Here is a 461,373-nt window from a genome sequence, read left to right as displayed (position 1 = left end):
TATATACATAAGAGTCACGCGGAATGCTCAATAGTTTTACTGATTTATCTTTGTTATTTAAAGTGGCAAGCATTAACGCATCTGAGCGGGAATGATCAGTGCCTTGTTCTCGTTTTTCGCTGTCGTCAATCCCAACAAATAGGATTGAGATATTGTCTTTCAACGGTTCTACTTTTTCAGTACGCAAATCAGATTTTTCACGTTCGTTTTCATTGTCATATGCTTTGTTAGCAGCTTTTTCGCCTTGTTTATATAAATAGTATGCATAGGCACCGCCAGAAACGAGCATTAATGCAATGACAATTAAAAAGACTTTTAAAGCGAGACGCGACTTTTTCTTCTTAGGCGTCTTTTTCACTCTTTTCTCTTTTTTTGCCTGTATTCTAGAATTTGTCATATATAATCTCCTCTAAATTTAGGAATACTAAGTGTAGATAATTATTTGACGCTATTCAAAAGAAAGAAGTTTCTTTTAGCACATATAGCGAACTTCATTATACTATGTGAAAATGTAAAGGTAAAATTAAAATTTCATTATATTTTGTCGAATTCACGAAATACTTTGTCAACACATGTAATCATTACTTGCCCATTAGTCATGTTTGTCAACCATTCGCTAAACTCTGCTTCTTGTTCTTCAGGAACATATACGTAAAATTCTACATTATCTGCGTAAGCAATCTCTTTAATTAAATAAGAAGAATTTCGAATTTCATTTTCTAGTTTTCCGAGCCAGGTATAGTCAATTGCTGCTTTCATAACATTATGTAACTTGCGTTCTACGACTCCGCTAGCCTCAATACCAGCAGACGCTGCTTTACCATATGCTCGTACTAAACCGCCTGCACCTAATTTTATGCCACCGAAGTAGCGGGTGATGACAATGACTGTATCTTGCAAGTTTTGTTTTTTGATAACTTCTAATATAGGTACACCGGCAGTTCCACTAGGTTCCCCATCATCATTTGCTTTTTGGTATTGGTTATTCTCACCGATTATATATGCAGAGCAGTTGTGATTTGCAGAATGATGTTCTTTTTTAATTGATTGAATAAAGTCTAATGCTTCTTCCTCATTTTCCACTCGTTTACAATTAGCGATAAATCTTGATTTTGATATTACAATTTCATTGGAACCAGCGCTTTTTATTGTTAAATAATTTTTTCTCATGTTACACTCCTCTTTATATAGGTCCTATTTCGTGAAGCCTTAGACATCTGTTTGTCATCATAATTTAATAGTCTTAAGTCTGACACGTGATATAATAATGATGTGAATACAGTAGGAAAGATATATAAGCCAGCAAACAGGCGAAGTATTGATTTAAATGTAGCACAAAAAATAAGGGTGATGTGAATGTTAAACGATAAATTCGACTTAGAATCGTTGGATTTAATCTTCAACCGAATGATTAAAACCATCGACGAATCAAAGAATGACATCTTCACTATCAGTGAACAGAGTCGCAAAACATTTGATGAAATGAAACTCGAGCTGGAACAAGTTCGTTCTAAAATAAAGGAAGTAATTCTGGAAAATGATGTGCTAGAGAAAAAGTCACGATTGTCGAGAGTTCGTTTAGCGGAAGTTTCTAAGAATTTCAACATTTATAGTGAAGCAGAGATTCAAAAAGCCTATGACCAAGCAAATAAGATTCAAATTCGTTACTCGATTCTTCAAGCAGAAGAAAGGTTATTACGTGATAAGAGGGATGACTTAGAAAGAAGAATGCGCTCCCTACTCGATACAATTGAACGGGCGGATCATTTGGTTAGCCAAGTTAACGTGGTGCTGAATTATTTGACCGTTGATTTGAAGAGCATTCGTCCGGCATTAGAAAATGCAAAGATGCGTGAAGATTACACCATGAAAATTATTGAAGCCACTGAAGAAGAAAGAAAACGGATTTCAAGAGAAATTCATGATGGTCCCGCACAAATGCTTGCTAATGTATTGCTACGCACTGATATAATTAATCGTACATATCAAGAACGAGGTATTGAAAAAGCTTTGCTGGAAATAGTAGAACTAAAGGGTTTGGTGCGGGATGCCTTGCATGAGGTAAGACGTATTATTTATGATTTACGGCCTATGGCTCTAGATGACTTAGGAATCGTGCCGACCTTGAAAAAATACCTAAGTTCTGTAGAAGAGTATCATCAAGGAACGAAGGTTTATTTCCAAAGCATTGGAGAACAGACCCGGCTTGATTCAAAATACGAAGTGGCCATTTTCCGTTTGGTGCAAGAGTGTGTAAATAATGCAATCCAACATGGAAAATCACATCAGGTGTGGGTTAAACTAGAGAGTTGTAAAGACTTTATCAACATCTCCATTAAAGATGATGGCATTGGGTTTAATCCACAAACTACAAAACAGAATTCTTTTGGCTTGATTGGAATGAAGGAACGTGTCGATTTGCTAGGTGGCGAAATGAATTTAAATTCTGTAGAAAAACAAGGAACGCACATCATGTTTAAAATACCAATTAAAACAAAATAGAGAATTTAGGTGCAATTTAGGAGGAAGTTTTCATGACAAAAATTATTATTATTGATGATCATCAATTATTCCGCGAAGGGGTTAAACGTATATTGGACTTTGAAGATTCATTTGAAGTCGTTGCAGAAGGCGATGATGGTACGGATCTTATCCAACTATATGAAGAGTATCAACCAGATGTTGTCCTGATGGATATTAATATGCCACAAAAAAATGGCGTCGAAGCAACAGCTGAGCTTATTGAAGGACACCCTAATGCTAAAGTGATGATTTTGTCCATCCATGATGACGAGTCATATGTATCGCATGCATTAAAATCAGGTGCATTAGGTTATATGCTTAAAGAAATGGATGCGGATGAAATTGTTGATGCGATTAAAATCGTAGCTGCTGGCGGCTCCTACTTGCATCCAAAAGTAACAAGAAACTTAGTAGCGGAATACCGTCGTTTAAGCGAACGCGAAAACAAAGGTTCATTCCATCAAACAGAAATTCGCCGTCCATTCCACTTGCTTACAAAGCGTGAATGTGAAGTGCTACAACTTTTAACAGACGGTCAAAGCAATAGAGCAATTGGTGAAACATTATTCATCTCAGAGAAAACAGTTAAAAACCATGTATCAAGCATTCTTCAAAAAATGAATGTAAACGACCGTACGCAAGCAGTTGTTACAGCAATTAAAAACGGCTGGGTCGAAGTAAGATAAGAAAATTAAAAAGCTAGAGTATAGCGGAGTTCGAGCCGCTACTCTAGCTTTTTACTATTTATATCGTGTTAAGGTGAATGCCGAGGAAGTTAAAAGAAGATGACACGCTATCTTAACTGGATTATACTGATATTGTTTGAAATGAAACATATTAATTAGTTTGACGTCAATATGTTTGCTGAATACAAAGTAGGAGGGCCTCATCCATGTTTTTACGAAAGATAGCGCTAATCGGTGTATGTGCGTTGATGCTAGCTGCATGTGGCAACAACGATGAAAAAGCGAGTAGCAATACAGGGTCGACCAAAGATAGTGATTATACATCTCAAAATAACGCGATTAATCACGGTATTTCCGATACGAAACAAAATACAGAAACGAATGAACAGGCCGCGAAACCATCTGTCTCTTCAGATGATGAAGGTGTAGGTTTTGAGCTAAATTCAGACGGTAAAGTTGATGAAGATCAAACAGCGCCAGCTGAAGAGAAAAAAGCTATATTAGCCGTCTTCGATGAATATATTGCTGCTTTTAATGATAAAGATATTGATCGATATGCCAAAACCATTGCTGATAAACCACAAGGCTTCGATTATAAAGAAGAAATTGACTACACTAAACAAGCGTTTAAAGACTATGATGTAAAGCGTACCGCTAAAAATATTACCTTGAAGAAATACAAGGACAATTACGCAGAAATTTTTGCGAATATCAAAACAGTTGTGAAACAAGATAGCAACTCCTTCACACAACCACTCAACCAAGTGACAGTGATGACGAAGGAGAACGGCAAATGGGGCGTTTCTGCTGTCTATGTCATGGGAACAAAAAAATAGAAGTACTGCTAATGGACGCGGAGAAATCTTTGCGTTCATTTTTGTTTTGCCGGGTTTAGCTATTTCCCATTGAACATAACAAGTGATCTATTATAGAATTGTATTTATGTAGGTAGGGGAGTGAACAATTAATGACAACCGCCATCGTTACAGATAGCACAGCCTATCTGTCAGAGGATGAAATAAAAGATTTAAATATACATGTAGTCCCACTAAGCGTTATTTTTGAGGGAGAGTCTTATGAGGAAGGTGTCGATCTAGACGTAGGGACGTTCTATAAAAAAGTTCGGGAAGAAAAAGAGCTTCCTAAAACATCGCAGCCGCCAATCGGCAAATTTGTCTCCTTGTTTGAAAAACTAGCGAAAGACTATGATGAAGTCGTAACTATCCATTTATCAAGTGGTATTAGTGGAACATATCAAGGCGCTGTACAAGCTGGTGAGATGGTCAAAAATTTAGATGTACATGGTTTTGATAGTGAAATTGCCTGTTACGTCCAAGGCTTCTATGTCATTGAGGCAGGTAAAATGGCCAAACAAGGTGCTTCTGCAAAAGAAATCATAGCGAAACTTGAAGAAATGAAAAAAACAGTTCGTGCTTACTTTATGGTGGACGATTTGGCGCACCTGCAACGTGGTGGCCGCCTGTCAGCAGCATCAGCTTTAATCGGTGGGTTGCTGCAAGTAAAACCTATCTTGCATTTCCAAGATAAAGTGATTGTCCCATTTGAAAAAATCCGTACACGTAAAAAAGCGCTTAAGCGTATAGAAGATTTACTAGGAGAAGATGTAGCAGTCCATTCAAATATTAAAGCTTCCGTCATCCATGGTAACTGTGAAGAGGAAGGGAAAGAATGGATGCATGTCCTTCAAGAAAAATATCCATCCGTTGAATTTACATTAAGCTATTTCGGTCCTGTCATTGGTACGCATCTTGGCGAAGGTTCACTTGGGCTTGGATGGTATCGAAAATAATTGTTAAAATCCCGTTGATGCAAGTTTGTCTATCGGGATTTTTTCTTTTATGAAATATCCCTTGTTATGACTCTTGAATATCGCTAAACTTAATTCAATCCAACCCCAGAATTGGAGGGAATCATTGCGATTTCAGTTAAACAAATCACAGCTTATTCTTACCCAATCTTCCCCTTTACACCTTTTGCATCATCAGTTTCAAGACTTTTTAACTGGCAGGCTATGGCTACGCAATCAATCATTTTTAAGAAATGAAACAATCGATCAGCAAATTGAGCTTGGCTATGTAGAAGTCATCTCTGGCGTTCAATTAATCTCTACAACTAATCATTTATTTTCCAAAGAAAAATGGCAATGTAATCGTTGTCGCAATATAAACCAACACTTTTTCGCATGTTTTCATTGTGCAAAGTGTGAACAAACATGTGTGTATTGCAGGCATTGCATTAACATGGGCAGAGTCAGTTCCTGTACACAATTAATAAAATGGATTGGTCCTCGAAAGAAAATAGTGACAAAAGGAAATACGTTTATATGGGAAGGTACCTTTACACCTCAGCAAGAAAAAGCTTCTGTCGAGCTGATAGAAAGTGTACGCCTAAGTAGAGATCATCTTACGCATGCAGTATGTGGCGCGGGGAAAACTGAGATTTTATTCCCGGTCATTGCTGAATGCTTAAAGAGCCATAAACGAGTATGTGTGGCGACGCCTCGAACAGATGTAGTGCTCGAGCTTGCTCCGCGGATTCAAAAAGTGTTTCCACAAACATTTGTACAAGCACTTTATGGGGGAGCGGAGGTAGATAAACGCTATTCCCAACTCATCATTGCAACGACACATCAGCTTTACCGTTTTGAAGAGGCATTTGATGTAGTCATAGTTGATGAAGCGGATGCCTTTCCATATACATTTGATCAAACATTACAAGAAGCTGTGCAGAAAGCAAAGAAACTGGAAGCACCCATTCTTTATGTCACCGCAACACCATCTGATGAATTGAAAAATAGGATTAAAAAAAGCAATGGTGGATATTCTTTTATTGCTAGAAGATATCATACACACCCTTTACCTGTGCCGCGTTTTGATTCATTGTTCAGTTATCAAAAGAAACTTACACAAGGCAAAATACCTCAAAAGCTAAAGCAATGGGTCTGTGATCGGCTGGAGAATGAAGAACCTTTTTTAGTCTTTTTTCCTACAATTGAGCTAATGGAAAAGTCGGTTGGTTTATTTCAGCAATTGCATCCAGCTATACAAGCTGTTCACGCAGAGGACTCAGTCCGAAAAGAAAAGGTGCTATTGTTAAGGCAGAGTAAAATACCAGGGCTTTTGACTACAACTATTTTAGAACGTGGCATCACCATTCCACGAGTGCAAGTAGCGGTGGTTGGTTCGGAAAGTGCCATTTTCAACAAAAGTGCACTCATACAAATTGGTGGACGTGTCGGCCGCTCAGCGGACCATCCTTCAGGAGATTTAGTATTCTTCCATCATGGCATTACGTTGGAAATGGATGAGGCACGAAGGGAAATCGTAAAGCTGAACGAAATGGAAGTGATTCAATGATGCACTGCTATTTATGCTCAGCACCATTGCGTCAACAACTTACTTGGAAGCTGCTGTTTACTTCAATGCCCGAGCCTGTTGTCTGTGAGAAGTGCTTGAGGAAATTTGAGCGGGTACAAGACAGCGAGCAAAAATATGAAGATGTCTTTGCGCTATATCACTATAATGAAGCGATGCATGATTATCTTCACCAATTCAAATTTGGGCAGGATGTTGTTTTGGCAGAAGTTTTTCGGTCAGACATTGCTACTTATTTGAAAAATAGTTCTACCTCCATTGTTCCAATTCCTATGCATCCTTTAAAGAAAAAAGAACGGACATTTGCTCAGGTGGACGAACTATTGAGGGCTGCCAGCATCCCTTACACACATTGCCTAGAGAAAAAGACTACGCAAAACCAGGCGACTAAATCAAAAATGGAGAGGGAGCAATCAGAGCAATTTTTCAGTTTAACGGAAGATTGTCAAATAGAACATATCGATTATTTGTTGGTCGATGATATTGTGACAACAGGAACAACCCTGAAACATGCTGTTGCGTTACTAAGGGAAGCAGGGGCGAGGACAGTAACGTCATTTGCACTGATTCAAGGATAATTTTACTTGTAGTAATATAAACTCTTATTGACTTTTCACTTAATTTTCTATAGGCATATGCTTTTTGTTTTGCTATGATGTCCATAGAATGCCAAAAGTCTTAGTGGCTATAAGTTGGAGGAATGACAATGGGAGAATTGCGAAATTGTCCGAAGTGCGGCGGCTTCTTTAACTATACCGGTGTAAGGGAAGTTTGCCCGAAGTGCACTCAGGATGAAGAAAATATGTATGAAGTTGTCTACCGTTTTTTGCGTAAACGAGAAAACCGCGCGGCGACAGTTGAACGGATTGTTGAAGTCACAGGCGTGGAAGAAGAGCTTTTATATAAATGGGTTAGAAAAAATAGGCTTCAACCGGCCTTATTCCCAAATTTAGGATACCCGTGCGATCAATGCGGGCGCATAACAACTTCAGGAAAGCTTTGTAACGAATGTGCAGATGGTTTGAAAAAAGACCTAAATAAATTTAATGCGGCACGTGAATTCAGGCAAGCAAGAGAGAATCAAGATAAGGCAACTTATTTATCTGACAGAAATAATAAATAAAGCATAAACCTTCATTCCTTTTGGCGAATGAAGGTTTTTAATTAGAAAAAAGTACTATACTAAATAACAAACAATAGGAACTCTTTCGTTTTATCGCGTATTGGCTTAACATTCACCAAATTGTACCGAAATAAAAAGTATACGATTATAAAAAAGAGGAGGTCATTACGTTGAAAATTCAAAATTATGGTGTGAACAAAGTAAATCCATATCAAAACCAATCATTAAAAACAGAGAAACTAAAGAAGAGTACGGTCAATATGACGGACCAAATTGAAATCTCATCTGCAGCGAAAGACCTTCAAGGAATCAAAAGCTACAGCACCGACCGTGCAGAACGTATTGATCAAATTAAAGAACAAGTGGAATCAGGCAATTACAAAGTCGACGCAAATAAATTAGCATCAGACTTATTGCGTTATTACCGCAAATAAAGGAGAGAGAACATGTCCATAGAGCCGCTGTTAACCAGCATGGATAAACTTGAAAAAATGCATAAAAGCCTGCTCAAACTAGCTTATCGCAAAACAGATCTAATCAAAGTCGGCGATATGGAAGCTCTCGACCAAATTTTGAAAGACGAGCAAGCACATGTACTAGCCATATCGCAGCTTGAACAACAGCGCCAGAAGGCAGTAACGGATTACTTCAAAGCAAAGGGATTTGCTTCCTCTGGCAGTAATACTGTTGTACAAGTTATGGAAGCAGCTAGCAGACAAGATGAAAAAGATGCATTGAAAGAGGCTAGCGATCGCTTAGTTAGTCTCATAGATTCACTGAAGCAGCAAAATGATTTAAATCAAAAAATGATTTACCAATCATTACAATATGTCAATATGACGCTCGACTTGATGCGCCCAGGGCAAAATCAAGTGAATTATTCGAAAAACGAAGCCAGAGGCAGCCATTTGCCGAAAACTAATTTTGATTCGCAAGCATAAATGCACGAATTGCTATAGGAGGAAAAAGAATGGGCTCCACTTTTATGGGTTTAGAAACAAGCAGACGCGGCCTTACAACCCAACAACAAGCACTTTACACAGTTGGCCATAATATCTCTAATGCCAATACGATCGGCTATTCACGTCAACGCGTCAACATGCAGCCGACACAAGGGTTCCCAGGTACAGGAACGAATTCGCCACAAATGCCTGGGTTTTTAGGTACGGGCGTTGAAGCAGGCTCAATAGAAAGAATCCGCGATAAATTTGTCGATAACCAATATAGACAAGAGACTAATAAACTTGGTTATTGGCAATCCACATCGCAAGTCATTACACAAATGGAAGATATCTTAAACGAACCATCCAATTATGGACTTGCCCAAACAATGAATGAATTATGGAATTCATTGCAGGACTTAAGCGTACATCCGGAAGACGGTGGAGCACGTGCCGTTGTTGTTCAACGTGGCGTGGCGGTAGCAGATTCATTTAACTATATGGCAACATCGCTTAAACAAGTGCAAGATAACACGGGAAAAGAAATTGGTATCTCATTAAAGGATATTAATTCACTTGCCGAACAAATTGCCAATATCAATAGACAAATCAAAGATGTGGAACCAAACGGTTACTTACCAAATGATTTGTATGATGCGAGAGATAATCTTGTTGATGAGCTATCCAGCTATTTTCCGATTGATTTGGAATATCAAAAATCAGGCGGCAACGCATTAGCTATTTCGGAAGGTTCTCTTACTGTTTCTATTAAACTTGCTGATGGTACGAAGTTGAAATTGGTAGATGGGGCAGATCATGCTGAATTGCGTACAAAAGGTTCAACAGACGGCGTAACACCGACAGAACCTGTTACAGGCTTTTACCTTGTGAAAAAAGAACTGGATGCCGATAAAAAGGCAATTGATAAACCAGTTAACAACGATTGGTCAGCAGAAGGGGAAGAGGTTCATTTAGCAAACAAGTTTACGGAAACAGGCAAGTTAAAATCATTAGTTAATTCCTACGGCTATCGTGTAGACGGTACATCAACTGGAACCGTTACGGGAAAATTGCCAGAAATGCTAGCTAACTTAGATAAAATGGCTAAGGCTTTTGCAGAAGAGTTTAATAAGATTCACAAAACTGGTACAGATTTGAATGGTGTTCAAGGACAGGATTTCTTTGTAGTAAAAGACGCATCAAGTGGCATGTCTGCTAGTAATATTGTCGTGAATGAGACGATTGTTAAAGATCCAAAGCTAATTGCTGCATCTGATTCTACAGATGCGGAACCTGGTAATGGAAAACTTGCTCAAAAACTAGCAAATATGAAATTTTCAGCACTGACAGATTTAGGTGGCGTTAGCACGCAATCCTACTTTGAGGGACTAATAGGTCAGCTAGGAGTCGACGGCCAACAAGCAAACCGCTTGCAATATAATTCAGAAACATTGCTGCAATCTGTCACAGAACGCAGAGCATCCGTAAGTTCTGTATCCTTGGATGAAGAAATGACAAATATGATTACATTCCAAAAAGCATACAGCGCATCAGCTCGTATGATTACGGCAATCGATGAAATATTAGATAAGATCATTAACGGTATGGGCCGAGTTGGTCTGTAAGTAGGAGGTAAAGTGAGATGCGTGTAACACAATCGATGCTCTCAAACAATATGCTACGCAATCTATCAAGTAGCTACGGCAAAATGGGGGATCTACAACGCCAAGTGGAAACAGGGAAAAAAGTAAACCGCCCTTCAGATGATCCTGTTGTTGTTATGAAAGGGATTAACTACCGTACAGCACTTGGCAAAATAGAGCAGTATGAGCGTAATATTGGTGAAGTCAATAATTGGCTGGATACATCTGATAATACATTGGATAAAGTAAATGCTGCATTGCAGCGCACGAATGATTTACTAGTTCAAGCGGCAAATGGAACTACCACAGAAGAGGACCGTGATAAAATAAAGGCCGAACTAAAACAATTACGACAACATGTGCAAGATATGTCCAATACAAAAATCGGAGAGAAATATATTTTTAGTGGTACTAAAACAAATGTACCTCCTTTTGATAAAACTACAGGGACTTATTCAACCGATCCTGCTTTTGAAAAGACAATAAATATAGAGATTTTTGACGGAATTTCTTTGCAATCAAATATTACACCACTCAACACATTCCAAAGTATTGATGATATGTTTGCAAGGTTAGATAGTGCTACAACAACTGAGGATTTTAGTAACTCCTTAACCGAGCTTAATAAAAATAGTAATGAATTATTGACGATTCGGTCAGATATTGGGGCTCGTCAAAATCGTGTAGAATTGATGGAAGATCGCCTGGCATCACAAGAAATCTCTGCAACTAAGCAAATGTCAGATAATGAAGATGTAGATTACGAAAAGGCGATTACTAATATGATCACACAAGAATCTATCCACCGAGCTGCATTATCAGTAGGAGCTCGTATTATTCAACCGTCATTGACAGATTTTTTACGATAAGATGAAGAAGCGTTTGGAATTTTTCCAAACGCTTCTTTTGAGAGGTGATATTTTATGGACATGCCAAAATTGCACCTTGAATCAACGCAAGGCAAACTTGGTTTAAACATTCAGCAGCCAATTCAAGAAATTCAACAGCCTCAGGCTGAGCTGGAGTTAGAGCAACCAGCCGCGATCCTTGAAATTAGTACGATAAAGCCGGAGCTTTCCATCGATACAATAGAAGCACGTGCAGATTTAGATTTGATGAGTAGCATACGGCGTACGGCCGAAGTTGCTAGTTATAGCAGAGGGCAGCTCTTAGAGGGGATTTCAAGAAGGGCGGGTGAAGGTGACGACTTGATGCATATTGAGAATGGGGGTAATCCAATTGTTATGCATGCCAAACAGTCTGGCAGACAGCCTTATTCTAGCTTAGGTATTAAGTTTATCCCTTCACCAGGCAGCGTTAAAATTTCATTCCAACCGGGAAAGGTAAATATAGAAGCCCAACCGCAAAAAGTAATTAACAACACGAAAATCAATAAGCCAATCCATGAATACACACCGGGTAAAGTGACAACAGAAATGCTTCAATACCCTTCATTAAAAATAGATTGGCAAGTGTAAGGGGAGATTAAACATGAATATTTTAACAGCCTATTTAGGGGAAGTAGAGATTGAATCATCTCAAATTCTTCATTTCGAACATGGCATACCAGGTTTTGAGGATGAAAAAGGGTTTGTGCTACTCCCGATTGAAGATAATACGGCATTCCATGTCCTGCAATCGATTAAAACAGCAGAACTTGCCTTTATTGTGACTAATCCATTTGACATTACAACTAACTACAGCTTTGAAATCGACGAAATCATCACGCACTCCCTGCAAATAAATGATCCTAGGGAAGTTGCAGTGCTATCAATTGTTTCATTAAAAGAATCAATTGAGCAATCTACGATTAATTTAAAAGCCCCAATTGTTTGGAATACAACGAATAACAAGGCAAAACAAGTTATATTAAATAACGAAGATTATGCAATACGACACCTTATCTCAACAGAAAGCGTAGAGGGGTGAAGAGATGCTAGTACTATCACGTAAAGTCGGCGAAACTATTTGGGTAGGGGACGACGTGGAAATTGTCATCACTGAAATTAAAGGGGACCAAATTAAACTTGGTATCAAAGCTCCTAAAAACATTGGAATAGTACGGGGAGAACTCCGAACAGAAGTGTCACAATCTAATACGGAAGCGGTGCTCCAAAATTTAGACATATTTAAAAAGAAAAAGTAAAAAATTTAACTAAAACTATTAAACAATTACGTAATGCTCCGATAGTAAGTATGTAACAGGGAAAAGAGACCGGCCGGCTTAATTCCCTGTCAAAACACTGAGATCCACAAGGATGTGGATTGTATATTCCAAGGAGGAAATTATAATGATTATCAATCACAATATTGCAGCTCTTAACACACACCGCCAATTGAATAGTGCAACAAACGCACAATCAAAATCAATGGAAAAATTGTCTTCTGGCCTTCGTATTAACCGTGCAGGCGATGATGCTGCTGGTCTATCAATTTCAGAAAAAATGCGTGGACAAATTCGTGGATTAGATCAAGCATCTCGTAACTCTCAAGACGCTATTTCTTTAATCCAAACTGCTGAAGGTGCTTTGGGTGAAACTCATTCTATCTTACAACGTCAACGTGAACTAATCGTTCAAGCTGGTAATGGTGGAACATTAGCTGACGAAGACCTTACAGCAATCAAGGATGAAATTGGAGAATTAAATAAAGAGTTAACAGGTATCTCTACTCGTACAGAATTTAATGGTAAAAAATTATTAGATGGTACCTTTGAAGAGGATTTCCAAATTGGTGCTAATGCAACGCAAACACTTCAATTAACTATTGATGCTGGAACAGGTAAAGGATTCAGTGCAGCTGATTTAGGAGTAAGTGCTTTAGCTCCTGATGGAACAACTGGTCAATTTGATACTGATATTGCGTTAGTTGATACTGCAATTAAAACAGTTTCTGCTGCTCGTTCTAAACTTGGTGCAAACCAAAACCGTTTAGAGCACACTATCAATAACTTGAACAATGCTTCTGAAAACCTAACTGCTGCAGAATCACGTGTTCGTGATGTGGATATGGCGAAAGAAATGATGGAGCAAACTAAAAACTCTATTCTTTCTCAAGCAGCTCAAGCTATGTTGGCACAAGCTAACCAACAGCCACAAGGTGTACTTCAATTACTTCGTTAATCTTAGCATAGTCGCTTAGATTAATTTAAAAGGACTCTAGGGATTATCCTAGGGTCTTTATTTATTTACTTTTGAATTTTTAAAAGGTGCTAAAATCTTATTGTTTAAATGTTTAATACATAAAAAGGTAATTTTACCTACATTATATTGTACTTATTATAAAATATTAATTACTTTTTTGAGTAAGTCTAATTATGATTAATTAAGAATTTAAATATATACCAAAATACTTATCAACTGATTGTAAAATAGATATCTTTGCATACATAACATTAAATCATCTATCTATTTCCTGCATATTTAACAACTTAATATGATTGATTTTAGAATATTATGCTTTGCTGGTATAACTGCTAAACTATAATACTCATTGACGGCTATATTTCTCTTTTTTAAAATGGAATTATAAATTTTTTACAATTGGGGAAATGTAATGATTGCTTCCCAATTGTTTTAAGAGGTGTTGCAGTAGGTGAAGATTCTCTATGAAGAGGCGAAGTGGAAGAGCATAGCTTCGGCACTGGAAAAAGTGAATGAAGCACACGAATATGACAATAAGTATGAGTATGCAGATGACCTTTTTAAGGACTCGAAGAGCGAAATAGCAGACAAAGATATTGATAGAGCCATTTCTTTTAGCCCCCAGACATACCAACCAGAAGCAAAACCCATACGCGAGAAGTACAAAAAATTATATGATTATGCCAAGGAAATTGGTAAAATTATAGATAAAAAAGTAGACGAACCGTTCTATAAAAGCATCGATGAATATATGCAAAAGATGGCTGATATGAATGTTTCTGCGTACACAACAGCGAATACGATTAATGTTCAAACAGGACCCTTTTTTTATAGACATGATAAAAAGGAAATCAAGCTAACGGATTTATATGAAGCCGACACGGAGTATTCTGATAATCTGAAAGCTGAATATGAGGCATGGAAGCTGCAAAATCCAGAGGTGAAAGTTTCTCAAGAGGATTACGAAACAGCCGCTTTAAATAGCGGGGCCTTTGAATATGAAGGAATCCGTGCGGGTCAAGAGAAAAAGGAATTTTGGTTTAATTTAATTGCGACAGGAGTAGTGGTGGGCTTAACGATTGTCTGCCCACCAGCTGGGCTCGTGGCAGGCGCTGCCTACACGGCCATTGATGTCGGTGGTGCCATCACGGGGGAAGACCTCATATCCGGCAGAAAACTCTCTGATAACGAACGACTAGTAAGAGGGGCATTTGCGATTGTGCCGGGTGCCGGCGCAGCTGCGGGAAAAGCCTTATTAAAAAATATGCCAGCTCTTGCGAATGTAATGAAATCAGCCTATAAAACTGTTGAGCATGCAGGGGGATCTGCCTTAAAGTCGACACTGGAACATGCGAGGAATCTAGGAAAAGCCCATGGCGATCAGCTGAAATTTACCCTGAAGCATCCCGTTCTCGCTGCAGTCACATCAAAGACAGGTCAACAAACAGTCCGTGAATCCGCCAAATTTATTGACAATGCCCTCCGTCCAATCGAAGTCCGTGCGGTTCAAACAAACGCTGGAAATCTGGTCACTGGTATAGAGCGAGGACTTCCATCAGGTAAACTCCCTGCGAAGGCGGATGAGTATCTAGCTATCAAACAGGCGGAGAAGGATGGGGTTTTGGCTGGTAAGGGTACAGGTAAAGAGTATAAAAACTATAAAGCTGTGGAATATACTGGGACAACAAAGGTTAATGGAGAAGAAAGAGATATTAGCAGACGGGTTTTTCAAAGGATTGATATCGATTATAAGAGAATCGATCCTGATTCTGGCATGACAAATTTTCAATTAATGAAAAAAGGAAGAGCACCGATTTGGAAAGATGGAACGGTTATAGAACTTCATCATTTAATCCAAAGAGAGCCAGGATCAATGGTAGAAATTCCTGCAAGTATGCATGATGAATATAATAAAATTTTGCATGGGTTGGTGGAGAATGGTGGGAGCTTTAGAAATGTCCCTGTATTAAAAAAGCAATATGACAACTTTAGAAGTAAATATTGGAGATGGAGAGCTAAACAAATAGATAAAAGTGAATTGTAAAAGGAGGAATCTTGATTGGATAAAGAGGAATTAATACACTTTATTAATGAACATAAGGAATCAGATGACTTTACAGGTGGAGTAGATGAAAGTCAAATTAATTCTATCCAAAATGAGCTAGGGGTGGAATTACCAGAAAGTTATAAGTGGTTTTTAACTACCTATGGTTCTGGTGGGTTATATGGAGTTAATATTTTAGGAGTGGCTAAGTTAAATAGAGCTACTGTTGTTGTTAATACAAAGAGATATAGAGATTTAGGAATGGACAAGGATTTAGTAGTTATTGAAGATGCTGGAGAATATGCTTATTGTCTATATATCAGTGAAATGGAGAATAAAGAGTGCCCGGTAATAGCGTGGAATAGACCAGGGGGGCTTGATGATTACAATACAGCAAAGGATTTTTATGAGTTTTTATCACAAAGGTTGTTGGATGCAAAAGAAGCATGGGAAGAAGATTTTTAAGATAGATAAATAAAAAGAAATTATAAATTAGATGGCTGAAAATCAAAAACTCTTGATGGTTGTACCATCAAGAGTTTGTATAATGATATCTTGTTTATAAAAAATTTCCATATAATTATGCGAGATGCCGTTTTAATCTAATGGAGTATTTTATATAGCTAACTATAAAGCACTTGATTGTCTATTAGGTAACAGGTGTTTTTCGTTTTTTAATGAGACATTCATGCTTTAGATAACATGAATGTTGCTTAACTGAAATTCATACCTCATGAAAGTAGTACATCATGGAGTTTATTTTATATTTGGATTTTGTGAGAAGAACGATAAATAGACGAGATGACATTTTATATGACGGGGATTTACTAGAGACGGTCGTATAATACTCGCTATTCGTTAAAAAGCGTTACACAAATTAAAATTTATGTAACGGGAGGGTGAGAAATCGAACGTTGTAGGATATATACGGGTTTCGACTCAAGGGCAAGCTAAAAATGGATACAGTTTGAAATATCAAGAAGATGAAATTAAAGCATATTGAGAAGAACAAGGCTGGAACTTGATACAAATTTTTAGAGATGAAGGAATTAGTGGCGCAAAACTAAATGAAGAAGCATTAGAAATAGACAGGGTGGGCCTATAGGCAGGCGCTGCCTATACAGCCATTGATGTCGGAGGAGCCATCACGGGAGAAGACCTCATATCCGGCAGAAAACTCTCTGATAACGAACGACTAGTAAGAGGGGCATTTGCGATTGTGCCGGGTGCCGGCGCAGCTGCGGGAAAAGCCTTATTAAAAAATATGCCAGCTCTTGCGAATGTAATGAAATCAGCCTATAAAACTGTTGAGCATGCAGGGGGATCTGCCTTAAAATCAACATTAGAAAATGTGAGGAATCTAGGGGAAGCCCATGGCGATCAACTGAAATTTACCCTGAAACATCCCGTTCTCGCTGTAGTCACATCAAAGACAGGCCAACAAACACTTCGTGAATCCGCCAAATTTGTTGACAATGCTCTCCGTCCAATCGAAGTCCGTGCGGTTCAAACAAACGCTGGGAATCTAGTCACTGGTGTAGAGCGAGGACTTCCATCAGGCCGAAGGCGGATGAGTATTTAGCGATCAAACAGGCGGAGAAGGATGGGGTATTGGCTGGTAAGGGTACGGGTGAACTTAATAAGGATTTAGCAAAAGCTTATCTGAGGGATATAGAGGCTAAAACTGGACGAAAGGTTAATAAAGAGCAGATTCATCTTATAAAAGAAGCCTTGAGATCCAAAAACTATGAAAAATTGACACCAAAAGAGACAGCTAAGCATAGAAGCAAATTTACTTCGAGCTTGAAAGATAAATTGATTGCAGAATGGGAAGAAAAAACCAAACAAAAATGGCCAAGATATACAGAAGAAGTGCTTGATAAGAATGGAGAGGTTGCTCGGAGTATCGGTCAACCGTATGATGCCCATCATATCATAGAGAACAACTTTGGTGGCCCTCATGAGTGGTGGAATATTCATCCAGCAAAATATCCTAACGAACACCAAGCTGGGATACATGGAAAGGGAGCTCCATCAGGTAAACTATTTCCAAGGAGGTAAAATAGCATATGGCTGATTTTGAATTTATTAATGAGCTAGAAAATAAAACTTATAAGGTACCTGAAGATGATATTTTAAAAGCTGAACAAAGAATGGATATCAGTTTTCCAAATGATTTAAAACAGTTATATTTAGAAGTTGGTTATGGTTTTATTAAAGGTCAAAGTGCTAATGCAATAAATAGAATATTAGGACCAGGGGCTGTAGCAGATATTAGATTAAGAGAAGGTATTTTTGAATTTGACCCAGATTTAGATGAACTTTTTGATGATGAAGATAAACTTATTTTCTTTGAAGTAAACGAGGGTGTTTATATTTCAATAGATTTACAATTAGTTAATAATCCAATATATTATTTTGATATTCAAATAGCTGAATCGTTAGAGGATTTTTTTAAAAAGTTTCTCAATAATAATGAATATTATATAGATTTAATTGAGGATTAGGCTTAATTGGAAGAAGAAGTAAAAAATAATTGACCTTGATTGGCTATGAACTGTCTTTCAAGGTTTTTTACTTTATTTGAATCAACTACTTGTACCTTCAAGGAGTATCTGGGATTAATAATAAAAAATATCAGTATAGGCTTTTTGAGAAAGCACCTGATTGCCTTTTGAGCAACAGGTGTTCTACTTATGTGTATTCTCTTGTGAAATAAAACCTCGAGCACTTTCATGGTCCACATATATGATTAGTCACAAAAAAGCTGCAGAATAAAATTTCGCAGCTTTTTAGTATTCCTTATTGTCTCAGAGCAGAGCGCAAATCTTCCACAAGGTCTTCGGCATCTTCCAGTCCAACCGAAATCCGTACAAGTCCATCCTCAATGCCCAGTTCTAATCTCCGTTCTCGTGGAATTGAAGCATGAGTCATGAGAGGGGGAACAGAGATCAAGCTTTCGACAGCACCAAGGCTTTCTGCCAATGTGAAGTAGCGAACATTTTTCACAACTTCTCGCGCTTTTTCTTCGTTTTCCACGGTAAAGGAGACCATGCCTCCAAATCCGCCAGCTTGGGATTGGTGGACTTCATGTCCCGGATGATCTGCAAGACCCGGATAGAAGATTTTGCTGACCGCTTCCTCTTCTTGAAGCATCTCTATAATCGCTTTTGTGTTCGATTCGATTTCTTCCATGCGGATACCGAGCGTTTTGATGCCTCTCATTAAAATCCAACTGTCTTGTGGTCCTAGTATCCCGCCGGTAGAGTTTTGGATAAAATGGAGGTCTTCTCCAAGCTCTTCTGTTGCCGTTACGGCGAGACCAGCTACGACATCACTATGACCACCAAGATACTTCGTCGCACTGTGCAGGACAATATCCGCGCCTAGTGCAATCGGGTTCTGCCAGTAAGGCGTGCTAAATGTGTTGTCAACGATGAACAGTAAATGATGCTCTTTCGCAATTGCGCTGACCGCCTTAATATCCGTCACTTTCAATAGAGGATTCGTAGGCGTCTCTACAAAGATGGCCTTTGTCTCAGGACGAATCTCCGACTTAACTGCATCTAGATCTGTTGTATCTACAAACGAAACCTCAATGCCAAAACGGTTGAATACCTTTGTCATGACACGGAAGGAACCACCGTACACGTCATCGGTTAAGATCAGATGGTCGCCAGATGAGAACAAATGGACTACTGCTGTAATGGCAGCCATACCAGATCCGAATGCAAATCCCCGAGCACCGCCTTCAATATCAGCAATCAGCTTTTCCAACGCTTCTCTCGTCGGGTTGCCTGTTCTTGCGTATTCGTATGTGAAATTGCCGACGCCGTCCTGCTTGAATGTACTCGACTGGTAGATCGGTATTGAAACTGCACCAGTATATGGGTCACTGCTGATTCCACCATGTATTAATTGTGTTTTCTTTTTCATCTTTATTTCACCTCGTCATATATTCTGTTACTTATATATCGTTCGCTGCTATCAGGAAAAATGGTGACAATATGGCTTCCTGGAGCCGCTTGTTCCGCTTCCTTCAACGCTGCAGCCAGGGCAGCACCGGAAGAGCTCCCGACCAATAGGCCTTCTAATCTTGCCGCTTCCCTCAGATAATGGAATGCATCCTTATCAGAAATCGTATGAATTCCATCAAATAATGCAGTATCAATAAATGGGGGAAGGAATTCCATGCCAATTCCTTCTGTCTCATGGCTTCCTGGCTTTCCGCCGTTCAATATGGATCCTTCAGGTTCTACCACGACACAGCGGACTCCGGGAACGTGATCCTTCAAATAGCGGGCAGTTCCGGTAAATGTCCCGCCTGATCCAGCTCCCGCTACAAATATATCAATCTGTCCTTCCATTGCTTCCACAAGTTCAGGACCGAGTGTTTCATAATAAGTGGCAGGGTTCCATTCATTCCGAAATTGTCCTGGATAATAGGAATTAGGAATTGTTTGAAGAAGCTCTTCTGCTATCTTTATGGCGCCTTCAATCCCGAGCTCTGTCGGCGTATTCACCACTTTTGCTCCAAGCGCCTTCATTAAAATTTGCTTTTCTTGGCTAAATTTCTCTGGGGTGACGAACACAGCTTTCACCCCGTAATGGATGGCTGCAAGCGCCAAGCCGATGCCAGTATTACCAGCAGTTGGTTCAATCACCGTGCCGCCTTTCTGCAGTTCTCCTGAACGAAAAGCCTGCTCAAGCAAATATTGACCCAGCCGGTCTTTTACACTGCCACCAGGATTGAAAAATTCCAATTTGGCAAACAGTCTGACTCCTTCAGGCAAAGGAAAGGCAGTCAATTCAAGCAAAGGAGTATGGCCAATCAATTGTTGAATATTTTTTGCGTACTTCATGCTGCTCCCTCATTTTTAGGCAAATACTTCTGTCCATTCGTCTCTTTTTGCCAGCATTTTTCTTGCTGCTTCTTTTGCACCTTCCAAGCTGTGGCTCGCTGCCCAGCCGCATTGTACCTCGTTGCAGGCTGGTACTTCGGTCGCTACCAGAACATCATTCAGTGTTTTTTCAAGAATTTCGAGTACTTCGTTGTAATCATCATGGTTGATTAACGCCATGTAATAGCCTGTTTGGCATCCCATTGGTCCAATGTCGACAATTTTATCGGAATGGTTGCGGCTGAATTCTGCCATCATATGCTCAAGCGAGTGCAAAGCGGGCATTTCTAAATGCTCCTTGTTCGGCTGGCAAAAGCGAATATCATATTTGCGGATGACATCTCCGTTGATCCCTTCTTTGACACCTGCAAGTCGGACATAGGGTGCTGCTACTTTTGTATGGTCGAGATTAAAACTTTCTACATTCATCTTTTGTTGTGCTGCCATAGTTATCTCTCCTTTTTTATTGAATCTATGAGCCAGACAAACTCATTTTGCTGTTCAAATTTTACTAAAAAACCATTCTTCTCAAATAATTTGGTCAGAACCGGAATGGTCGTGTAGTACTCACTCTTTAAATCTTCGGCAAGCCGGAAGAAACCCTTTTCCTCGGACTCTTTGATTTTTGCTTTATAGGCATTATCGTCCAAGAAAACAGTGTCAGCAAAAACAATTCTCCCATTCTCATTGAGCACTTCATGAAAACGGCCAATCGCTCTATCTTTCTCTTCATCTGTCAAATGATGAAATGCATAGGTGCTGACAATTGCATCGGCTTTTACGAGAGGATTGGGAAACTGAAGAAAATCACCGTCAATCAGCGTGAGATCAGGGAGCTTCTCCTTTGCTTTTTCTCTCATCCCTTGGGATGGTTCAACAGCATAGACCTCACTTCCTTTGCTGACAAGCTTGCTCGTCAGGTTGCCGGTTCCTACACCAAATTCAATAACAAAACCGGATGCTCGGTCTGCCACTTCCTCTAAAATCTCATCATACCTTGTAAACACTTCTGTATATTCAAGATCATGGCCCGAAATCGTTCCATCATATGTCTGGGCCCATTGATCAAACAAGTCGTTGAATTCTCTTCCCATACTCATCCCCTCTTTTCAGATTAATTTACTAGGAATTAAAATTAGACTACCAGATGTTTTCAGAAAAATCAAGAATGTCAAAAACCTGATTTTTCATGCCATCAAAAATAGTGAGATATCATTACAACAAAAGTGATTATCTCTGATCAATCATTTTGTAAACCAGGTAGCTTTATAATGACTATACCGATTGATTTAATATATGTTGAGATCAAGGATTTTGACTGTTCTTTTTAAATCCCTAAAGTCATTGAGTGATTGAATAATATAAGTTTTCTCATACTTAGAGAGACACACAGTATTAGCCCAATTAAACCTTGTATATACACAGCTCTGTTTCAGCTAGAATTCTTCTCCGATACTGAAGAGTCCCTTTTTCTATAAACAGGCATTATTGAATTAGGCTATAAGAAGAGTGCACAGGGTATTTAAGTATAGATGAATAGGAATATGTATATCTATTAATGATAGGTAATTTTGCACGGAAAAATCTAACTAATCTATTATTTTCTTCGTTTTCAATAATTTAATGAGATTCTTTTAATAAATAAAATCCTTTAGAAAAATTTCTTCTGACCTAGAATGCTCATTGACGCCAATACTATCCTTTTTTAAAATGAAATTATAAATTTTTTACAATTGAGGAATTAATCTTAATTTGTTTTATAAGGTGGTGTAGCATGAAGATTCTCTATGAAGAGGCAAAGTGGAAGAGTATAGCTTCTGCACTGGAAAAAGTGAATGAAGCGTACAAGTATGACAATAAGTATGAGCATGCAGATGACCTATTTAAGGACTCGAAGAGAGAAATAGCAGACAAAGATATCGATAGAGCCATTTCTTTTAGCCCCCAGACATACCAATCAGAAGCGAAATCCATACGCGAGAAGTACAAAAAATTATATAATTATGCCAAGGGAATTGGTAAAATTATAGATGAAAAAGTAGATGAACCTTTCTATAAAAGCATCGATGAATATATGCAAATGATGGCGGATATGAATGTTTCTGCGTACACAACAGCGAATACGATTAATGTTCAAACAGGGCCCTTTTTTAATAGACACGATAAAAAGGAAATCAAGTTAACGGATTTATATGAAGCGGACACGGAGTATTCTGAAAACCTAAAAGCTGAATATGAGGCGTGGAAGCTCCAAAATCCAGATGTCAAAGCGTCTCAAGAGGATTACGAAACAGCCGCTTTAAATAGTGGTGCCTTTGAATATGAAGGGATTCGTGCGGGACAGGAGAAGAAGGAATTTTGGTTTAATTTAATTGCGACAGGAGTTGTGGTGGGCTTAACGATTGTCTGTCCACCCGCTGGGCTCGTGGCAGGTGCTGCCTATACAGCCATTGATGTCGGAGGAGCCATCACAGGAGAAGATCTCATTTCCGGCAGAAAACTATCGGATAACGAACGCCTAGTAAGAGGCGCATTTGCGATTGTACCTGGTGCCGGCGCAGCTGCGGGAAAAGCCTTATTAAAAAATATGCCAGCTCTTGCGAATGTAATGAAATCAGCCTATAAAACTGTTGAGAATGCAGGGGGATCTGCCTTAAAGTCGACACTGGAACATGCGAGGAATCTAGGAAAAGCCCATGGCGATCAGCTGAAATTCACCCTAAAGCATCCCGTTCTCGCTGCAGTCACATCAAAGACAGGTCAACAAACAGTCCGCCAATCCGCCAAATTTATCGACAATGCCCTCCGTCCAATCGAAGTCCGTGCGGTTCAAACAAACGCTGGAAATCTAGTCACTGGTGTAGAACGAGGACTTCCATCAGGCAAACTCCCTGCGAAAGCGGATGAGTATCTAGCTATCAAACAGGCCGAGAAGGATGGGGTAATGGCTGGTAAGGGTACAAGTAAATCATATGGTAATTACTCAACGGCTATTGATGATAAAGTAGAAGTAATTGAAAAGGTAGATTTGGCAGAATGGATAAGTGAGTCATTTACTGATTGTAATTATAGGACAGTAATCACGAAAGAAAAAATCATCTTTTATAGAACATATGGAGGTGGGGCAAGAGCAACAGGTTCATTTGTGACTACTAGCCCTGCTGGAAATAGAATAAATGCAAAAACAAGTACAGCATTAGTTCCTGATTGGAAAAACACCCGAGAATTTGAAGCAGTAATAGAAGTACCGAAAGGACAAGTTTTGAATATAGGTAAAGTTGAGAAGCAATATACAAAAAGTGGTGCATTATTAGAAGGAAATGGAGACCAAATATTGTTACCGCAAGATTGGCCATCTGAATGGATAAAAGAAACTAGAAAAGTACCAAGCAGATAGGGGAAGATATAATGTACAAGAAAAAGCAGATAATTGATCAGATAAAAGTAGTAATAAATAATTTCGAGGAAGGTTATGCAGATGAAATCAAAAGTGGTGGTATATTACAACTAATATATACAAGATATATAAAAGCACTAGCCATATTAGAAAATCACCAGGATATTAAGGAGATTAACATATTGGGCGGTGTACGTGCTTATATGGATAGTTACAATGACTATCAAAATCAGTTATTAGCAGAAATGCATAAAGCTGAAAAAATGATAAAGGAATTATTTATGGAATAATTCTTTTTGAAAAGTGTATGCATATAAAGGTACTTGTACACACTAGCATTTTTTAAGGTATTTAGAGTTATCAAAACTTCTAACAACAATATTTCTCAGACAATTAAAGTTATCGTAAAGTTCCCATAATAGACATATAACGAGCACTTGAATATCAATTAAATATATTTAGTGCTTAATGAAATTAAGAATTTAAGATAAAATTAGATCATATTGAAGCATACTCTCACAGAATTCAACCTAGAAAAATAAAAAAATGACCGAACAAAGTGAAGTTAACTTTCACCTTCGTTCGGTTTTTTTCTAAAACATTTCAATCCCATTCACAGAAGGATCACAATCCCCACAACTAGGCTTAATTTTCCCTAGCTTGAAGTGAACTTTCAATAATAGAATCAAGCAATTGAGAGTAAGGTATACCTGCTGCTTCTGCACTTTTGGGCATTAGACTATTTTTTGTTAATCCTGGCAGCGTATTAACTTCTAACACATAGGGAACACCGTTGTAAATCATCATGTCTACTCGGGCATAAACGCTACATTTCAATGCCTTATAGCAAGAGATGGCTGCATCAGCAACACGATTATGTGTTTCAATAGGGAGCTGAACCACTTCTTCAATGGTAGCTGCATCATCATATTTCGAGGTGTAATCAAAGAATTCACCCTGATGCCGGATTGAAATCGTCGGTAAAAGCTTTCCATTCAATATAGGACAAGTGATTTCCTCACCAGAAATAACCTTTTCAATAATCACTTCTGTATCCCATTTGAATACGTCTGCTATCGCTGATTTAACTGATTCCTTGTCATACACAATTTTTACACCTACACTCGAACCGCCTGAATTAGGTTTCACCACTACAGGGAATCCCAATTGATCTAATTCGTCCAGATTAAGTTCATCATTATTTGAAAGGTGAATCCAATCAGGTGTTTGTACGCCTTCATATCTGATGACCTTTTTCGATATATTCTTATCCATACATAAACTGCTGGACAAGACATTGCTTCCTGTATAGGGAACGCCTAAAGTATCTAGAGTACCTTGAATAGTCCCATCCTCACCATATTTACCATGTAGCGCCAATAATGCAACGTCAAGATTCCGTGCTTTTTCTATTAGGTCTTCTTTTTTCTCAATCCGAATCGTTACGACCTCATATTTATCTTTATCTAAATGTACCATCATTTCTTCACCTGTCATGATTGAAACTTGCTTCTCGGAGGAAATCCCTCCCATAATGACGCCAACTCTCATTTGTTTAACCTCCAAAATTAGTTTTTAAGGTGTTTCCTATAATTTTAATTCCTTCAACAATCTCGTTTTCTTGTAGCCTAGAAAAGCCTAAACGCAGCGTATGTTTTCCATTATTGTCCGTATAAAATACATGGCCTATCGAAAAAACAACGCCTTTTGGGTAACATGCTTCCAGGAGCTTTTGTGTATCTATATTGTTATTTAGTTCTATAAAAAGGTGTAGTCCGCCGTCACCAGTTATCCGTTTACAGGGGATATATTGCTTACAATAATGGACAGCAAGCTCATATTTTTTCTTATAGACTGCTTTTGCTTTTTTTATATATTTTTCAAAATAGCCATCATTTAAATATTGATATAACACTGCTTGATCTAATGTTGATGTATGAATGGTACGAGCTCTTTTCATACTTTCCAAGTAATAAATCAACTCTTTGTCTGCTAAAATCCACCCCACCCGTAAGCCAGGAAAAAGAATCTTAGAGAAGCTACTAATATATATGACGTTATTGCCAAGTCCACCAAAGGCAGCTAACGGTGCTAGATGTGATCCTGAGTAACGTAATTCTTCATTAAATCCATCTTCAATAATTGGCAGTTGATAGGATGAAAACAGATCCATCATTTTCTTCCTTTTTTCTGAGGATGTTACGATACCCGTTGGATTATGGTAAGACGGAATCAAGTAAGCAAAATCATATTCCTTTTCGGATAGGGATTTTTCTAACTTCTTCACATTAACACCATCGTTTTCCATTTCAATTCCATCGATTTCAAAGCCGTGTAATTGAAAAAGCTTAAGGGCAGAATGATGGGTTGGATTTTCGCAAATAAGACGGCCATTCTTTTTATTTAAAGAGGATAAAAGTAAATCAAGGCCTTCTGTAAATCCATTTGTAATTAAAATATCTTTGTTACTAGTATCGATTCCTTTAATCTCCATGTAATGAAGCAGATATTCGATAAGTGGTTTATAGCCCTTTGCATAGCCGTAGTTGAGAACAATATCTCCCTCTAGGGACATCCGATTTAAAAAAGCTCTTTTGAAATTCTCTACATCAAAAAGCTTTTCATCGGGGGCGATGCTAGTAAATGAGATCATTCCTTTTTTCCAGCCCACTCCATGCTTCATGAGGTCCATCTTTTCTGCTAGAAAGGTTTGCCCATTGATCTTTTCCGTCCAATTCAAATGGATGGATTGGGATTTGAATGTTTCAACATGGCTTACAAAGTGTCCTTTTCCTTTCACTGCATAGATAAGCCCTTCTTGCTCCAAATCTGTATAAGCCGTTAGAACGGTATTTCGACTGATGGATAATAATGAGCTGAATTCTCGGGTAGATGGAAGCTTTTGGTGTTCAAGTAAATGTCCGTTGGTAATCATCCTTTTAAGATAATCCTTCAGTTGAATATATATAGGACGGTCTTCCGTTAGCTTAAAATCGTTAAACAATGAATTCATCCCCTTAATAACATTTTTACATTTCTGAATTGATTTCGAAAGGTCCACGTATTATGTATTTTTCCAATCCTGTGGTTGGCCACTAAGTTATTAGAGGCAGTGATAGAGAAGTTTATTATTGATGTTTTATTGAATCCAACACAATGAGTTGTACTCTGGCATTAATTTCTGTGGTACCTTTTTTACAAAGTAGGGAAGCAGGAGTGGGAAAAGAGAAGATCGACGAAAGTTAAGTGATTTAAATGAGAAGTTAAATAACCAGTGTATTCTTTATTATAAATTATACAAAACTATAGGAAACTAAAAAACTGCTTCCAACGAATTAACGGTGGAAGCAGTTTTTTAAAGTTATTTTTCGATATCTACAGCTTTAAGGTCAATTTCACCTAGCTTGTTTGGTGCCATGTTTTTCACATAATCTTTTTCTACATAGTTGTTTACATAGAAGTAGATTGGTGCGATTGGCATTTGTTCAGCTAGCACTGTGTTAGCTTCTTTTAATAAATCAAGACGTTTGTTTTCGTCCGTTTCTTTTGTTGCAGAAACTAGTAAAGATTTGTACTTTGGATCTTCCCAAGCAGTATCATTGTTACCATTTTTAGCAGTATCATAACGTTCTAGGAATGTGTAAGCATCGTTAAAGTCAGCGATCCAGCCCATACGCGCTACATCATAATCTAGGGCAGTTACTTTATCAAGGAATACTTGCCATTCTGAGTTATCCATTTTCACTTCGATACCTAGGTTTTTGTGCCAGCCTTCTTGAATATATTGTGCGATAGCAGCGTGTGCTTCACTTGTGTTGATAGAAATGCCGATTTTGATATCGCTAGCTTTTTTGATACCTAATTCTTTCATACCTTCTTCAAGTGCTTTTTTCGCTGCTTCGATATCGTTGTCTTTGAATTTGTTGTTTTCATCTTCAAATCCTTCGATTGCAACTGGTACATTGCTCAATGCTGGTTTTTGTCCGCCTTTTAATACATTATCAGCTAAGCCTTGACGGTCGATTGCGTAAGATAATGCTTTACGGATGTTTGCATTTTTAGTGAATTTACCTTTTGTATTGAATTTGTACTCATAGATAGCAGCATATGGCATAGATTTTAAAGTTTTGTCTTTTTTATAACCATCCATTGCATCAAGTGGAACAGTTTGGTATGGAGAGCCTAAGTAATCTAGATCTCCGCTTTTGAACATACGGTTAGCAGTTGTTTCAGATTCAACCATTTTAACGTTAACAGTAGATAAAGCTACGTTGTCTTTATCCCAGTAATCAGCATACTTTTTAAGAGTGATTGAGTCATTGTGTTTCCAGTCGCTCAACGTGAAAGGACCGTTTGTTACATAAGTATCGCCAGCTTCAGCGAACCATTTTTTATTGTCTTTAACTACTTTTTCGTTAACAGGCATATAAGTATAGAATGCTGTTAATTCTAAGAAGTAAGGAGTTGGGTTTTCAAGTGTTACTTCTAATGTTTTCTCATCAACTACTTTGATGCCTAAATCATCAGCAGAACCTTTCCCACCGTTAAATGCTTCTGCGCCTTTAATAGGGTAAAGGATTGAAGCATATTCAGAAGCGTTCTTTGGATCTAAAGCCCATTTCCAAGCATAAGCGAAGTCGCCAGCTACAACTGGATCGCCATTTGACCATTTTGCTTCACGCAACTTGAATGTGTACGTTAATTTATCATCGCTTACTTTTACATCCTCCGCCATTGCGTTTTGAACATTACCGTCTTTATCTACACGAGTAAGACCCTCAAACGCTGCACGAATGATAGCACCAGAAGTACTGTCCGTTGCCAACTGTGGATTCAAGCTTGGTGGTTCAGAAGTAATTGAAAGATTTAACGTTTTATCTTCGTTTTTGGTAGTGCCAGAAGATGATTGCCCGCCGGAAGAGGTATCTTTTTCTTTCGTTCCGCCGAAGTTACATGCAGCAAGTACTAGCATTAAAGCTGATAATAGCACAAGCGATAAAAACCTTTTCTTCATAAAAATCCCCCTTATCTAATGAAAAATTTAGCTACTTGAGAAGAGTAACTATTAATACTATATCAAAGGATAAAGTAGAATAAAACAGAATTATTAAATTTATTAAAATTTAATGAATATTCAGCACTATTATTTCGCATATCGAAATATATCGTTCTATGGAATATGAAATATATTTAAGAGGAGAGAACTAGATAATAAAAAAGAGAAGTGGCTTCTCACTTCTCTTTTTCATCTTATGCAATTAGCGAACTACATATCATCTAACCAAAGAATAAATCTAAGATATTAGAGGAAGCAGATGACTTTTTGTTATAAAATTCTGCATACCCACAGTTTTTGCAATACACCACAATAAATTGATTGTGCTGAATATCAAACATCTTGGACAAACCTGTGCCCGTCATAGCAACTTCTTTTGTAACAGCATCCGTACAACCACACTTAATACAACCTTTACCTTCCAATTCAATTCCTCCTTTTCATTTTGTCTATGATTCATCTACGAATAATTGAACCAAAAGATTCATTACGATTTTTATATTATTAGAATACGTTAGATCTTCCTCTGATTTAGTTCCCGAGCAAATTTTTCTTCAATCTCTTTTTTATTTCCATAGAGAAGTACTTGGTCACCTTGATTTAAGGTACAGGAGAATAAATCCTTTCTTATCCAAACTTCTCCTCTTTTAATGAATAATATACGTATGTCTTCTTCCTCATCTAATATGTCAGAAATCCTTTTGCCCACTAGTTTAGAGTGTTCAGTAATATCCATTTCCGTTACAAAATCCTCACTGTCTAGATATAAAACATCTTTTAGAGGGCGCTCATATATTTGAAATTCATTCTCTAACTCTCGTTTAAAAGATCGTGTTAATTTTTTTCGAGTTAAAGGTAATTTTAAAATCGCCAGAATTACAAAGAGTACACCGCAAATGATGGATAGCTCCTTAAGTCTTAAATCGTCCGACAGAATATTGCTGATGGAGGAAATAATGACCGCAAGTGAAAAGGCACCGAATAATATAAGAAATGATGCAATTTTTCTTCGTATCGGATGATCAATGATAATCTTGGATTCATCTGTCGTGAAGCCAGTGGCTGTTAGCATTGAGATGACCTGAAACCTCGATATTTTTGTTTTGAGGCCGGTAAAGTGAAATAACATGACAGAAATCTCAATAACGAATCCAATAATCACAAAATATAACATAATAAATACGTAGCCCATCTTAGCTCACGCTCCTTATCCCTCCTTTAATTACCCGATTCTTGCTCCTTGAGAAACATGCTACTTTTGTTATCTAAATCTCAAATGCTTTTAAGATATAGAAGGTAACCCTCAAATATAAAAGAATTTTCAGAATTTACTGTTGACAACTGGTAAAACGAAAATTAGAATTTAATTGTATTACAACTAAATAATTAATCGTTTAAAAAGTGTTATATAGTTTCAGATTTTAATGTTCCATATTCTACAATTAGGGGGTTACACCACATGTACAATCCGCACATTGAAACAATGGCGCGTTCTGAAATGGAGAGCTTACAGGTTGAGCGCCTTCAAAACACAGTAAGGTTAGTCTATGAAAATGTAGAATTCTATAAAAATAAATTTAGTGAAATAGGGATTACACCAGAGGACATTAAATGCTTGGATGACATACTAAGGCTCCCATTTACAAAAAAACAAGATTTGCGGGATCATTATCCATATGGTTTATTTGCTGTTCCACAAGAGAGGCTTGTGAGAATCCATGCTTCATCAGGAACAAGTGGGAAGCCGACTGTTGTTGGTTATACAGAGAATGATTTAAAAGTTTGGAGCGAAATTGTCGCCCGGTCCATAGTGGCTGCGGGAGGGAAGAAAACAGATATTTTCCACAATGCATATGGCTATGGATTGTTTACAGGTGGGCTTGGCTTACACTACGGTGCTGAAATGTTTGGAGCGGCAGTCATTCCCATATCAGGAGGTAATACAGAACGGCAAATCACGGTTATTGAAGATTTCAAACCGCGTGGAATTTGTGGAACCCCATCTTACATTTTAAACATAGGTGAGAAGATGCTGGAGATGGGTAAAGATCCGAGAGAAACATCAGTCGAATATGGCATTTTTGGTGCTGAGCCCTGGTCTGAAGAGATGCGGACTAAGCTTGAAGAGATGTTTAATTTGAAAGCAATCGATATTTATGGATTGAGCGAAATTATGGGGCCGGGTGTTTCAATTGAGTGTGCAGAAGCGCAAGATGGCCTGCATGTACAGGAAGATCATTTCTTTGTAGAGGTAATTGATCCGATGACATTGGAACCAGTCTCAGATGGAGAAATTGGCGAGCTTGTTTTTACAAGCTTAACAAAGGAAGCGTTTCCAGTTTTGCGTTATCGTACAGGTGACCTTGCCTCTTTATCAAGAGAAAAATGTAGCTGTGGACGGACAACAGTCAGAATGTCTAGAGTAAAGGGACGTACGGATGACATGATTATTATCCGCGGTGTAAATGTCTTTCCATCTGAAATAGAGCGGGTGTTACTTCAAATCGATGGACTTGTGCCGCATTTCCAAATCCATCTTATCCGCAATGGAGCAATGGACGAAGCAGTGTTACATGTCGAGATAGAAAGCAAGCTATATGAGGAAATAGGCCAAGACTTGTCAAATGAACGTGTTTCGAAAATAAAGAAAGAAATCCAGCGAGTGATGAAATCTACATGCTTAGTGACCATAAACACTGTCTTTAATATTCCTAAAACAATCCCAAGGTCAGAAGGGAAAGCTGCCCGAATTGTAGATTTAAGAAATTCTAAGGCGGTAGTAGTGTAATAGAAACATGGAAGGACGGAATTGCATGAATGAAAATCAGAATATTTTTGATATTACGATAATTGGCGGAGGACCAATCGGCATGTTTACTGCTTTTTATGCAGGTATGCGGAAAATGTCCTGCAAAGTGATTGAAAGCCTGCCGCAGCTTGGCGGTCAGCTATCGGCACTTTACCCAGAAAAATATATCTATGATGTGGCGGGTTTCCCGAAAATCAAGGCGCAGGAGCTGGTTGATAATCTGAAAGAACAGATGGAACAATTTCAACCGACTATTTGCTTAGGGGAATCAGTTGAAATTCTTGAAAAACGAGAAGATGGCATTTTTGAGTTAACAACAAATAATGGCATTCATTATACCAAGGCCATTGTTATTACAGCAGGAAATGGGGCTTTTCAGCCTCGGAAGCTGGAGTTGAAAGAAGCAGAGAAATATGAAGGTCAAAACCTCCATTATTTCATCCAAGACCTCAACAAATTTGCCGGTAAAAAAGTGCAAGTGTTTGGAGGAGGAGATTCAGCGGTAGATTGGGCGTTGATGCTTGAACCAATAGCTGAACAGGTTACCATTGCCCACCGACGAGATAAGTTCCGAGCCCATGAGCATAGCGTGGAAAATATGAAGAATTCTTCAGTTACCATCATGACGCCGTTTGTTCCAACAGAATTAATCGGTAAAGATCGGATTGAAAAGGTTGTGCTGGAGCAGGTAAAAGGCGACCGAAAAGAGACGATTGAGGTGGATGATGTTGTCGTCACATACGGCTTTGTTTCATCGCTTGGACCTATGAAGAATTGGGGTCTCGAGATTGAGAAGAATAGTATTGTTGTTAACTCAAGGATGGAAACGAATATTGAAGGGATTTACGCTGCCGGAGATATTTGCACATACGAAGGAAAGGTAAAGCTTATTGCCAGTGGTTTCGGCGAAGCGCCAACTGCAGTTAGCAATGCCAAAGTCTATATTGACCCAAAAGCAAAAGTGCAACCGTTGCACAGCACGTCGGTGATGGGAGAAAGCGAAAAAACCTAGCAAAATCTGTGTAAACTAGCCCTTACAAAGATCAAAGGAGGAACTTTTATCATGCCGAAGTACACCATGGTGGACAAAGAAACTTGTATTGCATGCGGTGCTTGCGAAGCCAGTGCACCAGATATTTTCGATTATGACGAAGAAGGCATCTCTCATGTCATTTTAGATGATAACAAAGGACGCGTTGAAGTTCCTGAATATCTCCTTGAAGACTTAGAGGATGCGGTAGAAGGTTGTCCGACAGATTCAATAAAAGTGGAAAGTGAGCCATTTTTCGCTGTGAAATCCTAAATAGTGCTTTTATTAAAAGTGGGGAAGCGCAACAAAACCTGATAATGGTGGAAATATTTCTTTGACACATAACATATAATCGTAACGGCGTGTAAATCTGTTATAGAAACTACAAATAAATTAATTTTTAAGGAGGAGAGCAAGTGTCTAATCTGGCAATGAAAAGCGAAGAAGAAAAGCTTGAACAATTTACCGAGCGGATTGAAGCGGGAGATAAAATTGAGGCTGATGACTGGATGCCTGAGGAATATCGTATCGCGCTCATTAAGTTAATTTCCATGCATGGTATCAGCGAAATTATGGGAGCGCTTCCGGAAAAAGAGTGGGTACCAAAAGCCCCGACGCTTCATAGAAAGCTTGCCATCATGGCGAAAGTGCAAGATGAAATGGGGCATGGGCAATTACTGCTTCGCGTAGCAGAAGATTTATTGAAGCCATATGGTAAAACCCGCAGCGACATCATGCAGGATTTATTTAATGGGGATTTAAAATTCCATAACGTCTTCCATATGGATACAAAATCCTGGGGAGATGCAGGGCTGATTGGCTGGCTCGTCGATGGCGCGGCCATTATTACTCAAACAAACATGCTTGGCTCCTCTTATGGCCCGTATGCAAGAGCACTTCAGCGCATCTGTGCAGAAGAAGTCTTCCATGCACAGCACGGGGAAGCCATCATTATGGCGCTGGCAGAAGGAACAGAAGAACAGAGAACGATGGTACAAAATGCAATAAATCATTGGTGGGAATCTTTGTTGATGTTCTTTGGCCCAGCAAGCAAGGAAACAACTGGTTCCTCTAAACAGGACATTACGATTAAATATAAAATCCGTACAAAAACAAATGAACAACTAAGGCAAGACTTCTTTACAAAATATATTCCACGGATCCTTTCGCTCGGGCTTAAACTGCCGGATCCAACCATGCATTACGATGAAGAAAAACAAATGTGGATCTACCAGCAGCCGGATTGGTCTGAGTTTAAAAAAATTATTAAAAACCAAGGACCACGTTCACAAGCTCGCCTCAATCTTCGTAGAACCTCATATGAAAATAACGCATGGGTTCGTGATGCATTAGCAGCTACAACCAATTAATTGTACCGATGGGAGGTCATATAAATGGCAGAAAAAACATTTTACCGAGAATTTGAAGTGTTTAGCAAACGAACGCCGAGTTCTGCTTTTCAACACCAATTTAGCCTGCTTGCGCCAAACAAAGATATGGCGTTTATCATGGCACAAGAAAACTTTATGCGCCGTGAGCCTGTTGCAGATATCTGGATTGTAGATAGAGAACATATCCGTTCTATGAATGCTGATGAGAAACTGACGCTCGGCCGATTGGATAATAAGCAATATCGTACAACTAAAGGCTATGGCTATCTGAAAAAGAAGTGGCGCCATTACGAGCAGCAAATGCTGGATGAAAAAGAGATTCTATCTTGGGGAGGGAACAGCAAATGAGCAGCGGAGAAAACGTTTTAAGCCCTGAATACAAAAAATCATTAGAAAATCTATTGTTTCAATTAGCGGACGATGATTTTCTCATCTCTTTCCGCGGCTCTGAATGGCTCGGCCTTGCCCCACATATAGAAGAGGATGTGGCGTCTTCCTCCATCAGTCAAGATACAATGGGGCATGCGGCTATGTTCTATACACTGCTTGAGGATCTTGGTGCTGGAAAAGCAGATGACCTTGCACACCTGCGAGAAGCTCAGGATAGAAGAAATAGTGTGCTCGCTGAACGAGTGAACGGTGAAGGCTATTACATGGAAACCCCGAAATATGACTGGGCTTACGCCGTTGTTAGGAATTTCTTCTACACCCAAGCGAAAAAAGTCAAGATGGATTCATTACGGCAAAGCAACTATAAGCCGCTTGCTGAAACGGCTGTAAAAGTAAACATGGAGCTGTACTATCATCTTCTGCACTGGAAAACATGGTTTATTCAGCTTCTCAATTCAACAGAAGAAGCAAAACGCCGAATGAACGAAGCAATAGAGCTTGTGATGAAGGACTTTGGCGATGTTTTCTCGTACGGAGATGAAAAAACAGCGATTGATCAGAGCGGTCTAATTGCCAGCGAAGATCAATTAAAAGAGGAATGGAAATCGAACATGGCGTTACCTTTTGAATGTGTTGCGATGAAAGTGCCAGACCTTCCAGAAGCTTCGGCAAAGAATGGCCGCAATGGCGATCATACGGAAGAATTGGCATCTGCATTAAAGACTCTGTCAGAAGTGTACAGATTAGATCCTGCAGCAGCTTGGTAAATGAACATCAAAAGAGGTGATCTCAGGTGGTATCACTTGAAGAAGAAATTCGACAAGAAGTATTAAATGCGTTAATGGGCGTGAAAGATCCAGAAATCGATACAGTCAGCATCATTGATTTAGGCATGGTAGAGAAAGTGAATGTGGAAGGGAACAACGTGAATGTAGTGCTCCTTCCCACTTTTCTGGGATGTCCTGCATTAGAAATTATTAAGAAAAATACAGTGAATGCAGTGAAAAGACTGCCATCGGTGGGTGAGGTAGAAGTCGAATTTGTATTCCATCCACCTTGGACATCTGAACGTATTACTGAAGAAGGGCACAAAGGGCTGCGCGCATTTGGTATTGCTCCGCCGCCGCAGCACTTTGAAGAAGATGGTTCATGGCATGTGGATTGCCCTTACTGCGATTCTACTTATGTAACCATGGAAAATATCTTCGGGCCTACTGCCTGCAGAAGCATTTTGTACTGCAAAAGTTGTAAGAACCCGTTTGAAGCAATGAAACCAGTATCAACAATCATGTAAAAAGTGGAGGGATTTAGAATGGCAAAAGTAGTGGCATTATACAAACAACCGAAAGACAAAGAGAAATTTGATGAGCATTATTTTAATGTTCACGGTCCTGTTACAGCAAAAATTCCAGGTCTTCGTGAAATGAAAGTAACGAGATTTACTAAAAATGTGATGGCAGGCGGTGAACCAGATCTTTATCTCATGTGCGAAATGATTTATGACAGCATGGAAGATTTGAAAAGTGGCATGAAATCGGATGAAGGGAAAGCCTCCGGAAAAGATTTAATGGGTTTTGCAGGTGATCTTGTAACATTGATGATCGGCGAGGAAGTAGAATGAGTGCTTTTGACTGTATCGACACATTTATAACAGGCGGAACGGCGGTCATAGAGTTAAACCGCCCCCGCCAGTTAAATGCTCTTAATCGAAAAATGGTCAGTGAAGTCGTGGAAGCAATGGAGTCATTTGACCGAGATGAAGAGGTGCAGGTGATTGTCTTAACCGGAAAGGGTCACTCTTTCTCAGCTGGCGCTGATATAGATGAAATGGCGGAGGATGATCCGATTCGGCTGGAATTGTTAAACCAGTTTGCCGATTGGGACCGCCTCTCACTCATAAAAAAGCCTATCATCGGAGCGGTGAAAGGGTTTGTATTTGGCGGCGGATTCGAGCTTGCGTTATGCTGTGATCTTTTAATCGCAGATTCTGGCACCGAATTTAGTTTCCCAGAAGTATCACTCGGAGTTATGCCTGGGGCAGGTGGGACTCAAAGGCTGACAAAGCTGGCAGGACGTACAAAAGCGCTTCAGTGGCTTTGGACAGGAGAGAGGATTCCAGCAGAAGATGCTTTAACACATGGTTTGATTAATCAAATTGTTTCCCCGGAATTATTAATGGAAGAAACATTAAAATTTGCGGCCAAGATTGCAAAACAACCACCACTTTCTTTACGTCTAATCAAGGATTCAGTTAATAAGGCTGTCGATTATCCACTATACGAGGGCATGCAGTATGAACGGAAAAATTTTTATCTTCTTTTTGCTTCACAGGATCAAAAAGAAGGCATGAATGCTTTTGTAGAAAAAAGAAAACCAGAATATAAAGGTAGATAAGGAGCTGCATCTATGTTTGAAACCATTCATTATGACGTAAGAGATGGAGTTGCCTGGCTCACGTTGAACAGACCCGACAAACTTAACGCGTTTACAGCAAGGATGAATAGTGAAATCAAAGATGCCGTTAAGACAGCTTCACGAGATGAAAAAGTCCGAACAATAGTGATCACAGGAGCAGGGCGAGCGTTTTGTTCCGGCCAAGATTTGTCTGAAGTAGATGAAACGATGGATCACGGAGATATTTTAAGATCGCATTATGGACCAATGGTAAAAGAGATGAGGCGATGCGAAAAGCCCATCGTAGCAGCCGTGAACGGAGTTGCCGCTGGTGCTGGATTTTCTCTAGCGCTTGCTTGTGATTTTCGCTTAGTTTCTGAGAATGCTAGTTTCATTAATGCTTTTATACATGTTGGGCTCATACCGGATTCAGGCAATCTTTATTTCCTAACGAAGCTTGTAGGTGAAGGAAAAGCAGCTGAGTTAGCAATGCTGGGTGAGAAAATACCAGCAGAGAGAGCTGTTGAACTTGGCCTCGCTAATAGAGTTTATACAGCAGAAACATTTACTGATGAAGTACACACATTTGCAGCCCGTCTCGCAACTATGCCGACAAAGGCAATGGGCTTAATCAAACGGTCACTGAAAGAGGCAAGCACACTTTCATTTGACGAATATCTTGAACGTGAAGCCCAAGGACAACGGATCGCTGGTTTGACAGCTGATCATCGTGAGGGCGTTGATGCGTTTATGCAAAAGAGAAAACCAGTTTTCCTAGGAAAATAAAAGGAGTGGAATAGATGTCAACAACTCAAGAAATCAAGGTAGAACAAGCAGCAATGAAACGAGATTTTTACCATTTAATCATTAACGGAGAGAAGGTAAAAAGCAGCAGTGATGAAACGATAAAAGTATACAATCCTGCAACCGGCAAATTGGTAGCTGAAGTAGCAAAAGCTTCAAAAGAGGATGCAGATCGAGCGGTATCTGCTGCACGTGAAGCATTTGATAACGGTAAATGGAAGAAGTACCCTGTTGGCCGCCGTGCACAAGTATTGAATAAGGTTGCTTCTATTATGCGTGCCCGTTTCAACGAACTAGTAGAACTAGAAATTCTTGATACAGGTAAGTCTATCCATGCTGCACAGGGACAGGTTATGCAAGCCATTGAAGATTTTGAATTCTACGCAGGCGCGATTGTCGGCCACCGCGGGACGGTTAATAATGTGCCTGGGCAATTCCATAACTATACAGAAAAAGAACCTGTCGGTGTTTGTGCCCAAATCACGCCATGGAATTACCCAATGATGATGGCTGCATGGAAAGTGGCACCGGCGATTGCTGTTGGCTGTTCCGTTATTGTTAAACCTGCTTCTCTTACGCCGCTTACAACGATTATCCTTGGCGAAATTTGCCTAGAAGCAGGTGTCCCTGCAGGCGTTGTGAATATTATTCCTGGTTCAGGTGCAGAAGTGGGCGATTATCTAGTGGGCCATCCACAAGTGGATAAAGTTGCATTCACAGGTTCTACGCCAATCGGTAAAGACATTATGGCCAAAGCATCGCAATCATTAAAGCGCGTGACACTTGAGCTTGGAGGCAAATCGCCTAATCTGGTCTTTAATGATGCAGACATTGATGCGGCAGTTGATGGATCATTGTTTGGTATTTTCTATAATAGCGGACAATCTTGCGAAGCGCGTTCACGCTTGTATGTGCAAGAAGATATATATGAGGAATTCATGAGCAAGTTCGTCCAAAAGGCAAAAGTTATTAAACTGGGTGATCCATTTGATAAAGGTACACATATGGGGGCAATCATCGACCAACGTCAACTTGACACAATTGACAGCTATGTAAAATCTGCGGTAGAAGATGGCGCAGAAATTCTTGCTGGTGGGAAAGTGGCGAAACCTGAAGGCTTTGAAAATGGCTTCTGGTATGAACCAACTGTAATTGTTAATGTGAACCATGATATGAAAGCAGTAAAAGAAGAAATCTTTGGACCTGTAGTTGTTGTCATGAAGTTTAAAGATGAAAAAGAAGCGATTAAGCTGGCAAATGATACCGAATATGGTCTAGGTTCTGCGATTTGGACAAAAGATGGAGCCAAAGCAACACGTGTAGCCAACGGAATTCAAGCAGGTATTGTCATGGTCAACTGTCCATTTTCTGCATTCCCGGGCACGCCTTTTGGCGGATACAAACAGTCAGGCTTTGGCCGCGAGTTAAGTATTGAGTCACTGGATCTCTATACAGAAACAAAGAGTATCCTATCTTACTATGGCAGCCGTCCCCTTAATCCATTAGGCGTTTAAACTATTTATTGAAGACGGACAGGTGATCACGATCTCTTGTCCGTTTTCCTGCATAAAGGAGGAGAAAAATATGATTAACCGCATTGGCGTCATTGGTTCAGGTGTCATGGGCAGAGGAATTGCCTATGTTGGAGCACTTGGCGGATACTCTGTCACAGTTGCAGATGTAAGCGAAGAGGCATTGCAGAATGCCAAAAAAGAGATTGAGATTATTTTTGAAAAAAACATCTCCCGCGGACACATCACTGTAGAGGTAGCAGAACAGGCTCGTGAAAATTTACGGTTTGAAACAGACTTAGCATTCGTCGCGGCAGGGGCTGATTTACTGATCGAAGCTGTACCAGAAGTAGCTGCTATTAAGAAACAAGTATTTGAAATGATGGAGGAGCATGCCCAAGAGCATTGCTACTTCGCAACAAATACATCTACTATGAGCCCGACAGAAATTGCTTCTTACGCGAAACGTCCGGATAAAACGATTGCGATGCATTTTTTTAATCCTGTACATAAAATGCCTCTCGTTGAAATTATCCGCGGACTCGAAACAAGCGATGAAACAGCAGCTGTAATTAGAGAAGTCGCTGAAAGAATGGGGAAGGAGACAGTGGTCATTAATGAATTCCCTGGATTTGTGACAAGTCGGATCAGTGCATTGGTCGGTAATGAGGCCTTCTATATGCTACAAGAAGGGCTCGGCACACCTGAAGAGATTGATAAAGCGATTAAACTTGGACTGAATTATCCAATGGGTCCCTTTGAATTAGTTGATCTTGTGGGTCTTGATGTCCGTTTGAACAACTTAAAGTATTTGCATGAAAAGCTAGGTGAAAAATATCGGCCTGCACCACTTCTTGAACAGTATGTGAAAGCGGGCAGACTTGGCCGCAAAAGCGGTAGAGGCGTGTATGACTATACTGATCAAAAAGAGCTGATAAAAAAATGAGAGAAGTCGTTATTGTAGATGCAGTCCGTACGCCGATTGGCAGATATAAAGGTTCATTAAAGGATGTCAGGCCGGATGATCTTGGAGCAGTTGTCATTAAAGCATTGCTTGAGCGAAACCCGACAATTCCTCCTGAACAGATTGAAGAAGTTGTATTAGGCAACGCGAACCAAGCTGGAGAAGACAACCGTAATGTAGCCAGAATGGCAGCCCTACTTGCAGGCCTTCCAGTAGAGGTCGGCGGCACCACGGTTAATCGCCTGTGCGGCTCAGGACTGGATGCTGTGATGTATGCTGCGCGAGCGATCGCAGTAGGTGAAGGAGATATCTTTATTGCAGGCGGAACAGAAAGCATGACACGAGCGCCGTTAGTCATGGCAAAGCCAAATCAAGAGTTCCCACGAGGAAATATGGAACTGCAAGATACAACAATCGGCTGGCGTTTTACAAATCCTGTTCTTCATGAAATGTATGGAACAGACTCGATGCCGCAAACGGCAGAAAATGTTGCGCAGCGCTACACCATTTCTCGTGAGGATCAAGATGTATTTGCCCATGAAAGTCAGCAACGGGCCAAAAAAGCATTGGAAGAAAATCGTTTTGCGGAAGAGATTGTTCCGGTTGTATATAAGGACCGCAAAGGAAGTGAAATGGTTGTTGACCGTGATGAACATCCGCGGCCAGAGACAACACTTGAAAAGCTTGGAAACCTAAAGCCCCTTTTTGAAGGTGGTACTGTGACAGCGGGAAATGCATCTGGAGTAAATGATGGGGCATCGGCATTGCTTCTTATGAGCGTGGAAAAAGCGAAAGAGCTGAATGTAAAGCCGCTAGCCAAATATATAACAGGAGCTACAGCAGGATTGGAACCGGCCGTTATGGGACTTGGTCCGATTTACGCAACTCGTAAAGCGCTTAAACGAGCAGACCTGACTGTAAATGATATCGGGCTTATCGAGTTGAACGAAGCTTTTGCTTCCCAGTCAATTGAATGCATTCGCCAGCTAGAATTAGATTCGAATAAAGTGAATGTCAACGGAGGAGCCATCGCTTTTGGCCATCCATTAGGTGCTAGTGGGGCGCGTATTTTGACAACACTTCTTTATGAGATGAAAAGGAGAAACGAAAAATTCGGATTGGCCACAATGTGTATTGGTGTGGGTCAAGGCATTGCCGCTATTGTAGAAAATTACAATGAATAAAGGTTGTAAATAGGCTGTCCCTTCAAGCACCCATGCTCTTTTATGTAAGAGCGTGGGCAAAAGACGGACAGTCTTTTTAATAGAAAGGAATGGTAGGATGTCGACAGTATTATATACGAAGAAAAATAATATTGCTTATGTAACTATTAATCGGGAAGAATCTCTTAATTGTTTTAACTATGAAACTCTTAAATGCTTGCAAGCAGTCACAGATGAAATTTCGATTGACCCAGAGGTTAAAGTAGCCATATTTACTGGTGCCGGCAATAAAGCATTTAGCGCAGGCGCTGATTTAAAAGAGCGCAAACATTTAACCGAAACAGAAGTCCGACGAAATGTAAAAGCGATTCGCGATGTATTCAACGGCATTGCGAGCCTCCCACAGCCAACCATTGCAGCAGTCAATGGCTACGCACTGGGCGGTGGGTTTGAATTGATGATTGCCTGTGACTTTCCTATTGCAGCAGAAGATGTACAAATGGGCTTAACAGAAACAAGCTGGGCCATCATCCCAGGAGCCGGTGGAACACAACGCCTGCCTAGATTAGTAGGAGAAATGAAAGCGAAGGAACTCATTTTTACTGCCAAAAAATTTTCAGCACAAGAAGGATTGTCGATGGGGGTTGTATTGCAAGTAGTGAAGAAAGAGGAATTAATGAGTACCTGTGAACAATTGGCGGTAGATATGATGAAAAATGGTCCTGTTGCTTTAAAACAAGCCAAATATGCTATCACACAAGGAATGAACACAGACTTACAAACAGGTCTGGCTATTGAAGCTAAAGCTTATGAACTAACGATACCAACAACAGATCGCTTAGAAGCACTACAGGCTTTTAGTGAAAAAAGGGAACCAGAGTATATCGGCAAGTAGGCATTCTATCAAATTAACGTTATAATGAGAAAATAAAGAAATGTCGAAAGAAGAAGAAAGAGAGGAATGAAATGGCGAATACACAATCAATGATTTTCACCATCTATGGCGACTATATTCGTCATTACGGAAATAAAATATGGATCGGCAGTTTAATTCGTGTATTGAAAGAGTTTGGACATAATGAGCAATCCGTTCGAGTTGCTGTCTCTCGAATGGTGAAGCAGGGCTGGATTGTATCCGAAAAAAAGGGGAACAAAAGCTATTATTACCTTACTCCACGGGGAGAAGCCCGTATGGAAGAAGCAGCTCACCGGATTTTCAAACTAAAGGCACATTCATGGGATGGCAAATGGCGCATGCTGATGTATACCATTCCAGAAGAAAAAAGGTTAATACGTGATGAATTACGCAAAGAGCTACTATGGAGTGGTTTCGGGAGCTTTTCAAGTGGCTGCTGGATTTCGCCAAACGATCTTGAAAAAGAAGTGAAGGCGCTAGTTGAAAAATATGAGATAAGCGAGTATGTTGATTTCTTTGTTTCAGCTTACAAGGGGCCAAATGAAGACCGTGCACTTGTCGAAAAAAGTTGGCCGCTACAAGAGATTGAAGGAAAGTATGAAGAGTTTATTGCAACATATAGCAAAAGATATATTATCCACCAAAGTGCTATGGCAACTGGGCAAATGAGAGATGCGGAATGTTTTGTGGCTCGGGCGAACCTAGTGCATGAATACCGTAAATTTCTATTTACTGACCCGGGATTGCCAAAAGAGTTGTTGCCTCCTCTGTGGAATGGTGACCATGCCTCACTTCTATTTAGCCAGTACTATAAATTACTGGCAGAGCCAGCCAGCCGATTTTTTGAAGAAGTATTCAGTGAGGATAATGATATGCGCCGTAAAGACAAATCGTATAATGCAGCGCATCATCCATATCTAGTCAATGAGAATCCAAAGTAAAACCCAGAAAACGATAAGCTTTCTGGGTTTTTAATCTACTAGTATATAAAATATATCCAAGGCATCTTTTAACACATTTGTTCATACTATTTACTACTAGCTGATAGTTAGACGTCTTTTTTCTTTATAGGGTGCTAACGTTGTTTAATCTTGCTCTAAAGCTTTTCTAAAGTCATATCCTTTTTGCACATACGTATCAATAGACAACTGGATGAGTTCAAGGTCTTTGTCATTTAGTTCGCGGACCACTTTACCAGGTGAGCCAATCACAAGAGAGCGAGGAGGAATTTTCTTGCCGCTTGGAATTAAAGTATTGGCACCAATGATGCACTCTTCGCCGATTTCTGTATTGTCTAGTATGGTGGATCCCATGCCAATGATGGAGCGTTTTCCCACCTTGCAGCCATGCAAAATAACATTATGGCCAACCGTTACTTCATCTTCCACGACAACCGGAGAACCTTCATACAAATGAATGGTTGAGTTATCTTGAATGCTGCATCGTTTACCTATTGTAATAGAGCCTTCGTCGCCGCGAAGCACAGCATTAAACCAAATGGTCGATTCTGAGCCGACATGGACATCTCCGATCAGTTGAGAGCCAGGCGCAATAAATACATTTTCTTCGAGCTGCGGATTTTTCCCGTTAAAAGCAATAATCATAGCATACCCTCCGTCAGTAATTTTCTAAATTGTTTTTCTATTCTATTTATTATAACATAATTTCAAAGGGAGGAGAAAAAATGATAGATGTTTGTGAATTGCTTCAAATAAACTATCCTATTATCCAAGGGGGGATGGGCAATATTAGCAATGCCCAATTAACCGCTGCCGTTTCTGAAGCGGGAGGGCTTGGCACGATTGGGTGCGGTACTATGAATCCTGGTGAGGTAGAAAAGATTATTCTAGAAACTAAACAGCTTACAGCTAAAAGCTTTGCGGTAAATATAGCCATAAGCGTATCACCTCATACAAAAGATCTTATTGATTTGGTTATCAAGCATAAAATTCCGTTTGTTTCACTATCAGCAGGTAATCCAGCACCACTCATTCCACTACTCCATGAACATGGAATCAAGGTAATTGTACTTGTAGCATCTGTTAAACATGCACAAAAAGCAGAGGCAGCTGGCGCGGATATCCTTGTAGCGGAAGGATTCGAAGCAGCAGGGATTAACTCTTCTCTTGAATTAACTACATTTACACTCGTCCCACAGATTGTGGAGCATGTAAATGTACCGGTACTAGCTGCTGGTGGGATTGGGGATGGCAGAGGTCTGGCAGCAGCTCTTATGCTTGGCGCAAGTGGCGTACAAATAGGGACAAGGCTGATTGCAACAAAAGAGGCGCCATTCCATGAAGCGTACAAGAATCATCTTGTCCAAGCAGAGGATACAGAAACGATGATTTTGGGTCGCAGTGTTGGTCGGGTCAGAAGGATTTTAAAAAATCCTTATGCAAAGCGCTTACACGAGCAGGAACAAGAGGGAATGACGTTAGACCAGTATACAGAATGGACTTCTGAAGATAAGCATATACAAGGTGCATTAAAAGGCGATATGGAAAATGGCTTTATTAATAGCGGCCAAATTGCAGGACTAATAGATGATGTACCGACTGTGAAGGAATTGTTCGAAAGAATAATGGAATCAGCAGATGAGCAGCTTAATTTTGCAGCACAAGAAGTGAAAGAAATCCGATTTCGTGCGGCGAAACAAGGAGCAACTGTTATCCTTGGAGAAAAGGATATATAGTAATAACGAATCCTTACAAGGGGCTTTGTGCAATGCAAATATTCCTTGTAAGGAACGAATTTTGGTGTATATAGGTGATAGAATTTTCAGAAAATAATATTGATTTTCATATAACGGGTTGATAAAATGAAGTTGGAAAAACGTTATACCAATTGAGGGGATTAAAAGAGATAAGTGTAAGCGTTTTCCTGTCTAATAAAAATGAAGGGGTGGAGTATTGGAACAGAAAGAACAATGGTCATCGAAGCTGGGGTTCATTCTCGCAGCTGCTGGTTCTGCAATTGGGCTCGGCGCCATCTGGAAGTTTCCTTATGTAGCGGGTACAAGCGGGGGAGGAATTTTTCTACTCATTTTTATTCTTTTTACACTGCTTGTAGGTTTGCCGCTTTTAATTGGAGAGTTCATTATCGGAAGAAGTACGCAAAAAGATGCAATAGAATCATATAAGGAACTAGCGCCAAACTCTTCATGGCATTTTATTGGAAGGCTTGGCATTTTTACATGCTTTATCTTGCTATCATTTTATAGCGTAGTAGGCGGATGGATCTTAATTTATATTTATAAAGGTTTTACGGGGGCCTTAAATGGTCTGACAGAAGTCCAATATGGGACTTTATTTGGCGAAACGATATCCAGTCCATTCCTATCTATTTTCGGTCAATTTTTGTTTATGGCCATCACGATTTATGTGGTTTCACGGGGGGTAACAGCTGGTATTGAAAAGGCAAGCCAATTTATGATGCCGGCATTGTTTATTTTATTCCTGCTTATTATTATTCGTTCTTTAACACTAGAAGGATCAATGAAAGGACTTGAATTCTTTCTTAATCCTGATTTATCAAAGATTACTTCGGATACAATCTTATTTGCCATGGGGCAGTCATTCTTTACCTTGAGTGTTGGGGTATCCGTCATGGTCACATACAGCTCTTATTTATCTAAGAAGGAAAGTATCCCACAATCCGCTATTTCCATCGTTGTCATGAACATTCTTGTGGCAGTGTTAGCTGGATTGGCTATTTTCCCTGCTGTTTTCTCGTTTGGTCTGAAACCAGATGCAGGGCCAGTATTGCTATTTAATGTGCTGCCAACAGTCTTTAACCAAATCCCATTTGGCATCGTCTTTTTACTTGCCTTTTTAATTCTATTTTTATTTGCCGCATTAACTTCTGCTTTTTCTATGCTAGAGATTATTGTGGCCGTACTAGCAAAGGGCGATGACAGCAAACGGATGAAATATTCATGGATCATCGGTCTTCTTATTTTTGTTGTAGGCGTACCTTCTGCGCTGTCATACGGTGTGTGGAGCGACGTATTGATTTTCAAAAAGTCTATTTTTGACGCGGCTGATTATCTTGTAAGTAATTTGCTTCTGCCGCTTGGGGCTTTGTTGATCGCCATTTTCGTTCCGATGAAAATTTCAAAAGAAAGATTAGTAGAAGAGATTTCTTCTGGCTCATCTGTTGGAAAGAAAATTTTTGCTACATGGTTCCTATTGATTAAATACCTTGTGCCTGTTGTGATTGTGATTGTTTACTTGGATGTTCTTGGCGTCTTCGACTATTTTTTTTAATAGAATAGAAGAAAGCTATGCGTAAAATAAAACGTTTGAGGGTGATAACATGGACGTGACAGATATTCAACTTTTGAAAATTCTTCAGGAAGATGGACGAATTACACTAAGCGATTTATCAAAAAAACTCTCCCTCAGCAGGCCAAGTGTAGCTGAACGTTTTACAAGGTTAACTGAAAAAGGAACGATCGACAAAATTGGAGCAAGAGTATTGCCTAATGCAGTAGGTCGAAACCTACTTTTATTCATTCAGGTGAGTGAAGTAAAGGTTCTTTATGATGATTTTGAAGAAATGACTCGAAACCATCCCGATATCATTGAATGTCACCGTTTAACTGGCACTGTGAACTATTTATTGAAGGCAGCAGTCAATGATGTGGATCATTTAAATAAGCTTATTGATTATCTAATTCACTACGGTATTATTCATACATCGATCGTGCTAAAATCACCTGTTTCGGAAAAAATAGTTTTGCCATCAGCTAGTGAGCAAGAATGGCCGTGAGCCTTTAAAATAAAAGAATAATAGACTTTCATTCGCGACCTCTTTCACTTTGGAAAGGGGTTTTTTACTGCAGTAAAAGGAATTTACAAATCGGAGTAATTGATTAATAAATATATTCATAATGTTAAATAATTTCAGAAAATTAGATCAGTTTGATATATATTTGTACACTCTAACCTTTTATAATTAAAGTTACATTTATTTATCTTCATTAGCACTATTTTGAAAGGGCTTACAGTGGAGAAGAGACGTCAACCATTCAATGAAAGCGGGGATAAAAATGAATCTGGTAGAAAAGAAATCAATAACAGAAGAATTTACGCTTTTTGAAAAAATGTCTAAACATGAACAAGTGGTCTTTTGCAACGATCCGGCATCGGGCTTGAAGGCAATTATTGCAATTCATAATACAACGCTTGGACCTGCGCTTGGCGGGTGCCGTATGCAGCCATATAACAGTGTGGAAGAAGCACTTGAAGATGCCCTGCGCCTCTCGAAAGGCATGAGTTATAAATGTGCTGCCTCAGACGTTGATTTTGGTGGAGGAAAAGCTGTTATCATCGGGGATCCGTTAAAAGATAAATCACCTGAATTGTTCAGAGCTTTTGGCCAGTTTGTTGAATCGCTGGGTGGCCGTTTTTATACGGGGACAGATATGGGCACAAATATGGAAGATTTCATTCATGCCATGAAAGAGACCAATTGTATCGTTGGTGTACCGGAAGCCTATGGAGGCGGAGGAGATTCTTCTATTCCGACTGCTATGGGTGTTCTTTATGGCATCAAAGCAACAAATAGAACGCTCTTTGGTAGAGACAGTCTTGGCGGCCATACATATGCCGTTCAAGGCCTAGGAAAAGTTGGCTTTAAAGTAGCAGAAGGTTTATTGGAAGAAGGCGCTCATTTGATTGTGACAGATATTAACGAACAAAGCTTACAGGCGATACAAGAAAAAGCAGAAGCTACGCTAGGTTCAGTTTCTATTGTGGCTAGCCATGAAATATATACACAAGAAGCAGATGTTTTTGTTCCTTGTGCCTTTGGGGGAGTTATTAACGATGAAACCATCGCACAGTTGAAAGTAAAAGCAATCGCTGGTTCAGCCAATAATCAACTTCTTACTGAAGAACATGGAAGACAGCTTACTGAAAAGGGCATTCTATATGCACCGGATTACATTATCAACTCGGGTGGTCTCATTCAAGTAGCGGATGAATTATACGGTGTGAATAAAGAACGTGTACTTGCAAAAACAAAACATATTTATGATGCCATTCTTGAAGTATACCAGCAAGCAAGACTGGACAGCATCACTACCATGGAAGCAGCAAACCGAATGTGTGAGCAACGCATGGCATCCAGAGGAAAGCGAAACAGCTTCTTCACTTCTTCTATCAAGCCAAAATGGGCGATTCGTAAATAATTGTGTGTGAGGAGGGTACTATGGAGACTCAATTTCCGATCAAAAGAATCATAGATGATGAAGGAAACGTAGTGGACGCTTCCTATCGTGAACAATTGCATGAAGAGCTAGCAAAAGAGTTGTATTACCATATGAAGCGGGTTCGGGCCTTTGATAGAAAAGCGATCAGCTTGCAGCGGCAAGGACGCCTGGGCACATATGCACCAATGGAGGGGCAGGAAGCTTCACAGGTGGGCAGTGCACTAGCGCTGGGGCAGGATGATTGGATGTTTCCAACATACCGCGACCACGGTGCAAAGCTTACATTTGGCTCCCCTATGGTTGAGACCTATCTTTACTGGAATGGAAGAGCAGAGGGATGTATTCCGCCTGTAGGTAAAAATATTTTTCCGCCTGCTGTGCCGATTGCTACACAATTGCCGCATGCAGCAGGAGCAGCTTGGGCGGAAATGCGTAAAGGGACGCGGAATGCAGCCATTGCCTACTTTGGAGATGGAGCAACATCTGAAGGAGATTTCCATGAAGGATTAAATTTCGCCAGTGTATTAAAAGCACCTGTCTTATTTTTTAATCAGAATAACCGATATGCCATATCAGTTCCGATTGAAAAGCAAATGAATTCCGAAACGATAGCTCAAAAGTCTGTCGCATATGGCATGCCAGGAGTACGCATTGACGGAAACGACTGTTTCTCTGTTTACTTTGAGGCTAAAAAGGCCTTAGAAGATGCTAGAAATGGCAAAGGACCGACGCTTATTGAAGCGGTGACTTGGCGTACTGGTGCCCATACAACTGCAGATGATCCGTCAAAATATCGTCCGGAAGACCAAGGGAAAGAGATAGTAGATCCATTAGTGCGACTTGAGCGTTTTATGAAGAAAAACAGCTGCTGGGATGAGGCTTGGATTGTTGAGATAGAAGCATTAATCAAAGCAGAAGTAGAGACAGCTGTTGAAGAGATGGAAAGCTATCCAAAAGCAAACGTGGAAGATTTGTTCGACCATGTTTTCGCTGAAATGCCGACACAACTGGCTGAGCAAAAAGAATCCTATCTTGCACATTTGAAGAGGGGGTAATGGGCTTTGGAAATGAAAGTTAAGGATATACAACGAGAAAATACGACTACACAGCTTTTGACGATAGTAGGAGCTGTCAATGATGCGATGAAAACGCTGCTTGAAAGCGATGAAAGTGTCATGATTCTTGGTGAGGATATTGGAAAGAATGGCGGAGTTTTTCGTGCGACGGAAGGGCTTCAAGAGAAATTTGGTACTGATCGTGTTGTTGATACACCCCTCTCAGAAGCTGGAATTATAGGTACATCCATCGGCCTTGCAGTCAATGGATTTAAACCTATTGCGGAAATTCAATTTTTAGGCTTCATTTATCCAGCTTACGAACAAATTATGACACACGTCTCACGGCTTCGGATGAGAACCATGGGGCATTATACTGTGCCGATGGTTATCCGAGCCCCATACGGCGCAGGAATCCGTTCACCTGAAATTCATTCTGATAGCACAGAATCCCTGTTCACACATATGCCAGGAATAAAGGTTGTTTGCCCATCTACTCCCTATGATGCAAAAGGGCTGCTGATCGCGGCAATGGAAGACCCAGACCCGGTATTAATGCTTGAGCCAATGAAGAGCTATCGTGCGAAAAGAGAAGAAGTGCCGGTTGGAAAATATACAGTTGAGATTGGCAAAGGGAAAAGGGTGAAAGAAGGTACAGATGTCACTCTGATTGCCTGGGGAGCTATGATGACCATTGTAGAAAAGGCGGCGCAGCAAGCCGAGAAAAAAGGAATCAGCTGTGACATTATTGATTTGAGAACACTCTATCCAATCGATCGAGAAATCATTGCGGAATCTGTACAAAAAACAGGGAGAGCTGTTATTGTTCATGAAGCGCATTTAACTGGCGGTCTTGGCAATGACATTATCTCTATTATTAACGATACATCTTTCTTATATTTGCGGGCGCCTATTGAGCGTGTTACAGGCTTTGATGTGCCAGTGCCTTTCTTTGCATTAGAGGAAGACTTTCTTCCAACGCCAGCACGTGTATTAGAAAGTATTGAAAAGGCTGTTCATTTCTAATCGTGTGGCTGAAGGCGCCAATTCCTGGCGTCTTCTATTTTTCTATAAAGAGAATAAATGCATTCTGATTTTTGAAATGGGGGAACGTCTATGCTAGAGGTAAAACTTCATGATATCGGAGAAGGAATGACAGAAGGTGAAATTATTCATTACCTTGTTAAACCAGGAGATCGGGTGATAGCTGACCAGCCGCTTGTAGAAGTGCAGACGGATAAGATGGTGGCAGAATTGCCCTCACCTGGAGCCGGTACAATAAAAGAAATTATTATTAATGCAGGAACAACCGTAGCTGTAGGTACGACGCTGCTTTACATTGAAGGAGAAGGAAGCATAGAACCTGTTAGTGAAGGAAAGGCATCTGAAACTCCTAAAGAAGAAGTTCCGGTCCTATTAAAGGAGAAAAATGAGTTTGTTTCTTCGTTTAATCGCGTATTAGCTACTCCCTATACACGCAAAATTGCACGCGATCACCATATCAATATTGAAGATGTTACACCATCGGATCCCTCTGGAAGGGTAACAGAAGAAGACGTATACCGGTTTATGAAGGGAGAACAGTTAGCAGAGAATGAAGCTGTATCGACTATTGTAGAGCCAGAAATCCTGGCAAAGCCAATATCGCCTGATGAAATTCCGTTCCGGGGTATACGCAAACAAATCGCGAAGAAAATGACAAAATCCCTCTTTACGATTCCACATGTGACCCATTTTGACGAAGTCAATATGACAAGTCTTCTGAAGTTGCGGGAGGAATTAAAGAAGGAAGGCGTTCATGTATCGGTGCCTGCTTTCTTCATGAAAGCCCTGGTATTTGCTTTGAAAGATTTCCCTGTATTTAATGCAGAACTCGATGAAGAAAACGATAGAATACTGCTGAAAAAAGAGTACCATCTCGGCATGGCGGTAGATACAAAAGAAGGCTTAATTGTGCCAGTTATTCACCATGCTGATAAGAAATCAATACAACAGATTCATGATGAGATGAAATGCTTTAATGAAAAGGCGAGAGACGGTAAGCTAGCGGCTGCTGATATTCAAAACAGCACATTTACTGTCAGCAATGTGGGGCCGCTTGGAAGTACAGGAGCAACACCAATTATCAACTATCCGGAAACAGCACTGATCGCTTTCCATAAAACAAAAAAAGTGCCAATCGTGACGGAGAATGACGAGATTGTTATTGGCCATATGATGACATTGTCCATGTCTTTCGATCACCGTGTTGCAGATGGTGCTACTGCGGTTGCATTTACAAATCGTTTTGCTAGTTTAATTGAGCAGCCAAACAAATTGATGCTGGAGATGATATAGATGGTCGTTGGAGATATCAGTCAAGAAAGAGATTTGGTCATTCTCGGTGGCGGCCCCGGCGGATATAGTGCAGCCATTCGTGCTGCGCAGCTTGGTTTATCCGTAACGTTGATAGAGCAAGAAAAACTTGGCGGCGTTTGTTTGAATAGAGGCTGCATTCCGTCTAAAGTGTTTACATATGCTGCGAAAAAACAGTCAGAAACTGGGCATATGAAAGAGCTAGGTCTTTTCGTTGGTGAAGCATCATTTAACCTAAACAAGCTGCTTTCTTATAAATCGAAAGTAACTGAACAACTCAGAAGTGGTGTAGAAACACTTTGCAAAGCCAATAAAGTAGAGATAATTAAAGGGAAGGCAGGACTGATTGGAGAAGATCGGATTGGTGTTGAAAATGGCCACCAATTTGATATTTATACGTTCAAGCAAGCAATTATCGCTACAGGTAGTAGCCCTGTGTTGCCAGAGGGATGTCCAAAAAACAATAAGCGCATGCTACTTTCTCATGAAATATTTGATTTGCAGGAGTTGCCCGAGCATTTAATCGTTTATAGCCATGATTATATATCGCTAGAAGTGGCTTCAAGCTTTCATGCATTAGGGGCTCAAGTGACAATTCTATTGGAAGACACAGATGATTTTTTATTTGATAGTTCTATCACTAAGGAATTGAACCGGTTACTTAAGAAAAAGAAGATAAAGATCTACAAAGAAGCCAAGATTTTGTCAGTCGAGGAAACAGAAGCAGGTATCGATGTAAGGTTTAGAACGCAAGGAAAAGAAGAGGATGTTTCAGGTACACATTTGTTCGCAGCAGGGAACAGGAAGCCGAATGTAGAGGATCTAGGGCTACAACGATTTGGTATCGAGCAGAATGAAGATGGGTTTATAAAGATTGATCGAAATATGAGGACAACAGTTCCCTCTATTTACGCGATCGGGGATGTGACGGAAGGTCCGCTTCTCGCAGTAAAGGCAATTAAGCAAGGCAAAGCCGCAGTAGAATCGATTGCTGGTGGCAATCCGGAGGTAGATTTAGGATTCCTACCAACCATTGTTCATTCCATTCCGCCAATTGCTTCAGTTGGTTTGACTGAACAGCAAGCCCAAAATCTCGGAATCGATCTTCGTGTAAACCAATTTGCATTGGGGAGTAATGGCTATGCTATGATTACTGGCAATAAAGATGGCTTTATTAAAGTAGTGACAGATGCTTCAAATGACTTTATTTTAGGCATTCATATGATAGGAGAAGGAGCGGTTGAGCTATCAAGCACATTTGTTCAACTATTGGAAATGGCAGCGAAAGAAGAGGATGCAAAATTTCCGGCCTTTGCCCACCCTAGTATGAATGAAGCCCTGTTAGAAAGTGTGGAAGGGCTTATTGGCCAGGCAATCCATACTGTACCAAAGGGAAAAAGGCAAAAGGAAAGTTCCTTGAGCTTTATTAGGTAAAAGATTTTCCACAGAGGGCAAATTTCATTTGACAGAATTTTGCTCTTTGGTTTAAGATAATTGTAATTCAAACGGACGAGAGGGTGACCCAACTAAATGATTTACTAATCCTATGATTGAAAACACACAAATGAAGGTTTTAAGTAGGCGGACACCGCTTCTTTTTGATGCCTTCAATTGTCATTTTCAGAATAGGATTGTATTTCTATAGTTGGATTGAATGGTCTTTTTATAGGCTTATTTAATGATCCTCTATTTATGAATGCCTCCTATTCTGCATAAAATAGGAGGCATTTTCTGTCTCCAAAAGGAGATGAATTTATGCAGGTATTAAAAGCGGGACAAATAAAACATTATGTAAAAGATCGTTTGTTGTTGGATATTACAGAACTCGAGGTGCAACAGCATGAACGGATTGGGCTGGTTGGACCGAATGGAAGCGGAAAGACGACACTATTACAGATTTTGGCTCAGAAAATAACGCCTGATAATGGGTTTGTGCATCAATATGTAGAGTGTGAATATATTCCGCAATTAAAGGTTGATATCACAACCAAAAGCGGTGGAGAAGTCACACAAGAATATATTCAAAAAAGCCTCAATCAAAATTCAGGATTACTGCTATTAGATGAACCGACTACTCATTTAGACCTTTCTCATATCAACTGGTTGGAAAAAAGTGTGAAAAGCTGGCAAGGAGCATTTATTTTAGTATCACATGACCGGACATTTTTGGATGCTCTCTGCACGAGTATATGGGAAATAAGAGATGGCCATCTGACAAAATATAAAGGCAATTATAGTGAATATGTAAAACAAAAAGAAGTGGAAAAGAATCAAGAGCAAGCGGCATATGAAAAGTATGTGAAAGAAAAGAAACAGCTTGAAGAAGCTTTAATATTAAAAGAGGAAAAAGCAAAAAGAGCCACAAAAAAACCGAAAAAGCTGAGCTCCTCAGAAGCTAGAATTACTGGAACAAAACCATACTTTGCAAAAAAACAAAAAAAGTTATATCAATCTGCTAAAGCCATTGAAACGAGAATAGAAAATCTTGAAAAAGTGGAAAAGAGCAAAGAGCGTGCCCCTATAAAAATGGATTTACCTCATGCAGATTTGGTAAATGGACGTATTGTCTTTCGATTTGAAAATGTGGAAGGGTCTTTCGGGGAAAGAAAGCTATGGAAAAAAGCAAGCTTCTTCATACGAGGCGGCGATAAATTAGCAATAATCGGAGCAAATGGAACAGGGAAAACAACGCTCCTTAAAAAAATAATGGCAAGAGATGCAGGCATTTCGATTTCTCCCTCTATTCAAATGGGCTATTTCAGTCAGAAACTCGATATATTAGACACTGAAAAAACAATCTTAGAAAACGTGCAATCTACCTCAAAAAGAGGGGAAGACTTAATCCGTACAGTTCTTGCTCGCTTGCATTTCTATGATGATGATGTGTATAAACCTGTTGGTGTATTAAGCGGGGGTGAACGAGTAAAAGTAGCGTTCGCCAAATTATTTGTCAGTGACCTAAATACATTAGTGCTAGATGAGCCGACCAATTTCTTAGATACCGAAGCAGTAGAAGCTTTAGAATCACTCCTGCAAGATTATGAAGGCACAATTATTTTTGTATCACATGACCGTCAATTTATTGAAAAGATTGCTACTCGAATACTGGAGATTAAGAAGCAGAAGATCCATATTTTCGAAGGTAGTTATACGCAATATGTACAGCAACAAAAGCCTAAAAAAGATAATTCTAAGTCTGACCAGCTTCTCTTATTAGAGACAAAAATAACAGAAGTGCTCAGCCGCCTAAGTATTGAACCGTCTAGTGAATTAGAGTTGGAATTTCAAAGGCTCCTGAAAGAAAAAAGGGAATTAAAATAGCTCCGTAACTGGTAGTCAGAAGAAAAAGTTACTATCAATCCTAACAAATTTTATAAAATATGTTTTAAGCCTGCGACAGCGGGTATATATAGAATACAAGGGAAAAACAATACTACAACGAAAGGGACTGATAGACATGAAGTGTTTAACAGCGACTGCAGAAGATGTATTGGAAAACACCTTGTACGGGGAATTTAGTTTCCGGGCGAAAGGAACACTCGTCCTGAACCGTTATATTTAGCGCTAGAATTTTTTTCTAGTAATTTCCCTTGAATCCCGCAACTAGTGGGATGAAAAAGGCGCTACTCAATCGAGTAGCGTCTTTTTCGTGTGTGTTGATATTTAAAAGTTATAAATCAATGATAAATTAGATTTTGAACTGGTTCACATGTTCTTGCAACTCTTCCGCCATCTTAGATAGCGCCAAAGCAGAAGAAGAAATTTCCTCCATTGATGCCAGTTGCTCTTCAGAAGCAGCAGCCACGTGTTGAGTATTTGTCGCGGAAGTTTGTGCTATTTGAGCAATATCTTCCATAGTGGCGTTGATCTGTTCAGCGCCTGCTGACATTTCTTCAGAGATAGCTGTAGACTCTTCTATTTTGGAAGAAACTTGTTCTATTAATTTCACAATCTCTTTAAAGCCAGTTTCAGCTTCATGTACGACAGTCATGCCGACTTGCACTTCATGTGTTCCTTGTGTCATAACATCTACTGCACGTGCCGTATCATTTTGAATTTTGCTGATCAATTGAGCGATTTGGTCAGCAGATTGCTTGGATTGTTCAGCTAATTTGCGTACTTCGGCAGCAACTACTGCGAAGCCTTTACCATGTTCGCCAGCTCGAGCTGATTCAATCGCAGCGTTTAGTGCTAACAAATTTGTTTGATCGGCGATTGAAGTTATCACCTCAATAATATGGCCGATTTCTTCAGAATGGCTGCCCAAGTTTTTGACGACTCTAGCTGAATCATCTACTACATCTGTAATGGTGTTCATTTGGGAAATCACTTTTTTCAACGAGTCATGGCCATTATTAGCTTCTTTTAATGTATCGCTTGATAGTTCAGAAACTTGTGCTGAAGATTCGGCTACTTGTTGAATACCTACTGTCATTTCATTCATTGCACTAGAGCTTTCCATTGCACCTTGGCCTTGCAATTCTGCACCGCTAGAAATTTCATGGATGCTCGTTGCAATTTGGTTTGTCGCCAGTGAAGTTTGTTCAGCGCTAGCAGTTAATTCTTCTGCTGAAGAAGCAACTTGGACTGCATTATTGTTTACTTTATGAATTAAACTACGAAGGTTATCAGTCATCAAATTGAATGATTGAGCTAAATCGCCAATTTCATCTTTATTTTTTACTTGAATAGGCTCAACAGTTAAATCACCGTCTGAAACGCGCGAGGTTGATTGTGCAATGGCGATGAGCGGCTTAGATATAAGACGGCCGATGAACCATGCAATGGTAATGGAGATTATAACCGCAATGATGCCGATGATAATTAACACGTTCATTGTATGTTTTACTGTGTCTGATGTTTCTTTGTTACCTTTGTCCAAAATATCATTTTGATAATCAGACAGTTTTTTTGATTGCTCATTAATACGGGTTACAATATCTTTTCCTTTTGAAGTCATCAAAAGATTTGCTTCTTCTGTTTTCTTTTGTTTTTGAAGTGCAATGACTTGCTCAGAGAGTTGATTATATTCATCTTCAATACTATTTAAATCACTTAACATTTTCTTTGCTTCAGCGATCTTAAACCTACTTTGTAGATTATTGTACTTATTTTTAAAATCCTCTCGTGATTGTGTATATTCTTGTAAAGCCTGATCAGTTCCTAAAAGTAAGTAGCCTCTTAAACTAGACATTTCTTGCTTCACGGCAACCTGTAAATCCTTAATATCTACCGCTTTTTGTGCTTTGTCTTGCAAGAGGAAGCTATAACTATCGTTCACTGAACGAAGTTGGGAAAAGCTTATTGCAACCATAGCAATTAAGATCGCAATTACTACTCCGAAACCACCGAGAAGTTTTCGGTTAATGGTCCATTTCATTTTCATCATCCTTTTCTACTATGCTTTATAGCATATAATTTTAATTCTATTGGGAATTTGTTGTTTCTTTAAAACATCAAATCTTTTGACCTATATTATGCTTTATTTTGCTATGTACAAAGGTATTTATGTTTTGTAAATACTCTTTTTTCAATGAGAAAAGCATTTTTATATAGTTATTAAGTCAAATTGCCCAGCAACTTTTCTATTATAATAACATGTTATTAAATTTACAATATTTTTAAATTGAAACCTAAAATTTTTATTCTTTGGAATGTTTATGGAAAAATACTTATTACTTTTTACTATTGAATGAACATGGTAGAATAGTTTAACGTACCGATCGCCTTTTGGGTATATTGGTTCAAATTGCTATTAATTGCAGACAACTAGGGGAGAAAAATCACATGAAGAAGACCAAAAGTATAGGTTGGAGATTGTCAGGGGTAATTATAGGGCTGTTTCTAATATTATTCCTGATATATTCTGTATTAGTAAGTATCAATTTATATCAAAAAAGTATCCAAGACTCAGAAAAATATGCAAAAGAGCATTCGAAACTATATGCCGCTGAAGTTTCTGAACGATTTGAAGCCACAGAAGAAACAATAAAGGCGACAAAACATGCATTAGAAGCACTGGCAAACGATCATAAACTGACAGCACAATCAGTTTTAAGTATTATGAAGCAAAACTTAGATAATACTTCGCAGCTTACCGGGATATCTATAATTTTAGAAAAAAATATCGCGCCTAAAAAGAATTTAGTAGACCCAAAATTATTAGATGAACATGGGCGATATATCCCGTATATGTTAAAAAATAACGATCAAGTTAATGTAGTGCCAGCAGTCGGATATGATAATGAAGAGATAAGTAAATGGTATGCTATTCCCAAAAATGAAGATCGTACTGTATTAACGGAACCACAGGAGTTTAAAGTAGGAAATGAATCTATTTATGTGGCTTCTATAGCTACGCCTATTTATACAGAAGATCATCAATTTGCAGGTGTTATAACAGCTGGAATTTCAATGGATTTCTTAAATGAATTCGTTAAGGACATGAAGCCTGATGGAGGTTATGCGAGCATTATCACAGACAATGGGACTGTGGTAGCGAATAGTATAAACCCCAAAATCACTGGAACCAATATGGCGAATGCGATTAATTGGAAACCGGTAAAAAGCCAATTGGCAAAAGGTGATATACCAAGTCTGTATGTAGATTCGAAGCAATTAAAAGAACAAGCGTTTAACGCATTTGCACCCATAAAAGTCGAGGGAGCAGATGAGGTATGGAGCGTGCAGTCGGTAGTTCCTAAATCAAGTATTCTGGCAACATTTAAGTCTATATTAACTTTAACAATTATTGCAGGTATCATCATCATCATTTTGATGGCAGCTGTGTCGCTTTGGTTCATTCATAAGCAATTGAAACCTCTTGCCAGCTTAAGAAAATCTATTGAAAAAGCAGCTTCAGGTGATCTAACTGAGAAAATAGATGAATCGCAAATACGCCCAGATGAAATTGGGCTTGTAGCTATAGCATTCAATGATATGTTAGACCAGACAAATGAAGTCATTGGCACGGTCAAAGAATCTACTTCGCGCTTGAATCAAACATCTACGAACGTGCATCGTGCATTTGAAGAGGTTTCAGCAGCGAGCGAAGAAGTGGCAGCAGCAGTAGAACAAATTGCGCAAGGTGCACAACAACAATCAATTGATGCAGAAAATACAAATCAGCAAATGGTGGATCTTTCTTCACAGATTGATGCATTAGCAGCACTTTCAGCAAATATGGATCAGTTGTCACTGAAATCAGCTCATTCTACTAAACAAGGAATTAAGCAAGTAGAATTGCTTCGTAATCATCATGAAACCACTAATGATATGAACAGTAAAGTGGAAGCTCAAATTTCAGTTCTATCCCATAAGATGACAGAAATTAATGCGGTCATTGAATCGATCCAGGGCATTACAGCACAAACTAATTTATTGGCATTGAATGCGAGTATCGAAGCTGCAAGAGCAGGGGAGCATGGCAAAGGATTCGCGGTTGTGGCCGAAGAAGTAAGAAAGTTGGCTGAGCAATCACGTTCAGAAACAGAAAGTATCCAGCATACAGTGAAAGAAATTTTGAATGAAACAGCTCAAACAGTTTCGCTCATTCAACATAATATAGAATTGATGGAAACCACCAATCAATCTGTCTCTGATACCGAGACAACATTTATGGAAAACGCGTCAGTAGCAAAAGAAATGGGCGGCACCATTGAGCAATTGTCCCATAAGCTAGAAGAAATGCTGACATATAAAGAAAGAGCGATGGAAGCAATCCGCAATGTAGCAGCAATTTCAGATGAAACGGCCGCATCAGCGGAAGAAGTGAGTGCATCTGCTGTCCAACAACAACAAGAAATGGAGCATGTGTCTACTTCTACTGAGCATATGAAACAAATTGCCGGTGAATTAGAAGATGTTATTGAACGTTTTAAATAATTGAACAGACAAACCGCCTATTCCTATTTGGAGGGGCGGTTTTTTGATTTCTTTCTAATGAACTATTGAAAAGCAAAAGACTTATCCGATATTAAAGGTAACTAATTATGCATGCTAATTGTAGGGAGGAATCTGTCTATGCGAATTGCTTCACAGATGCCGCCGGTCGATCCGGCTATAGCAAATACACCTTTAACAAAAAATGCGAATGAATCAACGGAAGAAAGTTTAAATCAAAACAAAGAAAATGACATACCAAAAGCCACTTTCCAGAAGGCAATAGACAAGTTGAATGAGTTCATGGAGGTACATAATAATAACTTGAAGTTTGTCTATCATGATGGATTGAAAGAGTATTATGTCAAAGTAGTCGACTCGAAAACAGATGAAGTGATTCGTGAAATCCCATCTAAACAAGTATTAGATGCTTACTATGAAATGCAAAAGATTATCGGAAATATAGTAGACGAAAAGATTTAAGGAGTGAATGAAATGGCGAACAATATATCGAGTTATTCATATTTACAAACAAGCGGTAGCCGTATTACAGGATTAGCATCTGGAATTGATACGGAATCTATGGTAGAAAAACTAATGCAAGCGCAAAGCATGCAAATGGAAAAACTTGTACAACAAAAGCAAAAATATGAATGGCAACGAGATGCTTATCGGGAAGTGAATACAAAGCTATCCACGTTTGAAAAAACATTTTTTGATGAATTTGGTTTGCAAAGTAAATTCCCGACAAAGACAGTTAATGTATCCGATAGCTCTAAAATCTCTGCTACTGCATCTTCAACAGCTAGCGGATCGCTTTCTATAGAGAGTATCACAAGCCTTGCAACTTCTGGTAGGTTAGTGTCAGGAAAAATTACAACAAATTCAGGGATAGCTGATGAAAATACATTATTATCTCAAATTCCTGGATTTTCATCAGAAGAAGGGACCCTAACTCTAAATGTTTTACAAAAAGATGGGTCAATGAAAAAAGAAAGCATTGCATATAAAGGCACAGACACATTATCTAGTTTTACAAGTAAACTGAATAAAGTTGGTATAACAGCAATTTTCGCAGACGGAAAAATGTCACTTACCGCAAATGCAACAGGATTACCTAAGGATGGTGGGGCATCTATCCAAGCGGATAGTGCTAATGATAAATCTCTTATGGAAGGCCTTGGTTTCGAGGCAGCTGATGCACAGATAATTGAGGGTACAAATGCTGAGTATACTATAAACGGAATTACGATGAATAGCACGTCAAACCAACTCTCTATTTCAGGATATACTATTACTCTAAAAGAAAAATTTGCTAAAGATTCTATCAGTCCAATATCGGTTACATCCACAACTGATACAGATGGAATGGTAAACAAGATGAAAGACTTCGTCAACATGTACAATAATCTCATCACCTCATTGAATGATAAGATTGGTGAAGCCAAATACAAGGATTATCAGCCACTTACCGATGCACAGCGCTCTCAAATGACTGAAGATCAAATTAAAAAATGGGAAGAAAAGGCGAAATCCGGATCAATACGTAGCGATTCTATTGTGCGTAATGCGCTTTCCAGTCTGCGCAGCACTCTTTATAAATCAGTAGAATTTGGAGATGGAAATAAGAAAGCTCTATTTGAAATCGGCATTACTACAACCAAAACCTACAACGATGGCGGGAAGTTAGAGATTGATGAAAACAAGCTTCGAGAAGCCCTGACGAAAGATCCAGAAAGTGTAATGAAAATCTTTACTCAGCCTAACACAGGGATAGTTGCGCAAATGCGTAAAATTTCTCAAGATACCGTAAAAACAATTGAAGAACGTGCAGGCAAAGCTTCTTCTGTGGATAACACATATACTCTTGGAAAACAACTTGAAGGTCTAACAGACAAAATTGCTGATTGGAAAGACCGCTTAAAAATGATTGAAGACCGTTATTGGAAGCAATTTTCTGCCATGGAGGATGCAATTGCACGTGCGAATAGCCAAGCCTCTTACTTCGCCCAATAGATAATTTAAGAACTTTGTAAAATATAAAGGAGTTGTCCAACTTGCAAGCACAAAATGCTTATAATGCATACAAACAAAATAGTGTCACAACCGCCTCTCCTGGTGAGCTAACACTTATGCTATATAATGGCTGTCTTAAATTTATGCATCAAGCCAAAAAAGGAATTCTTGAAAAAAATATTGAAATGAAAAATACAAATCTTATTAAAGCCCAAAATATTATCACAGAATTAATGTCCACATTAAATATGGATCTAGCTGTTTCTAATGAAATGATGCCGCTTTACGACTATATGAATCGTCGTTTAATGGAGGCGAATATAAAAAGTGACCCTTCCATTATTGATGAAGTGGAGGGCTTAGTGGTAGAGTTCCGTGATACATGGAAAGAAGTCATTAAGTTTAACAGACAAAAACAGTTTGTTGGGAATCAATTATAATGGATTTGCTTCAACAACTATTGCAAGTATCCGCGCAACTTTTTAAACATTTGTCCGAGCTGCCGCCGGATAAAGAGCGGGATGATTATTTACAAATCACAGAACGTTTACTAGATGAACGGGGATCTATTATTGAGGAACTACAGCAGTTGGAAGTAAATCCACTGCCGGGTCATCCGTTTGAAAAACAGTTGCGGGAACTGGATGAAAGAATCCGAAAACGTTTGAAAGCCCAAAAAGATGAACTCTCAACAGATATAAAGAATCTCCATTTATCTAAGAAATCTGAACGAAGTTATGTTGATCCTTATGCGAGTGTCCGTGTGATGGATGGTAGCTACTTTGATGGTAAGAAGTAAAAGTAATTACTCTAGCGAAGGCTGCTGTTTTTGCTAGAGTCTTTTTTTTGTTATATTCTTCATATTGTCACTCTCGTTATAATAGAAACAATTTAGTAGTAAAGGTGTTGGAAAGCGTTATGAAGTTTAAACGTACCGAGTCATTTCGGCATATATTTGAGAACAGGATAACTTCAAAGTATAAAGTAATAATGGACGGAATTGTACAGGATTTTTCTTCAACCTCAGAATTTTGCCAGTTAGTCGATTTAAGCCCCAGCGGTGCGAGGATTGCTTTAAACGATAATTTACCAATTGAAGGCAAAGTTTGCGTTATTGAGCTTCTCTTTGTCTTACATACCAAACCTATTGCTGTACATGGTGAAGTGAAATGGAAGCGTCCTGCTTTTGGCCATTATTATTATGGTATTGATTTAGAAACCGATGAGCTGATTGAAACGCTGATAATTTCAGAATTGAAATTACGTCGTAAACAAGAAATTATTGATAAAAAACAACAAGTATAAATGTAGACTATTCCCGTAGAGAAACAAATCTTTACGGGGTTTTTTCATTTCTTAATAAACCAGTTATTCTAACATTACCAATTTTTCTTCCGATATAATAGAAGAGAGACTATATAAATAACATTACATAAAGGGGGATTCATATGCGTAAATCATTTGTCGCTATGGGACTTGCAGCTGTATTAATGGCGCCAGCGTTTTTGTCTGCTGCTAGCAAGGAAAGTACAGAAGCACAAGCTGGTCCTGATATATCAACCCATGCTGATATTACGATGGTATCCAAAAAAACAAGTAAAAAAGCTAAAGCAGTTATTAATAAGATTAAAGCGATTAAATCTCAAAAAGTTGACTACATCCAAAAAACAAAAACTGCCAAAAGCGCATACGATAAACTATCGAAAAAAGACAAAAAGTTAGTTGCGAATTATCCAACTTTAAAAAAACATTGGGCAAAAATACAGCCAGCTCTTAAGAAAGTAAAAAAGCTCCAAGCTGATGTCACTAAATTAACTGATAAAAACTACAGAACAAAAGCTGCTCCGCTGAAAAAGACCTATGATAGCATGAATGCAATATCCAAAGCGGCTGTTCCTGCTTCTACAGTAAAAAAATTAAATCATTATAGCAATGTCACAGGTTCATATCGTTTAATGACGCTAGCTGTAGGAAATGCAAATAGCGGAACACAAGAAAAAAATGGCCCCAAAATATATAACTTTTTAACCTCTTATAATAAGCTTTCGGGCGCTCAAAAAAATCTGTTAGACCATTTAATGAGTTCAGACGAGAAAAGTAAATTAAATGGTTATCTAACTCAAGCTGACACAATTAAAACAGCTGCCACATTGGAGAAAAAATACGCAAGTTTAAAGACATCCAGCAATACGTATGGTAAAGATGCTGTTGCTTTGTACTGGGAATACACAAATGCAACCGTAGCAGATAGCGAAGTTGCAGGGTTTATGCCGAACAGCTCTAAAATTGTGGAACTACAAAAAATCTACGAAAAGCAAATAGTAGCTGCAGCGACTTTTGCGAACCTTGTGGATTCCATTGATGAAGGTAGTGCATCAAAAGAAGAGTTACTAAAAAAAATACAGGATGCGGTAACTTCTTATAAAAATATAAGCAAACCGACAGCGAGCTCTACTCCGAACGTTTATCCTAAACTGGCGCCAATTGATGTTGTGGATAAAAAGATAATAGCTACATATAAAAAGTACGAAACCATACCAAGTATTGTTGAAGGAATATTAAATTTACCTGATTTTATTAAAGTTGTGCCAGGCTCATTAACTTCAGCCCAAATTGATAATTTAATCGACCAGCTTGCAAAATATAAAAAGCTTGGAGCAGATCAGAAAGAGATAGTTCAAGCAAACGCACAGGAAAAAAAGCCATATCTTTTAGAAGAAAAAAATGTGGCTAGTGCACAGACTATAGATAAAAGTTATGATTCAGTGCAAAAGAAAAAAACGAGTCCAACTTACTTAGCAGACCTGCAAAAGGTTTTTGATGCATATGATAATGCCATCATTGATGTTAGACGATTTATAAAGAATGCGCTTACCATTGCCGCAATTCCTACGTCTCCAGTTTACAAAGAAGCAAAGATAGCAGCTGATGACTTTGCTATAGACGTTAATAAATTATCGGCAAATAGCACTCTACAAGATGTAAAATCAGTTGTTGCAAAATATAATACTATGTCTAATGCAAAACCAAACCAAACAGCATTAGTAGATAAAATAGTTCTTAAGACATACAACCAATACGCAGGCATTCCACAAGTGGTAACAGCGTTTAATAAAATTCCAGATAAAACATTAAGTAATGGTTATTATGGCTATTCTACAAAGAATATTACTGACCTTTTATCCAATATTAAAACGTATAAAAAGCTAGGTACTCCTCAAAAAGCAATTGTAGACAATTCGACAACAACACACAAACCGACAATTGAGATGCTGGCAGGTGAAGAAGCCAATATTAAAGAGGCGCAAGGACTCGATAAAGCTTATGCTAAACTGAAAAAATCGAGCAAAAACTATCCGAAAGAAGCGAAAAAAGTTCACATCGATTATCTAGATGCATCACCTGATACGCTTAAATATTTGGTAAATGGCCTAAAAATGGAAGGATTAGATCAAGCCTATAAAAGCCAACAACAGCTTGCCTCAACCTTTGAAGAAATGGTTAACCAATTGAATCGTAAAAGTAATGCAACGCAAGATGTACTGCCAGTTGTCCGTTACTATTTAGCAAAGGTAGAACCTTATTCAAAAATAAGCAATCTTGTTGATAGCAAAATCTTAAAAAAATATAAGCAATATGAGCCAATTGCGGATATCATGCAAATGTTTGATTTGATAAAAATTACGAATGAAAACGATATTTCACCAACTAATATTGAATATATTCAACAAGCCATCAAAACGTATAAAAAGCTGGCAGCTGATCCGAAAAAAGTAATAGATGATGCAGATCGCTCTAAATATAAATTTTTGCAAGATGGAGATGAGATAGCTCAAGCTTCAACTATTGATAAAGCATTCGAAAAAATTAAACCTACTGACAGCAAGTATGAAGTAGACGTTTTGAAAGTCTATTACACTCTTTATGACCGTGCACCGTCACAGGTGAAAAAATATGTAGCAAACAAGAAGGCCTTGGAAGAAGTAGCAACGCGATATATTCCACAACTTGCGACAGCTAGGGAATTCGAACAAATGGTGAAAGACCTGTCGGAAGTTAGTAATAAAGGCTATACACCAGGCGTGCAAGATGTAAAAAAAGTCAAAGATTACTATGTGAATAACGTAAAATACAACAAGATTAATGCGCAGTATAATGTTCCTTTAGAAACGATTATAGATCCAACAATTATGGAACAATATCATAAATTCGAAGATATCCTGACAATTCAGGACATCGCCAAAAGCATGTATGTGCAATATGGACGGTTTGTCGAAGGAAAAGGATATGCTTCTGGTGATAAACTAAAAAATAAAAATGACGTAAATAGTATTGTAAAGGTTATTACTCTTTATAATCAATTAGATTCACCGCAAAGAGCTATTGTCAGCAAGGCGCCAAGGTATGCAAACGACCACTCGTATGAAGAATCACACAACATTCCGTATGATCCAAATCGAGTTTTTGAAGAAAATGAAATTATTCGTCCGTCTATCCCGTTGAATGATGTGGCGATTCAGAATTTCCTAGAAGCACAAAAAATCAATGCAGCGTATGAAGCGTTAAAGCCAACTAGCTCTAGCTATAGAGATGGTGCAATTGCTCTGTATTATAGATACATGAATGCGGGTCCAAACGTTCAGGCTTATGTAATCTACTCGAAAGAGATTGAGGATTTTGCTAATCGTTTTAATGCAGCAACTATTAAAGCCGAAATTGATACATTTATTCAAGCTTTGAACAAGTTGTCTAAGAACAGTTTGTACGAGGATGTCAATTCTGTTGTGAAACAATACAATGCACTAAATGAAGTACAGCTTTCGCTTCTAGATAAGCCAACGCTAGCAAAATATAATAGCTATGCTCCTTTAGTAGATATGTATATAAATATTGATAAGATAAATAAAAATGGAAAGTACAGCAATAACGATATTCAATTAATGCTTTCCACAATTGCCATTTATAAAAAATTATCGTTAGATCCAAAAGCTATTGTTACAAAAACAACAAGCTTGAATAAGGAATTTTTAACCGAAGAAACAGCTATCAAACAAGCGCAAAAACTCGATAAGAGCTATCAATCACTTGATCCAAACAGTAAAAAGTACGGTACTGATTTGAAAAAACTTATCCAAGATTATGGCAAATTGTCGACTACGGCTAAAAAATATGTTGTAACGGATTTTGATAGTATACAATCTGGGACAGAATACAAAACGCCAAAAGAAAAGGCAGATGCTTTTGAGAAGGCTGTCAATCGCTTGAATCCCAAAAGTCCATATGCTGATATATTAGAAGCAGTGAAATTGTATAATGGACTTGACAAAAAAGCATTAACTTATGTAGATAGCAAAGTACTGGCTATTTACAATAAATATGCTCCCATCGTTTCAATTGTGACAATACTAACAGATCCTGGCACTCCGTATGATAATCAGTATATTGATAATATTGCACAGGCCATAACACTATACAATAAGTTGGGGAAGGACCAAAAGGCAATAGCAGAAGAAGCGTTAACTGTACCTCAAAAGGCCTTGCTAAATGAAGGTGACAATATTAAAGCCGCTCAAGAGCTAGATAAAAAGATTGTGGCTATTACACCTGGAAAATCTGGTTACACAAAAGCAGTCATTGAAGCAGGCAAAACTTATGACGCTATGTCGGTCAATGCCCAAAATTATGTGAAGAATAAAAGCAAATTAAGAGAATATAGGACAGATAAAAATATCGAACCTTCTATTAAAAAGCTTGCAGACTTTGAAAAAGGCGTAGCCGAGGTAGAGGAACTTGCTGCTGATGAAACAAATAATAATTGTGGAACTGGGACATGTAGTAAAGACATTGTCGACAAAATGGTTATTCTTGAACGGCTTTACCAAGATCTAAATATACCAAAGCTAATCAAGGGTGAAGAAATCAAATTAAGCACGCTTATTGATCGCAAAGTACTTCAACGCTATCAATATTTCTATGCGGTTTATGATATTAAAAACCAATTGGATAATCTTTAATATAATGAAGGCCCGAGCCGTTATGGCGTTCGGGTCTTTTTTTGAAATCCAAAATATCAAAAATATATTATTTTGTTCTATATCTAAGTCCCAAGCAATATACTTTAGTGGAAATAAGACAAAATAGTGGCAGAACACAATAACAACATCAAAAAAAATTAATTAATTATGTGTTTTAAGAAGGGTTTTAACGGGCATTGTAGAATAATATTAGTATGGTTGATTAAAGGAGGAGTTTACATGCTAACATTTAACATTCGTGGTGAAAACATTGAGGTAACTCCAGCAATTCGAGAGTACGTTGAAACAAAGCTTCAAAAATTAGAACGCTATTTCAATGAAGATCTTAATGCGATTGCTCATGTAAATTTAAAGGTTTACAATGACAAGAGTACGAAAGTAGAAGTAACAATTCCTATGAAAAGTTTAACTTTACGTGCAGAAGAGGCTAATGATGATATGTATGCTGCAGTTGACTTGATTATTGGCAAGTTGGAACGTCAAATTCGCAAGCATAAAACAAAAGTCAATCGCAAATTCCGCGATCGTGAAGGAGTAGGCATTTACTTTGCAAATGTTCAGACTGAAAATTCCCCTGGAGCAGTAGCTGATCCGAATGATTCAGAGGAAGAACTATCAGTTGTCCGTACAAAACAACTTTCCTTGAAACCAATGGACGAAGAGGAAGCCATTCTACAAATGAACTTACTTGGCCATGATTTCTTTATTTACACAGATGCAGAGTCAGACGGAACAAATATCGTATACAAACGCAGAGATGGTAAATACGGACTGATTGAAACTAGTTAAGATAATAAATTCATAGTATTTGCGTTTTAGATAAGCCCAGCAGGAGCAACCTAATGTTTGCTCAGCTGGGCTTTTATGTGATATTCTTCCTTATCAATTTTCGAAATCCAACCTTTCCTTCTATGTATTTCTTTTAAAAGAAATTAAAGATTGATTTTTCAATTTATTTACTTTACTGTTAAGTTATCATTACTGTTATATGTTAAGTGAACGGCCACAGTAGATGATTTAATTCATCACACTGAATAGATTTGTAAATTTCAATTCTGTATATCTTTTTTCCTTGTATTATTTGTTTAGGAATAATAGATTTTTACTAATTGTTCATTTGCTTTAAACGTTCAGACAGTGTTAAAATGAAGGTTGAGACTATATAGGATGTGAAAATCAATGCCTAGCATATTAAATAAAATTTTTGATCCAAATAAAAAAGAATTAAAACACTTAGAAAAAGTTGCAAGTGCAGTCGATGCATTTGCTGAAGATATGGCTAAATTAACAGATGAAGAATTAAAAGCAAAAACGAATGAATTCTACGAACGTTTTTCTAACGGCGAAGATTTAGATAAAATTCGCCCTGAAGCTTTTGCAGTTGTTCGTGAGGCATCTAAACGCGTTTTAGGCATGTACCCTTACCCAGTTCAATTAATGGGGGGCGCAACGCTTCATGAAGGGAATATTGCTGAGATGAAGACAGGGGAAGGTAAAACGTTGACTTCCACTTTACCTGTTTACTTAAATGCCCTTACTCATAAAGGCGTGCATGTTGTTACAGTCAACGAGTACTTAGCAAGCCGTGATGCTGAAACGATGCGTCCATTATATGAATTTTTAGGTTTAACAGTTGGCTTGAACTTGAATAACATGTCAAAAGATGAAAAACGTGAAGCTTATGCATGTGATATCACGTATAGCACAAACAACGAGCTTGGCTTCGACTACTTGCGCGACAATATGGTTCTTTATAAAGAAGAACGTGTTCAACGTCCGTTGCATTATGCAGTAATCGATGAAGTGGACTCCATCTTAGTCGATGAAGCCCGCACACCTTTAATCATTTCTGGTCAAGCGAATAAATCAGCTGCCTTATACAAACAATCAAACGCGTTTGTACGCACATTGAAACAAGATGAAGACTACAATTATGATGTAGAAACTAAAGGCGTTACAATGACAGAACAAGGGATTGAAAAAGCAGAGAGAGCTTTCAATATTGATAACTTGTTTGATTTAACGCATGTTGGTCTAAACCATGCCATCAACCAATCGTTAAAAGCGCATGTTAGTATGCACTTGGATGTTGATTATGTGGTACAAGACGGTGAAATATTAATCGTTGACTCATTTACAGGACGTATTATGCAAGGCCGCCGTTATTCAGAAGGATTACACCAAGCCATTGAAGCAAAAGAAGGCGTAGAAATTCAAAACGAGTCTATGACCATGGCGACAATTACGTTCCAAAACTATTTCCGTATGTATGAAAAGTTATCTGGTATGACAGGTACAGCTAAAACGGAAGAAGAGGAATTCCGCAATATTTATAATATGAATGTTGTTGTGATTCCGACTAACAAACCAATTGCACGTGATGACCGTCCGGATTTAATCTATGCATCTATGCAAGGTAAATTTGAAGCGGTGGCAAATGAAATTGCAGACCGTCATCAAAAAGGGCAGCCAGTACTTGTTGGTACAGTTGCTATCGAAACATCAGAATTAATTTCGCATTTATTAGCAAAACGCAGCATTCCGCACAATGTCTTGAATGCGAAAAACCATGAGCGCGAAGCAGAGATTGTTGCAGAAGCAGGTCAAAAAGGCGCTGTAACCATTGCAACAAACATGGCTGGTCGTGGTACAGATATTAAACTTGGCGAAGGCGTACTAGATTTAGGCGGATTAGCCGTTATTGGTACAGAACGTCATGAATCACGCCGTATCGATAATCAGTTGCGAGGCCGTGCTGGACGTCAAGGTGACCCTGGTATCACACAATTCTATCTTTCTTTGGAAGATGAATTGATGAAACGTTTCGGCTCAGAAAGCATGAAAAACATGATGACAAGATTAGGGATGGACGATACACAGCCAATCCAATCGAAAATGGTATCCAAAGCCGTTGAATCTGCTCAGAAACGTGTAGAAGGTAATAACTTCGATGCGCGTAAACGCTTATTGCAATATGATGATGTCTTGCGTCAACAACGTGAAATCATTTATAAAGAGCGTTATGAGGTATTGGAAACAGAGAATATGCGTGGCTTAGTCGAATCAATGGTAGACGAAGTACTAGTTAGCGCAGTTCATTCATATACAACTGAAGAAAATCCAACTGAATGGAATCTAACAGGACTAGCAAGTTTTGTAGGTGCTAATTTGTTACCAGAAGGCATTGCCACTGTCGATTCATTCAAAGGGAAAACACAAGAAGAAATCATTGAATTCCTTCGCACTGAAGTGAAAAAAGAATATGACCGAAAAGAAGAAGAACTTACGCCAGACCGCATGCGCGAGTTTGAGAAAGTTATCTTGCTTCGTGCAATTGACTCTAAATGGATTGATCACATCGATGCAATGGACCAATTGCGCCAAGGTATTCATCTACGTGCTTACGCTCAAACAGATCCGCTTCGTGAATATCAATCAGAAGGCTTTGCGATGTTCGAAGCTATGGTAGAAGCTATCCGTTCTGACGTTGCTCAATATGCAATGAAAGCAGAAATCCGCAGTAATCTTGAACGTGAAGAAGTAGCGAAGGGTGAAGCGGTAAATCCGAAAACCGATGAAAAGACTTCTAAACGCAAGCCAGTCCGTAAACAGCAAGAAGTAGGTCGTAATGATTTATGCCCTTGTGGTAGCGGTAAGAAATATAAAAACTGCCACGGCGCTGTCTAAAGAGTAAAAATAGTGGGATCCTTTATCTCCCACTGATGAGCTCTTACTGCCCGTAATGTAGGATAAAGTGAATGATGTAATTGGCAAAAGGAGCTGTTCAAACTTTGAACAACTCCTTTATGTCTTTTCATAGCTATAGTTATAGAATCTTATCCCTTCTATAACTATACTTACAGTGAATAACATTCAGCCTTAGTTGTTGAAAAGTGACTAAGATGCGTGATAAGTTATTGAATATTTAATGTAATTGGAGGAACAAATTATGATGGAATTATCTGATGTTCGGAACGACCTTGATGGGACGTCCACAAAATTAGAAGACTTTAGGGGGTCTCTTTGACTTAGAAAACAAAGAGGCGCGGATTCAAGAATTGGATGAAATGATGCTTGAGCCATCTTTCTGGGATGATCAAAACAATGCGCAAAAAATTATCAGTGAATCCAGAGGGTTAAAAGAAATCGTCAACGAATTTCACGAATTAGTTGAAACGCAGGAAAACCTTGAAATGACACTGGATTTATTGAAAGAGGAACCAGATGAAGAATTGCAGCAAGAACTTTTTAAAGAGATGGATGAGTTTAAAAAACGCACCGAGGATTTCGAACTGCAATTGCTTTTAAGCGATCCTTACGATCAAAACAATGCCATTGTGGAACTTCACCCAGGCGCAGGCGGTACCGAATCCCAAGACTGGGGATCTATGCTTTTGCGTATGTATACGCGCTGGGCAGAAAAACATGATTTCAAAGTAGAAACATTAGACTACTTGCCAGGCGATGAAGCAGGGTTGAAATCTGTTACACTTGCGATTCGCGGACATAATGCATACGGTTACCTGAAAGCCGAAAAAGGCGTTCATCGCCTTGTACGTATTTCACCATTCGATTCCGCTGGACGCCGACATACTTCCTTTGTATCTGCAGATGTCATGCCGGAGTTTACCGATGAGATTGCTGTTGAAATCCGTACAGAAGATTTAAAAGTAGATACCTATCGTGCATCAGGCGCAGGTGGTCAGCATATCAATAAAACAGAATCCGCTGTCCGCATTACTCACTTGCCAACAGGTGTTGTGGTGGCATGCCAGGCTGAACGCTCACAAATTAAAAACCGTGAGAAAGCGATGAATATGCTGCAGGCGAAATTGTATCAGCTAAAAGTAGAAGAGCAGCAAGCTCAGCTAGATGATATCCGCGGTGAACAGAAGGAAATCGGCTGGAGTAGCCAAATCCGTTCATATGTATTCCATCCGTATTCAATGGTGAAAGACCATCGCACCAACACAGAAACCGGTAATGTCCAAGCGGTGATGGATGGCGATATTGACCAGTTTATTAATGCATATTTGCGCTCACAATTATAAAAACTGTAAGTTATGAATAAATAATACGCCCGAGTGGATAGACTTTTGCAAGGTCTCATCTGAACGGGCGTATTTTTTGCTAGTAGCGGTCTTGTCTCTTTCTATTTTGGGTATTGAGCCAAATCATACCAAACGTTTGTTCTTAATTTTACTTGCTAAATGAGTAACTCGAATATAAAATAAAATAAGAACGTTTGTTTTCTATGGAGGTTGTTGGCGATGTTGAATTTATCGAATGAAGCAATTCATAGGTTAGAGCAGGCCATTTACTTGCCAATGGTGCTGCAAATTCTAAAGCGTGATAGCAAAGAATTTGAGCAAGGGCATTTTAAATTAAAACAACCATATATAAGGCTACTTGAACAGACAACCAAGCGAGTCCACAAAGAACTGGCTGAGACGAAACGTTATTTGGCTATGCATCAGCTGCAAGTATTCCGCGGGGAGCGAGATGATCTATTCTCCGAATACATTTTTATCAATAAAAGAGCCCAAGATTGCCGCCGATACTCGAATATTCGGCTGCGCAATCATGTGGAAGAACTGTTAACTCACTATTTATCTAAGTCATAAGAAACAAGCCGCGCTCTATAATTGAACGATTGTCTATTTTTTGATGCCTATTGATCACCTCGTCCATATGACGGAAATAAAGGATGGATGCATAATATTGCTGCCTTGAAAGTGTTGTAAAACTTAATTGTTCCTCTATATAAACTCCTTTTTTGAAATATAAGCCCATTTCTTGTTTATTCATCATAGTATGTCCTCTAAAATTTTGCCACAAAATCCATGCGTTATGCTTTTTCTTAGGTGATGCAGTCGGAAAGAAAATATATGGCTGTAAAAGAGCCGTTAAGATGATAGGTAGTTTAATAATCGTGTCTGATTTAGCATGTTCGTTTACTTTGCTAAATACGTAATTTGAATATTCCAGTGATACGTCCAATGAAGTGCCGAGTGAAGTGCAAATATAATTAATCAATCGGGTCACGGTACACGAGACGATGTATTGACGATTGAGCTCAATAACAAGTGAATAATTTCGTTTGTCTAGCAAAATAGGTTTAAGCATGCAAATATCCGGTGTTAGATAAAATTCATGAATTTTTATAATTTCCATTTTTATTCCTCCTAGTATGTTGGTGGATTCAAAGACTAAATTTACGGGTATATAATGATCTCAACTACTCTATTTCTATAGATAGATGAGAAAGTAAAAAAGATTGCATATTCATGTTGTTTTTCCTATACTAACAAAAAGCATTTCAGGAAATAAAACAGAGAAAAATGACATATCATTGGTCGTTCTTCTCTTTTTGTTGGCAGAATGAATACTTTGCTTGGGCCATATGAGGGTAAAATTAAACTATTTTTGTTTTACTTTCTCAGTAAAAGCCCCCAAAGTCGAAAACTGTGACTGTTATCATTCAATTTAAAAATTAAAAACCGTTCAGATGGGGCGGTTTTTTTATTTAAACAATAAAACGTACGTTCGCTTATTTCTGGATACTTGTGCGTAGCTATGTTAAAATATGTCTATGAGTTTTAAGGAACGGGGAGGAACCAAATGAGTAAAGATTTCGAATTACATTCCGCATATCAACCGAGTGGCGACCAGCCTGCAGCGATTAAAGAACTGGTTGAAGGCGTTAGACAAAATAAACAGCATCAAACACTTCTTGGTGCAACAGGAACGGGGAAAACTTTTACGATTTCAAACGTTATCAAAGAAGTGAAAAAGCCGACGTTGATCATTGCGCATAATAAAACGCTCGCAGGTCAACTTTACAGCGAGTTTAAGGAGTTTTTTCCAAATAATGCTGTCGAGTATTTCGTCAGCTATTATGATTATTACCAACCGGAAGCGTATGTACCACAAACCGATACCTACATTGAAAAGGACGCCAGCATCAATGATGAAATCGATAAACTGAGGCACTCTGCCACCTCCTCTTTGTTTGAACGAGATGATGTAATTATTATTGCATCCGTTTCTTGTATCTATGGCTTGGGGAATCCGGAAGAATACCGTGAAATGGTTGTGTCCATTCGTACAGGGATGGAAATTGAACGCAACCAGCTGCTCCGCAAACTAGTAGATATCCAGTATGAACGAAATGATATAAATTTCACGCGTGGTACCTTTAGAGTGCGAGGAGATGTAGTCGAAATTTTCCCTGCATCTCGGGATGAACACTGTATCCGTATTGAATTTTTCGGGGATGAAGTTGACCGCATTAGAGAAGTAGATGCATTGACAGGCGAAGTGCTTGGAGATAGAGAACATATTGCTATTTTCCCAGCATCTCACTTCGTTACGCGTGAGGAGAAATTATTAAAAGCAATAGATAATATTGAAGTAGAACTGAAAGATCAATTAAAACATATGCGAGAAGAAGACAAGCTGCTGGAAGCACAGCGCTTAGAGCAACGAACGAATTACGACTTGGAAATGATGCGCGAAATGGGCTTCTGCTCTGGCATAGAAAACTATTCAAGGCATCTTACATTGCGCCCTGCTGGTGTTACACCTTACACATTGCTTGATTACTTCCCGGAAGACTTTCTACTTGTCATTGATGAAAGCCATGTTACATTGCCGCAAATCCGTGGTATGTATAATGGAGACCAAGCACGCAAAAACGTACTAGTAGAACACGGATTCCGCCTGCCGTCCGCGCTTGATAACAGGCCGCTGAAATTTGAGGAATTTGAGAAACATATTCATAACGCAATTTATGTTTCGGCAACGCCTGGTCCCTATGAATTGGAACATACACCTGAAATGGCTCAGCAAATTATTCGCCCGACTGGCTTGCTTGATCCAGAAATCGATGTACGCCCAATTGAAGGCCAAATCGATGACCTAATGGATGAAATTCAAAATAGAATTCAACGGAATGAACGTGTTCTGATTACGACGCTTACGAAAAAAATGTCGGAGGATTTAACCGATTATTTAAAAGAGATGGGCATCAAGGTACAGTATTTGCATTCGGAAATAAAAACGTTAGAGCGTATTGAGATTATTCGAGAGCTGCGTGTAGGAACATATGATGTACTAGTTGGTATTAACTTGCTTCGTGAAGGACTAGACATTCCGGAAGTTTCCCTTGTCGCTATTTTAGATGCAGATAAAGAAGGTTTCCTTCGTTCAGAACGTTCTTTAATCCAAACAATCGGTCGTGCTGCTCGAAACTCCAATGGGCATGTCATTATGTATGCTGATCGCATTACAGATTCAATGGCAAAAGCACTCGAGGAAACGGAACGTCGTCGTACAATTCAAATGGAATATAATGAAAAACATAATATTACACCTAAAACTATACAAAAAGAAATTCGTGATGTGATTCGCGCAACACAAGCTGCTGAGGAGCCGGAATCATATCTGACAAAGGCAACCAAAGGCAAAAAGCTTACAAAGGCGGAAAAAATCACATTGCTTGAATCTTTAGAGACAGAAATGAAGGATGCTGCAAAGGCGCTTGATTTTGAGCGGGCAGCAGAATTAAGAGACACTATTTTGGAATTGAAGTCGGAAGGATGACCAATTTGAAAAATCAAGAGATTGTAGTACAAGGCGCCAGAGCAAATAATTTAAAAGATATAGATGTGACCATTCCAAGAGACCAATTAGTCGTGATTACTGGTTTGTCGGGTTCAGGGAAATCCTCTCTCGCTTTTGACACGATTTATGCTGAAGGTCAAAGGCGTTATGTTGAGTCGCTGTCATCTTATGCACGGCAATTTTTAGGTCAGATGGACAAGCCGGATGTAGATGCGATAGAAGGCTTATCTCCTGCCATATCAATCGATCAAAAAACAACAAGCCGAAACCCGCGCTCAACAGTCGGAACGGTAACGGAGATTTATGATTACCTGCGATTGCTTTTTGCTCGTGTCGGAAAACCAATCTGTCCAAAGCATGGTATTGAAATTACTTCTCAAACCATTGAACAAATGGTGGATCGCATTAAGCAGTATCCTGAGCGTACCAAACTTCAACTACTTGCACCCATGGTCCAAGGGAGAAAGGGCACACATGTAAAACTTTTAGAGGATCTAAAAAAACAGGGGTTTGTCCGTGCACGAATAGATGGAGAATTGCGTGATTTAGACGATAATATTGAATTAGACAAGAATAAAAAACATACGATTGAAGTGGTCATAGACCGTATCGTTTTAAAAGAAGGCGTCGAGGCACGTATAAGCGATTCATTAGAAACAGCGTTAAGGCTTGCAGAAGGCCGTGTAGTAGTCGATGTGATGGAACATGAAGAACTGTTATTCAGCGAACATCACGCTTGTCCTATTTGTGGCTTTTCAATCGGCGAATTAGAACCGAAAATGTTCTCCTTCAACAGCCCGTTTGGTGCATGTGCAAGATGTGACGGTCTTGGCTCTAAACTAGTAGTAGATAAAGAATTAGTCATACCAGACTGGGATTTGACATTGGATGAAGGAGCCATTGCTCCATGGATTCCAACAAGCTCACAATTCTATCCTCAATTATTGAAAGCTGTTTGCTACCATTACGGCATCCCAATGGATGTGCCGGTAAAAGAGCTATCAAGTGAACAAATGGATAAGATATTGAATGGATCGGGAAATGATAGCATTCACTTCCACTATGAAAATGAATTCGGAAGCGTACGAGACCAAAATATTTTCTTTGAAGGTGTGTTAAGAAATGTAGAACGACGCTACAAAGAAACTAGCTCGGATTATGTACGTGAGCAAATGGAAAAATACATGGTACAGCAACCATGCCCATCATGTCACGGTCATCGTTTAAAACCTGAATCATTAGCTGTAAAGATCAATGGTATGCATATTGGTGAAGTAACAGAGCTTTCTGTAAAAGAGGCATTCCAACTATTTAAAGAACTAGAGCTATCGGAAAAAGATATGCAGATTGCCCGGTTGATTTTAAGAGAAATCCAAGAGCGATTGAGCTTTTTAATCAATGTTGGCTTGGATTATCTAACGTTAAACCGTGCAGCAGGCACATTATCGGGCGGCGAGGCACAGCGAATTCGTCTCGCTACTCAAATTGGCTCTCGGTTAACTGGTGTGTTATATATTCTAGATGAGCCGTCAATCGGCCTACATCAGCGCGATAATGACCGTCTGATCGCTACATTGCAAAGCATGAGAGATCTGGGCAACACATTGATTGTTGTTGAGCATGATGAGGATACAATGATGGCCGCTGACTATTTAATCGATGTAGGGCCTGGCGCAGGAGCACATGGCGGTGAAATTGTTGCTGCCGGTACACCGCAGGAGGTTATGCATAATCCGCATTCATTGACAGGGAAATATTTAAGCGGCGAGAAATTTATCCCATTGCCAATTGAACGGAGAACCCCTGATGGCCGCTATATCAAGATTAAAGGGGCAAGAGAAAACAATTTAAAAAATGTAAAAGTAGATATTCCATTAGGCGTATTTGTTGCGGTAACTGGTGTTTCTGGATCTGGGAAGAGTACGTTAGTCAATGAAATTCTATACAAAACGCTCGCCCATAAATTGAACCGCGCCAAGATTAAGCCAGGCGACGTGAAAGAAATAGAAGGAATCGAGCAGTTAGAAAAAGTGATTGATATTGACCAGTCACCGATCGGCAGAACGCCACGTTCTAACCCAGCAACATATACAGGAGTATTTGATGATATTCGAGATGTGTTCGCTTCTACAAATGAAGCGAAAGTACGTGGTTATAAAAAAGGACGCTTTAGCTTTAATGTCAAAGGCGGACGCTGTGAAGCGTGTCGTGGAGATGGGATCATCAAAATTGAGATGCATTTCTTGCCTGATGTTTACGTACCATGTGAAGTATGTCATGGCAAACGCTATAACCGGGAAACACTTGAGGTAAAATATAAAGACCAAAATATTTCTGATGTGCTCGAAATGACAGTTGAAAATGGCTTGGAATTCTTCAAAAACATTCCGCGTATTGCTAGAAAGCTGCAAACGTTAGTTGATGTGGGATTAGGTTATATCAAACTTGGCCAACCAGCGACTACATTATCCGGTGGGGAAGCGCAACGCGTTAAGCTGGCGTCTGAATTGCATAAACGGTCAAATGGAAAATCCATATATATATTGGATGAACCGACAACAGGACTCCATGCAGATGATATTTCGCGTCTATTGAAAGTGTTACATCGACTTGTAGAGAATGGCGACACTGTGCTTGTTATCGAACATAATCTTGATGTAATAAAAACAGTTGACTACATTATAGATATGGGACCAGAAGGCGGAGATAAAGGTGGTACTGTGGTTGCTAAGGGAACGCCTGAGCAAGTAGCTGACACAGAAGGTTCATATACTGGATTTTATTTGAATCGTGTATTAGAGCGTGATCGCGCCCGTATGGAAGCATCGCTCGAAAAAGCGCAGAAATAATATTAGTAAAATGATTAAGATAGCATGACTGGAAATGGAGATTTATCTGCCCTAGTGAGCTAAGTAAGCTTTGGCAGGTATATCTCCTTCCGTTATTATGAAACTTTTTGCCAGTGAATTCGTACATGTAGTAAGACGAATAATGGAGGGTGTTATTATGCAAGATGAACGTAAACGAATTTTGGATTTAGTCGAAAAAGGCACAATCACCGCCCAAGAAGCAATCGTACTATTTGAAAAACTTGAGCAGCCAATAAACATTAACCAACAGCCAAACGAAAATAAAGCAACAACTGATAGCAGCAAGACTGCTCCACAGAAAGAATATTTCGAAAATGAGTCGGAAAAAGAGAAGATGGCAAGTGACCAGTATGGGGAGCAGACAACTGAACAACGCCAATCGGGCAATGAAGATGAATTCTTTGAAGAAATACGAAAAGACTTCACACAATTTGGAACGAAATTGGTGAATTTAATGAACACAACTTTCTCGAAAGTGAAAGAATTCGATTTTGACAAAGGGTTTATGAGTTCTTCAGCCTCAGAAGAAAAAATAGAAGAGTTACAAAACGCTACGTTTTCTAATATTAGCATTGATATTCCCAATGGTAATATCGAGTTGATTCCAACGAATGAAGAGAGCGCGAAAATTGTATATCGTATTCGACCAACCATTGGAAAAATGTCAGATGACATATTAAAAGAATTCAATCAAGGTGTAATCAGCAAGGCAGATGATGATACATTACGAATTGTCTCTGCAACTAAAAAACTGCGCCTAGATGCTACTATTTACATTCCGGCAAAAAAATATGATTTCGTTACAATCCGCCAATTCAATGGGGGATTTAAAACAGCTGACATTGATATCGAGCAAATAAAAGTTAAAACAATGAATGGCGGTATTGATTTCAAAAATGTAGGTTTTTACCAATTGGAAGCAGAAACTGCCAATGGCGCAATTGACCTACGTGATGTGAAAGGGAAAAAAGCAGAAGTAGAAACAGTCAATGGCCGCATTTATGTCGATGGGAAAATAGAAGAATTAGATGCGAAATCAGCTAATGGCCATGTCGTAGTGACGACTCGTACTGAAAAAGCAAAGAATATCCGTGCACAAACAATTGCTGGTGCAGTGGAAATTTATATACCGAATAATACCTCCCTACAGGGTGAAGTCACTTCAAACTTAGGAAAAGTAGATGTGCGTCTACCGGATATCCAACGACAAAATGAACAAAATCAGTTCTTGCAAAAGAGTGTACAATTCTCAAAAGTAATTGAAGATACACAAACTCTGCTAGTTGAAGGGGAAACAAAAACTGGATCTGTTATAGTTCGATATAACCTTTAAAAGTTATGGTAAGAAGACTGCTTTAAAAGAAAGCTTTAACGCTTTCTTTTGATGCAGTCTTTTTTTTGGTAGATTAAATAACAAGTAAATAAAAAGAAACACCCAAGTAATAATTCACCTATTTGAAATACACTTGTAATGGTAGACAAATAGTGCCGTGATATAATAGAGTGGAAAATAGTCAAGTTTTACTAAAACATAGGTGGTCTAAATATGATAGAAATGAAGAATGTCTATAAAAAGTACCCCAATGGTATTGTAGCGCTGAATGGGCTCAATATAAGAATTAACCAAGGGGAGTTTGTTTATATTGTCGGTCCGAGCGGTGCTGGGAAATCGACTTTTATTAAGATGATGTATCGGGAAGAAAAAGCATCATCAGGTGAAATTGTTGTGAATGGCATGAACCTGTCTAATTTAAAGAATAAAGAAGTTCCTTACTTAAGAAGGCAAATCGGCGTAGTCTTTCAAGACTTTAAGCTGCTGCCAAAGCTTACTGTCTTCGAGAACGTCGCATTTGCTCTTGAGGTAATAGAAGAACATCCGGAAAAAATACGAAAACGTGTGATGGATGTATTGGATTTAGTGGGCTTAAAAAAGAAAGCGAGAATGTTTCCGGATGAACTATCGGGCGGAGAGCAACAACGCGTGTCGATTGCGAGATCCATTGTCAATTTACCAAAAGTAGTAATTGCCGATGAACCAACCGGAAACCTGGACCCTGATACATCTTGGGAGATTATGAGTTTATTTGAAGAGATTAATGCAAGAGGGACAACCATTATTATGGCGACGCACAATCGAGAAATCGTTAATAATATGAGGCGTCGTGTTGTTGCCATTGAAGGCGGACTAATTGTTCGTGATGAACGAGGAGGTGATTACGGCTATGAAATTTAACACCTTGTCGCGTCATTTACGAGAAAGCTTTAAATCAATTGCCAGAAATGGATGGATGACATTTGCTTCTGTCAGTGCCGTCACTGTAACCCTATTGCTTGTGGGCGTATTTATGGTGATTATGATGAACTTAAACAAAGTTGCCGATGATCTGGAAAACGATGTGGAGATCAAAGTACTCATCGATTTACAAGCAAATGAAAAAGATGAGAGCAATCTGCAAGATCAAATTAAGAACTTGCCAGGGGTAGAATCAATACGCTATTCATCAAAAGAGAGTGAATTAAGCGGTTTAGTGAAAGACTTTGGTAACGATTTAAGTTTATTTAAACAAAGCAATCCATTGCGAAATGTTCTCTATGTCAAAGCATCCAACCCTCAACAGACAGCGAAAATCGCTAAACAAATTGATAAGATGGATGGTACATATGAAGCGTTATACGGGAAAGGGAAAATCGAGAAGCTCTTCAATGTGTTAAACACAGGTAGAAATGTGGGGATTGTACTCATCGTTGCCTTATTGCTGACTGCAATGTTCTTAATCTCGAATACTATCAAAATTACTATTTTTGCTCGAAGTAAAGAGATTGAAATCATGAAACTTGTAGGTGCTACAAACTGGTTTGTACGCATTCCTTTCTTACTTGAAGGGATTTGGCTAGGTATTTTAGGATCGATTATTCCGATTGTAGTTGTAACGCTTGCGTATGCAAATATTCACAGTGCGCTAGCGCCAAGATTAAAGGGAGAAGTGTTCGAATTGCTAAGCGTTTCTCCATTTATCATTGAAATAGATGCATTGATATTAGTAATGGGCGTAATCATCGGTATGTGGGGAAGTTTTATGTCTGTACGTAAATTCTTAAAAGTGTAAGTTAAGCCATAAATATGCAATGTTGAGAAAGAATATCAGGGGGATTCGTGGTTGAACATGAAATCAAGGGCCTTAAAAGCTTTACTATGTACCACAATCGCATTTGATCTAGTATGGCCAACGATAAAGGTGCATGCAACATCTATCAAGGACTTAAATAGTAAACAGCAAAGAATGGATAAAGAAAAAAGTGAACTCCATTCAAAACTAGATGCAAAAACTTCTGAGATTAATCAACATAAAGCAACAATTGAGAATTATATGGACCAAATCGCTAGCCTTGATCGTAAACTTACTAGAACTGATTTGAAAATTGGTTCCGTGCTTGCGAAAGAACACAAGATGTCTAAAGCAATCAACCAATTAAGTGTTTCGGTTGAAAGCATGCAGCAAACAATCAATCAACGTACTGAATTGCTTGATAATCGTGCAAGGGCTCTTCAAGAAAACAATGGGAGTTTAAGCTATGTGACCCTTGTCTTACAATCACAAAGTTTAGGTGATTTTATTGACCGTGTGGGTGCTGTGAATACATTATTACAAGCAGATCGCGAAATTTTACGAGAACAACGCGACAAAAAGGAGCGTTTGGAAGAGAAACAGGCAGAGCTTGATGGGAAAGTAGAGAAGAAAAAAATCTACCGTGAACAATTAGAATTGCTTCGTAAATCGTATGATGAACAAATAATAGATAAAAATCGTGTAATCGACAAACTGGAAGCAGAACAAAAAAAGCTGCAAACAGGGAAGAGACTCCTTGAAAAGGAATACTCAGAAGCTGTCACGATGAGTGAAAATGTGAAAAGAGAGATTGAAGAAGAACAGCAAAGACTAGCAAACCTAGCAGCACAAATGTCCTCTACGTCAAATGCAGCTACTTCGGCTGCTTCTCAAATGGAGACGGGCGAACTGCCCGAGGTCACGTTTGGAACATGGACAAAGCCGGCTGTAGGGCGGCTGACATCCAATCACGGGTGGCGGGATTTAGGTGAAGGCGCAGAATTTCACTATGGTATTGATCTTGCGAATAAAGAGGGCACTCCGGTAGTAGCAGCCTCCGATGGAGTAGTGTTTCGTGCTAGTCCCTTGTCTACCTATGGAAATGTGGTCATGATGACACATTCCATTGAAGGACATATCTTTACGACAGTTTATGCACATTTAAGCCAATATAAGGTATCTGTTGGCGAAAGAGTTCATAAAGGCCAGGTGATTGGCTATATGGGGCAGACAGGCCGCGCATACGGCACCCATCTCCATTTTGAAATCCATACAACGCCATGGGAAGGGCAAAAAGTAGGAGCGGTCAATCCTTTGCGGTATATCTCATTTTAGACATAATGAATTTGTTGCTGGCTAATTAGCCGGCAACTTTTTTTTATTTCCAACGTATCTATTCACATAGCATTCATGGCTTTTCAAATTAGATTGTGATAGCATTTTTAGTATGGAAACAAGCATAAATTCTTATAGATATGCAAAGCTGGAGGCGAAAAAGTGAAAAAGAAAGTTTTCGGTTTGCTGCTAGTGGCAGCATTAATTGTTTTTGCACTCACGAACTTTTTAAAGTCGAAAATAACTGAAGCAGAAAAAGTCGACACCTCATACACAAAAGTAGAAACAAAAGAGACAGAAAAGAATGGATTGGAAATCGGACAATATGCTCCTGATTTTACACTTAAGACTCTCGAAGGGAAAAAAGTGAAGCTATCGGATTATCGCGGCAAAAAAGTAATACTAAACTTCTGGGCAACATGGTGTCCACCATGTAAAGAAGAGATCCCTCATATGGAGAAATATTATAAAAGCTTGAATAAAAAAGATAATGTGGAAATTTTAGCAGTTAATTTGACTAGCTCTGACAAAAGTAAAGAGTATATTAAAGAGTTTGCCGAATCCTACGATATCACGTACCCCATCTTATTGGATAAGGAAGGCGAACAGCAAAAGCAGTACGAAATTGTTACAATTCCAACTACCTTTTTCATTAATGAAGCAGGGCAGATTAAGCAGAAAGCTGTGGGTCCAATGGATAAGGGTATGATGGAAAATACAATGAAGATTTTAAAATAATTTAAAAACATGTCCACCATTTTAGTTTTATTTCAGGACTTTCTCTCATATAGTGCAAAGATATGGGAGGGACTGAGATTAATGCGAAAATGGTGGCTTTATTTATTTATTAGTGTATTGGTATGCGGAGGGATTTTCTATTTCATGAAGTCCCAAAAAACAAAAGAAGCAGTGAAGGCTGAATCAACAACTTTAGAACCTGTTGGAGAAGCATATCAATTAATTCGCCAAGAGTCGGTTCATAGTACAACGGAAAAACAATTGGTTGAAGGTGCGATTACAGGTATGGCGGGCGCTTTGAAGGATCCCTACAGCACCTACTATACAAAAGAAGAAGCAAAAATGCATAAGGAGCAATTATCTGATGAACGTGTAGGGATAGGAGCAGAGATCACCCAAAGCCAAGGCCGGTTTATTGTCGTGTCGCCAATGAAAGGGTCGCCAGCTGAGAAAGCGGGACTTAAACCTTATGACGAAATCGTCCAAATAGATAAGCAAAGGGCAGAAGGCAAGTCATTAACTCAATTGCTTGCACTTATAAGGGGCGATGAGGGTACAACCCTTACCATGACAGTATTTAGACCTTCAGAAAACCGACATGTAGATATCAAAATTACAAGAGGAGCAATTGCGCAAACATCTGTCAAAAGCAAGCTCATTGGAGTAAAAGACAAAAATATTGGTTATATCGCTATTTCTGTTTTTGGTGAAAAGACGGCAGAAGAATGGTACCAGCAAACAAGCGAACTGATGAAAAATAATATTCAAGCTTTAATCATTGATGTAAGAAGCAACCCCGGCGGATATCTCAAAAGTGTCGCACAAGTTATTGGAAGTGTCGTTAAACCGGATTCTACTTTCGCCTACATGGAAGATGCGATGGGCAATCAAGAGCCCTTAAAAGTCGCAAAAGATGATCTCGCGTTTGATTATGATGAAAAGTTAAAACAGCTGCCGATGGTCCTGCTGCAAGATGAGGGAAGTGCATCTGCGAGTGAAGTGCTAAGTGGAGCGTTAAAAGAGTTAGATCGAGCAATGATTATTGGTGTTAAAAGTTTTGGAAAAGGTACTGTACAAGAAACTTGGCCATTATCTAATGGGGGCGAATTGAAGCTTTCCACGAATAAATGGCTGACACCAAAAAGGGAATGGATTCATGGCAAGGGTATTCAAGCTGGAGTTGAAGTGGAACAAAATCCCCTATTTCATATGAAATTGCCACCAATCGCAGGGAAATTTAAAGAAGGAGATTTTGCAGATGATATTCAATCAATCCAAGAAGTATTAAAAACACAGGGCTACCAAATTAGCCGATTGGATGGGTATTATGATAAATCCACAGCAAAAGCTGTCCAACAGTATAGTGATAAACACAATCTGTCCGGCAAAAGTGAAATGAATGAGGAATTCTTAACAACCCTGCGTGAAGAGATGGTTCAATATAGAGAGAAAGAAGAAAATGATACGCAGCTCCAAATGGCGATTAGCTATATTAATCAAAAGTTGAAATAGATGAAAAATCCCTGTAGGTGAGCAGTCATCCTCGACCGCTTCCTACAGGGCTAATCTTGCAATTCATGAGCCAGAAAGTGAAGAAGAGAAAACTATTGCTTTTCACCGCTTTTACATTCCCTAATATAAGATAAATGGTACATAATCATTAAAACACTTCGTTTTCAATCGGCTGTTTGATACAATGAAAGCACCATTATATTAACTGCCGGAGAATGAAAGGTGATGCAAAACGTATGTACATAGATGTAATCATGGAAATTATCAAAGGCATCGGCCGTTTCTTTTTAAATCCTTTATTATATATAGGAATCTTATTCGCTATTTTAATTGGCTATCAGCGTGTAAAATCAGAACGGAAATCCTTTAAGACACGAATTTTTTGGGGATGGTCTGAGACAATCCTTATGGTGAAAGAAGGCTGGTTGCCTGGGGTTATCATCTCAGCCATAAGCTTAATCGTAGGATTAACAGTTCCCATTCAATTTATTGTGATCAGTGCAGTCGTCGGCGTTATTTTAATCGCTGTTTTTTATTATCATGCAGCATCTGCTGTTTATCCACTTGGCATAGCATTTGTTATCTTATGGTATACATATATTGCAGATGGCTCTTGGCATTTCTTGAAGTGGGATGTGACAAGTCATTCTATGCATGTCGGGATGTTAAGTACAATTCCTATATTAATTGGGCTTGTGCTGGTTGCGGAAGGTGCTCTTGTCGTAAAGAATGCTGCAAAACTTGCTTCACCTAAAATATTAAAGTCTGAACGAGGTTTACCATCCGCTATCTACCTTGCAAAACGGTTGTGGATGCTGCCTATTTTCTTCGTAATTCCGAGTGGAGCGATTCACGAATATGTTCCATATTGGCCGCAGTTTACGCTAGGAAGCAATACATTCTCACTAATTCTTGTACCGTTTGTCATTGGGTTTCAACAGAGATCAAGAAAGTTGTTGCCGGTACACTTTTACCCACAAGTAGGAAAAACAATCGAGATTCTGGGCCTGCTTGTCTTAATTGAAGGAATTATTGCTTACTTCTTTCCAATCATGGGAGTCGCAGCAGTATTTGTCGGTATAATTGGACGTATTTTCATTTCAATCCTATATTCATTAAGTGAACGCCATGGTACATATGCCGTAACGCCAAAAGATAATGGTGTGATGGTTGCGGGTGTTTTGCCGGATTCCCCAGCTGCAGCTATGGGCATTCAAGTGGGTGAATGCATTCGTAAAGTCAATGGCATTCCGGTCTCAAATGAAGAAGAATTATATGAAGCGCTCCAAATAAATGCAGCACATTGTCGACTAGAAGTGGTTGACCAGGACGGAGAAGTTCGGTTAAGGCAGCATGTCATTTATCGTCATGACCACTATCGAATTGGCTTGCTAGTAGTTCGCTAGAAGACACGTTGCTAGCTGAAGATAGAGCTAGAGATAAATCCTTAAAACTGAGTATGTATAAATAGAAACATATCTATTATGACGGTAGCTGTCTGAAAGGACAGGCCGTCTTTTTGTATTTTGGAGAACAACATTTTGTCGAAATAAAGGCAATCCTTTTGTCGCTCACCTCTACACAAAGTGTTGTATAATAATTGGACTACCCCCTATTAGATTTTATGGGTAATTGTATGTCGAAAATAGCAAAAAAGTTTTAACTGAATCGTAACGCAACTTATAAATGGCTATATTAGTCTTAACTATAAAAGTAAGATTTGTCGAAAGGGGCAATGATCGTGCCTGAATGGTTATCCATTGAGAAATTTCAGTTGCTTGCACAACATTATCGTTTAATTGGGACTCTACTAGCTATAGCCTTGCCATTCTTAGAGGCTTTTTTGCCGTTTTTGCCATTAGCTGCATTCGTGGTGGCGAATGCTAGCGCCTATGGATTATGGTGGGGATTTTTGTTTTCGTGGGTAGGCGCAGTGTTAGGAGCTTATTCTGTATTTATTATTATCAGAAAGTTTGGCAGAAGCAAAATTCTGCGCTTTATTTCAAATCGTACAGCTGTTCAAAAGCTTATACATTGGGTTGAATACCAAGGCTTCACCCCATTATTAATATTGCTTTGTTTTCCTTTCACGCCATCGGCTATTGTCAATGTGGTGGCTGGACTATCAAATCTTAAAAAGAAGAATTATTTAATCACTGTGATGCTGGCAAAACTGGTGATGATTTTCATTATTAGTTGGATCGGATCAGATTTGCGTGCACTCATTACGAATCCTGTTAGGACAGGCTTGATTGTTGTTGTTCTGGTTCTCTTATGGTGGGGAGGAAAGCATGTCGAAGCGCGAATGAACAACAAAATGAAAGAAGAAATGCGAAATTCATCTAAATATGAACAAAAATAGAACGCTCGTTCGTGTTGTGCTATAATTAAGGAAAAGAAAGCGGGAGTTATGTATGTCACTGCGATTCATAACAGGCAGATCTGGATCGGGCAAAACAGCCCTGATTCAACAAGAAATTGTGGCGAAAGTGGAAGAGCAGCCAATTGGTTCGCCGATTTTCTTAATTGTGCCTGATCAGATGTCATTTTCAGCCGAGAGAGATATGACACACGAATATAGTATTAAAGGGCTTATTCGTGCACAAGTCACAACCTTTAAACGACTGGCATGGCGTGTTCTACAAGAAACAGGTGGGATTAGCCGCAAAGAAGTCAATGGTTTTGGCTATCGAATGCTGATCCGAAAATTGTTGGACCAACACAAAGAAGAATTTGCTCTGTTTAAGAAAGCTGCTGATAAACGGGGATTTACAGCTGAAATGGAGTCATTGCTAAAGGAATTTAGCAGATATAGTTTGGATAGTACAGCGCTGACAAATCTAATGACTAGTTTTGCAGATGTAGATGCGCCTAAAACGCTACAGGATAAAATGCATGACTTACATTTGCTCGTAGGGGCGATTGAAGAATCATTGGGCACGACGTATGTTGATAGTGAAGGCTACTATCCATTATTAGCGTCACAACTGGGAAAATCACTTGCTATCCAACAGGCAGATATTTATATAGATGGCTTTACGGCATTTACTACACGAGAGTTAGAAGTCGTAGAGGAACTGCTTAAAACAGCGCGCCGCGTAACGATTGTATTACCGATGGAGTCAGTTGCAGATGCAGAAGATGAGCATGCATTGTTCTACCAATCTTCGAGAACGTGCGCTAAATTAATGGAAATAGCGCAGGGAAATGGCGTTGAATTAGAACCGACTATCCATCAAAGGGAGCAACACAGATTTCAGACGGCTGATTTACGACATTTAGAAAGTCAGTTTGATATATTTCCAGCACTTCAACAAGAGAGCGATGGCAGTGCGGAGATCATTGAAGCATCTAATCGTCGGGCAGAAGTTCATGCTATTGCTCGAAAAATTCATGGGCTTGTCCATGAGGATGGTATGCGCTATCGAGATATGGCCATTCTTTATCGTCAACAGGATGTCTATGATCCACTCATTCACACCATCTTTCCTCAATATGATCTGCCATACTTTGTCAGCCAAAAGAAGCCGATGCTTCATCATCCGTTGATTGAATTAAGTCGATCAACTTTGGAAGCTATCCAATCCGGCTGGCAGTATGAGCCTATTTTCCGTGCCGTCAAAACCGATTTATTTTTCCCGATGAATGCAGAAAAGCAAATATGGAGAGAAAGAGCAGACTTACTTGAAAATTTTGTTTTGGCGAAGGGGATATACGGCAATCGCTGGTTTGAAGATGAGCGCTGGCTCTACAAAAAATATCGCGGACTAGAATTATATACAGCCAATCAAACAGACGAAGAACGGGCCTATCAACAAGAGATAGAATTGGTGCGCGAAAAAATTCGTGTGCCATTGAAAGCATTAGAAACAGAATTGCAAGAAGCCACTACAGGTAGAGATATTGCCACATCCATTTATCGTTTCATGGAGACGCTAGAAGTATTTGATAAGCTGCAAACGTTAAAGGACTATGAAATTGAAAAAGGACGTTTACTGGAAGCAAGTGAGCATGAACAAGCATGGAAAAATTGGGTGGATATCCTAGACCAGTTTGTTCTTCTTTTTGGCGATCAGCCTATGAATTTAGAAGAAGCCTTTGAGATTTTAGATGAAGGCTTTGATACATTGGAGTTCTCAAGAATTCCTCCTTCTTTAGATCAAATAACAATAGCATCAGCTGATATAGCTCGTTTAACACATGTTAAGGCAGTTTTTGTAATTGGCGTAAATGATGGTGTATATCCAAAACGGCTCGATTATGAAGGGATATTAGCTGACAGCGAGCGTGAGTGGTTTTCAAGACTTGGGCATGAAATCGCACCAACCTCTAAAACTCGCTTATTAGAAGAAGAATTTATCACCTACCATGCATTTACTATGCAATCCCATCGTTTGTTTGTTTCTTATGCGATGGCTGATGAAGAAAACAAGGCACTGCTACCGTCTCTGTATATCAAACGCTTGGAAGATCAACTGAAAAACATACGTAAAACAATGGCGCTTGTTGATCCGACGGAATCGACTGAGGCTTTTGATATTATGTCATATATTGTGCATCCGCGTACGTCGCTTGCGTATTTAATGAAAGGACTACGGATGCAACAGGAACGTGGAGAGTTAAGTCCTGAATGGTTAGCGCTTCAACAATATTATGAGAAGGATCCTTATTGGCGAACCATTTTAGAGCGCTTAATGCGTCCATTAAAAACACATGGTCAGGCTGAACCTTTAACACCTGAAATGACGGAGGCCCTTTATGGATCTACATTGACTTCAAGTGTATCGCGAATAGAGAAGTTTTATCGCTGTCCATTCTCCCATTTTTCAATGTATGGATTAAATCTGGAGGAAAGAGCAGAGTATCGCTTAGAAACACCTACAATCGGCGATCTTTTTCATGCTGCTTTGAAATGGATTAGTGAAGAAACGGATCGTCTACACCTCTCATGGAGCCAATTAACGAATGAGCAATGTGCGCATTTAGCAAAAAAAGCTGTTGAAGAAATATCGCCACTTTTATATCACCAAATTTTATTAAGCAATGCACGCTACCGTTATATTGCTCGAAAGTTGACCTATATCGTACAACGTACACTACAGTCGCTTAGCCAGCATGCAAGAGTGTCGGGCTTTAAACCCATTGCGATTGAAGCAGCTTTTGGGCCGAATGAGCCTTTGCCACCACTTATTATTCAGTTGGACAACGATAAAAAAATGCAAATGCGCGGCCGAATTGACCGTGTGGATGCAACAACCATTGATGGTAAACCGTATATACGCGTTGTCGATTATAAATCATCTGCCCGCAAGCTGGATTTAAATGAAGTTTACTATGGACTATCTTTACAGATGCTGACATACCTAGATGTGGCCATTACGAATTCAGAGGAATGGCTTCCGGTCCATGCCGAAGCTGGCGGCGTTCTTTATATTCATGTTCACAACCCAATGCTAAGCGCATCTAATAGCTTATCAATAGAAGAAGCCGAAACTGAGCGTTTAAAGGAATTTAAAATGCGTGGCCTATTATTAAATGATTCTCAATCAATCCTTGCGATGGACGAAAATCTTGCTGAGAGTGGAGGATATTCCAAAGTCGTGCCTGTTTATGTCAAAAAAGACGGCAGTGCATCTCCCGGTATGTCATCCATCATAGCGCCAGATGATATGAGTTCACTTACACACTTTATTCGGAGTAAGCATAAAAAGGCAGGCCAAGAAATCCTGGAAGGCAAAACGGACATAAGCCCATTCAAGATGAATCAGCGTACCGCATGCGAGTTCTGTTCATTTAAAAGTGTATGTCAATTTGATACAACAGATCCAGCGCAGCATTATCGCCAATTATCGCTGGAGAAGCCAGAACAAGTAATTGAAAAGATACGGAAGGAGAGTGGTCACGATGACCTCAGCCATACCTAAAAAGCCAGACGATGCGACATGGACGGACGAACAATGGAAGGCCATATGGGCAACAGGACAAGATATCCTAGTCTCTGCAGCAGCAGGGTCAGGAAAAACGGCAGTATTGATTAATCGGATGATTGAGAAAGTCATTTCATCTGACCATCCCATTGACGTTGATCAGCTGCTTGTCGTTACATTTACTAATGCATCTGCGGCAGAAATGAGACATCGTATGGCCGATGCGCTTGAAAAGGAAATCAAGAAAGACCCTACTTCTAAGCATTTGCGCAGACAATTAAGTCTGATTAATAAAGCGCAGATTTCTACACTGCATTCGTTTTGCTTAAATATCGTGCGGCAATATGCATATTTACTGAACATCGATCCAGGTTTTCGCATTGCAGATGAAACAGAAGCGGCATTGCTAAAGGATGATATTCTCGCGCAAGTGCTAGAAGCGGCCTATGACGGTGAATATGCAGATCGTGTCTACCGGTTAGTGGATAGTTTTACATCCGATCGAGATGACCAGGCGATTGAAGTGCTCATTTCTAAGCTATATGAAATGTCACGCGTCAATCCAGAGCCGTCTAAATGGCTTTTGGCCTTGCCAGAGCAATATGCCATTGCAGATGATGCTGTTGTAGATGATTTGCCTTTCATTCCATATGTGAAAAAGGCCATTTTACATGATATTGATGGGGCCATCCACATTGCCCAAGAAATCCGTCAGCTGGCACTGTTGCCAGATGGTCCTTATGCATACGGGGAAACAGCAGAAAAGGATTTAGTGCTACTTCAAGAGGCAAGAGCTCTTGTTAGTGAGAGAAGCTGGCAGGAGGCTCATTCATTCTTCCAAAAGGCTAAACTAGACAGAGCGAAAGCCCAAAAGAAGGGTAGCTGTGATGAAGAACTGCTAGAAATGGCAAAAGCGAAACGTAAGCAAGTGAAAGAAATGTTTGAAAAGCCAGTTGAAAAGTATTTTCAGCGTTCTCCAGAAAGGCTGCTTGATGAAATACGCTTTATGAAGCCGATGATTGCAACGTTGGTAGAGCTGGCTTTACAATTTAGCGAAATGTATGGAGCAGCTAAAAGCTTAAAGGGATTAGTAGACTTTTCAGATTTAGAGCACTACGCATTAGCTATTTTAACGGAAGACGTGGATGGCGAAATGGTGCCTTCATCGGTTGCACTTGATTATCGGGCCCATTTTAAAGAAGTGTTAATTGATGAATACCAAGATGTCAATTTTCTTCAAGAGACCATCCTACAGCTCATCAAAACAGGTGAAGCATCAAACGGTAACATGTTTATGGTCGGTGATGTGAAGCAGGCCATCTATCGATTCCGCTTAGCAGAACCAACGTTATTTCTTCATAAGTATCTAGCTTACAATGAGGGGGAGAATTCAGGCCTCCGTATAGACTTGAACGCGAACTTCCGTAGTCGTCCACAGGTGTTACAAGGAACGAACTATGTTTTTAAACAAATCATGGGCGAGGAAGTAGGAGAAGTGGTTTATGATGAAGCTGCCGCTTTAAAACCACAAGCACCTTATGACGAAAAAGAAATGCCAATTGAATTGGCTATTTTATATACCGAAGAGAATGAGGATGAAAGCGGTTCGCAAGCATCCGAGGAAGAAGAGTTAAAGAAATCCCAGCAAGAAGCTAGATTTATGATTAAAGAAATTAGACGCATGATGGATTCAGGTATGACAGTAATGGATCCATGGACCAAAAAAGAAAGACCCATCGAGTATAGGGATTTTGTCATTCTAATGCGTTCAATGACTTGGTCTGCAGATTTGGTGGATGAGTTTAAGGCAGCGGAGATCCCATTGTATGCGGAGATTTCAAAAGGTTATTTTGAAGCACTTGAAGTCATGATTATGTTAAACACCTTAAAAACAATCGATAATCCTTATCAAGATATTCCGTTTGTATCGGTTTTAAGAGCACCTTTTGTGGGTCTTACTGAAAATGAATTGGCCAAAATTCGCCTTGCACAACCGAAGGCATCATTCTACGAAGCGCTTAAACAATTCGTGCGTAGTGAAGGAGCCGGGTTAAACGCCACTACTGCTTCGAAGTTACAGCGTTTCTTATTGCAACTGGAGGATTGGCGTGATTTGGCGAGACGCGGATCTCTGGCTGATTTGATATGGCGCGTTTATATGGATACAAATTATTATGAGATGGTCGGAGCTATGTCAAATGGCAAGCAAAGGCAGGCGAATCTCCGTGCGTTACATGATCGGGCTATCGCTTATGAAAAAACGTCTTTCCGAGGTCTTTTCCGTTTCTTACGTTTTGTAGAGCGCATGCGGTTGCGGGGAAATGACTTAGGAACTGCTAAAGCCATCAGTGAGAAGGAAAATGTGGTTCGTCTCATGACCATCCATTCATCTAAAGGCCTGGAGTTTCCTTTTGTTTTTGTAGCAGGGCTTGGACGTGAATTTAATAAAATGGATTTCCATTTGCCTTACTTATTTGACCAAGAATTTGGCTTAGCTGTGAAGATGATTGATCCAGAAAAGAGAATCCAGTACACCTCTCTGCCTTTCCTTGCTATGGTAGAAAAGAAAACGCTAGAAATGAAATCAGAAGAGATGCGTATTCTGTATGTAGCCATGACAAGGGCGAAGGAGAAGCTTTTCTTACTTGGAACGATTAAAGATTGGGAGAAAGCGAAGAAACAGTGGACGGATTCTGCACAGCTCCCAGATGGAGAAATGCTTCCAGACTACCTTCGCGCAAAAGCAAAAAGTTATTTAGATTGGATCGGACCGGCATTTGCAAGACATCCTCATTTCAATGGAAAAGAGGCAGGGGCAGAACAATCTCAATGGAAATTGAATGTTTTGCATGTGAATGATTTGTATGAAACTGAGGTAGAGAAAGTAGAAGAGGATAAAGAATCTTTACCAGAAGCGAAAGTAAATCCGGCAATGGTGGCAGAGATCGAAAGACGCTTTGACGAACCTTACGCATATGAACGAGCGATTGCTAAACGTTCCAAAACATCTGTCAGTGAATTAAAGAGACTGCAGCAGCTACAATCGCAAGAAGAGCCAGAGCTATTTACGAGCAGCACGCCAAATCAGCAAAGAGTAGCACAAAGGCCTGCATTTTTACAGCAGCAATCTCTGACAGCAGCAGAAACGGGGACAGCTATCCATACAGTGATGCAGCATATCCCAAAAGAAGGTCTTCATAGCGAAGAAACGGTACGCAGGTTTGTGGATTCATTAGTGGAGCGTCAACTGTTAACAGAAGAAGAAGCGAAAGCTGTGAAACCGAATAAGATTATCGACTTCTTTAAAAGTGAAACAGGCATCCGCTTTATGAATGCGCAAGAGCTTCACCGAGAAATGCCTTTTACGCTAAGTCTTGCAGACAATGAGGGAGATACGCAGGTTGTGCAGGGGGTAATCGACTGCCTGTTAAAGGATGCAACCGGGAAGTGGATTTTGCTCGATTATAAAACGGATCGGCTTTTGCCCCATATGCAAACAATAGAGGGCTTGCGTACTGAAATGGTTAAGCGATATGAAGTGCAGCTTTCACTCTATAAAAAAGCAATAGAAGAGATATTGAAGATTGAAATAGCGGAGAAAGTGATTTACGCATTTAATGCTAATCACTCTATACAATTATAGGAGGAATAGACGTGCAGAGTACCCCAACGGCGACCAAAGAGAGAGTCGCTACCATAGATATTCTGCGAGGGGTCAGTTTACTTGGCATTCTTCTCGTAAATATGTTTGCATTCAGTACGCCAGTACCATATGTAGATTTAAAGACGTATTTTTCAACGCCGCTTGATATTTCATATCATAAATGGTTGGATGTTCTCGTGCAGGGCAGTTTTTATCCGCTTTTTGCCATATTGTTCGGCTATGGTCTTGCGATGCAACAGGAAAAGGCGGAAACACTAGGAAACAGTTTTTATAAATTGAGCGTAAAACGTTTGGTGGTGCTATTCATCATCGGTTTGCTTCATGTACTGTTTCTTTGGTGGGGAGATATTTTAATGATGTATGCTTTCTGCGGACTTATTGCCATTAGCTTGATTCGTATGAAGCCCCAGTTTTTATTAGCGATTGGTTTGCTATTTTACGGAGCAATAAATGGTTTGGTAGCTTTATTGGCATATATTGCCTCATTAGTTAAAGCTTCATCTGATACATTTGAATACGCGGATATACAAGCTGTTCAAAGTGCAATTAAAGCTTATGGGGGCGGTTCTTGGATGGATGCGTTCCAGCAGCGTTTAACAGATGCGAGCGTACAATTCTCTCCTTCTATGTGGATTATGGCCTTGTTCACCATACTACCTTTCATGTTAATTGGAGCCGCGGCAGCTAAATGGAAGTTAATAGAAAGTGCTAAGAATCATCTATCTAAGTGGATTGTGACTGCGGTCGTGCTCATTGTACTTGGAATTATTTTAAAAATGTTGCCTTATACAATGGATCGCACTTATTTTCTAGATAGCATTCAAATGCAATTCGGTGGACCGCTTTTAGCTGTTGGATATGCTAGTGCTATCATTCTTATTTGTTGCATTCCTTATGCAACGAAGATTTTATTGCCTTTTGCGATGGCAGGGAGAATGTCATTAACTGTTTACTTATTAGAATCCCTTGTTTGTACAATTATTTTTTATCATTTTGGATTAGGGCTTTATGGAAAATTAGGTCTTGATACAATCACCTGGTTAGTGCTTGGAATATACGCGATTTTAGCAGTTTTTTCTATTTTTTGGTTATTGATTTTTCGCCAAGGACCACTAGAAAGCCTATGGAAACGTATTACGTATGGAAAGTTTAGCGAAAAAAGAGGAAATATTTAAGTAAATGTTGTATGATGGGTAAAAAAAGGAGTGCTACATTTATGAAAATTCTTTCTTTTCGTTATAATGATCAATTGAGCTTTGGTCCAAAGGTGAAAAAAGAAGAAGCAGTTTGGGATGTACTTGCTATTCAAGAAGAGCTACAAGTTCTGCCATCTTATGCTAAGACAATAGTGGAAGGCATGACGAATGGCTTTGAATTTGTGGAGCAAACACGCAAACTAGTAAGAGCTGCTGAAGAATCAGAGAACCCAGCTCACTTTAAATATAGCTTTAATGATATTGAGTGGTTGGCGCCTATACCGCGTACTACTAAAAATATTATTTGCGTTGGCAAAAATTATAATGAGCATGCAAAAGAAATGGGTGCAGTAGAAGCTCCTGAGGATATTGTTGTATTTACAAAAGCACCGACAGCTATTGCTGCTGACGAACAAACTTTGCCTATACATGCAAATGTAACATCTCAATTGGATTATGAAGGTGAACTAGCTGTTGTGATTGGCAAAAAGGGGAAAGACATACCGAAAAACCTAGCCTTTGATTATGTGTTTGGCTATACGATTGCCAATGACATTACCGCTCGAGATTTACAGGGTAAACATAAGCAATTTTTCTTAGGCAAAAGTTTAGATGGCTCTTGCCCAATGGGACCTTATTTGGTGACAAAAGATGAATTACCTAATCCGCAGAATTTAACTGTTGTGACAAAGGTAAATGACGAAGTACGTCAAAATGGTACAACCCTAGATATGGTGCACACTGTTGAAGATTTAATAGTAGAGATTTCTAGATTAGTAACGTTAGAACCTGGAGATGTTATTTTGACGGGCACTCCTGCAGGTGTCGGGAAGGGCATGAATCCACCGCAATACCTGAAAGCAGGAGATGTGGTGAAAGTATCAATCGAAGGAATCGGAACTTTGGTAAACAGTTTTGAATAACGAAGCTGACATGTGTATCTCTTTTAATCTACATTTATTGAAATAATTATGACAGAATTAAGAATTAGACCGATGGAATCTATTATCCATCGGTCTAAAATTTGTATAGTACATAACAAATTTGGTAGGATAAATAAGACAATAACTATTTGGGGGAAAATACGAAATGATACACTTACATTTTACATCGGTTATTATAGCAGTCATTTTATTCTTCGTAGCTGTTATGATGCAAAACGGCTCTAAGGGCCAAAAAATCACACATATGATTTTACGTGTATTCTACATTTTAATCATTATTTCAGGCGGCGTTGTATTTAGTTCTGCAATGGCAGGCTCTATGGCAATGGAATACGGATTAAAACTATTGGGCGGATTACTTGTAATCGGCATGATGGAAATGGTCCTAGTTCGCAAACAAAAATCAAAATCTACTGGCGTACTTTGGGCGCTCTTTATTATCTTCCTTGTATTCACTGTATATATGGGAGCACATTTGCCATTAGGTTTCCTTCATATCTAAAATGCAGTATATTAAAGCACACATTCGGTAAGAATGTGTGTTTTTTTCTGTCAAAGGACATTCACAACTTTGTTGAAATTACAGAAGGATTACATTTTTTTTGCAAGTACGTATGGAGAGATTGTTATTCGTTTGTTAAAATTATGTTGGACAGTTCTATAGAGGAGGACTTCGAGTTGAATGTAAAATGGATTAGTACTGCAGTTGCATCCATATTGCTGGCCACGGCAATTGGCGCAGCCCCGGCAGTATCTGCGAAAGAAGAGACACCCGAAATTCAAAATGAAAGTATTTATGATGTATTAATAGACCGATTTTTCGATAAAAATGTAGAGAATGATTATAATATTAATGCAAAAGATCCAAAAGCTTTTCATGGTGGAGACTTTGATGGAATCGCTACAAAGCTTTCGTATTTTCAAGACTTAGGTTTTACCATGCTTTCATTAGGTTCTGTTTTTTCATCCGAAACATATGATGGACAAGCCGTTGTAGATTACAACAAAATTGAGCGCCATTTCGGTACAGGCAAAGAATTCTCATCATTAATTGGAACATTGCATAAAAACCATATTAAAACGATGGCAGATTTTCCGATTAATAATGTAAGTAAAAATCATGCATGGGTATTAGAAAAAGGCCATCAAGACTGGTACGAGCTAGCAAATTCTGACCGCATTAACTGGAATACATCCAATACTGCTGTACAGGATGCATTAGTACAAGCAGCGGTAGATTTTGTAGGTAAGTATAAAGTGGATGGTATCCGATTAACGGAGCTTGGCAAAGCAGACACTGCATTTCTCAATAAAATGATTACAGCACTTAAACAAAAAAATAAAAATTTGTATGTGATTACAAATGAGCCGAGCGATGCTGATTTTGATTTGAAAGTAAATAAAGATACGATTGATACATACCAATCTATCTTTAAAAATGTGGATCAAGACTCTTCACAGCTAGAGAAGCCATTAGGTAATAGTATTAACGATACCTCGCAAAAGCCTGTTGCCCTAATGCTTGATGATTTATATAGTGCTCGCTTTACACATGCATCTGCTGAAGAAAACATGTTCCCGCCTACACGTATTAAAGTTGCGCTGGGGGCAATCATGACATTGCCTGGTGTGCCGATTGTTTCATATGGTACTGAAATAGCGCAAAATGGCGTGACTACAGATGAATCGCATGCACCAATGGATTTCCGTACAAAAGATGATATTATTTCATATATTGAAGATCTTCAATCAGTCAGAAACAAATCTAAGGCATTGCGTACAGGGAAATTTAAGCTGTTAGAAAATAAAGATGGTTTAATGGTATATGAACGTTACGCAGGAAAAGAAAAATGGATTATAGTTGTCAATAATACTGATAAAACAAAAAGATATGTTTTGGATCCTTCTGTGATTGGTAATAATAAGGAACTGCACGGCATCTTTGAAAAAGATATTGTGCGACAACAAAAAGAAGATGAAAAATATAACATCGTTTTAGATCGCGAACTTGTTGAGTTTTACCAAGTTACTGACCATAAGGGAATTAATATTCCGTATATGATTGCGCTAGGACTTGTGTATGTCATCTTTATTACCTTCATTGTTTTGTTGCTTCGTAGAGGGCGTAGAGGGAAAAAAGCATAAAATAAAAGCTCTTCTTATCGAAAAGATAAGAAAGAGCTTTTTTTGTATTCTTTTATTTTTCGGGCAGCTGATTTAAGAAGAAGACGGAAATAGTACCTGTCCCTGTATGTGCTGCAATGACGGATCCGATTAAATGAATTTCTACTGCTTTAGGATGGAAATTCTCCTCAATCAATGCTTTCATATCTTCTGCTGCAGCGAGGTCATCGCTGTGGCTAATGGCAATCACTTGTTCAGAAAGTGAGTCGCCTCGTTCCTTCATTAACTCTATTAGGCGTTTAAATACTTTTTTGCGCCCTCTATATTTTTCGATAGGTACCAATTTTCCATCTTCTACATCTAAAACGGGTTTAATGCTCAATAGGCCACCGATAAAAGCACTAGCTTTGGAGAGTCGGCCACCCTTTGCAAGATAATCTAAATCATCTACTGTAAATAAATGTTCCATATGGAGTGCGTTAAATCGCGCTCTTTCCGTCACTTCATCGTAAGATTTGCCTTCATTCTTCATGCGGGCAGCTTCTTTAACGATTAGTCCATAACCAAGAGAGGCACATTTTGTATCAATAATAGTTAGCTTTAAATCTGGATAATTTTCTTTTGCCTGCTGAGCCATCATGACGGCAGTATTGTAGGTGCCAGAAAGTTCAGATGAGAAAGCAATGTAGATTCCTTCTTCGCCGGATTGACCTAAAGCGTTAAATTCCTTCAAAAAACGTTCGGGTGAAGCTTGCGAGGTTTTTAATGATTCTCCATCTCGGATGGCTTGATAAACCTCATCCATGTCGACGCCAATGATGTCATCATATTCTTTTCCTTTTAGATGAACGCGAAGCGGGATAAGTGTAACATCCTCTTGTTCATAAAAAGACTTTGGCAAATCAGATGCGCTATCTGCGTAAATTCTCATTTTAAAACCCCCTGTATTCTATTCTCTATATATGAAGACGATCGATAAGGAATTCAGCAATTCCGTCTTCGTTGTTGGTTGTTGTTACTTCATTCGCAATATTTTTAAGTTGGCTAATGCCATTGCCCATTGCTACGCCTACACCTGCATATTCAATCATCTCAAGGTCATTGTCCTCATCGCCAAAAGCAATAATGCGGTCGCGAGGAATGCCTAGGTCTTTGGCAACATGAGAGAGGCCGACAGCTTTATTCAAGCCATGACGTACGATTTCTATGACTGGGAAAGGATCTCCCCAACGCCTATGATCAATCAATTCGGCTTTCGTGTCTGCCAAGTATTGACGAATGCCCGGCACGCTGCTTTCTTTCGCTTGAATTAACAAACTTGTTGGATTGTCTTTTAGATATTGATGTAAGTCTCCCGTCGTTACTTTCGGGTCACCCATACTAAAAATATTTAATAGCTTCTCATCATGGTATTGTACATATACGTCATCCATGACTTCAGCAATTAAATTTTCAAACTGTTCTCTGTTTAAGGACTCTACGACTTCTTGTACAACTTTTAAGTCAATCGGCTTATGTACTGTCTTCCAGTTTTGGTCTAGAGGATGATGTACAAATGCGCCATTGAAATTGACGATGGGTGTGTGCAAACCTAGTTCATGATAGAACAATTTACTTGCACGATAGGGCCTTCCTGTTGCAATCATGACTTCATGTCCGGCCTCTCTAGCTTTTTGCAATGTGGCCTTTGTTTTATCAGAAATCACTTTTTCATCAGTTAATAGGGTTCCATCTAAATCTAAAACAATTAAATGTTGTTGTGCCATGCTGATAACTCCTTTTCTTATTTGTTTTGTTGATGTGTAGTCCAAATTTAGCTAGTCCTGTGATTTAAGTAAAATTTTCATCATAGGAATACATATGTTTAAATATTTAAATGTTTAAATGTCAATAGCTGAATCATTTTCACCATATAGTTGAAATGACCGAACGTTCTTTATTTTATAGTGTAAGTCTGTGAAAAACGCAGTCTGAAACGAAGCGTTAATTGGCAGAAATTCTGAATGATTAAAATCAAAACGTTCGTTTATACACTATTTATGAAGTTGATTCAGTTGGTAAGATATATTAAAGTTTATCCTTTCAATAAGGCTTTAGTCAAAGTTTATTCACAATAAAGGGTTTAATGTATTTCTAAAGGTTATATATATTTTAGAATAACTAACAAAGGGGAGTGGTTCAGATGTACAAATCGATTATTTTTGATATTGATGGTACTTTATTGGATACAGAAAAAGCCATTTTATTATCTCTACAGCAGGTATTGAAGGAAGAAGGATTATGTTATGAATTGGATGATCTAAAGTTTTCTTTAGGAATTCCGGGGAAAGAGGCACTCAAGCAACTCCCTATAACGAATGTAGATAAAATGGATAAAAAATGGTCGCAAGCGGTATTAGCATATGCTGATGAAGTTGGATTGTTTAGCGGTATAGAAGAAATCATAGAATTATTGGCTGAAAAGCAGATCCAAATGGGGATTGTTACCTCTAAAACAAGAGACGAATTGAAAAGAGAGTTTCAACCATTTGGATTGAATACCTATTTTCAGTATATAGTTTGCGCTGACGATACAGTCAAACACAAACCAGAGCCAGAACCACTATTGGCTTGCCTAGAAGGATTAGGTGTACCAAGTAGCAGCGCGCTGTACATTGGCGATTCTATCTATGATATGCATTGCGCCTATAAAGCTGGAGTACATTTTGCCCTGGCATTGTGGGGAGCGAAAACAACAGAGGGCTATGACTTAGCGGAATACGTATTAAAAAAACCACAGGATATAGCAGTATTAGCAGGCTTGAAACCATAAGTATATGACATCAGATTGGCTTCACTTTCTTTTTTTTGATAACATTGACATAACGAAATGAGGGAGTGAATGAAATGAAAGTGGACCATGAAATTTGGGGCAATATCCCTTTACTTCATATATACAATGAACAGTCGGCGACAAAAGAAGCGCCCACTGTCATTTTTTTGCACGGATTTACAAGCGCAAAAGAACATAATCTACATTATGCTTACCAGTTAGTAAATAAGGGGCTACGTGTATTATTGCCTGATGCGCTATTGCATGGGGAACGTGAAGAAGAACTGGATGAAGTTCAGTTGAGTCTGCGTTTTTGGGAAATTGTTTTAACTTCTATCGAAGAAGTACAATTTTTACGCAACCAGTTGCTAGAAAAAGGGTTGGCAAAAGAAGGTGAAATTGGCCTTTCTGGAACCTCAATGGGTGGCATTGTGACGCTTGGCGCATTGAAAGTATATCCGTGGATCAAAACGGCGGCTGTTATGATGGGCTCTCCAGCTTATGTAGAGTTAGCGAAGGAACAAATTGCAGGCATTGAAGAAAAAGGGTTTAAAATTCCGTTGAATGACGAAGAATTAGAGGGAATGTATAAAACGCTTAGTCGTTTTGACTTAAGTAAAGAACCAGAAGGTCTGTTAGGTCGTCCTGTATTCTTTTGGCATGGCAAAAAGGACCAAATGGTACCATTTAAGCCTACGCATGAATTTTATAAACTACTTCAAAAAGATTATTATCAGAATCATCCAGAAGATTTGGCGTTTATGGTTGATTCGTCTTCTGGCCACAAAGTTTCTCGTGCAGGGATGCTCGCAGGGACTGCTTTCCTTGCTGACCATTTGGCATAGTGATTTAGGGATGATATGATTAGGGAACAATATGAAGAAAGGGGATAAAACCATGGATGCAGATTTAAAAGAAAATATTCTAGGTGCACTTGAAAATGTTATTGACCCAGAACTGGGTATAGATATCGTCAATTTAGGTTTAGTCTATGACGTGGATATGTCTGAAGAAGGCCTATGCGTCATCACAATGACACTTACTTCTATGGGGTGCCCACTAGGACCAGTGATTGTGGATCAAATCCGTACAGCTTTATTTGAAATTCCAGAAGTAAAAGATGTAGATGTCAATGTTGTCTGGAATCCGCCTTGGTCTAAAGATAAGATGTCACGTTACGCAAAAATGGCATTAGGTATTCGATAAAAATTAAAAATCAGTGGAGAACTAGTTCTTCACTGATTTTTTTATATAAGCATTCCGAATATATTCATGACAGTAGGGTATACATAGAAGATGAAGCATTAGTCAATACGACAGACGCTAATAGGGCAGTTATCGCATTCACATTGATCTTTTAAATAGTTTAATTGATGAACGGTAATCAATCCTTTATCAAAAGAAATGACGTCTAAATTCTTTAATTCATGCAGCGTACGATTGATTACTTCACGGCTTGTTGCACACAAATTTGCTAGCGTAGTGTTTGTTAATGGATAGTTAATCAGGATGTCACCATTTTCTAGTTTTTCACCGTACGTATTGGATAAACGAATGATAGTGGAATATAGCGCACCTTTCTTGCCAAATAGCAGTAAATCGCGCAGCTTCGTTTGAGTTTTTAAATTTTGAAGCTGTAGCCATTTAATGTACACAATTAACAAATCAGGTTCTTGAGCTAATAGTATTTCGAAAAGGCCTGCATCTAATGTAAGAATTTGAGAGGCTTCTAATGTTTTGGCACTCAGCGGATAAAATCCAGATGTACTAAAAACAATTCCTTCACCAATACAATCATCACTGCCACAAATTCGGAGTGACAATTCTTTGCCTCCTGCAGTTTCTTTCGATACAACCACTTTTCCAGCTACGATAAAGAAAAGATCTTTAACTGGCTCTCCCTCGGTGCAAATATGGCTACTCTTAGGAAATTTAATCAATGAACCATGTTCTTCAAAGATTTTTCGTATCTTTTGCGGAAGCGGTTCAAAATGATCCAAATCTGCCAATACCTATCCCATCCTTCACGTAATCTATTTTTCTTATTATAACACAGCGTAGTTAGAATGATAGTCATGTGAATACAGCAAATAATGGTAATTATTATATAGTCAAATAAGGTCAAACATATTACTTTACATTAAAGATAGAGAAGAATATAATAAAATTAACATAAGGTCAGTAATGGTCAAAGGGAGCTGATTTGAATGCAAATGAATAACGAAGAGCAAAAAAGCCCATTAGAACAATTTGGACGGAATTTAGTAGAAGAAGTGAAAAAAGGAAAGATGGATCCTGTCATTGGTCGAGACCAAGAAATTCGGAATGTTATTAGAATATTGTCCCGTAAAACAAAAAATAACCCGGTATTAATTGGTGAACCTGGGGTAGGGAAAACAGCTATTGTTGAGGGCCTTGCACAGCGTATTGTAAAAAAAGATGTACCTGAAGGATTAAAGGATCATCTCATATATGAGCTTGATATGAGTGCATTAGTGGCTGGTGCTAGTTACCGTGGCCAATTCGAAGAACGGTTAAAGGGTGTCTTGAAAGAAGTCAAAGAAAGTGAAGGACGTATCATTTTATTCATTGATGAAATTCATACCATTGTTGGCGCGGGAAAAACAGACGGAGCAATGGATGCAGGCAATATGCTTAAACCAATGCTTGCACGCGGTGAATTACATTGTATCGGCGCGACAACACTTGATGAATATCGCATGTATATTGAAAAAGACCCGGCACTTGAACGTCGCTTCCAACAAGTACTCGTGCGTGAACCATCTGTAGAAGATACGATTTCCATTTTACGTGGTCTAAAGGAAAGCTTTGAATTGCATCATGCCGTAAAAATTCATGATAGAGCAATTGTGGCAGCAGCAGAATTGTCTAATCGTTATTTAACAGAGCGCTTCTTACCAGATAAAGCGATTGATTTAGTCGATGAAGCTTGTGCGATGATTCGTACTGAAATCGATTCAATGCCACAAGAGCTAGATGAAGTAACACGTCGCCAAATGCAGCTAGAGATTGAAGAACAAGCGTTACAAAAAGAAAAAGACGAAGCAAGCAAAAAAAGGCTAGTAGCTATACGCGAAGAGTTAGAACAATTAAAAGCATCATCTAAAAATATGAAAGAGCAGTGGGAGTCAGAAAAAAATGCACTGCAAGCTATCCAAGAAAAACGGGAAACATTAAACCGCTATCGTAGAGAATTAGAAGATGCAGAGAATCAATATGATCTTAACAAAGCTGCTGTTTTGCGCCATGGCAAAATTCCAGAATTAGAAAAAGAACTGCAATCGCTTGAAAAATCTTTGCAAACTGATGATGAGAGCCGTTTGTTACGGGAAGATGTAACAGCGGAAGAGATTGCATCAATCGTTTCAAGATGGACGGGTATTCCTGTGACTAAATTAGTAGAAGGTGAACGCGAAAAGCTATTGCACCTGAAAGACACATTGCATGAACGTGTAGTAGGGCAAGACGATGCAGTTCGATTGGTGACGGAAGCTGTATGGCGTGCAAGAGCGGGCATTCAAGATCCGAACAAGCCTATTGGTTCATTCCTATTTTTAGGTCCAACAGGTGTCGGTAAAACAGAATTAGCTAAAGCATTGGCTGCTCAGCTATTTGATTCAGAAGATCATTTCATTCGTATAGATATGTCCGAATACATGGAAAAACACAGTGTTTCAAGATTAGTGGGGGCACCTCCAGGATATATTGGATACGAAGAAGGCGGTCAATTGACAGAAGCCGTTCGCAGAAATCCTTATTCTGTTGTGTTGCTCGATGAAATTGAAAAAGCTCATCCTGATGTAGCGAATATCTTGTTGCAAATATTGGATGATGGTCGAATAACCGACAGTCAAGGGCGAACAGTTAACTTTACCAATACAGTTATCATCTTAACTTCCAATATTGGCTCACACTATTTGTTGGAGTTAAAAGGGCAAGATAGCGATCATGCAATCGAAGATCTAGTAATGGCAGAATTGAAACAACATTTTAAACCAGAATTGCTTAACCGACTTGATGATATCGTGATGTTCCATTCCTTATCAGAAAAACAATATCACGAAATTGCTAAAAAATATGTAGCACTTCTTCAAAAACGGGTGGCAGAACAAGATATTGAGCTAACCGTAAATGAAGATGTACTAGAATGGGTAGTCAAAGAAGGCATTGACCCTGCATTTGGCGCACGTCCACTACGCCGCTTTGTTCAACGTTATATTGAAACATTGGTAGCGCAAGAATTATTAAAAGGCGAAGCAAGCGCCGGAGACCGATTAGTAGTAGCTTTGGAGGATGGTAAAGTAACGATTCATAAAGAAAGTAAATAATCATTCTTCAAAATAAAAAACCTGTCCATTATTTAGGACAGGTTTTTTAGTCATTATTCGTGTTGACCGATTTCTTTTGGTGAATCTTTTGGAATCACTGCATCCATTATTAAGATTAATACTGAAATGATAAGTGATATCCATAATCCTTTTGTGAATGCTGGTCCATCTAATGGCACATTATTGATTGAGCTCACAACATAGTTTAAAGTGGAAACCAATAATGCTGACCAAATCACTAACATAATGTATTTCATATAATCACCTCTAGCTCACTTTTATCCGCATTATGGGGCAGCAAGACCTCAACTCAACACTTGATTGATAACGAATGGTTAGAAGAGTTACTGACCATAAATGCCCGATTGGTTCAACGCGCACTAATTGAGGATTAAACCTCATGAAATCTGAGTGTTCGTTTCACTTTATATCAACTCTATCATACCATAACATTTTATTTTTTTGGAAGAAACTTTTACAATCTGATATGAACAAAATTGATTCATATTGATAAAAAGAGAATTATTCGCTATAATTAAGACCAGATACTAATAATTGATAATAAGAAAAGAGGCGCTACCTCATGAATGCTGGGATTGTTGGAGTAGGAAGATGTGTTCCAGAGAAGGTATTAACAAATTTTGATTTAGAAAAAATGATGGATACGTCAGATGAATGGATTCGCACACGTACTGGCATACAAGAACGTCATATCGCTGCAGATGACCAAGATACATCCCATATGGCATTTGAAGCAGCAGATAAAGCGATCAAAGACGCTGGCATAAAACCAGACCAAATTGGATTAATTCTAGTAGCTACTGTTACGCCGGATCAGCCATTTCCGAGTGTAGCCTGCATGATACAAGACCAGCTTGGAGCAGTGAATGCAGCAGCGATGGATCTTTCTGCAGCATGTGCTGGCTATATTTATGGTTTAGTCACAGCTAAGCAGTTTATTGAATCAGGTGTTTACGATTATGTTTTGGTTGTTGGAGTTGAAAAACTAACAAAAATTGTTGACTGGTCTGATCGTAATACAGCCGTTCTTTTTGGAGACGGTGCAGCTGCAGCAGTGGTAGGTAAAGTTTCTGAAGGAAGAGGCATACTTTCATTTGAATTGGGTTCAGACGGTTCAGGTGGAAATCATCTATATCAAACGAAAGAAAACTATCTTTCAATGAATGGCCGCGAAGTATTTAAATTTGCAGTTCGTCAAATGGGGCAATCTGCACTAAATGTAATTGATAAAGCAGGCTTAACAAAAAATGATGTAGACTTTTTGATTCCACATCAGGCTAATATCCGTATCATGGAAGCTTCTAGACAACGGTTGGAATTACCGCCTGAAAAAATGTCGTCAGTTATCCACAAATACGGTAACACTTCAGCTGCTTCAATTGGTAATGCGTTAGTAGAAGAGTTGGAGAACGGCCGCATTAAAGATGATGATCTACTTGTTTTAGTAGGTTTCGGAGCTGGATTAACTTGGGGCGCTGTTGCAATGAGATGGGGAAAATAACACAAAGGAAAAGTGAGGAATTATAACCATGGCAAAACGTCGAGTAGTAGTGACTGGTATTGGAGCAGTAACACCGCTAGGAAACGATATTTCAACAACTTGGGAAAATATTAAAGCAGGCCATGTTGGAATTGGACCATTAACAAGATTGGATCCAGAAAAATTTCCGGCTAAAATTGCTGCTGAAGTAAAAGACTTTGATATTGAAAAATATATTTCTAAAAAAGATGCAAGAAAAATGGACCGTTTTACTCAATATGCATTAGCCGCATCTATTATGGCTGTTGAAGATTCAAACCTAGAAATTACGCCTGAGGTCGGATTGCGTACGGGTGTATGGATTGGTTCAGGAATTGGTGGAATGGAGACATTTGAACAGCAATATAATAATTTCCTTGAAAAAGGGCAACGTCGTGTGAGTCCATTTTTCGTACCAATGATGATTCCCGATATGGCAGCGGGTCAAGTATCCATCCATTTCGGAGCAAAAGCGATTAATTCATGTTCAGTAACAGCTTGTGCATCAGGTACAAACTCAATCGGTGACGCCTTCAAGGTAATTGAACGTGGTGATGCTGATGTCATGATTTCAGGTGGAGCAGAAGCACCGATTACTAACATGGCAGTAGCTGGTTTCTGTTCAAATACTGCACTAACATTAAATCCAGATCCAAAAACAGCTTCACGTCCGTTCGATAAAAATCGTGATGGCTTCGTTATTGGCGAAGGTGCTGGTATTGTGATCCTGGAAGAATATGAGCATGCGGTTAACCGTGGTGCAAAAATTTACGCAGAAGTTATTGGCTACGGCTCAACAGGTGATGCACACCATATCACAGCTCCTGCTCCAGAAGGTGAAGGAGCAGCACGTGCTATGCAACAAGCACTTAATGATGCAGATGTATCTCCTGAGCAAGTGGATTACATTAATGCTCACGGAACAAGTACGGTCTATAATGATTTATTCGAAACGAAAGCGGTCAAAACAGTTTTCGGAGAGCATGCTTATAAATTAGCAATCAGTTCAACTAAATCAATGACTGGCCATTTACTTGGTGCAGCAGGTGGTATTGAGGCAATCTTCTCTGTATTGGCGTTGCAAGAAAATATTTTGCCACCGACAATGAATCTTGAAACTCCAGATGAAGAATGTGATTTGGATTATGTGCCAAATAAAGCAAGAGAGCAAGAAATCTCTTACGTGATGAGCAATTCACTTGGTTTTGGTGGACATAATGCTTCACTACTGTTTAAAAAGATGTAATATAAAAAGTTAAAACTAGTAGAAAAGCCTTTCTCATGAATAGAGAAAGGCTTTTTTTCATAGCTTATAATAGATTCTTTTAACGACAATACGAAGATTCACACAACAAATCTCTTTCAATCACTGAAATAAAAAAACAAGAAAAGGATAATGATATGCGATTCTTATTTTTTTTAATTTGTTATGGACTAGTTGTATTGACCGCCACTCATATGATTTTGTATTTAAACTATCATGCTCTCGGTTATCCATGGTCTGATGTATTTATTTTCATCTTGAAGACAGTGGACTTTAAAATCTTTTTAGGAGCATGTCTTGGACTGATTACCGTCTTTTTCTTCCCAAGCCCATCGCGGACTCCATTTTCGTAACAGTTTCACTTGCAATCTTGTTGGCTTTCTCAGCACCAACATTCAGAATTTCATCCAATTCAGGTGAATCAATTAATTCATTGTATCTTTCTTGAATTGGTGTTAGGTGATGAATAACACTTTCCGCTACGCCCGCTTTAAAAGCACCATAGCCAAGTCCATCATATTTTGAGACCAAATCGTCTATCGACATATTGCTCAACGCTGCTTCAATAGTTAAAAGATTAGAAACACCTGGCTTACTTTCCATATCGAATTTCACGATACCTTCCGAATCAGTAACGGCTGATTTGATCTTTTTCTCGATTTCTTTCGGCGTATCCAGCAAACGGATTGTTGCTTTTTTGTTCTCATCTGATTTGCTCATTTTCTTCAATGGATCTTGAAGTGATTTGATGCGAGCACCGTTCTTAGGGAGTTGGATTTCTGGAATAGTAAATACTTCGCCATAGCGTTTGTTGAATCGCTCTGCTAGATCACGTGTAATTTCTAGATGTTGTTTTTGATCCTCTCCAACAGGAACGATGTCTGTATTATAAAGCAAGATATCTGCTGCCATTAATGGAGGGTAAGTTAAAAGGCCGGCTGATACAGCATCTTTTCCTTTCGACTTATCTTTAAATTGAGTCATGCGTTCCAATTCTCCGATATAAGCTGTACAAGTTAACATCCAGCCTGCTTGTGCATGTGCAGGAACTTCGGATTGAATGAATAATGTTGATTTATGTGGGTCAATGCCTGCTGCAATATAAGTAGCGGCAAGAGCTCGTATGCTGTTTCTTAGTGAATCGCTATCTTGCGGTACAGTAATTGCATGTTCATCAGCGATACAAAAGATGCAATCATAATCCTCCTGCATAGCCACAAATTGACGAAAGGCCCCAATATAGTTTCCTAATGTAATGACACCTGTTGGTTGTACACCTGAAAAAATTCTTTTCATTTCTTTTTCCTCCTAAAATTTCTTATAAAAACAAAAAAACATTATTCATCCCTCTGAAAAGGGACGAATAATGTTATGTATCCGCGGTACCACCCAAGTTTGCCGAAATCCGGCCACTCTAATCCTGTAACGTAGGACAAACCCGAGCCTTACTACTATGTTTTCATAAAGCTACTCAGAAGCCCATTCCCTATAGCGTAGGATCTGTTTCCACCAGCCACAGACTCTCTTTACATACGAACTATAAGTACTCTTCTTCTTCAACGTTTTATCAATATGGTGAAAATTATAATATAGCGTTTTTGAAAAAGCAACTGTTGCATAATTTCCAATTATAGAGAAAGTTTTTATTTGTCTACTGTTAGGACAGTTAGAGAATGTCTAAGAAATATCTTCATTATTTTTCATCTTTTCAAAAAGTTTTGGAACCTTTTTGGCAATTAAACGTAAATAATAGTATAGCAACTCATTTTCAGTGTAAAGGTATTAATTGAGAAAATTATTCTGGATTTTTATGTTTAGTTGTTCCTGAAAATGGGGATAATACAGATATAACTGAGAATTGCTCTATGACGAATAATAGTGAAACTGAACATAATAGAATAATTCGTCATATTTAGTCGTCAATCAATTGATGTAATTTCTATTTTGTGTATATTCAAATGAGAATTTATGGTGTATAATGATGTTAGACTTCTTTATTAGAGTAATTCTAATTTAACAATACAGCAATTCCTATATACATTAACTCACATTTTCGAAAGGATGTGTTTTTGAGATGATGGTCACTCTTTTTACATCACCGAGTTGTACTTCATGTAGAAAAGCAAAAGCATGGTTAGAAGAACATGAGATTTCATATAAAGAAAGAAATATCTTCGCGGAGCCGTTAAGCATAAGCGAAATTAAAGAAATACTACGAATGACGGAAGATGGCACAGATGAGATTATCTCTACACGCTCAAAGATTTTCCAAAAATTAAAAGTGGACGTTGAATCATTACCTTTACAACGATTATATGAGTTAATCCAAGAAAATCCTGGCTTATTAAGACGTCCAATCATTTTGGACGAAAAGCGTCTGCAAGTGGGGTACAACGAAGATGAAATTCGTCGTTTCCTACCACGAAAAGTTCGTGCTTACCAATTGCAAGAAGCGCAAAAAATGGTGAACTAACTCTGTATAGATCAAGTACAGGTGTACAAGCTAAGCTAGAATCCATCGTCTGGTGGGTTTTAGCTTTTTTCGTTTTTTAAAAGCCATTTGTGGGTAAAGAAGAAGGTAAAGACATGAGGATATTAAAGAACAGCGATGTGTCAACAATGGCAAGGCATCAGAATATAATGTTAAAACAATTGCGGTGAATACATTCTATTCACATTGCCATAATCTATTGCTTCTTATTGGCAAATGGAACTTAAAACTATTATAATTCATATACTATTGATATTTCCTAAGATTTATCCTTTTCATTTTTCACCATCTCGTCATACAATAGTAATAGACGCTGTTAAAGTAATACACCTTGAAAATCTGGCTACATGATCGTTGAAGAATATTATAATTATGGACCGAAGGGGGTTGTGTAAAATGGATATGGAACGCATTAATGAGAATACACTAAAACTCTTCATTTCTTACGTTGATATTGAAGAACGAGGATTCACCAAAGATGAAATTTGGTATGACCGTGATAAAGGCGAAGAACTCTTCTGGGTTATGATGGAAGAGATTAATGATGATATAGATTTTGAAATGGATGGCCCGTTATGGATCCAAGTTGTGGCAACTGACAAAGGTCTCGAATTGACGGTAACATCTACAAAGTTATCTCCTGATGGTTTGATGGATCTCCCTTCAAGTATTGAAGAAAAAAGAAAGTTTTTTGAAAATGCATTTAGTGGGCTTGATGCGAAGGCGGGTTCCTCTAACTTTGATACAATTTTCGGCGAAGTTGAGGATGATATAGATGGATATACGTTTATCCTAAAAGACTTTGACGACATAATTGATATAGCAGAAAGAATGCCACAAAGTGCAAACTTTGAAACATCACTTTTCGAGATGAAAGGCAAGTATTTCTTGCATGCTGACTTTGACGAGGAAATGACGATGGATGATTTAGAAGACTATCTAAGCGTTATCTCCGAATGTGCAGAAGAAGCAGATACGACCATTCACCTTTTAGAAGAATACGGAAAATTAATTATGGATAAAAACTGCTTAGAAACAGTGCGAAAATACTTCTAACAGTTTCTTTGAAACCTTCTCTATTTCCAAGTTGAGAAGGTTTTTTGTTTGCATTCAGAGTCGAATATTCTTACAATTTGGTTTGTGGAGGTGATTGAATGTTGACGGCACTTGATTCCTCGAACAAGCTCATTTTGTTGACTGGAAATGAAGATAAAAATGGGTTAAGTCGTTTGAGAGAAAAAGAACAATTTTATTGTCCGCAATGTCAAAAAGCCGTGCATTTAAAAATTGGACAAGTGATGATTCCGCATTTTGCACACAGAAAGAAAGGGTCTTGCCAGTATTTTTCAGAAGGCGAGACAGCTACACACTTGCTTGGAAAACGGCATTTATATGAAATGTTTCAAAGACTGCAGATAGAGGCAAAGCTAGAGCCTTATCTAAAAAGTTTAATGCAACGTCCCGATCTTCTTATCAAAGTAGAAGAACAGCAATATGCTATTGAATTTCAATACAGTACGATTTCCAAACCCCAAATGGTAAAACGTACAACTGGCTATCACAAGGAAAAAATGATTCCACTGTGGATTTTACATACCCCCACGACCAAAAATCCTCATAAAGATGGAATTCAACAAATACGTTTATCCCCATTTAAACAGCAGTTCATCACATATAGTAATCAACACGCCCATCTCATCACCTACAACCCCACTTTAAAACTATTCGTGTACTATAATTATCTGCTCCCTATTGGCGGATATCGCTTCATTGCAAAGGTACAAACACTTGCCATTGACCAACAACACTTTCCTTTTTTGCGTGCAAGTGCACTCACAAAGAATGAATACTTGAAATATTGGCAGCTTTGCAAAAGGGAACGAGAACGAGTTCTTAGAGGAAGACTACATATAAGCAAGAGAGGAGTAAAAGATCCCTTTTTACGTGCTTGCTATTATTTACGAGTCATCCCTGAGAAGCTGCCATTATTTGTTGGCATTCCAATAAATAAAAAGCCGCATTCGATAGAAGCAGTTGAATGGCAGCTGTTATGGCTATATTTTTTATATACACAGCATCAAAATTGTATGGCTTATAGTCCAAAATTAGCAAAGGATTTCACTGACTCACATGGCATATGTGTAGATACAGAATCAATTCGTTTTTATAGCGAAATATTAAATTATTTAGATATTGAAGATATATTTAGCCATTATGAGGAAGAAAAGATATTCCACTATATTTATAATCAATTTCTTGCAAAAACTTAAGAAAATTGAGAAAATAATAGAGCAGTCCATTTTTGGAGTTGAAAGTAGGAGGTTTAAGTAATGACAGAAAAAACGAAAGTACTTACAAGAGAAGAAGTACCAGAGGAATTAACATGGAAATTGGAAGATATTTTTCAGTCAAATGCTGATTGGGAAAATTCTTATCAAGAATTAACAGAATTGGCGAAACAGGCTTCGCAATATCAAGGTACTATTGCTGAAGGATCGGATGCATTGCTTAAAGTCCTTCGTTTCCGCGATGAAGTCTATACTAAGCTTGGGAAGCTTTATGTATATTCACATATGCGCAATGACCAAGATACAACAAATTCCACATACCAAGCTATGGACAGTCGAGCTAAAACATTATATGCAAAGGTTTCTACAAGCCTGTCTTTCTTGACGCCGGAAATTTTAGCGTTGGATGAAGCGGTAATTAAAGAATATTTGAAAGAAAATAAGGGTCTCCAATTATATACACATGAATTAGAAGAAATTAATAATGAACGCCCTCATATTTTGCCTGCAGAACAAGAGGCATTGCTTTCGCAAATGTCTGAGGTAACGGGCGCTTCTTCTAATACCTTTAGTATGCTGAACAATGCAGACCTGGAATTTCCAACTGTACGTGATGAAGAAGGCAATGAAGTTCAATTAACTCATGGCAACTATGTTCATTTCTTGGAAAGCAAAGATCGCTCAGTCCGTGAAGCTGCATTCCGTGCAATGTACAAAACGTATGGAGATTTTAAAAATACGTTTGCTACAACGTTATCAGGCAATGTGAAAGCTCATAATGTGAATGCTGAAATTCGCCATTATGATTCTGCCCGCCAAGCTGCTATGAGCGCAAATCATATTCCAGAAAAAGTATACGATCAATTGCTTGAAACTATCCACAAGTATTTACCATTAATGCATCGCTACATTGCATTGCGCAAAAAAATGCTTCAGGTAGATGAATTGCATATGTGGGATGTTTATACACCACTTGTCGCTGAATCAAAAATTGATATGACATATGACGAAGCCAAGGAACATATGCTCAAATCCTTAAGTGTGATGGGGGATGAGTATGTAGGTATCGTTGAGCAAGCTTTAAAAGATCGCTGGGTGGATGTTTTAGAAAGCAAAGGCAAACGCAGCGGGGCTTATTCATCAGGTTCTTACGGAACAAATCCATATATTCTGATGAACTGGCAAAACAATCTGGATAACTTGTTCACACTTGTGCATGAATTTGGACATAGTATCCACAGTTATTTCACACGCAACAATCAACCGTTTGTGTACGGCGATTATTCAATTTTTGTGGCAGAGGTAGCATCTACATGTAATGAAGAATTGTTAAATGACTACTTGCTGAAAACAATTGATGATCCAAAAACAAGAATTTATATCTTGAATCATTGGCTTGAAGGCTTCCGTGGTACCATTATTCGTCAAACAATGTTTGCAGAATTTGAGCATATTATTCATCAAATGGACCAAAAAGGTGAAGCTCTAACTGCTGATCGTATGACTGAAGTATACTATGAGTTAAATAAGAAATATTTTGGTGATGACATGGTCGTAGATGAAGAGATCGGGTTGGAATGGGCTCGCATTCCACACTTCTACTACAACTATTATGTGTATCAATATGCAACAGGTAAAAGTGCTGCAATTGCATTAAGTTCTCAAATTTTATCAGAGGGCAAACCAGCTGTAGAGCGCTATATCAATAAGTTCCTAAAAGCAGGCTGCTCAGATTATCCTATCAATGTGTTAAAAGCTGCTGGCGTTGATATGGAATCTGCATCCCCAATTGAAGAAGCATGTAAAGTGTTCGAGCGAAACTTAGAAGAATTAGAAAAGCTATTGTCAGAACAATAATCGAATGAAAAAGATTGAACTCTCTAATTGAAGAGTTCAATCTTTTTTGCTTTGGGTTCAGACGGGGATATTGCTAATAGAAAGTTTGAAAACAATGTATTCGTAATTATTTGATGTGGAATCCTACATTGAGCGTTGCAGGTGCATATCTTTGTATTAAAAGAAGGCTTACCCTAGGAAAGCGTAGATATCTCCACTTCATCCACATATCAAATTAGTTCACATATATAAGAAAAACCTGAGAATAAATGGATAATATTCAATGATAACGCTTTCTATTTGACAACTTTGTGAAAAGATGTTCAAAGCGTTGATATATGCGATTTTCCGTGCTAAAGTAATAGATGTGAAATAAATCACAAACAAACATACACCCCTTTGTTTGAACGTGAACATTTCTCCCATCCCCTTTGTGAAAAGAAGCATCTCCCGTAGAGATGCTTCTTTATTTTTTGCCCTTTTTAGAATGTTATATCCCAACACAGAAAGCCCTAACTGTTATCAACAGTTAGGGCTTTTTTGATTTATTTATTTTAAACGCCAGAGCGATAAGTTTTCATAAGTCACTCGGTCTACTTTTTGTTGCAACATTTTTTTCTTTAGCTCACGTTCACAAGTAGAAGGGGAAATTTGATAAATTGCTGCTAATTCTTTTGTTGTAAATGTATGAAAGCGATGGAATAAATCTTCTACTGATGGCGGTTGCTGGCAAACTAGCTTCTCACCGAGTAATTCTTCTAATATTTTTTCATAGACTTCATAGGAGTAGCTGCCTGAAACTTTTAATCCCTCATCCTCAATATTTTCATTGAAGAATACAAAGCTTGGCACTTCATCTACTTCCATTTCTCGTGCGATGCATAAATCGTTCTGGAAAGAGCGGGAAGCTTCCACGGATAAAAAGTCTGTTTGGAATTCTTCTACATCTAGATTTGTTTCATAAGCGATCTCTTGTAATGTACTGCATTGGCATACATTTTTGGTATTTAAATAGGTGTATTCCTGGAGCTTGGTTAAATAGCGATAACCTGCTTTTTTTCCTTGCAGTTCCGCAGCCTTTACGGCGATGGAAGGCAGGACAGGATGTGATAGGTCCACTAGTTCTTCTTGTGTTTGGCAACTATTAATACGCTGACATGCACTGTTTAAAGAATTTAATTCTGTGCTCAGGACAAAGCGCATTGAAAAATAATGGCCATAGTTTATTTGTAATTGTCGGATTAGCGCTTGAAGTTCAAAGCTCCCCTGAGAAAGCAAATCGATGAACACATAAAGTTCAATCGGTTTGCTTAGAGATGGGGAGACAGCAGGTTTTTCGCTTAAATACTGAATATTGTTCACTCTAAAACCTCCTCGTCTTCGTCCGGTGCGTTGATCATGTGATGTGCAGTTTGGACAAGACGTTGATAGTACACGTGTCTGAATTTGCCGTCTAAGCCGACTTCATCCATAGCTTCGGACATGCACTCCAACCAAGCTTGAGCTCTTTCAGGAGTAATCTTAAATGGCATATGCCTAGCTTTCATCATGGGATGGCCGTGCTCTTGTGTATAAATGTTGGGACCGCCTAAATATTGTGTTTGAAATTGCTTTTGTTTGCGTGCGGTCTCAGTTAAATCATCAGGGAATATAGGCTTTAGCTTCGGATTGTTGGCAACTTTTGAATAGAAAATATCAATCAATTTATAGAGTCTTTCCTCACCAATTTCCTCAAATGGGATAATAGGTTTTTGCATCATAGATGTATCTCCTTTGCTTTAGCTGTAATCCTATTTTATCAACCTCTTTCTATTTTCTCAAACAAATGATACGTTATCTATTTCAAATTTCATAGAGTACAAAATAAAAGGCCAATCTACGTGCTAAAATCATACATAATTAAACGTAAATAGATGACAGTTAGCTAAGATTGGCCAGTAATATAAGAGGCTTAAGCATTAAATGTATTCATAATAGATTGCACATAGTTCATGGTTTCTTTATAAGGAGGAACGCCGCCATATTTAGCAACTGCTCCAGGCCCTGCATTGTATCCAGCGAGCATTAAATCATAATTGCCCCCAAATTTATCAAATAATTGTTTTAAATATTTAGTGCCGCCCATGATATTTTGTTCGGCATCATACACATTGGAAACACCCAAGAATTTAGCAGTACTCGGCATTAATTGCATTAAACCTCCTGCTCCAGCTGAGCTAGTGGCACTTGGATTGAAGCCAGATTCTTGTTTAATTACCGATTTTATCATTTTTTCTGGAATACCATACATATTGGAAGCCTTCGTGATTAATCCATCAAAACTCGTTTGTGGCCCAGACCCTGCCGCGGCACTCACGGGTTGCTGTGTTGCATTTAACGCAGACGAGGCACCATTTGTATAATTCATCGTAGCTGGAGTGTAAACGGGAGATGTCCCGTTGTAATAAAGCGAGTTGGCACTGTTGGATAAGGAGCCTAAGCTGCCCAACAGTTGGGTTGGATTGAAGGCACTAGCTAAATTACTATTCTGCATACCGCTAGAAGATAATAATTGCAATAATTGTGTTCCTGTATTCGACAAAGCATTAGACATACCAAGCATTTGCGAAGTATCGGATGATTCTGTTGATAAGCCAGTATATTGCCCCATCATGTTAGCAAAAGAATTTGTTGTGTTATTTCCATTTATATCTGCTGTATTCGTATTAAGTGATTGTATATATGGAAGAATAGATTGAATGTTCATGGATAGACCTCACTTTTTATCAAACAGAGATTGTAAAAATACCCGTTACACACGATGTAAGAAAAGAAAGATCTTACTGTTTCGCATTCATCAAGCGGGCAATTTTTTTCTCTGCAGGACGGATGGGAATCGAATGGCTAGCAAGAAATTCAAGGAATGTTGCTTTTCCTTTTTCCTCATTTGATACTTCATATTCTAGTTCATAGTCTTCCGTACGTCCATAATTTGAATGGTCCAAAACTAGAAGACCACCCTCGTACTTTATTTCGGCACGTTTGGTGATAAGTGTACCTATATTATTTAAGTCTTTTATATTAATTTTTAATGCTTCAAGCCGTTGGTTTACTTCTGGGGCAGCAAGTGGGCCTTCTCCTTTTAGAAAAGAGTCTGCTTTACCTGCAGTTAGCCTGTCCGTTGTTTCCATGAGCCCTATACCGGTGAACGGTTCTTTTAATGTACATTCAAAGGAAGAGCCTTTTTTTCGTATACGGAGACCTGCACGCAGTTGTTTCAATAAGAAGTCCTCTGTATCAAAGTAATAATTGGTTTGTTCACGAAAGTCGTCTTGTTTTAGATTGAAATAGTCGGCGAGTTTGATAAACTCATCTTTTGTCAGCATATTTTTGAATTCAATTTCTAATTCTTGGGGCATTCTTTTCACCCTTTCTTATCCTGAATTATAGCGGAATTTAGGCTAAAATGACAACAAAGGTGTACAGACGTAAAAATGAAGAATATGGTCAGAAAAGAACGTCTTTATGATAAAATAATATGGAGTTCTACAACTAAGTAAAGAGCGAACAATTTAATCGTGAAATCCATAATACAAAACGAGAGAAACACTTCACAAAAGGGGAGAAGAATAGTGAGAAAAACATATACGATTAGCAGTAGTACTTTAGAAAACACACATATTAATTTTCTACTTGAAAACCAAGAGGAGAATATAATGGGAACGCCGTCAGGCAAGCTTATTACAGACTCGGATGCCATGACGTTTGTATATATGATGGATGAGGAAGAGGGATATAGCTATGTGGAATTCCCGCAAGCTATTTGGCCTGATTTAGCTGCTGCTATGCAGGTAAATGCAGTACCTGTGTTAAAATGGGATGCGGGTAAAGTGGAATTAGTTCATCTATGGGATGAATTAAGATCGCTAATATATAATATTGAAGGCAACTCTAATTACGGCGAAGCTTTTACAACAGCGGTTGAGGAAGTGTTTGCACAACTTTTGAGTGAAGCCTAAATGTGTTAGGGGGACTTATCATGGGACAATGGGATCGCTTTTTGCAGCCATATAAGCAAGCCGTTGATGAATTGAAAATAAAATTAAAAGGAATACGTGCTCAATTTGAGAAATCAAATAGGACATCGCCGATTGAATTTGTCACAGGCAGAGTAAAACCGCTTGCAAGTATATATGATAAGACATTGGAAAAAGGTTTGGTCTTTGAACCTTCCGATACACTTGCACATGAGCTGCAGGATATCGCAGGCGTGCGAATTATGTGCCAATTTGTCGATGATATACCAGTTGTAATTGACCTTTTGCGGCAAAGAAATGATTTACATATCATAGAAGAGAAAGATTATATTACGAATGTGAAAAAGAGCGGATATCGTTCTTATCATATGATAATCGAATATCCTGTCGGAACCATTCAGGGCGAAAAAAAGATATTGGCAGAAATCCAAATACGAACGCTCGCTATGAATTTCTGGGCTTCAATTGAACATTCGTTAAACTATAAATATAAGGGATTATTTCCTGACGAGATAAAAAAACGCCTTCAAAGCGCAGCCGAAGCAGCATTCATGCTTGATGAGGAGATGTCTGAGATTCGCGAGGAAATTCGAGAAGCCCAGGCATATTTCACAGAATATAAAGAAGCAAACAATCCAGAAGTGCGCCAAAGTCAAGGGAAAGGAGATGAAGGAAAACGATGAGATTCGCAGTGCAGTCACGGAATGATCCACAGTCTAATGAACTGATGGAACGAGCTATCAACTATTTAACACATTTTGGGTTGGAATTAGACGAAGAAAAACCGGAAATAGTCTTATCTATCGGCGGTGATGGTACACTATTACAGGCCTTCCATAGATATACACATATGTTGTCAGAAGTGGCTTTTGTAGGAATCCATACAGGTCATCTCGGTTTCTATGCAGATTGGAAGCCAGCTGAAATTGAAAAATTGGTCATTTCAATTGCTAAAAATGAGTTTGATGTAATTGAGTACCCATTATTAGAAATGACGATTAATTATCAAGACAATACGGATTGTTTTACCTATTTAGCGCTAAACGAATCTACTGTGAAGTCGCCAGAGGTCACACTAGTAATGGATATAGAGTTAAACGGTAAGCTATTTGAACGTTTCCGCGGCGACGGTCTATGTGTCTCTACTCCTTCCGGCAGCACAGCTTATAACAAGGCACTGGGAGGAGCCATTATTCACCCATCATTAGAGACAATTCAGCTAACGGAAATGGCTTCTATCAATAATCGCGTATTCCGTACAGTTGGCTCTTCGCTCGTGTTACCTGCACATCACAACTGTGTATTAAAGCCAGTAAAGGTGGATGATTTTATGGTAACGATTGATCATATTCAGCTGTTGCATAAAAACGTGAAAACCATTCAATATCGTGTGGCAAAAGATAAAGTGAGATTTGCGCGTTTTAGAGCATTTCCTTTCTGGCAACGTGTACATGATTCCTTTATTGATAGCGATTTGAGGGACTAATGAAAGATTTACGATACCATTTAACGTTTCATGCATCTCTAGATGGACAATTACTTAGAGATGCACTAGCTCATTTTGGCATTTCGAAGAGAACATTAACAGCGATCAAATTTCGCGGTGGCGCTCTGTTGGTCAATGGAGAAGAACAGAATGTGCGACATCCCTTAACAGAAGGCGATGAAATTAAGGTTATTTTTCCTAAAGAAGAGATGAGTGTTGGCTTAATACCTGAAAAAGGACGTTTAACTATCTGTTATGAAGATCAAGCATTATTGATTGTCGAAAAGCCGGATGGTCAAAGTTCTATACCCTCACATGACCATCCAACAGGCAGTATGGCGAATAAGATTGCGGGGCATTTGCAAGAGCAGGATGTGGCATCCACTGTTCATATCGTCACACGATTAGACCGCGATACATCAGGGTTGATGTGTATAGCAAAGCACCGCCATATACATCATTTGCTTAGCGAAGCACAAAAATCGCATACCATTCACCGAACATATGAAGCGCTTGTACATGGCCACGTGAAAGAAGACTTTCAGCAAATCATCGCACCGATTGGCAGAAAAGCAGGAAGCATTATTGAACGTGAAGTAACAGAGGATGGACAATACGCCCATACAGATGTCACTGTTTTAAACCGTTTTAATGTAAATGGAGAAGAAGTAAGTCATGTTCGTTTGACTTTGCATACAGGCAGAACACATCAAATTCGTGTACACCTATCTTCGATTGGACATCCATTGCTGGGTGATGACTTATATGGAGGAAAATGCACATTGATTAGAAGGCAGGCGCTGCACTGTGTTTCGCTAAAGCTTCAACATCCTCTCTCCCAAGAGGAAATGATATGGCATAGCAATCTTCCGGAAGATATGGAGCATATTTTGCTCAGCCATTCAAATAGCGGTGTAAATTAACAAGAGGCTGGGACAAATAAAAATGCATGAAGGACAATACGCCTTCATGCATTTTTTCTATATGACTGCCTTTAAATATCCCAAACCCCTATTCAGTTTTGGGAGCACAGGGGAATGGACTACTTTAGTTATGTCCCAGGCTCTTTTTATATGATATTTTTGGGGTATAGTGCAGTAGATATAGTGATCACTGCAGGTAGAGCTTGAGCTGAATACTTGCAAGAATGAATTGATGAATTGATTAAGTCTTCCACTGCAAAGCGTATCTAGCCAGAACTATTATGAATAAATAAAAGGTTAAACCGTACTTTTATAAAAACGGATTTATGAAATTGATTCAATAGAAACACTAAAAAAGAATTGACCCTTGTCGAAACTTCGCACTATTATAGTAAGGTATTAAAAAAGATCCAAATCGAGAGGAGGGGACATGCATGATGGATAACACAACAGAAAATGATGAAGTACAATTTGATGAAGAGCATTTATGCTCGTTAATTCACCAAGGCGATACACTTGCATTTAGAGAAGAGTATTTATCGCTTCATCCATATGATCAGGCACAGTTTTATGAGAAGGTGGAACCAGATATACGACAGGTAATCTATCAATACTTGTCCCCGAAAGAGTTGGCGGAAATCTTCGAAGCTCTAGAACTTGACGATAATGGATATACTCGGTTTCTTGAGGAAATGACGCCTATTTATGCGGCGCAAATGATTTCAGAAATGTACACGGATGATGCGGTCGATGTATTAAATGAATTAGACAAAGACCAAATTAGCCATTTTTTAAAATTAATGAGCAATGAAGATGCCCAGGAAATTCGGGAGCTTCTTCATTACGAGGAATATACTGCGGGTTCTATTATGACCACGGAATATGTGGCAATCCCCGAAAACTCCACTGTAAGGTCTGCTATGACGATACTGCGGAATGAAGCGCCGAATGCCGAAACCATCTATTATATCTTTGTGGTGGATGATGCTGAGCATTTGGCAGGTGTCATTTCATTGCGTGATTTAATTATCGCGGATGAAGATACGCTAATCCATGATATTATGAATGATCGTGTCGTAAGCGTGAAGGTAGCGGATGACCAGGAAGATGTAGCTCAGATTATGAAGGACTATAACTTCCTAGCGGTGCCCGTTATTAATTCAAAAAATGAAATGCTCGGTATTATCACAGTCGATGATATTATTGATGTTATTGATGAAGAAGCATCTGAGGACTATTCCAAGCTAGCAGGTGTTTCAGATATGGACACTTTTGATAAGAATCCTTTTTTGGCTGCCAAAAAAAGATTACCTTGGCTTGTTATACTGTTGTTCCTTGGTATGATTACGGCTAATTTAGTTGATCTATTTACTGATACGCTTGAAAAAGTAGCGTTATTGGCAGCGTTTATTCCGTTAATTGGCGGGACTTCAGGGAATAGTGGTACACAGGCGCTTGCGGTTGCGGTCCGAGGGATTGCGACAGGGAATTCAGAAGAAGATAACAAATGGGCACTGATGCTTAGAGAGATGGTCACCGGCATCATCATGGGAGTTGTTTGTGGTATCATCGCGCTCGGCATTGTATACTTCTGGCAACATACATTCCTTCTAGGATTGTTGGTAGGTGTGGCCATCTGTTGTTCAATCGTCGTGGCAACTTTGGCTGGTGCAGTGATACCGTTAGTGATGCACCGCATGAATATTGACCCTGCAGTCGCTTCAGGTCCTTTTATCACAACATTAAATGACATTACCAGTATTCTGATTTACTTAGGAATTGCTACAGCTTTCATTAATCATCTCATGTGAACCCATATGGCATATTAGGCATATGATAAAAATAAAAAGGATGTGTGATTGTGGGAAAAGACCCACTCCTTTTTATCAAAACGCCCCCTGCTTTTTTTAGGGAAACGGTGGTCCCTGTCGAAACTGGCGAGGTGCTAATCGAAAGTATAGTTATCGAAGACCAAACAGAGCACCTAGATTACTTAGAGAATGAACAAAAACCAAGCAAGCATAATCTTCAAGCTGATGAATTAGTAAAAAGAAAAGAGAGGCTTCATTTCCTGTCAAAGCCATTCCAGCAAAGGGCATATCAGCCACTTGTATTTGTATTGATTGATGGTCAGGAGATTACTGGAGTAGTAAAGAAATTTGATAGTGAGACAGAAGACGTCTTTATTCAAACCTCGGAAAAATTGTTAACATATAAGGTTTGGGAAATCTCTGATTTGGTGTGGAGAGGAAGTTCTTTTTTTAAAACACAAGCACAGCATGTTGAAAAAAACATAATCGATGTTGAGTAATAGAATATTTTTTTAAAATTTGCCTAGATATTTTTCTAGGCTTTTTTAATGCTGGAAAATAATTTACACCACGAGTTAATTTTCGGTATGAAAAAAGCGAGATTCACCATAGTAAAGGAGAATCCCGCTTTTTCGCGTCTATTCGATATTTAGTTTAGGTATTTTGTTAATCAGGACAAACATTTAAGAAGACGTCCTGGATGCATTGTACGCCACAGAAGCAATTTAAATCCACAGTAATACAGCTATCTGTAAGGGCAAAATCCGTTACATCGCAAAGTGCATTTAAATCGATCGAGCCGCAATCGCAATCTTTATGAATGTTTTTGTTTGGTTTTAATACACGCAATGTTGCACAACAGCCATCAAATACATCTTCTACACGGAAAAATACAGAAAAACATCCGTGATGATGAGGTGAACCGTCATTTTGTGAAGCGTGGTGACGCGATTTGAAAAATGCTTTAAATGGTGTGCCATCTTTTGTTAATAACATAAATACACGTGTGTCCGCATTGGATCTAGCCGGACTTACCAAGCCACCGAGAGGTTCTAGGAAACAGTTGGAAGGGCATTGGCAATCATTCGTGATGTCCTGTGTTTGAATGTCTAAAATTGCTTGCACTACATCACACACACAATTAGCTGAAGTGATTGGCTTAACGCTTGAACTCGAACTTGAACTTGAACTGCTTGAACTTTCTCTTCCACAACCCATTATTATCACATCCTTATTCAGATTCTCTATAACATATGCCCTTTTAAAAAAAGAGACTGGGCTAAAACAAACAAAGGGCTCTGACCATAGAGATCAGGGCCCTTCGCAATATTCCGACGCTGTTTCACCTTGAGCGAGCTTTTTATTGGCAGACGTCTAGGAAGACATCTTGCACGCATTGTACGCCGCAGAAGCAATCTAGATCTACGGTAATGCAACTATCTGTAAGGGCAAAGTCAGTTACTTCACAAATTTTGTTGAAGTCAATAGAGCCACATTCTTTAAGGATGTTACGGTTTGGTTTTAATACACGTAATGTTGCACAGCAGTCATCAAAAATATCTTCTACACGGAAGAAAACAGAGAAGCAAGACTGATGATGATGAGGATTATTATTCATACCGCCTTGCACTCCATTTCCTGGAGAATTCCGATGGTGACGAGAGTTTTTAAAGAATGCTTTAAATGGCGTGCCATCTTTTGTTAGTAACATAAATACACGAGTATCAGCATTTGATCTTGATGGACTTACTAAACCGCCTAGAGGTTCTAGGAAACAGCTAGAAGGACAAGGACCGCACTCGTTATTTTCTCGTTGAACTTGGAGGTCCAAAATTGTTTGTAATACGTCACACACGCAACTTCCTGACATAATTGGGCTCACACTTGTACTTTCTCTTCCACAACCCATTCAAATTTCACCTCCTTATTTCCAATTCTTTATACTATATGGCTAATCAACGAGATGGCACAGGCTATTATCATTATTGCATTTGAATAAATTGAATCTAAAATTCGCATACTATCAGTAAAAAGGATGGGGAAGATATGAAAAAAAGCCTGTTGATATTTATCACTCTTTTAACTTTGCTTGCTGGATGCGGAAAATCTAACAGTACAGCTATCTCAGTCAATGATGACCACAAATATCAGGAAGAACGGCAATCGGTAGAAAAAGTTTTAGGTCATGACAAACATGTCCAGAAGGTATCTGTCTTATTTACAAAAAAAGAGGCAATTGTGGGTGTTGAGGTAAAGCCATTTTCAAAATGGAATAAAAAGAAATATGAAAAGAAGTGGAAAAAAGAAATTAAGCGTGCGCTTCCTGATCGCGATGTGCTAGTTAGTACAGATCAGAAAATAATAATGGAAACAGATCGATTAAATGAGAAGAAAATGAGTGAGAAGAAGGTAAAAGAAAAAATTAAAAATCTAAAAGAATTAGCGGAGGAACAAACTTAATGGATGCAAAACAATATGATACTCTACAACAATCCCTGTCGCCCAAACCTTCCATTATAAAAAACTGTTTAAAGGCTTTTCTCGTAGGCGGCATCATTTGCACAATTGGCCAGCTGATCACGTTTTTTTATATGACTTATTTTAACTTTACAGAAAGAACAGCAGGAAACCCTACAGTCGCAACCATAATTTTCTTATCAATGCTACTTACTGGATTCGGGCTTTATAAGAAGCTTGCACAATTTGCAGGAGCAGGTAGCGCTGTACCGGTTACAGGGTTCGGTAATGCTGTTATCTCATCAGCCATTGAACATAAATCTGAAGGATATGTACTCGGTGTCGGTGGCAATATTTTTAAATTAGCAGGTTCTGTTATTGTATTCGGCGTTGTATCAGCCTTCGTTGTAGCACTAGTAAAACTTATATTAGTAACGGTGGGGGTGACGAATTGGTAATGGATCAAGGAGTAATTTATTTCCCATCAAAGCCTTCCATTATTGCTTCTGGAGTAGTAGGTGGACCTCTAGAGAAAAAAAGTGTATTCGCTGCAGATTTTGATCTTCTTTTAGATGATGAAAGAGCAGAAGAAAAATCCAATGAAAAAGGTCATAAGCAGATGGCTCTTCAAGCATGCCAAATTGCGTTAGAAAAAGCGAATATTAAAGAACGTGACGTTGACTTCCTTATGAGTGGTGATTTAGTTAATCAAATGACCCCCTCCAACTTTCTGGCGTCTACGTTAGGTATTCCGTATTTTGGTCTTTATTCTGCCTGTGCTACTTCCATATCAGGAGCAATTGTAGCAGCATTACTTACAGAATTAGGAGCAAGCAAATATGCATTGGCTGGTGCTGCAAGCCAGCATAACTCCATCGAAAGACAATTTAGATATCCAGTGGAATATGGCGGTCAAAAACCTGGTACAGCGCAATGGACCGTAACAGCAGCAGGCTATGCATTAATTGCAAAAGGGCAGATGAATAGTCCTGTTATAGAGGCTGCAACTGTCGGGAAGTCCATCGACTTGCAGCAAACTGATCCTTTCCATATGGGGGCGGCTATGGCGCCTGCAGCTTGCGACACAATTACAAGGCATTTAAAAGGAAGAGGACAATCATTAAGTGACTACGATTTAATCATTACGGGGGATTTAGCGAAGGTTGGTCTTCCTATATTACAGGAATGTTTAATTAGCGAAGGGATGGCTCAGCAGGATGTCATGAAAATCCGTGATGCTGGGGCAGAATTCTATGGAGATGATCAAACATTTCTCGCCGGAGCTAGCGGCGCAGGATGCTCTGCATCTGTCTTTTTCAGCACTATTTTAAAGGGATTGAATGAGAAGAAGTATGAAAGGGTCTTAGCAGTCGCAACAGGTGCCTTGCTCTCTCCGCTCACTGTTCAGCAAAATGAGTCCATCCCATGTACAGCACACGCCATCGAAATTTCAATGAAATGAGGAAATAAATATGTTTGCAACATTGTTGATTGCTTTTATTGTAGGAGGCCTTATTTGCGTTGTAGGGCAACTGATTATGGATTTAGGAAAACTGACTCCAGCACATACTTTAAGTATTCTGGTTGTTCTTGGTTCAGTTTTAGACGGCTTTAATTTGTATGAACCTTTAATTGACTTTGCTGGAGCTGGTGCAACTATTCCGATTACATCCTTTGGTAACTCCCTGACACACGGTGCTCTAGCGGAAGCAGAAAAGCACGGATGGATTGGCGTTCTGACAGGAATGTTCGAAGTGACAAGTTCAGGTATCAGTGCGGCAATTGTTTTTGGTATGATTGGTGCGCTTATTTTCCACTCAAAAGGTCAGCATCCATAGACATACGCCCGGTCTCTCTTTTCCGAAAGGCATAGGATATAGAGAAAAGAGAGGAGGGGATGTTATATGTCATGGGGATACGGATACGGAGGCGGTTACGGTGGTGGCTTCGGCGGAGGCTGCTATGGTGGCGGTGAAGTTGGACCTTCTTACGGTGGTTCTACTTTCATTTTGATCGTTGTTTTATTCATCTTGTTGATTATCGTTGGCGCAAGTTTCATTTGCTAGAGGAGGATAATGAATGAATTCACCTTTCTTTCGTAAGATTGAACAAAAGACTGGGGTTCCAATGGAAGAAGTCTTCGCACTAGCAAATGCCATTCAAAGCGCCGATTTTCAAGATGAACGTCAAGTACGTAAAATCGTAAAAAAGGTAGCGAAACTTGCAAATAAGCCTGTATCAAAAGATCTGGAAGAGCAAATTGTCAATTCTATTATGAAAAATGGCAAGAATTTGGACATAAGTAAAATCCAAGATATGCTTTAATATAAGTTTCCCTCGGCATGATGTTTATCTTTTGAACATATAGGGTATAAAGGATAAAAACTGTCGGGGGTGCTTATAATGAGTTATATTTTACCAATCAATGACTATCAAGCTGCTCAATATATCAATCGCTCTGCACAAACTAGAGAATCTTATTCATACGTGGAACGTGTTGAGAAAGTGAAAAATTCATCAAAGTTTCAGCAGGAGTTAGAGCAAAAAAGACAAACGATGAAGCAATCTTTCTATGTAGAGAAAAAAAGGTCTACACCTGTATACCAACCAATTATACACAGACCTAAACGCCATACTGCTGATACTTATGATCACGAAATTGTAAATAAAACGGATAAGGGATTGATTTGCAACTTATATGTCTAATATGCTCATTTCATCAATTGATCAACCTAAACCCTTTCATACTTCTTCCAAATAAAAAGCTACGATGTACTTGAGATTCAAAGACATCGTAGCTTTTTTGCTGTTATATTATTTTTTCCATAGCGCGGTAAGGTATCCCGGCATCAAGAAATTCTGGAGAAGTGATGATATAATTCTGTTTCTCGTAAAAAGGAATGGCATGCGTTTGGGCATTCAACTTTACTTTTCGAATCTCTGAGCCATGAATAAAATCTTCTAAGCAATTCATCATGAGAATACCAATCTGCTTTCGTCGGAAATCTGGTAAAACGCATACGCGTTCTACAACAGCTACTAGTTCATCTGTAAATCTAACCCGCCCAGCGGCAATCGGTCGATTATCAAAGTATGCGACAAAGTGTGTAGCACTCTCATCATATTCATCTATCTCTAAAGGTTGAGGAATTCCTTGTTCTTTCACAAACACTTCTCTTCGAACAAAAAAAGCATCCTGTAATTCTTTTTCTGTTTCAACAATCTTAGCGAAAACCAATAATTACTCTTCTCCTCTAAGTCGGTAAGTTTCAAACACTGTCCAAGAACCATCCTCTAACTGATAAAGCAAATGAATACGATTAATTGTTTCGTTGAAATCAACCTTTGTCATGCGCAATTGGCCAAAGACATCATCATGTTCCCCAGCGCTCATATCTTGGGCAATCGTAATATGAGGTACAAATTTATATTTTGCTTCGCCGCCTGCAACATCATTTTCTAATGCCTCGTGTAAGTGCATAAGTTGTTCTGTCGGCTCCACTTTTAAATAAATGGCATTATTAACAGGTGCAAAAGAGCTAATCTTTGAAATAGAAATAGTCAGCGGATTAAAATGTTCGCACACTTTCTTAATGGATGCTGAGATTTCCTCAATTTCTGAAGATTGGATTTCTGTTTCTCCTTTTAATGTAATATGCGGAGTAATTTTTGCGTAATGGGTATCATATCTTTTACGATAAGAGTTAGCAAAATCTTGGATTTCTTTTGATGGGAATGCAACAATTCCATATTTCATACTATGAAAACCTCCTTAAAAGAAAAATAGTTAACTTAATTTTCAGTATAGCAGAAATTCCTGTAAAGGATATTACCTAACTATTTATTTTTGACCGAAATTTTGTCGGATAGCTCTTTTTAAGTCAGCTTGCCAATATTTCCACGTATGTTTGCCCTCAAATTCATCGTAAAATGTATCAACACCTAGTTCCTTAAGCAGTTGGTGAAGTTTTCGGTTTGGTGTCAAAAAGTCTTTTACTTTTTTATCCATCGTCACGACTTCCGTTTCTAAAGAGCCGATAACATGATATACCGAAAAAGCATGAGGGTCTTTCATTTCTTGGACTTTCTGAAGCACCTCTTCATTTACTTGTGGTGATTGAAGCAATACCTTCCCAAAAGTATTAGGATAGGCAACAGCGGCAAGCAATGACACTGTGGCTGCTTGAGAATCACCAATGAGTGCTCGGGCCATGCCCATATGATAAGTGGAATAATTTTTGTCTAAATAAGGCACAAGCTCATGTGCTAAGAAACGCAAATAAGCGGTATGTAAGTCGCCATTCGGCAAGTACTTGCGTCTACGATCTTCCACATTTTTATATGGAACGCCCACAATAATTAAATTTTCAATCTCTTCATTTGCCAAATATTCATCGGCAATTCTAGAAATGCGTCCTAACTGAAAATAGTCGCGCCCGTCGGAAGCGATTAAAATAGTATATTTGTAAAGCGGTGAATAATTTTCTGGTAGATAAATCAACAAATGTAATTCTTCTTGTAGTGCTTCGCTATAAAAAGCAATATCGTTAATAGTTCCTTGTCCCATACCAAACACACCCTTCAACATTCTGTAGGGAAATTGTAACATATGAATTTGCAAAGGTATAATAAGAAATATAGGGAGAAATGAGGTCATTATTATGTATAATGAAAAAGTAAATATATCCTCTGAAAGCGTCCGAAATGCAGCGAAAGAAGCAATTGCGCGACGTGGCGTATTGATTAGCGATATCGCCGAAATTGTATTTGAAATGCAATATCCCTATAGTAACGGCTTGAAACTGGCACATTGCATTCAATCAGTCGAACGGGTTCTCAATAAGAGAGAGGTACAGCATGCTATTCTCGTCGGAGTTGAATTAGATGAACTAGCAGAAAAGGGAATGTTATCCCAGCCGTTGCAGCAATTAATCGAGTCAGATGAAAGCCTTTTTGGCATTGATGAAACACTTGCGATAGGTTCTGTCCTCACATATGGAAGTATAGCAATGACAACGTATGGACATTTGGATAAGCAAAAAATCGGCATCATCAAGAAATTGGATACTAGAGACGGAACAGGCGTCCACACATTTTTAGATGATTTGATTGCAAGCATTGCAGCATCTGCTTCTTCTCGACTAGCACATCGTATTCGCGACGTCGAAGAAACAGGTGAATCGATTGCAGGGAGAGATAAAGTATAGCGTCTTTGCGCAGCGTCATACTTGGCGCTGTTTCGTCGCGTTATACAATTTATAAAGAAAATATGGTGATAGTATGAAATGGTGGATCATCCTACTATGCAGCATGGTGCTTGTAGTACTTGCAGGCTGTACATTGGACAATTCTTCTAGTAATGAACAAGAAACTGAAACATCAGAAAAAGTACCTGTAAAGGTAATAAGCGTGATGGATGGCGATACAATTAAGGTGAAATATAATGGTGAACTAAAAAAAGTTCGCTACTTATTGATTGATACACCCGAGATGTATCATAAACAACTTGGCGAGCAGCCATATGGGCGCGAAGCACAGACTAAAAATAGAGAGATATTGAATCATGCTAAGAATGTTTCCTTAGAGTTTGATGTTGGCGATAAGGAGGACAAGTATGGCCGCCTACTAGCTTATGTCTACGCGGACGGAAAAAGTGTGCAAGAACAATTAGTGGCAGAGGGACTAGCACGTGTTGGCTATATCTATCAGCCGAATACAAAGTATGTAAATGAATTTAAAGATATTCAAGAACAAGCTAAGAAAAAGAAGATTGGGATATGGAGATATGACGGATATGTGACCGATCGAGGATTTGTCAAATCTGTCGTTGAAAAGCAACAACATACGAAAAATTCGAACGGGACTTTCCGACAAAAAGATAACGGAAAAAGCGCTTGTACGATTAAAGGCAATATTAACAGCAAAGGAAATAAACTATACCACATACCAGGAATGGCTCAGTACAATAATGTAAAACCGGAAAAAACATTTTGTACAGAAGAGGAAGCCAAAAAGGCAGGTTTTACAAAAGCGGCAAGGTAGGTGTATCAATGACAAAAATCTATATGCTTCGCCATGGAGAAACAGATTGGAATTTAGCGGGGAAAATTCAAGGTGGGACAGATACTGTACTGAATGAAAATGGGAAGCGGCAGGCGATTGCTTGTAGGAGTTACTTTCAAGATAAAAATTGCCAAGTAATTTTTAGTAGCACGCTTCAAAGAGCGCGGCAAACTGCTACTATAATGAATGAAACGTTGGACCTGCCATTAATTTTGATAGACGAGTTTAAAGAACGAAACTTCGGCAAGGCAGAAGGACTAACACTAGAAGAACGTTTGAAATTATATCCAAGCAAGCAGTATCCGAACCAAGAATCTATGGAAAGTCTCTGCCAAAGGTTAGCAAAGGGTTTGCATAAGATTCAGCAAAGCTATCCCCACGATGAGGTTATCTTAGTCACACATGGTGCAGTCATCCATACAATCTTTGATATGGTTGAAAAGATGGCAGTTTTTCAAGAAGTCCCTCGCTTATCAAATGGTGGAATTAGCACACTATCATATGAAAAAGAGAAATGGGTATTAGAAACATACAATGATACAAGCTATATGACGGATTTAAAATAAGAGGGCAAGTAGAAATAGTACGTTGTCATTAATAACTTTAAATGAATAAAAGGATAGATAGAGACGATTGAAACAGCTCTATCTATCCTTTTTATGTGATTCTATTAGAAGAATGAAAAATAGACGATTTAAACTATGGTTTAATCCTCATCATAATAACTACTATTATTCCTGCTACTCCTATAATAGCTAGTAAACAATAGACTAGTGTGTTTCCAAACCAGTATAGAAAATATGGTAAAACTATCAAAATTATACCTAATAAGATAAGAACGATGCCCGTACCCTTTGCTAACTTTTCTTTATCCCCTTCAAAAGTTGCTTCATTATAACCCGCAATTAGAAAAAGCATCTTTTTATACCAAATTAAATAGCCTAATAAGATTAAAATAAATCCAACAATTGAAGTTAATATAAACCCGTTAAAATCCATATCCATTCTTCCGTCCTTTACAATTTAATAAACTGTATAATGAAAACAACAAGATATATAATTCATCGTTTTGGTTTCAATATATTTTTATAGTGTTAAGTCTAAAAGTGAATAATTTATTTTTAAATATGTATTTGAATACGTAAAAAACCTAAAAGTGTAAAATGCTGATTTCATCATAATATGCAACAAAAAGCTTGAACAATCTTTATCTTATAGCGTAGCGGAAGACGGCGTCTCCTGCGGGAAAAGCTTGAGCTGAAAGCCCCGCAAGAGCGAAGTGATGAGGAGATTGAAGCCAAGCCCGCGGAAAGCGTCGTCTGGAACGAAGCGATATAAGCAGACATTATAAGCAAAAATTAAACCTCTTTTTTACATTAGGCTAGCTATAGATAGCATCTTCTGCTTGAAAAGCTTGAGCTGAAAGCCCCGCAAGAACGAAGTGATGAGGAGATTGAAGCCAAGCCCGCGGAAAGCGCCGTCTGGAGAGAAGCAGTTTATAATTAGCTATTTAAAAAGCGAACATTATATAAATAAAATTATATAATGTTCGATTATTGGTTTGACAGCTGGATAATCCTGTAGTATTATCAGGGTGTAATAAGCAATTCTCTCATATATCCCCGGGAATATGGCCCGAAAGTTTCTACCCAATAACCGTAAATTATTGGACTATGAGAGAAAGTAGAACCGTTTGCTGGATATTATGGGATCAGTGTACCCATTTTCACTTTCCGGACAGACTACTTTCTCTTTGAAAGTAATCTGTCCGGTTTTTTTATTTCAAAAGAATGCACAGTAGAGTGATGTCTTACTTATCTTTATGTTAGATGGAGGGAAAGAGATGCCACAAGTTGGGGTAATCATGGGAAGCACATCTGATTGGGAAACAATGAAGCATACATGTGCCATTTTAGAGGAACTGGAAATCGACTTTGAAAAACGAGTAGTATCAGCACACCGAACGCCAGAATTATTATTTCACTATGCTGAAGGGGCAAAGGAACGCGGCATAAAAGTAATAATTGCTGGGGCAGGAGGAGCTGCCCACTTGCCAGGTATGACAGCTGCTAAGACAACGCTTCCTGTTATTGGCGTGCCAGTTCAAACGAAGGCACTCAATGGGCTAGATTCTCTTTTATCGATTGTGCAAATGCCTGGCGGTGTGCCAGTCGCAACAGTAGCAATCGGGAAAGCAGGTGCAACAAACGCTGGCCTGCTGGCTGCTCAAATTTTGGCAACATCATATGAAATGTTAGCGGAAAAGTTAGAAATGATGCGCAATGAAACAAGGGAGAAGGTGCTAAACAGTAGTGAACAACTTACATAGCCCTGTGATTGTACCGGGGCAAACGATTGGCATTATCGGCGGAGGACAGCTTGGCAGAATGATGGCCATTGCTGCGAAAGCGATGGGATTTCGTGTTGCGGTATTAGATCCAACTCCAAATGGGCCATGTGCACAAGTAGCAGATATTGAAATTATTGGCGCTTATGATGATACAGAAAAATTACAAGAACTTGCAGATGTAAGTGATGTCATTACATTTGAATTCGAAAATATTAGCTCTCCAGCATTGAATTGGCTTAGTGATTATGCGTATTTACCTCAAGGCTCTGCATTATTAAGAATCAGTCAAAACCGTATAGCTGAAAAAACGGCTCTAAAGTCCAGCGGTGTTGAGGTCGCTCCATATTGTGTCATTCAAACTTTGGAGGAACTTGCAATCGGGGTAGAAAAAATAGGATTTCCGTGCGTGTTAAAAACAGCTCGCGGCGGTTATGACGGTAAAGGGCAGCTTGTAATAAAGAACCGTATAGATTTATCTCGCGCAAGCGATCTTATACAAAGCAGTGTGTGTGTATTAGAAGCTTGGGTGCCCTACGTGAAAGAGATATCTGTCATTTTGACTAGAAAAGCAGACGGTGAATGTACGTGCTTCCCAATTGCTGAAAATATTCATCAAGACAATATTTTAGCGCAGACCATTGTGCCTGCCCGCATCAGTGAAAAAGCAGCCGAAGAGGCTACCAAGCAGGCGATGATGCTCGCAGAAAAGCTAGAAGTTGTTGGCACGCTTGCGGCCGAGATGTTTTTGACAGAAGAAGATAAAGTGATTATGAATGAACTAGCACCACGACCGCACAATTCAGGACACTTCACACTGGATGCCTGCGAAACCTCACAATTTGAACAACATATTCGAGCAATCTGTAATTGGCCACTAGGAAGTACCGAATTGCTAAAACCCGTTGTCATGATGAATTTGCTGGGACAGCATATGGAGAACGCGATTACGACCATACCACATAGTCTTGGGTGGAAGTATCACATTTATGGAAAAAAAGAAGCAGCGTTTAACCGGAAAATGGGCCATATTAATATTCTTCACCGGAATACAGAAGAAGCTCTTATGCAAATTGAAAAAAGCAGATTATGGAAAACACCCTTAAACACATAAATCATGCACATATATTGAAATGGGTGTTTGACCATCTTTATGGCTCATTTTATCAATTGTTTAGTCATACTATTCGGAAAAATGGAGGGGCAGGAATGGAAAAGAGAGAGATGTTATATGAAGGGAAAGCAAAAAAGATTTATGCAACAGATCAGGAAGATGTAGTCCTAATACAATATAAGGATGAAGCCACTGCTTTTAATGGGGAGAAAAAAGCACAGATTGCGGGCAAAGGGGTTTTAAATAATTCGATTACAAGTTTGCTGTTTTCAAAGCTTCATAGCGAAAACATTCAATCTCATTTCATCCAGAAAATTTCCGAACGAGAGCACCTTGCAAAGAAAGTATCCATTATTCCATTGGAAGTGGTAGTGCGAAACAAGGCTGCCGGTAGCCTGTCCAAAAGGCTCGGTATAGCAGAGGGCGTGCCATTCTCTAAACCGCTTGTTGAATTTTACTATAAAGATGATGCATTGGGCGATCCACTGCTCAATGAAGATCATATTGAAGAACTGGCGATTGCTGCCCCAGCTGATGTAATTTTGCTAAAACAGTATGCACAGCAGGTAAATGCAGTGTTGAGTGCTTTCTTTCAAGAACTTGGTATTACGCTTATAGATTTTAAATTAGAGTTCGGCAAAACAGCAGACGGTAAAATTTTGCTTGCAGATGAAATATCGCCGGATACTTGTCGACTATGGGAAACAGCTACAAATAAAAAGCTAGATAAAGATGTCTTTCGCCGAGACTTAGGCAGTTTAACAGAAGCTTATCAAACGATTCTCATGAAATTGGAGGAAGAAATCCATGTATAAGGTACAAGTATATATTACATTACGTGAAAGTGTATTAGATCCTCAAGGTTCAGCTGTAAAACAATCCTTGCATAGCCTGGGCTATAAAGGAATTGAAGAGTTACGAATTGGTAAATACCTAGAACTTACCATTGATCAAAAAGAACAAGATATAGATGGTTTGGTCAATGAAGTGTGCCAGAAGCTACTGGCAAATACGGTGATTGAAGACTATCGCTACGATATTAAGGAGGTTGCCGCGCTATGAAGTTTGCTGTCATTGTATTTCCTGGTTCGAACTGTGATGCTGATATGTACCATGCTATCAAGGATGAGCTTGGTGAAGAGGTGGATTATGTTTGGCATACTGAAGACAATCTAGATCGCTATGATGGCATTTTGCTTCCTGGAGGATTTTCTTATGGAGACTACCTTCGAAGTGGGGCGCTTGCGCGTTTTTCAACTATCATGGAGCAGGTAGTTAAGGCAGCTGAGGAAGGGAAGCCTGTACTTGGCATTTGCAATGGATTTCAAATTTTATTGGAAGCAGGCCTTTTGCCTGGCGCGATGAGAAGAAATGAACAGCTTTCATTTATTTGCCGAAATGTGAAATTAAAAGTAGAAAACAGCCAGACTCCTTTCACCAATCTATATACAACTGGTGAAGTGCTTTCCATTCCGATTGCACATGGTGAAGGAAATTACTTTTGCAATGATCAAACACTAGCAGAATTAAAAAAAGAAAATAGAATCCTGTTTACCTATCATGAAGAAAACCCGAATGGAAGCCTCGAGAATATTGCCGGCATTATGAATGCGAGAGGCAATGTGTTTGGTATGATGCCACATCCTGAACGAGCTGTAGATGCGCTCCTAGGATCAGAGGACGGGCTGAAGCTGTTCCAATCAATCGTTAAGAGCTGGAGGGAATCACATGTCGTTACTGCTTGAACCTACTGTTGAATCCATTAAAGAAAATCGTTTGTATGCTGAAATGGGATTATCGGATGAAGAATTTGCATTGGTTGAAAAAATTCTGGGACGCACGCCTAACTACACGGAAACAGGTCTTTTTTCTGTCATGTGGTCAGAACATTGCTCCTATAAAAATTCAAAGCCCATTTTAAAGAAGTTCCCTGTAACAGGCGAAAAAGTATTACAGGGGCCAGGTGAAGGCGCAGGGATTGTCGATATCGGTGACGATTTAGCCGTTGTATTTAAAATCGAAAGCCACAATCATCCATCGGCTATCGAACCCTATCAAGGAGCTGCCACAGGTGTAGGGGGTATTATCCGTGATGTCTTTTCGATGGGAGCACGCCCTATTGCCTTATTAAATTCGCTTCGTTTTGGAGAACTGCAAAATCCTCGTGTGAAATACCTATTCAAAGAAGTAGTTGCAGGTATTGCAGGATATGGAAATTGTATTGGCATTCCAACAGTAGGAGGAGAAATCCAGTTTGATTCTTCCTATGAAGGCAATCCTCTTGTCAATGCGATGTGCGTCGGTTTAATTGCACATAAGGATATCAAAAAGGGCCAAGCGCATGGTGTAGGGAATACTGTCATGTATGTAGGTGCAAAAACAGGACGCGATGGAATTCATGGAGCTACATTTGCTTCAGAGGAACTTTCCCAAGCATCCGAAGAAAAACGCCCTGCCGTTCAAGTCGGTGATCCGTTTATGGAAAAACTATTGCTTGAGGCATGTCTTGAGCTTGTTCAATCAGATGCGCTTGTTGGCATACAAGATATGGGTGCAGCAGGTTTAACCAGTTCTTCTGCTGAAATGGCAAGCAAAGCTGGTTCTGGCATTGAAATGAATCTCGATCATGTTCCACAACGTGAAACGAATATGACCGCCTATGAAATGATGCTTTCCGAGTCACAGGAGCGCATGCTGCTTGTTGTTAAGAAGGGTCGTGAAAACGAAATCGTCGAATTGTTTTCGAAATATGGCCTTGAAGCCGTATCGATTGGAAGAGTAACGGATGATCACCAGTTGACACTATTCCATCAGGGCGAAAAAGTAGCACAGGTGCCGGTGGATGCACTTGCCGAGGATGCACCAGTCTATCATAAACCATCAAATGAGCCGCAGTTTTTCCGCGATTTCCAAGCAATGAACGTAAAAGCTCCTGTGGTTACAGATTATAAAGAGACTCTTTTGAATCTATTGGCACAGCCTACTATTGCCAGCAAAGAGTGGGTGTACAACCAATATGATTATATGGTGAGAACAAATACAGTCGTAGCGCCGGGCTCTGATGCCGCAGTTGTCCGCATTCGAGGAACGAAAAAGGCGCTTGCAATGACAACAGACTGCAATTCGCGTTACTTATACTTAGACCCTGAAAACGGAGGGAAAATCGCTGTAGCCGAGGCAGCTAGAAATATTGTATGTTCCGGCGGAGAACCCCTTGCTATTACAGATTGCTTGAATTTCGGCAACCCGGAAAAGCCAGAGATTTTCTGGCAGCTTGAGCAAGCGGCAGACGGAATGAGCGAAGCTTGCAGAACGCTGAAAACGCCGGTAATTGGCGGTAATGTTTCGCTCTACAATGAAACAAATGGTGAAGCAGTATACCCAACCCCTGTAGTAGGCATGGTAGGGCTTATTGAAGATACAGCACATATCACGACACAAACGTTTAAAGATGCGGGTGATTTGATTTATATCATCGGCGAGGCAAAGGAAGAGTTTGGTGGAAGTGAACTCCAAAAGATGGTAGAAGGAAAGATCTTTGGGAGTGCCCCAGCCATTGATTTAGAAATCGAACAAAAGCGCCAATCCCAATTGCTTCAAGCGATTCGATCAGGACTTGTTAAATCCGCTCATGACATATCTGAAGGTGGACTATCTATCGCACTAGCTGAATCATTATTTGGCCAAAATCAACTGGGAGCAAAAGTATCTATAAAAGGTACTGAATCAGCAGCGCTCTTTGGTGAAACACAATCTCGTTTCCTTCTATCGATTAAGGAGGCAAATCAAGCTGCATTTGAAGCAGTGATGGATGATGCAGTATGTCTCGGGAAAGTGACGTCCACTCCAAAGCTTATCGTTCATAACGAAAAAGGAGAGCTACTAATAGATGCGGCTGTCCAAGAATTGCAGGATGTGTGGAAAGGAGCAATCCCATGCTTGCTGAATTAAAGGGTTTAAATGAAGAATGCGGCGTATTTGGGATATGGGGCCATCAGGATGCAGCAAATATTACATATTACGGACTCCATAGCCTTCAACACAGAGGGCAAGAAGGCTGCGGAATGGTTTTAACAGATGGAAAAAATCTAACTGGTGTAAAAGGCGAAGGGCTTGTCACAGAAATATTCACATCAGAAAAAATGCAAGGACTTTCTGGGCATGCGGCGATTGGACATGTACGTTATGCAACAGCAGGAGGTGGCGGATATGAAAATGTCCAGCCATTCCTCTTTAACTCACAAAGCGGTGGGCTTGCACTGGCGCACAATGGAAATCTAGTGAATGCGGCACAGTTAAAAGATCAGCTAGAAGCACAGGGAAGCATTTTTCAGACCACTTCAGACACGGAAGTTCTTGCTCATTTAATTAAACGCGGTGGTTTCGCAGATTTGAAGACGCGTGTTAAAAATGCACTTGGGATGTTAAAGGGAGCTTATGCTTTTTTAATCATGACCGAGACGGAAATGATGGTAGCTCTTGATCCACATGGTCTTAGGCCATTGTCTTTAGGAAAGATTGGCGATGGGGTTGTAGTAGCTTCTGAAACATGCGCCTTAGACATCGTCGGTGCACAATTTATACGGGATATTGAACCGGGTGAGCTTGTGATTATTAATGAGGAAGGCATTCACTCAGAGAGATTCGCACATGCGACACAGCGCTCGATGTGTTCAATGGAATATGTTTATTTCTCTCGTCCTGACAGCAATGTAGATGGAATTAATGTTCATACAGCGCGTAAAAATTTGGGAAAACAGCTGGCACTAGAATCAGTGATCCATGCAGATGTCGTGACAGGGGTGCCCGATTCTGGCGTTTCAGTAGCGATTGGCTATGCGGAAGCATCTGGTATTCCATACGAGATGGGCCTCATTAAAAACCGTTATGTCGGGCGGACATTTATCCAGCCATCACAGTCTCTCCGGGAGCAAGGTGTGAAAATGAAGCTGTCACCTGTGAGAGGCGTTGTAGAAGGTAAACGTGTAGTCATGGTCGATGATTCGATCGTACGGGGAACAACAAGCAAACGAATTGTAGCGATGCTGAAAGAAGCGGGAGCGAAAGAAGTGCATGTTTGTATCAGTTCACCACCTATTAAAAATCCTTGCTTTTATGGTATCGATACATCAACGCAAGATGAACTGATCGCATCGAAACTGTCAGTCGAGGAGCTGCGTGAATTGATTGGAGCAGACTCGCTTACTTTCTTAAGTGTAGAGGGCATGGTCAAGGGAATTGGTAGGCCTTATGCAGATGGAGGGCAATGCTTAGCATGTTTTACAGGCCAATACCCAACGGAAATTTATCCGGCAACAGAACCTGTATCAGAAAATCTAACAGTAGAAGAAGTAAAATTGGGAGCTAACTGACGCTCCAACAATTAATCTTGGCAAAAAATAGAAATCCTAAAAAGGAGTCATTCCATGGCAAATGCATACAAACAAGCTGGTGTAGATATTGAAGCCGGCTATGAATCCGTAGAACGCATGAAAAAACATGTGGCAAGAACGATGAGGCCAGAAGTGATGAGTGGACTTGGCGGCTTCGGCGGACTATTTGACCTTTCCACACTAGGTTTAAAGGAACCTGTCTTAGTATCAGGAACAGATGGTGTAGGGACAAAGCTTCTTCTAGCGATGAAGATGGGACGCCATGACACAATCGGCATTGACTGTGTCGCAATGTGTGTAAACGATATTGCCGTACAGGGTGCACAGCCGCTTTATTTTCTTGATTATATCGCGCTGGGTAAAGCAGTGCCGGAACGTATTGAAGATATCGTGAAAGGAATTGCTGTAGGCTGTGAGCAAGCAGGCTGTGCATTGATTGGCGGCGAAACAGCTGAAATGCCTGGCATGTATGATGCAGATGAATATGATGTGGCTGGTTTCGCTGTAGGGGCATGCGAGAAATCTCAATTAATCACAGGTGAATCTATCCAGCCTGGCGATGCGATTATTGGCCTTGCTTCAAGTGGTATTCATAGCAATGGTTTTTCATTAGTACGAAAAGTTATTGAAGATATGCCTTTGGATCAGTATGTTGAGGAGATTGATGGGGTACTTGGTGAAGTACTGCTTACACCGACGAGAATTTACGTACGAGCTATTCAGGCTACGGTGCAAGAAATTGATATCAAAGGGATGGCCCATATTACAGGTGGAGGTTTTGTAGAAAATCTACCTCGCATGCTGCCTGCCGGAGTAGGAGCAGCTGTGAAACTCGACACCTGGAAGGTTCACCCAATATTTTCTTTATTGCAGAAGAAAGGGCAAATCTCAACACATGAAATGTATCAAATCTTTAATATGGGCATTGGTATGGCTGTGATCGTGAAGGGTGAAGACGCCGAACGTGCTGTAGCTCATTTTAAAAAATCAGGTGAAGAAGCATATATTATTGGCGAAACAGTTGCAGGGGAAGGAGTCTCGTTTGCCTAATGAAAAAAATTGCTATTTTTGCATCAGGTAACGGCTCAAACTTTCAATCCATCATGGAAGCTGAAGCAAAGAAAGAACTAAAAATAAAAACGTCCCTTCTTGTCTGTGATTATCACGAGGCTTATGTTCTACAACGTGCCCAAGGATTGGGGATTCCTATTTTTTGTTTTAATCCAAAGGAATACGAAGATAAAAAAGCATATGAAGAAGTAATCCTACAGCATTTACTTGCAGAAGGAGTGGAATATCTCATTTTAGCAGGCTATATGCGCCTTATTGGGCCGACCATTCTACGGGAATACGAAGGACGAATCATTAATATCCATCCTTCACTACTTCCAGCTTTTCCTGGTAAAGATGCAATTGGGCAGGCACTGGATGCAAAGGCAAAGGAGACAGGCGTCACCGTCCATTATGTGGACGAAGGCATGGATACAGGACCTGTCATTGCACAGGAGTTCGTCCGAATTTATGAGAATGACACGGAAGAGTCGTTGAAGAAACGTATTCAAATAGTAGAACACCGTCTTTACCCATCTGTATTAAAAGAACTATTTCAACAAGAGCATGTAAACATAGGTTGAGGAGGAATCATCATGTCTAAACGAGCATTGCTGAGTGTATCAGATAAAAAAGGGATCATTGAATTTGCGAAGGGTTTAAAGAATGCTGGCTTTGAAATTATTTCTACAGGCGGTACAAAAAAGGCACTACTGGATGAAGGTATTGAAGTGACAGGCATCAGTGAAGTGACCGGTTTTCCTGAAATTTTGGAAGGACGAGTTAAGACACTACATCCAATGGTTCATGGAGCACTGTTAGCAAAGCATGGTGAAGAAAGCCATCTTCGTCAAATAGAAGAGCATGGCATCGTACCCATTCAGCTTGTTTGCGTCAATTTATATCCATTCCAACAAACCATTGAAAAAACAGATGTAACCTGGGAAGAAGCAATCGAGAATATTGATATCGGAGGACCATCGATGCTTCGATCAAGTGCTAAAAACCTTCAATATGTCACAGCGGTTGTTGATCCAGCAGATTATGAAGGCATCCTTTTAGAATTAGCCCATACAGGAAGTGTTTCATTTGAAACAAATCGGAAGCTAGCTGCGAAGGTTTTTCGCCATACAGCAGCCTATGACACGATGATTGCCCAATATATGACAGAGCTATCAGGGGAAGAAAATCCGGAAAGCCTAACAGTGACTTATCGATTAAAACAATCGTTGCGTTACGGAGAGAATCCACATCAGAAAGCTGCATTCTATGAAAAGCCACTAGGCTCTCTTTTCTCAATCGCTAAAGCAAAACAGCTTCATGGAAAAGCACTTTCCTACAACAATATTAATGATGCAGACGCAGCTATTCAAATTGCCAAGGAATTTGCAGAACCCACGGCGGTTGCTGTGAAGCATAGTAATCCTTGTGGTGTAGGAACAGGCGACACAATAGCCGAAGCTTTTGCTAAAGCATTTGAAGCAGATGAAACTTCTATTTTCGGAGGAATAGTGGCTTTAAATCGAACTGTTGATGTGAAAACAGCTGAAAAACTCAGCGGCATTTTCTTGGAAATTATTATCGCTCCTTCATTTACACCAGAAGCGCTCAATCTCTTAAAAGCGAAGAAAAATATTCGTCTGTTAACCATCCCATTTGAGGCTGGTTCAAATGTAGAAAGAAGAATCTCTTCTATTGAAGGCGGGCTGTTGGTACAAGATAGTGATAATGCCAAGCTAGATGAAACGACAACTACAGTGCCTACAAAACGGAAGCCGACTGAAACAGAGTGGCAAGCGTTGAAATTTGGCTGGAAGGTTGTGAAACATGTTAAATCCAATGCAATCGTTGTCTCCAACGATCAAATGACACTTGGTGTGGGAGCAGGCCAAATGAACCGAATAGGCGCAGCTAGCATCGCCTTAGAACAGGCAGGAGAAAAAGCAGCAGGCAGTATTATGGCTTCAGATGCCTTTTTCCCAATGGAGGACACAGTAGAAGCTGCTGCTAAAGCGGGCATTACGGCCATTATTCAGCCTGGAGGTTCTATTAGAGATATGGATTCTATACAAAAAGCGGATGAATATGGAATTGCCATGGTATTCACAGGAGTTCGACATTTTAAACATTAACAATGAGGTGATTGGATGAAGGTACTTGTAGTAGGACGTGGTGGCAGAGAACACGCTATTGCGAGAAAACTTGCAGAGAGCGAGCTTGTTGATAGAGTTTTTGTAGCACCTGGAAACCCAGGAATGGCCGATGTTGCTGAACTATGCAACATCCATGAAAATGACCATATCGGACTCATCGCATTTGCAAAAGAAAATCAAATTACATTCACTATTGTAGGTCCTGAAATACCTTTGATGGATGGCCTAGTAGACGATTTTGAGGCGGCTGGACTGCGTGCGTTTGGACCTTCAAAGCTAGCGGCAGAGATTGAAGGAAGCAAATCATATGCAAAGGATCTAATGAAAAAATACAGCATCCCAACAGCACATTATAAAACATTTACTGACTTCGCTCTTGCTAAATCTTACATTATGGAAAAAGGGGCACCAATTGTATTGAAAGCAGATGGCCTAGCTGCTGGTAAAGGTGTAGTAGTGGCTATGACAGAAGAAGAGGCGCTGCAGGCATTGTCAGAATTAACATGCGAAAAATTGGTGATCGAAGAATTTTTAGAAGGAGAGGAGTTTTCCTTCATGGCATTTGTAAATGGAGAAAAAGTGTATCCTTTGGCTATTGCACAGGACCACAAACGAGCTTTTGATGGAGATGAGGGCCCGAATACAGGAGGAATGGGGGCATACTCGCCTGTTCCACAAATTTCAAAAGAGATCGTGCAGGAAGCGCTTGATCATATTTTGATGCCGACCGCAAAAGCGATGGCTACAGAAGGACGCCCATTTACTGGTGTACTGTATGCCGGGCTTATTTTAACCGATGCTGGTCCGAAAGTGATTGAATTTAACGCTCGGTTTGGTGATCCGGAAACACAAGTTGTCTTGCCACGCCTTGGTTCTGATTTAGCAGAGGCTATCGAAGCTGTTTTGGATGGACGAGACATGAAACTTGAATGGAAAGAAGAGGCTGTGTTAGGCGTAGTTGTTGCAGCTGAAGGCTATCCAAGGGATTATACAAAAGGAATTTCACTTGATGGAATGGAAACAATATCTTCTGATGTACATATCTATCATGCTGGAACAGCTCAATCTAAAGACGGTAAATGGATTTCAGATGGCGGAAGAATTCTAGTTGTCGCAGCTGAAGGAACTGATTTGGAAGATGCACATAAAACAGTGTATGAAGAAATCAAAAAAATAAAGAACGATGGCTTGCATTGGCGAAATGATATCGGCAACCGAGCATTGAAACTGAACCAGCCCGCACTCTAAGCGGCTGGTTTTTTTGTTGTTGAAGCTTAAATGCAGGTTTATAAGAGAATAAAATCGAAATTATTGAAAAAGTTAGTAAGTAATGTTACAGGATTGTAAATGTTCTATTAAGTAGTGTAAATTTACAAGCAATTTATTTTAATTACTGATATGCTATTTTTGCAAACAGCACATATTATATACTAACTTTTTCAGGGGGATTTTATGTTTAGTCGAAAGAAAGTAGATCCATTTTTTGATGCCTTAGTTAAAATATCAGTGAATGTACAAGAAGCCTTGCATTTTGCCAATGATTTTCGAATTAAAAATTTTGAGGATCTACAGGAAATTAGCACAAAAATGAAAAAGTATGAAACTGACGGTGACACGTTGATTCATGAGTTAATTGTGATGTTGAATAAATCGTTTATGACTCCAATTGAACGTGAAGATATTTTGGCACTAGCCAACAGCATGGATGATGTACTGGACGGCATGGAAGAATGTATTGCACATTTTGATATGTTTGCGTTAACAGATATTGATGAATCTATGAATACATTTATCGAATATATTGTGAAGAGTACAGATGAAATTGTGAAAGCAATGGAGAAATTGCAAAATAAAAATTTAACAAGCATGCGTGAAAATGCAATTTTAATAAAAGATTACGAAAGTAAATGTGATGAAGTACTGCGTGTATCCATTAAACAGTTATTCTTACATGAAAAAGACCCAATCCGTATTATTCAATTTAAAGATATTTACGAGCAACTAGAAGATATTGCGGATGAATGTCAAAAAGTAGCAAATACAATGGAAACCATCATTATGCGTAATGCATAGAAAGTGAGTGCAGCATGGATTCAATCATACTATTAACAGTTCTCGTTGTTATTTTCGCTTTAGCATTTGATTTTATCAATGGGTTCCACGATACAGCTAATGCGATTGCCACTTCAGTATCCACAAGAGCATTATCGCCAAAAGTAGCTGTTATGATGGCTGCTGTAATGAACTTTATCGGAGCTATCACTTTTACAGGAGTTGCGAAAGCCATTACTAAGGATATTGTCGATCCTTTCGCCTTAGAGAATGGGTCAGTTGTAATTCTCGCAGCATTAATAGCAGCGATTATATGGAATTTAGTGACATGGTATTTCGGTATTCCATCTAGTTCCTCGCATGCCATCATTGGATCGATTGCAGGCGCAGCAATTGCAGCTGCAGGCTTTAGCATCTTGAATTACGGTGGTTTCCTTAAAATTTTGGAAGCATTGCTTCTTTCGCCGTTCATTGCGATTGCAATGGGGTTCATTGTGATGTCTCTTTTCAAAGTCATCTTTAAAAAGGCCCATCTTTATAAGACCAATAAAGGGATCCGCTACTTGCAAATTTGTACAGCAGCTATTCAATCATTTACACACGGCACCAATGATGCCCAAAAAGCTATGGGTATTATGACAATGGCTTTAATTGCTGCCGGCTGGCAAACAGGCGATGACATTCAAACATGGGTGCGGATTGCAGCAGCTACAGCAATGGGGTTAGGTACGTCTATCGGAGGCTATAAAATTATCAAAACTGTAGGCGGCAAAATTATGAAGCTTCGCCCAATTAATGGTGCTGCTGCAGACTTAGCCTCTGCGTCCATTATCTTCGGTGCGACGCTGATCCATTTGCCTGTAAGTACAACTCATGTTATTTCTTCATCTATTATGGGTGTAGGCGCGGCACAACGAGTAAAAGCCGTTAAATGGGGAGTAGCCCGCAAAATTGTTATGACATGGATTATTACGATGCCAACGTCGGCTGCCTTAGCTGCCATTTGTTATTTTATACTGAACTTAATATTTTAATAGAATGAGGCTGTCAATCTCTTTTGGGGTTGGCAGTTTTTATTATGTATGGATTGTTTGTATGTTGAATAACTTTGGAGGTTTTCAAATCAAAATAAAAAAGCAGGCGCTCATCTGCCTGCTAATAGAAAAGAACTCCCAGCAATCCGTGCTGTTATGGAGTTCCTTTTTGTGATGATTTACGAATAAATCTCACGTAGGTTTGGCACCTAATTGTATATTATAGTCCGGTTTTTAAAAAAGACAAGCTATTTTTACTGAAATGAATCATTTGTAGGATAAAATGCAAACAAAAGCCTTGCACAGGAATTGTGCAAGGCTCTTATTTGAGATTATTGAGTCTTACTTGTGTAAGAATCTCCATCTATCATAATTTTCAAAACAACAAATGTCAATACGTTGTATCGTTTTGATGTGAAATACGTAGAATTAGTGGAATAAACCAGATTTTCTGGATTTCTCGGTCATTTTTAAAGTCATGGTTTGCATTTGCTTTTTAAAAATACTTCCAAATAACAGGATAAATAGCAAGACGCCACCTAGGAAGGTTAAGTCTAAAATGACCTTCTGCCAAATGATTCCGCCAATAGATTCTCTAGCCAAGGAAATCGCATAGGTAAAGGGAAGGTAAGGATTAATTATCTGGAAAAATTTAGGTAGTAAAACAACAGGATATGTCCCGCCTGAACCTGCCAACTGCAATACAAGCAGGACAATGGATAAGGCTTTTCCGATATTTCCGAAGACTGAAACGAGCGTGTAAACAATGGTCATGAATACAATGCTGATAAATAAGCTAAAGAGTAAAAAAGGAAACGGTGCTTGTACGGAGACTTTTAAGAGGAAAAGGTCGCCTAATACAATAATTAGCGCTTGCAAAAGGCCAATCGTCCAAAATGTCAGCAACTTACCAAAGTATACTTCTCGAACAGTATATTGCTTATCCTCTACGTCTGTCGCCAATAATGAAACAAGCAATAGTCCGCCGACCCAAATGGCCAGAACAGAATAAAACGGAGCCATGCCAGTACCATAATTAGGGATAGGGAATACGCGATGTTCTTTCATCTTAATAGGTTCTTCAAAAAAGGTTTTTTCAGCGGTCGGATTATTGATGAGCAATTGGATGACACTGTTAAGATTTGTTTCTTTCTCGAAACTGCGTATTTGATTGGCGAGCTTTTGTACACGGCTATGAATAAGCGGATAATCAGCAATTGCTTTTTGTAATCCTTGATTGGCGCTAGCTAATGCACTATCAGATACATTTAATAAGCGTGTTATTTCAGGGAAAGTGGACTGGATATCTGTCAATATACCCTTCGTTCCTGTTAGCATCTCTTTTATATGGTTGATATGTGAATCGATTGTAGGTTGAATAACATTGTCGAATTCATTCGTAAAATTCGTTAGGCCAGTGAGGGCAGTATCTGAAAACTCCCGTAGCTTTCCAACCCTTTCAGAAAGCCCTTGTACTTGGTCTGTGTTTGATTGTATATTTTGCTGCAGGGTTTCCATGGCTTGTTGAGCATTGGCTGTTTGCTGTAGAGCCTTGTCTAACGCTTGACGGTCCTCCGTTGTTTGTTGATCATTGCTGTTTTGTTGCAGTGTTGTCAGGGCAGTGTGAATAGCGGTCAATTTTTCAATTGCAGTACTCGCTTGCTGGTTCAGTTTATTATGCATATCAGTCAAAGTGGCAGGCGTGAAGTTATCGTTGTTTAAGGCTGTAATGAGATCTTGGGCAGATGTAGCAATATGCTGGATTTTTTCAACATCATTTCTTACTTGGGGTTTGAGCGAATTTATTTTCGTTTCTGCATTATTGATGAAAGTTAATGTCTGATTGATCGTGGAAAGACCATCTTGTGTTAAAGCCTTTGCTTCTGGCAAATCCTTTTTGGCTTTTTGAAGAATTTGACCAGCGCTATTGAGGTCCTTTTGCGCTCGTTGAAGCTTGTTGAAAATAGACGGTAAATCTCTTTCTAGAGTGAAAACCAAACTTTTAAAGTTTTCGATATCAGGTAATTCTTCCTGCATCGTTACGCCAAGCCTGTTCATAATATCAAAGATAATACCATTCACTGTTCCGATAAATTTGCTGCTCATTGATTCGACTAAAACACTAGCACCTTTACTCGTGATTTTCGGAGCAATAGAATTAATCTTTTCGTTTACAAAGTAATCCATCTTGGCGCGTTGGGGCTGCCCGCTTGTGACAGTCGCTAGTTCCTTAGAAAACCCTTTAGGGATGATGATGACAGAGAAATAGTCTCCATTATTCAAACGATCCAACGCCTTAGCCCTTGTTGTAAACTTCCAATCCATATCATGGTTGTCTTTTAGTTGCTCTACTAATTCCTTCCCTGCATTAAACGAGCGGTTCCCAGCTGTTGCTCCCTGATCTTCATTAACGATGGCAACGGGGATCTGATTGGTTTTTCCGTAAGGATCCCAAGAAGCAGCGATGTTAAGCCAAGCATAAAGAGAGGGTAGAATAATTAGTCCCAATATGATAATGGCTGAACTACCGTTTATGACAATATTTTTTATATCTCTTTTATAAATTTGGATGCTTTTGTTCATTCCTGTCTCCACCTTTTTTTGAAAGTGAAAAAAGCATGTATACGGATAGTTGCGTATACATGCTTGAAGTAAGATGAAGGTAGATGTTAGATCGTTAACTCATCTTGTCGTTCAAAACGTTCTGTATTTTGCAAATACAAAAATCCTTCATCTTCTAGCTCCTGTTGACGTTCCAGTGATAGTCCAATTGATAAATCCCCTGAAAATAAAGATTCCCACCAAGTGTCTGTTTTTATCATATTAATGACTCCCTTCGCGACTAGTATTCATTTTTCACAAATGGTACAATTTGAAAAAAGACAGTGCGTACTGGCAAAATCAACATTCTATTTAGCTGAAATTAGTATGGATAAGTTGGTTTTTTTTATACTTTGTAGGAGGGATTTTATGGCGAATTTTACTGTACAAGATATTGAAAACATGATCGCGTTGCAACGAAAATATTATATGTCGGGTTCAACAAAAACACTGGAATTCCGTAGAGAACAGTTAAAGAAATTAAAGGGATCCATTCAACGAAATGAAAAAGAAATAATGAACGCATTAAATCAAGATTTACATAAGAGTGAGTTTGAGGCTTACTCGACAGAAGTCGGTATTGTATTAGAAAGCATCGGTTTTATGCTGAAGTATTTAGAAGAATGGATGCATCCTATAGCTGTTCCTACTCCGATCTATTTCCAACCTGCCAAAAGCATGGTGGTTCGAGAGCCATATGGTGTTTCATTAATCATTGGCCCATTTAATTATCCATTCCAGCTTGTCATGGAGCCGTTGATTGGCGCCATTATTGGTGGAAATACAGCAATTGTGAAGCCATCAGAGTCTGCTCCACACACAGCAGCTGTCATACAAAAAATAGTTGAAGAAACATTTGAAGAACGTTATGTACGTATGGTAGAGGGAGAAGTGGAGGAAACATCCATTCTTATCCATGCACCTTTTGATTTTGTGTTTTTTACAGGAAGTGTAGGAGTAGGGAAAATCGTAGCCAAAGCATGTGCCGAACGATTAACACCACATGTGCTTGAGCTAGGTGGTAAAAGCCCGGCCATTGTAGATCATACAGCTAATATTGAAGTAGCAGTAAAACGTATTGTGTGGGGGAAATTTTTAAATGCAGGTCAAACATGTGTGGCACCGGATTATGTGCTTGTCCACGAATCAGTGAAAGTAACATTCATCCGCCATTTGAAAAAAACGTTGCAAAAGTTTTATGGGTCCAATCCACAAGAGAGTCCGGACTTTGGACGTATTATCAATACCAAACAGTTCGATCGGCTGAATCAACTGCTCACAAAGGAAAAGGAACATCTCTTGTTTGGCGGGAATGTAGACAGAGAAGATTTGTATATTGAACCTACTGTTTTACAAGATATCAGGTGGGATAATCCTGTGATGGAGGATGAGATTTTTGGTCCGATCCTTCCTTTATTAGTGTATGATGATTTGCCTGAGGCTATATATCGGATTAAGCAGAAGCCAAAACCGCTTGCGGCTTATTTCTTTTCAGAGACCGAAAAAGCCATTCAATACTTTTTAGATGAATTGCCGTTTGGCGGAGGGTGCATTAATGATACGATGGCACATGTCGGGAATACCCACCTGCCATTTGGGGGAGTTGGTCCGTCAGGTATCGGCAATTATCATGGTAAGGCTAGTTTTGAATGCTTTACACATCCCAAATCTATTCTTAAACGATCTAGTAAACTAGCGAATAATTTATTGTATCCACCTTATAAGCAAAAGGCAAAGTTGATTCGCACTGTTTTGCGATAAAGGAAAAATGAGAAATCTCTATGCTTAAGGGGGAGAAGAATAAATATGAGAAAAATTGTTTATGGCTTCCTAATTGTCTGTGCACTGAGTGGTTGTTCCCAGAAAGAATATATCGATGATGCGGAAGACGATGCACCACTTATAGCAGATGTGAAAATTCCGCGTACTGTTTTCAATTCAACCAAAAAAAATCAGACTCTTAACAAAGAGGAAATGAAACGTAGCATACAAACCTACCTAAATAGTGATGAAAAATTAGAACGTGCTAGTGAACCATTTGAGGACAATATTTATGATGGTGAGAAATTAACTAAAAGTGAATCAAAAAAGCTGAACAGGATTAACAAGCTTATAAAAGAAAATGATGAATCCTTCTCACAATATATCTCGAATAATACCTTACCGGAAGGGTATCAAGAAGAATCTGAAAGAATCAGCCGTTATATAACGGCCTCAAATGAATATATTTATGAATTAAACAAAATGATTGATAAGGTTAGTGATGGGGATTTTTCTAAATTAAACATTGGTTCACTCATTGAGAAAAATGGGGTAGTCAATGGCAAAGAACAGAAAAAAATAGAAGCATTCCTTGATAAGGAAAATATTCAAACAATAGCATTTGGACGTGAAGGTACTAAATAGAGAGATTAGTTTTTAGACTTTCGGAGGTTGGTATGGGATATATTAAGGAATTAAGAAATATGGTGGGCAGTCGACCTTTAATCATGGTAGGTGCATGTGTAATTCTTATTAATAACAAAAATGAGCTATTGTTGCAACTTCGCAAGGATAATCGGTGTTGGGGGTTATCGGGAGGCTCTATGGAGATTGGAGAAACATTAGAGCAAGTAGCCAAAAGAGAGTTATTTGAAGAAACAGGTTTAACTGCAAATAGTTTAACTCTATTAGAGGTTTTTTCTGGCCAAGATTTTTACTATCAATATCCTCATGGTGATGAGGTATATAATGTAGTAGCAGCTTATATATGTAAAGATTATAAAGGAATCATAAAGGCAGAAGAAATCGAGGTTGTGGACTTAAAATTCTTTCATATAAATAGTATCCCTTCTAACATAAGCCCACCGGATTTGCCGATAATCCGTGAATATATTCGGAGCCAAATGCATGAATAGGCTCAACCCTTTTAGATCAAGTAATTATTATAAAAAGAGGCAATAGCTATTCTGTTTTTGGATAGAAATTGCCTCTTTTCATATGTTTAAATTAGCTATGTTGTTAAGCGGAAAAAGAAGAGAAAAAAGAAACTAGAGGGGATGAGGCTGTGCTCTCTGGTACAGTCTGTCTTGAATAGTGGCTACGCCTTCTCTAAAAAAAGCGAGTATGAGAACGATTTCACATTCCATACTCGCAGTTGCCTAAAAGGAAGACTTTTCACTCCTCGTATCAAAATTTTAACAAATACAAAATAGCTTTATTGTAACTCCTTACGATTCAGATAGCATTTCTAGGAAAATGGATATTTCAGTTCCTTCACCAACGCTGCTATTGATTTCTATCCAACCTTTATGCTCTTGTATAATTTTTTCAGAGATCATCATACCAAGCCCTGTCCCTGCATCTTTTGTTGTATAAAATGGCTCGAAAATATGTTGAATGACTTCCTCAGACATTCCTTGCCCGTTATCTGCGACTCGGATCGCACAATAACCTTCTTCTGCTTCTTTAATCGAAATCCTAATGGTGCCATCTGTTTCAATCGCTTCGATTGCGTTTTTTATCAAATTTATTAAGACCTGTTTGATTTGATTAGAGTCACCTCTTAATACGATATTGTTAGCCGGAATATCCTCTAGTAGACAAATATTTTTCATTTGTAACTCTGGTTTGAACAATAATAAGATATCAGATACCACATGTTTAACATCAAAATCTCTCACTTGTTTTGAATGAGGTTTCGACAGAACTAAGAACTCGCTAATGATTAAATTTATACGGTCAATCTCTGCGTTAATTAGATTAGTATAGTAGGTATAAGGCGAATTTTGCTCATTATTCATCATTTGAACAAAACCAGAAATCACCGTTAAAGGATTACGAATTTCATGAGCCACTCCAGCAGCAATTTCACCTGCAACTTTTAACTTTTCTGACTGGATTCGCATTTGTTCGGCTTCTTTTTTATAGGATATATCTCTAGTAATGACAGATGTGGCAATCACCTTGCCTTCATCGTCAAGTATCGGTGAAAGTGTTACTTGTGCATCAAAGTAAGTACCGTCTTTTTTCATATCCTTTGTCTCAAATAGGTGGAAGCTTTCTCCATTTAACAAATGGCGTAAACGCTCATTTGCATACGCTAAATTTTCTGGTGGAACAAGCGGAATAGCATTTCCAATACACTCTTCTTTACGCCATCCGTACAATTTTTCAAATGCAGGGTTTACTGCCACTACACGTCCTTCCAAATCAAAAACGGCGATACTATCTTTTGCATTTTCAAAGAATAGGTGCAGGTAGCCTTCTTTTGACAATAATTCTTGCTGTTTCTCCTCAGCTACTTGTTCAACCTTTTTCCATCTATAATTCAAATAGTTGCTTTGAATAATTCCAATTACCGCTAAGAATATAAAAATTAAAAAGAATATCGTCATATCTGTTGAATTATAGAATTTAGAAAAGGGCTCATAATGAAATTTTAATAGAAAATAAAATTCAATCAATGAGATAGACATCATAGCAAAATTCAGCCAAAAAGAATGATAGATAGCTAAGATAAAAAGTAATAATATAAAGAGGACCAAATGATGTGTATAATTAAAGTATAGATTAATCAGTACAACAAATGAATTGAGTCCTATTGCCAACAGAATACAAATCAATCGTTCATCAATCTTAAAATAGGTTAATATACCAATACAGATACAAAATAGAATAGACGAAAGCGTTAAGAGTTGGCCATCATCTATTAATCCAAGTAAATTAATCAATGTATGAAAAATGGTCGCCGCTACTAAAATTAACAGTACGAAGCGATTCTTTTTTCTTAATATGGTAGAGTGCTTCATTAAGACACCTCGGAAGTACTAAATATTTTCATACTTCCATCATACATGATTTTACGTTGTCGTAAAATGTCCTATTTTGATATGATGAGAGAACAAGTAGGGGGAATTGCATTGAAAAATAGATTTAACGAAGAAGAAACAGTTGAATTGCTAGAAAAATTAGTGAATATTGCAAGTCCATCAGGCTATACAACAAAAATTATGAATTTTATCAGTGAATATTTGGAAGATAATAATGTTCCATTCATCAAAACAAATAAGGGCGCTGTCATTGCTACACTTGAAGGCAAGAATACGCAACGCCATCGCTTGCTGACAGCTCATGTTGATACATTGGGCGCGATGGTAAAAGAAATCAAATCAAACGGTCGCCTGGCGCTGACGATGGTGGGCGGTTTCAGATGGAATGCTGTAGAGGGTGAGTCCTGTACCATCCATACAGCTTCCGGCAAAAAAATCCGAGGTACCATTCTCATGCACGAAACATCTGTTCACGTATACAAGAAAGCAGGCGACCTGCCCCGCAATGAGGAACACATCGAAGTACGAGTTGATGAAAAGGTGTTTAATGAAAAGGACAGCCGATCAATCGGTATAGAAGTAGGCGACTTTATTTCTTTTGATGCCCGTTATGAAGCAACTGAAACAGGTTTCATTAAATCTAGACATCTGGATGATAAAGCAAGCGCAGCTATACTGCTTCAATTCGTGAAAACAATCGTGGCTGAAAAGATCGAATTGCCGTATACAACGCATTTTTATATTTCAAACAACGAGGAAATTGGCTATGGAGGCAATGCAAGCATACCTTCTGAGGTTGTCGAATATATAGCTGTAGATATGGGAGCGATTGGTGACGGCCAATCATCTGATGAATATACTGTTTCCATTTGTGCGAAGGATTCAAGCGGTCCTTATCACTATGAGCTGACACAGCATTTAGTCAAGCTCGCAAAAGAAAGCAACATAGATTATAAATTAGATATTTATCCTTACTATGGTTCAGATGCTTCTGCCGCCATTCGCGCTGGTTTTGATATACGGCATGCATTATTTGGTGCAGGGATTGAGTCATCTCACGCGTATGAACGGACACATATTGATTCAATTAAGAATACAGCTCAACTTGTATCTGCGTATGTGGCGTCAACCATGTGTGACGAGTAATAGGAGGAAATAAAGAATGCAAGCAACACAGTTATTACAATGTTTACCGAGTAAAAAAATCATTGGGACATTGCCAGATCAAATAAAAAACATTGCGATTGATTCTCGTGGTGTAGAACCCAAAAGTATATTTATATGCATTAAAGGCTATACAGTCGATGGACATGACTTTGCCCAAAATGCGGTTGACCAAGGCGCTACTATTATCGTTACTGAAAAGCAACTTGATTTGTCAGGAGATGTAACGCAAGTCATCGTTAGCGATACAAATCGTGCGCTTGGCCTATTGTCGGCACGATTTTTTGACTATCCATCAACAGACTTGATAATGTTCGGCGTGACGGGAACAAACGGCAAAACAAGTGTCGCTACAATGATCGAAAATATTTTATTGGGGCTTGGCGTTCGTTCTGCTTTAAAGGGAACTATTGGCTTTAATTTGAACGGAATTTTATACGAATCGGGCAACACAACAAGTGATGCATTATCTACACAACAAATGATATTCCGCGCCAAAGCGGAGAGCTGCGAAACAATGGTAATGGAAGTTTCCTCTCACGGTCTTGTTTTAGGCCGTGTTGCGGGCGTGGATTTTGATGTTGCTATTTTTACGAACTTAACACATGACCATCTTGACTTCCATGGATCGATGGAGGAATACGGAAATGCAAAAGGTTTGTTATTCTCTCAGCTTGGCCAAGATCTTGAGAAAGATAAACATGCTGTATTAAATGCAGATGATAAGTGGTCTGGAAAATATGCGGGTCTTACCCCATATCCAATATGGACTTATGGTCTGCACAATGAAGACGCATTGTTTAGAGCCATTAACTGTGAGTATCATGACCATCACACCTATTTTGACATGGTAACGCCAGAAGGAACATTTAGCGTTGAATTGCAATTGCTTGGCGAATTTAATATTTATAATGCTTTAGCTGCTACAGCCGCATTATATTGCAAAGGATATAAGGTACAAGAAATTATTGAACAGCTAGAACAATTAAAACCTGTAAAAGGCCGTATGGAACAAGTATCACCAAAGAATTTCCCTATACAAATCTTCGTTGATTATGCCCATACACCTGATGCAATTGAAAAAGCTATTACAGCTGCAATGCCATATAAGAAAAATAAGCTTATTTTTCTAATAGGCACAGGCGGCAACCGTGACCAATTAAAACGTCCGGATATGGCTAAAAAAGCCTCTGCAGCTGATTATGTTATATTAACGACAGATGATCCGCGCTATGAAGAATATGGCAGCATTCTAAGTGGTTTAGAAAAAGGGATGCAGCATGATCAATATCGTTGCATCGGTGATCGTGCAGAAGCTGTACGCCATGCAATCGAAGTGGCTGAACCCGGCGATGTTATTTTGTTTGCAGGGAAAGGTCATGAGGACTACCAAATCATTGGCAATGAAAAATACCCGCACAGCGATGCAGAGATTGCACTAGCAGCTGCAAGGGAAAAATTCAACTTACCTAATCGATAATTAAAATTACATCATTTAAGAAAAGTGAGGGTATGAATACCCTCACTTTTTTTGATATAATTGCAAGGTTAAGTTTTAATTAAACGGCGAAGTTATAATTCTACAAGAAAATGGAATAACTGATTGTGAAGGTATTCCAAGTCTTCCATTAAAATTAAAATATAAAAATTCACTTGAGTGAAAAATATTAAAGGATGAATCCGATGTAGACTAACTATAGATCCCAGATAAAAATCACTATTTAAAGAAATAAAGGAGATTACAATATGAGTGCTAAGCTTGAACAAGATATATTAGCCCGTCGTACGTTCGCCATTATCTCTCACCCGGATGCTGGTAAAACAACGATGACCGAAAAATTATTATACTTTGGTGGTGCTATTCGTGATGCGGGTACTGTCAAAGCGAAGAAATCTGGCAAATTTGCGACATCTGACTGGATGGAGATTGAAAAACAACGGGGGATTTCTGTTACTTCCTCTGTTATGCAATTTGACTATAATGATTGCCGTGTTAACATTTTGGATACACCTGGACACCAAGACTTCTCAGAAGATACGTACCGTACATTAATGGCTGTTGACAGTGCTGTGATGATTATTGATGCAGCGAAAGGGATTGAAGCCCAAACGCTGAAGTTATTTAAGGTTTGCCGTATGCGAGGTATTCCGATCTTTACATTCATCAATAAATTAGACCGTCAAGGTAAAGAGCCTTTAGAATTAATGGAAGAACTAGAAGAAGTATTGGGCATTGAATCGTATGCGATGAACTGGCCAATCGGTATGGGAAAAGAATTCCTCGGCATTTATGACCGTTACAATAGCCGAATTGAACAATTCCGTACAGAAGAAGATGAACGCTTTTTACCGTTAGATGAAAACGGCGAGCTTGCTGTTGACCATGAGATGAAAAAAACATCCTACTATACGCAAGCAATGGATGATATTATGTTGTTGAATGAAGCGGGAAATAGCTTCTCAAAAGAGCGTATCAAAAGAGGGGAATTAACACCTGTATTCTTTGGTTCTGCCTTAACAAATTTTGGTGTTCAAACATTTTTAGAAACATATTTAGAATTTGCACCAACGCCTCAGCCTCGTTTGACAGAAGAGGAAACAATTGTAGAGCCGTTGGATCAAGAATTCTCAGGCTTTATCTTTAAAATTCAAGCAAACATGAACCCAGCGCATAGAGACCGTATTGCGTTTGTACGAATTGTATCAGGTATGTTTGAACGCGGCATGAACATCACTTTATCTCGTACCAAAAAATCCTTTAAAGTAACACAGTCTACTCAATTTTTGGCTGATGACCGCGAGACTGTTGATGTAGCGGTAGCAGGCGATATTATTGGTCTGTATGATACCGGAACATATCAAATCGGTGATACGATTGTCGGCGGCAAGAAAACATTCCAATTCGAAAAGCTTCCACAGTTTACACCTGAACTGTTTGTTCGTGTAACAGCTAAAAACGTTATGAAGTCTAAGCACTTCCATAAAGGGATTGAGCAGTTGGTGCAAGAAGGGGCCATCCAATACTATAAAACCCTACACACAGAAGATGTGATCTTGGGTGCTGTTGGGCAGCTTCAATTTGAAGTTTTCGAAAATCGTATGAAAAATGAATACAATGTAGATGTTCATATGGAGCCAATTGGCAGTAAAATTGCCCGTTGGATTGAAAACGAAGAAGATGTCAAAGAATCCATGTCCGGCCCCCGCAGCATGCTAGTGCATGACCGTTTTAACAACTACGTATTCTTATTCGAAAATGAATTTGCTATGCGTTGGTTTAACGATAAAAATCCGGATATTCGCTTATATAGCTTATTGTAATTCAAATGTTTTCATCTACAAAAATGCATTTACATTTTGAGTACTTTTTGCTATACTGAGTTGACAAACTGTATAACTTCTTTTGACACATGTCAAAGGGGAGTAGCTATAGGGAAACCTACCTCATAATCGTCATTACATGGCAGCAACGCCATCGGTTATGAGAAGCATCCAAAAATGACGAATGCTAAGCGAGACCTTTGCCTTTTATAGGCAGAGGTCTTTTTATTTTCAAATTTAAGGGAGGAAATAACTTTTATGGAAACAATTTTACTAGAGTACGGATGGGTACTATTAATATTAATAGTATTAGAAGGTCTGCTTGCGGCAGATAATGCGGTGGTCATGGCTGTAATGGTGAAACATCTACCGCCACTTCAGCAAAAAAAGGCGCTCTTTTATGGTTTGATTGGTGCGTTTGTATTGCGCTTTGCAGCACTTTTTTTAATCACTTTTTTAGTAAAGTGGTGGTGGATACAAGCAATAGGTGCAATCTATCTTCTATTTGTTTCAGGAAAGCATCTGTATGATATGAAAAAGCATCAAACAGGTTCTTCAGATTCTGTTAAACAAAAGAAAGCTTCAGGATTTTGGGCAACAGTAGTGAAAGTAGAAATGGCAGATTTAGCGTTTGCGATAGATTCAATGTTGGCAGCTGTTGCACTTGCTGTTACCTTGCCTCACATGGGGGATTTTTCTATCGGAGGCATTAATGCAGGACAATTTGCGGTCATGTTCTTAGGCGGGATTATCGGTTTGATTATTATGAGATTCGCTGCACAATGGTTTGTTTCGTTATTGCAGAAATATCCTTCATTTGAAACAGCAGCATTTATGATTGTAGGCTGGGTTGGTGTAAAACTAGGCGTGATGACTCTTGCACATCCACAGGTTGGCTTTTTAGACGAGGATTTCCCACATTCAATTGCTTGGAAAGTGATATTTTGGGTTGTTCTTCTTCTTATCCTTGCGGGTGGTTATATTTTGAGTGTAAGCCATAAAACAAAATCCTTAAATGAACCAGAAAAATAAAGATAGGAAATCCTATTCCCTGTAGTAGGGAATGGGATTTTTTTTGCTTAAAAAGGGAAAGATAGCAAAGGGTAAATCTTTTCCCTAATACCCTTCCTTTTTCGCTCATTATTCAATACAATAGTGTGTATGTATCTTGGTTAACAATGAAAGGACCGAAATAATGGCTTCAGCAAAAGGTTTTAAAAAGCGGTTAACGCCGTTCCAAGCAATCGTGACTTACTATTTTATAGCGATCGCTATTTCATTCATCTTATTAATTTTACCTGGTGTGCATAAGGAAAATGTCCATGTATCTTTGCTAGACAGTTTATTTACTGCTGTGAGTGCTGTTAGCGTTACTGGGCTGACTGTAAATAATATTTCTGAAACATACTCTGTTTTTGGGGTTATTATGTTGTCGGTTATTATGCAGCTCGGCGCAATTGGTATTATGTCATTAGGTACCTTTACTTGGCTTATTTTTGGAAAGAAGATTGGGCTGCGTGAAAGGCAATTAATCATGGTGGATCATAATCAATATAATCTATCAGGTGTTGTCCATTTGATTAAAGAAATTATCAAGCTTCTTCTAATGATTGAATTAATAGGCACTGCCATTTTAACACTATATTTCACGCAGTATTTTGATACATTTTTAGAAGCGCTCTATAATGGTTTCTTTGCAGCGATATCAGCCACTACCAATGGAGGATTTGATATTACAGGCAATTCTATGTATCTGTTCCGACATGATTATTTTGTTCAAGTTATCAATATGATTATGATTGCGCTTGGTGCTATTGGTTTTCCTGTATTAATTGAAGTGAAGGCCTTTTTGTCAAATAAGACGCCAAACTTTAAATTTTCACTTTTTACAAAAATCACCACGTCTACCTATGCTATTTTATTCATAGTGGGGACAGCAGTTATCCTGTTACTTGAAGCATTTAATGCATTTAAGGGGATGAGCTGGCATCAAGCATTCTTTACAGCTATGTTCCATTCAGTCTCTGCACGTTCGGCAGGATTAACGACTATTGATGTAACGCAGTTCCATCAAGCGACAGATATCTTTTTAAGCCTATTAATGTTTATTGGTGCGTCTCCAAGTTCTGTTGGGGGAGGTATTCGTACAACCACTTTAGCGATTGCTATTTTATTTTTAATAAACTTTGCTAGAAATAAGCAGGATATTCAAATTTTCCATCGTGAAATCCATGTCCTGGATGTGTTTCGATCCTATGTAGTGATTATTTTGTCTACATGCCTAGTAGTATTAGCAACAATGATCTTATCATTAACAGAATCGCATGCATCGTTGATTGAAATTCTCTTTGAAATCACATCAGCGTTCGGTACATGTGGTATGTCATTAGGGTTAACAGAGCACCTTTCTAGCATTGGTAAAGTTGTTATGATTTTTTTAATGTTTATAGGCAGGGTAGGAATGATTTCATTCCTTTACTCTCTTGGCGGAAAAGCGAAACAGACGAAATATCATTATCCGAAAGAAAGAGTTATTATTGGATAGCTTGTAAAAGGATAAATTAAGCTTGAGTATAAAAAGGGCTCCTTAGAGGAGCCCTTTTTTGCATATTTGATTAACTGTAAGCCATTTGTTCTTCGCGGATAAAAGCAAAGTACGGAGCTCCATCTTTGCGGAAATAGGTCATTAGATAACCATTGCACTCTTGGACCTCATTATTATTTTTCAGTAAATCTAAATCGATATAGAAAGGAAGAAGCAGTGTATGCTTATACAATTCTTTTTCTCCTACATTGAATTGAGCAAATGCACTGCCGGCCATTTCAGGGTGTAAGCGTAGCTCTTTCAGTATATCTTTTGATTTAATTTCAGGTAGTTGGTTTTTCCACCAAGGTTTACGAGGCTGGAAACGCTGTGCTTTTAAATAGTCTAGCTGCAGCAAACTTACAATGATATTCATGTTTACGTTTCCGCGCTGTTCTAGAAATGCTATCAAGCGTAAGAATAAATCTTCAAGCTGGTGGCCTATACGTGACCAGCCTTGATTGTCCCAATAGGTTCCGAATTCTTGGAAGAAATCAAATGGTGTTTCAAAGACGCTACTGACCAAATAATCTATCGTATAATCAATTCGGTGATCATTCCAATACTTCTCTAATATATCCTCAGTTTGTTTAATCCGAAGCATATCATCAAAGCTTAGCACATTATTTGCGACAATTTCATATGGAGCTACATCCACATAATCGTAGCCGTATTGTTTCGCTTGCAGGCGCAGTCCTGTGCCACGCAATAACTTTAAGAAACCTAGCTGTAATTCCTCTGGGCGTAGAGCAAATACGTCATTAAATGTTTGGCGGAAACTGTGATAATCTTCTTCTGGAAGTCCTGCTATTAAATCTAAATGTTGATCAATTTTGCCTCCTTCTTTTACCATTGTCACTGTACGAGTTAATTTGGAGAAGTTTTGTCTTCGCTTCACTAGGTCATTGGTTAAGTCATTTGTCGATTGTACGCCAATTTCAAAGCGGAACAAACCCTTGGGTGCATTGTCATTCAAAAATTGAATAACTTCTGGACGCATGATATCTGCTGTAATTTCAAATTGGAATACGACACCTTCTTGATGTTCATCTATTAAAAACTGGAACATTTCCATTGCATAGCTTCTGCTAATGTTGAAAGTACGATCGACAAACTTTATCGTCCGGACGCCGTTATTCATCAAATATCGTATATCTTCTTTTATTTTTTCGCGGTTAAAGTAGCGAACACCAACTTCTATAGAAGAAAGGCAAAATTGGCAGTTAAAAGGACAGCCACGACTAGTCTCAATATAGGCAATACGCTTTGATAGATGGGGAAGATCTTCTTCAAAACGATAAGGGCTAGGCATTTCACGCAAATCAACTTTTTGTGCCGCTTGATGTATTTCAACCTTTTCCTCTTTTAAATAAGCGATTCCTGGCACTTCAGAAAGAGGGATGTTTCCATGGTAATAATGAAGTAGTTGTTTAAAAGAATGCTCACCTTCACCCATAATAATGCAGTCTACATCTTCTTTTAAACGCTTGAGCCAAACATGGACATCATAACTTACTTCTGGGCCTCCTAGGACGATTTTCGTATGAGGGCTGACTTTCTTCACCATTTGTATTACTTTGATTGTTTCTTCAATATTCCAGATATAACAACTGAATCCGATGATATCTGGAGATTTTCGATAGAGATCAGATACGATATTAAAAGTAGGATCTTTAATCGTATACTCTGCAAGAACTGGGTTGAAGTCAGGCTGGGCATAAGCTTTTAAATATCTGATAGCGAGATTAGTGTGGATATATTTGGCATTTAATGTTGCAAGAACAATATTCATAGGGAATCTCCTTTTAGCTAATTTGTCGAGTGGAAATATCTTGTATATTTAACAGAGTTGTTTTAAGATAAAGATACTAGCGTAATTATACAAAAAAATTTAAAGTAAAAAGTCCTATTTATAGAATTTGATTTATATGAAATAATCTGAATATTAATAATTTAATTCCGGACGGAGGTAATTTAGGACATTAAAACTCCTATTTAGCAGAGTTTCAACTTATTTAGTGCTAATTTGCTGTCATTATTTATTGGCGAAATTCATAGAATGATAAAAAGAAGGGATTGGTGATTAGTTAATGCCGCAACGATTTTTCAGTAATTTTGATTTTACATTTCAAGAATGTGAAGAACCAATTATAATTGTTGACCACAGATTCCATATTTTATTTGCTAATGAATTGGCCAAAGAACACTTACAAGTAGAAGAAGATATTGATATAAAAAATTGGCTAAGCGAAGATTCCTATGATGTATGGAAGCAGATTGTTGAAAATACTAAAACTCGTTCGTATACAACTGAGAAGATGTCTATTAACACCTTAAACTCTAAAATAGAGGATATGAAAGTAACGAGCTGCTATTCAGATGTATACGATTGGATTTTACTATGCTTCCATTACTCGGAGGTTACTAGTAAAGTTGATAAGCATCTCGCTATTGAGAAAAAGTTCCGACGTGTTTTTGACCAATCTGAGAGTGGTCTTCTCTTAACTGATGCTGATAAGCGAATTGTTGAGATGAATGAAATGGCTGCCAAATTATTAAATGTTTCCCTGCATAGTATCATTGGACAAGACATCTCCATTTTATGGAAGTTATTCCCTAATGAAGGATATAATATCCATAAATTCTTCTGTTCTTTAAAAGAAACGGGCAAAGGAGAATTAACCGTTCAAGTGCCAATGAAAGAGGGCACGCGCTATATACAGCTCACGAGCAATTACGACTGTAAGGAAGATATTCAATTAACAATTATTCGTGATGAGACAGAAAGAATTATGATGATGAAGCGGCTAGAACACCAGCAAACACTTCAAATGGTCGGTGAGATGGCAGCAAGCATCGCACACGAAATTAAAAACCCTATGACAACATTAAAGGGCTTTACAGATTTAATGAAAATGACAGCCACAGGTGAAAATAAGCGTTATTTATCTGTTTTGGACAGAGAAATCGAGCGTATCGAAAATATTGTAAATGAATTCTTAGATTTATCCAAGCCAGGTTGCTATGAGATGAATATTTTCTCATTTAGCGAGTTAATGGAAGAGACGATTGAGCTAATGCAGCCTCAATCAATCATGCAACATGTAGAGATAGAATATGAGAAAAACCTTTATCAAGAAGATTTAATTTTAGGGAATAGCCACAAACTGAAGCAGGTGCTAATCAATTTATTAAAGAATGCTTTTGAGGTTATGCCTTCAGGAGGCAAGATTGTCATTCGACAACAAATTAAATACTATGATAAAGTGACCATCTCAATTGAAGATAGCGGTTCAGGTATGACTGATAAGGAATTGGAAAATATCTTCACTCCATTCTATACAACTAAATCAGAAGGTACAGGATTAGGTCTCGCTTTTGTGGCGAAAACTGTTGAAGAGCATAATGGTAAAATTACAGCCACAAGCAAAGTAGGAGAGGGCACGATATTCAGTATTGATTTTCCTCTTGTAATTCAAAAACAAAGAGAGATGGTGGCAGAAAAAAGCTTGGAAATAGACTTCGCTGATCTTACAGAACAGAGCGATTGCTTTTATTCTGTATAACATCACCCTTTTGACAAAGTATTAACCACAGCGGTATAATATCTTAAAATCAAGATTTATTATAAGGGATGAACAAGAATGGCAACACAAGATGAAATAAAGCAGTCATTGAAGCTCTTTATTGTACTTTCGAGGGCAACAAAAGCTATCAATGAATGCACAAACCAATTCTTCCAGGAGAATGGATTAAATCCTACAGAATTCGCTGTGTTGGAATTACTTTACCATAAAGGAAGACAGCCCCTCCAAAAAATAGGAAATAAGATTTTACTGGCTAGCGGGTCAATCACTTATGTTGTCGATAAATTAGAAAAAAGAGGGTATTTAACGCGCGTATCATGTCCTTCTGATCGGCGTATAACATATGCTGAAATAACACCCCTAGGTACTGAGTTTATGGACGAGCTGTTTCCTAAGCATGAACAACAATTGCATGAAATTACAAGTGTATTGACTGGGGAAGAAAAAGACCTAGCGATTGATTTATTAAAAAAACTAGGGCTCTCAATTAAAGATTTGTCTTATTAAGATCAAAAGAGTGGTGTGATGTAAGACACATACATCGCTCTTTTTGTCATCATAATAGAGGGCATTACAGTATAAGTAGGATCTAGGGAAAATGCTAAACTTAATTAGACAAACAGCCCATAGAAGTATTTATAGGTTGTTTAATAAAAAATGCCGCTCTTATAGAGCAGCACAAAATGTTTGGTATTCGTAGAGACAGCATGGTTGAAGAATATGTAATGCGTTATATTAATTGTTATTAGCAGCTGCTAATATTTTATAGCGTTTATGGTTAACAACAGTTTTTTCTTCTATCTCAAGTGAATTGAAATTCTCCATATAGGTTAGATTAACGATCACAGAATTCTCATTCACTTTCTCGACAATTCCCTGTAGTCCATTTCCGAATTCAATGATATTCCCAATTTCAGCTATTTTCATAAGTACCAGCCCCTTTAACTTTAGTTACTTTACAGTTTGCCTTAAAATAGTTATTTCGTAAAGTGAAAACCATTTTATGTAGATTTTTGATATTATACGTAAAGGGAGTTGCGAATATGAACGATTACATACAAAAGTTAGACGATTTAAAAAATGGAAACATTCAAGAGTTAAAAGTAGATAAACATGAATTTTATCAACTGAGAGAAGAATTAATTAAAAGAGAAGACTTCAAGCATTTTCAAGGGATCGCCAAACAAGGTGGAGATATAATCTATGTTTACTTGAAAGAACCGCGAAGTTAAAATAGAATTTCATAAGACAAGCTACATCTGCAATAGGATAAGAAAAACAATACTTTACTGAGAGGAGGATGGTGGATGTCTGAGTCCATTTTAAAAAAATTAGAAAATACACGTGAAAAAATGATTCAATCAGGTATCGAGAAGGGATTTTCTAATATTGAAACCATCCGCTTAAGTAAAAAGTTAGATCATTTACTAAACACTTATCAGCAAGAACAAGAGCATGAACAAGATTATCCTAAAGGCGAAGACTTAGTGAAATTTTAAAGGATAACTCCTATTAGGGGTTTTCTTTTTTTTTTTTTTCGTAGATTTATTTACTTCCAGCAGATGAATGCCACAATAGGCCTTGGTAATACTTTTGGCTTTCCACTTACACTATATAAAAAAATTTGCACAAGGTGGTTTAGAATTTGTTGTAGCGTGGAATAATAATAAAGAACACAGCAACAATCTCATTTCCCCCTTTCTTTAGCAGGTACTTTACGTATCTGCTCTTTTTTTTGCGCTAGGAAAGTTCTTGTATAATAAAGGGGAATGAAAATTCTGATATAATGAATACAACAATAAAAAGGGGGAGTCATATATGAAAAAATGGACCATTGGCTTTATTGGGACTGGTGTAATGGGATCAAGTATCGCTATGCATTTATTAAAAGCAGGACATACAGTACATATTTATACGCGGACAAAAGCAAAAGCGGAAGCTTTAATCGAACTAGGGGCAAGCTGGTTTGAGAGTCCAGGCGAAGCAGCGGAAAATACCGAAATTGTTTTTACGATGGTAGGCTATCCGCATGATGTGGAAGAAGTTTATTTTGGAGAAAACGGTATTTTTAAAATGAGCAAGGCGGGAACAAGATTAGTTGATATGACTACATCTCAGCCAACCCTAGCTAAAAAAATTGCTAAACATGCTGAGACTATGGGGATGGAAGCATTGGATGCTCCTGTTTCAGGTGGAGACATTGGCGCGAAAAATGGGACACTTTCCATCATGGTAGGCGGCAAAAAAGATGTTTTTGAAGAGGTACAACCTGTATTTGAATTATTTGGTGAACATATTATTTATCAAGGAGAGGCTGGAGCAGGACAGCATACAAAAATGTGCAACCAGATTGCCATTGCGAGCAATATGATTGGTGTATGTGAAGCAATCGTTTATGGCAAGAAAGCAGGACTCGACATTAATACAGTCCTTCAATCCATATCCACAGGTGCAGCTGGATCATGGTCTTTAAGCAATTTAGCTCCACGTATTGTAAAAGGAGACCTAGAACCAGGATTTTATATTAAACACTTCATCAAGGATATGGGCATTGCCTTAAAAGAAGCAGAAATGATGGAGCTCCAATTGCCCGGGCTATCTCTTGCAAAAGGAATGTACGAAGAGTTATCGCAAAAGGGATATGATGATTTAGGTACTCAAGCATTAGTTGATTATTATAAAATCTAGTTACTTTTGAGCTACGCGTTTTGATGTTAATACAAAAAATGACTACTTATTGTCAATAATTCTTCTATATGCAAATGATGTAATATGATACAATTGGGGTAATTATGGGAGAATTGTAGGAGGTATTAGCTCAGATGAATGAAAATAAAGGTATTTTGCTTGAGAGCGGTACAAATGAGCTTGAAATAGTTGAATTCCAAATGGGGACAAACAAATTCGGTATTAATGTTATTAAAGTAAAAGAGATAATTCAACCTATACCTGTTACTTTTATTCCGCATGCACACCCACATGTAGAAGGCATTATCCAATTGCGCGGTGAGGTTTTGCCGGTTGTTGATATGAAAAAGGTTTTGGGATTGTCCAATACGCCTTATAGCGAACAGCATAAATATATTGTAGCTGAGTTTAATAGACAACGAGTTGTCTTTCATGTAGATAATGTAACGCAAATCCACCGTATCTCATGGGATCTTATAGAAAAGCCGTCAGATATGTATCAAGGGGGAAATTCACAAGTCATCGGTGTCATCAAGCAAAATGACGTAATGCTATTATTGCTTGATTTTGAAAAGATTATGGTAGATATCAATCCTGACTCCGGTATTAATGTGTCTTCCATTAAAAAGTTAGGGCAACGAAGCCGCTCTGAAAAGAAAATCGTTATTGCAGAAGATTCACCACTTTTACGTAAACTCCTGCATGATACGATGGAAGAGGCTGGCTATGCGAATGTCGAATTTTTTGAGAATGGAAAAGATGCATTAGAATATTTGTTAAGCATTGCGGAAAAAACAGATGATATTAGCGAATATGTCCAATTGATGGTAACAGATATTGAAATGCCGCAAATGGATGGGCATCATTTAACAAAACAGGTGAAATCTCATCCTGTATTAAGCAAATTGCCTGTCATCATTTTTTCAAGCCTTATAACAGATGATTTGAGACATAAAGGAGAAAAAGTGGGAGCTGAAGACCAAATCAGCAAGCCAGAAATAGCTGATTTAATTTTAAAAATCGATCAATATGTATTATAAAAACCGGAGAGAATTCTCCGGTTTTTTTAATGACCATAAAAATAGCTGTTCATTTGGTAAAGTCCTTTTTTTCTGTTCTCCTCGTAAATGCTTCGAGGCGTTCTTTTTTTTCGTTTAGGCATAGAAGATGAAGAAGTTTCCGGCTCAAGGAAGTTAGTCAATATTTGCTTTGCCTTGCTTAGACTCATACTACGTCTCGGGTTTCGATAATTCTCATCTAAGTGACCTAAATGAGGCAATTCCTTGAAGTCTTCTTTCTTAGGCAATGAGTGGAAATAGTAATCAGAACATTGAATGACCACAGCGGACTGCTGTTGGCTAAACCGTGGCCTTTTGACGAATTGAAGTCCTATTTTTTTTGCGCATCCCATCTTAATCATCTTATCGAGGGCTAATCGCTTTAATGTATAAAGAGTTTTATTATCAGGGGCAGTTTTTGCATGTTTATTAACTATATAAATCGCTGTAGCTATATCTCCATTGTGGGGGCGATTGCTCATCGTATTCCTACCTTTCTGCTAAAAAAATAATTTCAATATAAAGGAATAGTATGGAAACAAAAGAAAAACACTTCTCATACAAGATAATAGAATGATTTGGCGCATATTACACGGGTGCAAGATAGGCCCGAGCGGAAATATAACTGCCTCCAAAATCTTAAAACAACATGCAGGATTGAACTAACGATCCTTATGAGGTCTAACTTTTTCTATTATAATACCAATCAATTATATCTGTATATACAGAAGAATATACTTTCTAATTATCTCTTTTAACCCAAATAAGCATGCTATAAACCTCTTAACAAAAAACAGAATGAAAATATTAAATGAAGGAAGCGGAATGGGACTAAACACTCAGTAGGGATTATTAATTATTTTTTGAATGCGACTTTTTGTGGAAAATAGGTAAAAAGGGTTCATTAAATTCAAAAAATTTTTGTTTTTAATCTATATAATTCTTTTGAAATCTATTATGATAGTCTAAAGTACACCTTTTTGTGGAGGCGCTAAATGAAAAAAACAACTTTAGACCAAAAGTCTTTGCAATATATAGTAAATCAATATAGCAGTATAGAACAGAGTGGTCTTTCTGTCCTTATTCGTAAATCTAACGAACAGTACTCTATAATGTATGCTAATGACATGGCACAAAATGAATTTGGAGTGCTCCACTTTCCAAAAACAGAGTTGGCTCACCGTTATTTGCCAAGCGTAATTTGGCAACATTTGAAAACAATGATTCTAACAGTGTGCGCTAATGAAACGGCAGCTTTTGAGAATCTAGAACACCTATTAACTGTTACGGAAGAGACTGTTTTCGAAGATCAATTCTATTACTGTACAATACATAAGCATCCACAAGATCCAGCGTTTCTTGAATTACTTGAACAAAATTTCGACCCTATTTTAGTAGTGGATAAAGAAGGCAATATTCTTCACAGCAATGCTGCGGCAAATGGCAAATTTGGATTTGTTGGGGCAAACCTGCAAATAGACAAATATGTGAGTCTATTTGCAAGGGAAGAGATACAAAAGCTTATAGATGAAACAATCTCCTCTCAAAAAAGTATTGAGTTAGCGGATATAGGACTTAAAACAATAGAAGGAAAATCTGTTATTGTATTTATAAAAAGTATTCCAATGCTAACAGAGCAAAAAATCTCTAAAATCCTTCTAATATTGCGTGATATAACGCCTTCTCCTGAATGTGAGAGCGACACGAGTTATTTTACCTATCATGACCAACTGACAGGTTCATGGAATCGTAAGGCGCTAAGCGTACATTTTAAGGAAATTATAAAAGACTCGATGAGAACGAATCAAAAATCAGCGATATTATCCATTGATCTCGACCGCTTTAAAAGGGTCAATAAAACGTATGGGACTGCTGCAGGCGATATGATAATCAACGCAGCTATCGAACGTGTTTCTCAAATAACCAAGAGTATAGGATCAATCTATCGGTTGAATGGCGATAATTTTGTTGCTGTCCTGCAAAATGTGCAAAAAGAGCAAGTACAGCAAGTGGCTGCGGATATCATCTACAGTATGAAAAAACCGTTTCTAATCGAGGATTCTGAATTAGCTACAACAGCTTCTATTGGTATAACCTATTTTCCTGATGATGGTGCTTCTATTGACGAGCTCTTGCAAAAAGCAAATCAAGCGTTATTATATGCTAAAGAAAAAGGACGATCTTCATATCGTTTTTACCAAAGCAAAATGAAAAATCAACTCGAAAACACAGCTCTCATGGAGGCTCATCTGCGCAGAGCCATTGAAAAAAATGAATTAATGGTGTATTACCAACCGCAAATAGATTTAGAAACAGAGACTATTACAAGCTTCGAGGCATTGTTGCGCTGGCAAAATCCGAAATTTGGTTTTGTTTCACCTGGTGTTTTTATACCACTTGCAGAAGAGTCAGAGCTTATCATAGATATAGGTAATTGGGTACTGGAGGAAGCATGTAAGCAATTATATGAATGGAAAGTACAAGGTATCTCTAATATCCGAATTGCCGTTAACATTTCGCCAAAACAATTTCGCGAAGATCAGTTAGCATCCAAGATTCTTTATTTTTTGGAAAAGTATGAAATTGAACCATCTCTGTTAGAACTCGAAATCACAGAAAGTTCTATGACGGATGCAGAAGATACGATGAAGATTCTAAAACAACTAAAGAGTATGGGGCTGATTATTTCAGTTGACGATTTTGGAACGGGCTATTCCTCGTTAAGTTATATTAAAAGGTACCCAATCGATATTATAAAAATTGATCAATCTTTTATCCGTGATATGGACACAGATGAAAAAGACAAGGCTATTGCTCAAACCATTATCCATCTCGCTCATAATCTGGGCTTAGATGTCATAGCAGAAGGTGTAGAAAAAGAAGAACACGTTGGTTTCTTAAAAAAGCAGCAATGTAAAAAGGCTCAAGGATTTCTTTTCAGTAAACCTTTGCCGATTTATGAGCTAATGAAGGAAATTCCTTTAAAAAAGTGATACGAAATTTTAGTCATATTCCATGCATTAATTAATCGGAGATGTTTCATACTACATGAAAAAGAAAGAAGGTTTTTTCTTGAATTTCACGGGTGAATTGACATGGCCATTAATTATTGTTTGCGTTCTTATTGCTGGTATAGCATTATTTTGGACTATGGGCATTGCAAAAAAACAAGCAGCTCAATCAACTGTAGAGGATCAAAATTATTCTGAGACGGTGGAAAATCACCCAACAATGTTGAATCCAATTATTTGGTGCTATTTGATAGCGGGGATATTTATTACCTTTGTTGTCTTTTATAATATCTTGGCATATCGTTAAATTAGGGGCAGGGTAACTTTTGAAAAATGTATGCGCTTTTTCGGTCATTAATGGAAATCTTTGAATAATATATGGTAAGATGAAATTGTAGTTTTAATTGTTCACTTTATGAACAAGTAAGGAGTAGAATACTATGATTTCGACAAGTAGCAGAGAATTCCTTGAAGCGCCGATTGCAGATTTAATTATACCTTCTGATAAAGTTGCCCATGTCCAATTAGGCAATAGCGCAGAGCATGCTTTACTCGTGTTGACAAAGACAGGATATTCTTCTATCCCAGTACTGGATATGGATTATCGTTTACAGGGGTTGCTTAGTATGCGCATGATTACTGAATCTATTTTAGGTCTCGATCACATTGAATTTGAAAAATTAGATACAATAAAAGTAAATGACATCATGGATGCTGATGTTGCCATGTTAAATATTAATGATAAATTTCAAAAAGCATTAGATTTAGTCATTAACCATGCTTTTTTATGTGTTGTAGATGATGACTCAACATTTGTTGGTATTATGACAAGACGTGTTATTTTAAAACAATTAAAAAAACATATCTATCAACCGAATAGCTAGAGTAATAGAAAGGCTCATTTCATGGGCCTTTTTTTTATCCACAACTATTAAGACGAATTTTAAAAGGAGTAGTGGTATTGACTATGACCAATGATGCCCAAATTATTAAGGTGTTAGCAGAGGAGCGCAATATGCGCAAAGCCGCAGAGCGATTATTCTTATCACAGCCAGCCCTTTCACAACGGCTGCAATCGATTGAGAAAGATTGGGGTACCCAGCTTTTTATTCGGTCACAAAAAGGACTGACAGCCACTGCATCAGGCGAGCTAGTTATTCAATATGCGGAAGAGATGATTACAAAGAGAGAAGAAATTTTTGAATCTATTCAAGCCTTAAATTCTAAAGTCCATGGCACATTAAAAATTGCTTGTGCCTCCATCGTTGGGCATACCTGGCTCCCAAAAGTATTAAAGGATTTTGTGACAGAATATCCTGACGCCAAGATTTCCTTAATGACTGGCTGGAGCTCGGAGATTGTTAAAGCACTGTATGATGGAGAGGCACATGTCGGCATTGTCAGAGGCCAAACAGACTGGAAAGGAGAAAAGCAGCATCTATTTCGAGACACTCTTTATTTAGTCGATACAGAAATCAAAACGCTTGATGATGTATTTAAAACCACTCGGCCATTCATACAATTTAAAAGTGACTCAAATTATTATCAAGAAATACAGCAATGGTGGCAGCGGCATTTTTCATCTAATCCAAAGCATGAGATTATTGTCGACCAAATCGAAACATGCAAGCAAATGGCGTTGAACGGTATTGGATATGCCATACTTCCATCCATTACACTCACGGGACAAGAGGATGTTAACAGGATTCCTCTCACAAATCAGGAAGAAGCATTCAATATTACAAGAGATACCTGGCTGATCGGATATGATTCTGCTTTCGAATTGCGCCAAGTTGCCGCTTTTGTGGAGGTAGCGAAGAAACAAGCGGAATGTTTGTATGATTATTCAAAAAATAAATGAAATTATCCTATTTATCATGTACAATAGTAGAAATTGATAGGGGGGTTTCTAATGGAAAAGTTGAATGCAGAACAAATTATCTCTTATTTAGCCAATGCCAAAAAAGCTACACCTGTAAAAGTATATGTGAAGGGTAAAGATATCTCTTCCATTCCTTTCGGAGAAAACAGCAAAGTCTTTGGTGAAAAAGATGCTGCGGTTGTTTTCGGTGAATGGCAAGATATCAAAAAAGCCTTAGAAGAAAATAAAGAGACGATTGAAGATTATGTGGTAGAGCATGACCGAAGAAATTCAGCTGTACCAACACTAGAGTTGTTAGATATCCATGCACGAATCGAACCAGGAGCAATCATCAGAGATCAAGTGACAATTGGCCAAAATGTCGTTATTATGATGGGCAGTGTCATTAATATTGGTGCTGAAATCGGCGACCGTACGATGATTGATATGAATGCCGTATTAGGTGGTCGTGCGACTGTTGGAAAGGACTGCCACATAGGAGCTGGAGCGGTGCTTGCAGGGGTTATTGAACCGCCTAGCGCAGATCCGGTAGTTGTCGAAGACAATGTATTAATAGGTGCGAACGCTGTTGTTTTAGAGGGATGCCGAATCGGCGAAGGCGCTGTAGTAGCAGCAGGTGCTATCGTGACAAAAGACGTGCCGCCGTATACAGTAGTGGTTGGTGCACCGGCTCGCGTCATCAAAGAAATCGATGAAAAAACGAAATCAAAATCTGAAATCATGCAGGATCTTCGACAAATATAAGAGGTGCCATTTCGATGAAGTCTTTAGTGGAGATAAGAAGGGATTTACATAGAATTCCTGAAATTGGATTTCAAGAAGACAAAACGCAAAAATACTTATTAGCTATTATAGAAGAGTTAAAAAAGGATTATTTTCAAGTAGACCTATGGAAGACAGGTATTATTCTCACAATCCAGGGTACGAGGCCTTCATTCAAAATAGGTTGGCGAGCAGATATAGATGGTTTGCCAATCGAAGAGAATACGGGCTTACCATATGAATCAACACACCAGGGTTTTATGCATGCATGCGGTCATGATTTTCATATGGCCATTGCTATAGGGCTTATAAAAGCTTTTTCAGAGCAACAGCCTATAAATACGACCATTATCTATTTCCAGCCTGCAGAGGAAGGACCGGGTGGCGCTAAACCGATGCTTGAATGGATGCAAAGGGAGCGTAAGGATTTATTACCTGACTATCTATTTGCGCTTCATATCGCACCTGAATATCCTGTAGGGACAATTGCGACAAGATCAGGCTTGTTATTTGCTAATACATCAGAACTATTTATTGATTTGCATGGTGTAGGAGGGCATGCAGCTTTTCCACAGCATACAAAGGATATGACTGTAGCAGCAGCTAATTTAATCATGCAGCTACAAACCATCGTAAGTCGAAATTTAAATCCATTAGATAGCGGTGTTATTACCATAGGTAAAATGGTTTCAGGATATGTCCAAAATAGTATTGCAGAAGATGCACGATTAGAAGGAACAATTCGTACCATGTCTGCCGAATCGATGCTTTTGATGAAAGAGCGTATTGAAGCACTCTGTAAATCAATTGAAATAGCGTATGATTGCGAAGTAAGTATAGATTATGGGTCGTCATACTATCAAGTATACAATGAGGACTATTGTGCAAAGCAGTTGCTAGAGACAGCAGAAAAGGTTGCCGGCACCACACCGTATGAATGTCCGCCTGCCATGACTGGAGAGGATTTCGGCTTCTTTTTAAAAGAGATTCCTGGTGCGATGTTTTGGACTGGCGCAAATTCACCATATGGTCTGCATCATGCATCATTGCAGCCGGATGAAATGTTATTGGACATCAATGTACGTTTTGCAGAACAATTTTTAAGAGATTTTAAAAAGAGATAGATATTTTATAGGATGTAAACGAAATACATGGAATAGATTCACAGCCTTTAAATTAGAAAACGGCACGCAGTGAGTGAACTGCGTGCCGTTTTTTACATCATTGTGGAGAACTTTTTACGGTTCCATGTGAAGGTAATGATATAACAAATACTTAGAATAATTGCGCCTAAAATAAATGGCGTATTCAAATGGATGTCCAATAAAGTACCAGCGAGGGCTGGACCAATCATGTTTCCAAGACTCATATACGCATTGTTCATGCCTGCCGCATAGCCTTGTTCATTACCCGCTACCTTCGAAATCATTGTATTAACAGAAGGTCTGATTAAGGTTGTTGCGGTTTGGAAAAGTGTCGCTACGAGCAAGATAGAGAAATAGAAACTCACAAAGACCATTCCGAGCATAGCAAGAGCAGCTACAATTAAGCTCACTAATATGATCTTCATTTCGCCGAAGCGTTTAAATAGTTTGTTAATCAGAACGCCTTGAACAATTACTCCTACAAAACCACCGACAGTCATAATGATGGCGATATCATTAGGAGTGAAAGAAAATTTATATGTCAAAAACATCGATAATGTAGCTTGGAAATTAGCAATACCAAATGAGAAGACAAATACAACAAGCAATAATATGAAGTATGGCTTTTTAAAGGAATTTGCCATCTCTTTTAAAATATTATTTCCGCTTCGTTGTGTCTCAACAGCAGGTGTCGTTTTAGGTAATAAAATGATAGAAAGTATTCCTGCGATAAGAGCTGCGATACCAGCTATAAAGAATGGGAAGTGTAAGCTTACATTTGAAAGAGCGCCGCCAATCCCTGGTCCGACCATAAAGCCGAAAGATATAGCAGCTCCGATAAGACCCATTGCCTTTCCGCGTTCTTCCAGTGTAGTAATATCCGCAGCATAAGCCATGATAGGCGGTGTGATAAAGGCGGATCCAAAACCGATTAGAAAACGCAAAACAAATAGTTCCCATAAGTGATTAGAAAGGCCAAATAAGATCTGGCATGTCCCATTTAATAATAGGCCGAAGATGATTAGCTTCTTCCTGCCAAGCCTGTCTGATAAACTGCCGGCAATAGGAGAGAAGATAAATTGTGCAAAAGCTATAGTAGAAATCAAAAAGCCGAGTACTGCTCCCTTTGCGCCGAACTCCTTCAAGTAGTTGGGCATTATAGGTATAATTAAACCAATTGCACTCATAGTGACAAACATATTAACCATTAAAAGAATTAAAGCTATTCTATTTTTTTTATTCATCTAGTTTCTCCTTAATTATTTCGTGATGCTAAATATAAAACAATACTAATCAAAATTATACCTTTTGTCTATAGGGTGTTCAAGAAAGCTGTTTTATAACAGAATAATCTGTAGAAAAAGTAGAGGGATGAAAAATTTTAGGAAGACTACTTTTTATCTGACTTAACCAATGTCATCTAAGAAACAAGAAGGGGAATAATTAATAACTCCTTATAAAGCCAATCTATTTCAGGGATATAAATTTAGAGCAGTAGTGAGTTGGATGGCGACTCCTGTGAATCTTAGAAGGAACGTAGTGATGGGGAAATTAAAGCTAAGTCTTCAGCAAGGAACACATTACGAAATTTCACAAAAGAAGAACCGAACACACGTGAAATTAAATTTCACAGGTGTTCGGTCTTTTCATTAGCTAATACTTTTTTGATTCAGCTTCTTTCTTCAATACATTAACGTATAGACATTTTGAAGCGTAGGAAAAGTTCATTATATTCGCCGATCTTTTCTTTTCCTAGGTTTTTATAAACTTCTAATTTTTCACGAACGTCTTTTGACACGTAATAGCGTGTATCATTGACGATTTCAGGATCCATCAATTTTAATGCGGCTTTATTAGGAGTTGTATAGCCTACATACTCAGAGTTTTGAGCAGCTACTTTTGGATCTAGCATAAAGTTGATGAATTTATGGGCACCCTCTATATTTTTCGATGTTTTAGGAATGACCATATTATCAAACCATAGATTGGAGCCTTCTTTTGGCACGCTGTATGTCAAATCATCATTTTCAGACATCATATCAGCCGCTTGACCAGACCAAGTGAGGGCTACTTCCGCGTCCCCATTGATCATTAATTGAGTTACCTCATCACCGATGACCGCTTTCACGTTTGGCGCCATGCGAATTAGTTTATTAGTGGCTTTCTGCAAAACAGTAGAGTCTGTTGTATTCAGTGATTGACCGATACTATTTAGACCAACACCAATTACTTCTCTGGCGCTATCTACTAAAATAACCTTGCCTTTTAGTGATGGATCCCAAAGGTCATCCCAGCTATCAAATTTCTTGTCTTTTAAAAGTTTCTTATTATAAACAACCCCTACAGTACCCCAAAAATAGGGAATCGAATATTGATTCTTTTTATCAAAAGCCAGATGTAGAAAATCTGGTTCAATATATTTTAAATTAGGGATTTGCTTGTGATCAATTTTTTTAAGCAAGTGGCGTTCTCTCATTTGTTCAACCGTATATTCAGAAGGAACTGCTATATCATAATTAGTTCCGCCTTGTTCAATTTTCGTCATCATGGCTTCATTTGAATCAAACGTTTCATAAATAACATTGATGCCTGTTTGCTTTTCAAATTTTTTAATTAAAGCAGGGTCAATATATTCTCCCCAGTTGTAGATAGTTAAAATATCTTTCCCGGATTTTCCGGAAGTAGCATCCATTGCATGTGAAGTATACATTAATATTCCGCATACAAGTAAAATGCCAATCGATGCTCGTATCAAAGATTTCATTTATGAGCCCCCGATCTTGTTTGGCGTTTTGTAATAAAGTAATAACCTAATACAAGGAGCAATGTGACAAAGAATACTAAACCTGAGAGTGCGTTGACAGTTAACGAGACGCCTGCACGAGCCATTGAATAAATCTCAACAGAGAGTGTGCTGAAGCCATTTCCTGTAACAAAGAATGTGACAGCAAAATCATCTAAGGAATAGGTTAAAGCCATAAAGAATCCAGCAAAGATACCTGGCTTAACATAAGGCAATATAACACGGGTTAAAATATCACGACGGCTTGCACCTAAATCAAGCGCTGCATCAATTAAAGACGAACTCATTTCATGCAATTTTGGTAATACCATTAGCACAACAATCGGGATACTAAATGCTGCATGAGATAATAAAACGGACATAAAGCCAAGTTTAATCCCAGCCATTGTAAAGAGGATCAAGAATGAAGCACCAATAATAACATCAGGGCTCACGATCAGGATATTATTCAATGAAAGAACAGTATTGCGCATTTTTCTATTTTTAATAGAAACAATGCCAATAGAGCCGAGCGTTCCAATGATCGTAGCAATTAATGCAGATAACAAAGCAATAACTACTGTATTGATTAAAATAACGATTAACCTAGAATCTTGGAAAACTTCTTTGTAATGGGCAAAGGTGAATGATTTAAAGTTGGTCATTGAATCGCCGCTATTGAACGAATAGAAGACAAGAAAAAGGATAGGCGCATATAGAATGACAAAGACAAGCGCCAAATACAATTTTGATCGTTTATTTAGCTTTTCCATTGCGCGCCACTCCTTTCTTCCTTTCGCCTGTCAGCAACATAATAATAAACATAAAGAGTATCAAGAATACAGAGATGGTTGAACCCATACCCCAGTTTTGTGTTGTTAAGAATTGCTCTTCGATTGCTGTACCAAGCGTAATCACACGGTTACCAGCAATCAGTCTTGTAATCATGAACAATGAAAGTGCCGGTATAAAGACAGCCTGTACACCTGCTTTAACGCCGTTCATAGTCAACGGAATGATGACTCTTCTGAAAGTAGTGATTTTCGAAGCGCCTAAATCTCGTGATGCGTCAATTAATGCAGGATTTAACTTATCTAATGCATTAAAGATTGGCAGAATCATAAAAGGTATAAAAATATACACAGATACAAAAACAAAGGCAAAATCAGTAAAAAGAATTTGCTGATTTGGAAGTCCGATTGCTTTAGCAAAAGCATTGATTGGACCTTTGTTGCCAAAGATGCCAATAAAGGCATAGGTTTTTAAAAGAAGATTAATCCAAGAAGGAATAATAATCAGGATAAGCCATAACTGCTTATATTTTAATTTTGTAATTAAATAAGCAGCTGGATAAGAAATAATTAAGGAGAAAAGCGTAATGAGAAACGCATACCAGAACGAACTCAAGGTCATTTTCAAATAAACGCTAGTTAAGAAATTTCGATAGTTATTAATGGTGAAATGTCCATGTAAATCAAGAAGCGAATAATAAACAATTAAAAGGATCGGTGCAATAACGAAAAATAGAATCCAAATATAGTAGGGGATTAGTGATAATAAATTCCCTTTTCTACGCATTATTTTCTTCTCCGTAAGATTCAAGTCTTTTATCGAAGTCTTCTTCTGATTCATTTAAACGCATAACGTGAATAGCTTCTGGGTCGAAATCTAAGCCGATTTTTGCACCAACATCAGCTTTTTTCAATGAATGTACAAGCCACTCATTCCCATCTTGGTCATAGGTAGAGAGCTCATAATGAACACCACGGAATAATTGGGTATCAACTGTTACAACAAGCTTTCCGCGCTCTACATCTGTGATCTCTAAATCTTCAGGACGAATGACAATATCTACATTTTCGTTGGCGTTCAAGCCTTGGTCTACACATTCAAAAGTCTTACCTGCAAACGTAACCTCAAAATCTCGAATCATAGTACCTGGCACAATGTTTGATTCGCCGACGAAATCAGCGACAAAACGATTGATTGGTTCATCGTAGATATCCACAGGTGATCCACTTTGCTCGATTTGGCCTTCATGTAAGACAAAGATTTCGTCTGACATGGCTAGTGCTTCTTCTTGGTCATGAGTGACAAATACAAAGGTCTTGCCTAAACGCTGCTGTAATTCGCGCAATTCATATTGCATTTCTGTGCGCAGTTTTAAGTCAAGCGCAGATAAAGGCTCATCTAATAAAATGATTTCGGGATCATTGACAATGGCGCGTGCTATGGCAACACGTTGTCTTTGTCCGCCAGACATTTCGTAGATCTCACGCTGGCTATAGCCCGCTAAATTGACAAACCTTAGTGCTTCTTCTACTCTTCTAGTGATTTCTTCATTTTTTACTTTCTTAATACGCAAACCAAAAGCCACATTTTCAAACACATTGAGGTGAGGGAATAGTGCGTAGTCTTGGAAAACGGTATTGACTTGGCGTTCATTGGCTGGCACATTATTAATCGTTTTGCCATTGAAATAGATCGAACCATTGGTAGGTTCCATAAAACCTGCGATAAGACGGAGAATTGTTGTTTTCCCACAGCCAGACGGCCCTAAGAGTGTATAGAACTTGCCTCGTTCCATTTCAAAGCTTATATCTTTTAGCACTACAGTGCCATCACTGAATGATTTTGAAACATTTTCAAAGCGGATAATTGCATTTTCCGACATCTGGGGTCCCCCTAAGCTATAAATAAGATTCTGTTGCAACGAGTAAAATTTCCGTTTTACCTGCAAAGTCGTTGAACAACTGATGATGGTTAGAAGCATCAAAGTAAATAGAGCTGCCTTGTGAAGCAACGAATTCTTGTTTGCCTAAAACCAGTTTTACCCGACCAGATAGTACATAGATAAATGTTTCAGACAAGGAAGGCTCAAACTTTTTGAATTCGCCATTCTCTTCAAAAACAATCATCACTGGCTCGATTTCTTTTTCATTTGAAGTGGGGATTAACCATTTTAAACAATACCCCTTCTTGTCATCTGTAAAAGTCGTATGCTCTTCGTCTGTATAGACAACATTTTGGTCTTCAATTTCATCATCAAAAAATTCTTTTGGGGTAGAACCCAATACTTCTAGTAAGTCAAATAGTGTTTCAATAGAGGGGGAGTTTAAATCCCTTTCTACCTGGGATATATAGCCCTTGCTCAAATCGGTTCTTTCGCCTAGTTCTTCTTGCGTCAAACCTTTTTTCAATCGCAGGCGTTTGATTTTTTTACCTATCTGCATCAAATGCATTCCTCCTCTATTTTTAGTGTTTTCTTTAGTAAGAGTTATATTTTCATTTATTGGAAGTTTACTTATGGTGAACTTTAAGTAACACAAGTTTACTAAGACAAAACTTTTAGTTTAGTGAAACGTATTCTATTATACAAAATAGGACATATTTTTCAACCTTTTTTTCTAAAATAATATTCTTTATCAATTAATTTAATTCAATGACACTATTCCTTTACCCTCAAGCATTTAACACTAACATTTTTTTACTGTATCAAATTTTGCATTTACATAAGAAATAAAAGGAAAGAATAAAAGTTTTTGATAAAAAAAGTAATTGCTATTTGTTGAAAGTTATCATTTAATAATTTTTGTGAAAAAAATTGATTTCGCTAGAATAGCAAAAGTGTGATTGAATTTTCTCGCAATTAGGGAATAAAGATTCCTAGTAACAAAGTAATTTTAGTGGAAAGGAATGTGGTTGATGAAAAGATTTTTAGGTGGTGCATTGGCGATTTCGCTGATCGCAACTACATTGGTGGCATGTACGCCGGAGAAAAATAGTACAGAGGAAAAACAAAAGAAAGCAGTGGAAACAACAGATTCGAAGAGCTATCTAAAGCTAGCAGATGCAAATTATTCTTATGAGTTTGCGAAAAGTTTAGAGCAATTTAAAACAAATGAGAAGCTAGGCTATCGAACAGCTGGATCAACTGCTGAATTGCAAACAGGTAAGAAAATAGCAAATGAAATGAAAAAAATCGGGCTTACGGATGTTTCGAAAGATGAGATTACAGTCGATAGCTGGACCTTTAAAAAAGCAGATCTGAAGTTTACAGATGCCAAAGGAAAAACACATTTGGCTGTTCTTGGCGGATATCAAACGAACTTTGATACGAAAGGACCTAAAACTTTTGATGTTGTATATGCCAACAGAGGGACAGCGGCTGATTTAGAGAATCTTGATGTTAAAGGTAAGCTAGTTCTTATAGATATTAATCAGCGTGAGGATTGGTGGATTAATTATCCAACATATCAAGCACACTTAAAAGGAGCTGCTGCTGTCATTGCAGTACAGAGCAAGGGATATGCAGAAGTAGATGGAAATGCCTTAAATGCACAGGATATTTGTGGGCCTGATGATGCTCCTGCATTTTCTATGTCGCAAAATGACGCTGAATTATTAAAAGCAGCATTAAAAAAACAACATAATAAATTACAGGTTGATTTTGATGCCAAATCCACAGTGAAAAAAGATCAGAAAACATATAATTACTACGGGAAAATTGAAGGGAAAGACCCGGATTCATATGTAATTTTATCAGGACACTATGATTCCTATTTTGATGGATTCCAAGATGATAATGCGTCCATAGGATTATTGATGGGAATTGCAAAAGGATTAGTAGATAGTGGCTATAAACCCCAAAAAACTATCATTTTTAATGCATTAGCAGCGGAAGAATGGGGAGTAAGCAATACAAGATACGACTGGTCTACAGGTGCCTACAATCAAATCTTCCGTGTTCATCCTGAATGGGTAGGCAAGGCAATTGCCAATTTGAATTTTGAGTTACCTGCATATGAACATACGAAGACAAATGAAATCCGAGCAGTATATGAATACAAAGACTTCCTTACGAAATTTGCCAAAACTGTACCGACAGTCAAAGGTGTATATAAAAAAGGGATTTCTGTAGTAGCGCCACTCCGTACGTGGTCTGATGATTTTTCATTCTCGTTAGCTGGTGTTCCAGCATTGCGTAATGATTTTCAGGATAGTGAATTTATGCATACACATTACCACTCACAATTCGATAATGAAAAAACAAATAATATTAAAGCACTGCAATTTAATATGAATTTATATGGATTATTGGCTATGCAATATGATCAAACAGCAGTATCGCCGCTAAACTTCACAACACGTTTAGAAGAAATGAAGAAGACATTGAAGCAGGATGTATTAAAAGACTCGAATGTTTCAAGCGACACACTCATTAGTACGATTGATGAAGCTATTAGCACTGCAAAACAGGCAAATAAAAAGGTAAATGATATCAATAGTGCGTATGCAAAAGCACTACAAGCAGGCGAAGATAAAAAAGCTGCGAAATTATATAAAGAAAGCCGTGATGTAAACAGTAAGTTACTTCACACATTTAAATTGGCGCAAGATCAATTTGTTCGTCTAACATGGGAGGATGAACCTATTTTCCCTCACGAACATGCGCAAAATAATATTGAAAACTTATCCGCTGCTATTAAAGCACTAGAGAAGGGGAAAGCTCAAAAAGCCCTTGATGACTACTTGTTTGCCGTTGATAATAACTGGTATGCCTATGACTTTGATAAAGAAACATATCAGTACTTTACTGATTATGTAATGAACCAGCCTGCAGACCGTTTAATGTGGGGAGCAGGCAGAGTGATGGGTCATGAAGACTTATATGATGTCATTTCAGCACTTCAAGAAAAAAGCAAGAAGCCAAAAGCTAATTTAGATGCAGAAACAATAGAATTAGAAAAAGCATTAGAAAATGAAGTTTCATTGCTGAAAAAGACAGTAAAAGAAGAAAATAATGATGTACAGCAATTGAATGCTGAGTTGGAAAAAATCAAATAATGAACACAAGACCCCGCAAAAGCAGAAACTACTTTTGCGGGGTTTTTATGAGTTATATATCCAGTAAGCGTTTTACTTCATTTAAGTAGGTTTGGCTAACTGGAAGTCCAGTTCCATCTTCCATATGGATCATTAAATTGGAGGAAAAATCTCGGGTGATACGATCGATAGCGTGGATATTGATTATATAAGATCTGTGGATTCTAAGAAAATCTTTCGGCAGCTTTTTCTGAAGGTTCTTCAATGTTGTGTTTACTGTATACTGCTTATCATCTGTGTAACACCAATTCTTTTTATTTAAGCTTTCAAAATACGTAATTTTTTCAAGTGGAACTAATACCCATTCATCTTGTTGTTTGCCTGTTACAAAACGGATTGGATCATTTTTTATTTCTTGATAAAGGGGAGATAAAATTACCAATAACACAGCAGCTTCACCCATCAAAGTAATTGGGTAACCAATCCCATAAAAAGGTTTTTCTAAAAAAGCTTCGTTCATTAACTCCTCGATTTTTCTTCCTTCTTTAATGACGCGTTCTACTATACTTCCAGCCTCTACTTTTTTGCCATTAAATAATTGAAGTTTTTGGCAGCCATTAAAATAAACGTACGTATCGCCTACTGCTATTGCTACTGAAGATTCCTCAGGCAACCAATCACTCATCAGATTATAATACTGTTCCGCTAAATTCTTTGTCAAAAACATGATGTCATTATCTCTCACATTCAAAGCCCCCTTGTTTGTCATGCAAAAACAATGTTTCATCGATAAATAGTTGTATTTTATCCAAAAAATAATACAAAAAAGCATTACTGTTATATATTACATTATAACAACTTAATCTGTTGTGCAACAGTAGAATAATAAAAAGTCGGAAGGTGTGATTCAAATGACGACAAGGCTAAAACAAATTGAGGAACTTGAAAAGAGCTGGGCAAACGATGAAAGATGGGAAGGCATTAAACGTCCGTATAGTGCAGAAGAGGTAATTAAGCTTCGGGGTTCAGTAGACATTCAGCATACGTTAGCTGAAAAAGGCGCAAAACGTTTATGGGACACACTGCAGCATGAAGACTATATTAATGCGCTAGGAGCTCTGACCGGCAATCAAGCAGTACAACAAGTAAAAGCTGGTTTACAAGCTATCTATCTTAGTGGATGGCAAGTAGCAGCAGATGCCAATTTATCTGGGCAAATGTATCCTGATCAATCCTTGTATCCCGCCAATTCAGTGCCACAAGTGGTCAAACGTATCAATCAAGCATTGCAAAGAGCGGACCAAATTGATGTTGTTGAAGGACGAGAAGACAGCTTTGATTGGTTTGCTCCGATTATTGCCGACGCAGAAGCAGGATTTGGAGGGCCACTAAATGTTTTTGAGTTAATAAAAGGGATGATTGAAGCAGGGGCAGCAGGTGTGCATTTGGAGGACCAATTAGCATCAGAAAAGAAATGTGGCCATTTAGGCGGTAAAGTGTTGCTTCCAACACAAAATGCTATTCGTAATTTAGTCGCTGCACGATTAGCTGCGGATGTATGCGGAGTACCAACTATCCTGATTGCCCGGACAGATGCAGATGCTGCGGATATGGTCACGAGTGATATTGATCCGCGCGATGCGAAATTTTTAACAGGCGAGCGAACACCAGAGGGATTTTTCCGCACATACGCTGGACTCGATCAGGCGATTGAGCGAGGCCTAGCTTATGCTCCTTATGCCGATTTAATATGGTGTGAAACATCTAAGCCGGATTTAGAAGAAGCAAGACAATTTGCAGAGGCCGTCCATGCACAATATCCAGGCAAAATGCTTGCATACAATTGTTCACCTTCCTTTAATTGGAGAGCAAATTTAGATGAGGAGACGATTGCGAAGTATCAAAAAGAGTTGGCGAAAATGGGATATAAATTCCAATTTGTTACATTAGCAGGGTTCCATTCGTTGAATCACAGCATGTTTAAACTAGCGGTTGATTATAAAAACAACGGAATGGCTGCCTATTCAAAACTTCAACAAGAAGAATTTTCAAGCGAACGTGATGGATATACAGCAACTAAACATCAACGTGAAGTGGGTACGGGCTACTTTGATGAAGTATCTCAGGTCATTTCTGGAGGGACATCATCTACAACAGCAATGGAGGGTTCTACTGAAACAGCTCAATTTATCCCGCATTAACAGGCAGTAAGACCCCCACTTCAAAACGTAAGTATGTAACGGAGAAGTTTAAGTGGGGGTTAACTGCCCGTAAAAGCCCGATTGGTTCAACTAACACTCAGTAGGGGATAAAAACCCCCACTGAATGAAGTTTCACTTTATCGCGCATTGATGGCAAGCATTTAAATGAAAATAAGAAGGGATTGTTGCCAATGAGTACCCCACAAACAGTCACGGGATCCATCAAGATTAAAGGAATAGAAAACGAATCAACAAAACAAATTCTATCAGCAGAAGCACTTCGGTTTGTTTCGTCTTTGCGTCGTCAGTTCAATCAACGCCGCTTAGAATTATTGCATTTTCGGCAAGAGCGGCAATGTCAATTAGATGCTGGAGGCACACTAGATTTTTTAGAGGAAACTAAATCAATTCGTGAAAGCACATGGGAAATCGCACCATTACCTGAGGATTTACAGGATCGCCGTGTGGAAATTACAGGCCCAGTATCACGGAAAATGGTCATTAATGCGCTAAATTCAGGAGCCAAATTATTTATGGCATGCTTTGAAGATGCTACTTCACCCACATGGGAAAATATGATTGACGGCCAAGTGAATCTGTTTGATGCCATACGAAAAACTATTTCTTATTCACAACCTTCAAACGGGAAAGTCTATCGATTAAATGACAAGGTGGCTACATTAATCGTAAGACCAAGAGGATTGCATATGGAAGAAAGGCATATAGAGATCGATGGTGAGCCTGTAGCAGGGAGCTTCTTTGATTTCGGATTATACTTCTTCCATAATGCAAAAGAGTTAATTGCTCAAGGCACAGGCCCATATTTCTATTTGCCAAAACTTGAAAGCCATTTGGAAGCAAGGTTATGGAATGATATCTTTACTTACTCAGAGGAGTACATGGGGCTAGCAAAAGGGACAATAAAAGCAACAGTCCTGATTGAAACCATTACAGCAGCCTTTGAAATGGATGAGATATTATATGAATTAAAAGAGCATTCTGCCGGCTTAAATTGCGGCAGATGGGATTATATTTTTAGTTATATTAAGCGATTACGTAACCATAATGAAGTCATTTTGCCAGATAGAAGCCAAGTAACCATGAATTCGCCATTTATGAGAGCTTATACGCAATTATGTATCCAGACATGTCATAAGCGCAATGCGCCTGCCATGGGCGGTATGGCTGCCCAAATCCCTATTAAAGACAATCCACAAGCGAATGAATTAGCGTTCGAAAAAGTACGAGAGGATAAGATGAGGGAAGCAAAGGATGGTCATGATGGAACATGGGTAGCGCATCCAGGCTTAGTGCAAGTTGCAATGGAGCAATTTGATTACTATATGAAGACACCTAATCAAATTCATCGTAAACGAAATGATGTGCATATAACAGCAGCGGACTTATTAGAAGTGCCAACTGGTTCCATTACAGAAGAAGGAGTACGGCTCAACTGTAGTGTTGGCGTTCAGTATATTGCATCTTGGCTTAGAGGGAATGGAGTTGTGCCGATTTATAATATGATGGAAGATGCGGCGACTGCGGAAATTTCGCGTACACAAATTTGGCAATGGATACGACATAAAAAAGGAAATACAATCGATGGACAAAAAATAGACGCACGTTATGTACAAAAAATTTTAGAAGAAGAAGTTTCGATTTTAAAAAATCAACTCGGTGAAGAGAATTATATGCAAAGCCGATTAGACAAGGCTACAGACATTTTCAAGAGTTTAATTCTCCAAGATACATTTGAAGAATTTCTAACCATTCCAAGCTATCAGTCTATTTGATAAAGGGAGAAAAACATTTTAAGGAGGAGATCTAATGAAAAACGAAAACACTCAAAAGTATCCGAAGCTTTGCTTAGAATGTGGTTGTGAAATAGTGGAACAAGTAGAATCCACATTATATGAGTGTGAACGGTGTTTAGGAGCGAAAGAGGAATAAAAATAGAGAAATGCTTGAGACACAGGAAGGATTATAAATTTTGGAATTCAATCGAATAACAATATTTCCGTGTCCTCATATAATGATGGGGACATTTTTTATGTCTCGCATAGGAGTGGCAGAGAAGCACTACAACTTATAAGAAGGGAATAGAAAAGATTGGTATATCCAGATGACTTTATGAAAACTTGTTTCAACTCGTAATATTAGAAAAGGAATAATCAAATATTCAAAATATACCATGAAACCTTTGCGTTTAATAGTATTATTTGCTATTGTAGAATGTGGATCGTAGCAATAAGCTACTTACATTTATATTAACTTTTGGAGGGATTTATCATGGCAGAACGTATGGTAGCAAAACAAGCACCAGTATTCGAAATGCAAGCAGTAATGCCTAATAAAGAATTTGGCACAGTAAGCTTAGAAGAAAACATGAAAAATGACAAATGGACAGTTCTTTTCTTCTATCCAATGGACTTTACATTCGTATGTCCTACTGAAATCACTTCAATGTCAGACCGTTACGATGAATTTGAAGATTTAGATGCTGAAGTAATCGGCGTTTCAACTGATACAGTTCATACACACTTAGCATGGATCAACACTGACCGTAGCCAAAACGGCATTGGCGAGTTGAAATTCCCATTAGCTGCAGACCACAACCAACGTGTATCACGTGACTATGGCGTGCTTATTGAAGATGAAGGCGTTGCATTGCGCGGCTTATACATTATTAACCCAGAAGGCGAACTACAATACCAAGTTGTAAACCACAACAACATTGGTCGTGATGTAGACGAAACATTACGCGTGCTTCAAGCATTGCAAACTGGCGGTCTTTGCCCAGCAAACTGGCGTCCTGGCGATGCTACGTTGAAAGGCTAAGCATTGCAAAGCGAAGGGACTAACAACATGTTAGGTCCCTTTTTTAAACAGATGTTAACTAAATGAAGAGGTGAATAGCATGAAATTACGCGCAGATATGCCTGAATTACAAGGCGAAACAGCTTGGTTAAATGGCCAAGTGACAAAAAGTGAGCTAGTAGGCGATAAACCAACACTTATTCATTTCTGGTCTATTAGCTGCCATTTATGCAAGGAAGCTATGCCGGATGTAAACAACTTCCGTGATCAATATAAAGATGAGCTAAATGTTATTGCAGTTCATATGCCACGCTCTGAGAAAGACCTAGATTTAGGAGAAATCAAAGAGGTAGCTAACGAACATGGTATCACTCAACCTATTTTTGTAGACAGTGATATGAAATTAACAGATGCTTTTGAAAACCAATACGTTCCAGCTTACTATGTATTCGATAAAGACGGTAAGCTACGCCACTTCCAAGCTGGCGGTAGCGGCATGAAAATGCTTGAAAAACGTGTCAATCGTGTACTTGATGAAGTAAGAAATGCTGAATAAGCATTCGGAGGCAGTTGTTTGTACAGCTAATGTACAGACAGCTGTCTTTTTCTGTGAATGAGAACAAGGATTCAGCTCACAATGTAGAATAGATAGTATTCAAGATAATATAAATTTCCTGAGCATGTTTTTACGTTGTTTGTTAAAATGGATACAGAACCTTGTAGGAAGTGCTGGGAAATCGGAGGTATTTGGCATGAAGAAAGAATTTGTTGTGATTGGATTAGGCCGTTTTGGAGGCAGTATTGTTCAAGAACTTGTTCAACAAGATGCGGATGTAATGGCCATCGATAAGCAACAAGAGCGTGTGGATGAGTTTGCGTCAATTGCTACTCAAGCAGTTGTAGCAGATACAACAGACGAATCTGTACTTAAATCATTAGGTATACGTAATTTTGAACATGTTATTGTAGCCATTGGCGATGATATTCAATCGAGTATCCTAACGACATTAATTTTAAAAGAAATTGGTGTACAAAAAATTACAGTAAAAGCGCAGAATGACTACCATGAAAAAGTGCTACGGAAGATTGGTGCTGATCATGTGGTACACCCAGAACGTGATATGGGCATTCGGATTGCTAACAATATGATGTCTAATAATGTCTTGGATTACTTAGAGTTGTCAGATGAACACTCGATTATGGAGATAAAGGCAAATCATCTACTTGAAGGCCATACCATTATAGGATTAGATATTCGTGCACGGTACGGCATCAACATTGTAGCTATTAAAAGAGAAAAAGAAATTATCGTATCACCTCAAGCAGAGGATGTTATACATGAAGGTGATATATTAATTGTCATCGGAGAAGACGATGATATTAGCCGCTTTGAGAAGAAAATGCTGAATTAAGCGAAAACAAGGCCTCCAATTAAGTATTGGAGGCCTTATTATAATCTATTATACTTCCATAATAATCGGCAAAATCATTGGGCGCCGTTTTGTTTTTTCAAATAGGTATGGCTCTAGAAGATCAGTAATTTCATTCTTTAATTCCGTCCATTGAGGGGTTTTTTCAATTAAGAGCTGTTGCAAGTGTTTGCTTAACATTTGCTGTGCTTCATTAATCATCGAACCAGACTCTCTCATATAAACGAAACCGCGTGAAATAATGTCAGGGCCTGCAACCATTTTTTGTAGCTGCATGTCTACGCTAACGACCACAATAACAAGACCTTCTTCTGATAAAATCCGTCTATCGCGCAAAACAATATTGCCGATATCTCCAATACCATTCCCATCAATATAAACAGCTCCTGATGGTATCCGGCCTGCAATATGAGCTTCATTAGCACTTAATGCCAATACCTCACCATTTTCCATGATAAAGATATTATCTGCTGGTACATCGCAGTCTTCTGCCAAGTCTCCATGCATACGCAACATGCGGTATTCACCGTGAATTGGCATAAAGAATTTTGGCTTAATTAAACGCAGCATTAACTTTTGTTCTTGCTGTGAGCCATGACCAGAAGTATGGATGTTATTCAATGATCCATGAATAACTTCAGCTCCAGCGCGGTACAATAAGTTGATAATCTTATTTACACTGGTTGTATTACCAGGAATCGGTGAAGAAGAGAATACAACAGTGTCTCCAGGCTGTATTTGAATTTGACGGTGTGTACCGTTAGCAATTCGCGATAATGCAGCCATTGGTTCACCTTGGCTTCCGGTACATAAAATCATCACTTCATTGGCAGGAAGGCGATTTAATGTTTGTGCATCTACAAAGGTTTCTTTAGGTGCAGTAATATAACCAAGCTCACGGCCAATGTTAATGGCATTGTCCATACTACGTCCAAATACAGCGACTTTGCGGCCATGTTTAGCAGCAGCATCTGTCACTTGCTTTAAACGATGGATGTTAGAAGCAAATGTTGCGAAAATAATGCGAGATTCTACTTTGCGTAAAATTTCATCGATACTTTCGCCAACTTTGCGTTCCGACATAGTAAATTCAGGACGTTCGGCATTAGTACTGTCGGACAGTAAACATAAAACGCCATCGCGCCCGATTTCAGCCATTTTTGTCAAGTTTGCTGGCTCGCCAACTGGCGTGAAATCGAATTTAAAGTCACCCGTATGCACGATATTGCCAGGTGGTGTCTTGACTACAATCCCGTATGCATCTGGGATACTATGTGTTGTTCTAAAGAAGCTTACTGAAGTTTTACGGAATTTGATGACATCATCTTCCTGGATTTCAATTAGCTTTGTTTGGCGAAGCAATCCATGCTCGTCCAACTTATTACGCAACAACCCAAGCGCCAATTTGCCTCCATATACAGGGACATTAATTTGGCGAAGTAAATATGGAACACCGCCGATATGGTCTTCATGACCATGGGTAATAAATAAACCTTTAATTTTATCGACATTTCGAACAAGATAGGTATAATCGGGAATTACATAATCAATCCCTAGTAAATCGTCTTCTGGAAATTTAATGCCGGCATCAATCAAGATTATTTCGTCTTGAAATTGAACAGCATACGTATTTTTGCCGATTTCGCCCAGTCCGCCGAGTGCGAAAACTGCAGTTTGGTCATTTTTGACGAATTTCATTAATTAGATATTCTCCAATTTGAAATCTTCGCTTGCTTTTTCATATTCCAAGTAGTTTCCTTCAAGCGATTGGATGTACTCGATGTTATAACCGCGCCCTTGAAGCTTCTCGCGGACTTCGCGCACTTCATCAGCTTCAATATACAAGCTTTTAGTGTTTTCGCGAACAGGCACTTCAAGGATATTTTCTTGATAATATACTTTATAAATCATTGTTTGCTCTCCTTTAACACGTTCAAAATAAATTCATTTCCTTTATATTAGCACGTAGGTAAACTAAAATAAAGAAAAGCCCTTCAAAATATGAAGGGCAACATAACTTTAAGCGATCGTTTTTTTCTCGAGCAAGCCACGAAGCCTTTTCAACAATTGTTTTTTAAGACGTTTGAACATGGCAGATCACTCCTTGCCCCTATTATATTCATTTAAAAAGAAAATGTAAAGAAAATTCACTTAACAGACAGAAAGGTTGGGATTAACAAGTGGATAAGAAAATTTTATTTTTTGATATTGATGGTACGTTATACAATTCGGAGAAAAAATTGCCCCCCGCAACATATGAGGCAATCAAAAAAGCTGAGGAAAATGGACATGAAGCCGTCATAGCGACAGGCCGCTCTCCGTTCTTCTTAAAACCGGTATTAGAGGAGCTTGGCTTAAATTCATTTATTAGCTTTAACGGGCAGTATGTCGTTTATAAAGGAAAAGTGATATCTGAACGACCGATTCCCATGGAGATAGTAGAGAAACTGGTGGTCCAAGCAGAGGAAGAGAATAATCCTGTTGTATTTTTGGATGATGTGAGAATGACATCAGCAGCTAAGGATGATGTCAAAGTTCGTACGAGCATGGATTCCTTATTCTATCCTATGCCGGAAGTAGATGCCGAGTATTATAAACAATCCAATACCTATCAAATATTATTGTACGTAGACGAAAAAGGTGAGGAACGATATGCAAACCTATTTCCTGAATTAAAATTTATTCGTTGGCATGAGTTTTCAGTTGATGTAATCAATAGAGATGTATCAAAAGCGTATGGCATTCAGCAATTTTTAAAGCATACTGCATTTGAAATAGAAGATGCAATTGCATTTGGAGATGGATTAAATGACGTTGAAATGCTACAAGCTGCAGGGACAAGCGTAGCAATGGGGAATGGACATCCGAAAGCTAAAGAAGCAGCAACGTTTGTTACAGATCATGTGGATGACGATGGTTTATCTAAAGCCATGAAAAAATTGGGGTTGTGGTAATTAAAAAACGGACTTGATGAAGGCTCATCAAGTCCGTTTTTTTAATCTTCCAGCGGATTGGCATTTGGTTTCTTTTCAAATGGATTATCTTTGTTAATGTGATCATAAAACATTACACCATTTAAATGATCCAGCTCATGTTGGAAAGCAATAGCTGGCAATCCTTTTAACCGCATTTTCTTTTCTTCACCATCAAGTGTGAAAAATTTGACCGTAATGCGTGCTGGGCGAGGTACATAGCCGGGCACATCACGGTCTACTGAAAGGCATCCTTCACCAGAAGGAACGTATGCCTCTTCTACAGAGTGGCTTACTATCTTGGGGTTGACGGCAATTAGGCTGATTTGCTTGCCCGCACTGTCTGGCAAATGCAAAGCGAACATTCTTTTTGATACATCTACTTGAGGTGCAGCAATTCCAATTCCTGACCGTAAACCATGTTTATCGGCTAATTCTACGTCTTGGCTATTTATCAAAAACTGTAGTAGGTCTTCACCTAATTTTTTTTCCTCTTCTGTAAGGGGGAAGGACAAGTTTTTCGCGACAGCACGCAAAGTTGGATTTCCTTCTCGTATAATATCGTGCATTAAAATCATTTTGCTCTTCCTTTCAAAAAAAGTTCTTTTCTATTATAACGCACACCCAAAATCCCACAATAGAAAAGAACCTCAGAAGGATGAAAACATTGTTTTAATACATATTAAAAAGGTAATAAATAAATTGGGGTAAACTGTGCTAGTAAAGGTAGTAAAAAAATCACTGTAGTATAATACAGGTTATTCGCACTTTATAATACAGGTTCCTTGCAATAAACTATATGAGATTGAATTTTTAACTCTGCTACTTGCATTGACCGATAAATTATAAAACAGTATACTGGACTTAAATAATAGTTGTATTATAATTTTTATTAGATTTTGTAATACAGATATATAAAGGAGATGTGAGAACATGGCTTCAAAAAAAGGACAACAATTTGATCCTGTAGCAAATTTGCACGAAATTGAAGAAAAGTTTGAAATGTTCCAGATTTTGAATGAAGAAGGGGAAATCGTTAACGAAAGCGCTAATCCTGATCTTTCTGATGAAGAATTAGTTGAATTAATGAGCAGAATGGTCTTTACACGTATACTTGACCAACGTTCTATTTCATTAAATCGCCAAGGACGTTTAGGCTTCTACGCACCAACTGCTGGTCAAGAAGCTTCTCAAATTGCTTCCCACTATGCACTTGAAAAAGAAGACTATATCTTGCCTGGATATCGCGATGTGCCGCAAATCGTTTGGCATGGCCTTCCTTTATGGAAAGCATTCTTATGGTCACGCGGACATTTCGTTGGCGGCCAAGTTCCTGAAGGGGTAAACATTTTAGCTCCACAAATCATCATTGGTGCTCAATACGTGCAAACTGCAGGTGTTGCACTTGGCATGCAAAAACGAGGTAAAAAAGCAGTAGCTGTAACTTACACAGGTGACGGTGGTTCTTCACAAGGTGATTTCTACGAAGGTATTAACTTTGCAGGAGCATTTAAATCACCTGCTATATTTATCGTACAAAACAACCAATATGCTATTTCTACACCACGTGAACTACAAACAGCTGCTTCTACAATTGCTCAAAAAGGTATTGCAGCAGGACTTCCAAGCATCCAAGTAGATGGTATGGATCCGCTAGCTGTATACGTGGCGACTCGCGATGCACGTAAACGTGCTGTAGCAGGAGAAGGTCCATCACTTATTGAAACAATTTGTTATCGATATGGCCCGCATACAATGGCAGGCGATGACCCTACTCGTTACCGTACATCAGATACAGATTCAAAATGGGAAAAGAAAGACCCAATCGTTCGTTTCCGTAAGTACTTGACTGAAAAAGGTTTATGGAGCGAAGAAAAAGAAGCTGAAGTAATCGAAAAAGCAAAAGAAGAAATCAAAGCAGCAATCAAAAAAGCGGATGAAGCACCAAAACAAAAAGTAACAGACTTAATCAATATTATGAATGAAGAAATGCCAGCAAATCTTAAAGAACAATATGAAATCTACGCGCAAAAGGAGTCGAAGTAACCGATGGCACAAATGACAATGATTCAAGCAATTACAGATGCACTTCGTTGTGAACTAAAAGATGACGAAAACGTGCTAGTATTCGGTGAAGACGTTGGTGTCAACGGAGGGGTTTTCCGTGCAACAGAAGGTCTTCAAAAAGAGTTTGGCGAGGATCGAGTTTTTGATACACCGCTAGCAGAATCAGGTATTGGCGGTCTTTCAATCGGTCTAGCTTTACAAGGATATCGCCCTGTTCCTGAAATTCAATTCTTCGGTTTCGTCTATGAAGTAATGGATTCAATCAGCGGTCAATTAGCACGTATGCGCTATCGTTCTGGTGGCAGCCTAAATGCACCTGTTACAATCCGTTCTCCATTTGGCGGCGGTGTTCATACACCAGAAATGCACTCAGACAGCTTAGAAGGATTAGTAGCTTCTCAACCAGGTCTTAAAGTGGTTGTTCCTTCTACTCCATATGATGCTAAAGGGCTTTTAATTTCGTCTATTCGCGACAATGATCCAGTTGTTTTCTTAGAACATTTAAAACTATACCGCTCATTCCGTGAAGAAGTACCAGAAGAGTCTTACACTATTCCTCTAGGTAAAGCAGATGTAAAACGAGAAGGTAAAGATCTTTCTATTTTTGCTTATGGCGCTATGGTTCATGAATCTTTAAAAGCAGCAGAAGCATTAGAAAAAGAAAACTACTCTGTTGAAGTAGTTGATTTACGAACAATTCAACCATTGGATATCGAAACAATCATTGCATCTGTTGAAAAAACAGGTCGTGCAATCGTTGTCCAAGAGGCACAAAAACAAGCAGGTATTGCAGCGAATGTAGTAAGTGAAATTACGGAACGCGCTATTTTAAGTCTTGAAGCACCCGTACTTCGCGTTACAGCACCTGACACTGTATATCCGTTCCCACAAGCTGAAGCTGTGTGGTTGCCAAATTCAAAAGACATTATAGCTACAGCTAAAAAAGTTTTAGAATTCTAAAAAGGAGTGGTGACTTAAAATGGCATATAAATTCCGATTACCAGATATTGGTGAAGGTATCCATGAAGGAGAAATCGTCAAATGGTTTGTAAAACCAGGCGATAAGATCGAAGAAGATACAATATTGGCAGAAGTGCAAAACGACAAAGCTGTTGTTGAAATTCCATCTCCGGTAGAAGGAACAATTGAAAAAGTGCTAGTTGAAGAGGGTACTTTGACAACTGTTGGTACTGTATTGCTTGAAATTGACGCACCAGGATATGAAGAGTTAGAACTTCATGGACATAAAGATGAAGACGCAGAAGAAGAAACAGAAGCGCAAGTCCAAGCAACTGCTGAATCAGGCAAAGAAGTCGAAAAAGAGCCAGCTGTTAAAGAAGAAGAGCCAAAAACAGCAACTCCTCCAGCAGGAGAAGAGCAAGAAGAAACAGTAGGCAATGCACGTGTTATCGCAATGCCGTCTGTCCGTAAATTTGCACGTGAAAACGGCGTAGATATTAAACAAGTTTCAGGTTCTGGTAAAAATGGCCGTGTATTAAAAGAAGACATCGAAGCATTTAAAAACGGTAAAGCTGCACCAGCAACAGAAAAAGCTGAAGTTGTTGAAGCAACAGCAAGCCAAGAATCAGTACAAGAAACAAGCAAAACACCGGCAATTCCTGAAGGTGATTTCCCAGAAACACGTGAAAAAATGTCAGGTATCCGTCGTGCAATTGCAAAAGCAATGGTGCATTCTAAACAAACAGCTCCACATGTAACGCTGATGGATGAAGTTGATGTGACTGAATTGGTGGCACATCGCAAGAAATTCAAAGAAGCTGCTGCTGAAAAAGGTATTAAATTAACATACCTTCCTTATGTGGTAAAAGCTTTAGTCAGCACATTGCGTGAGTTCCCTGATTTCAACCGTTCATTAGATGATGCAACGCAAGAAATTATCCAAAAACATTATTACAATATAGGAATTGCAGCCGATACAGAAAAAGGCTTGCTTGTTCCTGTTATTAAACACGCTGATCGCAAATCTGTATTTGCTGTGTCAAATGAAATTAACGAGTTAGCTACAAAAGCTCGTGAAGGAAAACTAGCGCCAAACGAAATGAAAGGCGCATCATGCTCTATTACAAATATCGGTTCAGCTGGCGGACAATGGTTCACTCCTGTGATTAATCACCCAGAAGTCGCAATTCTAGGAATTGGGCGAATTGCAGAAAAACCTGTAATAAAAAATGGTGAAATTGTAGCTGCACCTGTGTTAGCATTATCATTGAGCTTTGATCATCGTATGATTGATGGTGCGACTGCTCAACATGCGTTAAATCATATTAAACGCTTGTTAAGCGAACCAGAATTATTATTAATGGAGGCGTAAAAAATGGTAGTAGGAGATTTTCCAATCGAAACAGACACAATTGTCATTGGCGCAGGCCCTGGTGGATATGTTGCAGCAATCCGTGCAGCACAAACTGGACAAAAAGTGACAGTAATTGAACGTGAAAATGTTGGTGGTGTATGCTTAAACGTAGGTTGTATCCCATCTAAAGCATTAATCTCTGTAGGTCACCGCTTCGAAAAAGCTAAACATTCCGATGATATGGGAATTGTTGCTTCAGAAGTGAAATTAGACTTCAAAAAAGCGCAAGAATTTAAAGATTCTGTAGTTAAAAAATTAACTGGCGGCGTCTCTGGTTTGCTTAAAGGCAACAATATTGAAGTGGTAAAAGGCGAAGCATATTTACATGATGCTAACTCATTACGCGTTATCACAGAAAACTCAGCACAAACTTACAACTTTAAAAACGTTATTATCGCAACTGGCTCACGTCCAGTTGAGATTCCAACTTTTAAATTCTCAAAACGCGTCTTAAATTCAACAGGCGCGCTTAACCTAGAAGAAGTTCCTAGCAAACTAGTTGTTATTGGCGGCGGTTACATTGGTACAGAATTAGGTTCTGCTTATGCAAACCTAGGTGCTGAAGTAACAATTCTTGAAGGCGGTAAAGATATTCTTGCTGGCTTCGAAAAGCAAATGACTACTATTGTTAAAAAAGGTCTTAAGAAAAAAGGCGTTACAATCGAAACAAATGCTTTAGCACAAGGTGTTGAAGAAACTGAGACAGGCGTAACTGTTAAATATGAAGTAAATGGTGAAGCTAAATCAGTAGAAGCAGATTACGTACTTGTAACAGTTGGTCGTCGTCCGAATACGGATGAAATGGGCTTAGAAGAAGTGGGAATTGAATTTGGTGAACGCGGTTTAATCAAAGTTGACAAACAATGCCGCACAAACGTTCCAAATATCTATGCAATTGGTGATATCGTTGCTGGACCACAGCTTGCTCATAAAGCATCTTATGAAGGTAAAGTGGCTGCTGAAGCAATCGCTGGCGAAAAATCTGTTGTCGATTATTTAGCAATTCCTGCTGTATGCTTTACAGATCCAGAAATGGCTACTGTTGGTTTATCTGAAGACCAAGCTAAAGAAGAAGGGTTTGAAGTTTCAACTGGCAAATTCCCATTCGCTGCAAACGGTCGTGCATTAGCATTAAATGAAACAGAAGGCTTTGTGAAATTAGTTGCACGCAAAGAAGATGGCTTGCTATTAGGTGGCCAAATCGTTGGTTCTGGCGCTTCTGATATGATTGCTGAAATTGGTTTAGCGATTGAAGCAGGTATGACGCTTGAGGATGTTGCGATGACTATTCACGCACACCCAACATTAGGCGAAATTACTATGGAAACAGCTGAAGTTGCACTTGGTAACCCAATCCATATTATTGCAAAAAAATAATCTAACCTTATCTAAATCTCTTAATAGATTAATTAAGAGAATGGGCTGTAATCAAACTCAAACTTTTGAGTTTGCCTACAGCCCTTTTTATTTCTAATTGGACATAAATCGAATGTAGTTGCTTGTTAGTCTCCTACCCTATAATTCTTAATTATGCTTTAATAAATCCTAAATTCACTGCATAAAAATGTTTGAAAGACGAAGGAGAAGGTAAAGTTAAAGAGTGCATGAATTATAAAAAGGGAGTGCTGTAATGGATTTGAAATTAAGAGATAAAGTAGCGATTGTAACGGGAGGCAGCAAAGGTATTGGACTCGCTACAGCAAAAAAATTAGTTGAAGAGGGAGCAGAAGTAGTAATATGTGCGCGTACTGCAACTTCTCTCGATGAAGCGATAAAAGAAATAAAAGAAACGACAGGAAAAGAAGCATTTGCTGTTGTCGCAGATGTGACGAATGAAAAAGATTGCCAAAACCTGATCGAGCAAACCATGCAGAAATACGGAAAAATTAATATTTTAGTTAATAATGCGGGCACTTCAGCTGCTCATTCATTTTTAGATGTAGATACAGACTTTTGGAAAAGCGATTTGAATTTAAAGTTATTTGGCGCAATTCATACGGCAAAGGCAGCGATTCCACATATGGAAGCGGCAGGCGGAGGATCAATTGTAAATGTTACTGCCGTTTTAGGGAAAACACCTCCAGCATCTTCATTGCCAACTACTGTAAGCCGTGCAGCTGGAATGGCACTTACAAATGCGATGAGCAAAGATGTAGGCTCATTAAACGTAAGGGTCAATACTGTCTGCATTGGGTTAATCCGCAGTGCGCAAATAGAAGAAAAGTGGAAACATGAATCGCCAGAGCTAACTTGGGAAGAATACTCTAAAGAAGTAGGGAAATCCATTCCGCTTGGCAGGATTGGGGACACTGTTGAAGCAGCAAATGTAATTACATTCTTAGCTTCAGATGCAGCGTCATATGTAAGCGGTACTGCAGTTAATATAGATGGTGGAGCTGCACCTGCTCTTTAAAAGTAAAAACTCATCAAAGATTCCATCCTTTGGTGGGTTTTATTTTTTGTAAAATTTTAATTTTTGCATTCAATTTAAAGCAAAAAAGCATCAAAAACTTTCCTTTTTTAGAACTATATTTTAGTTTTTTTCTTCGTACACATTTTGTTCAAAGTTAATACACACAACGTTCAAAAATCCTTGAATGAATTGTGATAATGAGTGCTTTTTTCTTTTAATAAAAATCGGTTGGAGTATAATTCATATGAATCAAGAAAAGAATGATTGAATTTATAGGGAAGTAAGGTGAATAAAAATTGCTGTTGTTATTTTCTACTATATATAAAGTGGAAATGTAAAAAAGTCTCAACAAGTAGTTTTATACTTTTACTTTTATGTTTTTTCAATTATAAAAGGAAAGCTTGTAGAAATTAGTTTCTAGAAGGGACCAACAATTCATTAAAACACTTTATAATGTTTTTATTTGTTTTCTTGAGAAGGGAGTAAAATTATGAAGAAAAAAGTGTTAATCTTACCTTTTGTTATGGCATTCTTGACACTTGTTTTATCCGGATGTCAGCCTTTGATGATCTTTGATCCAAAAGGTCCTAATGCAAGAACGTTGTCAAACACAATCATAATGTCGATTATCGTAATGCTTGTCATTCTATTAGTCGTATATGTTCTTTTGATTAACATGCTTTCAAAATATCGTGCGTCAAAACAAGCGCCAGATTATGAGCCGCCGCACGAAGAGGGCAGCAAAGTACTGGAAGTTGTTTGGACAGTAATACCAATCCTTATTGTTACAGCACTTGCGATTGTAACAGTGTTTACAACATCAAAAGTTGAAAAGAAACCAGAGGGTTACGGTAATAAAGAACCGCTCGTTATATATGCATCTTCTTCAAACTGGAAATGGCACTTTAGCTATCCAGAACAAGGTGTTGAAACTGTAAATTATGTGAACATCCCGACAGACCGACCAATTGAATTTAGGTTATATTCATTCGGCCCGATTACAAGTTTTTGGATTCCGCAATTAGCAGGTCAAAAATATGCAATGAGTGATATGCTTACAAAAATTCACCTAGCTGCTGACCAAGAAGGTTCTTATATGGGCCGAAATTCAAACTTTAGCGGTGAAGGCTTTGCTCAAATGGAGTTTGAGGCTCAAGCAATGTCACAAAAAGACTTTGATGAATGGATAAAAGATGTAAAAGCGAAGGAACCTAAATTGACTGAAAAAGAGTTCGATAAGCTATTAAAAACTTCTTTTGTAGGACGTAAAAGTTATTCATCTACTCACCTAACCTTTAGACCAGCTCCAATGGAACATGGAAAACATGGGAAACACGATATGGAGAATATGAAGGATAAGGATATGGAAGGCATGGATATGTCTCATTAATTTATCATTCTAAAGAATGAAAGGAGTTACACACATGAGTTTTGATGAGTTATTCGCTCCGATGAAAGAGCCGATGATTTTAGCGGCTGGTATCAGTATCATCGTAGGAGCTATTGCTGTTGTTGCAGGTTTGACTTATTTCAAAAAGTGGGGCTGGTTATATAAAAACTGGCTAACTACTGTTGACCATAAAAAAATTGGCGTTATGTACGTCTTTGTAGCGCTTATCATGTTGTTTAGAGGCGGTATTGATGCTTTATTAATGCGTGCTCAAACAGCTATACCAGAAAACGGATTATTAAACTCCGAACACTATAATGAAATCTTTACTACACATGGTTTGATCATGATTTTATTCATGGCAATGCCATTCATCATTGGTTTGATGAATATTGTAGTACCACTACAAATTGGTGCACGAGACGTTGCATTTCCACGTCTGAATGCTCTTAGCTTCTGGCTATTTGCAGCAGGTGCTGGTTTGTTGAATGTATCATTCGTTATCGGGGGTTCACCAAATGCCGGCTGGACAGCTTACTTCCCGTTGGCAGGTACTGAATTCAATCCAGGTGTAGGGAATAACTATTACGCTTGGGCTCTTCAAATTTCAGGTATCGGTACTTTAATGACAGGTATCAACTTTATTACAACTATATTTAAAATGCGTGCACCTGGCATGAAATTAATGAAAATGCCAATGTTTACTTGGTCCGCATTGATTACAAACGTGATTATTACATTTGCATTCCCTGTATTAACTGTAGCACTTGCATTAATGACTTTGGACCGCCAGTTCGGTACAAAATTCTTCGCAATGCAAGATGGCGGTATGGACATGATGTGGGCAAACCTATTCTGGGTATGGGGACATCCAGAAGTATATATTGTTATACTTCCTGCATTCGGTATTTACAGTGAAATTATCGCGACATTTGCACGGAAAAACCTTTACGGCTATAAATCAATGGTTATGAGTATGGTCATTATCTCGTTACTTTCCTTCATGGTATGGGCTCACCACTTCTATACTATGGGACACGGTGTAATGGTTAACGGCGTCTTCTCAACTACAACTATGTTGATTGCAGTGCCGACAGGTGTAAAAATCTTTAACTGGCTTCTGACGATGAGGCACGGGAAAATCCAATTTACGACTCCAATGCTTTATGCATTAGCGTTTATCCCAATCTTTACAATTGGTGGGGTAACAGGGGTTATGCTTGCTATGGCAAGTGCCGACTATCAATACCATAATACAATGTTCTTGGTAGCTCACTTCCACTATGTATTGATTCCTGGGGTAGTATTTGGTGTACTAGCAGGTTACCACTACTGGTGGCCAAAAATCTTTGGTTTCCGTTTGAATGAAAAATTAGGTAAATCTGCTTTCTGGTTTATCATTTTAGGATTTAACATTGCGTTCTTCCCACTATTCATTTTAGGTTTAGATGGTTATGCGCGTCGTATGTACACATATTCAGCTGACACAGGCTATGGTCCATTGAATATGGTATCGTTCCTAGGAGCTTTAATGATGGGTGTAGGCTTTATCTTACTATGCTACAACATCTACTACAGCTTCCGTCACAGTCCACGTGAAACAACTGGAGATCCTTGGGATGCACGTTCACTTGAATGGGCAACACACAGTCCAGTTCCAGAGTACAACTTTGCAGTAGTACCAAAAATCAACCAATTGGATGAATATTGGTTTGCGAAAAAAGAAGGTAGAGACATTACTGCTGGCGAGTATGAACGAATTCATATGCCGAATAATAGTAGTGCGCCAATGTGGATGGCCGGTGTTATGTTCTTGTTTGCTTTCTTCTTTGTATTTAGTGTATGGGCTGGAGTAATTGTCTTTGGTCTAGCAACTCTCGGATTCTTGGCATATCGTTCATTTGAAAAAGATGATGGCCATTACATCGAAGTGGCTGAAATTGTTGAAACAGAAAGACGTTTGGGAGGTGAACAATAATGTCTAAAGAAAATACATCAGCCCCACTTGAATACCGCACACATGAGAACGAGATGAAAATCTTTGGTTTCTGGGTATTCTTAGGAGCAGAAATTGTTCTTTTCGCGACATTATTTAGTGTTTATTTTGCATTAGCAGATCGCACAGGTACTGGCCCAACAGGTAAAGAAATATTTGAAATGCCACCAGTATTAATAGAAACATTTGTATTGTTAACAAGTAGTTTCTTAATCGGTTTAGGCGTTCATGCAATGCGTATTGGTCGTAAGAAAGCGATGATGGTATTCTACATCATTACGTTACTTCTTGGCTTAGTATTCCTTGGCGTAGAAATTAACGAGTTCTTAACATATATTCATGATGGTGCAACAATTACAACAAGTGCGTTTATGTCAGCTTTAATGACTTTATTAGGCACGCATGGTGCCCACGTAACATTTGGTTTCCTATGGGGATCAGCCATCCTTATTCAAATTAAGAGACATGGCTTGAATGCGAAAACAGCTAATAAAGCATTTATCTTTTCACTGTATTGGCACTTCCTTGATGTTGTATGGATCTTCATCTTCAGTTTTGTGTACTTGAAAGGAGTGTTGTAATATGAAAGAACTTTTTCCTAAAGAGCACGTATTAGGGTTCGTAGGTTCTCTTCTTTTAACACTCGCTGCGTTAACTGTTATTATGTTCAAAGGTATGTCTAATGGATTGGCTATGACCATCTTGCTGATTACAGCTGCTGCTCAAGCGCTAGTCCAACTGATACTATTCATGCATATCGGTGAAACTGATGACAAAAAATCTCTCTACGTCACTATTATTTATGCAGTAGTTGTAGGTTTAATTACGGTGTTTGGTACGCTTCTTGCAATGGTATGGGGCTACTAATCGCAGACTAATAATAAAAAGCAGGACAATTTAATTTGTCCTGCTTTTTTCATACATATGATGGCTATATTGTTTGATTAATGTAGCAAGCCAACGAAGTTCATTGCTTGAAGTTAAATTTGAAGACATGCCGAGCAACAAGGCTTTACGTGGAGATTCCTTCTGCAATTCTTCCGTTAGCAAATCGAATGTGTCTTGTAATACTGCATCATCTAGAATATCCTTTTTGCACTTTTCAATTTCTGATAGTAACTCTTCTTTTTCCAAATGTCGGCTTTTTTTATGATTTAACTCAAACATTTCTTTTGTAATTAACGGCTCAATTGGAGCTGTGGCCAATACATCAATATGGTGTGCAAGTATCTTGCTCATCTCATAATAGTCGACTCGTTGCTTAGGGTTCATAATGATCTCTGTATAGCTTTTTACTAACCCTTGGATACATACGACAAGGTCATATTTGTTTTGAGATATTTGATTACCATATACCTCATCTAAAAGAAACAAGGCGACATAATCCGCTCTCTTGAACTGTTGAATGATTTCTTCCAGGGCATTAGGGTCTATAATATTAATCAGCTCACGACCGTGTGCCATTAAAAAAGGATAATTCTTTTCGACAAATTGAAAAGAAATAACAAAATACTGTATTAGTTTCTCCCTAGGTTCCGCTTGTAAATTTAAGAGAACCTGATACTTTGCTGTGATATCTCTAATAATATACTCAAATATTGCAATTAAGAGTTCTTCCTTAGATTTAAAAGAAAGATAAAATGCGCCTTTAGATATCCCGCATGCTGCTGTAATATCTTGAATAGATGTAGATGAAATGGTACGCTCGGATAAGATTTCCATAGACTTTTCGATAATTAGGTCTCGTTTTGACATTGTTTCACTCTTTCTATGATACTTTCTTTCTATAATTTGACTTTTGACCAGCTAGTCATTTATTATATTGAATTGTGACCAGTAAGTCAAAAAAGGACGGTGTATGAATGAATTCGCTTATTAAATTTGTGCTGAAAAATAAACTAGCAGTTTGGCTATTGACCATAATTGTAGCAGCTGCAGGCCTTTATTCGGGGCTTAAGATGAAGCTAGAAACAATACCGGATATTTCAGTGCCTGTTGCTACTGTAACAACTGTTTATCCAGGTGCCACTCCGCAACAAGTAGCAGATGACATATCTATTCCTTATGAAAAAGCAGTCAATCATTTAAAGGGAGTTTCTTCTGTTTACTCCAACTCTTATCAAAATGCTTCCAGTCTGCAAATTGAATTCAAGTATGGAACAGATATGAAAGAAGCTGTGGGTAATATCAAGGAAGCGATTGAGAAAGTAGAACTTCCAGAAACAGCTCAAAAACCTACTGTTGATCGCATTAATATTAATGCATTTCCCATCGTAGCGTTAAGTGTAGCTAATAAGGATCAGTCAATCGCAGACCTAACAAAAACCACCGAAAATTACTTTGTACCGAAACTAGAAGGAATTGACGGAGTATCCTCAGTATCAGTTTCCGGGCAACAAGTGGAAAAGGTCGAGCTTACATATGACCAAAAGAAATTAGCTCAATATGGCTTAACAGAAGATTCAATTAAGCAATATGTGAAAGCAATGGATACAAAAGTTCCGCTAGGTATGTTCCAATTTAAGGATGAGGAACAATCTGTAGTTGTTGATGGTAAAATGACAACTATTAAAGATTTGAAAAAATTAAGTATTCCTGTATCAATGGGGAATTCATCTCAAGCTCAACAACCAGCAGATGCTGCACAAGGTGATGCTTCGCAAGCCAGTGCTGCACAAGGCGGCCAAGGCATGCAACAAGCACCTCCTGCGAAGCCATTCGTAAATTTAGGGGAATTAGCTAAAATTAAAGTGATCGGTGAAGTTGAGTCAGTATCACGTACAAATGGCCAAAATGCAATCGCTGTTCAGGTTGTTAAATCGCAAGAAGCGAATACAGTCAATGTAGTAAATGATGTAAAAAAAGCTTCTAATAAGTTTGAAAAAGAAAACAAAGGAATGGATATTGAGGTTACACTTGACCAAGGACAGCCAATTGAAGAATCAGTCCAAACAATGCTTGATAAAGCATTATTCGGTGCCATTTTCGCTGTCATTATCATTATGTTGTTCCTACGCAATATTCGTTCCACTATTATCTCAGTTATCTCTATCCCGATGTCATTATTGATTGCAGTAGGCGTCTTGAAACAGATGGATATTTCACTCAATATGATGACATTAGGTGCGATGACTGTTGCAATTGGGCGTGTTATTGATGACTCGATTGTTGTAATTGAAAATATTTATCGCAGAATTTACCTTGAAGACGAAAAACTGCATGGCCGAGCATTGATTCGTGAAGCGACAATGGAAATGTTCAAACCAATCTTGTCTTCAACAATCGTAACAATTGCAGTATTCTTGCCGTTAGGTTTAGTTGGAGGCATGGTCGGAGAATTATTCTTGCCATTTGGATTAACTATGGCGTTTGCGTTAATCGCATCTCTTATTGTGGCCGTAACAATTGTACCTGTCATGGCACATTCATTGTTTAAAAAAGAGTTGTATGGTCAGAAAAAGACGAAAAAAGAAGAGCACGGCAAGTTGGCGAATGGATATAAGCGAATTCTAGAATGGGTATTAAACCATAAATGGATTACTTCTATTCTTTCAGTCGTGATTTTAGTTGCTAGCTTATTCTTAGCACCTTTAGTAGGCTTTAGTTTCCTTCCAGATGATGAACAAAAAATGGTATACCTAACATACACACCGAAGCCTGGTGAAACACGTGACCAAGTTCTAGAGAAAGTGGAAGAGATTGAAAAAGTCGCTATGAAGAAGAAAAATGTAGACACAGTACAATCTTCTGTTGGCGGAGCAAATCCAATGAGTCCAGGTAACAGCAATGGTGCTCTTGTCTATGTTATTTATGACAAAGACACGCAAAACTTTGGTGATAAAAAAGAATCGTTAATTAAAGAAGTAGAAAATATCGGCCATGAAGGTAAATGGAAGAGCCAAGATTTTTCATCAACAGGTTCAAGCAATGAAATTTCTTACTCTGTTTACGGCAATACAGTGGAAGATATTAAACCAGTAGTAAATAAAATCAAGAACATTATGAAAAAACAAGATCATCTAAAAAATGCGAAGTCTTCGCTTGCTGAAAACTATGAAGAAAAAACATTGGTGATCGATCAAGATAAAGCGAAAGCATTGGGTCTGACAACTGGTCAAATCGCCATGGCGATCAACCCAAATACGCAAACTGAAGTATTGACTACAGTTACAAGAGAAGGTAAAGAACTTGATGTGAATGTTCATAAGGAAGCAGCATCTCCTGATGAGTTCAAGGATGTCTTAAATGAGACTGTTGATTCACCATTAGGGAAAAAAGTGAAAATTTCAGATGTAGCTGATGTGAAAGAAGGCACGACTTCTAATCAAATAAACCGCAGTAAAGGTAAAGTCTATGCGGATGTAACGGCAACAGTGACATCCAAAGATGTTACAAAAGCATCTTCAGCGGTAGAAAAAGAAATTAAGAAACTTGATTTGCCGAATAGTGTAGAAGTAGATACTGGTGGGGTAGCAGAGGATATGAATGAAGCCTTCGGACAATTAGGCTTAGCTATTGTTGCAGCCATTGCTATCGTTTACTTTACATTAGTGGTAACGTTCGGAGAAGGTTTAGCGCCATTCGCTATCCTATTCTCATTACCATTTACAGTGATCGGTGCATTAGTCGCTCTATACATTTCTGGTGAAACCATTAGTGTATCTTCTCTTATTGGTTTATTAATGCTGATTGGTATAGTGGTGACGAATGCCATAGTGCTTGTCGATAGGATCATTCATATGGAACATGCGGGCAAAAGCATGCGTGAAGCCATACTTGAAGCAGGAGCAACCCGTTTGCGACCAATCCTTATGACAGCTATTGCAACAATTGGTGCTTTAATACCTCTTGCTATCGGAGCAGAAGGCGGCGGCCTGATTTCAAAAGGCGTTGGTGTAACGGTGATCGGTGGATTAATCAGTTCGACTATTTTAACACTATTAATTGTTCCATTAGTATACGAATTACTCTCTAGAATCCTGAAAAAAGACCGGGCACATGAGAATAAAGTAGACTAACATGAATGGATTGCCCAGGAAATCAAAGTATATGATTTCCTGGGGCAATCTTTTTTTATGTTGTTTTAATAAATGTCTTGATAAGAATTCAGGGTACACATCGACACAATAAGCATGAATAATTTCATTTCCCGGGGAATATGCTAATAAACAACAACGGTTGCAGTTTTCTTTATTCAACGTTTACAATGAACAAAACACACTATATAAAGTTAGGCAGGTAATAGCATGGAATATTCATACCCATTTTCAATTGAATGGTCAACAAACGAAATTGTAGACGTCATTTCCTTTTTTCAAACAGTAGAGAAAGCTTATGAAAAAGGTGTACAAAGAGAAGAGGTTTTATCTAAATACCGTAGATTTAAAGAAATAGTCCCATCAATGGCAGAAGAAAAAACTATTTTCCGCGAGTTTGAAGAAGAAAGCGGATATGTTAGCTATGATATTGTGAAGCAGACAAAAACAAAAGAAAATGGCACAATCATCAAAGGTGAGAAAAAAAGTCGCTAGACACAAATATAAATACGCACTTAAGCACAAAAAAGCAATCGAAAACTTCTGCAATTTGCAGTGTATCGATTGCTTCTTTAATACCTAGGATAAATCTGCGGATGCCATTAACCTATAAATTGGCATAAGCTCTTCTAATGTTTCTTCTGTTTTCTCTTCAAATTCTTCTCCTGAAAGTTGAATTGCTTCTTCTCTTGGTATTTGCAAACCAATCAAAAACTCGCCTTTTTTAACATCCTTTAAACGAATAAGCAGTTTTTCTAGCGTTCCATCTTCAATCGCCTCGTTAAGAGAGGTTCCTTTAGGATCAAAATGATCTCCGGTTACAAAAAATGAATGGGGCAGTGCCTTAACAGTTTCAAGATTGTTTAATAAGTTATCTGCAATCGCCTTTTTAGTAGGCGCTTCATAGATAGCACAAAGAATAATAAAAACATGCGATTCAAAAAGCCCAATCTCAAAGTGGGGCAACGCTTTATAACCTCGTTTATTTGGCGCAAATGCAACCCAGCTATCAATTGGAGGATTCACTTTCCTTCTAGCGTGTCTTGCGATATGCGGATAAAATTCAATACCTGTCTTAGATGTAAAGTATGTAGTGTACGTTTTTGCGAGCTCTTCAAATTTAGGACGCACATGCTCAGTAAGAGCTTCCATACGCTGCTCTAGGCCGGGTATAGTAAAAACATCAAAATCTTCGGTTGTCCATTTTACAGCCACTTATTTCCTCTCCTTTTGTAAAGATTTATGTTTATTTTATTCGAAATATGGGAAAAAATCTTGTAGAAGCACTTACCAATCTTGCTATAGTCATTAGCATAAAAAGAGTGAATTGATAAAAAGTACAAAGGAGCTGATATCATGAAACAGGTCGTGCATATTATACGTAAAGTGGATTTTGAGAAGCAATACATTAAAGGTCTTCAATTAGAAGTTGATTATGAATTGGCTACATTATATGACGCCATCCAAAAAAATGACGCAAAACAAATGTCAGAAAGTAAGGCGAGATTAGCGGAAATTCATATGGAACTGGAGGCTTTCCATGCATTCGCCTAAAGAAATAACCGCTTTCACTTCATAGTGACACTTGCTAATCAATATGAGAAGCAGGTGTTTTTTTTTGTTATAATAAAAAAATCAAAAGGTTTCTAAAAAGTAGGGTGGGGGATTTATGGAATTATCAAAGATAGATGTGTATGCGAAGTCAATTACTCTCCAAGCCGGAGATCGAATCAGACAATCCTTTTCTGAAAAGTGGACAATCGAGACAAAAGCCGATGCAAATGATTTAGTCACAAATATAGACCGTGAAATTGAATTGTTTTTCATCGAAAAAATTCGCGCCTTTAATTCTTCTCATAAAATTATTGGGGAAGAAGGGATGGGCGAGAAAATTCAATCACTCGATGGAGTTGTATGGATTATCGATCCTATTGATGGAACAATGAATTTCGTACGTCAGCATCGGAATTTTGCCATTTCGGTTGGTATTTATGTTGATGGAATTGGAAAGCTAGGCTACATATATGATGTCATGAGAGATCACCTATATCATGCGATTGAGGGACAAGGTGCATACATGAATGATCAGCCATTAAAAACATTAGAGGAAATTTCTTTGGACAAAGCGATTATTGGTTTGAATGCTGTATGGGCGACGCCTAATAAACGCATCAAGCATGAACCCATGATTGAACTTGTACATAAGGTAAGAGGGACAAGATCATATGGTTCAGCAGCTTTAGAAATTGTCTCTGTTGCGAGTGGAAGAATGGATGCTTATCTTTCAATGCGCTTATCGCCATGGGATATAGCAGGTGGTGTTATGATCGCAAATGAAGTAGGAGCTATTGCAAGTAATTTAGAAAACCAGCCGATAAATTTACTGGAGCGGGATACATTTATTATAGCCAATCCCTTCATCCACAAAGAGATTGTGGAAAACTATATAGAATTAAAATAAGAAAAGGATTGTCTAATGAAGTTGGGTTTTAAACAACTTTATCAGACAATCCTTCTTTTCTTTTACTATAGAAAAAGGGATGGTACTCTGCAGTCTCTTCTTCCCACACATTGCTGGGTAAGAAGACCTTCTAGGGAAAGTTTACAGTATTATAACAGCCCTTGATCACGAAATTGGCGTTTAGTTTTGAACGCTAAGCCAAATACTACGACTACAGCTACAATTCCACCGATCGCACCGAAAGTGCTTCCAGCAGCAATCGCATACCCAATAGAGCACATCGCTAAAATGCCCGCTAGAGCAAAGATAGCCATCACAATTTTTGCTTTCATGTTTAAACCTCCAAGAAAAACTTGATATGTCTATTGTCGAACGAAATACAGAGTTAAGCAAGCCTTTCACACAAAAAAATAAAAAGGAAAAGCTAATAAGACAAAATGAATTTTTTGTGCTATAATAGCACAGTTATGGACTCGAAAAAAGAATGTGGAGTGGAATAATGACAAAATTAAGAGAAGATCTCAGAAATATAGCAATTATTGCCCACGTCGATCATGGTAAAACTACATTAGTCGACCAATTATTAAAACAATCAGGTACATTCCGTTCAAATGAGCATGTGGAAGAACGTGCAATGGACTCTAATGATATCGAACGCGAACGCGGGATTACAATTTTAGCGAAAAATACAGCAGTAAACTACGAGAATACTAAAATTAACATCCTTGATACACCAGGACACGCTGACTTCGGTGGAGAAGTTGAACGTATCCTTAAAATGGTTGATGGAGTATTACTAGTAGTTGATGCATATGAAGGCTGTATGCCTCAAACACGTTTTGTATTGAAAAAAGCGTTAGAACAAAAATTAACGCCAATCGTTGTAGTCAACAAAGTGGATAAAGATTCTGCACGCCCTGAAGAAGTTGTGGACGAAGTAATTGATCTTTTGATCGAATTAGGAGCAGATGAAGATCAGCTTGAATTCCCAGTAGTATTTGCTTCTGGTGTTAACGGTACTGCATCACTAGATCCAGACCCAAGCAAACAAGAAGAAAACATGAAATGCTTATTCGAAGAAATCATTCGCCATATTCCAGCACCAATGGATACTCGCGATGAACCATTGCAATTCCAAGTAGCATTGCTTGATTATAATGACTTCGTTGGACGTATCGGTATTGGCCGTGTATTCCGTGGTACTATCCATGTTGGTCAACAAGTATCACTTGCAAAACTGGACGGCACAGTTAAAAACTTCCGTGTAACTAAAATGTTTGGTTTCTTCGGTTTAAAACGTGAAGAAATCCAAGAAGCTTATTCTGGTGATTTGATTGCTGTATCCGGTATGGAAGAAATCAATGTAGGTGAAACAGTGTGTCCTCAAGACCACTTAGAACCGCTTCCTCCAATGCGTATTGATGAACCAACATTGCAAATGACGTTCTTAGTTAACAATTCACCATTTGCTGGACGTGAAGGTAAATGGATCACATCTCGTAAAATTGAAGAACGCTTAAATTCTCAATTGCAAACTGACGTTTCTTTACGTGTTGAACCAACAGATTCACCTGATGCATGGACTGTTTCAGGACGTGGTGAACTTCACTTATCTATTCTTGTAGAAAACATGCGTCGTGAAGGTTATGAACTGCAAGTATCTAAGCCAAAGGTTATTATTCGTGAAATTGATGGTGTTAAATGTGAACCAGTAGAACGTGTTCAAATTGACGTGCCTGAAGACTCAGTAGGTGCTATAATTGAATCATTAGGCGATCGTAAAGGTGAAATGCAAGATATGGTCAATGAAGGCAACGGACAAGTTCGTCTGATCTTCATGGTACCAGCACGTGGTTTGATTGGTTATACAACTGAATTTATGTCATTAACAAAAGGTTTTGGTATTATCAACCATACTTTTGATTCATACCAACCAGTAGCTTCAGGTCGTGTTGGTGGCCGCCGTAATGGTGCGCTTGTATCAATGGAAACAGGTAAAGCAACTACTTATGGTATGATGCAAGTAGAAGACCGTGGTATTTTATTCGTTGAACCAGGTACTGAAATCTATGAAGGCATGGTCGTTGGCCAAAATACACGTGATAGTGACATCACAGTAAATATTACAAAAATGAAACAAAAAACAAACGTGCGGTCTGCAACAAAAGACCAAACAAATGTAATCAAAACTCCTCGAATCTTAACGCTTGAAGAAGCATTAGAATTCTTGGATGACGATGAATATCTAGAAATTACACCAGAATCTATTCGTCTTCGTAAACAGATTTTAAATAAAAATGAACGTGAAAAAGCAGCGAAAAAGCTACGCAATGCTGAGTAAGCTATTATTCGCCAGTTAGGAGGATGTTGGACTTGTTTAAGTCAGCTTTATTATTAAAACTGAATTTTATACAGGCTGCTACATCTACAACTGCAACGTCAGTTGGACACGATTTTGTATTTGAGCGCCTGTCCGGCGTTGCTCGCTATATTTACGAGGGTGCCCCTAATTTCACTATAGCTGGTTATATATTATTTGCTGTTATCTTTGTGCTAACAGCGATTGTATACCATCTTGGCTTTGCCAGAGAAGGGCTAAAGCCTTGGCAAACAGGTGTAATTTACGTATTTTTATTTGTTGGATGTATCATCCTTACATTCCTAGCTTTCTTCCTACCAATGGTAGAAGGATTGATTGTTGCGGCTCTCGTTCTTATTGTCTATAGAATGCGATTGCGCCGGGATAAAAAGAAAGAAGCTACATCATAAAAAACGATGCCTTTATGGCATCGTTTTTTTATGTACGGATTGTTCTTTTGAAGAGAAGATTAATACAATAGGGGAAGGAAAAAGGTATATAGTAAGGGAACTATTTAATATAAGTAAAAGTAATAGTAAAGGAGAATAGTCTATGATTTAGTCATAACTTCAAGTACATTGGTAGGGTTACATTTATATAAATTACTTTAATAACGGGCGAAATAAGAAAGGAACGTCCACAAATTAGACGTTCCCATTAGTTGTTGCCTGAGATGCAACAACACTATTAAAAAAGCTTTTATTATGAAGTTAGAAATTATCTTGCTGCAAGCTGGTATGCCGAATAAAGCGGAACTTGCCTGTCTTTAAACGTTCATGCGTTTTTTCAGATATGCGATCGTGGCATGTCTCACACATAAACGTATGAATTGGCCGATTTCGCAATTTCTTTGCAAGGGGTGAAAAATCAGGGATTTCGCTAAATTCATCGCAAATCACACATTTAACTCTCATTGTGTTCCCCCCTATTTCACCTCTAATGATGTGATTCCTTTAATAGGATTTTCAAGATTTGATCCATCATTAAATAATAAATAAACAGGGCCATCCTGTGATAACATTTTTCCTTCTTGGCTAAATTGGAAAATGAAAGTTTTGGCTTCTTCGATAGGGAAGCTATGCTGTTCACCGCTCTGTGTACCAAAAATAATAGACGTTGCACCTGTTTTAGGTTCAGCATTTTGAATAAATGGTTCGATTTTGATGCCAAATGTGCCTGACATCATTTTTTGTCGGTCGAATTTCCGTTCTGTTTTTAAAGTTGGCGGGAAAGTAGCGCCTTCCATAATTTCGCGAGACCAAAACTTTCCGGCTTTTTCGATATACTCTTCATCAGCATCTATTTCAACGTGTTTTTCAGTGAAATATTGGTCTAAATCAATTTTGCGGTCATCAAAAATCCATACAGTTGGATCTAATGTGATCTGAAAATTAACTTCACCTTTTATTTGGATGATGGATTCCATAAATCTTCCTCCTCTAATCAAAACTCTTTTTTAGTATAACGCTTTTAAGAACAAGATAGAAAGAAATTATATGGGGATTCTTAATTTACTATATAGATACTTGCAATTTCCTTTTATAAAAGATAAACTTTATTAAGATAGAATTGAAGAAATATCAGGTAATGGGGGCGTCCTCATGGATACAAAATCTCAAAATTCGTATCAGGAGAAAGCATTGGAACTCCTAATTGCCGATGCGGATAAAATAGCAAAATTAATAAGAGTACAAATGGAGCATTTGACAATGCCTCAATGTCCGTTGTATGAAGAAGTTTTAGACACGCAAATGTTTGGTTTATCGCGTGAAATTGACTTTGCAGTTAAACTTGGATTGCTTGAACGTGATAAAGGCAGAGAGATTCTCGATTCACTAGAGAAAGAATTATCTGCTTTGCACGATGCATTCACAGAGAAATAAAAGAAAACTCAAACACAACGTTGTTTGGGTTTTTTTGCTAAACGAAGAGGTAATAACATGAAAACATATTTCAAAAAATATGCGAAGTATTTTGACTATCCTTTATTCTTTACTTTTGTACTACTATGTTTGTTCGGTTTGGTCATGATTTATAGTTCCAGTATGTTTTGGGCTGTCAATACATTAGGACAAGCACCGGATTATTTCTATAAAAGACAATTAGTCAATCTTATACTAGCAATGGTTACATTTTTAATAGGGTTTATTATTCCATACAAGCGCTATAAAGACCGCAGTATGATGCTATTTATTATCGGCGCCATGTTATTTTTATTAATCGCAGTCTTTTTTGTAGGGTACAGCCCTGGTAATTCTGGCGCAAAGAGTTGGCTGAATCTTGGTCTCTTTAACTTACAGCCCTCCGAATTGGCTAAGCTAGGTATGATCCTTTACTTTGCAGCCTTTTTCACTAAAAAGCGCGAAACAGGTAAAATAGATATAATTAATGAATCAATCGTTCCGCCTATTGGTGTATTTATGGTTGTATTATTCTTTATTGCTCTGGAACCTGATATGGGGGCAATCGGCTTGTTAACGATTATTGTCCTTTCCGTAATGGCGGCAAGCGGCATGAAATTTAAGACATTCGGAAAAATTATCGGCACGCTAATAGGTGGTATGCTCGCTGTATTTTTACTTTTGTTTATTTTCAAAGATTCATTTTTTACAGAACGCAGAATGGGTCGTTTAAAAGCATATCTAGATCCTTTTAAGGACGCAGATGCCTTTGGGTATCAAATGGTAAATGGATATTATGCTATTGGCTCAGGCGGAGTAAAGGGGCTTGGTTTAGGCCAGTCTGTTCAAAAAATGGGCTACCTCCCAGAGCCGCAGACTGACTTTATCCTAGCGATTATTTCAGAGGAGCTGGGGACTTTCGGGATCGCAGTTGTCCTGTTTGGCTTAGGTTTTATTGTCTATCGATCCATGCGTATTGCCATCAAAGCAAAAGATCCATTAGCTCGAATGATCGCTGCTGGAGTCGGTAGTTGGATTGGCATTCAAACATTTGTCAATGTTGGTGGACTGAGTGGTATCATTCCACTAACAGGTGTACCGCTTCCATTTATAAGTTATGGCGGTACCTCAGTAATTTTGTTATCTTTAGCTATGGGGATATTAGCCAATGTTTCTATGATGGTTAAAAGAGAACAATATAACAATGAAAGATTAGAATAAAAGTTTCTTCTCAATTTTGGGATATTAATTTGATGTGTAAAGAATATGTAGCTATGAATCTCTCGAGTGATGATAAGCCTCAATTTATTTATTAGGAGGCTTGTCGGTCACTACAAATGAGAAATTCTTGTATTTTATTCCTGAAAACACATCAAATTTTTATTATATATTTCTGTTTTTCTTTTTGACTAGCTATTATACTTTAAGGAGGATTTACTATGCCAATTAGTAAAATTTTAGTTGCTAATCGCGGTGAAATTGCCATTCGAGTTTTTAGAGCTTGCACAGAAATGAACATTAAAACAGTTGCTATTTATTCAAGAGAAGACAGCGGGTCATTCCATCGTTATAAGGCTGACGAAGCTTATCTTGTAGGAAGCGGCAAGAAACCGATCGATGCATATTTAGATATCGAGGGGATTTTAACGATTGCCAAGGAATCGGGAGCAGATGCCATTCACCCAGGCTACGGTTTTTTATCTGAAAATTTAGACTTTGCAAAACGTTGTGAAGAAGAAGGCATTCTCTTTATTGGCCCTAAGTCCAAGCACTTAGATATGTTTGGAGATAAGGTCAAAGCACGTGAACAGGCGATTACTGCAGGAATACCAGTCATTCCTGGTTCTAACGGTCCGGTCGAAACCATTGAAGAGGTCAGGGCATTTGCAGATGAATATGGCTATCCTATTATGATTAAAGCGGCTCTTGGCGGCGGTGGACGAGGCATGCGCGTTGTACATAAAGCAGAAGAAGCACAAGAAGCTTATAATCGGGCGAAATCAGAAGCAAAGGCAGCTTTTGGTTCTGATGAAGTGTACGTTGAAAAATGTATACTACGACCAAAACATATTGAAGTTCAAATATTAGGTGATGAACAGGGGAATATTGTTCACTTATACGAACGCGACTGTTCAATCCAACGACGCCATCAAAAAGTAGTAGAAATTGCTCCGTCTAATTCGATCTCACAAAGCTTACGAGAAAGAATTTGTGAAGCGGCAGTCAAACTAATGAAAAATGTAGATTATGTTAATGCGGGTACGGTGGAATTTTTAGTCGCAGAAGATGCGTTTTATTTCATTGAAGTCAATCCACGTATTCAAGTTGAGCATACAATTACGGAAATGGTGACAGGAATTGATATTGTCCATGCACAAATTAACATTGCCAATGGCTATGATTTGCATGGTAGCGAGATTAATATACCAAATCAATCTAAAATACCGCTCTTTGGCTTTGCGATACAATCAAGGGTAACAACAGAGGATCCACAAAACAACTTTATGCCTGACACAGGCAAGTTAATGGTATATCGTTCAAGCGGTGGGTTCGGTGTAAGACTAGATGCAGGAAACGGCTTCCAAGGAGCTGTCATATCACCACACTATGACTCTTTATTAGTAAAAGTATCAACTTGGGGAAATACATTTAAAGAAGCTGCAGCTAAAATGGATCGAAATCTACAAGAGTTTCGTATTCGTGGTATCAAAACAAATATCCCGTTTTTAGAAAATGTCGTTAAGCATCCTAATTTTATTAATGGAGCATTTGATACGAGCTTTATTGATACGACGCCGGAATTATTTTTATTCAAGCTTGCAAGAGACCGCGGTACTAAATTACTTAGCTACATTGGCAATGTGACGGTAAATGGGTTCCCAGGCATTGAGAAAAAATCAAAGCCTCTTTTTACAAAAGCACACAAGCCGCCAATTGACCGCAAAATTGTTATACCAGGCGGTACTAAGCAAATCTTAGATGAGAGAGGCGCTGACGGATTAGTAAAGTGGATTCGCGAGCAAGATGATCTGTTATTGACAGATACAACGATGAGAGACGCCCACCAATCGCTTCTTGCTACACGTGTGCGTTCATATGATATGTATGAAATTGCAGAGGAGACCTCCAGAATCATGGACAATTTCTTCTCACTGGAAATGTGGGGAGGGGCAACCTTCGATGTAGCATACCGATTCTTAAAAGAAGATCCATGGGAGCGATTAATCACACTACGTGAAAAAATACCAAACGTATTATTCCAAATGCTAATGCGAGGAGCTAATGCAGTAGGTTACAAAAACTATCCAGACAATTTAATTAAAGAATTTATCCAAAAGTCTGCTCAAGCAGGTATCGACGTATTCCGTATTTTTGATAGCCTTAACTGGATTAAGGGAATGGAAGTGGCCATTGATGCAGCTAGAGATGCGGGAAAAGTCGCCGAAGCCGCCATTTGCTATACAGGAGACATTTTAGATGACTCAAGAGCAAAGTATACAGTACAGTACTATAAAGATATGGCGAAGGAATTAGAGGCCGCTGGTGCTCATATATTAGCGATAAAGGATATGGCTGGTCTTTTAAAACCAGAGGCAGCCTATCGACTAATTTCTGAATTGAAAGAATCAACCGAGTTGCCTATACATTTGCATACACATGATACAAGCGGGAATGGCATTTATTTATATGCCAAAGCAGCTGAAGCAGGTGTAGACATTATAGATACAGCTTTAGGGGCTATGGCTGGCTTAACATCACAACCAAGTGCAAACAGCTTGTATTATGCAATGAAAGGCAATAAACGGCATGTACGGGCTAATATCAAAGGATTAGAAAGACTCTCAACCTATTGGGAGGATGTTAGAAAGTATTATAAGGATTTTGAGAGTGGCATGATTAGTCCTCATTCTGAAATTTATGTGCATGAAATGCCAGGGGGCCAGTACAGCAATCTCCAGCAACAAGCGAAGGGAGTAGGCCTTGGCGACCGTTTTGAAGAAGTGAAAAAGATGTATGCACGCGTGAACTTATTGTTTGGGGATATCGTTAAAGTTACCCCATCTTCGAAAGTGGTAGGAGATATGGCATTATTCATGGTGCAAAACGGCTTAGATGAAAAATCAGTCATTGAAAGAGGCCATGCTATCGATTTCCCGGATTCAGTCATTGAATTCTTTGAGGGCTATATTGGCCAACCTTATGGTGGTTTTCCGAAAGAGCTGCAAAAAGCTGTGTTAAAGGATCGAGTACCTATTACTGATAGACCTGGAAAGTTGCTTGCTCCAATTGATTTCACACAAATACGAGATGATCTCTTTAACAAATACAATCGCCCTATAAACAGTCATGAAGTATTAGCTTCCGCGTTGTATCCGAAAGTATTTGAAGAATATATGGAAACTGTTTCGAAGTTTGGCAATGTATCTGTATTAGATACATTAACATTCTTATACGGCATGAAATTAGGCGAAGAAATAGAAGTGGAAATAGAAAAGGGAAAAACCCTTATTGTTAGGTTGGTCTCAATTGGGGAGCCCCAGCATGACGGAACGCGTGTGCTTTATTTTGAGTTAAATGGACAATCCCGTGAAATTGTGATTCAAGATATGACAGTCGAAGTAGCTGGAGAGCGAAAGCCAAAAGCCAATCCATCTAACGCCAACCAAATTGGCGCAACTATGCCTGGCACTGTCTTGAAGGTAGTTGTTTCGCCAGGAAGTGAAGTAAAACGGGGCGAGCATATTTTAATTACTGAGGCGATGAAAATGGAGACCACTGTTCAAGCGCCAAAAGATGGCGTGATTAAAGAAGTACACGTTAAAGAAGGCGACGCCATTTCAACCGGAGACTTGCTTATTGAAATTGAGTCTTAAGCAGAAATGTTATCTTATTAATCAATTGCTTTAAGGTCAAACTGAGAAGAAAAAAGAAGAGGCTATCCTGTTAAGTTTAACAGAACGCCTCTTCTTTTCATTTTGTGTTTAATGCTTTTGCAATAACGAAATTTTATTTTTTAGCCTGGTGGCTGCTTCTGGATATCAGCATTATCATGTAGCATAGTAAGCCGAATAATAAAGAAATAAATAACGTATGTAAAAGCGCAACAACGATATTTAGCCTAGTTAATACAACGCCCATGCCGGCAATGACTTGGCAACAGACAATTATAAGTGCGATAATCCAACTCCAGTAAAGCACCGGCTGTTTTTTATAATGCTTGATAACATGTATAGCAATAATAAGAACCCAAATAAAAATTAAGCCTGCTGCTAAACGGTGGCCCATTTGCACCCATTCATAAAAGTTACCTGGTAGAACCATTTGGTCATTACGACATAATGGCCAATCAGGACAGATTAAACTAGAATTTGTATGGCGAACAAGGGCTCCAGTATACACAACAAGATAGGAATATATAGTAACGCCGATCGTGTTCCATTTTAATACGCCGCCAATGTGAACGTTGTTCGCATTAAATTTCTGGTCTACTTCAAAAATAATTAATGTGAGTAAGAAAACAGCTGCAAAAGAAATGAGAGAAATACCAAAATGCAGAGCTAAAATAAAATCTCCTTGTCCCCATAGCACTTGGGCTGCACCAATTAATGCTTGCGCGATCAAAAAGAAGAGCGCAAGAAAAGAAAGGAATTTAACTTCCCTTACATGTCCAAGTTTTCGCCAAGACCAAAAAGATAATATAAAGATTAAGATAGATACCGAACCTGTCACAACACGATGAGAAAATTCAATTAAAATTTCTGGAGTAATATGTGTTGGTATTAAGGAACCGTTGCAATCAGGCCAGTTTCTGCCGCAACCCATTCCACTGTCAGTTTTGGTGACCAAAGCTCCGCCCAGTAATATGAGCGCCATTCCAATTGTTGCAGCAACAGCAAACCACTTCATGTATTTACTTTGTTGCATATTTTGACACCTACTTTATCTATAGTAATCACGTAACGTGTGATACTTTCAATCTCGATAATATCGAAAATATTACCAAAAAACAACTTGTAAAAAAAATTGGTAATCTATCGGTCTATTTATTTCACAAAATGTTCATAAATTCGTTTCACATCCTTCACATTATTAGTGGTTAAAATGATTTACTATAGATATGTTGTGTTATGGTTACCAATTATTCCAGCGCGTCGACACGAAATTTTGCTTTTCGTCTAGAAATAATCGCATTTTTTGGTTATAGTATGTTTAACGGAATGTGCTTATCAAATTGAATGGAAGGGTAAAATGTCTATTAGGCGAACTATGTCTAAACAGGCATTTAAACTTATTTTCTTTTTGGAGCGAAGTTTTGTTATTTAGGCATAGAATGCTGCCGGCGTGTGGAGACTAGCAGGATTATAACTGTCGTTTTATATTCAATGTGGTCTAAAGCGAAGGCGTGGGAGCAAATTACAGCTGATATTTCAAGGACGTACTGAAATTTTGGCTGGACTGCCGTTGGATGATTATGAAGTAGTAGATATTTTTTGTAGATGTATATTTGCATCCTTTTAGCTTGGTGACCTCTTTCTTTTCTTTGTAATTGCAAAGATGATTGATTGATTTTACCAGTGTAGGCATAGCTCTTATATCCGTTTCCGTTTTACCGTCCAAACTAGTTTGATTTTATTTAATACTACGATTAAGTTAGTTTGTACTTGCATTGAAGTTTTTTAGGCTGAGAAACGATTTCTCTTGGGCGAATAAAGAGTTTATTTACTCATTAGACTATATGGCAGTGGCAAAAGTTCCATTGAATATATTCAAAGCCTTTATAACTACGGAGTTCTTTCTTTTTAAAGAATTCATATAAAACAACCACAGTCCTGGTTACACATGAAATACAACAAAGAAAGAGGGGTTTAATTAAGCTATGATGAAAGGGCTTAAAAAGTGGCGTCTATTTGCATTGCTAACAGCACTTATTGTTTTCCTTTCGGGTTGTGGCAAAAACTATTTATCAACTTTAACACCCGCTGGTGAAGTTGGTAGAGAACAACACAACTTACTGCTTTTAGCAACGGCTATCATGACGCTTGTTATTTTGGTAGTAGTAGTAATCTATGTACTTGCAATCGTCAAATTCCGACGCAAAAAAGTTGGAGAAAATGTTATTCCTAAGCAAGTAGAAGGTAGTACTACTTTAGAAGTGCTTTGGACAGTAATTCCAATCATTTTACTTCTAATCTTAGCTGTTCCAACAGTTGCACTTACTTACAAATTTGCTGATACGAAAGCTATGGATGCAAAAGACGCTGATGGTAAAGCAAAAGCTGTAACTGTAAATGTTACTGCAAAATTATATTGGTGGCAATTTGAGTATCCAAACGAAGGAATCGTTACTTCCCAAGAATTAGTTGTTCCTACAGGTGAAAAAGTTTACTTTAACCTTAAATCAGGAGACGTAAAACATTCATTCTGGATCCCGACTATCGGTGGTAAAATGGATACAAACGTTGAAAACATCAACAAATTTTACTTAGAATTTGACAAAGAATCAAAAGATCTTGAAACAGGCGTCTTCTACGGTAAATGTGCTGAGCTTTGCGGTCCTTCCCATGCATTAATGGACTTTAAAGTAAAAACATTGAGCAAAGCAGACTTTAATAACTGGGTTTCTGAAATGAAAGCATCTAAAAACCATGTAGCTTCAGGCGACTTGGAAAAACAAGGTGAAGATATCTTTAAAACAAGCTGTATTACTTGCCATGCTGTATCTGGCGATGGTAAAGGTACAGGAATTGCACCTAACTTAGCAACATTTGGTGACCGTAACCGCGTTGCAGGTGTGCTTGACCATAATAAAAAAGAAATTAAAAAGTGGATTAACGATCCACAATCTGTAAAACCGGGCAATACAATGCCTCAACCTGAAAAAATTAATAATGGCAAGAAATTCTCAGATCAAGAGCTAGATGCATTGGCTGCATATTTAATGGGCTTATCTGTAGAAAAATAATACTTAATGTAAAAATTTAATTGAATTATTTTGAAGGAGGTTAAGGTTGTGAGCTCAACTGCAAAGAAAAAGGGCTTTGGCGCAACTATATGGGACTATTTAACAACAGTCGACCATAAAAAAATCGCCATTCTTTACCTACTTGCCGGTACACTTTTCTTCGTCATCGGCGGTATCGAAGCAATGCTCATTCGTATCCAACTTGCAAAACCAGATAATGATTTTGTAAGTGCGGGTCTCTTTAATGAAATTATAACAATGCACGGGACAACAATGATTTTCCTTGCTGCCATGCCGTTGTTATTTGCATTCATGAACGCTGTTGTACCACTACAAATTGGTGCACGTGACGTAGCGTTTCCATTCCTAAACTCACTAGGCTTCTGGTTATTTTTCTGGGGTGGTATTTTCTTAAATCTTTCTTGGTTCTTAGGCGGAGCTCCTGATGCTGGTTGGACTTCATACGCATCATTATCATTAGCATCTGCTGGTCATGGTATTGACTTCTATGCAGTCGGTTTGCAAATCGCCGGTGCTGGTACGTTAATATCAGGGATCAACTTTATCGTAACAATTGTAAATATGCGCGCACCAGGTATGACATTTATGCGTATGCCTTTAATGACATGGACAACATTCATTGCCAGCGCATTAATCTTATTCGCATTCCCACCATTAACAATTGGTCTATTCTTCTTGATCTTCGACCGTATGTTTGGTTCGAACTTCTTTGACCATACAATGGGTGGTAATACAATTATTTGGGAACATTTATTCTGGATCTTTGGACACCCAGAAGTATATATCTTAGTACTTCCTGCGTTTGGTATTTATTCAGAGATTATTCCTGTATTCGCACGTAAACGCCTATTCGGTTATTCATCAATGGTATTTGCAACAATTTTAATCGGTTTCCTAGGCTTCATGGTTTGGGCTCACCACATGTTCACTGTAGGTCTTGGTGCTACTGCTAATGCTATCTTTGCTATTGCAACTATGGCTATCGCAGTACCGACTGGTATGAAAGTGTTCAACTGGCTATGTACAATGTGGGGCGGTTCAATCAGAGTAACCACTCCTATGCTTTATGCACTTGGTTTCATTCCATCGTTTGTTGCTGGTGGTGTGACTGGGGTAATGCAAGCTGCAGCTCCTGTCGATTACCAATTGCATGATTCTTACTTTATCGTAGCTCACTTCCACTATGTAATCGTTGGTGGGATTGTCCTAGCATTATTGGCTGCTACTCATTTCTACTGGCCGATTATGTTTAATAGAATGTTAAATGAAACATTAGGAAAGATTACGTTTGTGTTCTTCTTTATTGGTTTCCATCTAACATTCTTCATCCAACATTTCTTAGGTTTAATGGGTATGCCTCGTCGTGTATTCACATACCTTCCAAATCAAGGATTAGATACATTTAACTTAATTTCAACTGTCGGTGCATTCTTCATGGCAATTGGGGTTATCCTATTAGTTATAAATGTAATTATTACATCAATTAAAGGGCAACCTTGTGGACGCGACCCTTGGGGCGACGGACGTACGCTTGAATGGGCTATCCCACAACCAATACCTTTTTATAACTTTAAACAAACACCACTTGTACGTGGGCTAGATACTTTCTGGATTGAAAAAATGGAAGGAAACAAAGAAGGTATGTCATATGCTGAACCAATTTCAGATATCCATATGCCAAACAATTCTTTCATTCCATTCGTAATGGTAATCGGTCTATTCGTAGCTGGTTTCGGTGCTCTTTATAATCAAGATGCAGATAAACCATGGTCACTTGTAGCGTTGATTGTTGGATTAGCTATCACATTAGGTGCGATGATTGTACGTTCTCTTAAAGATGATCTTGGATATCATATTCACAAAGAAGATTTATTGAATGACAAAGGGGGTAATGAATAATGAATTTAAAATCTAAATTCACCCCACAATCTTGGCCTGAACATCCAGAACTTTCTACTGCAGAAGGTAAAAATAAGGTAGTGGGCTTCTGGATCTTCCTTGGTGGAGAAACAGTGTTATTTGCTACTTTGTTTGCAACATTCTTGGCACTTAAAAACAAAGGGCCAAGTGGAATGGAATTCACTACTCAAAATTTATTTGAATTACCTCTTGCATTTATCATGACGATGTTGCTTTTAACATCTTCATTAACAAGTGTTTATGCAATGTACCATATGAAGAACTACAATTTTAAAGGTATGCAAGCTTGGTTGGCGATCACTGTATTGCTTGGCCTTGGCTTCTTAGGCTTAGAAATTTACGAGTTCACTCACTATGTGCATGAAGGATTTACTTTCTCACAAAGTGCATTTGGATCTTCTTTCTATACATTAGTTGGAACACATGGATTGCACGTTGTGATTGGTTTAGCTTGGATTGTATTGTTAATGGTTCGAAATGCTGGACGTGGTTTAAACCTTTACAATGCACCTAAGTATTTTATTGCTTCATTGTATTGGCACTTTATTGATGTTGTTTGGGTATTCATCTTCACAGTAGTTTACTTGATGGGAGTGATTAAATAATGTCACATGATGTCCATGTAGAAGCACGAAGCGAGGAAGAGTATAAATATAATCGTCGCAAAGCTAGCCAAGCGATGCGTAACCAAGTAACTGTTTTTGCGATTATGATATTCTTGACATTTGTCGCTTTCGCCACTGTTCAAGCTGGATTCTCAGCATTCCTAGTAGTCCCTCTGATCTTATTGTTTGCAGGAGTTCAAGTTGCACTTCAACTTTATTACTTTATGCACTTAAGCGAAAAGGGAACAGGCATTATGCAGTTCTTTATGTATTCTGGCATGATCGTTGCATTTACAATGATTCTAGCTTTTGTAACAATAATTTGGTGGTAATTAAGAAAGAACCAAGCTCTTTAGCTTGGTTCTTTTTTTGCACTAAAGTAAAATAAGATACAGTACTCTTAGTGGAAATGTCATGAATCGTTCATTGTAGTTTCATCTGAACGACTATATAATGTAGGTAGTGAATAAAAAGGAGCGAAGATTAATGCCTCTAAGTATTTTCGGTTTCCGAGCAATGTGGAGTCCGGGCCTAATAATTGTATTAGTATTCCTAACCATTCTTTACTTTTTGATAACAGTGAAGTGGAGAAAGGATTTTAAAAATAGTCTACCTTTAAAAAAGGGTGAAGCTATATCATTCCTTATTGCCATGTTATTAGTCTATACCGTCATTGGCTCTCCAATAGATTTAATGTCGCACATTATGTTTACTATGCATATGGTGCAAATGGCTTTATTGCTGCTTTTAATCCCTATATTTATTATCATGGGTATTCCAAATTGGTTATGGAAAACGGTAATCAATTTACCTTATATTAAACCAATATTTCACTTCATGACTAAACCAATTTTTGCTATTATCTTTTTTGTATTAATGTTTTCCGTGTATCATTTACCGATTCTCTTTGACTATATTAAGCTACATGAAACATTACATTCGCTTTATACATTTATTCTTTTCCTCTCTGCTTTGTTTATGTATTGGCCTTTGCTTAATACAGTAGAGGATGAGCCTAAAATGAAGAATTTGAATAAGTTGTTTTATATTATTGCAAATGCCGTTTTAATAACACCAGCATGCGCATTGATTATTTTTTCTAACACGCCTTTCTATGCAACATATACAGATGGTGCTATGTGGATGAAAGCGATGGCGCTTTGTGTCCCGGCCTCTACTTTACAAGGTCTAACATTGTCCGGTCCTGAATTGTTTACAAGCATGTCATCCCTAGAAGATCAACAATTAGGCGGGGTACTTATGAAAATAATTCAAGAAATTATTTTTGCAGTGGTGTTAGGTCGCGTATTTATTACTTGGTATAGAGATGAGCAAGAAAATGCGGATCAAATTACTCAAGATGCATTAAAAGAAAGACAACGACTTTATGGAAATCAATTTTAAACTAAATAATATTATTTGTGAGGAGAAGAAGTATGAGTTTGCCTCTGTTACCGACAATTAGTACCTCTTTTATTGTATTAAGTGCAATACTTATTGCGATCGGTTGGGTTTTAATTAAACAAAGAAAAATTGAAGCGCACAAAAAAACTATGATTGCTGCCGCCATTTCTGCTTTATTGTTCTTCCTGATATATGTATCAAGAACAGTGTTTATTGGAAATACAGCTTTTGGTGGACCGGAGCATTTAAAAATTTATTATACAATATTCCTTGTTTTCCACATTACATTAGCAACTGTGGGAGCAGTGTTCGGGATTGTTACGCTAATTGCTGGGTTTACGAATAAATTAGAGCGTCATCGAAAAATCGCTCCAATAACTAGTATTATTTGGTTTTTCGTAGCAATTACTGGCGTTGCTGTATACCTACTGCTCTATGTTTTCTTTAGTGGGGGTCCTACAACTTCTGTTATTAAAGCGATATTAAATAATCACTAAACCTATGGACAAACTATAAGCATGAACAAAAAGGCTACTTTCTGCGAAGAAGTTAGCCTTTTTGTTTTTCATTAATAAATATCCAGCTTTGCCTGAATTGTTTCACTACAACAATCAAAATGGCAAAAATAGGTCCGATAAAGAAACCGATAACACCGAAAATCTCAAAACCAACATACATACAAATCAGCGTTGTAAGCGGAGGAAGCCCAAGATGACTACTTGTTACTTTTGTTTCGAGTATCTGTCTTAACGCAATGACGACAATCGCTAATATAAGTAGAATAGTGCCAGTCAAGGTATCACCGTTTAACAGATTAAAAACAGCCCATGGCAGAAGTACCATCATACCACCTAAAAGAGGCAACAAATCGACAAACCATACTAGGAGTGCCATGAACAATGCGTACTTAGGTATAATGAATAGTAAAACACAGAGAGTAACAAAGAAAATGGCTGAACTTACAATCAGTTGAGCTTTCACAAAATCAAAAGCCCCTTTTTTAAAATGTTGGTAGAAAAGGGCAATAAAGGTGCTATGTTCAAGACGAGTCCACTTTCGAAATGAAGCGATGATTTTGGGATATTCAAGCATTAAATAGTAAAGAGCTAAAAAATAAATAAATAGCTTGAAGATTTGAGAGGGGATATGCTGAAATAGGTTGAGCATACGATCAGCCTCAACATAGTTAGTTGCTAATTCTTGCAAGCTAATTAACATGTCTCCAATCCAAGACTGAATGGATAAGATAATAGGGCGTGGTAGATCATGGGTCATTGTTGAGATTTTGGATTGCAACATAATCCAGTTCTCATTTAGCGTAGCTATTAAATGGGGCACCCATATGGAGAGTTCATTGATTTTTATGAGAATAACCGTGTAGAGCAAATAACAGCAAATAAGGATACATATACTGAAAATAATAAAAAAGATGAATACGATAAAGCGTCTGCTTTTCCTCCAATATTTTTCAACTTTCATTACAAGGGGATTTAATAATAGTGCAGTTAAAAAAGCTAAGAGGATGGGGCGTGCATATAAAAAGGAGAAAACTGCGACTATAACAATGAGGATCAAAGGCCAGTACTTTATAAAAAATTGTTGAATCGGTTGTATCATCTTATCATCACCCATAACTATTTGACATAGTGTGTGAAGTTTTCTCCAAATTATGCAATTAAGAATCTACAGCCGCTCGATAGGACAAATAAAATAGACATATCAATTAGTGATATGTCTATAAAAGTATGAAAATATTAAAATTGCTCTAACTCATTTGCTAATGCTGCTAATTCTTGTTGACAAGTTTTTACCACTTGTGCAGGGTAAATCTCATTGTCTCCATATTCTACGCCATGTGGGAAATAGTGCTTGCCTAGAACTGGTTTAGAAAGTGTGATAATAGAATCGTTAGATCCATTGTCACCTTCTTTTGAAATACCAAACACTCGTAGATAATAAGTGCCTTCAGTGACTACGAATTTACGATCCCAAGTGATACGTTCATAGTCCCAGCCTGTAGCACGGATTAATCCGTGTTTCTCCATTAAATCATCAAGTAAAGTAATATGTGCGCTTTTGTTTTCAAGTCCCGTATTTTCAAAATACATTGCAAAATCCTCCTTCGACTCTTTCGTACAATATAGGTTCCATTTTATAATAGAGCAAAATAACGTTTGTTGCAATGGCAACATTGTTAATCAGTCGAAGGTATAGGTATAATAAGTATAACAACAAATTGGAGAGGTTAACTTGAAAGTATTATGGAGAGTTTTAATTATATTAGCAGTACTACTAATTGTATTTTTTTACTTAAATCAACCAGTCAAAGAAAATGAGCCTTTAAAAGCACCAAATTCGAATGGAAAGGTAATTCCGCAAAATAAAGCGCCCAGCAATCTTAATCAAAATACGGTTGAACGGCCAACCAGTGGTTTATCCACATTAGTCGGCCAATCAACCAAAGAGTTACAGAAGACACTAGGAGAACCAACACGCAAGAGTCCTTCTGGTTACGATTTTGATTGGTGGGTGTATCCGCTATCTGATGCGAATTATGTTTTAGCTGGCGTAGAGCATGGAAAAGTGAAGCAACTATATATTGCCGGTAAGGAAGCTGAGGCCCTGCCTTTTAAAATAGGCCAGGGAATTGATGAACTTTATCGCAATACAATCACAGATTCAGAAGTGACGGTAAAGATTAATGATAATATCTACACATTTGTATTAAACGAAGAGGATTTACAAACGCGCATTTTAGTCATGTATGAAGGTTTATATGTCCAATTATACTTCGACAAAATAGATAAATCGTTAGAGGCTGTTCGTTTTATTGATGGAGAAACATTAGTTAAACAACACCCATACGACATGACTTATATGGGAGATATGATAACACCTTCTGTTCCTTCCTCGTTTAAACAACAGGAAATAGATCGAGAAAATCAACTACAATTGTTTGAGTTGACGAATGTATATAGAAATCAAAAAGGTTTAGAGACATTATCATCGAAAGATGATTTGAACCAACTTGCAATGGAGCATAGCGAAAAGCTTGCTAAAAATAAAATTTCGCAAGAAGAACAAAAAAATGATGCATTTAAAGATCGTTTGAAAAATGCCGACATTCAGTTTGAGTCTGCGGGCGAGAATGTGACAGAGGATTATTTAGATGCACCGGAAGCCGTCAATGGATTGCTAAATTCCGAAAAGCATCGTGATACATTATTAAATGAACAATTTAATGAGATAGGCACGGGTGTCTTTGATAAACATTTTACACAGGTATTTATTGAAAGGGTTCAGTAAACTAACTTACTGCATCTTTCAAACATTTGGATAAACTATTGTTCCACGTTCATTTGAAAATACGTTTCGAATATGCAGCGTGAGTTGGTGTTTTCTAGCCAATTCCGCTGCTTTTATTTGGACGATGGGATGCGTATTATTTAATAGTTTTAAGAATTCACTATAAGAAAGAGACTCAATCAGTTTTACATCTTTCTCTATGTGTGGATCTCCAGTCATAACCCCGGGTACATCCTTATAATATTCAACGATTGAGCTTGGCAAATGTGCTCCCAGAACAGCAGCCGTTAGATCACTACCTCCTCTGCCAAGTGTCGCAATTTCCCCTTGAAGGGTAGTTCCTTGAAAGCCGGGAACTACAATACAATCAAAATCTTTTAAGTCATATAAAAGATTTTCGCAGTTTATATCTATAATTTCAGCATCTCCAAAGTGCTCTGTTGTAGTAATGCCAAGTTTCGGCCCGTAAACTAGTAAATTGTCAATTCCGAATTCCTTTAATTCTGAGGAAAGGACGGCAGCAGCCATTAACTCCCCGCACGCCGCAACTAGATCCCTTGCCTTTGCAGTTTCTTGCAATGCCTCGGTAATATTCAGCAGCGTATCGGTAGCGTAAGGGTCTCCTTTTCTGCCAATTGCCGATACAATTACTACTGTTTTTCCATGTTCTTGTATCGCCCTATTAATATGGTGGAGGCAATGCACACGCGATTCTTTCGATTGCATAGCAATTCCGCCAAATTTTTGAATAATCATTTTGTAACTCCTATCTCCTCGTGACATATTCAACATGTTTTTCATACGATAAAAGTAGTAGTGGGTGGTTATAGTAATGTATTCATTTCTTACTAAAAGGTGCAGGGGGAACATAGTTGATCTTGGCAGAGCTATTAAAAGAATGGCCTTGTGAATTGGAATGTGGATCCATTCGGACAGAGGTAAAAGGCATTACAGATCGAGCAAGTGATGTATTGCCAGGTGATGTGTTCGTGGCTCGTAAAGGGAAGAAGTATGATGGATGGGATTATATAGACCTTGCGATACAAAATGGGGCAGCAGCTATTGTTCATAACAGATATGAGAGCAGTGTGGAATTTCCTTTACCTGTTATATGGGTCCCTAACTGTTCCACGTTTTTGTCCTATGCTAGCAAGAAGCTATACGGCCCATATGATGAAGAGCTGACAATTATTGCAGTTACCGGTACAAACGGAAAAACCACAGTGACCCATTTTATTGGTCAACTGCTACAATCACTTGGCAATAAAGTGGCTGTTGTTGGAACTGTCGGCCTATTTATAAATGGTAAAAAGCAAACTGTTAGCCTTGAACCTTTAACTACTCCATTGGCGACAGAACTATATAGAATATTTGCTTATTGTGTAAGTCAAGGAGTGACCCATTTAGTTATGGAAGCTTCTTCGTTAGCTTTGTCGGAGCATAGATTAGACGATTGTAAAATTGATATCGGTGTGTATCTCAACGTAAGTCGTGACCATTATGAAGAACATGGTGGCGAAAAGTATTATTTAGCAGCTAAAAAGAGACTGTGCTTATTCTCGGAGCAAATTGTGGTGAATATAGATGATGATTTTTGCAATCAATTGCGAATGGAGCATCCAGTTGTTAAAAGTTTTGGCAAGGGAATTTTAGCTGACTGTAGCATCATACATGAAGAAACCACCAGTCATGGAATGCGGTTATTAATACAGGACTACGATATCCCCGTAGATATTAACTTGCCGTTTAAAGGAGAATATTTACAATATAATGTTCTAGCAGCTGTTGCAACCATTTCGGAGTTGGGTTTTTCCTTACAAGAAATTGCGCCGCATACCGAACGGCTGACATTGCCAAAAGGTAGGATGCAAGAATTAAATAATGACTTGGGGTATAGGATTTTTATTGATTACGCCCATACACCTAGCGCACTGAATGCTTTATTAGGTGCACTGCGAACACAGACTTCTCAAAGGTTAATTGTTGTATTTGGCTGCGGTGGTGACAGAGATAAAGGGAAAAGAGCAGAAATGGGAGCTGTTGCTGATCAATATGCTGATTTTATCATTCTAACTGATGACAATCCTCGTACTGAATCGTCTAACATTATATTAAACAGTATTGCGCAAGGGATTGAGACAACAGACTATAGCATTCAACCAAATCGAAAGAAAGCTATACAACAAGCGCTAGCCATGTCAGGAAAGGGAGATCTAGTGATTATAGCAGGGAAGGGACATGAAGAAGGCCAAATAATAGGAACTGATATACTACCTTTCTCTGATGAGCATGTAGTTAATGAATACCTGGGAAGGACTAAAAGTGCCAATGAATAACCTCCCGTTTACATGCTAGGGAAGCTCTCCCTATACACTAAATAGTAGCCCAGATGAACCACCTATACTAAACTCTACTGGATAGATTTGCAATCATATTAAACAAGACGGGGAAAATCTGTTATCATAGGTGTATGGGGGGAAAAAACAATGATGATAACTTCCGATTGGGTAATGATTCTTGAAGAAGTAGAAGAATTGAATAAAATGATCCGTTCCTCCGAACAATTTGAAAATCTAAAAATGGCCCACCAAGCTGTCTATACAGACGCCGAGCTTGTTCGCCAAGTAGATGATTTCAACAGGATGAAGGATCAGTATGAGGATGTCCAACGATTTGGAAAATACCATCCGGATTACAAAATAATTATGAAGTCGATTCGCGTGAAAAAACGTGAACTTGACATAAACGATAAAATCTCTGCACTCCGCATAGCAGAAAATGAATACCAGGATCTGCTGGATGAGATTAGCTTACTAGTTGGAAAAACGGTATCAGAAGCAGTAAAAGTATCTGTCAGCAATCCGTTTTTCGAAAAGTCATCTTGTTCAAGTGGAGGTTGTGGCTCTGGTGGAAGCTGCTCTTGTTCAGCATAGTAAGGAGCCTGGTTATTTAAAAAGGATTCTACATCTTGTAGAATCCTTTTTTGTGTTATTTATTTATTGTTTTTAAAGCGATGTCGGGACGATCTGTTACTATTCCTCGAGCACCGCTAGCGATTAACTCCTGCATAGCAGCAGCATTGTTAATTGTCCAATAATGGACAGGTATATTCAATTCATCTAAAAAATGAATAAAGTGTGCTGAATCAAGATTAATGATGCCATGTTTTACAGGAATTTGGAATACATCTACCTTTGGATGATAGAGATGGCCAAATTGGCTAGTGAATGAAGTAAAGGCTCTCCGTACTTCAGTTTGGCCAGCTCCTAATGCTACTTTGTTTTGTGCATACAGATTGAAGCGGTCGATTTGCTCGTCATGGAAGCTAGTAACCACAACGCGGTCGGTGGCGTCTAGTTCTTCAAGCAAGCGCCATAGTTTTGAAGGCATTAGACCGCCTTCATATGTATCCGGCGCATCTTTCATATCAATATTAATATACATATGTGGAAACTCTGTCAATAGCTCACGCAATGTGACAATCGGTTCAAAGTCTTCACGGTAAGACAAATAGCCGTCTAAATTTACGAAATGATACCCAAAATTAAATTTGCGCAATTCTTCTAATGTGAAAGAGGCGACTCGTCCAGATCCATTGCTGGTACGGTCAATCGTTTCATCATGTGTCACAACAATTTCTTCGTCTTTTGTAAGACGAATATCAATCTCAAAGCCGTCTACGCCTAAATTGTTAGCATTGCGAAATGCAGCCATTGTATGTTCAGGAGCTAAATGTGATCCTCCACGATGTGCTAAGATAACAGGGCGATTATACTCCAATGCGTGTTTACTAGCTCGTTTTCCTGGTTTGGATAAAGCCTTAGAGCCTGCCCATGCTGCAGCACTTGCAGCAGCAATTGCAACCGCCACTTTTGTTTTCTTTCCCATTATAATCCTCCTATCTGAATTGCCGGTTAAGTAATTTATTTTACCCCTATTGCTTGCAAGTAATAGCCCGATTGGCCATTTCAGTTAAATATGCCTTTTCCTAGTTGCGATAGTCGGGTTCATACTGTTTATAGCCAAGGTAATAAGTCTTAATTATAGACAGTAGGAAGGGTTTAACACTCAGAGCGCTAAATAAAATATTCTGAGTGAAGTTTTCCTTTATTATAACGGATGCCTTCTAATCTGTCAGTATCCTTGGTTGCTTCCATTTTCAAAGATATGGTATTCTTTAAGGTAAGAAATGAGGGAATGCGTATGAAAGACCGACAAGGCTTAATCGTCTATGTACATCATTTAAAACAAGCGAAAACAATGCGTCGATACGGCCATGTTCATTATATTTCTAGAAGGCTTAAATATGTTGTTTTATATTGCGACCAAGACGAAGTCGATAGCCTTATAATGAAACTAAAACGGCTCCCTTATGTGAAGGAAGTCCTGCCTTCTTATCGTCCTTTTGTTTCGACAGAATATGAAAATGCGAAACCAGATAAAGCAAAAGAATACGATTATAAAATAGGCCTTTGATTGCTAGAATAAGTACAATTAGTGAAAAAAACTGTTTCTAAATAAACCTTTGTGTTCCTCTGACGATATAAAGAAAAGAAAGTAGAATGACTAGTGTAATGATGGGATATAGTGATAAAGACGCAATATACCAATTAAGTATTGGTAGTAAAGATCTTTCTCAGCATAGATAGAAGAATGTTTTACATCTAATGTAATAAGTAGCTGATCTAAGCTATTTACTGTCTCCTTGAAGATTTCTAGACGCTTTGAAGGTTTTTCTGCTGAATATGGGATTCCTTCCCGGCAGATATATATCGGAGTAAATTTGCTTTCTCCGACAGGGTTAAATACGGCCGCAATAGAAGCTACCTTTTTTTCTCCTTCTGTTGCAGTGAATATAATAGTACGGCTGATGCGATGTTTATTTGTTTTCATTAATTCGCATAGCTCGTATACATCGCCGTAACCTTCTCCTAGCTCTATAAATTGTTGAATCATACTATACACTTCCTTTCTATCACATAGTATCACGATTTGGGGGATTCGCATATGAAATTAGCAGCTGGTTTATTTTCCATACTGCTATTTATAAATGGAATAATGTTGACTTTTCAATACCATGTTTATTCCAATCAATTAACGGAAGAAGATAAGACGTTTTATTACGATCAGGATATTGAAGTTGTCTATCATGAAAATAAATTTACTATTCGTCATCATTTAAATTCCTTACCGGAAAGCCAGGTGAGATTGAACTGGCCTGCTAAAAGCGTTAAAAAAGAGTGTGGGAATAAACAGACTGAGAAGTGCAACCGTTTAAATAAGACAAAGACCAGCCTAAATAAAGGGAAAACGAAGGAACAAACCTTTGTATATACGATTCCTGCACCAAGCGAGGGAAAATTGTCTGGTAGAGTGATCAAAAACATTTTCTTGTCATTAAATTTAGGAAAATCAGTACATACAACGATCCATATTACAGATAAAAAGCATTCTGGCGGACAGTGGATTACTGGATTGCCTGAAGTGAAGAGTAAAAATTTAAAGCTTATTCAATATAGTATGTTTAGTGGGAATGGACCTGTTACATCGCTATATTGGCAAAAGGCTAAAATGAAAGAGTTATTTACAAATGATCAAGTAACACTTTATGGCAATGGACATGCCTCTGACAACCTGGCACAAGCCCTTAAGGGGTTAGATATAGAGGGGTTCGAGCATGTGGCAATCATAGAAAGCAAGAAGTATAAAAAATCAGGGGATCGAATCCTCTTTACCTCTGAATTAAATAAAAAAACGCTGACGGAAAAATATATCTTATCGCAAATGAATCAAAAATATAATTTTGATATGCTTCCTAATTGGGGGCCTGCAGTTGTAGCTTCTTTCCTGACCGAACGTCGGGTAGGTTCTCCAAAAGCTTCTAAAATGGTCGCTACATTAAAAGATTATATGAATGAACAGCAGCTCAAAGACTGGAAGACAAGCTTAGAGGATCTACAGGGGAAAAAGATAACGGCTGGATTACTTGATGATAAGCTGTCCTCATCACTAGAATTGAAAACTTCCTTTTTCAAAATGAATGCACAAAATGGAAATAAGGTAGCGCCGCTCTTATTTGAAGACAAACGGCCAATCTATTTAAATGGTTTGCAACAAAAAAATATGCAAGTTATATTAAAAGATGGACGTATCCTTTATTCAGTAAAACCACTATTAAAAAAACTGGGCTATTCGACTAAAATAGGAGTACATGGTTTTTACACACAGAGTAAGGAGCGCAATTTTAGGTTCCCTATGGATGAGCCGTTCTATGTATATAATGAACATCGCTATGATCTACTTTCACAGCCGATTGTAAAGTACGGCAGTGACTATTATATTGAAGAAGCTTGGCTTGTAAGGCTATTTATAGTGGATATTGAAAAATCGGAGAAACAAATAAATATTAAACGCCAGTAAGCGGTGGTAAAAGGTTTGGTGCAAAGTGAGAATAATTTCAGGTGAGCGAAAAGGGATGGCTCTTAAAGCTGTTAATGGCATGACAACCCGTCCGACAACAGACAAAGTAAAAGAATCGTTATTTAACATTATTGGCCCTTATTTTAGTGGTGGTACTGTTTTGGATCTGTTTGCAGGAAGCGGCGGTCTAGGTCTTGAAGCTTTAAGCCGGGGAATGGAACACGGAATCTTTATTGAAAAAGACAGTCGCGCATTCCAAAATTTGAAAGAGAATATTTCTAAGTGCCGTTATGAAAATTGTACAGAAGTTTACCGGAATGACGCTTTGCGGGCAATAAAATTGCTCATTAAAAATAAAGTACAGGCAGATTTGATTTTTTTAGATCCTCCTTACAAAAAGCAGCAGTATTACAATATGGTTGAAGACATCGTTGCAAATCAAATGATACACGAGGATGGGACCATCGTGTGCGAACATGATAGGGAAGTCGATTTGCCGGCGGTATTTTTAGACTTTCACAAAGTGCGAGAAGAGGAATATGGCAGTACTATCATTTCAATTTATCGTTTCGTAGAGGAAGAAGGGGATTATATTGGGTAAAATTGCTGTAGTACCAGGAAGCTTTGATCCAATCACAAATGGACATTTAGATATTGTTAAGCGTGCTGCGGATATTTTTGATATTGTGTATGTAGCGGTGATGAATAATTCAAGCAAAAATCCATTATTTAATGTTTACGAAAGAATGGATTTGATTAGGGAAGTCACAAAAGATATTCCCAATGTTCGAATTGATTCGTCCTCAGGCTTATTAATAGATTATGCGAAATCAGTCAAAGCAGATGCAATTGTACGTGGGCTTCGCGCCATTTCAGATTTTGAATATGAAATGCAAATTACTTCAATGAACCGTTTTTTGGATGAACATATTGAAACATTCTTTATCATGACCCAAAACAAATATTCCTTCTTAAGCTCAAGCATTGTAAAGGAAGTCAGCAAATATGGAGGCAATATCCATGAACTTGTCCCACCGATTGTTGAAGAAGCTTTAAAGGGAAAGTTTGAAGAAAGATAAAAGACAAGGCTACTACCATTATGAATGGTGGAGGCCTTGTCTTTTCTTACATAAAAATAATCCAATATAAGAGCGGTACAACCAATGTTTGAAGTACACGTGCGGAAATATAAGGTTTCAACGATATTTTGGCTTCTCTTGCTAAAACAGCAACTTGCATATGGATGCTAAGTCCTTGCATTGATAGTATTGTTATGACGATTAATGGAAGCCAGCTTGAATGGCCATAGAAATTTTCCGATGCTGCTAAACCAGATGTCATTTCAAGAATACTATAAAGTGATAACATGACACCCTTTGGCAAAGAATCAACAAAGTTTTCTAAAGTTTGTGTGAAAACATAGCTGAGGGTCGTGAAAAATATAACGGTCGCAGCAACGAGTAGAACCGTAGGCAAACTACTCTTAATACTCTCAATTAAAGGGTTGCCAGCATCTTTTGGTTTTGGTGGAAGGTTCGTAAGTGGAACCGTTTTTCGGAAAACAAGAATAAAAATGACTAGCATGATTATATTAACAAAATGGAACAGTCCAAGCATTTGCCATCCGCTTATGGGGTTTCTTAATATTTCCATTCCGACAAAACCAACGACAAAAAGAGGGCTTGGTGCATGGCAAATGGCTAATAGATAACGAGCTTCTTTTTGTGTCAGCTGTTGTTGCTGGTATAAAAAGCCAGTCGTCGCCGCGCCTGTTGGGAAACCGCCTAAAGCACCCAAACAATATAATTGTACGTAAAAACGCCATTTAGATCCCTGTGGTATACTAGAAATATTCGTTAAACGCAAAAGCCATTGCGTCAAAATCAAATAAGGGAGTAGATAAGGGAATAAGTTATCTACAAAAATTTTAATCCCTAAATCAGCACCTTCATGGGCTAGTTCGGGTTGCAAGAGCAATAAAAAAATAAAAAGCCAGCATATTGCGATATTGCAGTAGTGTAGTAAGATTTACATCATCCAATCATGTAATATATTTTTATAAAACTGCACAGAAGTTCTCGTCCTTTTATCAATTGGACATTATCTAGGAGGTTCCTCAATGAGTGTGAAAAAATTTTTGATTGTCATTGCATTAGCAGCAATCATTATAGTGGGATTTGTATATCCGCTGCCTTATTATATTATGCAGCCGGGAGGAGCATATGATTTAGATCAGTATGTAAAAGTAGACAATGCAGATCAAAAAGGCAAAGGGAAATTAAATATGATGACAGTATCTATGGCTGTTGCTACGCCTTTCACATATGCTGCTGCTTATGCAGACGATGAAAAGGATATTTTAAAAGAAGATGAGGTCAGAAGTCCAAACGAGAGCGATAAGGATTATAATAATCGTCAAATTAAACTTATGACAGATTCTCAGTTTAATGCAAAGTATATTGCGTTTAAAAAGACAGGTTTAGATTATAAAATTGTCTATAATGGCGTCTATGTCTATTATGTTGTGAAGAACGGAGCGGCCGATGGGATATTGGAGACAGCGGACGAAGTAACCGGCATTGACCGTTTGAAAATTCATAAACATCAGCAGCTGGTTGACTACTTAACAACAAAGAAATCAGGAGATACTGTAACTATTAAGATCAAGCGTGATGGAAAGAACATGAAGAAAAAGGTGGTATTGAAGGCTATTCCAGGTACGAAAGGAAAAGTAGGTCTTGGTATCACATTTGCAGATAATACTTCTATCAAGACAGACCCTGAAGTAAAAATTCAAGCAGAGGATATTGGCGGGCCATCAGCTGGTTTAATGTTTACCCTCGAAATCATCGATCAATTGACAAAAGGCGATTTAACAAAGGGCTATAATATTGCAGGAACAGGTGAAATGCTAGCGACAGGCGAAGTTGGTCGGATTGGCGGGATTGAGAAGAAGGTGATTGCTGCAGATGATGCAGGCGTTGAAATTTTCTTTGCGCCAAATGACACATTGCCTGAGGTTGTGAAGAAGAAATATCCCGATATTTTGCCAAATTATCAGGAAGCACTAAAAGAAGCCAAAAAAATAGGTACGAAAATGAAAATCGTACCTGTCAAGAATGTGAATGATGCTCTTGATTACTTGGAAAAATTGCCGGAGAAAAAATGATTAAATACGAATGGGCGGGATGCGATAATCCAAGCCCATTTTATTTTTGCCAAGTCCAAGCATATATAGATCTGTTGCCTTTATATCTTGAAGTAGCATTGGTTCTTTGGAACTTGCGGCTCTACTGATTAAAGGTAACGACATGCTTTTTTTTCGTTCGGATAAATATTTCTGGCCGTTTTGGTTCATACCAAGGATACGGATATAACGAGGTGTGTCCATGCTTTTCAACTGCGACCATGTAAAATTCGTAAAAATATGTGTGAGCATTCGTTGAATTCTGGTCCATGTATAGCGTTTCGATTTAACTTTTTTCATAAAGCTTGTAAAATCCGTACATTCTTTTGCAGCTTCTAGCAGCAAAAATTCAATTCCTTCTGTCACTTCCGCGTATTCTTTTAGTTCCCCAGGTGTTAAACGTAATAATGTGAAGCGCAAATATGGCCAAAAGTACGTCCAGCTTGCAAATGGCTGGTTTCCCTGACTCCATTCATTCAAAAGATCAAATGAAGCAGAAGGCAAGAAACCAGATACATGCTCAATAGCCTGTTGTTCATGAATCGCTTGTCGAATTCCCGTCGCACTTGCAATGGTGGTACCTTCTTGGACGGGATCATGGTAGCCTGCCTGCTTGCGAAGAATAGTAGTCGGTTTTAAAGCTGTTTGAAATTTTCGTGCAGCTTCTATGTAATGGTAGCCAAGTATGTTATTTGGTTGAGACAAATCCACAAACTGTGCATTACTATCAGGGATAAGTGCTTGATAGGCTTTATTTAGCGCAGAAGGATAGCTTAAGCCGCTTTTAACAAATTCCTGTATAAATTGTTGGAAAGACGCGTTCTGCTCTTCTAAAAGCGTATACGTGTTTAAAAAAGGATCTATGCTACCTTGTTCGCTACCAAAACATAAGTAATCACATTGCAGAGCATCGAGAAGCAGTACGCCACCCTTTGCAAAGTCACTTGCTTGAGCGGTGGCAAATGCATAAGGCAGTTCAATTACGAGATCAGCCCCATTTGCAATCGCCATCCTCGTTCTTGTCCATTTATCGACAAAAGCCGGTTCTCCGCGCTGTAAAAAATGGCCACTCATTACAGCAATGATAATATCTGCGTCTGTAAGTTCTCGCGATTGTTTGATATGATAGAGATGTCCGTTATGAAATGGGTTATATTCAACAATTACGCCAGTTGCAATCAAGTCTTCACCCCGTTTATACTTAGTACTATGATTATACGAGTAGTTTAGCCTAGTGACAAGAAAATATCTTGACATCTATAAATGAGCATTATATAATCAACTTTGTTGTTTAGAGGTGATAATGTATGAAATGGGCAATCCCACAACTATCTAAATATCGCCAAAGCGGGATGCCAATTGACGAAACTGTACAATTGGAAGGCATTATGCGTCGCAATACGGATATACGCCATATAACTCCTGTCCACGTAGAAGGCTTTTGCACTTTTGGTGCAAGCCAAATGAACTGTCATTTTCATTTGACAGGCACGCTTACACTTCCTTGTTCACGCACATGGGAAGATGTCGAATTTCCTTTTGACATTGAATCAGATGAAGTCTTTAGCTGGTCTGATTATGCCGCTACAGATGAGCATGATAATGTTCATCCTGTAAAAGGGGAATTAATCGATGTTGATCCAGTATTAGAAGAACTAATTTTATTAGAGATTCCTATACAAGTGTTCAAAGAAGATGCCGAAAACCCAAAATCCAAAAATAATGACGCTTGGTCTTATTTAACAGAGGATGAGTTTTTAAGTCAAAAAGAAAAAGACGCCCAAAAAACGGATCCAAGACTGGCTGCATTAGCTAAGTATTTTGATCAAACAGACGAATAACCGATCTGTAAGGAGGTGCCATCAATGGCTGTACCATTTAGAAGAACTTCTAAAACTGCGAAACGTCAACGTCGCACACACTTTAAACTAGCTGTACCAGGTATGGTTGCTTGCCCAAGCTGCGGTGAACTTAAATTGTCTCACCATGTATGTAAAGCATGCGGAACATACAAAGGTAAAGAAGTAGTAAGCAAATAATTCAGTATTTGCTTTAAAGGAGACTTTCTAGAGAGACCATGGCTCTTTAGTCAGACTTAAATGCAGTTTTAACACAACGGAAAACCCTTATTTAAGGGTTTTCTTTTTTTTATATTTTTTTGTCTCTTATTCTAGTTATGGTAAGATGATAACAATTCTGAATAAAGGGGATATGAAGGATGGACTTTATCATTACAGAGCAAGAGGGAATAATGACATTTACGATTAATCGGCCAGAGAGGCGGAATGCGATAAATTATGCGGTAATGGAAGGTTTGAAAGAAGCAATAGAGTACATACATAATCATGAAACAGTTCGAGCATTTGTTATTACGGGGACTGGTGATCAAGCTTTCTGTTCAGGCGGGGATTTAGCAGAATTTCATTACTTGATTACAGAAGAAGAGGCTTATAGCATGCTCAGTAAGATGGCGGAAATACTATATGATTTAGCTACATTACCTATACCAACCATTGCATTAATCAATGGAGTCGCGGTTGGGGGAGGATGCGAGATAGCGGCTGCATGCGACTTCCGCTTAGTTAAGAAAGGAGCACGCTGCGGTTTTATTCAAGGTACATTAGGGATTACCACAGGATGGGGTGGTGGTACATATTTATTGGAGAGAGGCCTACAGCAGGAGAAAGCATTAAAAATGCTATATGAGGCTAGGCTATATAATGCAGAGCAACTGTTTGAAATGGGCTTTGCGCAATATATCTTCGAAGGTGAAAAGAATGAGGCTATTAAAGCTTTCATAGCAGATATGGAAAAGATTCAACCGAGTGTTCAGAAAGCATATAAAGAAATCTTGATTCGCAAATGGAATAGTCAGCATCTCAAGGAAAGAGTTATGGAAGAAGTAAGAACATGTGCGAAGCTATGGGAAAGCGAAGCGCATCATCAAGCTGTTAAACAATTTCTATCAAAAACGAAATAACTTCTAAACTTCAAAAACTCGCATATAGTAATAAAAAATGCGAGGTGATTCGTATGGAAGTGAAAAAAAGAAAAGATCAATGGTTACAGCAAGATGATGATAGGTTAGCGAACATTATATTACAGGCTGTGAGTGAAGGAAGATCACAGTTAGCTGGATTTCAAGAAGCGGCAGAAGCATTAGGCCGCACAAAACAAGCCTGTGGGTTTAGATGGAATAAAACACTACGCAAGGTTTATGAAAAGGAACTAGAAAATGCAAAATCTCAGCCAAAACAAATGATGAGAACACATTTGAAGCAAGCTTTAACTAGTTTTGATCAATTATCAGAAGCTTACTATGAATTAAAAGAAAAGCATGAGCAATTGCAGCATGATCATGTAGAAGTGCTCCAGTGGCTCGAAACAGGGTCTAAATTCTTAAAAAAAGGAAACATCTAGGCGATGTTTCCTTTTTTGCTTTGTAACAGTATAATAGCAATGGTATAGTAACCGATCTAGAGCGGAGAATGAAGAGGTGTCGAAATGGATTTCGTAATAGTGGGAGGAGGAGCCATAGGACTAGTCTTAGCAAGTAAGCTTTTTGAACATGGGCACAATGTAGAAGTGCTGGTACATTCTAAAGAGCAGTGTAAGGCAATCCAATCTGGCGGCGGTTTAACATTTATTAACGATGTTGGCGAAGAAAAGACGCTTCCAATAGGCGTTACCACTAACCCGCAGAACTTAAATAAGAAAGCAATCTGGATTCTGGCTGTTAAATATCATCATTTACGAGACATGCAGCTGCTTTTTGATGAGCTACCAGAAGAAACAATCCTATTATTTATCCAAAATGGAATTAAACATATAGAATTTGCTCGTAATTTAAAACAAAAAAATATATTAATGGGGACCATTGAATTCGGAGCAGAGAAAGTAAATAGCAACAAAGTGATTCATCGTGGCATTGGTATCTTTAATATTGCCAATTTTAATGGTGAAGCATGGAATAACGAAAAGTGTCAGCGTCTAACAGCAAGCGACTTACCTATTTCTTTTTCTGAAAATTATTTAGAAATGCTGTTGCGCAAAACAATTGTCAATTGCCTAATTAATACGCTAACAACACTTTTAGGAGTTCCCAATGGGGATCTGATTCGCCTACCATCTCATCATAGAATATTAAAAGAGCTGTATTTTGAAATAGTCTCTGCATTTCCAGAGCAAAAGAACATGTTGCCATTTAGTAATATAGAACAAATCTGCAAAAATACCTCTCAGAATACTTCATCTATGCTTGCAGATTATCGCCATGGCAGAAAAATGGAGATAGACACAATTGTTGGAGGAGTTATGGAGTTGGCAAAAGAAAGAGGGCATGATTTGCCTATGCTTAAAACACTCTATCTCTTGTTGCTAGCTCTGGAAGGAAAGGAGGAATAAGATGTGATAGCACTTTTATCTTTGATTGCGTATCCATTCATTCTTTTTCCTTTTTTCCTATTCTTGTTTGTCTACTTCGTTTTTAAGAAACTTTTCAAAAAGTCGAATGCTTTTAGCAAGGCAGCAGACGCAACAACTTTACTATTGTTCTTCTCCATTCCTGCCCTTACTAAATTAATATGGCATTTTGACTTGGGCTTTATTGTCATTATACTCGGGATTTTTATTGCGATGATCCTAACTATAGTAGAATGGATAAAAAGCAAAGAAATTGATTTAATAAAGCTATTTCGTAAAATCTGGCGGTTAATGTTTTTGATTTTAACCTTTGCATACATAGGCATATGTTTAGCCGCTATTATTCAAAAGGTTATTGAGCTGTATTAACTCAAGCGCAAGCACGTTTTAACGATTTTAAAATGCGAAGAATAGACTTTGTTTAGCACGAATAAGCTGTATAAAATTAAAACAAATGATGAAAAGCACCTTATGATTAACTGAACATAAAGTGCTTCTTTTTTATTTTTAAAGCCTAATCAATTACAAAAAATTGTTATTTAGTTCTTACGTTTGTGAGTGAGCGTATTTTTTTGTTAACAGGTGTTTAAATGATATACTTCAATATAGCTAACCATTATAGAGGAGTTTACAAAATATGAAATTGGAACAAGTTGAGATTCCTATAACGAATCCTTTACTAAAAGATTATACCGAAGAAAAGTCATCCATACTTCCCTTTTTTCATTATGCAAGTAGCGATGATTCCTTTTCGAAACGACTAGAGGATATACAAAACCACCCTGTAAGAAGACAACAATTGGCTGCAATTGTTCGTGACTATATGAAACCGTTTGGCGTTTCAGAGAAGGCAGAAGAACATTTAAAAGAATTAGAAGACCAAGCAGTAGTGGTGATTGGTGGCCAGCAGGCTGGCTTACTCACAGGGCCCATGTATTCTGTACATAAAGCATTATCGGTTATTTTGCTTGCAAAAGAACAGAGAAGAAAGCTTGGATTGCCTGTTGTACCTGTGTTTTGGATTGCTGGCGAGGACCATGACATTGACGAAATTAATCATACCTTTACAGCGATTAATGGCAGACTAGAAAAGCATATCTATAGAAGCAATTCAAAAAAGAAATTAATGGCTTCTACAACAGTATTAGATACGGAAGAAGTACGTTCATTTATCCAAGAGACATTCAAGCAATATGGCGAGACTGCGTATACTGAAAAGCTTTTGAAGCAAATTGACCAATTTTTGGTAGAAAGCAACACGTATACGGATTTCTTTACAGCTCTTATGAACTGGCTGTTTAAAGAAGAAGGGCTCTTGTTTGTTGATGCTGCGGATCCTAAATTGCGTGCTTATGAGTCTCCTTATTTTGAAAAATTGATTAAGCATACAAAGCAAATTGCAGATGTCGTCACTCGGCGGGAAGCGGATTTTGCCGAGCTTGGCTATGGGACTCCCATTGGTGCAGCAAAGGATGCAGCCAATTTATTTTATGTGCGAGATGGCGAGCGATTCTTATTAGAACATCATAATGGCAAATTTATAAATCATATAGCAAATGTCCAATTTAGTGAAAATGATATGCTAGAAATCGCTAATAAGCACCCTGAACAATTGAGCAATAATGTAGTGACTAGACCATTAATGCAGGATATGGTATTTCCTGTACTTGCATTTATTGGCGGGCCTGGTGAGTTGGCCTACTGGGCTACCTTAAAGGATGCTTTCGCATTGTTAGACATGAAAGTGCCTGTTTTTGTGCCTCGTTTAAACGTTTCAATTATAGATAGACAGGTACAACATGTATTAGGAGAGTTAGGTTTGTCTGTTGCGGATGCCTTGGCAGGTAAAGCAACTTTGCTAAAAGGAGCCTATGAAGCGGATGTATATGATGTAAGCGCTAAAGAGATGATTGACCAAACAATGGACTTATTACGCGAACAATATGATGGACTGCTAGAACATATGCGCAATAATGATATACAGTTAGAAAAATTAGCAGAGAAAAACCTGTCTATACATCAACAACAATTAGACTTTTTAAATAAGAAGATTGAACGAGAAATCCTTCTTCAGCATGATGTGGAATTAAGAAGATATCGATTAGTAGAAGATCGCCTATTGCCAGGAGGCGGCCTACAGGAGAGAACATTTAATCCCTTCTTATTTATGAATGAATATGGTGAAAGCTTTATCCAAGATCTAATGGAATTACCATTTTCATTTAACAGCAAACACAAGGCTGTATTTTTATAGAACAATATGCTCAGGAAGATTCGACAAAAGGCATGGGGAGATACGTCTCAATGCCTTTTGTCTTTTTAATTTGTAAGAAATATAAAGCTTTTGGTTTAAATATGGACCAAGATGTCTATTTAAGAAGGGGCAACAACCATAAAATCCCGATAACGCGCATACATTAGCTCATTTACGTTTAAAATGTTGAGGCATACATAATAGCAAGGACAATTTTCATATTTTTTATGTTTGCCATTAATTTGTCTATGAATTAGTGGTGGAAAGTGGGGGAATGTGGTACTCTATTTTCATATAGTGGGGTGAGTATCATGTTCATGGGAGAATACCAACATAACATTGATCCAAAAGGCCGCTTAATTATCCCAGCAAAGTTTCGAGAGTATTTTAAAGACGGTTTTGTCATCACTCGAGGCTTAGACCAATGTTTATTTGGTTATCCAATGGATGAATGGGAAAAGCTAGAGGATAAATTAAAGAAATTGCCGCTAACGAAAAAAGATGCTCGAGCGTTTACGCGCTTCTTCTTTTCTGGAGCGACAGAAGTGGATATTGATAAACAAGGCCGTATCAACATACCCATGAACTTGCTATCGCATGCCCGCATTGAAAAAGAATGTGTTATTCTTGGCGTGTCCAATCGCATTGAGATTTGGGCGCAACAGGCATGGCAAGATTACTTTGCCGAGTCTGAAGATTCCTTTAATGAAATTGCTGAGAATATGATTGATTTTGATTTATAACAACCAAGAGGAGGATTTCAGTTGTTCAATCATACGACCGTATTACTGAAAGAAACCGTTGATGGATTGAACATCCGTCCGGACGGGATTTATGTGGATTGCACCTTAGGAGGAGCAGGACACAGTGAGTACCTTGTTAGCCAATTATCTGGTAAAGGACGCCTCATCTGTTTTGACCAAGATTTAGCTGCAATTGAAAATGCAAAGATTCGTCTAGCACCATACTTAGACAGAGTGACATTCGTACATGCAAATTTTCGTTATTTGCAAGAGGAGTTAGCTAATTTAGGAATCTCTAAAGTCGATGGGATTCTATATGATTTAGGTGTTTCATCACCTCAGCTTGATCAAGCTGAACGTGGTTTCAGCTATCATCAAGATGCACCACTTGACATGCGGATGGATACAACAGCATCTCTTTCTGCATATGAAGTGGTGAATGAATGGGATTATAGTGATTTAGTTAGGATTTTTTACCGTTATGGAGAAGAAAAGTTTTCTAAGCAAATTGCTCGCAAAATAGAAGAGGCACGAAAAAATGAGCCAATCAAAACAACTGGTGAATTGGTTGATCTCATTAAAGAGGGGATACCGGCAGCTGCAAGACGTAAAGGTGGACATCCTGCGAAGAGAATTTTCCAGGCCATTCGCATTGCAGTGAATGATGAGCTTGGTGCAGCGGAAGATTCCCTGCAACAGGCGATTGAAACCATTACTGTCGGTGGAAGAGTCAGCGTGATTACATTCCACTCACTCGAAGACAGGCTATGCAAAACCATATTTAAAGAGGTGTCTTCTTTGCCAGATTTACCTCCAGGTTTGCCAGTTGTTCCCGCCCATATGGAGCCAGCCATCAAGCTTGTTACTAAAAAGCCGATTGTCCCTTCAACGGAAGAGCTAGAAGCAAACAATCGCGCACGTTCAGCCAAACTGCGGATAATTGAAAGAGTAAAAGACTAAAGGAGTTGATTATATGGGATTGCCACAACAAAGAGAACATCATACGTATATAAAACAACCAGTAGCACCCGAACAGCATATTCCAAAGACTGTCACTAAACCGCGTAAATCAAGAATCACCAAGCTAGAAAAAATTCTAATGCTTGTAATGACTGCTACAATTGCTTTTATTGCTGTAGGGAATTTGAATGTCCAGTCTTCTATCAACAGCACAACAGTCGATATTCAAAAAACAGAAGCTGATATAGTAGAAGTGAAAAAGCAAAACTCAGAATTGTCTATGGAAATAAGTGAACTTTCAACATATGATCGTATTTGGAAAAAAGCAAACGCTTTAGGCCTAAAATTGAACGAAAAAAACATGAAAGTAGCGTCAGGACAATGAAAAAGAACAAATTTCAATGGGGAGCCTCCACGATGCTTATCATCTACGGGCTTCTATTTTTTTTAATGTTTTTTAGAATATTCTATATCCAAGTCACTGGGCAAGTAGAAGGGCAGCAATTAGCCGCTAAAGCAGCTGCCAGATATGAAAAGAAAAAAACAATTACAGCAGACAGAGGAAACATATTAGACCGGAATGGTAAAATTATTGCAGAGGATGCGGTGACGTATCGCCTTGCAGCTACCGTTAACCCGGATGCATCAAAAGGTTCAAAAAAGCCTATCCATGTGGTGGATCCAAGAAGAACAGCTGCAGTATTAGCAAAATATATACAGATGGATGAAGAAGAAATTTACGAAAGACTGCTCAAAAAGTATAATGCAAAGCACAAACCTTTATGGCAAGTTGAGTTTGGAAATGCAGGTAGTAATATTAACCACGCTACCATGCAAAAAATTCAAAAAGAACATTTACCGGGTATTATTTTGATGGAAGACAAAAAACGCTTCTATCCAAATGGTGTATTCGCATCGAATTTAGTAGGGTTTGCGCGAAAAGAAGATAACGAAAAAGCTCCTGTTGGAAAAATGGGATTAGAGTCCATTTATAATAAAGAGCTTTCTGGTGTTGATGGAAATGTACAATATAAGAGTGACTTATTTGGCTATTTACTGCCGAATAGTAAAAAAATGATCCAACCAGCTAAAGATGGTGAGAATGTTTATTTAACCATTGATCGGACAATCCAAAACTTTCTAGAAGCTTCAATGACGAAGGTTTATGAAAAATATAAACCTGAATCTATGATGGCTGTAGTTGCCAATCCTAAAACTGGAGAAATTCTGGCTGTATCACAGCGGCCTACCTTTAATCCTCAGACAGGGGCAGGTCTAAATAATAGTTGGATTAACTCATTAACTGAAACAACCTTGGAACCAGGCTCAACGATGAAGACGTTTACTCTTGCTACTGCTATAGAAGAAGGAAAATGGAATCCAAATGATAAATTCCAATCAGGCCAATACAAGGTATATGATCGTACAATTCGAGATGCCAACCAAGTTGGATGGGGAACAATTACATATCTAGAGGGTATTCAGCGTTCTTCCAACGTCGGAATGGCAAACTTGCTCAAAAAGATTGGAGATAAGACCTTTATCAACTATCTAGGGAAATTTGGATTCGGGCAAAAAACAGGAATAGATTTGCCAAATGAAGCAACAGGTAAAATTTTGGATGAATACCCGATTAACCGAGTAACAACAACCTATGGACAAGGTTCTACCGTGACACCAATTCAGCTCATCCAAGGACTTACCGCTATTGCGAATAATGGTAAAATGATGCAACCTTATGTGATTAACAAAATCGTCGATCCAAACACGGGGAAAGTAATCCAACAGCATGAGCCAGTAGTGAAGGGTAAGCCGATTTCAGCTGCCACCGCTAAAAAAGTAAGAGATACATTAGGAACGACTGTTACGTCCAAAAAAGGTACTGCCCAGAATTTTGCAAGCAAAGAATATGAGGTTTCAGGAAAAACAGGGACAGCTCAGATTCCAAGACCTACTGGTGGCTATTACTGGGGAAAGAATAGTTTCCTTTATTCTTTCTTAGGTATGGCGCCAAAGAAAAATCCTCAATTAATTATGTATATTGCTATCAAAAAACCGCAATTAGGTATGACAGAAGTTGGTTCTGAGCCAACTTCAGAAGTATTCAATACAGTCATGGGCAGTAGCTTAAAATATTTAAATATAAAACCTTCCAAAATGAAGACTGAAAAACCTATAATCGTTGGCCAATATGTAGAGGGTAGCAGCAAAACAGCATCCAAAGAGTTAAAATCTCAAGGTATGGAGCCTGTTCAAATTGGCGGAGACGGTGAAGTATTGGAACAATATCCTCAGGAAGGAAGCAGTTTACTAGGTAAAAACCATGTATTCCTTAAAACGGATGGCAACAACATTAAAATTCCAAACTTCAAAGGTTGGTCATTGCGAGATATATTGGCATATCAATCAATATCCGGAATTAAAATTCATACAAGTGGAGATGGATTTGGTGCAAAACAAAGCATCAAGCCAGGAACTATTTATGAGGGAAATGCGAAATTAACTGTAACATTGAAAAAACCAGAAGATGAATATAATTAAGTCGTAGAAAGCCCATTTAATAAGGGAGAAATGGTTCGCCAGCTTTCGTTTATTGCTAAAGAGTCGAGGTTTACACACTTCAATACTTTCACAACAGTTTCTTTATGGAACAATGTGAAATGAACAAAGATAAGCATAGTCACCTTTTTGCAATCATATCTTACATGTAAAAAGGTGTGATTTGTCGAACTATGTGGGTTACTAAACAAGCAAGCATGAGATTGAAAATTGTCGTATTGATTTTTTTCTGCTTAGGTGCAATGTTGATCGGAAAATTGATTGTGGTTCAGTTTATCCAGCATGATTTTTTAACCAAAAAAGCAGAAGAAAATTGGGACAGGGAAGTGCCGATGAAAAGTCTGCGGGGCAATATCACTGACCGCAACGGTAAGCTGTTGGTCGGGAACAAGCTGGCGCCTACATTATACTTTATGCCTGCACAAAATAAAGAACCTGATAAAGTAGCAGAACAATTAGCTCCAATTCTAGGTACGAGTAAAGAAGCTTTAGAGAAAAAGCTGAATAAGAAAGACTTTATTGTTAAACTGGCGCCAGAAGGAAAGAACATTTCCAACGAGGTAGCGGAAGCTATTCAAAAATTGCAAATCCCTGGCGTATATACGGGCCTTGATTATATGCGCGACTATCCATATGGTGTTTTGCTGTCAAGGTTATTAGGATTTACTGGCAGCGATATGCAGGGGCTGGCAGGACTTGAATATCAGTATAATGACTTGTTGTTAGGGAAAGAGTCAGCCATTCGGTTATTTACTGATGCAAAGGGAGCAAACCTACCGCATGTAGAGGATGGATGGAAAAAGGGACAGGACGGTGCCACATTAGAATTAACGGTTGATGTTGGTGTCCAAAAAGTGGTTGAAAGAGAACTAGCGCAGGCGATGAAGAAATATAATGCAGATCAAGCAATTGGTGTTGCAATGAATCCAAATACAGGCGAAATTTTGGGATTAGCTTCATTCCCAACGTATAACCCAGCAGAATATCTGAAAGTGGATCAAAGTATCTACAATCGTAATTTGCCTGTCTGGATGACATATGAACCGGGTTCAACATTCAAAATCATTACATTAAGTGCAGCACTGAATGAAAATGCAGTCAACTTAGAAAATGAAAGCTTCTTTGATCCAGGCTACGCCAATGTAGAAGGGGCACGCCTTCGCTGTTGGAAACGTTCCGGCCATGGAAGTGAAACATTCCTACAGGTAGTGGAAAATTCCTGTAACCCCGGATTTATTGAATTGGGAAGACGAGTAGGACCAACTAAATTGCAACAATATATACGTAACTTTGGTTTTGGCCAAGTTACAGGCTCTAACATGGCTGGTGAATCGACAGGCATTTTATTCTCACCGAAAAATTATGGCCCTGTAGAGCATGCTACCACCTCATTTGGCCAAGGGATTTCGGTAACGCCAATTCAACAAGTGCAAGCAGTCGCAGCAGCTGTAAACGGCGGGAAATTAATGACCCCATATATCGTAAAAAGAATTGTGAATGGGGATAATGGAGAAGTACTGAAAACATATGAACCAATTGAGAAGAATCAGGTGATCCGGAAAGAAACAAGCGCAAAGGTTAGAGCTGCATTAGAATCTGTTGTTGCAAACGGTTCAGGCAGAGGGGCTTACCGAGATCAGCTACGAATCGGCGGGAAAACAGGAACTGCACAGAAAGCTGAAAATGGACGCTATAAAGATGGAGAGTATATTGTATCATTTATTGGGTTTGCACCAGCAGATGATCCAGAGGTAGTTGTCTATGTAGCGATTGATAATCCTAAGCAAGGGCCGCAGTTCGGGGGCGTCATTGCAGCTCCGATCGTAGGTCAAATTATTGAAGATATTCATCCGATTGTTGGCATTAAAAATCGTAAAAAACAAATTGAAAAGCCATATCGTTGGGGAGATGTGGAAAAGGTTCGCGTTCCAGACTTAGTGGGCCAAAGTAAAAAAGAAATTACAGGTATGCTTTATCCATTCCGTATAGAATGGCATGGGGAGGGAGAGAAGATTGTTTCTCAACTACCTGAAGCAGATGCACAAATCGTAAAAGATGGGACTATTCACGTTTATTTAGAAAAAGAATAATCTTAGTCTTTAAAAATGAAACTGAAACTACTATGATAGTACATGTACTAAAGAAGTTTAGAAGGAGAATTTTTTCATGTCAATCGCAACAATGCTAATTATTTTAGCAATTTCTTTTGTTATCTCGGTCATATTAGGCCCTATTATTATTCCTATGTTAAGACGATTTAAATTTGGCCAAAGCATCCGTGAAGAAGGCCCGAAATCACATATGAAAAAGGCGGGTACGCCGACGATGGGAGGCGTCATCTTCCTATTATCTATTATTGCGACTACCCTTATCATTAGCCTTATAAAAGGCGAGTTCACCTCACAATCCATTATATTAATTATTGTTTTAATAGGTTTTGGGGTGATTGGATTTTTAGATGATGGCTTAAAAATCATCTTTAAACGTAATTTGGGGTTAACCTCTTTACAAAAGTTGATTGGCCAAATCGTTATTTCTGTAGCAGCTTATTTCTTGATGAGATTAGGTACCTTCCATAATACAATTCAAATACCGTTTACTGACTATGCAATCCATTTAGGGGCAATCTATGTATTATTCCTGATTTTCTGGCTTGTTGGTTTCTCAAACGCAGTGAACCTGACAGACGGATTGGATGGTTTAGTATCTGGCACAGCATCTATTGCTTTTGCCGCTTACGGAGTATTGGCGCTCTTGAATGACCAATTAGATATTGCTATTTTCGCGTTTGCTGTAGTAGGAGCTCTATTAGGTTTCTTACTTTTCAACGCAAATCCGGCAAAAGTGTTTATGGGAGATACAGGCTCGCTGGCACTGGGTGGAGCATTAGCTATGCTCTCCATCCTTGTTGGCCAAGAGCTTCTTCTATTGATCATCGGGATTATTTTTGTCTTAGAAACATTGTCTGTTATCTTACAGGTAGCAAGCTTTAAATTAACAGGTAAACGAATTTTTAAAATGAGTCCACTACATCACCATTTTGAGCTATCAGGCTGGTCGGAATGGCGTATTGTCCTAACGTTTTGGTTAACAGCATTAGTGGCGGCATTGCTCGCAGTGGTTCCGGAGGTATTGTAATGAAACAACTATCTATGATGGAACATAAGAAAGTTCTAGTATTAGGTTTGGCTAAAAGTGGGGTGGCTGCTGCAGAATTGCTTCATAAGCTGGGCGCTTTTGTAACAGTCAACGATGCCAAACCATTCGAAGAAAATGTAGAAGCTCAAAAGCTCCTTCAACAAGGAATTACTGTTATTTGCGGTCATCACCCGGGAAATTTATTGGACGAAGGCTTTGAATTTGTGATTAAAAATCCAGGTATTCCGTATAACAATATTATTGTAGAGGATGCTATAAAACGTGGTATTCCAGTTTGGACAGAGGTTGAGCTTGCTTATTTAATCAGCGAAGCACCCTTTATTGGTATTACCGGTTCAAACGGGAAAACGACTACAACCACCTTGCTATATGAAATTTTACAACAGGGCGGTTTAAAGCCATTAATTGCTGGCAATATAGGTACAGTGGCTTGTACAGTAGCTGAAAGTGCAGAGGCTGATCAAGTTATAGTAACGGAACTTTCATCATTTCAGTTAATGGGTATTGAAACATTTAAACCCAAAATTGCGATTTGGACTAATTTATACGAAGCACATATTGACTACCATGGCACCATGAAAGAATATGGTGAAGCGAAATTCAACATTACGCGAAATCAGGATAGTAGCGATTATTTGATTTATAATGCCGACCAAGAAGTTGTAGCTTCCTATGCAGAAAAATCTAATGCAAAATTGATTCCTTTTACAACAAAAGCAGTAAGCAAAGAGGGTATTAGCGCTGATGAAGATATGATTTATTGGAAGGGCGCACCAATTTTAAAACGCGACACAATTGCATTACCTGGTGCGCATAATTTAGAAAATGTCCTCGCAGCAGTAGCAGCAGCTATTTTGATGGATTGTCCAAAAGAGAAAATGGCATCGGTCCTATCTTCATTTGCCGGTGTAAGACATCGTACACAGTTTGTACGCGAATGGAGAAAGAGAAAAGTTTATAATGATTCTAAGGCGACGAATACCTTAGCTACGCGAAGTGCTCTTGCTGCGTTCAACCAACCGATTGTTCTACTTGCGGGCGGATTAGACCGTGGTCACTCCTTTGAAGAACTTCGACCTGTCATGGCAAATGTTCATGCTACAGTTGTATTCGGTCAAACCGCAGAGCGTTTTGCAGATTTTGCGAAAAGTTGCGGCGTTGAAAGCATTGTATATGCAACAGATATCCAGGAGGCCGTCCCTAAGGCAGCTCAGTTGTCAAATGAAGGGGATGTGATTCTTCTATCACCTGCTTGTGCAAGTTGGGACCAGTATCCAAACTTTGAAACTAGAGGAGATTTATTTATCCAATCTGTCATGGAATTAGACGAATATAAAGACTAACAATAGGAAGGATGCCTTGCCTGTTACAGCGTGAACGTTTATGGTTAATCATTGCCGCGTTATTTCTAACTGCCTCTGGCATTGTTTTTGTATATTCGGCAGGTTCGTACTGGGGTAAAATCCATTATGGCCAAACAGCGCCGTTCTTAGTAAAGCAACTCATCTATTTAGCGATCGCTTTAACCGTTTTCTATGCTTGCGGTCGTTATAAAGGACTTCAGCTAGAAAAAACATGGACACTATTTTATTGGTTATCATTACTGTTACTAGTAGCAGTTTTAATTCCAGGGATTGGTGTTGTCCGGAATGGATCACAGAGCTGGATTGCTCTTGGACCACTGAGTCTTCAACCTTCGGAATTAACGAAGATTGCTACAATCATTAAGTTGAGTTTTATTCTGTCTAAACAAAAGGCAACTGCATCTAAAATTCATTGGAAACATTTTCTTTATCTGTTTTTGCCAGTAGCACTTATAATGGTACAGCCAGATTTTGGATCTGCATTTATTTTAATTGTATCTGTCTTTTTGTTATTCTTTATTGCAGGATATCCATTCCGGTTTTATGTTTTCTTAATTATTGCAGGCGTCGCAGGGCTAGTTGGATTGATCCTGTCAGCACCGTATCGGTTAAAAAGAATTGAGGCTTTTTTGGATCCGTGGTCAGATCCTTTAGGTAGCGGATTTCAAGCGATTCAGTCATTAATGGCTATAGGACCGGCAGGATTATATGGCTTTGGTTTTGGCAATAGCCGCCAAAAGTATTTATACTTACCTGAACCCCAAAATGATTTTATATTCTCCATTATTACAGAAGAAATGGGTTTTCTGGGGGCAGCGACAATTATTTGTGCTTTTGGTTTGCTGATTTACGCAGGCTTAAGATTAGCTTACAAGTCAAGCCTCAAAGTTTCGCTGTATAGTATTGCTACATTAATAGGAATGATTGGATTTCAAGCATTCCTGAACATTGGTGTAGTATCAGGTTTATTGCCTGTTACAGGTGTCACATTGCCATTTATCAGTTATGGAGGAACATCTCTTGTGGTAACATGGATTGCGATTGGCATCATATGGAACTTTTCGAGGGAAGACTAATTTATAGAAGGGAGTGGTCAGTATGGATAAAGTAATTGATATTGAAGAACGAATTCCAACATTAAGAGAACGCCGAAAAAAAAGAACAAACCGACGATTTATCATACTTATAGTTATATTCTTAATTACCTTACTGACTCTTCTATATTTTCAATCGCCATATAGCCATATTGGAAGAATAAAAGTAGAAGGTAACCATCTACAAAGTAAAGACTATTACATAAAGCATAGTGGTTTAAAAAAAGGTAATTCTTTATGGGATTTTAAAAGTAGCAAAATTGAAGGGCTTATAAAAAGTAAGCAAATAGTAAAAAGTGTTGAAGTCAAAAGAAGTTGGCTCAACACTGTTACACTTTCGATTAAGGAGCATAAAGATGTAGCTTTCTTAAAAGAAAATGATCAATACAGTTTAGTGCTTGACAATGGACAAACCCTTCGTTTAAGTAAACTACCAAAAAAGTTGGATATGCCAATACTTGTTGGTTTTGAAAATAAAAAAACTCGGGTCAAGATGATTCATCAGTTAAAACAGTTGAGTAGTGAATTAACTGCATTAATATCACAAGTAAATCTAATACCAAACGACTCAAATCCCTATGCTATTCAAATGTTTATGAATGATGGTTTTGAAGTGAGGGGATCTATTTCATCTCTTGCTTCCAAGCTGAAATTTTATCCATCCATCATTTCACAAATTAAACATAAAGATAAAGGTGTTATTGATTTAGAAGTGGGTACATTCTATCGATCATATCGTGATGAATACAGCAAAAAATAGTAAAACAGTACAAGCATTTGGTTAATTCAGTGCTTTTATCTAAAAATTACATTATTTCTATTATTATCAGTTTTAAATAGCTTACAAATGTAGTAATCTTAGCTTAAGCATTAATTGATTGAAAAAAGTTTTATTTTTTTCTTCCCTATATTTTATTGCAATAGTAGATTTAAATAAAATGGGCAATTCCCCAAAACCTCTTTTTATAGGTGAAGAGTTTCCTATTATGTGAATGGGGAATTAAAGTGTATGGTGTATGAATCCGTTTTATATAGTAAAAAAAACAGGTGAATAGAAGGATTTTCGTATGTCAATCATGAATTTATTTAGACAAGTTTAACATTTTACAATAGAATAATCATAAGAGTTATTGAAGGAGGTGCCACAGTTTGAGTCATTCAGAATTATATGTTTCACTAGATATTGGTTCTTCTTCTGTAAAAGTGCTAATTGGAGAAGTTAATGATGAGACTGTGCATGTAATAGGTGTAGGTAATGTCAAATCGGTAGGTATCCGAAGAGGAAGCATTGTAGATATAGATGCTACAGTCCAATCTATTAAAAAAGCAGTAGATCAAGCTGAAAGAATGGTAGGAATGACTATCAATAAAGTCATCTTAGGTATTCCAGCAAACCAAGTACAATTACATGCTGTTAAAGGCGTTGTGGCAGTAAATAGCGAAAACCGAGAAATCACAGATTTAGATTTGGATCGTGTGATGGAATCAGCACAACTGATGTCTATCCCGCCAGATCGAGAATTAATCAACATTGTACCAACTCAGTATATTGTTGATGGCTTAGACGGAATTAAGGATCCAAGAGGTATGATCGGAATCCGTTTAGAAATGGACGGAACGATGATTACCACATCTAAAACAGTCTTGCACAATGTACTGCGTTGCGTTGAAAAGGCTGGTCTAGAGATTCAACAAATTTATTTGCAGCCATTAGCATCTGGTGAATTTGCACTTACTGAGGATGAGCGCAACAGAGGTACCGCTTTTGTTGATATCGGCGGCGGTTCTACAACTATTGCTGTATTTGAAGAAGGACATTTTACTGGAACAGCCATGATCCCTGTTGGCGGCGATCATCTGACGAAGGATTTATCAATCGTTTTGAAAACACCAACAGAACAAGCAGAAAAGATTAAGCGCGAATATGGTCATGCTTATTATGATGATGCTTCTGATGATGAATTGTTTGAAGTACCAGTTATAGGAGCAGATACAAAAGAACAGTATAGTCAAAGATACATATCCGAAATTATAGGTGTAAGACTAGAAGAACTTTTCGATTTAATTATAGATGAATTGTATCGGATGGGGATTCAAGACTTGCCGGGTGGTGTTGTTTTGACTGGCGGTGTTGCGAAATTAGAAGGCCTTCCTCAATTAGCACGCCATGTATTGCAGACAAGTGTAAAGATTTATACACCTGATTATATAGGAGTAAGAGAACCTGAATATACGTCCGCTGTAAATTTAATTCGCTATGCGTATAAGGAATCGCAATTCAACCATGAGGTAAGCGATAATAATCCGCTAGGCAATGTGCCATATGACACTCATGTAGAACAGCCCAAAAAACAAGCATCCTATGAAACGGAAGAGCATAGAGATGGTGTACTTACAAAAGTAAAAGGGTTCTTTAATAAATTCTTAGAATAATATATAGGCGATTTTCCCTACACACTAATAGCTGAACTAGGAGGAATTAGGATGTTAGAATTTGAAACAAATGACGATTCACTAGCTGTAATTAAAGTGATCGGTGTTGGCGGCGGCGGTAACAATGCAGTCAACCGAATGATTGAACATGGAGTGCAAGGGGTAGAATTTATCGCCGTGAATACAGATGCACAGGCATTAAAACTATCAAATGCAGAAGTTAAATTGCAAATTGGTGCAAAATCTACTCGCGGACTTGGCGCAGGTGCTAATCCAGAAGTAGGAAAAAAAGCAGCAGAGGAAAGCAAAGAACAAATTGAAGAAGCACTTAGCGGTGCGGATATGGTATTTGTTACTGCCGGCATGGGCGGCGGTACAGGTACAGGCGCAGCTCCTGTTATTGCCCAAATCGCTCGTGATATTGGCGCATTAACAGTTGGCGTTGTTACACGTCCATTCTCTTTTGAAGGGAAAAAACGTCAAAAACAAGCTGTTTCCGGTACATCCTCGATGAAAGAAGCAGTTGATACGTTAATTGTTATTCCAAATGATCGCTTGTTAGAAATTGTTGATAAAAATACACCAATGCTTGAAGCTTTCCGTGAAGCGGATAACGTACTTCGTCAAGGTGTCCAAGGGATTTCAGATTTAATCGCTGTCCCTGGTTTAATCAACTTAGACTTTGCCGATGTCAAAACAATCATGTCCAATAAAGGCTCTGCTTTAATGGGTATTGGTATCGCATCAGGTGAAACACGCGCTGTAGAAGCTGCGAAAAAAGCAATTTCAAGTCCATTGCTTGAAACATCTATTCATGGGGCGAAGGGTGTCCTGATGAATATGACAGGCGGATCTAATTTAAGCTTATACGAAGTACAAGAAGCGGCAGATATCGTTTCATCTGCTTCTGATGAAGATGTAAACATTATCTTCGGTGCTGTCATTAATGATAACTTAAAAGACGAAATTGTTGTGACAGTCATTGCAACAGAATTTACAGAAGATGAAGTACAACAATTTGAAGGCCGTAATACCAACCGAGGCGGTATGAGTGCACCACGTCAGCAACAACCAATGCAGCAAATGCCGAATCGTGAAGTGCGTACTGAAGAAATGGCGAACACAATGAAAGAGGCGCCAAGACAACAACAAAACACTTCTTACCAATCAAATAATCAAGAAGAAGGTCTAGATATCCCAACGTTCTTGCGTAATCGCAATAGACGCCGTTAAATAGCATAAAAAACTGTAGGCAAACATGAAATCCCTCGTGTTTGCCTACAGTTTTTTTATGCTGAAATTAAAAAAATGCCCCTTTATGTCGGAAATTTCACCTGTTTACCTTTCACCCTTTGACAATTTTTGAAATCTGTCTATGGTATGTTGTTAATAGGCGGTAATAGGCGGGAGGTGGTGAATTGTATGGTGAGGTATTAATATTAATAAATGCCATTTTTAATTACGTTATTCTTTCTTTTACCAACTCAATCTGTTATATGGGAAAAAAGAAAATACGATTAATGGGTAGCGCATTATTTGCTGGTGCATGGATTGTCATATTTGGCCACCAGTTTCTCATGATGGTCGTCGCATTTTTACTGATGATGATTCTTGCCTTTGGATTTCATATTCGCCAACTTTGGAAAACTGCTCTGATGTGTTTCATTGCTGCATTATTTGCAGGAGGTCTTTTTACAGCCCTTGAGCCATTATTAATTGGACGTTCAGTTATTATACTGATGCTAATAGCAGGAGTTGTTGCCTCATTTAGTTTATTTATTTTAAAAAGCCGGTTATTTGCCTTTACGGGAGATCGCCTTCAACAGCAACTTGTCCAATGGTGTAAAGTTCAATTAGGTGAGATAGATGTTTCTTTAAAATGTTTTATTGACACTGGCAATACGACTGTTGAACCATTATCAGGGCGTCCTGTTCATTTTGTGCGTTATCAAGCTATCGAACAATCAATGCCTGAACACTTAAAAATTGCATTGCATAATTGGGATGTTAACGATCCATATAATTTAGATATGTTTCCAAATGAATATAAAAAGAAAGTTGCAGTCATTCCGATTACAACTGTTCAAGAGAAGAAAACATATAGTCTTGCGCTTAAATACGACCAATGGCAAATAATAAAAGGCAAGCATCACTCCATCGCTCCGGGCTTTTTAATCATAACTCTGCAAAATACTCATTTTCCACAAGAGACAGATGCAATCTTACACTTCACCGCCTTATCGAGGGTTGGCAGTATTTAATGCAAACTACAACTCTTCAGCATAGCTATAGCAGATTTCAATGTACTAAAAAAAGAAGAAGCTTGAATAAAGTTTCACCATATACTTCAATCTTACGAACGGGAGGGCATTTAAATGTTTTTACGATTATGGCGTTGGCTAACAGAAGTAATTGCTAGGTTTAGAGCGACGGGGACATTTTATATTGGCAGTCATGAATCATTGCCGACACCCTTAAAGAAAGAAGAAGAACAGGAAATGATTTTGGCCTTTAAAAATGGCGATATGCATGCAAGAGATGTGCTAATTGAGCATAATTTAAGACTTGTTGTATATATTGCAAGAAGATTCGATAATGCGAAAACCCCTATTGAGGATTTAATTAGCATTGGTTCAATCGGCCTTATTAAAGCAATTGAAACATTTAATGCTGATAAAAAAATTAAATTAGCTACATATGCCTCAAGGTGTATAGAGAATGAGATCTTGATGCATTTGCGAAAAACAAGCCGTATGAAAGGTGAAGTGTCTTTAGATGAACCGCTAAATTCTGATGGAGATGGAAATGAATTATTGTTATCTGATATTTTAGGCACAGAAGAAAACCTAATTACAGATGACGTGGAAAAGAAAATCGAACGTCAATATATGTTTCACGCCATTCAAAAATTAGAGGAAAGAGAACGATATATTATGGAATGTCGTTTTGGCTTAGCGGGAAAAGAAGAGATGACGCAAAAGGAAGTAGCCGATCATTTAGGCATTTCTCAATCCTACATTTCTCGTTTAGAGAAAAAAATCATTCATGAATTGCGTACGCATTTAAATCAATTAACGTCTTAACGGTTGAAATTGGTAAGAAAAATCACGCATATAATTATCCCGGACGGACACACTTAATTTACTAACAGTGATTAAGCATCCGGGAGGCAGATTATGCGAACAAAAGTTGAAATTTGTGGTGTTGATACATCCACTTTACCTGTATTGAAGCATGAAGAAATGCGGGAGTTATTTGTCGCATTGCAAAGTGGTCAGGAAGAAGTAAGAGAACAACTTGTGATGGGGAATTTACGGTTAGTGTTAAGCATTGTCGGCCGATTTGCATATCGAGGGGAACAGGCTGATGATTTGTTTCAAGTAGGCTGTATTGGGCTATTAAAGTCAATCGACCACTTTGACCTCTCGCATAATGTACGATTTTCAACATATGCAGTACCTATGATTATCGGTGAAATTAGAAGACACTTAAGAGACCACCATCCGGTACGCGTATCTAGATCTTTACGAGATATTGCTTATAAAGCAATGCAAGCAAAGGAACAGTTCCTCACAGAAGAATTGCGGGAGCCTACACTAACTGATTTGGCACGTATGACAGGATTACCCCAAGAAGACATATTGTTTGCTCTTGATGCTATCCAAGAACCCATGTCTCTTCATGAGCCGATTTATTCTGATGGAGGAGATCCAGTTTATATGATGGATCAATTAAAGGATCAAAGTGTATCGGAAGATCGCTGGCTAACTTATGTTTCAATTAAAGAAGAAGTTCAGAAATTGGATAAAAGGCAACAAAATATTCTCTCAAAACGATATTATTATGGTCATACTCAAACAGAAATAGCTAAAGATCTAGGCATCTCTCAAGCCCAAATCTCAAGGCTAGAAAAAAGCGCGCTAAAAACCATTCAAGAGCATGCAAGCGAAAAGAATTAATTGCTAAGATGCAATGCTTCCATCAGTGAATTAGAAAGAATTCCTTGCTGATGGATAGCGTTCCTATTGGTCATGTATAGAGATTCATCTTGGATCTAGGCGGACTGTTGCCACTACATTTTTTGTGTTGAGGAATATAGGCGCCCATACAAGATAAAATTATAAGAAGCATCCATATCAAGAATGGTGCTTCTTTTTCATATATATATACATATAGGAGTTAATCTTTTCATGCAGATTCAACAAATACTGAATAGTATGCATGAACCCGCTCTTAATATAAAAAGGGGGAAACTGAATGCGTTTTTCGGATATTCAACGAAAAGAGATTATTGCGGCAAATAGTGGACGGTTTTTAGGATATGTGGAAGATGCAGTTGTCCAAAAAGACACAGGGTATGTTGAAGCGTTTGTCGTGGCAGAACCTAAAAAATTCATTTCTTTCAATTCAGGCCATAAAGAAGCTTTAAAAATACCAATAAAGGATATAGTAGTGGTAGGGAAGGATGTCATCCTAGTTAAAGGATTAGATTGAAGAATTCGGCTATTCATTGATAATTACCAAAAGGCTTGATACAATAGGGTAAAGTTAAATTTCAAGCGGTAGTTACTTTAAAACTCCAACTGCTTGGAAGTGGAAGTATATTGGAATTTGAGACCGATATTTCTATCCTAATTTACTCTTTATTTATATTAAAATTTTGATGTGATAATAAAAACCCTTAAGTGGGATACAAGATTTTTTGAAAAGTCGAGGCTAACATGAATTCAATAATAAATAATTTACATGATATCCAAAAAAGAATGGAAGATGCTTGCAAAAAGGCTGGCAGAAAACTTAGCGATATTACGATAATTGCTGTTACAAAGCAAGTTTCAAAAGCTCGGACCAAAGAGGCAATAGAGGTAGGGCTGACCCATTTAGGAGAAAATCGTCCTGAGGGTTTATTAGATAAGCAGGTTGAGATTAAAAATAATGCAACATGGCATTATATTGGTTCTTTGCAAACTAGAAAAGTCCGTAAAGTAATCAATCAGATTGATTACTTACATTCCCTCGACCGCATTAGCCTAGCTGAGGAAATAGATAAACGTGCAGATTCTAATGTCGATTGTTTTGTGCAGGTGAATGTATCTGGTGAGGATTCCAAACATGGTTTAACGCCAGAGGAAGTTCTGCCTTTTATAGAGCAACTATCAATATTCCCTCATATTCGCATCGTCGGTTTAATGACAATGGCACCTAATACTGAAAATGAAGCAATTATTCGCAGTGTATTCAAATCATTAAAAAATTTACAGTTAGAGATTGCTAGTAAAGGATATAGCTATGCACCGTGCACCGAACTTTCAATGGGAATGTCGAATGATTATGAGATTGCCATTGAAGAGGGAGCGACATTTGTCCGTATTGGCACAGCTCTAGTTGGTACGAAAGAAGGGACTTTTAATGAAGGTGAAGGATAAAATCAAAAACTTTTTCTATTTAGAAGAGGAAGAAGAATACGTAGAAGAACAGGCCGTACGCAAAGAACCGATACGCCAGCAAGCTGTGCCGCAACAACAAGCAAGACAGCAACAAGTACAGCCACCAATCGTTAATAGACCTGCTGCTGTTAAGAAGCAGTCTATGAAAGAACGTCAAAAACAAGTTGATTATCCGTCAAATGTCCCGAACCTCGTTAGTATTACACAAAAGACTTCAAAGCTCGTGTTATCAGAGCCGCGAGTCTATTCAGAGGCGCAAGATATTGCTGACAATCTAAAAAATAAGCGGGCAGTGGTTGTAAACCTGCAAAGGATTGAACGCGATCAGGGTATGAGAATTATCGATTTTATCAGCGGAACGATTTTTGCCCTTGGTGGAGATATTAAAAAGATCGGCAAAGATATATTCTTATGTACGCCTGATAACATGGAAGTGGACGGAAATATATCAGAATACTTATATGACGATCAATAGAGGAGAATAATTGTTCATGCTACCATTTACAATAGTGAAGGTTTTTTTTGAGTTCTATTCCATTGCATTAATTATCTACATTTTGATGTCTTGGATTCCTTCAGCGTATGAGTCAGCTGTAGGAAGATTTTTAGCTAAAATATGTGATCCTTATCTGGATTTCTTTAGAAAGTTCATACCACCAATTGGCATGATTGATGTATCACCGATTGTGGCGCTAATTGCATTAAATTTAATTCAAACAGGCATATTTTATGTACTTAGCTATATAGTGTTTTAAAAAAGGGCCCCTTAAAAGGGCTCTCTTTTACAAGTTGCCACCACCCGAGTGTGGGGCTTTTTTGTTAGATAAGAAATTAAAAGGGAGACACTACAATGGAAGATGTATTTCAACATTTCAGGCCATCGGAGAGAGCCTTTATCGAACAAGTAATCGGGTGGAAAAAAGAAGTGGAGGATCAGTATGCGCCAAGGCTAACCGATTTTTTAGATCCACGCATGAGTCAGATTGTCCACAATATTATTGGGAAGAATGGCGATATACAAGTTTCTATGAGTGGTTTATTTGATGGAGCGGAGCGACAAAGAGCTCTCATTTATCCAGATTACTTTTTACCGTCAGAAGAAGATTTCAACCTAGTTATTTGTCAACTTAGCTATCCTTCGAAATTTGTTCATTTAAAACATCCAGATGTACTGGGCGCCTTATTATCCATTGGACTTGAGCGCTCTAAATTTGGCGACATACGTGTGGGCCCAGAAACTGTTCAATTTGTTGTGGCCAAAGAAGTATTTGAATATGTGAGGCTCAATCTGATTAGCGTTGGTCAAGCTAAGGTAGAAGTGGGGCAATTGCCTACGTCTGATACTTTATTGCCTCCTGATGCCGATTGGAAAGAGCAGTCAACAACAACAAGTTCTTTACGTTTAGATACTGTCATAGCTTCTGTTTATCCAATCTCGCGCCAGAAAGCAGCTGCGTTCATCAATGGAGGAAAAGTAAAAGTGAATTTTGCCCTATGTGAACAAGTTTCTTTCGAATTGCAAGAATCTGATTTGATATCCATAAGAGGACTCGGCCGCTTTATCATTCAATCAATCGAAGGTAAGACAAAAAAAGATAAATACCGCATGAAAGTAGGGAAAATGGACCGAAAATCGTAAATTTCTTATAAAAATGCAGAATTTGAGTGAACTTCCAAATAGAGAAATGTATAATAATGAGTAAATGTAGTTAAGGAGAGGTGCAAATCATGCCATTATCGCCACTTGATATACATAATAAAGAATTTAGTCGCGGCTTTAGAGGATATAATGAAGATGAAGTAAATGAGTTTCTAGAACAAGTTATTAAAGATTATGAAATAGTGCTAAAAGAAAAAAAGGAGCTTGAGAATAAACTTCTTTCAAGCAACGAACAGATTGGGCACTATAACTCAATTGAAGAAACGTTGCAAAAGTCAATTGTCATTGCACAAGAAGCAGCAGAAGAAGTCCGTCGAAACTCTCAAAAAGAAGCAAAGCTAATTGTCAAAGAAGCTGAAAAAAACGCGGATCGTATAGTCAATGAAGCCCTTTCCAAAGCTCGCCGCATCGCAATGGAAATCGAAGAATTGAAAAAGCAATCAAAAGTCTTCCGCAATCGTTTCAAAATGATTGTCGAAGCCCAATTGGATTTAATTCAATCAGATGATTGGGATCATTTAATGGAGTATGAAGTAGATACCGCAGAATTAGAGCATTTGGACCTGCCGCAGGATTAGTACTTGACTGGAAGCGTCCATTTTAACTATAATGTCATCATATATAAAAGTAATGATGGAGAGAGTACGTTATAAGTGCCGTCTAGCGATTTAGGGATAGTGGGAGCCTAAACGAAACGCTTATAAAAGAAAATCACTCCTGAACTAGATTGTTGAAAGGGAAGTAGGCAATCTCGTCAACACCGCGTTAAGGTGTCTTAAGCGGCGCTTTTACAGCGCAACTAGGGTGGTACCGCGAGAAATATCCTCCTCGTCCCTTTTTGGGATGAGGAGTTTTTTTATTTTAAAAATGAGTTTCAAGTAATCAAGGAGGAATAAAAATGGATTATAAAAATACCCTGTTAATGCCAAAAACAGATTTCCCTATGCGCGGAAATCTACCAAACAATGAGCCGAAAATTCAAGATAAGTGGAAGGATATGGACATCTATACAAAAGTTCTAGAACGTACGAAAGATCGCCCAGCTTTCATCTTGCATGACGGCCCTCCTTATGCAAATGGTGATATCCATATGGGTCATGCGCTCAATAAAGTATTAAAAGACATGGTAAACCGCCATCGTTCTATGACTGGGCACTATTCACCATATGTACCGGGCTGGGATACTCACGGTCTTCCAATCGAGCAAGCTTTAACAAATAAAGGCGTTGACCGCAAGAAAATGACCGTAGCGGAATTCCGTGAACTTTGTAAAGAGTATGCATACGAACAAGTAGAACGCCAACGTGAGCAATTTAAACGCATTGGAGTTCGCGGTGATTGGGAAAACCCATATATCACTTTGAAACCGGAATTCGAAGCGCGCCAAATTGGCGTGTTTGGCGATATGGCTAAAAAAGGCTATATCTATAAAGGATTAAAACCAGTGTATTGGTCTCCTTCAAGCGAATCTGCTTTAGCAGAAGCAGAGATCGAATATAAAGATATTAAATCTCCTTCTATTTATGTTGCTTTTGACATTTTAGATGGAAAAGGTGTAGTAAATGCAGGGGAAAAATTCATTATTTGGACGACAACACCTTGGACGATTCCTGCGAACCTAGGTATTTCTGTAAATCCTGAATATACGTATGTAGTTGTAAAAGAGAATGATCAAAAATACATTATTGCCAAAGGATTGCTTGAAGCGGTAGCTGAGAAGCTAGGCTGGGAAAATCCTGAAATCGATCGAGAAATCAAAGGGACGGACCTTGAAAATGTAACGGCGAAACATCCTCTATTTGATCGTGAATCACTTGTTATGCTAGGCGACCATGTAACGCTAGATGCAGGTACTGGTTGTGTTCATACAGCACCTGGCCATGGTGAAGATGACTATCAAGTCGGTAAGCGTTATGGACTAGAAACTTTATCAGTTGTAGATCATAAAGGCTGCTTAACAGAAGATGCAGGCGAGTTTGCTGGTATGTTCTACGATAAAGCGAATAAACCGATCTGCGAAAAATTGGATGAAGCTGGCGCGTTATTAAATCTTACATTCTTTGAACACTCATATCCGCACGATTGGCGTACAAAAAAACCTGTTATTTTCCGTGCTACACCACAATGGTTTGCATCTATTGATAAATTCCGTTCAGAGTTGCTTCAAGCTATTCGTGATACGAATTTTACGCCGGTATGGGGTGAAACTCGCCTGTATAACATGATTCGCGACCGCGGAGACTGGTGTATTTCACGACAGCGTGCATGGGGCGTGCCAATTCCAGTCTTCTATGCGGAGAACGGGGAAGGAATTATCACTGAAGAAACCATCTCACACGTACAAAAATTATTCCGTGAGCATGGCTCAAATATTTGGTTCCAAAAAACAGCGAAAGAATTGCTTCCAGAAGGATTCACGCATGAGGGATCGCCAAATGGAGAATTCACGAAAGAGACAGACATTATGGATGTATGGTTCGACTCTGGTTCATCTCACCAAGGTGTATTAGTTGAACGACCTGAACTACGTTACCCTGCAGACTTGTATTTAGAAGGCTCTGACCAATATCGCGGTTGGTTTAACTCTTCACTTATCACTTCTGTAGCTATCAACGGCCATGCGCCGTACAAAGGTTTGCTTTCACACGGCTTTGTACTTGATGGAGATGGAAGAAAAATGAGTAAATCGCTTGGCAATATCATTGCGCCAAGTAAAGTGATGAACCAATACGGAGCAGATATTTTACGTCTATGGGTAGCTTCTGTTGACTATACAGCAGACGTGCGTATTTCAATGGATATGCTGAAACAAGTGTCAGAAGTGTATCGTAAGATCCGTAATACATTAAAGTTCTTACATGGTAATTTACATGACTTTAACCCAGAACAAGACTATGTATCATATGAAAATTTACGCGAAGTCGACCAATATATGTACATGGAGCTACAAAAGCTGATTCAAACAGTACGTGATGCATACGATCGTTATGAATTTGCGACTGTTTATAAAGCAATCAACAACTTTGTAGCAGCAGAGCTAAGTTCATTCTATTTGGATATTGCAAAAGATGTTGTATATATCGAAGGTGCAGATGCTCAGCCGCGCCGTGCAATGCAATCTGTGATGTATGATACATTAAACGCGTTATTGAAATTATTAACGCCAATCATTCCGCATACAACAGATGAAATGTGGTCTTATCTAAGCTATGCTGATGCTGAAAGCGTCCAATTGACAGATATGCCTGATGCTGTTCAAAAAGAGAATTTCGAACAACTATCAGAAAAATGGACTACTATTATGGCGATTCGAAACACAGTATTAAAAGCTTTAGAAGAAGCTCGTAATGCGAAAACAATCGGGAAATCATTAGAAGCAAAAGTAACAGTCTTCGGTGATGAACAAACGGTTACTCTTTTACAAGATCCACAAATTAATTTTGCACAGTTGAACATTGTATCAGAATTTGTTGTAGGCGGTGTTGTTGATAACGCACCTGCAGATGCAGTGAAAGTTGAAAATGTTGCTGTTGTAGTCGAAAAAGCAGAAGGCGAAAAATGCGAACGCTGCTGGACGATTTCAAAGACAGTTGGCGAAAATCCTGCTCACCCAACACTTTGCGCACATTGTGCAGATGTAGTGGAGAATTACTATAGCGAAGCTGAATAATGGCAGTAAGCAAAAAGCCGTTCACGAAATGTGAGCGGCTTTTTGCATTTAATCGTTGTCATGAATCAAGCAATATAAGGATTTTTAACTTGAATGTATGGTGTGTTTTTCTCTTGCGTCTATTATATGATAGAATAGGTTAGATTCGGCAGTAAACGGAGGGTTTGCCATGTACAAATATTATGGTATAGCGATTTTGGTCATTATACTTGATCAGTTGTCAAAATGGAGCATTGTGGAGAATATGAAATATGGAGAGAGCATCTCACTAATCGATCCTTATTTTGGGCTATATTCCCATCGTAATCGCGGAGCAGCATGGGGAATGCTGCAAGGACAATTTTGGTTATTTGCATTAGTCACCATTATTGTGATTTTGGGCATCATTTATTATTATCACAAAGAAGGAAAGGGAAAACCACTGTTCCAAGTGAGTTTGATGTTGCTGCTGGGCGGAGCAATTGGCAATTTTATTGACCGAGTATTCCGAGGAGAAGTAGTCGATTTCGTACATGTGATTATCCCAGTGATTAATTATGATTTCCCTATATTTAATATTGCAGATGCAGCGTTAACATTTGGTGTTATTATGCTCATACTATATATAATCTTCGAAGGAAAAATAGAAAAGAAAAAGGTGAAGTAATGTCAGTCACATATACGATAACAAATGAAATGCAAGGTGAACGTATTGATAAAGCCCTTGCATCAATTCAACAAGATTGGTCACGTACTCAAATTCAAGGTTTTGTACAAGAGGGCCTGGTAGTTGTAAACGGAAGTCCAATCAAAGCCAAATATAAAGTACAGGAGGGTGACGAAATCACAGTAACACCGCCTGAACCTGAACCTTTAGAAATTATCGCAGAAGATCTTAATTTAGACATTGTTTATGAAGATAGTGATGTGCTAGTAGTTAACAAACCAAAAGGTATGGTCGTCCACCCTGCACCAGGACATACGACAGGGACTTTGGTGAATGGTCTGATGTACCATTGCAAAGATCTTTCAGGCATTAATGGTGTGATGCGCCCAGGAATCGTGCATCGAATTGATAAAGATACGTCTGGCTTATTGATGGTGGCCAAAAATGATAAGGCGCATGAATCACTTGTTCAACAGTTGGTTGATAAAACAGTAACGCGCCGATATACTGCGCTTGTACATGGACATATTCCTCATGATAAAGGTACGATTGACGCACCAATTGGACGAGATCAAAAAGACCGTCAAAAGATGGCAGTTGTCGATCAAGGAAAACACGCAGTTACTCACTTCCAAGTAGCTGATCGATTTGGTGTTGACTATACGTTAATCCAATGCCGACTTGAAACTGGAAGAACACATCAAATTCGTGTGCATTTGAATTATATTGGTTACCCGTTAGTAGGCGATCCAAAATACGGACCAAAGAAAACGATTGATTTCGGCGGACAAGCACTGCATGCAGGCGTTTTAGGTTTTATTCATCCTACAACAAACGAGTATATGGAATTCCAAGCACCGCTGCCTGAGGATTATCAAGAACTCTTGAAAGAATTAAAAAGCAACTATTGACAACGTCAATGTAAGGGCATATACTAATTGCAGTGAAAAGTTAATATTCACCTTTAAGAACAGTCCAGAGAGGCTGAAAAGGGATGCGATGAATGTGAAGTCCGTATGCAGTAACTGCTTACTTGACAATCTATCAGTATACCTATAACCTCTTGGGCCAATCGCTCAAGAGTTTTTTTATGCAAAGAATTTCAACGAAAGGAGAACCATAATGAAGAAAAAAGCAGAACTATTAGATCAAGCTGCAATGAATAGGGCGATTACCCGTATTGCACATGAAATTATTGAACGCAATGAAGGGATCGATGAATGTATCCTTGTTGGAATTAAAACGAGAGGCGCATTTTTGGCCAAACGATTAGCTGAAAAAATTAACTTAATTGAGAAAAAAGAAATTCGTTCTGGTGAATTAGACATTTCCTTATATCGCGATGATCTAACAGTTAAAACAGACAATGGCGAAGCCTTAGTAAAAGACGTTGACATAACGTATGATGTATCAAATCAAAAAGTCATCTTAGTAGATGATGTTCTATATACAGGACGTACAGTACGAGCAGCAATGGATGCCGTGATGGATATTGGCAGACCATCACAAATCCAATTGGCGGTTTTAGTAGACCGCGGCCATAGAGAATTGCCGATACGAGCAGACTTCGTAGGTAAAAATATTCCTACGGCTAGCAATGAAAGAATTGAAGTTAACATGGTAGAAGCTGATCAAACAGACGTAGTAGCTATTTACGAATAACAGTAGTTTTCTTAGAATGTGAGGAATATTGAGATGTCAAATGCAGTATTGGATATTAACGACAAACCTTCGGGAGGACAGTTAGTCACACTTAGTTTGCAGCATATGTTTGCAATGTTTGGTTCAACTATCCTTGTCCCAACATTAACAGGCTTGTCACCAGCCATCGCTTTATTAACAAGTGGGATTGCAACAATTATATTCTTGCTTGTGACACGCTTTAAAGTACCGGCTTACCTTGGATCATCATTTGCCTTTATAGCGCCTATTCAAGTAGCATCAGCTACCGGAGACGGCCCGGGTAGCGCGATGATCGGTGCAATGGCGGTAGGCCTTGTATATGGGATTGTATCCTTATTAATTTGGAAAACAGGATACAAGTGGATTATGAAATTATTGCCGCCTATCGTAGTGGCGCCCGTAATAATGGTCATTGGTTTAGGGCTTGCAGGAACTGCTGTCCATATGACGATGTACGAAACAGTGGGAGACAACAAAGAAGTATATAGCGCAGCCTACTTTGTTATCGGTTTAATCACGCTAGCTATTTCAATCCTATGCAATAACTTCTTTAAAGGTGTTATTAGCACCATGCCGATACTAATCGGATTGATTGGCGGTTATCTTGCTTCACTGATTTCGGATGCGGTGTTTCATACCCATCTCATTAACTTTAGTAAGGTAGTAGAAGCAAAATGGTTTAAAACGCCAGACTTCCTGATACCTGGGGTTGATTATGAATTCCATGTCACATCTACATTGCTGCTGGCAATGGTGCCGATTGTCATTGTGACAATCTCCGAACATATCGGTCATCAGCTTGTTTTAGGAAAAGTAGTTCACCGCAATTTCATTAAAGACCCTGGTTTAAACCGGTCCTTGCTTGGTGATGGACTAGGTACACTCATCAGTTCATTGATTGGTGGTCCGCCTAAAACGACTTATGGTGAAAATATCGGTGTCCTAGTATTAACACGTATCTTTAGCGTATGGGTAATTGGTGGTGCGGCAGTGTTCGCCATCCTCCTTTCATTCTCAGGTAAACTAATGGCACTTGTTGGTACGATTCCTACACCCGTGCTTGGTGGTGTATCAATCCTGCTCTTCGGGATCATTGCTTCAAGCGGTTTGCGCATGCTTGTAGAAAATAAGATTGATTTTGATGATAAGCGTAACCTTGTGATTGCATCAGTCATCTTAATCTTAGGGATTGGCGGAGCAAAGCTAGCATTTACCCAAACGTTTTCCATTGAAGGCATGGCTCTTGCGGCAATCATTGGTGTTCTTCTAAACTTTATACTACCAGGTAAAGCTCAGCCAGATCTTGAGATGGAAAGAGAAGAGATGGAAATGAAAGAAAGTTCAATTGAATAATTTGTAGCAATACCTTTTAAGAGTTGTCCAGAGAGGCACAGAAGGGTGATTCGATACGATAAGCATGCATATAGTATACAAGCTTATTTTGTCATATCCTTCAAAAGCCTCCTTGAAATTACAAGGAGGCTTTTAGTTTAATACAAAACTAGGAGGCAAAATGATGAAAAACTTATTATCGATGGAGCAAGTATCAATACAACAAATTGAGGAAATTTTAACACGAGCAGCTGAGCTTGAGGCTGGAGCCAAACCACAGCTTGCACAGAATGCAATGGTTGCCAACCTCTTCTTTGAACCAAGTACAAGAACAAAGGTAAGTTTTGAAATAGCTGAGCGCAAACTAGGCGCCACAGTGATACCTTTTGAATCAGGTTTCTCAAGCACACTGAAAGGTGAAACGCTTTACGATACGGTGAAAACATTAGAATCTATGGGAATCGACGCAGTTGTCATTCGCCATAACCAAGATGCTTACTATGAAGACCTCTTGCCGGGAATTAATATACCAATCATCAATGGTGGAGACGGAACCGGACAACATCCATCACAATCTCTACTCGATCTCTATACTATCTTTAAAGAGTTTGGCCAATTCAAGGGCTTAAATATCACAATAGTAGGAGACATCTCACATAGCCGCGTAGCAAAATCCAATATGATTTCACTTAAAAGATTAGGTGCAAACGTACAATTAGTTTGCCCAGAACAATGGCAAGGAGAATTCCCAGAAGCGAATAATGAATGGGGCGATCTGCACAAAACAAGTGATGTGATTATGCTGCTACGGGTCCAAAACGAACGAAATGTTACATATGAAGGATACAGCACGGAAAACTATCATCAACAATACGGCTTGACAGTGGAAAGAGAAAGTATGATGAAAAACAATGCGATTATTATGCACCCTGCTCCTTTCAACCGCGGAGTAGAAATTGATTCCGACCTAGTAGAGTGTGAACGTTCACGGATTTTCGAAGCAGTAAATAACGGAGTTTATATTCGAATGGCAATCTTAGAAACTATCTTAAAGGAGAGAAAATACAATGACAGTGTTACTTCAAAATTTGCAGTTAGTAGATAAGAACGGAAATCTTTATGCAGGGGAAATATTCATTGAAGATGGAAAGATTGCAGCAGTCGGTGAGAAATTAAATGTGCAGGCAGATGAAATAATAGATGGAAAAGGATATATGGCATCACCTGGTTTTGTGGATGTCCACGTACATTTAAGAGAACCAGGCTTCGAACATAAAGAAACCATTGAAACAGGTTCTCTCTCAGCTGCAAAGGGTGGCTTTACGACCATTTGTGCGATGCCAAATACCAAGCCAGTTCCGGACTCAATTGAGAATTTAGCGATGATTAATGGATTAATTGAGCAAAGCGCGATCGTGCGTGTTCTGCCTTATGGTTCATTAACTGTTGATCAATCGGGTGATGTTCGCACAGATTTAAAAGCATTGAAGGCACATGGAGCTGTTGCATTTTCAGACGATGGAGTAGGCATCCAAGAAGCTAGAACGATGTCTGAACAAATGAAGGATGCAGCTGCTCTCAATATGACTGTAGTTGCACATTGTGAAGATAACTCATTGATTTATGATGGAGTAATGCATGAAGGTAAACGCAATTTAGAATTAGGATTGCCTGGTATTCCTTCTATTTGCGAGTCTGTCCAAATTGCACGAGATGTATTGCTTGCTGAGGCTGCAGGCGCGCATTACCACGTATGCCATGTATCCACAAAAGAATCTGTACGCGTAGTGCGGGATGCCAAAGCAGCAGGAATCCACGTAACAGCGGAAGTTTGCCCACATCACCTACTTTTAGAAGAGATGGATATTCCAAGCGATGATGCTAACTGGAAGATGAATCCGCCACTTCGTGCTAACGAGGATTGGCTGGCTCTACATGAAGGACTATTAGACGGCACTATCGATTGTATAGCAACGGACCATGCGCCTCATACAAAAGAGGAAAAATGTTGCGGTATGGTAGGAGCACCATTTGGAATTGTTGGCTTCGAAACAGCATTTCCTCTTTTATACACACAATTTGTGAAAACAGGAAAATGGACATTGCGCCAGTTGATTGACTGGATGACCGTAAAACCAGCTCAACTATTCAACTTGCCATATGGCACACTTGGAATCGGTGAATCAGCGGATCTAGTCTTAATTGATATCGAAAACGAGAAAACAATCGATGCGGAAGAGTTTCTGTCTAAAGGAAGAAACACCCCGTTTAACGGCTGGAAAGCAACAGGATGGCCAATGCTTACAATGTGTGAAGGCAAAATTGTTTGGGAGGATGGCTCATGCTAAAAAGAAAACTGATCTTAGAATCGGGCGAAGTTTTTGAAGGCATTGCTTTCGGCAGTGAAACAGAATCAGCTGGTGAAGTCGTGTTTACAACAGGAATGACCGGCTACCAAGAAACGATTTCAGATCCATCTTTTTGCGGACAGATTGTGACTATGACTTACCCTTTAATTGGCAACTACGGGATTAATCGAGATGACTTTGAAGCCATCTCGCCTGCAATCAAAGGTTTTGTTATCCACGAATTGGCAACAGTACCTTCAAACTTTCGCAATGAAGGAACATTGGATGAATACCTAAAAATGAAAGGCATTCCAGGTATTCAAGGGATTGATACAAGAAAACTGACACGCCTGATTCGTAAGGAAGGTGCTGTCAAAGGATATCTTTCAAAAGCTGGAGAAGAAATCAATCTAGAGGAAATAATAGAATGGCTTAACGCTGTAAAGTTTCCAACGAATCAAGTTGCACAAGTTTCAACACAAAAGGCGTATCCATCTCCAGGTCGCGGTAAACGTGTCGTGTTAATCGATTTTGGAATGAAGCACGGTATACTGCGCGAGCTAAATAAGCGAGATTGTGATGTGATAGTTGTACCTTATAACACAAGTGCAGAAGAAATAATGGCCTATCAGCCAGATGGAATCATGCTGTCTAATGGTCCTGGAGATCCAATGGATGTTCCTGAAGCTATCGAAACGATAAAAGTACTAATCGGTAAAGTACCAATGTTCGGTATTTGCTTGGGCCATCAGCTTTTCGGACTTGCATCTGGAGCTAAGTCATTTAAGTTGAAATTTGGCCATCGAGGTGCAAATCATCCTGTCAAAGATTTAAGGACGGGACGGACAGAACTTACATCGCAAAACCATGGATTCGCGATTGATATGGATTCACTTCAAGACACAGACTTAGAAGTAACGCATATCGCATTAAATGACGGCACATGCGAAGGGATGCGCCACAAAAAACACCCAGTATTCACCGTGCAATATCATCCAGAAGCTTCACCTGGTCCAGAAGATCCCAACCACCTGTTTGACGAATTTATCGAGCTAATGAACAACAGTACGAGAGAGGAGCAATTGCAACATGCCTAAACGCCATGACATTCAATCCATCCTAGTAATCGGTTCAGGTCCTATTATTATCGGTCAAGCTGCAGAATTTGACTATGCAGGTACACAAGCTTGCTTGGCATTAAAAGAAGAGGGGTATAAAGTAATCCTCATCAACTCCAACCCGGCAACAATAATGACGGATACAGAGATTGCTGACACTGTTTACATCGAACCTATTTCGTTAGAGTTCGTATCACGCATCCTACGTAAAGAACGTCCAGATGCAATTCTACCGACGCTTGGTGGGCAGACTGGTTTGAATATGGCAATTGAACTGCATAAGTCAGGCATATTAGATGAACTTAGCATAGAAATTTTGGGGACAAAGTTAGAAGCAATCAACCAAGCGGAAGACCGCGATCTATTTCGCAGTCTTATGCAAGAACTTGGTGTTCCAACGCCCGAATCAGAAATCGTACATACATTAGAAGAAGCTAACACATTTGCTAGCCGTATAGGTTATCCCATTATTGTTCGCCCTGCCTTTACATTAGGGGGCACAGGCGGCGGCATCTGCCATGATGAGCAGGAATTGAAAGAAACTGTAGCGTCAGGCCTAAAATATTCACCTGTTACACAGTGCTTGCTTGAAAAATCGATTGCAGGATACAAAGAAATTGAATATGAAGTGATGCGTGATTCAAAGGACAATGCCATCGTTGTTTGTAACATGGAAAATGTGGATCCTGTCGGCATACATACAGGAGATTCAATCGTTGTAGCACCTTCCCAAACATTATCCGACCGTGAGTACCATATGCTCCGAAATGTATCGCTGAAAATTATCCGTGCACTCGGTATTGAAGGTGGCTGCAATGTTCAGTTAGCACTAGATCCATACAGTTTCAATTACTACATTATCGAGGTTAATCCTCGAGTTTCTAGATCATCAGCTCTTGCTTCTAAAGCAACAGGATATCCTATTGCAAAACTGGCGGCAAAAATTGCAGTTGGATTAACTCTCGATGAGATGATTAATCCTGTGACAGGTAGAACATATGCGTGCTTCGAGCCAGCACTAGATTATATCGTGGCAAAAATTCCGCGCTTTCCTTTCGACAAATTTGAAACAGCTAAGCGAAACTTAGGGACTCAAATGAAAGCAACTGGAGAAGTTATGGCAATTGGTCGCACCTTTGAAGAAGCCATTTTAAAAGCTGTGCGCTCATTGGAGACAGGCCAAAAACATATAGAGTTAAAAAATGCAGATGATTTAACGGATGAACTGATCGAAAAGCGGATAACAAAAGCAGGAGACGAGCGGTTATTCTTTATAGGTCAAGCTTTAAGACGTGGCATAACAATCGAGCAAATTCATGATTGGAGCAAGATCGATCTTTTCTTCCTTCATAAATTGAAAAATATCGTTGACTATGAAAAAGTGATAAAAGATAACCCACAAAATGATGAGGTGCTCAAAAAAGCTAAAACAATAGGTTTTGCAGATGAAATAATCTCAAGGCTCTGGGGCATGACAGAGAGAGAAGTATATGATTACCGCAAAGAAAACCGTATCCTACCGGTCTATAAGATGGTAGATACATGCGCGGCGGAATTCGAATCAGAAACACCCTACTTCTATGGGACATACGGTTCTGAGAATGAATCAATACGGTCAAAACGTGAATCTGTCATCGTACTCGGTTCAGGACCCATCCGCATTGGACAGGGTGTGGAATTCGATTATGCAACTGTGCACTCGGTGTGGGCTATACAAGAAGCAGGATATGAAGCAATCATTATAAATTCAAACCCGGAAACCGTATCAACAGACTTTTCGGTCTCAGATAAACTATACTTTGAGCCGCTAACGATTGAGGATGTCATGCACATTATTGATCTAGAACAGCCACTAGGGGTGGTAGTCCAATTTGGGGGCCAAACGGCAATTAATCTGGCAGAGCAATTAGAAGAGAGAGACGTTAAGATACTAGGTACCACACTCGATTCGATTGACAGAGCAGAATCACGAGACCGTTTTGAGGAAGCACTGCATGAATTAGGAATTCCTCAACCGAAAGGGAAAACAGCAACCAATTCGCATGAGGCTGTAGCCATTGCAGAGGAAATAGGGTACCCAGTCCTTGTGCGTCCATCTTATGTGCTTGGTGGTCGAGCGATGGAAATCGTGTACAACAGCAAAGAACTAAAGCATTATATGGAAAATGCTGTTGAAGCTTCACCAGAACATCCTGTATTGATAGATAGATATCTGACTGGAAGCGAGATTGAAGTAGACGCCATTTGTGATGGAGAAAACGTGCTCATTCCAGGCATCATGGAACATATTGAACGTGCTGGAGTGCATTCAGGAGATTCGATTGCCGTTTATCCGCCGCAAAACTTAGCACAAAAGCATATTGAGACATTAGTAGATTACACGACACGTTTAGCAAAAGGTTTGGGGATCAAAGGCTTAATGAATATCCAATATGTCATTTCTAAAGATGTGGTCTACGTAATTGAAGTTAACCCACGTGCATCAAGAACAGTTCCTTTCTTGAGCAAGATTACAAATATCCCTATGGCCAATGTTGCGACAAAAGCAATCCTAGGAGAGTCGATTATTGAGCAAGGTTATAAAGCAGGGCTTGCACCTTCTAAAAATGGTGTGTTTGTAAAAGTGCCGGTGTTTAGCTTTGCAAAACTTCGTCGTGTCGATACCACATTGGGACCTGAAATGAAATCAACAGGCGAGGTAATGGGGAAAGACAGCACATTAGAAAAAGCGTTATATAAAGGTTTTGTAGCAGCAGGAATGAAAATAGCCGATCATGGTTCCGTCTTGATGACTGTGGCGGATAAAGATAAAGCAGAGGCAGTAGAACTCGCTGAACGATTTGTGAAAGTAGGTTACTCAATCCTTGCCACACCAGGGACAGCAAAGACGCTGGAAAGTGCAGGGATTCAATCAACCGTTGTGGATAAAATCGGATCAAGCGAGAAAACGTTACTTCACGTCATCCAAAATGGAGAGGCTCAGTTAGTCATTAATACACTGACAAAAGGAAAACAGCCTGAGCGAGACGGTTTTAGAATTCGCCGTGAAGCAGTAGAAAATGGTATACCTAGCTTCACATCACTAGATACAGCAGCAGCTATTCTCCAAGTCATAGAATCTATGACTTTTACAGCAACAGCAATGCCAAAAGCAGAGTTAGAGGTGTCCTTATGATTCAACAAGAAAAAATGAAAGTCATTCATCATCGAACTATAGCAACAAATATTTATGAGCTGGTCTTGCATGGCCAGCTTGTAAATGAAATGAAAAACCCTGGACAATTTGTGCATATTCGAGTGTCAGATAGTTATGAACCTCTGCTCAGAAGGCCAATTAGCATCTGTTCAATAGACCAAGAAAACTTAGAATGTACATTGCTATATCGTGCAGGAGGAAGAGGAACGCAGCTGCTCTCTTTAAAGCAGCCAGGCGATATGGTGGACGTGCTAGGACCATTAGGAAATGGATTCCCACTAGATGCCAGCAACTCTGGTGAAACGGCATTGCTAATCGGGGGAGGTATCGGTGTGCCACCGCTCTATGAATTGGCATCTAGATTACAGCAAAAAGGGGTACGCACAATCCATGTCCTTGGTTTCCAGTCAATCGGTGATGTTTTTTATGAAGAACAATTTAAGGCTCTTGGTGAAACACATATTGTTACAGCGGATGGAAGCTACGGCTCAAAAGGGTTTGTAACAGATTTATTAATGCAAGAGAAACCTGAATTTAACGTTTTCTACAGTTGCGGCCCTACGCCAATGCTAAAAGCGATTGAACAAACGTATCCTGATAAATTAGGATTTCTATCTTTCGAAGAGCGCATGGGATGTGGAATTGGTGCTTGCTATGCCTGCGTGTGCGAAACGACCGACGGTGTGTCGCAAGATTATTTGAAAGTATGCAGCGATGGGCCCGTATTTAAGAGAGGAGTTGTAGCACTATGAACCGCCTTCAAGTAGAACTTCCGGGTTTATCATTGAAAAACCCGATCATTCCAGCTTCCGGGTGCTTCGGCTTTGGCCAAGAGTTTGCAAATTTATACGATTTATCAACATTAGGTGCAATCATGATTAAAGCAACAACACTGGAGACTAGAAGAGGAAATCCTACGCCGCGTGTGGCTGAAACGTCATCAGGTATGCTGAATGCTATTGGTCTGCAAAATCCAGGCTTGGAGCATGTGATGGAGCATGAACTTCCATGGCTTGAACAATTTGATGTGCCCATTATTGCGAATGTTGCTGGCACAGAAATGACCGATTATGTAGCGGTTGCAGAAAGAATATCAACCGCCAAAAATGTGAAAGCGCTTGAACTAAATATCTCTTGCCCCAATGTAAAATGTGGAGGTATTCAATTCGGCACCGATGCCAAAACAGCAGGTGAGTTGACTGCAGCAGTAAAGGCTGTTTCTGAAGTTCCTGTTTATGTTAAGCTTTCACCTAATGTCACGAATATAGTTGAGATTGCCAAAGAAGTAGAGGCAAGTGGGGCAGATGGAATCACAATGATTAATACACTAATTGGCATGCGCCTGCATCCTTCAACTGGCAAGCCTATTATTGCCAATGGTACAGGTGGACTCTCGGGCCCTGCAGTGAAGCCTGTGGCGATTCGAATGGTTTATGAAGTCAGTAAAGAAATTTCGATTCCGATTATTGGCATGGGTGGCGTAACAAACGCTGAGGATGCTATTGATTTTCTATCAGCCGGAGCGAGTGCTGTCGGAGTAGGAACAGCAAACTTTGTGGACCCATTTGTTTGTCCGAAAATAATCGAAGAACTTCCTCAAAAACTAGATGAGATAGGGTACAGCAAATTAACAGATTTGATTGGAAGGAGCCATCGTTAAATGACAGATAAGCCTATTATTGCCTTAGACTTCCCAGGGGAAGAAGACGTTTTTACCTTTTTAGAACAATATAATGAACCTCTTTATGTGAAAATAGGTCTAGAACTTTTTTTACAAGAAGGTAGTTCAATAATAAAAAAAATAAAAGATTTAGGACATGAAATTTTCCTGGATTTAAAATTGCACGATATACCAAACACAGTCAAATCAGCTATGCGCGGGTTAGCAAGATTAGGCGTTGATATGGTAAATGTACATGCTGCGGGCGGTAGTGAGATGATGAAAGCAGCACTTGAGGGGTTGCAAGAAGGAACTCCAGTTGGAAAAAAGAGACCTCTACTAATCGCTGTTACACAACTCACTTCTACAACGGAAGAAGAAATGCAAAAAGAGCAAAAAATCATGACAACGCTTGAGGAATCAGTGTTGAATTATGCACTTCTAACAAAAGATGCAGGCCTTGATGGTGTTGTTTGCTCTGTTTTGGAAGCAAAGGCAATCGAAGAAGCTTGCGGCAAAGAATTCTTAAAAGTCACACCTGGTATTCGTTTAGAAGGCGGCGAAGCGCATGACCAAAAACGTATTGCCACACCAGCAGTTGCAAGAGAAAAAGGATCGACACATATTGTCGTAGGCAGAGCGATCACGCAAAGTGTGAATACAGTAGAAAGCTATCATACGGTTTTAGAGCAATGGGGAGGACAATAATATGACAATGACAATTCAAAAAGAAGTAGCGCAAGGTATGTTGAAGGCAGGGGCTGTTTCCATCAATCCAACCAACCTTTTTACATGGGCATCTGGCATTAAATCACCAATCTATTGTGATACGCGTCTAACCATCTCTTATCCAAACGTACGAAAGACTATTGCTAGGGGACTGGCACAGTTAATTCAGGAGAACTTCCCAGTGGCAGAAGTAGTTGCGGGGACCGCCACAGCAGGCATTCCACATGCTGCATGGGTAAGTGATCTTCTAGATTTGCCGATGGTCTATGTTCGTTCTAAGCCAAAAGGGCACGGACAAGGCAACCAAACCGAAGGGAAACTACATAGAGGACAAAAAGTTGTTGTTGTAGAAGATATTATTTCTACTGGTGGTTCAAGCATTAATGCAGTAGAAGCACTTAGACGTGAGGGGGCAGAAGTCATAGGGGTTGTCTCTGTGTATTCATACATGTTGAACCGAGCAGATGAGAATTTCAAAGAAGCAGGCGTACCGTACAAAAGTCTGACTAACTTTGAAACATTAGTTGAAACAGCGAAAGAGAACCAGGAAATCCAATCATCTGATATTCCAGGACTGCTTCAATGGCATGCTGATTTAAAGGAAGGAAAGCTTTAATAGAACTAGCTATAGAAATATTGTAGTAGGCTTATGCAGACTGTAGACAAATCTAAATTTTGTTTGCAGTCTTTTTGTATTACTTTTACGTGATTATTGTATCCAATCAAAAAATCTTAACACTGTAAAGGCCATGACCCTGCTGTAATTCATCTGTTCTGCATTATATACAAGTAAGATGCTTTAGAAGGAGGGGAGAATTGGACAATCAAATACAAGCGTTATTCGGATCTTTAATAAATACAATAGGGACAACAATCGCAGCAATTGGAAACACGCCATCAATTATAAAAAGTGAAGAGGCATCAACCTCACTTGAGTTAGTCGGAGGAACTTTACAAGCTACGGGAGGAGCTTTAGTAGCAGATAGTATCAAACAATATTCGTTAGGTAAATTGGGTATACAGCTAAAAGTAATTGGTAATCTAATCACAATAATAGCCATTGTTGCAACGGCAAACGAAGAAGATAGGATAAAGTTGGAGATTCAAGAATCTCTTACTGAGGCAACTGGTGGGGGTCTTTCCTTTGTGGCGGCACTAGAAGAGGAACCAACTCCCCTGTCTTTATATGAAATATATGGTAGCTTTTTAGAAACAGTTGGATACTCCATGGTTGCTCTTGCGGGAATAAAAACACTTAGAGGAGAAGATAGCGAAACAATCAATACAATCGGTTGGTGGATTGAGGTGATTGGCTCAGTTATTGGCTTTATAGGAGTAGCAAAAGGTATTAGCAATGAATCTGGGCAACCTGAAGCAAGTTGGTTGGAGACAGACTAGTGATTGTGTAGGAATTAATTATTATATTATGAATGATACTGTTATTGCATTGTCATAATTAATAAGAAGGAATTAGGTAGAGAAAAAAGAACCGCCAGCTGAGGAGCCAGACGGTTCTTTACTAATTAGTCTTTTTTCAATTTCATAACAAGCTCTTCATCTGGTGTAACAAAAATAGTTTTTTGTTCAAAGTAGATGACAAAACCAGGTTTTGAACCATTTGGCTTTTTAACATGGCGAGCTTCCGTATAATCAACAGGAACGGATGAAGATTCGCGAGCTTTACTAAAATAAGCTGATAATGTTGCCGCTTCTCTTATTGTTTCTTCATCTGGGTCGGCATCATGTATAACAACGTGAGAGCCTGGGATGTCTTTTGTATGCATCCATATTTCAAATTTTTTGGCGACTTTAAAGGTCAGGTAGTCATTTTGTTTATTATTTTTGCCGACTGAAATGCGTATACCAGTGGAAGAAATAAAATCTTCCGGCATTGGTTTCGTTGGTTTTTTTCTTCGTTTGTTCGCACGCATTTTCATAAATCCTTGCTCTGCTAACTCTTCGCGGATTTCTTCAATGTCATGAGGAGATGCTTGCTGCACTTGTTGAGACAGCATTTCAAAATACGTAATGTCATCATTTGTCTTGTCAATTTGTTCTTGAATCATAATAAGCGCATTTTTTGCTTTGTTATATCTTGTATAGTAGTTTTGCGCATTTTCAATAGGCGTTTTTCGTTCGTTTAAAGGTATAGTGACAGCTGCTTGATTTTCATCATAATAATTTTCAACGGTGATTTCTTTTGCGCCTTTATCAAAATTATAGATGTTCGCCATTAGCAACTCGCCATATAGTTGATACTGGTCCAGCCGTGTTGCCTGCTGCAAATCTTTTTGCAGTTTTTTTAGTTTTAACTTTAACTTGTTCACTTCGTTTTGCAGCCAACGTTCTAAATCGCCTGCCTGTTGTTTGACGCGATCTCGTTCAGCCCTTGCAAAGAAAACACGATCTAACAATGAGCTTAATGTATCAAATGATGTAGACCTGCCATCTAGATGTGTTAAGGCCGTTGGCGAAAAATGAATTTTACCATTAGCCTCTACGTATGTAGGCTGGTCGCCACCATGCTGGAACGATTCAATATAGGAGTTAAAGTAATCGGCGGCAACGTCATGATTTTTCTCTATACGATATAAGAACTCTTTCGCATGAAGTGGAGAAAAGCCTGTGAAATGCTGAACGATGTCTTGTGCTGTTTTCTCCGTCTCAAAGAATGAATGTAATGCTACTGCATCCGTCTCTGTTGGATTTACTTTATCTTGCGGCGGTGGTGCAATATAGGCTTGACCAGGAAGCACTGTACGGTAACTATTCAGGGAAGGTGGCAAGTGTTTTAAACTATCCACAATTTTGTGCGACTCTTTTTCTATTAAAATAAGATTACTATGCCTTCCCATGATTTCTGCAATTAATTCTCTTGTGATACGATCGCCAATTTCATTTTTACTTGTAATTGTAAAGACGATGATTCGGTCGCCGTCAATTTGGCGAATAGATTCGATAATTCCGCCTTCAATATGTTTGCGTAAGAGCATGCAAAACATTGGCGGTTCAGATGGATTTTCTACTGATTGGTCCGTTAAATGGACACGGGCGTATGATGAATGGATTGAAAATAATAGTTTATGGTTTTTTCCATTTGCCCGGATTGTTAGAATTACTTCTTGTGCATTCGGTTGATGCACTTTTGCGATGCGACCTGTCGTCAGCTTTTGTAATTCTTTGGTCATCGCTAATGTAAATAAACCGTCATATGCCATATGGTATTCCTCTTTCAACACGTTTTGTTCTATCTTAACATTTTTTAAAGGCAATATGAATTTATGGAGCCTATTTATATGCTCAATAGGCCATAAAAGAAAATACAAAAAAGGGATAGCTGAAGCTTTTCTAGAATATAAAACTGAGGGTGCTTTTCTGAAATCAGAGATGAGTGAGAATGAAGGGGGTATTTTTTTATGGCAATAGATTTTAATAAACCGGCTAATCGCTTTACATATTCTACTAGAGAAGCGGATCATACGTGGATAGATAAAGTGAATGAAATATGTGAAGTGAAAGGTAAAAAGGTTTTAGATATTGGGTGTGGCGGAGGAATTTATACAAAAGCATTGGCCAAGATGGGGGCTGCAGAAGTTACGGGTTTAGATTTTTCAGAACAGCTATTACATACGGCAAAAGAAAACTGCAGGGACTATGATAATATAAATTTCAAATTAGGAAATGCTTTAGATACAAAATTGGCTGATGAGCAATATGATATTATCTTAGAAAGAGCAGTCATACATCATATTGATGATTTAAATGCGTGTTTTCAAGAGGGATATCGATTGCTAAAACCAGGTGGTGTCTTCCTTATTCAAGACAGAACGCCAGAGGATTGTCTTCTGAAAGGCAGCGCCACTAATATAAGAGGATACTTTTTTGAGAAGTATCCAAGTTTGATTGATAAAGAAATTTCTAGAAGATACCCGAGTCATGATGTGATGCAATTCCTTAAAGAAAATGGTTTCCATCCTATCGAAGAATATAGTTTATGGGAAACTAGAAAAGTTTATCAATACCTCGATGATTTAATGAAAGATATTAAGAATCGAACAGGTCGTTCCATTCTCTATGAACTGAACGACGAACAAGTAGATGAGCTTGCGGTATACATTAAAGACCAAATCAATAGTACAACTAATAATCCTATTACTGAAAAGGATAGATGGACTATTTGGAAAGGCATTAAGACGTAATGTAGAAAACAATTTAGGAAATCTATTGAATAAAGATTAAGGAGAAACAAGAGTAGGTAGGTCCTACCAAGCAATTTATTTGAGCTTCAATAGAATAATGATAAAAAGAAGAGCCGGACAAATGTGAGATTTTACTTTACAGAGTGTTCGGTTTTTCTATGAGTTAAAACAATTAGTTTCAGCCATTAGAGGTTTTTAGAATGATATATTATTTAAAACTTCTCTACTAGTCAATGTACGCAAGATTTATTTCTTGTGCTATACTTATTAGATAGAATGCAAAGAAGGATGTGACGGGCCTTGGTTCGAAGTATGACTGGTTTTGGCAGGGGTGTCACAACAACGGAACAATTGCAGTTGACCGTGGAAATCCGCTCGGTAAATCATCGTTTCTTGGAAATTTCAACGAGATTTCCAAAAGAGTGGACGGAAGCAGAAGTATTTGCAAAGAAGCTACTCTCTACAAAAGTAGCAAGAGGAAAACTCGATGTATCCGTAAATGTGAAAGAAATGGAACCACTTGGTCAATCAATACATATTAATTGGCCATTAGTCAATGCATATATTGAGGCGCAAGAGGAGCTTAGCAGCAAGCTTCCGCTTACAAAGCAGTGGTCTATGGCTGAGATATTAGGCTTAGAAGAAGTCGTCACGGTAAAAACAAAGGAACTGTCTAAAGAAGAGGTCTTAGCAGCCATCGAGCTTGCAACTGAGGAAGCTGCTTCTGTTCTAGTTGGAATGAGGCAAAGAGAAGGTTTAGAATTATTAGAAGCAGTTCGACGTTTAAAAGCAAAGCTAGAAGCGCAGATTACGATTATACAGAAAGGATCTGCGATGGCTGTGGAAAAGTATCGTTCTAAACTCTTGGCTCGTATTCAAGAAATTTGCCAAGCTGACCATGTTGAAGAGCGTGTTCTGATGGAAGTGGCTGTATTTGCAGAAAAAGCGGATATAGCTGAAGAAATTGACCGTTTAAGTAGCCATTTAAAACAGGTGGATGAAACCTTAAGAGATGAAGCTGCAATTGGCCGAAAATTAGACTTCTTAATGCAAGAGATGAACCGGGAGATTAATACGATTGGTGCTAAAAACCAATCAGCTGAAGTAGCAAGCGCGGTTGTTGAAGCTAAGTCAATTCTTGAGAAAATGCGTGAGCAGGTTCAAAATATTGAATAGTGGCTTGGATTATTGTATGATTATTTTTTTGAAACATGAGGGAGAGTTATGAGAAAAGAACGTGGATTACTAATTGTCTTATCAGGTCCATCGGGCGTAGGCAAAGGCACTGTTCGTAAAGAACTGTTTTCACAGCCGGATACTAATTATGAATACTCGATTTCTATGACTACGCGCAAACCGCGCGAGGGTGAAGTCGATGGTGTGGATTATTTCTTTAAGAGCAAAGAAGAATTTGAAACATTAATTGAACAAGGCAGACTGCTTGAATTCGCCAATTATGTGGGGAATTATTACGGCACGCCAATTGATTATGTAAATGCTACACTTGATGCGGGCCGCGATGTGTTTCTTGAGATTGAAGTACAAGGAGCAGCGCAAATACGCGAAAAAGTGCCGGATGGCTTATTTATTTTCCTTGCGCCACCAAGCCTTTCAGAGTTGCAGGACCGCTTAGTCGGCCGTGGCACAGAAACGGAAGAAGTGATTGCAACACGCATAGCCGCTGCAAATAAAGAATTAGAAATGATGAATTTGTATGATTATGTTGTGGAAAATGATGAAGTACAATTAGCTTGTGACCGTATCAATGCGATTGTACTAGCAGAGCATTGCCGACGCGAGCGTGTGGAAAAACAATACCTAGCTATGTTGAGAGGAGAATAAACGATGTTATACCCATCTGTTGACGTTTTAAAAACGAAAATTGATTCTAAATATTCACTTGTAAGTCTTGCCGCTAAAAGAGCGCGCTCTATGCAGGAAGGAAGCCCAAATTTACTAATGAGATATGTTTCTCACAAAAATGTTGGGAAAGCGCTTGAAGAAGTAGCTGCAGGCGTCTTAACAAAAGAGGAACAAGACGAAACAAAAATTTACGAAGACGAAGTATAAGCATCTATTCGGGCATCCTATGTAATTAGGATGATTGGATACATAAAATTTGTATTCCGAAACATTTTCCCGACAACCGAATGATATAGGTTGAAAATATGGCTTCTTTAATTCATACGATCTATTAACAGCCGCAGCTCCCAGGGAAAACTTTCTTTGGGGGCTTGTGTTTTGAAAGGAAGAGAAAAATGCTTTCAAATAAAAAAATCTTACTTTGTGTTACTGGCGGCATTGCCGTTTATAAAGCTGTTGCTCTTGTTAGTAAATTAACCCAGAAGGGTGCACATGTAAAAGTCATCATGACAGAATCTGCTACACGATTTGTAACGCCACTCAGCTTTCAAGTAATGTCTAAACATGATGTTTATACGGATACGTTTGATGAAAAGGATTCAAATGTGATAGCCCATATTGATTTAGCAGATTGGGCAGATCTGATCATCGTAGCGCCGGCTACAGCCAACACTATTGGTAAACTGGCAAATGGTATAGCGGATGATATGGTGACAACAACATTACTTGCAGCAACAGGGCAAGTGTGGATAGCCCCTGCTATGAATGTACATATGTATGATCATCCAGCTGTAAAGCGCAATGTAGAAACACTTACACAGGATGGTTACCAATGGATTGAACCGGATGAAGGTTATCTTGCATGTGGCTATGTTGGAAAAGGACGATTAGAAGAACCAGAGAAAATTGTTGCACTGGTAGAAAGTTATTTCATGCCAAAACACTTGCCTTTAAAAGGAAAGAAAGTGGTAGTGTCTGCAGGCCCTACACGAGAAAGAATTGACCCTGTTCGTTTTCTGACGAATTTTTCAAGCGGGAAAATGGGATATGCAATGGCGGCGGCTGCAGCGAAATTGGGAGCACAAACGATCTTGGTTTCTGGTCCTGTTTCAATAGATCCTCCAAAGGGAGTTCAAGTAGTACCAGTAGAAAGCGCTGAAGAAATGCTGCAAGCCATCCTAAAAGAGTATGATACAGCGGATATTGTTGTTAAAACTGCAGCTGTGGCAGACTATCGACCGAAAGAAACTTTTTCCCGCAAGATGAAAAAGCAGCCAGGCGATTCAAAGATAGAATTAGAACGGACAACCGATATTCTTTTGACATTAGGTGAACGAAAACAGCACCAATTATTGATTGGTTTTGCAGCTGAAACGAATGATGTCATCAATTATGCTAAAGGTAAATTAGAAAAAAAGAACGCCGATTATATTGTAGCCAATGATGTATCAAAAACAGACCGCGGATTTGGGACAGATCGAAATACAGTTACGCTTGTCGGAAATAATGACTATCAAGTAAACTTCTCACAACTTCCGAAAGAAGAGCTTGCTTTAAAATTGTTTGAAACTATATTAAAAAGGCAAGGATTGTGGAATTAAAAATTACTCAAGCTTGATAGCTGTAAAATAACCATAACCGCTAATTTCAACAATAGAAAGGTAGTGGTAATAATGATATTACCCTAACATGATTGCGCAAGTAATAGTGGATGTGTCCGCATATCCTGTCGACCGGCCTTTTGATTACAAAGTGCCTGAAGAATTACAAGAGCTAGTCGAGGTTGGCTGCCGTGTAAAAGTACCATTTGGCAAAAGAAATGTTCTGGGATTTATTACAGCTTTACAAAGTGAAAGTGATGTACCAAAGGACAAGCTTAAACCCATTGCCGAACTGTTAGATATCGAGCCCATTTTAACGAATGAAATGCTAGAGCTGGCTAAATGGATGACAGACCATACGCTGTGTTATGAAATTGATGCTCTGCAAGTTATGCTCCCATCCGCATTGCGTGCGAAATATGAAAAAACAATCCTTCTAAAAGTAGATCCTACTTATCTGCCAGAGGAACTGCAGCAGCTATTCGGAAATAAAACGGTCATTCCTTATAAAAAAGTAGAAAGTGCCAATCTATTAAGAGTGCTTAAGTCTTGTATGAAGAATGGGTATGTAGAGCAAAAAACAGTTGTCAAACAACAAGGCAATGTGAAAGAAGTCCGCAAAGTCAAAATAGCAAGCAATTATGAGAGATTGCAAGAGATCTCTGAAAGTATCCCTCTACGAGCTAAAAAACAGCGGCAAGTCGTAGAATGGATGGCTTTGCATGTGGGAGAGGAATTTACTCCTAATGAAATATGTGAAACGGTGAGCGTGACGCCACAGGTTGTAAATGCGGTTATTGAAAAAGGAGCGGCCACATATTTCCAAGAGGAAGTGTATCGTGATCCATTTTCAAAAGAAGTGAAGGGTTCAATTCCTCTAGCCTTAACAGATGAACAAGAAGTAGCCTTGAAAGAAATTTTACATTCTGTAAAATCACGTCAAGCAACAACCTATTTATTGCATGGCATCACAGGAAGCGGCAAGACGGAAGTATATCTGCAGGCGATTCAGGAAGCGATTAATAGGGGACAAGAAGCCATTGTATTGGTACCTGAAATATCCTTGACACCACAGATGACAGAACGCTTCAGGGCTCGCTTTGGCGATTTGGTTGCAGTAATGCACAGCGGATTGTCAAAGGGTGAAAAATATGATGAATGGCGAAAAATTGGGCGTGGAGAAGTTAAAGTAGCAGTTGGAGCAAGGTCAGCTGTTTTCGCACCTTTTACAAATTTAGGCCTGATTATTCTAGATGAAGAACATGAATCAACGTATAAACAAGAAGACACGCCTCGTTATCATGCAAGAGATATAGCAATTTGGCGCAGTGAGTATCATCATTGCCCGGTTATTTTAGGAAGTGCTACCCCTTCCCTTGAATCGTTTGCACGTGCAAAGAAAAATGTCTATACATTATTAACGCTAGAAAAAAGAGCGAAACAGCAATCTCTTCCGAAAGTGGAAGTGGTTGATATGCGAGAAGAGCTCCATAATGGCAACCGGTCTATGTTTTCAGGTGCATTAATGGAAGCAATAGAAGATCGATTAAAGAAAAAAGAACAAATGGTATTGTTTCTGAATCGTAGAGGTTTTTCTTCTTTTGTGCTTTGCCGAGATTGTGGAACAGTCGTCCAATGCAAAAATTGCGATATTTCCATGACATATCACCGGTCTTCTGAAAAGCTTAAGTGTCATTACTGTGGTTATGAAGAACATGTTCCAACAGAATGTCCAGAATGCCATAGCGAACATATTCGATTCTTTGGCACAGGTACACAAAAGATAGAAGCAGAAATTTATAAACTATTTCCTGAAGCTCGTGTTCTTCGAATGGATGTCGATACAACAAGGCAAAAGGGCGCACATGAGAAGATATTAGAAGACTTCGGGAACTTAAAAGCAGACATTTTGCTTGGTACGCAAATGATTGCTAAAGGATTGGATTTTCCAAAAATCACCCTCGTCGGCGTATTAAGTGCTGATACCTCATTGAATTTACCGGACTTTCGAGCGGCAGAGCGGACTTTTCAATTGCTTACACAAGTAAGCGGACGAGCAGGCCGGCATGATTTGCCTGGTGAAGTCATTGTCCAAACATACAGTCCGGAGCATTACGCAGTCCAGCTGTCGAAAGAGCAACAGTATGCTCCATTCTATGACCAAGAAATGATGATGCGTCATCAATTCGCTTATCCTCCTTATTATTTTGTAGCGCTTATCCAAGTTACACATGAAGATGTACTCTTGGCAGCAGAATATGCAGGAAAGGCAATGGATTTTTTAAAGCTAAAGCTATCCAGTCAAGTCGGGCTAATTGGGCCTACACCTGCCTCTATAAGCCGCGTTCAAAATCGATATCGCTATCAATGTTTGATAAAATATAAAAAAGAACCAAACCTAACCGAAACGTTAAAACAACTGATACGGATTTATCGGACGGACTGGATTAAGAAAGGCATCCAGCTAACAGTTGATTTAGATCCTTCAGTTATTTAATAGATAGAACGGAGAAAAGAATATGGCCTTATTAGAGATAGTTAAAAACCCAGCAGAAATTTTAAAGAAAAAAGCAGCAGAAGTTACGCAATTTGATAATAACCTAGCGCAGCTTTTAGATGATATGTATGAAACAATGGTAGAAAATGATGGAGTTGGAATTGCAGCACCTCAAGTGAACAAAAGTATTCAAGCGGCTGTTGTCGAACTTGGAGAAGAACGGGATGTTCTCGAATTGATTAATCCGGTTATTGTTGCAAGATCAGAAGATACGGAGACGGATATTGAAGGATGCTTAAGTTTCCCTGATGTATACGGCGATGTGGAACGTCCGGTATACGTAAAAGTAGAGGCGCAAGACCGAAATGGAGACTTATATGAACTAGAAGCACATGATTATGATGCTCGCGTCATCCAACATGAGGTAGACCATTTAAACGGCATTTTATTTGATCAAAAAATAACTAAAACGTATACGCTTGAAGAAATCGAAGAGATGTACGCAGACGAGGAGGAAGAAGAGTGACATCGATTGTATTTATGGGAACGCCAGACTTCTCTGTTCCGATTTTGCGTATGATTCAGGAAGAAGGCTATAGCATTCAAGCTGTCGTAACACAGCCAGATCGCCCAGTCGGACGCAAACGGGTCCTAACGCCTCCACCTGTAAAAAAAGCGGCTGTGGAACTTGGGTTGCCAGTCATCCAGCCTGAACGTTTAAAAGGTTCAGAAGAACTAAAGCAGATTATTGACCTACAGCCTGATTTAATTGTCACAGCAGCATTCGGGCAGCTTTTGCCTAAAGAATTGCTTGAGACGCCAAGACTTGGCTGCATTAATGTCCATGCATCACTATTGCCGAAGTATCGCGGCGGTGCACCAATCCATCAAGCGGTAATAGATGGTGAAAAAGAGACAGGCGTTACCATTATGTATATGGCAGAAAAACTAGATGCCGGCGATATTATTGCAAAGCAAGCTATGCCAATAGAAGAAGACGATACAACCGGTACACTCTTCGATAAATTAAGCATTATCGGCCGTGATTTATTAAAAGATACATTGCCTTCTATCATAGAAGGGACGAATGAGCGCATTCCACAGGACGAATCGAAAGTGTCATTTGCTCGTAATATTTCTCGTGAACAAGAACGTATTGATTGGTCACAAAACAGTACAGCGATTTATAACCAAATACGGGGTCTGCATCCTTGGCCGATTGCCTATACAACCCTTGATAATCAAAACGTTAAAATTTGGTGGGCTAAAAAATCAACTGCTACGCATACTGAAAAACCAGGCACTGTCATTGCGATTGGCAAAAAGTCTTTTACGGTTGCTACAGGAGAGGGACAAGCCATTGACATATTGGACTTGCAGCCTGCGGGTAAAAAACAGATGGAAGCCGTTAATTACTTAAATGGTGTTGGTTCAAAATTGCAGATTGGGGATCTTTTTGAATGAGTAAGAGTAAGAAAAAAAGTAGTAATAATGCTATTTGGGACGGTAATGTCCGCGATGCCGCCCTTTCTATTTTGTTGGCTGTGGACCAGCAGCAAGCTTATAGCAACTTGCTGCTACACCAAACAATTGAAAAATACAAAATTGAAGCTAAAGATCGCGGGCTCCTGACAGAAATAACGTATGGCACACTCCAACATAAGATGACGCTTGATTACTATTTGGAGCCATATGTAAGAGGAAAGCTAGATAATTGGGTACGGTGGTTATTGCGCTTATCTCTCTATCAAATTGTATATTTAACAAAAATACCTGATCATGCAGCTGTCAACGAAGCAGTGGAAATCGCCAAGAGGCGTGCACGGCATGGAGGTGTCAGCGCAACAGTAAATGGCATTTTGCGTTCTATACTAAGAGAAGGATACCGTGATACGACACTCATAGAGGATGATGTTTTGAGATTGTCGATTGAATCCAGCCATCCTGAATGGCTTGTTCGCCGTTATATTCAAGATTATGGATTAGAAAAAGCAGGTGAAATGCTGTTTGAAAATAATATGCCACCACACCAAACGGTTCGTGTAAACACGGCAAAAGCGACTGTAGAAGAAGCACTTCGCAGTTTGTGGGATGATGGCTTTTCAGTCAAACGGAGTGAAGCAATACCTGAATGCCTTCATATTTTAGAAGGACAAGCAGCTCGCTCGAACGCCTTCAAAGAGGGCTTAATTACGATTCAAGATGAAAGCTCTATGTTGCCTGCATATGCGCTCGATGTTACGCCAGGCATGAAAGTATTAGACATGTGTGCAGCACCAGGTGGAAAAACAACACATATAGCTGAAAAAATGAGCAATCAAGGTAAGCTTATAGCAACAGATTTACATGCACATAAAATTCGTTTGATCGATCAAAATGCAACGCGTTTAGGCTTATCCATTATTGAACCAGCAGTATTGGATGGCAGGAAAGCTGCAGAACAATTTGGTGAAGAGTCATTCGATCGCATTTTAGTAGATGCACCATGCAGTGGTCTTGGCGTCATACGCCGGAAACCGGATATAAAATATACAAAAAATGAGAGCGACCATGAGTCTTTGCAAAAAATTCAGCTGGAATTATTAAATACAGCCTATATTTTATTAAAAAAACAAGGCAAAATGGTTTACAGTACTTGTACAATTGATAAAATGGAGAACGACGATACGGTTGCTGCATTTTTAAAAGCGCACCCAGATATGGAGCTAGCGCCAATTGAAAATGCACCTGATGCGTTTCCGCCATTGAAAGAGGAAGGCATGATACAGGTCTTTCCACAAGATTTAGGCAGCGATGGTTTTTTTGTCGCGGCTTTTAGAAAAAAAGGAGGATCCACAAACTAATGGATCATGAAATAAAAACAGCAAGAGTAAAAAAAGAAAAACCACAGCTACGCGAATCAATATATTCTCTATTACCAGACGAATTACAAGACTGGCTGAAAGAAAACGGTGAAAAGCCTTTTAGAGCAGCTCAAATTTTTGAATGGCTCTATGTGAAGCGCGTAAAAAGTTTTGATGAGATGACTAATCTTTCAAAAGGCTTGCGTGATAAATTGCAGCAAGCATTTGCTTTTAGTACGTTAAATACACTAATCAAGCAAGAATCCAAAGACGGCACTATTAAATTCCTTTTCCAATTGCAAGATGGATATTCCATCGAAACTGTATTAATGGCGCATGATTACGGGAATTCAGTATGTGTAACAACCCAAGTAGGCTGCAGAATTGGCTGCTCTTTCTGTGCTTCTACATTGGGAGGATTAAAACGCCATTTATTACCTGGTGAAATTGTAGAACAAGTAGTAAAGGTACAACAAGCATTGGATGAAAAGGACCAGCGTGTTAGCTCAGTAGTCATCATGGGTATCGGTGAACCATTTGATAACTACGATGCTATGATGCAATTCTTAAAAGTGATCAACCATGAAAAAGCATTAAATATTGGCGCAAGACATATCACAGTATCAACAAGCGGCATTATTCCGAAAATCTACAAATTTGCAGACGAACAATTGCAAATTAACTTTGCACTATCATTGCATGCGCCTAACCAAGAGTTGCGTCAGCAATTAATGCCAATTGCAAAAGCATATAAATTGCCTGAATTAATGGAGGCAGTACGTTATTATACTGAAAAAACGGGTCGTCGAATTAGTTTTGAATATGGCCTTTTTGGTAGCGTCAACGATACTGTTGCACATGCGGAAGAATTAGCAAAACTAATAAAAGGGATTAAATGCCACGTGAATTTAATCCCTGTCAATTATGTACCAGAACGCGATTATGTCAGAACACCGCGCAATAAGATCTTTGATTTTGAAAAAACATTAAAAAATCATGGTATTAACGCAACAATCCGCCGCGAACAAGGGTCGGATATTGATGCGGCTTGTGGCCAATTGCGGGCGAAGGAGAGAAAAGAAGAAACAACCCACTAATGAGGTGATCTGTAGTGAGATATACAATCGTCAGTGATATAGGAAGAAAACGAGCTTTAAATGAAGATTGTGCTGCATTCATCTCCCGCGCCGACTCATACCAGCTAGCTATTGTAGCGGATGGTATGGGTGGGCATAATGCAGGGGATGTTGCTAGCAAAATGGCTGTTAAACAATTAGAAGAGTACTTTATAGAAGCAGATGGCGCAAGTTTTGAAACTACTTTAAAAACAGAAGATTGGTTAAAAGAAACAGTTAAAAGCATCAATAGCTCGCTTTATAAGTACTCTTTAACACACGAAGGCTGCCAGGGAATGGGGACCACATTAATTGCTGTTGTCTTCAAAGACACAAATGCTGTTATCTCCCATGTTGGAGACAGCCGTGTGTATTTAATATCATCTGAGGAAGTCCGCTTAATCACAAAGGACCATTCTTACGTCAACATACTTGTTGATAATGGGGAAATTAGTGAAGAAGAAGCTAAGAGCCATCCGAAGAAAAACTATATTTTGAAATCATTAGGAACAGAATCTACTATTGAACCTGATAGTTATCAAGTTGAGATGATAGATGATACCTATATGCTGATTTGTTCGGATGGCTTAAGCAATAAACTAACAAATGAAGAGATGCAAACCATTGTGATGAATACATCAACTTTAGAAGAAAAAGGCGACGAACTCGTCCAATTAGCAAATGATTTGGGCGGAGAAGATAATATTACACTAATCCTTTTATCGCAAAGTCATGAGGAGGTGTAAGCATGCTAGCTGGAAAAAGAATTAGCGGCCGCTATAAAATTTTAGAAGTAATAGGCGGCGGAGGCATGTCGAATGTCTACTTGGCTCATGATATGATTCTTGACCGAGATGTTGCTATTAAAATATTGCATTATAATTTTAATGATGAACAAGAAATGCAAAGACGGTTTCAAAGAGAGGCGCTCTCTGCTACTAGCCTTACTCATCCGAACATTGTAAGCATTTATGATGTTGGCGAGGACGGCAATATGCACTATCTGGTAATGGAATATGTGAAGGGGCAAACACTGAAACAATACATACAAAAATATGCCCCGTTAGCTGCAGCGAAAAGCGTCCAAATCATGAAACAATTAACTTCAGCAATTGCTCATGCCCATCAAAACCAAATTATCCACCGAGATATCAAACCACAAAATATTTTGATGGATGAAGAAGGTAATGTGAAGATTACAGACTTTGGTATTGCGATGGCTTTAGAAGATACTTCTTTTACACGTACCAATTCAGTTTTAGGAACTGTTCATTATTTATCACCAGAGCAGGCAAGAGGTGGTACAGCTACTAAGAAATCGGACATCTATTCTTTAGGAATCCTGTTATATGAATTATTGACAGGTCAATTGCCATTTTCCGGAGAATCAGCGGTCTCAATTGCTTTAAAACATTTGCAAACCGAAACACCATCTGTACGGGCAATTGTGCCAGGGATCCCTCAAAGTTTAGAAAACGTGGTACTAAAAGCCACTGCCAAAGACCCTGTGCACCGTTACCAATCAGTGTGGGAGATGGCGGAAGATTTAGAAACAGTCCTTTCTGATGAAAGAAGCCATGAAGCGAAATTTCAGACTCCAATTGATCATGATATGACAAAAGTTATTCCAATCATTAAAGAACCTGTTGAAGAAAAAGATTTGCAAAAAACAATGGCAATGCCTATCAGAGACAAGGCGATAGAAGAACCAGAACAACCAATTAAAAAGAAGCAGAAAAAGAAGAAAAGAAAATGGTTGATTCTCAGCGGGTTGCTCATTGCACTTGTGCTTATTCTACTGTCGTTATTGTTTGTCTTTCCGGATTTGTTTAATGAAAAAAGGTATCCAATTCCTGACGTTTCCAAACAACAGACAGATGAGGCAATTGCCAATTTGAAAAATGCAGGTTTCGAAATCGGTGAAAAAACAAAACAAAATTCGGACGATGTGAAACGAAACCATATTATTATGACCTCCCCAGGTCCAGATAATGAAAGAGCAAAGGGAACGAAAATTGATCTTGTCATTAGTAAAGGGCCCAAAAAAGTGGAGATCTCAAATTATACGGGAAAAGACATTGACCAAGTGAAGGACCTTCTGGAAAGACAAGGTTTTAAAGATGTAGAGGTTGAGGAAGACTATTCAGACGAAACGGAAGGTATCATTATCAAGCAATCGATTGATGAAGGCAAGAAAGTGGTGCCAGGTGATACGTCCATTAAACTGATTGTCAGCAAAGGGCAGGAACAAGAACATGTTTCAAATCTCGTCGGCTATGACGAAGAAGCTCTTAATACCTATGCTAAAAGCTCTGGATTCCACATTCATATTGGCAGCGAAAAATACTCAGATGATGTTCCTAAGGGTCTAGTAATATCACAATCTCCTTCAGCAGGTGAAGCGTTAGCTGTCGGTAGTACGATTGAAGTAGTTTTATCTAAGGGACCTGAAGAAAAGCCTGTAAAAACATATGTAAAAACAGTGAACATCCCTTATGAAAAAGAGAGTGAAGGCGAGCCGCAACAAGTACGTATTTATATTCAAGATAAATCGCATAAAATAGATGATGTTTACCAAGAATTTCAATTGTTCTCCTCCCAGGAAAAACGATTGCAATTTGAAGTTGAAAAAGGCCAGCAAGCACGATACAGAATCATACGGGATGATAAAGTAATTATAGATGAAACGGTTTCTTATGATGATTTGTCATAATATTGGATAGCATAAATGAGATGAATTAGGAGGTATGGTATGCCAAATGGCCAAATACGAAAAGCATTAAGTGGTTTTTATTATGTGAAGGATGGAGAGAAGCAAATTCAATGCCGCGGACGAGGCGTTTTCCGCAATAAAGGGATTACGCCGCTTGTGGGTGATCACGTTGAATATGAGGTAGAGGGCAACAATGATGGCACAATTACAGCAATTGATCCCCGGAAAAATGAGCTCGTCCGTCCGCCGATTGCGAATATAGATCAGGCTATTCTCGTTTTCTCAACGACAGAACCGGCATTTAATTCGCTTCTGCTCGACCGTTTCTTAGTTGTGTTGGAATCGTTCCACATCCATCCAATCATCTGTCTAACTAAGACGGATTTGTTATCGATAGAAGAAAAAGAAAACATAGCATCATATGAGCAGGATTACAAAAATATAGGTTACACCATCTTGGAAACCTATAAAGAAGATCCAGAATTACTAAGTAAAATGGCTCCATTGCTGCAAGGAAAAACCACAGTTTTAGCTGGACAATCTGGTGTTGGAAAATCAACCCTGCTTAATTCGATTATGCCAGCACTTGGCCTAAAGACAGGCATCATTTCAGAAGCCCTTGGCCGAGGAAAACATACAACGCGGCACGTAGAATTAATTGAGATTGCGGGAGGCCTTATCGCAGATACTCCCGGATTTAGCTCCTTTGATTTTGATGAGATTGAAAAGGAAGAATTAACTCGTTGTTTTCCTGAATTGGATGAACTATCAGAACGATGCAAGTTTCGTGGGTGCCTGCATTTAAAAGAGCCAAAATGTGCTGTGAAAGAGGCGTATGAATCTGGCAGTATTAAAAGTTATCGCTATGAACACTATTTGCAATTTTTACAAGAAATAATGGACAGAAAGCCGAGGTACTAGTAATGATTAAAATCGCACCATCTATTTTAGCAGCTGATTTCTCGAAATTGGCTGAAGAAGTAAAAGCCGTAGAAGAAGCAGGAGCTAAATTAATTCATATAGATGTTATGGATGGCCATTTTGTTCCTAATATCACGATGGGTCCCATTGTAGTTGACGCGTTGCGCCCTGTAACAAATCTGCCATTAGATGTTCACTTAATGATTGAAAATCCTGATCAGTATATTGAAGAGTTCGTGAAAGCAGGTGCGGACTATATTACTGTACATGTGGAAGCGTGCAGACATTTGCATCGCACGATTCAGCTAATCCGCTCACTCGGTGCAAAACCAGGTGTTGTATTAAACCCTCATACACCAGTTGAAACCATTCAACATGTCTTAGAAGACATAGACTTAGTACTGCTCATGACAGTAAATCCAGGTTTTGGCGGACAAAAATTTATCCATTCTGTCGTTCCGAAGATTGAAACATTGGCAGGTATGATTAAAGAAAAGAACTTGAATGTGGAAATTGAAATTGACGGCGGTATTAATGCAGAAACGATTAAACCTTGCGCTCAAGCAGGCGCCAGCATTTTTGTTGCTGGTTCAGCCATATACGGACAAGAAGACCGTAAGGCTGCATTGCAAAGCATTTTAACAGCAGGAGAAGAAGCGATCAAATGACAACAGTCGTTATTTGTGCTGGCGGACCGAAGGAGGAAATCGTTACAGGCGATTTCCTCCTTTCGTTTAAAAACGCGGTATTTATCGGAGCCGATCACGGAACCATAACATTAATGGATCATGGGATTATGCCAGACCTAGCTATAGGTGATTTTGATTCGCTTACAGAGAGTGAATGGTCTAGGATACAAGAGCGCGTATCAGGCATTGAACATCATCCACCGCAGAAAAATGAAACGGATACGGAGCTTGCCGTTATCAGAGCTTTGGCATACAAGCCGGAAAAAGTTATATTAATTGGAGCAACAGGCGGAAGATTAGACCATTTTGAGGCAAATATGCGTATGATCTATCGGTTACAAGAAATGCATCCATCTATTGAATTTAAAATTATAAATAAAATGAATTCTTTGCAATTTTTTCAGCCTGGCGAACATAAGATAGTAGCAGATTCCTATTTCAAGTATATATCCTTTTTTGCGTATGGTAGCAATGTCTTAAATGTTACTTTGAAAAACATGCTGTACGAAACAACGGATGAAATCATTGATTTAGGGACGACTCGTTTTACGAGTAACGAAATAGTGGGTGAATATGCGTCTATTTCTTTCACACATGGCATATGTTTAATGATAAGAAGTACAGATGATAAGGAGTGACCAGTTGAAGGTATACACATTTCAATTACCAAAAGTAGTGAGCAACTTTGCACGTTTTTGTTTGCAGATGGTATCTAATGATTCGGCAGGGCCTAAAAAAACAGCAACAGCCTCCAAAAAGAAAAAAGGGAAAGAAAAAACGCCAAGTTGAGAAAATCAACTTGGCGTTTTAATGTTAAAATTAAACGCGTTCAACTTTACCTGATTTAAGTGCACGAGCAGAAACCCATACACGTTTCGGTTTACCGTCTACTAAGATACGAACTTTTTGTAGGTTAGCTCCCCAAGTACGTTTGTTAGCGTTCATTGCGTGAGAACGATTGTTACCAGATACTGCTTTACGTCCAGTAATCACACATTTTTTTGGCATATTAATTCCCTCCTCATAAAGAAGTTGAAAAATTTATGATTTCACTTCGGTATTTCACATACTTTAATAATTTAACACACACTTTTCGCCATTGCAACTGATTTTGATCCTCTTTCAAGAAAAAAGCCTTTACACTTAAAATCATTTAAACATTCTAGTGAAAAATATTGAAAATAACAAAAACGCTTTTACCTGTTGCTCATTTCTACCTGTCTGTAGTTAAATGTAGTTTTATAGTACAAATGCAAAAAACTATTGTATAATGTGCAAAGAGTCTAGATAATGTTGTCCTTTGCAAAGAATTGATAGTACAATAAGAGATAGTCGAAAAATCAGGAGGAGTTATTATGTCAGTAGAATTGAAAAATGAATTCGGTCGAATTGATATCTCTAATGATGTAGTTGCACAGATTGCAGGGGGTGCAGCAATTGAATGTTACGGCATTGTCGGCATGGCTAGTAAACATCAAATACGCGATGGTTTAACAGATATACTTCGCAAAGAAAATTTTGCAAAAGGCGTGATCGTTCGCCAAGATGGCGAAGATATACATATAGACATGTATGTCATTATCAGTTATGGAACAAAAATTTCTGAGGTTGCATATCAAGTCCAATCCAAAGTAAAATATACACTCGATCAAACACTGGGAATGAGTGTTCATTCTGTAAATATTTTCGTGCAAGGTGTTCGTGTGGCGAACGTGTAAGAGGAGGAACTAAAAACTTATGAAGTCATTAGACGGGATCAAATTTGCGGAAATGGTGGAGGCAGGCTCCCGCCATTTATCTCAAAATGCAGAGTATGTTGATTCGCTAAATGTATTTCCTGTGCCAGATGGCGATACAGGAACAAATATGAATTTATCGATGACATCTGGCGCCAAAGAAACGGCTGCTCATAAAACAGAAAGCATCGGTAATACAGCACAAGCCTTATCTAAAGGGTTATTGATGGGTGCACGCGGTAATTCCGGCGTTATACTTTCTCAATTATTCCGCGGTTTTGGAAAAGCAGTAGAAAAAGAAGATACATTGGATTCCATAAAATTTGCACAAGCGCTAAAGCATGGTGTTGACACAGCTTATAAAGCAGTTATGAAACCTGTGGAAGGCACTATTTTGACTGTTGCGCGCGTCGCTGCTGAAAAAGCTGTAGAAGTCGCAGAACATGAACAAGACATTCGTGTAGTGATGGAAGAAACGTTAACAGCGGCAAAGGAAGCGCTTGCCCAAACCCCTGAAATGCTACCTGTTCTAAAAGAAGTAGGCGTAGTGGATAGTGGTGGACAAGGTTTAGTCTTTGTTTATGAAGGATTTACTGCGGTATTAAAAGGTGAGGAAATTCCTACTGCTACCGTTGTGGAATCACTTGATGATTTAGTCAATGCAGAGCATCACAAGGCGCAAGATTTCATGGACACTTCAGAGATTGTATATGGCTATTGCACAGAGTTCATGGTGCGGTTTGAAGAAGGAAAGAAACCATTTGATGAGGAATCATTCCGAAATGATATGAGCAAATTCGGTGATTCATTACTTGTTATTTCAGATGATGAAGTCGTAAAAATCCATGTGCATTCCGAAACGCCAGGAGAAGTAATCTCCTATGGCCATCAATATGGAAGCTTGGTCAAAATAAAAGTAGATAATATGCGTCTACAACATACAGCTATTGTTGGTGAAGACCATCCACAGGGAGATACAAAAAAAGCTGCAGAAAAAGAAGTGAAGAAGCATCCTTATGCGATTGTTACAGTGGCGATGGGTGAAGGTGTGGCAAGACTTCTTGAAAGTATTGGAGCTTCCTATGTCATAGAAGGCGGACAAACAATGAACCCTTCTACAGAAGATATCGTAAATGCTGTTAAAAAAGTTGGCGCTGAAAAAGTGTTAATTTTGCCGAATAACAAAAATATTGTCATGGCAGCAGAACAAGCTGCTGAGCTATTAGACATTGAGGCAGCAGTTGTGCCGACTAAGACAATTCCACAAGGTTTGGCGGCGGTTCTTGCTTTCAACCCTGATCAAACAGTTGAAGAGAATAAAAAACATATGGCAAATGCAAGTACGAATGTTAAGTCTGGACAAATCACTTTTGCTGTCCGTGACACGACAATTGATGGCATTGAAATCCATAAAGATGATTTTATGGCTATTAATGAAGGCAGCATTATTCAAGCAACCCCTTCTTTGAAAGTAGCATCAGAGCTTCTGCTTAGCGATATGATTGATGAGGAATCTGAAATCGTAACCGTGCTTTATGGCGAAGACATTAAAAAAGAAACAGCAGACGAATTAGTACATTTCATTGAAGAAAAATATCCTGATGTAGAAGTAGAAATTCATAACGGCAAACAGCCGCTATATCCTTATATCTTCTCCGTAGAATAAGAAAATAGAACGAAGAACAGCTAAGATGATCGCTTAGCTGTTTTTCTTATGGTGAAACAAAAAAGTTTGGTTAAACGCTAGTATTCGTGTAAAATTGAGATAAAGTTAAACTTAACGCACTAGGGGTTATATGTCTCTTTATGCGAGATTAGTAGTAACAAGAAATCTTACGGACAACTATTCATTTAAGCTTAGATGGGAAGGTATCGTCCGGTAATAATATTGGATAAAACATTCATAAAAATTGGGGAGAAATGATATGAAATATACATCTGTGTTCGATATTATCGGTCCTGTTATGATTGGACCATCATCATCTCATACTGCTGGCGCTGCTCGCATCGGCCGTGTTGCTAGAGATTTATTTGGACGCCTTCCAAAATGGGCAAAGATTCATTTATATGGCTCATTTGCGGAGACATATAAAGGACATGGAACAGACGTAGCGATCATTGGTGGATTGCTAGATTACGAGACATACGACGAACGCATTAAAACAGCATTCCAAGACGCAAAGAATGCCGGTTTGGAATTTGAATTTATACCTGAAACAGATCATACCGAACATCCAAATACAGCCCGGATTGTAATAGGAGATGACGAAACAGAAATGTCAATCGTCGGTATTTCAATCGGTGGTGGTACAATTGAGATAACAGAACTTAATGGATTCCCGCTTCGATTGTCTGGAGGCATGCCTGCTATTTTAGTTGTGCATAATGACCGTGCAGGCTGTATTGCAAATGTGGCGAAATGCCTTGCAGAATATGATATTAATATTGGCCATATGGAAGTATCTCGTAAGGAGAGAGGAAATATGGCGTTAATGGTCATTGAAATTGATCAAAATATTGACCAATCTATAATGGAAGAAATCGAACTTCTACCAAATATCACCAAGGTGACACGCATAAAAAAATAGGAGGAAAAAAAGATGGAATTCTTATTTCATAATGTAAGAGAATTAGTTGAACGCGCTGAAAATGAAAATAAGCTTATTTCAGAGATCATGATAGAACAAGAGATGTTAATGTCTGAAAGAAGTAGAGAAGAAATTATTGCCCAAATGGAAAATAATTTAAAAGTAATGGAAGAAGCACTTGAGAAGGGTTTAAAAGGCGTAAAGTCTGTTACAGGCTTGACAGGTGGGGATGCCGTTCTTATGCAAAATTATATTCAATCAGGCAAAGGTCTATCAGGGGATATCTTGCTAGATGCTGTTAGCAAAGCTGTAGCGACAAATGAAGTTAATGCGGCAATGGGGACAATATGCGCTACACCAACAGCGGGATCTGCGGGCGTAGTTCCAGGTACACTTTTTGCTGTGAAGAATAAATTAAATCCAACAAAAGAACAAATGGTACGCTATTTGTTCACATCAGGTGCATTTGGTTTTGTGGTTGCCAATAATGCTTCTATTTCTGGTGCAGCGGGCGGTTGCCAAGCAGAAGTTGGCTCAGCTGCAGCTATGGCAGCAGCTGCGATTGTTGAAATGGCTGGTGGTACACCTGCACAAAGTTCGCATGCTTTCGCTATTTCCTTGAAAAATATGCTTGGCCTTGTTTGTGACCCTGTTGCAGGGCTTGTAGAAGTACCGTGCGTGAAGCGTAATGCCATGGGTGCAGCCAATGCGATGGTTGCTGCAGATATGGCTCTAGCTGGCATTACTAGCCGCATTCCAACAGATGAAGTCATTGGTGCCATGTATCGTATTGGTCAAACAATGCCTACTGCACTAAAAGAAACTGCGCAAGGCGGTTTAGCTGCTACACCGACCGGCAAAGCGCTACAAGCAAAAATTTTCGGTGGAGCTGTTTTAGAACGTGGCTAATCTGTTCAGCCCTGTAACAGAGCTGAAAGGTGTGGGTAAGGCTTCTGCTGAAGCATTGCAGGCAATGGGCATTGAAACAGTCGAGAATCTCATTTGGACATTTCCATACCGCCATGAAGATTTTCGCTTAAAAGATATAGCAGAAACGCCTCACAATGAGCGTGTTACTGTAGAAGGGCGCATTGAAAGCGAACCAGCTGTACTTTATCTAGGGAAAAATAAGTCTAGAATGCAGCTGCAAGCTTTAGTTGGGCGCCACCTAATTAAACTAGTATTTTTTAACCAAAACTACTTGCGGACTAAATTGTCGCCTGGCATGATTGTGACAGTTACAGGGAAATGGGATCGTGGAAGACAAGTCATCAATGTGAGCAACATTACATTTGGCCCGAAAACAGATCAAGCGGATTTCGAACCTGTTTACAGTTTGAAAGGAAAGCTGTCTCAGAAAAAGTTCAGACAATTTATGAGGCAGGCTTTGGATGATGCCAAAGCGGATCTTGCGGAAACATTACCTGAAAGCATACGTAAGGAGTATAAATTGCTAGATTTGCCGGATGCTTTGGAAGGTGTGCATTTTCCGCAAGATGCTGCTCATGCAAAACAAGCTAGGCGAAGATTTGTTTATGAAGAACTGTTACTTTTCCAAATGAAAATTCAAGCACTCAGAAAAACAAGAAAGCAACAAGAACATGGCATAGAGATCCATTATGATTTAAAAAAAGTACGTCAATTCATCCAATCGTTGCCTTACGAACTGACTCAGGCGCAAAAAAAAGTGGTGAACGAGATCTCTCGTGATTTGTTGATTCCTGAACGTATGAATAGGCTCCTTCAAGGAGATGTTGGGTCTGGGAAAACAGTCGTTTCAGCTATTGCACTTTATTCTGCTGTCACAGCAGGCTTTCAGGGTGCCCTAATGGCGCCCACAGAAATTTTAGCTGAACAGCATGCTGCTTCACTTGATGAATGGCTACGGCCGTTCGGAGTAGAAGTTGCACTCTTGTCAGGCTCAATCAAGCAAAAAGCAAGGAAAGAGCTATTGCAGAGATTAAAACAAGGCGAAGTTGATATATTAATAGGAACCCATGCGCTTATCCAGCCAGATGTAATGTTTCAACGATTAGGCTTAGTCATTACAGATGAACAGCACAGATTTGGTGTGGAACAAAGAAGGATATTGCGTGAAAAAGGGGAAAATCCTGACGTTCTTTTCATGACAGCAACACCCATTCCTCGTACCCTTTCAATCACAGCATTTGGAGAGATGGATGTATCCATTATCGATGAAATGCCTGCTGGTAGGAAAAAGATTGAAACCAGTTGGGTAAAGCATGAACAATTTGGGCAGGTCCTCCTACAAATGGAGCAAGAGCTCTCTCAAGGCCGTCAAGCATACGTGATTTGCCCGCTCATTGAAGAATCCGACAAACTAGATGTTCAAAATGCAGTTGATGTGTATCAACAATTAATCACTTTATTTAATGGTAAATATAAGGTTGGCTTGATGCATGGCAGATTGCCTGCTCAAGAAAAAGATGCTGTCATGCGAGCTTATAGTGACGGAGAACTGGATGTATTGGTGTCAACGACAGTTGTAGAGGTTGGAGTCAATGTCCCGAACGCCACTTTTATGGTGATTTATGATGCAGAGCGCTTTGGTTTAGCTCAGCTTCATCAATTGAGGGGGCGTGTCGGACGAAGTGATTTTCAGTCTTATTGCGTATTAATTGCCGATCCTAAAAGTGAGGAAGGAAAAGTTCGAATGCATTCAATGACAGAAACGAACGATGGCTTCCAATTAGCAGAAAAAGATTTAGAACTACGTGGTCCTGGCGATTTCTTTGGAAAAAAACAAAGCGGTTTGCCAGAATTTAAGATGGCGGATTTAGTCCACGACTACAGAGCATTAGAGACTGCGCGGCAAGATGCAATACAACTAATTAATTCTACTGATTTTTGGCAAGATGATGAATATGGCCCGTTGCGAGAGCGTCTACGGGTGTCTGGAGCGCTCGACGGAGAGAGAATTGATTAAAGGGATGCAAGGTGGAGTGAAAACAACACTTGCATTCTTTTTTTTATATTTATATACTGATATTAGTACCAAGTGCTAATATTAAGGGGCGACGAAGAATAATATGAAGTACTCCAAGAAAGAACGACAATTATTATTGCAGCAAACCATAACAGACAACCCTTTCATCACAGATGAACAGCTAGCCTCAAAGTTTCATGTAAGCGTTCAAACAATAAGATTGGATCGTATGGAGTTGTCTATCCCTGAATTGCGCGAACGGATTAAAGATGTCGCAGCAAACAATTTTGAAAGTGAAGTAAAGTCCCTGCCGATCGATGAAGTTGTCGGCGACATCATTGATATTGAATTAGATGAAAGAGCCCTATCGATTTTTGATGTGGGAGAAGAACACGTATTTCAACGGAACCGCATTGCAAGGGGGCATCATTTATTCGCGCAAGCCAATTCATTGGCTGTTGCCGTGATTGATGATGATTTAGCTCTCACAGCACATTCTGATATATATTTTTTAAAGCCGGTAAAAGCAGGGCAACGCGTTATTTCAAAAGCTGTGGTCACAAGCAATGACAAAGAACGAAAACGAACGTTTGTGACAGTAACATCAACAGTTGATGGAAACACAGTTTTTACTGGGGAATTTGAAATGTACCGCACGAAAGGCAGTGAACATAAATGAAATTAGCCGTAGACGGCATGGGCGGAGATCACGCGCCTAAAGCGATAATTGAAGGTGTATTTCAGGCGCTCGAAACGTCACAGGATTTAGAGGTTTTACTATATGGGCATCAAGAGAAGATGCAGCCGTATCTAAAGGAACATCCTCGTCTGAAGGTAATCCATTGTGAAGACATCATTGAAGGTACGGATGAACCTGTAAGAGCAGTACGCCGCAAAAAAGATGCTTCCATGGTTAAAATGGCACAAGCAGTTACGGATGGAGAAGCAGATGCTTGCATTTCTGCCGGTAACACCGGTGCATTGATGGCTGCGGGATTATTTATTGTACATCGCATTGATGGCATAGACCGTCCTGCATTATCTACAACATTGCCAACGCTTGACGGTAGTGGTTTTGATATGCTCGATCTAGGGTCCAATGCTGATGCAAAACCTGAAAACCTTGTTCAGTACGCAATAATGGGTAGCATCTATGCCAAAAAAGTGAGAGGCATTGAAAATCCAACAGTTGGTTTATTGAACATTGGGACAGAGGATAAAAAAGGTAATGATCTGGCTAAGCATGCGTTCCCTCTATTAAAAGAAGCACCAATCAACTTCATTGGCAACGTAGAAGCACGTGAATTGCTTAATCATGCAGCAGATGTAGTAGTAACAGATGGATTTACAGGCAATATGGTTTTAAAAACGATTGAAGGTACAGCTGGCAATGTCTTTAGTATGCTGAAAGAAGCGTTTATGGCTTCCACGAAAACAAAAGTAGCAGCATTGCTAATGAAAGATAAATTAAAAGACTTAAAGAGCAAAATGGATTACACCGAATATGGGGGTGCTGCATTATTTGGCCTTAAAGCACCTGTCATAAAAGCTCATGGGTCATCTAATGCACAAGCATTCGCGAGCGCGATTCGCCAAGCTCGTCAAATGGTTGAATATAACGTTAGTAAAACAATTGATGAAACAATAACAACGAACGATTAAAAATGAAAGACAAGGGGAGAAAAATATGGTGAAAGTTGCTTTTGTTTTTCCAGGACAAGGCTCTCAAGTTGTAGGAATGGGACAAGAATTCCTTGCAGACAACGAGTCTGAAAATTATTATAAGCAAGCCGACCAATTATTAGGTTTCGAGCTATCCAAACTAATGCTAGAAGGCCCAAAAGAAGATCTCACATTAACATATCATGCTCAGCCTGCTTTATTAACAACTGGCGTTATGATTGCTGATCTATTGAAAAAAGAAGGCATACATCCCTCTTATACAGCAGGCCATAGCTTAGGTGAATATGCGGCCTTAGTGACTTCTGATGTGATGTCATTTAAAGATGGTGTGCAAGCAGTACATAAACGCGGCGTATACATGAATGAGGCTGTGCCCGCTGGAGAAGGGGCTATGGCGGCCATTTTAGGTCTTGATCGGTCAGCGTTAAAAGAAGTAACGGATGAAGTCTCACGAAATGGTGAGTTAGTGCAGTTAGCAAATTTAAACTGCCCAGGACAAATCGTCATTTCTGGAACAGCTAAAGGCGTGGAAGAAGCTTCTTTGAAAGCGAAAGAAGCAGGTGCGAAACGTGCTATTCCGTTAGTAGTGAGTGGTCCGTTCCATTCTGAATTAATGCGCCCCGCATCAGGTGAATTGAAAGAAATGTTGGCAAGCATTGAAATGCAAGATGCAAAAATCCCTGTCATTGCTAATGTCACTGCACAACCTGTAACGAAGAAGCAAGACATCCAATCATTGTTAGTAGAACAATTATACAGTCCTGTTCTGTGGGAAGATTCTGTACGCACATTACTAAAGGCAGGCGTAGATGTCTTTATTGAATGCGGGCCTGGCAAGGTATTGAGTGGTCTTATTAAAAAGGTTGATCGCAAAGTGAAAACATACTGTGTATATGACTTGGCAACGTTAGAGCAAGTTGTAGAAGCTGCGAAGGAGTGGTAGAAATGGCTAATTTAACAGATCAAGTTGCAATTGTCACCGGTGCCTCAAGAGGCATTGGACGTTCGATTGCCCTATATCTAGCAAAACTTGGAGCAAAAGTAGTTGTCAACTATAGCGGTAGCAAAGAGAAAGCAGAAGCAGTAGCGAATGAGATCCAAGAAAATGGTGGTACAGCTATAGCAGTACAAGCCAATGTGGCAAATAGTGACGATGTTTCAGCTCTTATGAAAGAAACCATTGATACATTTGGCAGAATCGACATACTAGTTAATAATGCAGGCATTACGCGCGACAATTTACTTATGCGCATGAAAGAAGACGATTGGGATGCCGTAATGAATACCAATTTAAAAGGCGTCTTCCTTTGCACTAAGGCTGTTTCTCGCCAAATGATGAAACAACGTGCTGGTCGTATTGTCAATATCGCGTCTATCGTTGGTGTTTCCGGCAATGCAGGACAAGCAAATTATGTTGCTGCAAAAGCTGGCGTTATAGGTCTGACTAAGACTTCAGCTAAAGAATTGGCTGCGCGTAATATTTATGTCAATGCTGTAGCGCCTGGCTTTATTGACACAGAAATGACGGAAGAATTGCCTGAGGATATTAAAGAACAAATGCTTGGTCAAATTCCGTTAGCTAAGCTAGGTAATCCAGAAGATGTAGCGAAAGTGGTTGCATTCTTGGCGTCCGATGATGCAAGCTATATGACTGGTCAAACTTTGCATGTAGATGGCGGAATGGTCATGTAACTTTAACTATTAATAATTTGATGTTTTTTGTATAATCATTGAGGGGAGGTGAACAATTTGGCAACAGTAATTGAACGTGTAACTAAAGTAGTAGTTGACCGTCTAGGTGTTGATGAAAGCGAAGTGAAGCCAGAAGCTTCTTTCCGCGACGATCTAGGTGCGGATTCACTAGACGTAGTTGAGTTAGTAATGGAATTTGAAGAAGAGTTTGATATGCAAATTGATGATGAGGACGCTGAAAAAATCGGCACTGTAGGCGATGCAGTAAGCTTTATCGAAAGCAAATTAGGCTAATTTTAAGTTTTTAAACACATACTATACTTGAAACTTCCCTTGCAGTATTCTTGCAGGGGAAGTTATATTTTTATCTAGGATTATTCAGCAGCAAAGTCCATACCTTGATTTGTAAGGAAAGCTATGCCAAGATGAGGGACTACTGATTGCTAATCCCTGCCAGAATAACATTGCTAGTGGAGAATCAACTCAGCGCAGCTTTCCTATAATACTTTGCAGATTAGAAAAGAAAAAGGTAAAATAGAGGTGTATGAAATGGAAAATAAGAAGGTTGATAAAAAATGAAAATACAGGGACTCTCGCAGAAGAATGGAGCAATTTCTGAACAATCACGTTTAAAATTTGCTCAATTACAAAAACAATTAGACGTGCATTTTGAGAATGCGAATTTATTGTATAACGCATTTACACATTCATCATTTGTAAATGAGCATCGTAGAAAGCTGTTTGAAGATAACGAACGCCTTGAATTTTTAGGGGACGCCGTGCTAGAACTAACTGTTTCCAAATTTTTATTTTTAAAATTCCCAAAAATGAGTGAGGGTGAGCTGACGAAATTACGTGCAGCGATAGTTTGTGAATCTTCACTTGTTATGTTTGCCAATGAATTAAATTTTGGCGAATTTGTACTGTTGGGTAAAGGAGAAGAAATTACAGGGGGCCGAGAACGCCCAGCATTGCTAGCAGATTGCTTTGAAGCTTTCGTAGGCGCATTATATTTAGATCAAGGATTAGAAACAGTTGTAACATTTTTAGACAAAGTTGTATTCCCTAAAGTGGAGCTCGGTGCTTTTTCACATGTGATGGATTTCAAAAGCCAATTGCAAGAATTAATTCAACAAAATAACTCAGGTACTGTGCAATACGAGATTATAAAAGAAAACGGTCCTGCACATAATCGTACATTTGAGTCAAAAGTTTTGTTGAATGACAAAGAGCTTGGCGTTGGTCATGGCAAATCAAAAAAAGAAGCAGAACAAAAAGCTGCTGAACATGCTATACGTGCATTTAAAGCCCAGTTAGCGAATGATCAGGAGGGTTAATTTTGTTTTTAAAACGACTTGAAGTGATTGGTTTTAAGTCATTTGCTGATCGAGTAGGAATAGATTTCGTACCTGGGGTAACAGCAGTAGTTGGGCCTAACGGTAGTGGGAAGAGCAATGTAACAGACGCTATTCGATGGGTGCTAGGCGAGCAGTCAGCCAAATCATTGCGTGGCATCAAAATGGAAGACATTATTTTTGCCGGCAGTGATTCGCGTAAGCCGCTCAACTTTGCTGAGGTTTCTTTAATTTTAGACAATGAAGACGGACGCTTGCCTATTTCTTACAATGAGGTAAGCGTGACTCGTCGTGTCTATCGTTCTGGTGACAGTGAATATTTATTAAATAAACAGCAATGTCGATTAAAGGATATTACGGATTTGTTTTTGGATTCTGGTTTAGGCAAAGAAGCCTTTTCTATTATCTCTCAAGGACGAGTAGATGAAATTCTCAATAGTCGGCCAGACGACCGCCGTTCTATTTTTGAAGAAGCAGCAGGCGTATTGAAATACAAACAGCGCCGAAAAAAAGCGGAACACAAATTATTTGAAACAGATGATAATTTGCATCGCGTTCTAGACATTTTGCATGAATTAGATAAGAGGATCGAGCCGCTGCATATACAAGCTTCTGCCGCAGAAGATTATTTAAAGATGTCCGGAGAATTGAAGGATATGGATTTAGCTGTTTTAGTTCATGACATGGAGCAGTTAAAACGTTCAATTGAACAGATTGTCAGCGAAAGAAAGAATGTTTTGGCGCAAGAGCAAGCCTATTCCCAGCAGATTGCTGAAAAAGAAGAAACTATTACAGCGTTTCGTCAAAAGGTTAGTAATCTCGATTCCTTGTTAGACGAATCACAACATCAATTAGTGGAAGTAAGTGCTGAGGCTGAGCGTTTCGAAGGAAGAAAAGTATTAGTAGCAGAAAAACGAATGAATGCTAATACTCAACTAGAGAAGCTAAAGCAATCCTTACAAAAAGCAGAAGCATCGCTTTCTCATTGGGAACAAGCAAAAGTAACTCGTGAAGGTCAGTTGACGGAGCGCCAAAAGGATCTGCAAGAATTAAAAAGAGCAGTAAAGCAGTTAGAAGACCTTCTCAATCGCTCTTCTTCAGAGATACATGCTGAAATTGAACAATGGAAAAATACCTACATTGATCGCTTAAATGAAGAAGCCACTGTGAAAAATGAAGTTAAAAATATTACGCATTTATTGGCGGAGCAAGCTCAAAATGAAGTGAAGATTTCGAGCCAATCTATTGAGATGGCTGAAGAGCTTCAAACATTACAAAAAGAGCAACAGCGAACTGTCAAATCGCATGATGAAGTAACAAAAGAAGTTGCTCGGAAATTAGCAGAATATGAAGCTTGCCAAAAAGATGCCAACCATGCGAAAGCACAATATGATAAGCAACAAGAAATGCTTTTTAAAGGATATCAACACCTGCAGCAGATGAAAGCAAGAAAAGAAACACTTGCGGAGCTAGAGGCAGACTTTTCGGGTTTCTATCAAGGTGTAAAAGCTGTATTGGTCGCACGCGAAAAAAATCAATTGAATGGTATCCACGGAGCGGTAGCTGAACTTATTCACGTAGATGGCGAGTATGCTAAAGCATTAGAAACAGCTTTAGGTGCTGCTATGCAGCATATTGTCACTGAAACAGATGGAGATGCAAGAAAAGCCATCTCTTGGCTTAAACAGCAAAAAGCTGGCAGAGCAACTTTTTTGCCTAAAAACGTCATAAAATCTCGCAAAATAGCAGATAGTGTTTTGCAGACTTTCAACACTCATCCTTCTTTTATTAATACGGCGGATGAACTGGCTACTTACAATCCAAGCATAAGAACAATTGCTGAAAGCTTATTAGGCCACGTCCTAGTGGCACGAGATTTACAGGGCGCTTCACAAATAGCTAAAGCTTGTAATTATCGCTATCGCGTTGTGACGTTGGACGGTGATGTAGTAAATACAGGCGGTTCTCTAACAGGGGGTTCCGTTAAACAACAAGCTTCATTGTTTAGCAGAAAGGCAGAATTAGAAGGTTTGTCTGAACAGCTTGTCCAAATGGAGCAATCGATTGGAAAAGCAGAAAACATTGTAGCTGACTGGAAAAAGCAATTTGAAGAAAAGTCTACCCAGCTTGAAGAATTACGCTTGCAGGGTGAGGAATTGCGTTCCAAAGAAGTTGAATATAGTGCTCACTTGCGTGAAATGGATACTACTATCAAACGGTTATCACTAAGAGTCTCCATGTTCACAGATGAACAGCAAGATGCAACAGGCCGCAAAACAACTCTAGAACAGCAATTAGAAAGCTTTGCAAAACGTCAAAAAGAACTAACAGAAGAACTGGCGGAAATTAATCGTACAGTCGAAGAGTTGAATGTTTTACAACAGCAAAGTGAGACAAAGCGGGATGCCTTGAAAGAAGAATATGCCCTTAAACGTTCTCAACTAGCCGTACTTAATGAACAAGTCACACAGCTAAAAACAGCTGTTGCAGAAGCTGCATCACAAGTTGAACAGGCAAAAGAAGAAGTAAAATATACGTCGAATGAGATGGATTGGCTGCTAAATGGCGGAGATCTAAATGGCCAAAGCGAGGAAGAAATCCAGGAGACCATTGAACGCTTACAAAAACAAAGAGAAACTCTTGTACAAACGGTAGAACGTACTAAAACAGAGCGCATGCAAATGCAGCAACAGGTAGAGCAAATCGACCTCGACTTAAAGGAATTACAACGTGTTCATCAAGGTATGCTTGATGGCATACGAAACTATGAAGTAAAACTAAGTCGTTTAGATGTGGAATATGAAAATTTGGCACAACAAATGGAAACAGATTATGATATAACATTTGAAGATGCCTTATTGCAACATGACCATGATACAGATATTGAGGCAGCACGACGTAAAGTCAAACTGTTGAAACAATCGATTGCAGAACTTGGGACAGTTAACTTAAGTGCAATTGAGGAATATGCGACTGTTTCGGAACGCCATACATTCCTAACAAATCAACGCAATGATTTATTAGAAGCAAAAGAAACTCTGCACGAGGCGATTCGCGAAATGGATGAAGAGATGACAAGCCGTTTCAAGGAAACCTTCTTCGAAACGCGTGCACATTTCCAAAGCGTTTTCCGAGAATTATTCGGCGGAGGTCATGCTGATTTAGAATTATTAGATCCTGATAACTTATTAGAAACAGGCATTGAGATTGTTGCCCAGCCACCAGGGAAAAAGCTTCAAAGACTTAGCCTGCTTTCTGGGGGAGAAAGAGCTTTAACAGCTATTGCGTTGTTATTTGCAATCTTAAAAACAAGGCCAGTACCATTCTGTATTCTAGATGAAGTAGAAGCCGCATTAGATGAATCTAATGTCAATCGTTACAGCCAATATCTAAAGCGATATAGCCAAGAAACGCAGTTTATTGTCATTACCCATCGGAAGGGTACAATGGAAGGCGCGGATGTATTGTACGGTATTACAATGCAAGAATCCGGTGTTTCTAAGTTAGTTTCTGTCAAACTAGAACAAGAAGTACCCGTACCAACATAGTACAAAGGAGTGAATAATATGAGCTTTCTAAAACGCATGAAAGAAAAACTCACAGGCGGTCCGAAAAACGACCCTGCTGAAATGGAAGACCTGGAGCAGGGTGGAACATCGGGAATAGTAGAAGAGGCATCGTCAAATGATATAGATGTCAAAGAAGCGGTAAAGGAAGAACAGGTAGAACAACCTACTGAAGAACAAGAGCACGAAGAAAAACAAGTAGAGAACGTAGAACTAGAAGAAAAAGAAGAATTAGAAGAGGAACAAGAAATATCCTCCGATGAAGAAGAAAATAAAGAAGAAGCAAAATCAAAATGGGGCTTTTCTGCTTTCTCTATTACGGAAAAATTCAAATCTGGTTTAGCCAAAACGCGTAATTCATTTACCTCTAAGGTAAATGATCTTGTAGCACGCTATCGCCATGTGGATGAAGAATTTTTTGAAGAGCTTGAAGACCTTTTATTGCAAGCTGACGTTGGCATGGAGACCGTGATGGAGCTAACGGAAAAAATGCGTTTTGAAGTACAACGCAAAAATATTAAAAATACAGATGGTATCCAAGCATTGATTTCCGAAAAGCTGGTTGAAATTTATGAACAAGGCGAAGATGATATCACAAGCTTAAATATACAAGAAGATGAGTTAACGGTTATTTTGTTTGTTGGCGTCAATGGCGTGGGCAAAACCACAACTATTGGCAAACTTGCTCACCGTTTAAAGCAAGAAGGGAAGTCTGTTATACTCGCTGCCGGCGATACCTTCCGAGCTGGCGCTATAGATCAGTTACAAGTATGGGGAGACCGCGTAGGCGTTGAAGTGATTAAACAGTCAGAAGGGTCAGATCCAGCTGCTGTTATGTATGATGCAATCCGTGCAGCGAAAAATCGTAAAGCAGATGTATTAATTTGCGATACTGCCGGTCGGCTGCAAAATAAAGTAAACTTAATGAATGAGCTGGAAAAGGTTCATCGTGTCATTTCCCGGGAAATTCCGACAGCGCCTCATGAAGTTTTACTTGCACTCGATGCTACAACAGGACAAAATGCTTTACAACAAGCTCAAATATTTAAAGAAGCGACAAATGTTACTGGTATTGTATTAACTAAGCTAGATGGTACAGCAAAAGGCGGTATCGTACTTGCTATTCGCAATAAATTGCATATTCCCGTTAAATTTGTCGGTCTTGGAGAACAAATGGATGATTTACAGCCGTTTGACTCTGAGCGATATGTTTACGGCCTTTTCGCGGATGCTTTAGATGAACAACTGGCTGAAGAAAAAGAATAGTTAGTGAAACGCAAGAATGTCGTATGTTCCTACTGCTGCATTCTTGCGTTTTTTTGAATAAAGTCTAAAAGACAAGTAATTTTACTTGACGGATAGTGTTTTTGAAATTAAGATACAGTAGAGTATGTATAATCGAGGGGAGTTTCAGTATGTTACTTGAAAAAACAACACGCATGAACTTTCTCTTTGACTTTTATCAAGCGTTGTTGACGGACAAACAAAGAAGTTATATGCAGCTTTATTACCTAGATGATCACTCATTGGGGGAAATAGCAGAAGCTTATGAGGTGTCACGTCAAGCAGTTTACGATAATATTCGCAGAACTGAAGCGATGCTTGAAGAATATGAAGAAAAACTTCAATTGTTTGAGAAATTCCAAAACCGGCAGAAAATAATAACAAAGCTTTCAAAAAGTATGGCTGATATCCAAGCAGACAGCAAAGAGGTACTATCGCTGATTGAACAGCTTAAAGAATGGGATTAGGAGGCGATTTTATGGCATTTGAAGGTTTAGCGGAGCGGCTCCAAGGAACGATCAATAAGATTAAAGGTAAGGGGAAAGTAAACGAACAAGACGTAAAAGAAATGATGCGCGAAGTTCGTTTTGCTTTAATCGAGGCCGACGTTAACTTAAAAGTGGTTAAAACTTTTATCAAAAAAGTTAGTGAACGTGCTGTAGGTCAGGATGTAATGAAGAGTTTGACACCTGGCCAACAAGTAATCAAAATCGTAAAAGATGAACTGACAGATTTAATGGGCGGAGAACAAAGCCCAATTAAATTTGCAACAAAGCCGCCTACAGTTATTATGATGGTAGGTTTACAAGGTGCCGGTAAAACAACGACCACAGGTAAATTGGCTAATGTATTGCGTAAAAAATACAATCGCAAGCCGTTATTGGTGGCAGCGGATGTTTATCGTCCTGCGGCAGTTCAGCAATTGCAAACACTCGGTAAACAGCTTTCGTTGCCTGTTTTTGCTTTAGGTACAGATATTTCGCCTGTAGAAATAGTGCGCCAAGCATTAGAAAAAGCCAAAGAAGAACACCATGATGTTGTCTTGGTCGATACAGCTGGACGATTGCATATCGATGAAAATCTAATGCAGGAATTAAAAGATATCCGTGGCTTAAAGGAACCAGATGAAGTTTTCCTAGTAGTTGATGCCATGACAGGGCAAGATGCTGTAAACGTAGCTGAAAGTTTTAATGAAGCTGTAGGCATTACGGGCGTTATATTGACAAAATTAGATGGTGATACACGTGGTGGTGCGGCGCTTTCTATTCGTTCTGTAACAGAAAAGCCAATTAAATTTGTTGGTATGGGCGAAAAAATGGATGCGCTGGAACAATTCCATCCAGAACGTATGGCTTCTCGTATCCTCGGCATGGGCGACGTTATGACGCTTATCGAAAAAGCCCAGGCTACAGTTGACGAGGATAAGGCTCGAGAGCTTGAGGAAAAGTTCAAAACTCAAAGCTTTACTTTAGATGACTTCTTAGATCAAATGAGCCAAGTGAAAAAATTAGGACCGCTTGATGAAATTTTAAAAATGCTACCTGGCGCAAATAAAATTAAGGGCTTAGAAAACGCGAAGATAGATGACAAACAAATTGGCCATATAGAAGCCATTATATTATCTATGACGCCAGCCGAAAAAACGAACCCTGAAATTATTAATGCCAGCCGTAGAAAAAGGATTGCTAAAGGATCTGGCTCTTCTGTACAAGAAGTCAATCGACTGATTAAGCAGTTTGATGATATGAAGAAGATGATGAAGCAAATGACAGGTATGGCTCAAAAAGGAAAGAAAAAAATGAAACTTCCTGGGTTAGACTCCTTGTTTAAATAAAAAAAATAAGTTAAAATAATGTGTGTTAAGAAAAAACACTTTACAAAGTATTTAAAGCTTGATATCATACTATCTTGTGTGAAACTATTCGGAGGTGCAATTAAAAATGGCAGTTAAAATTCGTTTAAAACGTATGGGAGCAAAAAAATCTCCTTTCTACCGTATCGTAGTTGCTGATTCACGTTCACCACGTGATGGCCGCTCTATCGAAACAATCGGTACTTACAACCCACTAACTTCTCCAGCAGAAGTTAAAATCGACGAAACTAAAGCATTAGCTTGGTTAACAAATGGTGCAAAACCATCTGATACAGTTCGTAACTTGTTCTCAGACCAAGGCATCATGGAAAAATTCCATAACTCTAAAATCGGTAAATAATCGGAGGCGGTCTTATGCAGCAGCTGATCGAGACAATCGTAAAACCTTTAGTCGATTATCCAAACGAAGTGAAGATAACATGTGACGAAAATAATCATCGCATTGTATATAAACTTTCTGTCCACCCTAGTGATATGGGAAAGGTTATTGGCAAGCAAGGACGTGTTGCAAAAGCAGTTCGTACAATTGTTTACTCAGCAGCAGGCAACCATCGCGGCAAGAAAATTTATATCGATATTTTAGATTAATGAAACTAGGAAGGAGCATAATCCCTTCCTAGTTTTATTTTTAACAACTTGTTTTTTCTAAAGTAAATAGATAAGTATATGTCTTTTCCCTTAAAATTTTGGAGTTCACTGTAAAAGTGAAGCTGTAGAGACTATATTGAAAAGTGAACGAGGGGCTTAGGGTACTTCCTGAGGACATGTAGCTAAACTCACTTCCCAGAGCTGATGATAATTTTTCAATAGTCTCCAATTTTGCTGTAGGGAGCAATAGAGAAAATGGATATAATAAACATATAAACTAGAGTAAATGTAAAGATCACATAAATTAAAAGAGGTGAAAAAGATGGAATGGTATAACGTAGGGAAAATTGTTAATACACATGGCATACGCGGCGAAGTGCGCGTCATCTCCCAAACTGACTTTCCAGAAGAAAGATATGCAGTTGGCCAACAACTAGGGCTATTTAGAAAAGGGGATACAAAGCCGCTATTATTGACAGTTGCATCATCCCGCAAGCATAAAAACTTTATTCTTCTTACATTTGAAGGCTATCCTAATATTAATGATGTAGAACCTTTTCGAGACGGCATTTTAAAGGTAAATGAAGAGCAATTAGAAGAAGATGAATTGCAAGATAATGAATTTTATTATCATGAGATTATTGGATGCACGGTTTATAACCAAGAGGGACAAGCTATTGGCCAAGTGAAAGAAATTTTTGAGACAGCTGCCAATGATGTATGGACTGTAAAGGGTGAAGATGGCAAAATGCACTATATCCCTGTAGTTGATGAATTTATAAAAGAAGTAAATATTGAAGAAGGAAAGATTGTGATCGAAGTGATAGAGGGTTTGCTATCATGATGAACATCCATGTACTCTCATTATTTCCCGAAATGTTTACGGGCGTCTTTGGCTCGTCTATTCTAAAAAAGGCGCAAGAGAAAGAAGCAGTCGGACTGTCTGTTACTGACTTTAGAGAATATGCCGTGAATAAACATGCGCAGGTGGATGACTATCCATATGGCGGTGGTGCAGGCATGGTATTGAAACCTGAACCACTTTTTAATGCAGTTGAGGCGCTTTCGAAGGATGGCAAAAAACCACGTGTTATTTTAATGTGCCCTCAGGGTGAACGGTTTACCCAAAAGAAAGCTGAAGAATTGGCCAAAGAAGAAGATTTACTGTTCTTATGTGGTCATTACGAAGGCTACGATGAACGTATAAGAGAACATTTAGTTACAGATGAACTCTCCATAGGCGACTTTGTTTTAACAGGCGGAGAATTGGCTGCTATGACGATTATCGATAGCGTGGTGCGTTTATTGCCAGGAGTGCTTGGCAATGATGATTCGCCCATTTTAGATTCTTTTTCAACAGGAATGTTAGAACATCCTCATTATACACGGCCAGCAGATTTTCGCGGAATGAAGGTGCCGGATGTTCTTTTATCAGGTAACCATGCGAAAATTGAGCAATGGCGTATGGAACAATCGTTAAAACGTACTTTTGAGAGAAGACCGGATTTATTAGTAGATATTGAACTGAGCAAAGAACAAAAAACATATTTAGAAAAACTTAAAAACGGCAAAGCATAAAAGAGAGGATCTCTTGCAATACATCTAAATTTATGATAATATTTGAGATGCATTTTATGAAAATGCCGAATTACGGTGTTCCGCTGTAGCAACCAAAGTGACCTGCAAGAGCATCTGTCCAAGGAGAGAAAACAATGTCAAACATTATTTCAGAAATCACTAAAGACCAACTTCGTACTGACATCCCTGCATTCCGTGCTGGTGATACAGTAAAAATCGACGTTAAAGTAGTCGAAGGTACTCGCGAACGTATCCAAGTATACGAAGGTGTTGTAATTAAACGTCGTGGTGGCGGTATCAGCGAAACTTTCACAGTTCGCAAAATCTCTTATGGCGTTGGAGTTGAACGTACATTCCCATTACACACTCCAAAAATCGCTAAACTAGAAGTTACTCGCCGCGGTAAAGTTCGTCGCGCTAAATTGTACTACCTACGTAATTTACGTGGTAAAGCTGCTCGTATTAAAGAAATTCGATAAGCTTAAATATGTTAAAAGAGAGCTGCATTTTAGCTCTCTTTCTTTTTGCTTCAAACGGCAAATCCCTGTACAATAGATATATAATGGGCACGATTGTGAAACCGCTCTAGATGTATATTCTGGATTAATATCAAGGGGGCATCTTTTTGAAAAAAGAGAAAAAAGAAAAAAATGAGTTGTGGGAATGGACAAAAGCACTTGTGATTGCCTTTGTACTGGCTGCAGGTATCCGTTATTTATTATTTACACCGATTGTTGTGGACGGAGAATCAATGATGCCTACACTCGAAAACGGAGATCGTATGATTGTCAACCGATTTGGCTACCATATTGGTGATATTCATCGCTTCGATATTGTTGTCTTTCATGCTCCTGAGAAAAAAGATTACATTAAACGTATTATTGGATTACCTGGAGATCGATTAATGTATAAAGATGATCAGTTATATATAAATGGTAAAAAGATTGCCGAGCCATATTTAAAGAAATATAAAGAAGAAATCATGGACGGTGGAACCTTAACAGAGGACTTCTCATTAAGGGATACGCCTAATGCAAAAGGTGATACAATCCCGGACGGTTATGTATTCGTTATGGGTGATAATAGACGGTATAGTAAGGATAGCCGGCATATTGGCATTGTACCGATCAGCAAAATTATTGGTAAAACAAACGTTGTCTTTTGGCCACTCGATCAAATGGGCAAAGTAAAATAAGGAGTGAACAAATTGACGATTCAATGGTTTCCTGGGCATATGGCCAAAGCGCGCAGGCAGGTAACAGAAAATCTAAAGCTTGTTGATATTATTTTTGAATTAATTGACGCGCGGCTTCCGATGTCTTCTAGAAATCCTATGCTTGACGAAGTTATTCACCAAAAAACAAGGCTGCTTATTCTAAACAAGGCAGATATGGCAGATGAAGCACAAACAAAAAAGTGGCTGTCATTTTTTGAACAACAGGGCCAAAAAGCAATAGCTATCAATTCTTTAGATAGTAAAGGGCTCAAACAGGTCACAAAGGCAGCGCAAGAACTGTTGGCGGATAAATGGGCTAGAATGAGAGCAAAAGGCCTTAAAACGCGCGCTATCCGTGCCATGATAGTTGGAATACCAAACGTCGGAAAATCGACGCTGATTAACCGACTAGCCAAGAAGAACGTTGCAAAAACAGGTAATACCCCAGGCGTTACAAAATCGCAGCAATGGATTAAGGTTGAAAAAGAACTAGAGTTGCTGGATACTCCGGGGATTCTTTGGCCTAAGTTTGAGGATCAAGAGGTAGGCTATAAATTAGCGCTCACTGGAGCGATTAAAGATGCTATTACCAATATGGATGATTTAGCGATTTATGGCTTGAAATTTTTAAATCAATATTATCCTGGAAGAATGGAAGAACGCTATAAACTTTCACAATTGGATGATGAAATTGTAAAAACCTTTGATCATATCGGCAAGCTACGCCGTGTTATTATCAGCGGAGGCGAGATTGATTATGATCAAGTAGCAGAGCTGATAGTGCGTGATATCAGGGGCCAGCAGCTTGGTAAACTGTCTTTCGATTTTGTAGAAGATTTTGCAACAAAACCATAACCTTTTTTGCCCACAGGCAAAAAAGGTTTTTTTCTGGATTTTTGATAGATTTAGCCGATACATAAGATAACGATTAGGAGAACAAGACATGAGAACAATCAAAAATATTAAAGAAGAATTAGATACTATTGTTGAATGGCAGGAATGGATGGAAGAGTTAAAAGACGATCCGCGGCAAGGAGCAAAAAAAGCCTTGCAGCAATGGTATCGACGCAAAGAGAAAGAAAATGAACTGGCCAAAGAGCATCAAAAGAAAATAGCATTTGACCAGTCGTATAGGCCATATAAACAGGCATTAATTGCAGGCATTGACGAAGCTGGTCGTGGACCGTTGGCAGGGCCGGTAGTAACAGCAGCTGTTATATTGCCAGATGAATGCGACTCATTGATAGGCTTAAACGATTCTAAGCAACTTTCTAAGCAGGCCAGGGAGAAATTCGCAGAGAAAATTCAAGAGTGTGCATTAGCTACAGCGATCCACTTTCAACCAGCTGATATTATTGATGAACTTAATATTTATGAAGCGACAAAACAATCCATGAAGTCCTCGGTTGAAATGCTGCAGATAAAACCCGATTTTGTACTGGCAGATGCCATGACTTTGCCAATTGATATAGAACAAGCTTCCATTATTAAAGGGGATGCCAAAAGTTTGGCAATTGCAGCAGCATCCATATTAGCGAAGACTGCAAGGGATCATTACATGGAGGAAACGGCTGATAAGTACCCATTCTATGGCTTTGAAAAACATGCAGGTTATGGTACTAAGCAGCATCTAGATGCATTAGAACAACATGGCCCTACGCCGATTCATCGAAAGACATTCGAACCGATTAAATCTATTCTTTTAACGAAAGGGTGAAGTGTAGTGAATTATCCATCATTGAACTCAGTTCAATTGGGCCAAACAATGGTTAATAACCAGCAGCCGCTCACACTTAAGCAAGGCCAGGTAATCCATGGTACGATAAAACAACTTTTTCCTAACCAAATGGCAGAAATTCAAATTGGTGGCCAAAAGTTAATCGCAAAATTAGAAATTCCTTTGCAGGCAGGCAATGCGCATTATTTTCAAGTGTCAGGTACAGAACCAGATTTACAATTAAAAGTAATATCAAACCCTATGTCATCTGCAATGCCACTAACTCAACAAGCAGATCAGCTATTAAATGCACTTGGATTAAATCAAACAACTTCTCTGAAAGAACTAGCTTCATTTTTTCTCAAAAATAATTTGCCGCTGTCGAAAGAACTTTTTTTGCAAGCAGAGGAACTATTGAAAAATTTGCCGGATAATCTAGGAACGAAGGAAGCTTTACAAATTATCCAAAAGCTTATAGCACATAAGCTGCCTATTCAACAAGATACATTTCAAGCTGTCCTGGAAGGAAATATGAAAACTGGATTTGCAGACCTGTTGAAAAACTTCCAGCAAGTCGTAAAAACGGATGAGACAATCTCCTTGGGCATGAAAAATCAACTACTGAATCAGCTGGAACAAATCAACAATCCGCTTTTAAAGGAAACAGGGGGTATTCTGCTTGGAAAAATGGTAGAAGCCTTATCTTCAGAGCAAACGCTGCCAGAAAATAAAGCGGCTATTTTGCAGGCGTTGAAGGATGTGGGAGTAATTCCTCGAAATGCGAGGTTGTCTAATTGGCAGCAAGAGATTCTTCAACAACCGGCTAGCAGCACGGCAACCCCCGTCCCCATAAACAACAAGATGGAACAGCAAATGGAGCTGCGTACAATGGTAAAACTACTTCAAGCGCTAGAACAGCAGCCGACTACCCAAGATAAGGGACAGCTTATCGGACAAATTCAAACAGCCATTGAAAAAAACACATTACTTACTACAGAACAAAAAAGCAACCTAATTCAATTGGCACAACAATCCATATCAACGAAAGACATAGCCCAAACTAAAGCTGTCATAGCCCAATTGCAAGAGCAATTGTTAAAGGCTGCTAGTGAGAATGCGATAGTAAAACCATTTGAAGTAGATGTTAAAGGCATATCAGCTAAGCACCAGCTGCTGCAATTGCTTGGCCAGGGGGATAATTCCGAACGACTTTTCAACCATTTAACAAAGTATACGTTAGAGTCGAAATCAACTCATTTAAGAGGAATGCTACAAGAGACTGAGAATCAATTGGCAAATAATCTAAACGGTAAAGCTATTCAAGCGACTATTAAGGATTTATTCAAGGGGCTGGGGCTAAGTTACGAAGCAAAATTAGCTGACGCCTCATCTGACATTCGCCAATTCGCTGAACAACTAAAACCGCAACTAATTGGACTTTTGCAAAATGGAGTGGTATCTGACGCAACTAAAGATTTAGCAAAGCAAGTGTCAGCAAGGCTTGATGGAATGCAGTATTTATCTACTGAATTAGGGCCAGAGCAACAGCTAATCATGCAATTACCACTTAATTTCTTAGGAAGGCAATCAGAGGCAACACTGCAGTGGAGCGGTCGGAAAAGTGCAGATGGAAAGATTGATCCGGATTTTGCACGCATTCTATTTTATTTGCAATTGCACTCATTAAAAGAAACAGTAGTGGACATGCAGGTTCAAAGCAGGATAGTAACTATAAATATCTACAATGACAACGAAGGTCTAAAGAACTTAGCAGCCCCCCTTAAAGCATTGTTAAAAGAAAACCTAGCACGTCATGATTACCAACTGTCCGGTCTCATTTTCAAAGACCAACAGGAAACAGCTAAAAGTAATAGCATCAATCTCTTCCAATCTTCAAGTGCCGGACAAAGGGGAGTTGATTTCAAAATATGACAAAAGAGCCAAGTGTACGCAAGGAAGCGGTTGCCTTAACTTATAATCCCAACCAAGCAGATGCACCTAAAGTGATTGCAAAAGGGAAGGGTCAAATTGCTGAAAAGATTTTAGAGCGGGCAGAAGCCAATCATATTCCCATTCAAAAAGATCCGTCACTTGTTCAATTATTAGGACAGTTAGATCTCAATGAAAGTATACCAGAGGAGCTTTATCAAGCCGTCGCAGAAGTATTTGCATTTATTTACCAGTTAGATCAACTCCATGAAAAGACAAAAATCGACAAAATGTGATAAAGTCTCTTTGTTCTTTCGTAGCACAAATTGTTATTTTTTAAATAAAAAATGTCATAAAATAGAGAATCTCTGGACATTATAGTTTTATTTATATACAATAAACTTGTATTTCAGAATACTAGTATTTGAGAACATGAAGGAATTTAGTTGGGAGGAACAAGGATGAATATCCACGAATATCAAGGGAAAGAGATTCTTCGTAAATATGGGGTAGCTGTTCCTGCTGGTCGGGTTGCTTTCTCGCCAGAAGAAGCAGTAAATATTGCGAAAGAATTAGATTCCAAAGTTACGGTAGTAAAAGCTCAAATTCATGCAGGCGGCCGCGGTAAAGCTGGCGGTGTAAAGATTGCGAAAAACTTAGATGAGGTTCGCTCTTACGCAAAAGAATTATTGGGCAAAGTACTTGTAACACATCAAACCGGCCCAGAAGGAAAAGAAGTAAAACGCCTATACATAGAGGCAGGTTCAGATATTCAAAAAGAATACTATGTAAGTCTTTTAGTTGATCGTGCGACTTCTCGCGTAACATTAATGGGATCTGAAGCAGGCGGTATGGATATCGAGGAAGTTGCTGAAGAAACACCAGAAAAAATATTTAAAGAAGTTATCGATCCAGTAGTAGGTTTAACAGGCTTCCAAGCTAGACGCCTTGCTTTTAATATGAATATCCCTACTAAGTTAATCAATAAAACTGCTAATTTAATGTTAGGTTTATATAAAGCGTTTACAGATAAAGATGCTTCCATCTTAGAAATTAACCCGCTTGCTGTTACAGGAGACGGAGAAGTAATGGCTCTTGATGCCAAATTTAATTTCGACGACAATGCATTGTATCGCCATAAAGATGTTGTCGAATTGCGCGATTTTGATGAAGAAGACCAAAAAGAAATCGAAGCATCAAAGTATGACTTAAACTATGTTACACTTGATGGCAATATTGGTTGTATGGTAAATGGGGCAGGACTGGCTATGTCTACTATGGATACAATCAGCTTTTACGGCGGAAGACCCGCAAACTTCCTGGATGTTGGGGGCGGTGCAACAGCTGAAAAAGTAACAGAGGCATTTAAAATTATCCTTTCAGATCCGAATGTTAAAGGGATCTTTGTCAATATTTTCGGCGGTATTATGAAGTGTGATGTAATCGCTGAAGGTGTCATTGTTGCAGCCAAAGAAGTAGGTCTAAAGGTACCTCTAGTAGTAAGACTTGAGGGTACAAACGTAGAACTAGGCAAAAAATTATTAAATGAATCAGGCTTAGATATAGTTGCAGCAGATTCAATGGCTGATGGCGCTCAAAAAATTGTGGAACTTGTAGGTTAAGAAAGGCGGAATCGGGATGAGTATTTACATCAACAAAGATACAAAAGTATTGGTACAAGGCATTACAGGTTCGACAGCTCTTTTCCATACAAAACAAATGCTTGAGTATGGCACAAAGATCGTAGCTGGTGTAACTCCTGGTAAAGGTGGCACTACAGTTGAAGGAGTTCCTGTATTTAATACGGTTAGCGATGCAGTAGAAAATACAGGTGCAAATGTATCTGTAATTTATGTACCTGCTCCATTTGCGGCAGATGCTATTCTAGAAGCGGTAGATGCCGAATTAGACATGGTTATCTGTATCACTGAACATATTCCAGTACTTGATATGGTTAAAGTTAAACGTTATATGGAAGGCAAGAAAACACGTTTAATCGGACCAAACTGCCCAGGTGTTATCACAGCGGATGAGTGTAAAATTGGTATCATGCCTGGCTATATTCATACAAAAGGCCATGTAGGCGTTGTTTCTCGTTCTGGTACATTGACTTATGAAGCTGTTCATCAATTAACAGTAGAGGGCATTGGACAATCTACTGCTGTTGGTATTGGCGGGGACCCTGTCAATGGTACGGACTTTATCGATGTATTAAAAGAGTTTGAAGCAGATCCAGACACATATGGCGTAATCATGATTGGTGAGATCGGCGGTACTGCTGAAGAAGAAGCTGCTGAATGGGTTAAAGCTAACATGACGAAACCAGTAGTTGGATTTATCGGTGGCCAAACAGCACCTCCAGGAAAACGTATGGGCCATGCCGGCGCTATTATTTCTGGCGGTAAAGGAACAGCTGCTGAAAAAATCAAAACAATGAGAGAGTGCGGTATTGAAGTAGCTGAAACACCAGCTGTTATCGGCGAAACATTTATCCGTGTTATTAAAGAAAAAGGCTTGTACGATAAGTGCAAAACCCATTAATATGTATAGTGTAGCACTTTAAAGTGCTACACTTTTTCATTTCAATGTGAAGGGAGGAAGGTCATGAGTCATTTGACCTTTTCTGAAAGAATACTAGCATTGCATTATGTGTTCCCTGTTCCCCTAAACAGGCTATCATCACTTCTTCAAATAGATTCAAATTTAGATAGAATTGGGCATGCTGAAGTATCTGAATTAGCCATCCTATTAAATATTTCTGTCGATAAAGCTCAAAAATTGCAAAATAATTATTTAAAAACGTTGGAGACCCCACTCCTACAAGCATACAAAGCACATAAAATTATCCCCATACCTTTTAATCATCCCTTATACCCCACCAGATTACTTGCATTATATGACCCGCCAGTAGTACTTTATACAAAAGGCGACTCTGCAATTTTAGAGAATAAACGAAAGATAGCTATTATAGGAGCAAGAAATGCTACTACTTATACAGATAAGGTATTAAACTTCATCGTGCCGCCATTAATAGAGCATGAATTTGTCATTGTCAGTGGTTTGGCAAAAGGTGCTGACCGCAAAGCACATGAAGCAACTATTCGTTTTTCTGGAAAAACAGTAGGGGTACTTGGACATGGATTATTTCATTTATATCCTAAAGAAAATAAAAAACTTGCTGAGCAAATGGAAATAAATCAGCTGCTTATAAGCGAATATCCACCATACGTCAAGCCGCAAAAATGGCATTTCCCTATGCGGAATCGTATCATTAGCGGTTTATCGACGGGAATAGTGGTAACAGAAGCGGCTGAAAAAAGCGGTACTTTAAGCACAATTGATCATGGATTAGAAAATGGCAAAACAATTTTTGCTGTGCCAGGCGATATTACAAATCCGCTTTCCAAAGGGCCGCACAAACTGATTGCAGAAGGAGCAAAACCTATATGGAATGGCTATCAAATAATAGAAGAATTAGAAGAATTTTTACATTCGAAATGAAAAATGGTTGCAAAATTTGATTTTCTGTTATACATTTTGCAACAGGTATTTCTTTTGAAAACTTAAACAGCCTCTCTAAGGGGGAACTTATATGTCGGATTATTTAGTGATAGTGGAATCTCCTGCAAAAGCTAAGACAATTGAACGTTACTTAGGAAAAAAATATAAAGTAAAAGCATCAATTGGTCATGTGCGAGATCTTCCACGCAGTCAGATGGGTATTGATACTGAAAATAATTATGAGCCTAGATATATTACGATTCGCGGTAAAGGCCCTGTACTGCAGGATTTAAAATCAGCTGCGAAAAAAGCAAAAAAAATCTATCTAGCAGCCGATCCCGATCGTGAGGGTGAAGCAATTGCATGGCACTTAGCGCAAGCTTTAAATATTGATATCGAATCAGACTGCAGAGTAGTATTTAATGAAATAACGAAGGATGCAATAAAAGAATCATTTAAACATCCTAGGCCAATTGATATTGATTTAGTAGATGCACAGCAAGCACGCAGAATACTAGACCGTCTCGTAGGTTACAACATAAGCCCTTTATTATGGAAGAAAGTCAAAAAGGGTTTATCAGCAGGACGTGTACAATCGGTTGCATTAAGGCTTATTATTGATCGCGAGAATGAAATTAAAAATTTCCAGCCTGAAGAATACTGGACAATCGAAGGTAATTTCCAAAAAGGAAAAAAACCTTTTGATGCACTCTTTTATGGTAATACCAAAGAAAAAATTAAATTAAAAAATAAAGAAGAAGTTGAAGCGATTTTAGCGAAACTAAATGGCGAAGACTTTGAAATTATTAAAGTAGTTAAACGAGAAAGAAAACGGAATCCTTCACCTGCTTTCACTACCTCATCATTGCAACAAGAAGCAGCTCGAAAGCTAAACTTTAGAGCAAGAAAAACAATGATGCTAGCCCAACAATTGTATGAAGGTATTGACGTAGGTAAAGAAGGTACAGTCGGTTTGATTACATATATGAGAACAGATTCAACTCGTATCTCAGAGACGGCTAAAAAAGAAGCCTTCCAATATATTGATCAAACTTATGGAAATGAGTATACAACGCCGATCAATCAACAGGCGAAGAAATCAGAAAAAGCGCAAGATGCGCATGAGGCAATTCGCCCAACAAGCACTATGCGTCATCCAGATCAACTTAAAACAGTATTGTCACGAGATCAATTAAGATTGTATCGTTTGATTTGGGATCGCTTTGTAGCAAGTCAAATGGCTCCTGCTATTTTAGATACAGTTACGGCAGATTTGCAAAATGGCGATGTTATTTTTAGAGCTTCAGGCTCAAATGTGAAGTTCCCTGGTTTTATGAAGCTTTATATAGAAGGATCAGACGACCAGAAAGAAGAAAAAGACAAACTACTGCCACCGCTTGAAAAGGGAGACGTGGTTAAGAGTCTAGAAATAAATCCAAAACAACATTTTACGCAGCCTCCTCCACGTTTTTCTGAAGCAAGACTTGTAAAAACGCTAGAAGAACTAGGGATCGGCCGTCCTTCAACATACGCCCCTACATTAGATACAATTCAAAAACGGGGATACGTAACGTTAGAAGCTAAACGCTTTGTGCCAACTGAGCTTGGGGAAATAGTACATTCACTCGTACTAGAATTTTTCCCTGATATCATTAATATTGAATTCACTGCTCAAATGGAAAAAGATTTAGACAGTATAGAAGATGGCGATGTAAAATGGAAAAAAATTATCGATGACTTTTTCCGGAAATTCGAAAAAGATCTGCAGCATGCAGAAATTGCAATGGAAAAAGTTGAAATAAAAGATGAACCTGCTGGCGAAGATTGTGAAGTTTGCGGATCGCCAATGGTCTTTAAGCTAGGACGATATGGCAAGTTTATGGCTTGTAGCAATTTCCCAGATTGCCGGAATACTAAAGCTATTGTGAAAGAGATCGGCGTCAAGTGCCCTAAATGTAAAGAGGGCGAGATTGTTGAAAGAAAGAGTAAAACAAAGCGGATTTTTTATGGATGTAACCGCTATCCAGATTGTGACTTTGTCTCTTGGGATAAGCCAATCAATCGTCCTTGTCCAAAATGTAATGAATTATTGGTGGAGAAAAAGATTAAAAAGGGTATTCAAGTCCAATGTACAAATTGCGACTATAAGGAACAACCTACACAATGATGTACTATTAGAAAGCAGGTAAAAAGAGTTATGACAACAATTGTGAATGTTATTGGAGCGGGTTTAGCAGGAAGTGAAGCAGCATGGCAAATTGCAAAAAGAGGCATTAACGTCCGTCTTTTTGAAATGCGTCCTGTGAAACAAACACCAGCCCACCACACGGATAAATTTGCAGAACTTGTTTGCAGCAATTCATTGCGTGCAAATAATATTACAAATGCTGTTGGCGTTATTAAAGAAGAAATGCGCCAACTAGATTCAATTATCATTGAAGCAGCAGACCAATGCTCAGTACCAGCAGGTGGTGCACTAGCTGTTGACCGCCATGAATTTTCTGGATATATAACTGAAAAGGTGAAAAATCATCCGCTTGTTGAAGTGGTGAATGAAGAAGTAACAGAGATTCCTGAGGGGATTACTGTTATCGCAACTGGACCATTAACATCACCAGCACTTGCGGATAAAATTAAAGAATTAACAGGCGAAGAATATTTGTACTTTTATGATGCAGCAGCTCCTATTATCGAAAAAGAGAGCATCAATATGGATAAAGTTTATTTAAAATCTCGTTATGATAAAGGGGAAGCAGCATATCTAAACTGTCCTATGACAGAAGAGGAATTCTATGCTTTCCAAAAAGCTTTAGTAGAAGCAGAAAAAGCACCGCTAAATGAATTTGAAAAAGAAAAATACTTTGAAGGCTGTATGCCTATTGAAGTAATGGCTGAACGAGGACCTAAAACTATGCTGTTTGGTCCAATGAAACCTGTAGGGTTAGAAGATCCAAAAACAGGAAAAAGACCTTTTGCAGTAGTCCAACTTCGCCAAGATGATGCAGCAGGAACACTTTATAACCTGGTAGGGTTCCAAACGCATTTAAAATGGGGAGCTCAAAAAGAAGTGTTTAGTATGATTCCGGGTTTAGAAAACTTGGAAATTGTACGGTATGGTGTTATGCATCGAAATACTTTTATTAATTCTCCTAAAGCGATGGCAAAGACGTATCAATTAAAAGCACGTCCTACTTTGTTCTTTGCAGGACAAATGACAGGGGTAGAAGGATATGTAGAATCAGCGGGTAGCGGACTCATTGCAGGTATTAATGCTGCTCGGTTAGCACAGCAACAGGACTTGTGTATATTCCCATCTGAAACTGCACTTGGTAGTATGGCTCGTTATATAACAGAGACTGATGCTAAGCATTTCCAACCAATGAATGTTAACTTCGGTTTATTCCCTCCACTAGGAGAAAAGATTAAATCGAAGCAAGAACGCGGAGAGAAACATGCGGAACGTGCACTAGCAGCGCTAAAACAATTCAAAGAATTAAATACATTATAATTAGTTTGCTAAAGTCCTTAATTGTTGATATACTTTTAAGGGCTTTTTGCTTTGTCAATATTTTTTTGTTTTTTTCTTATTTAAGGTTAATCTATTCCAATTTTAGGCATACTATTAAAAGATCCATTTTGGACACAAAAACGCCATAAATCTACTGAAAATTTCCATATTCTAAGTTGTTAAAAAGTGTTCTTGCTTTATTTAATTCAATGACAGTGGGAGAATACAAAAGAAAGCTTTAGTTTGGAGTGTTTAAATGAACCTACAGTTTGATGATGCACTTGAACAATTTATGACATATATCCAGCTTGAAAAGAATTATTCGCCGTTAACAGTCCAAGAATATCGAACAGATTTGCTAGAGTTTTTTTCGTTTCTTCATACTGAAGATGTAAAAGAATTGACGCAAGTTGAATACGTTCATGCAAGGCTTTATATAACAAAATTGTATGAAGAAAAAAAAGCAAGAACCACCGTCTCTAGAAAGATATCATCAATCCGTTCTTTCTTTAGATTCTTAAATAAAGAATATGAAATTGATGATGTAGCATTCCAAGCACTATATCACCCCAAAAAGGAAAAAAGGCTCCCTCACTTTTTTTATGAAGAAGAACTTTCTCAATTATTCCAAGCCAATGAAGGTGAAGATCGGAAATCGCTACGCAATATGGCTATCCTAGAGCTACTCTATGCTACTGGTATCCGTGTGAGCGAGTTGACTTCTCTACAAATAAAAGATATTGACTTTTCCTTAAATATCATTAGAGTGATGGGGAAAGGTAGAAAAGAGCGCTATATTCCTTTCGGTGAATATGCAGGACATTCACTAACACGGTATATTGAAGAAGCGCGTTCTGCGCTAATGAAGTCGACTAAACACAATTTTGTGTTTGTGAATCTGCGCGGAGGGGCAATCACTTCAAGAGGAATACGCTATATATTAAATGAGATGATTGCAAAAGCAGAACTACATACAACGATTCATCCGCATATGCTTAGACATACTTTTGCTACACATTTATTAAATAACGGAGCTGATCTCCGAACGGTCCAGGAGCTTTTAGGCCATTCCAGTTTATCTTCTACTCAAGTTTATACGCATGTAACGAAAGAACATTTACGAAATACGTATATAAATGCTCATCCACGAGCGTAAAATTTTGAAGGAGGTTTTTTGATGGATTTGCATGCAACCACAATATTCGCTATACAACATAAAGGGGCTAGTGCAATGGCAGGCGATGGCCAAGTCACATTAGGAAATTCTGTTGTAATGAAACATACTGCCAAAAAGGTGCGTCGTTTATATAACGGAAAAGTTCTTGCAGGCTTTGCCGGCTCTGTTGCTGATGCTTTTACGTTGTTTGAAATGTTTGAAAGTCGGTTAATGGAATACAACGGTAATCTTCAGCGTGCAGCTGTTGAAGTAGCTAAGCAATGGCGCGGAGACAAAATGCTGCAAAAGCTTGAAGCTTTGCTCCTTGTCATGAATAACGAAACATTATTGCTTGTATCAGGTTCAGGTGAAGTAATCGAACCGGATGATGGTATCTTAGCGATTGGCTCTGGCGGAAATTATGCTTTATCTGCAGGCAGGGCATTAAAGCAATATGCAGGGGATACATTAACTGCACATGATATTGCAAAAGCATCGCTTGAAATTGCGGCAGATATTTGTGTATTTACAAACCATAATATTATTGTGGAGGACTTAAGCGAATGACATTACAAAAAACGCCAAGAGAAATGTTGGACTATTTGAATCGTTATATTGTTGGTCAGGAACAAGCAAAAAGAGCGGTGTCAGTTGCGCTTCGTAACAGATATCGTAGACAGTTATTGCCGGATGAAATGAAGAATGAAGTAATTCCAAAGAATATTCTAATGATCGGGCCAACAGGCGTCGGAAAAACAGAAATCGCAAGAAGAATCGCACGCTTGGTAAAAGCGCCGTTTTTAAAAGTAGAAGCTACAAAATTCACCGAAGTGGGTTATGTTGGACGAGACGTTGAATCAATGGTAAGAGATTTGGTCGAAATCTCTAATCGACTTGTAAAAGAAGAAAAACAAGAAGAAGTGAAAGAACAGGCTGAAAGATTGGCAAATGACCAAATCGTTAAATTACTTGTGCCTAGCATGAAAAAGAAACAAAATACCCCGAACCCCTTTGAGGCATTATTTGGCCAAAAAGTGGAGGCTTCTGACGATCAGCCGGAAGAAGATACTCAAGTACGTTTGAAAAGATCTCAAATTGCTGATGATTTAAGGAACGGCAAATTAGAGAACGAATGGGTTACGATAGAAGTGACTGAACAGCAAACAGGCATGATGGGAATGATTCCGGGTGGATTTGATATGGGCGGTACAAATATGGGAGATATGCTCTCAAGTTTAATGCCTCAAAAGAAAAAGAAGCGCCGTTTACAAGTAAAAGATGCAAGACGGGCTTTAACCATCGAAGAAGCCAATAAATTGATTGACAGCGATGAGGTAGCGGTAGAAGCCATCCATCGAGCAGAACAAACAGGCATTATCTTTATTGATGAAATTGATAAAGTTGCCACTAAGAGCAATGGAGGCAATAGCGCGAATGTATCGCGTGAAGGCGTACAACGCGATATCTTACCGATTGTAGAAGGATCGACCGTTAATACAAAATATGGTCCAGTACGGACAGATTTTATGTTATTTATTGCGGCAGGAGCTTTTCATATGTCGAAGCCTTCCGATTTAATACCTGAATTGCAAGGTCGTTTCCCAATTCGCGTAGAGCTGGAAAAATTAACGAAAGAAGATTTTATACGGATTCTTAAAGAACCAGACCATTCGTTAATTCTTCAGTATGAAGCGCTTCTTGCTACCGAGGAAATTGAAATTTCATTCACAGACGGAGCAATTGATCGTATTGCAGAAATTGCCACCAATATAAACCAGGATTCAGACAATATTGGAGCGAGACGTCTGCATACAATCCTTGAACGTTTGTTGGAAGAGCTTTCGTTTGAAGCGTCGGATATATCACCGGCCCGTATTGAAATCACAGAAAATTACGTGGACGAAAAACTTAATGAAATTGTCAAGAATAAAGATTTGTCACAATTTATTTTATAGTATATAATCTAATGTATTGCACAAAATTTGAAACCTTTTGAATATTTCAAAAATGAGGTAAAAATTACAGGAGGAACATTCGTAATGAATTTATTAGAAAAAACAAGAAAAATTAACTCTATGCTGCAAGCGTCAGCAGGAAGACAAGTAAACTTCAAAGAGATGGCAGAAGAACTTGGTCAAGTTATTGAGAGTAACGTATATATAGTAAGCCGAAAAGGGAAATTGTTGGGTATTGGTGTAAAACAACAAATTGAAAACGAACGTTTCAAAAAAATGTTAGAAGAGCGTCAATTCCCAGAAGAATACACGCGTAAGTTATATGACTTCTCTGAAACAGCTTCGAACTTGGGTGTCTCGGATGAGCACAGTGCATTCCCAGTAGAAGCTCAAGAAATCTTTAAATCAGGTCTAACAACAATCGTGCCAATCAATGGTGGCGGCGAACGTTTGGGCACACTTGTTTTAGCACGTCTTGAAGATAAGTTTGAAGATGACGATTTGATCCTAGCTGAATACGGTGCAACTGTAGTAGGTATGGAAATCTTACGTGAAAAAGCAGAAGAAATTGAAGAAGAAGCTAGAAGCAAAGCAGTTGTTCAAATGGCGATCAATTCATTGTCTTACAGTGAACTTGAGGCGATCGAGCATATCTTTGAAGAACTAGATGGCTCAGAAGGATTGCTAGTTGCTTCTAAAATTGCTGACCGTGTCGGCATAACGCGTTCAGTGATTGTCAATGCATTGCGTAAGTTAGAATCAGCTGGTGTGATTGAGTCACGTTCTTTAGGTATGAAAGGTACTTATATTAAAGTACTAAACAACAAATTCCTAAATGCTTTAGCAGAAATCAAAATGAGATAAGTTGAAATTGCTGTTTTGTCCTTAACTGGGGACAAAGCAGCTTTTTTAATTACCCAGCTACTTCCCGATACTCAAAACTCCTTCTCTCTCTTTACTATTAAGAGACTCCAACCGTAAAAAATTATCAGAATGTGACAAATTAAAATACATAGTTCGCAAAAATACACCAAATTAACTTAAAATGGTATAATATGTGCTATCAACCAGTCTTTTAAAATTATTGCTCGTAATATTAAGAATATGACAATTGAAAAAATAAGGAAAAACATTTATAATATTCTTCGTTAGGAAAAAAGGTTTAGTAATATTTACTTTGCAAATTTATAAATTTATGTACATTTAAACATATATTCTATTAAAAATGCTGTATTAGAAGATATACACTATTAAAATAGTGAAAAAGGATTTAGGTAATAAGGCCTTTTGTTTATCAAGTTTATTGTATGTGGAAGATTTTTCTGCCAGTAAAAATGGTCTGTTAAACCTATTAAAAATATGATAAATTCGATAGACACTTTATAACATCTTTATTACAATTATAACATCAGAAAATTAGTTGAATGTGACGATTAAAGTCGAATTGAGGTGAATGAATTGGGTATTTTCGACGGAACCCTCTCCAATATTGAGAATGGGTTGACATATGCAAGTTTAAAACAGAAAACAATCGCTCAAAATATTGCGAATGTAGATACGCCGAATTATAAAGCAAAGGATGTAAGTTTTCACCAAATGCTAGAAGATGCTAAGAATTCTTCGATTCAGGCAAATAAGACCGACTCAAAACATTTTGATTTCCAATCTACAAACCAAACTCCAGGTGTAGTGAACAATAGACAATTAAGCTACAGAAATAATGGGAATAGTGTTGATATGGATAAAGAACAAGCGAGTCTAGCAGAGAATAGTATTTTTTACAATACACTAATTGAACGCGAAAATGGCAAATTGAATTCGCTTCTGACAGTTATTAAGGGAGGCAATTAATCGTGTCAATATTCCAAAGTATGGATACAACGGGATCTGCATTAACTGCGCAGCGTTTGAGAATGGATACTATTTCATCCAATATGGCCAATGTAGATACAACAAGAGCAAAACAGGTTGATGGCAAATGGGTTCCCTACACGCGAAAAACAGTTACTTTAGTTCCAAAAGGAAATTCATTTTCTAACTTCCTTAATAAAGCAGTTGGATCTGATCAAACAGTAGGCAATGGTGTAAAAGTAGCTAGTATTAATGAAGATACAAAGACACCCTATAAACTTGTTTATGATCCAACCAATCCTGATGCAAATGAGGATGGATATGTTCAAGCACCGAATATTGACCCGTTAAAAGAAATGGTGAATCTAATCTCAGCCACACGCTCGTATGAAGCAAATGTAACGGTTTTTAATGCTAATAAATCTATGCTTTCAAAAGCATTAGAGATAGGAAAATAATCAACCAGGAAGGATGATAAAGATTGGCAATTTCTCAAGTTTCTATTTCACAGCCAGTGCAGCCAACTATGTCTCAAACAGCAATAGAAAAGACGTCAACGAATGAGAAAGAAAACTTCGGTGCTGTCTTAAAAGATGCAATCTCAGCTGTGAATAATAGTCAGGTAGCTTCTGATAATATGACGAATCGGCTTGTCAATGGAGAAAATGTAGAGCTTCATGATGTAATGATTACTGCTCAAAAGGCAAATATCACACTAAACACCGCCCTCCAAATTCGCAATAAAGTTGTAGAAGCGTATCAAGAGATTATGCGAATGACAGTTTAAGGAATGTTTATTAGAGAGAGAAAACAAAAACATTACCTATAACCGGAGGATCAAAATGAATGAAAGATTAACGAAAATTAAGACTAACTTCAGCCAGTTTTGGAAAAGTCGATCAAAAGTACAAAAAGGTACAATTATCGGTTCTATTTTAGCTGTGCTAATGATTGCTGCTATTATTACTTTCTTTGCTACAAGAGTAACGTATGCCCCTTTATTTTCAGATTTGTCTGCTGCTGAAGTCGGTCAAATCAAAGAACAATTAACTTCTGATGGGGTAAAATTTCAAGTCACTAATGGTGGAACAGCGATAGAAGTGCCAAAAGATCAAGTAGATGATTTAAAGGTTGATTTGGCATCACAAGGATTACCTCAGTCAGGGCAAATTGACTATTCATTCTTCTCCCAAAATGCTGGCTTTGGTATGACAGATAATGAGTTTAATATGCTTAAGCTTGCATCCATGCAAACAGAGCTTGGAAATCTAATGAAGCAAGTAAAGGGTGTTAAAGATGCTAAAGTGATGATTAATTTACCAGAAAAGGGTGTTTTTGTAAGTGATACTCAGCAAGAGGCGAGTGCATCTATTGTATTAAACACTGAACCTGGATATCAATTTACCGAAGCGGAAATTAAAACACTTTATAATCTAGCGTCAAAAAGTATACCGAATTTAAAGCCTGAGAATATTGTGATTACTAACCAGTACTTTGAATACTACGATCTTGGTACTGAAACAGCAGATAGTGGTGATGGTTTATCTGCTACAGGTGCGACAAAACAATTGGCAATCAAAAAACAGATTGAACGTGATTTAGGGCGCCAAGTCCAAACCATGTTAGGTCAGTTAATGGGTCCTGGCAAAGCAGCTGTCAGCGTTACGACTGATATCGACTTTACTCAGGAAAACAGAGAAGAAAATTTAGTAGAACCCGTTGATAAGGACAACATGGCCGGAATCCAAATTAGTGCTCAAAAAATTAACGAGACTTATACAGGAGACGGTGCAGGAGCTGGCGGGACACCTGAAGGAGATTCCAACACAGATAACTTTACTGATTATCAATCTTCAAGCAATGGGAACGGCGACTACGAAAAGAGCGAAGATACTGTCAACTATGAAGTGAATCGTATCAAAAGGAAAATTACAGAAAGCCCATACCGCATACGTGATATCGGAATTCAGGTAATGGTTGAACCTCCAAAAGCAGGCGATCCAACATCATTGCCAGCCGCAACGCAGGACGACATTAAAAATATGCTAGCTTCAATTGTTCGGACATCAATCGATAAGAATGAAGCGGGGCAATTAACGAATCAGCAAATCAATGAAAAAGTCATTGTGGCTGTGGAAAAATTGAATGGAAAAGCTACTGTTCCAACAGCGCAAACTAATTCAATTCCATGGTGGGTTTATGTCATTGGCGGAATCCTTCTTGCTGCAATCGGCATTTTAGTCTTCTTTATTTTACGTTCTAGAAGACAGACGGAAGAGGAAGAAGAATACGATTACTATGAAGAGGAAATTGATGTAGACGATATATCTGAAGAAAAAGAGACTGAAACGACATTACGTCGAAAACAGCTAGAAAGAATGGCGAAAGACAAGCCGGAGGAATTTGCAAAATTGCTTAGAACATGGATAACGGAAGATTAATAGGGGGAATTAGCTGTGAACAAGAAAGATAAAGATTTAACTGGAAAACAAAAAGCAGCACTCCTGTTAATTTCCTTAGGACCAGAGGTTTCGGCTGCTGTTTATAAACATCTAAATGAAGAAGAAATTGAGAGACTGACACTTGAAATTTCAAGCGTAAAAAAAGTGGAACCAGAAGCAAAAGAAGAGATTATAGAAGAATTTCATAATATTGCGTTAGCTCAGGATTATATATCCCAAGGCGGGATAGGCTATGCGAAAACTGTTTTAGAGAAAGCACTGGGCAATGACCAAGCACAAGCGATTATTAATCGATTGACATCTTCTCTTCAAGTAAGACCATTTGATTTTGCTAGAAGAACGGATCCGGCTCAAATATTTAACTTTATCCAAAATGAACACCCTCAAACGATTGCATTAATTCTATCTTATTTAGAACCACAGCAAGCGGGAGTGATACTGTCATCATTGCCACAGGAAGTTCAAGCAGATATTGCCAAGCGTATTGCTACAATGGAATCTACCTCACCGGAAGTCATCAGTGAGATTGAATCAGTACTTGAGCGGAAGCTTTCTTCAACTGTAACGCAAGATTACACGGAAACAGGTGGAGTAGATGCTGTAGTAGAAGTCTTAAATGGTGTAGATCGTCAAACCGAAAAAACCATTTTGGATGCATTAGAAATCCAGGATCCAGAGCTTGCTGAAGAGATTAAAAAGCGCATGTTTGTATTCGAAGATATTGTTACGCTTGATAATCGTTCCATTCAACGTGTTATCCGCGATTGTGAAAATGAAGATTTGCTTCTTTCATTAAAAGTCTCAAGTGACGAAGTAAAAGAAATTATCTTTAAAAATATGTCACAGCGGATGGCAGAAACATTTAAAGAGGAAATGGACGTTATGGGACCAGTGCGGTTAAGAGATGTGGAAGAAGCGCAGTCCCGAATTGTTGCAGTGATTAGACGATTAGAAGATGCAGGAGAAATAATTGTCGCACGTGGTGGAGGAGATGACGTTATTGTCTAAAATTATTCGTTTTGACAATCCTGAAAGCTCTAAAGAAATATTCCGCACAATTGAAATTAAAGACTTGTTTACACATCAAAGCACAGAGAATATAGAAGTTACGCCTGAAAGTCTATTTGAAGAAAGAGAACGTCTCCTGGCGGACGCACGCCAAGAAATTAAGCGTGAAAGAGAGATGTTTGAGCAGTTTCGATTAGTTGCACAACAAGAGATAGAAGATGCAAAAGTAAACTGGGAACAAGAAAAGATGGAATTGCAGCAACAAGCATATGAAGAGGGCTTTCAGAAAGGTATAGAAGAAGGCCGTTTGAAAGCTGAATCTAATATGAGTGAAGCTATTCAATTGGCAAACGATACTGTACTCCAAGCAAAATCACATGCACAGCAATATTTACAAGAACAAGAAGCTGTTATCTTGAATATCGCAATTAATGCTGCAGAAAAGATTTTAGGAACTGTACTAGAGGAAAATGAAGACCGATATATGGATATAGTACGCAGAGGCTTAAAAGAAGCGAGAGAGATGAAAGAAATTAAAATCTATACATCTTTAGCATATTACGAATTGGTATCTGCACATATAGACGAGCTAAAAGCCATGTTTCCTGTAGGTGTTCCTGTCATGGTATTTGTAGATGAGGATCTTGCTAATACAGATTCTTATATTGAAACAAATCACGGAAGAATTATGGTAGGAATTGATCAACAATTAAACGAGCTGAGACTTAAACTTGTAGAAATCTTAGAAAGTGTGGATTGATTCATGAAAGCAGCAGATTTAATGAAACATATGTCTGGAATCCAAACCTTTAAAAAGTTTGGAAGGGTTACACGTGTTGTTGGCTTAATGATTGAATCACAAGGACCTGAAAGCTCTATAGGTGATGTATGTAAAATTCATGTAAATACTGTGAAACATGGACATCAAGAAATTCTTGCTGAAGTAGTCGGGTTTAAAGATGAAATTGTGGTATTAATGCCATACACCTCACTTCGTGAAATTTCGATAGGCTGTTTAGTTGAAGGAACAAATGCACCACTTGAAATAAAAGTAGGGCCAGAATTGATTGGCAAGGTGTTAGATTCCATGGGTCGTCCAATAGATGGAGCAAAATTGCCGAAGGGGCTATCGACAGTTCCAACGGAAGAAGATCCCCCTAATCCTTTAACTAGGCCACCTATCAATGAAACATTGGAAGTAGGCGTAAAAGCGATTGATGGGATGCTAACAGTTGGAAAAGGCCAGAGAGTGGGCATTTTTGCTGGCTCTGGTGTAGGTAAGTCCACATTGCTCGGTATGATTGCAAGAAATACAAAAGCGGATCTAAACGTTATTGCATTAATTGGAGAACGAGGTCGTGAAGTAAGAGAGTTTATTGAGCGAGATTTAGGACCAGAAGGACTTAAGCGGTCAATTGTAATTGCCGCTACATCAGATCAGCCAGCGTTGATGCGTATCAAAGGCGCATTTACCGCAACAGCTATTGCAGAATATTTCCGTAATAAGGGGATGAGCGTTATGCTCATGATGGACTCTGTTACACGAGTGGCGATGGCACAGCGTGAAATAGGCCTAGCTACGGGTGAACCACCTGCACAAAAAGGTTACACGCCGTCTGTCTTTGCTATTTTACCTAAATTGCTTGAACGGACAGGAACTAATGAATTTGGCTCTATTACAGCGTTCTACACCGTGCTAGTTGATGGTGATGATATGAATGAGCCAATTGCCGATACGGTGCGAGGGATTTTAGACGGCCACATTGTTTTGGACAGGGCTTTGGCAAATAAAGGGCAATACCCAGCAATTAATGTGTTAAAAAGTGTGAGTCGCTTAATGAATCATATTGCAGATAAAGAACATGTAAAAGCTGCAGAACATATCAGAGAACTTTATTTTACTTATGATAAATCAGAAGACTTAATCAATATTGGCGCTTATAAAAAAGGTACTTCTAGAGAAATCGACGAAGCGATTTACAATGAGCCTCTGATTACCTCTTACTTAAAACAAGGGTTTATGGATAAAATCAGCATGCAAGACAGTGTAGAAGAATTAGTGAAACTATCGAATGGCGGTGCAAGGTAGATGCAAGCTTATCAATATCGTTTTGATAAAGTAATGACAGTAAAACAGCAAGAAAAAAACCAAACAGAAATTGCCTTTAAAGATGCGCAGAAGTCATTTGAAGATATAGCTACAAAATTATATACACTTTTAAAGAAGAAAGAGGATTTAATAGAGTACCATGAAAAAAAACTTTTAAGTGGCGCAAGTATTAATGAAATGCGCCATCATACAAAGTTTTTGGAAAGTATCGAACGTTCTATTGCTGAGACCCAACAGAAAGTTGTACTTGCCCGTTCAAAAATGGAATGGCATAAAGATAAATTATTAGAAACTTCTTTAGAATATCGAAAATATGAAAAAATGAAAGAAAAAGATTATCGCAGTTATATGAAAGAACAAGATCGTCTAGAGTTAATTCAGTTGGACGAGCTATCTTCTATAGCTTATTACAACAAAGAAATCAGGTGAATATATGGCAAAGCAAAAGCCCAAAAAAAGAAATGTACCTCAACAGAGCAATGAACAAACAATAGAAGAAAAAAACCCTGGTTTTTTCCAAAAGTTATTTTTTTGGGTCATTATTCCACTGCTATTTGTGTCTGCTGTGCTCCTGATTGTGGCAGAAGTTAGCGGAATTAATGTGTTTGAAAAAGCAAAAAATATGACAATTTCTTCTTCGCAAGACAATGAAGAGAATTTAACGAAAAGAAATTCACAAAATGAAAAGCAAATAGCCGATTTAAAAGCACAGCTCCAAGAAAAAGAAGCTGAAATAGCGAAGATGCAAGGTGAAATAGAAGATGCTAATAGTACAACTTCTAAAATGTCGATTGAAAAGCATCGTCTAGAAGTGCAATTAAAGAAGGCGGAAAACAATAAAAGTGAAACAACAAAGGAATTTGGCGATATTGTTACAACATACGAGAAAATGGCGCCAAAATCAGCTGCACCTGTTATAACAAACATGAAAGATAAAGATGCATTAAAAATCTTAACCAATCTTAAGCCGGATACACTCGCAGCTATTTTAGAAAAAATGCCAGCTGATAATGCTGCTCACTATACTTCGCTTTTATCCAAAAATTAGCACGAGCATGATCCGCATGTTTTCGATGAGAGGAGGTGAACACATTGAATATTGACCGATTAGATTTAATTCAACCAGTGAAAGTAGAAAATGAAGGAACCAAACCTCAACAACAATCGGAGAGGAATTCCGGCTTTTTAAATGAACTGACCACAGCGACAGAAAAGACTGCAAGTAAAACTGAGTCAAATGTTGTTGAGATACCTAAAGAAGATGAAGAAAAAAATACTTTTCGTGTAAATTTGCAACAAGGACTAGAAGGATTGTTAGGCGCAAGCCTAAAGCTTTCAAATACACAGGCTCAAGTTGAAAGTAATGAAGTAAAACCAGATGATTTGATGCCAATTTTGCAAACAAACACGTTAGAAGAACTTGGTCAGCTCTTAAATGTAAAGATAGATGAAGATGAACTAACAAACGGACCATTAACGTTAGATAAAATACTTTCTTCACTAGGAATTCAAAAAGAAGAGTTCCAAAAGACAATCAAACAATTAACAGAAGATGATGCAAAAGCACAGGACATTTGGGACTTGCTAGCTTCACTTGATCAGAATGCCTATTCTTTTATCCAAAAAATTGTCTCTTCTATTAATGGAGGAAAGGCTCCTGAATTGCCAAAGGCGCAAACATCAGAGTTACTCAAAGTTTTGAAAGTAGTAGCATTGGTTTCACAGAAAACAGATATGACGGTAAAGCAAGAATATTTAACATATCAAGCAAAAGAAATACTAAATGTTATTGCTGAAAAAGCAGGCCAACAAGCTGAACAAAGTAAAACTTCGAAGCTTACGTTGCCTAAATTGCAAAACACGCAAGATATGAATATAAAAACAAACTTAGAAGCGGCAGCAAATAATCAAGCAAGTACTGTTCAGCCGTTAACAAAAGAAATTACTTCTAACCATACAATTTCAATAGCTTTACCCGATAATAAAGCAGGGCAAGCTGAAACATTTGTGAAGGAATTCCAATCAATAATCGAACGAATGCAAATTTCAAAAAATATGGCTGGTACTAAACTGTTAATTAAGCTATATCCCGAAAACTTAGGATCCATTCGGGTAGAACTCTCTCAAAAAGATGGGTTACTGACAGCTCGTTTTCTAGCATCTACTGCTATTGGTAAGGACATGCTTGAAAGCCAAATACAGCAATTAAAGCAAGGGCTAGTCAATCAGCATATCCAATTAGATCGAATTGATGTGGCGCAAGCTTTGAGTGAGCCAGCAAGAAATGAAAAGGGCCAACAACAATTCCAGCAACAATCCTTTAAACAGCAAACAAATGACGATCAGCAGCAACCAGAAGAAAAAGAAGAGAGATCAAGCTTTGAGGATTTCTTAATGGAAATGGAGGTTTAATTATTGGAAGATGCTAAGGTGAATAATCAGTCTGTTAACACGAATTACTATTTATCCAATAAAAAAAATTCAACGAAGCAAACGGGTAATAGTTCATTAGACAAAGATGCTTTTTTGCAGCTTCTTGTGACACAGTTGCAAAATCAAGACCCGACAAGTCCAATGGATGATAAAGAATTCATCTCGCAAATGGCTCAATTTTCTTCATTAGAACAGATGCAAAATGTCGCCAAATCGATTGATTCTTTGTCAACCATCGCTCAACAATCGCAGCTTATGCAATACAACAGTTTTATTGGCAAAAGTGTTAATTGGCATGAAATAACGTCAAAAACGGATGAGGATGGCAAGCCTATCATCAATTCGGGTACGGGCGTTGTCAGTAAAATAACCTATGATGGTGATTCTGTGTTCTTAACTCTAGCAGACGGTAAAAAATTAACTCCTGCTAATATTTCTGAAGTAGTAGGTGATTCATCAACGGGTTCTGTTCCAAACTACTCAAGTTCCCTTGTTGAAGCTAGTATGCTAATAGGAAAAAATGTAACTTATAAAGATGAAAATGGTGATACAGATAAAACTGGCCAAATACAATCTGTGAAGAAATCAACTAATGGGGCTGTCATGTTTGTTTTATCTGATGGAAAAGAGATAAAAGAAGATCAGTTTACCTCTATCTCTGCCTAGGGAGGAGTAAATATGACGAAAATCAACTTTATCCCTCAACCATATCCGTTGCAAAAAGGTTTGCCGCCGAGAAATGTTCAAATAACAAAGCAAACATCAATCCAATCTTTTGGGGATCTTTTGGCAGAGCAGACAAATGGTCAGCTGAAAATTAGTAAGCATGCATCGAATAGGCTCAATGAACGCAATATTCATATTGATGAAAAGCAGTGGGCCAAAATTTCAACTAAAGTACAGGAAGCTAAAGCCAAGGGAGTCAATGAATCACTTGTTTTACTGAATAACGCTGCACTAATCGTCAGCGCGAAAAATGCAACCGTCATTACAGCCATGGACTTACAAGAAGCAGAAAATCAATTATTTACTAATATTAACGGAGCTATAGTGCTAAGCTAGGCAGGACCAGAAATGGATGCCTATGTATTGCCGAATGACAGAGGCAATACGCTTACTATGAAGGGAGAAAACATATTATGTTACGATCTATGTATTCAGGAATTAGCGGTCTTAAAAACTTTCAAACTAAATTAGATGTAATCGGCAATAACATTGCTAATGTAAACACGTACGGCTTTAAAAAAGGGCGAGTTGTTTTTAAAGACTTAATCTCACAAACTACTCAAGGAGCCACAGCACCTGGAGATAATTTAGGTGGTGTGAATCCAAAACAAGTAGGACTTGGCTCTCAAATCGCTACCATCGATACAATCCATGATGCAGGCTCTATGCAGACAACAGGTCGGACATTAGATGTCGCGATTGCAGGCGATGGCTACTTTGTCGTGAAAGATGGAGAAAATGAATATTATACAAGAGCAGGTAACTTTTATTTAGATAGCAATGGAACATTAGTAACAGGGGATGGGAAAAAAGTGGAAGTAGGAGGGGAAGTATCAATACCTACAACGGCAACACAGATAACAATAGGTAAAGATGGAACGGTCTCTTATATGGAAAATAATACACTGGTACAAGCTGGTCAAATTCAGATTGCTCGATTTGCGAACCCTGCTGGATTAACAAAAGTAGGCGGTAACTACTTCCAAGCGTCTAATAACTCTGGTGAAGCTCAAATCGGTAATCCGAACGAAGAAGGAAGAGGAACTGTTGAATCTAGTTTCCTTGAAATGTCCAATGTAGATTTATCTGAAGAGTTTACGGAAATGATTGTAGCTCAACGTGGTTTCCAAGCAAATTCCCGTATTATCACTACGTCTGATGAAATCCTACAAGAACTAGTGAATTTAAAACGATAATATAGTTAGACAATTTTAAAATGAGGAGGGGGCTGGGCCGGCTCTATTCACCCGGCCCTTATATCCTATGATTTCTTTAACAAAGCTTAATAAAAAAGCATTTTCATTGAATGCTTTATACATAGAATCGGTCGAAGAGTTTCCTGATACAACCATCACGTTAACAACTGGGCGAAAATATGTGGTATTAGAATCAAAAGAAGAAGTACAACGCAAAATAATCGCGTTTTACCGCTCGGTTCAACTTTTATCAAACCCGCATCTAAGAGGTGAGAAAGATGAAGAAGAATAAACTACTAACAATCATGTTGATTATCCTTGTTTCCATTACATTGTTAGGTGTTGTCGCTGTAGTCGTTGTGACACAATTAAATAAAGGGGCAGAGCCTAAAGTGGAAAGTATTGATGATGTCGTAGCATCATCGGTAGATATTGAAGAAATTACTACCAATATTAAAGAAGATAATTATGTTAAAATTGCTTTAAAAATACAAACATCAAATAAAGATGCAGCAGCAGAATTAACAAAACGTGATTTTCAAGTGAAAAGCATCCTTATTGATGAGCTTTCTGAAATGTCCAGAGAAGATTTGGAAGGTAAGAAAGGCAAAGAATTATTGGAAAGTACTTTAAAAACAAAAATTAATGAATTAATGCAAGAAGGAGAAGTTCAGCAAGTATATATAACTTCTTATATTATTCAATAAAATTTTTTAATTTACTTTGCCGGAAATAGACATTAAAAGCTTTATTTAATTTGTTTGGAGGTGATCGAATGGCAGGAGATGTGTTATCGCAATCTGAAATTGATGCACTGCTATCAGCTTTGTCTACAGGAGAGATGTCAGCAGATGATATTAAGAAGGAAGAGGAAGCGAAAAAGGTAAAAGTATATGATTTTAAACGTGCACTTCGTTTTTCGAAAGATCAAATTCGCAGTTTAACACGTATACACGAAAATTTTGCACGTTTGCTTACCACTTTCTTTTCTGCTCAGCTTAGAACATATGTACAAATTACTGTTGCATCCGTAGACCAAATCCCATTCGAAGAATTTATCAGATCCATTCCGAATATGACGTTGATTAATGTATTTGAGGTACCTCCGTTAGACGGTAATATCTTAATGGAGATCAATCCAAATATCGCATATTCTATGTTGGATCGTTTAATGGGAGGAAGCGGCTCAAGCCATAGTAATGTAGATAACCTCACTGAGATTGAAACGAAAATTATGACAAACCTTTTTGAGCGTTCTTTTGATAATTTAAGAGAAGCATGGGCCAATATAGCAGACATTGACCCCATATTAAATGAATTGGAAGTTAATCCGCAATTTTTACAAATGATATCACCGAATGAAACGGTGGTCGTCATTTCTTTTAACTCTATAATAGGTGAAACAAGTGGCATGATTAATATTTGTATACCACATGTTGTCTTGGAGCCCATTGTTCCAAACCTATCTGTCCGCTACTGGATGCAATCTAATAAAGCAGATGTTTCACCAGAACAAACCGCGATTATTGAAAAGAGGGTGAAACAATCTGAATTAGAAGTGGTAGCTCAGCTAGGTGATACTGATATTAGCATTGAAGATTTTCTCACACTTCAATATGGTGATGTGTTGCAGTTAGATCAAAAAATTAGCGATCCGTTAACTTTAAGTGTTGGAGGAATCCCTAAATTTACAATACAGCCTGGTACCATTAAGAAAAGAATGGCTGTCCAAATTATTGATTCTTTGAAAGGAGGAGACGACGATGAGTGATGACATGTTGTCGCAAGAAGAAATTGAAGCCCTACTGAGAGGTGAGTCAATTAATAATAACGATGATAACGTCGATAATGATGCTTCAGCGACCGAAACGTATAATGTGACAGACTATTTAGATCCAATGTCACAAGATGCGCTTGGCGAAATTGGAAACATTTCATTTGGTAGCTCAGCTACTGCCCTTTCATCATTATTGGGCCAGAAAGTTGAAATTACAACACCATCTATTACGATGATTAACCGCACGAATCTTGAAGCGGAATTCCCTCACCCGTATGTAGCTATTCAGGTCGAATATACTACTGGTTTAATAGGAATGAATTTATTAGTCATTAAACAATCAGATGCAGCAATTATTGCTGATTTGATGTTAGGAGGGGACGGGCAAGCACCCGCCGAAGATCTAGGAGAGATTCATTTGAGTGCAGTGCAAGAAGCAATGAACCAAATGATGGGTTCTGCTGCTACGTCAATGTCTACTATCTTTAATAAAAAAGTAGATATTTCACCGCCGATGATTGACCTCATGAATATCTCTAACAATGAGGGGACAGAAAATATTCCAACAGATGAATTGCTCGTAAAAGTCTCATTTAGATTAAAGATTGGCAATTTAATAGATTCAAATATTATGCAGTTACTGCCTTTAGAGTTTAGTAAATCTCTTGTCCATCAATTAATGAATCCTGAACAGGAAGAATCGGCTGTAACGGCGACAGAACTTCCCGAAACAACGATGCAGCATCAGCAAGAGGAAATTCATGCTGCACCAGTTAATACACAGCAAGAAGAACGACCAGTACAACAAAATACACAACCGCCGATGAATCATCAGCAGACACAAGAAGAGCCGTATATGATACAAGCGCGAGAACAGAGACAACCTGCAAACGTACAGCAAGCACAATTTGCTAGCTTTGAAAATACGAATTTGAAACAATCAGAAGCTAGAAATTTAGATATGTTGCTTGACATACCATTGCAAGTTACTGTTGAATTAGGTCGTACGAAACGTTCTGTAAAGGAAATTTTAGAACTAGCTAGCGGTTCCATTATAGAGCTGGATAAATTAGCTGGTGAACCAGTTGATATCCTAGTCAATAGTCGTCTAATTGCAAAAGGAGAAGTAGTTGTAATTGACGAGAATTTCGGTGTGCGTATTACAGATATCTTAAGCAAAGCAGACCGGCTCAATAATCTGAAATAGAAGTAAACGGGGGAATAAGAATGTCAAAACGTATTTTAATTGTAGATGACGCAGCATTTATGCGAATGATGATCAAGGATATCCTAACGAAGAATGGATTTGAGGTTGTCGGAGAAGCTGGAGATGGAGCACAAGCTGTCGAAAAGTATGCCGAGTTAAAACCCGATTTAGTCACAATGGATATTACAATGCCTGAAATGGACGGCATTGCTGCATTGAAAGAAATTAAACAAAAAGATCCTAGTGCTATTATTATCATGTGTTCAGCTATGGGACAACAAGCTATGGTAATCGATGCAATTCAAGCGGGTGCAAAAGACTTTATCGTTAAGCCTTTCCAAGCAGATCGTGTAATCGAAGCTATCCAAAAAGCGTTAGGTTAAGTAAATGCGCTCTAAGTTACTTCTAAAAATAATGTTATGTTTGACGGCATTATTTTTAATTACAAACCTTACTACGCCACATGTATCTATTGTTCATGCAGCATCGCATGATTCAGTTGATGATTGTTTGAAAAACCGGGATACATGTAAGAATGATACTTTGGCGCCTGTCTCGGATGATGATTCCGGGACAGCTGTCGGTTTGTCGGCATGGGATTATATTAAAATGATGCTAGCTCTCGGCTTTGTAGTAGTCCTCCTTTACGGGGTGCTAAAGCTTGTGAACAGTCGAAATAGTAAATATCAACAAAATCAACTTATGCAAAATTTAGGTGGCATTTCATTGGGGCAGCAAAAATCTGTACAGCTCTTAAAAGTTGGACAAGCGCTCTATATTGTAGGCGTTGGCGAAAATGTTAATATGCTGAAAGAAGTGACGGACCAAAATGAGAAAGAACGTCTGCTAGAACTATACAATGAACGGCAGGAACGTTCCTCACAAATGCCATATATACTGGAACTTTTAAACAAAAAAAAGGGTCGGAAAAATAACCATCAAAAGGATCTTGCAAATCTGGACTTCAAAGGAGAATTAGAAGAACAGTTGCAAGAAATGAAAGAGCATCGCAATCAACAACTAGAAGAATGGAAACAAAAGGAGAGTAGAAAAAATGAATGATTTTATCCATTATTTCTCTGATAGTGATCCTTCCAATGTTTCATCTTCTGTAAAGCTATTGCTTACGCTGACAGTTTTATCTTTAGCACCAAGCATTTTAATTTTAATGACCTGCTTTACTAGAATCGTCATTATTTTATCGTTTGTGCGTACAGCTCTAGCCACACAACAAATGCCACCAAATCAGGTGATTGTTGGTTTAGCGCTATTTTTAACTTTTTTCATTATGGCACCTACATTTCAGGATGTTAATAAACATGCATTGCAACCATTATTTGATGAAAAGATAACATTAGATGAAGCATACTCAAAAGCTAGCAAACCATTTAAAGAGTTTATGAGCAAGCATACGAGGCAGAAAGATTTAGACCTATTCTTAAAGTATTCTGGTGCGAAGGAACGTCCAAAAACGATTGAGGATATTCCACTTACAACAATGGTGCCTGCTTACACCATTAGTGAATTAAAAACAGCCTTTCAAATGGGTTTTATGATCTTCATTCCGTTTTTAGTTATTGATATGATTGTTGCAAGTATATTAATGTCCATGGGGATGATGATGTTACCGCCAGTTATGATTTCATTGCCATTTAAGATATTGTTATTCGTTTTGGTAGATGGTTGGTACCTGGTAGTAAAATCGCTTTTAGAAAGTTTTTAGGGGATGAGTATATATGTCAGCTGAAATGGTAATTAAAGTCGCAGAAGAATCAATTAAAATCATATTGCTCGTCTCAGGACCACTTTTGCTTGTAGCACTTGTCACAGGGCTTTTGGTTAGTATTTTCCAAGCTACAACCCAAATACAAGAACAAACGCTAGCTTTTGTGCCGAAAATTGTCGCTGTGTTAGTGGCCCTTATTTTTTTTGGCCCTTGGATGCTTACAAAAATGACATCCTTTACGAAAGACATTATTGCAAATCTCGGCAGCTTTATAGGGTGATTTGATGGAAGAACTATTACCTAAAATAAGCGTATTATTGCTCATACTTGTTCGGATATCTTCTTTTTTTATGATTGTGCCTTTTTATTCTTACCGCACAATTCCTGCGAAAGTAAAAATTGCTATTGCATTAGTACTTTCATGGATGATGTATTACACCATGGACATTAAGCCTTTTGAGATCAATGGAGACTACGTATTGCTGATCTTAAAAGAAGCTGTTGTCGGCCTTTCTATAGGACTAATAGCTTACATAATAATGACGGCAATTCAAATTGCAGGTGGTTTTATCGATTTTCAAATGGGTTTTGCAATCGCGAATGTCATAGATCCTCAAACAGGTGCACAAACACCACTAATGGGACAATTTTTTAATACACTTTCACTCTTAGTTCTTATCGGCACAAATGGACATCATTTAATATTAGACGGAATTTATTATAGTTATCAATATATACCGATGGACAATGTGTGGCCGGATTTCGGAGGAAATAATACGCCGGTGTTTGTTATGAAAACATTCGCAAGTGCATTTGGGATTGCTTTTCAAATGTCCATTCCAATTGTTGCTACACTATTCCTTGTAGATATTGCATTAGGTATAACAGCGAGGACTGTTCCACAATTAAATATATTTGTGGTTGGTTTTCCAGTTAAAATAGGTGTAAGTTTTATTGTATTAATTGTCACGATGAGCGTAATGGTTATGGTTATGCAAAGGCTATTTAATATGATGCTTATTGCAATGCGAGAATTTATGGCATTATTAGGTGGGGGATAGAATGGAATGGCTTCAATTAGACTTGCAATTTTTTGCAGGTGAAAAAACGGAAAGAGCAACACCTAAAAAAAGACAAGATGCCAGAAAGAAAGGACAAGTACTAAAGAGCCAAGATGTTACCAGTGCTATTGTCCTGCTATCTGTTTTTCTATTTCTACTCATTGGTGCTGGATCCATGCGCGATAGAATCCTTTCTTTTTTTAAACAAACCTTTTCTAAATACATGCTTATGGATTCTTTATCAATAGAGGTTGCCATACAGATTTATAAAGATGTAGTTGTCGAAATGGCATATGTTTTATTGCCGATTATGGCCATTGCTGTTGTAGCAGGAGTAGCAGGAAACTTTTTGCAATTTGGCCTACTCTTTACGACAGAGCCATTAAAATTTGACTTAACAAAGTTAGATCCTATTAAAGGTTTAAAAAGAATTATTTCCGTGAGATCAATAATTGAATTACTAAAATCTATTTTAAAAATTTCTTTGATTGGTTCAGTAACAACAGCCATTCTCTGGATGAATATTGATGAAGTATTAAGTCTTTCTTTTAAATCGGCAGGAGCAACCTTAAGAACAATAGCAAAACTGACTGTACTAATGGGGATTGCTGCTTCTACCGTTTTATTAATTATAGCTATACTTGATTATCTTTATCAGAAATTTGACTATGAAAAAAACCTAAAAATGTCTAAGCAGGACATTAAGGATGAATATAAAAATTCAGAAGGTGATCCGCTTATTAAGTCCAAAATTAAGCAAAGACAGCGCGAAATGGCTATGAGGCGGATGATGCAAGAAGTACCGCATGCCGATGTGGTGATTACTAACCCGACACATTATGCTATTGCATTAAAATATGATGACCAAACAATGGATGCACCGCAAGTCATTGCTAAAGGAACAGATTTGATCGCCCAAAAAATTAAGTTAATCGCGAAAGAAAATAATGTTGTGATGGTAGAAAATCGCCCGCTCGCACGTGCAATGTACGATCAAGTAGAAATCGGAAAGCATATTCCAGATGAGTTTTTAAAGGCCGTAGCTGAGGTGTTAGCGTATGTATATAGAATTAAGCAAAAAATTTAAGGGCCAGAGGGAGAGATAATATGAAATTTCGCGATATTGCGGTATTAGCAGCGGTTATTATGATTGTAGCGATGCTCATCATCCCTTTGCCGCCATGGTTATTAAGTTTTTTAATCATTGTGAATATAACACTTGCATTACTTGTTCTGTTAACAGCTATGAACATGAAGGAAGCATTAGAATTTTCTATCTTTCCTTCGCTCTTATTATTGTTAACATTATTCCGATTAGGATTGAACGTCTCCACTACACGTGCAATTCTAACTGGTGGAGATGCAGGGAACGTAGTAGAAACTTTCGGAACATTCGTTGTCCGTGGTAATGTTTTGGTAGGGTTAGTGGTCTTTGTTATTTTAGTTATTATTCAGTTTATCGTTATTACAAAAGGTTCAGAACGTGTATCAGAAGTAGCAGCACGTTTTACATTAGATGCAATGCCTGGTAAACAAATGGCCATTGATGCGGATTTGAACGCAGGTTTAATTTCTGAAACGGATGCAAGAGAACGCCGTGAAAAAGTGAGTAATGAAGCTGACTTCTATGGATCAATGGATGGTGCCACTAAATTTGTAAAAGGTGATGCCATTGCAGCAATTATCATAGTAATGATCAATTTAATTATCGGATTAGTAATCGGTATTGTACAAATGGATATGGAATTTTCGGATGCAGTCCATTTATTTACGACTTTAACGGTTGGTGATGGACTAGTTTCGCAAGTGCCAGCATTATTGATTTCAACTGCGACTGGTATCGTTGTTACTCGAGCAGCATCAGAGGGTAATCTAAGTACAGATATTACTGGACAGCTCTTTACAAATCCTACATTGATTTATATAGCAGCTGGTACTATTTTTACTTTAGGCCTAGTAACGCCGATAAAATTTATCTATACCGTTCCTGTGGCTGCTATTCTTGCATTTATCGCCTATCGACTGAAAAATGCACACAAAGAAGATATTGAAGAATTAGAACAAATCGAAGAAGTAGAAACAACAGACAATTTAAAAAGCCCTGAAAATGTTGTTAATCTATTAAATGTAGATCCAATTGAGTTTGAGTTTGGTTATGGGTTGATTCCTCTTGTTGATGCAACGCAAGGTGGAGATTTACTAGATCGTGTTGTTATGATTCGAAGGCAATTGGCCCTTGAATTAGGGATTGTCATTCCAGTAGTCCGAATTCGCGATAATATTCAGCTTCAGCCTAATGAATATCGAATTAAGATAAAAGGCAGTGAGATGGCACATGGAGAATTGCTTCTTGACCATTATCTAGCAATGAGCCCAGGCGATGATGATTCGATTGAAGGAATTGATACAGTAGAACCGTCATTTGGGTTACCAGCTAAATGGATTACAGAACAAGTGAAGGAAGAGGCTGAGATGCTTGGTTATACAGTTGTTGATCCGCCTAGCGTTGTCTCTACGCATTTAACGGAAGTGATTCGTGCAAATGCAGCTCAATTATTAGGCAGACAAGAGACTAAACAATTGATAGACCATTTACAAGAGACAGCACCAATCTTGGTTGAAGAAACAACGCCAACTCCGCTGTCTATAGGTGAGATCCAAAAGGTTTTAGCAAAGCTTTTGGCTGAAAATGTATCTATACGGAATTTGCCCATTATATTTGAAACATTGGCTGACTACTCCAAGTTAACATCTGATGTGGATGTATTAACAGAGTATGTAAGGCAGTCATTAGCACGACAGATTACGACGCAGTATTCAAATGGCGAGCAAGAGCTGAAAGTGTTGACTGTTTCAGCTAAAGTAGAAAAAATGATTGCAGATAGTATCCAACAAACAGACCATGGAAATTACTTGGCAATGGATCCGAATGACTCTCAAGCTATTTTAGAGTCCATTGCAAAAGAAGTGGAACGTATTGCTTTGTTTGAGCAATCACCTCTTATCCTTTGTTCGCCTGCTGTACGCATGTATGTAAGGCAGCTAACAGAAAGATATTTTCCACAAATTCCAATCCTATCATATAACGAATTAGAAGCATCGATTGAGATTCAAAGCGTTGGGGTGGTGAATGTAGAATGAAAATGAAGAAATATACAGCAGCAACGATGGTTCTTGCAATGAAAAAAGTGGAACAAGACTTAGGCGATGATGCAATCATTGTAAGTTCGAAAGTTGTCTATTCAAAGGGCTTCTTAGGAATGTTTAAAAAAAAGAGTATAGAAGTCATCGCGGGTAAGGAACCAGTAAGAAAGACTACAAGCGTTTCTATTCCTGAAATAGACGATTCGCCGAAAGATGCAGTACTTCCTAATGAACACTCAGAGAAAATTAATAAAGAGCTGGCAGATTTAAAATCTTTAGTTAAAACGATACAAAGACAATCGGTCAGTTACCAATATCCTGATGAATATGAGGAAATCATTCAACGACTAGAGCAGCAAGAGCTAAATCCTGAGCTCATCACAGCAGTAGGTGATGAGCTCTTTCAAGTGAAGAAAAATGGAAACGAGAAATTAGCGAAAGAGGACTATAAAGAGCTAGCTAAAGAAGAGCTTATTAAATTATTACAAGGGCTCCCATTTGGAGGACTCTCGTATAACAAAAAATATATCAATGTTTTAGGTCCGACTGGTGTCGGCAAAACGACAACCATTGCGAAAATGGCAGCACTTGCTGTTTTGCAGAAAAAGAAGAAAATTGGTTTTATTACAACAGATACTTATCGGATTGCAGCGATTGAACAATTAAAAATCTATGCGAACTTACTTCAATCACCAGTAGAAATAGTTTATAGCAAAGAAGATTATGAACAAGCACTAGTCAAATTTGATTCATTGGATATTGTTTTTATTGACACAGCGGGAAGAAATTATCGAGAGGCAAAATATATCAATGATTTACGTGAACTAATAAATATAGAAGATAATATGGAAAATTATCTGGTGCTCTCATTGACAGCGAAAGAACAGGATATGACAGAGATTGTAGATCAATTTTCAGAGATACCTATTGAAAAGTTCATATTTACTAAGATGGATGAGACAATTTCCATTGGCTCAATGATCAATTTAATGGTTAAATATAAGAAGGGACTTGCTTACTATACGAATGGTCAGGAAGTACCAGAGGATATTGAGGAAGCTACTGCTGAAAATATAGTCGAATTGCTCATTCAAGGAGATTAGTTATGAAAGATCAAGCTCAATCATTAAGAATGAAAATGCAGCAAAATGCCCGGTTAGGAAAATCAATTGCCGTTGTGAGCGGAAAAGGTGGGGTAGGAAAGAGCAATTTTACTACTAACTTTTCTAATATGCTAATGTCCTATGAAAAAAAAGTGATTATTATTGATATGGATATTGGTATGGGAAATGTCCATATTTTATTAGGTAGAAGTGCCCGCTATAGCTTAAAAGATTACTTGCAAGGCGAAGTGACACTTGAAGAAGTGATATATGATGGACCCAATAATTTGAATTATGTCTCTGGAGGGACGGGATTAGCAAGCATTTTAGAATGGACAGATGAAATGGTTGATCGTCTGCTTCTTGCTTTTGCAAAACTGCAGAAAGACTATGACTATATCTTATTTGATATGGGAGCTGGCGCCACTAACTGGTCTTTAGATTTACTAAATGCGGTGGATGACATTATTGTCATTTCTACCACAGAGCCGACATCCATAACAGATGCATATTCTATGATGAAGTATATTCATTTTAAAGATCGAGAAAAAAATTTCTATTTGCTTTGTAATAGAGTAATAACAAATGAGGAAGGAACCGATACATTAATTAGACTTAAACAAACAATGGCGCGTTTTTTGTCAAAAGACGTAACAATATTAGGATCCTTGCCTGAAGATCCTATAGTTCCGAAAGCTGTAAAACAACAAGAGCTTTTTACAATCTTATATCCCAATAGCAAGATTGCTAAAATAATGGAAGATATTACGAAGCGATATATAGAAGGGCATGCTTTTGACGGTTTTATAACGCAACAGCCAAATAAGTTTATTTCTAAATTAAGAAGTATTTTTTTAAAAGGGCGTGATTAGTTGTCTATTATTCATTCCAAATCATTAATGATTGTCGATGATTCAGCATTTATGAGAAAGTTGTTGTCTGACTTTTTTGCAGATCATCCATATATTCGGGTTGTTGGCACAGCGAGAAACGGAATGGATGCAATAAAGAAAATTCAAATGCTGAAGCCTGACATTGTCACAATGGATATTGAAATGCCATTAATGAATGGCCTTGAAGCTTTAAAAATTATTATGAAAGACCACCCACTGCCTGTGATTATGTTGTCTAGCGCTACCCAAAGCGGGGCAAAAAGCACGTTTGAAGCGATGGATGCCGGTGCAGTAGATTTTATTCCAAAGCCAAGCGGCGCTATTTCACTTGACTTAAAGGATATTAAATCGGACATTATCCGTATTGTAGAAAATGCAGCTACTGTCCATGTGTCTAAGTTGACGAAAAAAAGAGAACCAATAGATGAAAAAATCAACATTTCAAAAAATTTATTGGGAGATCAAAAAACAGTAAAGCCTTTAAATGAATCAAATGTTAAAACCCAAACGATAACATCATCAACACAAAAAAGTTGGCATACCAATGCTAAAAAAATCGTATTGATTGGCACTTCAACAGGAGGACCGCGTGCACTGCAAGAGGTCATCCCCTACTTGCCTCAAGATATGAAAGCACCTGTCATAATCGTTCAGCACATGCCGATGGGCTTCACCAAATCATTGGCTAACCGGTTGGATCAATTGTCCAAAATACGAGTGAAGGAAGCAGAGCAAGGAGACATTTTGCAAAACGGTGTGGCATATATAGCTCCTGGAGGTTATCATCTTCGCCTTCGGAAAGTCGCGAAAACATATGCAATTGAACTTGACAATGTAGAACCACCAAATGGAGGTCATCGTCCTTCTGTCGATATTATGTTCGATAGCGTCAGCCAGTTTAATGATCTCGACAAAATAGCTGTCATCATGACAGGCATGGGGTCTGACGGGACAAAGGGCTTGCAGGCTCTAAAAAGAAACGGAAATGTGAAAGCAATCGCCGAATCAGCTAATACAAGTGTTGTATATGGGATGCCGAAAGCTGCCTATGCGACAGGTTTGGTAGATGAAGTAGCAGATTTACACGATATTTCAAAAACAATAATGAAATATTTGACTTAAGGGAGGACTCTTCATGGATACAAATCAATATTTAGAGGTCTTTATAGATGAGAGTAAAGAACATCTTCAATCATGTAACGAAAATTTGCTGGCTCTAGAACAAAATCCACATGATTTAGCTATCGTAAATGAAATTTTTCGGAATGCCCACACATTAAAAGGGATGTCTGCCACAATGGGATTTGAAGACCTAGCAGACTTAACTCACAAGATGGAAAATGTATTAGACGGTATCCGCAATGAAAAAATTATAGTAACGCCGGAAATTCTGGATGTGGTATTTGAATCCGTGGACCATCTTGAAGCAATGATTGATGATATCTCTGGCGGAGGTGATGGAAAAAGAGATGTTACGAGCACTGTACAAAAATTAAAAATGATTGAGAATGGTGAAGAAATCGTACAAGCTTCTGGTGCGAAAGAGGAAGTACAAGAATCTGGAGCATCTTCAAATGATGCTTTGCAATTCGATGAATTTGAATTAACAGTGCTTCAGCAATCTCGCGAGCAAGGTTTTCATACATATGAGATTACCGTCATGCTACGTGCTGACTGTCTTTTAAAGGCTGCCCGCGTTTATATGGTATTTGATATTCTTGAAAAATTGGGTGATGTCGTGAAATCTTCGCCATCTGTAGATAAGTTGGAAGAAGAACAATTCGACCAAGAATTCCACGTTGCCTTTATAACTAAAGAACCAATTAACGACTTACAAAGTAAGCTAATGAAGGTTTCTGAAGTTGAACAGATTACTGTCACACCAATTGATGAATCAAAGGCTAATGAAGAGGCGGCAGCAACAACGGTAGAAGAAACAGCAGAAGTAGTTTCTAAAGATGAAAAACCAACTAAAGAGACTACGGCCCAAAAAGCAGCAAACTCAGTACCAAATAATAAGGTCTCAGAGAAGAAAAGTGCCCAAGGTAGTAAAACAATACGTGTTAACATTGAGCGATTGGATATTTTGATGAACTTATTTGAAGAGCTTGTAATCGATCGTGGGCGTTTACAATCAATTGCTGGTGAATTGAATCATGGCGAGTTGAATGAAACCGTAGAAAGAATGGCACGTATTTCTGGCGACTTACAGAATATTATTTTAACCATGCGCATGGTGCCAGTTGAAACAGTATTCAATCGTTTCCCCAAAATGGTACGTCAGTTAGCCCGCGATTTGCATAAACAAGTCAATCTTGAAATCATCGGGGCAGAAACTGAATTGGATAGAACAGTTATTGATGAAATAGGTGATCCGCTTGTCCATTTAATTCGAAATGCTTTAGATCACGGTGTAGAAGATCCAGAAGTACGTAAGAAAGCTGGCAAAACAGAACAAGGCAATATCGTTTTGCGCGCTTATCATAGCGGTAACCATGTGTTTATCGAGCTTGAAGATGATGGTGCAGGAATCAATAGAGAACGAGTTTTAGAAAAAGCGATTGCTAAAGGAATTGTTACAGCTGAAGCTGCAGAATCAATGTCAGATCAACAAGTGAATGAATTAATTTTGTCTTCAGGCTTTTCAACAGCTTCGGTTATTTCTGATATATCTGGTCGTGGAGTAGGCTTAGATGTAGTTAAATCTACAATCGAGTCATTAGGCGGTAATATTACGATTGAATCTGTAGAAGGCAAAGGTTCATTATTCTCTATACAGTTACCACTGACTCTATCAATTATTTCAGTGATGCTTGTTGAAATTGAAAAAGAAATTTATGCTATTCCGCTTTCATCTATTATTGAGACATCAATTATTCGGAATTCTGACATTATGAATGCGCATAATCAAAAAGTAATCGATTTTCGCGGGAAAGTTGTGCCGTTATTATTCCTTGATGAATTCTTTGATGTACCTCGCCCAGAACCAAAGAATGATGAATTCCATTCTGTAGTTCTTGTGCGAAAAGGAGAAAAAATGGCAGGATTAGTGGTCGATTCGTTTATAGGCCAGCAAGAGATTGTGTTGAAATCATTAGGAAATTACTTAACAAATGTATTTGCCATTTCGGGGGCTACTATCCTTGGAAACGGCCAAGTAGCATTAATTGTAGACTGTAATTCACTAATTAAATAATGTTTAGAAGGTTAGGTGAGCACTTTGGAAAAAGCAGTAGATATGGATAGTGTGAAAATTATTGTGTTTCAATTAGGGGAAAAAGAGTATGCCATTCCAGTGAACCAAGTGCAAGGCATTGAAAAAGCGATGCATATTACGCGCGTACCCAAAACGCCCAGCTACGTTAAAGGTGTCATTAATCTAAGAGGTGTGGTAACACCAATTATTGATTTGCGCGACCGGTTCAACGTGAAATCAACGGTAGAAAATGATGACACACGCATTATAATTATATCCCTAGATGATATGGAAGTAGGTTTTATTGTAGATGCTGCCAATGATGTGATGGATATCCCGACGAGTTCAATTGAACCTCAGCCTGAAGTGGTCGGCTCATTCGAGGAAGAATTTATATCAGGCGTAGCAAAGACAGATAAAAGGCTTCTTATTCTATTAAATTTAGAGAAAGTACTTCACACCTTAAAATAAGGGGGCATTTTCTTGTCTTTTAAAAATAATATTACCTCCGTTCATTTAGATGTATTGAAAGAGATTGGAAATATAGGAGCAGCGCATGCAGCTACTGCTCTTTCTAATTTATTGAATACAAAGATTGATATGAAAGTTCCATATGTTAAAATGGCTTCATTTAATGAAATTATGGAATTTGTTGGCGGTGCAGAAAGTGTTGTTGTAAGCATTTATCTTCGAATCGAAGGCGATGCAACCGGAGGGATGTTCTTCATCCTATCAGTTGAACAAGCCAACCATTTTATTCGTAAATTAATACACGATGACAAGTTTGACTTTCAAGATACAAATGTATCGGATATGGGCATTTCAGCTATGCAAGAGCTTGGCAACATATTATCAGGTTCTTATTTATCATCCTTATCTGATTTTACAGGGTTAAAGATTCAGCCTACCCCACCTGCGCTGACAGTAGATATGTTCGGTGCCATTATAAGTTATGGGTTAATTGAACTTTCGCAAATTGGCGACCATGCAATAGTCATTGATACGACGATTTTTGAAGAACATATGGAAGGCTCAGAATCCGTACATGGACATTTCTTTTTATTGCCGGATCCTGAATCTTTCGAAACAATCTTTAGTGCATTAGGGGTTTTGTAAAATGATAGAAAGCGTGAGCACCGTAATAAAAGTTGGAATTGCACAAATGGATATAGTCAAGTCGCCTCACACGATCCGCACATCAGGGCTAGGTTCATGCGTTGGCGTCGTTTTATACGATGAATTTAAGGGTATTGCTGGGTTAATCCATGTAATGTTGCCGGATTCATCCCTTTCACGAAGCGATTCTCTAAATGTAGCAAAATTCGCTGATACGGCAATACCAGCCATGCTTGAGCAGTTAAAAAGAGAGGGCGTTTATCCTTTTCGGTTAAAGGCCAAAATTGCAGGAGGCTCCCAAATGTTTCAATTCGCTACAAATAGAGAATCAATGCGAATCGGGCCAAGAAATGTAGAAGCAGTCAAACAACAACTGAAAAATTTCTCTATTCCTATTGTAGCTGAGGATACAGGCGGTAACAGCGGCAGAACGATTGAGTTTGATACAGCCAATTCATTATTGCAGATTCGCACAGTCAACCAAGGAGTGAAGGAAATTTAATGGCGGGTTCTATTTTTTACAATTGGTGGGCAGCACTAGCTGCTTTCACGATTTACTTTTTTTGCAACCTTCAATCGGGTGATACACCCACTCAAATTCTTATCCAAACATTTATCATTGCGTTAGTCGTTTTTGTTGCTTCTTTTCTTGTGCGTTATTTGATCGCTTTTGTTATGTACACACCAACTGAAATTGAACAAGAAGAAAATCCAAGCGATGAACATATTGAAGTCAATGAAGATATGGAAAAAGCTAATCTAGAAGTAAATACAGAAAGCCAAGCAGAGGAGCTGGCGAAAGCCGTGAAGACTATGATGGCGCAAGATGAATAATATTAAAAAGGGAGCATATAATTTGGCTCCCTTTTATAGTAAGTATTTGATATAATATGGTTAAATATTAGGGGGGATACGAAATGCAAACAACCACACAAGAAGAACAGAAACTTTGGCAAAACTGGGTAGCAACACGCGATCCTCATGCAGGTGATCTACTAATAAAAAAATATACACCCCTCGTTTCGTATCATGTACAGCGAATAGGTACAAATCTACCAAAGAATATCTCAAAAGATGAATTAACGAGTCTTGGAATGATGGGGTTGTTTGATGCACTTAATAAATTTGATATTAACAGAGATTTAAAGTTTGATACATATGCCTCTTTTCGTGTTCGTGGCGCGATTATCGACGGCCTACGAAAAGAAGATTGGCTTCCACGCTCTGCGAGGGAAAAGTCTAAAAAAATGGAGCTGCAAATTGAGGCAATGGAGCAACAATTAGGGCGCCATGTTACCCCTGAGGAAGTTGCAGAGCAATTAAATATAAATGTTGATGATGTGTATCAGACGATGCAAGAACATTTTATGTCTAATATATTGTCAATTGACGAACATAACACAGACCAAGATGATACTGAGATAAAGTCTTTTGCGATCAGGGACCATCTTACAAAAACACCTGAAGAGGAAGCTGTACGAACAGAACTTTTACAGGATTTAGTTGAAAGTATTTTAAAATTAAATGAAAAAGAACAGCAAGTCCTTAGCTTATTTTACACAGAGGAATTGACACTTACTGAAATTGGGGAAATGCTTCATCTCTCCACTTCCCGCATTTCACAAATCCATTCAAAAGCAATCTTTAAGTTGCGCAAAATATTATCTGGAGAAATGCCAAATGAATAGCCGATAGGGGACAGAAGGATGAGTTTAAAATTTGTTGAGTTGCAAATAGCCTTGCCTAAAACCTTTGAAGCGGGCAAAGTATCGGAACAACACCAGCAGCAAGCCCTGTTAGGACAGGAATTAGCAAGCAGAGCACATCAAAAACAAGAAGCTAGAAAGAGGACATCTGTCTCAGAATCCAGTCCAACTGGAAAAGCTAAAAAGGAAGCTGTCGCTCATAGAACTGAGTCTGCCTCCCAGGAAAATAATGAAAAAAATAGCGCTAAGGTCAATGATTTAACGCATCCTTTTGCAGGACATTTAGTAGATTTTAAAGGGTAGGTAAAAATATGGTAATAGGTATAGTCTTTTTGTTTATCACTCAAGTTTTAAGCTTTTATTTTATTGCATTGCTTTATGTCAAAATTTCTCGTTTAAGAGATATAGAAACTCATCAGACAAAAGTGAGAGATGAATTGGAGGCTTCCCTTGGTGCTTATTTAGCGGAGATAAGAGATGAGAATGACCGTCTCATTGCAGAGTTGGCAACCAAAACACATCAAACGTTTGAAAACAGTACGAGCATTGAAAAAGAAGCTCAGAAGAAGGAACACCCTCTAGTAGAAGAAAGTAACTTCAATAACTTTAAAATGCCACGGAATAGCGTGGCAAAGGCCTACCAAAAAAATACTAAAAAAAATACGCCAAAAGCAACTTTTCAAGATCATTTGGCCGTAAACATGCAACAGCCCAAACCATTAACAATGGAAGAAACGGTAAAAGAATATTATCGTAACGGGAAGTCTGTGGATGAAATTGCAAAGCTCCTTCAAAAAGGAAAAACTGAAGTAGAGTTGCTTTTAAAGTTTGGGCAATAATATTTCTTGCAGAATACCAGGTGATATGATATATTATCAAATGGTGTTACATTACACACGTATTCTGATATAGGAGAAGGTGCTCGAATCTCGAGTTGCTCTTATAAAGGACGAATGCGGCGGACAAAAAAACCATATCAGGAGGAACTATCATGTCAGTAATTTCAATGAAACAATTACTAGAAGCTGGTGTACATTTCGGTCACCAAACACGTCGTTGGAACCCAAAAATGAAAAAATATATTTTTGTGGAACGTAACGGAATTTATATTATCGACTTACAAAAAACAGTTAAAAAATTAGAAGAGGCTTACGACTTCATGCGCCAAGTTGGCGAAGACGGCGGTAAAGTACTTTTCGTTGGTACTAAAAAACAAGCTCAAGAAGCAATTAAAGAAGAAGCAGAACGTTCAGGTAACTACTATATCAACCAACGTTGGTTAGGTGGTACTCTTACAAACTTCGGTACAATCCAAAAACGTGTTGCACGTTTGAAAGAGATCGAAAGAATGGAAGAGGACGGAACTTTTGAAGTTCTTCCTAAAAAAGAAGTTGTTCAACTTAAAAAACAACACGAACGCCTTGTTAAATTCTTAGGTGGTATCCGTGACATGCACGCTCTACCTGACGTTATGTTTGTTGTAGATCCTCGTAAAGAACGTATTGCAGTAGCGGAAGCTCGCAAATTAAACATTCCGTTAGTAGCAATGGTTGATACAAACTGTGACCCAGATGAAATCGACTACGTTATTCCTTCAAATGACGATGCGATCCGTGCTGTAAAATTAATTACTTCAAAAATGGCAGATGCTTTAATCGAGTCTAAACAAGGCGAAGAAGAAGCAGTTCCAGCTGAAGAGGTTGCAGCTGAGTAATTTCTGATTAAAAAACAGGTGATAAGCGGCTAAACCCTCTTATCACCTTTTTTTGAGAATAATAAAAATAAAGTGGAGCTTTGCTTGCTTTATAAACCAATGAACGCCTAATAGAAAACGGTCGTTACTTTTTTGGTAAGGGTACCAATCTATTAAAGCAGAAAGTTGGTTTAATGCTAATTATTGGGGTATTCTTAAATAAACACACAGTGTACTGATGTCTCTTTATTTGCTGGATTATATAATTTAAGGAAATATTGCATTAGCATCTACACCGGACGTTGGACTTAAGTTCCCTATATAGCTGGAATAATTCATGTGAATTTATAAGGAGGAATTTTCAATGGCAGAAGTAACTGCAAAAATGGTTAAAGAATTACGCGAAAAAACTGGTGCTGGTATGATGGATTGTAAAAAAGCATTAGTAAAAGTAGATGGAGATATGGAAGCGGCAATCGACTTCTTACGTGAAAAAGGTCTTTCTTCGGCTGCTAAAAAAGCAGATCGTATCGCAGCAGAAGGTACAACTTACATCGAAGTAAAAGGCAATGACGCTGTACTTTTAGAAGTAAATGCTGAAACAGACTTTGTTGCTAAAAACGAAGGATTCCAAAAATTAGTTAAAGAATTAGCGGATCACTTATTAGCTGCAAAACCAGCTACTCTAGAAGAAGCTATGGATTCAAAAATGGAAAACGGTGCAACTGTTGCTGAACATATTTCCCAAGCAATAGCTACTATCGGTGAAAAAATCACTCTTCGTCGCTTTACAGTTGCTTCAAAAACAGATGCAGATGCATTCGGCGCTTACTTACACATGGGCGGACGTATCGGTGTGTTAGCTGTTCTTGAAGGTACTACTGATGAAAACGTAGGAAGAGATGTTGCAATGCATATTGCTGCATTAAATCCAAAATACATCGCTCATGATCAAGTTTCTGAAGAAGAAATCGCTCATGAACGCAAAGTATTAACTGAACAAGCACTTAACGAAGGTAAACCTGAAAACATCGTAGCAAAAATGGTTGAAGGCCGTCTTCGTAAATACTTCGAAGAAATTTGCGTACTTGACCAAGCATTCGTTAAAAACCCAGATCAAAAAGTGGGCGACTACATCAAATCTGCTGGCGCTACTTTAACTTCTTTCGTGCGCTATGAAGTTGGCGAAGGAATTGAAAAACGCGAAGACAACTTTGCAGAAGAAGTAATGAGCCAAGTAAAAGGCAAATAATATATTCGTATGAATAGCAAAAAAGCAGGGAGCACATCTTTTTCGTGTTCCCTCTTTTTCAAGAAAAAGCATGATGGAGGTTCCAAAGAGTATGCAGCAGTACAAAAGAGTAGTCATTAAACTTAGCGGAGAAGCGCTTGCCGGAGAAGAAGGATTTGGCTTATCTCCTAAAATCGTCAAATCAGTTGCAGAGCAAGTGAAAGATGTAGTAGAGCTTGGAGTAGAAGTAGCATTAGTAGTAGGTGGCGGAAATATTTGGAGAGGCAAAATTGGTGCTGAAATGGGCATGGAGCGGGCAAATGCTGATTATATGGGCATGTTGGCCACTGTAATGAATGCTTTAGCATTGCAAGATTCACTTGAAAATCTAGATGTACCTACTCGCGTACAATCATCAATTGTTATGACGCAAGTTGCTGAACCTTATATTCGCAGAAAAGCAGTTCGCCATTTAGAAAAGAAACGTGTTGTCATTTTTGCAGCAGGAACAGGAAATCCTTATTTCTCTACTGATACTACTGCAGCTTTACGTGCAGCTGAGATTAATGCAGATGTCATTTTAATGGCTAAAAATAATGTAGATGGCGTATACTCTGCAGATCCAAGAATAGATACAGAAGCAGTGAAATATGAACAACTAACATACTTAGAAGTTATTCAGCAAGGACTACAAGTAATGGATTCAACAGCATCCACTCTTTGTATGGATAATGATATCCCACTTATTGTGTTCTCTATTACAGAAAACGGTAATATTAAGCGCGCTGTGTTGGGAGAAAACATTGGAACAATCGTGAGGAGGAACCCATAATGTCGAAGGAAGTTTTGGCGAAAGCTGAAGAGAGAATGGACAAAGCAATACAAGCATTTAGCCGCGCACTAGCAACAATTCGTGCAGGCCGTGCAAATGCTTCTTTACTAGACCATGTAAATGTAGAATACTACGGTGCTGCAACACCTATTAATCAGCTTGCTGGCGTCTCTGTGCCAGAAGCACGCCTTCTAGTAATCCAACCATACGATAAATCTGTACTAGGCGAAATTGAAAAAGCTTTATTGAAGTCTGACATTGGCATTACACCAACTAACGATGGTAACGTCATCCGTCTTTCAATTCCTGCTTTAACAGAGGAACGCCGTAAAGATCTTGTGAAATTAGTAAAAAAAGAAGGCGAAGATGCGAAAGTTGCTATTCGTAATGTACGCCGCGATGCAAACGACGATTGCAAAAAACTAGAAAAAAGTGGCGAAATTACTGAAGACGATTTGCGTGGATATTCTGAGGATATCCAAAAATTGACTGATGCTAATATTGAAAAAGTAGATCAAATTGCTAAAGAAAAAGAAAGCGAAATCCTATCCGTTTAATCATAGAACCTTGTCTTTTTCAAGGCGTCCTATAACTCAGGGACGTCTTTTTTGTTTTACATGCTCCTTATGAAGAAAGCGCATTTAAGTGATACATAGCTTTCCCTAAAACCTATCCATTTAGATTGGCTCTAAGTTTTAGGCTAAGCATCTTTTTTGTTTAGATTAAGGAAATTAATTGTTATTTTTGGTATGATAGAGGAAGTATACGTTCCGATTTGTAAGTTAGTGGAGGATTCTAAATGTTAGATAAATTCGGATGGAAGAAAACTGAAAAAAAAGACCTGTCATTGCAAGCGCAAATGGAACTGATTCAAATGCAAGAGGTGCCAAAGCATATCGCGATTATAATGGATGGTAATGGTCGCTGGGCAAAAAGCCGGGCTTTACCACGCTTTATCGGGCATCGTGAAGGCATGCATAATGTACGTGTGATTACAAAAGCTGCGAACGCCATTGGGGTTGGAGCGATTACACTATATGCTTTTTCTACAGAGAATTGGAAAAGACCATCAACTGAGGTAGATTTCTTAATGCGTTTACCTGAAGAATTTTTGGCTGACTTCCTGCCCGAGTTAATGGAGTTAAATATTCGGGTTGAAATGATTGGCGAAATGGATGGGTTGCCTTCGCATACAAGTCGAGCTGTGCAAAATGCAATGGATAAAACGAAAGATAATACAGGCATGGTGCTTAATTTTGCATTTAATTATGGTAGCCGCAGGGAAATGGTTCTTGCAGTACAAAAGATCGCAAGCCTTGTACAGCAAGGTGATCTTAACATGGCATCAATAACTGAAGAAACAATTTCTGAACAATTAATGACGTCAAGTATTGGAGATCCAGATTTACTAATACGTACAAGCGGTGAATACCGAGTAAGTAACTTTTTATTATGGCAACTCGCATATACGGAGTTCTTTTTTTCTGATATACACTGGCCAGAGTTTAAAGCGGAGCATTTGTACAGTGCAATAATTGATTACCAAAAACGCAATCGCCGTTACGGGGGATTGAAAGGAGAATAATGAAAGTTGAAACAGCGGATTATCACAGCAATTATTGCTGCGCTTTTATTTATTCCATTCGTGGTATACGGAAATTTGCCGTTCACACTATTAGTGTATGTGATGGCAGCGATTGGATTATATGAAGTTTTAAAAATGAGAGGAATAGCTTTACTGTCAGTTCCCGGCATTATTACGTTACTGCTACTATTTGTAGTCTTAATGCCGAAACAATGGAGCTTAGAACTACAAGAAGCTACTTCTTTTTCGCAAATGGAATACATGTTTATAGCAGCAATTCTATTGCTGATTTATACTGTCTTTGTAAAAAATAGTTTTACTTTTGATGATGTAGGATTCTTGGTAATCAGTGCATTGTATGTAGGGATTGGCTTTCATTACTTCATTACTGCAAGGGTGGAAGGATTGGCATTTGTTGTTTATGCATTGGTCATCGTGTGGACAACGGATTCTGGCGCCTATTTTGTCGGAAGAAAATTAGGCAAACGTAAATTATGGCCGGAAATTTCACCGAATAAGACTGTTGAAGGCTTTTTGGGTGGCATTGTGGTTGCAGTCATTGCAGCTTTAATATTCCAGGCAATTGTAAAGCTAGATTATTCATATGTCACAATTATACTTGTTTCCATTGTTGCGTCCATATTTGGCCAGTTAGGGGATTTAGTAGAATCCGCTATTAAACGGCATTATGACGTGAAGGATTCCGGTAAAATCCTTCCTGGACACGGTGGCATTTTGGATCGTTTTGATAGTATCTTATTTGTTTTGCCACTGCTTTATTTTTTACACTTTATTGGTTAAGGGTGATTAGTAGATGAAACGTATCAGTTTATTAGGCGCAACAGGCTCAATTGGATTACAAACATTAGACATTGTGAGGGAACATCCTGATCAATTTTCAATTGTAGCTTTTGCTGCTGGTAAAAATATCGAGCTTACAAAGGAAATAATAAAAGAGTTTAAGCCTAAGTTGGTATCTGTTCAACTAGAGGAAGATGCACAAAAACTTGCAAAAGAATTTCTAGACTCAGAATTCACGTATGGTGCTCAAGGGTTAATAGATGTAGCTACATATACTGACAGCGATATACTATTGAATGCTGTCTTAGGCAGTATTGGACTAGAAGCTACTTTGGCAGCGATCCAGCAAAGAAAAATGATTGCAATTGCGAATAAAGAGACACTTGTCACAGCAGGACATTTGGTCATGAGTGAAGCTAAGAAATACGGTGCACCGATTTTGCCAGTAGATAGTGAGCACTCAGCACTTTGGCAATCAATGCAGGGTGAAAATCCAAAAACTGTCTCAAGACTTATCTTAACGGCTTCTGGCGGTAGTTTTAGAGATCAAACACGTGATGAATTGGCGAATGTTACAGTTAAAGAAGCTCTAAATCATCCAAATTGGTCTATGGGAGCAAAAATTACAATTGATTCTGCTACATTGATGAATAAAGGTTTGGAAGTCATTGAAGCAGCGGTGTTGTATGATATGCCATACGATAAAATTGACGTATTAATCCATCGAGAAAGCATTATTCACTCGATGGTTGAATATCATGATACAAGTGTGATGGCACAGTTAGGTACACCGGACATGCGTACACCAATCCAATATGCTTTAAGTTATCCAGATAGGTTGCCGCGCTCTAATGCTGAAAGGCTGGATTTAGCGAAAATTTCTCAACTGCACTTTGAAAATGTTGACTTAAAGCGTTTCCGCTGCCTTGATTTTGCTTATCAAGCAGGTCGGATGGGAGGCTCTATTTTAACGGTTATGAACGCTGCGAACGAAGCAGCAGTGGGTGCCTTCTTACAAGGAAAGATCAAGTTTCTTGAAATAGAAGACATCATCGACAGAATGATGAACCAACATGAGAATATTAGCAACCCAGATTTAGAAACTATTTTACAAGTAGATAAAGAAACGAGAAAAACGATTCAAACCATGCTAAAATAGCAATAGTAATTTTATAATGCATAAAAAGGTGGGATTACATGCAATCAATCATTGCATTTATTGTGGTATTCGGTTCCATCGTGTTTTTCCATGAACTTGGTCATTTCATCTTCGCAAAGCGTTCAGGCATATTAGTGCGTGAGTTTGCAATTGGTTTTGGTCCTAAAATAATTGGGATCAATAAAGGCGAGACATTATATACTGTTCGTCTATTGCCAATGGGTGGTTATGTCCGTATGGCGGGAGACGATGCAGATGTCATTGAATTGCAACCAGGTTATCGTATTGGAATGCTTCTAAACAACCAAAACGAAGTAACTAAAATCGTTTTAAATCAAAACAAACAATTGCCGGACATGCTATTTTTAGAAGTAGAAAAGGCAGACCTTCAAAAAGAATTATGGGTAGAAGGTTATGACGAAGATGAAAAACTTGTCCGTTACCATATTGCCCGAAATGCAGTAATTGAAGAGAATGGCAGCGAGCTGATCATTGCTCCATACGACCGCCAGTTTAATTCAAAATCGGTCGGCAAACGTGCGATGACTATTTTTGCAGGTCCGTTGTTTAATTTTATTTTATCTGTTTTCATTTTTATCATTATTGCTTTTATTACAGGTGTACCGACATATGAACCTGTAATAGCGGGTGTTGTAAAAGACAGCCCAGCAGCTGTAGCAGGGATGCAAAAGGGAGATGTTGTGACATCCATTGATGGCAAATCAATCGATTCATGGCAAGAACTTTCAGATGCCATCCAAAAAAATCCAAAGAAGGATCTAACGTTGGATGTAACACGTGGAGATTCTCATAAAACTCTTACAGTGACGCCAGAAAAGAAAGATATTGAAGGACAGTCAATCGGTCAAATTGGCGTACAATATCAAAGCCCTGTCGAAAAGAATCCAGTCAAAGCATTATTGTTTGGATTCACTGAGACCTACCACTGGATTATCAAAATATTTACGATACTAGGTGCCTTAATAACTGGCGGTTTTACGATTGATGCCTTGTCGGGTCCTGTGGGTATCTATAAGGCAACCGAAGAAGTGGCTAAATATGGTGTTGTCAATATTATGAATTGGGCTGCAGTATTAAGTATTAACTTAGGAATTATGAACTTGCTTCCACTACCTGCTCTAGATGGAGGACGCTTACTATTCTTCGGATTTGAAGCATTACGGGGCAAGCCTGTCGATCGTCAAAAAGAGGGCATGGTTCATTTCGTAGGGATCGTTTTATTAATGATTCTTATGATTGCTGTAACTTGGAATGATATTCAACGCTTTTTCTTTTAGCGTATTAAATAGAGCTTCAATATAATAAACAATTAAACAGAGCTCAAAGTGAGGTTAAATCATGAAACAAAGTAAAACATTTATACCAACTTTGCGCGAAATACCTGCTGATGCTGACGCCTTGTCGCATCAGCTCTTATTACGTGCGGGTTTTATCCGTCAACATGCGAGTGGAGTATATTCATATCTGCCACTAGGTTTTAAAGTGTTGCAAAAAATAGAGGAAATAGTTCGTGAAGAAATGAATGAAGCTGGCGCTGTTGAATTGTTATTGCCATCCTTGCAACAAGCTGAGTTATGGCAAGAATCCGGTCGCTGGGATGCTTATGGACCAGAGCTTATGCGTTTAACTGATCGTCACGAACGACCTTTCGCTTTAGGGCCAACACATGAAGAGGTAATTACTTCATTAGTACGTGATGAAATAAATTCTTATAAGAAGCTGCCATTGACTTTATATCAAATTCAAACAAAATTCCGGGATGAAAAGCGCCCACGTTTTGGATTACTGCGCGGTCGAGAATTTATCATGAAGGATGCATACTCCTTCCATTCAACTGAAGAAAGCCTTGATGAAACCTACCAGGATATGGTGAAAGCTTATACAAACATTTTCACTCGTTTAGGATTGAACTTCCGTGCTGTAATAGCTGACTCCGGATCAATTGGTGGTACGGACACACATGAATTTATGGTGCTGTCTGAAATAGGAGAAGATACGATCGCATATTCAGATGAAACTGATTACGCGGCAAATATAGAAATGGCAGAGGTGAATGTTGAATACACGCATTCAGATGAAGAGATGGGTACACTTGAAAAAGTGGAAACGCCAGATCAAAGAACAATAGAAGAAGTAGCAAACTATTTAGAAGTTTCACAGGAGCAATGTATTAAAACACTTGTTTTTAATGTTGATGATGAGTTAATAGTGGTTCTTTCCCGTGGAGATCATGAGATTAATGAAATAAAATTAAAACATGCACTAAATGCAGAGTCAGTGGAACTAGCTGAGGAACAAGCTGTATTTGAATTATTAAATTGTCATGTGGGATCACTTGGACCTGTGAAACTGCCGGTCAACGTGAAAGTAATAGCCGACCATGGAATTAAATCAATTCGCAATGGTGTTTGCGGTGCAAACGAAGATGGCTTCCATTACAAAAATGTGAACCCAGGAAGAGATTTTGCTATTGACCATTTTGAGGATATCCGTTTTATCCAAGTAGGTGACCCTACACCTGATGGACAAGGAACAATCAAATTTGCTGAAGGTATTGAAGTAGGGCATGTCTTTAAATTAGGTACAAAATACAGTGATGCAATGAATGCTGGCTTTTTAGACGAGAATGGACGTAAGCAACCATTTATCATGGGTTGTTATGGAATCGGTGTTTCTAGATTACTAGCAGCAGTTGCAGAGCAATTCCAAGATAACTATGGCTTTATGTGGCCGAAACAAATTGCGCCATATGATATACATCTCATCTCAGTTAATGAAAAAGATGAAGCGCAAAAAACATTAACAGATGATCTTTATAAATTGCTTCGTTCTTATCGTTATGATGTATTATATGACGACCGAAAAGAACGAGCTGGCGTTAAATTTGCGGATGCGGATTTAATTGGCTTGCCTGTGCGTGTCACAGTAGGCAAAAAAGCTTCTGAGGGTATCGTTGAAGTGAAATTCCGCCAATCTGGTGAAACGTTTGAATGGGCAAAAGAAGAATTGGTGGATCGTTTGAACAACTTCTTTCATGCCGAATAGTAGTATGTGACTTGCGTTTTAGGGAGAAAGTACAATTTGTACTTTCTTTTCTTTGTTTCAAAGAGAGTTAATAAAATTTAACAAAGAGGTGAAATGATGGCTAACGAACAGGATGCAAGACAAAGATTTCAATTGCTCTTGCAACAAATCAATATGACGGAAGATGTGGTTATGCCATTTTTTGAATCAGCTGAGCTAGAACGCTTAACTGTGCATAAAAAAGACAAAGTTTGGCGTTTTTCAATAAAGCTTCCGCATATACTGCCGTTTCAACTGCTACGCGATTTCCAAATGCGTTTAAAACAAGCTTTTTCATCTATCGCAGATATTCAGATAACCATTGAAGCAACAAACCAACAGTTAACACAAGATTTAATTTCTGATTATTGGTTGATGATTGTAGAAGAAATAGACGAAATGTCTCCTCCGCTTCGTGAAGGTCTTGCGAAGCAGATCCCAGAATGGAATGGACAGAAGATTATGCTCAATTGTCAGCATGAGTTTCAATTAATGACATTGAAGTCAAAATATGCAGATGTATTATCCATGACCTATAAACAGTATGGGTTTCCTCATATGGCCGTTGATTTTCAGTTAGTCGAATCAACTGAGGACTTGGCAGAACAGCAACGCCAGTTCCTAGAACAACGGCAGCAAGAAGAGATAGCTTTTGCAAAAAAAGCTGTTATGGATATGCAAAAACGTGAGAAAGAGCGTCAGCATAATCCTGAGGGAGTGGATTTATCCGATAGACCATTCCAACTAGGCGTTCCTATTAAGCATGATGAACCGATTATGGACATTCATCAGATACAAGATGAAGAACGGCGTGTAGTAATCGAAGGATATGTATTTGATGCGGAGGTCAAAGAATTAAGAAGTGGACGATCACTTCTTACATTGAAAATGACTGATTACACAGATTCTATCTTAGTCAAGATGTTCTCTCGCGATAAAGAAGATGCAGCCTTGATGCAATGTGCAAAAAAAGGAATGTGGCTAAAAGTACGCGGCTCTGTGCAAAACGACACATTTGTCAGAGATTTAATCGTCATGGCCCAGGATATGGTAGAGATTAAACCCGTTTTGAAGAAGGACCAGGCAAAAGAAGGCGAAAAACGTGTTGAGCTTCATCTACATACGCCAATGAGCCAGATGGATGCAGTATCTTCAGTAGATGCTCTTGTCGGTCAAGCTGCAAAGTGGGGGCATGAAGCGATTGCCATTACCGATCATGCAATCGTCCAATCTTTCCCTGATGCCTATAATGCTGGGAAAAAACATGGGATAAAGATTATCTATGGATTAGAGGCAAATTTAGTAGATGATGGCGTACCTATAGCATATGATGAACAACATCGTCTACTAGAAGACGACACTTATGTTGTTTTTGACGTAGAAACAACCGGTTTGTCTGCAGCATATGACACTATCATTGAGCTGGCAGCAGTAAAAATCCGAAATGGTGAAGTAATAGACAAGTTTGAAAGCTTTGCGAACCCTCATCATCCACTGTCAACAACAACAATAGAGTTAACAGGTATTACGGATGATATGGTCAGAAACGCTCCAGAAGTGACTGATATGATTAAAGAGTTCCATGCTTTTATCGGTGACACCATAGTAGTAGCACATAATGCATCTTTTGATATAGGCTTTCTATATGAAGCTTATAAGAAAGCGGGCGTTGATGAGTTTCATCACCCTGTAATCGATACATTAGAGCTGGCCCGTTTCTTGCATCCTGAGCTTAAGAACCACCGTTTAAATACATTGTGTAAAAAATTTGGCATTGAATTAACACAGCACCACCGCGCTATTTATGATACAGAAGCAACGGGATATCTATTACTTCATTTATTAAAAGAAGCAGATGCAAAAGGCATCACATATCATGATGATTTTAATAAATATATCGGTGAAGGAGATTCTTACAAAAGGGCACGTCCAACACATTGTACACTCCTCGCTGTTGATAACGACGGTTTGAAAAATTTATTTAAACTTGTCAGCGAATCGCATGTCAATACATTTTATCGTGTACCACGAATCAAGCGGTCGTCGCTTCAACGGTTGCGGAAAGGTTTACTAGTAGGTAGTGCCTGCGATAAGGGTGAGTTTTTTACAGCTGTCATGCAAAAGTCTATGGAAGAAGCGATGGCAGTAGCGAAGTTTTATGACTATTTAGAAGTCCATCCAAAAGGAGTATATTCTCCGCTTATCGAAGCAGAGTTAATACGAGATGAATGGAATTTAGAAGATATTATACGAAAAATCGTTAAAATCGGTAAAAAATTAGGCAAACCTGTAGTTGTAACAGGAAACGTTCATTATTTGACTGAAAATGATGCGATTTTCCGACAAGTTCTCGTTCGTTCTCAAGGTGGAGCTAACCCACTAAATCGCTATAAATTGCCAGCAGTTCATTTTAGAACTACAGATGAAATGCTAGAAGACTTTGCTTTTTTGGGAGCAGATGTGGCAAAAGAGATTGTCGTAACCAACTCCCAAAAAATCGCCAATATGATTGGTGATGTTGTGCCAGTTAAAGATGAGCTATACACACCAAAAATTGAAGGTGCTGACCAGACAGTACGTGAAATGACGTATAAAATGGCTCATCAAATATATGGTGAAACGCTACCGGAAATAGTTGAAGCCAGATTAGAAAAAGAATTAGGTTCTATCATTGGCCATGGCTTTGCGGTTATCTATTTAATTTCACATAAGCTGGTAAAAAAATCATTGATTGATGGCTATTTAGTGGGCTCCCGGGGCTCCGTAGGCTCTTCGCTTGTAGCGGCTATGATGGAGATTACAGAAGTAAATGCATTGCCTCCACACTATATTTGCCCGAACTGTAAGCAATCAGAATTCTTTAACGATGGCTCTGTTGGCTCAGGATTTGACTTGCCGAACAAAGATTGCCCGTCATGCGGAACTCCCTATAAAAAGGATGGACACGACATACCTTTCGAAACATTCCTTGGGTTTAAAGGGGATAAGGTGCCTGATATTGACTTGAACTTTAGTGGTCATTATCAACCCCGGGCACATAACTATACTAAAATATTGTTTGGAGAAGATTATGCATATCGTGCCGGAACTATTGGTACAGTTGCCGAGAAAACGGCTTATGGCTATGTAAAAGGCTACGCATCAGACAACAATTTAAATTTTAGAGGTGCAGAAGTGGATCGGCTTGTCCAAGGATGCACAGGCGTCAAAAGAACAACCGGTCAACACCCAGGCGGCATTATAGTCGTACCTAACTATATGGATATCTTTGATTTTTCACCATTCCAATATCCTGCTGATGCGCAAGATTCTGAATGGAAAACAACTCATTTTGATTTCCACTCTATTCATGATAATATACTGAAACTGGATATTTTGGGACACGATGATCCGACTGTTATCCGTATGCTACTTGATTTAACAGGAATTGATCCAAAATCTATTCCGACAGATGATCCTGAAGTAATGAAAATATTTACAGGTCCAGAATCGTTAGGCATTACGCCCGAGCAAATTAACTGTAAAACCGGTACATTGGGCATTCCAGAGTTTGGTACGCGATTTGTACGGCAAATGTTAGAAGAAACGAAACCGTCTACGTTCTCTGAGCTTGTTCAAATTTCCGGGTTATCACACGGGACAGATGTATGGCTCGGGAATGCAAGTGAGCTAATAGAAAATGGTACTTGTGTGTTATCGGAAGTAATCGGCTGCCGAGATGACATCATGGTGTATTTAATTTACCAAGGACTAGAACCATCGTTAGCATTTAAAATTATGGAGAGTGTGCGTAAAGGGAAAGGGCTAACAGAAGACATGGAAGCAGCAATGCGGAAAGAAAGTGTTCCGGAGTGGTACATTGATTCATGTAAAAAGATAAAATATATGTTCCCTAAAGCGCATGCTGCCGCATATGTATTAATGGCTGTTAGAATTGCCTATTTTAAAGTTCATTTCCCGATTGTATACTATTGTGCATATTTCTCAGTCCGTGCAGACGATTTCGATTTAATCGCTATGGTCAATGGTTCACAAATGATAAAATCACGCATTGAAGAAATCGAAAGCAAAGGTTTGGATGCTTCTCCAAAAGAGAAAAACTTGTTGACTGTTTTAGAACTAGCGCTTGAAATGTGCGAAAGAGGTATGGCGTTCCAGAAGGTAGATTTATACAAATCAAAGGCAACGGAGTTTGTTATAGAAGGCCAGACGTTAATTCCGCCATTTAATGCTATTCCAGGCTTAGGGAATAACGTGGCATATGCTATTGTCAAGGCAAGAGAAGATGGTGAATTTCTTTCAAAAGAAGATTTACAAATTCGAGGTCGTGTTTCCAAGACATTGATTGAGTATATGGATAAATTGGGCTGCTTAGAAGGAATGCCAGATGCCAACCAGCTGTCCCTCTTCTAGCCCTAGTTGCATTCAAGGTGCGATTGTGTTATAATTTAGACAATTATTTGTTGATAGAACGACAGCAAAAGAGTGGGATATCCCGCTCTTTTCTCTTGTTATGACAACAAACTTTAGTCAGGAGGATTGTATGAGCAAGGTTACAACAGAAGTGGAACAATTAGTAACACCAATAGTAGAAAGCCTGAACCTTGAATTAGTCGAGATTGAATTTGTGAAAGAAGGCAGAGAATGGTTTCTACGCGTTTATGTGGATACTCCTGAAGGAAGCATAGATATAGAACAATGCGCACAAGTAAGCGAATTGTTGAGTGAGAAACTGGATGAAGTGGACCCGATTGAACAAAATTACTTTTTGGAAGTTTCCTCACCAGGAGCGGAACGTCCATTAAAAAAAGAAGCGGATTTTGTAAAAGCAGTTAATCAGTTTGTGCATATAAAATCATATGAGCCGATTAATGGCATGAAGGAATTTGAAGGTTATCTAGAATCTTACACAGATGAAGGCGCTGAGCTTGCAGTAAAAATTAAAACTAGAAAAATAAAAGTTCTCATACCGAAAGATAAAATTGCCAAAGCCCGTTTAGCAATTGACTTTTCAGCAGAACGTTAACTTAGGAGTGAAATTGGACAATGAGTAAGGAATTAGTCGGTGCGTTCGCTGCACTTGAAGCAAAAGGTATCTCAAAAGATGTCATCGTTGAGGCGATTGAAGCGGCACTCATTAATGCGTATAAAAAGAACTTCAATCAAGCGGCAAATGTCCGTGTAGATTTAAACTTAGATAAAGGCTCAGTACGTTTGTTTACACGTAAAGACGTTGTAGAAGAAGATGATATAGAAGACGATCACCTACAAATTTCTATAGAAGAAGCGCAGAAAATTAACCCGGCTTATGAAATTGGGGATGTAGTGGAAGAAGAAGAAACACCGCGCAATTTTGGTCGTATTGCAGCTACAACTGCTAAACAAATTGTGACACAACGTTTCCGTGAAGCAGAACGCGGTATTGTCTATGAAGAGTATGTAGACCGTGCTGATGACATTATGAACGGTGTAGTCGAACGTTTAGATCCTCGTAATATCTATGTGGGAATTGGCAAAATTGAAGCGGTTCTTCCGCAAAGCGAGCAAATTCCTGGTGAAGTATACAAACCGCATGATCGGATAAAAGTATATATTACAAAAGTAGAACGCACATCCCGTGGACCACAAGTATTCGTTTCACGTACGCATCCTGGATTGCTACGTCGTCTATTTGAACTTGAAGTGCCGGAAATTTTTGAAGGCACAGTAGAAATTAAATCGATTGCCCGCGAAGCAGGCGACCGTTCTAAAATTTCGGTTGTGGCACATAACGAAGAAGTGGATCCTGTGGGTTCATGCGTTGGTGCAAAAGGAGCGCGCGTACAAACGATTGTCAATGAACTACACGGCGAAAAAATCGATATCGTGGAGTGGTCTGAGGATCCAGTGGTATTTGTAGCAAATGCACTAAGCCCTTCACAAGTACTAGATGTCCAAGTAAATGAAGAAGAAAAATCTACTACAGTTGTTGTGCCAGATTACCAGTTGTCTCTAGCAATCGGTAAACGTGGTCAAAACGCAAGATTAGCAGCTAAATTAACTGGCTGGAAAATCGATATTAAAAGCGAAACAGATGCGACTGAATTAGGCATTTATCCACGTTCAGAAGAGCAAATTGTCCAAACTGCTGATATCTATGAACAAGAGATAGATGAAGAGCCACTAGAAGAAATTGAAGTGGATCTATACAAAGAAGACTAACAAGGGATTTTGACGTCAGTGTCTTCAATTAACCCAAATGTCAAAAGAAAGGTGAATTCTGATGCCGACCAATCGTAAAATACCTTTAAGAAAATGTATTGCTACCGGAGAGATGTTTCCGAAAAAAGAAATGATTCGCGTGGTCCGTTCCAAAGAAGGAGAAGTAACTGTTGATCCGACTGGAAAAAAATCGGGGCGCGGCGCATATGTTTCGAAATCGGCTACAGCGATTCAAGCCGCAAAAGAGAAAAATGTGTTTGAACGCCAACTTCAAGTGGAAATTCCAGCACATATATACGATGATCTATTAGCAATTGTTCAAAAGGAAACTCGAATATGAATCAAGAACAAGCAATTTTAAATTTGCTAGGTATAGCCGCAAGCGCACGCAAGGTGGTAACCGGCGAAGAACAGGTAGTAAAAGAAGTAAGAAATCAGCAAGCTAAGCTGGTTATTTTATCGACAGATGCTTCGAAAAATACTAGAAAGAAGCTAACCGATAAATGCCATTCTTTTCACGTTGAGCTACACGAATTTTCAACAAGGGATGTTCTCGGACACGCCCTTGGTAGGGAGGCGAGAGTTTCCGTAGCAATAATGGACAGCGGTTTTGCAAGAAAGCTGTCTCAGCTACTCAACGAAATCTAACCGGGGGTGAGTACATGACAAAATTACGCGTTCATGAATATGCGAAACAAGTAAGCCAGTCAAGTAAAGAAGTGATTGATCAGTTATCTAAGCTCCAAATTGATGTGAAGAATCATATGTCCATGTTAGAACCAGAAACGATTAGCAAATTAAATCATGTATATAAAAAAGGCACTCAACAACAGAGTGTACAGTCAAACCCAACAAAAGGGCAGCCAGGAACTCGTCCTGCAGCAAGAAAAGAGCAACCCTCTTCTAGTCCTGCTCAAACAAAACAAAATAATAACCAAGGAAGTACTATGAATAATAATTCAACTTCAAAAGACAACTCAAAACAAAGACCATCAACAAATAATAATCAAAACCGAAGCCAAACGAATAATCGTGGTGGCCAAACAAGCAACACGCAAGGTGGCAACCGTCCAAACAATAATTCAAGAGGTGGTAGCCAAACGAGCAACACGCAAGGTGGCAACCGTTCAAACAATAATTCAAGAGGCGGCAGCCAAACAAGCAACACGCAAGGTGGCAACCGTCCGAATAATAATACAAGAAGCGGTAGCCAAACAAGCAATACGCAAGGTGGCCAACGTTCTAACAATAATGCTAGAAGCGGTAGCCAAACAAGCAACACACAAGGTGGCAACCGCCCTAATAATAATGCAAGAGGCGGCAACCGAAGCAATAATGCACAAGGTGGCAACCGTAACAACAACCAACGACGCAAACCGGGCATTCACGGTGGACAACGCCGCAAGAATCGTCCACAGCCAGCACCACAACCAGCAGTTAAAAAAGAATTGCCAGAAAAAATCACGTTTTATGAATCACTTAGCGTTGGTGAATTAGCTAAAAAATTAGGCCGTGAACCATCTGAAATCATTAAAAAATTGTTCATGCTTGGTGTTATGGCTACAATCAACCAAGAACTTGATCAAGATGCAATCGAATTAATTTGTGCAGACTATGGGGTTGAAGTAGAAGAAGAAGTACGCATTGACGCTACAGATTTAGATACTTACTTCGAAGAAGATGAGAATGAAAATACTGCAGACATTAAAGAACGTCCGCCAGTAGTTACAATTATGGGTCACGTTGACCATGGTAAAACAACATTGCTTGACTCTATCCGTAACACTAAAGTTACAGAAGGCGAAGCGGGTGGTATTACACAACATATCGGTGCATATCAAGTGGTTGTCCAAGGCAAAAAGATTACTTTCCTAGACACACCTGGACATGCTGCTTTCACAACTATGCGTGCGCGTGGAGCTAAGATTACCGATTTAACAATCCTTGTTGTGGCTGCTGATGATGGTGTTATGCCTCAAACGATTGAAGCAATTAACCACGCAAAAGCTGCTGAAGTTCCAATCATCGTAGCAGTAAACAAAATGGATAAACAAACAGCAAACCCTGATCGTGTTATGCAAGAATTAACAGAACATGGTTTGGTTCCAGAAGCTTGGGGCGGGGATACTATCTTTGTACCGATTTCTGCTTTGTCTGGCGAAGGTATTGACCAATTGCTTGAAATGATTTTGCTTGTTTCTGAAGTAGGCGAATTAAAAGCAAATCCTAAACGTCATGCCATTGGTTCTGTTATTGAAGCACAATTAGATAAAGGCCGTGGCTCTGTAGCAACATTATTAGTTCAAAACGGTACATTAAATGTAGGAGATCCAATTGTTGTTGGTCATACGTATGGTCGTGTACGTGCAATGGTCAACGATCTTGGTCGCCGCGTGAAAAGCGCAGGTCCATCTACGCCTGTAGAAATTACTGGCTTAAACGAAGTACCACAAGCAGGAGATCGTTTCGTTGTATTTGAAGACGAAAAAACAGCTCGTCAAGTAGGGGAAGCTCGCGAATCGACTGCTATCCAAGAGATGCGTACTGAAAAACAACGCGTTACACTTGATAACTTGTTTGAACAAATGAAACAAGGCGATATGAAAGAATTAAACTTAATTGTCAAAGCAGATGTTCAAGGTACAGTTGAAGCAATGGCTGCTTCATTGATGAAAATTGATGTAGAAGGCGTTAATGTGAAGATTATTCATACAGGCGCTGGCGCGATTACTGAATCTGACATTTCACTTGCAGCTGCTTCAAATGCAATTGTAATTGGTTTCAATGTTCGTCCTGATGTCAATGCAAAACGTGCTGCAGAAGCTGAAGGCGTAGATATTCGTCTTCACCGCATTATTTATAAAGTAATTGAAGAGATTGAAGCTGCGATGAAAGGCATGCTAGATCCTGAATATGAAGAAAAAGTAATCGGTTCTGCAGAAATTCGCGAAACCTTTAAAGTTTCAAAAGTTGGTACAATTGCCGGCGGTTATGTAACAGAAGGTAAATTAACTCGTGACAGTGGTGTACGTGTGATTCGCGAGGGTATTGTTATCTTTGAAGGTGTGTTAGATTCTTTAAAACGTTTCAAAGATGATGCAAAAGAAGTTGCAAGAGGGTATGAATGTGGTTTTACTATCAAAGACTACAATGACCTTAAAGTAGGCGACCAAATCGAAGCCTTCGTCATGGAAGAGATTAAACGCTAATGATGGCGTATGCAGAGTGTGAATTTTTTGTTCCTGCTGCACATTCGCTAAAAGAAAAACGTGCTGTTTTGCAGTCTATGACTATGCGTGTAAAACAGAAATACAATATCTCTATTGCAGAGATAGACCATCAAGATGTTTGGCAAAGAACGCTTCTAGCTATTGTTTCTGTTGCTTCTTCACAACAAGCAGCGGAAAGAGAGCTAGAGCGGGCTATCGCTTTTCTTGAGTCAAATCCGGAATGGCAATGCCTTCACATTGATCGGGAGTTTATATAAGAAATTGAGGTGAACGTTTATGTCAATGCGCTCAACACGTGTCGCTGAACAAATGAAAAAAGAATTGGCAGATATCATTAGCCGTAAAATCAAAGATCCAAGAGTTGGATTTGTAACTGTAACGGATGTAGAGGTAACTGGTGATCTTCAGCAAGCGACGGCATATATTACTTGCCTAGGAACTGAAAGAGAACGCCAGGATACGTTAAAAGGGCTTGAAAAGGCGAAGGGTTTTATTCGCTCTGAAATTAGCCACCGCATTCGTCTGCGAGTTACACCTGAACTTTCTTTCGCTTTTGATTCTTCAGTAGAATATGGCAATCGAATCGATTCATTGCTGCGCCAACTGAACGATTCACAAGACCAATAGACAAAAGCCTGCAATTAGAGCTTGCAGGCTTTTTCTCTTAAAAAATGTATTAAATTATTTGGTGTAATGTTGGCAAAGGAGTGAGTTACATGCATGGTATTTTACCATTATGGAAAGAAAAAGGCATGACTTCACACGATTGTGTATTCAAGGTGCGAAAAATTTTACATACAAAGAAAGTCGGGCATACCGGCACATTAGATCCTACTGTTGAAGGTGTGCTGCCAATTTGCATAGGAAATGCTACAAGGCTTGCTGAGTATTTGACGAATGCCGGAAAAACCTATGAGGCTGTAATTGAAATTGGCGTTTCTACTACTACAGAGGATGCCGAAGGAGAGATAGTGGAAGAAGATTTATCGGAAAAGCAAATTAGCCGCAATGAGCTGCTTCAGGCTTTACAATCGCTTACCGGCACAATCAATCAAACCCCACCTATGTATTCTGCCGTAAAAGTAAATGGGAAAAAGCTTTATGAATATGCAAGACGGGGCGAAACTGTTGAACGCCCAACAAGGCAAGTGACCATTTATGAATTGGAGTTATTGGACCATTCTACAGAATATAAGGGTGAAAAAATTCGATTTGCTGTTCGTATAAGCTGTAGCAAAGGGACCTATATTCGAACGCTTGCTGTGCAGATTGGTGAAGCGTTAGGATATCCTGCTCATATGGCTTCATTAGTACGCATTAAGTCAGGTACCTTTACAAAGGACGATTGTGTTACATTATCCGAATTACAAGAAAAAGTGGATGCCGGCTTGCTTCAAGAGTGTATGAAGCCATTGGAATTTGCACTTTATGAATATCCACAGATAGAGCTTACTGAGTCTATTGAAAAGTCCGTTAAAAATGGACAAGTTCTGCTAATGCATCCTGCGCTTAATGAAAATGATAAAATTGTTTATATGAAAGACAATTCTGCAGTTGCTGTGTATATAAAGCATCCAGAAAAAGATGGATTCATGAAACCAGAAAAAATGTTTCCAAACGTGGATTAGGTAGGAGGAAATTGTTATGAAAGTGATTCATCTCATGTATCCGCATCAAATCAATTCGCCGGAAGTTCAAGGCCCTTACTCACTAGCCATTGGTTTTTTTGACGGGATTCATCTTGGTCATCAAGCGGTTATAGAAGAGGCAAGAGAACAAGCAAAAGCGAAAAACCTAAAATTAGCTGTGATGACATTTGATCCACACCCTTCCATTGTGTTGGGAGGTCGAAAAGAACAAGTGTTCTATATCACACCTTTGAAACAAAAGCTTGAAATCCTGAAAAAATTGCAGGTTGATACTGTGTTTGTTGTTCGCTTTACCTCTGATTTTGCCAATTTAAATCCATCTGAATTTGTTGATATATTTATTCGCGAGTTAAATATTAAACATGTAAGTGCTGGCTTTGATTATTCTTTTGGCAAAAAAGGTAGCGGCAAAATGGAAGATATGAAACAACTTAGCAATGGCGATTACGAGGTATCTATTGTGGATAAAAAACAGTTTGAAGAAGATAAAATTAGTTCTACACGGATTCGGAGTGCCTTAAAAGAAGGAGATATGGAATCCGTTCGCCACTTGTTGGGACGACCATATCAAATCCCTGGCATTGTGGTTCATGGGGATAAGCGAGGCAGAGAAATTGGATTTCCAACTGCCAATGTTCAAGAAGCAGAAGGTACTTTCATACCGGCAACTGGTGTCTATGCAGTAAAGATTGAAGTACAGAATGAGTGGCATAATGGTGTATGTAATGTCGGCTATAAACCGACTTTCAAAAATCCAGATGAAAAGAATTTAACGATTGAAGTGTTTATTGACCAGTTTGATAAAAATATCTATGGTGAAGAAGTGAAAGTGGATTGGTATAAGTACTTGCGAGGCGAAAGAAAATTCAGTGGAATTGAGGCATTGAAAACCCAAATTGAAGCTGATAAACAACAGGCATTAGAATACTTGCAATCATTAGTTTAAATCAATTATAGTTGCATGAGTAACCTGTTTATGTTACTATTTTCTAAGTGATCCGCTTCTAGCGGCGCTGAACCATTACTTGGCTCTACGAATCACCAACGAGTTGCTCAGTAATAGGGGATATTTTTTAATCAGTAGGAGGTGAATAGGATGGCACTAACACAAGAACGCAAAAACGAAATCATTGCTGAATACCGTACACACGAAAGTGATACTGGTTCACCAGAAGTTCAAATCGCTGTCCTTACGGAAGAGATTAACAACTTAAACGAACATTTACGTGTTCACAAAAAAGACCACCACTCACGTCGCGGTCTATTCAAAATGGTCGGTCGTCGCCGTAACTTATTAAAATATTTACGTGAAAACGACGTACAACGTTACCGTGAAATTATTACAAAACTTGGCTTACGCCGATAAAATGAAACAACAAACAGCGAGGGATTCTGCCCGCGCTGTTTGTTAGTTCAATCAGTCGAAACTTACTCCATCTTCATTGTGTACAAGTTGCACAATTGAAGTAAAGTAGGAGCCGAGATTAAATGCATGAGATGAAAGCGGGCTTGTCCCGCTTTTTCTTTATGTTTAATAAAATTCCAGCCATCTATAGCGAATAAAAGCGGAATGTAGAGAAATGTTTCGCAAAGCGCATTTATTTTTGATAAACTACAAGTAACTACATAACATAAGCTTATATGTAATTTAGGTTTTCTTTTTAAGAGAGGAGTTCAATAGATGAACGAAAAAAAAGTTTTTACCTATGAATGGGCAGGACGACCATTGCAAATCGAAGTCGGCCAGCTTGCAAAACAAGCAAACGGTGCAGTAATGGTACGTTACGGCGAAACAGCTGTACTATGTAATGCTACTATGTCTAAACACCCAAAACAAACAGATTTCTTCCCTTTAACTGTGAACTATGAAGAAAAACTTTACGCAGTCGGTAAGATTCCTGGAGGTTTTATTAAAAGAGAAGGCCGTCCATCTGAACGTGCTGTTTTAACATCTCGTTTAATTGACCGACCAATCCGTCCATTATTCCCAGACGGTTTCCGTAATGAAGTACAAGTTACCTCAATGGTTATGTCAGCAGATCCAAACTGCAGCAGCGAAATGGCGGCTATGGTTGGTTCATCATTGGCTCTTATGGTATCTGATATTCCATTCGACGGACCAATCGCAGGTGTACAAGTTGGTATGATTAATGATGAATTTATCGTTAATCCTACTGTTGAACAATTAGATCAATCATTGATTAATCTTACTGTAGCTGGCACCAAAGATGCGATCAACATGGTAGAAGCTGGTGCACTAGAAGTACCAGAAGAAACAATGCTTGAAGCAATCATGTTCGGACATGAAGAAATCAAAAAGCTTATTGCCTTCCAAGAAGAAGTAACGAAGGAATCAGGCAAAGAAAAAATTGAAGTAACATTGCATGAGTTAGATCCACAATTGACTGAAAGCATTACTTCTCAATTTGAAACTCAAATGAACGCAGCGATTCAAACGCATGAAAAACATGCGCGTGATGAAGCGATTGAAGCAGTAAAAGCTGAGGTAATCGCACAATTTGAAGAACAAGAAGCAGACGATGCTACATTGAAACAAGTTGGACAAATTTTAGATAAGATGGTCAAAGAAGAAGTTCGTCGATTGATTACCGAAGAAAAAATCCGCCCAGATGGCCGTAAATTAGACGAAATTCGTCCATTATCTTCAGAGACTGGATTATTGGCACGTGCTCATGGTTCAGGATTATTTACACGAGGACAAACACAAGCGCTATCAATCTGTACGCTTGGCGCATTAAGCGATGTTCAAATTATTGATGGTCTTGGGGTAGAAGAGTCAAAACGCTTTATGCACCATTATAATTTCCCTCAATTCTCAGTAGGGGAAACAGGACCAATGCGTGGTCCAGGACGCCGTGAAATCGGTCATGGAGCACTTGGAGAACGTGCATTATCCGCGATCATTCCAGACGAAAAAGATTTCCCTTACACTATTCGCTGTGTATCAGAAGTGTTGGAATCAAATGGTTCAACATCACAAGCAAGTATCTGTGCATCTTGCCTAGCATTGATGGATGCAGGTGTTCCAATTAAAGCACCAGTAGCAGGCATTGCGATGGGTCTTATTAAAAAGGGCGATTATTATTCCATCTTAACGGACATTCAAGGTATGGAAGACCACCTTGGCGATATGGACTTTAAGGTAGCTGGAACAGCAAAAGGTGTAACAGCACTTCAAATGGACATCAAAATTGATGGTTTATCTCGTGAAATTCTAGAAGAAGCATTAGTGCAAGCAAAACGCGGCCGTATGATTATTTTAGAATCTATGTTAGCTACAATCGCTCAACCGAAAGAACACTTATCTGCATATGCACCTAAGATTCAGCAGATTCATATCAACCCTGATAAAATCCGCGATGTAATTGGGCCAGGGGGCAAACAAATCAACAAGATTATTGAAGAAACAGGCGTAAAAATCGATACAGAGCAAGATGGTACGATTTCAATTGCTTCTTCAGATGAAGATATGATTAAACGCGCTAAAGAAATAATCGAAAACATTGTGCGTGAAGCAAAAGTCGGCGAATACTATATGGGTAAAGTTAAACGTATCGAAAAATTCGGCGCGTTCCTAGAAATCTTCCCTGGTAAAGATGGCTTGCTTCATATTTCTGAAATTCAAGAAGAACGCACAAAAGCTGTCGAAGATGTCTTGAAATTAGGTGATGAGCTATTAGTGAAAGTCATTGAAATCGATCGCCAAGGCCGTGTCAACTTATCACGCAAGATTGTTATTAAAGAAGAAAAAGAACGAGCAGAACAACAATAAGACTGTTTCATTTATAAAAGTTAAGCAGTTAAAGAATATATTATGTCTGCAATGAGGTTGTCTAATTAAACGACAGCCTCTTTTTTATATAAAGGAGGAAGATTATTGAGGACTAAACATATATGTAAAAATGGCGTTAGAGTTCTTGTTGAAAAACGTCCATACGTTAGATCGGTGTCCATGGGCATTTGGGTAAATGTAGGTTCCAGAGATGAAAGTCCTGAATTAAACGGAATCACACATTTCATTGAACATATGTTGTTTAAGGGTACATATACTAGGACAGCAAAAGAAATAGCCGAATCCTTTGATCGTATTGGAGGGCAATTAAATGCCTTTACGTCTAAAGAAAATACGTGTTTTTATGCCACCACTTTGGATATCCATGCAGTTGAAGCACTGAAGATTTTAGCGGATATGTTTTTCCATTCATCCTTCGATCCGCAAGAAATTGAAAAAGAAAGGCAAGTAATTTATGAGGAAATGCTATTAGTTGAGGATACGCCAGATGATGAAGTAGATGAAAGGCTTTGGCGGGCCATGTTTCCTGAAGATCCAATTGGTGCCCCTATCCTAGGAACAAGAGATACATTGGAAAACTTCACAAAAGAAACGCTAGAAGATTTTATGGAGGCACATTATACGCCTGAACGCATAGTAATCTCCATTGCCGGCAATGTCCCTGATCATCTTTTGGACACAGTTGCCGCATTATTTGGTGATTTTGAAAGAGACTCAGAAGTCCCTCAGATTGCTACAATACCAAGATTTGATCCAGGTGTGACTATCAAGAATAACCATGCAGAACAATCACATTTATTACTTGGATACTCATCACTTTCAATAAAAGATCCAAATCTCATGAGTCTCCTTGTCATGAATAATATAATCGGAGATACAACGTCATCAAGGCTTTTTCAACAAGTGAGAGAAGAGAAAGCGTTAGCTTATTCAATTTATTCGTATTACTCTGCTTACCAAGATACTGGCGCTTTTATGATTTATGGCGGTACATCTCCTAAGCAATTGGATCTTTTGGAAGAAACTATTTTGCAAATAACAGATAACCTAAAGGAAAATGGCGTAACAGCTAAAGAAATAAGGTACGCAAAAGAACAATTAGAAAGCAATTTTTTGTTAAGCCTTGAAACCACTAATGATGTCATGCATCGAAATGCAAAAAATGAATTGATCTATGGAGAGCATAAATCGATTGAAGTAAATTTAGAAGAACTGCAAGCAGTAAATGAAATAAGTGTGAATAACATGATACAAGATATACTGGAAAAACCATTTGCTAAATCGATTATTCAGCCAACTAAGAGACTTTAATATGCCTCTTAGTTTTTTTATGCACATGCATATGTATAATGACATACACTATTATGACGGAGAAGGAGGGGTTAAATGCTTTTATCTGAGCTCGCGGATAAAGAACTAATCCAGATGAGTGATGGAGTCCGCTGCGGGTTGCTTGCGGAAACAGAGTGTTTATTAGATCCGAAAACTGGGCAAATTTATGGATTTGAATTAGTCCAAAGAGGTTATCGCTTGCCATTTCAATCAAAAGATCAAAAACCGCAGTCCTATATTCCATGGACAGAAATTTCACTGATTGGCGAAGACCGAATTTTATTCAAAAAAACACAACCACTGAAATCGGGGTACACAAAATGATAAATGAAAAATGGTTAATCCTTGGAAGAGATTTGCGGTTCAAAGAATTGGCCCTCTATTTGTCACTAGATTATGAGCAGGTTATATACAAATATACAGACAAGTGGAATGAGGAACTCCAACAAATCATTGAGACGGAAAAGCCTGAGCGGATTGTGTTGCCAATCCAAGCGCCAGAAATTCCTCGCGGTGCATTCGAAGGCCTCCCATCGAATGCTGTAATATTTGTCGGTAAAAGCAATCAAAGTCTACAACAGGAATTTCTGCAATTAAAAGAGGATCAGGTGATCTATTATCTGCAGGATGAATCGTATATATGGCTGAATGCTAGATTGACCTCTGAAGGTATGTTGCGAGCCTTTTATGATTTAGAAAATACTTCAGTATTTGACAAATCGTTTTGTATTACAGGATTTGGCCGTGTAGCTAAGATGCTTGCCTACATGTTCCATAAATTGGGCGCAAATGTTCATATTTTGGCAAGATCCAACAGCCAAATTCAAGAGGCCATTGCCTATGGCTACGTTGCAGATCAATTGATACCCGAGAACATAACAGAACACGATTACTTAATTAATACAATCCCGAATAAATGGTTTACTGTAGATTTCTATAATGCATTAGAAAAAAAATTGAACATATTTGATGTAGCATCATCACCAGGCTGCCTTAATATAGAAGAGAGAGAGAAGCTTATTTATACATTCCTTCCTGGTTTGCCCGGCAAGTATTTCCCACAAGATGCAGCAGACTTGCTTGCACAGGTGATTGTACGAAAAAATAATGAACTAAAGGAGGAATAATATGCTACAAGGCAAACGGATTGGGTTAGGGATTACTGCTTCCCATTGCACGTATGCAGACGTAATACCTAAAATCACTTCTCTCACTGAATTAGGGGCAACCGTTGTCCCGATTATCACGCATTCTGTTTTAACAGCTGCGACTCGTTTTGGTACAGGAGAAGAATGGATTGAGAAAATAGAGAGCTTGGCAGGCAATGAGGTGGTAAAAAGCATTGCGGAGGCGGAACCATTTGGACCATCAAATCCTTTAGATTGTATGGTCATTGCTCCAATGACAGGGAACTCTATCAGTAAATTTGCTAATGCCGCAACTGACTCTCCTGTATTAATGGCGGCGAAAGCAACTCTAAGAAATGGAAGCCCAGTAGTTCTGGGGATTTCAACGAATGATGCGCTAGGTCTTAATGGAATAAATGTTATGAAACTATTAAACACAAAAAATGTCTTCTTTATCCCGTTTGGGCAAGATGATCCTATCAATAAGCCAAATTCTCTTATATCTGATTTTACGTTGATGGCAAAAACAGTAGAAGCCTCATTAAATAAAGCACAATTGCAACCATTATTGATTCAATATACTAAATAATTTAATTATTATATAAATAACTAGGCAAGTATGATACAATAGCGCCATTACTTGGATGATTAGCTGAGGAGCGATGTATAATGACGAAAAAATATACAGTAGCAGTAGTAGGTGCCACAGGGGCTGTAGGTACAAAAATTATTGAACAATTAATCAAACGTAAATTCCCTATGGCACAATTAAAACCTTTAGCGTCAAAGCGCTCTGCCGGAAAAGAATTAGCAGTAGGCAATGAGCGTTATAAAATAGAAGAAGCTACCCCAGAAGCGTTTGATGGGATAGATTTTGCCTTTTTTAGCGCTGGAGGATCCGTTTCTAAGGAACTTGCGCCTGAAGCTGCAAAACGCGGAGCAATCGTAATTGATAATACAAGTGCATTTCGAATGGATCCAGAGACGCCTCTTGTAGTACCTGAAGTAAATCCTAATGATCTTGCAACACATCAGGGCATTATAGCCAATCCAAATTGTTCTACCATACAAATGGTCGCAGCACTTCAGCCAATCCGGCAAGCATTTGGTTTGAAGAAAATAATCGTATCTACATATCAAGCTGTATCCGGAGCAGGAATCAGTGCCGTAAATGAGCTAAAAGAACAAAGCGTCCATTTTGATGAGCCTACAGGAATAGAGGCCCAAATCTTACCTGTAAAAAGCGATAAGAAGCACTATCCTATTGCACGCAATGTGATACCGCAAATCGATGTATTTACAGAAAACGGCTTTACCTATGAAGAAATGAAAATGATTAATGAAACCAAAAAAATTCTGCATGATGAAACATTACCAGTAGCGGCGACTTGTGTACGCGTGCCAGTAACAGTAGGGCACTCTGAATCAGTTTATATTGAAATTGAGCGAAATGGTGTGTCAGTAGAAGAAATAAAAGAGATTCTAAAAACAGCTCCTGGGGTAGTATTACATGATGACCCTGCAACACAGCACTATCCTATGCCATTATATTCAGATGGTTTGGATGATGTATTTGTAGGTCGAATTCGCAAGGACTTAACAGAAGACACAGGTTTTCATCTATGGATTGTAGCTGATAATTTGTTGAAAGGAGCTGCGCTAAACTCTATCCAAATCGCTGAAAAAATGATTGAAGATGGACTAAAGTAAGGAGGCAGCTGAGTGAATATTGGTCGTATTGCGACAGCTATGATTACACCGTTCCATGAAGATGGGACCATTCACTACGAAGAGATTGCTAGATTGATTGACCATTTAATTGCGAATGGGACAGATTCAGTTGTTGTCTGTGGAACGACAGGTGAATCTCCCACTTTAAGTTTTGAAGAAAAAATAAGAATATTTCAGTATGTTGTGCAAAAAGCTAATAAGAGAATCCCAGTCATTGCAGGAACAGGAAGTAACAATACAAAAGAATCAATACTGTTAACACAGCAGGCAGAAGCTGCAGGCGTTGACGGCATTATGCTAGTGGCACCGTATTATAATAAACCTAGCCAACAGGGGATGTACGAACATTTTGCAGCTATTGCGCAGGCGACTACTCTGCCGGTTATGCTTTACAACATTCCGGGAAGATCTGTTGTTAATATGACACCAAAAACCGTTCTTGCATTAAGTGATATTCCAAATATACAAATAGTCAAAGAAGCAAGTGGAAGTTTAGATCAAATGGCAGAAATTTTAGCGGATGCACCACAAGGATTCCAAGTATATTCTGGAGATGACGGTTTAACATTGCCGTTACTTAGCATCGGAGGATCCGGCATTGTATCTGTAGCTTCCCATTTAGTTGGATATGATATGCAAAAAATGGTGAAGGCATATTATGATGGTGAGCATGAAAAAGCTGCCCGCATTCATCAAGCGCTTCTGCCCCTTATACGGGCACTATTTGCAACGCCTAGCCCTTCAACTTTAAAATATGCCTTAGCAAAGCAAGGATTAGGTACTGAGAGCGTAAGGCTGCCTATTATTCCTTTAACAGCTGAGGAGAAGAGGGCATATGATCATGCTTGGAGAGAATATGAAGAAAAGCAAAAGAGTTTTGACTAAGGTGTTGTATAAGACAAAAAAATTTTCATAACTAAACTCGGCAGTGATTATAACGGAATGAATGATTTAGAAGGTCCACATTTGAACGAACACAGATGATTCGAGAATGGGTGACATTGACCCATTCTTTTTTGTTTGTGAAAACGCTCAACTATCTATATAATGGGAGTAAGTGGTTTGTGTTCGGGATTAATTTAGGAGGAAAACAAGTGGCAAAAACAATAACAAAAAATGAAGTAATACGCGTCATCCCATTGGGCGGCGTGTGTGAAGTCGGCAAAGCAATGTACGTTATCGAAATTGATGAAGAAATCTTTGTCGTGGATAGCGGCCTTATGTTTCCGGAAGACGAAATGTTAGGCATTGATTATGTCATACCAGACATATCTTACTTAGTCGAAAATAAATCACGTGTAAAAGGTATTTTCTTAACACATGGACATGAAGATGCCATCGGATCTGTCGCATATTTACTACAAAAAGTGAACGCGCCGGTTTATGGATCTAAATTGACGATCGCTTTAGCGAAAGAACATTTGAAAGAATTGCCTGCACCATATCAAATTAAGTTTTTTGAAGTAACGAGCAAGAGTCGCATGAACTTCCAAACGACTTATGTGACATTTTTCCATACTACACACAGTATCCCAGATTCATTGGGTATTGCTTTCCATACAAGTGAAGGTGCTATTGTCCATACAGGCGAATTTAAGTTTGACCAATCAGCAAAAGGCAAATATAAGCCAGATCTTGCAAAAATGGCAAACTTGGGTGAAGAAGGCGTCTTTATCTTGATGTCTGATTCTACTGAAGCAGAACGTCCTGGCTATACAATTCCCGAAAATGTTGTACAGGAGAAGTTAGCAAAAACTTTTCATAATGCAGAAGGCCGCATTTTAGTTGCGCTATATGCTTCTAATTTTATCCGTATCCAGCAAGTATTTGATCAAGCAACTGATGCTGATCGAAAGATCGCTGTTATAGGTAAAAGCTTAGAGCATGCATTTGAAGTTGGTATGCGTCTGGGTTACTTATCTGTTGATCCTGACAGAATTATCCCAGCAAATAAAATGAATGATTATGCAGATGAAGAAATTGTGGCGATTATAACAGGAAATCAAGGTGAACCACTAGAAGGATTAGAAAAAATTATCCGCAAACACCACCGCGATATCCGCATTAAAAATACAGACACAGTTCTTATTACTTTCACACCTTCACCAGGGATGGAAGTCCAAATCGCAGACACAATGAACAGCCTTGCAAAAGCAGGAGCAAAAGTATTGTCTGCTGATAAAAAAGTGCATGTTTCAGGGCACGGCTCGCAAGAAGATTTGAAATTAATGCTGAATTTAATGCGACCAAAATACTTTATCCCAATTCAAGGCGACTACCGTATGTTAATAGCTCACTCAAAGTTGGCGCAACAAACAGGTATGTCTAAAGCCCAAATTTTTATTGCTGATAAAGGAGATATCGTAGAATATAAAGGCGGCAAAATGCGTATGAGTGGCCGTGTCACTGCTGGAAACGTGTTAATTGACGGTATAGGCGTAGGCGATGTAGGCAATATTGTATTACGCGATCGTAAATTGCTTAGTCAAGATGGTATATTCATTGTAGTTGTGACCATCAACCGCAAAGAGAAAAAAGTTGCTTCTGGTCCAGAAATTTTATCAAGAGGCTTTGTATATGTAAGAGAATCAGAAGAATTATTAAGTGAGTCTTCTGAATTAGTTCGCGCTGTTGTCGAAAGTTATGTGAATAAAGGCTCGTACGAATGGACAAGTATAAAACAAGAAATCCGTGACACGCTAAACTCTTATTTATTCCAAAAAACCAAAAGAAGACCAATGATTATCCCTATTATTATGGAATATTAGCGTTATGCGGGAAAAAGGATTTCCTTACCTCTTAAAAATGGTAGGAAATCCTTTTTCCGTTTTATTATGTACATGATAAAGATATTTTTCCAAAACAAAAAGATTGTAAAAAACCTTAATCAACGAAAGAAAGTAGGTGGTTGCATGGCAAAAAAAGCAACGAAAAAGAAACCTGCAAAGAGTAAAAAAACAGTCAGCAAAAAAACGAAAAAAGGTACGAAGACGCAACCATTGGTATATGAAATCATAGGATTAATACTAATTGGCCTTGCGATTATTATTTTTTTTGAGTATGGAATTGTAGGGAAGGCGTTCCAATACATTGCCTTATTTTTATTTGGGAATTGGGCTATCATCGTTCCTTTCTTGTTCATCGTGAGTGCGTTGTTACTAATGGTCAAACGCACAATTCCTAATCTGAAAAACCGCCTGATCGGTGGTGTCTTACTAATTACAGGCGGATTAACGTTATTCAGCCACATTTCCTTGTTCGAGCAACTGTTTAATGGTCAAGCCTTGCACAATAATTCGGTTTTAAAAGAAACATGGAGAGTGCTTGTTACTTCAGGGGGAATTAAAGAACATTCTCATGCATTAGGAGGCGGTATGATTGGGGCAATCCTTTTTGCTTGTTTCTTCGCTCTATTTGATGCAGCAGGCGCCAATATCGCAGGATGGCTAATGGTGTTAATTGGACTTCTTTTAATTACTGGTAAAGCCCTAATACCTTATATCGCTGGCAAATGGCCAACAATTAAACAGTCAATTATGGAAATGAAAGAAGAGTCCGAGGACACTGTAAGCAGGCGCCAAGAAGCAAAGAGTAAGAAAAAGACAGAGAGAAAAAGAAAAGCTGCGGTGTCTGAAGAGGAAACTATCGAGCATACCGTTAATGATGAAGAATATCATGCAGCAACAATCCCCGAGCAACCAAAAGAACCAATCATTTCTGCCTTTACGCAAAGAATTCAACAACAAGATCAGCCTGTACCAGATATTCCTGAAGAAGAACCTGAAACTGCTGCAGATACAATTGATGCTGCTGTAATATCTGCGGCAGAGGTAGAGAATGAGGCGTATCAATTACCAGCTATGGCTACTTTAAAATTGCCGCCGCATACGGATCAAAGCGGCGAATTTCAATTAATTCAAGGGAATGCTAAGAAACTAGAGCAAACATTCCAATCATTTGGTGTGAAAGCCACAGTTACCCAAGTTCATTTAGGCCCTGCGGTAACGGAATATGAGGTATTGCCAGACAGAGGCGTAAAGGTTAGCAAAATCGTAGGATTGCAAGATGATTTAGCTTTAGCACTGGCTGCTAAAGATATTAGAATAGAGGCGCCAATACCAGGAAAATCAGCTGTTGGTATTGAAGTTCCTAATAAAGAGGTCGCTATAGTTAGCCTAAGAGAAGTGCTAGAATCCAAAGAAAACAATAAGCCGGATGAAAAGTTATTGATCGGTTTAGGAAGAGATATTACCGGTGAAGCAAAACTTGCACAGCTAAACAAAATGCCGCATTTATTAGTAGCAGGATCGACGGGGAGTGGGAAGTCCGTTTGTATTAATGGCATTATTATTAGTATTCTTATGCGTGCAAAACCTCATGAAGTAAAAATGATGATGATTGATCCGAAGATGGTAGAATTGAACGTTTATAATGGAATCCCACATTTATTAGCGCCAGTTGTGACAGATGCAAGAAAAGCGTCACAAGCGTTGAAAAAAGTCGTGGATGAGATGGAAAGACGCTACGATTTGTTCTCACATACGGGAACACGCAATATAGAGGGATATAATGCACATATAGAACGTTTTAATAAAGAAAACGGAGAGAAGCATCCCAAGATGCCGTTTATTGTGGTTATTGTTGATGAGTTAGCCGATTTGATGATGGTAGCCTCAAGTGATGTGGAAGATTCAATTACACGCTTAGCGCAAATGGCTAGAGCAGCAGGCATACACCTCATTATCGCAACACAAAGACCAAGTGTGGATGTCATTACAGGTATTATTAAAGCTAACATCCCATCGAGAATAGCATTCGCTGTATCTTCCGCAATCGATTCTCGAACTATTCTTGATATGGGAGGAGCGGAACGCTTGCTTGGTCGGGGGGATATGCTATTTTTACCAGCTGGGCAGTCGAAGCCGGTACGCGTACAAGGGGCTTTTGTCTCAGACCAAGAAGTAGAACAGATTGTAGACTTTGTTATAGCACAGCAAAAAGCCCAATACCAAGAGGAAATGATTCCAACTGAAGAAGAGGAAATTACAGACTTGGATGATACAGATGACCTCTTTGAAGAAGCTGTTAATTTGGTAGCAAGCCAAGATACTGCATCTGTATCCTATCTGCAAAGAAAATTAAAGATAGGATACGCTAGAGCCGCTCGTATCATGGATCAGATGGAGGAAAGAGGCATTGTCGGACCAGCTGAAAAAAGCAAACCAAGAGAAGTATTAATCGGAAAATAGCACGTCCGGCAATTGTGAATTTTCTAACAATGTAACGAAAAATAGCAAATTCAACAATTTTTAAAAATTTATTAACTGTTTTAACACAGTTTTTTTCGAAAGTTATTTATTTCGTTATTTAAAAGTGTTATAGTATGACTGATTAGTAGGAATGTTTTACGTCAGATGTCTGATCTCTACTGGTGGTGGTTAATTTGACAATAAAGTCTGACCAGCGTCATCTCTATCTTCAAGTGATCGATCATCTTAAGGCAGACATAGAAAAAGGGATTTATAAAGAAAATGAAAAACTACCATCTGAATTTGAGTTGTCGAAGACACTTGGGGTAAGTCGTGCGACGCTTCGGGAAGCACTAAGACTTTTGGAAGAAGAAAATATTATTGTTAGAAGACATGGTGTGGGAACCTTTGTGAATCCAAAGCCCATATTTACTTCAGGCATTGAACAGTTATCAAGTATTTCTTCTATGATAGAAGATGCAGGTATGCAGCCCGGTACAGTCTATTTAAACTCTACCGAGCTGCTTCCGAATGACGAAGATTTAAAACGCTTTCAATGTGATGCTGGCGATCCGATAATCACGATTGAACGGGTCCGTACAGCTGACGATAACCCTGTGGTATATTGTATCGACCAAGTACCTTCAAACTATTTGCCGAAAGATTTTTTGAAAAGACGCAATCTATCGATATTTCAAGCATTAGAAGAATCAGGGGACATACATGTTGCTTATGCGGTCACTTATATTGACCCGATTGGCTATCATGGTCACGTTTCACCTATCTTAGAATGCGGACGCGAGACAGCGCTCTTGTTGCTGAAGCAGTTTCATTATGATGAACAAGAACGGCTGGTCTTATATTCGAAAAACTATTTTAGAGCTGATAAATTCAGCTTCCATGTAATACGTAAACGCGTATAAATGTATTCATTCCTGCTATCGTCAACAACAAATTTATTAATTTACTTTTTGGGAGGATTTCAAGTGAAAAAGCGTAAAATTGGTTTAGCACTTTCTGCACTTCTAGCTTCTGGTACATTGCTTGCGGCATGTGGATCAGACAAAGGGGACGAATCGAAAAAAAGCGGTAGCGATAAAGATAAATTCTCAGTAGCAATGGTTACTGATATCGGTGGTATCGATGACCGTTCATTCAACCAATCAACTTGGGAAGGTATCGAGAAGTTTGGTGAAGAGAATGGAATGAAAAAAGGTAACGGTGGCTTCGATTACCTTCAATCAGCTTCTGAAAGTGATTACAATACAAACCTTAACAACCTTGTTCGCCGTAATTTCGATTTAGTATATGCTGTAGGTTTCAATTTGCATGATGCTACATCTGAAGTTGCAAAACAACAAAAAGACGCTAAATTTGCCATTATTGACTCAGTTATTGAAGGTCAAGATAATGTTGCATCAATCATGTTCCGTGCTAACGAAGCTTCATACCTAGCAGGTGCTGCAGCTGCTTTACAATCCAAAACAGGTAAAATCGGATTTATCGGCGGTGTAGAAGGCGATATCATCGGTGGCTTCGAAGCTGGCTTTGTTGCAGGCGCTAAAGCGGCAAATCCAAAAGTAAAAATTGATATCCAATATGCAGGTTCATTCGGTGATGCTTCTAAAGGTCAAGCAATTGCAAAACGTATGTATGATTCAGGTACAGACATTATCATGCATGCTGCAGGCGGTACAGGAAACGGCCTATTCACTGAAGCAAAAGAACGCAAGAAAAAAGATGCTAAGGCTGATGTATGGGTAATCGGTGTAGACCGTGACCAATACGATGAAGGAAAAGTGAATGATAAAACAAACATCACTTTAACTTCTGTTCTTAAACGTGTTGATACTGCTGCTGAAAAAGTATCTAAAGATACTAAAGACGGCAAATTCCCTGGCGGCAAAACAATTACATTTGGTCTAAAAGACAAAGGTGTTGACTTAGCTGACGACCACGGCGTATTTACTGACGACACTAAGAAGAAAATTGATGAATTCAAAGAAAAAATTATTAGCGGCGACATTACAGTTCCAGAAAAACCTGAAAAATAGTGTCACCTTCATATCATAAAGGCCAGTTATTGGTCTTTATGATCTTTTTATCTATTTTTTAGTTTAAAGATTAATAGACGAAGGGTTTCGAAGAGCCTTTTTACAATACCCTTATTCTTATTTTTTTGAACATTTTTTATACTGCTAGATTGTGAATAAATGTTTGAAAATAAAATAGTCTCTTCAATTCCTTCTTGTGTTAATTTTTTAACCAAAGATTTTAATTGATATACCGTCATATTATATTGATCGATTAAGGGAGTGAGCAAAATGGATTATGTCATTGAGATGCTTGGAATACGCAAACAATTTGGCGATTTCGTAGCAAATGATAATATTACTCTTCAACTTAAGAAGGGTGAAATACATGCGTTATTAGGAGAAAATGGCGCAGGGAAATCGACGCTGATGAACGTGTTATTCGGTCTATATCAACCGGAAGCGGGAGTTATTAAAGTGAATAGTAAAGAGGTCAAAATTACCGATCCAAATAAGGCTAATGATCTTGGGATTGGGATGGTACACCAACACTTTATGTTAGTCGAAAACTTTACGGTAACTGAAAATATCATTTTGGGTAGTGAACCGACGAAAATGGGTTTAGTTAATATCCGAGATGCTGCAAAGAAAGTTCAGCAGTTATCTGAAAAGTACGGATTAAATGTTGATCCATATGCGAAAATTGAAGATATTTCGGTTGGTATGCAACAACGTGTCGAAATTTTAAAGACGCTCTACCGCGGAGCTGAAATGTTAATCTTTGACGAACCGACTGCATCATTAACACCACAAGAAATCAATGAATTGATACAAATTATGAAACGCTTGATTAAAGAAGGCAAATCTATCATTTTAATCACTCACAAATTAAAAGAAATTATGGATGTATCAGATAGAGTAACGATTATCCGTAAAGGGCAAGGGATTGGCACTGTTACTACTGCAGAAACAAATCCGGACCAACTGGCTGAAATGATGGTAGGTCGTCAGGTTGTATTTAAAACGGAAAAAACAACTGCTCATCCAAAAGATGTAGTACTGAACATTGAGAACTTAACTGTCCAAGATAATCGTGGAATTGATCGTGTTAAAGATTTGTCTTTAGCTGTAAGAGCTGGTGAGATAGTTGGTATTGCTGGTATAGACGGCAATGGACAATCAGAGTTAATTGAAGCGATCACTGGGCTTCGTAAAGTGAAAAGCGGCCAAATAGCGCTTAACGGTAAGGATATTACTGGCAAGAAACCACGTAAAATCACGGAATCAGGGATTGGCCATATTCCGCAAGACCGTCATAAACATGGCTTAGTACTTGATTTTCCAATTGGACATAATATCGTCTTACAAACGTATTACCAATCACCTGTATCAAAGGGTGGCATTATTGATTACAAACGTGTTAATAGCATTGCACGCAATATTATTGAGGAATATGACGTGCGTACACCAAGTGAAATGACGCAGGCGAGAGCACTATCAGGTGGTAACCAGCAAAAAGCGATTATCGGCCGTGAAATTAATCGAGATCCAGATCTTTTGATCGCTGCGCTACCAACTCGTGGACTTGATGTAGGGGCGATTGAATTTATCCATAAGCGTTTAATTGAACAACGTGATAAAGGCAAAGCAGTATTATTGATTTCATTTGAATTGGATGAGGTAATGAATGTCTCTGATAACATCGCTGTAATTCATGATGGATCAATTATTGATACCGTTTCGCCAAAAGAAACAACAGAGCAAGAATTGGGCCTATTAATGGCTGGTCATTCACTTGGCCATAGTGAAAAGGTAGGTGACGCATAGTGTCTAAAAGAGTAGTAAATATTCTAGTTCCACTTATTTCGATTGTGTTAGGTTTAATTATTGGCGCAATCGTCATGCTTATTAGCGGTTTTAACCCAGTTGATGGTTACATCGCTCTGTGGAACGGAGTATTCGGCAGCAGTTATAACATGGGCGAAACAGTTCGCCAGATCACGCCGTATGTGTTCGCCGGTTTGGCAGTAGCATTCGCGTTTCGTACAGGATTATTTAACATCGGGGTAGAAGGCCAACTGATCGTAGGTTGGTTAGCAGCAGCTTATGTTGGCTCTGCTTTCGACCTTCCCAAGATTATTCATCTACCATTAGCTTTGCTTGCAGCAGCTGCTGCAGGTGCCCTATGGGCGTTTATTCCAGGCCTTTTGAAGGCTAAATTACAGGTCCATGAAGTTATCGTTACCATTATGATGAACTATATTGCATTGCATGTAGCCAATGCGACTATATCTGCATTATCTGATGGCGGCGATAAGACAGAAAAAATTCACGATTCTGCTTCACTTCGTTCTCCTTTCTTTGAATCTCTTACCGATTATTCAAGATTGCATTGGGGTTTTCTAATTGCCCTAATTGCGGTGTTAATCATGTGGTTTATTTTAGAAAAGACAACACAAGGCTATGAATTAAAATCAGTCGGTTTTAACCAAAATGCTTCGGAATATGCTGGTATGAATGTTAGCAAAAATATCATTCTAGCAATGGTTATCTCAGGGGCTTTTGCAGGTCTTGGAGGCGCTATGGAGGGTCTAGGTACCTTCGGTAATATTACTAAAATGACAGGTTTTACTGGTATTGGTTTTGATGGGATTGCGGTTGCGTTGCTTGGAGCAAACCAGCCATTTGGCGTACTACTTGGCGCAATACTTTTTGGCGGATTAAAAAATGGCGGTCTCAATATGCCGAACGAAGCTGGCATACCAGTGGAAATCGTATCCATTGTTATCGCATTAATTATCTTCTTCGTAGCATCAGGTTATATTATTCGTGTGGGCTTGGACCGTTTAAGCAAGAAAAAAAAGGAGGGAAAATAACATGAGTTTTTTAGATGTGTTATATTTTATTATTCCTTCTGCAATCTACTATGCAGCACCATTGATCATGACAGCCATAGGCGGCGTATTTACTGAACGATCAGGCGTTGTCAATATTGGACTTGAAGGGGTTATGATTATCGGCGCATTCAGCAGTATTGTATTCAACTTAAAGTATGCTGCTACACTTGGCGGATGGACGCCATGGGTTGGCCTGCTCGTTGCATTGGCTGTAGGTGCGGTCTTTTCTTTAATCCTTGCTGTTGCAGCTGTTTCATTCCGAGCTGACCAAACAGTAGCAGGGGTTGCGCTAAACTTATTAGGATTAGCAGTAGCTGTTTTCTCTATTAAAATGATTTATGATAAAGGACAAACAGATTCAATTTCTGAACGTTTCTCTCGTTTTGATATACCGGTTTTAAAGGACATCCCACTGCTTGGGAAAATGTTCTTTACAGATGTATACGGTACGTCCATCTTTGCGATTGTCGTAGCGTTTATTGCATGGTTTATTATTTATAAAACACCTTTTGGCTTACGCCTACGTTCTGTTGGGGAGCACCCAATGGCAGCTGATACAATGGGTGTTAATGTTACCAAAATGCGTTATATTGCCGTAATGATTTCTGGTGCATTAGGTGGTATTGGTGGAGCGATTTACGCTCAAGCAATCGCTGGGAACTTCAGCGCGACAACAATTAGCGGCCAAGGTTTCATGGCACTTGCTGCTATGATCTTTGGTAAATGGCATCCGCTAGGCGCTCTTGGGGCTGCGTTATTCTTTGGACTAGCACAATCGTTAAGTATTGCTGGTGCTTCAATCCCTTATGTAAAAGATGTGCCTCAAGTTATTCTATTAATCTTGCCTTACGTTTTAACAATACTAGCACTTGCTGGATTTATTGGAAAAGCCAAAGCACCAAAAGCTTCGGGTACACCATATATTAAAGGCAAAAGATAATTTAAAAGAGACTATGCAGTCGTTGTACTGTGTAGTCTTTTTTTATGGAAATCATAAGTGTATTTCCGGTTAGTAGTTTGTTAGTATTTTTACCTACTGATGAAAGAAACTATTAGTTGTGGATTTTACTTTATAAATATAATTTATATCATTTTCTAACTCAGTTAATACTGTTCAAGAACTGTAAGTAACGCCCATAATCCATCTCATTTACAATAGTTGCAATTTTATTCAATTGGCATGTATAGTTGGAGTAATGGATTGTTATATTAATTAGATAGGAGGGGTTTGAATGTTTAAAACGACAGAAATAGCAAAAGACGTTTATATTCATACAAGATCAACTGATCAATTCAAAACCATTAATTTTTCAATTAAATTCCGTAGGCCTTTACAAGTAGAAGAGGCAGCAGAAAGAACTGTATTAACAAATGTTTTACAACACAGTAATGCCAAGTACCCGTCACCTGCAAGTATGAGAATGCATTTAGATGATTTATATGGAACAGTCCTTTACCTAGATACAACGAAAAAAGGAAATGAACATACAGTATTGCTAAATGTTGAAACGGTTAATGACCATTATTTACAACACGGTGATGTGCTGGACCATGTATTAGAATTGATGAACACGGTCCTATTCGACCCTAACTTTGTAAATGGAGAGTTCAAAGAAAATATCGTAGCACGTGAAAAAGAAATGGTGAGAGAACGGATTCAATCTATTTTTGATGAAAAATCACGTTATGCTCAAAATCGATTAAATCACTTTTTGGCACCTGACCATCCTGCTTCTATTTCTGCAAATGGCACAATCCCTGCAGTTGAAGCGATTACACCCCAATCATTAACTAATACATATCAACGCATGATTGCTGAAGATGTGATTGATATATATGTAGTTGGCGATATCGACGAAGAGAAAATGATAGCTGATTTGAAAACAGCCTTACCATTCCAAGATCGCAAAGCCCCTTTCCAACAGAATGAATTGCCAAAAATCCAGCCAACAGAATCTTATGTGCATGAAAAACAAGAAATGAAACAAGGCAAATTGCATATTGGTTTTACTGTACCTGTTTTCTTTACTGATGCTGATTTTCCGAAAATGCAAATTTTCAATGGCATCTTTGGTGGCTACCCACATTCAAAATTATTTATGAATGTTCGTGAAAAAGAGAGTATGGCCTATTACTGCTCAAGTTCGTATTCTGCACAATATGGCTTGGTTTATGTGATGTCAGGCATTGATACTGAAAACGTGAAAAAAGCGACACAATTAATTGACGAACAATTAGAGGCCATGTCTCGTGGTGAAATTACAGACTTGGAATTAAGCCAAACAAAGGCAATGCTTCAAAACCAATTAAAAGAAGCGTTGGATTCAGCGCGTGGTCAAATTGAAATTTACGATCAATACAAAGAATTAGATCCAGTATTCAAAGTGGAGCATTGGCAGGAAAAATGGAAAGCCGTGACAAAGGAAGATATAGTCGATATGGCAAAGCAATTGCATAAAGAAACCGTCTATTTCTTAAGTGGAATGGAGGAGAAAAAATAATGGAACCAATTTATTTTGAGCAATTAGATGAGACGCTTTATTATGAAAAGCTTGAAAATGGTTTAGATGTTTATATTTTGCCGAAAAAAGGATTTTCTAAAACGTTTGTAACCTTTACTACAAAATACGGTTCTGTGGACCGCTCGTTTGTACCGCTTGGTGAAAAAGAGGCTGTTACAGTCCCTGATGGTATTGCGCACTTCTTAGAGCATAAGATGTTTGAAAAAGAAGATGGAGATGTCTTTCAAAAGTTTAGCCAATATGGTGCTTCGGCAAATGCCTTTACTTCATTTACAAGAACTGCTTATTTGTTCTCGGCCACTAATAATGTCAAAGAGAGTACAGAAACTTTATTAGATTTTGTCCAAGAACCATACTTTACAGAGAAAACTGTAAATAAGGAAAAAGGTATTATCGGGCAAGAAATCACCATGTATGATGACCAGCCTGATTGGCGCTTATACTTTGGCACAATTGAAAATATGTTTAAAGAACATCCTGTAAAGATTGATATTGCGGGAACTGTGGAATCTATCGATAAAATTACGGCAGAACATTTATACACGTGCTACCACACGTTTTACCATCCATCCAATATGCTGTTATTTGCTATTGGCGCACTTGAGCCAGAAGAAATGCTTGATCTCATCAAGAGTAACCAAGCTAAAAAGACTTTTGAAAAACCTGAAGACATTAAACGAATCGAAGTATCAGAACCAAAAGAAGTTGCGATTCCTGAACGAACTCTTCATATGGATGTATCAAAGTCTAAGGTATCTGTCGGGTTGAAAGCGAAAGAAACAGATTTATCTGGTCGTGAGATGCTAAAAAATGAACTTGCTATTAGTTTAGCTTTGGACGTTTTGTTTGGCCGTTCATCTGATTTTTATACAAAAGTTTATGATGAAGGTTTAATCGACGAATCCTACTCCTATGACTTTTCATTGGAACATGGTTTTGGATTTGCTATGATTAGCTCCGATACACATAAGCCAGATAGATTAGTGGAAGCGATTAAAGACCAATTACAGAAAGCGGTAGAAAAGTGGCCGTTTGGTGAAGAAGAATTAGAAAGGGTAAAACGCAGACGAATCGGCTTTAACCTAAGAGCTCTTAATTCGATTGAGTATATCGCTAATCAATTTACGCGTTATAAATTTAATGAAATGAATCTGTTTGATTCGGTAGAAGTCATTGAAGAATTGAACGTGGCTGATGTTCAAAAAGCGTTCCAATCCTTGCAAGGTGAATCTCAACAAACTGTATTTACGATATTGCCGCTTTCAAAAGAAGAATCCAAATGAAAAAATTTGCACTAGTATTAGGCGCTTCCGGTTCAATCGGGAGTGCCATTTGTAATGAGTTGGCAGCGAACGGTTGGTCTTTATATATGCAATATAACCACAATGTGGCGGGGATGCAGCAGCTGGCTGAAGAATTGATTCAACAATATCCCAAGCAAGAATTCATGCCGATACGAGCTGACTTATCAAAAGAAGAAGCAGCCGAACAAATTAGCCGGTCGATTTTTACAATACATGCTATAGTCATTGCTAGCGGCCATGCGCTATACAAGCTTTGTGAAGATACCGATGCAAACGAAATGGGTTATCTTTTTCAAGTGCATGTTGAAACACCAATACAGTTAATAGGGATTCTATCTCAAAAATTACGCCAGCATGAGATTAGTTATATTACTTTTATTGGTTCTATTTGGGGAGAGGCAGGCGGATCATTTGAATCTGTGTATTCCGCAGCAAAAGGAGCAATCCATACGTTTGTGAAAGCATATGCAAAAGAAGTTGCATATAATGGCATTCGTGTAAACGCGGTGGCTCCTGGTTTTATCGAAACCAAAATGAATGGACATTTATCGGAAGATGAGAAGGCTAGTCTAATAGAAGAAATCCCATTAGCGCGTGGGGGGAAACCAGAAGAGGTCGCATATTTGGTCGATTTTTTACTGTCTGGCAAAGCGGATTACATGACAGGCCAAATACTTCGATTAAATGGTGGCTGGTATATTTAATGATTGCTTACAACATAAAGGTGCAGACTTATATGGTATATTTTTGCAGGGTCTGTTACCTTTTTTAGAATTATAAAAAGCTTCACTTATCACCCCAAGTAATTCCTCTAAATTTTTTTAATTCAATTTAATAATAAAAGACTTTACATGAGGGAATAGTAGTTTCAAATATTATGAAGTGTATATAGAAGACTTACTAATTTTTTGTAATATAGAGTACTATTCGTCCTTAGCTATTGTTTGCTTTAGATTACAATATTTCCATAAATATATTTATAGCTAAGACTTTTATCTTTCATTTCTTCCCGAATGGAAAAAACATCAAACAAGGCTCTTGTCGGCAATTAAAATACTTGAGTGGAAAAAGGGGGAATTCTCTCTCTTTTTCTTTTCTTATGTAGAAAAATCGGCTATTATGGAACATAGAAAAGGTATCATGCGTCTTTTAATAGAAGGGAACGTTGAATGTGAGAGAATGGTATTTTGAATACGAAATACAAATCAACCGCCCCGGATTGCTAGGGGATATTGCATCGCTATTAGGTATGCTGAGAGTGAACATCGTTACTATTAACGGAGTGGACCAAGTCAGGCGCGGAATGCTACTACGTGCTGAAAAGGACGAGCAAATTGAACGTTTTAAAAACATTATTTCAACGATGGAAACGATTAGAGTAACTAAGTTTAGGCAGCCGACAACAAGGGACCGCTTAGCCATTCGACATGGTCGTTATATTCAACGTGAAGCAGATGAAAAAAAGACGTTTCGTTTCGTACGAGATGAACTTGGTTTGTTGGTCGATTTTTTGGCAGAACTTTATAAAAAAGATGGCCGCAAGTTGATAGGTATACGTGGTATGCCAAGAGTTGGAAAAACTGAATCAATCGTAGCCGCAAGTGTTTCTGCAAATAAACGTTGGCTATTTTTATCGTCTACTATGATAAAACAAACATTACGCAATCGTTTGCTTGGCGATGAATTTAACAGTAACAATGTGTTTATTTTAGATGGCGTGGTGACGAGACGTTCAACAGATGAAGGGCATAAACAATTAGTACGAGAAATTATGCAATTACCAACAATTATAGTGGTGGAACATCCTGATGTCTTTGTTCAGCAATCCGAATACACAATTGAAGACTTTGACTACATTATCGAACTAAGACATCATCCAGATGAAGAAATTACATATAAGTTGTTGGAGCAGGATAAAGATTTCATGCAAGACCCAAGTAATTTCGGTGGATTTGGAGGATTTAATTTTTAACAGGAAGGTGTATATCATTGACAGAATTAGGAACTCGTTTAAAAGAAGCGAGAATGTCAAAAGGTTATAGTCTGGATGATTTACAGGAAATCACAAAAATCCAAAAAAGGTATTTATCTGCCATTGAAGAAGGCAATTACAGTATTATGCCGGGCTCCTTTTATGTGCGGGCATTCATTAAACAATATGCGGAAGCAGTAGATCTTGATAGCAATGAATTACTAGAAACATATAAAGGTGAAATTCCAGCTAATAAATCTGCAGATCAAAGTGCGGCAACATCTCCTATATCTCAACCTGTACAACGGAGAGCCATGACGAAAAAAGCAGCAAGAAAAAGTGTTGATTGGATGCCGAAAATTATTGTTGCACTATTTATTATTGTTATTATTGTCTCCATTTGGTTCTTAAAACAACATAATTTTAAGAGTGATGTGGTAGATGATCCTAAACAAGATGTGAATGTTGAATCAACTGATGTTTCACATAAAAATAAAGCGCAATCATCTCAAAAAGATAACGTAAATAAAGAAAAAGAGAATACAAAAGAAGAAGAAAATACCTCTTTGAAAAAAGAAGAGAAGCCGCTTATCTCCAAAGGTAAATTAGAAAGCGACAATATAACAACCACTTATACTTTAACTGGTACGCAAGACTTGAAAGTAAAAGTAAAAGTGACCGGTAGCACATGGATTGGCATTCAAGATGAAAGCGGTAATGAAATTTCAAGCCAAGCGAAAAATTTTAAAGCTGACCAAATGTACAACAATGGTGATGTCTTAGAGATGGATGCAACAGGTAAGAAAAGCATCAGAGTAAGGCTCGGCGCATCTCCTAATGGTACAATTTATGTGAATAATAAGCAGATTAAGTTTGCAGCATCTCCAACAGAACGCTATACTCAAAATATCGTCATCAAATTGGAGGAAGAGGAATAGTCATCAATAGAAGTGATGATTGTCCTTTGCAAGAAAGGTGAATTACATGAATATACCTAATAGAATTACAGTGTCTCGTGTATGTCTCATTCCGATATTTGTAATAATAATGGTAATCGACTTTCATTGGGGCAATTTGACTATGTTAGGGGCTACAATGCCAGTAGAGCATTTAGTCGGAGCTTTAATCTTTATTATTGCCTCATTGACGGACTGGATTGACGGGTATTATGCAAGAAAATACAATCTAGTGACAAACTTAGGGAAGTTTTTAGATCCGTTAGCAGATAAATTGCTAGTATCCTCTGCTTTCATTTTATTAGTTGGTTTGGACTATGCTCCTGCATGGGTCATAATCATTATTATCAGCCGAGAATTTGCAGTTACAGGCTTGCGCTTAATTTGTGCAGAACATGGTGAAGTAGTTGCTGCTAATCAGTTAGGTAAAATTAAAACTTGGACACAAATTTTAGCTATTGCCTTCCTATTGCTTCATAATATTATTTTTGCTATGTGGGGCATTCCTTTTGATCAAATTATGTTGTATGTGGCCCTTATCTTTACGATATGGTCTGGACTCGACTATTTCTGGTTAAATCGAAAAATTTTGTTAGAATCTAAATAGCGGTTTATTTCAAACTTAATAAGGAAATAATATAAAGACTCATTTTGTCCTGTTGCTTGCAGCAGTGCAACCACTAACGTGGCGTTCCATATACTGAACGGTGAGTCTTTTTACTAATGAAGAGATGTCTAAGGAGATGAATTTAGATGAATGCAGAAATTATTGCTGTGGGTTCTGAATTATTGTTAGGTCAAATAACTAATTCAAATGCACGGTTTATTTCAAGTCAATTAGCTGAAATCGGAATAAATGTTTATTATCATACTGTTGTAGGTGACAATCCCAATCGACTACTTGATGCAATTACTATTGCAGAAAATCGCTCGGACCTTATTATTTTTTCAGGTGGATTAGGACCTACGAAGGATGACTTAACAAAGGAAACAATCGCAAAGCATTTACATATTGAACTCGAAGAAGACAAGGATGCAATGAAAAGCATAGTTGAATTCTTCCAAAACCAAAACAAACCAATGACTGAAAATAATCGTAAACAAGCTCTTGTTCTTAAAGGCTCACATGTTTTAGCTAATAAAAATGGCATGGCTCCTGGCATGATGTATACAGCGAGCAATCACACTTACATTCTTTTACCTGGTCCGCCGAAGGAAATTGAACCCATGTTCCAATTCGAAGCAAAGCCATTGCTTACTTCTCTTGTTTCAAAAGGCCAAATTGTTTCTCACGTGCTTCGTTTTTACGGAATAGGCGAGGCTGAATTAGAAGATAAGCTTCAACATTTACTAGAAAACCAAACGAATCCAACGCTAGCGCCATTAGCTTCTGATGGTGAAGTGACAATACGCATTACAGCGAATGCCGACACGACGGAAGAGGCATGGAAAAAAATTCGAGTAGCCAAAGAAGAAATTTTACACATAGCAGGAGATTATTTTTACGGGGTAGACGATGATTCTATATCAAGCGTATTAACTAAAATGCTGATGAAGAATGAATTAACCATCGCTGCTGCTGAAAGTTTAACGGCTGGGCTATTCCAAGCAGAACTGGCTAATAATCCGGGGGTGGGTGAAGCATTACTCGGCGGAATGGTCACATATAATGAGCAAGTAAAAATTAATCAATTAGGCATGGCGAAAGAAGTGATTGAACAGCATGGCGTTGTCAGCAGTGAATGTGCTAGTGAAATGGCGCGTTTAGTGAAGGAGAAATTTGGTTCGACTATTGGCGTTGGCTTAACAGGCGCAGCAGGTCCGCAAGCACACGGTAATAAACCAGCTGGTACTGTATGGATTGGTATTGCAATTGGTGATGAGCCACCGCATACGTATCGCCTCCAATTATCTGGCAGCCGTAATACAAATCGACTTCGTGCAACGAAATCTGCATTCTATCGTTTAATTCAGCTATTAATTGAAAAGGGCTATGAAAGAGCCTAAAAGATTTCAACTAAAAAAACGCTAAAATTGAATTCTATATTCAATTTAGCGTTTGGTTTTTAAAAGTGTACATTTTAACGAATAAATGTTCGCTTTTTTCTTGTGTTTTTCTCAGAAAAGAAGTATAGTAGGTTTAGAAATAAAAAAGTGTTCTTAATAGGAGGAAACAGAGTGGACGAACGGAAAGCGGCATTAGATATGGCCTTAAAACAAATTGAAAAACAATTTGGTAAAGGCTCTGTAATGAAATTAGGCGAGCAAGCAGATCGTAAAGTTTCTACATCTTCTACTGGATCTTTAGCTCTTGATACAGCACTTGGAGTGGGTGGCTATCCCCGCGGCCGTGTGATAGAAATATATGGACCAGAAAGCTCTGGTAAAACAACAGTAGCACTTCATGCCATTGCAGAAGTACAAGCAAATGGAGGACAAGCAGCTTTCATAGATGCAGAGCATGCGCTTGATCCAGTTTATGCGTCCAAACTAGGCGTAAACATTGATGAATTATTGCTTTCTCAACCAGATACAGGTGAGCAAGCACTAGAAATTGCAGAAGCACTAGTTCGCAGTGGTGCTATTGATATTATTATAATCGACTCTGTTGCTGCTCTTACACCAAAAGCAGAAATTGAAGGCGAGATGGGTGATTCCCATGTCGGTTTGCAAGCGCGTTTGATGTCTCAAGCATTGCGTAAGCTATCCGGTATTATTAATAAATCAAATACAATTGCCATCTTCATTAACCAAATCCGTGAAAAAATCGGTGTAATGTTTGGGAACCCTGAAACTACACCAGGCGGAAGAGCGCTTAAATTCTATTCATCAGTTCGTTTAGAGGTGCGTCGTGCTGAAACAATTAAGCAAGGTAATGATATGGTCGGTAACCGTACTAAAATCAAAGTAGTAAAAAATAAAGTAGCTCCACCTTTTAAAACTGCAGAAGTTGATATTATGTATGGCGAAGGAATCTCTAAAGAGGGAGAAATCATCGATATCGGCGTAGAAAAAGATATCGTACAAAAGAGCGGCTCATGGTATGCGTATGAAGATGAACGTTTAGGCCAAGGTCGTGAAAATGCAAAACAATTCCTTAAAGAGAATCCAGAAGTACGTGAAGAAATTGCACAAAAAATTCGGGTGGCTTCAGGTATTGGTGAGCAAGAATATGAAGTTATCGAAGAACCAGAAGAAAATCCTACTCTATTTGAAGAGTAATAATAAAACTGTGAAGGCCTCTTATTAAAAGAGGCCTTTTTAGCTAGGATAAATATAGGATTTTAATCACAGAATTATTAGTATTTTTGGGTATCCAAAAACTGTGAATCCTTGACAGGTCTATCTATCAACTATACAATTAATATGTATTATTTCTAAATTTGAAATGAAATTGGCGCTATATTGTTAACTCAATGTAAAGCCGACTAAAAGAAAATATCAATAACTCAAGGGGAGGTGTTCGAATGATAGAAATAGTCATCTCCGCTTTGATTGGACTGATCGTCGGTGCAGCTGTGATCTATTTTATTACGAAAAAGGTGAATGATTCAAAAGTGACAGGTGCAAAGGGCACTGCAGAACTAATTGTTGAAGAAGGTAAAAGGGAAGCAGAGGCTCTGAAGAAAGAAGCATTACTTGAAGCAAAAGATGAAACTCACAAACTTCGAACTGAAGCAGAAAATGACATCCGCGAACGCCGTTCAGAACTTACGAAACAAGAAAACCGTTTATTGCAAAGAGAAGAGAATCTTGATCGTAAGGATGAAGCGCTTAACAAGAGAGAATCTGGTTTAGAGCGTAAGGAAGAGGCGTTAGTAGAAAGACAACAGCATATTGTACAGATGGAAAGCAAAGCGGAAGAGCTTGTTGCTAAACAACAATCTGAAATCGAACGCATTTCAGCATTAACACGTGAAGATGCAAGAACGATTATATTAGAAGAAGTAGAAAATGAGTTAACAACTGATATTGCCGTTATGACTAAAGAAGCAGAAACACGTGCAAAGGAAGATGCTGACAAAAAGGCACGAGAAATTTTATCATTAGCGATACAGCGTTTTGCAGCAGATCATGTGGCAGAAACCACTGTATCGGTTGTAAACTTGCCTAACGATGAAATGAAAGGCCGCATTATCGGGCGTGAAGGCCGTAATATCCGTACGCTTGAAACGCTTACTGGTATTGATTTAATCATTGATGATACGCCAGAAGCAGTCATTTTATCTGGTTTCGATCCAATCCGCCGTGAAACAGCAAGATTGGCACTTGAAAAATTAGTTCAAGATGGACGAATTCATCCAGCTCGCATAGAAGAGATGGTAGAAAAGTCTCGTCGTGAAATTGATGAACAAATTCGCGAAACAGGTGAACAGACTACTTTTGAAGTAGGAATTCATAATCTTCATCCTGATTTAATGAAAATCCTTGGTCGCATGAAATACCGGACAAGCTATGGGCAAAATGTATTAAAACACTCAATAGAAGTGGCACATTTAGCCGGATTAATGGCAGCCGAATTAGGTGAAGATGTGACGTTGGCAAAACGTGCTGGTCTCCTTCATGATATCGGAAAAGCGATTGACCATGAAGTAGAAGGAAGCCATGTTGAAATCGGTGTTGAATTAGCGACAAAATACCATGAACATCCAGTCGTAATTAATAGTATCGCTTCACACCATGGTGATACAGAGCCAACATCCGTAATCGCAGTCATCGTCGCAGCAGCTGATGCTTTATCTGCTGCGCGTCCTGGAGCACGCAGTGAGACGCTAGAAAACTATATTAGACGTTTAGAAAAACTAGAAGAAATTTCAGAGTCTTACGAAGGCGTGGAAAAATCATTTGCCATTCAAGCTGGCCGCGAAATCCGTATTATTGTACGTCCGGATCAAGTGGATGATTTGGCTTCACACCGCCTAGCACGTGATATTCGAAAAAGAATTGAAGACGAACTAGATTATCCAGGCCACATCAAAGTTACTGTTATTCGCGAGACGCGGGCAGTAGACTACGCAAAATAAAAGAGAGCATTACATCATCTCTTGCTATAGCTATAAAGTGGAACGATAAACGAAATCATTTCTAACTTTTTACAAACTAAACTAAATGACAAAAGGCTTCTTAGATCTTCGGTCGAGAAGCCTTTTTTTATGGAATGGGTGGAACAATGAAAATTTTATTTATAGGAGATATAGTGGGAGATATAGGGTTGGAGGCTGTTCAACATTATTTGCCTCGTTTGAAAAGAAAATATCAAGTAGACGTTGTGATAGCAAATGGAGAAAATGCGGCAAAAGGTAAAGGCATTACAAAACGAATCTATCAGGATTTACTGATGATGGGTGTAGATGTTATCACTATGGGCAATCATACATGGGATCAAAAAGAAATTTTCGATTTTATAGATGATGTTGATTATTTAATACGTCCTGCTAACTTTTCTGAAGAGGCGCCGGGCAAAGGGATGGTTTCAATCACAAAAAACGGAGAAACTCTCACTATCATCAATTTGCACGGAAGAACATTTTTGCCACCGCATCAGGACCCTTTTGCTATGGCAGAAGAATTAATTACTGAAGCAAAGAAGACTTCTCCTCTTGTTTTCGTTGATTTCCATGCCGAAGCAACGAGCGAAAAAGTGGCATTGGGCTGGCATTTAGATGGAAAAGCCTCGGTTGTTGTTGGAACACACACCCATGTACAGACAGCGGATGAAAGAATTTTGCCGAAGGGTACAGCTTATATTACAGACGTGGGTATGACTGGACCGTATGATGAGATATTAGGCACTAAGAAGGAAAGTGTGCTTTATCGTTTTAAAACAAATATGCCTGTACGCTTTGAAGTGCCACAAGAAGGCAGAGAAGTATTTAGTGGATTGTTTGTTGAGCTGGATACAACAACTGGTAAAGCAAAAAGTATTGAACGAATCTATATTAATGGAGATAAGCCTTTCAAAGGATAAACAAGATTGCCATGACTGTAATTCAGAATTTGAAGTCTAACTGGAAGCGAGCGAGCATACAATGCTTCATGGACAATCAAATGTCCCTGATTTTTTCAAACTAAGGGAGGAATAGTTGTGGATTCATTGAAAGTATCATCTCGCTCAAACCCTAATTCTGTGGCAGGAGCATTAGTGGCAGTGATTAGAGAGCAAGGATTTGCAGAAATGCAAGCAGTAGGAGCAGGAGCGCTGAACCAAGCGGTAAAGGCTATTGCTATTGCGCGGGGCTTTGTAGCACCAAGCGGAACAGATTTAACTTGTTCGCCAGCGTTTACAGATATTTTGATTGCTGGAGAAGATCGTACAGCATTAAAGCTTCTTGTTGAAAAACGAGTAAGATAGATTGCTAACTTCATTACTTAAGACATTGGGAGATCTCCCTTTGTCTTTTTTGCTTTTCAGCGGTTAATTGGCAGATAAAAGTACATAAAACAATAGAACTTCATTGTGATTCCACCGCTTACTTAAATGTTATATAATGTAAATTAACTAGAATGGGGGATTCGAATGAGCACGCTATTGATTAATGTTGGAATGAGCATTCTTGTGGGAGTATTCTTTATCATTGCTGGACTGATATTGTTGTATAAGCCACCAAAAGATATAAATGGGTTATACGGCTATCGAACAACACGCTCCATGAAAAATAAGGTGCTTTGGAAGGAAGGAAATAAATACAGCGCCAAACTATTAATTTTATTTGGTGTTATTCTTATGGTCTTGGACATTGTAGTAAGCTTGGCTTTTTCAAATGGTGAGTATACTATTCTTGTTATTATCGGGTTGATGATAGTATCGTCTATTTTTTTAATTATGGTTGTAGAAAGGAAATTAAAGCAGCTAGAAAAAACTTTGTTAGAATAAACTATTTGTTGCCACTATGTCATTAGTAGTCAGATTAAGCAATAGCTTTTGGCATCATTACATTGAGTACTTAAAACATCTGTGAAAATGTGCTTTCCGTCAAAGGTCTGATTTTAAGCAATTTCATCCCATAACAATAGTTTCAAGCGCTTGTTCGTGTTAAACTTATGTAGGATTATTGCTAAACGTTTGTATATTAAGGAGATGTTAATTGATGTTACATCAGCTTTCATGGAAAGTCGGTGGGCAGCAGGGGGAAGGTATTGAAAGTACCGGCGAGATTTTTTCCACTGCGATGAACCGACTCGGTTACCATTTATACGGATATCGCCATTTCTCTTCTCGTATTAAGGGTGGCCACACAAATAATAAAATCAACGTTCGTACATCGACTGTGCATACGATTCCAGATGATCTGGACATATTGGTTGCGTTTGACCAAGAAACAATCGATGTCAATTATAAAGAATTAAATGAAGCAGGCGTCATTCTGGCTGATGCTAAATTCAAACCAACTAAGCCTGAAGATTGCATAGCTGAACTATATATTGTTCCATTCACAGAAATTGCAACAGAACTAGGGACTTCCCTAATGAAAAACATGGTTGCCATCGGTGCAACTGCTGCTCTTATGAACTTAGAGGATGCAGCATTTCAATCTGTTGTAGATGAAATCTTTGGTCGTAAAGGTGAAACGGTTGTCCAAAAAAACATGGAGGCTATTGCCAAAGGCCATTTAGTGATGAATGAATTATTACAAGATCAAGCAGGGAAATTTGAACTAGAGCCAGGAGATGGCAAACATCGTCTATTTATGATTGGGAATGAAGCCATTGCTTTAGGAGCACTTGCAGCAGGTACTCGTTTTATGGCTGCATATCCAATTACTCCGGCATCTGAAATTATGGAATATCTCATTAAGAAATTACCTAAATTCGGCGGCACAGTCATCCAAACAGAAGATGAAATCGCAGCAGCTACAATGGCAATTGGAGCAAATTATGGCGGCGTACGAGCATTCACAGCATCAGCTGGTCCTGGTCTTTCATTAATGATGGAAGCGTTAGGCTTAGCAGGCATGACAGAAACACCACTTGTTGTCGTTGATACACAGCGTGGAGGTCCATCAACTGGACTGCCAACAAAACAAGAACAATCCGATTTGATGGCAATGCTTTATGGTACACACGGTGAAATTCCGAAAGTAGTTATCGCACCATCTACGGGCGAAGAAGCATTTTATGATACAATCCAAGCATTTAATATTGCGGACGAATTACAGCTTCCAGTCATTATTTTGTCTGACTTGCAGCTATCACTAGGTAAACAAACAGTTGAACCGTTTGATTACTCAAAAATTAACATTAGCCGTGGTAAGCTAAATCTTGGTGAATTGCCAGAAATTGAAGATAAACAATACTTCAAACGATATGAAGTGACAGAAGATGGTATCTCAACACGTGTTGTTCCTGGACAGAAATATGGTATCCACCATGTTACAGGCGTAGAGCATAACGAAGAAGGAAAACCTTCTGAAGCAGCTGGTAACCGTAAAAATCAAATGGACAAGCGTTTTAGAAAATTACAGCATGTACATTTTGAGAATCCGGTCTTCAAAGCAGCACCACATGAAGAGGCAGATATATTAATCGTAGGATTTGGCTCAACAAAAGGTGCAATTGAAGAGATTCTTCCAATGCTTGAAGCAGAGGGAATTAAATCAAACCATGCACATATCCGATTAATACATCCATTCCCGGTTGCAGAAATGAAACCGTTAGTAGAAAACGCTAAAAAGATTATTGTTGTTGAAAACAATGCAACAGGCCAACTAGCGAATATTATCAAATTAAACATGGGACACCATGACAAAATCGTCAACTTGACGAAATATGACGGCACACCGTTCTTGCCAAAAGAACTATTTGGCCGTGTAAAGGAGTTGCTAACAGATGGTAACATTTAAGGATTTTCGAAATACAGTAAAGCCTAACTGGTGCCCAGGTTGTGGCGACTTTTCTGTACAAGCTGCTATTCAACGTGCAGCAGCAAATCTTGAAATCGTACCGCATGAATTGGCGGTCGTATCCGGGATAGGCTGTTCTGGACGTCTATCAGGTTATATCAATTCTTATGGTTTGCACGGTATTCATGGTAGAGCATTACCGATTGCACAAGGCCTCAAAATGGCCAATCGTGATTTAAACGTTATCGCAACAGGCGGTGACGGAGATGGTTTTGCTATCGGAATGGGGCATACAATCCATTCGATCCGTCGTAATATTGATATTACTTATGTTGTCATGGACAACCAAATTTATGGCTTAACAAAGGGCCAAACATCTCCTCGCTCAGCTGCAGGATTTGTTACAAAATCTACTCCCGGTGGTGCCATTGAGCCTTCATTAAAACCACTTGAAGTAGCACTATCTTCTGGTGCAACATTTGTAGCTCAAAGTTTTTCGACTGACTTGAAAGAACTAACAGCTATTATTGAAGAAGGAATGAAACATAAAGGTTTTTCTTTTATCAATGTGTTTAGTCCATGTGTTACTTATAATAAAGTGAATACGTATGATTGGTTTAAAGAAAACTTAACAAAACTTTCAAGCATTGAAGGCTATGATAATACAAATCGGGCGGAAGCAATGAAAACTGTCATGGAACATGATGGACTAGTGACAGGTATTATCTATCAAAACAATGAAGAAGAATCTTATCAGGATAAAGTGGAAGGCTACAGTAAAGAACCTTTGAATAAAGCGGACATTATGATGAAAGAAGAACAACTTCAAGAATTGATGAACGACTTTATGTAGTAGCTAGCTTTTTAAAAAGAGATCAAGTATATAACTTGATCTCTTTTTTATTTATTCGAAAAAGAATTTTATGGCGAATAGCCAACATTTCGTACTCTTATCTTGTAGGAATCCTTCCAACTCCAGTATAATAGGAAGATGGGTACTCGATCGAAAGGAGAATACCATGAACGAAGAACAACGACTAGCTAGTCAACAAGCAATAAATTCTAAGTCATCCAGTGCAAATACTGAAAAAGACTATAGCAAATATTTTCAAAGCACGTATACGGCCCCTTCTTTAAAAGATGCCAAAAAACGCGGCAAGGAAGAAATCCAATACCATAAGGATTTTAATATTGATGAACAATTCATGGGTATGGGGACGGGACGTAAATTTTTAATCCGTACATACGGCTGTCAAATGAATGAACACGATACAGAAGTAATGGCTGGCATCTTCTTGCAGCTTGGCTATGAACCAACCGAAAATGTCGAAGAAGCGAATGTTATACTGATGAATACATGTGCCATTCGAGAAAATGCCGAAAACCGTGTATTTGGTGAGCTAGGGCATCTAAAACCATTAAAACTAAAAAATCCAGATCTGCTGATTGGTGTTTGTGGCTGTATGTCCCAAGAAGAAGCAGTGGTCAAGAAAATATTAAAAACATATGATCAAGTTGATATGATTTTTGGCACACACAACATCCACCGGCTTCCTGAAATCTTAAACGAAGCTTACCTTTCAAAAGAAATGGTGATTGAAGTATGGTCCAAGGAAGGCGATGTAATAGAAAACCTTCCAAAGGTACGTAAAGGAAATACAAAGGCATGGGTAAATATCATGTATGGCTGCGACAAGTTTTGCACCTATTGTATCGTCCCATACACAAGGGGCAAAGAACGAAGCCGATTGCCGGAAGATATTATTCAAGAAGTACGTTCTCTTGCTTCTCAAGGGTATCAAGAAATTACACTGCTAGGCCAAAATGTTAACGCTTATGGCAAAGACTTTGAGAATAGACAATATCGCTTGAGCCACTTAATGGACGACTTACGTAAAATTGATATTCCGCGCATTCGTTTTACGACAAGCCATCCAAGAGATTTTGATGACGCATTAATAGATGTCTTAGCGCAGAAAGGCAATTTGGTAGAACATATCCACTTGCCTGTCCAATCAGGCTCATCGGATATGCTGAAAATTATGGCTCGAAAATATACGCGTGAAAGCTATCTAGAACTAGTGCGTAAAATTCGTGCGAAAATGCCGGACGTAGCGTTGACAACTGATATTATTGTTGGATTCCCGAATGAAACAGAAGAACAATTTGAAGAAACGTTATCTCTCTACAAAGAAGTAGGTTTTGAAATGGCCTATACTTATATATATTCAGCTCGCGCTGGAACACCAGCTGCTAAAATGCAAGATAATGTGCCGTTAGAAGTGAAAAAAGATAGACTACAGCGTTTAAACGCTGTGGTAAATGAATATTGCGGCAAAGCATTGAAAAAGTATGATGGTGAAATTGTAGAAGTTTTGGTAGAGGGAGAAAGTAAGCGAAATCCTGATGTTTTAGCAGGATATACAAGAAAAAATAAACTCGTTAACTTTAAAGCGCCTAAAGAAGTAATCGGCAAATTAGCTAAAGTCAAAGTGACAGAAGCAAAAACATGGTCTTTGTCAGGTGAATTGGTTGAAGTAATAGCGAGTGAAGAGGTGAAGGTATAATGACAGAATTATATACAAAAGACGATATTATTAAAAAAGCACATGAAATTGCACACATGATTGCAAATACTGAAGAAGTAGATTTCTTTAAACGTGCAGAAGCACAAATTAATGAAAATCAATTTGTTCGCGAAAAAATCGCTAGTCTAAAAAGCTTACAAAAACAAGCTGTAAATTTCCAACATTACGGAAAAGAAAAAGCACTAAAATTAATTGATGAAAAAATCGAGAAAATCGAAGCAGAAATTGATGAATTGCCGATCGTCGTAGAATTTAAACAATCACAAGGCGATGTCAACGACCTATTACAGCTTGTATCAAATTCAATTGCTAACAGAGTAACAGATGAAATTGTGGAAACAACAGGCGGCGATGTATTAAGAGGCGAAACAGGATCTAAAGTGCGTAATTCACAGCCTGGAAGCTGCTCATAATTTAGTGGCGCATCATCAGAGATGTCTTAAAACAACTTCTTGTTTTAAGGCATCTTTTTTGTCCATTTTTATTTTTCAACTGATTTAAGAACCTGCTAGGCCATAGCCGCATATGATGAGGTGAACGGAATAAAGGAGGAATCATGCTGAAACAGTTACGTCATATTGTGACAAAAGCAGTGATTGCAAAGGGTAAAAAAAGTACAGAATGCACAGAAAACTTGCGTCCGCCAAATAATCCATCAAGTATCTTAGGATGCTGGGTCATCAATCATACTTATTCTGCAAAAAAAGTCGGCAAGTTTGTCGAAGTCACTGGCAAGTATGATATTAATGTATGGTATGCCTATAACAATCATTCTAAAACGGCTGTCCATTCAGAATCCATCCCCTATAAAGAAAGAATCAAGCTACATTACAGGGATGAAGACGAGTCAACAGGTAAAGAAGAGGTGCACATCCGTGTCATCCAGCATCCAAACTGCATTGAGGCTATTATTTGTCCGGATGGAGAAAAATTTATTATTACAATAGAGAGAGAATTACTGGCGGAAATTGTGGGAGAAACAACGATTTGCATTAGCATCCATCCATTAGATGATGAAGAAGAATGGGACTTTAAAGATGAGAGCTCTTCTTCTTCCAGTTCTTCTAGCTCGTCCAGTTCCTCAAGTGGATTAGAATCATCATCATTTGGATAAATCAGCGACTCTTCTGAAAGAGTGACAATCTAGTTAGTTTTGATCTTGATATCTGTTAATAGTGGGAAAAGTATAAAATTGAGCCGAGAGCAAATCTCGGCTTTTTTGTTTTAAATTGTATAGTTTTAAGGTATTGGGGAATACAAAGAGAAATGGTATATCTTAGAATATCGAAAGTTCGTGTATTTTTTTTTCATATTCTATATTGATTAATAAAAATTTTTTCCTTATAATAAGTCTAATGAAAATGCTTACATGATAGAAGAACATATAAAAGGGGGAAGTAAAATGGACGCATATTTATTGTTGATTACACTGCTAGCGATTGTCATCGTTATCTTAGGTGTATCTGTCTTTAAATGGCATGCTTTTATTAGTTTATTGATTGCTAGTCTGTTCCTTGCTATTTTCACTGGCATGAAGCTGGATGAAATCGTAAAAGCATATGAAACAGGTGTTGGTGGGACGCTCGGCCACTTAATTGGCATTATCGCACTTGGCGCTATTCTAGGGAAGATGCTCGCTGAGTCAGGGGCAGGGCTACGCATCGCAAATTACTTTATAAAAGTGTTCGGAGAAAAGAAATTGCCTTGGGCTATGTTTTTCTCTGGATTTGTAATTGGGATTCCAGTCTTTTTTGAGGTAGGAATTCTAATTTTACTTCCGCTTGTCATTTCGATACAAAAAGCATCAAAGAAAAATATTTTATTAATTGCATTACCTGCAATTGCTGGATTGTCTATCGTACATGGTTTAGTTCCACCACATCCAGGAGCAGTAGCAGCTATAGGCATCTACAATGCGAACTTGGGAAAAGTGCTTTTATATTCTTTAATTATTGCCATTCCATCAGGTATTATCGGAGGTCCGCTTTACGCTAAGTTTATTAGTAAACGTGTCACTCCCGAAGAAGAGCCTGAATTTGTCCATGTAGAAGAAATACCAAAGGACAAAATGCCAAGCACTTGGATTTCATTCTTTTCTATTCTTTTGCCGGTTATTTTAATGGTACTTGGTACTATTGCGCCATATATAAAAGCAAGTGAAACAATTGAAAAACTATTCACTTTAATCGGTAGCCCGCTAATCGCATTATTGATCTCTGTCTTCTCAGCATACTATTTCCTTGGCCTGCGTTTAGGACAAGATCGCAAGGCTATCAAGAAATTTACAGAAGATTGCTTAGTCCCAGTTGGCTCAATTGTTTTGATTATTGGTGCAGGCGGCGGATTTAAACAAATTTTGATCGATAGCGGTGTCGGTGATACGATTGGCAATTTGGCACAGAATTTCTCTGTATCACCTCTAGTACTGGCGTTTATTATTGCTGGTTTAATTCGTATCGCGACAGGTTCCGCAACAGTTGCACTGACAACTGCAGCAGGCATTGTATCTCCCATTATTGCTAATATGTCTGGTGTTAACTTAGAGTTACTGGTTATTGTAACGGGTGCTGGTTCATTAATGTTTTCACATGTGAATGATGCAGGATTCTGGATGGTTAAAGAATATCTAGGTTTATCAATTAAAGAAACGTTTAAAACTTGGACAGCTTTAGAGACCATTCTGTCATTTATGGCTTTTATCTTTGCATTAATCTTAAACGCGTTTATTTAATAAAAAAGGAGAAGATATCATATCTTCTCCTTTTTTTTATATACGTGTTTTAGCAATAGCATCGCGAATATGTTCGAGGGCTACATTTGCTTCTTCTTTATGCTGCACCATGGTGTTTACATAAAGAGCATCAATAATGCTTAACTGACCAATCCTAGACGATAATGCTTCTGAGCGGTATTCTGTTTCCTCTGAACTCGTGTAGAGGGAGGCATCAGCTAACTGGCTTATTTGAGATTTAGGAAATCCTGTGATGGCAATGATTGCTGCACCTTTGTCCTTAGCAGTTTTAGCAATTTGCAGCGTATCCAGATTGCGACCAGAATGAGAAATGACAATGGCAACATCGTCTTTGGAAAGTTGAGAAGCGGACATTAATTGGAAGTGAGAGTCAATAAAAGCAAAACATTTTTTTCCTGTCCGAATAAATTTATGATACGCATCCATAGCGATCACAGAAGAACCACCAGTACCATAAAAATAGATGTTAGTTGCATTGCAAATCAAGTGAGTCGCTTTCACAATTGCTGATCCATCAATTACATGGAGTGTATTTTCAAGTGTTTGGATATTAGACTTGAAAATTTTTTCAAAGATAGTGATTTCATCATCATCTACTTTTATTTCTTCATGTATTTGTTTAATAGGCTTTGTGATTTCGGCTGCAAGAGCTATTTTCATGGCTTGGTATCCTTTAAAACCTAAGCGCTTACAAAAGCGGAAAACAGTTGCATCTGCAATATTTAAGTCTTGCGATACTTCGTTAATTGTTTGATTAACGATTTTTTCGGGTTTATCTTTAATATAGTCAGCTATTTTCTTTTCTTTTTCACTTAGGCGTGGATAGAGTGATTGAATTTTTTTTAACGTGTTATGGGGCATAATTAGAATCCTTTCCGTTCATACTCGTAAAAGTAGTATAGCATAATTCCGGTTAGAAATATTTTTTCATATTTTTAATTTAAAAAAGAAAATATTTTCGCTATAATAAAAGAAACAGAAGGAAAAGGAGTGTTTTAGGTGAATATTGGTTTAGTTGGTTTAGGGAAAATGGGCTTTAATTTAGGTTTGAATTTACTAAAACATGAACATAAAGTTTTTGCGACAGATGTGAATGAAGAAGCAACGTCAAAATTTAAAGAAGCGGGAGGCAATAGCTTCGGAACGTTAGAGGAACTTGTAGCAGCAATGCCAAAACCGCGCATTATTTGGTTAATGGTACCAGCAGGAGATATTACGAAAACAACGATTGAACAATTAAAAGGTCTGCTAGAAGCAGGGGATATCTTAATCGATGGCGGGAATTCACATTATAAAGAAGCAATGCGCATCTCCGAAGAGTTAAAGCAATCTGGTATCTTCTTTATGGATTGTGGCACAAGTGGCGGAACTTCTGGGGCACTAGAAGGTGCTTGTATGATGATTGGTGGAGAGGAAGAAGCTTTCCAAACTATACAACCGATCATTAAAGACATCTGTGTAGAGGACGGTTACTTATATGCAGGGAAATCAGGTAGTGGTCACTTCCTCAAAATGATTCATAACGGTATTGAATACGGGATGATGCAAGCGATCGCGGAAGGATTTGAAGTATTAGAAAAAAGTCCATTTGATTATGACTACGAAAATGTAGCGAAAATGTGGAATCATGGATCTGTTATTCGTTCATGGCTAATGGAATTAACTCAAAATGCTTTCTCAAAAGATCCTAAATTAGATCAATTGAAAGGGATTATGCATTCATCAGGCGAAGGGAAATGGACTGTTGAAACAGCGTTGGAATTACAAGCACCAGTGCCAGTAACATCACTTGCTTTGATGATGCGCTATCGATCATTAGAAGAAGATACGTTTACAGGAAAAGTGGTAGCTGCTCTTCGCAATGAATTTGGCGGCCATGCAGTTGAAAAAAAGTAATAAATGAATAAATGAAAGAGTCTTTTGCCTTTTGGGTGACTGGCTCTTTTTTTAAGCAAAAAAATGTCCTATTGCTAGAGCAGATTGTCTAGTAATAGGACATCATCATATTTATTTAACCCATTTTTCTTGGAATTTGGAAATGTCTTCGTATTCTTGTGAAAGCATCCGAGAAATACGAATAAAGATAGGAATCAATTCAACATATAATTCAACATTTTCTTCGATTGGTTTGTGTAGATGTGTAGAACCAACCCATTCAGAAACAATTGAAAAATCTTCAATTTCGCCTAGTGCATACATGCCTAGAACGATGGCACCTAAGCAAGAGCTTTCAAAACTTTCGGGAACAGAAACTTCTTGATTGAAGATATCAGCCATCATTTGGCGCCATAATGCAGAACGGGCAAAGCCACCAGTGGCTTGGATTTTATTTGGCACCCCAATTACTTCTTGAAGGGCGATAAAGACGGTATACAAATTAAAGATAACACCCTCTAATACTGCACGGATCATATGCTCTTTTTTATGATGTAAACCTAAGCCGAAGAAAGAACCACGGGCATTGGCATTCCAAAGTGGTGCACGTTCACCGGCTAAATAAGGATGGAATAGTAGACCATCTGAACCTGGATTTACATTGGAAGCAATCTTTGTTAACACATCATATGGATCAATACCTAGACGTTTGGCTGTTTCAACTTCTGAAGAAGCAAGTTCATCACGCAGCCATCTAAATGTCATACCACCATTATTGACAGGTCCACCAACAACCCAATGCTTATCTGTGAGTACGTAGCAGAAGATACGCCCTTTTGGATCGGTTACAGGTCGGTCAGTTACAGTACGGATGGCTCCGCTCGTCCCAATTGTTACGGCTACAACGCCTGGATCGATTGCATTCACACCTAAGTTAGAAAGAACACCGTCATTCGCTCCTACGACAAATGGAATATGTGTAGGGATACCAAGTTCTTCAGACACTTCTTGTTTTAAACCATTGAGATAGAATGTTGTTGGCACAAGCTCAGAAAGTTGGTCTTTTGTAATGCCTGCTACTGACAGTGCTTGCTCATCCCACGCTGCATTTTTAAGGTTGAACATGCCTGTTGCAGAAGCAATAGAATGGTCCACTATATAGCGTCCGAAGAAATGATGAAATACATATTCTTTCATACTAATAAACTTATAGGTTTTAGAGAAAATCTCTTTTTTCTCGTGGCGTAGCCATGTAATTTTACATAAAGGGGACATCGGATGGATCGGTGTACCTGTTCGACTGTAAATATCATGCCCATTCATTTCTTTTTTTATTTTTTCTGCCCAATCAGTGGCACGGCTATCGGCCCAGGTGATGCATCTAGTAAGGGGTTTCCCGTTTTCACCAATAGCAATAAGGCTATGCATGGCAGCGCTAAATGATACCAATTTTAATTGTTCTACATTTATTTGGCTCTTCTCAATAGCAACTCGAATAGTTTCTTTTACTGCAATTAAAATTTCGTCGGGGTCTTGTTCAGCTACGCTAGGAGTTGGGCTATATAAAGGATATCCTGCACGATGTGTACTGATGACTTGGCCTTTTTCGCCAAATAAAACAGCTTTTGTTGCAGTCGTGCCAATATCAACACCAAGGTAATAAGATCTATTTGACATGTAGATGGCTCCTTTTGTTATCTTTTAAGTTCATTTCGCTCATCTGGTAAAACCATTGTAAGGAAACGTTAAATAGATATAATAAATTAAATAATAAAAATTATTTCTTGTAATAAAACGATTACAGAAAAAATATTTCCTTTTCTATTTTAGCTGTTCTATTCAGGGAAGAAAAGGATTGTAACGTAAATGCCTTAAAAATTTTAAAGGTAGTAGCTGAGCTTCCTATAAAAACACTTTCCAATGACTGATAAACGATTTTTCGACATCCATTTGCTATAATAATAATAAGATTTAGCAACATAAGAGAGGTATTAAAATGTCTTATACACCTATGATGCAACAATATTTGCAGATAAAAGCAGATTATAAAGATGCTTTTTTATTTTTTCGCTTAGGCGATTTCTATGAAATGTTTTTTGATGATGCTGTTCGTGCTTCTCAATTATTAGAAATTACATTAACGAGCAGAGATGCAGGCTCAAAAGAGCGTATACCCATGTGTGGCGTTCCTCATCATTCTGCCCAAAATTACATTGAAACACTCGTACAAAAAGGATTTAAAGTAGCTGTCTGTGAACAAACAGAAGATCCAAAAGTCGCAAAGGGTGTAGTTAAACGAGAAGTGGTTCAACTTATTACGCCAGGCACTATTATGGAAGGTAAAGACCTAGATGGTAAGTCCAATCACTTTATTGGTGCAGCTGTAAAACTAAATAATAATCAATTTGCATTCAGTTATCTTGATCTTTCAACAGGGGAAGCGGCTGCAATGTGGATTGAAGGCGAGAAAAAAGAATTGTTCCAACAGCTGCATGCTTTGAATATTAGAGAATTGGTGATAGAAGAAGCTGTTTACGATGACTTCCAAAGCCTTGCCTCTTCTTCATCTGTTGTTCTATCAATCGAGAATAGGGTTGATAGTGTAGCAGAACACCATCTACGTTATTTTGCAGATGTACCAAAAGAGTTGCACAAAGCTTGCCAGTTATTGCTTTGTTATATTGAACATACCCAAATGCGTTCATTAAGTCACATACAATCATTTGTTTTCCATGAAACCAAGCATTATTTGAAGATTGATGCCAACTCCAAACGCAATCTAGAGTTGATTTCTTCATTACGTGGTGATTTGAAGGGAACGCTACTTTGGCTATTGGACGATACATCTACAGCGATGGGCGGTCGGAAATTAAAGCAATGGCTCCATCAGCCATTAGCCAGCCGTGGTGCAATTGAACAACGTCTAAACATTGTAACGGAACTGCTAGAAGATTATTTTGCAAGGGCAGAATTAAAAGAGCTTCTTTCGAAAGTTTATGATTTAGAACGACTTGCTGGCAGAGTGGCTTTTGGCAATGTAGGCGGCAGAGATTTGGCTCAATTACGTGATTCCCTATACAACATTCCTGCTATAAAGAATGTGCTATTAAAATCGAACGGGGATCAACTTCCTTCGCTAGGTCGGGTAATTGACGCGTGTGATGATGTTCTAGCTTACTTAAGTAATGCCATTACAGACCATCCGCCTATCTCAGTCAAAGAAGGTGGCGTTATAAGGGAAGGCTTCAATGAAAAGCTTGATGAATTTCGAGATGCTTCACATAACGGGAAAGATTGGATAGCTCAATTGGAACAAAGAGAGCGGCAAGAAACAGGGATTAAAAACTTGAAAATCGGCTATAACCGTGTATTTGGCTATTACATTGAAGTGACAAAATCCAATATCAATGCAGTAGATTTATCTCGTTATGAACGAAAACAGACATTGGCCAACGCTGAAAGATATATTACAGAGGAATTAAAAGAAAAAGAATCTATCATTTTGCATGCCGAAGAAGAAAGTCTGGTCCTTGAATATCAACTATTTACAGAGGTCAGAGAGGAATTGAAACAATTTATTCCTCGGCTACAAGCATTGGCTGCTTCCATTAGCGAATTAGATGTTCTCATAAGCTTCGCTGAGGTATCGGATAAATATCATTTTATAAAACCGGTATTTCACACTGAACGTTCTATGAAAATTACAAATGGACGACATCCGGTTGTTGAAAAGATGATGAACAAGCAACTATATGTACCGAATGATTGCGTTTTAAGTGCTGAGCAAAATATGATGCTGATTACAGGACCGAATATGTCCGGGAAAAGTACTTATATGCGGCAAGTTGCATTAATTGCAGTCATGGCCCAAATTGGGTGTTACGTACCAGCAGATGAAGCAGAATTACCAATCATCGATCAAATCTTTACTCGGATTGGCGCAGCAGATGACTTAGCTGGTGGCCAGAGTACGTTTATGGTTGAAATGCTTGAATCTCAGCAAGCGATCACTAATGCAACAAGCAGCAGCTTATTACTCTTTGATGAAATAGGTAGAGGTACGTCTACGTATGATGGTATGGCATTAGCGCAGTCTATGATGGAATATATCCATGACAAGATTGGCGCCAATACGTTATTTTCTACTCATTACCATGAACTCACAACGCTTGAGAATGAATTAGAGAGGCTTCAGAATGTTCATGTTTCTGCAACAGAGCAAGACGGTAAAGTTGTATTTTTGCATAAAGTAAAAAAAGGACCAGCGGATAAAAGCTATGGTATTCATGTAGCGGAACTAGCTGAATTGCCTTCTGCTATTATTGAACGCGCACGAATATTACTAAACCAGTTTGAAGGCGCTGACCAAAATATAGAGAAAAATTCCATGAACAAATCACTAGCTGTGCATGAAGAAACACAGCTTTCCCTTTTCGAAGAAGAGAAGCCGGCGTCCCGTAAAACGAAAGCTGAGCTAGAATATTCACCTTCGGAAAATGAAATTATCAACACGTTGAAGCAAGTAAACGTCTCAGGTACAACACCAATGGAGGCACTGCAACTTGTGTACTCGCTTCAGCAGAAATTATTAAAGCAATAGGAGATGTAGTAAATGGGACATATTCATATTATGGATGAATTTTTGTCCAATAAAATTGCAGCAGGGGAAGTAGTGGAACGCCCTTCTTCTGTTGTGAAAGAACTAGTGGAGAATGCAATCGATGCAGGTAGTACTACTATTGAAGTAGTATTAGAAGAAGCAGGCTTAACTTCAATCCAAGTCATTGATAATGGCTGCGGCATGGATGAAGAGGATGCGCTAGTCTCTTTTCAACGCCATGCTACCAGTAAAATTAACAACGAGCATGACTTATTCCGCATCCGCACGCTAGGATTTAGAGGCGAGGCACTTGCGAGTATAGCATCGGTTTCAAAAGTTCATCTTGAAACTTCAAACGGAGAAAGTGGTATTGAAGTTTTTATGGAGGGTGGACATATTGTAGAGCAAAAACCGGGGCATTTGCGCAAGGGAACTAATCTGACTGTTTCACAGCTTTTTTTCAATACTCCTGCACGTTTAAAGTATATGAAGACTATACAAACAGAGCTTGGCCATACGATTGATTTGATGAACCGTCTTGCATTGTGCTATCCAGATATCGCATTTAGGCTCGCGCACGGGGCGAATACATTGCTTAAAACGAATGGGCGTGGTGATGTAAGGCAGGTATTAGCAGCTATCTACGGCGTGGCTAATGCGAAAAAAATGGTACATTTTGAAGGTCAAACAAATGACTATACTATATCTGGTTATGCGACAGCATCTGAAATTACAAGAGCTTCTAAAAATTATATCTCTATATTTGTTAATGGACGATGGGTGCGTCATTACACTATTCAAAAGGCGTTAATTGATGCCTATCATACTTTCTTGCCAATAGGCAGATATCCGATAGCTGTGCTTCATGTTGAAGGCGACCCGTATTTAACTGATGTGAATGTTCATCCTGCAAAACAGCAAATACGTTTAAGTAAAGAGCCCGATTTAATCCAATTGATTGAAACTTCTCTTCACCGTGCGATTCGTCAGTCGATGCAGCCTCCTGAAATAATGGAGAAAAAGAAAAAGATTCCGCGTTCTACAGAACAAATTAACTTCTGGAAGACGGTTAATTATGACACGACAAGCCTACCTCAATTCAATGAAAAACCTAAGTCAAAGGAAGAACCATTTATTCCAGAAGATTTAAAAGGGCAAGACAAAGGTTTTATTGTAGAGGAGAAATGGGAAGAGTTAAAAGATGGGCCGCAAATAGACATGATAGATGGCGTGGATGAGAGCGCTGAGCAATTGGAAGGTGATTCTAATGTTCCAATTGCTCAGGAAAGCCAACAACCTAATTCTTTCAAGGAACCATTTCCGGAATTGGAGGTTGTCGGCCAAATACACGGCACGTATATTGTGGCGCAAAGCATAGACGGATTCTATCTTATTGACCAACATGCAGCGCAAGAGAGGATAAAGTATGAGTATTTTAAAGAAAAGGTTGGGGAAGTAAATCCTGATGAACGTCAAGCGCTGCTTCTACCATTGACCTTCCATTATTCAGCAGATGAAGCACTCACTTTGAAGGAAAATACCAAGGCTCTCGAAGAAGTAGGTGTATATCTCGAGGAATTTGGCCAAAACTCATTTATAGTAAGGGAATATCCGACCTGGTTCCCTGTAAATATGGAATCAGAGATTATTGAAGAGTTAATTGAACAGGTGCTGCATAGCCGCGTAACGGATATAAAAAAATTGAGAGAGTCAGCAGCGATAATGATGAGCTGCAAGCGTTCCATTAAAGCTAACCATTATTTAGATCAGCCACAAATGGAAAGGCTATTGGAGGATTTAAAGCTGAGGGAGAATCCATTTACGTGTCCGCACGGTAGGCCAGTGATCGTTCATTTTAGAACATATGAAATTGAAAAAATGTTTAAACGAGTGATGTAAAAAGTGCAAAAGGAGGAAATTTAATATGTTTTCAGCCATTAAAAGAGATGAAGTAATGAACACGTTGAACAACTATTCATTCGATGTCTTAGTTGTAGGTGGGGGTATTACGGGCGCTGGGATTGCGCTCGATGCGGTATCACGTGGGTTGTCCGTAGCTTTAGTAGAAATGCAAGATTTTGCTGCGGGTACATCCAGTCGTTCAACTAAGCTTGTGCACGGCGGCTTACGTTATTTAAAACAGTTGCAAGTCGGTATTGTAAAAGAAACGGGCAGAGAAAGAGAAATCGTCTATGAAAATGGTGTGCATATTACGACTCCTCAGTGGATGTTACTTCCATTTTATAAAGGAGGTACATTTGGGCCTTTATCCACATCATTAGGATTAAATATGTATGACCGGCTTGCAGGCGTCAAGAAATCCGAACGTCGTACAATGTTATCGCCGAAAGAGACGTTAGCGAAAGAGCCATTATTGAACAAAGATAAGCTTAAAGGCGGAGGCTATTATGTAGAGTATCGTACAGATGATGCCCGCTTAACGATTGAAGTTCTGAAAAAAGCAGTAGAATTAGGTGCTGTATGCTTAAACTATGCGATGGTTGAGGATTTTGTATACGATGGCAAAAAAGTAGCCGGGGCAGTTGTGAGAGACCAAATCACTCAAAGAAAATGGACAATTCAAGCAAAATCTGTCGTGAATGCAACAGGGCCATGGGTAGATAAAATGCGCCAAAAAGATAAAATCAGTAATAATAAAAAGCTTAGACTTACAAAGGGTGTCCATATCGTTATTGATCAATCGCATTTTCCGTTACAACAATCTATTTACTTTGATGCACCTGACGGCCGTATGGTGTTTGCTATTCCACGGGATGGCAAGACATATGTTGGCACAACGGATACATTTTATGATAAAAATCCAGTAAAGCCAGTTGCGACGAAAGAAGACATTGATTATCTTTTAGATACGATTCATTATATTTTCCCTGATGTAGATGTGTCTGAAGAAGATGTAGAATCATGCTGGGCAGGTGTAAGGCCGCTGATTTATGAAGAAGGAAAAGATCCATCTGAGATATCACGTAAAGATGAAATTTGGGAATCACCTACTGGATTGCTGACAATGGCAGGCGGCAAATTGACAGGGTACCGCAAGATGGCAGAGAAAACAGTAGATAAAATAGTATCTAGCCATAAATTTAAAAAAGTCGGACCATGTATTACAAAAGATTTGTCTCTATCCGGGGCGAAAGGCATTCATTCTGGAAATTTTGAAGCATATATACATTACAAGGCGCAAGAAGGAACACGTTATGGTTTAACCTTTAACGAAGCAGAGAAACTTGTAAGACGTTATGGAACAAATATTGATGAATTGTATCGTATTATGCAAACATTGCCAAGAGAAGAAGGAATTCAGCTGCCTCTTGCTATGCATGCACAGTTGATTTATGCAATCCAATTTGAAATGGCATATAAACCAGCAGATTTCTTAGTACGGCGGTCTTCTAAAATGTACTTTGATATTGACAGTGTGAAGATGTATAAAGATGAAGTGATCAACTTGATGAGTAAGTATTTGCAATATACCAACGAAGAAGTAAATAAATTCACTAAAGAGTTAGAAGATCTACTTTATGATGCAGGACACTTTGCAAACGGAGCATCATATGAATAAGAAAACACTCAACGTAGCAGCTAAAGATGGTCATTGTTTGGCTGCTACTATTATTGAGCCTTCCAAAGAGATTAAAGGCCATATTCATATTTTACATGGCATGGCAGAGCATCAAGGCCGGTATCTCGACTTTGCAGAAAAATTAGCAGATACAGGATATCTTATCTCCATGCATGACCATCGAGGCCATGGCAAAACGGCCGAATTAAATCACGAAGTAAAAGGATTTTTTAGTGAGAAGAATGGTTTTGAACATGTGGTAGAAGATGTAAAGACAGTAACTGATGAAATACGCACACAGTACGAACTGCCGAAAATGATTCTTTTCGGACATAGCATGGGCTCTTTTGTTGCTAGGAGATATTCAGAATTATATAGCGAGGAGCTATGCAAGGCGATTTACTGTGGAACCGGTTCAGTCGGCGTACAGCATTATGCTGGTGCCAATTTGGCAAAAGGGTTAGCTGCTGGAAAAGGCAAACGCGAAGAAAGTAAGCTGTTGAATCAATTATCTTTTGGTCTGTTCAACAAAAAAATCAATCAACCCAAAACAGCTGTAGATTGGCTCACGAGAGATGAAGCAGAAATTAAAAAATACTTAGCGGATGATGATTGTGGTTTTATCTCTACCAATCAATTTTTTGTAGATTTATTGGAAGGTATTATTACATTGTCAAAGCGCGCTGAAGTAGCGCGAATTCGAAAAGATTTACCGATATTACTAATTAGCGGCTCAAAAGATCCGGTAGGCGGCTTTGAAAAAGGGGTTTGGCGTGTAGCTAGGCAGTTGAGCCGAGCTGGAATGCAAGATATTACTGTACAGCTGTTTGCTGAAATGCGTCATGAAATTTTAAATGAAATAAATAATGACTTTGTCATACAAACAATACTGAATTGGTTGGAGAAAAAAGAATGCAACAAAAAGATATAGATGTAATAGCGATTGTAGGGCCTACTGCTGTGGGGAAAACAGCACTAAGTATTAAACTAGCCAAAGCTCTTGATGGTGAAATTATCAATGGTGATTCCATGCAGGTTTATAAGGATTTAAACATAGGCACCGCTAAAATAACTCCAGGTGAAATGGAAGGGATTCCACATCATTTGTTGGATATTAAAGAGCCCACAGATTCAATGTCTGTAGCAGAATACCAGCAATTAGTACGGCATAAAATTAATGAAATAAAAGAAAGAGGGAAATTCCCCATTATTGTAGGAGGCACAGGTCTTTATATCCAATCTGTGCTATATGATTTTCGTTTTACAGACGAAAAAATTGATGAAGAAATTAGACGTCGTTACTACGATGAGTTAGAGGAAAAAGGACCGGAAGCTATGCATGCAAAGCTGATGTCAGTTGATCCCGAAACAGGCAGCACTATACATCCCAATAATACAAGGCGTGTTATACGTGCTCTTGAAATGGCAGAACACAGCACGATCAAAAAATCAAATGAAGAACAGCATCGTGGAAACATTCCAATCTATCAACATCGAATCATAGGTTTAGATATGGATCGAGCAAAGCTATATAGTCGAATCAATCAGCGAGTAGACCAAATGATCGATAAAGGGTTGCTTGAAGAAGTGGAACGGCTCTATAAAAGGGGAATTCGCGATGTCCAGTCTATTAAAGCGATTGGTTATAAAGAAATTTACGCATATTTAGATGGGTTAGTCTCATTCGATGAAGCTATAGTAACGCTAAAACGAAATTCTAGGCATTATGCAAAACGTCAGCTTACTTATTTTCGTAATAAGATGGAAATTGAATGGTATAACGCAGAAATGGGTATAGTGGAAATATTAAGCCAAATTTTAAGTAAATAGAGGATTCGGCATCAATTTGGCGAATAAATACTTAAAAGAGAACGAGGGGGAAAAGGATTGAAAACAGTTAATTTACAAGATGCATATTTAAATCAATTAAGAAAAAATGGGATTTTTGTTACAGTATTTTTGCTAAATGGTTTTCAATTAAAGGGTACAATCCGTTCATACGATAATTTCACTGTTTTGCTAGAAGCAGAAGGAAAGCAACATTTGATTTATAAGCATGCTATTTCTACATTTGCACCATCTAAGCCTGTCGCATTCCAACAAGAAGAAGAGTAATAAGGGTTACCGCGTTTATGTGTCGTTTTTATCAAGGGTTTAACCGGCAATCCCACCTAAACTTTTCATTTGCAAATTGGATGGTTAAAAGCTAATAGTACTTGATAGACGGCATAGATGAAAGAGTTGACCTGCTATAACAGTGGTTAACTCTTTTTTCTTACGGCCTTCTATATTATACTTAAAAATTATTGGAGGAATTATTTATGAAAACAATCACACCTGAAGAAGTATTAAACAAATTAGATGCGAACGAAGATTTACATATTGTAGACGTTCGAGAAAATGAGGAAGTGGCTAATGGTATTATTCCTGGAGCAATCCATATCCCGCTTGGTCAAATTCCAGAGCGTATGGAAGAGTTAAATAAAGAAACCCCTTATATCTTTGTTTGCCATGCAGGCGGACGCAGCTTCAGCGCATGCTCTTACCTTGAAGGGCTTGGTTACGATGTAACAAATCTTGAAGGCGGCATGAGTGCTTGGGAAGGCGAATTGGAATTTTAATTTTTATATGGAAAGAGGACGATCACAGCTTTGTGCATCGTCTTTTGCTATTTAAACAATAATAATGATGATTGGGATTATTAGAGAGAACGGAGTAGAGAAAATGGCTTACAAGTCACCATTAACACATGAAACATTGATGCTAGCAAAGAAAATTGAAGAGAAGGTTAAACCCTACTTTAACCGTGCGGATGAAATGGCTTTTTATAATCAACAAAAAGTACTTTCTGCCTTTCGTAATAATAATGTCAGCGAACATCATTTCCATCCTTCAACAGGGTACGGATATGATGATGAAGGGCGTGATAATCTAGAGCGTATCTATGCTGAGACATTCGGAGCGGAAGCGGCGCTTGTTCGACCTCAAATTATTTCGGGTACACATGCCATCACTCTTAGCCTTTTTGGAGTGCTGAGACCAGGTGATGAACTAATGTATATTACAGGACAACCATATGATACACTTCAGTCTATTGTGGATGGAGGAGATCAAGACACTGGCTCATTAAAAGACTTCAATATTAGTTACCAGCATATTGACTTATTGGACGATCAATATATTGATTGGGATCAGGTTGAAGAGAGAGTATCTGATAAAACGAAAGTAATTGCTATTCAGCGTTCTAAGGGTTATGCAACGAGACCATCGTTTACGATCGATCAAATCGCTGAAATGATTCAAAAAATCCGGTTGATTAAAAGTGACGCCATCATTTTTGTAGACAATTGCTACGGTGAATTTGTGGATGCAGTAGAACCTACTGAGCTGGGTGCAGATCTTATGGCAGGCTCTTTAATTAAAAACCCTGGCGGCGGTTTAGCAAAAGTGGGGGGTTATATTGCAGGTAAGGCGAAATATGTCGAACAATGCGCATACCGCATGACTTCACCTGGTATTGGAGCAGAGGCAGGTCCATCTCTTAACGCATTGTTAGATATGTATCAAGGATTCTTTTTAGCTCCTCATGTAGTGGCTCAAGCATTAAAAGGAGCTATATTTACTGCTGCTGTACTTGAGGATATTGGGATGTCTCCATCGCCGCGCTATGATGCAAAAAGGACAGATTTAATTCAATCAGTTTCATTTAACACGCCAGAGCAAATGATCCAATTTTGCCAGGCTATCCAAAAAAATTCCCCTGTCAATGCACACTTTGCACCTGAACCTGCTCCTATGCCAGGGTATGACGATGATGTGATCATGGCTGCAGGTACATTTGTACAAGGAGCCAGTATTGAGTTATCAGCGGATGGTCCGCTTCGCCCTCCATACACTGCCTATGTTCAAGGTGGCTTGACATATGAACACGTAAAGTTTGCGATTTTAAGTGCAGCTCAACAACTTCAAAGCACTAAACAATAAAAGGTAAAAACAGAGCTATTAAGAGATGAAAAAACACCCTTCCTATTATGAGGAAAGGTGTTTTTTATATTTCCTAGATGGAAAGAATACGTATTTTAAAACAGGTTAATTAAGTTTTAATTTACATGTTAGAAAACCTAACATGTTGTTGACAGTAAAACTAACATGTTATAAAATTAACTTGTGAAAGGTGAGGTGAAGGATTTGAATAAAGAGATTAGAAAGACTATGCCTTTGCTGCCAATTAGCATTGTGATGCAACTAACTGATTTAACCGCTCGTCAAATTCGCTATTACGAAGAACATGAGCTTATTATTCCAGCAAGAACTGAAGGGAATCGCCGGATGTTTTCATTAAATGATGTTGATGATTTATTAGAGATTAAGGATTTATTAGAACAAGGCATCAATATGGCTGGAATAAAAAAAGTATTTGAAATGAAAAATGAACCGCTTGTTACCAAGCAATTGAAGAAAGAAATTACTGATGAAGATTTAAGAAGGATTTTACGAGAAGAAATGCGTCAAGCGCAAAGTATGCAAAAAACCTCTATCCGACATGGAGATTTATCTCGTTTCTTTTCATAACACCTAAAAAATTCTACATATAGGGAGAGATTTCATTGGGAAAGTTTACAAAAGATGATATTCGTAGATTGGTCGTAGAAAAAGAAGTGAATTTTATCCGTTTACAATTCACAGATGTATTAGGATCTATTAAGAACGTAGAAATACCTGTAAGTCAGCTAGAAAAAGCGTTGGATAATAAAATGATGTTCGATGGCTCGTCTATTGAAGGTTTTGTGCGTATTGAAGAATCTGATATGTACTTATATCCTGATTTAGATACATTTATTGTATTCCCATGGACAATCGGCAAAGGTACAGTATGCCGCTTTATTTGTGATGTATACAGTGCAGATGGTACACCGTTTGCAGGAGACCCAAGAAATAACTTGCGTCGCATATTAAACCGTATGAAAGAAATGGGCTTTACCAGCTTTAATTTAGGACCTGAGCCTGAGTTTTTCTTATTTAAATTAGATGAAAAGGGCGAACCGACACTTGAACTAAATGACCATGGTGGTTACTTTGATTTAGCACCAACAGACTTAGGAGAAAATTGCCGTCGTGATATTGTGCTTGAGTTGGAAGAAATGGGATTCGAAATAGAAGCATCACACCACGAAGTAGCACCGGGCCAACATGAAATTGATTTTAAATATGCAGATGCAATTACAGCATGCGATAACATCCAAACATTCAAATTGGTTGTAAAAACAATTGCTCGTAAACACGGTTTACATGCAACGTTTATGCCTAAACCATTGTTTGGTGTGGCGGGATCTGGGATGCATTGTAATGTATCTTTATTTAAAGGGTCAGAAAATACTTTCTTTAATCCGAAGGGCGACCTGCAATTGAGCGATACAGCGTATCAATTTATGGCTGGGGTATTAAAACATGTCAAAGGCTTTACAGCTGTGACAAATCCAACAGTGAACTCTTACAAACGATTAGTGCCAGGTTATGAAGCTCCATGTTATATTGCTTGGTCAGCACAAAATCGATCTCCGCTTATCCGTATTCCGGCATCTCGCGGTCTATCTACTCGGATTGAAGTACGTTCAGTTGATCCAGCGGCAAATCCTTATTTAGCGATGGCTGTTATTCTAGAAGCGGGATTAAATGGTATTGAGCAACAGTTGACACCGCCACCTGCAGTTGATCGAAATATTTATGTGATGAATGCAGAAGAAAGACTAGAAGAAGGCATTGGCAATTTGCCGGCAAACCTAGACGACGCATTGCACGCACTTGCTGAAGATCAAGTCATTCAAGGTGCTTTAGGAAAGCATATTTATGCTAATTTCCGTGAAGCAAAAGAAATAGAATTTGATTTCTTCAGAACACAGGTCCACCAATGGGAACGTGACCAATACATGAAAACTTACTAAAATAAAAAGCGCTGGGATTCAAAGTCCCAGCGCTTTTCTTATGTATTGATAGTTGTCTATTATGCATACAGGATTTACAAAATTTGAAAAGAATATAAAACAGCAAAAGGTGTAAAGAAAAGTAAATTGATAAAAGGAAGGAAAAACATTGAAAGAGAAGAAGGTATAGTTCATTATACAATTAATAGAGAAGGACAAATCACGCATCAAATGCGATACCAGGTACAACAAGCTATTGGTTAAATACCTAAGGGTAGTTTATTCTGTCGAAAAGGAGATGAATCTTTAATATGATAGATTATCAGAGTGAAGAATTTATTTTAGATATGCCAGAGAACTCGTTAAATTTAAATATTCCGTATGCTTTCTTTATAGATCATGCCTCTTTAAATTGGAATGAATTATATTTTGGATTAAAAAGTCAATATATTTCTCTAAATTATGCTATTGAAAAAGCAGTATCAGAGGTAGCAATTAATGGTAATACTTCAAATACGTTATTTGAGCTTGCTTCACTTTTTAAAAATGAAGAAGACTTAGCTGAAAAGTATATTAATGATTTAATAACAGAGAAAATAATGGATTCAATGTTATTGGAAAAAAACAATTCATGATTGACTGTAAAAACAAATATCTTTATATTGCTTTATTGTGGTTGTATCAAAACCCCAAAAAGTATAACCATCCGAAACGATACGACTCAGAATTAAAAGAAATAGACTATAGTTCCAAAGTTTATGATGTTATTTGGGATTTTAAAATACCTTCAATACCAGCTCGTGATTTTCGATATTTCTCGATGACTTTTGAAGTAACAGAGAAAAATCAAGAACTATTTTTAAATAGATGGAATCAGTTTTTAGAAGAACAAAAACAGATAGTCAAATAATTTTTAATAAAAAATACGCATTACCAAAATAAAATAATACTAACAATAAACTCAATTTTAAGTCGTAGGATCCTAATATCTTTTACATGTTGAGGTCTATTTCTATTTAGTCACAGACAACTAAAAAACTAAATACCATAACACTCTATCAGGATTAGCAAGTCACCCATTTCAATCTTTAATAGCTAAAGACGATCTCTATATTCTTTGTATGCTTCGAGAAAATCTCTTTTAATGAATTATTAGCGATTTTAACATTAAGCAAAAATTCATTTGTATCATTAAAACTATCAGAAATATCCTTACTCTCGGTATCAGAACATGGAAATACTTCTAAAAGTATATATCCTTCAGAGCTATTTGCGATCACGTTCATACTTAAGCGCTTCGGAAAACAGAAATGTTGTGTTTTTGCTTCACTCAATTGTCGAGAGATATTTTTGCGCAACGGATGATGTGTTAAACCATCTGACTGTTAAATCTAAAAATTTATAACCCTGTATTTACCTATATTATACACTGTAATATATTTACTTATATTGATTAATGGAAGTTTTTAAGTTTTATTACAATTATGTATGGCGCTAGAATGAAAAATCAGGATGAGTAGAGTTTATTACTGGTGATTACTTTGTACAACATATTATGAGAATAATCGTATGATATGTGACTATGTTTTGATTGTGCAAGGAGGTAGTGGATTGTATTAAGAGAGGAGAAAAAATAGAAAATGATTGAATTACGAAAAATAACTGGAGATAACATAGAGAAAGTAATAGCACTTGAAGTTGAAGAAAACCAAAAAGACTTTATAGAAACTACTAACCTAAGAAGCTTTGCAGATGCTCATATGTTGAATGCAGAAGGGATACCTGCTACACCTTATGCCATTTATGCCGATGAAGTGGTGGTTGGATTTTTGATGTATATTTATGATACGTTGGATCACGAATCGTTTGAAAAGGAAGATTTTTACGGTAAGAAGAGCTATTTTATTTGGCATATTATGATTGGAAAGAGTTACCAAGGGGAAGGATATGGCAAACTTGCATTTGAAAAAATGTTGAAGGAAATCGTAACGTGGCCATATGGTGAAGCAGAATATATAGCTCTCTTTTATCAAACAAGTAATATCAAAGCTAAAACATTATACGCTTCATTTAAATTTGAAGATACAGGTATTATTCAGGGTAAGTCCATGTTGGCGATTAAAAAGCTAGTTGAGAAATAAAAGAAACACGCAATGTTTTCATACTGCAAAATAGCACTTTAAGTAGGCGCAAAATAATCCTAATTTAACACCCGCGCTATCTGTTTTGTGTTTATAAAAAAACAATCAGTCTACAGGTAATATAATAGACTCGATTGTTTTTTTAATTATCAGTATATGTTACGATAAAGACCAACAACTTTACCAAGAACAGCAACGTTTTCAACAATTATTGGCTCCATAGAGGAATTCTCTGGTTGTAAACGGAAGTGTCCCTTTTCTTTATAAAAACGTTTTACTGTTGCTTCGTTCTCCTCCGTCATAGCTACTACGATATCTCCATTATTGGCAGTTGCCTGTTGTTTGACAATCACGTAGTCTCCATCGAGAATTCCTGCCTCTATCATAGATTCACCCATGATTTCAAGCATAAAAATATGGTCATCTGATCCACCGTAAGTGTCAGGAATAGGGAAGTACTCTTCAATATTTTCGATAGCGGTGATAGGTAACCCGGCAGTTACTTTCCCAACTAAAGGAACATGCATAACACCCTGTTTGGTAACATTTCCTTGATCTAAGATTTCAATAGCGCGCGGTTTTGTCGGGTCTCTGCGGATCAGCCCTTTGCTTTCCAATCTATTCAAATGGCCGTGGACAGTTGAACTGGAAGCTAAACCTACTGCTTCGCCTATTTCTCGTACAGAAGGCGGATATCCTTTAGTGCGTACTTCTTCTTTTATAAATTCCAATATATCATCTTGTCTTTTTGATACCTTTTTCAATTTGCTCACCCTCTTATCAGCAATTTTCTTTAATTGTTAAATGAAGTATAACATGTCTATTAAATGGATGCAAACATAGGTTCGAAATTTATTTGACAAAAACGCATGTTCGTATTATATTGAATTATATAAACTACGAACAAACATTCGATGAAGGGGAGATCCTTATGAACTGGATTAAAAAAAATCGAAATACCACCTATTTATTTGCATTCATATTCGCCATTATGGTTATTCTTATGGTTATCAATCGGGATACAACTAGCTACACAAACATAGAAGTCCAAGAAGGAGATACTTTATGGTCGCTATCTGGACTTTATAAAGGGGATTTATCCAAAAGTGAGTGGGTTTCTTTAGTGAAAGATAAAAACAATATTATTGACGGACGCATTATAGCTGGTCATACTTTATCTATTCCTGCGTACAAAAAAACTAACACGAATAAAAAAGGAATAGAGTTGGCGAGTGAAAATGAATGAATAGAGGTAAAGAAGCAGTATTATATTGCCGTGTAAGTACAGAAAAAGAATCCCAAGATTCTTCGCTAGAACGGCAAGAAAGTGAACTAAAAGAGTTTGCCAAAACAAAAGGTTATAATGTTATGAGTGTATTTAAAGATCGGCATAGCGGCTATGACGTAGAACGCGAGGGACTCATGGATTTGCTGGATTATATTAAAGAACAACATATTACAGCATTGTTTGTGCAGGATGAAACGCGATTAGGACGTGGGAATGGTCGCATGGCCGTATTACATCTACTTAATAAAATGGAAGTGACTATTTTTACTCTTAATAATTCAGGCAATATCCAGCTGAATGAAATGGATACAATGTTGCTTGAAATATTGGCACTAGTAGAGGAATATCAAAGGAAATTACATAATGCCAAAATACGTCGTGGGATGAAAAGGGCTGTACAAAACGGCTATAGGCCTGAAAATAACTTAAAGGATCGGGGCAATCCAGAAGGTAGAGAAAGAATTGATGCTCCAATTGAACAGATTATTCAATTGAGAAATAAAGGGCTAACATTTGAAGAAATCACTGCTACTTTAAATGGATTGGGCTTCCAACTTAGCAAAGCAACAGTACATAGACGCTATAAAGAATTCGAAGAGCACAATAATTAACTGTAAACTGTCGAAAAGTTTACTTTATGATACAGGTTGGCTTGATATCCAAATAATGCTTAACGCTTGCACTTAAAACATATTTTACATACTCTTTAAGATATGAAGAATATGAAAGGGTGTATATAAATGTTGCCAAAAGAAAAGATTGATCGCATTAATTTCCTGTCTAGAAAATCAAAAGCAGAAGGACTAAGTGTTGAGGAAGCGAAAGAACAAACAGCACTTCGAAAAGAATATCTGGATACATTCCGTAATTCCATGAGAGACACCATTGAGCATGTCCGAGTATTTGATCCAAATGGCGATGAAGTAACACCGGATAAGGTAAAGGAAATTCAAAAACGAAATAATCCTTTGAATTAATAAGGTAAAGTAAATGTCGAAAAAATATTGTTTTCTGACATAATGTTGACTAAACTGTAATAGAATAATACTTTGCTTTCAGAAAGGATGTCTATTCATGACGCTACAAGCAGATCAGCTTGCAATTAATACAATTCGAACTTTGTCGATTGATGCAATCGAAAAAGCAAATTCTGGTCATCCAGGTTTACCAATGGGTGCAGCACCAATGGCTTACACGCTATGGACAAAACAAATGCAACACAATCCAAAAAATCCAAAATGGTTTAACCGTGACAGATTTGTATTGTCAGCAGGACATGGTTCAATGTTATTATACAGCCTACTTCATTTAGGTGGTTATGACTTACCGATGGATGAAATTAAAAACTTCCGTCAATGGAATTCATTAACTCCTGGCCATCCTGAATTTGGGCACACTGCTGGAGTAGAAGCGACAACTGGTCCACTGGGGCAAGGGATTGCTATGGCTGTTGGTATGGCGATGGCTGAAGCGCATTTAGCAGGAGTATACAACAAACCAGAACATTCCATTGTAGATCACTATACATTCGCGCTTTGCGGAGATGGAGATTTAATGGAAGGTGTATCTGCAGAAGCAGCTTCACTTGCAGGCCATTTGCAATTAGATAAACTAATTGTCTTATACGATAGTAATGATATTTCATTAGATGGTGATTTGAATAAATCATTCTCAGATAATACAGCTGAACGTTTTAAAGCATATGGCTGGAATTATATCTTGGTTGACGATGGCAATGATATTGAAGCTATTAATTCAGCAATTGAAAAAGCAAAAACTCATAAAGGACAACCTACATTAATTGAGATTAAAACAGTTATTGGCTTTGGTTCTCCTAACAAATCAGGTAAATCATCATCTCACGGTGCACCGCTTGGCGTTGATGAAGTTCTACTAACAAAACAAGCTTATCAATGGGAAAATGAAGATTTCTTCGTTCCTGAGGAAGTATACGAAACATTTAAAGAAGCAGCGAAAATTCAAGGGGAAGAAGCTGAATCTGTATGGAACGAACAATTCCAAGCATACAAACAAGCATACCCAGAACTTTCTGCACAGCTAGAAAAAGCAATTAATGGAGAGCTGCCTGAAGACTTTGACGCAGAAATCAAAGCTTTCGAGCCAGGCAAATCGGTAGCTACACGTTCATCATCAGGTGATGTGATTAATGCGTTAGCTAAGAAATTGCCTTCTTTCTTTGGAGGAAGTGCTGACTTAGCTGGCTCTAATAAAACTACTATTAAGGATGCAGGAGATTTCTCTGCAACTGAACGAGCTGGACGTAATATTTGGTTCGGTGTTCGTGAGTTCGCAATGGGTGCTGCATTAAATGGTATGGCTTTGCATGGCGGTCTTCACGTGTTTGGTGGAACATTCTTTGTCTTCTCTGACTATGTGCGCCCTGCCGTACGTTTATCTGCACTTATGGGACTTCCTGTGACATATGTGTTTACACATGATTCTATTGCTGTTGGTGAAGACGGTCCAACACATGAGCCAATTGAACATTTAGCTGCATTGCGTGCGATGCCGAACCTCTCTGTTATCCGTCCGGCTGATGCTAACGAATCTGCTGCCGCATGGAAACTTGCAGTATCATCTAAAAATAAACCTACTGCTTTAGTGCTGTCACGACAAAACCTGCCAGTGCTTGATGTAGATGCGAATGCAATCTATACAGGCGTTGAAAAAGGTGCTTATGTTGTTGAAAAGGCAGACAAAGAAGTGGCTGATGCATTGCTATTAGCAACTGGTTCTGAAGTACAGTTAGCTGTTGCTGCTAAAAAAGCATTAGCTGGCGAAGGAATCGATGTTACAGTTGTATCAATGCCAGATCTAGGTCGTTTTGACGAACAAGATGCAGCATATAAAGAAAGCGTATTGCCTATAAACGTAACAAAACGTTTAGCAATTGAAATGGCTTCTTCATTTGGTTGGCATAAATATGTTGGTTTTGAAGGTGATGTTTTAGCTATTGACCGATTCGGAGCTAGTGCACCTGGAGAAACAGTAATCGAAGAATATGGCTTTACAGTAAACAACGTAGTAGAGAAAGTTAAAGCTTTAATGGCAAAATAAATAGAAATACCAAAAAGTAGAGGGAATATGCCTCTACTTTTTGTTTTTTGACAAAGAAAGTGGGGTATTTACAGTTTAAATTGACAAAATATTCACTTGATTGAAGGTATACTTAGTAGAAAGAAAGGGGCGGCTTAAAAATGCGTGTTTACTCAATCTTTCACATTAAACCAAAACATCAATCATTTATATATGGTAGAGAACGTCTTTTATTCGAATTAATTAATGGTGTCAAAACGAACCAAAACAATTTTTATCCATCACAGGAATTAGCTTATTTATGTGAGACGTTGCCTGTTGATGATATTGAAACTAGCATAGAAAAACATTTACATACTAGTTTTTCTGCTATTAATATTAAAAACCATGAAATCTATTTAAGTAATCAATTCAAAGGAGATCTTCACATAGAAATTCAGCCATACTATCTAAATGTTTATTGTATTGGCTCCCGTATGTTAGAGTTAGATTTATTTGCAACATTATCAAAAATTAGCTCTGGTTTTATTGGCTTCAATAAGGGCGAAATGGAATGTGGCTGGTTAAAACCTCCAAAATTTTCTGTTCTGGCAGAAAGTTAGCAGTGCCTCTTTGCTAGCAGGAGAAAGACTCAGTCACCAAAAATAAGAGAAATAGTAGTGTCCATGACATTTTTGTTGTATAATCCTCTTTGGAGAGATATTCTCGTATGCACAATTTAGAGGAGGAAATTAGTTGAATACTGGACTAGCGATTACATTAATTATTGTAGCGTTAATTATTGGTTTAGTTGGCGGATTCTTTATTGCAAGACAATATATGATGAAATATCTGAAAGAAAACCCACCAATCAATGAACAAATGTTACGTATGATGATGACTCAAATGGGTAGAAAGCCATCAGAAAAACAAATTAAACAAATGATGAACCAAATGAATAAAGTAAACAATAAATAAGAAACAGCACTCCAATGAGTGCTGTTTTTTATGTTTCTTGTTCATTTGTAATATATTTTTCGATAAATGTATGCACAGTTTTTTCATACTCATCTGGATTTTCATTAAATGATTGTGCATGTGCCCCATGTTCAAATAACTTTAGCATTTTGGGCCCTTTTTTTAATTGATATAACTCAATCGTCATATCAGGTAAAATAAAGTCGTCTGGAAGGCTATGAATGAACAGGACAGGTTTTGTAATATTAGGAATGGCTGTTCTCGGAGCAACATTTTTCAACCAATAGCCATCTCGAAGACGTAAAAAAATCTCAGCAAGTTTTATAGCTAAAGGACTTTTTAATGGAGTTTTTTTCTTCATTAAATACAAAAGCTGTTCATAGAAATCAGAGTACGGGCAATCAGCAATATAAAAATCCGCTCTATCTTCCAGTATACCGGCATATAAAAGGGTGGTAGCTGCACCCATTGATTCACCATGAACGCCGATAATGGAATCGTACCCTAATTGTTCCTTTACATAATGTAGCACAGCTTCTAAATCGAATTTCTCATAAAAGCCATAACTTGTGGTCTTTCCTCCTGATTCTCCGTGTCTCCGATGATCATAAACAAAGGTATTGAAGCCCAATCTTTCAAAAAGTCTTACATACTTTACTGAGTTTACCTTATTTTCCGTGACACCGTGACAAATAATCATTGTCTTCTTTGTCTGTAGGGGCTTAAAATAGATTCCTTTTATGACGTAACCATTTGGAGAAGAGATCATAATATCCTCTTTTTCTACTCTATTGAACCATTTTTCGTCGTAGCGTAAAGCTTTTTTTTCTCTTTCTAAAATAAACAAGTCATCTTTTTTCTTTATATAAATGAGTTGGCTTGAAACTAGGTAACCAGCTAATGAAAGGATGCCGCCAAAAATGCCTGTCACTAACCCGAAAATATAAAAAAACTTCTTTTTCATCGACACCCCTGCTTCCAATATAGATTTTTACATTTCTGCCATAAACATTTGTTTGCAATGAATCAAATCCCTCGTTTTTCTGAAGTCTTTTACTTTTAATATTTGTATTGCTTTATAATATAATATGAGTTGACTTGGAATTTTGATAAAGTGAAATGGAATTTGAAAGGAATTTTGTAAATGGCTAAGAAAAGAAAAAACCAAAATATAACTTCTCAAAAAGAGCAAAAAGATGAAAAGCTTACATTGCAAGACCAATTAAACGGAGATGTATTGGAAAAGTTAAAGCTAGCGAAAAAGGAACTTGTGGCAAAAGAGCAACAGGTACAAGAAGAAAAAGCAGCACAATTAGCATTTGAGCGCAAGCAACGAGAGAAGAATAAATCTTTTGCAGAATTATTAGATGAATATGGAGACAGAGGTTCCAAATTTTAAAGGTTAAAAGCCGCGAATAGTATTGCATCAAAAAGATAGACATACTTTGTCCTATCCTTAAATGCAGCTATTCGCGGCTTTTATAATCCAGCTGATGGCTGAATAAGAAAATTTAGATGAAATAATCTCCTAAGTGAGGTGACTTACTTTATAGTCTATGTTCTGTATATTGGTCTAGCTGTGTTAATTCGACTAAATTACTATCATTAGAATGGTCAATGTGATTATAGGCTTGAATAGTTGCTGCAATTTGTTCTCGTGTGCTTGCTCCGATAATAGCAGAGGCAATTTCTTTATGCTGTAGAACACTTTGCAAGGCGGTTACATGTACTGAAGGGGCCGCATTCGCCACATTGGTTAAGGTAGCTTGTAGTTCCTCTTGTGAGTATGTCAAATAACCATTGGTCTTTTGAACCCTATTTTTCCAATCATCTGTGAGAAGTCCTTTAGCAAGAGATCCACGAGTCACTACTGAAGCACCGAGCTCTTTAATGGAATCAAACCATTCTTCTGGGCGTCTGTCGAGCAAACTATACTGCATCATAATGGATACAGCTTTGCTCTCTTTTAAAAAGGGTATAAAAACATTTGGCCTAATAGAAGAAATACCGTATTCCCGAATAAAACCTTCTTGTTTCAGTTCATTGAATGTATCAATGATCTCTTCCCAATTTTCCCCTAAGGTACCACCGTGCAACTGATATAAGTCGATATAATCTGTTTGAAGACGACTCAGACTCTCTTTGACAGCTTTTTTGATATGTTGAGCGGAAGCGTCAAAGTGCCATGAATCAGAAGAAGAATTCCATACATTCCCCACCTTTGTCGCCAGTAATATATCTTTTCGCTTTTCTTTTAGTAAATGGCCGATGGTTTCTTCATTCATGCCACGCTGATAGAGGTCAGCTGTATCAAAGTAGTTAATGCCTGCATCGATTGCGGTATCAACTATATATGATGCGTCAACACGATTTATCGGCAAAGACATGCATCCTAGACCTATTTCTGATAATAGTAATTCACTTGCTCCTAACCGTCTTTTTTCCAAAACTATCGCCTCCTTTAAAGATAATGGTACAATGATTCATAGATAAATAACAATAGAGAGGAATTCGACAATGAAAAAATTTGAAGAAAAAACTATTTCAACAGAAGAAATTTATAAAGGACGTATTATTAATGTCCAAAAAGATGAAGTCACACTACCAAATGGCAAAACTGCTTCAAGAGAATTAGTAAAACATCCGGGAGCTGTTGCTATTATTCCTGTAACAAAGGAAGGGAAAATAGTTATGGTAGAACAATATCGTAAGCCTCTCGAACAAAGTATTATTGAGATTCCAGCTGGTAAGCTTGAGCCAGGTGAAGCTCCAGAAAAAACAGCCATGCGTGAATTGGAAGAAGAGACAGGCTACGGTGCGAATAACTTCGAAAAGATTTATTCATTCGCTACCTCCCCTGGATTTGCTGATGAAATTATCCATCTCTATGCTGCAACAGATTTATATCAAATAGAACAACCAGCAAGCCCAGATGAAGATGAATTTGTTGAACTTTTGGAAGTTTCCATTGAAGAAGCGGAGCGTTTAGTAGAGGAACAACAAATTTATGATGCGAAAACAATTCTAGCAATTATGTGGACAAAAAATAATCTATCGAAATAAGGTATTTTTTAGAACGAGGAGCATAGGTTGTACTATTAGAAAGTAGGTGACCTAGTGAATCGTTCATTGCAACTATCGTATTTTTTTCTAATCATTTCAATTGGCTTCATTGGTGGAATTATAGCTTTTAAGATTTCAGCTCCCGAACAAACCGAATGGCTAATATCTATAATTGATCCTCGCCTTCTGTTTGAGGGTAAGCCAAAAATGTGGCAATCGCTATGGCCAGCATTTATGCCGTATCTTTTCTTAGTGTTGCTTGCTACACATCAATGGTTCCGCCATGCAACAAGATTAGTAGTCGTCTGTAAAAGCGCCTTTTTTGGTTTTTGTTCAGCTTACCTAATCGCTACTCAAAATGCTATTTGGAATTACATTTTTTGGTGGTTTCCTATTCAATTTTTATACACTTGCTTATTATTGCTATTTTCAATTGTGCTTGTCCCTAAACCATTTTATAATTCTAGGCGGCAGGGGCTTCATTGGAATCGACTCATCGCCATTGGAGTATTAGCTGCAATAATATTTGGTATTGAGCTTCTCATTATCCATTTTATGTTTTAATGATTTTTCTCATTTGATATTAATTATCATTAAACAATCATTATAAGTATTTTAGTCGCTTAATCTTGTAATGAGAAATAAACTTTTGGTATAATGGTAGAAGTTTAGGGGGGCGTCATATGGAGAGCCGTATTGATCGAATTAAAAAACAATTACATGGTGCTAGCTATAAACTGACGCCACAACGAGAAGCGACGGTTAGAGTACTTTTAGAAAATGAAGAAGATCATCTAAGTGCTGAGGATGTTTACCTATTAGTAAAGGAGAAAGCACCGGAAATCGGTCTAGCGACTGTGTACCGTACATTAGAGTTGCTGACAGAGCTGAAAATTGTCGATAAGATTAATTTTGGCGATGGAGTTTCTCGTTATGATTTACGGCAAGAGGGTGCAGCTCATTTTCATCATCACCTCGTTTGTATCGAATGTGGCGCCGTTGATGAAATACAAGAAGACTTGCTTGAAGATGTTGAAGCAGTAGTTGAAAAACGGTGGAATTTCCAAATAAAGGACCATCGATTGACATTTCACGGTATATGCTGGCGTTGTACTGAAAAGCATGCCGAAGAAAAAAACAAAGAGAATGTTAACAATCCAAATAATAATGAAGATTTTTAAACAAATGGAAAGGATGGCGGAGGTGCTGTCCTTTTTTGTTTTAGGAGGATTATTGCGATGAAACAAGAAATACTAGATGCAATTGCAGATTATATTCACTTTCTAAGGGTAGAGCGCCAATTATCACAAAATACATTGCAGTCCTACGAACGCGATTTAAAAGATTATACACAGTTTTTATTTGAGACGAGTCAGTTAGAGAAATTTGATGAAATTGATAAATTGCAGATATTAAAGTATTTGCAGAGTTTACAAAGAAAAGGGATTTCAGCTAGGACCATATCAAGGCATATTTCATCCATTCGCTCATTTCATCAGTTTTTGTTAAGAGAAAAATATTCAAACAATGATCCGAGCGTACATTTAGAATTGCCTAAAATTGAGCAAAAATTGCCAAAAGTATTATCAATTGAAGAAATAGATCGTCTTCTCTCTATGCCGGATCTTTCGCGGCCACAAGGTGTTCGAGATCAAGCGATGATGGAACTTTTATATGCAACTGGTATGCGTGTGAGTGAGTGTATAACACTTAATATGGAAGATATTCATTTAACAATGGGCTTTGTACGTGTTTTTGGGAAAGGCGGCAAAGAGAGGATTATTCCTCTTGGAAACTCAGCCATTAATGCATGTACGAATTATTTAAATCATGCGCGTTTTCATCTTGAAAATCCGAAGCTACGAACAGATGCGTTATTTATCAATCAGAGAGGGAAAAGGTTAACAAGGCAAGGTCTCTGGAAATTATTAAAGGGTTATGCAGAAAAAGCGAATATAACGAAAGAATTGACGCCACATATTTTACGTCATTCCTTTGCGACTCATTTAATTGAAAATGGAGCAGACTTACGTGCAGTGCAAGAAATGCTTGGACATGCTGATATCTCAACAACACAAATTTATACACATATTAGCAAATCAAGGTTGTCTGAAGTATATAAGCAGTTCCATCCAAGAGCATAAAATATATACATCAGATGTCTGACCTTTATTTTTTAAAATATTTTGGTAAAATAAATCTATAAACAAGGAGGGCAACATTATGACTATAAAACCGTTTAAACGCATTCACCTTATCGTCATGGATTCAGTAGGTATAGGAGAAGCGCCGGATGCAGCTAGTTTTAACGATGTTGGCGCGGATACTCTAGGACACATCGCTAAAGAAATGAAAGGGCTCACAATGCCGAATATGGAAAAGTTGGGCTATTCTAATATTCGAGGCATAATCGGCTTAGAAGATTTAGAGGGCATGAAGTCTGTTGATCAGCCTCAAGCTTTTCATGGCTATATGCAAGAGGCCTCTGTAGGTAAAGATACGATGACTGGCCATTGGGAGATCATGGGCCTAAATATTAACAAGCCATTCAAAGTGTACCCGGAAGGATTCCCTCAATCGCTTATTGATGAATTAGAAGAACGTACTGGGCGCAAAGTGCTTTGCAATAAACCAGCTTCAGGGACACAAGTCATTGAAGATTTCGGAAAAGAGCACATGGAGACAGGTGCAATTATTGTTTACACATCTGCTGACCCAGTATTGCAAATTGCTGCACATGAGGATATTGTCCCGCTAGAAGAATTATACAAAATATGCGAAATTGCACGTGAAATTACGTTAAAACCTGAATATCTGGTTGGCCGTGTTATTGCACGACCTTTTGTTGGTACACCAGGCAATTTTGAACGTACTTCCAATCGTCATGATTATGCATTGAAACCATTTGGCCGTACTGTAATGAATGAATTGAAGGATGCAGGCTACGATGTCATAGCTTTAGGCAAAATATCAGATATATACAATGGTGAGGGCGTTACGGAAGCTATCCGTACACAAGACAATGATGATGGAATGGATCAATTAGTGAATGTCTTGAAAAAAGACTTCCAAGGAATATCCTTCCTTAATTTAGTTGACTTTGATGCTAAATATGGCCATCGACGCGATCCAATTGGATACGGAGAAGCTCTTGAAGAATTTGACCGTCGATTAGCAGAAGCATTGGATCTTATGCAGGAAGATGATTTACTTCTCATTACAGCAGACCATGGAAACGACCCTACTTTCCCTGGAACAGACCATACGCGCGAATTTGTTCCACTAATTGCTTATTCGCCTCGATTGAAAGAAGGTAAAGAACTACCAAAGACAGAAACATTCGCTGCTATTGGAGCGACTATTGCTGAGAACTTTGGTGTCAAAATGCCTGAATTCGGCAAAAGCTTTTTACAACTTTTAAAATAAGTGAGGGATCCATCCATGAGAATGGTAGACATTATCGAAAAAAAACGTGAGGGACAAGAACTTACGACAGAAGAAATTCGCTTCTTTATCCAAGGCTATACAGACGGGTCTATCCCTGATTACCAAGCGAGTAGCTTGTTGATGGCAACCTATTTCCAAGATATGAGTGAGCGTGAAAGAGCGGATCTAACAATGGCTATGGTGGAGTCAGGCGACCAAATCGACTTGTCCGATATAGAAGGAATAAAAGTAGATAAGCATTCGACAGGTGGCGTTGGAGATACAACTACACTTGTTCTAGGACCACTAGTAGCTGCTGTAGGCGTTCCTGTGGCAAAAATGAGCGGACGCGGTTTAGGCCATACAGGTGGAACGATTGATAAATTAGAAGCAATCGATGGCTTCCATGTTGAATTATCAACTGAACAATTTGCAGAACAAGTAAATCGAATCAAACTAGCCGTTATTGGCCAAAGCGGGAACTTAACTCCAGCTGATAAAAAGCTTTACGCACTACGAGACGTTACAGCAACAGTATCAAGCATTCCGCTTATTGCAAGCTCAATTATGAGTAAAAAGATTGCCGCTGGAGCAGACGCTATTGTATTAGATGTTAAAACAGGTGATGGCGCCTTTATGAAAACGGTTGAAGATTCTAAGAAATTGGCGCATGCAATGGTTCAAATAGGAAAAAATGTTGGACGTAATACAATGGCGATTATTTCGGACATGAACCAGCCTCTAGGCTATGCAATAGGCAATGCATTAGAAGTCAAAGAAGCGATTGATACATTGCGTGGAGAAGGACCTGAAGATCTTACAGAACTTTGCCTGACACTGGGTTCTCAAATGGTTGTACTTGGTAATAAAGCGAAAACTATCGAGGAAGCAAGAACAAAGCTTGAAGAAGTTATTCAAAACGGCAAAGCTTTAGAAGTTTTCAAAGAGTTTATTGAAAGTCAAGGGGGCAATCCAAGTGTAGTGGACGACCCTTCACTGTTGCCGCAAGCAAAATATACGTTTGAGGTACCTGCAAAAGAGCAAGGTTATGTAAGTCATATTGTAGCAGACGAGATTGGTACTGCTGCAATGTTACTGGGTGCTGGACGCGCTACTAAAGATTCTGTTATTGACCTTGCTGTTGGTATTATATTGCATAAAAAAGTGGGCGATTCTGTAAAAGAAGGCGACTCTCTAGCTACAATTTATGCAAACCAAGAAGAAGTCAAAGAAGTGATTGAAAAGATATACGCTAATATTTCACTCTCAGAAAACGAAGTGAAAGCACCAGAATTAATTGAAGAAATCATTACAGAATAGTTTAAATTAAACCTGCATTCTATTGAATGCAGGTTTTTTCTATATCACTTTTTGACTTGAAATCAAAAATATTAATCCACCTCTTTGTGTTTAAAAGGGAAAATGGCCGTCTATAATGAGGGATGGTAGCTGTCACATTTTTTCTATTTTTAGCTTATTACTTCTTAAATTGTCATACTTAAGGAAACCTACCTTTTCATGTAGTATAGTTTCTAAAAAGGAGGTATACAAATGCAGCATCATATTGAAATTACATCTGAAAAAATAGCCATTATCAGGCTGGGGGGCGAACTCGACCACCATGCAGCTCGCCATATCCGCGAAGACATCTCTCAGGCGATCTATAGCGGTTATGTACAAGACATTATCTGGAACTTAGAAAGCCTTCAATTTATGGATAGCGCAGGCGTAGGCTTAATACTTGGGAGGATGCGAGATCTGCAAGTTCATAATGGCCGTACATTAATTATTAAACCTTCTTCTACCATGGAGAAAATATTCCAGTTCTCTGGATTAGGAAAATATATTTGGCATGACACTGAACAAGAAGCCATCCAAAGTTTAGGAGGGATTCTGCATGGATAATGAAATGACGCTATCATTCATGGCAGTAAGCGATAACGAAGCACTCGCTAGAATAGCGATTACAAGCTTTTTATCAGTACTTGATCCAACTATTGAAGAACTATCAGAAATTAAAACAGTTGTCTCAGAAGCAGTAACAAATGCGATTATTCACGGTTATGATGAAAATCCTAATGGCATTGTAACAGTACAAGCTTCAAGACATGGCCGAGAAGTAACCATAACAATTCTTGATCAAGGTATAGGAATTGAAAATGTGACACAAGCGATGGAACCGCTATATACAACAAAACCATTGCTAGAAAGGTCAGGGATGGGCTTTACCATCATGGAAAGCTTTACAGATCAATTAACTGTGCAATCAGAACTCGGGAAAGGAACGGCCGTTACTTTCAAGAAACAATTTCAACCAGTCCAAGAGCCGCTATATGTAAGGTGACAATATGACATCAAACCCGCAAGCGTCAAAAGAGTTACTAACACAAGATCGGATGCGAGAGCTTATCAAATTAGCGCAGGCAGGGGATGAAGCAGCAAGGAAAGATATGGTAGAAGGAAACACAAGACTCGTTTGGTCCATTGTTCAACGATTTGCATCACGAGGGGCAGACTTAGAAGACTTGTTTCAAATAGGTTGTATTGGCCTCATGAAATCAGTTGATAAATTTGATTTATCCTACCCGGTAAAATTTTCCACATATGCTGTTCCAATGATCATTGGGGAGATTCAACGATTTCTGCGCGATGACGGTATGGTAAAAGTGAGCCGCTCCATTCGTGAGCTTAATTTTAAAATCCGTCATGCAACAGATGACTTCCTGAAGAACAATGAAAGGCCGCCGACATTGCAAGAATTGGCGCAGCAATTAGATGTTTCTATTGATGACATCACAATGGCCAGCGACGCGCTACGAGACCCTGCTTCACTTCATGAACAAATTTTTGAAAGCGATGGGGATCCGATCAGCTTAATGGATCAAATGAAAGATGAAAGATCTGAAAAACCTTTTGAACATATTCCATTAAAAGATATGTTAGAGAGACTGGGGAAAAGAGAACAATCAGTCATCTATCTGCGCTATTACCATGATTGCACCCAAAGTGATATTGCCGAACGTTTGGGCATTTCTCAAGTGCAAGTGTCACGGCTAGAGAAGAAGATATTAGCACAGCTTAAAATTTGGTTAACAGATCAACAATACGAACAATTGGTAAAGGTGGCAGAACATGAGCAATGATACCAATAATAAAATAGTATCTTTATTTCAAAGCAACGAAGCTGCAGAAGAGTTCATGATTTCGCAGTTTGGTAAAAGTGAAAGCTATGATATCAATATGAAATATGTCCATGTGCACAACATGGACGTATTTATGATTAATATTAATGGCTTAACTGATACAGAAAATTTCACACGTATTTTAACAGCCACACAGCCTACTTCTGTCTTTGCGAAGAACCAAGCTCAAGTGGAAAAAGAAGATGCTCCAGAATTAGATGCTAATAAGAAAGATGAAAAAGTGGATTCAAGCAAAGAAGAGAAATTAAGTGTAGAAGCAAAGTACTTCTTTGAATGTTTTCCTTATTTTGCTTGGGAAATGCAAACCTCTAAGGATAAATTGTTAGCTGCGATCTTAAGTGGGCAAGTCGCATTTATCACACCCTCTGGTATAGCATTTGTTGCTGATTTAAGAAGTTATCCTGGT

At 38.5% G+C, this 461,373-nt stretch carries 446 protein-coding genes, 1 pseudogene, 1 riboswitch and 2 other annotated features (2 of these 450 cut by a window edge); of the genes and pseudogenes, 382 read left to right on the top strand and 65 right to left on the bottom strand.

What is annotated here, in order from left to right; all coding sequences use genetic code 11:
- A protein-coding gene (locus RCJ93_RS08145) for an LCP family protein (RefSeq protein ID WP_150283659.1) crosses the window boundary here: on the bottom strand, positions 1–397 show its start. Its footprint begins 815 nt before the window's first position; only the first 397 of its 1,212 coding nucleotides appear in the window; its start codon is at positions 395–397; its stop codon lies beyond the left edge, outside the window.
- A 137-nt stretch (positions 398–534) separates the two neighbouring features.
- Positions 535–1,170 carry a YigZ family protein gene (locus RCJ93_RS08140; RefSeq protein WP_150283660.1) on the bottom strand — a complete coding sequence of 212 codons (636 nt, stop codon included), beginning with the start codon at positions 1,168–1,170 and terminating at the stop codon, positions 535–537.
- 186 nt (positions 1,171–1,356) lie between these two features.
- Between RCJ93_RS08140 and RCJ93_RS08135 the strand changes: the two genes are divergently transcribed.
- The 21 genes and pseudogenes from RCJ93_RS08135 (at position 1,357) to RCJ93_RS08035 (ending at position 18,005) form a co-directional block, all read left to right on the top strand.
- Positions 1,357–2,502, top strand: a complete 1,146-nt coding sequence (locus RCJ93_RS08135; RefSeq protein WP_446738782.1) for a sensor histidine kinase — start codon at positions 1,357–1,359, stop codon at positions 2,500–2,502.
- Positions 2,503–2,534: 32 nt separating this feature from the next.
- Positions 2,535–3,209, top strand: a complete 675-nt coding sequence (locus RCJ93_RS08130) for a response regulator transcription factor (RefSeq protein ID WP_066784550.1) — start codon at positions 2,535–2,537, stop codon at positions 3,207–3,209.
- A gap of 206 nt (positions 3,210–3,415) precedes the next feature.
- Positions 3,416–4,045 carry a nuclear transport factor 2 family protein gene (locus RCJ93_RS08125; protein ID WP_150283662.1) on the top strand — a complete coding sequence of 210 codons (630 nt, stop codon included), beginning with the start codon at positions 3,416–3,418 and terminating at the stop codon, positions 4,043–4,045.
- Positions 4,046–4,176: 131 nt separating this feature from the next.
- Complete coding sequence (locus tag RCJ93_RS08120; RefSeq protein ID WP_446738781.1) at positions 4,177–5,019, top strand: DegV family protein; 843 nt, start codon at positions 4,177–4,179, stop codon at positions 5,017–5,019.
- Between the two features lie 124 nt (positions 5,020–5,143).
- Complete coding sequence (locus RCJ93_RS08115; protein WP_446738780.1) at positions 5,144–6,586, top strand: DEAD/DEAH box helicase; 1,443 nt, start codon at positions 5,144–5,146, stop codon at positions 6,584–6,586.
- Positions 6,583–7,182 (top strand): ComF family protein, encoded by a 600-nt coding sequence (locus RCJ93_RS08110; RefSeq protein WP_446738779.1) that lies wholly within the window; start codon positions 6,583–6,585, stop codon positions 7,180–7,182. Before RCJ93_RS08115 ends, RCJ93_RS08110 begins: the two co-directional genes overlap by 4 nt.
- Positions 7,183–7,310: 128 nt before the next feature.
- Positions 7,311–7,727 (top strand): TIGR03826 family flagellar region protein, encoded by a 417-nt coding sequence (locus tag RCJ93_RS08105; RefSeq protein ID WP_066784569.1) that lies wholly within the window; start codon positions 7,311–7,313, stop codon positions 7,725–7,727.
- Between the two features lie 170 nt (positions 7,728–7,897).
- Positions 7,898–8,161: a flagellar biosynthesis anti-sigma factor FlgM gene (gene flgM / locus RCJ93_RS08100; RefSeq protein ID WP_150283665.1), complete on the top strand. Its 264-nt coding sequence runs from the start codon at positions 7,898–7,900 to the stop codon at positions 8,159–8,161.
- Positions 8,162–8,173: 12 nt separating this feature from the next.
- Positions 8,174–8,668 carry a flagellar protein FlgN gene (locus tag RCJ93_RS08095; protein ID WP_446738778.1) on the top strand — a complete coding sequence of 165 codons (495 nt, stop codon included), beginning with the start codon at positions 8,174–8,176 and terminating at the stop codon, positions 8,666–8,668.
- A 29-nt stretch (positions 8,669–8,697) separates the two neighbouring features.
- The gene (flgK, locus tag RCJ93_RS08090) at positions 8,698–10,293 is read left to right on the top strand and encodes a flagellar hook-associated protein FlgK (protein ID WP_249775479.1); all 1,596 of its coding nucleotides are present in this window, start codon (positions 8,698–8,700) and stop codon (positions 10,291–10,293) included.
- 17 nt (positions 10,294–10,310) lie between these two features.
- Positions 10,311–11,180, top strand: a complete 870-nt coding sequence (gene flgL, locus RCJ93_RS08085) for a flagellar hook-associated protein FlgL (RefSeq protein WP_147194797.1) — start codon at positions 10,311–10,313, stop codon at positions 11,178–11,180.
- Between the two features lie 54 nt (positions 11,181–11,234).
- On the top strand, positions 11,235–11,789 hold the full coding sequence (locus RCJ93_RS08080) for a DUF6470 family protein (RefSeq protein ID WP_446738777.1): 555 nt from the start codon (positions 11,235–11,237) through the stop codon (positions 11,787–11,789).
- A gap of 13 nt (positions 11,790–11,802) precedes the next feature.
- Complete coding sequence (fliW, locus tag RCJ93_RS08075; protein WP_251645406.1) at positions 11,803–12,240, top strand: flagellar assembly protein FliW; 438 nt, start codon at positions 11,803–11,805, stop codon at positions 12,238–12,240.
- A 4-nt stretch (positions 12,241–12,244) separates the two neighbouring features.
- Positions 12,245–12,457 (top strand): carbon storage regulator CsrA, encoded by a 213-nt coding sequence (csrA, locus tag RCJ93_RS08070; RefSeq protein WP_147194788.1) that lies wholly within the window; start codon positions 12,245–12,247, stop codon positions 12,455–12,457.
- A 145-nt stretch (positions 12,458–12,602) separates the two neighbouring features.
- Entirely contained in the window at positions 12,603–13,433 is an 831-nt protein-coding gene (hag, locus tag RCJ93_RS08065) for a flagellin Hag (RefSeq protein WP_150283670.1), read from the top strand.
- A 472-nt stretch (positions 13,434–13,905) separates the two neighbouring features.
- Positions 13,906–15,498, top strand: a complete 1,593-nt coding sequence (locus tag RCJ93_RS08060; RefSeq protein WP_446738776.1) for an HNH/ENDO VII family nuclease — start codon at positions 13,906–13,908, stop codon at positions 15,496–15,498.
- A 15-nt stretch (positions 15,499–15,513) separates the two neighbouring features.
- Positions 15,514–15,963, top strand: coding sequence for an SMI1/KNR4 family protein (locus tag RCJ93_RS08055; protein ID WP_446738775.1), 450 nt, complete (start codon positions 15,514–15,516; stop codon positions 15,961–15,963).
- 460 nt (positions 15,964–16,423) lie between these two features.
- Positions 16,424–16,597, top strand: a pseudogene (locus RCJ93_RS08050) (recombinase family protein); the annotation flags it as partial.
- A gap of 27 nt (positions 16,598–16,624) precedes the next feature.
- Positions 16,625–17,080 carry a pre-toxin TG domain-containing protein gene (locus RCJ93_RS08045; RefSeq protein ID WP_446738965.1) on the top strand — a complete coding sequence of 152 codons (456 nt, stop codon included), beginning with the start codon at positions 16,625–16,627 and terminating at the stop codon, positions 17,078–17,080.
- Between the two features lie 29 nt (positions 17,081–17,109).
- Positions 17,110–17,559 (top strand): HNH endonuclease, encoded by a 450-nt coding sequence (locus RCJ93_RS08040; RefSeq protein WP_446738774.1) that lies wholly within the window; start codon positions 17,110–17,112, stop codon positions 17,557–17,559.
- A gap of 8 nt (positions 17,560–17,567) precedes the next feature.
- On the top strand, positions 17,568–18,005 hold the full coding sequence (locus tag RCJ93_RS08035) for an SMI1/KNR4 family protein (RefSeq protein ID WP_446738773.1): 438 nt from the start codon (positions 17,568–17,570) through the stop codon (positions 18,003–18,005).
- Positions 18,006–18,300: 295 nt separating this feature from the next.
- Here the strand turns inward: RCJ93_RS08035 and RCJ93_RS08030 are convergent, their stop codons facing one another.
- From RCJ93_RS08030 to RCJ93_RS08015, 4 genes are read right to left on the bottom strand one after another with little or no spacing between them, the layout of a single operon-like run.
- A complete protein-coding gene (locus RCJ93_RS08030) occupies positions 18,301–19,434 on the bottom strand; it encodes a bifunctional cystathionine gamma-lyase/homocysteine desulfhydrase (RefSeq protein ID WP_446738772.1) in 1,134 nt (377 codons plus the stop codon).
- 2 nt (positions 19,435–19,436) lie between these two features.
- Positions 19,437–20,360, bottom strand: a complete 924-nt coding sequence (locus tag RCJ93_RS08025; RefSeq protein WP_446738771.1) for a PLP-dependent cysteine synthase family protein — start codon at positions 20,358–20,360, stop codon at positions 19,437–19,439.
- Positions 20,361–20,375: 15 nt separating this feature from the next.
- A complete protein-coding gene (locus RCJ93_RS08020) occupies positions 20,376–20,846 on the bottom strand; it encodes an S-ribosylhomocysteine lyase (RefSeq protein ID WP_446738770.1) in 471 nt (156 codons plus the stop codon).
- A 2-nt stretch (positions 20,847–20,848) separates the two neighbouring features.
- The gene (locus RCJ93_RS08015) at positions 20,849–21,493 is read right to left on the bottom strand and encodes a class I SAM-dependent DNA methyltransferase (RefSeq protein ID WP_446738769.1); all 645 of its coding nucleotides are present in this window, start codon (positions 21,491–21,493) and stop codon (positions 20,849–20,851) included.
- A 680-nt stretch (positions 21,494–22,173) separates the two neighbouring features.
- Between RCJ93_RS08015 and RCJ93_RS08010 the strand changes: the two genes are divergently transcribed.
- Positions 22,174–23,796 (top strand): pre-toxin TG domain-containing protein, encoded by a 1,623-nt coding sequence (locus RCJ93_RS08010; protein WP_446738768.1) that lies wholly within the window; start codon positions 22,174–22,176, stop codon positions 23,794–23,796.
- A gap of 11 nt (positions 23,797–23,807) precedes the next feature.
- Positions 23,808–24,086, top strand: a complete 279-nt coding sequence (locus RCJ93_RS08005; protein WP_446738767.1) for a hypothetical protein — start codon at positions 23,808–23,810, stop codon at positions 24,084–24,086.
- Between the two features lie 355 nt (positions 24,087–24,441).
- On the opposite strand, the gene RCJ93_RS08000 is transcribed toward RCJ93_RS08005, so the two are convergent.
- From RCJ93_RS08000 to RCJ93_RS07980, 5 genes are all read right to left on the bottom strand, one after another.
- A complete protein-coding gene (locus RCJ93_RS08000) occupies positions 24,442–25,347 on the bottom strand; it encodes a D-alanine--D-alanine ligase (protein WP_446738766.1) in 906 nt (301 codons plus the stop codon).
- 4 nt (positions 25,348–25,351) lie between these two features.
- Entirely contained in the window at positions 25,352–26,800 is a 1,449-nt protein-coding gene (gene pdxR, locus RCJ93_RS07995; RefSeq protein ID WP_446738765.1) for a MocR-like pyridoxine biosynthesis transcription factor PdxR, read from the bottom strand.
- A 357-nt stretch (positions 26,801–27,157) separates the two neighbouring features.
- Positions 27,158–28,810 carry a peptide ABC transporter substrate-binding protein gene (locus RCJ93_RS07990; RefSeq protein ID WP_446738764.1) on the bottom strand — a complete coding sequence of 551 codons (1,653 nt, stop codon included), beginning with the start codon at positions 28,808–28,810 and terminating at the stop codon, positions 27,158–27,160.
- A gap of 263 nt (positions 28,811–29,073) precedes the next feature.
- Positions 29,074–29,277: a zinc ribbon domain-containing protein gene (locus tag RCJ93_RS07985; RefSeq protein WP_066784624.1), complete on the bottom strand. Its 204-nt coding sequence runs from the start codon at positions 29,275–29,277 to the stop codon at positions 29,074–29,076.
- Positions 29,278–29,366: 89 nt separating this feature from the next.
- Positions 29,367–30,044, bottom strand: coding sequence for a TrkA C-terminal domain-containing protein (locus RCJ93_RS07980; protein ID WP_150283680.1), 678 nt, complete (start codon positions 30,042–30,044; stop codon positions 29,367–29,369).
- 267 nt (positions 30,045–30,311) lie between these two features.
- Here RCJ93_RS07980 and RCJ93_RS07975 point away from each other — a divergent pair, with 267 nt between their 5' ends.
- The 15 genes from RCJ93_RS07975 (at position 30,312) to paaX (ending at position 43,165) form a co-directional block, all read left to right on the top strand.
- Positions 30,312–31,640 (top strand): phenylacetate--CoA ligase family protein, encoded by a 1,329-nt coding sequence (locus tag RCJ93_RS07975; RefSeq protein WP_446738763.1) that lies wholly within the window; start codon positions 30,312–30,314, stop codon positions 31,638–31,640.
- A gap of 25 nt (positions 31,641–31,665) precedes the next feature.
- Positions 31,666–32,673 carry an NAD(P)/FAD-dependent oxidoreductase gene (locus RCJ93_RS07970; protein ID WP_446738762.1) on the top strand — a complete coding sequence of 336 codons (1,008 nt, stop codon included), beginning with the start codon at positions 31,666–31,668 and terminating at the stop codon, positions 32,671–32,673.
- A 51-nt stretch (positions 32,674–32,724) separates the two neighbouring features.
- Entirely contained in the window at positions 32,725–32,964 is a 240-nt protein-coding gene (locus RCJ93_RS07965) for a ferredoxin (protein WP_446738761.1), read from the top strand.
- Between the two features lie 158 nt (positions 32,965–33,122).
- Entirely contained in the window at positions 33,123–34,061 is a 939-nt protein-coding gene (paaA, locus tag RCJ93_RS07960; protein WP_446738964.1) for a 1,2-phenylacetyl-CoA epoxidase subunit PaaA, read from the top strand.
- Between the two features lie 24 nt (positions 34,062–34,085).
- Complete coding sequence (gene paaB / locus RCJ93_RS07955; RefSeq protein WP_251645422.1) at positions 34,086–34,430, top strand: 1,2-phenylacetyl-CoA epoxidase subunit PaaB; 345 nt, start codon at positions 34,086–34,088, stop codon at positions 34,428–34,430.
- Positions 34,427–35,239 carry a 1,2-phenylacetyl-CoA epoxidase subunit PaaC gene (gene paaC, locus RCJ93_RS07950; protein WP_446738760.1) on the top strand — a complete coding sequence of 271 codons (813 nt, stop codon included), beginning with the start codon at positions 34,427–34,429 and terminating at the stop codon, positions 35,237–35,239. Before paaB ends, paaC begins: the two co-directional genes overlap by 4 nt.
- A gap of 26 nt (positions 35,240–35,265) precedes the next feature.
- A complete protein-coding gene (gene paaD / locus RCJ93_RS07945) occupies positions 35,266–35,766 on the top strand; it encodes a 1,2-phenylacetyl-CoA epoxidase subunit PaaD (protein WP_256366253.1) in 501 nt (166 codons plus the stop codon).
- 18 nt (positions 35,767–35,784) lie between these two features.
- The gene (locus RCJ93_RS07940) at positions 35,785–36,093 is read left to right on the top strand and encodes an EthD family reductase (RefSeq protein ID WP_066784641.1); all 309 of its coding nucleotides are present in this window, start codon (positions 35,785–35,787) and stop codon (positions 36,091–36,093) included.
- Positions 36,090–36,866 carry an enoyl-CoA hydratase/isomerase family protein gene (locus RCJ93_RS07935; protein WP_446738759.1) on the top strand — a complete coding sequence of 259 codons (777 nt, stop codon included), beginning with the start codon at positions 36,090–36,092 and terminating at the stop codon, positions 36,864–36,866. The genes RCJ93_RS07940 and RCJ93_RS07935 overlap by 4 nt, the downstream gene beginning before the upstream one ends.
- Positions 36,867–36,878: 12 nt before the next feature.
- A complete protein-coding gene (locus RCJ93_RS07930) occupies positions 36,879–37,652 on the top strand; it encodes an enoyl-CoA hydratase-related protein (RefSeq protein WP_446738758.1) in 774 nt (257 codons plus the stop codon).
- Between the two features lie 14 nt (positions 37,653–37,666).
- A complete protein-coding gene (locus RCJ93_RS07925; protein ID WP_446738757.1) occupies positions 37,667–39,184 on the top strand; it encodes an aldehyde dehydrogenase family protein in 1,518 nt (505 codons plus the stop codon).
- Positions 39,185–39,254: 70 nt separating this feature from the next.
- Positions 39,255–40,127 carry a 3-hydroxyacyl-CoA dehydrogenase gene (locus RCJ93_RS07920; protein ID WP_446738756.1) on the top strand — a complete coding sequence of 291 codons (873 nt, stop codon included), beginning with the start codon at positions 39,255–39,257 and terminating at the stop codon, positions 40,125–40,127.
- Positions 40,124–41,329 (top strand): thiolase family protein, encoded by a 1,206-nt coding sequence (locus RCJ93_RS07915; protein ID WP_446738755.1) that lies wholly within the window; start codon positions 40,124–40,126, stop codon positions 41,327–41,329. Before RCJ93_RS07920 ends, RCJ93_RS07915 begins: the two co-directional genes overlap by 4 nt.
- Before the next feature lie 97 nt (positions 41,330–41,426).
- The gene (locus tag RCJ93_RS07910) at positions 41,427–42,203 is read left to right on the top strand and encodes an enoyl-CoA hydratase-related protein (RefSeq protein ID WP_446738754.1); all 777 of its coding nucleotides are present in this window, start codon (positions 41,427–41,429) and stop codon (positions 42,201–42,203) included.
- 71 nt (positions 42,204–42,274) lie between these two features.
- On the top strand, positions 42,275–43,165 hold the full coding sequence (gene paaX, locus RCJ93_RS07905; protein ID WP_446738753.1) for a phenylacetic acid degradation operon negative regulatory protein PaaX: 891 nt from the start codon (positions 42,275–42,277) through the stop codon (positions 43,163–43,165).
- 144 nt (positions 43,166–43,309) lie between these two features.
- Here paaX and RCJ93_RS07900 read toward each other — a convergent pair whose 3' ends face one another.
- The gene (locus RCJ93_RS07900; RefSeq protein WP_446738752.1) at positions 43,310–43,828 is read right to left on the bottom strand and encodes a gamma carbonic anhydrase family protein; all 519 of its coding nucleotides are present in this window, start codon (positions 43,826–43,828) and stop codon (positions 43,310–43,312) included.
- A gap of 80 nt (positions 43,829–43,908) precedes the next feature.
- On the opposite strand from RCJ93_RS07900, the gene RCJ93_RS07895 reads away from it, so the two are divergent.
- The 9 genes from RCJ93_RS07895 to RCJ93_RS07855 all read left to right on the top strand — a co-directional run bounded on the left by RCJ93_RS07895 (position 43,909) and on the right by RCJ93_RS07855 (position 55,172).
- Positions 43,909–44,919: an NAD(P)H-dependent flavin oxidoreductase gene (locus RCJ93_RS07895; protein WP_446738751.1), complete on the top strand. Its 1,011-nt coding sequence runs from the start codon at positions 43,909–43,911 to the stop codon at positions 44,917–44,919.
- 217 nt (positions 44,920–45,136) lie between these two features.
- A complete protein-coding gene (locus RCJ93_RS07890; protein WP_446738750.1) occupies positions 45,137–46,492 on the top strand; it encodes a sodium-dependent transporter in 1,356 nt (451 codons plus the stop codon).
- 49 nt (positions 46,493–46,541) lie between these two features.
- Complete coding sequence (locus tag RCJ93_RS07885) at positions 46,542–46,997, top strand: Lrp/AsnC family transcriptional regulator (RefSeq protein WP_446738749.1); 456 nt, start codon at positions 46,542–46,544, stop codon at positions 46,995–46,997.
- 280 nt (positions 46,998–47,277) lie between these two features.
- Positions 47,278–48,420 carry a Leu/Phe/Val dehydrogenase gene (locus RCJ93_RS07880; protein ID WP_446738748.1) on the top strand — a complete coding sequence of 381 codons (1,143 nt, stop codon included), beginning with the start codon at positions 47,278–47,280 and terminating at the stop codon, positions 48,418–48,420.
- Between the two features lie 20 nt (positions 48,421–48,440).
- A complete protein-coding gene (pdhA, locus tag RCJ93_RS07875) occupies positions 48,441–49,496 on the top strand; it encodes a pyruvate dehydrogenase (acetyl-transferring) E1 component subunit alpha (RefSeq protein ID WP_150283697.1) in 1,056 nt (351 codons plus the stop codon).
- Between the two features lie 12 nt (positions 49,497–49,508).
- Positions 49,509–50,522: an alpha-ketoacid dehydrogenase subunit beta gene (locus RCJ93_RS07870; protein ID WP_150284895.1), complete on the top strand. Its 1,014-nt coding sequence runs from the start codon at positions 49,509–49,511 to the stop codon at positions 50,520–50,522.
- A 90-nt stretch (positions 50,523–50,612) separates the two neighbouring features.
- The gene (locus tag RCJ93_RS07865; RefSeq protein ID WP_446738747.1) at positions 50,613–51,833 is read left to right on the top strand and encodes a dihydrolipoamide acetyltransferase family protein; all 1,221 of its coding nucleotides are present in this window, start codon (positions 50,613–50,615) and stop codon (positions 51,831–51,833) included.
- Positions 51,834–53,285, top strand: a complete 1,452-nt coding sequence (lpdA, locus tag RCJ93_RS07860; protein ID WP_446738746.1) for a dihydrolipoyl dehydrogenase — start codon at positions 51,834–51,836, stop codon at positions 53,283–53,285.
- A 321-nt stretch (positions 53,286–53,606) separates the two neighbouring features.
- The gene (locus RCJ93_RS07855) at positions 53,607–55,172 is read left to right on the top strand and encodes a Vga family ABC-F type ribosomal protection protein (RefSeq protein WP_446738745.1); all 1,566 of its coding nucleotides are present in this window, start codon (positions 53,607–53,609) and stop codon (positions 55,170–55,172) included.
- Between the two features lie 367 nt (positions 55,173–55,539).
- On the opposite strand, the gene RCJ93_RS07850 is transcribed toward RCJ93_RS07855, so the two are convergent.
- Positions 55,540–57,231 carry a methyl-accepting chemotaxis protein gene (locus RCJ93_RS07850; RefSeq protein ID WP_150283701.1) on the bottom strand — a complete coding sequence of 564 codons (1,692 nt, stop codon included), beginning with the start codon at positions 57,229–57,231 and terminating at the stop codon, positions 55,540–55,542.
- 407 nt (positions 57,232–57,638) lie between these two features.
- Here RCJ93_RS07850 and RCJ93_RS07845 point away from each other — a divergent pair, with 407 nt between their 5' ends.
- The 11 genes from RCJ93_RS07845 (at position 57,639) to RCJ93_RS07795 (ending at position 73,407) form a co-directional block, all read left to right on the top strand.
- The gene (locus tag RCJ93_RS07845) at positions 57,639–59,735 is read left to right on the top strand and encodes a methyl-accepting chemotaxis protein (RefSeq protein WP_150283702.1); all 2,097 of its coding nucleotides are present in this window, start codon (positions 57,639–57,641) and stop codon (positions 59,733–59,735) included.
- 138 nt (positions 59,736–59,873) lie between these two features.
- On the top strand, positions 59,874–60,215 hold the full coding sequence (locus RCJ93_RS07840; RefSeq protein WP_066784695.1) for a flagellar protein FlaG: 342 nt from the start codon (positions 59,874–59,876) through the stop codon (positions 60,213–60,215).
- Between the two features lie 12 nt (positions 60,216–60,227).
- Positions 60,228–61,748 carry a flagellar hook-associated protein 2 gene (locus tag RCJ93_RS07835; protein ID WP_446738744.1) on the top strand — a complete coding sequence of 507 codons (1,521 nt, stop codon included), beginning with the start codon at positions 60,228–60,230 and terminating at the stop codon, positions 61,746–61,748.
- Positions 61,749–61,789: 41 nt separating this feature from the next.
- A complete protein-coding gene (gene fliS / locus RCJ93_RS07830; protein ID WP_084246847.1) occupies positions 61,790–62,188 on the top strand; it encodes a flagellar export chaperone FliS in 399 nt (132 codons plus the stop codon).
- Positions 62,188–62,547, top strand: coding sequence for a flagellar protein FliT (locus RCJ93_RS07825; RefSeq protein ID WP_147194642.1), 360 nt, complete (start codon positions 62,188–62,190; stop codon positions 62,545–62,547). The genes fliS and RCJ93_RS07825 overlap by 1 nt, the downstream gene beginning before the upstream one ends.
- Before the next feature lie 119 nt (positions 62,548–62,666).
- Positions 62,667–63,053 carry a PilZ domain-containing protein gene (locus RCJ93_RS07820; RefSeq protein ID WP_149031980.1) on the top strand — a complete coding sequence of 129 codons (387 nt, stop codon included), beginning with the start codon at positions 62,667–62,669 and terminating at the stop codon, positions 63,051–63,053.
- 143 nt (positions 63,054–63,196) lie between these two features.
- The gene (locus tag RCJ93_RS07815; RefSeq protein WP_446738743.1) at positions 63,197–67,762 is read left to right on the top strand and encodes a hypothetical protein; all 4,566 of its coding nucleotides are present in this window, start codon (positions 63,197–63,199) and stop codon (positions 67,760–67,762) included.
- Between the two features lie 240 nt (positions 67,763–68,002).
- Positions 68,003–68,572, top strand: coding sequence for a ribosome hibernation-promoting factor, HPF/YfiA family (gene hpf / locus RCJ93_RS07810; RefSeq protein ID WP_066784713.1), 570 nt, complete (start codon positions 68,003–68,005; stop codon positions 68,570–68,572).
- Positions 68,573–68,962: 390 nt separating this feature from the next.
- Positions 68,963–71,470, top strand: coding sequence for a preprotein translocase subunit SecA (gene secA, locus RCJ93_RS07805; RefSeq protein ID WP_251645448.1), 2,508 nt, complete (start codon positions 68,963–68,965; stop codon positions 71,468–71,470).
- A 265-nt stretch (positions 71,471–71,735) separates the two neighbouring features.
- Positions 71,736–72,834, top strand: a protein-coding gene (gene prfB / locus RCJ93_RS07800; RefSeq protein WP_446738963.1) for a peptide chain release factor 2 whose coding sequence is annotated in 2 segments (ribosomal slippage) — positions 71,736–71,807 and positions 71,809–72,834 — 1,098 coding nt in all. Because the reading frame shifts where the segments join, the coding sequence is not laid out codon by codon here.
- Positions 72,835–73,053: 219 nt separating this feature from the next.
- Positions 73,054–73,407, top strand: coding sequence for a hypothetical protein (locus RCJ93_RS07795; RefSeq protein WP_066784719.1), 354 nt, complete (start codon positions 73,054–73,056; stop codon positions 73,405–73,407).
- On the opposite strand, the gene RCJ93_RS07790 is transcribed toward RCJ93_RS07795, so the two are convergent.
- Positions 73,397–73,957 carry a competence protein ComK gene (locus RCJ93_RS07790; protein ID WP_251645449.1) on the bottom strand — a complete coding sequence of 187 codons (561 nt, stop codon included), beginning with the start codon at positions 73,955–73,957 and terminating at the stop codon, positions 73,397–73,399. The two genes, RCJ93_RS07795 and RCJ93_RS07790, sit on opposite strands and share 11 nt — an antisense overlap.
- A 447-nt stretch (positions 73,958–74,404) precedes the next feature.
- On the opposite strand from RCJ93_RS07790, the gene uvrB reads away from it, so the two are divergent.
- The 16 genes from uvrB to RCJ93_RS07710 all read left to right on the top strand — a co-directional run bounded on the left by uvrB (position 74,405) and on the right by RCJ93_RS07710 (position 99,846).
- Positions 74,405–76,387 carry an excinuclease ABC subunit UvrB gene (gene uvrB / locus RCJ93_RS07785; protein ID WP_066784723.1) on the top strand — a complete coding sequence of 661 codons (1,983 nt, stop codon included), beginning with the start codon at positions 74,405–74,407 and terminating at the stop codon, positions 76,385–76,387.
- Between the two features lie 5 nt (positions 76,388–76,392).
- A complete protein-coding gene (uvrA, locus tag RCJ93_RS07780; protein ID WP_446738741.1) occupies positions 76,393–79,257 on the top strand; it encodes an excinuclease ABC subunit UvrA in 2,865 nt (954 codons plus the stop codon).
- A gap of 157 nt (positions 79,258–79,414) precedes the next feature.
- The gene (locus RCJ93_RS07775; protein ID WP_446738740.1) at positions 79,415–80,611 is read left to right on the top strand and encodes a DUF4097 family beta strand repeat-containing protein; all 1,197 of its coding nucleotides are present in this window, start codon (positions 79,415–79,417) and stop codon (positions 80,609–80,611) included.
- Between the two features lie 213 nt (positions 80,612–80,824).
- Entirely contained in the window at positions 80,825–81,511 is a 687-nt protein-coding gene (gene ftsE / locus RCJ93_RS07770; protein ID WP_066784729.1) for a cell division ATP-binding protein FtsE, read from the top strand.
- Positions 81,501–82,385 carry a permease-like cell division protein FtsX gene (gene ftsX / locus RCJ93_RS07765; RefSeq protein ID WP_150283710.1) on the top strand — a complete coding sequence of 295 codons (885 nt, stop codon included), beginning with the start codon at positions 81,501–81,503 and terminating at the stop codon, positions 82,383–82,385. Before ftsE ends, ftsX begins: the two co-directional genes overlap by 11 nt.
- Positions 82,386–82,442: 57 nt before the next feature.
- Positions 82,443–83,720, top strand: a complete 1,278-nt coding sequence (locus RCJ93_RS07760; protein WP_446738962.1) for a murein hydrolase activator EnvC family protein — start codon at positions 82,443–82,445, stop codon at positions 83,718–83,720.
- A gap of 162 nt (positions 83,721–83,882) precedes the next feature.
- Positions 83,883–84,458 carry a peroxiredoxin family protein gene (locus tag RCJ93_RS07755; RefSeq protein ID WP_446738739.1) on the top strand — a complete coding sequence of 192 codons (576 nt, stop codon included), beginning with the start codon at positions 83,883–83,885 and terminating at the stop codon, positions 84,456–84,458.
- A gap of 81 nt (positions 84,459–84,539) precedes the next feature.
- Positions 84,540–85,970, top strand: a complete 1,431-nt coding sequence (locus tag RCJ93_RS07750; RefSeq protein ID WP_150283713.1) for a S41 family peptidase — start codon at positions 84,540–84,542, stop codon at positions 85,968–85,970.
- Positions 85,971–86,185: 215 nt separating this feature from the next.
- Entirely contained in the window at positions 86,186–87,376 is a 1,191-nt protein-coding gene (locus RCJ93_RS07745; RefSeq protein ID WP_236717670.1) for a PDZ domain-containing protein, read from the top strand.
- 329 nt (positions 87,377–87,705) lie between these two features.
- Entirely contained in the window at positions 87,706–88,332 is a 627-nt protein-coding gene (locus tag RCJ93_RS07740) for a TVP38/TMEM64 family protein (protein ID WP_370454623.1), read from the top strand.
- A 52-nt stretch (positions 88,333–88,384) separates the two neighbouring features.
- A complete protein-coding gene (gene addB, locus RCJ93_RS07735) occupies positions 88,385–91,894 on the top strand; it encodes a helicase-exonuclease AddAB subunit AddB (protein ID WP_446738736.1) in 3,510 nt (1,169 codons plus the stop codon).
- A complete protein-coding gene (gene addA, locus RCJ93_RS07730) occupies positions 91,875–95,540 on the top strand; it encodes a helicase-exonuclease AddAB subunit AddA (RefSeq protein WP_446738735.1) in 3,666 nt (1,221 codons plus the stop codon). The genes addB and addA overlap by 20 nt, the downstream gene beginning before the upstream one ends.
- 11 nt (positions 95,541–95,551) lie before the next feature.
- Positions 95,552–96,736: a DUF418 domain-containing protein gene (locus RCJ93_RS07725; protein ID WP_446738734.1), complete on the top strand. Its 1,185-nt coding sequence runs from the start codon at positions 95,552–95,554 to the stop codon at positions 96,734–96,736.
- Positions 96,737–96,777: 41 nt separating this feature from the next.
- Positions 96,778–97,680 (top strand): fumarylacetoacetate hydrolase family protein, encoded by a 903-nt coding sequence (locus RCJ93_RS07720; protein ID WP_446738733.1) that lies wholly within the window; start codon positions 96,778–96,780, stop codon positions 97,678–97,680.
- A gap of 166 nt (positions 97,681–97,846) precedes the next feature.
- Positions 97,847–98,203 carry a YisL family protein gene (locus tag RCJ93_RS07715; protein WP_066784757.1) on the top strand — a complete coding sequence of 119 codons (357 nt, stop codon included), beginning with the start codon at positions 97,847–97,849 and terminating at the stop codon, positions 98,201–98,203.
- A gap of 176 nt (positions 98,204–98,379) precedes the next feature.
- Positions 98,380–99,846, top strand: coding sequence for an alpha-amylase family glycosyl hydrolase (locus tag RCJ93_RS07710; protein ID WP_446738731.1), 1,467 nt, complete (start codon positions 98,380–98,382; stop codon positions 99,844–99,846).
- A gap of 52 nt (positions 99,847–99,898) precedes the next feature.
- Here the strand turns inward: RCJ93_RS07710 and RCJ93_RS07705 are convergent, their stop codons facing one another.
- Both RCJ93_RS07705 and RCJ93_RS07700 read right to left on the bottom strand, forming a co-directional pair.
- Positions 99,899–100,756: a DegV family protein gene (locus tag RCJ93_RS07705; protein ID WP_446738730.1), complete on the bottom strand. Its 858-nt coding sequence runs from the start codon at positions 100,754–100,756 to the stop codon at positions 99,899–99,901.
- Positions 100,757–100,781: 25 nt separating this feature from the next.
- On the bottom strand, positions 100,782–101,591 hold the full coding sequence (locus RCJ93_RS07700; protein WP_446738729.1) for a Cof-type HAD-IIB family hydrolase: 810 nt from the start codon (positions 101,589–101,591) through the stop codon (positions 100,782–100,784).
- 416 nt (positions 101,592–102,007) lie between these two features.
- On the opposite strand from RCJ93_RS07700, the gene RCJ93_RS07695 reads away from it, so the two are divergent.
- The 3 genes from RCJ93_RS07695 to RCJ93_RS07685 all read left to right on the top strand — a co-directional run bounded on the left by RCJ93_RS07695 (position 102,008) and on the right by RCJ93_RS07685 (position 103,843).
- Positions 102,008–102,637, top strand: coding sequence for an HAD family hydrolase (locus RCJ93_RS07695; RefSeq protein ID WP_446738728.1), 630 nt, complete (start codon positions 102,008–102,010; stop codon positions 102,635–102,637).
- Between the two features lie 74 nt (positions 102,638–102,711).
- Entirely contained in the window at positions 102,712–103,482 is a 771-nt protein-coding gene (locus tag RCJ93_RS07690) for a prolyl oligopeptidase family serine peptidase (protein WP_150283722.1), read from the top strand.
- A 52-nt stretch (positions 103,483–103,534) separates the two neighbouring features.
- Complete coding sequence (locus tag RCJ93_RS07685) at positions 103,535–103,843, top strand: metal-sulfur cluster assembly factor (RefSeq protein WP_066784777.1); 309 nt, start codon at positions 103,535–103,537, stop codon at positions 103,841–103,843.
- A 98-nt stretch (positions 103,844–103,941) separates the two neighbouring features.
- Here RCJ93_RS07685 and RCJ93_RS07680 read toward each other — a convergent pair whose 3' ends face one another.
- A complete protein-coding gene (locus RCJ93_RS07680; protein WP_446738727.1) occupies positions 103,942–104,646 on the bottom strand; it encodes a Crp/Fnr family transcriptional regulator in 705 nt (234 codons plus the stop codon).
- Between the two features lie 198 nt (positions 104,647–104,844).
- Here RCJ93_RS07680 and RCJ93_RS07675 point away from each other — a divergent pair, with 198 nt between their 5' ends.
- Entirely contained in the window at positions 104,845–106,986 is a 2,142-nt protein-coding gene (locus tag RCJ93_RS07675) for an ATP-dependent Clp protease ATP-binding subunit (protein WP_446738726.1), read from the top strand.
- A gap of 53 nt (positions 106,987–107,039) precedes the next feature.
- On the opposite strand, the gene RCJ93_RS07670 is transcribed toward RCJ93_RS07675, so the two are convergent.
- A complete protein-coding gene (locus tag RCJ93_RS07670) occupies positions 107,040–107,243 on the bottom strand; it encodes a YjzD family protein (protein WP_066784779.1) in 204 nt (67 codons plus the stop codon).
- Positions 107,244–107,569: 326 nt separating this feature from the next.
- Between RCJ93_RS07670 and RCJ93_RS07665 the strand changes: the two genes are divergently transcribed.
- Together RCJ93_RS07665 and fabF are read left to right on the top strand one after the other, a co-directional pair.
- Positions 107,570–108,508, top strand: a complete 939-nt coding sequence (locus RCJ93_RS07665; RefSeq protein WP_251645469.1) for a beta-ketoacyl-ACP synthase III — start codon at positions 107,570–107,572, stop codon at positions 108,506–108,508.
- A 28-nt stretch (positions 108,509–108,536) separates the two neighbouring features.
- Positions 108,537–109,772, top strand: coding sequence for a beta-ketoacyl-ACP synthase II (gene fabF / locus RCJ93_RS07660; RefSeq protein WP_066784784.1), 1,236 nt, complete (start codon positions 108,537–108,539; stop codon positions 109,770–109,772).
- Positions 109,773–110,096: 324 nt separating this feature from the next.
- On the opposite strand, the gene trpS is transcribed toward fabF, so the two are convergent.
- Positions 110,097–111,086 (bottom strand): tryptophan--tRNA ligase, encoded by a 990-nt coding sequence (gene trpS / locus RCJ93_RS07655; protein ID WP_251645470.1) that lies wholly within the window; start codon positions 111,084–111,086, stop codon positions 110,097–110,099.
- Positions 111,087–111,142: 56 nt separating this feature from the next.
- Positions 111,143–111,359, bottom strand: a binding site (T-box leader).
- Between the two features lie 508 nt (positions 111,360–111,867).
- Here trpS and spxA point away from each other — a divergent pair.
- The 4 genes from spxA (at position 111,868) to pepF (ending at position 116,426) form a co-directional block, all read left to right on the top strand.
- On the top strand, positions 111,868–112,263 hold the full coding sequence (spxA, locus tag RCJ93_RS07650) for a transcriptional regulator SpxA (RefSeq protein WP_066791827.1): 396 nt from the start codon (positions 111,868–111,870) through the stop codon (positions 112,261–112,263).
- 414 nt (positions 112,264–112,677) lie between these two features.
- Positions 112,678–113,337, top strand: a complete 660-nt coding sequence (gene mecA / locus RCJ93_RS07645; protein ID WP_147194567.1) for an adaptor protein MecA — start codon at positions 112,678–112,680, stop codon at positions 113,335–113,337.
- A 98-nt stretch (positions 113,338–113,435) separates the two neighbouring features.
- The gene (locus RCJ93_RS07640; protein WP_446738725.1) at positions 113,436–114,551 is read left to right on the top strand and encodes a competence protein CoiA; all 1,116 of its coding nucleotides are present in this window, start codon (positions 113,436–113,438) and stop codon (positions 114,549–114,551) included.
- A 60-nt stretch (positions 114,552–114,611) separates the two neighbouring features.
- Entirely contained in the window at positions 114,612–116,426 is a 1,815-nt protein-coding gene (gene pepF, locus RCJ93_RS07635; RefSeq protein WP_446738724.1) for an oligoendopeptidase F, read from the top strand.
- A gap of 528 nt (positions 116,427–116,954) precedes the next feature.
- Here the strand turns inward: pepF and RCJ93_RS07630 are convergent.
- The 4 genes from RCJ93_RS07630 to RCJ93_RS07615 all read right to left on the bottom strand — a co-directional run bounded on the left by RCJ93_RS07630 (position 116,955) and on the right by RCJ93_RS07615 (position 119,803).
- Entirely contained in the window at positions 116,955–117,767 is an 813-nt protein-coding gene (locus RCJ93_RS07630; protein WP_066784793.1) for a DsbA family protein, read from the bottom strand.
- Entirely contained in the window at positions 117,764–118,165 is a 402-nt protein-coding gene (locus RCJ93_RS07625; protein ID WP_066784795.1) for a globin domain-containing protein, read from the bottom strand. Before RCJ93_RS07625 ends, RCJ93_RS07630 begins: the two co-directional genes overlap by 4 nt.
- Positions 118,166–118,356: 191 nt before the next feature.
- Entirely contained in the window at positions 118,357–119,151 is a 795-nt protein-coding gene (locus RCJ93_RS07620; RefSeq protein ID WP_446738723.1) for a lytic transglycosylase domain-containing protein, read from the bottom strand.
- Positions 119,152–119,224: 73 nt separating this feature from the next.
- Positions 119,225–119,803, bottom strand: coding sequence for a CYTH domain-containing protein (locus tag RCJ93_RS07615; protein ID WP_446738722.1), 579 nt, complete (start codon positions 119,801–119,803; stop codon positions 119,225–119,227).
- A 213-nt stretch (positions 119,804–120,016) separates the two neighbouring features.
- Between RCJ93_RS07615 and RCJ93_RS07610 the strand changes: the two genes are divergently transcribed.
- The 6 genes from RCJ93_RS07610 (at position 120,017) to RCJ93_RS07585 (ending at position 125,141) form a co-directional block, all read left to right on the top strand.
- Positions 120,017–120,403 carry a UPF0738 family protein gene (locus tag RCJ93_RS07610; RefSeq protein WP_150283730.1) on the top strand — a complete coding sequence of 129 codons (387 nt, stop codon included), beginning with the start codon at positions 120,017–120,019 and terminating at the stop codon, positions 120,401–120,403.
- Between the two features lie 20 nt (positions 120,404–120,423).
- Entirely contained in the window at positions 120,424–121,104 is a 681-nt protein-coding gene (locus RCJ93_RS07605) for a GTP pyrophosphokinase (protein WP_066784810.1), read from the top strand.
- Positions 121,101–121,907: an NAD kinase gene (locus RCJ93_RS07600; RefSeq protein ID WP_066784812.1), complete on the top strand. Its 807-nt coding sequence runs from the start codon at positions 121,101–121,103 to the stop codon at positions 121,905–121,907. The genes RCJ93_RS07605 and RCJ93_RS07600 overlap by 4 nt, the downstream gene beginning before the upstream one ends.
- A complete protein-coding gene (locus RCJ93_RS07595) occupies positions 121,907–122,830 on the top strand; it encodes an RluA family pseudouridine synthase (protein WP_446738721.1) in 924 nt (307 codons plus the stop codon). Before RCJ93_RS07600 ends, RCJ93_RS07595 begins: the two co-directional genes overlap by 1 nt.
- A gap of 434 nt (positions 122,831–123,264) precedes the next feature.
- Positions 123,265–124,641: a magnesium transporter gene (gene mgtE / locus RCJ93_RS07590; RefSeq protein ID WP_251645486.1), complete on the top strand. Its 1,377-nt coding sequence runs from the start codon at positions 123,265–123,267 to the stop codon at positions 124,639–124,641.
- A gap of 50 nt (positions 124,642–124,691) precedes the next feature.
- Positions 124,692–125,141: a hypothetical protein gene (locus tag RCJ93_RS07585; RefSeq protein ID WP_446738720.1), complete on the top strand. Its 450-nt coding sequence runs from the start codon at positions 124,692–124,694 to the stop codon at positions 125,139–125,141.
- A 166-nt stretch (positions 125,142–125,307) separates the two neighbouring features.
- Here RCJ93_RS07585 and RCJ93_RS07580 read toward each other — a convergent pair whose 3' ends face one another.
- Both RCJ93_RS07580 and RCJ93_RS07575 read right to left on the bottom strand, forming a co-directional pair.
- Complete coding sequence (locus RCJ93_RS07580; protein ID WP_446738719.1) at positions 125,308–125,859, bottom strand: CotY/CotZ family spore coat protein; 552 nt, start codon at positions 125,857–125,859, stop codon at positions 125,308–125,310.
- Between the two features lie 142 nt (positions 125,860–126,001).
- Positions 126,002–126,550 (bottom strand): CotY/CotZ family spore coat protein, encoded by a 549-nt coding sequence (locus RCJ93_RS07575; RefSeq protein WP_251645496.1) that lies wholly within the window; start codon positions 126,548–126,550, stop codon positions 126,002–126,004.
- A 137-nt stretch (positions 126,551–126,687) separates the two neighbouring features.
- Here RCJ93_RS07575 and RCJ93_RS07570 point away from each other — a divergent pair, with 137 nt between their 5' ends.
- From RCJ93_RS07570 to RCJ93_RS07540, 7 genes are all read left to right on the top strand, one after another.
- Positions 126,688–127,101 carry a YhcN/YlaJ family sporulation lipoprotein gene (locus RCJ93_RS07570; protein WP_251645498.1) on the top strand — a complete coding sequence of 138 codons (414 nt, stop codon included), beginning with the start codon at positions 126,688–126,690 and terminating at the stop codon, positions 127,099–127,101.
- Positions 127,101–127,556 (top strand): stage V sporulation protein AC, encoded by a 456-nt coding sequence (gene spoVAC / locus RCJ93_RS07565; protein ID WP_446738718.1) that lies wholly within the window; start codon positions 127,101–127,103, stop codon positions 127,554–127,556. Before RCJ93_RS07570 ends, spoVAC begins: the two co-directional genes overlap by 1 nt.
- Entirely contained in the window at positions 127,556–128,560 is a 1,005-nt protein-coding gene (locus RCJ93_RS07560) for a stage V sporulation protein AD (RefSeq protein ID WP_251645502.1), read from the top strand. Before spoVAC ends, RCJ93_RS07560 begins: the two co-directional genes overlap by 1 nt.
- A gap of 10 nt (positions 128,561–128,570) precedes the next feature.
- Positions 128,571–128,936, top strand: coding sequence for a stage V sporulation protein AE (gene spoVAE / locus RCJ93_RS07555; protein WP_147194533.1), 366 nt, complete (start codon positions 128,571–128,573; stop codon positions 128,934–128,936).
- Positions 128,937–129,002: 66 nt separating this feature from the next.
- A complete protein-coding gene (locus RCJ93_RS07550; protein ID WP_066784838.1) occupies positions 129,003–129,164 on the top strand; it encodes a YjcZ family sporulation protein in 162 nt (53 codons plus the stop codon).
- Between the two features lie 13 nt (positions 129,165–129,177).
- A complete protein-coding gene (locus RCJ93_RS07545; RefSeq protein WP_066784841.1) occupies positions 129,178–129,423 on the top strand; it encodes a stage VI sporulation protein F in 246 nt (81 codons plus the stop codon).
- A 78-nt stretch (positions 129,424–129,501) separates the two neighbouring features.
- Complete coding sequence (locus RCJ93_RS07540) at positions 129,502–129,804, top strand: hypothetical protein (protein WP_446738717.1); 303 nt, start codon at positions 129,502–129,504, stop codon at positions 129,802–129,804.
- 103 nt (positions 129,805–129,907) lie between these two features.
- Here the strand turns inward: RCJ93_RS07540 and RCJ93_RS07535 are convergent, their stop codons facing one another.
- From RCJ93_RS07535 to RCJ93_RS07525, 3 genes are all read right to left on the bottom strand, one after another.
- The gene (locus RCJ93_RS07535; protein ID WP_147194521.1) at positions 129,908–130,336 is read right to left on the bottom strand and encodes a GNAT family N-acetyltransferase; all 429 of its coding nucleotides are present in this window, start codon (positions 130,334–130,336) and stop codon (positions 129,908–129,910) included.
- A 3-nt stretch (positions 130,337–130,339) separates the two neighbouring features.
- Positions 130,340–130,855, bottom strand: a complete 516-nt coding sequence (locus tag RCJ93_RS07530) for a YjcG family protein (RefSeq protein ID WP_066784853.1) — start codon at positions 130,853–130,855, stop codon at positions 130,340–130,342.
- An 84-nt stretch (positions 130,856–130,939) separates the two neighbouring features.
- Positions 130,940–131,665, bottom strand: coding sequence for an alpha/beta hydrolase (locus tag RCJ93_RS07525; RefSeq protein ID WP_446738716.1), 726 nt, complete (start codon positions 131,663–131,665; stop codon positions 130,940–130,942).
- Positions 131,666–131,759: 94 nt separating this feature from the next.
- Between RCJ93_RS07525 and RCJ93_RS07520 the strand changes: the two genes are divergently transcribed.
- The 3 genes from RCJ93_RS07520 to RCJ93_RS07510 all read left to right on the top strand — a co-directional run bounded on the left by RCJ93_RS07520 (position 131,760) and on the right by RCJ93_RS07510 (position 133,727).
- Positions 131,760–132,305 (top strand): phosphatidylglycerophosphatase A family protein, encoded by a 546-nt coding sequence (locus tag RCJ93_RS07520; protein WP_446738715.1) that lies wholly within the window; start codon positions 131,760–131,762, stop codon positions 132,303–132,305.
- A 73-nt stretch (positions 132,306–132,378) separates the two neighbouring features.
- On the top strand, positions 132,379–133,140 hold the full coding sequence (locus RCJ93_RS07515) for a thermonuclease family protein (RefSeq protein WP_150283738.1): 762 nt from the start codon (positions 132,379–132,381) through the stop codon (positions 133,138–133,140).
- An 8-nt stretch (positions 133,141–133,148) separates the two neighbouring features.
- Positions 133,149–133,727, top strand: a complete 579-nt coding sequence (locus RCJ93_RS07510) for a histidine phosphatase family protein (RefSeq protein ID WP_150283739.1) — start codon at positions 133,149–133,151, stop codon at positions 133,725–133,727.
- A 133-nt stretch (positions 133,728–133,860) separates the two neighbouring features.
- Here the strand turns inward: RCJ93_RS07510 and RCJ93_RS07505 are convergent, their stop codons facing one another.
- On the bottom strand, positions 133,861–134,166 hold the full coding sequence (locus RCJ93_RS07505; protein WP_446738714.1) for a DUF3784 domain-containing protein: 306 nt from the start codon (positions 134,164–134,166) through the stop codon (positions 133,861–133,863).
- 587 nt (positions 134,167–134,753) lie between these two features.
- A riboswitch (purine riboswitch) is annotated at positions 134,754–134,855 on the top strand.
- 149 nt (positions 134,856–135,004) lie between these two features.
- Between RCJ93_RS07505 and purE the strand changes: the two genes are divergently transcribed.
- The 13 genes from purE to RCJ93_RS07440 all read left to right on the top strand — a co-directional run bounded on the left by purE (position 135,005) and on the right by RCJ93_RS07440 (position 148,304).
- A complete protein-coding gene (gene purE / locus RCJ93_RS07500; protein ID WP_150283740.1) occupies positions 135,005–135,490 on the top strand; it encodes a 5-(carboxyamino)imidazole ribonucleotide mutase in 486 nt (161 codons plus the stop codon).
- Positions 135,474–136,622: a 5-(carboxyamino)imidazole ribonucleotide synthase gene (gene purK, locus RCJ93_RS07495; RefSeq protein WP_446738713.1), complete on the top strand. Its 1,149-nt coding sequence runs from the start codon at positions 135,474–135,476 to the stop codon at positions 136,620–136,622. The genes purE and purK overlap by 17 nt, the downstream gene beginning before the upstream one ends.
- Before the next feature lie 95 nt (positions 136,623–136,717).
- Entirely contained in the window at positions 136,718–137,437 is a 720-nt protein-coding gene (gene purC / locus RCJ93_RS07490) for a phosphoribosylaminoimidazolesuccinocarboxamide synthase (RefSeq protein WP_149031981.1), read from the top strand.
- Entirely contained in the window at positions 137,430–137,684 is a 255-nt protein-coding gene (gene purS, locus RCJ93_RS07485) for a phosphoribosylformylglycinamidine synthase subunit PurS (protein WP_066784878.1), read from the top strand. Before purC ends, purS begins: the two co-directional genes overlap by 8 nt.
- Positions 137,681–138,367 carry a phosphoribosylformylglycinamidine synthase subunit PurQ gene (gene purQ / locus RCJ93_RS07480; RefSeq protein ID WP_446738712.1) on the top strand — a complete coding sequence of 229 codons (687 nt, stop codon included), beginning with the start codon at positions 137,681–137,683 and terminating at the stop codon, positions 138,365–138,367. The genes purS and purQ overlap by 4 nt, the downstream gene beginning before the upstream one ends.
- Positions 138,351–140,573, top strand: coding sequence for a phosphoribosylformylglycinamidine synthase subunit PurL (purL, locus tag RCJ93_RS07475; protein ID WP_150283743.1), 2,223 nt, complete (start codon positions 138,351–138,353; stop codon positions 140,571–140,573). The genes purQ and purL overlap by 17 nt, the downstream gene beginning before the upstream one ends.
- Positions 140,558–141,994: an amidophosphoribosyltransferase gene (gene purF, locus RCJ93_RS07470; RefSeq protein WP_446738711.1), complete on the top strand. Its 1,437-nt coding sequence runs from the start codon at positions 140,558–140,560 to the stop codon at positions 141,992–141,994. The genes purL and purF overlap by 16 nt, the downstream gene beginning before the upstream one ends.
- A 54-nt stretch (positions 141,995–142,048) precedes the next feature.
- Positions 142,049–143,065, top strand: a complete 1,017-nt coding sequence (purM, locus tag RCJ93_RS07465; RefSeq protein ID WP_446738710.1) for a phosphoribosylformylglycinamidine cyclo-ligase — start codon at positions 142,049–142,051, stop codon at positions 143,063–143,065.
- A complete protein-coding gene (gene purN, locus RCJ93_RS07460; protein WP_446738709.1) occupies positions 143,065–143,649 on the top strand; it encodes a phosphoribosylglycinamide formyltransferase in 585 nt (194 codons plus the stop codon). Before purM ends, purN begins: the two co-directional genes overlap by 1 nt.
- Positions 143,650–143,661: 12 nt before the next feature.
- Positions 143,662–145,197 (top strand): bifunctional phosphoribosylaminoimidazolecarboxamide formyltransferase/IMP cyclohydrolase, encoded by a 1,536-nt coding sequence (gene purH / locus RCJ93_RS07455; RefSeq protein ID WP_446738708.1) that lies wholly within the window; start codon positions 143,662–143,664, stop codon positions 145,195–145,197.
- Between the two features lie 15 nt (positions 145,198–145,212).
- Entirely contained in the window at positions 145,213–146,466 is a 1,254-nt protein-coding gene (gene purD, locus RCJ93_RS07450; RefSeq protein ID WP_446738707.1) for a phosphoribosylamine--glycine ligase, read from the top strand.
- Positions 146,467–146,670: 204 nt separating this feature from the next.
- A complete protein-coding gene (locus RCJ93_RS07445; RefSeq protein ID WP_066784901.1) occupies positions 146,671–147,291 on the top strand; it encodes a DUF47 domain-containing protein in 621 nt (206 codons plus the stop codon).
- Positions 147,292–147,305: 14 nt separating this feature from the next.
- Positions 147,306–148,304, top strand: a complete 999-nt coding sequence (locus RCJ93_RS07440; RefSeq protein WP_066784904.1) for an inorganic phosphate transporter — start codon at positions 147,306–147,308, stop codon at positions 148,302–148,304.
- Between the two features lie 429 nt (positions 148,305–148,733).
- Here RCJ93_RS07440 and RCJ93_RS07435 read toward each other — a convergent pair whose 3' ends face one another.
- Together RCJ93_RS07435 and RCJ93_RS07430 are read right to left on the bottom strand one after the other, a co-directional pair.
- On the bottom strand, positions 148,734–150,887 hold the full coding sequence (locus RCJ93_RS07435; protein WP_446738706.1) for a YhgE/Pip family protein: 2,154 nt from the start codon (positions 150,885–150,887) through the stop codon (positions 148,734–148,736).
- 86 nt (positions 150,888–150,973) lie between these two features.
- On the bottom strand, positions 150,974–151,126 hold the full coding sequence (locus RCJ93_RS07430; RefSeq protein WP_173668467.1) for a hypothetical protein: 153 nt from the start codon (positions 151,124–151,126) through the stop codon (positions 150,974–150,976).
- A 148-nt stretch (positions 151,127–151,274) separates the two neighbouring features.
- On the opposite strand from RCJ93_RS07430, the gene RCJ93_RS07425 reads away from it, so the two are divergent.
- Genes RCJ93_RS07425 through RCJ93_RS07415 form a run of 3 tightly spaced genes read left to right on the top strand, consistent with a single transcriptional unit; the run spans position 151,275 to position 153,802 of the window.
- Entirely contained in the window at positions 151,275–152,666 is a 1,392-nt protein-coding gene (locus RCJ93_RS07425) for an aldehyde dehydrogenase (RefSeq protein WP_446738705.1), read from the top strand.
- A gap of 45 nt (positions 152,667–152,711) precedes the next feature.
- Complete coding sequence (locus RCJ93_RS07420; RefSeq protein ID WP_446738704.1) at positions 152,712–153,311, top strand: NDxxF motif lipoprotein; 600 nt, start codon at positions 152,712–152,714, stop codon at positions 153,309–153,311.
- Between the two features lie 32 nt (positions 153,312–153,343).
- On the top strand, positions 153,344–153,802 hold the full coding sequence (locus RCJ93_RS07415; RefSeq protein WP_446738703.1) for an NUDIX hydrolase: 459 nt from the start codon (positions 153,344–153,346) through the stop codon (positions 153,800–153,802).
- 312 nt (positions 153,803–154,114) lie between these two features.
- On the opposite strand, the gene RCJ93_RS07410 is transcribed toward RCJ93_RS07415, so the two are convergent.
- On the bottom strand, positions 154,115–155,695 hold the full coding sequence (locus RCJ93_RS07410; protein ID WP_150283752.1) for a two-component system sensor histidine kinase NtrB: 1,581 nt from the start codon (positions 155,693–155,695) through the stop codon (positions 154,115–154,117).
- A gap of 111 nt (positions 155,696–155,806) precedes the next feature.
- Between RCJ93_RS07410 and RCJ93_RS07405 the strand changes: the two genes are divergently transcribed.
- The 5 genes from RCJ93_RS07405 (at position 155,807) to RCJ93_RS07385 (ending at position 162,746) form a co-directional block, all read left to right on the top strand.
- Positions 155,807–156,862 carry a M42 family metallopeptidase gene (locus tag RCJ93_RS07405; protein ID WP_150283753.1) on the top strand — a complete coding sequence of 352 codons (1,056 nt, stop codon included), beginning with the start codon at positions 155,807–155,809 and terminating at the stop codon, positions 156,860–156,862.
- A gap of 16 nt (positions 156,863–156,878) precedes the next feature.
- Complete coding sequence (locus RCJ93_RS07400) at positions 156,879–158,360, top strand: UDP-N-acetylmuramoyl-L-alanyl-D-glutamate--2,6-diaminopimelate ligase (RefSeq protein WP_446738702.1); 1,482 nt, start codon at positions 156,879–156,881, stop codon at positions 158,358–158,360.
- A 266-nt stretch (positions 158,361–158,626) separates the two neighbouring features.
- Positions 158,627–160,201 (top strand): peptide chain release factor 3, encoded by a 1,575-nt coding sequence (locus RCJ93_RS07395; RefSeq protein ID WP_147194448.1) that lies wholly within the window; start codon positions 158,627–158,629, stop codon positions 160,199–160,201.
- Positions 160,202–160,459: 258 nt separating this feature from the next.
- Entirely contained in the window at positions 160,460–161,233 is a 774-nt protein-coding gene (locus RCJ93_RS07390) for a TerC family protein (RefSeq protein WP_446738701.1), read from the top strand.
- A 163-nt stretch (positions 161,234–161,396) separates the two neighbouring features.
- Positions 161,397–162,746 carry a TrkH family potassium uptake protein gene (locus RCJ93_RS07385; RefSeq protein ID WP_147194443.1) on the top strand — a complete coding sequence of 450 codons (1,350 nt, stop codon included), beginning with the start codon at positions 161,397–161,399 and terminating at the stop codon, positions 162,744–162,746.
- Between the two features lie 70 nt (positions 162,747–162,816).
- On the opposite strand, the gene RCJ93_RS07380 is transcribed toward RCJ93_RS07385, so the two are convergent.
- Positions 162,817–164,577 carry a DUF4080 domain-containing protein gene (locus RCJ93_RS07380; protein WP_446738700.1) on the bottom strand — a complete coding sequence of 587 codons (1,761 nt, stop codon included), beginning with the start codon at positions 164,575–164,577 and terminating at the stop codon, positions 162,817–162,819.
- Between the two features lie 298 nt (positions 164,578–164,875).
- Between RCJ93_RS07380 and RCJ93_RS07375 the strand changes: the two genes are divergently transcribed.
- The gene (locus RCJ93_RS07375) at positions 164,876–166,351 is read left to right on the top strand and encodes a PAS domain-containing sensor histidine kinase (RefSeq protein WP_446738699.1); all 1,476 of its coding nucleotides are present in this window, start codon (positions 164,876–164,878) and stop codon (positions 166,349–166,351) included.
- 78 nt (positions 166,352–166,429) lie between these two features.
- On the top strand, positions 166,430–166,879 hold the full coding sequence (locus RCJ93_RS07370; protein WP_147194433.1) for a MarR family winged helix-turn-helix transcriptional regulator: 450 nt from the start codon (positions 166,430–166,432) through the stop codon (positions 166,877–166,879).
- 228 nt (positions 166,880–167,107) lie between these two features.
- Here RCJ93_RS07370 and RCJ93_RS07365 read toward each other — a convergent pair whose 3' ends face one another.
- Entirely contained in the window at positions 167,108–167,299 is a 192-nt protein-coding gene (locus tag RCJ93_RS07365; RefSeq protein ID WP_446738698.1) for a YkvS family protein, read from the bottom strand.
- Between the two features lie 116 nt (positions 167,300–167,415).
- Between RCJ93_RS07365 and RCJ93_RS07360 the strand changes: the two genes are divergently transcribed.
- The 4 genes from RCJ93_RS07360 to RCJ93_RS07345 all read left to right on the top strand — a co-directional run bounded on the left by RCJ93_RS07360 (position 167,416) and on the right by RCJ93_RS07345 (position 170,100).
- Positions 167,416–167,604: a hypothetical protein gene (locus RCJ93_RS07360; RefSeq protein ID WP_066784949.1), complete on the top strand. Its 189-nt coding sequence runs from the start codon at positions 167,416–167,418 to the stop codon at positions 167,602–167,604.
- A 75-nt stretch (positions 167,605–167,679) separates the two neighbouring features.
- On the top strand, positions 167,680–167,871 hold the full coding sequence (locus RCJ93_RS07355; protein WP_066784952.1) for an aspartyl-phosphate phosphatase Spo0E family protein: 192 nt from the start codon (positions 167,680–167,682) through the stop codon (positions 167,869–167,871).
- Between the two features lie 319 nt (positions 167,872–168,190).
- On the top strand, positions 168,191–169,060 hold the full coding sequence (locus tag RCJ93_RS07350) for an NAD(P)-dependent oxidoreductase (RefSeq protein WP_150283817.1): 870 nt from the start codon (positions 168,191–168,193) through the stop codon (positions 169,058–169,060).
- Positions 169,061–169,194: 134 nt separating this feature from the next.
- The gene (locus RCJ93_RS07345) at positions 169,195–170,100 is read left to right on the top strand and encodes a chemotaxis protein (RefSeq protein WP_147194421.1); all 906 of its coding nucleotides are present in this window, start codon (positions 169,195–169,197) and stop codon (positions 170,098–170,100) included.
- A 26-nt stretch (positions 170,101–170,126) separates the two neighbouring features.
- On the opposite strand, the gene RCJ93_RS07340 is transcribed toward RCJ93_RS07345, so the two are convergent.
- Positions 170,127–170,600, bottom strand: coding sequence for a YkyB family protein (locus RCJ93_RS07340; RefSeq protein WP_066784962.1), 474 nt, complete (start codon positions 170,598–170,600; stop codon positions 170,127–170,129).
- A gap of 513 nt (positions 170,601–171,113) precedes the next feature.
- Between RCJ93_RS07340 and RCJ93_RS07335 the strand changes: the two genes are divergently transcribed.
- The 6 genes from RCJ93_RS07335 (at position 171,114) to RCJ93_RS07310 (ending at position 176,897) form a co-directional block, all read left to right on the top strand.
- On the top strand, positions 171,114–173,111 hold the full coding sequence (locus RCJ93_RS07335; RefSeq protein WP_446738697.1) for an EAL domain-containing protein: 1,998 nt from the start codon (positions 171,114–171,116) through the stop codon (positions 173,109–173,111).
- Positions 173,112–173,190: 79 nt separating this feature from the next.
- Positions 173,191–173,436 (top strand): hypothetical protein, encoded by a 246-nt coding sequence (locus tag RCJ93_RS07330; RefSeq protein WP_147194412.1) that lies wholly within the window; start codon positions 173,191–173,193, stop codon positions 173,434–173,436.
- 133 nt (positions 173,437–173,569) lie between these two features.
- A complete protein-coding gene (gene cbpB, locus RCJ93_RS07325) occupies positions 173,570–174,013 on the top strand; it encodes a cyclic-di-AMP-binding protein CbpB (protein WP_147194410.1) in 444 nt (147 codons plus the stop codon).
- An 83-nt stretch (positions 174,014–174,096) separates the two neighbouring features.
- On the top strand, positions 174,097–174,990 hold the full coding sequence (locus tag RCJ93_RS07320) for a LysR family transcriptional regulator (RefSeq protein WP_066791831.1): 894 nt from the start codon (positions 174,097–174,099) through the stop codon (positions 174,988–174,990).
- Positions 174,991–175,041: 51 nt separating this feature from the next.
- The gene (gene dapD / locus RCJ93_RS07315; RefSeq protein ID WP_066784973.1) at positions 175,042–175,755 is read left to right on the top strand and encodes a 2,3,4,5-tetrahydropyridine-2,6-dicarboxylate N-acetyltransferase; all 714 of its coding nucleotides are present in this window, start codon (positions 175,042–175,044) and stop codon (positions 175,753–175,755) included.
- Positions 175,756–175,769: 14 nt separating this feature from the next.
- Positions 175,770–176,897: an N-acetyldiaminopimelate deacetylase gene (locus RCJ93_RS07310; RefSeq protein WP_446738695.1), complete on the top strand. Its 1,128-nt coding sequence runs from the start codon at positions 175,770–175,772 to the stop codon at positions 176,895–176,897.
- 92 nt (positions 176,898–176,989) lie between these two features.
- Here the strand turns inward: RCJ93_RS07310 and RCJ93_RS07305 are convergent, their stop codons facing one another.
- The 6 genes from RCJ93_RS07305 to RCJ93_RS07280 form a co-directional block, all read right to left on the bottom strand.
- Positions 176,990–178,162: an MFS transporter gene (locus RCJ93_RS07305; protein WP_446738694.1), complete on the bottom strand. Its 1,173-nt coding sequence runs from the start codon at positions 178,160–178,162 to the stop codon at positions 176,990–176,992.
- Between the two features lie 446 nt (positions 178,163–178,608).
- Entirely contained in the window at positions 178,609–179,682 is a 1,074-nt protein-coding gene (locus RCJ93_RS07300) for an ABC transporter substrate-binding protein (RefSeq protein WP_150283821.1), read from the bottom strand.
- Positions 179,679–180,473: an ABC transporter permease gene (locus RCJ93_RS07295; RefSeq protein ID WP_066784988.1), complete on the bottom strand. Its 795-nt coding sequence runs from the start codon at positions 180,471–180,473 to the stop codon at positions 179,679–179,681. Before RCJ93_RS07295 ends, RCJ93_RS07300 begins: the two co-directional genes overlap by 4 nt.
- On the bottom strand, positions 180,457–181,278 hold the full coding sequence (locus RCJ93_RS07290) for an ABC transporter permease (RefSeq protein WP_066784991.1): 822 nt from the start codon (positions 181,276–181,278) through the stop codon (positions 180,457–180,459). Before RCJ93_RS07290 ends, RCJ93_RS07295 begins: the two co-directional genes overlap by 17 nt.
- The gene (locus tag RCJ93_RS07285) at positions 181,271–182,374 is read right to left on the bottom strand and encodes an ABC transporter ATP-binding protein (protein ID WP_066784993.1); all 1,104 of its coding nucleotides are present in this window, start codon (positions 182,372–182,374) and stop codon (positions 181,271–181,273) included. The genes RCJ93_RS07290 and RCJ93_RS07285 overlap by 8 nt, the downstream gene beginning before the upstream one ends.
- A 16-nt stretch (positions 182,375–182,390) precedes the next feature.
- Positions 182,391–182,933 (bottom strand): helix-turn-helix domain-containing protein, encoded by a 543-nt coding sequence (locus RCJ93_RS07280; RefSeq protein ID WP_446738961.1) that lies wholly within the window; start codon positions 182,931–182,933, stop codon positions 182,391–182,393.
- A 472-nt stretch (positions 182,934–183,405) separates the two neighbouring features.
- On the opposite strand from RCJ93_RS07280, the gene RCJ93_RS07275 reads away from it, so the two are divergent.
- A complete protein-coding gene (locus RCJ93_RS07275; protein ID WP_150283822.1) occupies positions 183,406–185,547 on the top strand; it encodes a M28 family peptidase in 2,142 nt (713 codons plus the stop codon).
- A 52-nt stretch (positions 185,548–185,599) separates the two neighbouring features.
- Here the strand turns inward: RCJ93_RS07275 and RCJ93_RS07270 are convergent, their stop codons facing one another.
- Positions 185,600–186,271 carry a LytTR family DNA-binding domain-containing protein gene (locus tag RCJ93_RS07270; protein WP_223823516.1) on the bottom strand — a complete coding sequence of 224 codons (672 nt, stop codon included), beginning with the start codon at positions 186,269–186,271 and terminating at the stop codon, positions 185,600–185,602.
- 166 nt (positions 186,272–186,437) lie between these two features.
- On the opposite strand from RCJ93_RS07270, the gene aceA reads away from it, so the two are divergent.
- From aceA to RCJ93_RS07240, 6 genes are all read left to right on the top strand, one after another.
- Complete coding sequence (gene aceA / locus RCJ93_RS07265; RefSeq protein ID WP_150283823.1) at positions 186,438–187,727, top strand: isocitrate lyase; 1,290 nt, start codon at positions 186,438–186,440, stop codon at positions 187,725–187,727.
- A gap of 191 nt (positions 187,728–187,918) precedes the next feature.
- Positions 187,919–189,520, top strand: a complete 1,602-nt coding sequence (gene aceB / locus RCJ93_RS07260; RefSeq protein ID WP_446738693.1) for a malate synthase A — start codon at positions 187,919–187,921, stop codon at positions 189,518–189,520.
- 34 nt (positions 189,521–189,554) lie between these two features.
- Positions 189,555–189,677, top strand: a complete 123-nt coding sequence (locus RCJ93_RS07255) for a YhfH family protein (RefSeq protein WP_190323377.1) — start codon at positions 189,555–189,557, stop codon at positions 189,675–189,677.
- 339 nt (positions 189,678–190,016) lie between these two features.
- On the top strand, positions 190,017–190,565 hold the full coding sequence (locus tag RCJ93_RS07250; RefSeq protein WP_066785011.1) for a peroxiredoxin: 549 nt from the start codon (positions 190,017–190,019) through the stop codon (positions 190,563–190,565).
- A 79-nt stretch (positions 190,566–190,644) separates the two neighbouring features.
- Positions 190,645–191,100, top strand: coding sequence for a TlpA disulfide reductase family protein (locus tag RCJ93_RS07245; RefSeq protein WP_066785014.1), 456 nt, complete (start codon positions 190,645–190,647; stop codon positions 191,098–191,100).
- 196 nt (positions 191,101–191,296) lie between these two features.
- Positions 191,297–191,956, top strand: a complete 660-nt coding sequence (locus RCJ93_RS07240) for a potassium channel family protein (RefSeq protein WP_066785017.1) — start codon at positions 191,297–191,299, stop codon at positions 191,954–191,956.
- Positions 191,957–192,004: 48 nt separating this feature from the next.
- Here the strand turns inward: RCJ93_RS07240 and rnjA are convergent, their stop codons facing one another.
- Together rnjA and RCJ93_RS07230 are read right to left on the bottom strand one after the other, a co-directional pair.
- Positions 192,005–193,672, bottom strand: coding sequence for a ribonuclease J1 (rnjA, locus tag RCJ93_RS07235; protein ID WP_066785020.1), 1,668 nt, complete (start codon positions 193,670–193,672; stop codon positions 192,005–192,007).
- Between the two features lie 3 nt (positions 193,673–193,675).
- Entirely contained in the window at positions 193,676–193,885 is a 210-nt protein-coding gene (locus tag RCJ93_RS07230; RefSeq protein WP_066785028.1) for a DNA-dependent RNA polymerase subunit epsilon, read from the bottom strand.
- Between the two features lie 269 nt (positions 193,886–194,154).
- Here RCJ93_RS07230 and RCJ93_RS07225 point away from each other — a divergent pair, with 269 nt between their 5' ends.
- Positions 194,155–194,928: a Cof-type HAD-IIB family hydrolase gene (locus RCJ93_RS07225; RefSeq protein WP_446738692.1), complete on the top strand. Its 774-nt coding sequence runs from the start codon at positions 194,155–194,157 to the stop codon at positions 194,926–194,928.
- 41 nt (positions 194,929–194,969) lie between these two features.
- Here the strand turns inward: RCJ93_RS07225 and def (RCJ93_RS07220) are convergent, their stop codons facing one another.
- On the bottom strand, positions 194,970–195,524 hold the full coding sequence (gene def, locus RCJ93_RS07220) for a peptide deformylase (RefSeq protein ID WP_066785034.1): 555 nt from the start codon (positions 195,522–195,524) through the stop codon (positions 194,970–194,972).
- Between the two features lie 355 nt (positions 195,525–195,879).
- Here def (RCJ93_RS07220) and pdhA (RCJ93_RS07215) point away from each other — a divergent pair, with 355 nt between their 5' ends.
- From pdhA (RCJ93_RS07215) to qoxD, 9 genes are all read left to right on the top strand, one after another.
- Positions 195,880–196,992, top strand: a complete 1,113-nt coding sequence (gene pdhA / locus RCJ93_RS07215) for a pyruvate dehydrogenase (acetyl-transferring) E1 component subunit alpha (protein ID WP_446738691.1) — start codon at positions 195,880–195,882, stop codon at positions 196,990–196,992.
- Positions 196,993–196,995: 3 nt separating this feature from the next.
- Positions 196,996–197,973, top strand: coding sequence for an alpha-ketoacid dehydrogenase subunit beta (locus tag RCJ93_RS07210; protein WP_066785040.1), 978 nt, complete (start codon positions 196,996–196,998; stop codon positions 197,971–197,973).
- A gap of 19 nt (positions 197,974–197,992) precedes the next feature.
- A complete protein-coding gene (locus RCJ93_RS07205) occupies positions 197,993–199,345 on the top strand; it encodes a dihydrolipoamide acetyltransferase family protein (RefSeq protein WP_446738690.1) in 1,353 nt (450 codons plus the stop codon).
- Positions 199,346–199,348: 3 nt separating this feature from the next.
- Entirely contained in the window at positions 199,349–200,764 is a 1,416-nt protein-coding gene (gene lpdA / locus RCJ93_RS07200; protein WP_066785047.1) for a dihydrolipoyl dehydrogenase, read from the top strand.
- A 253-nt stretch (positions 200,765–201,017) separates the two neighbouring features.
- On the top strand, positions 201,018–201,800 hold the full coding sequence (locus RCJ93_RS07195) for an SDR family NAD(P)-dependent oxidoreductase (RefSeq protein WP_446738689.1): 783 nt from the start codon (positions 201,018–201,020) through the stop codon (positions 201,798–201,800).
- Between the two features lie 490 nt (positions 201,801–202,290).
- On the top strand, positions 202,291–203,190 hold the full coding sequence (qoxA, locus tag RCJ93_RS07190) for a cytochrome aa3 quinol oxidase subunit II (protein ID WP_147194359.1): 900 nt from the start codon (positions 202,291–202,293) through the stop codon (positions 203,188–203,190).
- Positions 203,191–203,224: 34 nt separating this feature from the next.
- Positions 203,225–205,168, top strand: coding sequence for a cytochrome aa3 quinol oxidase subunit I (qoxB, locus tag RCJ93_RS07185; RefSeq protein ID WP_066785056.1), 1,944 nt, complete (start codon positions 203,225–203,227; stop codon positions 205,166–205,168).
- Positions 205,168–205,767: a cytochrome aa3 quinol oxidase subunit III gene (gene qoxC, locus RCJ93_RS07180; RefSeq protein ID WP_066785060.1), complete on the top strand. Its 600-nt coding sequence runs from the start codon at positions 205,168–205,170 to the stop codon at positions 205,765–205,767. Before qoxB ends, qoxC begins: the two co-directional genes overlap by 1 nt.
- 1 nt (position 205,768) lies before the next feature.
- Positions 205,769–206,053, top strand: a complete 285-nt coding sequence (gene qoxD / locus RCJ93_RS07175; RefSeq protein WP_147194357.1) for a cytochrome aa3 quinol oxidase subunit IV — start codon at positions 205,769–205,771, stop codon at positions 206,051–206,053.
- 30 nt (positions 206,054–206,083) lie between these two features.
- Here the strand turns inward: qoxD and RCJ93_RS07170 are convergent, their stop codons facing one another.
- Positions 206,084–206,941: a TetR/AcrR family transcriptional regulator gene (locus tag RCJ93_RS07170; protein WP_446738688.1), complete on the bottom strand. Its 858-nt coding sequence runs from the start codon at positions 206,939–206,941 to the stop codon at positions 206,084–206,086.
- Between the two features lie 107 nt (positions 206,942–207,048).
- Here RCJ93_RS07170 and RCJ93_RS07165 point away from each other — a divergent pair, with 107 nt between their 5' ends.
- On the top strand, positions 207,049–210,204 hold the full coding sequence (locus RCJ93_RS07165; protein WP_446738687.1) for an efflux RND transporter permease subunit: 3,156 nt from the start codon (positions 207,049–207,051) through the stop codon (positions 210,202–210,204).
- A 228-nt stretch (positions 210,205–210,432) separates the two neighbouring features.
- Positions 210,433–210,717 (top strand): UPF0223 family protein, encoded by a 285-nt coding sequence (locus tag RCJ93_RS07160; protein ID WP_150283830.1) that lies wholly within the window; start codon positions 210,433–210,435, stop codon positions 210,715–210,717.
- An 84-nt stretch (positions 210,718–210,801) separates the two neighbouring features.
- Here the strand turns inward: RCJ93_RS07160 and RCJ93_RS07155 are convergent, their stop codons facing one another.
- On the bottom strand, positions 210,802–211,437 hold the full coding sequence (locus RCJ93_RS07155; RefSeq protein ID WP_150283831.1) for a YktB family protein: 636 nt from the start codon (positions 211,435–211,437) through the stop codon (positions 210,802–210,804).
- A 141-nt stretch (positions 211,438–211,578) separates the two neighbouring features.
- Here RCJ93_RS07155 and RCJ93_RS07150 point away from each other — a divergent pair, with 141 nt between their 5' ends.
- Together RCJ93_RS07150 and RCJ93_RS07145 are read left to right on the top strand one after the other, a co-directional pair.
- Positions 211,579–211,776 carry a hypothetical protein gene (locus RCJ93_RS07150; RefSeq protein WP_066785078.1) on the top strand — a complete coding sequence of 66 codons (198 nt, stop codon included), beginning with the start codon at positions 211,579–211,581 and terminating at the stop codon, positions 211,774–211,776.
- 115 nt (positions 211,777–211,891) lie between these two features.
- Complete coding sequence (locus tag RCJ93_RS07145) at positions 211,892–212,683, top strand: inositol monophosphatase family protein (RefSeq protein WP_446738686.1); 792 nt, start codon at positions 211,892–211,894, stop codon at positions 212,681–212,683.
- A gap of 149 nt (positions 212,684–212,832) precedes the next feature.
- On the opposite strand, the gene RCJ93_RS07140 is transcribed toward RCJ93_RS07145, so the two are convergent.
- A complete protein-coding gene (locus tag RCJ93_RS07140; RefSeq protein ID WP_066785085.1) occupies positions 212,833–213,015 on the bottom strand; it encodes a DUF5325 family protein in 183 nt (60 codons plus the stop codon).
- A gap of 167 nt (positions 213,016–213,182) precedes the next feature.
- Between RCJ93_RS07140 and typA the strand changes: the two genes are divergently transcribed.
- Both typA and RCJ93_RS07130 read left to right on the top strand, forming a co-directional pair.
- On the top strand, positions 213,183–215,024 hold the full coding sequence (typA, locus tag RCJ93_RS07135) for a translational GTPase TypA (protein WP_446738685.1): 1,842 nt from the start codon (positions 213,183–213,185) through the stop codon (positions 215,022–215,024).
- Positions 215,025–215,050: 26 nt separating this feature from the next.
- Positions 215,051–215,452 carry a YlaH-like family protein gene (locus RCJ93_RS07130; protein WP_446738960.1) on the top strand — a complete coding sequence of 134 codons (402 nt, stop codon included), beginning with the start codon at positions 215,051–215,053 and terminating at the stop codon, positions 215,450–215,452.
- A gap of 300 nt (positions 215,453–215,752) precedes the next feature.
- Here the strand turns inward: RCJ93_RS07130 and RCJ93_RS07125 are convergent, their stop codons facing one another.
- Positions 215,753–215,956 carry a YlaI family protein gene (locus RCJ93_RS07125; RefSeq protein ID WP_066785092.1) on the bottom strand — a complete coding sequence of 68 codons (204 nt, stop codon included), beginning with the start codon at positions 215,954–215,956 and terminating at the stop codon, positions 215,753–215,755.
- An 11-nt stretch (positions 215,957–215,967) separates the two neighbouring features.
- The gene (locus RCJ93_RS07120; RefSeq protein ID WP_446738684.1) at positions 215,968–216,468 is read right to left on the bottom strand and encodes a peptidyl-prolyl cis-trans isomerase; all 501 of its coding nucleotides are present in this window, start codon (positions 216,466–216,468) and stop codon (positions 215,968–215,970) included.
- 175 nt (positions 216,469–216,643) lie between these two features.
- Between RCJ93_RS07120 and RCJ93_RS07115 the strand changes: the two genes are divergently transcribed.
- From RCJ93_RS07115 to pyc, 3 genes are all read left to right on the top strand, one after another.
- On the top strand, positions 216,644–216,925 hold the full coding sequence (locus tag RCJ93_RS07115; RefSeq protein WP_066785098.1) for a YlaN family protein: 282 nt from the start codon (positions 216,644–216,646) through the stop codon (positions 216,923–216,925).
- A 57-nt stretch (positions 216,926–216,982) separates the two neighbouring features.
- Positions 216,983–218,164, top strand: a complete 1,182-nt coding sequence (locus tag RCJ93_RS07110; RefSeq protein WP_066785101.1) for an FtsW/RodA/SpoVE family cell cycle protein — start codon at positions 216,983–216,985, stop codon at positions 218,162–218,164.
- Positions 218,165–218,382: 218 nt separating this feature from the next.
- Positions 218,383–221,817, top strand: a complete 3,435-nt coding sequence (pyc, locus tag RCJ93_RS07105; protein ID WP_446738683.1) for a pyruvate carboxylase — start codon at positions 218,383–218,385, stop codon at positions 221,815–221,817.
- Positions 221,818–221,950: 133 nt separating this feature from the next.
- On the opposite strand, the gene RCJ93_RS07100 is transcribed toward pyc, so the two are convergent.
- Positions 221,951–222,868, bottom strand: a complete 918-nt coding sequence (locus RCJ93_RS07100; protein ID WP_147194319.1) for a COX15/CtaA family protein — start codon at positions 222,866–222,868, stop codon at positions 221,951–221,953.
- A 952-nt stretch (positions 222,869–223,820) separates the two neighbouring features.
- Between RCJ93_RS07100 and coxB the strand changes: the two genes are divergently transcribed.
- From coxB to RCJ93_RS07070, 6 genes are all read left to right on the top strand, one after another.
- Positions 223,821–224,906: a cytochrome c oxidase subunit II gene (coxB, locus tag RCJ93_RS07095; protein ID WP_066785111.1), complete on the top strand. Its 1,086-nt coding sequence runs from the start codon at positions 223,821–223,823 to the stop codon at positions 224,904–224,906.
- Between the two features lie 48 nt (positions 224,907–224,954).
- Complete coding sequence (gene ctaD / locus RCJ93_RS07090; protein WP_150283836.1) at positions 224,955–226,826, top strand: cytochrome c oxidase subunit I; 1,872 nt, start codon at positions 224,955–224,957, stop codon at positions 226,824–226,826.
- A complete protein-coding gene (locus tag RCJ93_RS07085) occupies positions 226,826–227,452 on the top strand; it encodes a cytochrome (ubi)quinol oxidase subunit III (RefSeq protein ID WP_066785116.1) in 627 nt (208 codons plus the stop codon). Before ctaD ends, RCJ93_RS07085 begins: the two co-directional genes overlap by 1 nt.
- On the top strand, positions 227,452–227,784 hold the full coding sequence (locus RCJ93_RS07080; protein ID WP_066785118.1) for a cytochrome C oxidase subunit IV family protein: 333 nt from the start codon (positions 227,452–227,454) through the stop codon (positions 227,782–227,784). Before RCJ93_RS07085 ends, RCJ93_RS07080 begins: the two co-directional genes overlap by 1 nt.
- Positions 227,785–227,938: 154 nt before the next feature.
- The gene (gene ctaG / locus RCJ93_RS07075; protein ID WP_251645568.1) at positions 227,939–228,856 is read left to right on the top strand and encodes a cytochrome c oxidase assembly factor CtaG; all 918 of its coding nucleotides are present in this window, start codon (positions 227,939–227,941) and stop codon (positions 228,854–228,856) included.
- A 32-nt stretch (positions 228,857–228,888) separates the two neighbouring features.
- Positions 228,889–229,353, top strand: coding sequence for a DUF420 domain-containing protein (locus tag RCJ93_RS07070; protein ID WP_150283838.1), 465 nt, complete (start codon positions 228,889–228,891; stop codon positions 229,351–229,353).
- Between the two features lie 52 nt (positions 229,354–229,405).
- Here the strand turns inward: RCJ93_RS07070 and ytvI are convergent, their stop codons facing one another.
- Together ytvI and RCJ93_RS07060 are read right to left on the bottom strand one after the other, a co-directional pair.
- On the bottom strand, positions 229,406–230,473 hold the full coding sequence (gene ytvI, locus RCJ93_RS07065) for a sporulation integral membrane protein YtvI (protein WP_190323378.1): 1,068 nt from the start codon (positions 230,471–230,473) through the stop codon (positions 229,406–229,408).
- Between the two features lie 137 nt (positions 230,474–230,610).
- Complete coding sequence (locus tag RCJ93_RS07060) at positions 230,611–230,964, bottom strand: YugN family protein (RefSeq protein WP_066785125.1); 354 nt, start codon at positions 230,962–230,964, stop codon at positions 230,611–230,613.
- 142 nt (positions 230,965–231,106) lie between these two features.
- Here RCJ93_RS07060 and RCJ93_RS07055 point away from each other — a divergent pair, with 142 nt between their 5' ends.
- The gene (locus RCJ93_RS07055; protein ID WP_150283840.1) at positions 231,107–232,162 is read left to right on the top strand and encodes a CAP domain-containing protein; all 1,056 of its coding nucleotides are present in this window, start codon (positions 231,107–231,109) and stop codon (positions 232,160–232,162) included.
- 18 nt (positions 232,163–232,180) lie between these two features.
- Here RCJ93_RS07055 and RCJ93_RS07050 read toward each other — a convergent pair whose 3' ends face one another.
- Complete coding sequence (locus RCJ93_RS07050; RefSeq protein ID WP_150283841.1) at positions 232,181–232,918, bottom strand: amino acid kinase family protein; 738 nt, start codon at positions 232,916–232,918, stop codon at positions 232,181–232,183.
- Between the two features lie 116 nt (positions 232,919–233,034).
- Here RCJ93_RS07050 and RCJ93_RS07045 point away from each other — a divergent pair, with 116 nt between their 5' ends.
- Entirely contained in the window at positions 233,035–234,498 is a 1,464-nt protein-coding gene (locus RCJ93_RS07045; RefSeq protein WP_446738682.1) for a UDP-N-acetylmuramoyl-L-alanyl-D-glutamate--2,6-diaminopimelate ligase, read from the top strand.
- A 150-nt stretch (positions 234,499–234,648) separates the two neighbouring features.
- A complete protein-coding gene (locus RCJ93_RS07040) occupies positions 234,649–235,095 on the top strand; it encodes a YlbF family regulator (RefSeq protein WP_066785135.1) in 447 nt (148 codons plus the stop codon).
- Between the two features lie 55 nt (positions 235,096–235,150).
- Here the strand turns inward: RCJ93_RS07040 and RCJ93_RS07035 are convergent, their stop codons facing one another.
- A complete protein-coding gene (locus RCJ93_RS07035; protein ID WP_066785138.1) occupies positions 235,151–236,050 on the bottom strand; it encodes a glycerophosphodiester phosphodiesterase in 900 nt (299 codons plus the stop codon).
- Positions 236,051–236,365: 315 nt separating this feature from the next.
- On the opposite strand from RCJ93_RS07035, the gene RCJ93_RS07030 reads away from it, so the two are divergent.
- The gene (locus RCJ93_RS07030) at positions 236,366–236,638 is read left to right on the top strand and encodes a YlbG family protein (RefSeq protein ID WP_066785141.1); all 273 of its coding nucleotides are present in this window, start codon (positions 236,366–236,368) and stop codon (positions 236,636–236,638) included.
- A gap of 90 nt (positions 236,639–236,728) precedes the next feature.
- On the opposite strand, the gene RCJ93_RS07025 is transcribed toward RCJ93_RS07030, so the two are convergent.
- A complete protein-coding gene (locus RCJ93_RS07025; protein WP_066785143.1) occupies positions 236,729–237,118 on the bottom strand; it encodes a DUF7147 family protein in 390 nt (129 codons plus the stop codon).
- Positions 237,119–237,169: 51 nt separating this feature from the next.
- On the opposite strand from RCJ93_RS07025, the gene RCJ93_RS07020 reads away from it, so the two are divergent.
- The 3 genes from RCJ93_RS07020 to coaD are packed head-to-tail and all read left to right on the top strand — an operon-like array spanning position 237,170 to position 239,661.
- On the top strand, positions 237,170–238,582 hold the full coding sequence (locus tag RCJ93_RS07020) for a hypothetical protein (RefSeq protein WP_446738681.1): 1,413 nt from the start codon (positions 237,170–237,172) through the stop codon (positions 238,580–238,582).
- A gap of 25 nt (positions 238,583–238,607) precedes the next feature.
- Complete coding sequence (rsmD, locus tag RCJ93_RS07015; protein ID WP_147194291.1) at positions 238,608–239,183, top strand: 16S rRNA (guanine(966)-N(2))-methyltransferase RsmD; 576 nt, start codon at positions 238,608–238,610, stop codon at positions 239,181–239,183.
- Positions 239,173–239,661 carry a pantetheine-phosphate adenylyltransferase gene (gene coaD, locus RCJ93_RS07010; protein WP_147194288.1) on the top strand — a complete coding sequence of 163 codons (489 nt, stop codon included), beginning with the start codon at positions 239,173–239,175 and terminating at the stop codon, positions 239,659–239,661. Before rsmD ends, coaD begins: the two co-directional genes overlap by 11 nt.
- A gap of 46 nt (positions 239,662–239,707) precedes the next feature.
- Here the strand turns inward: coaD and RCJ93_RS07005 are convergent, their stop codons facing one another.
- Entirely contained in the window at positions 239,708–240,448 is a 741-nt protein-coding gene (locus RCJ93_RS07005) for a hypothetical protein (RefSeq protein WP_150283845.1), read from the bottom strand.
- Positions 240,449–240,701: 253 nt separating this feature from the next.
- Here RCJ93_RS07005 and RCJ93_RS07000 point away from each other — a divergent pair, with 253 nt between their 5' ends.
- Positions 240,702–241,751, top strand: a complete 1,050-nt coding sequence (locus RCJ93_RS07000) for a SepM family pheromone-processing serine protease (protein ID WP_223823518.1) — start codon at positions 240,702–240,704, stop codon at positions 241,749–241,751.
- On the opposite strand, the gene RCJ93_RS06995 is transcribed toward RCJ93_RS07000, so the two are convergent.
- On the bottom strand, positions 241,752–242,951 hold the full coding sequence (locus RCJ93_RS06995) for a nucleotidyltransferase (protein ID WP_150283846.1): 1,200 nt from the start codon (positions 242,949–242,951) through the stop codon (positions 241,752–241,754).
- Between the two features lie 125 nt (positions 242,952–243,076).
- Between RCJ93_RS06995 and RCJ93_RS06990 the strand changes: the two genes are divergently transcribed.
- The 41 genes from RCJ93_RS06990 (at position 243,077) to RCJ93_RS06790 (ending at position 285,644) form a co-directional block, all read left to right on the top strand.
- The gene (locus RCJ93_RS06990) at positions 243,077–243,610 is read left to right on the top strand and encodes a YceD family protein (protein ID WP_066785163.1); all 534 of its coding nucleotides are present in this window, start codon (positions 243,077–243,079) and stop codon (positions 243,608–243,610) included.
- A 24-nt stretch (positions 243,611–243,634) separates the two neighbouring features.
- Positions 243,635–243,808 (top strand): 50S ribosomal protein L32, encoded by a 174-nt coding sequence (gene rpmF / locus RCJ93_RS06985; RefSeq protein WP_066785166.1) that lies wholly within the window; start codon positions 243,635–243,637, stop codon positions 243,806–243,808.
- 179 nt (positions 243,809–243,987) lie between these two features.
- Positions 243,988–244,749 carry an enoyl-CoA hydratase/isomerase family protein gene (locus RCJ93_RS06980; RefSeq protein WP_446738680.1) on the top strand — a complete coding sequence of 254 codons (762 nt, stop codon included), beginning with the start codon at positions 243,988–243,990 and terminating at the stop codon, positions 244,747–244,749.
- A 53-nt stretch (positions 244,750–244,802) separates the two neighbouring features.
- The gene (locus RCJ93_RS06975) at positions 244,803–245,189 is read left to right on the top strand and encodes a transcriptional regulator (RefSeq protein ID WP_066785173.1); all 387 of its coding nucleotides are present in this window, start codon (positions 244,803–244,805) and stop codon (positions 245,187–245,189) included.
- An 84-nt stretch (positions 245,190–245,273) separates the two neighbouring features.
- Positions 245,274–246,173 carry a ketopantoate reductase family protein gene (locus tag RCJ93_RS06970; protein WP_446738679.1) on the top strand — a complete coding sequence of 300 codons (900 nt, stop codon included), beginning with the start codon at positions 245,274–245,276 and terminating at the stop codon, positions 246,171–246,173.
- Between the two features lie 3 nt (positions 246,174–246,176).
- Entirely contained in the window at positions 246,177–246,560 is a 384-nt protein-coding gene (locus RCJ93_RS06965; RefSeq protein ID WP_147194269.1) for a DUF3397 family protein, read from the top strand.
- Between the two features lie 268 nt (positions 246,561–246,828).
- A complete protein-coding gene (bshC, locus tag RCJ93_RS06960; RefSeq protein WP_251645578.1) occupies positions 246,829–248,445 on the top strand; it encodes a bacillithiol biosynthesis cysteine-adding enzyme BshC in 1,617 nt (538 codons plus the stop codon).
- Positions 248,446–248,756: 311 nt separating this feature from the next.
- Positions 248,757–249,188: a division/cell wall cluster transcriptional repressor MraZ gene (gene mraZ, locus RCJ93_RS06955; protein ID WP_066785184.1), complete on the top strand. Its 432-nt coding sequence runs from the start codon at positions 248,757–248,759 to the stop codon at positions 249,186–249,188.
- A gap of 21 nt (positions 249,189–249,209) precedes the next feature.
- Positions 249,210–250,148: a 16S rRNA (cytosine(1402)-N(4))-methyltransferase RsmH gene (gene rsmH / locus RCJ93_RS06950; RefSeq protein WP_066785187.1), complete on the top strand. Its 939-nt coding sequence runs from the start codon at positions 249,210–249,212 to the stop codon at positions 250,146–250,148.
- A gap of 13 nt (positions 250,149–250,161) precedes the next feature.
- Entirely contained in the window at positions 250,162–250,533 is a 372-nt protein-coding gene (gene ftsL / locus RCJ93_RS06945) for a cell division protein FtsL (RefSeq protein WP_066785194.1), read from the top strand.
- Between the two features lie 32 nt (positions 250,534–250,565).
- Positions 250,566–252,689 carry a penicillin-binding transpeptidase domain-containing protein gene (locus RCJ93_RS06940; RefSeq protein WP_446738678.1) on the top strand — a complete coding sequence of 708 codons (2,124 nt, stop codon included), beginning with the start codon at positions 250,566–250,568 and terminating at the stop codon, positions 252,687–252,689.
- Between the two features lie 215 nt (positions 252,690–252,904).
- A complete protein-coding gene (locus tag RCJ93_RS06935) occupies positions 252,905–254,797 on the top strand; it encodes a stage V sporulation protein D (RefSeq protein ID WP_190323450.1) in 1,893 nt (630 codons plus the stop codon).
- A gap of 76 nt (positions 254,798–254,873) precedes the next feature.
- Positions 254,874–255,845, top strand: a complete 972-nt coding sequence (gene mraY / locus RCJ93_RS06930) for a phospho-N-acetylmuramoyl-pentapeptide-transferase (RefSeq protein WP_066785199.1) — start codon at positions 254,874–254,876, stop codon at positions 255,843–255,845.
- Positions 255,845–257,209, top strand: coding sequence for a UDP-N-acetylmuramoyl-L-alanine--D-glutamate ligase (gene murD / locus RCJ93_RS06925; protein WP_446738677.1), 1,365 nt, complete (start codon positions 255,845–255,847; stop codon positions 257,207–257,209). Before mraY ends, murD begins: the two co-directional genes overlap by 1 nt.
- 11 nt (positions 257,210–257,220) lie before the next feature.
- On the top strand, positions 257,221–258,306 hold the full coding sequence (ftsW, locus tag RCJ93_RS06920; RefSeq protein ID WP_066785205.1) for a putative lipid II flippase FtsW: 1,086 nt from the start codon (positions 257,221–257,223) through the stop codon (positions 258,304–258,306).
- Positions 258,307–258,328: 22 nt separating this feature from the next.
- Complete coding sequence (locus RCJ93_RS06915) at positions 258,329–259,084, top strand: cell division protein FtsQ/DivIB (RefSeq protein ID WP_066785207.1); 756 nt, start codon at positions 258,329–258,331, stop codon at positions 259,082–259,084.
- 389 nt (positions 259,085–259,473) lie between these two features.
- A complete protein-coding gene (gene ftsA / locus RCJ93_RS06910) occupies positions 259,474–260,757 on the top strand; it encodes a cell division protein FtsA (RefSeq protein WP_066785209.1) in 1,284 nt (427 codons plus the stop codon).
- 51 nt (positions 260,758–260,808) lie between these two features.
- Positions 260,809–261,990, top strand: a complete 1,182-nt coding sequence (ftsZ, locus tag RCJ93_RS06905) for a cell division protein FtsZ (RefSeq protein ID WP_066785212.1) — start codon at positions 260,809–260,811, stop codon at positions 261,988–261,990.
- 185 nt (positions 261,991–262,175) lie between these two features.
- Positions 262,176–263,018: a sigma-E processing peptidase SpoIIGA gene (locus RCJ93_RS06900; protein ID WP_066785216.1), complete on the top strand. Its 843-nt coding sequence runs from the start codon at positions 262,176–262,178 to the stop codon at positions 263,016–263,018.
- Positions 263,019–263,132: 114 nt separating this feature from the next.
- The gene (sigE, locus tag RCJ93_RS06895) at positions 263,133–263,840 is read left to right on the top strand and encodes an RNA polymerase sporulation sigma factor SigE (protein WP_066785219.1); all 708 of its coding nucleotides are present in this window, start codon (positions 263,133–263,135) and stop codon (positions 263,838–263,840) included.
- A 93-nt stretch (positions 263,841–263,933) separates the two neighbouring features.
- Positions 263,934–264,716: an RNA polymerase sporulation sigma factor SigG gene (gene sigG / locus RCJ93_RS06890; RefSeq protein WP_066785222.1), complete on the top strand. Its 783-nt coding sequence runs from the start codon at positions 263,934–263,936 to the stop codon at positions 264,714–264,716.
- A 298-nt stretch (positions 264,717–265,014) separates the two neighbouring features.
- Positions 265,015–265,251 carry a PRC-barrel domain-containing protein gene (locus RCJ93_RS06885; RefSeq protein ID WP_147194253.1) on the top strand — a complete coding sequence of 79 codons (237 nt, stop codon included), beginning with the start codon at positions 265,015–265,017 and terminating at the stop codon, positions 265,249–265,251.
- 227 nt (positions 265,252–265,478) lie between these two features.
- Complete coding sequence (locus RCJ93_RS06880; protein ID WP_446738676.1) at positions 265,479–266,183, top strand: YggS family pyridoxal phosphate-dependent enzyme; 705 nt, start codon at positions 265,479–265,481, stop codon at positions 266,181–266,183.
- Positions 266,167–266,679, top strand: coding sequence for a cell division protein SepF (locus RCJ93_RS06875; protein ID WP_066785231.1), 513 nt, complete (start codon positions 266,167–266,169; stop codon positions 266,677–266,679). Before RCJ93_RS06880 ends, RCJ93_RS06875 begins: the two co-directional genes overlap by 17 nt.
- 16 nt (positions 266,680–266,695) lie before the next feature.
- Positions 266,696–266,959, top strand: coding sequence for a YggT family protein (locus tag RCJ93_RS06870; RefSeq protein ID WP_066785234.1), 264 nt, complete (start codon positions 266,696–266,698; stop codon positions 266,957–266,959).
- Between the two features lie 95 nt (positions 266,960–267,054).
- On the top strand, positions 267,055–267,843 hold the full coding sequence (locus RCJ93_RS06865; protein ID WP_150283857.1) for a YlmH family RNA-binding protein: 789 nt from the start codon (positions 267,055–267,057) through the stop codon (positions 267,841–267,843).
- Positions 267,844–267,932: 89 nt separating this feature from the next.
- Positions 267,933–268,442 carry a DivIVA domain-containing protein gene (locus RCJ93_RS06860; protein WP_066785239.1) on the top strand — a complete coding sequence of 170 codons (510 nt, stop codon included), beginning with the start codon at positions 267,933–267,935 and terminating at the stop codon, positions 268,440–268,442.
- Between the two features lie 43 nt (positions 268,443–268,485).
- Positions 268,486–268,703, top strand: a binding site (T-box leader).
- Positions 268,704–268,762: 59 nt separating this feature from the next.
- Positions 268,763–271,534, top strand: a complete 2,772-nt coding sequence (gene ileS / locus RCJ93_RS06855; protein ID WP_446738675.1) for an isoleucine--tRNA ligase — start codon at positions 268,763–268,765, stop codon at positions 271,532–271,534.
- Between the two features lie 169 nt (positions 271,535–271,703).
- The gene (gene lspA / locus RCJ93_RS06850; protein ID WP_066785246.1) at positions 271,704–272,180 is read left to right on the top strand and encodes a signal peptidase II; all 477 of its coding nucleotides are present in this window, start codon (positions 271,704–271,706) and stop codon (positions 272,178–272,180) included.
- Positions 272,180–273,091 carry an RluA family pseudouridine synthase gene (locus tag RCJ93_RS06845; protein WP_446738674.1) on the top strand — a complete coding sequence of 304 codons (912 nt, stop codon included), beginning with the start codon at positions 272,180–272,182 and terminating at the stop codon, positions 273,089–273,091. The genes lspA and RCJ93_RS06845 overlap by 1 nt, the downstream gene beginning before the upstream one ends.
- Positions 273,092–273,302: 211 nt before the next feature.
- Positions 273,303–273,842, top strand: a complete 540-nt coding sequence (gene pyrR / locus RCJ93_RS06840) for a bifunctional pyr operon transcriptional regulator/uracil phosphoribosyltransferase PyrR (protein ID WP_066785252.1) — start codon at positions 273,303–273,305, stop codon at positions 273,840–273,842.
- A gap of 33 nt (positions 273,843–273,875) precedes the next feature.
- Entirely contained in the window at positions 273,876–275,216 is a 1,341-nt protein-coding gene (locus tag RCJ93_RS06835) for a uracil-xanthine permease family protein (RefSeq protein ID WP_150283860.1), read from the top strand.
- Between the two features lie 163 nt (positions 275,217–275,379).
- Positions 275,380–276,300 (top strand): aspartate carbamoyltransferase catalytic subunit, encoded by a 921-nt coding sequence (locus tag RCJ93_RS06830; RefSeq protein ID WP_446738673.1) that lies wholly within the window; start codon positions 275,380–275,382, stop codon positions 276,298–276,300.
- Entirely contained in the window at positions 276,263–277,543 is a 1,281-nt protein-coding gene (locus tag RCJ93_RS06825) for a dihydroorotase (protein WP_446738672.1), read from the top strand. Before RCJ93_RS06830 ends, RCJ93_RS06825 begins: the two co-directional genes overlap by 38 nt.
- Complete coding sequence (locus tag RCJ93_RS06820; RefSeq protein ID WP_446738671.1) at positions 277,537–278,640, top strand: carbamoyl phosphate synthase small subunit; 1,104 nt, start codon at positions 277,537–277,539, stop codon at positions 278,638–278,640. Before RCJ93_RS06825 ends, RCJ93_RS06820 begins: the two co-directional genes overlap by 7 nt.
- Positions 278,633–281,836 carry a carbamoyl-phosphate synthase large subunit gene (gene carB, locus RCJ93_RS06815; RefSeq protein WP_446738670.1) on the top strand — a complete coding sequence of 1,068 codons (3,204 nt, stop codon included), beginning with the start codon at positions 278,633–278,635 and terminating at the stop codon, positions 281,834–281,836. Before RCJ93_RS06820 ends, carB begins: the two co-directional genes overlap by 8 nt.
- Positions 281,833–282,609: a dihydroorotate dehydrogenase electron transfer subunit gene (locus RCJ93_RS06810; protein ID WP_446738669.1), complete on the top strand. Its 777-nt coding sequence runs from the start codon at positions 281,833–281,835 to the stop codon at positions 282,607–282,609. The genes carB and RCJ93_RS06810 overlap by 4 nt, the downstream gene beginning before the upstream one ends.
- A complete protein-coding gene (locus tag RCJ93_RS06805; protein WP_066785265.1) occupies positions 282,606–283,517 on the top strand; it encodes a dihydroorotate dehydrogenase in 912 nt (303 codons plus the stop codon). The genes RCJ93_RS06810 and RCJ93_RS06805 overlap by 4 nt, the downstream gene beginning before the upstream one ends.
- The gene (gene pyrF / locus RCJ93_RS06800) at positions 283,518–284,225 is read left to right on the top strand and encodes an orotidine-5'-phosphate decarboxylase (protein ID WP_446738668.1); all 708 of its coding nucleotides are present in this window, start codon (positions 283,518–283,520) and stop codon (positions 284,223–284,225) included.
- Positions 284,226–284,232: 7 nt separating this feature from the next.
- Positions 284,233–284,862 (top strand): orotate phosphoribosyltransferase, encoded by a 630-nt coding sequence (gene pyrE, locus RCJ93_RS06795; protein ID WP_066791833.1) that lies wholly within the window; start codon positions 284,233–284,235, stop codon positions 284,860–284,862.
- A gap of 200 nt (positions 284,863–285,062) precedes the next feature.
- On the top strand, positions 285,063–285,644 hold the full coding sequence (locus RCJ93_RS06790) for a DUF6944 family repetitive protein (protein ID WP_446738667.1): 582 nt from the start codon (positions 285,063–285,065) through the stop codon (positions 285,642–285,644).
- A gap of 125 nt (positions 285,645–285,769) precedes the next feature.
- Here the strand turns inward: RCJ93_RS06790 and RCJ93_RS06785 are convergent, their stop codons facing one another.
- The gene (locus RCJ93_RS06785; protein ID WP_150283867.1) at positions 285,770–287,464 is read right to left on the bottom strand and encodes an Rqc2 family fibronectin-binding protein; all 1,695 of its coding nucleotides are present in this window, start codon (positions 287,462–287,464) and stop codon (positions 285,770–285,772) included.
- Positions 287,465–287,662: 198 nt separating this feature from the next.
- Here RCJ93_RS06785 and RCJ93_RS06780 point away from each other — a divergent pair, with 198 nt between their 5' ends.
- The 16 genes from RCJ93_RS06780 to spoVM all read left to right on the top strand — a co-directional run bounded on the left by RCJ93_RS06780 (position 287,663) and on the right by spoVM (position 303,476).
- Complete coding sequence (locus RCJ93_RS06780) at positions 287,663–288,445, top strand: class I SAM-dependent methyltransferase (protein ID WP_446738666.1); 783 nt, start codon at positions 287,663–287,665, stop codon at positions 288,443–288,445.
- Positions 288,446–288,745: 300 nt separating this feature from the next.
- Complete coding sequence (locus tag RCJ93_RS06775; protein WP_150283869.1) at positions 288,746–289,621, top strand: YicC/YloC family endoribonuclease; 876 nt, start codon at positions 288,746–288,748, stop codon at positions 289,619–289,621.
- A 48-nt stretch (positions 289,622–289,669) separates the two neighbouring features.
- Positions 289,670–290,287, top strand: coding sequence for a guanylate kinase (gene gmk, locus RCJ93_RS06770; protein ID WP_066785282.1), 618 nt, complete (start codon positions 289,670–289,672; stop codon positions 290,285–290,287).
- Positions 290,288–290,290: 3 nt separating this feature from the next.
- Positions 290,291–290,515, top strand: coding sequence for a DNA-directed RNA polymerase subunit omega (gene rpoZ / locus RCJ93_RS06765; RefSeq protein WP_066785285.1), 225 nt, complete (start codon positions 290,291–290,293; stop codon positions 290,513–290,515).
- Between the two features lie 188 nt (positions 290,516–290,703).
- Entirely contained in the window at positions 290,704–291,909 is a 1,206-nt protein-coding gene (coaBC, locus tag RCJ93_RS06760) for a bifunctional phosphopantothenoylcysteine decarboxylase/phosphopantothenate--cysteine ligase CoaBC (protein ID WP_150283870.1), read from the top strand.
- A gap of 88 nt (positions 291,910–291,997) precedes the next feature.
- Positions 291,998–294,406, top strand: coding sequence for a primosomal protein N' (priA, locus tag RCJ93_RS06755; RefSeq protein ID WP_150283871.1), 2,409 nt, complete (start codon positions 291,998–292,000; stop codon positions 294,404–294,406).
- Between the two features lie 22 nt (positions 294,407–294,428).
- Positions 294,429–294,932: a peptide deformylase gene (gene def / locus RCJ93_RS06750; RefSeq protein ID WP_150283872.1), complete on the top strand. Its 504-nt coding sequence runs from the start codon at positions 294,429–294,431 to the stop codon at positions 294,930–294,932.
- Complete coding sequence (gene fmt, locus RCJ93_RS06745; protein ID WP_150283873.1) at positions 294,929–295,870, top strand: methionyl-tRNA formyltransferase; 942 nt, start codon at positions 294,929–294,931, stop codon at positions 295,868–295,870. The genes def (RCJ93_RS06750) and fmt overlap by 4 nt, the downstream gene beginning before the upstream one ends.
- Positions 295,867–297,249 (top strand): 16S rRNA (cytosine(967)-C(5))-methyltransferase RsmB, encoded by a 1,383-nt coding sequence (rsmB, locus tag RCJ93_RS06740; protein WP_251645608.1) that lies wholly within the window; start codon positions 295,867–295,869, stop codon positions 297,247–297,249. Before fmt ends, rsmB begins: the two co-directional genes overlap by 4 nt.
- Positions 297,249–298,346 carry a 23S rRNA (adenine(2503)-C(2))-methyltransferase RlmN gene (rlmN, locus tag RCJ93_RS06735; protein WP_066785305.1) on the top strand — a complete coding sequence of 366 codons (1,098 nt, stop codon included), beginning with the start codon at positions 297,249–297,251 and terminating at the stop codon, positions 298,344–298,346. Before rsmB ends, rlmN begins: the two co-directional genes overlap by 1 nt.
- A 14-nt stretch (positions 298,347–298,360) precedes the next feature.
- The gene (locus tag RCJ93_RS06730) at positions 298,361–299,110 is read left to right on the top strand and encodes a Stp1/IreP family PP2C-type Ser/Thr phosphatase (protein WP_150283875.1); all 750 of its coding nucleotides are present in this window, start codon (positions 298,361–298,363) and stop codon (positions 299,108–299,110) included.
- Positions 299,111–299,112: 2 nt separating this feature from the next.
- The gene (gene pknB / locus RCJ93_RS06725; protein ID WP_446738665.1) at positions 299,113–301,077 is read left to right on the top strand and encodes a Stk1 family PASTA domain-containing Ser/Thr kinase; all 1,965 of its coding nucleotides are present in this window, start codon (positions 299,113–299,115) and stop codon (positions 301,075–301,077) included.
- A 39-nt stretch (positions 301,078–301,116) separates the two neighbouring features.
- Positions 301,117–301,998: a ribosome small subunit-dependent GTPase A gene (rsgA, locus tag RCJ93_RS06720; protein WP_066785311.1), complete on the top strand. Its 882-nt coding sequence runs from the start codon at positions 301,117–301,119 to the stop codon at positions 301,996–301,998.
- A gap of 2 nt (positions 301,999–302,000) precedes the next feature.
- Positions 302,001–302,666 (top strand): ribulose-phosphate 3-epimerase, encoded by a 666-nt coding sequence (rpe, locus tag RCJ93_RS06715; protein WP_446738664.1) that lies wholly within the window; start codon positions 302,001–302,003, stop codon positions 302,664–302,666.
- The gene (locus RCJ93_RS06710) at positions 302,663–303,325 is read left to right on the top strand and encodes a thiamine diphosphokinase (RefSeq protein ID WP_066785317.1); all 663 of its coding nucleotides are present in this window, start codon (positions 302,663–302,665) and stop codon (positions 303,323–303,325) included. Before rpe ends, RCJ93_RS06710 begins: the two co-directional genes overlap by 4 nt.
- A 4-nt stretch (positions 303,326–303,329) precedes the next feature.
- Entirely contained in the window at positions 303,330–303,476 is a 147-nt protein-coding gene (spoVM, locus tag RCJ93_RS06705) for a stage V sporulation protein SpoVM (protein ID WP_223823519.1), read from the top strand.
- Between the two features lie 30 nt (positions 303,477–303,506).
- Here spoVM and rpmB read toward each other — a convergent pair whose 3' ends face one another.
- Complete coding sequence (rpmB, locus tag RCJ93_RS06700) at positions 303,507–303,695, bottom strand: 50S ribosomal protein L28 (protein WP_066785320.1); 189 nt, start codon at positions 303,693–303,695, stop codon at positions 303,507–303,509.
- 347 nt (positions 303,696–304,042) lie between these two features.
- Here rpmB and RCJ93_RS06695 point away from each other — a divergent pair, with 347 nt between their 5' ends.
- The 121 genes from RCJ93_RS06695 to RCJ93_RS06095 all read left to right on the top strand — a co-directional run bounded on the left by RCJ93_RS06695 (position 304,043) and on the right by RCJ93_RS06095 (position 427,835).
- Positions 304,043–304,405, top strand: a complete 363-nt coding sequence (locus tag RCJ93_RS06695; protein ID WP_066785323.1) for an Asp23/Gls24 family envelope stress response protein — start codon at positions 304,043–304,045, stop codon at positions 304,403–304,405.
- A gap of 19 nt (positions 304,406–304,424) precedes the next feature.
- Positions 304,425–306,089, top strand: a complete 1,665-nt coding sequence (locus RCJ93_RS06690; protein WP_446738663.1) for a DAK2 domain-containing protein — start codon at positions 304,425–304,427, stop codon at positions 306,087–306,089.
- Positions 306,090–306,348: 259 nt separating this feature from the next.
- Positions 306,349–307,011, top strand: a complete 663-nt coding sequence (sdaAB, locus tag RCJ93_RS06685) for an L-serine ammonia-lyase, iron-sulfur-dependent subunit beta (protein ID WP_066785328.1) — start codon at positions 306,349–306,351, stop codon at positions 307,009–307,011.
- Positions 307,012–307,023: 12 nt separating this feature from the next.
- The gene (gene sdaAA, locus RCJ93_RS06680) at positions 307,024–307,920 is read left to right on the top strand and encodes an L-serine ammonia-lyase, iron-sulfur-dependent, subunit alpha (RefSeq protein ID WP_446738662.1); all 897 of its coding nucleotides are present in this window, start codon (positions 307,024–307,026) and stop codon (positions 307,918–307,920) included.
- Positions 307,913–309,958 (top strand): ATP-dependent DNA helicase RecG, encoded by a 2,046-nt coding sequence (recG, locus tag RCJ93_RS06675; RefSeq protein WP_446738661.1) that lies wholly within the window; start codon positions 307,913–307,915, stop codon positions 309,956–309,958. Before sdaAA ends, recG begins: the two co-directional genes overlap by 8 nt.
- A 103-nt stretch (positions 309,959–310,061) precedes the next feature.
- A complete protein-coding gene (gene fapR / locus RCJ93_RS06670; protein ID WP_066785334.1) occupies positions 310,062–310,637 on the top strand; it encodes a transcription factor FapR in 576 nt (191 codons plus the stop codon).
- A complete protein-coding gene (gene plsX, locus RCJ93_RS06665; protein ID WP_446738660.1) occupies positions 310,634–311,620 on the top strand; it encodes a phosphate acyltransferase PlsX in 987 nt (328 codons plus the stop codon). The genes fapR and plsX overlap by 4 nt, the downstream gene beginning before the upstream one ends.
- Positions 311,621–311,645: 25 nt before the next feature.
- Positions 311,646–312,584 (top strand): ACP S-malonyltransferase, encoded by a 939-nt coding sequence (gene fabD / locus RCJ93_RS06660; RefSeq protein WP_446738659.1) that lies wholly within the window; start codon positions 311,646–311,648, stop codon positions 312,582–312,584.
- A 2-nt stretch (positions 312,585–312,586) separates the two neighbouring features.
- Positions 312,587–313,333 (top strand): 3-oxoacyl-[acyl-carrier-protein] reductase, encoded by a 747-nt coding sequence (gene fabG, locus RCJ93_RS06655; protein WP_249775670.1) that lies wholly within the window; start codon positions 312,587–312,589, stop codon positions 313,331–313,333.
- A gap of 48 nt (positions 313,334–313,381) precedes the next feature.
- Positions 313,382–313,627 carry an acyl carrier protein gene (locus tag RCJ93_RS06650; protein ID WP_304621408.1) on the top strand — a complete coding sequence of 82 codons (246 nt, stop codon included), beginning with the start codon at positions 313,382–313,384 and terminating at the stop codon, positions 313,625–313,627.
- Between the two features lie 281 nt (positions 313,628–313,908).
- The gene (rnc, locus tag RCJ93_RS06645; RefSeq protein ID WP_147194185.1) at positions 313,909–314,670 is read left to right on the top strand and encodes a ribonuclease III; all 762 of its coding nucleotides are present in this window, start codon (positions 313,909–313,911) and stop codon (positions 314,668–314,670) included.
- Positions 314,671–314,672: 2 nt separating this feature from the next.
- Entirely contained in the window at positions 314,673–318,236 is a 3,564-nt protein-coding gene (smc, locus tag RCJ93_RS06640) for a chromosome segregation protein SMC (RefSeq protein ID WP_446738658.1), read from the top strand.
- Positions 318,237–318,254: 18 nt separating this feature from the next.
- Complete coding sequence (gene ftsY, locus RCJ93_RS06635) at positions 318,255–319,520, top strand: signal recognition particle-docking protein FtsY (RefSeq protein WP_446738657.1); 1,266 nt, start codon at positions 318,255–318,257, stop codon at positions 319,518–319,520.
- Positions 319,521–319,669: 149 nt separating this feature from the next.
- A complete protein-coding gene (locus RCJ93_RS06630; protein ID WP_066785351.1) occupies positions 319,670–320,005 on the top strand; it encodes a putative DNA-binding protein in 336 nt (111 codons plus the stop codon).
- A gap of 11 nt (positions 320,006–320,016) precedes the next feature.
- Entirely contained in the window at positions 320,017–321,372 is a 1,356-nt protein-coding gene (gene ffh, locus RCJ93_RS06625; RefSeq protein ID WP_251645630.1) for a signal recognition particle protein, read from the top strand.
- A gap of 106 nt (positions 321,373–321,478) precedes the next feature.
- Positions 321,479–321,751 carry a 30S ribosomal protein S16 gene (gene rpsP / locus RCJ93_RS06620; protein WP_147194176.1) on the top strand — a complete coding sequence of 91 codons (273 nt, stop codon included), beginning with the start codon at positions 321,479–321,481 and terminating at the stop codon, positions 321,749–321,751.
- A gap of 14 nt (positions 321,752–321,765) precedes the next feature.
- Entirely contained in the window at positions 321,766–321,999 is a 234-nt protein-coding gene (locus RCJ93_RS06615) for a KH domain-containing protein (protein WP_066785358.1), read from the top strand.
- 322 nt (positions 322,000–322,321) lie between these two features.
- On the top strand, positions 322,322–322,843 hold the full coding sequence (rimM, locus tag RCJ93_RS06610) for a ribosome maturation factor RimM (RefSeq protein ID WP_066785360.1): 522 nt from the start codon (positions 322,322–322,324) through the stop codon (positions 322,841–322,843).
- On the top strand, positions 322,843–323,577 hold the full coding sequence (gene trmD, locus RCJ93_RS06605; protein ID WP_150284904.1) for a tRNA (guanosine(37)-N1)-methyltransferase TrmD: 735 nt from the start codon (positions 322,843–322,845) through the stop codon (positions 323,575–323,577). The genes rimM and trmD overlap by 1 nt, the downstream gene beginning before the upstream one ends.
- Positions 323,578–323,711: 134 nt before the next feature.
- Positions 323,712–324,056 carry a 50S ribosomal protein L19 gene (gene rplS / locus RCJ93_RS06600; protein ID WP_066785363.1) on the top strand — a complete coding sequence of 115 codons (345 nt, stop codon included), beginning with the start codon at positions 323,712–323,714 and terminating at the stop codon, positions 324,054–324,056.
- Positions 324,057–324,202: 146 nt separating this feature from the next.
- Entirely contained in the window at positions 324,203–324,772 is a 570-nt protein-coding gene (lepB, locus tag RCJ93_RS06595) for a signal peptidase I (protein WP_066785366.1), read from the top strand.
- A gap of 12 nt (positions 324,773–324,784) precedes the next feature.
- Complete coding sequence (gene ylqF, locus RCJ93_RS06590) at positions 324,785–325,648, top strand: ribosome biogenesis GTPase YlqF (RefSeq protein WP_150283889.1); 864 nt, start codon at positions 324,785–324,787, stop codon at positions 325,646–325,648.
- Between the two features lie 88 nt (positions 325,649–325,736).
- On the top strand, positions 325,737–326,510 hold the full coding sequence (locus tag RCJ93_RS06585) for a ribonuclease HII (RefSeq protein WP_446738656.1): 774 nt from the start codon (positions 325,737–325,739) through the stop codon (positions 326,508–326,510).
- 6 nt (positions 326,511–326,516) lie between these two features.
- Positions 326,517–328,442, top strand: a complete 1,926-nt coding sequence (locus RCJ93_RS06580; RefSeq protein WP_446738655.1) for a hypothetical protein — start codon at positions 326,517–326,519, stop codon at positions 328,440–328,442.
- Positions 328,439–328,735 (top strand): EscU/YscU/HrcU family type III secretion system export apparatus switch protein, encoded by a 297-nt coding sequence (locus tag RCJ93_RS06575; protein ID WP_066785374.1) that lies wholly within the window; start codon positions 328,439–328,441, stop codon positions 328,733–328,735. The genes RCJ93_RS06580 and RCJ93_RS06575 overlap by 4 nt, the downstream gene beginning before the upstream one ends.
- Before the next feature lie 165 nt (positions 328,736–328,900).
- On the top strand, positions 328,901–330,061 hold the full coding sequence (sucC, locus tag RCJ93_RS06570) for an ADP-forming succinate--CoA ligase subunit beta (RefSeq protein WP_066785376.1): 1,161 nt from the start codon (positions 328,901–328,903) through the stop codon (positions 330,059–330,061).
- A 16-nt stretch (positions 330,062–330,077) separates the two neighbouring features.
- Entirely contained in the window at positions 330,078–330,980 is a 903-nt protein-coding gene (gene sucD / locus RCJ93_RS06565; protein ID WP_066785379.1) for a succinate--CoA ligase subunit alpha, read from the top strand.
- 63 nt (positions 330,981–331,043) lie between these two features.
- Positions 331,044–331,940 (top strand): DNA-processing protein DprA, encoded by an 897-nt coding sequence (gene dprA / locus RCJ93_RS06560; RefSeq protein ID WP_150283892.1) that lies wholly within the window; start codon positions 331,044–331,046, stop codon positions 331,938–331,940.
- A 91-nt stretch (positions 331,941–332,031) separates the two neighbouring features.
- Complete coding sequence (gene topA / locus RCJ93_RS06555) at positions 332,032–334,107, top strand: type I DNA topoisomerase (RefSeq protein ID WP_150283893.1); 2,076 nt, start codon at positions 332,032–332,034, stop codon at positions 334,105–334,107.
- 30 nt (positions 334,108–334,137) lie between these two features.
- Positions 334,138–335,448 (top strand): FADH(2)-oxidizing methylenetetrahydrofolate--tRNA-(uracil(54)-C(5))-methyltransferase TrmFO, encoded by a 1,311-nt coding sequence (trmFO, locus tag RCJ93_RS06550; RefSeq protein ID WP_446738654.1) that lies wholly within the window; start codon positions 334,138–334,140, stop codon positions 335,446–335,448.
- Between the two features lie 256 nt (positions 335,449–335,704).
- The gene (gene xerC, locus RCJ93_RS06545) at positions 335,705–336,604 is read left to right on the top strand and encodes a tyrosine recombinase XerC (RefSeq protein WP_446738653.1); all 900 of its coding nucleotides are present in this window, start codon (positions 335,705–335,707) and stop codon (positions 336,602–336,604) included.
- Positions 336,605–336,622: 18 nt separating this feature from the next.
- Complete coding sequence (gene hslV, locus RCJ93_RS06540; protein ID WP_066785582.1) at positions 336,623–337,171, top strand: ATP-dependent protease subunit HslV; 549 nt, start codon at positions 336,623–336,625, stop codon at positions 337,169–337,171.
- The gene (gene hslU / locus RCJ93_RS06535; protein ID WP_147194164.1) at positions 337,168–338,559 is read left to right on the top strand and encodes an ATP-dependent protease ATPase subunit HslU; all 1,392 of its coding nucleotides are present in this window, start codon (positions 337,168–337,170) and stop codon (positions 338,557–338,559) included. Before hslV ends, hslU begins: the two co-directional genes overlap by 4 nt.
- 84 nt (positions 338,560–338,643) lie before the next feature.
- Complete coding sequence (gene codY / locus RCJ93_RS06530; protein WP_150283895.1) at positions 338,644–339,423, top strand: GTP-sensing pleiotropic transcriptional regulator CodY; 780 nt, start codon at positions 338,644–338,646, stop codon at positions 339,421–339,423.
- A gap of 594 nt (positions 339,424–340,017) precedes the next feature.
- Positions 340,018–340,410 carry a flagellar basal body rod protein FlgB gene (gene flgB, locus RCJ93_RS06525; protein ID WP_446738652.1) on the top strand — a complete coding sequence of 131 codons (393 nt, stop codon included), beginning with the start codon at positions 340,018–340,020 and terminating at the stop codon, positions 340,408–340,410.
- Between the two features lie 2 nt (positions 340,411–340,412).
- Positions 340,413–340,868 carry a flagellar basal body rod protein FlgC gene (gene flgC, locus RCJ93_RS06520; protein WP_066785591.1) on the top strand — a complete coding sequence of 152 codons (456 nt, stop codon included), beginning with the start codon at positions 340,413–340,415 and terminating at the stop codon, positions 340,866–340,868.
- A gap of 23 nt (positions 340,869–340,891) precedes the next feature.
- Positions 340,892–341,197, top strand: coding sequence for a flagellar hook-basal body complex protein FliE (gene fliE / locus RCJ93_RS06515; protein ID WP_150283897.1), 306 nt, complete (start codon positions 340,892–340,894; stop codon positions 341,195–341,197).
- A gap of 55 nt (positions 341,198–341,252) precedes the next feature.
- Positions 341,253–342,851, top strand: a complete 1,599-nt coding sequence (fliF, locus tag RCJ93_RS06510; RefSeq protein ID WP_446738651.1) for a flagellar basal-body MS-ring/collar protein FliF — start codon at positions 341,253–341,255, stop codon at positions 342,849–342,851.
- A 15-nt stretch (positions 342,852–342,866) separates the two neighbouring features.
- Entirely contained in the window at positions 342,867–343,880 is a 1,014-nt protein-coding gene (gene fliG / locus RCJ93_RS06505) for a flagellar motor switch protein FliG (protein WP_066785597.1), read from the top strand.
- Positions 343,864–344,640 (top strand): flagellar assembly protein FliH, encoded by a 777-nt coding sequence (gene fliH, locus RCJ93_RS06500; RefSeq protein ID WP_446738650.1) that lies wholly within the window; start codon positions 343,864–343,866, stop codon positions 344,638–344,640. Before fliG ends, fliH begins: the two co-directional genes overlap by 17 nt.
- A 3-nt stretch (positions 344,641–344,643) precedes the next feature.
- The gene (gene fliI, locus RCJ93_RS06495; RefSeq protein ID WP_446738649.1) at positions 344,644–345,969 is read left to right on the top strand and encodes a flagellar protein export ATPase FliI; all 1,326 of its coding nucleotides are present in this window, start codon (positions 344,644–344,646) and stop codon (positions 345,967–345,969) included.
- Positions 345,970–346,419 carry a flagellar export protein FliJ gene (gene fliJ, locus RCJ93_RS06490; RefSeq protein WP_066785603.1) on the top strand — a complete coding sequence of 150 codons (450 nt, stop codon included), beginning with the start codon at positions 345,970–345,972 and terminating at the stop codon, positions 346,417–346,419. It begins immediately after the preceding gene.
- Between the two features lie 4 nt (positions 346,420–346,423).
- Complete coding sequence (locus RCJ93_RS06485; RefSeq protein WP_446738648.1) at positions 346,424–347,038, top strand: MotE family protein; 615 nt, start codon at positions 346,424–346,426, stop codon at positions 347,036–347,038.
- 44 nt (positions 347,039–347,082) lie between these two features.
- Positions 347,083–348,402 carry a flagellar hook-length control protein FliK gene (locus RCJ93_RS06480; protein WP_446738647.1) on the top strand — a complete coding sequence of 440 codons (1,320 nt, stop codon included), beginning with the start codon at positions 347,083–347,085 and terminating at the stop codon, positions 348,400–348,402.
- Between the two features lie 3 nt (positions 348,403–348,405).
- Entirely contained in the window at positions 348,406–349,089 is a 684-nt protein-coding gene (flgD, locus tag RCJ93_RS06475) for a flagellar hook assembly protein FlgD (RefSeq protein ID WP_150283902.1), read from the top strand.
- A 12-nt stretch (positions 349,090–349,101) separates the two neighbouring features.
- Entirely contained in the window at positions 349,102–349,485 is a 384-nt protein-coding gene (locus tag RCJ93_RS06470) for a TIGR02530 family flagellar biosynthesis protein (RefSeq protein WP_446738646.1), read from the top strand.
- A gap of 77 nt (positions 349,486–349,562) precedes the next feature.
- Positions 349,563–350,345: a flagellar basal body rod protein FlgG gene (gene flgG / locus RCJ93_RS06465; protein ID WP_066785615.1), complete on the top strand. Its 783-nt coding sequence runs from the start codon at positions 349,563–349,565 to the stop codon at positions 350,343–350,345.
- A 67-nt stretch (positions 350,346–350,412) separates the two neighbouring features.
- Positions 350,413–350,637, top strand: coding sequence for a flagellar FlbD family protein (locus tag RCJ93_RS06460; protein WP_066785618.1), 225 nt, complete (start codon positions 350,413–350,415; stop codon positions 350,635–350,637).
- Positions 350,624–351,052: a flagellar basal body-associated protein FliL gene (fliL, locus tag RCJ93_RS06455; RefSeq protein WP_066785621.1), complete on the top strand. Its 429-nt coding sequence runs from the start codon at positions 350,624–350,626 to the stop codon at positions 351,050–351,052. Before RCJ93_RS06460 ends, fliL begins: the two co-directional genes overlap by 14 nt.
- 68 nt (positions 351,053–351,120) lie before the next feature.
- On the top strand, positions 351,121–352,116 hold the full coding sequence (gene fliM / locus RCJ93_RS06450; protein ID WP_066785624.1) for a flagellar motor switch protein FliM: 996 nt from the start codon (positions 351,121–351,123) through the stop codon (positions 352,114–352,116).
- On the top strand, positions 352,109–353,329 hold the full coding sequence (gene fliY, locus RCJ93_RS06445) for a flagellar motor switch phosphatase FliY (RefSeq protein WP_150283905.1): 1,221 nt from the start codon (positions 352,109–352,111) through the stop codon (positions 353,327–353,329). The genes fliM and fliY overlap by 8 nt, the downstream gene beginning before the upstream one ends.
- Before the next feature lie 20 nt (positions 353,330–353,349).
- Positions 353,350–353,712: a response regulator gene (locus RCJ93_RS06440; protein WP_066785630.1), complete on the top strand. Its 363-nt coding sequence runs from the start codon at positions 353,350–353,352 to the stop codon at positions 353,710–353,712.
- Positions 353,713–353,752: 40 nt separating this feature from the next.
- Complete coding sequence (locus RCJ93_RS06435; protein ID WP_446738645.1) at positions 353,753–354,391, top strand: flagellar biosynthetic protein FliO; 639 nt, start codon at positions 353,753–353,755, stop codon at positions 354,389–354,391.
- Positions 354,384–355,052 (top strand): flagellar type III secretion system pore protein FliP, encoded by a 669-nt coding sequence (fliP, locus tag RCJ93_RS06430; RefSeq protein ID WP_147194135.1) that lies wholly within the window; start codon positions 354,384–354,386, stop codon positions 355,050–355,052. The genes RCJ93_RS06435 and fliP overlap by 8 nt, the downstream gene beginning before the upstream one ends.
- Positions 355,053–355,065: 13 nt before the next feature.
- Positions 355,066–355,335, top strand: coding sequence for a flagellar biosynthesis protein FliQ (fliQ, locus tag RCJ93_RS06425; protein WP_446738644.1), 270 nt, complete (start codon positions 355,066–355,068; stop codon positions 355,333–355,335).
- Positions 355,336–355,339: 4 nt separating this feature from the next.
- Positions 355,340–356,116: a flagellar biosynthetic protein FliR gene (gene fliR, locus RCJ93_RS06420; RefSeq protein WP_446738643.1), complete on the top strand. Its 777-nt coding sequence runs from the start codon at positions 355,340–355,342 to the stop codon at positions 356,114–356,116.
- Between the two features lies 1 nt (position 356,117).
- Complete coding sequence (gene flhB / locus RCJ93_RS06415; protein WP_446738642.1) at positions 356,118–357,203, top strand: flagellar biosynthesis protein FlhB; 1,086 nt, start codon at positions 356,118–356,120, stop codon at positions 357,201–357,203.
- 20 nt (positions 357,204–357,223) lie between these two features.
- Positions 357,224–359,257 (top strand): flagellar biosynthesis protein FlhA, encoded by a 2,034-nt coding sequence (flhA, locus tag RCJ93_RS06410; RefSeq protein WP_446738641.1) that lies wholly within the window; start codon positions 357,224–357,226, stop codon positions 359,255–359,257.
- Positions 359,254–360,363, top strand: a complete 1,110-nt coding sequence (gene flhF / locus RCJ93_RS06405) for a flagellar biosynthesis protein FlhF (protein ID WP_446738640.1) — start codon at positions 359,254–359,256, stop codon at positions 360,361–360,363. Before flhA ends, flhF begins: the two co-directional genes overlap by 4 nt.
- A gap of 2 nt (positions 360,364–360,365) precedes the next feature.
- Positions 360,366–361,235, top strand: a complete 870-nt coding sequence (locus tag RCJ93_RS06400) for a MinD/ParA family protein (protein WP_446738639.1) — start codon at positions 360,366–360,368, stop codon at positions 361,233–361,235.
- Positions 361,236–361,262: 27 nt separating this feature from the next.
- Positions 361,263–362,378 (top strand): protein-glutamate methylesterase/protein-glutamine glutaminase, encoded by a 1,116-nt coding sequence (locus RCJ93_RS06395; RefSeq protein ID WP_446738959.1) that lies wholly within the window; start codon positions 361,263–361,265, stop codon positions 362,376–362,378.
- 13 nt (positions 362,379–362,391) lie between these two features.
- Positions 362,392–364,452 carry a chemotaxis protein CheW gene (locus tag RCJ93_RS06390; RefSeq protein ID WP_446738638.1) on the top strand — a complete coding sequence of 687 codons (2,061 nt, stop codon included), beginning with the start codon at positions 362,392–362,394 and terminating at the stop codon, positions 364,450–364,452.
- 24 nt (positions 364,453–364,476) lie between these two features.
- Positions 364,477–364,923: a chemotaxis protein CheW gene (locus tag RCJ93_RS06385; RefSeq protein WP_223823520.1), complete on the top strand. Its 447-nt coding sequence runs from the start codon at positions 364,477–364,479 to the stop codon at positions 364,921–364,923.
- A gap of 12 nt (positions 364,924–364,935) precedes the next feature.
- A complete protein-coding gene (locus tag RCJ93_RS06380) occupies positions 364,936–365,568 on the top strand; it encodes a chemotaxis protein CheC (protein ID WP_066785654.1) in 633 nt (210 codons plus the stop codon).
- A 1-nt stretch (position 365,569) separates the two neighbouring features.
- Positions 365,570–366,070 carry a chemotaxis protein CheD gene (locus tag RCJ93_RS06375; protein ID WP_066785660.1) on the top strand — a complete coding sequence of 167 codons (501 nt, stop codon included), beginning with the start codon at positions 365,570–365,572 and terminating at the stop codon, positions 366,068–366,070.
- Positions 366,070–366,402, top strand: coding sequence for a hypothetical protein (locus RCJ93_RS06370; protein ID WP_446738637.1), 333 nt, complete (start codon positions 366,070–366,072; stop codon positions 366,400–366,402). Before RCJ93_RS06375 ends, RCJ93_RS06370 begins: the two co-directional genes overlap by 1 nt.
- Before the next feature lie 83 nt (positions 366,403–366,485).
- On the top strand, positions 366,486–367,256 hold the full coding sequence (locus RCJ93_RS06365; RefSeq protein WP_150283916.1) for a FliA/WhiG family RNA polymerase sigma factor: 771 nt from the start codon (positions 366,486–366,488) through the stop codon (positions 367,254–367,256).
- Between the two features lie 18 nt (positions 367,257–367,274).
- Positions 367,275–367,577: a hypothetical protein gene (locus RCJ93_RS06360; RefSeq protein WP_066785668.1), complete on the top strand. Its 303-nt coding sequence runs from the start codon at positions 367,275–367,277 to the stop codon at positions 367,575–367,577.
- Positions 367,578–367,585: 8 nt separating this feature from the next.
- Positions 367,586–368,113 (top strand): hypothetical protein, encoded by a 528-nt coding sequence (locus tag RCJ93_RS06355; protein ID WP_446738636.1) that lies wholly within the window; start codon positions 367,586–367,588, stop codon positions 368,111–368,113.
- Positions 368,114–368,265: 152 nt separating this feature from the next.
- A complete protein-coding gene (rpsB, locus tag RCJ93_RS06350) occupies positions 368,266–368,988 on the top strand; it encodes a 30S ribosomal protein S2 (protein ID WP_066785674.1) in 723 nt (240 codons plus the stop codon).
- A 343-nt stretch (positions 368,989–369,331) separates the two neighbouring features.
- Entirely contained in the window at positions 369,332–370,219 is an 888-nt protein-coding gene (gene tsf, locus RCJ93_RS06345) for a translation elongation factor Ts (RefSeq protein WP_066785683.1), read from the top strand.
- A 73-nt stretch (positions 370,220–370,292) separates the two neighbouring features.
- Positions 370,293–371,030 (top strand): UMP kinase, encoded by a 738-nt coding sequence (pyrH, locus tag RCJ93_RS06340; RefSeq protein ID WP_066785685.1) that lies wholly within the window; start codon positions 370,293–370,295, stop codon positions 371,028–371,030.
- On the top strand, positions 371,030–371,587 hold the full coding sequence (gene frr / locus RCJ93_RS06335) for a ribosome recycling factor (RefSeq protein ID WP_066785687.1): 558 nt from the start codon (positions 371,030–371,032) through the stop codon (positions 371,585–371,587). Before pyrH ends, frr begins: the two co-directional genes overlap by 1 nt.
- Positions 371,588–371,829: 242 nt before the next feature.
- Positions 371,830–372,615: an isoprenyl transferase gene (locus tag RCJ93_RS06330; RefSeq protein ID WP_066785689.1), complete on the top strand. Its 786-nt coding sequence runs from the start codon at positions 371,830–371,832 to the stop codon at positions 372,613–372,615.
- Between the two features lie 6 nt (positions 372,616–372,621).
- Positions 372,622–373,416, top strand: coding sequence for a phosphatidate cytidylyltransferase (locus RCJ93_RS06325; RefSeq protein WP_066785692.1), 795 nt, complete (start codon positions 372,622–372,624; stop codon positions 373,414–373,416).
- A gap of 13 nt (positions 373,417–373,429) precedes the next feature.
- Positions 373,430–374,575: a 1-deoxy-D-xylulose-5-phosphate reductoisomerase gene (gene dxr, locus RCJ93_RS06320; protein ID WP_150283918.1), complete on the top strand. Its 1,146-nt coding sequence runs from the start codon at positions 373,430–373,432 to the stop codon at positions 374,573–374,575.
- 38 nt (positions 374,576–374,613) lie between these two features.
- The gene (rseP, locus tag RCJ93_RS06315; protein WP_066785698.1) at positions 374,614–375,873 is read left to right on the top strand and encodes an RIP metalloprotease RseP; all 1,260 of its coding nucleotides are present in this window, start codon (positions 374,614–374,616) and stop codon (positions 375,871–375,873) included.
- A gap of 61 nt (positions 375,874–375,934) precedes the next feature.
- The gene (locus RCJ93_RS06310; protein ID WP_150283919.1) at positions 375,935–377,641 is read left to right on the top strand and encodes a proline--tRNA ligase; all 1,707 of its coding nucleotides are present in this window, start codon (positions 375,935–375,937) and stop codon (positions 377,639–377,641) included.
- A 96-nt stretch (positions 377,642–377,737) separates the two neighbouring features.
- On the top strand, positions 377,738–382,072 hold the full coding sequence (locus RCJ93_RS06305) for a PolC-type DNA polymerase III (protein ID WP_446738635.1): 4,335 nt from the start codon (positions 377,738–377,740) through the stop codon (positions 382,070–382,072).
- A gap of 130 nt (positions 382,073–382,202) precedes the next feature.
- The gene (gene rimP / locus RCJ93_RS06300; RefSeq protein ID WP_066785707.1) at positions 382,203–382,685 is read left to right on the top strand and encodes a ribosome maturation factor RimP; all 483 of its coding nucleotides are present in this window, start codon (positions 382,203–382,205) and stop codon (positions 382,683–382,685) included.
- 20 nt (positions 382,686–382,705) lie between these two features.
- Positions 382,706–383,860 (top strand): transcription termination factor NusA, encoded by a 1,155-nt coding sequence (gene nusA / locus RCJ93_RS06295; RefSeq protein WP_066785709.1) that lies wholly within the window; start codon positions 382,706–382,708, stop codon positions 383,858–383,860.
- A 61-nt stretch (positions 383,861–383,921) separates the two neighbouring features.
- Positions 383,922–384,200 (top strand): RNase P modulator RnpM, encoded by a 279-nt coding sequence (gene rnpM, locus RCJ93_RS06290; RefSeq protein WP_446738634.1) that lies wholly within the window; start codon positions 383,922–383,924, stop codon positions 384,198–384,200.
- Positions 384,197–384,508: a YlxQ family RNA-binding protein gene (locus RCJ93_RS06285; protein ID WP_066785714.1), complete on the top strand. Its 312-nt coding sequence runs from the start codon at positions 384,197–384,199 to the stop codon at positions 384,506–384,508. The genes rnpM and RCJ93_RS06285 overlap by 4 nt, the downstream gene beginning before the upstream one ends.
- A gap of 14 nt (positions 384,509–384,522) precedes the next feature.
- Positions 384,523–387,069: a translation initiation factor IF-2 gene (infB, locus tag RCJ93_RS06280; RefSeq protein WP_150283921.1), complete on the top strand. Its 2,547-nt coding sequence runs from the start codon at positions 384,523–384,525 to the stop codon at positions 387,067–387,069.
- The gene (locus tag RCJ93_RS06275) at positions 387,069–387,347 is read left to right on the top strand and encodes a DUF503 domain-containing protein (RefSeq protein WP_066785729.1); all 279 of its coding nucleotides are present in this window, start codon (positions 387,069–387,071) and stop codon (positions 387,345–387,347) included. Before infB ends, RCJ93_RS06275 begins: the two co-directional genes overlap by 1 nt.
- A 19-nt stretch (positions 387,348–387,366) precedes the next feature.
- Positions 387,367–387,717 (top strand): 30S ribosome-binding factor RbfA, encoded by a 351-nt coding sequence (gene rbfA, locus RCJ93_RS06270; RefSeq protein ID WP_150283923.1) that lies wholly within the window; start codon positions 387,367–387,369, stop codon positions 387,715–387,717.
- 89 nt (positions 387,718–387,806) lie between these two features.
- Complete coding sequence (truB, locus tag RCJ93_RS06265; RefSeq protein ID WP_446738633.1) at positions 387,807–388,718, top strand: tRNA pseudouridine(55) synthase TruB; 912 nt, start codon at positions 387,807–387,809, stop codon at positions 388,716–388,718.
- Positions 388,719–388,734: 16 nt separating this feature from the next.
- Positions 388,735–389,685 (top strand): riboflavin biosynthesis protein RibF, encoded by a 951-nt coding sequence (ribF, locus tag RCJ93_RS06260; protein WP_446738632.1) that lies wholly within the window; start codon positions 388,735–388,737, stop codon positions 389,683–389,685.
- A 150-nt stretch (positions 389,686–389,835) separates the two neighbouring features.
- Complete coding sequence (gene rpsO, locus RCJ93_RS06255; protein ID WP_066785740.1) at positions 389,836–390,105, top strand: 30S ribosomal protein S15; 270 nt, start codon at positions 389,836–389,838, stop codon at positions 390,103–390,105.
- A gap of 315 nt (positions 390,106–390,420) precedes the next feature.
- The gene (gene pnp / locus RCJ93_RS06250; protein ID WP_066785742.1) at positions 390,421–392,532 is read left to right on the top strand and encodes a polyribonucleotide nucleotidyltransferase; all 2,112 of its coding nucleotides are present in this window, start codon (positions 390,421–390,423) and stop codon (positions 392,530–392,532) included.
- 105 nt (positions 392,533–392,637) lie between these two features.
- Positions 392,638–393,864, top strand: a complete 1,227-nt coding sequence (locus RCJ93_RS06245) for a M16 family metallopeptidase (protein WP_446738631.1) — start codon at positions 392,638–392,640, stop codon at positions 393,862–393,864.
- 75 nt (positions 393,865–393,939) lie between these two features.
- Positions 393,940–394,209: a YlmC/YmxH family sporulation protein gene (locus tag RCJ93_RS06240; protein ID WP_066785752.1), complete on the top strand. Its 270-nt coding sequence runs from the start codon at positions 393,940–393,942 to the stop codon at positions 394,207–394,209.
- Positions 394,206–395,012, top strand: coding sequence for a hypothetical protein (locus RCJ93_RS06235; RefSeq protein ID WP_066785753.1), 807 nt, complete (start codon positions 394,206–394,208; stop codon positions 395,010–395,012). Before RCJ93_RS06240 ends, RCJ93_RS06235 begins: the two co-directional genes overlap by 4 nt.
- Before the next feature lies 1 nt (position 395,013).
- Positions 395,014–395,601: a dipicolinate synthase subunit B gene (locus tag RCJ93_RS06230; protein ID WP_066785757.1), complete on the top strand. Its 588-nt coding sequence runs from the start codon at positions 395,014–395,016 to the stop codon at positions 395,599–395,601.
- Positions 395,602–395,681: 80 nt separating this feature from the next.
- Entirely contained in the window at positions 395,682–396,722 is a 1,041-nt protein-coding gene (locus tag RCJ93_RS06225; RefSeq protein ID WP_446738630.1) for an aspartate-semialdehyde dehydrogenase, read from the top strand.
- 12 nt (positions 396,723–396,734) lie between these two features.
- Entirely contained in the window at positions 396,735–397,628 is an 894-nt protein-coding gene (gene dapA, locus RCJ93_RS06220; RefSeq protein WP_446738629.1) for a 4-hydroxy-tetrahydrodipicolinate synthase, read from the top strand.
- Between the two features lie 209 nt (positions 397,629–397,837).
- Entirely contained in the window at positions 397,838–399,511 is a 1,674-nt protein-coding gene (locus RCJ93_RS06215) for a ribonuclease J (protein WP_066785766.1), read from the top strand.
- A gap of 144 nt (positions 399,512–399,655) precedes the next feature.
- The gene (locus tag RCJ93_RS06210; protein ID WP_150283929.1) at positions 399,656–401,992 is read left to right on the top strand and encodes an FtsK/SpoIIIE family DNA translocase; all 2,337 of its coding nucleotides are present in this window, start codon (positions 399,656–399,658) and stop codon (positions 401,990–401,992) included.
- A gap of 194 nt (positions 401,993–402,186) precedes the next feature.
- Entirely contained in the window at positions 402,187–402,915 is a 729-nt protein-coding gene (locus RCJ93_RS06205) for a GntR family transcriptional regulator (RefSeq protein ID WP_066785771.1), read from the top strand.
- A gap of 63 nt (positions 402,916–402,978) precedes the next feature.
- Positions 402,979–404,046 (top strand): BMP family lipoprotein, encoded by a 1,068-nt coding sequence (locus RCJ93_RS06200; protein ID WP_066785773.1) that lies wholly within the window; start codon positions 402,979–402,981, stop codon positions 404,044–404,046.
- 270 nt (positions 404,047–404,316) lie between these two features.
- Positions 404,317–405,852, top strand: coding sequence for an ABC transporter ATP-binding protein (locus tag RCJ93_RS06195; protein ID WP_150283930.1), 1,536 nt, complete (start codon positions 404,317–404,319; stop codon positions 405,850–405,852).
- Positions 405,852–406,901 (top strand): ABC transporter permease, encoded by a 1,050-nt coding sequence (locus RCJ93_RS06190; protein WP_066785777.1) that lies wholly within the window; start codon positions 405,852–405,854, stop codon positions 406,899–406,901. The genes RCJ93_RS06195 and RCJ93_RS06190 overlap by 1 nt, the downstream gene beginning before the upstream one ends.
- 1 nt (position 406,902) lies before the next feature.
- Entirely contained in the window at positions 406,903–407,862 is a 960-nt protein-coding gene (locus tag RCJ93_RS06185; protein WP_147194075.1) for an ABC transporter permease, read from the top strand.
- Positions 407,863–408,154: 292 nt separating this feature from the next.
- Positions 408,155–409,423: an EF-P 5-aminopentanol modification-associated protein YfmF gene (yfmF, locus tag RCJ93_RS06180; RefSeq protein WP_066785783.1), complete on the top strand. Its 1,269-nt coding sequence runs from the start codon at positions 408,155–408,157 to the stop codon at positions 409,421–409,423.
- Positions 409,423–410,727, top strand: coding sequence for an EF-P 5-aminopentanol modification-associated protein YfmH (yfmH, locus tag RCJ93_RS06175; RefSeq protein WP_150283931.1), 1,305 nt, complete (start codon positions 409,423–409,425; stop codon positions 410,725–410,727). Before yfmF ends, yfmH begins: the two co-directional genes overlap by 1 nt.
- Entirely contained in the window at positions 410,724–411,452 is a 729-nt protein-coding gene (gene ymfI / locus RCJ93_RS06170) for an elongation factor P 5-aminopentanone reductase (protein WP_150283932.1), read from the top strand. The genes yfmH and ymfI overlap by 4 nt, the downstream gene beginning before the upstream one ends.
- A gap of 467 nt (positions 411,453–411,919) precedes the next feature.
- Positions 411,920–412,720 (top strand): DUF3388 domain-containing protein, encoded by an 801-nt coding sequence (locus tag RCJ93_RS06165; RefSeq protein WP_066791839.1) that lies wholly within the window; start codon positions 411,920–411,922, stop codon positions 412,718–412,720.
- 17 nt (positions 412,721–412,737) lie between these two features.
- Positions 412,738–413,658 (top strand): helix-turn-helix domain-containing protein, encoded by a 921-nt coding sequence (locus RCJ93_RS06160; RefSeq protein WP_150283933.1) that lies wholly within the window; start codon positions 412,738–412,740, stop codon positions 413,656–413,658.
- Positions 413,659–413,704: 46 nt separating this feature from the next.
- Complete coding sequence (gene pgsA, locus RCJ93_RS06155; RefSeq protein WP_066785797.1) at positions 413,705–414,283, top strand: CDP-diacylglycerol--glycerol-3-phosphate 3-phosphatidyltransferase; 579 nt, start codon at positions 413,705–413,707, stop codon at positions 414,281–414,283.
- 146 nt (positions 414,284–414,429) lie between these two features.
- A complete protein-coding gene (locus RCJ93_RS06150) occupies positions 414,430–415,683 on the top strand; it encodes a competence/damage-inducible protein A (RefSeq protein ID WP_150283934.1) in 1,254 nt (417 codons plus the stop codon).
- Positions 415,684–415,854: 171 nt separating this feature from the next.
- Entirely contained in the window at positions 415,855–416,898 is a 1,044-nt protein-coding gene (gene recA / locus RCJ93_RS06145; RefSeq protein WP_066785806.1) for a recombinase RecA, read from the top strand.
- Between the two features lie 245 nt (positions 416,899–417,143).
- A complete protein-coding gene (gene rny, locus RCJ93_RS06140) occupies positions 417,144–418,700 on the top strand; it encodes a ribonuclease Y (protein ID WP_147194064.1) in 1,557 nt (518 codons plus the stop codon).
- Positions 418,701–418,846: 146 nt separating this feature from the next.
- Positions 418,847–419,644, top strand: a complete 798-nt coding sequence (locus tag RCJ93_RS06135; RefSeq protein WP_066785812.1) for a TIGR00282 family metallophosphoesterase — start codon at positions 418,847–418,849, stop codon at positions 419,642–419,644.
- A 117-nt stretch (positions 419,645–419,761) separates the two neighbouring features.
- Positions 419,762–420,028 carry a stage V sporulation protein S gene (locus tag RCJ93_RS06130; protein ID WP_066785813.1) on the top strand — a complete coding sequence of 89 codons (267 nt, stop codon included), beginning with the start codon at positions 419,762–419,764 and terminating at the stop codon, positions 420,026–420,028.
- Positions 420,029–420,193: 165 nt separating this feature from the next.
- Positions 420,194–420,550 (top strand): SdpI family protein, encoded by a 357-nt coding sequence (locus RCJ93_RS06125; RefSeq protein WP_150283935.1) that lies wholly within the window; start codon positions 420,194–420,196, stop codon positions 420,548–420,550.
- A 214-nt stretch (positions 420,551–420,764) separates the two neighbouring features.
- Positions 420,765–422,516 (top strand): 2-oxoacid:acceptor oxidoreductase subunit alpha, encoded by a 1,752-nt coding sequence (locus tag RCJ93_RS06120; RefSeq protein WP_150283936.1) that lies wholly within the window; start codon positions 420,765–420,767, stop codon positions 422,514–422,516.
- A complete protein-coding gene (locus tag RCJ93_RS06115) occupies positions 422,503–423,369 on the top strand; it encodes a 2-oxoacid:ferredoxin oxidoreductase subunit beta (RefSeq protein ID WP_066785824.1) in 867 nt (288 codons plus the stop codon). Before RCJ93_RS06120 ends, RCJ93_RS06115 begins: the two co-directional genes overlap by 14 nt.
- A gap of 166 nt (positions 423,370–423,535) precedes the next feature.
- The gene (gene miaB / locus RCJ93_RS06110) at positions 423,536–425,083 is read left to right on the top strand and encodes a tRNA (N6-isopentenyl adenosine(37)-C2)-methylthiotransferase MiaB (RefSeq protein ID WP_150283937.1); all 1,548 of its coding nucleotides are present in this window, start codon (positions 423,536–423,538) and stop codon (positions 425,081–425,083) included.
- The gene (locus tag RCJ93_RS06105) at positions 425,083–425,517 is read left to right on the top strand and encodes a RicAFT regulatory complex protein RicA family protein (protein ID WP_066785828.1); all 435 of its coding nucleotides are present in this window, start codon (positions 425,083–425,085) and stop codon (positions 425,515–425,517) included. The genes miaB and RCJ93_RS06105 overlap by 1 nt, the downstream gene beginning before the upstream one ends.
- 146 nt (positions 425,518–425,663) lie before the next feature.
- The gene (cotE, locus tag RCJ93_RS06100; RefSeq protein WP_066791840.1) at positions 425,664–426,218 is read left to right on the top strand and encodes an outer spore coat protein CotE; all 555 of its coding nucleotides are present in this window, start codon (positions 425,664–425,666) and stop codon (positions 426,216–426,218) included.
- 288 nt (positions 426,219–426,506) lie between these two features.
- Positions 426,507–427,835 (top strand): GntT/GntP/DsdX family permease, encoded by a 1,329-nt coding sequence (locus RCJ93_RS06095; RefSeq protein WP_251645703.1) that lies wholly within the window; start codon positions 426,507–426,509, stop codon positions 427,833–427,835.
- Between the two features lie 36 nt (positions 427,836–427,871).
- On the opposite strand, the gene RCJ93_RS06090 is transcribed toward RCJ93_RS06095, so the two are convergent.
- Complete coding sequence (locus RCJ93_RS06090; RefSeq protein WP_066785838.1) at positions 427,872–428,717, bottom strand: MurR/RpiR family transcriptional regulator; 846 nt, start codon at positions 428,715–428,717, stop codon at positions 427,872–427,874.
- Between the two features lie 138 nt (positions 428,718–428,855).
- Between RCJ93_RS06090 and gnd the strand changes: the two genes are divergently transcribed.
- Positions 428,856–429,752, top strand: a complete 897-nt coding sequence (gene gnd, locus RCJ93_RS06085; RefSeq protein WP_446738628.1) for a phosphogluconate dehydrogenase (NAD(+)-dependent, decarboxylating) — start codon at positions 428,856–428,858, stop codon at positions 429,750–429,752.
- 111 nt (positions 429,753–429,863) lie between these two features.
- On the opposite strand, the gene gntK is transcribed toward gnd, so the two are convergent.
- On the bottom strand, positions 429,864–431,408 hold the full coding sequence (gntK, locus tag RCJ93_RS06080; RefSeq protein ID WP_446738627.1) for a gluconokinase: 1,545 nt from the start codon (positions 431,406–431,408) through the stop codon (positions 429,864–429,866).
- Between the two features lie 319 nt (positions 431,409–431,727).
- Here gntK and mutS point away from each other — a divergent pair, with 319 nt between their 5' ends.
- The 13 genes from mutS to RCJ93_RS06015 all read left to right on the top strand — a co-directional run bounded on the left by mutS (position 431,728) and on the right by RCJ93_RS06015 (position 445,973).
- Positions 431,728–434,331, top strand: coding sequence for a DNA mismatch repair protein MutS (gene mutS, locus RCJ93_RS06075; protein WP_446738626.1), 2,604 nt, complete (start codon positions 431,728–431,730; stop codon positions 434,329–434,331).
- A gap of 12 nt (positions 434,332–434,343) precedes the next feature.
- Positions 434,344–436,230 carry a DNA mismatch repair endonuclease MutL gene (mutL, locus tag RCJ93_RS06070; protein ID WP_446738625.1) on the top strand — a complete coding sequence of 629 codons (1,887 nt, stop codon included), beginning with the start codon at positions 434,344–434,346 and terminating at the stop codon, positions 436,228–436,230.
- Between the two features lie 25 nt (positions 436,231–436,255).
- Positions 436,256–437,911: a glycerol-3-phosphate dehydrogenase/oxidase gene (locus RCJ93_RS06065; protein WP_446738624.1), complete on the top strand. Its 1,656-nt coding sequence runs from the start codon at positions 436,256–436,258 to the stop codon at positions 437,909–437,911.
- Positions 437,904–438,842 carry an alpha/beta fold hydrolase gene (locus RCJ93_RS06060; protein ID WP_446738623.1) on the top strand — a complete coding sequence of 313 codons (939 nt, stop codon included), beginning with the start codon at positions 437,904–437,906 and terminating at the stop codon, positions 438,840–438,842. Before RCJ93_RS06065 ends, RCJ93_RS06060 begins: the two co-directional genes overlap by 8 nt.
- Positions 438,824–439,741 (top strand): tRNA (adenosine(37)-N6)-dimethylallyltransferase MiaA, encoded by a 918-nt coding sequence (gene miaA / locus RCJ93_RS06055; RefSeq protein ID WP_446738622.1) that lies wholly within the window; start codon positions 438,824–438,826, stop codon positions 439,739–439,741. Before RCJ93_RS06060 ends, miaA begins: the two co-directional genes overlap by 19 nt.
- Before the next feature lie 57 nt (positions 439,742–439,798).
- Entirely contained in the window at positions 439,799–440,026 is a 228-nt protein-coding gene (gene hfq / locus RCJ93_RS06050) for an RNA chaperone Hfq (protein WP_066785859.1), read from the top strand.
- A 206-nt stretch (positions 440,027–440,232) separates the two neighbouring features.
- Positions 440,233–440,532, top strand: a complete 300-nt coding sequence (locus tag RCJ93_RS06045; RefSeq protein WP_066785861.1) for a rhodanese-like domain-containing protein — start codon at positions 440,233–440,235, stop codon at positions 440,530–440,532.
- A 103-nt stretch (positions 440,533–440,635) separates the two neighbouring features.
- Entirely contained in the window at positions 440,636–441,895 is a 1,260-nt protein-coding gene (locus tag RCJ93_RS06040; RefSeq protein ID WP_446738621.1) for a methionine gamma-lyase family protein, read from the top strand.
- Between the two features lie 204 nt (positions 441,896–442,099).
- Complete coding sequence (locus RCJ93_RS06035; protein WP_066785863.1) at positions 442,100–442,483, top strand: MerR family transcriptional regulator; 384 nt, start codon at positions 442,100–442,102, stop codon at positions 442,481–442,483.
- Positions 442,484–442,518: 35 nt separating this feature from the next.
- Complete coding sequence (glnA, locus tag RCJ93_RS06030; RefSeq protein WP_446738620.1) at positions 442,519–443,853, top strand: type I glutamate--ammonia ligase; 1,335 nt, start codon at positions 442,519–442,521, stop codon at positions 443,851–443,853.
- Between the two features lie 290 nt (positions 443,854–444,143).
- Positions 444,144–444,467, top strand: a complete 324-nt coding sequence (locus tag RCJ93_RS06025) for a DUF2247 family protein (RefSeq protein ID WP_446738619.1) — start codon at positions 444,144–444,146, stop codon at positions 444,465–444,467.
- Positions 444,464–444,742: a hypothetical protein gene (locus RCJ93_RS06020; protein WP_446738618.1), complete on the top strand. Its 279-nt coding sequence runs from the start codon at positions 444,464–444,466 to the stop codon at positions 444,740–444,742. The genes RCJ93_RS06025 and RCJ93_RS06020 overlap by 4 nt, the downstream gene beginning before the upstream one ends.
- 730 nt (positions 444,743–445,472) lie before the next feature.
- Positions 445,473–445,973, top strand: coding sequence for a GNAT family N-acetyltransferase (locus RCJ93_RS06015; RefSeq protein ID WP_150283953.1), 501 nt, complete (start codon positions 445,473–445,475; stop codon positions 445,971–445,973).
- 149 nt (positions 445,974–446,122) lie between these two features.
- Here RCJ93_RS06015 and lexA read toward each other — a convergent pair whose 3' ends face one another.
- The gene (gene lexA, locus RCJ93_RS06010; RefSeq protein ID WP_147194027.1) at positions 446,123–446,737 is read right to left on the bottom strand and encodes a transcriptional repressor LexA; all 615 of its coding nucleotides are present in this window, start codon (positions 446,735–446,737) and stop codon (positions 446,123–446,125) included.
- A gap of 167 nt (positions 446,738–446,904) precedes the next feature.
- Here lexA and yneA point away from each other — a divergent pair, with 167 nt between their 5' ends.
- The 6 genes from yneA to RCJ93_RS05980 all read left to right on the top strand — a co-directional run bounded on the left by yneA (position 446,905) and on the right by RCJ93_RS05980 (position 451,275).
- Entirely contained in the window at positions 446,905–447,219 is a 315-nt protein-coding gene (gene yneA, locus RCJ93_RS06005) for a cell division suppressor protein YneA (RefSeq protein WP_150283954.1), read from the top strand.
- Positions 447,216–447,872: a YneB family resolvase-like protein gene (locus RCJ93_RS06000; RefSeq protein ID WP_066785882.1), complete on the top strand. Its 657-nt coding sequence runs from the start codon at positions 447,216–447,218 to the stop codon at positions 447,870–447,872. Before yneA ends, RCJ93_RS06000 begins: the two co-directional genes overlap by 4 nt.
- Positions 447,873–448,001: 129 nt before the next feature.
- Positions 448,002–448,238 carry a DUF896 domain-containing protein gene (locus RCJ93_RS05995; RefSeq protein WP_066785886.1) on the top strand — a complete coding sequence of 79 codons (237 nt, stop codon included), beginning with the start codon at positions 448,002–448,004 and terminating at the stop codon, positions 448,236–448,238.
- A 97-nt stretch (positions 448,239–448,335) separates the two neighbouring features.
- Complete coding sequence (tkt, locus tag RCJ93_RS05990) at positions 448,336–450,339, top strand: transketolase (RefSeq protein ID WP_446738617.1); 2,004 nt, start codon at positions 448,336–448,338, stop codon at positions 450,337–450,339.
- 140 nt (positions 450,340–450,479) lie between these two features.
- Positions 450,480–450,920 carry a sporulation inhibitor of replication protein SirA gene (gene sirA / locus RCJ93_RS05985; RefSeq protein WP_150283956.1) on the top strand — a complete coding sequence of 147 codons (441 nt, stop codon included), beginning with the start codon at positions 450,480–450,482 and terminating at the stop codon, positions 450,918–450,920.
- Between the two features lie 133 nt (positions 450,921–451,053).
- Positions 451,054–451,275: a YneF family protein gene (locus tag RCJ93_RS05980; RefSeq protein WP_066785889.1), complete on the top strand. Its 222-nt coding sequence runs from the start codon at positions 451,054–451,056 to the stop codon at positions 451,273–451,275.
- A gap of 28 nt (positions 451,276–451,303) precedes the next feature.
- Here the strand turns inward: RCJ93_RS05980 and RCJ93_RS05975 are convergent, their stop codons facing one another.
- Positions 451,304–452,239, bottom strand: a complete 936-nt coding sequence (locus RCJ93_RS05975) for an alpha/beta hydrolase (RefSeq protein ID WP_446738616.1) — start codon at positions 452,237–452,239, stop codon at positions 451,304–451,306.
- 180 nt (positions 452,240–452,419) lie between these two features.
- On the opposite strand from RCJ93_RS05975, the gene RCJ93_RS05970 reads away from it, so the two are divergent.
- Positions 452,420–452,674: a YqkE family protein gene (locus tag RCJ93_RS05970; protein ID WP_150283958.1), complete on the top strand. Its 255-nt coding sequence runs from the start codon at positions 452,420–452,422 to the stop codon at positions 452,672–452,674.
- Between the two features lie 148 nt (positions 452,675–452,822).
- On the opposite strand, the gene RCJ93_RS05965 is transcribed toward RCJ93_RS05970, so the two are convergent.
- Entirely contained in the window at positions 452,823–453,722 is a 900-nt protein-coding gene (locus RCJ93_RS05965) for an aldo/keto reductase (RefSeq protein ID WP_446738615.1), read from the bottom strand.
- A gap of 70 nt (positions 453,723–453,792) precedes the next feature.
- Here RCJ93_RS05965 and RCJ93_RS05960 point away from each other — a divergent pair, with 70 nt between their 5' ends.
- The 10 genes from RCJ93_RS05960 to RCJ93_RS05915 all read left to right on the top strand — a co-directional run.
- Complete coding sequence (locus RCJ93_RS05960) at positions 453,793–454,338, top strand: NUDIX domain-containing protein (RefSeq protein WP_446738614.1); 546 nt, start codon at positions 453,793–453,795, stop codon at positions 454,336–454,338.
- 54 nt (positions 454,339–454,392) lie between these two features.
- The gene (locus RCJ93_RS05955; RefSeq protein WP_446738613.1) at positions 454,393–454,902 is read left to right on the top strand and encodes a hypothetical protein; all 510 of its coding nucleotides are present in this window, start codon (positions 454,393–454,395) and stop codon (positions 454,900–454,902) included.
- A 119-nt stretch (positions 454,903–455,021) separates the two neighbouring features.
- Entirely contained in the window at positions 455,022–455,519 is a 498-nt protein-coding gene (fur, locus tag RCJ93_RS05950; protein WP_066785913.1) for a ferric iron uptake transcriptional regulator, read from the top strand.
- Between the two features lie 57 nt (positions 455,520–455,576).
- Positions 455,577–456,482, top strand: coding sequence for a site-specific tyrosine recombinase XerD (gene xerD, locus RCJ93_RS05945; protein ID WP_251645719.1), 906 nt, complete (start codon positions 455,577–455,579; stop codon positions 456,480–456,482).
- Between the two features lie 79 nt (positions 456,483–456,561).
- Entirely contained in the window at positions 456,562–457,764 is a 1,203-nt protein-coding gene (deoB, locus tag RCJ93_RS05940) for a phosphopentomutase (RefSeq protein WP_251645726.1), read from the top strand.
- Between the two features lie 15 nt (positions 457,765–457,779).
- Positions 457,780–459,084 carry a pyrimidine-nucleoside phosphorylase gene (locus tag RCJ93_RS05935; RefSeq protein WP_150283962.1) on the top strand — a complete coding sequence of 435 codons (1,305 nt, stop codon included), beginning with the start codon at positions 457,780–457,782 and terminating at the stop codon, positions 459,082–459,084.
- A gap of 231 nt (positions 459,085–459,315) precedes the next feature.
- Positions 459,316–459,669, top strand: coding sequence for an STAS domain-containing protein (locus RCJ93_RS05930; protein ID WP_066785922.1), 354 nt, complete (start codon positions 459,316–459,318; stop codon positions 459,667–459,669).
- A complete protein-coding gene (gene spoIIAB, locus RCJ93_RS05925) occupies positions 459,662–460,108 on the top strand; it encodes an anti-sigma F factor (protein WP_066785925.1) in 447 nt (148 codons plus the stop codon). Before RCJ93_RS05930 ends, spoIIAB begins: the two co-directional genes overlap by 8 nt.
- A gap of 4 nt (positions 460,109–460,112) precedes the next feature.
- Positions 460,113–460,907 carry a SigF/SigG family RNA polymerase sporulation sigma factor gene (locus RCJ93_RS05920; protein WP_066785928.1) on the top strand — a complete coding sequence of 265 codons (795 nt, stop codon included), beginning with the start codon at positions 460,113–460,115 and terminating at the stop codon, positions 460,905–460,907.
- Positions 460,897–461,373, top strand: partial view of a spore germination protein gene (locus RCJ93_RS05915; protein ID WP_223823521.1) — the 5' portion only. 1,077 nt of this gene lie beyond the right edge of the window; 477 of the gene's 1,554 nt are visible here — the first part of the coding sequence; it begins with the start codon at positions 460,897–460,899; its stop codon lies off the right edge, out of view. The genes RCJ93_RS05920 and RCJ93_RS05915 overlap by 11 nt, the downstream gene beginning before the upstream one ends.

Source organism: Rummeliibacillus sp. BSL5 (assembly GCF_052928305.1).
This window is presented reverse-complemented; position numbering and strand designations above follow the sequence as displayed.

Bases quoted from the DNA above. Each gene is read 5' to 3' on its own strand.
- RCJ93_RS08140 (WP_150283660.1), bottom strand. From the start codon at position 1,170: ATGAGAAAAAATTATTTAACAATAAAAAGCGCTGGTTCCAATGAAATT.
- RCJ93_RS08135 (WP_446738782.1), top strand. From the start codon at position 1,357: ATGTTAAACGATAAATTCGACTTAGAATCGTTGGATTTAATCTTCAAC.
- RCJ93_RS08130 (WP_066784550.1), top strand. From the start codon at position 2,535: ATGACAAAAATTATTATTATTGATGATCATCAATTATTCCGCGAAGGG.
- RCJ93_RS08125 (WP_150283662.1), top strand. From the start codon at position 3,416: ATGTTTTTACGAAAGATAGCGCTAATCGGTGTATGTGCGTTGATGCTA.
- RCJ93_RS08120 (WP_446738781.1), top strand. From the start codon at position 4,177: ATGACAACCGCCATCGTTACAGATAGCACAGCCTATCTGTCAGAGGAT.
- RCJ93_RS08110 (WP_446738779.1), top strand. From the start codon at position 6,583: ATGATGCACTGCTATTTATGCTCAGCACCATTGCGTCAACAACTTACT.
- RCJ93_RS08105 (WP_066784569.1), top strand. From the start codon at position 7,311: ATGGGAGAATTGCGAAATTGTCCGAAGTGCGGCGGCTTCTTTAACTAT.
- RCJ93_RS08095 (WP_446738778.1), top strand. From the start codon at position 8,174: ATGTCCATAGAGCCGCTGTTAACCAGCATGGATAAACTTGAAAAAATG.
- flgK (WP_249775479.1), top strand. From the start codon at position 8,698: ATGGGCTCCACTTTTATGGGTTTAGAAACAAGCAGACGCGGCCTTACA.
- flgL (WP_147194797.1), top strand. From the start codon at position 10,311: ATGCGTGTAACACAATCGATGCTCTCAAACAATATGCTACGCAATCTA.
- RCJ93_RS08080 (WP_446738777.1), top strand. From the start codon at position 11,235: ATGGACATGCCAAAATTGCACCTTGAATCAACGCAAGGCAAACTTGGT.
- fliW (WP_251645406.1), top strand. From the start codon at position 11,803: ATGAATATTTTAACAGCCTATTTAGGGGAAGTAGAGATTGAATCATCT.
- csrA (WP_147194788.1), top strand. From the start codon at position 12,245: ATGCTAGTACTATCACGTAAAGTCGGCGAAACTATTTGGGTAGGGGAC.
- hag (WP_150283670.1), top strand. From the start codon at position 12,603: ATGATTATCAATCACAATATTGCAGCTCTTAACACACACCGCCAATTG.
- RCJ93_RS08035 (WP_446738773.1), top strand. From the start codon at position 17,568: ATGGCTGATTTTGAATTTATTAATGAGCTAGAAAATAAAACTTATAAG.
- RCJ93_RS08030 (WP_446738772.1), bottom strand. From the start codon at position 19,434: ATGAAAAAGAAAACACAATTAATACATGGTGGAATCAGCAGTGACCCA.
- RCJ93_RS08025 (WP_446738771.1), bottom strand. From the start codon at position 20,360: ATGAAGTACGCAAAAAATATTCAACAATTGATTGGCCATACTCCTTTG.
- RCJ93_RS08020 (WP_446738770.1), bottom strand. From the start codon at position 20,846: ATGGCAGCACAACAAAAGATGAATGTAGAAAGTTTTAATCTCGACCAT.
- RCJ93_RS08015 (WP_446738769.1), bottom strand. From the start codon at position 21,493: ATGGGAAGAGAATTCAACGACTTGTTTGATCAATGGGCCCAGACATAT.
- RCJ93_RS08010 (WP_446738768.1), top strand. From the start codon at position 22,174: ATGAAGATTCTCTATGAAGAGGCAAAGTGGAAGAGTATAGCTTCTGCA.
- RCJ93_RS08005 (WP_446738767.1), top strand. From the start codon at position 23,808: ATGTACAAGAAAAAGCAGATAATTGATCAGATAAAAGTAGTAATAAAT.
- RCJ93_RS08000 (WP_446738766.1), bottom strand. From the start codon at position 25,347: ATGAGAGTTGGCGTCATTATGGGAGGGATTTCCTCCGAGAAGCAAGTT.
- RCJ93_RS07990 (WP_446738764.1), bottom strand. From the start codon at position 28,810: ATGAAGAAAAGGTTTTTATCGCTTGTGCTATTATCAGCTTTAATGCTA.
- RCJ93_RS07980 (WP_150283680.1), bottom strand. From the start codon at position 30,044: ATGGGCTACGTATTTATTATGTTATATTTTGTGATTATTGGATTCGTT.
- RCJ93_RS07975 (WP_446738763.1), top strand. From the start codon at position 30,312: ATGTACAATCCGCACATTGAAACAATGGCGCGTTCTGAAATGGAGAGC.
- RCJ93_RS07970 (WP_446738762.1), top strand. From the start codon at position 31,666: ATGAATGAAAATCAGAATATTTTTGATATTACGATAATTGGCGGAGGA.
- RCJ93_RS07965 (WP_446738761.1), top strand. From the start codon at position 32,725: ATGCCGAAGTACACCATGGTGGACAAAGAAACTTGTATTGCATGCGGT.
- paaA (WP_446738964.1), top strand. From the start codon at position 33,123: ATGAAAAGCGAAGAAGAAAAGCTTGAACAATTTACCGAGCGGATTGAA.
- paaB (WP_251645422.1), top strand. From the start codon at position 34,086: ATGGCAGAAAAAACATTTTACCGAGAATTTGAAGTGTTTAGCAAACGA.
- paaC (WP_446738760.1), top strand. From the start codon at position 34,427: ATGAGCAGCGGAGAAAACGTTTTAAGCCCTGAATACAAAAAATCATTA.
- RCJ93_RS07940 (WP_066784641.1), top strand. From the start codon at position 35,785: ATGGCAAAAGTAGTGGCATTATACAAACAACCGAAAGACAAAGAGAAA.
- RCJ93_RS07935 (WP_446738759.1), top strand. From the start codon at position 36,090: ATGAGTGCTTTTGACTGTATCGACACATTTATAACAGGCGGAACGGCG.
- RCJ93_RS07930 (WP_446738758.1), top strand. From the start codon at position 36,879: ATGTTTGAAACCATTCATTATGACGTAAGAGATGGAGTTGCCTGGCTC.
- RCJ93_RS07925 (WP_446738757.1), top strand. From the start codon at position 37,667: ATGTCAACAACTCAAGAAATCAAGGTAGAACAAGCAGCAATGAAACGA.
- RCJ93_RS07920 (WP_446738756.1), top strand. From the start codon at position 39,255: ATGATTAACCGCATTGGCGTCATTGGTTCAGGTGTCATGGGCAGAGGA.
- RCJ93_RS07915 (WP_446738755.1), top strand. From the start codon at position 40,124: ATGAGAGAAGTCGTTATTGTAGATGCAGTCCGTACGCCGATTGGCAGA.
- RCJ93_RS07910 (WP_446738754.1), top strand. From the start codon at position 41,427: ATGTCGACAGTATTATATACGAAGAAAAATAATATTGCTTATGTAACT.
- paaX (WP_446738753.1), top strand. From the start codon at position 42,275: ATGGCGAATACACAATCAATGATTTTCACCATCTATGGCGACTATATT.
- RCJ93_RS07900 (WP_446738752.1), bottom strand. From the start codon at position 43,828: ATGATTATTGCTTTTAACGGGAAAAATCCGCAGCTCGAAGAAAATGTA.
- RCJ93_RS07895 (WP_446738751.1), top strand. From the start codon at position 43,909: ATGATAGATGTTTGTGAATTGCTTCAAATAAACTATCCTATTATCCAA.
- RCJ93_RS07885 (WP_446738749.1), top strand. From the start codon at position 46,542: ATGGACGTGACAGATATTCAACTTTTGAAAATTCTTCAGGAAGATGGA.
- RCJ93_RS07880 (WP_446738748.1), top strand. From the start codon at position 47,278: ATGAATCTGGTAGAAAAGAAATCAATAACAGAAGAATTTACGCTTTTT.
- pdhA (WP_150283697.1), top strand. From the start codon at position 48,441: ATGGAGACTCAATTTCCGATCAAAAGAATCATAGATGATGAAGGAAAC.
- RCJ93_RS07870 (WP_150284895.1), top strand. From the start codon at position 49,509: ATGAAAGTTAAGGATATACAACGAGAAAATACGACTACACAGCTTTTG.
- RCJ93_RS07865 (WP_446738747.1), top strand. From the start codon at position 50,613: ATGCTAGAGGTAAAACTTCATGATATCGGAGAAGGAATGACAGAAGGT.
- lpdA (WP_446738746.1), top strand. From the start codon at position 51,834: ATGGTCGTTGGAGATATCAGTCAAGAAAGAGATTTGGTCATTCTCGGT.
- RCJ93_RS07855 (WP_446738745.1), top strand. From the start codon at position 53,607: ATGCAGGTATTAAAAGCGGGACAAATAAAACATTATGTAAAAGATCGT.
- RCJ93_RS07850 (WP_150283701.1), bottom strand. From the start codon at position 57,231: ATGAAATGGACCATTAACCGAAAACTTCTCGGTGGTTTCGGAGTAGTA.
- RCJ93_RS07845 (WP_150283702.1), top strand. From the start codon at position 57,639: ATGAAGAAGACCAAAAGTATAGGTTGGAGATTGTCAGGGGTAATTATA.
- RCJ93_RS07840 (WP_066784695.1), top strand. From the start codon at position 59,874: ATGCGAATTGCTTCACAGATGCCGCCGGTCGATCCGGCTATAGCAAAT.
- RCJ93_RS07835 (WP_446738744.1), top strand. From the start codon at position 60,228: ATGGCGAACAATATATCGAGTTATTCATATTTACAAACAAGCGGTAGC.
- RCJ93_RS07825 (WP_147194642.1), top strand. From the start codon at position 62,188: ATGGATTTGCTTCAACAACTATTGCAAGTATCCGCGCAACTTTTTAAA.
- RCJ93_RS07820 (WP_149031980.1), top strand. From the start codon at position 62,667: ATGAAGTTTAAACGTACCGAGTCATTTCGGCATATATTTGAGAACAGG.
- RCJ93_RS07815 (WP_446738743.1), top strand. From the start codon at position 63,197: ATGCGTAAATCATTTGTCGCTATGGGACTTGCAGCTGTATTAATGGCG.
- hpf (WP_066784713.1), top strand. From the start codon at position 68,003: ATGCTAACATTTAACATTCGTGGTGAAAACATTGAGGTAACTCCAGCA.
- secA (WP_251645448.1), top strand. From the start codon at position 68,963: ATGCCTAGCATATTAAATAAAATTTTTGATCCAAATAAAAAAGAATTA.
- RCJ93_RS07795 (WP_066784719.1), top strand. From the start codon at position 73,054: ATGTTGAATTTATCGAATGAAGCAATTCATAGGTTAGAGCAGGCCATT.
- RCJ93_RS07790 (WP_251645449.1), bottom strand. From the start codon at position 73,957: ATGGAAATTATAAAAATTCATGAATTTTATCTAACACCGGATATTTGC.
- uvrB (WP_066784723.1), top strand. From the start codon at position 74,405: ATGAGTAAAGATTTCGAATTACATTCCGCATATCAACCGAGTGGCGAC.
- RCJ93_RS07775 (WP_446738740.1), top strand. From the start codon at position 79,415: ATGCAAGATGAACGTAAACGAATTTTGGATTTAGTCGAAAAAGGCACA.
- ftsE (WP_066784729.1), top strand. From the start codon at position 80,825: ATGATAGAAATGAAGAATGTCTATAAAAAGTACCCCAATGGTATTGTA.
- ftsX (WP_150283710.1), top strand. From the start codon at position 81,501: ATGAAATTTAACACCTTGTCGCGTCATTTACGAGAAAGCTTTAAATCA.
- RCJ93_RS07760 (WP_446738962.1), top strand. From the start codon at position 82,443: ATGAAATCAAGGGCCTTAAAAGCTTTACTATGTACCACAATCGCATTT.
- RCJ93_RS07750 (WP_150283713.1), top strand. From the start codon at position 84,540: ATGCGAAAATGGTGGCTTTATTTATTTATTAGTGTATTGGTATGCGGA.
- RCJ93_RS07745 (WP_236717670.1), top strand. From the start codon at position 86,186: ATGAAAGGTGATGCAAAACGTATGTACATAGATGTAATCATGGAAATT.
- RCJ93_RS07740 (WP_370454623.1), top strand. From the start codon at position 87,706: ATGATCGTGCCTGAATGGTTATCCATTGAGAAATTTCAGTTGCTTGCA.
- addB (WP_446738736.1), top strand. From the start codon at position 88,385: ATGTCACTGCGATTCATAACAGGCAGATCTGGATCGGGCAAAACAGCC.
- addA (WP_446738735.1), top strand. From the start codon at position 91,875: ATGACCTCAGCCATACCTAAAAAGCCAGACGATGCGACATGGACGGAC.
- RCJ93_RS07720 (WP_446738733.1), top strand. From the start codon at position 96,778: ATGAAAATTCTTTCTTTTCGTTATAATGATCAATTGAGCTTTGGTCCA.
- RCJ93_RS07715 (WP_066784757.1), top strand. From the start codon at position 97,847: ATGATACACTTACATTTTACATCGGTTATTATAGCAGTCATTTTATTC.
- RCJ93_RS07705 (WP_446738730.1), bottom strand. From the start codon at position 100,756: ATGAGAATTTACGCAGATAGCGCATCTGATTTGCCAAAGTCTTTTTAT.
- RCJ93_RS07700 (WP_446738729.1), bottom strand. From the start codon at position 101,591: ATGGCACAACAACATTTAATTGTTTTAGATTTAGATGGAACCCTATTA.
- RCJ93_RS07695 (WP_446738728.1), top strand. From the start codon at position 102,008: ATGTACAAATCGATTATTTTTGATATTGATGGTACTTTATTGGATACA.
- RCJ93_RS07690 (WP_150283722.1), top strand. From the start codon at position 102,712: ATGAAAGTGGACCATGAAATTTGGGGCAATATCCCTTTACTTCATATA.
- RCJ93_RS07685 (WP_066784777.1), top strand. From the start codon at position 103,535: ATGGATGCAGATTTAAAAGAAAATATTCTAGGTGCACTTGAAAATGTT.
- RCJ93_RS07675 (WP_446738726.1), top strand. From the start codon at position 104,845: ATGCAAATGAATAACGAAGAGCAAAAAAGCCCATTAGAACAATTTGGA.
- RCJ93_RS07670 (WP_066784779.1), bottom strand. From the start codon at position 107,243: ATGAAATACATTATGTTAGTGATTTGGTCAGCATTATTGGTTTCCACT.
- RCJ93_RS07665 (WP_251645469.1), top strand. From the start codon at position 107,570: ATGAATGCTGGGATTGTTGGAGTAGGAAGATGTGTTCCAGAGAAGGTA.
- fabF (WP_066784784.1), top strand. From the start codon at position 108,537: ATGGCAAAACGTCGAGTAGTAGTGACTGGTATTGGAGCAGTAACACCG.
- trpS (WP_251645470.1), bottom strand. From the start codon at position 111,086: ATGAAAAGAATTTTTTCAGGTGTACAACCAACAGGTGTCATTACATTA.
- spxA (WP_066791827.1), top strand. From the start codon at position 111,868: ATGGTCACTCTTTTTACATCACCGAGTTGTACTTCATGTAGAAAAGCA.
- mecA (WP_147194567.1), top strand. From the start codon at position 112,678: ATGGATATGGAACGCATTAATGAGAATACACTAAAACTCTTCATTTCT.
- RCJ93_RS07640 (WP_446738725.1), top strand. From the start codon at position 113,436: ATGTTGACGGCACTTGATTCCTCGAACAAGCTCATTTTGTTGACTGGA.
- pepF (WP_446738724.1), top strand. From the start codon at position 114,612: ATGACAGAAAAAACGAAAGTACTTACAAGAGAAGAAGTACCAGAGGAA.
- RCJ93_RS07625 (WP_066784795.1), bottom strand. From the start codon at position 118,165: ATGATGCAAAAACCTATTATCCCATTTGAGGAAATTGGTGAGGAAAGA.
- RCJ93_RS07620 (WP_446738723.1), bottom strand. From the start codon at position 119,151: ATGAACATTCAATCTATTCTTCCATATATACAATCACTTAATACGAAT.
- RCJ93_RS07615 (WP_446738722.1), bottom strand. From the start codon at position 119,803: ATGCCCCAAGAATTAGAAATTGAATTCAAAAATATGCTGACAAAAGAT.
- RCJ93_RS07605 (WP_066784810.1), top strand. From the start codon at position 120,424: ATGGGACAATGGGATCGCTTTTTGCAGCCATATAAGCAAGCCGTTGAT.
- RCJ93_RS07600 (WP_066784812.1), top strand. From the start codon at position 121,101: ATGAGATTCGCAGTGCAGTCACGGAATGATCCACAGTCTAATGAACTG.
- RCJ93_RS07595 (WP_446738721.1), top strand. From the start codon at position 121,907: ATGAAAGATTTACGATACCATTTAACGTTTCATGCATCTCTAGATGGA.
- mgtE (WP_251645486.1), top strand. From the start codon at position 123,265: ATGATGGATAACACAACAGAAAATGATGAAGTACAATTTGATGAAGAG.
- RCJ93_RS07580 (WP_446738719.1), bottom strand. From the start codon at position 125,859: ATGGGTTGTGGAAGAGAAAGTTCAAGCAGTTCAAGTTCAAGTTCGAGT.
- RCJ93_RS07575 (WP_251645496.1), bottom strand. From the start codon at position 126,550: ATGGGTTGTGGAAGAGAAAGTACAAGTGTGAGCCCAATTATGTCAGGA.
- RCJ93_RS07570 (WP_251645498.1), top strand. From the start codon at position 126,688: ATGAAAAAAAGCCTGTTGATATTTATCACTCTTTTAACTTTGCTTGCT.
- spoVAC (WP_446738718.1), top strand. From the start codon at position 127,101: ATGGATGCAAAACAATATGATACTCTACAACAATCCCTGTCGCCCAAA.
- RCJ93_RS07560 (WP_251645502.1), top strand. From the start codon at position 127,556: ATGGATCAAGGAGTAATTTATTTCCCATCAAAGCCTTCCATTATTGCT.
- spoVAE (WP_147194533.1), top strand. From the start codon at position 128,571: ATGTTTGCAACATTGTTGATTGCTTTTATTGTAGGAGGCCTTATTTGC.
- RCJ93_RS07550 (WP_066784838.1), top strand. From the start codon at position 129,003: ATGTCATGGGGATACGGATACGGAGGCGGTTACGGTGGTGGCTTCGGC.
- RCJ93_RS07545 (WP_066784841.1), top strand. From the start codon at position 129,178: ATGAATTCACCTTTCTTTCGTAAGATTGAACAAAAGACTGGGGTTCCA.
- RCJ93_RS07540 (WP_446738717.1), top strand. From the start codon at position 129,502: ATGAGTTATATTTTACCAATCAATGACTATCAAGCTGCTCAATATATC.
- RCJ93_RS07530 (WP_066784853.1), bottom strand. From the start codon at position 130,855: ATGAAATATGGAATTGTTGCATTCCCATCAAAAGAAATCCAAGATTTT.
- RCJ93_RS07525 (WP_446738716.1), bottom strand. From the start codon at position 131,665: ATGGGACAAGGAACTATTAACGATATTGCTTTTTATAGCGAAGCACTA.
- RCJ93_RS07520 (WP_446738715.1), top strand. From the start codon at position 131,760: ATGTATAATGAAAAAGTAAATATATCCTCTGAAAGCGTCCGAAATGCA.
- RCJ93_RS07515 (WP_150283738.1), top strand. From the start codon at position 132,379: ATGAAATGGTGGATCATCCTACTATGCAGCATGGTGCTTGTAGTACTT.
- RCJ93_RS07510 (WP_150283739.1), top strand. From the start codon at position 133,149: ATGACAAAAATCTATATGCTTCGCCATGGAGAAACAGATTGGAATTTA.
- RCJ93_RS07505 (WP_446738714.1), bottom strand. From the start codon at position 134,166: ATGGATATGGATTTTAACGGGTTTATATTAACTTCAATTGTTGGATTT.
- purE (WP_150283740.1), top strand. From the start codon at position 135,005: ATGCCACAAGTTGGGGTAATCATGGGAAGCACATCTGATTGGGAAACA.
- purC (WP_149031981.1), top strand. From the start codon at position 136,718: ATGGAAAAGAGAGAGATGTTATATGAAGGGAAAGCAAAAAAGATTTAT.
- purS (WP_066784878.1), top strand. From the start codon at position 137,430: ATGTATAAGGTACAAGTATATATTACATTACGTGAAAGTGTATTAGAT.
- purQ (WP_446738712.1), top strand. From the start codon at position 137,681: ATGAAGTTTGCTGTCATTGTATTTCCTGGTTCGAACTGTGATGCTGAT.
- purL (WP_150283743.1), top strand. From the start codon at position 138,351: ATGTCGTTACTGCTTGAACCTACTGTTGAATCCATTAAAGAAAATCGT.
- purF (WP_446738711.1), top strand. From the start codon at position 140,558: ATGCTTGCTGAATTAAAGGGTTTAAATGAAGAATGCGGCGTATTTGGG.
- purM (WP_446738710.1), top strand. From the start codon at position 142,049: ATGGCAAATGCATACAAACAAGCTGGTGTAGATATTGAAGCCGGCTAT.
- purN (WP_446738709.1), top strand. From the start codon at position 143,065: ATGAAAAAAATTGCTATTTTTGCATCAGGTAACGGCTCAAACTTTCAA.
- purH (WP_446738708.1), top strand. From the start codon at position 143,662: ATGTCTAAACGAGCATTGCTGAGTGTATCAGATAAAAAAGGGATCATT.
- purD (WP_446738707.1), top strand. From the start codon at position 145,213: ATGAAGGTACTTGTAGTAGGACGTGGTGGCAGAGAACACGCTATTGCG.
- RCJ93_RS07445 (WP_066784901.1), top strand. From the start codon at position 146,671: ATGTTTAGTCGAAAGAAAGTAGATCCATTTTTTGATGCCTTAGTTAAA.
- RCJ93_RS07440 (WP_066784904.1), top strand. From the start codon at position 147,306: ATGGATTCAATCATACTATTAACAGTTCTCGTTGTTATTTTCGCTTTA.
- RCJ93_RS07435 (WP_446738706.1), bottom strand. From the start codon at position 150,887: ATGAACAAAAGCATCCAAATTTATAAAAGAGATATAAAAAATATTGTC.
- RCJ93_RS07430 (WP_173668467.1), bottom strand. From the start codon at position 151,126: ATGATAAAAACAGACACTTGGTGGGAATCTTTATTTTCAGGGGATTTA.
- RCJ93_RS07425 (WP_446738705.1), top strand. From the start codon at position 151,275: ATGGCGAATTTTACTGTACAAGATATTGAAAACATGATCGCGTTGCAA.
- RCJ93_RS07420 (WP_446738704.1), top strand. From the start codon at position 152,712: ATGAGAAAAATTGTTTATGGCTTCCTAATTGTCTGTGCACTGAGTGGT.
- RCJ93_RS07415 (WP_446738703.1), top strand. From the start codon at position 153,344: ATGGGATATATTAAGGAATTAAGAAATATGGTGGGCAGTCGACCTTTA.
- RCJ93_RS07410 (WP_150283752.1), bottom strand. From the start codon at position 155,695: ATGAAGCACTCTACCATATTAAGAAAAAAGAATCGCTTCGTACTGTTA.
- RCJ93_RS07400 (WP_446738702.1), top strand. From the start codon at position 156,879: ATGCAAGCAACACAGTTATTACAATGTTTACCGAGTAAAAAAATCATT.
- RCJ93_RS07395 (WP_147194448.1), top strand. From the start codon at position 158,627: ATGAGTGCTAAGCTTGAACAAGATATATTAGCCCGTCGTACGTTCGCC.
- RCJ93_RS07390 (WP_446738701.1), top strand. From the start codon at position 160,460: ATGGAAACAATTTTACTAGAGTACGGATGGGTACTATTAATATTAATA.
- RCJ93_RS07385 (WP_147194443.1), top strand. From the start codon at position 161,397: ATGGCTTCAGCAAAAGGTTTTAAAAAGCGGTTAACGCCGTTCCAAGCA.
- RCJ93_RS07380 (WP_446738700.1), bottom strand. From the start codon at position 164,577: ATGAATATTGTTCTTGCAACATTAAATGCCAAATATATCCACACTAAT.
- RCJ93_RS07375 (WP_446738699.1), top strand. From the start codon at position 164,876: ATGCCGCAACGATTTTTCAGTAATTTTGATTTTACATTTCAAGAATGT.
- RCJ93_RS07370 (WP_147194433.1), top strand. From the start codon at position 166,430: ATGGCAACACAAGATGAAATAAAGCAGTCATTGAAGCTCTTTATTGTA.
- RCJ93_RS07365 (WP_446738698.1), bottom strand. From the start codon at position 167,299: ATGAAAATAGCTGAAATTGGGAATATCATTGAATTCGGAAATGGACTA.
- RCJ93_RS07360 (WP_066784949.1), top strand. From the start codon at position 167,416: ATGAACGATTACATACAAAAGTTAGACGATTTAAAAAATGGAAACATT.
- RCJ93_RS07355 (WP_066784952.1), top strand. From the start codon at position 167,680: ATGTCTGAGTCCATTTTAAAAAAATTAGAAAATACACGTGAAAAAATG.
- RCJ93_RS07350 (WP_150283817.1), top strand. From the start codon at position 168,191: ATGAAAAAATGGACCATTGGCTTTATTGGGACTGGTGTAATGGGATCA.
- RCJ93_RS07345 (WP_147194421.1), top strand. From the start codon at position 169,195: ATGAATGAAAATAAAGGTATTTTGCTTGAGAGCGGTACAAATGAGCTT.
- RCJ93_RS07340 (WP_066784962.1), bottom strand. From the start codon at position 170,600: ATGAGCAATCGCCCCCACAATGGAGATATAGCTACAGCGATTTATATA.
- RCJ93_RS07335 (WP_446738697.1), top strand. From the start codon at position 171,114: ATGAAAAAAACAACTTTAGACCAAAAGTCTTTGCAATATATAGTAAAT.
- cbpB (WP_147194410.1), top strand. From the start codon at position 173,570: ATGATTTCGACAAGTAGCAGAGAATTCCTTGAAGCGCCGATTGCAGAT.
- RCJ93_RS07320 (WP_066791831.1), top strand. From the start codon at position 174,097: ATGACCAATGATGCCCAAATTATTAAGGTGTTAGCAGAGGAGCGCAAT.
- dapD (WP_066784973.1), top strand. From the start codon at position 175,042: ATGGAAAAGTTGAATGCAGAACAAATTATCTCTTATTTAGCCAATGCC.
- RCJ93_RS07310 (WP_446738695.1), top strand. From the start codon at position 175,770: ATGAAGTCTTTAGTGGAGATAAGAAGGGATTTACATAGAATTCCTGAA.
- RCJ93_RS07305 (WP_446738694.1), bottom strand. From the start codon at position 178,162: ATGAATAAAAAAAATAGAATAGCTTTAATTCTTTTAATGGTTAATATG.
- RCJ93_RS07300 (WP_150283821.1), bottom strand. From the start codon at position 179,682: ATGAAATCTTTGATACGAGCATCGATTGGCATTTTACTTGTATGCGGA.
- RCJ93_RS07295 (WP_066784988.1), bottom strand. From the start codon at position 180,473: ATGGAAAAGCTAAATAAACGATCAAAATTGTATTTGGCGCTTGTCTTT.
- RCJ93_RS07290 (WP_066784991.1), bottom strand. From the start codon at position 181,278: ATGCGTAGAAAAGGGAATTTATTATCACTAATCCCCTACTATATTTGG.
- RCJ93_RS07285 (WP_066784993.1), bottom strand. From the start codon at position 182,374: ATGTCGGAAAATGCAATTATCCGCTTTGAAAATGTTTCAAAATCATTC.
- RCJ93_RS07280 (WP_446738961.1), bottom strand. From the start codon at position 182,933: ATGCAGATAGGTAAAAAAATCAAACGCCTGCGATTGAAAAAAGGTTTG.
- RCJ93_RS07275 (WP_150283822.1), top strand. From the start codon at position 183,406: ATGAAAAGATTTTTAGGTGGTGCATTGGCGATTTCGCTGATCGCAACT.
- aceA (WP_150283823.1), top strand. From the start codon at position 186,438: ATGACGACAAGGCTAAAACAAATTGAGGAACTTGAAAAGAGCTGGGCA.
- aceB (WP_446738693.1), top strand. From the start codon at position 187,919: ATGAGTACCCCACAAACAGTCACGGGATCCATCAAGATTAAAGGAATA.
- RCJ93_RS07255 (WP_190323377.1), top strand. From the start codon at position 189,555: ATGAAAAACGAAAACACTCAAAAGTATCCGAAGCTTTGCTTAGAATGT.
- RCJ93_RS07250 (WP_066785011.1), top strand. From the start codon at position 190,017: ATGGCAGAACGTATGGTAGCAAAACAAGCACCAGTATTCGAAATGCAA.
- RCJ93_RS07245 (WP_066785014.1), top strand. From the start codon at position 190,645: ATGAAATTACGCGCAGATATGCCTGAATTACAAGGCGAAACAGCTTGG.
- RCJ93_RS07240 (WP_066785017.1), top strand. From the start codon at position 191,297: ATGAAGAAAGAATTTGTTGTGATTGGATTAGGCCGTTTTGGAGGCAGT.
- rnjA (WP_066785020.1), bottom strand. From the start codon at position 193,672: ATGAAATTCGTCAAAAATGACCAAACTGCAGTTTTCGCACTCGGCGGA.
- RCJ93_RS07230 (WP_066785028.1), bottom strand. From the start codon at position 193,885: ATGATTTATAAAGTATATTATCAAGAAAATATCCTTGAAGTGCCTGTT.
- def (WP_066785034.1), bottom strand. From the start codon at position 195,524: ATGATTTTAATGCACGATATTATACGAGAAGGAAATCCAACTTTGCGT.
- pdhA (WP_446738691.1), top strand. From the start codon at position 195,880: ATGGCTTCAAAAAAAGGACAACAATTTGATCCTGTAGCAAATTTGCAC.
- RCJ93_RS07210 (WP_066785040.1), top strand. From the start codon at position 196,996: ATGGCACAAATGACAATGATTCAAGCAATTACAGATGCACTTCGTTGT.
- RCJ93_RS07205 (WP_446738690.1), top strand. From the start codon at position 197,993: ATGGCATATAAATTCCGATTACCAGATATTGGTGAAGGTATCCATGAA.
- lpdA (WP_066785047.1), top strand. From the start codon at position 199,349: ATGGTAGTAGGAGATTTTCCAATCGAAACAGACACAATTGTCATTGGC.
- RCJ93_RS07195 (WP_446738689.1), top strand. From the start codon at position 201,018: ATGGATTTGAAATTAAGAGATAAAGTAGCGATTGTAACGGGAGGCAGC.
- qoxA (WP_147194359.1), top strand. From the start codon at position 202,291: ATGAAGAAAAAAGTGTTAATCTTACCTTTTGTTATGGCATTCTTGACA.
- qoxB (WP_066785056.1), top strand. From the start codon at position 203,225: ATGAGTTTTGATGAGTTATTCGCTCCGATGAAAGAGCCGATGATTTTA.
- qoxC (WP_066785060.1), top strand. From the start codon at position 205,168: ATGTCTAAAGAAAATACATCAGCCCCACTTGAATACCGCACACATGAG.
- qoxD (WP_147194357.1), top strand. From the start codon at position 205,769: ATGAAAGAACTTTTTCCTAAAGAGCACGTATTAGGGTTCGTAGGTTCT.
- RCJ93_RS07170 (WP_446738688.1), bottom strand. From the start codon at position 206,941: ATGTCAAAACGAGACCTAATTATCGAAAAGTCTATGGAAATCTTATCC.
- RCJ93_RS07165 (WP_446738687.1), top strand. From the start codon at position 207,049: ATGAATTCGCTTATTAAATTTGTGCTGAAAAATAAACTAGCAGTTTGG.
- RCJ93_RS07160 (WP_150283830.1), top strand. From the start codon at position 210,433: ATGGAATATTCATACCCATTTTCAATTGAATGGTCAACAAACGAAATT.
- RCJ93_RS07150 (WP_066785078.1), top strand. From the start codon at position 211,579: ATGAAACAGGTCGTGCATATTATACGTAAAGTGGATTTTGAGAAGCAA.
- RCJ93_RS07145 (WP_446738686.1), top strand. From the start codon at position 211,892: ATGGAATTATCAAAGATAGATGTGTATGCGAAGTCAATTACTCTCCAA.
- RCJ93_RS07140 (WP_066785085.1), bottom strand. From the start codon at position 213,015: ATGAAAGCAAAAATTGTGATGGCTATCTTTGCTCTAGCGGGCATTTTA.
- typA (WP_446738685.1), top strand. From the start codon at position 213,183: ATGACAAAATTAAGAGAAGATCTCAGAAATATAGCAATTATTGCCCAC.
- RCJ93_RS07125 (WP_066785092.1), bottom strand. From the start codon at position 215,956: ATGAGAGTTAAATGTGTGATTTGCGATGAATTTAGCGAAATCCCTGAT.
- RCJ93_RS07120 (WP_446738684.1), bottom strand. From the start codon at position 216,468: ATGGAATCCATCATCCAAATAAAAGGTGAAGTTAATTTTCAGATCACA.
- RCJ93_RS07115 (WP_066785098.1), top strand. From the start codon at position 216,644: ATGGATACAAAATCTCAAAATTCGTATCAGGAGAAAGCATTGGAACTC.
- RCJ93_RS07110 (WP_066785101.1), top strand. From the start codon at position 216,983: ATGAAAACATATTTCAAAAAATATGCGAAGTATTTTGACTATCCTTTA.
- pyc (WP_446738683.1), top strand. From the start codon at position 218,383: ATGCCAATTAGTAAAATTTTAGTTGCTAATCGCGGTGAAATTGCCATT.
- RCJ93_RS07100 (WP_147194319.1), bottom strand. From the start codon at position 222,868: ATGCAACAAAGTAAATACATGAAGTGGTTTGCTGTTGCTGCAACAATT.
- coxB (WP_066785111.1), top strand. From the start codon at position 223,821: ATGATGAAAGGGCTTAAAAAGTGGCGTCTATTTGCATTGCTAACAGCA.
- RCJ93_RS07085 (WP_066785116.1), top strand. From the start codon at position 226,826: ATGAATTTAAAATCTAAATTCACCCCACAATCTTGGCCTGAACATCCA.
- RCJ93_RS07080 (WP_066785118.1), top strand. From the start codon at position 227,452: ATGTCACATGATGTCCATGTAGAAGCACGAAGCGAGGAAGAGTATAAA.
- ctaG (WP_251645568.1), top strand. From the start codon at position 227,939: ATGCCTCTAAGTATTTTCGGTTTCCGAGCAATGTGGAGTCCGGGCCTA.
- RCJ93_RS07070 (WP_150283838.1), top strand. From the start codon at position 228,889: ATGAGTTTGCCTCTGTTACCGACAATTAGTACCTCTTTTATTGTATTA.
- ytvI (WP_190323378.1), bottom strand. From the start codon at position 230,473: ATGATACAACCGATTCAACAATTTTTTATAAAGTACTGGCCTTTGATC.
- RCJ93_RS07060 (WP_066785125.1), bottom strand. From the start codon at position 230,964: ATGTATTTTGAAAATACGGGACTTGAAAACAAAAGCGCACATATTACT.
- RCJ93_RS07050 (WP_150283841.1), bottom strand. From the start codon at position 232,918: ATGATTATTCAAAAATTTGGCGGAATTGCTATGCAATCGAAAGAATCG.
- RCJ93_RS07040 (WP_066785135.1), top strand. From the start codon at position 234,649: ATGATGATAACTTCCGATTGGGTAATGATTCTTGAAGAAGTAGAAGAA.
- RCJ93_RS07035 (WP_066785138.1), bottom strand. From the start codon at position 236,050: ATGGGAAAGAAAACAAAAGTGGCGGTTGCAATTGCTGCTGCAAGTGCT.
- RCJ93_RS07030 (WP_066785141.1), top strand. From the start codon at position 236,366: ATGAAAGACCGACAAGGCTTAATCGTCTATGTACATCATTTAAAACAA.
- RCJ93_RS07025 (WP_066785143.1), bottom strand. From the start codon at position 237,118: ATGATTCAACAATTTATAGAGCTAGGAGAAGGTTACGGCGATGTATAC.
- RCJ93_RS07020 (WP_446738681.1), top strand. From the start codon at position 237,170: ATGAAATTAGCAGCTGGTTTATTTTCCATACTGCTATTTATAAATGGA.
- RCJ93_RS07000 (WP_223823518.1), top strand. From the start codon at position 240,702: ATGAGTGTGAAAAAATTTTTGATTGTCATTGCATTAGCAGCAATCATT.
- RCJ93_RS06990 (WP_066785163.1), top strand. From the start codon at position 243,077: ATGAAATGGGCAATCCCACAACTATCTAAATATCGCCAAAGCGGGATG.
- rpmF (WP_066785166.1), top strand. From the start codon at position 243,635: ATGGCTGTACCATTTAGAAGAACTTCTAAAACTGCGAAACGTCAACGT.
- RCJ93_RS06980 (WP_446738680.1), top strand. From the start codon at position 243,988: ATGGACTTTATCATTACAGAGCAAGAGGGAATAATGACATTTACGATT.
- RCJ93_RS06975 (WP_066785173.1), top strand. From the start codon at position 244,803: ATGGAAGTGAAAAAAAGAAAAGATCAATGGTTACAGCAAGATGATGAT.
- RCJ93_RS06970 (WP_446738679.1), top strand. From the start codon at position 245,274: ATGGATTTCGTAATAGTGGGAGGAGGAGCCATAGGACTAGTCTTAGCA.
- bshC (WP_251645578.1), top strand. From the start codon at position 246,829: ATGAAATTGGAACAAGTTGAGATTCCTATAACGAATCCTTTACTAAAA.
- mraZ (WP_066785184.1), top strand. From the start codon at position 248,757: ATGTTCATGGGAGAATACCAACATAACATTGATCCAAAAGGCCGCTTA.
- ftsL (WP_066785194.1), top strand. From the start codon at position 250,162: ATGGGATTGCCACAACAAAGAGAACATCATACGTATATAAAACAACCA.
- RCJ93_RS06940 (WP_446738678.1), top strand. From the start codon at position 250,566: ATGCTTATCATCTACGGGCTTCTATTTTTTTTAATGTTTTTTAGAATA.
- RCJ93_RS06935 (WP_190323450.1), top strand. From the start codon at position 252,905: ATGAGATTGAAAATTGTCGTATTGATTTTTTTCTGCTTAGGTGCAATG.
- mraY (WP_066785199.1), top strand. From the start codon at position 254,874: ATGTCAATCGCAACAATGCTAATTATTTTAGCAATTTCTTTTGTTATC.
- murD (WP_446738677.1), top strand. From the start codon at position 255,845: ATGAAACAACTATCTATGATGGAACATAAGAAAGTTCTAGTATTAGGT.
- ftsW (WP_066785205.1), top strand. From the start codon at position 257,221: ATGCCTTGCCTGTTACAGCGTGAACGTTTATGGTTAATCATTGCCGCG.
- RCJ93_RS06915 (WP_066785207.1), top strand. From the start codon at position 258,329: ATGGATAAAGTAATTGATATTGAAGAACGAATTCCAACATTAAGAGAA.
- ftsZ (WP_066785212.1), top strand. From the start codon at position 260,809: ATGTTAGAATTTGAAACAAATGACGATTCACTAGCTGTAATTAAAGTG.
- sigE (WP_066785219.1), top strand. From the start codon at position 263,133: ATGTTTTTACGATTATGGCGTTGGCTAACAGAAGTAATTGCTAGGTTT.
- sigG (WP_066785222.1), top strand. From the start codon at position 263,934: ATGCGAACAAAAGTTGAAATTTGTGGTGTTGATACATCCACTTTACCT.
- RCJ93_RS06885 (WP_147194253.1), top strand. From the start codon at position 265,015: ATGCGTTTTTCGGATATTCAACGAAAAGAGATTATTGCGGCAAATAGT.
- RCJ93_RS06880 (WP_446738676.1), top strand. From the start codon at position 265,479: ATGAATTCAATAATAAATAATTTACATGATATCCAAAAAAGAATGGAA.
- RCJ93_RS06875 (WP_066785231.1), top strand. From the start codon at position 266,167: ATGAAGGTGAAGGATAAAATCAAAAACTTTTTCTATTTAGAAGAGGAA.
- RCJ93_RS06870 (WP_066785234.1), top strand. From the start codon at position 266,696: ATGCTACCATTTACAATAGTGAAGGTTTTTTTTGAGTTCTATTCCATT.
- RCJ93_RS06865 (WP_150283857.1), top strand. From the start codon at position 267,055: ATGGAAGATGTATTTCAACATTTCAGGCCATCGGAGAGAGCCTTTATC.
- RCJ93_RS06860 (WP_066785239.1), top strand. From the start codon at position 267,933: ATGCCATTATCGCCACTTGATATACATAATAAAGAATTTAGTCGCGGC.
- ileS (WP_446738675.1), top strand. From the start codon at position 268,763: ATGGATTATAAAAATACCCTGTTAATGCCAAAAACAGATTTCCCTATG.
- lspA (WP_066785246.1), top strand. From the start codon at position 271,704: ATGTACAAATATTATGGTATAGCGATTTTGGTCATTATACTTGATCAG.
- RCJ93_RS06845 (WP_446738674.1), top strand. From the start codon at position 272,180: ATGTCAGTCACATATACGATAACAAATGAAATGCAAGGTGAACGTATT.
- pyrR (WP_066785252.1), top strand. From the start codon at position 273,303: ATGAAGAAAAAAGCAGAACTATTAGATCAAGCTGCAATGAATAGGGCG.
- RCJ93_RS06835 (WP_150283860.1), top strand. From the start codon at position 273,876: ATGTCAAATGCAGTATTGGATATTAACGACAAACCTTCGGGAGGACAG.
- RCJ93_RS06830 (WP_446738673.1), top strand. From the start codon at position 275,380: ATGAAAAACTTATTATCGATGGAGCAAGTATCAATACAACAAATTGAG.
- RCJ93_RS06825 (WP_446738672.1), top strand. From the start codon at position 276,263: ATGACAGTGTTACTTCAAAATTTGCAGTTAGTAGATAAGAACGGAAAT.
- RCJ93_RS06820 (WP_446738671.1), top strand. From the start codon at position 277,537: ATGCTAAAAAGAAAACTGATCTTAGAATCGGGCGAAGTTTTTGAAGGC.
- carB (WP_446738670.1), top strand. From the start codon at position 278,633: ATGCCTAAACGCCATGACATTCAATCCATCCTAGTAATCGGTTCAGGT.
- RCJ93_RS06810 (WP_446738669.1), top strand. From the start codon at position 281,833: ATGATTCAACAAGAAAAAATGAAAGTCATTCATCATCGAACTATAGCA.
- RCJ93_RS06805 (WP_066785265.1), top strand. From the start codon at position 282,606: ATGAACCGCCTTCAAGTAGAACTTCCGGGTTTATCATTGAAAAACCCG.
- pyrF (WP_446738668.1), top strand. From the start codon at position 283,518: ATGACAGATAAGCCTATTATTGCCTTAGACTTCCCAGGGGAAGAAGAC.
- pyrE (WP_066791833.1), top strand. From the start codon at position 284,233: ATGACAATTCAAAAAGAAGTAGCGCAAGGTATGTTGAAGGCAGGGGCT.
- RCJ93_RS06785 (WP_150283867.1), bottom strand. From the start codon at position 287,464: ATGGCATATGACGGTTTATTTACATTAGCGATGACCAAAGAATTACAA.
- RCJ93_RS06780 (WP_446738666.1), top strand. From the start codon at position 287,663: ATGGCAATAGATTTTAATAAACCGGCTAATCGCTTTACATATTCTACT.
- gmk (WP_066785282.1), top strand. From the start codon at position 289,670: ATGAGAAAAGAACGTGGATTACTAATTGTCTTATCAGGTCCATCGGGC.
- rpoZ (WP_066785285.1), top strand. From the start codon at position 290,291: ATGTTATACCCATCTGTTGACGTTTTAAAAACGAAAATTGATTCTAAA.
- coaBC (WP_150283870.1), top strand. From the start codon at position 290,704: ATGCTTTCAAATAAAAAAATCTTACTTTGTGTTACTGGCGGCATTGCC.
- priA (WP_150283871.1), top strand. From the start codon at position 291,998: ATGATTGCGCAAGTAATAGTGGATGTGTCCGCATATCCTGTCGACCGG.
- def (WP_150283872.1), top strand. From the start codon at position 294,429: ATGGCCTTATTAGAGATAGTTAAAAACCCAGCAGAAATTTTAAAGAAA.
- rsmB (WP_251645608.1), top strand. From the start codon at position 295,867: ATGAGTAAGAGTAAGAAAAAAAGTAGTAATAATGCTATTTGGGACGGT.
- rlmN (WP_066785305.1), top strand. From the start codon at position 297,249: ATGGATCATGAAATAAAAACAGCAAGAGTAAAAAAAGAAAAACCACAG.
- pknB (WP_446738665.1), top strand. From the start codon at position 299,113: ATGCTAGCTGGAAAAAGAATTAGCGGCCGCTATAAAATTTTAGAAGTA.
- rsgA (WP_066785311.1), top strand. From the start codon at position 301,117: ATGCCAAATGGCCAAATACGAAAAGCATTAAGTGGTTTTTATTATGTG.
- rpe (WP_446738664.1), top strand. From the start codon at position 302,001: ATGATTAAAATCGCACCATCTATTTTAGCAGCTGATTTCTCGAAATTG.
- RCJ93_RS06710 (WP_066785317.1), top strand. From the start codon at position 302,663: ATGACAACAGTCGTTATTTGTGCTGGCGGACCGAAGGAGGAAATCGTT.
- rpmB (WP_066785320.1), bottom strand. From the start codon at position 303,695: ATGCCAAAAAAATGTGTGATTACTGGACGTAAAGCAGTATCTGGTAAC.
- RCJ93_RS06695 (WP_066785323.1), top strand. From the start codon at position 304,043: ATGTCAGTAGAATTGAAAAATGAATTCGGTCGAATTGATATCTCTAAT.
- RCJ93_RS06690 (WP_446738663.1), top strand. From the start codon at position 304,425: ATGAAGTCATTAGACGGGATCAAATTTGCGGAAATGGTGGAGGCAGGC.
- sdaAB (WP_066785328.1), top strand. From the start codon at position 306,349: ATGAAATATACATCTGTGTTCGATATTATCGGTCCTGTTATGATTGGA.
- sdaAA (WP_446738662.1), top strand. From the start codon at position 307,024: ATGGAATTCTTATTTCATAATGTAAGAGAATTAGTTGAACGCGCTGAA.
- fapR (WP_066785334.1), top strand. From the start codon at position 310,062: ATGAAGTACTCCAAGAAAGAACGACAATTATTATTGCAGCAAACCATA.
- plsX (WP_446738660.1), top strand. From the start codon at position 310,634: ATGAAATTAGCCGTAGACGGCATGGGCGGAGATCACGCGCCTAAAGCG.
- fabD (WP_446738659.1), top strand. From the start codon at position 311,646: ATGGTGAAAGTTGCTTTTGTTTTTCCAGGACAAGGCTCTCAAGTTGTA.
- fabG (WP_249775670.1), top strand. From the start codon at position 312,587: ATGGCTAATTTAACAGATCAAGTTGCAATTGTCACCGGTGCCTCAAGA.
- rnc (WP_147194185.1), top strand. From the start codon at position 313,909: ATGAAAATACAGGGACTCTCGCAGAAGAATGGAGCAATTTCTGAACAA.
- ftsY (WP_446738657.1), top strand. From the start codon at position 318,255: ATGAGCTTTCTAAAACGCATGAAAGAAAAACTCACAGGCGGTCCGAAA.
- RCJ93_RS06630 (WP_066785351.1), top strand. From the start codon at position 319,670: ATGTTACTTGAAAAAACAACACGCATGAACTTTCTCTTTGACTTTTAT.
- ffh (WP_251645630.1), top strand. From the start codon at position 320,017: ATGGCATTTGAAGGTTTAGCGGAGCGGCTCCAAGGAACGATCAATAAG.
- rpsP (WP_147194176.1), top strand. From the start codon at position 321,479: ATGGCAGTTAAAATTCGTTTAAAACGTATGGGAGCAAAAAAATCTCCT.
- RCJ93_RS06615 (WP_066785358.1), top strand. From the start codon at position 321,766: ATGCAGCAGCTGATCGAGACAATCGTAAAACCTTTAGTCGATTATCCA.
- rimM (WP_066785360.1), top strand. From the start codon at position 322,322: ATGGAATGGTATAACGTAGGGAAAATTGTTAATACACATGGCATACGC.
- trmD (WP_150284904.1), top strand. From the start codon at position 322,843: ATGAACATCCATGTACTCTCATTATTTCCCGAAATGTTTACGGGCGTC.
- rplS (WP_066785363.1), top strand. From the start codon at position 323,712: ATGTCAAACATTATTTCAGAAATCACTAAAGACCAACTTCGTACTGAC.
- RCJ93_RS06585 (WP_446738656.1), top strand. From the start codon at position 325,737: ATGAGAACAATCAAAAATATTAAAGAAGAATTAGATACTATTGTTGAA.
- RCJ93_RS06575 (WP_066785374.1), top strand. From the start codon at position 328,439: ATGACAAAAGAGCCAAGTGTACGCAAGGAAGCGGTTGCCTTAACTTAT.
- sucC (WP_066785376.1), top strand. From the start codon at position 328,901: ATGAATATCCACGAATATCAAGGGAAAGAGATTCTTCGTAAATATGGG.
- sucD (WP_066785379.1), top strand. From the start codon at position 330,078: ATGAGTATTTACATCAACAAAGATACAAAAGTATTGGTACAAGGCATT.
- dprA (WP_150283892.1), top strand. From the start codon at position 331,044: ATGAGTCATTTGACCTTTTCTGAAAGAATACTAGCATTGCATTATGTG.
- topA (WP_150283893.1), top strand. From the start codon at position 332,032: ATGTCGGATTATTTAGTGATAGTGGAATCTCCTGCAAAAGCTAAGACA.
- trmFO (WP_446738654.1), top strand. From the start codon at position 334,138: ATGACAACAATTGTGAATGTTATTGGAGCGGGTTTAGCAGGAAGTGAA.
- xerC (WP_446738653.1), top strand. From the start codon at position 335,705: ATGAACCTACAGTTTGATGATGCACTTGAACAATTTATGACATATATC.
- hslU (WP_147194164.1), top strand. From the start codon at position 337,168: ATGACATTACAAAAAACGCCAAGAGAAATGTTGGACTATTTGAATCGT.
- codY (WP_150283895.1), top strand. From the start codon at position 338,644: ATGAATTTATTAGAAAAAACAAGAAAAATTAACTCTATGCTGCAAGCG.
- fliF (WP_446738651.1), top strand. From the start codon at position 341,253: ATGAATGAAAGATTAACGAAAATTAAGACTAACTTCAGCCAGTTTTGG.
- fliH (WP_446738650.1), top strand. From the start codon at position 343,864: ATGACGTTATTGTCTAAAATTATTCGTTTTGACAATCCTGAAAGCTCT.
- fliI (WP_446738649.1), top strand. From the start codon at position 344,644: ATGAAAGCAGCAGATTTAATGAAACATATGTCTGGAATCCAAACCTTT.
- fliJ (WP_066785603.1), top strand. From the start codon at position 345,970: ATGCAAGCTTATCAATATCGTTTTGATAAAGTAATGACAGTAAAACAG.
- RCJ93_RS06485 (WP_446738648.1), top strand. From the start codon at position 346,424: ATGGCAAAGCAAAAGCCCAAAAAAAGAAATGTACCTCAACAGAGCAAT.
- RCJ93_RS06470 (WP_446738646.1), top strand. From the start codon at position 349,102: ATGACGAAAATCAACTTTATCCCTCAACCATATCCGTTGCAAAAAGGT.
- flgG (WP_066785615.1), top strand. From the start codon at position 349,563: ATGTTACGATCTATGTATTCAGGAATTAGCGGTCTTAAAAACTTTCAA.
- RCJ93_RS06460 (WP_066785618.1), top strand. From the start codon at position 350,413: ATGATTTCTTTAACAAAGCTTAATAAAAAAGCATTTTCATTGAATGCT.
- fliL (WP_066785621.1), top strand. From the start codon at position 350,624: ATGAAGAAGAATAAACTACTAACAATCATGTTGATTATCCTTGTTTCC.
- fliM (WP_066785624.1), top strand. From the start codon at position 351,121: ATGGCAGGAGATGTGTTATCGCAATCTGAAATTGATGCACTGCTATCA.
- fliY (WP_150283905.1), top strand. From the start codon at position 352,109: ATGAGTGATGACATGTTGTCGCAAGAAGAAATTGAAGCCCTACTGAGA.
- RCJ93_RS06440 (WP_066785630.1), top strand. From the start codon at position 353,350: ATGTCAAAACGTATTTTAATTGTAGATGACGCAGCATTTATGCGAATG.
- fliP (WP_147194135.1), top strand. From the start codon at position 354,384: ATGAATGATTTTATCCATTATTTCTCTGATAGTGATCCTTCCAATGTT.
- fliQ (WP_446738644.1), top strand. From the start codon at position 355,066: ATGTCAGCTGAAATGGTAATTAAAGTCGCAGAAGAATCAATTAAAATC.
- fliR (WP_446738643.1), top strand. From the start codon at position 355,340: ATGGAAGAACTATTACCTAAAATAAGCGTATTATTGCTCATACTTGTT.
- flhB (WP_446738642.1), top strand. From the start codon at position 356,118: ATGGAATGGCTTCAATTAGACTTGCAATTTTTTGCAGGTGAAAAAACG.
- flhA (WP_446738641.1), top strand. From the start codon at position 357,224: ATGAAATTTCGCGATATTGCGGTATTAGCAGCGGTTATTATGATTGTA.
- flhF (WP_446738640.1), top strand. From the start codon at position 359,254: ATGAAAATGAAGAAATATACAGCAGCAACGATGGTTCTTGCAATGAAA.
- RCJ93_RS06400 (WP_446738639.1), top strand. From the start codon at position 360,366: ATGAAAGATCAAGCTCAATCATTAAGAATGAAAATGCAGCAAAATGCC.
- RCJ93_RS06395 (WP_446738959.1), top strand. From the start codon at position 361,263: ATGATTGTCGATGATTCAGCATTTATGAGAAAGTTGTTGTCTGACTTT.
- RCJ93_RS06390 (WP_446738638.1), top strand. From the start codon at position 362,392: ATGGATACAAATCAATATTTAGAGGTCTTTATAGATGAGAGTAAAGAA.
- RCJ93_RS06375 (WP_066785660.1), top strand. From the start codon at position 365,570: ATGATAGAAAGCGTGAGCACCGTAATAAAAGTTGGAATTGCACAAATG.
- RCJ93_RS06370 (WP_446738637.1), top strand. From the start codon at position 366,070: ATGGCGGGTTCTATTTTTTACAATTGGTGGGCAGCACTAGCTGCTTTC.
- RCJ93_RS06365 (WP_150283916.1), top strand. From the start codon at position 366,486: ATGCAAACAACCACACAAGAAGAACAGAAACTTTGGCAAAACTGGGTA.
- RCJ93_RS06360 (WP_066785668.1), top strand. From the start codon at position 367,275: ATGAGTTTAAAATTTGTTGAGTTGCAAATAGCCTTGCCTAAAACCTTT.
- RCJ93_RS06355 (WP_446738636.1), top strand. From the start codon at position 367,586: ATGGTAATAGGTATAGTCTTTTTGTTTATCACTCAAGTTTTAAGCTTT.
- rpsB (WP_066785674.1), top strand. From the start codon at position 368,266: ATGTCAGTAATTTCAATGAAACAATTACTAGAAGCTGGTGTACATTTC.
- tsf (WP_066785683.1), top strand. From the start codon at position 369,332: ATGGCAGAAGTAACTGCAAAAATGGTTAAAGAATTACGCGAAAAAACT.
- pyrH (WP_066785685.1), top strand. From the start codon at position 370,293: ATGGAGGTTCCAAAGAGTATGCAGCAGTACAAAAGAGTAGTCATTAAA.
- frr (WP_066785687.1), top strand. From the start codon at position 371,030: ATGTCGAAGGAAGTTTTGGCGAAAGCTGAAGAGAGAATGGACAAAGCA.
- RCJ93_RS06330 (WP_066785689.1), top strand. From the start codon at position 371,830: ATGTTAGATAAATTCGGATGGAAGAAAACTGAAAAAAAAGACCTGTCA.
- dxr (WP_150283918.1), top strand. From the start codon at position 373,430: ATGAAACGTATCAGTTTATTAGGCGCAACAGGCTCAATTGGATTACAA.
- rseP (WP_066785698.1), top strand. From the start codon at position 374,614: ATGCAATCAATCATTGCATTTATTGTGGTATTCGGTTCCATCGTGTTT.
- RCJ93_RS06310 (WP_150283919.1), top strand. From the start codon at position 375,935: ATGAAACAAAGTAAAACATTTATACCAACTTTGCGCGAAATACCTGCT.
- RCJ93_RS06305 (WP_446738635.1), top strand. From the start codon at position 377,738: ATGGCTAACGAACAGGATGCAAGACAAAGATTTCAATTGCTCTTGCAA.
- rimP (WP_066785707.1), top strand. From the start codon at position 382,203: ATGAGCAAGGTTACAACAGAAGTGGAACAATTAGTAACACCAATAGTA.
- nusA (WP_066785709.1), top strand. From the start codon at position 382,706: ATGAGTAAGGAATTAGTCGGTGCGTTCGCTGCACTTGAAGCAAAAGGT.
- rnpM (WP_446738634.1), top strand. From the start codon at position 383,922: ATGCCGACCAATCGTAAAATACCTTTAAGAAAATGTATTGCTACCGGA.
- RCJ93_RS06285 (WP_066785714.1), top strand. From the start codon at position 384,197: ATGAATCAAGAACAAGCAATTTTAAATTTGCTAGGTATAGCCGCAAGC.
- infB (WP_150283921.1), top strand. From the start codon at position 384,523: ATGACAAAATTACGCGTTCATGAATATGCGAAACAAGTAAGCCAGTCA.
- RCJ93_RS06275 (WP_066785729.1), top strand. From the start codon at position 387,069: ATGATGGCGTATGCAGAGTGTGAATTTTTTGTTCCTGCTGCACATTCG.
- rbfA (WP_150283923.1), top strand. From the start codon at position 387,367: ATGTCAATGCGCTCAACACGTGTCGCTGAACAAATGAAAAAAGAATTG.
- truB (WP_446738633.1), top strand. From the start codon at position 387,807: ATGCATGGTATTTTACCATTATGGAAAGAAAAAGGCATGACTTCACAC.
- ribF (WP_446738632.1), top strand. From the start codon at position 388,735: ATGAAAGTGATTCATCTCATGTATCCGCATCAAATCAATTCGCCGGAA.
- rpsO (WP_066785740.1), top strand. From the start codon at position 389,836: ATGGCACTAACACAAGAACGCAAAAACGAAATCATTGCTGAATACCGT.
- pnp (WP_066785742.1), top strand. From the start codon at position 390,421: ATGAACGAAAAAAAAGTTTTTACCTATGAATGGGCAGGACGACCATTG.
- RCJ93_RS06240 (WP_066785752.1), top strand. From the start codon at position 393,940: ATGCTTTTATCTGAGCTCGCGGATAAAGAACTAATCCAGATGAGTGAT.
- RCJ93_RS06235 (WP_066785753.1), top strand. From the start codon at position 394,206: ATGATAAATGAAAAATGGTTAATCCTTGGAAGAGATTTGCGGTTCAAA.
- RCJ93_RS06230 (WP_066785757.1), top strand. From the start codon at position 395,014: ATGCTACAAGGCAAACGGATTGGGTTAGGGATTACTGCTTCCCATTGC.
- RCJ93_RS06225 (WP_446738630.1), top strand. From the start codon at position 395,682: ATGACGAAAAAATATACAGTAGCAGTAGTAGGTGCCACAGGGGCTGTA.
- RCJ93_RS06210 (WP_150283929.1), top strand. From the start codon at position 399,656: ATGGCAAAAAAAGCAACGAAAAAGAAACCTGCAAAGAGTAAAAAAACA.
- RCJ93_RS06195 (WP_150283930.1), top strand. From the start codon at position 404,317: ATGGATTATGTCATTGAGATGCTTGGAATACGCAAACAATTTGGCGAT.
- RCJ93_RS06185 (WP_147194075.1), top strand. From the start codon at position 406,903: ATGAGTTTTTTAGATGTGTTATATTTTATTATTCCTTCTGCAATCTAC.
- yfmF (WP_066785783.1), top strand. From the start codon at position 408,155: ATGTTTAAAACGACAGAAATAGCAAAAGACGTTTATATTCATACAAGA.
- yfmH (WP_150283931.1), top strand. From the start codon at position 409,423: ATGGAACCAATTTATTTTGAGCAATTAGATGAGACGCTTTATTATGAA.
- ymfI (WP_150283932.1), top strand. From the start codon at position 410,724: ATGAAAAAATTTGCACTAGTATTAGGCGCTTCCGGTTCAATCGGGAGT.
- pgsA (WP_066785797.1), top strand. From the start codon at position 413,705: ATGAATATACCTAATAGAATTACAGTGTCTCGTGTATGTCTCATTCCG.
- RCJ93_RS06150 (WP_150283934.1), top strand. From the start codon at position 414,430: ATGAATGCAGAAATTATTGCTGTGGGTTCTGAATTATTGTTAGGTCAA.
- rny (WP_147194064.1), top strand. From the start codon at position 417,144: ATGATAGAAATAGTCATCTCCGCTTTGATTGGACTGATCGTCGGTGCA.
- RCJ93_RS06135 (WP_066785812.1), top strand. From the start codon at position 418,847: ATGAAAATTTTATTTATAGGAGATATAGTGGGAGATATAGGGTTGGAG.
- RCJ93_RS06125 (WP_150283935.1), top strand. From the start codon at position 420,194: ATGAGCACGCTATTGATTAATGTTGGAATGAGCATTCTTGTGGGAGTA.
- RCJ93_RS06120 (WP_150283936.1), top strand. From the start codon at position 420,765: ATGTTACATCAGCTTTCATGGAAAGTCGGTGGGCAGCAGGGGGAAGGT.
- RCJ93_RS06115 (WP_066785824.1), top strand. From the start codon at position 422,503: ATGGTAACATTTAAGGATTTTCGAAATACAGTAAAGCCTAACTGGTGC.
- miaB (WP_150283937.1), top strand. From the start codon at position 423,536: ATGAACGAAGAACAACGACTAGCTAGTCAACAAGCAATAAATTCTAAG.
- RCJ93_RS06105 (WP_066785828.1), top strand. From the start codon at position 425,083: ATGACAGAATTATATACAAAAGACGATATTATTAAAAAAGCACATGAA.
- RCJ93_RS06095 (WP_251645703.1), top strand. From the start codon at position 426,507: ATGGACGCATATTTATTGTTGATTACACTGCTAGCGATTGTCATCGTT.
- RCJ93_RS06090 (WP_066785838.1), bottom strand. From the start codon at position 428,717: ATGCCCCATAACACGTTAAAAAAAATTCAATCACTCTATCCACGCCTA.
- gntK (WP_446738627.1), bottom strand. From the start codon at position 431,408: ATGTCAAATAGATCTTATTACCTTGGTGTTGATATTGGCACGACTGCA.
- mutS (WP_446738626.1), top strand. From the start codon at position 431,728: ATGTCTTATACACCTATGATGCAACAATATTTGCAGATAAAAGCAGAT.
- mutL (WP_446738625.1), top strand. From the start codon at position 434,344: ATGGGACATATTCATATTATGGATGAATTTTTGTCCAATAAAATTGCA.
- RCJ93_RS06065 (WP_446738624.1), top strand. From the start codon at position 436,256: ATGTTTTCAGCCATTAAAAGAGATGAAGTAATGAACACGTTGAACAAC.
- RCJ93_RS06060 (WP_446738623.1), top strand. From the start codon at position 437,904: ATGAATAAGAAAACACTCAACGTAGCAGCTAAAGATGGTCATTGTTTG.
- miaA (WP_446738622.1), top strand. From the start codon at position 438,824: ATGCAACAAAAAGATATAGATGTAATAGCGATTGTAGGGCCTACTGCT.
- RCJ93_RS06045 (WP_066785861.1), top strand. From the start codon at position 440,233: ATGAAAACAATCACACCTGAAGAAGTATTAAACAAATTAGATGCGAAC.
- RCJ93_RS06040 (WP_446738621.1), top strand. From the start codon at position 440,636: ATGGCTTACAAGTCACCATTAACACATGAAACATTGATGCTAGCAAAG.
- RCJ93_RS06025 (WP_446738619.1), top strand. From the start codon at position 444,144: ATGATAGATTATCAGAGTGAAGAATTTATTTTAGATATGCCAGAGAAC.
- RCJ93_RS06020 (WP_446738618.1), top strand. From the start codon at position 444,464: ATGATTGACTGTAAAAACAAATATCTTTATATTGCTTTATTGTGGTTG.
- RCJ93_RS06015 (WP_150283953.1), top strand. From the start codon at position 445,473: ATGATTGAATTACGAAAAATAACTGGAGATAACATAGAGAAAGTAATA.
- yneA (WP_150283954.1), top strand. From the start codon at position 446,905: ATGAACTGGATTAAAAAAAATCGAAATACCACCTATTTATTTGCATTC.
- RCJ93_RS06000 (WP_066785882.1), top strand. From the start codon at position 447,216: ATGAATAGAGGTAAAGAAGCAGTATTATATTGCCGTGTAAGTACAGAA.
- RCJ93_RS05995 (WP_066785886.1), top strand. From the start codon at position 448,002: ATGTTGCCAAAAGAAAAGATTGATCGCATTAATTTCCTGTCTAGAAAA.
- tkt (WP_446738617.1), top strand. From the start codon at position 448,336: ATGACGCTACAAGCAGATCAGCTTGCAATTAATACAATTCGAACTTTG.
- sirA (WP_150283956.1), top strand. From the start codon at position 450,480: ATGCGTGTTTACTCAATCTTTCACATTAAACCAAAACATCAATCATTT.
- RCJ93_RS05975 (WP_446738616.1), bottom strand. From the start codon at position 452,239: ATGAAAAAGAAGTTTTTTTATATTTTCGGGTTAGTGACAGGCATTTTT.
- RCJ93_RS05970 (WP_150283958.1), top strand. From the start codon at position 452,420: ATGGCTAAGAAAAGAAAAAACCAAAATATAACTTCTCAAAAAGAGCAA.
- RCJ93_RS05960 (WP_446738614.1), top strand. From the start codon at position 453,793: ATGAAAAAATTTGAAGAAAAAACTATTTCAACAGAAGAAATTTATAAA.
- fur (WP_066785913.1), top strand. From the start codon at position 455,022: ATGGAGAGCCGTATTGATCGAATTAAAAAACAATTACATGGTGCTAGC.
- xerD (WP_251645719.1), top strand. From the start codon at position 455,577: ATGAAACAAGAAATACTAGATGCAATTGCAGATTATATTCACTTTCTA.
- deoB (WP_251645726.1), top strand. From the start codon at position 456,562: ATGACTATAAAACCGTTTAAACGCATTCACCTTATCGTCATGGATTCA.
- RCJ93_RS05935 (WP_150283962.1), top strand. From the start codon at position 457,780: ATGAGAATGGTAGACATTATCGAAAAAAAACGTGAGGGACAAGAACTT.
- RCJ93_RS05930 (WP_066785922.1), top strand. From the start codon at position 459,316: ATGCAGCATCATATTGAAATTACATCTGAAAAAATAGCCATTATCAGG.
- spoIIAB (WP_066785925.1), top strand. From the start codon at position 459,662: ATGGATAATGAAATGACGCTATCATTCATGGCAGTAAGCGATAACGAA.
- RCJ93_RS05920 (WP_066785928.1), top strand. From the start codon at position 460,113: ATGACATCAAACCCGCAAGCGTCAAAAGAGTTACTAACACAAGATCGG.